At 65.8% G+C, this 441763-nt stretch carries 438 protein-coding genes, 3 tRNA genes, 1 other RNA gene, 1 pseudogene and 2 riboswitches (2 of these 445 running past the window's edge); of the genes and pseudogenes, 236 read left to right on the top strand and 207 right to left on the bottom strand.

All coding sequences use genetic code 11. The annotated features are described in order from the left end of the window. The 8 genes from narH to B9Y97_RS11460 form a co-directional block, all read left to right on the top strand. Window positions 1–433, top strand: the 3' portion of a protein-coding gene (narH, locus tag B9Y97_RS11425) for a nitrate reductase subunit beta (protein ID WP_085526860.1). The gene continues 1091 nt to the left of window position 1, outside the view; the window shows 433 of its 1524 coding nt (coding positions 1092–1524); its start codon lies beyond the left edge, outside the window; it ends in the stop codon at window positions 431–433. Further along, on the top strand, window positions 433–1143 hold the full coding sequence (gene narJ, locus B9Y97_RS11430; protein ID WP_085526861.1) for a nitrate reductase molybdenum cofactor assembly chaperone: 711 nt from the start codon (window positions 433–435) through the stop codon (window positions 1141–1143). The genes narH and narJ overlap by 1 nt, the downstream gene beginning before the upstream one ends. An 11-nt stretch (window positions 1144–1154) precedes the next feature. After that, window positions 1155–1919, top strand: coding sequence for a respiratory nitrate reductase subunit gamma (gene narI, locus B9Y97_RS11435; RefSeq protein WP_085528220.1), 765 nt, complete (start codon window positions 1155–1157; stop codon window positions 1917–1919). A 5-nt stretch (window positions 1920–1924) separates the two neighbouring features. After that, window positions 1925–2725 (top strand): peptidylprolyl isomerase, encoded by an 801-nt coding sequence (locus B9Y97_RS11440; protein WP_085526862.1) that lies wholly within the window; start codon window positions 1925–1927, stop codon window positions 2723–2725. 16 nt (window positions 2726–2741) lie between these two features. Beyond that, window positions 2742–3308: a hemerythrin domain-containing protein gene (locus tag B9Y97_RS11445; protein WP_085526863.1), complete on the top strand. Its 567-nt coding sequence runs from the start codon at window positions 2742–2744 to the stop codon at window positions 3306–3308. 130 nt (window positions 3309–3438) lie between these two features. Beyond that, complete coding sequence (locus B9Y97_RS11450; protein WP_085528221.1) at window positions 3439–3954, top strand: DUF2478 domain-containing protein; 516 nt, start codon at window positions 3439–3441, stop codon at window positions 3952–3954. A gap of 62 nt (window positions 3955–4016) precedes the next feature. Then, window positions 4017–4382, top strand: coding sequence for a TusE/DsrC/DsvC family sulfur relay protein (locus B9Y97_RS11455; protein WP_085526864.1), 366 nt, complete (start codon window positions 4017–4019; stop codon window positions 4380–4382). Between the two features lie 219 nt (window positions 4383–4601). Beyond that, on the top strand, window positions 4602–4826 hold the full coding sequence (locus B9Y97_RS11460; protein WP_085526865.1) for a hypothetical protein: 225 nt from the start codon (window positions 4602–4604) through the stop codon (window positions 4824–4826). Window positions 4827–4905: 79 nt separating this feature from the next. Here B9Y97_RS11460 and B9Y97_RS11465 read toward each other — a convergent pair. Further along, window positions 4906–4979, bottom strand: a tRNA-Gly gene (locus B9Y97_RS11465). 210 nt (window positions 4980–5189) lie between these two features. Here B9Y97_RS11465 and B9Y97_RS11470 point away from each other — a divergent pair. Beyond that, window positions 5190–5399: a hypothetical protein gene (locus B9Y97_RS11470; protein WP_254900901.1), complete on the top strand. Its 210-nt coding sequence runs from the start codon at window positions 5190–5192 to the stop codon at window positions 5397–5399. A gap of 24 nt (window positions 5400–5423) precedes the next feature. On the opposite strand, the gene nqrM is transcribed toward B9Y97_RS11470, so the two are convergent. Both nqrM and B9Y97_RS11480 read right to left on the bottom strand, forming a co-directional pair. Further along, window positions 5424–5660 carry a (Na+)-NQR maturation NqrM gene (gene nqrM, locus B9Y97_RS11475; RefSeq protein ID WP_085526866.1) on the bottom strand — a complete coding sequence of 79 codons (237 nt, stop codon included), beginning with the start codon at window positions 5658–5660 and terminating at the stop codon, window positions 5424–5426. A 32-nt stretch (window positions 5661–5692) separates the two neighbouring features. Then, a complete protein-coding gene (locus B9Y97_RS11480; protein ID WP_254900902.1) occupies window positions 5693–6700 on the bottom strand; it encodes an FAD:protein FMN transferase in 1008 nt (335 codons plus the stop codon). A 198-nt stretch (window positions 6701–6898) separates the two neighbouring features. Here B9Y97_RS11480 and B9Y97_RS11485 point away from each other — a divergent pair, with 198 nt between their 5' ends. From B9Y97_RS11485 to nqrF, 6 genes are read left to right on the top strand one after another with little or no spacing between them, the layout of a single operon-like run. After that, window positions 6899–8242, top strand: coding sequence for a Na(+)-translocating NADH-quinone reductase subunit A (locus B9Y97_RS11485; RefSeq protein WP_085526868.1), 1344 nt, complete (start codon window positions 6899–6901; stop codon window positions 8240–8242). A gap of 4 nt (window positions 8243–8246) precedes the next feature. After that, a complete protein-coding gene (locus B9Y97_RS11490) occupies window positions 8247–9443 on the top strand; it encodes an NADH:ubiquinone reductase (Na(+)-transporting) subunit B (RefSeq protein WP_085526869.1) in 1197 nt (398 codons plus the stop codon). Continuing rightward, the gene (locus B9Y97_RS11495; RefSeq protein WP_085526870.1) at window positions 9440–10264 is read left to right on the top strand and encodes a Na(+)-translocating NADH-quinone reductase subunit C; all 825 of its coding nucleotides are present in this window, start codon (window positions 9440–9442) and stop codon (window positions 10262–10264) included. Before B9Y97_RS11490 ends, B9Y97_RS11495 begins: the two co-directional genes overlap by 4 nt. Continuing rightward, complete coding sequence (locus B9Y97_RS11500; protein ID WP_085526871.1) at window positions 10264–10917, top strand: NADH:ubiquinone reductase (Na(+)-transporting) subunit D; 654 nt, start codon at window positions 10264–10266, stop codon at window positions 10915–10917. Before B9Y97_RS11495 ends, B9Y97_RS11500 begins: the two co-directional genes overlap by 1 nt. Further along, window positions 10917–11525, top strand: coding sequence for an NADH:ubiquinone reductase (Na(+)-transporting) subunit E (gene nqrE, locus B9Y97_RS11505; protein WP_085526872.1), 609 nt, complete (start codon window positions 10917–10919; stop codon window positions 11523–11525). The genes B9Y97_RS11500 and nqrE overlap by 1 nt, the downstream gene beginning before the upstream one ends. A gap of 10 nt (window positions 11526–11535) precedes the next feature. Next, window positions 11536–12759: an NADH:ubiquinone reductase (Na(+)-transporting) subunit F gene (gene nqrF / locus B9Y97_RS11510; RefSeq protein ID WP_085526873.1), complete on the top strand. Its 1224-nt coding sequence runs from the start codon at window positions 11536–11538 to the stop codon at window positions 12757–12759. A gap of 55 nt (window positions 12760–12814) precedes the next feature. On the opposite strand, the gene B9Y97_RS11515 is transcribed toward nqrF, so the two are convergent. Further along, window positions 12815–13543 carry a response regulator gene (locus tag B9Y97_RS11515; protein WP_139828284.1) on the bottom strand — a complete coding sequence of 243 codons (729 nt, stop codon included), beginning with the start codon at window positions 13541–13543 and terminating at the stop codon, window positions 12815–12817. Between the two features lie 120 nt (window positions 13544–13663). Between B9Y97_RS11515 and torC the strand changes: the two genes are divergently transcribed. The 6 genes from torC (at window position 13664) to B9Y97_RS11545 (ending at window position 21686) form a co-directional block, all read left to right on the top strand. Further along, on the top strand, window positions 13664–14833 hold the full coding sequence (torC, locus tag B9Y97_RS11520; RefSeq protein WP_085526874.1) for a pentaheme c-type cytochrome TorC: 1170 nt from the start codon (window positions 13664–13666) through the stop codon (window positions 14831–14833). Between the two features lies 1 nt (window position 14834). Continuing rightward, window positions 14835–15458: a TorD/DmsD family molecular chaperone gene (locus B9Y97_RS11525; RefSeq protein WP_085526875.1), complete on the top strand. Its 624-nt coding sequence runs from the start codon at window positions 14835–14837 to the stop codon at window positions 15456–15458. A gap of 148 nt (window positions 15459–15606) precedes the next feature. Continuing rightward, window positions 15607–18066 (top strand): trimethylamine-N-oxide reductase TorA, encoded by a 2460-nt coding sequence (torA, locus tag B9Y97_RS11530; protein ID WP_085526876.1) that lies wholly within the window; start codon window positions 15607–15609, stop codon window positions 18064–18066. A gap of 41 nt (window positions 18067–18107) precedes the next feature. Then, entirely contained in the window at window positions 18108–18737 is a 630-nt protein-coding gene (locus B9Y97_RS11535; protein ID WP_085526877.1) for a hypothetical protein, read from the top strand. A 2-nt stretch (window positions 18738–18739) separates the two neighbouring features. After that, window positions 18740–19303: a DUF2478 domain-containing protein gene (locus B9Y97_RS11540; RefSeq protein ID WP_085526878.1), complete on the top strand. Its 564-nt coding sequence runs from the start codon at window positions 18740–18742 to the stop codon at window positions 19301–19303. After that, the gene (locus B9Y97_RS11545) at window positions 19296–21686 is read left to right on the top strand and encodes a hybrid sensor histidine kinase/response regulator (RefSeq protein WP_085526879.1); all 2391 of its coding nucleotides are present in this window, start codon (window positions 19296–19298) and stop codon (window positions 21684–21686) included. The genes B9Y97_RS11540 and B9Y97_RS11545 overlap by 8 nt, the downstream gene beginning before the upstream one ends. 147 nt (window positions 21687–21833) lie before the next feature. Here B9Y97_RS11545 and putA read toward each other — a convergent pair whose 3' ends face one another. Beyond that, window positions 21834–25274, bottom strand: a complete 3441-nt coding sequence (gene putA / locus B9Y97_RS11550; RefSeq protein ID WP_085528224.1) for a bifunctional proline dehydrogenase/L-glutamate gamma-semialdehyde dehydrogenase PutA — start codon at window positions 25272–25274, stop codon at window positions 21834–21836. A 115-nt stretch (window positions 25275–25389) separates the two neighbouring features. On the opposite strand from putA, the gene B9Y97_RS11555 reads away from it, so the two are divergent. Continuing rightward, window positions 25390–25866 carry an Lrp/AsnC family transcriptional regulator gene (locus B9Y97_RS11555; protein WP_085526880.1) on the top strand — a complete coding sequence of 159 codons (477 nt, stop codon included), beginning with the start codon at window positions 25390–25392 and terminating at the stop codon, window positions 25864–25866. A gap of 21 nt (window positions 25867–25887) precedes the next feature. Here the strand turns inward: B9Y97_RS11555 and B9Y97_RS11560 are convergent, their stop codons facing one another. Continuing rightward, the gene (locus B9Y97_RS11560; protein ID WP_217809451.1) at window positions 25888–26829 is read right to left on the bottom strand and encodes a LysR family transcriptional regulator; all 942 of its coding nucleotides are present in this window, start codon (window positions 26827–26829) and stop codon (window positions 25888–25890) included. Window positions 26830–26952: 123 nt separating this feature from the next. On the opposite strand from B9Y97_RS11560, the gene B9Y97_RS11565 reads away from it, so the two are divergent. The 5 genes from B9Y97_RS11565 (at window position 26953) to B9Y97_RS11585 (ending at window position 32540) form a co-directional block, all read left to right on the top strand. After that, window positions 26953–28371, top strand: a complete 1419-nt coding sequence (locus B9Y97_RS11565; protein ID WP_085526881.1) for a form I ribulose bisphosphate carboxylase large subunit — start codon at window positions 26953–26955, stop codon at window positions 28369–28371. 74 nt (window positions 28372–28445) lie between these two features. Continuing rightward, on the top strand, window positions 28446–28802 hold the full coding sequence (locus tag B9Y97_RS11570) for a ribulose bisphosphate carboxylase small subunit (RefSeq protein WP_085526882.1): 357 nt from the start codon (window positions 28446–28448) through the stop codon (window positions 28800–28802). Between the two features lie 69 nt (window positions 28803–28871). Continuing rightward, window positions 28872–29681: a CbbQ/NirQ/NorQ/GpvN family protein gene (locus tag B9Y97_RS11575; protein WP_085526883.1), complete on the top strand. Its 810-nt coding sequence runs from the start codon at window positions 28872–28874 to the stop codon at window positions 29679–29681. A gap of 79 nt (window positions 29682–29760) precedes the next feature. Beyond that, entirely contained in the window at window positions 29761–32106 is a 2346-nt protein-coding gene (locus tag B9Y97_RS11580) for a nitric oxide reductase activation protein NorD (protein WP_085526884.1), read from the top strand. 122 nt (window positions 32107–32228) lie between these two features. Further along, entirely contained in the window at window positions 32229–32540 is a 312-nt protein-coding gene (locus tag B9Y97_RS11585) for a hypothetical protein (RefSeq protein ID WP_085528226.1), read from the top strand. A gap of 6 nt (window positions 32541–32546) precedes the next feature. Here B9Y97_RS11585 and B9Y97_RS11590 read toward each other — a convergent pair whose 3' ends face one another. From B9Y97_RS11590 to B9Y97_RS11600, 3 genes are all read right to left on the bottom strand, one after another. Further along, window positions 32547–33362, bottom strand: a complete 816-nt coding sequence (locus B9Y97_RS11590) for an arylamine N-acetyltransferase family protein (protein ID WP_085526885.1) — start codon at window positions 33360–33362, stop codon at window positions 32547–32549. Window positions 33363–33369: 7 nt separating this feature from the next. Then, window positions 33370–34830: a glutamine synthetase family protein gene (locus B9Y97_RS11595; protein WP_254900903.1), complete on the bottom strand. Its 1461-nt coding sequence runs from the start codon at window positions 34828–34830 to the stop codon at window positions 33370–33372. 89 nt (window positions 34831–34919) lie between these two features. After that, a complete protein-coding gene (locus B9Y97_RS11600; protein WP_085526887.1) occupies window positions 34920–36242 on the bottom strand; it encodes an aromatic ring-hydroxylating dioxygenase subunit alpha in 1323 nt (440 codons plus the stop codon). A 144-nt stretch (window positions 36243–36386) separates the two neighbouring features. On the opposite strand from B9Y97_RS11600, the gene B9Y97_RS11605 reads away from it, so the two are divergent. Then, a complete protein-coding gene (locus B9Y97_RS11605; protein WP_085526888.1) occupies window positions 36387–37178 on the top strand; it encodes an IclR family transcriptional regulator domain-containing protein in 792 nt (263 codons plus the stop codon). A 9-nt stretch (window positions 37179–37187) separates the two neighbouring features. Here the strand turns inward: B9Y97_RS11605 and B9Y97_RS11610 are convergent, their stop codons facing one another. Together B9Y97_RS11610 and B9Y97_RS11615 are read right to left on the bottom strand one after the other, a co-directional pair. Further along, entirely contained in the window at window positions 37188–37892 is a 705-nt protein-coding gene (locus B9Y97_RS11610; protein WP_085526889.1) for an NAD(P)-dependent oxidoreductase, read from the bottom strand. Between the two features lie 57 nt (window positions 37893–37949). Then, window positions 37950–38672, bottom strand: a complete 723-nt coding sequence (locus tag B9Y97_RS11615) for a DUF4386 domain-containing protein (protein ID WP_085526890.1) — start codon at window positions 38670–38672, stop codon at window positions 37950–37952. 180 nt (window positions 38673–38852) lie between these two features. Here B9Y97_RS11615 and B9Y97_RS11620 point away from each other — a divergent pair, with 180 nt between their 5' ends. Continuing rightward, a complete protein-coding gene (locus B9Y97_RS11620) occupies window positions 38853–39737 on the top strand; it encodes a LysR family transcriptional regulator (protein ID WP_085526891.1) in 885 nt (294 codons plus the stop codon). A gap of 4 nt (window positions 39738–39741) precedes the next feature. On the opposite strand, the gene B9Y97_RS11625 is transcribed toward B9Y97_RS11620, so the two are convergent. From B9Y97_RS11625 to B9Y97_RS11645, 5 genes are all read right to left on the bottom strand, one after another. Next, entirely contained in the window at window positions 39742–40494 is a 753-nt protein-coding gene (locus B9Y97_RS11625; protein ID WP_085526892.1) for a FadR/GntR family transcriptional regulator, read from the bottom strand. Continuing rightward, window positions 40484–41440 carry an ABC transporter ATP-binding protein gene (locus B9Y97_RS11630; protein WP_085526893.1) on the bottom strand — a complete coding sequence of 319 codons (957 nt, stop codon included), beginning with the start codon at window positions 41438–41440 and terminating at the stop codon, window positions 40484–40486. The genes B9Y97_RS11625 and B9Y97_RS11630 overlap by 11 nt, the downstream gene beginning before the upstream one ends. Then, the gene (locus B9Y97_RS11635; RefSeq protein ID WP_176224352.1) at window positions 41437–43308 is read right to left on the bottom strand and encodes a dipeptide/oligopeptide/nickel ABC transporter permease/ATP-binding protein; all 1872 of its coding nucleotides are present in this window, start codon (window positions 43306–43308) and stop codon (window positions 41437–41439) included. Before B9Y97_RS11635 ends, B9Y97_RS11630 begins: the two co-directional genes overlap by 4 nt. Beyond that, a complete protein-coding gene (locus B9Y97_RS11640; RefSeq protein ID WP_085526894.1) occupies window positions 43305–44252 on the bottom strand; it encodes an ABC transporter permease in 948 nt (315 codons plus the stop codon). Before B9Y97_RS11640 ends, B9Y97_RS11635 begins: the two co-directional genes overlap by 4 nt. 129 nt (window positions 44253–44381) lie before the next feature. Then, entirely contained in the window at window positions 44382–45959 is a 1578-nt protein-coding gene (locus B9Y97_RS11645) for an ABC transporter substrate-binding protein (protein ID WP_085526895.1), read from the bottom strand. A gap of 102 nt (window positions 45960–46061) precedes the next feature. Here B9Y97_RS11645 and B9Y97_RS11650 point away from each other — a divergent pair, with 102 nt between their 5' ends. Continuing rightward, complete coding sequence (locus B9Y97_RS11650) at window positions 46062–46727, top strand: DUF1028 domain-containing protein (RefSeq protein ID WP_085526896.1); 666 nt, start codon at window positions 46062–46064, stop codon at window positions 46725–46727. Continuing rightward, the gene (locus B9Y97_RS11655) at window positions 46717–47955 is read left to right on the top strand and encodes a M20 family metallo-hydrolase (RefSeq protein WP_085526897.1); all 1239 of its coding nucleotides are present in this window, start codon (window positions 46717–46719) and stop codon (window positions 47953–47955) included. The genes B9Y97_RS11650 and B9Y97_RS11655 overlap by 11 nt, the downstream gene beginning before the upstream one ends. A 55-nt stretch (window positions 47956–48010) precedes the next feature. Here the strand turns inward: B9Y97_RS11655 and B9Y97_RS11660 are convergent, their stop codons facing one another. From B9Y97_RS11660 to ffh, 13 genes are all read right to left on the bottom strand, one after another. Continuing rightward, window positions 48011–48823, bottom strand: coding sequence for a division plane positioning ATPase MipZ (locus B9Y97_RS11660; RefSeq protein WP_085526898.1), 813 nt, complete (start codon window positions 48821–48823; stop codon window positions 48011–48013). A 141-nt stretch (window positions 48824–48964) separates the two neighbouring features. Further along, window positions 48965–49186 (bottom strand): 50S ribosomal protein L31, encoded by a 222-nt coding sequence (gene rpmE, locus B9Y97_RS11665; protein WP_085526899.1) that lies wholly within the window; start codon window positions 49184–49186, stop codon window positions 48965–48967. An 11-nt stretch (window positions 49187–49197) separates the two neighbouring features. Further along, entirely contained in the window at window positions 49198–49575 is a 378-nt protein-coding gene (gene rplS, locus B9Y97_RS11670; protein WP_085528228.1) for a 50S ribosomal protein L19, read from the bottom strand. Window positions 49576–49819: 244 nt separating this feature from the next. Next, window positions 49820–50638 (bottom strand): tRNA (guanosine(37)-N1)-methyltransferase TrmD, encoded by an 819-nt coding sequence (trmD, locus tag B9Y97_RS11675; protein WP_085526900.1) that lies wholly within the window; start codon window positions 50636–50638, stop codon window positions 49820–49822. 44 nt (window positions 50639–50682) lie between these two features. Further along, the gene (locus B9Y97_RS11680) at window positions 50683–51573 is read right to left on the bottom strand and encodes a hypothetical protein (RefSeq protein WP_085526901.1); all 891 of its coding nucleotides are present in this window, start codon (window positions 51571–51573) and stop codon (window positions 50683–50685) included. Window positions 51574–51694: 121 nt separating this feature from the next. Further along, the gene (rimM, locus tag B9Y97_RS11685) at window positions 51695–52207 is read right to left on the bottom strand and encodes a ribosome maturation factor RimM (protein WP_085526902.1); all 513 of its coding nucleotides are present in this window, start codon (window positions 52205–52207) and stop codon (window positions 51695–51697) included. Between the two features lie 73 nt (window positions 52208–52280). Beyond that, window positions 52281–52685 (bottom strand): 30S ribosomal protein S16, encoded by a 405-nt coding sequence (rpsP, locus tag B9Y97_RS11690; RefSeq protein ID WP_085526903.1) that lies wholly within the window; start codon window positions 52683–52685, stop codon window positions 52281–52283. A 37-nt stretch (window positions 52686–52722) separates the two neighbouring features. After that, window positions 52723–53028 (bottom strand): chorismate mutase, encoded by a 306-nt coding sequence (locus tag B9Y97_RS11695; RefSeq protein ID WP_085526904.1) that lies wholly within the window; start codon window positions 53026–53028, stop codon window positions 52723–52725. Window positions 53029–53128: 100 nt separating this feature from the next. Continuing rightward, window positions 53129–53674, bottom strand: a complete 546-nt coding sequence (locus B9Y97_RS11700) for a GNAT family N-acetyltransferase (RefSeq protein ID WP_085526905.1) — start codon at window positions 53672–53674, stop codon at window positions 53129–53131. Further along, on the bottom strand, window positions 53671–54195 hold the full coding sequence (locus B9Y97_RS11705; protein ID WP_085526906.1) for a GNAT family N-acetyltransferase: 525 nt from the start codon (window positions 54193–54195) through the stop codon (window positions 53671–53673). The genes B9Y97_RS11700 and B9Y97_RS11705 overlap by 4 nt, the downstream gene beginning before the upstream one ends. Then, entirely contained in the window at window positions 54192–54764 is a 573-nt protein-coding gene (locus tag B9Y97_RS11710; protein WP_085526907.1) for a GNAT family N-acetyltransferase, read from the bottom strand. The genes B9Y97_RS11705 and B9Y97_RS11710 overlap by 4 nt, the downstream gene beginning before the upstream one ends. Next, window positions 54761–55387, bottom strand: coding sequence for a GNAT family N-acetyltransferase (locus B9Y97_RS11715; RefSeq protein ID WP_085526908.1), 627 nt, complete (start codon window positions 55385–55387; stop codon window positions 54761–54763). Before B9Y97_RS11715 ends, B9Y97_RS11710 begins: the two co-directional genes overlap by 4 nt. Further along, on the bottom strand, window positions 55384–56892 hold the full coding sequence (ffh, locus tag B9Y97_RS11720) for a signal recognition particle protein (protein ID WP_085526909.1): 1509 nt from the start codon (window positions 56890–56892) through the stop codon (window positions 55384–55386). The genes B9Y97_RS11715 and ffh overlap by 4 nt, the downstream gene beginning before the upstream one ends. Before the next feature lie 355 nt (window positions 56893–57247). On the opposite strand from ffh, the gene B9Y97_RS11725 reads away from it, so the two are divergent. Further along, window positions 57248–58027 (top strand): glycosyltransferase family protein, encoded by a 780-nt coding sequence (locus tag B9Y97_RS11725; protein ID WP_085526910.1) that lies wholly within the window; start codon window positions 57248–57250, stop codon window positions 58025–58027. Here B9Y97_RS11725 and B9Y97_RS11730 read toward each other — a convergent pair. Genes B9Y97_RS11730 through B9Y97_RS11740 form a run of 3 tightly spaced genes read right to left on the bottom strand, consistent with a single transcriptional unit; the run spans window position 58011 to window position 60516 of the window. Next, the gene (locus tag B9Y97_RS11730) at window positions 58011–58982 is read right to left on the bottom strand and encodes a threonine ammonia-lyase (protein ID WP_085526911.1); all 972 of its coding nucleotides are present in this window, start codon (window positions 58980–58982) and stop codon (window positions 58011–58013) included. The two genes, B9Y97_RS11725 and B9Y97_RS11730, sit on opposite strands and share 17 nt — an antisense overlap. Further along, window positions 58979–59830: an alpha/beta fold hydrolase gene (locus B9Y97_RS11735; RefSeq protein ID WP_085526912.1), complete on the bottom strand. Its 852-nt coding sequence runs from the start codon at window positions 59828–59830 to the stop codon at window positions 58979–58981. The genes B9Y97_RS11730 and B9Y97_RS11735 overlap by 4 nt, the downstream gene beginning before the upstream one ends. Next, window positions 59827–60516 carry a haloacid dehalogenase type II gene (locus tag B9Y97_RS11740; protein ID WP_085528229.1) on the bottom strand — a complete coding sequence of 230 codons (690 nt, stop codon included), beginning with the start codon at window positions 60514–60516 and terminating at the stop codon, window positions 59827–59829. The genes B9Y97_RS11735 and B9Y97_RS11740 overlap by 4 nt, the downstream gene beginning before the upstream one ends. Before the next feature lie 723 nt (window positions 60517–61239). On the opposite strand from B9Y97_RS11740, the gene B9Y97_RS11745 reads away from it, so the two are divergent. From B9Y97_RS11745 to B9Y97_RS11750, 3 genes are all read left to right on the top strand, one after another. Then, window positions 61240–61827 carry a hypothetical protein gene (locus B9Y97_RS11745; RefSeq protein WP_085526913.1) on the top strand — a complete coding sequence of 196 codons (588 nt, stop codon included), beginning with the start codon at window positions 61240–61242 and terminating at the stop codon, window positions 61825–61827. Between the two features lie 66 nt (window positions 61828–61893). Next, the gene (locus B9Y97_RS17935) at window positions 61894–62085 is read left to right on the top strand and encodes a hypothetical protein (RefSeq protein ID WP_139828285.1); all 192 of its coding nucleotides are present in this window, start codon (window positions 61894–61896) and stop codon (window positions 62083–62085) included. 318 nt (window positions 62086–62403) lie between these two features. Next, window positions 62404–62493, top strand: a tRNA-Ser gene (locus tag B9Y97_RS11750). A 326-nt stretch (window positions 62494–62819) separates the two neighbouring features. Here the strand turns inward: B9Y97_RS11750 and B9Y97_RS11755 are convergent. The 8 genes from B9Y97_RS11755 to B9Y97_RS11790 form a co-directional block, all read right to left on the bottom strand. Continuing rightward, a complete protein-coding gene (locus B9Y97_RS11755; protein WP_085526914.1) occupies window positions 62820–65516 on the bottom strand; it encodes an ATP-binding domain-containing protein in 2697 nt (898 codons plus the stop codon). A gap of 62 nt (window positions 65517–65578) precedes the next feature. Further along, a complete protein-coding gene (locus tag B9Y97_RS11760) occupies window positions 65579–66292 on the bottom strand; it encodes a M48 family metallopeptidase (RefSeq protein WP_085526915.1) in 714 nt (237 codons plus the stop codon). Then, on the bottom strand, window positions 66292–69387 hold the full coding sequence (locus B9Y97_RS11765; protein ID WP_085526916.1) for a type I restriction endonuclease subunit R: 3096 nt from the start codon (window positions 69385–69387) through the stop codon (window positions 66292–66294). The genes B9Y97_RS11760 and B9Y97_RS11765 overlap by 1 nt, the downstream gene beginning before the upstream one ends. Continuing rightward, window positions 69380–70678, bottom strand: coding sequence for a restriction endonuclease subunit S (locus B9Y97_RS11770; RefSeq protein ID WP_085526917.1), 1299 nt, complete (start codon window positions 70676–70678; stop codon window positions 69380–69382). Before B9Y97_RS11770 ends, B9Y97_RS11765 begins: the two co-directional genes overlap by 8 nt. Next, window positions 70669–73161, bottom strand: a complete 2493-nt coding sequence (locus B9Y97_RS11775) for a type I restriction-modification system subunit M (protein ID WP_085526918.1) — start codon at window positions 73159–73161, stop codon at window positions 70669–70671. Before B9Y97_RS11775 ends, B9Y97_RS11770 begins: the two co-directional genes overlap by 10 nt. A gap of 154 nt (window positions 73162–73315) precedes the next feature. Next, window positions 73316–73717 (bottom strand): hypothetical protein, encoded by a 402-nt coding sequence (locus B9Y97_RS11780; protein ID WP_085526919.1) that lies wholly within the window; start codon window positions 73715–73717, stop codon window positions 73316–73318. Then, the gene (locus B9Y97_RS11785; protein ID WP_085526920.1) at window positions 73714–75021 is read right to left on the bottom strand and encodes a recombinase family protein; all 1308 of its coding nucleotides are present in this window, start codon (window positions 75019–75021) and stop codon (window positions 73714–73716) included. Before B9Y97_RS11785 ends, B9Y97_RS11780 begins: the two co-directional genes overlap by 4 nt. After that, entirely contained in the window at window positions 75018–75470 is a 453-nt protein-coding gene (locus B9Y97_RS11790) for a DUF2924 domain-containing protein (protein ID WP_085526921.1), read from the bottom strand. The genes B9Y97_RS11785 and B9Y97_RS11790 overlap by 4 nt, the downstream gene beginning before the upstream one ends. 337 nt (window positions 75471–75807) lie before the next feature. On the opposite strand from B9Y97_RS11790, the gene B9Y97_RS11800 reads away from it, so the two are divergent. Further along, the gene (locus B9Y97_RS11800) at window positions 75808–77049 is read left to right on the top strand and encodes a hypothetical protein (RefSeq protein ID WP_085526923.1); all 1242 of its coding nucleotides are present in this window, start codon (window positions 75808–75810) and stop codon (window positions 77047–77049) included. Continuing rightward, entirely contained in the window at window positions 77009–77959 is a 951-nt protein-coding gene (locus B9Y97_RS11805; protein WP_139828286.1) for a helix-turn-helix domain-containing protein, read from the top strand. The genes B9Y97_RS11800 and B9Y97_RS11805 overlap by 41 nt, the downstream gene beginning before the upstream one ends. A gap of 15 nt (window positions 77960–77974) precedes the next feature. Here B9Y97_RS11805 and B9Y97_RS11810 read toward each other — a convergent pair whose 3' ends face one another. Next, entirely contained in the window at window positions 77975–78817 is an 843-nt protein-coding gene (locus B9Y97_RS11810) for an HNH endonuclease (protein ID WP_085526925.1), read from the bottom strand. 316 nt (window positions 78818–79133) lie between these two features. On the opposite strand from B9Y97_RS11810, the gene B9Y97_RS11815 reads away from it, so the two are divergent. The 14 genes from B9Y97_RS11815 to B9Y97_RS11880 all read left to right on the top strand — a co-directional run bounded on the left by B9Y97_RS11815 (window position 79134) and on the right by B9Y97_RS11880 (window position 90270). Beyond that, window positions 79134–79730 carry a sigma factor gene (locus B9Y97_RS11815; protein ID WP_085526926.1) on the top strand — a complete coding sequence of 199 codons (597 nt, stop codon included), beginning with the start codon at window positions 79134–79136 and terminating at the stop codon, window positions 79728–79730. A 22-nt stretch (window positions 79731–79752) separates the two neighbouring features. Continuing rightward, on the top strand, window positions 79753–80106 hold the full coding sequence (locus B9Y97_RS11820) for a hypothetical protein (protein WP_176224355.1): 354 nt from the start codon (window positions 79753–79755) through the stop codon (window positions 80104–80106). Window positions 80107–80150: 44 nt separating this feature from the next. After that, window positions 80151–80639, top strand: coding sequence for a hypothetical protein (locus tag B9Y97_RS11825; RefSeq protein WP_085528231.1), 489 nt, complete (start codon window positions 80151–80153; stop codon window positions 80637–80639). After that, entirely contained in the window at window positions 80636–81511 is an 876-nt protein-coding gene (locus B9Y97_RS11830) for an ATP-binding protein (protein ID WP_085526927.1), read from the top strand. The genes B9Y97_RS11825 and B9Y97_RS11830 overlap by 4 nt, the downstream gene beginning before the upstream one ends. A 20-nt stretch (window positions 81512–81531) precedes the next feature. Next, the gene (locus tag B9Y97_RS11835; RefSeq protein WP_085526928.1) at window positions 81532–82158 is read left to right on the top strand and encodes a hypothetical protein; all 627 of its coding nucleotides are present in this window, start codon (window positions 81532–81534) and stop codon (window positions 82156–82158) included. A 13-nt stretch (window positions 82159–82171) separates the two neighbouring features. Further along, a complete protein-coding gene (locus B9Y97_RS11840; protein ID WP_085526929.1) occupies window positions 82172–83854 on the top strand; it encodes a DEAD/DEAH box helicase in 1683 nt (560 codons plus the stop codon). Further along, on the top strand, window positions 83851–84114 hold the full coding sequence (locus B9Y97_RS17940) for a hypothetical protein (RefSeq protein WP_139828287.1): 264 nt from the start codon (window positions 83851–83853) through the stop codon (window positions 84112–84114). Before B9Y97_RS11840 ends, B9Y97_RS17940 begins: the two co-directional genes overlap by 4 nt. Next, entirely contained in the window at window positions 84107–84313 is a 207-nt protein-coding gene (locus tag B9Y97_RS11845) for a DUF6511 domain-containing protein (protein WP_085526930.1), read from the top strand. Before B9Y97_RS17940 ends, B9Y97_RS11845 begins: the two co-directional genes overlap by 8 nt. Next, window positions 84313–85071: a hypothetical protein gene (locus tag B9Y97_RS11850; protein ID WP_085526931.1), complete on the top strand. Its 759-nt coding sequence runs from the start codon at window positions 84313–84315 to the stop codon at window positions 85069–85071. The genes B9Y97_RS11845 and B9Y97_RS11850 overlap by 1 nt, the downstream gene beginning before the upstream one ends. Window positions 85072–85115: 44 nt before the next feature. Next, window positions 85116–87443: an AAA family ATPase gene (locus B9Y97_RS11855; RefSeq protein ID WP_176224356.1), complete on the top strand. Its 2328-nt coding sequence runs from the start codon at window positions 85116–85118 to the stop codon at window positions 87441–87443. Window positions 87444–87907: 464 nt separating this feature from the next. Beyond that, a complete protein-coding gene (locus tag B9Y97_RS11865) occupies window positions 87908–88390 on the top strand; it encodes a crossover junction endodeoxyribonuclease RuvC (RefSeq protein WP_085528233.1) in 483 nt (160 codons plus the stop codon). Between the two features lie 5 nt (window positions 88391–88395). Continuing rightward, a complete protein-coding gene (locus B9Y97_RS11870) occupies window positions 88396–88599 on the top strand; it encodes a hypothetical protein (protein WP_139828424.1) in 204 nt (67 codons plus the stop codon). After that, window positions 88589–89020 carry a DUF6362 family protein gene (locus tag B9Y97_RS11875; protein ID WP_085526934.1) on the top strand — a complete coding sequence of 144 codons (432 nt, stop codon included), beginning with the start codon at window positions 88589–88591 and terminating at the stop codon, window positions 89018–89020. Before B9Y97_RS11870 ends, B9Y97_RS11875 begins: the two co-directional genes overlap by 11 nt. 74 nt (window positions 89021–89094) lie before the next feature. Beyond that, window positions 89095–90270 (top strand): Fic family protein, encoded by a 1176-nt coding sequence (locus B9Y97_RS11880; RefSeq protein ID WP_085526935.1) that lies wholly within the window; start codon window positions 89095–89097, stop codon window positions 90268–90270. Between the two features lie 407 nt (window positions 90271–90677). On the opposite strand, the gene B9Y97_RS17945 is transcribed toward B9Y97_RS11880, so the two are convergent. Next, window positions 90678–91043 (bottom strand): hypothetical protein, encoded by a 366-nt coding sequence (locus B9Y97_RS17945; RefSeq protein WP_139828288.1) that lies wholly within the window; start codon window positions 91041–91043, stop codon window positions 90678–90680. Between the two features lie 32 nt (window positions 91044–91075). Here B9Y97_RS17945 and B9Y97_RS11885 point away from each other — a divergent pair, with 32 nt between their 5' ends. The 5 genes and pseudogenes from B9Y97_RS11885 (at window position 91076) to B9Y97_RS11900 (ending at window position 94506) form a co-directional block, all read left to right on the top strand. Beyond that, window positions 91076–92302 (top strand): DNA modification methylase, encoded by a 1227-nt coding sequence (locus tag B9Y97_RS11885; protein WP_085526936.1) that lies wholly within the window; start codon window positions 91076–91078, stop codon window positions 92300–92302. A 3-nt stretch (window positions 92303–92305) separates the two neighbouring features. Beyond that, window positions 92306–92815, top strand: a pseudogene (locus B9Y97_RS18360) (DNA cytosine methyltransferase); the annotation flags it as partial. A 202-nt stretch (window positions 92816–93017) separates the two neighbouring features. Next, entirely contained in the window at window positions 93018–93500 is a 483-nt protein-coding gene (locus tag B9Y97_RS18365; protein ID WP_254900987.1) for a hypothetical protein, read from the top strand. Next, window positions 93497–93739: a DUF7220 family protein gene (locus B9Y97_RS18135; protein ID WP_085526938.1), complete on the top strand. Its 243-nt coding sequence runs from the start codon at window positions 93497–93499 to the stop codon at window positions 93737–93739. Before B9Y97_RS18365 ends, B9Y97_RS18135 begins: the two co-directional genes overlap by 4 nt. A 53-nt stretch (window positions 93740–93792) precedes the next feature. Further along, complete coding sequence (locus B9Y97_RS11900; RefSeq protein ID WP_085526939.1) at window positions 93793–94506, top strand: DCL family protein; 714 nt, start codon at window positions 93793–93795, stop codon at window positions 94504–94506. Window positions 94507–94531: 25 nt separating this feature from the next. Here the strand turns inward: B9Y97_RS11900 and B9Y97_RS11905 are convergent, their stop codons facing one another. From B9Y97_RS11905 to B9Y97_RS18140, 3 genes are all read right to left on the bottom strand, one after another. Next, the gene (locus B9Y97_RS11905) at window positions 94532–95098 is read right to left on the bottom strand and encodes a DUF3489 domain-containing protein (protein ID WP_085526940.1); all 567 of its coding nucleotides are present in this window, start codon (window positions 95096–95098) and stop codon (window positions 94532–94534) included. A gap of 90 nt (window positions 95099–95188) precedes the next feature. After that, window positions 95189–95464 carry a hypothetical protein gene (locus B9Y97_RS11910; RefSeq protein WP_085526941.1) on the bottom strand — a complete coding sequence of 92 codons (276 nt, stop codon included), beginning with the start codon at window positions 95462–95464 and terminating at the stop codon, window positions 95189–95191. Between the two features lie 11 nt (window positions 95465–95475). After that, a complete protein-coding gene (locus B9Y97_RS18140; protein WP_176224357.1) occupies window positions 95476–95658 on the bottom strand; it encodes a hypothetical protein in 183 nt (60 codons plus the stop codon). Between the two features lie 141 nt (window positions 95659–95799). Between B9Y97_RS18140 and B9Y97_RS11915 the strand changes: the two genes are divergently transcribed. Next, window positions 95800–96336 carry a terminase small subunit, Nu1 gene (locus B9Y97_RS11915; RefSeq protein WP_254900904.1) on the top strand — a complete coding sequence of 179 codons (537 nt, stop codon included), beginning with the start codon at window positions 95800–95802 and terminating at the stop codon, window positions 96334–96336. Next, window positions 96284–98182: a phage terminase large subunit family protein gene (locus tag B9Y97_RS11920; protein ID WP_254900905.1), complete on the top strand. Its 1899-nt coding sequence runs from the start codon at window positions 96284–96286 to the stop codon at window positions 98180–98182. The genes B9Y97_RS11915 and B9Y97_RS11920 overlap by 53 nt, the downstream gene beginning before the upstream one ends. Here B9Y97_RS11920 and B9Y97_RS11925 read toward each other — a convergent pair whose 3' ends face one another. After that, window positions 98183–98797 carry a plasmid pRiA4b ORF-3 family protein gene (locus tag B9Y97_RS11925; RefSeq protein ID WP_085526944.1) on the bottom strand — a complete coding sequence of 205 codons (615 nt, stop codon included), beginning with the start codon at window positions 98795–98797 and terminating at the stop codon, window positions 98183–98185. A 47-nt stretch (window positions 98798–98844) separates the two neighbouring features. Here B9Y97_RS11925 and B9Y97_RS11930 point away from each other — a divergent pair, with 47 nt between their 5' ends. The 7 genes from B9Y97_RS11930 to B9Y97_RS11960 are packed head-to-tail and all read left to right on the top strand — an operon-like array spanning window position 98845 to window position 103917. Beyond that, window positions 98845–99060, top strand: coding sequence for a phage head-tail joining protein (locus B9Y97_RS11930; RefSeq protein ID WP_085526945.1), 216 nt, complete (start codon window positions 98845–98847; stop codon window positions 99058–99060). A gap of 3 nt (window positions 99061–99063) precedes the next feature. Next, window positions 99064–100563: a phage portal protein gene (locus tag B9Y97_RS11935; protein ID WP_254900906.1), complete on the top strand. Its 1500-nt coding sequence runs from the start codon at window positions 99064–99066 to the stop codon at window positions 100561–100563. A 4-nt stretch (window positions 100564–100567) separates the two neighbouring features. Further along, window positions 100568–101560: a head maturation protease, ClpP-related gene (locus tag B9Y97_RS11940; RefSeq protein ID WP_176224358.1), complete on the top strand. Its 993-nt coding sequence runs from the start codon at window positions 100568–100570 to the stop codon at window positions 101558–101560. Between the two features lie 4 nt (window positions 101561–101564). Next, window positions 101565–101936 (top strand): head decoration protein, encoded by a 372-nt coding sequence (locus B9Y97_RS11945; RefSeq protein WP_085526947.1) that lies wholly within the window; start codon window positions 101565–101567, stop codon window positions 101934–101936. Between the two features lie 24 nt (window positions 101937–101960). Next, window positions 101961–102974, top strand: coding sequence for a major capsid protein (locus B9Y97_RS11950; protein WP_085526948.1), 1014 nt, complete (start codon window positions 101961–101963; stop codon window positions 102972–102974). Next, the gene (locus B9Y97_RS11955; RefSeq protein ID WP_085526949.1) at window positions 102974–103285 is read left to right on the top strand and encodes a head-tail joining protein; all 312 of its coding nucleotides are present in this window, start codon (window positions 102974–102976) and stop codon (window positions 103283–103285) included. The genes B9Y97_RS11950 and B9Y97_RS11955 overlap by 1 nt, the downstream gene beginning before the upstream one ends. Then, a complete protein-coding gene (locus tag B9Y97_RS11960) occupies window positions 103282–103917 on the top strand; it encodes a DUF6441 family protein (protein WP_085526950.1) in 636 nt (211 codons plus the stop codon). The genes B9Y97_RS11955 and B9Y97_RS11960 overlap by 4 nt, the downstream gene beginning before the upstream one ends. Before the next feature lie 22 nt (window positions 103918–103939). Here the strand turns inward: B9Y97_RS11960 and B9Y97_RS11965 are convergent, their stop codons facing one another. Next, on the bottom strand, window positions 103940–104941 hold the full coding sequence (locus B9Y97_RS11965) for a hypothetical protein (protein ID WP_085526951.1): 1002 nt from the start codon (window positions 104939–104941) through the stop codon (window positions 103940–103942). A gap of 110 nt (window positions 104942–105051) precedes the next feature. Between B9Y97_RS11965 and B9Y97_RS11970 the strand changes: the two genes are divergently transcribed. Genes B9Y97_RS11970 through B9Y97_RS11985 form a run of 4 tightly spaced genes read left to right on the top strand, consistent with a single transcriptional unit; the run spans window position 105052 to window position 107119 of the window. Beyond that, on the top strand, window positions 105052–105471 hold the full coding sequence (locus B9Y97_RS11970) for an acyl-CoA transferase (RefSeq protein WP_085526952.1): 420 nt from the start codon (window positions 105052–105054) through the stop codon (window positions 105469–105471). A gap of 29 nt (window positions 105472–105500) precedes the next feature. Further along, on the top strand, window positions 105501–106439 hold the full coding sequence (locus B9Y97_RS11975; protein ID WP_085526953.1) for a phage tail tube protein: 939 nt from the start codon (window positions 105501–105503) through the stop codon (window positions 106437–106439). A gap of 3 nt (window positions 106440–106442) precedes the next feature. Then, window positions 106443–106880: an RNA-binding protein gene (locus B9Y97_RS11980; protein WP_085526954.1), complete on the top strand. Its 438-nt coding sequence runs from the start codon at window positions 106443–106445 to the stop codon at window positions 106878–106880. 50 nt (window positions 106881–106930) lie between these two features. After that, window positions 106931–107119 carry a DUF7697 family protein gene (locus tag B9Y97_RS11985; protein ID WP_085526955.1) on the top strand — a complete coding sequence of 63 codons (189 nt, stop codon included), beginning with the start codon at window positions 106931–106933 and terminating at the stop codon, window positions 107117–107119. Window positions 107120–107127: 8 nt separating this feature from the next. Here the strand turns inward: B9Y97_RS11985 and B9Y97_RS11990 are convergent, their stop codons facing one another. Then, window positions 107128–107418, bottom strand: coding sequence for a helix-turn-helix domain-containing protein (locus tag B9Y97_RS11990; protein ID WP_085526956.1), 291 nt, complete (start codon window positions 107416–107418; stop codon window positions 107128–107130). Beyond that, window positions 107415–107756, bottom strand: coding sequence for a type II toxin-antitoxin system RelE/ParE family toxin (locus tag B9Y97_RS11995; RefSeq protein WP_085526957.1), 342 nt, complete (start codon window positions 107754–107756; stop codon window positions 107415–107417). Before B9Y97_RS11995 ends, B9Y97_RS11990 begins: the two co-directional genes overlap by 4 nt. 60 nt (window positions 107757–107816) lie before the next feature. Between B9Y97_RS11995 and B9Y97_RS12000 the strand changes: the two genes are divergently transcribed. The 19 genes from B9Y97_RS12000 (at window position 107817) to B9Y97_RS12085 (ending at window position 128098) form a co-directional block, all read left to right on the top strand. Next, window positions 107817–110273, top strand: a complete 2457-nt coding sequence (locus B9Y97_RS12000) for a phage tail tape measure protein (RefSeq protein WP_085526958.1) — start codon at window positions 107817–107819, stop codon at window positions 110271–110273. Beyond that, complete coding sequence (locus B9Y97_RS12005; RefSeq protein WP_139828290.1) at window positions 110266–111432, top strand: hypothetical protein; 1167 nt, start codon at window positions 110266–110268, stop codon at window positions 111430–111432. The genes B9Y97_RS12000 and B9Y97_RS12005 overlap by 8 nt, the downstream gene beginning before the upstream one ends. Window positions 111433–111726: 294 nt before the next feature. After that, a complete protein-coding gene (locus tag B9Y97_RS12010) occupies window positions 111727–112104 on the top strand; it encodes an Ltp family lipoprotein (RefSeq protein WP_217809453.1) in 378 nt (125 codons plus the stop codon). Between the two features lie 534 nt (window positions 112105–112638). Next, window positions 112639–113505 (top strand): phage BR0599 family protein, encoded by an 867-nt coding sequence (locus tag B9Y97_RS12015; RefSeq protein ID WP_085526960.1) that lies wholly within the window; start codon window positions 112639–112641, stop codon window positions 113503–113505. A 39-nt stretch (window positions 113506–113544) separates the two neighbouring features. Continuing rightward, on the top strand, window positions 113545–113793 hold the full coding sequence (locus B9Y97_RS12020; RefSeq protein ID WP_085526961.1) for a hypothetical protein: 249 nt from the start codon (window positions 113545–113547) through the stop codon (window positions 113791–113793). 35 nt (window positions 113794–113828) lie between these two features. Beyond that, window positions 113829–114068, top strand: a complete 240-nt coding sequence (locus tag B9Y97_RS12025; RefSeq protein ID WP_254900907.1) for a hypothetical protein — start codon at window positions 113829–113831, stop codon at window positions 114066–114068. Further along, a complete protein-coding gene (locus tag B9Y97_RS12030) occupies window positions 114061–117189 on the top strand; it encodes a phage tail protein (RefSeq protein WP_254900908.1) in 3129 nt (1042 codons plus the stop codon). The genes B9Y97_RS12025 and B9Y97_RS12030 overlap by 8 nt, the downstream gene beginning before the upstream one ends. A 64-nt stretch (window positions 117190–117253) precedes the next feature. Continuing rightward, window positions 117254–117928, top strand: coding sequence for a DUF2793 domain-containing protein (locus B9Y97_RS12035; protein WP_085526963.1), 675 nt, complete (start codon window positions 117254–117256; stop codon window positions 117926–117928). After that, on the top strand, window positions 117925–118794 hold the full coding sequence (locus B9Y97_RS12040) for an SPRY domain-containing protein (protein ID WP_085526964.1): 870 nt from the start codon (window positions 117925–117927) through the stop codon (window positions 118792–118794). Before B9Y97_RS12035 ends, B9Y97_RS12040 begins: the two co-directional genes overlap by 4 nt. Next, window positions 118791–119789, top strand: coding sequence for an FscB (locus B9Y97_RS12045; RefSeq protein WP_085526965.1), 999 nt, complete (start codon window positions 118791–118793; stop codon window positions 119787–119789). Before B9Y97_RS12040 ends, B9Y97_RS12045 begins: the two co-directional genes overlap by 4 nt. Then, entirely contained in the window at window positions 119786–120094 is a 309-nt protein-coding gene (locus B9Y97_RS12050; RefSeq protein ID WP_085526966.1) for a hypothetical protein, read from the top strand. Before B9Y97_RS12045 ends, B9Y97_RS12050 begins: the two co-directional genes overlap by 4 nt. A gap of 139 nt (window positions 120095–120233) precedes the next feature. Continuing rightward, the gene (locus B9Y97_RS12055) at window positions 120234–120914 is read left to right on the top strand and encodes a YcbK family protein (RefSeq protein ID WP_085526967.1); all 681 of its coding nucleotides are present in this window, start codon (window positions 120234–120236) and stop codon (window positions 120912–120914) included. Continuing rightward, the gene (locus tag B9Y97_RS12060; protein ID WP_085526968.1) at window positions 120914–121159 is read left to right on the top strand and encodes a hypothetical protein; all 246 of its coding nucleotides are present in this window, start codon (window positions 120914–120916) and stop codon (window positions 121157–121159) included. The genes B9Y97_RS12055 and B9Y97_RS12060 overlap by 1 nt, the downstream gene beginning before the upstream one ends. Window positions 121160–121381: 222 nt before the next feature. Then, complete coding sequence (locus B9Y97_RS18375; protein ID WP_254900910.1) at window positions 121382–121513, top strand: hypothetical protein; 132 nt, start codon at window positions 121382–121384, stop codon at window positions 121511–121513. Window positions 121514–121858: 345 nt separating this feature from the next. Then, a complete protein-coding gene (locus B9Y97_RS12070; RefSeq protein WP_085526970.1) occupies window positions 121859–122251 on the top strand; it encodes a hypothetical protein in 393 nt (130 codons plus the stop codon). A 21-nt stretch (window positions 122252–122272) separates the two neighbouring features. Next, on the top strand, window positions 122273–122440 hold the full coding sequence (locus tag B9Y97_RS18145; RefSeq protein ID WP_176224359.1) for a hypothetical protein: 168 nt from the start codon (window positions 122273–122275) through the stop codon (window positions 122438–122440). 59 nt (window positions 122441–122499) lie between these two features. After that, window positions 122500–123738: a metallophosphoesterase family protein gene (locus B9Y97_RS12075; protein WP_139828291.1), complete on the top strand. Its 1239-nt coding sequence runs from the start codon at window positions 122500–122502 to the stop codon at window positions 123736–123738. Beyond that, window positions 123738–127187 carry an ATP-binding protein gene (locus B9Y97_RS12080; RefSeq protein WP_254900975.1) on the top strand — a complete coding sequence of 1150 codons (3450 nt, stop codon included), beginning with the start codon at window positions 123738–123740 and terminating at the stop codon, window positions 127185–127187. The genes B9Y97_RS12075 and B9Y97_RS12080 overlap by 1 nt, the downstream gene beginning before the upstream one ends. 50 nt (window positions 127188–127237) lie before the next feature. Beyond that, window positions 127238–128098 (top strand): GIY-YIG nuclease family protein, encoded by an 861-nt coding sequence (locus B9Y97_RS12085; protein ID WP_085526973.1) that lies wholly within the window; start codon window positions 127238–127240, stop codon window positions 128096–128098. 8 nt (window positions 128099–128106) lie between these two features. Here the strand turns inward: B9Y97_RS12085 and B9Y97_RS12090 are convergent, their stop codons facing one another. After that, window positions 128107–128772: a HEPN domain-containing protein gene (locus B9Y97_RS12090; RefSeq protein ID WP_085526974.1), complete on the bottom strand. Its 666-nt coding sequence runs from the start codon at window positions 128770–128772 to the stop codon at window positions 128107–128109. 25 nt (window positions 128773–128797) lie between these two features. Then, entirely contained in the window at window positions 128798–129739 is a 942-nt protein-coding gene (locus B9Y97_RS12095) for a helix-turn-helix transcriptional regulator (RefSeq protein ID WP_254900911.1), read from the bottom strand. Window positions 129740–129886: 147 nt separating this feature from the next. Between B9Y97_RS12095 and B9Y97_RS12100 the strand changes: the two genes are divergently transcribed. Genes B9Y97_RS12100 through B9Y97_RS12110 form a run of 3 tightly spaced genes read left to right on the top strand, consistent with a single transcriptional unit; the run spans window position 129887 to window position 136967 of the window. Continuing rightward, window positions 129887–133180 (top strand): TM0106 family RecB-like putative nuclease, encoded by a 3294-nt coding sequence (locus tag B9Y97_RS12100; RefSeq protein WP_085526976.1) that lies wholly within the window; start codon window positions 129887–129889, stop codon window positions 133178–133180. Beyond that, window positions 133177–135651 (top strand): AAA family ATPase, encoded by a 2475-nt coding sequence (locus tag B9Y97_RS12105; protein ID WP_085526977.1) that lies wholly within the window; start codon window positions 133177–133179, stop codon window positions 135649–135651. The genes B9Y97_RS12100 and B9Y97_RS12105 overlap by 4 nt, the downstream gene beginning before the upstream one ends. Further along, complete coding sequence (locus B9Y97_RS12110; protein ID WP_085526978.1) at window positions 135651–136967, top strand: McrC family protein; 1317 nt, start codon at window positions 135651–135653, stop codon at window positions 136965–136967. Before B9Y97_RS12105 ends, B9Y97_RS12110 begins: the two co-directional genes overlap by 1 nt. Window positions 136968–137388: 421 nt before the next feature. Here the strand turns inward: B9Y97_RS12110 and B9Y97_RS12115 are convergent, their stop codons facing one another. Continuing rightward, complete coding sequence (locus tag B9Y97_RS12115) at window positions 137389–137829, bottom strand: DUF302 domain-containing protein (protein ID WP_085526979.1); 441 nt, start codon at window positions 137827–137829, stop codon at window positions 137389–137391. A gap of 306 nt (window positions 137830–138135) precedes the next feature. Between B9Y97_RS12115 and B9Y97_RS12120 the strand changes: the two genes are divergently transcribed. Continuing rightward, window positions 138136–139026 carry a class I SAM-dependent methyltransferase gene (locus B9Y97_RS12120; RefSeq protein ID WP_085526980.1) on the top strand — a complete coding sequence of 297 codons (891 nt, stop codon included), beginning with the start codon at window positions 138136–138138 and terminating at the stop codon, window positions 139024–139026. Between the two features lie 109 nt (window positions 139027–139135). Further along, window positions 139136–140737 (top strand): winged helix-turn-helix domain-containing tetratricopeptide repeat protein, encoded by a 1602-nt coding sequence (locus B9Y97_RS12125; RefSeq protein ID WP_176224360.1) that lies wholly within the window; start codon window positions 139136–139138, stop codon window positions 140735–140737. 179 nt (window positions 140738–140916) lie between these two features. On the opposite strand, the gene B9Y97_RS12130 is transcribed toward B9Y97_RS12125, so the two are convergent. From B9Y97_RS12130 to B9Y97_RS12140, 3 genes are read right to left on the bottom strand one after another with little or no spacing between them, the layout of a single operon-like run. Further along, window positions 140917–142767 (bottom strand): tripartite tricarboxylate transporter permease, encoded by a 1851-nt coding sequence (locus tag B9Y97_RS12130; protein ID WP_085526982.1) that lies wholly within the window; start codon window positions 142765–142767, stop codon window positions 140917–140919. Between the two features lie 22 nt (window positions 142768–142789). Further along, the gene (locus B9Y97_RS12135; RefSeq protein ID WP_085526983.1) at window positions 142790–143758 is read right to left on the bottom strand and encodes a hypothetical protein; all 969 of its coding nucleotides are present in this window, start codon (window positions 143756–143758) and stop codon (window positions 142790–142792) included. Window positions 143759–143804: 46 nt separating this feature from the next. Further along, the gene (locus tag B9Y97_RS12140; RefSeq protein ID WP_254900912.1) at window positions 143805–144755 is read right to left on the bottom strand and encodes an ANL family adenylate-forming protein; all 951 of its coding nucleotides are present in this window, start codon (window positions 144753–144755) and stop codon (window positions 143805–143807) included. Here B9Y97_RS12140 and B9Y97_RS12145 point away from each other — a divergent pair. The 4 genes from B9Y97_RS12145 (at window position 144754) to B9Y97_RS12160 (ending at window position 149130) form a co-directional block, all read left to right on the top strand. Continuing rightward, on the top strand, window positions 144754–147105 hold the full coding sequence (locus B9Y97_RS12145; RefSeq protein WP_085526985.1) for a hypothetical protein: 2352 nt from the start codon (window positions 144754–144756) through the stop codon (window positions 147103–147105). The genes B9Y97_RS12140 and B9Y97_RS12145 overlap by 2 nt on opposite strands. A gap of 77 nt (window positions 147106–147182) precedes the next feature. Continuing rightward, on the top strand, window positions 147183–147587 hold the full coding sequence (locus tag B9Y97_RS12150; protein WP_217809454.1) for a hypothetical protein: 405 nt from the start codon (window positions 147183–147185) through the stop codon (window positions 147585–147587). 34 nt (window positions 147588–147621) lie between these two features. Continuing rightward, on the top strand, window positions 147622–148488 hold the full coding sequence (locus B9Y97_RS12155) for a CsgG/HfaB family protein (protein WP_176224361.1): 867 nt from the start codon (window positions 147622–147624) through the stop codon (window positions 148486–148488). Window positions 148489–148491: 3 nt separating this feature from the next. Next, window positions 148492–149130 carry an invasion associated locus B family protein gene (locus tag B9Y97_RS12160; protein ID WP_085526988.1) on the top strand — a complete coding sequence of 213 codons (639 nt, stop codon included), beginning with the start codon at window positions 148492–148494 and terminating at the stop codon, window positions 149128–149130. Between the two features lie 256 nt (window positions 149131–149386). Here B9Y97_RS12160 and B9Y97_RS12165 read toward each other — a convergent pair whose 3' ends face one another. Next, a complete protein-coding gene (locus B9Y97_RS12165; RefSeq protein ID WP_085526989.1) occupies window positions 149387–149575 on the bottom strand; it encodes a hypothetical protein in 189 nt (62 codons plus the stop codon). A gap of 266 nt (window positions 149576–149841) precedes the next feature. Between B9Y97_RS12165 and B9Y97_RS12170 the strand changes: the two genes are divergently transcribed. Beyond that, on the top strand, window positions 149842–150411 hold the full coding sequence (locus B9Y97_RS12170) for a hypothetical protein (RefSeq protein ID WP_085526990.1): 570 nt from the start codon (window positions 149842–149844) through the stop codon (window positions 150409–150411). Here B9Y97_RS12170 and B9Y97_RS12175 read toward each other — a convergent pair. Further along, complete coding sequence (locus B9Y97_RS12175; RefSeq protein WP_139828297.1) at window positions 150408–153017, bottom strand: hybrid sensor histidine kinase/response regulator; 2610 nt, start codon at window positions 153015–153017, stop codon at window positions 150408–150410. The genes B9Y97_RS12170 and B9Y97_RS12175 overlap by 4 nt on opposite strands. Window positions 153018–153044: 27 nt before the next feature. Further along, the gene (locus B9Y97_RS12180; protein ID WP_254900913.1) at window positions 153045–153518 is read right to left on the bottom strand and encodes a putative pterin-binding protein; all 474 of its coding nucleotides are present in this window, start codon (window positions 153516–153518) and stop codon (window positions 153045–153047) included. 296 nt (window positions 153519–153814) lie between these two features. Between B9Y97_RS12180 and B9Y97_RS12185 the strand changes: the two genes are divergently transcribed. Then, window positions 153815–154423, top strand: a complete 609-nt coding sequence (locus tag B9Y97_RS12185; RefSeq protein ID WP_085526993.1) for a response regulator transcription factor — start codon at window positions 153815–153817, stop codon at window positions 154421–154423. A 54-nt stretch (window positions 154424–154477) separates the two neighbouring features. Here the strand turns inward: B9Y97_RS12185 and choV are convergent, their stop codons facing one another. The 4 genes from choV to choX all read right to left on the bottom strand — a co-directional run bounded on the left by choV (window position 154478) and on the right by choX (window position 158073). Then, window positions 154478–155521 carry a choline ABC transporter ATP-binding protein gene (choV, locus tag B9Y97_RS12190; RefSeq protein ID WP_085526994.1) on the bottom strand — a complete coding sequence of 348 codons (1044 nt, stop codon included), beginning with the start codon at window positions 155519–155521 and terminating at the stop codon, window positions 154478–154480. Then, a complete protein-coding gene (gene choW, locus B9Y97_RS12195; protein ID WP_085526995.1) occupies window positions 155518–156351 on the bottom strand; it encodes a choline ABC transporter permease subunit in 834 nt (277 codons plus the stop codon). Before choW ends, choV begins: the two co-directional genes overlap by 4 nt. Window positions 156352–156433: 82 nt before the next feature. Then, window positions 156434–157105, bottom strand: a complete 672-nt coding sequence (locus tag B9Y97_RS12200) for a DUF6946 family protein (protein ID WP_085526996.1) — start codon at window positions 157103–157105, stop codon at window positions 156434–156436. Window positions 157106–157149: 44 nt separating this feature from the next. Beyond that, on the bottom strand, window positions 157150–158073 hold the full coding sequence (gene choX / locus B9Y97_RS12205) for a choline ABC transporter substrate-binding protein (protein ID WP_085526997.1): 924 nt from the start codon (window positions 158071–158073) through the stop codon (window positions 157150–157152). Between the two features lie 78 nt (window positions 158074–158151). Here choX and betI point away from each other — a divergent pair, with 78 nt between their 5' ends. The 4 genes from betI to B9Y97_RS12225 all read left to right on the top strand — a co-directional run bounded on the left by betI (window position 158152) and on the right by B9Y97_RS12225 (window position 162191). Then, entirely contained in the window at window positions 158152–158730 is a 579-nt protein-coding gene (betI, locus tag B9Y97_RS12210; RefSeq protein WP_085526998.1) for a choline-binding transcriptional repressor BetI, read from the top strand. Then, window positions 158727–160187 (top strand): betaine-aldehyde dehydrogenase, encoded by a 1461-nt coding sequence (betB, locus tag B9Y97_RS12215; protein ID WP_085526999.1) that lies wholly within the window; start codon window positions 158727–158729, stop codon window positions 160185–160187. Before betI ends, betB begins: the two co-directional genes overlap by 4 nt. Before the next feature lie 15 nt (window positions 160188–160202). Beyond that, the gene (gene betA / locus B9Y97_RS12220) at window positions 160203–161852 is read left to right on the top strand and encodes a choline dehydrogenase (RefSeq protein WP_085527000.1); all 1650 of its coding nucleotides are present in this window, start codon (window positions 160203–160205) and stop codon (window positions 161850–161852) included. A 102-nt stretch (window positions 161853–161954) separates the two neighbouring features. After that, entirely contained in the window at window positions 161955–162191 is a 237-nt protein-coding gene (locus tag B9Y97_RS12225) for a YdcH family protein (RefSeq protein ID WP_085527001.1), read from the top strand. Window positions 162192–162243: 52 nt separating this feature from the next. Here the strand turns inward: B9Y97_RS12225 and B9Y97_RS12230 are convergent, their stop codons facing one another. The 6 genes from B9Y97_RS12230 to scpA all read right to left on the bottom strand — a co-directional run bounded on the left by B9Y97_RS12230 (window position 162244) and on the right by scpA (window position 168254). After that, complete coding sequence (locus B9Y97_RS12230; RefSeq protein ID WP_085528237.1) at window positions 162244–162720, bottom strand: CoxG family protein; 477 nt, start codon at window positions 162718–162720, stop codon at window positions 162244–162246. 63 nt (window positions 162721–162783) lie between these two features. After that, on the bottom strand, window positions 162784–164175 hold the full coding sequence (locus B9Y97_RS12235; RefSeq protein WP_085527002.1) for a helix-turn-helix domain-containing protein: 1392 nt from the start codon (window positions 164173–164175) through the stop codon (window positions 162784–162786). Between the two features lie 80 nt (window positions 164176–164255). Beyond that, window positions 164256–164936, bottom strand: coding sequence for a molecular chaperone DjiA (locus tag B9Y97_RS12240; RefSeq protein ID WP_085527003.1), 681 nt, complete (start codon window positions 164934–164936; stop codon window positions 164256–164258). 9 nt (window positions 164937–164945) lie between these two features. Further along, the gene (locus B9Y97_RS12245) at window positions 164946–165431 is read right to left on the bottom strand and encodes a GNAT family N-acetyltransferase (protein ID WP_085527004.1); all 486 of its coding nucleotides are present in this window, start codon (window positions 165429–165431) and stop codon (window positions 164946–164948) included. Beyond that, the gene (locus B9Y97_RS12250) at window positions 165428–166042 is read right to left on the bottom strand and encodes a VOC family protein (RefSeq protein ID WP_085527005.1); all 615 of its coding nucleotides are present in this window, start codon (window positions 166040–166042) and stop codon (window positions 165428–165430) included. Before B9Y97_RS12250 ends, B9Y97_RS12245 begins: the two co-directional genes overlap by 4 nt. Window positions 166043–166121: 79 nt before the next feature. Further along, window positions 166122–168254 (bottom strand): methylmalonyl-CoA mutase, encoded by a 2133-nt coding sequence (gene scpA, locus B9Y97_RS12255; RefSeq protein WP_085527006.1) that lies wholly within the window; start codon window positions 168252–168254, stop codon window positions 166122–166124. 204 nt (window positions 168255–168458) lie between these two features. On the opposite strand from scpA, the gene B9Y97_RS12260 reads away from it, so the two are divergent. Continuing rightward, window positions 168459–168848: a DUF4174 domain-containing protein gene (locus tag B9Y97_RS12260; RefSeq protein ID WP_254900976.1), complete on the top strand. Its 390-nt coding sequence runs from the start codon at window positions 168459–168461 to the stop codon at window positions 168846–168848. Window positions 168849–168904: 56 nt separating this feature from the next. Here B9Y97_RS12260 and B9Y97_RS12265 read toward each other — a convergent pair whose 3' ends face one another. From B9Y97_RS12265 to B9Y97_RS12280, 4 genes are all read right to left on the bottom strand, one after another. Then, window positions 168905–170905, bottom strand: coding sequence for an acetyl-CoA carboxylase biotin carboxylase subunit (locus B9Y97_RS12265; protein WP_085527008.1), 2001 nt, complete (start codon window positions 170903–170905; stop codon window positions 168905–168907). A gap of 334 nt (window positions 170906–171239) precedes the next feature. Continuing rightward, window positions 171240–171632 carry a hypothetical protein gene (locus tag B9Y97_RS12270; RefSeq protein WP_139828429.1) on the bottom strand — a complete coding sequence of 131 codons (393 nt, stop codon included), beginning with the start codon at window positions 171630–171632 and terminating at the stop codon, window positions 171240–171242. Between the two features lie 14 nt (window positions 171633–171646). Further along, window positions 171647–172060 carry a DUF6497 family protein gene (locus B9Y97_RS12275; RefSeq protein ID WP_254900914.1) on the bottom strand — a complete coding sequence of 138 codons (414 nt, stop codon included), beginning with the start codon at window positions 172058–172060 and terminating at the stop codon, window positions 171647–171649. A 19-nt stretch (window positions 172061–172079) separates the two neighbouring features. Beyond that, window positions 172080–173612 (bottom strand): acyl-CoA carboxylase subunit beta, encoded by a 1533-nt coding sequence (locus B9Y97_RS12280; RefSeq protein ID WP_085527010.1) that lies wholly within the window; start codon window positions 173610–173612, stop codon window positions 172080–172082. A 179-nt stretch (window positions 173613–173791) separates the two neighbouring features. On the opposite strand from B9Y97_RS12280, the gene B9Y97_RS12285 reads away from it, so the two are divergent. Beyond that, entirely contained in the window at window positions 173792–175009 is a 1218-nt protein-coding gene (locus B9Y97_RS12285; RefSeq protein ID WP_085527011.1) for a multidrug effflux MFS transporter, read from the top strand. Between the two features lie 42 nt (window positions 175010–175051). Here B9Y97_RS12285 and gcvP read toward each other — a convergent pair whose 3' ends face one another. From gcvP to gcvT, 4 genes are read right to left on the bottom strand one after another with little or no spacing between them, the layout of a single operon-like run. Further along, window positions 175052–177901, bottom strand: a complete 2850-nt coding sequence (gcvP, locus tag B9Y97_RS12290; RefSeq protein ID WP_085527012.1) for an aminomethyl-transferring glycine dehydrogenase — start codon at window positions 177899–177901, stop codon at window positions 175052–175054. 13 nt (window positions 177902–177914) lie between these two features. Further along, window positions 177915–178376 (bottom strand): SRPBCC domain-containing protein, encoded by a 462-nt coding sequence (locus B9Y97_RS12295; RefSeq protein ID WP_085527013.1) that lies wholly within the window; start codon window positions 178374–178376, stop codon window positions 177915–177917. 2 nt (window positions 178377–178378) lie between these two features. Next, a complete protein-coding gene (gene gcvH / locus B9Y97_RS12300) occupies window positions 178379–178738 on the bottom strand; it encodes a glycine cleavage system protein GcvH (protein ID WP_085527014.1) in 360 nt (119 codons plus the stop codon). Window positions 178739–178760: 22 nt separating this feature from the next. Then, window positions 178761–179873: a glycine cleavage system aminomethyltransferase GcvT gene (gcvT, locus tag B9Y97_RS12305; RefSeq protein ID WP_085527015.1), complete on the bottom strand. Its 1113-nt coding sequence runs from the start codon at window positions 179871–179873 to the stop codon at window positions 178761–178763. Window positions 179874–179928: 55 nt separating this feature from the next. Continuing rightward, window positions 179929–180004: riboswitch (glycine riboswitch) on the bottom strand. A gap of 168 nt (window positions 180005–180172) precedes the next feature. On the opposite strand from gcvT, the gene B9Y97_RS12310 reads away from it, so the two are divergent. After that, window positions 180173–180739: a gamma-glutamylcyclotransferase family protein gene (locus B9Y97_RS12310; protein WP_085527016.1), complete on the top strand. Its 567-nt coding sequence runs from the start codon at window positions 180173–180175 to the stop codon at window positions 180737–180739. Window positions 180740–180788: 49 nt separating this feature from the next. Here B9Y97_RS12310 and B9Y97_RS12315 read toward each other — a convergent pair whose 3' ends face one another. Then, entirely contained in the window at window positions 180789–181355 is a 567-nt protein-coding gene (locus B9Y97_RS12315; protein WP_085527017.1) for a histidine phosphatase family protein, read from the bottom strand. Then, window positions 181352–181894: a bifunctional adenosylcobinamide kinase/adenosylcobinamide-phosphate guanylyltransferase gene (cobU, locus tag B9Y97_RS12320; RefSeq protein WP_085527018.1), complete on the bottom strand. Its 543-nt coding sequence runs from the start codon at window positions 181892–181894 to the stop codon at window positions 181352–181354. The genes B9Y97_RS12315 and cobU overlap by 4 nt, the downstream gene beginning before the upstream one ends. A gap of 75 nt (window positions 181895–181969) precedes the next feature. Here cobU and B9Y97_RS12325 point away from each other — a divergent pair, with 75 nt between their 5' ends. From B9Y97_RS12325 to B9Y97_RS12395, 16 genes are all read left to right on the top strand, one after another. Further along, the gene (locus B9Y97_RS12325; RefSeq protein ID WP_085527019.1) at window positions 181970–182752 is read left to right on the top strand and encodes a ChaN family lipoprotein; all 783 of its coding nucleotides are present in this window, start codon (window positions 181970–181972) and stop codon (window positions 182750–182752) included. A gap of 82 nt (window positions 182753–182834) precedes the next feature. After that, complete coding sequence (gene coaBC, locus B9Y97_RS12330; protein WP_085527020.1) at window positions 182835–184046, top strand: bifunctional phosphopantothenoylcysteine decarboxylase/phosphopantothenate--cysteine ligase CoaBC; 1212 nt, start codon at window positions 182835–182837, stop codon at window positions 184044–184046. Continuing rightward, window positions 184043–184507 (top strand): dUTP diphosphatase, encoded by a 465-nt coding sequence (gene dut, locus B9Y97_RS12335; protein WP_085527021.1) that lies wholly within the window; start codon window positions 184043–184045, stop codon window positions 184505–184507. Before coaBC ends, dut begins: the two co-directional genes overlap by 4 nt. After that, window positions 184504–185532, top strand: a complete 1029-nt coding sequence (locus B9Y97_RS12340; RefSeq protein WP_085527022.1) for a HesA/MoeB/ThiF family protein — start codon at window positions 184504–184506, stop codon at window positions 185530–185532. The genes dut and B9Y97_RS12340 overlap by 4 nt, the downstream gene beginning before the upstream one ends. A 155-nt stretch (window positions 185533–185687) precedes the next feature. Next, window positions 185688–187718, top strand: coding sequence for a M3 family metallopeptidase (locus B9Y97_RS12345; RefSeq protein ID WP_085528239.1), 2031 nt, complete (start codon window positions 185688–185690; stop codon window positions 187716–187718). Between the two features lie 117 nt (window positions 187719–187835). Further along, window positions 187836–188303 (top strand): 4-hydroxylaminobenzoate lyase, encoded by a 468-nt coding sequence (locus tag B9Y97_RS12350; protein ID WP_085527023.1) that lies wholly within the window; start codon window positions 187836–187838, stop codon window positions 188301–188303. A 66-nt stretch (window positions 188304–188369) separates the two neighbouring features. Beyond that, on the top strand, window positions 188370–189899 hold the full coding sequence (locus B9Y97_RS12355) for a benzoate-CoA ligase family protein (protein ID WP_085527024.1): 1530 nt from the start codon (window positions 188370–188372) through the stop codon (window positions 189897–189899). Between the two features lie 3 nt (window positions 189900–189902). Then, window positions 189903–190715 (top strand): alpha/beta fold hydrolase, encoded by an 813-nt coding sequence (locus B9Y97_RS12360; RefSeq protein ID WP_085527025.1) that lies wholly within the window; start codon window positions 189903–189905, stop codon window positions 190713–190715. Then, window positions 190712–191098, top strand: a complete 387-nt coding sequence (locus tag B9Y97_RS12365) for a DUF309 domain-containing protein (protein WP_217809455.1) — start codon at window positions 190712–190714, stop codon at window positions 191096–191098. Before B9Y97_RS12360 ends, B9Y97_RS12365 begins: the two co-directional genes overlap by 4 nt. 157 nt (window positions 191099–191255) lie before the next feature. Next, window positions 191256–192914, top strand: coding sequence for a 2,3-epoxybenzoyl-CoA dihydrolase (gene boxC / locus B9Y97_RS12370; protein WP_139828298.1), 1659 nt, complete (start codon window positions 191256–191258; stop codon window positions 192912–192914). A gap of 83 nt (window positions 192915–192997) precedes the next feature. Beyond that, window positions 192998–194446: a benzoyl-CoA 2,3-epoxidase subunit BoxB gene (gene boxB, locus B9Y97_RS12375; RefSeq protein ID WP_085527027.1), complete on the top strand. Its 1449-nt coding sequence runs from the start codon at window positions 192998–193000 to the stop codon at window positions 194444–194446. Between the two features lie 108 nt (window positions 194447–194554). After that, a complete protein-coding gene (locus tag B9Y97_RS18150) occupies window positions 194555–194725 on the top strand; it encodes a hypothetical protein (RefSeq protein WP_176224363.1) in 171 nt (56 codons plus the stop codon). Beyond that, window positions 194722–195915, top strand: a complete 1194-nt coding sequence (gene boxA / locus B9Y97_RS12380; RefSeq protein WP_085527028.1) for a benzoyl-CoA 2,3-epoxidase subunit BoxA — start codon at window positions 194722–194724, stop codon at window positions 195913–195915. The genes B9Y97_RS18150 and boxA overlap by 4 nt, the downstream gene beginning before the upstream one ends. A gap of 167 nt (window positions 195916–196082) precedes the next feature. Next, a complete protein-coding gene (locus B9Y97_RS12385) occupies window positions 196083–196508 on the top strand; it encodes an acyl-CoA thioesterase (RefSeq protein WP_085528241.1) in 426 nt (141 codons plus the stop codon). Window positions 196509–196598: 90 nt separating this feature from the next. Beyond that, entirely contained in the window at window positions 196599–197510 is a 912-nt protein-coding gene (locus B9Y97_RS12390) for a helix-turn-helix transcriptional regulator (protein ID WP_085527029.1), read from the top strand. Window positions 197511–197526: 16 nt separating this feature from the next. After that, window positions 197527–199587 carry a 3-hydroxyacyl-CoA dehydrogenase NAD-binding domain-containing protein gene (locus B9Y97_RS12395; protein ID WP_085527030.1) on the top strand — a complete coding sequence of 687 codons (2061 nt, stop codon included), beginning with the start codon at window positions 197527–197529 and terminating at the stop codon, window positions 199585–199587. A gap of 24 nt (window positions 199588–199611) precedes the next feature. Here the strand turns inward: B9Y97_RS12395 and B9Y97_RS12400 are convergent, their stop codons facing one another. Then, entirely contained in the window at window positions 199612–200304 is a 693-nt protein-coding gene (locus B9Y97_RS12400; protein ID WP_085527031.1) for a metal-dependent hydrolase, read from the bottom strand. A gap of 56 nt (window positions 200305–200360) precedes the next feature. Here B9Y97_RS12400 and B9Y97_RS12405 point away from each other — a divergent pair, with 56 nt between their 5' ends. The 6 genes from B9Y97_RS12405 (at window position 200361) to rnpB (ending at window position 204682) form a co-directional block, all read left to right on the top strand. Beyond that, complete coding sequence (locus B9Y97_RS12405) at window positions 200361–201023, top strand: ceramidase domain-containing protein (RefSeq protein ID WP_085527032.1); 663 nt, start codon at window positions 200361–200363, stop codon at window positions 201021–201023. Between the two features lie 50 nt (window positions 201024–201073). Further along, window positions 201074–201361 carry an Asp-tRNA(Asn)/Glu-tRNA(Gln) amidotransferase subunit GatC gene (gene gatC, locus B9Y97_RS12410; protein ID WP_085527033.1) on the top strand — a complete coding sequence of 96 codons (288 nt, stop codon included), beginning with the start codon at window positions 201074–201076 and terminating at the stop codon, window positions 201359–201361. Between the two features lies 1 nt (window position 201362). Next, window positions 201363–202844 carry an Asp-tRNA(Asn)/Glu-tRNA(Gln) amidotransferase subunit GatA gene (gatA, locus tag B9Y97_RS12415; protein ID WP_085527034.1) on the top strand — a complete coding sequence of 494 codons (1482 nt, stop codon included), beginning with the start codon at window positions 201363–201365 and terminating at the stop codon, window positions 202842–202844. Between the two features lie 74 nt (window positions 202845–202918). Then, on the top strand, window positions 202919–203608 hold the full coding sequence (locus B9Y97_RS12420; protein WP_085527035.1) for a hypothetical protein: 690 nt from the start codon (window positions 202919–202921) through the stop codon (window positions 203606–203608). Further along, on the top strand, window positions 203605–204309 hold the full coding sequence (locus tag B9Y97_RS12425) for an N-acetylmuramoyl-L-alanine amidase (RefSeq protein ID WP_085527036.1): 705 nt from the start codon (window positions 203605–203607) through the stop codon (window positions 204307–204309). The genes B9Y97_RS12420 and B9Y97_RS12425 overlap by 4 nt, the downstream gene beginning before the upstream one ends. A gap of 11 nt (window positions 204310–204320) precedes the next feature. Beyond that, window positions 204321–204682, top strand: an RNA gene (rnpB, locus tag B9Y97_RS12430) — RNase P RNA component class A. Between the two features lie 97 nt (window positions 204683–204779). Here rnpB and B9Y97_RS12435 read toward each other — a convergent pair. Continuing rightward, window positions 204780–205154 (bottom strand): VOC family protein, encoded by a 375-nt coding sequence (locus B9Y97_RS12435; protein WP_085527037.1) that lies wholly within the window; start codon window positions 205152–205154, stop codon window positions 204780–204782. A 142-nt stretch (window positions 205155–205296) separates the two neighbouring features. Between B9Y97_RS12435 and rpmG the strand changes: the two genes are divergently transcribed. After that, on the top strand, window positions 205297–205464 hold the full coding sequence (gene rpmG / locus B9Y97_RS12440) for a 50S ribosomal protein L33 (RefSeq protein WP_085527038.1): 168 nt from the start codon (window positions 205297–205299) through the stop codon (window positions 205462–205464). 85 nt (window positions 205465–205549) lie between these two features. Here rpmG and B9Y97_RS18155 read toward each other — a convergent pair whose 3' ends face one another. The 5 genes from B9Y97_RS18155 to B9Y97_RS12460 all read right to left on the bottom strand — a co-directional run bounded on the left by B9Y97_RS18155 (window position 205550) and on the right by B9Y97_RS12460 (window position 209057). After that, window positions 205550–205696: a hypothetical protein gene (locus B9Y97_RS18155; RefSeq protein ID WP_176224364.1), complete on the bottom strand. Its 147-nt coding sequence runs from the start codon at window positions 205694–205696 to the stop codon at window positions 205550–205552. Window positions 205697–205792: 96 nt separating this feature from the next. After that, window positions 205793–207169, bottom strand: a complete 1377-nt coding sequence (locus B9Y97_RS12445; protein WP_085527039.1) for an SLC13 family permease — start codon at window positions 207167–207169, stop codon at window positions 205793–205795. 9 nt (window positions 207170–207178) lie between these two features. Beyond that, window positions 207179–207901, bottom strand: a complete 723-nt coding sequence (locus tag B9Y97_RS12450) for an SGNH/GDSL hydrolase family protein (protein ID WP_085527040.1) — start codon at window positions 207899–207901, stop codon at window positions 207179–207181. Between the two features lie 67 nt (window positions 207902–207968). Beyond that, window positions 207969–208709 (bottom strand): Bax inhibitor-1/YccA family protein, encoded by a 741-nt coding sequence (locus B9Y97_RS12455; protein ID WP_085527041.1) that lies wholly within the window; start codon window positions 208707–208709, stop codon window positions 207969–207971. A gap of 141 nt (window positions 208710–208850) precedes the next feature. Further along, window positions 208851–209057 carry a DUF1127 domain-containing protein gene (locus B9Y97_RS12460; RefSeq protein ID WP_085527042.1) on the bottom strand — a complete coding sequence of 69 codons (207 nt, stop codon included), beginning with the start codon at window positions 209055–209057 and terminating at the stop codon, window positions 208851–208853. Between the two features lie 120 nt (window positions 209058–209177). Between B9Y97_RS12460 and B9Y97_RS12465 the strand changes: the two genes are divergently transcribed. After that, entirely contained in the window at window positions 209178–210032 is an 855-nt protein-coding gene (locus B9Y97_RS12465) for a LysR family transcriptional regulator (RefSeq protein ID WP_085527043.1), read from the top strand. On the opposite strand, the gene B9Y97_RS12470 is transcribed toward B9Y97_RS12465, so the two are convergent. Next, complete coding sequence (locus B9Y97_RS12470; protein WP_085527044.1) at window positions 210017–210997, bottom strand: NADPH:quinone oxidoreductase family protein; 981 nt, start codon at window positions 210995–210997, stop codon at window positions 210017–210019. The genes B9Y97_RS12465 and B9Y97_RS12470 overlap by 16 nt on opposite strands. Before the next feature lie 383 nt (window positions 210998–211380). On the opposite strand from B9Y97_RS12470, the gene B9Y97_RS12475 reads away from it, so the two are divergent. The 3 genes from B9Y97_RS12475 to B9Y97_RS12485 are packed head-to-tail and all read left to right on the top strand — an operon-like array spanning window position 211381 to window position 213984. Beyond that, a complete protein-coding gene (locus B9Y97_RS12475) occupies window positions 211381–211749 on the top strand; it encodes a helix-turn-helix domain-containing protein (protein ID WP_085528242.1) in 369 nt (122 codons plus the stop codon). A 51-nt stretch (window positions 211750–211800) separates the two neighbouring features. Continuing rightward, window positions 211801–212613: an inositol monophosphatase family protein gene (locus tag B9Y97_RS12480; protein ID WP_085527045.1), complete on the top strand. Its 813-nt coding sequence runs from the start codon at window positions 211801–211803 to the stop codon at window positions 212611–212613. A 39-nt stretch (window positions 212614–212652) separates the two neighbouring features. After that, on the top strand, window positions 212653–213984 hold the full coding sequence (locus tag B9Y97_RS12485; protein WP_085527046.1) for an 8-oxoguanine deaminase: 1332 nt from the start codon (window positions 212653–212655) through the stop codon (window positions 213982–213984). Window positions 213985–214063: 79 nt separating this feature from the next. On the opposite strand, the gene guaD is transcribed toward B9Y97_RS12485, so the two are convergent. Next, window positions 214064–215344, bottom strand: a complete 1281-nt coding sequence (guaD, locus tag B9Y97_RS12490; RefSeq protein ID WP_085527047.1) for a guanine deaminase — start codon at window positions 215342–215344, stop codon at window positions 214064–214066. A gap of 121 nt (window positions 215345–215465) precedes the next feature. Between guaD and mgtE the strand changes: the two genes are divergently transcribed. The 5 genes from mgtE to B9Y97_RS12515 all read left to right on the top strand — a co-directional run bounded on the left by mgtE (window position 215466) and on the right by B9Y97_RS12515 (window position 220733). Beyond that, window positions 215466–216848, top strand: a complete 1383-nt coding sequence (gene mgtE / locus B9Y97_RS12495; protein ID WP_085527048.1) for a magnesium transporter — start codon at window positions 215466–215468, stop codon at window positions 216846–216848. Next, window positions 216845–217402, top strand: coding sequence for a 5-formyltetrahydrofolate cyclo-ligase (locus B9Y97_RS12500; protein ID WP_085527049.1), 558 nt, complete (start codon window positions 216845–216847; stop codon window positions 217400–217402). The genes mgtE and B9Y97_RS12500 overlap by 4 nt, the downstream gene beginning before the upstream one ends. 91 nt (window positions 217403–217493) lie before the next feature. After that, window positions 217494–218306 (top strand): TIGR00282 family metallophosphoesterase, encoded by an 813-nt coding sequence (locus B9Y97_RS12505; protein WP_085527050.1) that lies wholly within the window; start codon window positions 217494–217496, stop codon window positions 218304–218306. 56 nt (window positions 218307–218362) lie between these two features. Beyond that, the gene (locus B9Y97_RS12510; RefSeq protein ID WP_085527051.1) at window positions 218363–220141 is read left to right on the top strand and encodes an SLC13 family permease; all 1779 of its coding nucleotides are present in this window, start codon (window positions 218363–218365) and stop codon (window positions 220139–220141) included. A gap of 73 nt (window positions 220142–220214) precedes the next feature. Further along, window positions 220215–220733 (top strand): hypothetical protein, encoded by a 519-nt coding sequence (locus B9Y97_RS12515; RefSeq protein WP_085527052.1) that lies wholly within the window; start codon window positions 220215–220217, stop codon window positions 220731–220733. 23 nt (window positions 220734–220756) lie between these two features. On the opposite strand, the gene B9Y97_RS12520 is transcribed toward B9Y97_RS12515, so the two are convergent. Then, the gene (locus B9Y97_RS12520) at window positions 220757–221350 is read right to left on the bottom strand and encodes a LysE family translocator (RefSeq protein ID WP_085527053.1); all 594 of its coding nucleotides are present in this window, start codon (window positions 221348–221350) and stop codon (window positions 220757–220759) included. 81 nt (window positions 221351–221431) lie between these two features. Between B9Y97_RS12520 and B9Y97_RS12525 the strand changes: the two genes are divergently transcribed. Together B9Y97_RS12525 and B9Y97_RS12530 are read left to right on the top strand one after the other, a co-directional pair. Next, window positions 221432–221875: an Lrp/AsnC family transcriptional regulator gene (locus B9Y97_RS12525; protein ID WP_085527054.1), complete on the top strand. Its 444-nt coding sequence runs from the start codon at window positions 221432–221434 to the stop codon at window positions 221873–221875. Window positions 221876–221994: 119 nt separating this feature from the next. Continuing rightward, the gene (locus B9Y97_RS12530; RefSeq protein ID WP_085527055.1) at window positions 221995–222738 is read left to right on the top strand and encodes a YebC/PmpR family DNA-binding transcriptional regulator; all 744 of its coding nucleotides are present in this window, start codon (window positions 221995–221997) and stop codon (window positions 222736–222738) included. Window positions 222739–222751: 13 nt separating this feature from the next. Here the strand turns inward: B9Y97_RS12530 and B9Y97_RS12535 are convergent, their stop codons facing one another. Then, complete coding sequence (locus tag B9Y97_RS12535; protein ID WP_085527056.1) at window positions 222752–223252, bottom strand: DUF6647 family protein; 501 nt, start codon at window positions 223250–223252, stop codon at window positions 222752–222754. Between the two features lie 77 nt (window positions 223253–223329). Here B9Y97_RS12535 and B9Y97_RS12540 point away from each other — a divergent pair, with 77 nt between their 5' ends. Beyond that, window positions 223330–224241 carry a DMT family transporter gene (locus tag B9Y97_RS12540; RefSeq protein WP_085527057.1) on the top strand — a complete coding sequence of 304 codons (912 nt, stop codon included), beginning with the start codon at window positions 223330–223332 and terminating at the stop codon, window positions 224239–224241. Window positions 224242–224473: 232 nt separating this feature from the next. Continuing rightward, window positions 224474–225478 carry an NAD-dependent epimerase/dehydratase family protein gene (locus B9Y97_RS12545; protein ID WP_139828300.1) on the top strand — a complete coding sequence of 335 codons (1005 nt, stop codon included), beginning with the start codon at window positions 224474–224476 and terminating at the stop codon, window positions 225476–225478. A gap of 9 nt (window positions 225479–225487) precedes the next feature. On the opposite strand, the gene B9Y97_RS12550 is transcribed toward B9Y97_RS12545, so the two are convergent. Both B9Y97_RS12550 and fabB read right to left on the bottom strand, forming a co-directional pair. Next, window positions 225488–226273, bottom strand: coding sequence for an enoyl-ACP reductase FabI (locus B9Y97_RS12550; protein WP_085527058.1), 786 nt, complete (start codon window positions 226271–226273; stop codon window positions 225488–225490). A 5-nt stretch (window positions 226274–226278) separates the two neighbouring features. Continuing rightward, entirely contained in the window at window positions 226279–227508 is a 1230-nt protein-coding gene (fabB, locus tag B9Y97_RS12555; protein ID WP_085527059.1) for a beta-ketoacyl-ACP synthase I, read from the bottom strand. Between the two features lie 544 nt (window positions 227509–228052). On the opposite strand from fabB, the gene B9Y97_RS12560 reads away from it, so the two are divergent. Continuing rightward, window positions 228053–228523 (top strand): PRC-barrel domain-containing protein, encoded by a 471-nt coding sequence (locus B9Y97_RS12560; protein ID WP_217809456.1) that lies wholly within the window; start codon window positions 228053–228055, stop codon window positions 228521–228523. Window positions 228524–228798: 275 nt separating this feature from the next. After that, window positions 228799–229482 (top strand): CPBP family intramembrane glutamic endopeptidase, encoded by a 684-nt coding sequence (locus B9Y97_RS12565; protein ID WP_254900915.1) that lies wholly within the window; start codon window positions 228799–228801, stop codon window positions 229480–229482. 64 nt (window positions 229483–229546) lie between these two features. Here B9Y97_RS12565 and fabA read toward each other — a convergent pair whose 3' ends face one another. Further along, a complete protein-coding gene (gene fabA, locus B9Y97_RS12570; RefSeq protein ID WP_085527062.1) occupies window positions 229547–230056 on the bottom strand; it encodes a bifunctional 3-hydroxydecanoyl-ACP dehydratase/trans-2-decenoyl-ACP isomerase in 510 nt (169 codons plus the stop codon). A gap of 177 nt (window positions 230057–230233) precedes the next feature. Between fabA and irrA the strand changes: the two genes are divergently transcribed. Next, window positions 230234–230647 (top strand): iron response transcriptional regulator IrrA, encoded by a 414-nt coding sequence (irrA, locus tag B9Y97_RS12575; protein WP_085528244.1) that lies wholly within the window; start codon window positions 230234–230236, stop codon window positions 230645–230647. An 81-nt stretch (window positions 230648–230728) separates the two neighbouring features. On the opposite strand, the gene B9Y97_RS12580 is transcribed toward irrA, so the two are convergent. After that, window positions 230729–231157 carry an FKBP-type peptidyl-prolyl cis-trans isomerase gene (locus tag B9Y97_RS12580; protein ID WP_085527063.1) on the bottom strand — a complete coding sequence of 143 codons (429 nt, stop codon included), beginning with the start codon at window positions 231155–231157 and terminating at the stop codon, window positions 230729–230731. Window positions 231158–231356: 199 nt separating this feature from the next. Between B9Y97_RS12580 and B9Y97_RS12585 the strand changes: the two genes are divergently transcribed. Then, window positions 231357–231905, top strand: coding sequence for a hypothetical protein (locus tag B9Y97_RS12585; RefSeq protein ID WP_139828301.1), 549 nt, complete (start codon window positions 231357–231359; stop codon window positions 231903–231905). Window positions 231906–232015: 110 nt separating this feature from the next. On the opposite strand, the gene B9Y97_RS12590 is transcribed toward B9Y97_RS12585, so the two are convergent. Together B9Y97_RS12590 and B9Y97_RS12595 are read right to left on the bottom strand one after the other, a co-directional pair. Further along, window positions 232016–232384, bottom strand: coding sequence for a DUF4168 domain-containing protein (locus B9Y97_RS12590; RefSeq protein WP_085527065.1), 369 nt, complete (start codon window positions 232382–232384; stop codon window positions 232016–232018). A 263-nt stretch (window positions 232385–232647) separates the two neighbouring features. Then, on the bottom strand, window positions 232648–233514 hold the full coding sequence (locus tag B9Y97_RS12595; RefSeq protein WP_085527066.1) for a hypothetical protein: 867 nt from the start codon (window positions 233512–233514) through the stop codon (window positions 232648–232650). 124 nt (window positions 233515–233638) lie between these two features. On the opposite strand from B9Y97_RS12595, the gene miaB reads away from it, so the two are divergent. The 11 genes from miaB to B9Y97_RS12650 all read left to right on the top strand — a co-directional run bounded on the left by miaB (window position 233639) and on the right by B9Y97_RS12650 (window position 245036). After that, a complete protein-coding gene (gene miaB, locus B9Y97_RS12600) occupies window positions 233639–234958 on the top strand; it encodes a tRNA (N6-isopentenyl adenosine(37)-C2)-methylthiotransferase MiaB (RefSeq protein ID WP_085527067.1) in 1320 nt (439 codons plus the stop codon). Window positions 234959–235151: 193 nt separating this feature from the next. Then, on the top strand, window positions 235152–235736 hold the full coding sequence (locus B9Y97_RS12605) for an OmpA family protein (RefSeq protein ID WP_176224365.1): 585 nt from the start codon (window positions 235152–235154) through the stop codon (window positions 235734–235736). Further along, a complete protein-coding gene (locus B9Y97_RS12610; RefSeq protein WP_085527068.1) occupies window positions 235733–236065 on the top strand; it encodes a hypothetical protein in 333 nt (110 codons plus the stop codon). The genes B9Y97_RS12605 and B9Y97_RS12610 overlap by 4 nt, the downstream gene beginning before the upstream one ends. A gap of 164 nt (window positions 236066–236229) precedes the next feature. Then, complete coding sequence (locus B9Y97_RS12615; protein ID WP_085527069.1) at window positions 236230–237240, top strand: PhoH family protein; 1011 nt, start codon at window positions 236230–236232, stop codon at window positions 237238–237240. A gap of 108 nt (window positions 237241–237348) precedes the next feature. Then, on the top strand, window positions 237349–237861 hold the full coding sequence (gene ybeY / locus B9Y97_RS12620; protein ID WP_085527070.1) for an rRNA maturation RNase YbeY: 513 nt from the start codon (window positions 237349–237351) through the stop codon (window positions 237859–237861). Continuing rightward, complete coding sequence (locus B9Y97_RS12625) at window positions 237861–238763, top strand: hemolysin family protein (RefSeq protein ID WP_085528246.1); 903 nt, start codon at window positions 237861–237863, stop codon at window positions 238761–238763. The genes ybeY and B9Y97_RS12625 overlap by 1 nt, the downstream gene beginning before the upstream one ends. Then, window positions 238756–240300: an apolipoprotein N-acyltransferase gene (lnt, locus tag B9Y97_RS12630; RefSeq protein WP_085527071.1), complete on the top strand. Its 1545-nt coding sequence runs from the start codon at window positions 238756–238758 to the stop codon at window positions 240298–240300. The genes B9Y97_RS12625 and lnt overlap by 8 nt, the downstream gene beginning before the upstream one ends. A 35-nt stretch (window positions 240301–240335) precedes the next feature. Next, window positions 240336–240383, top strand: a riboswitch (SAM-SAH riboswitch). 6 nt (window positions 240384–240389) lie between these two features. Then, a complete protein-coding gene (metK, locus tag B9Y97_RS12635) occupies window positions 240390–241586 on the top strand; it encodes a methionine adenosyltransferase (protein ID WP_085527072.1) in 1197 nt (398 codons plus the stop codon). Between the two features lie 169 nt (window positions 241587–241755). Then, the gene (locus B9Y97_RS12640; protein WP_085527073.1) at window positions 241756–242469 is read left to right on the top strand and encodes a tRNA (guanine(46)-N(7))-methyltransferase TrmB; all 714 of its coding nucleotides are present in this window, start codon (window positions 241756–241758) and stop codon (window positions 242467–242469) included. Between the two features lie 58 nt (window positions 242470–242527). Then, entirely contained in the window at window positions 242528–243880 is a 1353-nt protein-coding gene (aroA, locus tag B9Y97_RS12645; RefSeq protein ID WP_085527074.1) for a 3-phosphoshikimate 1-carboxyvinyltransferase, read from the top strand. 541 nt (window positions 243881–244421) lie between these two features. Then, the gene (locus B9Y97_RS12650; RefSeq protein WP_085528247.1) at window positions 244422–245036 is read left to right on the top strand and encodes a (d)CMP kinase; all 615 of its coding nucleotides are present in this window, start codon (window positions 244422–244424) and stop codon (window positions 245034–245036) included. Window positions 245037–245070: 34 nt separating this feature from the next. On the opposite strand, the gene B9Y97_RS18160 is transcribed toward B9Y97_RS12650, so the two are convergent. Continuing rightward, window positions 245071–245700 (bottom strand): sulfotransferase family 2 domain-containing protein, encoded by a 630-nt coding sequence (locus B9Y97_RS18160; protein ID WP_176224366.1) that lies wholly within the window; start codon window positions 245698–245700, stop codon window positions 245071–245073. A 253-nt stretch (window positions 245701–245953) separates the two neighbouring features. Between B9Y97_RS18160 and rpsA the strand changes: the two genes are divergently transcribed. Further along, window positions 245954–247657: a 30S ribosomal protein S1 gene (gene rpsA / locus B9Y97_RS12660; RefSeq protein WP_303393973.1), complete on the top strand. Its 1704-nt coding sequence runs from the start codon at window positions 245954–245956 to the stop codon at window positions 247655–247657. Window positions 247658–247718: 61 nt separating this feature from the next. Here the strand turns inward: rpsA and B9Y97_RS12665 are convergent, their stop codons facing one another. Beyond that, the gene (locus B9Y97_RS12665; protein ID WP_085528248.1) at window positions 247719–249095 is read right to left on the bottom strand and encodes an aldehyde dehydrogenase family protein; all 1377 of its coding nucleotides are present in this window, start codon (window positions 249093–249095) and stop codon (window positions 247719–247721) included. A 317-nt stretch (window positions 249096–249412) separates the two neighbouring features. Between B9Y97_RS12665 and ihfB the strand changes: the two genes are divergently transcribed. The 5 genes from ihfB to trpB all read left to right on the top strand — a co-directional run bounded on the left by ihfB (window position 249413) and on the right by trpB (window position 252503). Then, window positions 249413–249694 carry an integration host factor subunit beta gene (gene ihfB, locus B9Y97_RS12670; protein ID WP_085527077.1) on the top strand — a complete coding sequence of 94 codons (282 nt, stop codon included), beginning with the start codon at window positions 249413–249415 and terminating at the stop codon, window positions 249692–249694. Window positions 249695–249707: 13 nt separating this feature from the next. After that, window positions 249708–250067 carry a LapA family protein gene (locus tag B9Y97_RS12675; RefSeq protein ID WP_085527078.1) on the top strand — a complete coding sequence of 120 codons (360 nt, stop codon included), beginning with the start codon at window positions 249708–249710 and terminating at the stop codon, window positions 250065–250067. Next, complete coding sequence (locus B9Y97_RS12680; RefSeq protein WP_085527079.1) at window positions 250067–250705, top strand: phosphoribosylanthranilate isomerase; 639 nt, start codon at window positions 250067–250069, stop codon at window positions 250703–250705. Before B9Y97_RS12675 ends, B9Y97_RS12680 begins: the two co-directional genes overlap by 1 nt. Then, window positions 250702–251154 (top strand): GNAT family N-acetyltransferase, encoded by a 453-nt coding sequence (locus tag B9Y97_RS12685; RefSeq protein ID WP_085527080.1) that lies wholly within the window; start codon window positions 250702–250704, stop codon window positions 251152–251154. Before B9Y97_RS12680 ends, B9Y97_RS12685 begins: the two co-directional genes overlap by 4 nt. 116 nt (window positions 251155–251270) lie before the next feature. Beyond that, on the top strand, window positions 251271–252503 hold the full coding sequence (trpB, locus tag B9Y97_RS12690; RefSeq protein ID WP_085527081.1) for a tryptophan synthase subunit beta: 1233 nt from the start codon (window positions 251271–251273) through the stop codon (window positions 252501–252503). Window positions 252504–252512: 9 nt separating this feature from the next. Here the strand turns inward: trpB and malQ are convergent, their stop codons facing one another. From malQ to pth, 6 genes are all read right to left on the bottom strand, one after another. Beyond that, window positions 252513–254324: a 4-alpha-glucanotransferase gene (gene malQ / locus B9Y97_RS12695; RefSeq protein ID WP_085527082.1), complete on the bottom strand. Its 1812-nt coding sequence runs from the start codon at window positions 254322–254324 to the stop codon at window positions 252513–252515. Window positions 254325–254399: 75 nt separating this feature from the next. Beyond that, complete coding sequence (locus B9Y97_RS12700; protein ID WP_085527083.1) at window positions 254400–254774, bottom strand: DUF2237 family protein; 375 nt, start codon at window positions 254772–254774, stop codon at window positions 254400–254402. Next, window positions 254771–255928: a serine hydrolase domain-containing protein gene (locus tag B9Y97_RS12705; RefSeq protein ID WP_085527084.1), complete on the bottom strand. Its 1158-nt coding sequence runs from the start codon at window positions 255926–255928 to the stop codon at window positions 254771–254773. The genes B9Y97_RS12700 and B9Y97_RS12705 overlap by 4 nt, the downstream gene beginning before the upstream one ends. 1 nt (window position 255929) lies before the next feature. Continuing rightward, a complete protein-coding gene (locus B9Y97_RS12710; RefSeq protein WP_085527085.1) occupies window positions 255930–256172 on the bottom strand; it encodes a CDGSH iron-sulfur domain-containing protein in 243 nt (80 codons plus the stop codon). Beyond that, window positions 256169–257257: a DUF2332 domain-containing protein gene (locus B9Y97_RS12715; protein ID WP_176224367.1), complete on the bottom strand. Its 1089-nt coding sequence runs from the start codon at window positions 257255–257257 to the stop codon at window positions 256169–256171. Before B9Y97_RS12715 ends, B9Y97_RS12710 begins: the two co-directional genes overlap by 4 nt. Beyond that, complete coding sequence (pth, locus tag B9Y97_RS12720; RefSeq protein ID WP_085527087.1) at window positions 257257–257931, bottom strand: aminoacyl-tRNA hydrolase; 675 nt, start codon at window positions 257929–257931, stop codon at window positions 257257–257259. Before pth ends, B9Y97_RS12715 begins: the two co-directional genes overlap by 1 nt. A gap of 104 nt (window positions 257932–258035) precedes the next feature. On the opposite strand from pth, the gene B9Y97_RS12725 reads away from it, so the two are divergent. Continuing rightward, on the top strand, window positions 258036–258734 hold the full coding sequence (locus B9Y97_RS12725) for an FkbM family methyltransferase (RefSeq protein ID WP_085527088.1): 699 nt from the start codon (window positions 258036–258038) through the stop codon (window positions 258732–258734). Between the two features lie 75 nt (window positions 258735–258809). Here B9Y97_RS12725 and B9Y97_RS12730 read toward each other — a convergent pair whose 3' ends face one another. The 7 genes from B9Y97_RS12730 to B9Y97_RS12760 all read right to left on the bottom strand — a co-directional run bounded on the left by B9Y97_RS12730 (window position 258810) and on the right by B9Y97_RS12760 (window position 266209). Beyond that, window positions 258810–259742 (bottom strand): calcium/sodium antiporter, encoded by a 933-nt coding sequence (locus B9Y97_RS12730; RefSeq protein ID WP_085527089.1) that lies wholly within the window; start codon window positions 259740–259742, stop codon window positions 258810–258812. 81 nt (window positions 259743–259823) lie between these two features. After that, window positions 259824–262022, bottom strand: coding sequence for an RNA degradosome polyphosphate kinase (locus B9Y97_RS12735; protein ID WP_085527090.1), 2199 nt, complete (start codon window positions 262020–262022; stop codon window positions 259824–259826). 144 nt (window positions 262023–262166) lie between these two features. After that, window positions 262167–262847 carry a P-loop NTPase family protein gene (locus B9Y97_RS12740; protein WP_085527091.1) on the bottom strand — a complete coding sequence of 227 codons (681 nt, stop codon included), beginning with the start codon at window positions 262845–262847 and terminating at the stop codon, window positions 262167–262169. 2 nt (window positions 262848–262849) lie between these two features. Beyond that, the gene (locus B9Y97_RS12745; RefSeq protein ID WP_085527092.1) at window positions 262850–263953 is read right to left on the bottom strand and encodes an AI-2E family transporter; all 1104 of its coding nucleotides are present in this window, start codon (window positions 263951–263953) and stop codon (window positions 262850–262852) included. A 59-nt stretch (window positions 263954–264012) separates the two neighbouring features. Then, window positions 264013–264933, bottom strand: coding sequence for an alpha/beta hydrolase fold domain-containing protein (locus B9Y97_RS12750; protein ID WP_085527093.1), 921 nt, complete (start codon window positions 264931–264933; stop codon window positions 264013–264015). A 118-nt stretch (window positions 264934–265051) separates the two neighbouring features. Beyond that, window positions 265052–265570 carry a fasciclin domain-containing protein gene (locus B9Y97_RS12755; RefSeq protein WP_085527094.1) on the bottom strand — a complete coding sequence of 173 codons (519 nt, stop codon included), beginning with the start codon at window positions 265568–265570 and terminating at the stop codon, window positions 265052–265054. Between the two features lie 114 nt (window positions 265571–265684). Continuing rightward, window positions 265685–266209 (bottom strand): fasciclin domain-containing protein, encoded by a 525-nt coding sequence (locus B9Y97_RS12760; protein WP_085527095.1) that lies wholly within the window; start codon window positions 266207–266209, stop codon window positions 265685–265687. Window positions 266210–266408: 199 nt separating this feature from the next. On the opposite strand from B9Y97_RS12760, the gene proS reads away from it, so the two are divergent. After that, window positions 266409–267749 carry a proline--tRNA ligase gene (proS, locus tag B9Y97_RS12765; protein WP_085527096.1) on the top strand — a complete coding sequence of 447 codons (1341 nt, stop codon included), beginning with the start codon at window positions 266409–266411 and terminating at the stop codon, window positions 267747–267749. A 113-nt stretch (window positions 267750–267862) separates the two neighbouring features. Further along, entirely contained in the window at window positions 267863–268345 is a 483-nt protein-coding gene (locus B9Y97_RS12770; protein ID WP_085527097.1) for a DUF2937 family protein, read from the top strand. Between the two features lie 135 nt (window positions 268346–268480). Here the strand turns inward: B9Y97_RS12770 and B9Y97_RS12775 are convergent, their stop codons facing one another. Then, complete coding sequence (locus B9Y97_RS12775) at window positions 268481–271579, bottom strand: valine--tRNA ligase (protein ID WP_085527098.1); 3099 nt, start codon at window positions 271577–271579, stop codon at window positions 268481–268483. Window positions 271580–271671: 92 nt separating this feature from the next. Next, complete coding sequence (locus tag B9Y97_RS12780; protein WP_085527099.1) at window positions 271672–272103, bottom strand: Lrp/AsnC family transcriptional regulator; 432 nt, start codon at window positions 272101–272103, stop codon at window positions 271672–271674. Between the two features lie 114 nt (window positions 272104–272217). On the opposite strand from B9Y97_RS12780, the gene B9Y97_RS12785 reads away from it, so the two are divergent. Next, window positions 272218–273360, top strand: coding sequence for a type III PLP-dependent enzyme (locus B9Y97_RS12785; RefSeq protein ID WP_085527100.1), 1143 nt, complete (start codon window positions 272218–272220; stop codon window positions 273358–273360). A gap of 6 nt (window positions 273361–273366) precedes the next feature. Here the strand turns inward: B9Y97_RS12785 and B9Y97_RS12790 are convergent, their stop codons facing one another. The 6 genes from B9Y97_RS12790 to B9Y97_RS12815 all read right to left on the bottom strand — a co-directional run bounded on the left by B9Y97_RS12790 (window position 273367) and on the right by B9Y97_RS12815 (window position 282124). Continuing rightward, window positions 273367–274551, bottom strand: a complete 1185-nt coding sequence (locus B9Y97_RS12790) for a M24 family metallopeptidase (RefSeq protein ID WP_085527101.1) — start codon at window positions 274549–274551, stop codon at window positions 273367–273369. A 66-nt stretch (window positions 274552–274617) separates the two neighbouring features. Then, window positions 274618–275841 carry an efflux RND transporter periplasmic adaptor subunit gene (locus B9Y97_RS12795; protein WP_085527102.1) on the bottom strand — a complete coding sequence of 408 codons (1224 nt, stop codon included), beginning with the start codon at window positions 275839–275841 and terminating at the stop codon, window positions 274618–274620. Between the two features lie 3 nt (window positions 275842–275844). After that, window positions 275845–278208, bottom strand: coding sequence for an ABC transporter permease (locus B9Y97_RS12800; protein ID WP_085527103.1), 2364 nt, complete (start codon window positions 278206–278208; stop codon window positions 275845–275847). A gap of 4 nt (window positions 278209–278212) precedes the next feature. Beyond that, window positions 278213–278920, bottom strand: a complete 708-nt coding sequence (locus B9Y97_RS12805) for an ABC transporter ATP-binding protein (RefSeq protein WP_085528249.1) — start codon at window positions 278918–278920, stop codon at window positions 278213–278215. A 249-nt stretch (window positions 278921–279169) separates the two neighbouring features. Continuing rightward, window positions 279170–280483 carry a P-loop NTPase family protein gene (locus B9Y97_RS12810; RefSeq protein WP_085527104.1) on the bottom strand — a complete coding sequence of 438 codons (1314 nt, stop codon included), beginning with the start codon at window positions 280481–280483 and terminating at the stop codon, window positions 279170–279172. Window positions 280484–280741: 258 nt separating this feature from the next. Then, window positions 280742–282124, bottom strand: coding sequence for an aminotransferase family protein (locus B9Y97_RS12815; RefSeq protein WP_085528250.1), 1383 nt, complete (start codon window positions 282122–282124; stop codon window positions 280742–280744). A gap of 225 nt (window positions 282125–282349) precedes the next feature. Here B9Y97_RS12815 and B9Y97_RS12820 point away from each other — a divergent pair, with 225 nt between their 5' ends. Next, on the top strand, window positions 282350–284407 hold the full coding sequence (locus B9Y97_RS12820) for a PhoX family protein (protein ID WP_085527105.1): 2058 nt from the start codon (window positions 282350–282352) through the stop codon (window positions 284405–284407). A gap of 83 nt (window positions 284408–284490) precedes the next feature. Here B9Y97_RS12820 and B9Y97_RS12825 read toward each other — a convergent pair whose 3' ends face one another. Further along, window positions 284491–284991, bottom strand: a complete 501-nt coding sequence (locus B9Y97_RS12825; RefSeq protein ID WP_085527106.1) for a histidine phosphatase family protein — start codon at window positions 284989–284991, stop codon at window positions 284491–284493. 88 nt (window positions 284992–285079) lie between these two features. Next, window positions 285080–285571 (bottom strand): histidine phosphatase family protein, encoded by a 492-nt coding sequence (locus tag B9Y97_RS12830; protein WP_085527107.1) that lies wholly within the window; start codon window positions 285569–285571, stop codon window positions 285080–285082. A gap of 232 nt (window positions 285572–285803) precedes the next feature. Here B9Y97_RS12830 and B9Y97_RS12835 point away from each other — a divergent pair, with 232 nt between their 5' ends. After that, window positions 285804–287522 carry a cation:proton antiporter gene (locus B9Y97_RS12835; RefSeq protein ID WP_217809457.1) on the top strand — a complete coding sequence of 573 codons (1719 nt, stop codon included), beginning with the start codon at window positions 285804–285806 and terminating at the stop codon, window positions 287520–287522. Between the two features lie 68 nt (window positions 287523–287590). Here B9Y97_RS12835 and B9Y97_RS12840 read toward each other — a convergent pair whose 3' ends face one another. From B9Y97_RS12840 to B9Y97_RS12850, 3 genes are all read right to left on the bottom strand, one after another. Further along, window positions 287591–288961: an aspartate aminotransferase family protein gene (locus B9Y97_RS12840; protein ID WP_085527108.1), complete on the bottom strand. Its 1371-nt coding sequence runs from the start codon at window positions 288959–288961 to the stop codon at window positions 287591–287593. A gap of 84 nt (window positions 288962–289045) precedes the next feature. Continuing rightward, window positions 289046–290503: an NAD-dependent succinate-semialdehyde dehydrogenase gene (locus B9Y97_RS12845; protein ID WP_085527109.1), complete on the bottom strand. Its 1458-nt coding sequence runs from the start codon at window positions 290501–290503 to the stop codon at window positions 289046–289048. Between the two features lie 171 nt (window positions 290504–290674). Continuing rightward, window positions 290675–291151 carry an Lrp/AsnC family transcriptional regulator gene (locus B9Y97_RS12850; RefSeq protein WP_085528252.1) on the bottom strand — a complete coding sequence of 159 codons (477 nt, stop codon included), beginning with the start codon at window positions 291149–291151 and terminating at the stop codon, window positions 290675–290677. A 200-nt stretch (window positions 291152–291351) separates the two neighbouring features. On the opposite strand from B9Y97_RS12850, the gene argE (B9Y97_RS12855) reads away from it, so the two are divergent. Then, window positions 291352–292512, top strand: a complete 1161-nt coding sequence (gene argE, locus B9Y97_RS12855; RefSeq protein ID WP_085528253.1) for an acetylornithine deacetylase — start codon at window positions 291352–291354, stop codon at window positions 292510–292512. 3 nt (window positions 292513–292515) lie between these two features. Here argE (B9Y97_RS12855) and B9Y97_RS12860 read toward each other — a convergent pair whose 3' ends face one another. The 4 genes from B9Y97_RS12860 to ectA are packed head-to-tail and all read right to left on the bottom strand — an operon-like array spanning window position 292516 to window position 296211. Continuing rightward, entirely contained in the window at window positions 292516–293940 is a 1425-nt protein-coding gene (locus B9Y97_RS12860) for an aspartate kinase (RefSeq protein WP_085527110.1), read from the bottom strand. Window positions 293941–293944: 4 nt separating this feature from the next. Beyond that, a complete protein-coding gene (locus tag B9Y97_RS12865) occupies window positions 293945–294343 on the bottom strand; it encodes an ectoine synthase (protein ID WP_085527111.1) in 399 nt (132 codons plus the stop codon). 5 nt (window positions 294344–294348) lie between these two features. Next, the gene (gene ectB / locus B9Y97_RS12870; protein WP_085527112.1) at window positions 294349–295638 is read right to left on the bottom strand and encodes a diaminobutyrate--2-oxoglutarate transaminase; all 1290 of its coding nucleotides are present in this window, start codon (window positions 295636–295638) and stop codon (window positions 294349–294351) included. 39 nt (window positions 295639–295677) lie between these two features. Next, the gene (gene ectA, locus B9Y97_RS12875) at window positions 295678–296211 is read right to left on the bottom strand and encodes a diaminobutyrate acetyltransferase (protein WP_085527113.1); all 534 of its coding nucleotides are present in this window, start codon (window positions 296209–296211) and stop codon (window positions 295678–295680) included. Between the two features lie 237 nt (window positions 296212–296448). On the opposite strand from ectA, the gene B9Y97_RS12880 reads away from it, so the two are divergent. The 16 genes from B9Y97_RS12880 to B9Y97_RS12955 all read left to right on the top strand — a co-directional run bounded on the left by B9Y97_RS12880 (window position 296449) and on the right by B9Y97_RS12955 (window position 311237). Next, window positions 296449–296967 carry a MarR family winged helix-turn-helix transcriptional regulator gene (locus tag B9Y97_RS12880; RefSeq protein ID WP_085527114.1) on the top strand — a complete coding sequence of 173 codons (519 nt, stop codon included), beginning with the start codon at window positions 296449–296451 and terminating at the stop codon, window positions 296965–296967. A 122-nt stretch (window positions 296968–297089) separates the two neighbouring features. Then, the gene (locus B9Y97_RS12885; RefSeq protein ID WP_085527115.1) at window positions 297090–297614 is read left to right on the top strand and encodes a Na+/H+ antiporter subunit E; all 525 of its coding nucleotides are present in this window, start codon (window positions 297090–297092) and stop codon (window positions 297612–297614) included. Next, complete coding sequence (locus tag B9Y97_RS12890) at window positions 297607–297870, top strand: MrpF/PhaF family protein (protein WP_085527116.1); 264 nt, start codon at window positions 297607–297609, stop codon at window positions 297868–297870. The genes B9Y97_RS12885 and B9Y97_RS12890 overlap by 8 nt, the downstream gene beginning before the upstream one ends. Further along, a complete protein-coding gene (mnhG, locus tag B9Y97_RS12895) occupies window positions 297867–298208 on the top strand; it encodes a monovalent cation/H(+) antiporter subunit G (protein ID WP_085527117.1) in 342 nt (113 codons plus the stop codon). Before B9Y97_RS12890 ends, mnhG begins: the two co-directional genes overlap by 4 nt. Then, window positions 298205–298462, top strand: coding sequence for a hydrogenase subunit MbhD domain-containing protein (locus tag B9Y97_RS12900; protein ID WP_085527118.1), 258 nt, complete (start codon window positions 298205–298207; stop codon window positions 298460–298462). Before mnhG ends, B9Y97_RS12900 begins: the two co-directional genes overlap by 4 nt. Continuing rightward, window positions 298452–299168: a Na(+)/H(+) antiporter subunit B gene (locus tag B9Y97_RS12905; RefSeq protein ID WP_085527119.1), complete on the top strand. Its 717-nt coding sequence runs from the start codon at window positions 298452–298454 to the stop codon at window positions 299166–299168. The genes B9Y97_RS12900 and B9Y97_RS12905 overlap by 11 nt, the downstream gene beginning before the upstream one ends. Further along, window positions 299168–299524, top strand: a complete 357-nt coding sequence (locus B9Y97_RS12910) for a sodium:proton antiporter (RefSeq protein ID WP_085527120.1) — start codon at window positions 299168–299170, stop codon at window positions 299522–299524. The genes B9Y97_RS12905 and B9Y97_RS12910 overlap by 1 nt, the downstream gene beginning before the upstream one ends. Then, window positions 299518–302655, top strand: coding sequence for a proton-conducting transporter transmembrane domain-containing protein (locus B9Y97_RS12915; protein ID WP_085527121.1), 3138 nt, complete (start codon window positions 299518–299520; stop codon window positions 302653–302655). The genes B9Y97_RS12910 and B9Y97_RS12915 overlap by 7 nt, the downstream gene beginning before the upstream one ends. Then, window positions 302652–303557 (top strand): respiratory chain complex I subunit 1 family protein, encoded by a 906-nt coding sequence (locus tag B9Y97_RS12920; RefSeq protein ID WP_085527122.1) that lies wholly within the window; start codon window positions 302652–302654, stop codon window positions 303555–303557. The genes B9Y97_RS12915 and B9Y97_RS12920 overlap by 4 nt, the downstream gene beginning before the upstream one ends. A 2-nt stretch (window positions 303558–303559) precedes the next feature. Further along, on the top strand, window positions 303560–304252 hold the full coding sequence (locus B9Y97_RS12925; RefSeq protein WP_217809458.1) for a NuoB/complex I 20 kDa subunit family protein: 693 nt from the start codon (window positions 303560–303562) through the stop codon (window positions 304250–304252). Between the two features lies 1 nt (window position 304253). Continuing rightward, window positions 304254–304790: an NADH-quinone oxidoreductase subunit C gene (locus tag B9Y97_RS12930; RefSeq protein ID WP_085527123.1), complete on the top strand. Its 537-nt coding sequence runs from the start codon at window positions 304254–304256 to the stop codon at window positions 304788–304790. Then, complete coding sequence (locus B9Y97_RS12935; protein WP_085527124.1) at window positions 304787–305965, top strand: NADH-quinone oxidoreductase subunit D; 1179 nt, start codon at window positions 304787–304789, stop codon at window positions 305963–305965. The genes B9Y97_RS12930 and B9Y97_RS12935 overlap by 4 nt, the downstream gene beginning before the upstream one ends. Window positions 305966–305969: 4 nt before the next feature. Continuing rightward, window positions 305970–307784 carry an FAD-dependent oxidoreductase gene (locus tag B9Y97_RS12940; protein WP_085527125.1) on the top strand — a complete coding sequence of 605 codons (1815 nt, stop codon included), beginning with the start codon at window positions 305970–305972 and terminating at the stop codon, window positions 307782–307784. Next, on the top strand, window positions 307781–308266 hold the full coding sequence (locus B9Y97_RS12945) for a ferritin family protein (protein ID WP_085527126.1): 486 nt from the start codon (window positions 307781–307783) through the stop codon (window positions 308264–308266). Before B9Y97_RS12940 ends, B9Y97_RS12945 begins: the two co-directional genes overlap by 4 nt. A gap of 228 nt (window positions 308267–308494) precedes the next feature. Next, a complete protein-coding gene (locus B9Y97_RS12950) occupies window positions 308495–310249 on the top strand; it encodes a hypothetical protein (protein ID WP_085527127.1) in 1755 nt (584 codons plus the stop codon). Between the two features lie 4 nt (window positions 310250–310253). Further along, window positions 310254–311237 carry an SUMF1/EgtB/PvdO family nonheme iron enzyme gene (locus tag B9Y97_RS12955; RefSeq protein WP_085527128.1) on the top strand — a complete coding sequence of 328 codons (984 nt, stop codon included), beginning with the start codon at window positions 310254–310256 and terminating at the stop codon, window positions 311235–311237. A 327-nt stretch (window positions 311238–311564) separates the two neighbouring features. On the opposite strand, the gene B9Y97_RS12960 is transcribed toward B9Y97_RS12955, so the two are convergent. Both B9Y97_RS12960 and B9Y97_RS12965 read right to left on the bottom strand, forming a co-directional pair. Next, complete coding sequence (locus B9Y97_RS12960) at window positions 311565–313157, bottom strand: hypothetical protein (protein WP_085527129.1); 1593 nt, start codon at window positions 313155–313157, stop codon at window positions 311565–311567. Window positions 313158–313282: 125 nt separating this feature from the next. Then, entirely contained in the window at window positions 313283–314533 is a 1251-nt protein-coding gene (locus B9Y97_RS12965; protein ID WP_085527130.1) for a UbiA family prenyltransferase, read from the bottom strand. 159 nt (window positions 314534–314692) lie between these two features. Here B9Y97_RS12965 and B9Y97_RS12970 point away from each other — a divergent pair, with 159 nt between their 5' ends. Together B9Y97_RS12970 and B9Y97_RS12975 are read left to right on the top strand one after the other, a co-directional pair. Further along, window positions 314693–316027 carry a tetratricopeptide repeat protein gene (locus B9Y97_RS12970; RefSeq protein ID WP_085527131.1) on the top strand — a complete coding sequence of 445 codons (1335 nt, stop codon included), beginning with the start codon at window positions 314693–314695 and terminating at the stop codon, window positions 316025–316027. 116 nt (window positions 316028–316143) lie between these two features. Then, window positions 316144–317499 (top strand): phospholipase D-like domain-containing protein, encoded by a 1356-nt coding sequence (locus tag B9Y97_RS12975; protein ID WP_085528255.1) that lies wholly within the window; start codon window positions 316144–316146, stop codon window positions 317497–317499. Window positions 317500–317549: 50 nt separating this feature from the next. On the opposite strand, the gene B9Y97_RS12980 is transcribed toward B9Y97_RS12975, so the two are convergent. The 7 genes from B9Y97_RS12980 to B9Y97_RS13010 all read right to left on the bottom strand — a co-directional run bounded on the left by B9Y97_RS12980 (window position 317550) and on the right by B9Y97_RS13010 (window position 324023). Continuing rightward, the gene (locus B9Y97_RS12980; RefSeq protein WP_085527132.1) at window positions 317550–317993 is read right to left on the bottom strand and encodes a hydrogenase maturation protease; all 444 of its coding nucleotides are present in this window, start codon (window positions 317991–317993) and stop codon (window positions 317550–317552) included. A 96-nt stretch (window positions 317994–318089) separates the two neighbouring features. Continuing rightward, complete coding sequence (locus B9Y97_RS12985; RefSeq protein ID WP_085527133.1) at window positions 318090–319388, bottom strand: Ni/Fe hydrogenase subunit alpha; 1299 nt, start codon at window positions 319386–319388, stop codon at window positions 318090–318092. After that, window positions 319381–320154, bottom strand: a complete 774-nt coding sequence (locus B9Y97_RS12990; RefSeq protein ID WP_085527134.1) for an NADH-quinone oxidoreductase subunit B family protein — start codon at window positions 320152–320154, stop codon at window positions 319381–319383. Before B9Y97_RS12990 ends, B9Y97_RS12985 begins: the two co-directional genes overlap by 8 nt. Window position 320155: 1 nt before the next feature. Next, window positions 320156–320962: an FAD/NAD(P)-binding protein gene (locus tag B9Y97_RS12995; RefSeq protein ID WP_217809459.1), complete on the bottom strand. Its 807-nt coding sequence runs from the start codon at window positions 320960–320962 to the stop codon at window positions 320156–320158. Window positions 320963–320978: 16 nt separating this feature from the next. Then, complete coding sequence (locus tag B9Y97_RS13000) at window positions 320979–321446, bottom strand: cyclic nucleotide-binding domain-containing protein (RefSeq protein WP_217809460.1); 468 nt, start codon at window positions 321444–321446, stop codon at window positions 320979–320981. Between the two features lies 1 nt (window position 321447). Beyond that, complete coding sequence (locus tag B9Y97_RS13005; RefSeq protein ID WP_085527136.1) at window positions 321448–322560, bottom strand: 4Fe-4S dicluster domain-containing protein; 1113 nt, start codon at window positions 322558–322560, stop codon at window positions 321448–321450. Window positions 322561–322760: 200 nt separating this feature from the next. Continuing rightward, window positions 322761–324023: an MgtC/SapB family protein gene (locus B9Y97_RS13010; protein ID WP_085527137.1), complete on the bottom strand. Its 1263-nt coding sequence runs from the start codon at window positions 324021–324023 to the stop codon at window positions 322761–322763. 254 nt (window positions 324024–324277) lie between these two features. Between B9Y97_RS13010 and B9Y97_RS13015 the strand changes: the two genes are divergently transcribed. Beyond that, window positions 324278–324475, top strand: coding sequence for a CsbD family protein (locus B9Y97_RS13015; protein ID WP_085527138.1), 198 nt, complete (start codon window positions 324278–324280; stop codon window positions 324473–324475). 398 nt (window positions 324476–324873) lie between these two features. Here the strand turns inward: B9Y97_RS13015 and B9Y97_RS13020 are convergent, their stop codons facing one another. From B9Y97_RS13020 to B9Y97_RS13030, 3 genes are all read right to left on the bottom strand, one after another. Beyond that, the gene (locus B9Y97_RS13020) at window positions 324874–325467 is read right to left on the bottom strand and encodes a hypothetical protein (protein ID WP_085527139.1); all 594 of its coding nucleotides are present in this window, start codon (window positions 325465–325467) and stop codon (window positions 324874–324876) included. Window positions 325468–325479: 12 nt separating this feature from the next. Continuing rightward, on the bottom strand, window positions 325480–327435 hold the full coding sequence (gene parE / locus B9Y97_RS13025) for a DNA topoisomerase IV subunit B (RefSeq protein WP_085527140.1): 1956 nt from the start codon (window positions 327433–327435) through the stop codon (window positions 325480–325482). 83 nt (window positions 327436–327518) lie between these two features. Beyond that, window positions 327519–328724 carry a tetratricopeptide repeat protein gene (locus B9Y97_RS13030; RefSeq protein WP_139828305.1) on the bottom strand — a complete coding sequence of 402 codons (1206 nt, stop codon included), beginning with the start codon at window positions 328722–328724 and terminating at the stop codon, window positions 327519–327521. A 126-nt stretch (window positions 328725–328850) separates the two neighbouring features. On the opposite strand from B9Y97_RS13030, the gene B9Y97_RS13035 reads away from it, so the two are divergent. Continuing rightward, on the top strand, window positions 328851–329741 hold the full coding sequence (locus B9Y97_RS13035; RefSeq protein ID WP_085527142.1) for an NAD-dependent epimerase/dehydratase family protein: 891 nt from the start codon (window positions 328851–328853) through the stop codon (window positions 329739–329741). Between the two features lie 74 nt (window positions 329742–329815). Here B9Y97_RS13035 and truA read toward each other — a convergent pair whose 3' ends face one another. Continuing rightward, window positions 329816–330589 (bottom strand): tRNA pseudouridine(38-40) synthase TruA, encoded by a 774-nt coding sequence (gene truA, locus B9Y97_RS13040; protein ID WP_085527143.1) that lies wholly within the window; start codon window positions 330587–330589, stop codon window positions 329816–329818. A gap of 112 nt (window positions 330590–330701) precedes the next feature. On the opposite strand from truA, the gene B9Y97_RS13045 reads away from it, so the two are divergent. The 8 genes from B9Y97_RS13045 to B9Y97_RS13080 all read left to right on the top strand — a co-directional run bounded on the left by B9Y97_RS13045 (window position 330702) and on the right by B9Y97_RS13080 (window position 342979). Further along, window positions 330702–332120, top strand: coding sequence for a YcjX family GTP-binding protein (locus tag B9Y97_RS13045; protein WP_085527144.1), 1419 nt, complete (start codon window positions 330702–330704; stop codon window positions 332118–332120). Next, window positions 332117–332593 (top strand): GNAT family N-acetyltransferase, encoded by a 477-nt coding sequence (locus B9Y97_RS13050; protein WP_254900916.1) that lies wholly within the window; start codon window positions 332117–332119, stop codon window positions 332591–332593. The genes B9Y97_RS13045 and B9Y97_RS13050 overlap by 4 nt, the downstream gene beginning before the upstream one ends. After that, complete coding sequence (locus B9Y97_RS13055; RefSeq protein WP_085527145.1) at window positions 332590–333609, top strand: YcjF family protein; 1020 nt, start codon at window positions 332590–332592, stop codon at window positions 333607–333609. Before B9Y97_RS13050 ends, B9Y97_RS13055 begins: the two co-directional genes overlap by 4 nt. A 3-nt stretch (window positions 333610–333612) precedes the next feature. Beyond that, window positions 333613–334926, top strand: a complete 1314-nt coding sequence (locus tag B9Y97_RS13060) for an NAD-dependent epimerase/dehydratase family protein (protein ID WP_085527146.1) — start codon at window positions 333613–333615, stop codon at window positions 334924–334926. Continuing rightward, window positions 334926–335411, top strand: a complete 486-nt coding sequence (locus B9Y97_RS13065) for a DUF2269 family protein (RefSeq protein ID WP_176224368.1) — start codon at window positions 334926–334928, stop codon at window positions 335409–335411. The genes B9Y97_RS13060 and B9Y97_RS13065 overlap by 1 nt, the downstream gene beginning before the upstream one ends. Window positions 335412–335483: 72 nt before the next feature. Beyond that, window positions 335484–338219 carry a DUF2339 domain-containing protein gene (locus tag B9Y97_RS13070; protein WP_085527147.1) on the top strand — a complete coding sequence of 912 codons (2736 nt, stop codon included), beginning with the start codon at window positions 335484–335486 and terminating at the stop codon, window positions 338217–338219. 175 nt (window positions 338220–338394) lie between these two features. Next, window positions 338395–341385 carry an isoleucine--tRNA ligase gene (gene ileS, locus B9Y97_RS13075; RefSeq protein WP_085527148.1) on the top strand — a complete coding sequence of 997 codons (2991 nt, stop codon included), beginning with the start codon at window positions 338395–338397 and terminating at the stop codon, window positions 341383–341385. Between the two features lie 109 nt (window positions 341386–341494). After that, complete coding sequence (locus tag B9Y97_RS13080) at window positions 341495–342979, top strand: hypothetical protein (RefSeq protein WP_139828306.1); 1485 nt, start codon at window positions 341495–341497, stop codon at window positions 342977–342979. Between the two features lie 24 nt (window positions 342980–343003). Here B9Y97_RS13080 and B9Y97_RS13085 read toward each other — a convergent pair whose 3' ends face one another. From B9Y97_RS13085 to fsa, 5 genes are all read right to left on the bottom strand, one after another. Further along, window positions 343004–343711, bottom strand: coding sequence for a CDP-alcohol phosphatidyltransferase family protein (locus B9Y97_RS13085; RefSeq protein ID WP_085528259.1), 708 nt, complete (start codon window positions 343709–343711; stop codon window positions 343004–343006). A gap of 289 nt (window positions 343712–344000) precedes the next feature. After that, window positions 344001–344534 carry a hypothetical protein gene (locus tag B9Y97_RS13090; protein WP_085527150.1) on the bottom strand — a complete coding sequence of 178 codons (534 nt, stop codon included), beginning with the start codon at window positions 344532–344534 and terminating at the stop codon, window positions 344001–344003. 100 nt (window positions 344535–344634) lie between these two features. Then, the gene (locus B9Y97_RS13095) at window positions 344635–345585 is read right to left on the bottom strand and encodes a tyrosine recombinase XerC (RefSeq protein ID WP_254900917.1); all 951 of its coding nucleotides are present in this window, start codon (window positions 345583–345585) and stop codon (window positions 344635–344637) included. A 57-nt stretch (window positions 345586–345642) separates the two neighbouring features. After that, on the bottom strand, window positions 345643–346347 hold the full coding sequence (locus B9Y97_RS13100) for a DUF484 family protein (RefSeq protein ID WP_085527151.1): 705 nt from the start codon (window positions 346345–346347) through the stop codon (window positions 345643–345645). Between the two features lie 198 nt (window positions 346348–346545). Next, window positions 346546–347199 carry a fructose-6-phosphate aldolase gene (gene fsa / locus B9Y97_RS13105; protein ID WP_085527152.1) on the bottom strand — a complete coding sequence of 218 codons (654 nt, stop codon included), beginning with the start codon at window positions 347197–347199 and terminating at the stop codon, window positions 346546–346548. A gap of 132 nt (window positions 347200–347331) precedes the next feature. Between fsa and B9Y97_RS13110 the strand changes: the two genes are divergently transcribed. Then, window positions 347332–349530 carry a primosomal protein N' gene (locus tag B9Y97_RS13110; protein WP_085527153.1) on the top strand — a complete coding sequence of 733 codons (2199 nt, stop codon included), beginning with the start codon at window positions 347332–347334 and terminating at the stop codon, window positions 349528–349530. A gap of 33 nt (window positions 349531–349563) precedes the next feature. On the opposite strand, the gene B9Y97_RS13115 is transcribed toward B9Y97_RS13110, so the two are convergent. Then, complete coding sequence (locus B9Y97_RS13115; protein WP_085528261.1) at window positions 349564–350649, bottom strand: YeeE/YedE family protein; 1086 nt, start codon at window positions 350647–350649, stop codon at window positions 349564–349566. 130 nt (window positions 350650–350779) lie between these two features. Here B9Y97_RS13115 and B9Y97_RS13120 point away from each other — a divergent pair, with 130 nt between their 5' ends. The 4 genes from B9Y97_RS13120 to B9Y97_RS13135 all read left to right on the top strand — a co-directional run bounded on the left by B9Y97_RS13120 (window position 350780) and on the right by B9Y97_RS13135 (window position 354106). Further along, entirely contained in the window at window positions 350780–352015 is a 1236-nt protein-coding gene (locus B9Y97_RS13120) for an MFS transporter (RefSeq protein WP_085527154.1), read from the top strand. 33 nt (window positions 352016–352048) lie between these two features. Continuing rightward, on the top strand, window positions 352049–352696 hold the full coding sequence (msrA, locus tag B9Y97_RS13125) for a peptide-methionine (S)-S-oxide reductase MsrA (protein WP_085527155.1): 648 nt from the start codon (window positions 352049–352051) through the stop codon (window positions 352694–352696). A 91-nt stretch (window positions 352697–352787) separates the two neighbouring features. Continuing rightward, entirely contained in the window at window positions 352788–353660 is an 873-nt protein-coding gene (locus B9Y97_RS13130; RefSeq protein WP_085527156.1) for a 50S ribosomal protein L11 methyltransferase, read from the top strand. A 98-nt stretch (window positions 353661–353758) separates the two neighbouring features. Then, a complete protein-coding gene (locus B9Y97_RS13135) occupies window positions 353759–354106 on the top strand; it encodes a hypothetical protein (RefSeq protein ID WP_085527157.1) in 348 nt (115 codons plus the stop codon). A 3-nt stretch (window positions 354107–354109) separates the two neighbouring features. Here B9Y97_RS13135 and B9Y97_RS13140 read toward each other — a convergent pair whose 3' ends face one another. Both B9Y97_RS13140 and B9Y97_RS13145 read right to left on the bottom strand, forming a co-directional pair. After that, on the bottom strand, window positions 354110–354658 hold the full coding sequence (locus tag B9Y97_RS13140; RefSeq protein WP_176224369.1) for a peptidoglycan-binding domain-containing protein: 549 nt from the start codon (window positions 354656–354658) through the stop codon (window positions 354110–354112). Between the two features lie 60 nt (window positions 354659–354718). Further along, on the bottom strand, window positions 354719–355099 hold the full coding sequence (locus B9Y97_RS13145; RefSeq protein ID WP_254900918.1) for an OB-fold nucleic acid binding domain-containing protein: 381 nt from the start codon (window positions 355097–355099) through the stop codon (window positions 354719–354721). Between the two features lie 124 nt (window positions 355100–355223). On the opposite strand from B9Y97_RS13145, the gene B9Y97_RS13150 reads away from it, so the two are divergent. Both B9Y97_RS13150 and B9Y97_RS13155 read left to right on the top strand, forming a co-directional pair. Next, entirely contained in the window at window positions 355224–355547 is a 324-nt protein-coding gene (locus B9Y97_RS13150; RefSeq protein ID WP_085527160.1) for a 2Fe-2S iron-sulfur cluster-binding protein, read from the top strand. A 65-nt stretch (window positions 355548–355612) separates the two neighbouring features. Then, a complete protein-coding gene (locus B9Y97_RS13155) occupies window positions 355613–356329 on the top strand; it encodes an FG-GAP repeat domain-containing protein (RefSeq protein ID WP_085527161.1) in 717 nt (238 codons plus the stop codon). 2 nt (window positions 356330–356331) lie between these two features. Here B9Y97_RS13155 and B9Y97_RS13160 read toward each other — a convergent pair whose 3' ends face one another. The 6 genes from B9Y97_RS13160 to B9Y97_RS13185 form a co-directional block, all read right to left on the bottom strand. Beyond that, window positions 356332–356895, bottom strand: coding sequence for a cysteine hydrolase family protein (locus B9Y97_RS13160; protein WP_085527162.1), 564 nt, complete (start codon window positions 356893–356895; stop codon window positions 356332–356334). Next, window positions 356892–357872: a class II fructose-bisphosphatase gene (gene glpX, locus B9Y97_RS13165; protein ID WP_085527163.1), complete on the bottom strand. Its 981-nt coding sequence runs from the start codon at window positions 357870–357872 to the stop codon at window positions 356892–356894. Before glpX ends, B9Y97_RS13160 begins: the two co-directional genes overlap by 4 nt. Before the next feature lie 372 nt (window positions 357873–358244). After that, window positions 358245–359150 carry a ubiquinone anaerobic biosynthesis protein UbiV gene (locus B9Y97_RS13170; protein ID WP_085527164.1) on the bottom strand — a complete coding sequence of 302 codons (906 nt, stop codon included), beginning with the start codon at window positions 359148–359150 and terminating at the stop codon, window positions 358245–358247. A 4-nt stretch (window positions 359151–359154) separates the two neighbouring features. Beyond that, window positions 359155–360153: a ubiquinone anaerobic biosynthesis protein UbiU gene (locus tag B9Y97_RS13175; protein WP_085527165.1), complete on the bottom strand. Its 999-nt coding sequence runs from the start codon at window positions 360151–360153 to the stop codon at window positions 359155–359157. Next, entirely contained in the window at window positions 360150–360668 is a 519-nt protein-coding gene (locus tag B9Y97_RS13180) for a ubiquinone anaerobic biosynthesis accessory factor UbiT (protein ID WP_085527166.1), read from the bottom strand. The genes B9Y97_RS13175 and B9Y97_RS13180 overlap by 4 nt, the downstream gene beginning before the upstream one ends. Before the next feature lie 165 nt (window positions 360669–360833). Continuing rightward, window positions 360834–361250 (bottom strand): secondary thiamine-phosphate synthase enzyme YjbQ, encoded by a 417-nt coding sequence (locus B9Y97_RS13185; RefSeq protein WP_085528262.1) that lies wholly within the window; start codon window positions 361248–361250, stop codon window positions 360834–360836. 110 nt (window positions 361251–361360) lie between these two features. On the opposite strand from B9Y97_RS13185, the gene yghX reads away from it, so the two are divergent. After that, on the top strand, window positions 361361–362245 hold the full coding sequence (yghX, locus tag B9Y97_RS13190) for a YghX family hydrolase (protein WP_085527167.1): 885 nt from the start codon (window positions 361361–361363) through the stop codon (window positions 362243–362245). A 45-nt stretch (window positions 362246–362290) separates the two neighbouring features. Here yghX and B9Y97_RS13195 read toward each other — a convergent pair whose 3' ends face one another. From B9Y97_RS13195 to B9Y97_RS13225, 7 genes are all read right to left on the bottom strand, one after another. Beyond that, complete coding sequence (locus B9Y97_RS13195) at window positions 362291–362563, bottom strand: hypothetical protein (RefSeq protein ID WP_085527168.1); 273 nt, start codon at window positions 362561–362563, stop codon at window positions 362291–362293. A gap of 167 nt (window positions 362564–362730) precedes the next feature. After that, the gene (locus B9Y97_RS13200; protein ID WP_085527169.1) at window positions 362731–363000 is read right to left on the bottom strand and encodes an HlyU family transcriptional regulator; all 270 of its coding nucleotides are present in this window, start codon (window positions 362998–363000) and stop codon (window positions 362731–362733) included. A 219-nt stretch (window positions 363001–363219) separates the two neighbouring features. Continuing rightward, complete coding sequence (locus B9Y97_RS13205; protein WP_085527170.1) at window positions 363220–363429, bottom strand: hypothetical protein; 210 nt, start codon at window positions 363427–363429, stop codon at window positions 363220–363222. 120 nt (window positions 363430–363549) lie between these two features. Then, window positions 363550–365553, bottom strand: coding sequence for an RNA polymerase sigma factor RpoD (gene rpoD / locus B9Y97_RS13210; protein ID WP_085528263.1), 2004 nt, complete (start codon window positions 365551–365553; stop codon window positions 363550–363552). Between the two features lie 119 nt (window positions 365554–365672). After that, window positions 365673–367637 (bottom strand): DNA primase, encoded by a 1965-nt coding sequence (gene dnaG, locus B9Y97_RS13215; protein WP_085527171.1) that lies wholly within the window; start codon window positions 367635–367637, stop codon window positions 365673–365675. 80 nt (window positions 367638–367717) lie between these two features. Next, window positions 367718–368122 (bottom strand): hypothetical protein, encoded by a 405-nt coding sequence (locus tag B9Y97_RS13220; protein WP_139828307.1) that lies wholly within the window; start codon window positions 368120–368122, stop codon window positions 367718–367720. 182 nt (window positions 368123–368304) lie between these two features. Continuing rightward, window positions 368305–369168 carry a LysR family transcriptional regulator gene (locus B9Y97_RS13225; protein ID WP_085527173.1) on the bottom strand — a complete coding sequence of 288 codons (864 nt, stop codon included), beginning with the start codon at window positions 369166–369168 and terminating at the stop codon, window positions 368305–368307. A gap of 371 nt (window positions 369169–369539) precedes the next feature. On the opposite strand from B9Y97_RS13225, the gene B9Y97_RS13230 reads away from it, so the two are divergent. After that, window positions 369540–370832: a homoserine dehydrogenase gene (locus tag B9Y97_RS13230; RefSeq protein ID WP_085527174.1), complete on the top strand. Its 1293-nt coding sequence runs from the start codon at window positions 369540–369542 to the stop codon at window positions 370830–370832. Between the two features lie 143 nt (window positions 370833–370975). On the opposite strand, the gene B9Y97_RS13235 is transcribed toward B9Y97_RS13230, so the two are convergent. Beyond that, window positions 370976–371179, bottom strand: a complete 204-nt coding sequence (locus B9Y97_RS13235) for a dodecin family protein (protein WP_085527175.1) — start codon at window positions 371177–371179, stop codon at window positions 370976–370978. Between the two features lie 228 nt (window positions 371180–371407). Here B9Y97_RS13235 and nrdR point away from each other — a divergent pair, with 228 nt between their 5' ends. Together nrdR and ribD are read left to right on the top strand one after the other, a co-directional pair. Beyond that, window positions 371408–371878 carry a transcriptional regulator NrdR gene (nrdR, locus tag B9Y97_RS13240; protein ID WP_085527176.1) on the top strand — a complete coding sequence of 157 codons (471 nt, stop codon included), beginning with the start codon at window positions 371408–371410 and terminating at the stop codon, window positions 371876–371878. 14 nt (window positions 371879–371892) lie between these two features. Next, window positions 371893–372966: a bifunctional diaminohydroxyphosphoribosylaminopyrimidine deaminase/5-amino-6-(5-phosphoribosylamino)uracil reductase RibD gene (ribD, locus tag B9Y97_RS13245; RefSeq protein ID WP_085528264.1), complete on the top strand. Its 1074-nt coding sequence runs from the start codon at window positions 371893–371895 to the stop codon at window positions 372964–372966. A 7-nt stretch (window positions 372967–372973) separates the two neighbouring features. Here the strand turns inward: ribD and B9Y97_RS13250 are convergent, their stop codons facing one another. The 3 genes from B9Y97_RS13250 to B9Y97_RS13260 form a co-directional block, all read right to left on the bottom strand. Further along, window positions 372974–375529 carry a Hint domain-containing protein gene (locus tag B9Y97_RS13250; RefSeq protein WP_085527177.1) on the bottom strand — a complete coding sequence of 852 codons (2556 nt, stop codon included), beginning with the start codon at window positions 375527–375529 and terminating at the stop codon, window positions 372974–372976. Between the two features lie 295 nt (window positions 375530–375824). Next, entirely contained in the window at window positions 375825–378041 is a 2217-nt protein-coding gene (locus tag B9Y97_RS13255) for a xanthine dehydrogenase family protein molybdopterin-binding subunit (protein ID WP_085527178.1), read from the bottom strand. A gap of 3 nt (window positions 378042–378044) precedes the next feature. After that, entirely contained in the window at window positions 378045–378512 is a 468-nt protein-coding gene (locus B9Y97_RS13260) for a (2Fe-2S)-binding protein (RefSeq protein ID WP_085527179.1), read from the bottom strand. Between the two features lie 91 nt (window positions 378513–378603). On the opposite strand from B9Y97_RS13260, the gene B9Y97_RS13265 reads away from it, so the two are divergent. Further along, complete coding sequence (locus B9Y97_RS13265) at window positions 378604–379206, top strand: TetR/AcrR family transcriptional regulator (RefSeq protein ID WP_176224370.1); 603 nt, start codon at window positions 378604–378606, stop codon at window positions 379204–379206. A 13-nt stretch (window positions 379207–379219) separates the two neighbouring features. On the opposite strand, the gene kynA is transcribed toward B9Y97_RS13265, so the two are convergent. Next, the gene (gene kynA / locus B9Y97_RS13270; protein WP_085527181.1) at window positions 379220–380056 is read right to left on the bottom strand and encodes a tryptophan 2,3-dioxygenase; all 837 of its coding nucleotides are present in this window, start codon (window positions 380054–380056) and stop codon (window positions 379220–379222) included. Between the two features lie 134 nt (window positions 380057–380190). Then, on the bottom strand, window positions 380191–381381 hold the full coding sequence (gene kynU / locus B9Y97_RS13275) for a kynureninase (RefSeq protein WP_085527182.1): 1191 nt from the start codon (window positions 381379–381381) through the stop codon (window positions 380191–380193). Between the two features lie 121 nt (window positions 381382–381502). Between kynU and B9Y97_RS13280 the strand changes: the two genes are divergently transcribed. The 5 genes from B9Y97_RS13280 (at window position 381503) to B9Y97_RS13300 (ending at window position 386097) form a co-directional block, all read left to right on the top strand. Further along, window positions 381503–381970, top strand: coding sequence for a methyltransferase family protein (locus tag B9Y97_RS13280; protein ID WP_085527183.1), 468 nt, complete (start codon window positions 381503–381505; stop codon window positions 381968–381970). A gap of 127 nt (window positions 381971–382097) precedes the next feature. Then, entirely contained in the window at window positions 382098–383669 is a 1572-nt protein-coding gene (locus tag B9Y97_RS13285; RefSeq protein ID WP_085527184.1) for a Re/Si-specific NAD(P)(+) transhydrogenase subunit alpha, read from the top strand. A 14-nt stretch (window positions 383670–383683) separates the two neighbouring features. Beyond that, window positions 383684–385117 carry an NAD(P)(+) transhydrogenase (Re/Si-specific) subunit beta gene (locus B9Y97_RS13290; RefSeq protein ID WP_085527185.1) on the top strand — a complete coding sequence of 478 codons (1434 nt, stop codon included), beginning with the start codon at window positions 383684–383686 and terminating at the stop codon, window positions 385115–385117. A gap of 152 nt (window positions 385118–385269) precedes the next feature. Further along, entirely contained in the window at window positions 385270–385452 is a 183-nt protein-coding gene (locus B9Y97_RS13295) for a hypothetical protein (protein WP_085527186.1), read from the top strand. Between the two features lie 177 nt (window positions 385453–385629). Continuing rightward, a complete protein-coding gene (locus B9Y97_RS13300; RefSeq protein ID WP_176224371.1) occupies window positions 385630–386097 on the top strand; it encodes a helix-hairpin-helix domain-containing protein in 468 nt (155 codons plus the stop codon). A gap of 6 nt (window positions 386098–386103) precedes the next feature. On the opposite strand, the gene B9Y97_RS13305 is transcribed toward B9Y97_RS13300, so the two are convergent. Then, window positions 386104–386646 (bottom strand): pseudouridine synthase, encoded by a 543-nt coding sequence (locus B9Y97_RS13305; RefSeq protein ID WP_085527188.1) that lies wholly within the window; start codon window positions 386644–386646, stop codon window positions 386104–386106. Between the two features lie 211 nt (window positions 386647–386857). Here B9Y97_RS13305 and B9Y97_RS13310 point away from each other — a divergent pair, with 211 nt between their 5' ends. The 4 genes from B9Y97_RS13310 (at window position 386858) to B9Y97_RS13325 (ending at window position 392117) form a co-directional block, all read left to right on the top strand. After that, window positions 386858–388015, top strand: a complete 1158-nt coding sequence (locus tag B9Y97_RS13310) for a type III PLP-dependent enzyme (protein WP_085528265.1) — start codon at window positions 386858–386860, stop codon at window positions 388013–388015. Window positions 388016–388172: 157 nt separating this feature from the next. Continuing rightward, window positions 388173–389459: a DUF3422 family protein gene (locus B9Y97_RS13315; protein WP_085527189.1), complete on the top strand. Its 1287-nt coding sequence runs from the start codon at window positions 388173–388175 to the stop codon at window positions 389457–389459. Window positions 389460–389604: 145 nt separating this feature from the next. Continuing rightward, a complete protein-coding gene (argE, locus tag B9Y97_RS13320; protein ID WP_085527190.1) occupies window positions 389605–390774 on the top strand; it encodes an acetylornithine deacetylase in 1170 nt (389 codons plus the stop codon). Then, window positions 390771–392117: an NAD(P)/FAD-dependent oxidoreductase gene (locus B9Y97_RS13325; RefSeq protein ID WP_085527191.1), complete on the top strand. Its 1347-nt coding sequence runs from the start codon at window positions 390771–390773 to the stop codon at window positions 392115–392117. The genes argE (B9Y97_RS13320) and B9Y97_RS13325 overlap by 4 nt, the downstream gene beginning before the upstream one ends. Window positions 392118–392156: 39 nt before the next feature. Here the strand turns inward: B9Y97_RS13325 and B9Y97_RS13330 are convergent, their stop codons facing one another. Both B9Y97_RS13330 and moaA read right to left on the bottom strand, forming a co-directional pair. Beyond that, complete coding sequence (locus B9Y97_RS13330; RefSeq protein WP_176224372.1) at window positions 392157–392372, bottom strand: DUF2934 domain-containing protein; 216 nt, start codon at window positions 392370–392372, stop codon at window positions 392157–392159. Between the two features lie 112 nt (window positions 392373–392484). After that, complete coding sequence (gene moaA, locus B9Y97_RS13335; protein WP_085527193.1) at window positions 392485–393498, bottom strand: GTP 3',8-cyclase MoaA; 1014 nt, start codon at window positions 393496–393498, stop codon at window positions 392485–392487. Window positions 393499–393580: 82 nt separating this feature from the next. Between moaA and B9Y97_RS13340 the strand changes: the two genes are divergently transcribed. Beyond that, complete coding sequence (locus B9Y97_RS13340) at window positions 393581–394045, top strand: hypothetical protein (protein ID WP_085527194.1); 465 nt, start codon at window positions 393581–393583, stop codon at window positions 394043–394045. A gap of 37 nt (window positions 394046–394082) precedes the next feature. On the opposite strand, the gene B9Y97_RS13345 is transcribed toward B9Y97_RS13340, so the two are convergent. The 12 genes from B9Y97_RS13345 to B9Y97_RS13400 all read right to left on the bottom strand — a co-directional run bounded on the left by B9Y97_RS13345 (window position 394083) and on the right by B9Y97_RS13400 (window position 405026). Continuing rightward, complete coding sequence (locus tag B9Y97_RS13345) at window positions 394083–394580, bottom strand: prepilin peptidase (RefSeq protein ID WP_085527195.1); 498 nt, start codon at window positions 394578–394580, stop codon at window positions 394083–394085. A gap of 4 nt (window positions 394581–394584) precedes the next feature. Further along, the gene (locus tag B9Y97_RS13350) at window positions 394585–395448 is read right to left on the bottom strand and encodes a tetratricopeptide repeat protein (RefSeq protein WP_085527196.1); all 864 of its coding nucleotides are present in this window, start codon (window positions 395446–395448) and stop codon (window positions 394585–394587) included. Window positions 395449–395489: 41 nt separating this feature from the next. Next, complete coding sequence (locus B9Y97_RS13355; protein ID WP_085527197.1) at window positions 395490–396038, bottom strand: tetratricopeptide repeat protein; 549 nt, start codon at window positions 396036–396038, stop codon at window positions 395490–395492. 35 nt (window positions 396039–396073) lie between these two features. Then, the gene (locus tag B9Y97_RS13360; protein WP_085527198.1) at window positions 396074–397048 is read right to left on the bottom strand and encodes a type II secretion system F family protein; all 975 of its coding nucleotides are present in this window, start codon (window positions 397046–397048) and stop codon (window positions 396074–396076) included. A 9-nt stretch (window positions 397049–397057) separates the two neighbouring features. Further along, the gene (locus B9Y97_RS13365; protein WP_085527199.1) at window positions 397058–398026 is read right to left on the bottom strand and encodes a type II secretion system F family protein; all 969 of its coding nucleotides are present in this window, start codon (window positions 398024–398026) and stop codon (window positions 397058–397060) included. Next, a complete protein-coding gene (locus B9Y97_RS13370; protein ID WP_085527200.1) occupies window positions 398023–399516 on the bottom strand; it encodes a CpaF family protein in 1494 nt (497 codons plus the stop codon). Before B9Y97_RS13370 ends, B9Y97_RS13365 begins: the two co-directional genes overlap by 4 nt. A gap of 11 nt (window positions 399517–399527) precedes the next feature. After that, entirely contained in the window at window positions 399528–400778 is a 1251-nt protein-coding gene (locus B9Y97_RS13375; protein ID WP_085527201.1) for an AAA family ATPase, read from the bottom strand. Between the two features lie 283 nt (window positions 400779–401061). After that, entirely contained in the window at window positions 401062–401718 is a 657-nt protein-coding gene (locus B9Y97_RS13380; protein WP_085527202.1) for an OmpA family protein, read from the bottom strand. Window positions 401719–401720: 2 nt separating this feature from the next. Continuing rightward, on the bottom strand, window positions 401721–403154 hold the full coding sequence (locus tag B9Y97_RS13385; protein ID WP_085527203.1) for a type II and III secretion system protein family protein: 1434 nt from the start codon (window positions 403152–403154) through the stop codon (window positions 401721–401723). Window positions 403155–403458: 304 nt separating this feature from the next. Further along, a complete protein-coding gene (gene cpaB, locus B9Y97_RS13390) occupies window positions 403459–404319 on the bottom strand; it encodes a Flp pilus assembly protein CpaB (protein ID WP_085527205.1) in 861 nt (286 codons plus the stop codon). A gap of 222 nt (window positions 404320–404541) precedes the next feature. Further along, a complete protein-coding gene (locus B9Y97_RS13395) occupies window positions 404542–404745 on the bottom strand; it encodes a Flp family type IVb pilin (RefSeq protein WP_085527206.1) in 204 nt (67 codons plus the stop codon). A 77-nt stretch (window positions 404746–404822) separates the two neighbouring features. Next, on the bottom strand, window positions 404823–405026 hold the full coding sequence (locus tag B9Y97_RS13400) for a Flp family type IVb pilin (protein WP_085527208.1): 204 nt from the start codon (window positions 405024–405026) through the stop codon (window positions 404823–404825). 352 nt (window positions 405027–405378) lie between these two features. On the opposite strand from B9Y97_RS13400, the gene B9Y97_RS13405 reads away from it, so the two are divergent. Next, window positions 405379–406203 (top strand): lytic transglycosylase domain-containing protein, encoded by an 825-nt coding sequence (locus B9Y97_RS13405; RefSeq protein WP_085527209.1) that lies wholly within the window; start codon window positions 405379–405381, stop codon window positions 406201–406203. A gap of 106 nt (window positions 406204–406309) precedes the next feature. Here B9Y97_RS13405 and B9Y97_RS13410 read toward each other — a convergent pair whose 3' ends face one another. Genes B9Y97_RS13410 through B9Y97_RS13420 form a run of 3 tightly spaced genes read right to left on the bottom strand, consistent with a single transcriptional unit; the run spans window position 406310 to window position 409348 of the window. Next, on the bottom strand, window positions 406310–407047 hold the full coding sequence (locus B9Y97_RS13410) for an SDR family oxidoreductase (protein WP_085527210.1): 738 nt from the start codon (window positions 407045–407047) through the stop codon (window positions 406310–406312). Beyond that, on the bottom strand, window positions 407044–408357 hold the full coding sequence (locus B9Y97_RS13415; protein ID WP_369596652.1) for an FAD-binding protein: 1314 nt from the start codon (window positions 408355–408357) through the stop codon (window positions 407044–407046). The genes B9Y97_RS13410 and B9Y97_RS13415 overlap by 4 nt, the downstream gene beginning before the upstream one ends. After that, complete coding sequence (locus B9Y97_RS13420) at window positions 408341–409348, bottom strand: lysylphosphatidylglycerol synthase transmembrane domain-containing protein (RefSeq protein ID WP_085527212.1); 1008 nt, start codon at window positions 409346–409348, stop codon at window positions 408341–408343. Before B9Y97_RS13420 ends, B9Y97_RS13415 begins: the two co-directional genes overlap by 17 nt. Window positions 409349–409534: 186 nt before the next feature. Here B9Y97_RS13420 and B9Y97_RS13425 point away from each other — a divergent pair, with 186 nt between their 5' ends. Beyond that, the gene (locus B9Y97_RS13425) at window positions 409535–410665 is read left to right on the top strand and encodes a pyridoxal-phosphate-dependent aminotransferase family protein (RefSeq protein WP_085528266.1); all 1131 of its coding nucleotides are present in this window, start codon (window positions 409535–409537) and stop codon (window positions 410663–410665) included. Window positions 410666–410683: 18 nt separating this feature from the next. Here B9Y97_RS13425 and B9Y97_RS13430 read toward each other — a convergent pair whose 3' ends face one another. From B9Y97_RS13430 to B9Y97_RS13445, 4 genes are all read right to left on the bottom strand, one after another. Further along, window positions 410684–410893: a hypothetical protein gene (locus tag B9Y97_RS13430; protein WP_085527214.1), complete on the bottom strand. Its 210-nt coding sequence runs from the start codon at window positions 410891–410893 to the stop codon at window positions 410684–410686. 339 nt (window positions 410894–411232) lie between these two features. After that, a complete protein-coding gene (locus B9Y97_RS13435; protein WP_085527216.1) occupies window positions 411233–412432 on the bottom strand; it encodes an FAD-dependent monooxygenase in 1200 nt (399 codons plus the stop codon). 2 nt (window positions 412433–412434) lie between these two features. Beyond that, entirely contained in the window at window positions 412435–413118 is a 684-nt protein-coding gene (locus B9Y97_RS13440; protein WP_085527217.1) for a pyrimidine 5'-nucleotidase, read from the bottom strand. 201 nt (window positions 413119–413319) lie between these two features. Further along, entirely contained in the window at window positions 413320–414330 is a 1011-nt protein-coding gene (locus B9Y97_RS13445; RefSeq protein ID WP_085527219.1) for a zinc ABC transporter substrate-binding protein, read from the bottom strand. 83 nt (window positions 414331–414413) lie between these two features. On the opposite strand from B9Y97_RS13445, the gene B9Y97_RS13450 reads away from it, so the two are divergent. Genes B9Y97_RS13450 through B9Y97_RS13460 form a run of 3 tightly spaced genes read left to right on the top strand, consistent with a single transcriptional unit; the run spans window position 414414 to window position 416444 of the window. After that, the gene (locus B9Y97_RS13450; RefSeq protein WP_085527220.1) at window positions 414414–414905 is read left to right on the top strand and encodes a transcriptional repressor; all 492 of its coding nucleotides are present in this window, start codon (window positions 414414–414416) and stop codon (window positions 414903–414905) included. Continuing rightward, window positions 414902–415660 carry a metal ABC transporter ATP-binding protein gene (locus tag B9Y97_RS13455; RefSeq protein ID WP_085528268.1) on the top strand — a complete coding sequence of 253 codons (759 nt, stop codon included), beginning with the start codon at window positions 414902–414904 and terminating at the stop codon, window positions 415658–415660. The genes B9Y97_RS13450 and B9Y97_RS13455 overlap by 4 nt, the downstream gene beginning before the upstream one ends. Then, window positions 415653–416444, top strand: coding sequence for a metal ABC transporter permease (locus tag B9Y97_RS13460; RefSeq protein WP_085528267.1), 792 nt, complete (start codon window positions 415653–415655; stop codon window positions 416442–416444). The genes B9Y97_RS13455 and B9Y97_RS13460 overlap by 8 nt, the downstream gene beginning before the upstream one ends. Window positions 416445–416450: 6 nt before the next feature. Here B9Y97_RS13460 and B9Y97_RS13465 read toward each other — a convergent pair whose 3' ends face one another. Genes B9Y97_RS13465 through B9Y97_RS13495 form a run of 7 tightly spaced genes read right to left on the bottom strand, consistent with a single transcriptional unit; the run spans window position 416451 to window position 422928 of the window. Beyond that, window positions 416451–417380 (bottom strand): AEC family transporter, encoded by a 930-nt coding sequence (locus tag B9Y97_RS13465; RefSeq protein ID WP_085527221.1) that lies wholly within the window; start codon window positions 417378–417380, stop codon window positions 416451–416453. A gap of 1 nt (window position 417381) precedes the next feature. Then, on the bottom strand, window positions 417382–418179 hold the full coding sequence (locus tag B9Y97_RS13470; RefSeq protein WP_085528269.1) for an MBL fold metallo-hydrolase: 798 nt from the start codon (window positions 418177–418179) through the stop codon (window positions 417382–417384). Further along, window positions 418179–418982 carry a TatD family hydrolase gene (locus B9Y97_RS13475; protein ID WP_085527222.1) on the bottom strand — a complete coding sequence of 268 codons (804 nt, stop codon included), beginning with the start codon at window positions 418980–418982 and terminating at the stop codon, window positions 418179–418181. The genes B9Y97_RS13470 and B9Y97_RS13475 overlap by 1 nt, the downstream gene beginning before the upstream one ends. Then, on the bottom strand, window positions 418979–420109 hold the full coding sequence (locus B9Y97_RS13480) for a DNA polymerase III subunit delta' (RefSeq protein WP_085528270.1): 1131 nt from the start codon (window positions 420107–420109) through the stop codon (window positions 418979–418981). The genes B9Y97_RS13475 and B9Y97_RS13480 overlap by 4 nt, the downstream gene beginning before the upstream one ends. A 54-nt stretch (window positions 420110–420163) precedes the next feature. Next, the gene (gene tmk / locus B9Y97_RS13485; RefSeq protein ID WP_085527224.1) at window positions 420164–420784 is read right to left on the bottom strand and encodes a dTMP kinase; all 621 of its coding nucleotides are present in this window, start codon (window positions 420782–420784) and stop codon (window positions 420164–420166) included. Between the two features lie 5 nt (window positions 420785–420789). After that, entirely contained in the window at window positions 420790–422013 is a 1224-nt protein-coding gene (locus B9Y97_RS13490; RefSeq protein ID WP_085527226.1) for a D-alanyl-D-alanine carboxypeptidase family protein, read from the bottom strand. A gap of 60 nt (window positions 422014–422073) precedes the next feature. After that, window positions 422074–422928, bottom strand: coding sequence for an SPOR domain-containing protein (locus tag B9Y97_RS13495; protein ID WP_085527227.1), 855 nt, complete (start codon window positions 422926–422928; stop codon window positions 422074–422076). Window positions 422929–423154: 226 nt separating this feature from the next. Here B9Y97_RS13495 and B9Y97_RS13500 point away from each other — a divergent pair. The 7 genes from B9Y97_RS13500 to B9Y97_RS18380 all read left to right on the top strand — a co-directional run bounded on the left by B9Y97_RS13500 (window position 423155) and on the right by B9Y97_RS18380 (window position 428222). Beyond that, window positions 423155–423244, top strand: a tRNA-Ser gene (locus tag B9Y97_RS13500). A 154-nt stretch (window positions 423245–423398) separates the two neighbouring features. Beyond that, on the top strand, window positions 423399–423614 hold the full coding sequence (locus B9Y97_RS13505; RefSeq protein ID WP_085527228.1) for a hypothetical protein: 216 nt from the start codon (window positions 423399–423401) through the stop codon (window positions 423612–423614). Window positions 423615–423974: 360 nt separating this feature from the next. Then, window positions 423975–424745, top strand: coding sequence for a class I SAM-dependent methyltransferase (locus B9Y97_RS13510; protein WP_254900919.1), 771 nt, complete (start codon window positions 423975–423977; stop codon window positions 424743–424745). Between the two features lie 25 nt (window positions 424746–424770). Beyond that, window positions 424771–425457 carry an N-acyl amino acid synthase FeeM domain-containing protein gene (locus B9Y97_RS13515; protein WP_254900920.1) on the top strand — a complete coding sequence of 229 codons (687 nt, stop codon included), beginning with the start codon at window positions 424771–424773 and terminating at the stop codon, window positions 425455–425457. 252 nt (window positions 425458–425709) lie between these two features. Continuing rightward, the gene (locus B9Y97_RS13520) at window positions 425710–427119 is read left to right on the top strand and encodes a sensor histidine kinase (protein WP_085527230.1); all 1410 of its coding nucleotides are present in this window, start codon (window positions 425710–425712) and stop codon (window positions 427117–427119) included. Window positions 427120–427343: 224 nt separating this feature from the next. Beyond that, window positions 427344–427739: a response regulator gene (locus B9Y97_RS13525; RefSeq protein ID WP_085527231.1), complete on the top strand. Its 396-nt coding sequence runs from the start codon at window positions 427344–427346 to the stop codon at window positions 427737–427739. 114 nt (window positions 427740–427853) lie between these two features. Beyond that, entirely contained in the window at window positions 427854–428222 is a 369-nt protein-coding gene (locus B9Y97_RS18380; RefSeq protein ID WP_254900921.1) for a hypothetical protein, read from the top strand. Window positions 428223–428637: 415 nt separating this feature from the next. On the opposite strand, the gene B9Y97_RS13535 is transcribed toward B9Y97_RS18380, so the two are convergent. The 3 genes from B9Y97_RS13535 to B9Y97_RS13545 form a co-directional block, all read right to left on the bottom strand. Then, window positions 428638–429801, bottom strand: a complete 1164-nt coding sequence (locus B9Y97_RS13535) for a response regulator (protein WP_085527234.1) — start codon at window positions 429799–429801, stop codon at window positions 428638–428640. A 222-nt stretch (window positions 429802–430023) separates the two neighbouring features. Next, window positions 430024–430407: an Hpt domain-containing protein gene (locus B9Y97_RS13540; protein ID WP_176224374.1), complete on the bottom strand. Its 384-nt coding sequence runs from the start codon at window positions 430405–430407 to the stop codon at window positions 430024–430026. Further along, window positions 430404–431411, bottom strand: coding sequence for a response regulator (locus tag B9Y97_RS13545; protein ID WP_085527237.1), 1008 nt, complete (start codon window positions 431409–431411; stop codon window positions 430404–430406). Before B9Y97_RS13545 ends, B9Y97_RS13540 begins: the two co-directional genes overlap by 4 nt. A 285-nt stretch (window positions 431412–431696) precedes the next feature. On the opposite strand from B9Y97_RS13545, the gene B9Y97_RS13550 reads away from it, so the two are divergent. Both B9Y97_RS13550 and B9Y97_RS13555 read left to right on the top strand, forming a co-directional pair. After that, the gene (locus tag B9Y97_RS13550) at window positions 431697–432866 is read left to right on the top strand and encodes a response regulator (RefSeq protein ID WP_085527238.1); all 1170 of its coding nucleotides are present in this window, start codon (window positions 431697–431699) and stop codon (window positions 432864–432866) included. 177 nt (window positions 432867–433043) lie between these two features. Further along, on the top strand, window positions 433044–433463 hold the full coding sequence (locus B9Y97_RS13555; protein ID WP_176224375.1) for a PRC-barrel domain-containing protein: 420 nt from the start codon (window positions 433044–433046) through the stop codon (window positions 433461–433463). A gap of 110 nt (window positions 433464–433573) precedes the next feature. Here B9Y97_RS13555 and B9Y97_RS13560 read toward each other — a convergent pair whose 3' ends face one another. From B9Y97_RS13560 to B9Y97_RS13570, 3 genes are read right to left on the bottom strand one after another with little or no spacing between them, the layout of a single operon-like run. Further along, window positions 433574–435331 (bottom strand): sensor histidine kinase, encoded by a 1758-nt coding sequence (locus B9Y97_RS13560; RefSeq protein WP_085527240.1) that lies wholly within the window; start codon window positions 435329–435331, stop codon window positions 433574–433576. Between the two features lie 4 nt (window positions 435332–435335). After that, window positions 435336–435905: an RNA polymerase sigma factor gene (locus tag B9Y97_RS13565; protein WP_085527241.1), complete on the bottom strand. Its 570-nt coding sequence runs from the start codon at window positions 435903–435905 to the stop codon at window positions 435336–435338. Next, the gene (locus B9Y97_RS13570; protein WP_085527242.1) at window positions 435902–436105 is read right to left on the bottom strand and encodes a NepR family anti-sigma factor; all 204 of its coding nucleotides are present in this window, start codon (window positions 436103–436105) and stop codon (window positions 435902–435904) included. Before B9Y97_RS13570 ends, B9Y97_RS13565 begins: the two co-directional genes overlap by 4 nt. A gap of 136 nt (window positions 436106–436241) precedes the next feature. Between B9Y97_RS13570 and B9Y97_RS13575 the strand changes: the two genes are divergently transcribed. Next, window positions 436242–437054, top strand: a complete 813-nt coding sequence (locus B9Y97_RS13575) for a response regulator (protein WP_085528273.1) — start codon at window positions 436242–436244, stop codon at window positions 437052–437054. 245 nt (window positions 437055–437299) lie between these two features. Here the strand turns inward: B9Y97_RS13575 and B9Y97_RS13580 are convergent, their stop codons facing one another. Then, entirely contained in the window at window positions 437300–437473 is a 174-nt protein-coding gene (locus B9Y97_RS13580; RefSeq protein ID WP_085527243.1) for a DUF1328 domain-containing protein, read from the bottom strand. Window positions 437474–437720: 247 nt separating this feature from the next. Between B9Y97_RS13580 and B9Y97_RS17955 the strand changes: the two genes are divergently transcribed. Next, a complete protein-coding gene (locus tag B9Y97_RS17955; RefSeq protein ID WP_139828311.1) occupies window positions 437721–438080 on the top strand; it encodes a hypothetical protein in 360 nt (119 codons plus the stop codon). A gap of 18 nt (window positions 438081–438098) precedes the next feature. On the opposite strand, the gene B9Y97_RS13590 is transcribed toward B9Y97_RS17955, so the two are convergent. The 4 genes from B9Y97_RS13590 to B9Y97_RS13605 form a co-directional block, all read right to left on the bottom strand. After that, the gene (locus tag B9Y97_RS13590; RefSeq protein ID WP_085527245.1) at window positions 438099–438425 is read right to left on the bottom strand and encodes an ElaB/YgaM/YqjD family protein; all 327 of its coding nucleotides are present in this window, start codon (window positions 438423–438425) and stop codon (window positions 438099–438101) included. Window positions 438426–438713: 288 nt separating this feature from the next. Continuing rightward, a complete protein-coding gene (locus tag B9Y97_RS13595) occupies window positions 438714–439907 on the bottom strand; it encodes a DUF4185 domain-containing protein (RefSeq protein ID WP_085527246.1) in 1194 nt (397 codons plus the stop codon). A gap of 178 nt (window positions 439908–440085) precedes the next feature. After that, window positions 440086–441663 (bottom strand): protein O-mannosyl-transferase family, encoded by a 1578-nt coding sequence (locus B9Y97_RS13600; protein WP_176224376.1) that lies wholly within the window; start codon window positions 441661–441663, stop codon window positions 440086–440088. A 70-nt stretch (window positions 441664–441733) separates the two neighbouring features. Then, window positions 441734–441763, bottom strand: partial view of an AsmA family protein gene (locus tag B9Y97_RS13605; RefSeq protein ID WP_085527248.1) — the final stretch only. It continues 1842 nt past the right edge of the window; the window shows 30 of its 1872 coding nt (coding positions 1843–1872); its start codon lies beyond the right edge, outside the window; its stop codon occupies window positions 441734–441736.

Raw genomic sequence — 441763 nt, forward strand, 5'->3', positions numbered from 1 at the left:
CGCCGAAGCCGGGGCGATCGGCAGCGATGGCGCGATGCCCGATGTGCGCTCGCTGCGCATCCCGCTGCGCTATCTCGCCAACATGCTCACGGCGGGCGACGAGAAGCCGGTGGCGTCCGCGCTGGAACGGATGCTGGCGATGCGCGCCTACATGCGCGCCAAGACTATCGAAGGCGTGCAGGACGAGGCGATCGCCGCGCGCGTGGGCCTCTCGGGCCGGGTGATCGAAGACATGTACAAGATCATGGCGCTGGCCGATTACGAGGATCGGTTCGTGATCCCGACGACGCACCGCGAACAGGTCGAGGAAGCCTACGATCTGCGTGGCGGCTGCGGCTTCACCGATGGCAACGCCTGCTCGACGGGCACGTCGAAAGGCTCGCTCTTCGGCGGCTCGAAGAAACCCCTCAAGATGCCCACGGAGGTGATGTGATGGACCGCACGCTCAAGGCGCTTTCGTTGATCCTCAGCTACCCGACCCGGGAGCTGCAGGCGGCGATGCCGGAGATCGGCGGCGTTCTCGCCGCCGAAACCCGGCTCACCGCGGCCGCGCGCCGCGCGTTGCGGCCGCTTGTCGAAGACCTCGCCGCGCGCGATATCTACGATCTCGAAGAGCAATACGTGATGCTCTTCGACCGCTCGCGCACCCTCTCGCTCAACCTGTTCGAACATGTCCACGGCGAAAGCCGCGACCGGGGCGGGGCGATGGTATCGCTGGTCGAGACCTACCGGGCAGGGGGCTTTGACCCTGTTACCACCGAATTGCCCGACCACTTGCCGGTGCTTCTGGAATTCCTGTCGACGCGTCCCTTCGCTGAAGTGCAGGAAACCCTGGCGGACGCGGCGCATATCTTCGCCGCCTTGCAGGAACGTCTGCAGCGGCGTGACAGCGGATATGCCGCCGCGTTCGCCGCCCTGATCCAGCTCGCCGGGATCACCGCCGACGAAGGTGCTGTGGCCGAGCTTCTCGAACAGGCGGATGTCGATCCGAACGATCTGGAGGCGCTCGACGAGGTCTGGGAGGAAAGCGAAGTCCGCTTCGGCCCCGACCCCTATGCCGGTTGTCCGGTCAGCCGCGACATTCTCTCGCGTATGGACAGCACCCTCACCCCCAACCCCGATCCCCGCCACGCGGCGGAATGACGGAGGCCATGATGCACAACTTCTTTTTCGCAATCTTCCCCTACATCGCCCTCGCCACGCTTGTGGTGGGTTCGATCGCGCGCTACGAACGCGATCCCTTCACCTGGAAAACCTCGTCGTCGCAGCTCCTGCGGCGCAAGCAGTTGGTGGTCGGCTCGATCCTGTTTCACGTCGGCATGCTGGTGATCTTCGTCGGCCACGTGGTCGGGCTGCTCACCCCGATCTGGGTGTTCGACGCGATGGGCATCGGCCATGGCGCCAAGCAGATCCTCGCGGTCGTCGCCGGTGGCATCGCCGGGGTTCTGGCCCTGATCGGCGGCGTCATGCTGTTCCATCGCCGCTGGACCGATCCGCGCATCCGCCAGACCTCGAACTTCTGGGATATCGCGATCCTCGGGCTGCTGCTGGCCCAGCTGGTGCTCGGGCTCGGCACGATCTTCTTCTCGCTGCAGCACCTCGACGGCCACGAGATGGTGAAATTCATGTCCTGGGCGCAGGGCATCTTCACCTTCGATCCGAACGCGGCAAGCTACATCGCGGATGTCTCGATCGTGTTCAAGCTGCACCTCATTCTCGGCATGGCGATCCTGCTGCTCACGCCTTTCACCCGGCTTGCGCACGTGATCTCCGGCATCTTCGTGCCGCTGCGCTTCCTGTTCCTGCGGCGGGGCTACCAGATCGTGCGCTCGCGCCGCAAGGCGCCGCTGCCGCACCATGATGGCCCGGTGCCCGCCGCCCGGAAGGTGGCCGGGTCCAAGGCAACCGCGGCGGAGTGATCAGGATGAACGCGGCCCTGTTCCCAGAAGTCATCGTAAACGGCGAAACCGTGCCCCACACGGCGATCGCCGCAGAGACACAAAACCACAGCGGCCCCAAGGGCAAGCCCGGCGTTGCCTGGCGCAAGGCGGCGAACGCCGTGGCGGTGCGCACCCTGCTCTTGCAGGAGGCGCGGCGGCGCGGACTTTCGCCCGACCCGGCGGAAGTCGGGCCCGGCCGCTTTGAAACCGAGGAGGAGGCCCTGATCCGGGGCCTTCTCGAAACCGCCGTCGATGCCGAGGCCCCGACGGAAGAAGCGATCCATGCGGAATGGGCACGCGATCCGGAAAGGTTTCGCGCCCCGCCGCTGTGGGAAGTCTCCCATATCCTCGTCGCCTGTGATCCGCGCGACGAATCGCTCACCGCCGAGGCGAAGCTCCGCGCTGAAGATATTGCCCGGCAGGTGCAGGCAGATCCGAAGGGCTTTGGCCGGCTCGCGGCCGACCACAGCGATTGCGGCTCCAAGGCCTCGGGCGGCGCGCTCGGCCAGATCGGCCCCGGCGATACCGTGCCGGAATTCGAGGCCGCGCTGCACGGGTTGGCGGCAGGCCAGGTCACGGCATCCCCGGTTCTCAGCCGCCACGGCTGGCACATCATCCGCATGGATGCGGTCGGGGAAGGCGCGGTCCTGCCCTACGCGGCGGTGCGTGGCAAGATCGCCGAGGCGATGGAGAAGGCAGCCTGGGCCCAGGCGGCGCGCGATTTCGTCAGCCAGCTTGTCAGCACGGCCGAGATCATCGGCACCGAGATCGGCGCGGACGGCTAGGCGGGGAGGATCGGACATGGGCCGGAAGGATCACACGTCGCGGCGGGGCGATCACGGTTCGCCATCCGAGCCGGCACCGCTTGGCAACCCGCTCGATTTCATCCAGGAGGATCACCTTCGCGAGCGGGAAATCTGCAACCTGATCGTTCGGATCGCGGAGGCAGAACAGCCCGACCCCGATGATATTTCGGTTGTCGCGAGCTTCTTTTCCCACGAACTGCCGCCGCATCTCGCGGACGAGGAGCAGGGCCTCATCCACCTTCTTGCCCGCCGATGCCGACCGGAGGACGAGATCGGGCCGCTGATCGCGCGGCTGGATGCCGATCGCCGCGAGGCGCGCGAAGAGATGGCCGGCCTGCTCGCGCTTCTGAACGGCGCGGGTGCGGATGGATTTGCGTTTGGCGACGACAACCGGGCACGCCTGCGGCGCTATGCGGCGCGTGCCCGGCGTCAGCTTATTCTCGAATACGCGATCATCCTGCCTTTCGCCCGGCTCAGGCTCACCGCCGCCGACCTCGACGCGCTTCGGCGCGACATGCTCGCGCGGCGCGGCCTCGATCAACTCATGGAGGGCAAGAAATGACGCATTCGACTGCGCGTGACCCGCGCGGATGGACCGAACCACGGTGCCGATCCGGCGTTCCTGCCACCGCGCGGCACGTGGCCCCACCGTCCCGGTTGCCGACGTCTTGACCAAGCCAGGGAGCACCACGATGCAGATTGCCAGCACCACCGCCACCGGCGACACCGACCAGGTGTTGTTCTCGCTCGCGCAGGACCTGATGGGCCGCGGCCTGAAGGTTTGCGGAACCGTTCAGATCAACACCGAACGGGAAAAGACCGACCCCTGCGACATGGACCTGCGGGTGCTCCCCGGCGGCCCGGATATCCGCATTTCACAAGATCTGGGCGGCGGCGCACAGGGCTGCAGGCTGGATGTCGGCGCGCTGGAGGCGGCGGTGGGGCATGTCTCTGCGGCGCTGGAAGCGGGCGCGGATGTGCTCATCATCAACAAGTTCGGCAAGCACGAAGCTGAAGGGCGGGGGTTCCGTTCGGTAATCGCCGAGGCGCTTGCGCGCGACGTTCCGGTGCTCGTCGGGCTGAACGGGCTGAACCGAGACGCCTTCGAGGCGTTCACCGAGGGCTGTGGCGACCATCTGCCCGCCGACGTGGCGGTTTTGTCCGAGTGGCTGTTTGCACGGTCAGGTTCGGTTGCGGCCGCGATGTGAGGGGCTGACGCGGCGGCACCGGGATTGGCTTTGGGAGTTCAACATCAGGGAGGAAACCCATCATGAGAACCCGTCCAGACGTTACGCAATTGATCCAACTGCCGAGTGGGGCGGTCGAGGTGGACGAAGCCGGGTACCTGGTCGATCCGGCGCAATGGTCGCGCGATTTCGCGATGAAGGTGGCCGGCGACGAGGGTCTGACGCCGAACGAGTTGCACTGGCAGGTCATCGCCTTCATGCGCAGCTACCTTGATCAGCATGGCATCGCCGCGGATGCGCGCTTCGCGATCCGGTTTCTTGCCGACGAACTCGGTCTCGACAAGCACGACGCCAAGCACGCGCTGTTCGAGCTGTTTCCCGAGGGCTACGTGAAGCAGGCCTGCAAGATGGCGGGGATGCGCCAGCCGCGGGCCTGGAGCACCGGCTAGAAACGGCACCCGCGCCTCTGCCGTCGCGGACGACAGGTTCGGAAGGCAGGCGGACCGTCGCAGGCGAGGATGATGTCGGGTGTGAGGCGCGACATGCGGACCCCGAGGCGCACCCCCGGCGCATATCCGGGTTGCACAATCAGCGCTTCTCGGAAGCGTCAGTAACGCTTACCTTCATCGCGGGGAGGAAACTGACAGACGCATTTCTGGAGTTTTCTGATGGCCTTTATCACCGCTACCAACACCCACGGAGACATTCGGCCGTCCTGGGTCGCACGCCGCCTTGCCGCTGTTGGTGCCTTCTTCGTCAACTACATGGAGATGCGGTCGCGTCACGACCGGATCGAGGCGCTCCTTCGGCTCGACGACGACGAACTGGCCCGGCGCGGCCTGACCCGCGATGGCGTTGTCCTGCACGTGTTTTCCGATAGCGTCTACTTGTGAGCCGGTTCGGTACGGGCCGGGGCATCCGGCCTGAACCGTCACCAATCGACAGGCCGCCTCGGATGTGACTGCTGAGCTATGGAGCGGGCGGCGGGAATCGAACCCGCGTCATCAGCTTGGAAGGCTGAGGTCTTACCACTACACAACGCCCGCACTGGAGATCAGTGCCTATTTGATCGCGGTTTTCCCGTCAAGATGACTCTCTTCAAAACCGTGCCGGTTACCCCGCAGTCAGCCAGAGGCGCGGCAGCGCCGGTCTTTCGTTCTGGCCGGTTGTAACTGGATTTGCAGGTGTTCGTCGGGGTCTCGACCGCAAATCGTTCGACGTTGGCCATGCCTCGGCGTATGACTGGGCCCAAGCGTTTGACCGCAGGAGCCGCCGAAGCCGTGGATGACCTCGTTCTGCCTCCCCTCGCCGCGACTGTTCTCTTTGTCCTCGCTTGCCTTGCTGGCTACAGCTATCGCCGGGTCTGGAAGGCAGAGGGCCCGCGCTGGCAGTTGTGGGCCTATGGCACGGCGGCCGCAGCGGCGCTTTTGATCCTGGCGTTCGTGCCGATGTCGACGGCGGCCTGAGGCAGGCGCGTGGCGCGCGGAGGCTCAGCGCGCCACGTCGGCCGCTTCGCCTGCCCGGCGCGCGCGCGGGCAGGCCATGCGTTCGCGCAGCGGGCTGTCGGGGTCGATCTCGCGCTTGCAGACAACGCAGCGATCGGCTCCCTCGATCGCGTTCAGCCCGCCGCAACTGCCCTTGATCCTGCGTCCCGAGAAGATCACGCCGATCGCCATGCCGAACATGACGAGAAGGAAGATGACAAAGGCGAGCATCATGGTGGCCATCGCGGCTCCCTTTCAGGTCAAAGCCTGCCCGCTCAAGCGGTCAGGGCGGTCAGGCGGCTGCTTTCATGGGTGACAAAGCCGGAGCCGGTGGTTTCGATGAACAGCACCGCGAGGTTCTGCGCTTCGGCGATCTTCAGCCCCCGATCGCGGCCCAGTGTCAGCATCGCCGTGGACCATGCGTCGGCCAGCATCGCGTCTTCGGTCAACACCGTGGCCGAAACCGTCGCATGACTGATCGGGGCGCCGGTGGTCGGGTCGATGATATGGCAATAGCGCCGGCCGCCGGCCTCGAAGAAGTTGCGGTAGTCGCCCGAGGTGGCCATGCCGAGGCGCGATACGCCGAGGACGCGCGTCACGTCGCGCAGGCCGGGCAGCGGGCTTTCCACGCCGATCTGCCAGTCGGTGCCGTCGCCGTTGCGCCCCGAGGCATAGAGATCGCCGCCGATCTCGACCATGAAATCCCGAAGCCCGGCATCGCGCAGCACCTGCGCCACGCGGTCCACGCCATGGCCCTTGCCGATCCCCGAGAGGTAGACCGCGGCCCCGCCTTCGGTTTTGCGCACCGCGCCATCTTCGAGGGTGAGAACACGGTCCTGCCCAACCCGGTCCAGCGCCTGCGCGATCTCGGCCGCCTCCGGCACGCGCGCTTGTGCGCCCCCCGCGCCGAAGCCCCACAACTCGATCAGCGGGCCGATCGAGACGTCGAATCGCCCTTCGCTCGCGCGGTGCACGTGCTGCGCCCCGGCGAGGACCTGGTATAGCGCGGGCGACACCGGCAAAGCCTCGCCCGGCGCGGCGGCGTTCAGGCGTGAAAGCTCCGAGCCCGCATCCCAGTTCGACATCTCGCGGGTCACCTGCGCCAGCGCCGCCTCGATACCCTGCCCGAGATCCGCACCATTGACGCTGCGGTCGTGGTCGATGGCCGTCACGTTGTAGGTCGTGCCCATCGTCGCACCGGAAAACCTCAGGATCTCCACGCCGGGTTTGCAGGCCGCGAGGGCGGCGGTCATGACAATGAAGGACCGCCGGGTAATCGTCATCTGGCCGCGCACTGGACACGTCTCCGCGTTATGACACCGCCGACGCGACGATGCCGGGTTCGAACCTTGCATATGGTCTCTCACCCCCGCTCGCAACGGTAACCGGTCGGGTGCGAGAAAATGACGCCCCTTGCCGGAAACAGTTTCGTCGGAGGCGGTGGCGCTGCATAAGGTGAGACGACGCAAGCAGAGTTCGACGTGTACAACTTCTCGTTTCGGAAAGGCCTCGATCTTCCGATCATCGGTGCTCCAGGCACGGATGTCGAAGATGGACCGGTTGTCACCAGCGTTGCGATTCTCGGCGCGGATTACCTCGGTCTGAGGCCCCGGCTCGTGGTCGAGGAAGGCGAGGCCGTCGGGGCGGGCGCGCCGATCCTGTATCACAAGGATACCCCGGGTGTGATGGTCACCGCCCCGGTCTCGGGCCGGGTGCGCGCGATCAACCGGGGGGAGCGGCGTAAGCTGGTGAGCGTCGAGATCGAGATCGACGAAGCCGCCGCGCCGGCGGTCGATTTCTCCGGCGTTGGCAATACCGATACGGCCGAGGGGCTGGCCGAACGGCTCTGCGCCGCCGGGCTCTGGACGGCGTTCCGTACCCGGCCCTTCTCGAAGGTGCCCGCCCCCGAATCCCGCCCAGCCGCGATCTATGTCACCGCGATGGACACCGAGCCGCTGGCCGCCGATCCCGCGCCGATTATCGCCGGGGCGGCGGAATCCTTTGAGCGCGGACTGGCGGCGGTGGCGCTGCTGAGCGAAGGCAGCACCTACCTGTGCCACGCCGAGGGCGCGGATATTCCCGGCGCTGCGCTCCCCGGTGTCACCGTCGCCGCGTTCTCCGGTCCGCACCCGGCGGGGCTTGCGGGCACGCACATGCATTTCCTCGAGCCGCCCTCGGCCACCAGAACGGTCTGGACCATCGGCTATCATGACGTGATCGCCATCGGCCACCTGCTGATGTCCGGGCAGCTCGACACCAGCCGCGTGATCGCGATCACCGGCCCGCTGGCAGCGCGGCCCCGGCTGGTGCGCACGGTTCCCGGTGCGTCGCTGGCGGACCTGGCGGCGGGCGAGAACCCCGAAGCCCTGCCGATGCGGATGATCTCGGGCTCGGTCCTGAGCGGCCGCGCCGGCGAAGGCACCGACGGCTACCTCGGCCGCTATGCCCGCCAGATCACCCTGATCGAGGAAGATCGCAAACAGATCCCGCTGGGCTGGATCCGCCCGATGGCCTCGAAATACGCGGTTCAGCCGGTGCTCGGCTCGGCGTGGTCGAGGAAACTCTACAAGCTCACCACCAACCTCAATGGCGGGCGTCGGGCGATGGTGCCGCTCGGCACCTTCGAGGAGCTGATGCCGCAGGACTACCTGCCGACCCAGCTCCTGCGCGCACTGCTGGTGATGGACACCGACGAGGCACAGGCGCTCGGCGCGCTGGAGCTTGACGAGGAGGATCTCGGGCTCGTGGGTTTTGCCTGCCCGGCCAAGTATGAATACGGCATCGCCCTGCGCGACTGCCTGACCAAGATCGAGAAAGAGGGCTGAGCGGGTGGGTTTGCACCGTTTCTTCGACCGGCTGGAGCCACATTTCACCAAGGGCGGCAGGTTCGAGCGCTATTTCCCGATCTTCGAGATGGTGGAAAGCCTCGTCTATACCCCCCGCACGGTGACGACGGCCGCGCCGCACGCGCGCTCCTATGTCGATATGAAGCGGATCATGTCCTACGTGGTCGTCGCCACGATCCCCGCCATTCTCTTTGCGCTCTATAACACCGGGCTGCAAACCAACCTCGCGATCGCGCAGCACGGCGCGAGCGGCTGGCGGGTCTGGATCATCGAGGCGCTGGGGATCGGCTTCAACCCGGCCAACCCGCTCGCCAACATGGTGCACGGGCTGCTTTACTTCCTGCCGATCTACCTCACCACGCTGGTTGTCGGCGGCACCTGGGAGGTGCTCTTCGCCACCATCCGGCGGCACGAGGTCAACGAGGGCTTCCTCGTCACCTCGATGCTCTACACCCTGATCCTGCCCGCCTCCACGCCGCTGTGGCAGGTGGCGCTCGGCATCAGCTTCGGCGTGGTGATCGGCAAGGAGGTCTTCGGCGGCACCGGCAAGAACTTCCTCAACCCCGCGCTGGTGGGCCGGGCCTTCCTCTACTTCGCCTATCCCGCCGACATGTCGGGCGACACGGTCTGGACCCCGGTCGACGGCTTCTCCGGCGCCACCGCGCTCTCGGTCGCCGCCTCGCAGGGCTACGAACAGCTCGCCGCTCACGGCATCACCTGGTGGGATGCCTTCCTTGGCACCATGCAAGGCAGCCTCGGCGAAACCTCGGCGCTGGCCTGCCTGATCGGTCTGGCGTTCCTGCTGCTCACCAAGATCGCCAATTACCGGCTGGTCGTGGGCACGATGGCGGGGATGATCGCCTTCTCGGCGCTGCTCAACTTCATCGGCTCCGATACCAACCCCGCCTTCTCGATGCCGTGGCACTGGCACCTCGTGACGGGCGGCTTCGCCTTCGGGCTGGCCTTCATGGTGACCGAGCCGGTTTCGGCAGCCCATACAAACGTGGGGCGCTACATCTACGGCGCGCTGATCGGGGTGATGGTGGTGATGATCCGGGTGATCAACCCGGCCTTCCCCGAGGGGATGATGCTGGCGATCCTGTTCGGCAACGTCTTCGCGCCGCTGATCGACTATTTCGTGGTGCAGGCCAATATCCGGCGGAGGGCACGGCGCGCATGACCGACCACTCCGCCACCGATGCCGGCGCCGAACGAAAAGGCCCGATCCGCCGCTTCCTCGACATGCCGCCCGACACCCCGGCGAAAACCGTATTCGTCGCCGTCGCGCTCTGCCTCGTCGCCTCGATGGTGGTTTCGGCGGCGGCGGTGAGCCTGCGCCCGCTGCAACAGGAAAACGCCCTGCGCAACCGGCAGGTCAACATCCTGCAGGTCGCCGGGCAATACGACCCGGCCCGCGACGTGGCCGAGGCCTTCGCCGCCTTCGAGCCGGCGGTGGTGGAATTGGAGACCGGCCAGATCAGCGAGGCCCTCGATCCCTTCACCTTCGACGACCGCGCCGCTGCCGACGACCCCGAGCTTTCGGTCGCGCTCGAAAACGATCCCGCCTCGATCGGCCGCAAGGCGCGCTTCGCCACCGTCTACCTGCTGCGCGATGCGGCGGGCGCGGTGGAGCGGGTGGTGCTGCCGGTGCACGGCTACGGGCTGTGGTCGACGCTCTATGGCTATGTTGCCGTCGAGGCGAGCGGCAACGAGATCTACGGGTTGCAGTTCTACCAGCATGCCGAAACCCCGGGCCTCGGCGGCGAGGTCGACAACCCGCGCTGGCGGGCGCAATGGAACGGCCTGTCGATCTACAACGAGGCGGGCGATGTGGCGATCACGCTGGCGCGCACGCCGCCGCCCGCCGGCGAGGAGTACCGCGTCGACACCCTTTCGGGGGCCACGCTTACCGCCCGCGGGGTGGAAAACCTCGTGCGCTTCTGGCTCGGCGAAAACGGCTTCGAACCCTTCCTCGCCAACCTTCGTGCAGGAGAGATCTGATGGCGCAGACCCGCAGAAGCTTGCTCGTCGATCCGCTTGTCGACAACAACCCGATCACGCTGCAGGTGCTCGGCATCTGCTCGGCGCTGGCGGTGACCACCTCGCTCAAGGTGTCCTTCGTGATGGCGCTGGCGGTGATCTTCGTGATCTCGTTCTCTTCGATGTTCATCTCGATGCTGCGCCACCAGATCCCGTCGTCGATCCGCATCATCGTTCAGATGGTGATCATCGCGAGCCTCGTGATCCTCGTCGACCAGGTGCTGAGGGCCTATGCCTTTGAGATCTCGCAGACGCTCTCGGTCTTCGTCGGGCTGATCATCACCAACTGCATCGTGATGGGCCGGGCCGAAGCCTTCGCGATGAAGAACCCGCCGGTTGCCTCCTTCCTCGATGGCATGGGCAACGGGCTGGGCTACGGCCTGATCCTCATGCTGGTGGGCTTCGTGCGCGAATTGTTCGGCGCGGGCTCGCTCTTCGGCATCCCAGTGCTGCCCACGGTCAGCAACGGCGGCTGGTATGTGCCCAACGGCATGATGCTGCTGCCGCCCTCGGCGTTCTTCGTGATCGGCCTGCTGATCTGGGCCTTCCGCACCTGGAAACCCAAGCAGGTCGAAGCGCGCGAGTTCCGTATCCAGCGGGTGGAGGCGCATTGATGGAAGACCTGCTCTCCCTCGCGCTCAAGGCGATCTTCGTCGAAAACCTCGCGCTGTCGTTCTTCCTCGGCATGTGCACCTTTCTCGCGGTCTCGAAGAAGATCTCGATCGCCCTCGGCCTCGGCATCTCGGTGATGGTGGTGCAGACGATCACCGTGCCCGCCAACAACCTGATCCTGACCTACCTGCTCGCCCCCGGCGCGCTGGCCTGGGCGGGGTTTCCCGAGGTCGATCTCAGCTTCCTCGGCTTGATCGCCTATATCGGCGTGATCGCGGCGATGGTGCAGATCCTCGAGATGACGCTCGATAAGTACTTCCCGCCGCTCTACAACGCGCTCGGGATTTTCCTGCCGCTGATCACGGTGAACTGCGCCATTCTCGGTGGCTCGCTGTTCATGGTCGAGCGCGATTACGATTTCGTCCAGTCCACGGTCTACGGCCTGTCCTCGGGCTTCGGCTGGGCACTGGCGATCGTCGCCATGGCGGGAGTGCGCGAGAAGCTCAAGTATTCCGACGTACCCGACGGCCTGCAGGGCCTCGGGATCACCTTCATCAGTGCCGGGCTGATGTCCCTGGCCTTCATGTCCTTCTCGGGCGTGAAACTCTGAGGCAGGACCGATGCAGACATTCGCCCTTGGTGTCATCCTCTTCACGCTGATCGTGCTCGTGCTGGTCACGCTGATCATGATCGCCCGCGCGCACCTCGTGTCGTCGGGGAATATCGACATCACGATCAACGGCGAGCGCACCATCTCGGTGCCCGCCGGGGGCAAACTCTTGCAGTCGCTGGCGGCGGCAAAGCTCTACGTGCCCTCCGCCTGCGGCGGCGGCGGCACCTGCGCGCAATGTCGGGTGCGTGTGCTCGAAGGCGGCGGCGCGATCCTGCCCACGGAAGAATCGCACATCACCAAGCGCGAGGCCGCCATGGGCGACCGGCTGTCGTGTCAGGTCCCGGTCAAGCAGGATATGGAAATCGAGGTGCCCGAAGAGGTCTTCGGGGTGCGCAAGTGGGAATGCACAGTGCGCTCGAACGAGAACGTGGCCACCTTCATCAAGGCGCTGGTGCTCGATCTGCCCGAAGGCGAGAACGTCGATTTCCGCGCCGGCGGCTACATCCAGATCGAGGCCCCGCCCCATCATGTCCGCTTCAGCGATTTCGACGTGGCCGAGGAATACCGCGAGGACTGGGACAGGTTCGATCTCTGGTCGCTCGAAAGCCGGGTCGAGGAGCCGGTGGAGCGCGCCTATTCGATGGCGAACTACCCGGAGGAAAAGGGCATGGTCATGCTCAACGTGCGCATTGCCACGCCGCCGCCGGGCAGCGAGGGCATACCGCCGGGGCAGATGTCGTCCTACATCTTCAGCCTCAAGCCGGGCGACAAGGTCACCATCTCGGGGCCCTTCGGCGAATTCTTCGCCCGCGACACCGACAAGGAAATGGTGTTCATTGGCGGCGGCGCGGGCATGGCGCCGATGCGCAGCCACATCTTCGATCAACTCAAGCGGCTCAAGACCCGCGACCGCAAGATCAGCTTCTGGTACGGGGCCCGCTCGAAGCGCGAGATGTTCTATGTCGAGGATTTCGACGCGCTGGCGGCGGAATTCGACAATTTCGAATGGCACGTCGCCCTGTCCGACCCGCTCCCCGAAGACGCATGGACCGGCGACACCGGCTTCATTCACAGCGTGCTTTTCGAGACCTATCTCAAGGATCATCCGGCACCGGAGGATTGTGAGTACTACCTCTGCGGCCCGCCGCTGATGAACCGGTCGGTGATCGAGATGCTGCTCGATCTGGGCGTTGACCGTGACGACATCATGCTCGACGATTTCGGCGGCTGATGACCGATTGGCGTGGGCCTGGGGATTGCCGCGAACACCCAGATCCACCGCGGCGCTACGGGGCCTCTGCGCGATGAAGACTGCCCAGAAAGACATAGCCCACCCCGTGCACCGTCACGATCAGGCGCGGGTCTTTCGGCGTTTTCTCGATCTTGCTGCGCAGACGCCCGATCAGCACGTCGACAGAGCGATCGTAGGGCTGCCATTCGCGTGAACTCAGGCAATCGAGCAATTGGTCGCGTTCGAGCACCTGGCCGGCGCGTCGGATGAGGTAGACAAGCAGTTCAAACTCGCCGCGGGTCAGGCGCACATCGCCGCCATCGGCGGCAAAGAGGCGGCGCGCGCCGGTGTCGAGCACCCAGCCTTCAAAGCCGATCCGCGTGGGCTGGGCCGTGGCTTCCTCGGGTGCGCGCCGCTCGCAGCGCCACAGCACGTTGCGCACGCGGACGAGGAGTTCGCGCAGGTTGACCGGCTTGTCGAGGTAATCGTCGGCCCCGATTTCGAGCGCCACGATGTGATCTATATCGTCGGTGCGCGCGCTTACCACGATGACCGGAAGATCGGAATGGCTGCGCAATTCGCGCAGCAGGGTCAGCCCGTCTTTTCCTGGCAGCCGCAGATCGAGCACCATGAGGTCGATCTTGTGGCGCGCGAGCGCGCGTTCCATCTCGTCGCTGTTCTCGGCGCGGATGACGCGGTAGCCCTCGACTTCGAAGTAGCCGCCCATCGCCTCCAGGCTGGTTGGCTCGTCCTCGACGATGAGGATCGTCTTGGGTGACAGCATCCCGATACCTTCCCTGGTCTTGTTTTCATTCCGTTTACAAAACTTTACGCCCCGTTCAAGCGCTTCGGGAACCGCATTTACACCCGGACGCTACCGAGAGGGCAGAAAAGGAGTTTCGTCATGATCCGCAAACTGTGGAAAATTCTCTGGTCCCCGAGCGGGGTCTTTTCTCTCGGTCTCCTGCTGATCGCGGGCTTCATTGCTGGCATCCTGTTCTGGGGCGGGTTCCACTGGGCCGTCGAAGCGACCAATTCCGAGAAATTCTGCATTTCTTGTCACGAGATGCACGACAACGTTTACCAGGAATACACCGAGACCGTTCACTATTCGAGCGCTTCGGGCGTTGGCGCGGTCTGCGCGGATTGCCACGTTCCGAAGGCCTGGCTTCCCAAGATGATTCGCAAGGTAAAGGCCTCGAAGGAACTCTACCACCACTTCCGCGGCACCATCGGCACGCCGGAAAAATTCGAGGAGCACCGCGCCGTGATGGCCCAACGGGTCTGGGACGAGATGAAGGCCAACGACTCGCTCGAATGCCGCAACTGCCACATCGAAGAGCGGTTCGACTATACCGACATGGCCCCGGCCGATGCCAAGCAGATGCAGGACGGGCTTGCCGCCGGCGAAACCTGCATCGATTGCCACAAGGGTATCGCGCACAAGATGCCGGACCTCTCGGGCGGCTACAAGAAGCTCTATGGCGGGCTGGTGTCGATGGCTCAGAGCCAGCAGGGCGCGGGCGATGCGCTCTATCCGATCCGCACGATCTCGTATTACCTCAGTGCCGAAGATGCCAAGGCCCAGGCCAACGATGGCGGGCAGGTGCTCGCTGCCACCGAGATGCGTGTGCTCGACCGCGACGGCGACGTGATCAAGGTCCAGATCTCCGGCTGGCAGCAGGACGGCGTCGACCGGGTGATCTATGCCCTGCGCGGACAGCGCATCTTTGAAATGACCCTGCGCCCGACGACGGTGGACTCCCTCGTGCGGCAGGGCACCGAGACCGACCCGAACACCGATCTTGTCTGGCATCAGGTAAGCCTCGAAGCCTGGGTTCGCCCTGAAGACGTGGTCAACGATATCGACGCGATCTGGGGCTATACCCGCGAGATGTATTCCGCCGCCTGCGGCACCTGCCACTCGGCGGGCGACCCGGCCCATCACCTTGCCAACCAGTGGATCGGCATCATGAAGGCGATGGAGCGCTTCGTCTCGCTCGACAAGGAGCAATCCCGCGTGTTGCAGAAATACCTGCAACTGCGCGCAAAAGACACCGGCGGGGCGCATTGACATGACCCCCGCTGAAATATCCCCGCTCGCCGTGGTCTGCCGCTGGGCGGCGGGGTTCTTCCTCGCGCCCCCCGATCACGCAGCCCTCGCGCTCTACCAGGAACCGGCTGGCGCGGCCCTGCTCGCGGCGCTTGAAACCGAACCCGCGTTGGCCGCCCCGATACAGGACCTGCGCGCGATGACTGCTCCCGGTGCCGATCTGGCCGCCGCCGCCGACCGCCTCGCGGTGGCCCATTCCGGTGCCTTTCTGATCGGCGGGCGTCGGTCTGCGCCGCCCTATGCCTCGGTCTGGCTGAGCCCGCGCGGGCTGCTCAACCAGGAACCCGCGCGCGCGATGAACCGGCTGCTCGCTGCCGTCGACCTCGGCTTGCCCGAGGAGGCTAGCGAGCCGCCCGACCACCTGAGTTTCCAGCTCAACCTGCTGGCCGAACTCGTAGATCGGGAGAACGGCGGGCTTGCCGTCCCGCTGACTGCGCAAGGCTTCCTGCGCGACCATCTGCTGACCTGGCTGCCTGACTTCGCGGCCGCCTGCCGGAGGCTGCGCGAACCGTTCTTCTATGCCGGTCTCGCGGCGGCACTGAATGAATATCTGAACCAGAAAAATAACGAAAACATAAAGGCTTAAGGGCCATTTACATGATGTTTTCAAAAAATTACAGGCCGTTTAACAATCCCGCCAACCGCATTCACATGCCTGTGGCATCGGTTGGGCCAAGGGCAATCCGGCCTGACACAGGACCAGAAGTGAAACGTGATCCCAAGGGAGTGACACCATGTCTGACCACAAGAAAATGACCATGACCCGCCGCGGCGTGCTGAGGGGGGCAACCGCATTCGGCGCGCTCGCCGCACTTGCCCCGAGCCTGCTGCGCCCGGGCGCGGCCCATGCGCAGGGCAGCGGCTCGGTGATGTCGGGTTCGCATTGGGGCGTCTTCACGGCCAATGTCGAGGACGGCACCTGGACCAGCGTCAGCCCCTGGGCCGGCGACCCGCATCCCTCGCACCAGCTTGAAGGCGTGATGGACAGCGTCTATTCGCCCTCGCGCATCAAGTATCCGATGGTGCGCAAGGCCTGGCTCGAAGGCGGCCCGGGCGCTTCGCCGGAAACCCGCGGCGCGGACGACTTCGTGCGCGTAAGCTGGGACGAGGCGCTTGACCTCGTGGCGGGCGAACTCAAGCGCGTCTCCGAAACCTATGGTCCGGGCGGCGTGTTCGGTGGCTCCTACGGCTGGAAAAGCTCGGGCAAGCTGCACAACTGCCAGAGCTTGTTGCGCCGGATGCTGAACCTCGGCCTCGAAGGCATGTTCGTGAACTCCTCGGGCGACTACTCCACCGGCGCGAGCCAGGTGATCATGCCGCACGTGATGGGCACGCTGGAGGTCTACGAACAGCAGACCGTTTTGCCTGTGGTCGTTGAAAGCACCGACGTGCTCGTGTTCTGGGGTGCCGACCCGATCAAGACCAACCAGATCGGCTGGACCGTGGCCGACCACGACAACTACCCGTATTTCGAGGCGTTCAAGGCCACCGGCAAGAAGGTGATCGTGATCGACCCGGTGCGCACCGAGACGGTTGAATTCTTCGGTGCCGATCATATCCAGATCCGGCCGCATACCGATGTCGCGATGATGCTCGGCATCGCCCACGCGCTCTACAGCGAAGGGCTGCATGATCAGGATTTCCTCGACAACTACACCTCCGGCTTCGACCGGTTCCTGCCCTATCTCACCGGCGAGAGCGACGGCGTTGCGAAAACGCCCGAATGGGCCGCCGAGATCTGCGGTGTGCCGGCTGAAACCATGGTCGAACTCGCCAAGCTCTTCGCGTCCAACCGCACCATGCTGGGCTCGGGCTGGTCGGTCCAGCGCCAGCACCACGGCGAGCAAACCCACTGGATGCTTGTCACGCTGGCCTCGATGCTGGGTCAGATCGGCCTGCCCGGTGGCGGCTTCGGCCTTTCCTACCACTATGCCAACGGCGGCGCGCCGTCGCACAACGCGCTTACCCTGGGCGGCATGCCCGACGGTGGCGCGGCGGTCGAGGGTGCTGCGTGGATGGCCGAGGGCGGTGCCTTCTCGATCCCGGTGAGCCGGGTCGTCGAGATGCTGGAGAACCCGGGCGGCACGCTCGATTTCAACGGCACCCAGACCACCTTCCCGGAAGTGAAGATGGCCTATTGGGTCGGTGGCAACCCCTTTGCCCACCACCAGGACCGCAACCGCATGATCAAGGCCTGGCAGACCTTGGAGACCGTCGTCGTGCACGACTTCCAGTGGACCGCCACCGCGCGGTTCGCCGATATCGTGCTGCCGGCCACCACCGCCTACGAGCGCAACGACATCGAGAACGTCGGTGACTACTCGTCCAAGGCGCTGGTCGCGATGAAGAAGGTGGTCGACCCGGTCTTCGAGGCCCGCAATGACTACGACATCTTCGCTGATGTCGCCGAACGCCTCGGCGCGGGCGATGCTTTCACCGAAGGCAAGAGCGAGATGGACTGGCTGCGCGGTTTCTACGAAGACGCCTTGCCGCAGGCCGCCACCTTCGGCATCGACGCGCCCGACTTCGACGGGTTCTGGGAAGCCGGTATCCTCGAGTTCGACCTGCCGGAAGAAAACAAGCAGTTCGTGCGCTACGCCGACTTCCGCGACGATCCGCTGCTTGAGCCGCTCGGCACGCCCACCGGCCTGATCGAGATCTACTCGCGCAACATCGAGCGGATGGGTTACGACGATTGCCCGCCGCACCCGATGTGGATCGAGCCGATCGAGCGCCTCGGTGGCGCGGGCAGCTACCCGCTGCACGTCAACACCGCGCACTCGCAGAGCCGGTTGCACTCGCAGCTCAACGGCACGGTGCTGCGGGAAGGCTACGCCGTGGCGGGTCGCGAGCCCTGCCTGATCAACCCGGCCGACGCCGAGGCCCGCGGCATCGCCGACGGCGACGTGGTGCGCGTGTTCAACGACCGGGGCCAGGTGCTGGCCGGGGCCGTTGTCACCGACGCGGTGCGCCCGAACGTGATCCAGATCTGGGAAGGCGGCTGGTATGACCCGGCCGAGGGCGGCGTGGTCGGCGCGCTCGACGCCTACGGCGACGTGAACGTGCTCACGCCCGATATCGCCACATCGAAGCTCGCCAACGGCAACTCCGGGCACACCTGCCTCGCCGATGTCGAGAAGTTCACCGGCGATCTGCCCGAGGTGAAGGTGTTCACCGCGCCGACCAACGGCTGATGCCAAAAAGAGAGGGGGCACTCCGGTGCCCCCTTTTGCCCATGCGCGCGATCCTTGGCCCCCTTCTTCTGCTGGCCTTTCCCGGTTTCGCCGATGCGCCCGGTCGCCTCGGTTTTGCCGCCGATACCGTGGATATCCACGCCACGTCCGGGGCGCAAAGCGGTCCGATCGGCAAATTGCTCACCGCCTCGCCCGTCACCGCGCTCGGCCCGGTCGAAGACGGTTGGCGGCCGGTCGCCGTTGCGGGCTGGACCCTGGTCGGGGCCGAACGCGCGCTTCAGGCTGCGCCCGGTATCCGTGTCACCCGCGCCGCGCTCGGCCCCGATGGGGTGGGGGCGCTGTCCTTCGGTGCGTCCCGCGACGATCCCGAGACCGGGCAGACCTGGACGCGCGCACGTCTCACCGGCTGGATCGCAGTGGATACCGTCGCGCTCAGTCCCGATCTCGACACGCTCTGGCGCCGCGCCGAGGCGCTCTTCGCCACCCGCTGCACCACCTGCCACGTCCGCCGCGTGCCCGCCCATTACACCGCCAACCAGTGGACCAGCCATCTCAAGGTGATGGGGCCGCGCACCGGGCTGCCGCGCGCCGACCAGGCGCTGATCCGCGTTTTTCTGCAATATCACTCGGCCGATGCGGCGGCGCTTGCCGCGGCACTCACGGAGGACTGACCATGTTCGATCTCGACCCGCGCACAAGCCTCGCGCCGATCACCGCTCTGCCGCATGCCAAGGGCGACAAGGTTGATCTCCTGCTGGCCGAGGCGGCGGATGCCCTGCGCGGAGCCGGTCACAAGGTTGCCGGTGTTGTCCAGCATGCCCGCGCCGGGCAAGCCGCGTGTTGCAGCGATTTCTACCTCGAAGACCTCGCCACCGGCACACAATACGAGATTTCGCAACGGCTCGGGCGCGAAGCGCGTGGCTGTCGGCTCAACTACGGCGTCCTCGCCGCAGTCCATGCCGCCGTGGAGTCCAGCCTGCGCGACGGTGCCGTGGCGCTCATCCTCAACCGCTTCGGCTATTCGGAATCGCGCGGTCAGGGCCTGCGGCCGCTGATCGAACACGCGGTCAGCGCCGGGCTGCCGGTGTTGATTTCGGTCAACGACACCTACCGGCCCGAATGGCAGGCGTTCATTGGAGATTTCGCGCAGGAGATCGCGGCGGACCGGGGCGGGGTGCTGGCCTGGGCCGACGCGGTGCTCGCGGCCATCAGAACCGGGAAAGGCCCCAATGGATAGACTGAAGCGGCTCATTCTCGATCACGAGGACTGGTTGATCGACCGGGTCGTGCGCTATGCCCATGAACAGGATTATACGCGCTACACCTCGACCCTGCGCGAGGCCTGGCGCGCCTCGATCGTGGGGCTGAGCGAGCCGCTCGCCGCCGCTCTGGACGCCCGGATGGCACCGCACTCCGCGACAAGCGCGCCGCTCGACGCGGCGGTGGCGTTCGGCGTTGCCGAGGCCCGCAAGCACCGGTCGCGTGGCATCGACATCGGGCTGTTTCTCGGCCTGATGAAGTATTATCGCCAGACCTACTTCGACCTCGTCGAGGAAAAGACCGCCGATATCGGCGACCGCCGGCGCCTGCGCCAGATCCTGCTCGAAATGTTCGACGCGATCGAGATCGGGCTGGTGCGGGAATGGACCGACACCTTGCCCGATACCGAGATCGAAGGTCTGCGCGCACAGAACCGCGCATTGGCCAACGAGAAAAACAAGTATCTCACCGTCTTCGAAAGCATCGCCGAGCCCGCGATCCTGCTCGGACCCGACGACGAGCCGGTGCACATGAACGCCGCCGGCGGGCGGATCCTTCTGGGCGAAACCAGCCCGGGGTTTGATTATTACGGTCATGTCGATCTCGACCGGCTGCGCCGCGTGGTGGTCGTGATCCTGACCGAGCTGGGGCGCGGCGCGACCCCCGACCGGGTGACGCTCGACACCGCGCTGGGCCCGCGCATCTTCTCGATCTCGGTGCAGGAAATGCTTGATATTTCGAGCAAGTTTGCGGGCCGGGTCCTGATCCTCAAGGATGTCACCGACTACCTTGCCGCGATTGCCGCGGCGGAGGATGCCAACCGGGCAAAATCGGCCTTCCTCGCAACCGTCAGCCACGAGATAAAAACCCCGATCAACAGCATCATCGGCTCGACCGAGCTGATCGACGACGGTGCGCTCGCGCCCGGCACCCGGCGCCATGTCGATGCCATCAGAACCTCCGGAAAACTGCTGTCGGAACTGGTCGAGAACATTCTCGGCATGTCGCGGGCCGAAGCCAACGCGTTGCAACGGGTGGATCAGGACTTCGATGTCTGCGAGCTGATCGAAAGCATCCTGCGGGTTACCGAACCCGACGCCAGGGCGCGTGGCCTGAGCACCGAGGCCCGGTTTGCGCCCGGGATGCCCTGCCGAATGTGCGGCGATGCCCAGAAGCTGCGCCACGTGCTCATCAACCTGCTCTCGAACGCTCTGAAATTCACCACCCGGGGCGGCGTGATCCTGCACGTCGCCGATGCGCCCGGTTCGAGCGCCGCACGTCCTGTCCTCGCTTTCGAGGTGGCCGATACCGGCGTCGGCCTGCCGGCGGGCGCGAACGACTGGCTCTTCGAGCCGTTCACGCAATACCTTCACCCCGGTTTGGATCAGGGATCGCGCGGCACCGGGTTGGGCCTTGCGATCTGCAAGCGGCTGGTGACATTCCTCGGCGGCGAGATCGCCGCCCGCAACGCGCCGGAGGGCGGCAGCGTGTTTGCCTTCACGCTGCCGTTTGCGCCTGCCCGGGTGCAGCAAAGCCGGCACCCCGTCGCATCGGGGCTTGACCTGCTGGTGGTCGAGGATAATCCGGTCAACGCGTTGATAACCGAGGGCTATCTCGCCGATCTCGGGCACGCGCCCTTCGTCGTCAACAGCTATGCCGGCGCGCTCGAAGCCCTGCGCGAGAGAGCCTTCGACCTCGTGGTCACCGACAACCTGCTCGATGAAGCGAGCGGGCTGGATCTGGCCCGCTACCTGCGCAATTCGTCCGATCACAGGCTGCGCAACTTGCCGGTTGTGGTGGTCACGGCGGCAATCCCCAACCCCGCGGATGTCACGCCGGGCACGGTGCAACAATTCATCGAGAAACCCTTCGACCGGGGTGATCTGAACCGCGCGATCCAGACCGCCCTGAGCGACGCCGATCCGAAGCCGGAACACGGCATGTCCAAGGCCGCTGCATTGGAGCCCGCGCCGCAGGACGCCGTTGCGCAGGCGCCGGTCCTCGACACCGCGGTGGTCAACCGCTTGCTCACCGATCTCGGACTGGAGCGATGCCAACGCATTGTCGACAGCTACCTGGCCAATGCCCCGCGCCTCGGCCGCTCGCTCGCCCGTGGTATTGCCGATAACGATCTTGCGGCGGTTTCCGAAGCCGCGCACCAGATGATCAGCGCGGCGAGCTTCGTGGGGCTTACGCCGGTCGCGCTCTCTGCCCGCGACCTGCACCGGTCCTGCGCGGCGCGGGACACCCGCAAGATCCGCGCGATTTACGCCGAGCTTGAAGGATTGCACCAGCAAAGCACGGAAGCACTTCTCCAGCATTGGGAGCAGGCCGTTCAGGGTTATGCCGCTGGTGCGTGATCGGCGCTGCGGTGGTCGCAGGTTCCCGCCTCGCTCCACCTGTCCTCCAGCCGGTCGGAAACGCCATCGGTTCCTTGTGCGAGACCCCTGTTTGGCAGAGCCTCTCCAATCAACGCGGCGGGCCCGCCGGCAAGCCCGGCCCCGCGGTCATGCCCTGCCTTGCCCGGCGAGCAGGCTGGCGTTGCCGCCCGCCGCCGTGGTGTCGACGCAGAGGTGGCGCTCGTAGAGCACATGCGCGCTGTCGGGTTGGCCGGTGACAAGCGGCACGATCGGCCCGGCGCGGGTGGCTAGCGCCCGGGCATAGGCGCGGGCGGTGTCGGCGTCACCCCACCACAATACGGCACCGTAGGGTGCAAGCCCTGCGAGCGACTCGGGGGCCAACGATCCGGTTACGGCGATTGCCTGTCCGCCAAGCGCCTCGACGGCCGCCACCTGCGCGGCGCAGGCGGCCTCGCCGGGGCCGAGGCACAGTGCGGGCGGGCGGGGTACGGTGTTCAGCCGGTTGAGTTCGCCCGTCGGCCCCGGCATCAGCCGCGATGTCACCACCTGCGCGGCGCTTGCAGCCGCCAGCCCGGCGGTGATCGCGGCCGTGTCGGCCAACGCCCCGGGCGTGTCGTTGTGGCGCGGGGCCTCGGTCCGGGTGAAGCGAGCGAGGTAATGCGGCCCGCCCGCCTTCGGCCCGGTGCCCGACAACCCTTCGCCCCCGAACGGTTGCGATCCGACGATGGCACCGATCTGGTTGCGGTTGGCGTAGATATTGCCCGCATGCACCGCGTCGGCGATGGTTTGCACCCGGTCGTCGATGCGGGTGTGCAGCCCGAAGGTGAGGCCATAGCCGGTGGCATTCACATCGGCGATCACCCGGTCGAGGTCGCGCGATTTGAAACTGGCGAAGTGCAGCACCGGGCCGAAGACCTCGCGTTCGAGATCGCCGACCCCGTTCACCGCGATCAGGGCGGGTGCCACGAAGGTGCCGGCATCGGGGGTCGCAAGCCGGTGAAGCAGCCGCCCCTCGGCCTCGGCCTTGTCGACATAGGCGGCGATCTCGTCGCGCGCCTCCGCGGTGATCACCGGGCCGACATCCGTGGACAGCGCCCAGGGATCGCCCAGTTCAAGCTCGTCCATCGCGCCGATCAGCATCTCCCGGATGGTGGCGGCGATGTCTTCCTGCACGTATAGGCAGCGCAGCGCCGAGCAGCGTTGGCCCGCCGACTGGAACGCGGAGGCGACGATATCGCGCACCGCCTGTTCGGGCAGGGCGGTGCTGTCGACCACCATGGCGTTGATCCCGCCGGTTTCGGCGATGAGCGGCGTGCCCGGTTCGAGGGTGTCGGCCATGGCGCGCTGGATATGGCGGGCGGTGGCGGTGGAGCCGGTGAAGGCCACGCCACTCACCCGCGCGTCGGAGGTCAGCGCCGCGCCGACCACGCCGCCTTCGCCCGGCAGAAGCTGAAGCGCCTCTCGCGGCACCCCGGCGTCGTGCATCTGGCGCACCCCCCAAGCCGCGATCGCCGGGGTGGTTTCGGCCGGTTTTGCGAGCACTGCGTTGCCGGTGGCGAGCGCGGCGGCGATCTGGCCCGAGAAGATCGCGAGCGGGAAGTTCCACGGGCTGATGCAGGTGAATACCCCGCGCGCCGGGGCTTGCTGCCGCTCGGCCTCACCGGCGTAGTAGCGCAGAAAATCCACGGCTTCGCGCAATTCGGCCACGGAATCAGCGAGCGACTTGCCGGCCTCGGTGGCGAGCAGGGCGAACAATTCGCCGAAGTTCTCCTCGTAGAGATCGGCGGCCCGGCGCAGCACCGCCGCGCGTTCGGCCACTGGTGCGGCCCAGGGCCGCGCCGCCGCGAGCGCGGTTTGCACGTCGGCCGCGCTGGCGTTCACCACCTCGCCGATGATCTCGCCGGTGGCGGGATTGCGCGCGGGCGCGGGCGCGCTGCCCTCTACCGTCCCGGCGATGATCGGCTCCACGCGCCAACGCGTCGGCGTCCGTCGCTCGGCGTCGATCTTTGCCAGCACCGTCGCGTCGTTCAAATCGAACCCGCGCGAATTGGTCCGTTCGGGGTCGTAGAGCTCCGGTCCCTTGCGGATCTCCGGCTCGAACGGCCCCGGCGCGGTGTTCAGCGCGGCGAAGGGGCAGGCCGCAACCTCGCGCGCGGGCACGTCCGCATCGACGATCTGGTTGACGAAGGAGGAATTGGCACCGTTCTCCAGCAGACGCCGCACGAGATAGGCGAGCAGGTCGCGGTGCGCGCCAACCGGGGCGTAGATCCGGCAGCGGGCATCGGTCTCGGCGCGGACGATGTCGTAGAGCGCTTCGCCCATGCCGTGCAGGCGCTGGAACTCGTAAGCGCCGGGGTCGATCCCCTCGGCCATGTCGAGCACGGCGGCGACGGTGTGGGCATTATGGGTGGCGAATTGCGGATAGATCCGGTCGGTCATCCCGAGCAGCTTGCGCGCGCCCGCGAGATAGCTCACATCCGTTGCGGCCTTGCGGGTGAACACCGGGAAATCGGCCAGCCCTTCCACCTGCGCGTGCTTGATCTCGGTATCCCAGTAGGCCCCTTTCACGAGGCGCACCATGATCCGCCGGTCGAGCCGGGTGGCGATCTCGTGCAGCCCGTCGATCACGTCGCCGGCGCGCCGTCCGTAAGCTTGCACCACCACGCCGAAGCCGTCCCACCCGGCAAGCTCGGTGTCGGCCAGCACCGCCTCGATCACCTTGAGCGAAAGCCCGAGCCGGTCGGCCTCCTCGGCGTCGATGTTGAGGCCCATGCCCGCGCGCGCAGCCAGCCTTGCAAGACCGCGCAGCACCGGCACGAGCTCGGCCATCACACGCTCGGTCTTGGCCACTTCGTAACGCGGGTGCAGCGCCGAAAGCTTGACCGAGATGCCGGGGTTTGCAGCGATTTCACCCGGCGTGCAGGCCGACGCGATGGCCGAAATCGCCTGGCTATATGCACGGGCGTAGCGGGTGGCATCGGTCGCCGTCATCGCCGCCTCGCCGAGCATGTCGTAGGAATAGGTGAAGCCCTCGGCTTCTTTCGTGCGCGCCCGTTTCATCGCCGCTTCGATGGTCTCGCCAAGCACGAACTGGCGGCCCATCTCGCGCATCGCCCGGCCCACGGCGGTGCGGATCACCGGCTCACCGAGGCGACGGATCATGCCGCGCAGGGTGCCCGCGATGCCCGGATCGGCCTCGTCGAGCACCTTGCCGGTGAGCAGGAGCCCCCATGTCGAGGCATTGACCAGCGGCGAGGCGGATCGGCCGATGTGCTTCGACCAGTCCGACGGCGCGATCTTGTCCTCGATCAGCGCGTCGATGGTATCGGCGTCGGGCACCCGCAGCAGCGCCTCGGCTAGGCACATCAGCGCCACGCCCTCGTCGGTCGAGAGCCCGTATTCGCCGAGGAAAACATCCATCAGCCCCGGGCGCGCGTCGCTGCGGATGCGCTCCACCAGCGCGGCGGCGCGGGTGACGATCCGCGCGCGGGCGGGCGGATCGAGCGCCGCGATGCCGATCAGGTCGGCCAGAAGCTCCGCCTCGTCGCGGCGCTTGTTCACATCCCAACGGGAATCGAGGTCGATCATCGTCATGCTCCACGTGTTTGCGTCATGATATTTGAGACGGTGCGTGACATTCGCCCAAAATTTGGAAATTATCAGGCGATCAGACCAAATTAACTCAGGAAAACGAGACAAACGCATGGCCGACGCGCCCACTTCCAAACTCGACAGGATCGACCGGGCGATCCTCAACGAGCTTGCCCGCAATGCCCGCATCCCGATGACCGAGCTTGGCCAAAAGGTCGGCCTGTCAAAAACCCCGGTGGCAGCGCGGGTGAAGCGGCTTGAATCAGAGGGCGTGATCACCGGCTACCGCGCAGAGCTTTCGGCCGGCAAGCTGGGGATGGAGCACGTCGCCTTCCTCGAGGTGCGGCTGTCGGACACCCGCGAGGATTCGCTCGCCGCCTTCAACAAGGCGGTGCGCGAGATCGCGGAAGTGGAGGAGTGCCACCTGATCGCGGGCGGGTTCGACTACCTCGTGAAGGTGCGCACCCGCGATATCACCGAGTATCGCCGGGTATTGAGCGAAAGCATCTCTCGGCTGCCGAAGGTGGCCTCGACCTCCACCTTCGTCTCGATGGAAAGCGTGCGTGACCGGGGCGTGGCCCAAGTCTGACAGCCCGCCCCGGTGCAGCGATTACCCCGGCGGGTGCAGCGCCTTCGAGACCTCCTGTTCGCCCTCGGTGAGCAGGAAATCGAGAAACCGTTCCGCAGCATTGGACAGACGCTTGCCCTTGCGGTGCACGGCGAACCAGCGCCGCCGCAGCGGAAAGCCCTGCACATCAAGCACGGCAAGTTCGCCGCTGGCCAGCTCGTGGCGCACCGTGTGCAGCGAGAGCGAGGCAATGCCGAGGCCGGAGACGACGCCTTGCTTGATCGCCTCGCTGTCGTCGAATTCCATGTGCGTGCGCAGCGTCACGCCCGCCGCCGCGCAGAGCCGTTCCACCGCCAGCCGGGTGCCAGACCCCGGCTCGCGATTGAGCAGATCCTGCCGGGCGATCCGGGCGAGCGGAATCGCCTTCTGCCCGACCAGCGGATGATCGGGCCGGGCCACGAAGGCGATGACGTTTTCAAGGAAGGGCTCGGCGATCACCGATTGCGCCTCCTCCTCGGGCAGCCGCCCGATGATGTAGAGATCGTCGGCATTCGCGCCCATCCGCGCAAGCAGCGTTTCACGGTTGGTGATCTGCAGCCGGGGCTCGACCTTCGGGAAGCGGCGTTTGAAGCTGCCGAGAAGCTGCGGCATGAAATACTTGGCGGTCGAGACGACTGCGACAGACAGTCGCCCTCCAACCTCCCGGTCGAGATCCTCGAGCCCGGCTTCCATCTCGGCGAGTCGGGCGAGGATCTCGCGTGCCGCGGCGGTGACGATCTCGCCGGCCCGCGTGAGATGCAATGTCCTGCCGACCTGCTCGGTGAGCGGCATCCCGATTTTCTCTTCCAGGGTGCGCACTTGCATGGAAACCGAAGGTTGGGTCAGGTGCACTTCCTCGGCCGCTCGCGTGATCGAATGGTGCCTTGCCACGGCTTCAAGAAGCCGTAGCTGCTGGATCGTGGGCGTGATGATGGGCTTGCTCATATGGTATAAACTCTATGCTTAGCATAAAAAAAATTTAGTGTTCTCTATTGATGCGGTCAACTACGAGTCGCTCAGGCCCCATCGTTTGGGCCATGTGATGCGATAGGGAGGAATACGACCGCCATGGCGAAGACATACAACGCAGGGGTGAAGGACTATCGGGAAACCTACTGGATGCCCGATTACACCCCACTCGACACCGATTTTCTGGCCTGCTTCAAGGTGATCCCGCAAGAGGGCGTGCCGCGCGAGGAAGCCGCCGCCGCCGTGGCCGCGGAAAGCTCCACCGGCACCTGGACGACGGTCTGGACCGACCTTCTGACCGACCTCGACTACTACAAGGGCCGGGCCTACGCGATCGAGGACGTGCCGGGCAACGACGAAGCCTTTTACGCCTTCATCGCCTACCCGATCGACCTCTTCGAAGAGGGGTCTGTGGTCAACATCCTCACCTCGCTGGTCGGCAACGTCTTCGGCTTCAAGGCCGTGCGCGCCCTGCGCCTCGAAGACGTGCGGGTGCCGATCGCCTACGTCAAGACCTGTGGCGGCCCCCCGAACGGCATCCAGGTCGAGCGCGACAAGATGAACAAGTACGGCCGCCCGATGCTCGGCTGCACGATCAAGCCCAAGCTCGGCCTCTCGGCCAAGAACTACGGCCGCGCCGTTTACGAAGTGCTGCGCGGCGGCCTCGACTTCGCCAAGGACGACGAGAACGTCAACTCGCAGCCCTTCATGCGCTGGCGCGACCGCTACGACTACGTGATGGAAGCGATCCAGAAGGCGGAAGCCGAAACCGGTGAAAAGAAGGGCTCCTACCTCAACGTCACCGCGCCCACGCCGGAAGAGATGTACAAGCGGGCCGAATACGCCAAGGAACTTGGCGCGCCGATCATCATGCACGACTACCTGACCGCCGGCTTTACCGCCAACACCGGTCTGGCCAACTGGTGCCGCGACAACGGAATGCTTCTGCACATCCACCGCGCGATGCACGCGGTGATCGACCGCAACCCGAACCACGGCATCCACTTCCGGGTGCTGACCAAGATGCTGCGCCTTTCGGGCGGCGACCACCTGCACTCGGGCACCGTCGTCGGCAAGCTCGAAGGCGACCGCGAAGCCACCCTCGGCTGGATCGACATCATGCGCGACAGCTTCATCAAGGAAGACCGTTCGCGCGGCATCATGTTCGACCAGGACTGGGGCTCGATGCCGGGTGTGTTCCCGGTGGCCTCGGGCGGGATCCACGTCTGGCACATGCCGGCGCTGGTCTCGATCTTCGGTGACGACTCGGTGCTTCAGTTCGGTGGCGGCACGCTCGGCCACCCCTGGGGCAACGCGGCGGGTGCCGCGGCCAACCGGGTGGCGCTTGAGGCCTGCGTCGAGGCCCGCAACCATGGCCGCGAGCTCGAGAAGGAAGGCAAGGACATTCTCACCAATGCCGCCAAGTCTTCGCCGGAACTCGCGACCGCGATGGAAACCTGGAAAGAGATCAAGTTCGAGTTCGACACCGTCGACAAGCTCGACGTGCAGCACCGCTGATCTCCGCGATACCGACTGGCCCCGGGCAAAGTGCCCCGGGGCCACCCATCCAGACATATCAAGGGAGCCACACCATGGCTGACATGCAGGACTACAAGTCGTCGCTTTCCGACGTCACCAGCCGCAAGTTTGAAACCTTCTCCTATCTTCCGGAGATGGACGACGAGCGCAAGCGCAAGCAGGTGGAATACATCGTCTCGAAGGGCTGGAACCCGGCCATCGAACATACCGAACCCGAGAACGCGACCAGCAGCTACTGGTACATGTGGAAGCTGCCGATGTTCGGCGAGACCGATGTCGATGTCATCCTCGGCGAGGCCGAGGCCTGCCACAAGGCGCACCCGAACAACCACGTGCGCCTCGTCGGTTACGACAACTACGCCCAGTCGAAGGGCGCCGAGATGGTCATCTACCGAGGCAAACCGGTCTGATCCGGATTTCCCGGCCCGCCACAACGACGGGCCGGGGATCACAGGGGAGGAAGTACGGGGGAGGAAGTCATGAACCAGCACGAATCCGATCAGTTCAAGGTCAAGGCCGAGCCGTTCTACAGGGTCGTCGCCGGCGAGGATGAGCTTTACGAAGCGGCCTATGCCCGGCGCATGCCGGTGATGCTGAAAGGCCCCACGGGCTGCGGCAAGTCGCGCTTCGTCGAATACATGGCCTTCAAGCTGGGCCGGCCGCTGATCACAGTGGCCTGCAACGAAGACATGACCGCCTCCGATCTCGTCGGCCGCTTCCTGCTCGACAAGGATGGCACCAAGTGGCAGGACGGCCCGCTCACCATGGCCGCCCGGATCGGCGCGATCTGCTACCTCGACGAGATCGTCGAGGCCCGGCAGGATACCACCGTGGTGATCCACCCGATCACCGACCACCGCCGCCAGTTGCCGCTCGACAAGAAGGGCGAGTTGGTCGATGCCCATCCCGATTTCCAGCTCGTGATCTCCTACAACCCCGGCTACCAGAGCCTGATGAAGGATCTCAAGCAATCCACCAAGCAGCGTTTCGCCGCGCTTGATTTCGACTATCCCGAGGCCGGGATCGAAGCCGATATCGTCGCCCGCGAAACCGGGGTGGATGCCGAAACGGCGAAGAAACTCGTGCAGATCGCCCACCGCACCCGCAACCTCAAGGGCCACGGGCTGGACGAGGGGATCTCGACCCGCCTTCTGGTCTACGCAGGCCAGATGATCGCCGAGGGCGTCGATCCGCTGGCGGCCTGCAAGATGACGCTGGTCACCCCGCTGACCGACGACCCCGACATGCGCCAGACCCTTCAGGCGGCGGTGGAGACCTTCTTCGTGTGAGAGGGCAGGCGCGCCCGCCCGGGCGCGCAACGGTGCCGCGCGGTGCCGTCCCCCGTCCGCAACCCGCGAGGACCAGAGCATGACGATCGACCTCGAAGACTACCGCGCCTGCTTCGCCAAGGCCCCGCCCGAGATGTTCGACACGCTCGAGGCAACCTTCCACGAAGCCGCCCGGGTGATGTCGCCCGCCGCACTTTCGGACTACATGGAAGGGGCGAAGGGCTTGTGCAGCCTCGGGCGCGGCTACGATCTCGTGCTGGCCTGGCTCGAGAACATGCCCGCCGTGGTCAAGGAATGCGGCGAGGACGTGATCCGCGATTGCCTCGGCGCGGCGATGAAGCTTTCGTCGATGACCAGCGGCGAGGTGATCGCGCTCCTGTTCTCCAGCCTGCCCACTGCCGCGCGCCGGCTGGGTGATCCGGAGCTTCTGCGCGGCTATCTCGGCCTCATCCACCAGCTTTCGGCCAAGGCGAGCCGGGGCCTTCGCCCGATGCTCGCCCATATCGACGAGCTCCTGTCGAAGCTCACGCTTTCGGGGCTGCGCCGCTGGGCCAATTTCGGTGCCGACGCCTACAAGCGCGACCTCGCTGGGCTCACCCGGTATTTCTCCCTCGAAAGCGCCGATGCGCGCAAGATGCTCCAGCAGGAGCGACGCGGCACGCTGTTCATCGACACCCAGCGCAAGCTCAACTTCTACCTGCGCGCGCTCTGGGGGCGCGATTTCTTCCTGCGCCCGACGGCGGCCGATTACGAGGGCTTCCGTCCCTATATCGAGCACCACGTCATGCACCTGCCCGACGCGCTCGACGATATTGCGGGCATTCCGGGCCTTGAGCTTTACCGCGCGATGACCGCGCACCAGGCCGCGCATATGCAATACACCACCGCGCCGATCTCTGCCGAGCAGCTCAGCCCGGCACAGATGTTCTTCATCGGGCTGGTGGAAGATGCCCGCGTGGAATGGCGCGCGGCGCGCGATTTTCCCGGCCTCGCCAAGCTCTGGGGACGGCTCCACGCGCTAGAACATCAAAGTCCCCTGGAGCATCCCACGGTCGAGGCGCTGGAGCGCTTCGCCCACTTGCTGCTCGACCCCGAGGCGCTCACCGGCAATCCCGAACTCGACGCGCTGGGGGCGAAGTTCCACGCCGAGATCGCCGCGCGGGCGGGCGACAACACGCTGTCGTGGCACCTTGGCATGGAGCTTTTCCACGTCTTCGCTGCCCGGCGTGACGTGCCCTCCTTGCGCATCCTCAACACGATCCGCATCCCCTACCGCGACGACAACCGCTTCGTCTGGGAGTTCGAGGAGTTCGACTGGGACGCCCACGGCGGCGAATATGTGCCAGCCAGCCAGCGGCAGGTGCGCAAGTATGTTTCGGTCATGGAGATGGCGCACGAGGTCGATACCGAGCTTGCCGGGGATGACGCGCAGGAAATCTGGGTCTGCAACGACAATTTCATGCCCTACGAAGATGCCGGCGAGGCCACGGTCAGCTTCAACGACATGTGGGGCAAGGAGCCGATCTCGGCCCCGTTCCACTACCACGAATGGGATTACCAGGTGCAGCTCTTCCGGCCCGACTGGGCCACGGTCTACGAGCGCCGGGTGAACCGGGGCGACCCGGAACAGATCGACGAGATCCTCGCCGAGCACAAGCCGGTTGCTCACCGGATCCGCCAGATCATCGACATGCTGAGCCCCGCCGGGGTGCAGCGGGTGCGCGGCATGGAGGACGGTGACGAGATCGACCTCAACGCGGCGGTCGACGCGATGATCTCGATCCGGATGGGCGAACAGCCCAACCCGCGCATCACCATGCGCAACGTGATCAAGAACCGCGATCTCGCGGTCACCGTGCTGCTGGACCTGTCGGAAAGCACCAACGATCTCGCGGGCGACGAAGAAACCAAGACGGTGCTCGATCTCACCCGCGAGGCCGCCACGCTGGTGGCCACCGCGATCAACGGAATCGGTGATCCCTTCGCGCTTCACGGCTTTGCCTCCGACGGGCGGCACGACGTGCATTACTACAAGTTCAAGGATTTCGCCCAGCGGTTCGACGAAGAGGCCCGCGCGCGGCTTGCCGGCATGAAGGGGGGGCTGTCGACGCGGATGGGCACCGCGCTGCGCCATGCCGGGGCGGGGCTTCTGAAGCAACCCGAGCGGCGCAAGCTGATCCTGCTGGTCACCGACGGTGCGCCGGCCGATATCGACGAGCGCGATCCCCAGCACCTGCGCCACGATACCCGCAAGGCGGTGGAAGAGCTTTACGCCAAGGGGGTTTTCACCTACTGCCTGACGCTGGACCCGAACGCGGATGCTTACGTCAAACGGATCTTCGGGGAGAACAATTATACCATCGTGGATCACGTGAACCGCCTGCCTGAAAAGCTGCCCACTCTGTTCGCGAGCCTCACCAGCTAAAGCGTTTTGCGATTTTGTCGAGATGCAACGACGAGGCGAAACGCGCGGAACCCATTGATGTTGTGTGCGCTTCGCGAAATACCTGAATCACTGCTTTTCGCGAAACGCGTTAGGGGATGGCCATGAAAGAACTCAAACGTTACGTCGGCATCGACAACGACCTGCACGGCGGGATGACCGATACCGGCAAGATCATCCGCGACGCCTGGGCGTTCGGGCTGATCCCCGAGACGGAAACCTGCGAGGGTTGGCTGGCGCAGGGGATCGAAGGGCTTTGGGTCAAGGTCAACGCCGAGTGGGAAAAATACGGCTTCCGCGTTGGCGGCATGCCGCCCGAGATGCAGGAACGCTACCTGCGCATCCAGACCGAGGCGATGGAGCGGGCGAAGGCCGCGGGCTGGAGCGGCGCGCAGGAGCTTATGGGCGACGTTTGATCCCGTTCAGCGGCGGGTGGGCGCGGTTTCGATCTTCGCCCAGACCGCGGCCAGATCGGCGTGGTCCACGTCGAGGCGGAATTCCTCCCGCAGCACCCGGGCAAAGTCTTCGAACCGGTCGATCACCCGGGTTTCGGTCTCCGGCGGCATCCCCAGCGTGAGCGCGCGGTTGAACATCGCCCGCCGCCCGTCAGGGCCGTGCAGGGCCAACATGAGGTTCGCTTTGAACGGGGCACCGTCCCAACTCGCGCAAAGAAAATTCGCCGCTTCCAGATCAATCCGGCGCGCCGTGTGCCCGTCAAAGCCGTAGAGCGAGATCCAGACGTCGCCCGCCTGGCGCTCGACCACCGTCTCCCCCGCCACTGCGTCGCGCACCACGCGATATGCACCGTTCGGCAACACCTGCGGGCCGGGCTCGTCAAGGCCAACCGGATGCAGCGCGCCGTGGCCGCCGAAGCCGGTATCAGCCAGCCAGCGCGCGGCCTCCACCGTGACCTCGAAAGCCTGGTGGGTGCGCGCGCCACCCTCGGGCGCGCCATTGCGCACCCGGGCAAGCAGCGTGCGGGGCGCATAGCCGAGCGCCTCAAGCGCGTGGCCGAACAACCGGTTGTGCTCGAAGCAGTAGCCGCCACGTTCGCGGGCGAGAAGCTTGTCGGAAAGCGATTTTGGATCGAGGCTCGGCACCCGCCCGAGCAGCGGATCAATGTTCTCGAAAGGGATCGCGCGCATGTGCGATTCCTGCAAGGCACGCAGCCCCGCCAGCCCGTCCGGCACATTTGAAAGCCGGATTCGGTCAAGATATGCGTTTAGCCGAAAACCCATGTCATGCTCAGAACAACGAGAAGTATTCCGCCTGCTCCCAGTCCGAGAGCGCGGAGACGTAACGATCCCACTCGGCGTGCTTGATCCGGGCGAGATACTCCACGAACTCGTTGCCGAAGGTGGCGCGCAACATCTGCGAGCCCTCGAAGGCGGTGATCGCGTCGAGCAGCGAAGCGGGCAGGCGCTCGGCGTCGGCGTCATAGGGGGTTTCGACCTTCGCGGGAGGGGTCAGCCCCTGCGCGATGCCCGACAGCCCGCCCGCGATCTGGGTGGCAAAGAGGTAATAGGGGTTGGCGGCAGGCTCCGGCACGCGGTTCTCGATCCGGCTGGCCGCATCGCCCGGCTTCATCAAGGCGCGGATCATCGCGCCGCGATTGTCTTCGCCCCACTGGATCCGGTCGGGGGCAAGCTGGAACGGCTGGTAGCGCTTGTAGCCGTTCACCGTGGGGGTGGTGATCAGGCAGCTTTCGCGGGCGTGCGCCAGCAGCCCCGCGATCCATTGCCCGGCCACCGGGGTGAGCGCGCCATCTTTTTCGGGCATGAACAGGTTGCGCCCCTCGGTATTCACCAGCGACTGGTGGACGTGCCAGCCGCTCGCGGCGGCGTTATCGACCTTGGGGCGGCACATGAAGGTGGCGTGCAACCCCTCGCGGGCACAAACTTCCTTCACCAGCGTGCGGAACATCACCATGTTGTCGGCCTGGCTCATAGGGTCGCCGGGGTCGAAGGTGAACTCGAACTGGCTCGGCCCCATTTCCACTTCCATCGAGCGCAGCGGCAGGCCCAACTCGGCGGAGGCGCGGCGCAAGCGGTCCATCACCGGCTCCAGCCGGTCGTAAAGCGTTTCGGTGAGAAACTGGTAGCCATGGGCCAGCGCGCGGGTATCGGGCGCGCGCGCGGGCATGGTGGTGTCGCCGTGCGCGAGGCGGGGATCGTCGAGGTGAAAAACGTGGAACTCCACTTCCAGCCCGACCACGAGCGCCATGCCGCGCTCGGCAAGCCGGGCCTCAGCCCGGCGCAACACCTCGCGCGGGGCAAAGCCGATCGGCGCGCCGGTGCGGAAATGCGCATCAGACATCAGCCACGCCGAATGCGGCGACCATGGCAGCGGGCGGAAGCTCGCCGGATCGGGCACGAGCAGGATATCGCCCGCACCATCCATCGGCCCCGAGCCGATGCCGCTGGCGGCAGACCAGACCGGAAAGGCGGTGCGGTGCGAAGTATCCTTGAGCAGCAGAGTCGAGGGCGCGGCGAGGCCATTGGCGAAGACCGAAGCCAGCGCCTCGGCCACCACCGCCTTGCCGCGCAAGATTCCGTGCTGATCGGCGAAGACGACGCGGACGGTTTCGATCCCCTCCGCCCGCACCCGGGCGATGGTTTCGACGGCGGCCTCTATCCATGCGGCGTCGATCAATCCCATGCGGGCGAGTTGTCCGGAGGCGATCCGGTTGTGGTCGGCTTGTGTCACGTGCTTCATCCCAAGGCTGTCGCGCGGCGCGGGCGGCTCACAGGGTGGGCGAGCCGCCGCGCCAAGGCAAGGTCAATCTGCCGAAAGGCTCAGGAGATGGCAGCGTCCCAGCCGGTGCAGGCGGCGCGGCGGGCAGCATCGCCCTCGGTGTAGGCCCGCTCCCAGTCGCCATCGCTGCACAGCGTATCGTTCGCCGCAGGGCCGTGGATCGTGGCCGGATCGACGCCGTTTCGCATCGGCAAATCCTCCTCCTTGCCCTCGCCGAGCGACGCGATCGCCGCGCGCAGCTTGCGCCGGTAGCGGATGATGGCGGTGTCGGTCTTGCCGAGGTGTTCCTCGGTGCGATCCTGGATCCGGCCCATGCTCTCCACCGCCCATTGATCGTGCACGTTGATGTCGAGCCCCATGCCGGTATAGGTTTCGCGCGTCTGTTCGTCGGGGTTGTAACCCCAGTTGTTGCGCGCGTTCTTGAGCGGGGCGTAATCGGGCAGGCGGTGCTCCTTGAGCCGTTGCTCGCGCATCAGCTCCTTGTTCACCGGCGCGCCGTAGCTCGTGAACATCGAGTACCAGTAGCAGTTCTCATCGTCGATCGGCACGTGCCACTGGGTGATGATCATCTCGCGGCTCATCGGGATGGTGATCGCCTCGGGGAAGATCTGGTTGGTGACACGCACATGGGTGCGGCCGTCGTCAAGATGGCGCAGGGCGATGATCCGCATGCCGAAATCAGTGTCTTCCACGCTGATCTCGGGGCGGGGATATTCGCGCAGGAGCTGCGTCATCGGGATCTCGGTATTCGCCGCCTTGTCGCGGAACTGCTTGCCGTAGCTCTCGGCCGGGTCTTCGTCCTGCAGGAAGCGGTGCAGGAAGGAGGCATGCGCGGGGTCGATCCCCACTTCGAGCGCCTGCAGCCAGTTGCACTCCCACAAGCCTTTGAAGGCGAAGACGTGGCTTTCCGGCGCGCGGAAACAATCGAAATCGGGGAAGGCAGGAGGCTCGCCCGGCCCCATCCAGGCGAAGATGATGCCGTTTTTCTCCACCACCGGGTAGGCGGCGGTGCGGATGTTTTCATGCATCCGCGAGCCCTCCGGCTCGCCCGGCTGCTCGACGCACTGGCCCTCGCGGTTGAAATGCCAGCCGTGGAACGGGCAGCGCAGGCCGTTGTCTTCGAGCCGACCATAGCACAGATCAACCCCCCGGTGCGGGCAGCGCCGCCCGATCAGGCCGAGCTTGCCCTCCTCGTCGCGAAACAGCACGAGATCTTCGCCCAGCAGGCGCACCGGCACCACCGGGCGCTTGCCTTCAAGCTCGTCGGCAAGTGCCGCGGGCTGCCAGTAGCGCCGCAGCACCTCCCCGGCGGGCGTGCCCGGTCCGGTCTTGGTGATGGTATCGTTCAGGTCCTGGCTGATCATGGCTGGGTCTCCGCGCGTTCGAGTCCGGTTTCGTCGATTATCGCACAAATTGTCGCATAGGCAAGAACCACCTGCGGTTTTGGGTCGCACTCCGGCACGTCTTGGCGCAAAAAGACAGAGGCAGACGAAAAGGGCCGCACCGGCATGGAAAATGACCGCGATATTTCGCTGACCTTCCTCAAGGGCCTCACGGTGCTGCGCGTCTTCGATGAAGACCGCGCGGCGCTAACCCTTGCCGAGATCGCCCGCCAGACCGGGCTCGACCCGGCCACCGCCCGCCGCCTCGTGCTCACGCTGGTGCGGCTGGGCTACGTGCGCAAGGAGGGCAGGGCGTTCTCGCTCGCACCGCGCGTTCTGGTGCTCGCGGCGGGGTTCCTGCGCGGGCAGGGCTTCGGCACCCGGGTGCAGCCGGTGCTCAACCGCGCCGCCGCCGCGCTGGGCCTCGGGGTGTCGCTCGCGATCCGAGACGAGGACCGGGCACTGCTCGTGGCGCAATCGACGCTGGCCGACAGCACGGTGAGTTTCGGGTTCACCATCGGCAGCCGGTTGCCGCTCGTCCACACCGCGATGGGACGGATGCTGCTCGCCGGTGCCCCGGAAGCGGAACGACACCGCCTGCTCGCCGAGGCCCCGCTCGACGCCCTGACCGCCGAAAGCGAGACCGACGGCACACGGATCGCGGCAGAGATCGAAACGGCGGCGGCGCAGGGTTACGCCGTCGCGCGTGGCTTCGAGGCGGGCGTGACCGGGATCGCCGTCCCGGTCGGGCCGCCGGGAGAGGCGCGCGCGGTGCTGGGTGTGTCCGACCTCCACGCAAGGTTCGAGGGCGAGGGCGCGGTTCTGGCCATTGTCTCGACGTTGCGCCGCGCGGCGGCAGAACTGGCGCATACGCCGCCGTTCGCGGGCAGAGATCCCGCAAACGGCGGCGTGACCTAGGCGCGCCTGTCAGGCGGGCACCGACTGCGCGGCCTGCGGGTGGGCGCGGGCCGAAGCGGTGTTGCGCCCGACGATGGCGGGGGCCTCGTGGATCAGCCGGTCATCGGTCAGGGCGTGCACCATGAACAGCGCGAAGTCGGTGCGGCGGGTCAGGTTGGAGACCAGCACCGGGTCGCCGACATGACGCGCCCAGACCGGCAGGCCCTCGCTCTCGCCCTCCTCCAGGTCGGAGCCGCGCACCACCGTCCAGAGCCGCTCGGAGGCGAAGATCCGGTTGGTGGCCTCGACCTGATCGTTCAGGTCGACGAGCCGCAAAGCGCGGGCGATCTTGCCAAAGACGGCGACGAAGGCCCTGAGTTTCAAGGAATAGCGGTCCTTGCCGTCGCGGCTGATATGCCAGCCGCAGGAGAAGATGAGCCGCGCACCGGGGTCGGCGAAGTCGAGCACCGCTTGCGCCGTGCCGGAGGCGTAGTTGTCGGTGCCCCAGGGGGCGAGCACGGTGAGCACGCCGTCACAGCCCCGCACCGCCGCCGCGATCACGTCGCGGTCGTTGGTGCGGCCGGGGAAGAGGGTGATCTGGTCCTTGAAGCGGTCGAGCTTTCCCACGCTTTCGGGGCGGCAGACACCCACCACCTCGTAGCCGCGGGCAAGGGCATGTTCGGTCATGTATTGGCCAAGTTTGCCGGAGATGCCGATGATGCAGATGCGTTTCATTGTCTTGTTCCTTTCGTATGCGGGCGCGGGCGGAGGGGCCGCCCGCGCGGTGTGGGCTCAAGCGAAGGCCGGGGCCGGGGTGGCCGGGCGCGGGCCACGGATCAGCAGCCAGAGCGCGAAGCCGACCTCGGCAAGGGTGACGATGGCGAGGAAGGCGCCGGTGACCCCGTCGAACACCGCCGAGCCGGTCACCACGGTGGCCGAGAGCGTGTCGAGCAGGTAGCCGACCGAGCCGAGCGTCATCGCGTGGCCGAGCAGGCGCGGATAGCGGCCCGAGCGGGCGACGAGTTGGCCAAGAATGGCAAGGTGGATCGTGAAGAAGATCTGCCAGACCCAAACGCCGGCGTCGTGCACGCCGAGCATAAGGCCGGCGAGGTCAAACCGCTGCGCCTCGGAAAAGCTGGCGAGGGTGATGCCCGGATCGGCCAGCGCATAGGCAGCGGCATGGAAGAGCAGCATCGCGGCCATCACGCCGACCATCGAGAGCCGCGCCAAGGCAGCGGCGAAGGAGAGCGTGGCATTCACCGGCTTGAACATGAAGTAGAGCATCGCGGTCGCCATGATCTCGGCAATCAGGATCACCACCTCGCCGCCGATCCCGGCGGCATAAAGCCCGCGATTGGCGAGGATATTGGCGAATGTCGCCGCGGCATCGCCCGCCACCTGCAATTGCGAGGGCACCCAGAGGATGGAGAAACCGCCGGCGATGGCGATGGTGAAATAGAATGCGCCCGTGAGGCGGGCGTAGCTGCGGGACTGGGGATCGTTGAACGTCTGCATTTTCGTTTCCTTTCAATAGGCAAGCCGGTATCTGGCGCTCTCGCGGCGGGGTGCGGGAGCGGGGGATGAACCTGAACTGTTCGAAGTCTGTCGCGGCACCTCGGAGGCGCAGGAAATGTATACCGCCGCAGCCATCCAAAGAAAATTGACCAATATGGCTGGCGTGATATGCATTAATGCATGGATTGGCGTTCTGTGAACTTCGACTGGAATCGCGCCCGGGCCTTTCTCGTCACCGCAGAGGAAGGCTCGCTGTCGGCCGCCGCGCGCGCGCTTGGCCTTGCCCAGCCCACGCTGGGCCGCCAGGTTGATGCGCTGGAGGAAGAGCTGGGCGTGGTGCTTTTCGAACGGGTCGGGCGCGGCCTCAGGCTGACCCCGGCGGGGCATGACCTGATCGAACACGTCCGCGCGATGGGTGAGGCGGCCACGCGGCTGTCGATGTCGGCCTATGGGCAGAACGAGGCGATGGAGGGCGAGGTCTCGATCACCGCGAGCGACGCCTACGCCGCGATGCTGCTGCCGCCGATCCTCGCCCGGTTGCACGCGGCAGAGCCGCGCATCCGGATCGAGCTGATCGCGGTCAACGACGCCTCCGACCTCCTGCGCCGGGAGGCCGATATCGCGATCCGCAATTTCCGCCCGAAAGAGCCCGATCTCGTCGCCCGCAAGGTCCGCGACGCGATCGGGCGCTTCTACGGTGCGCCTGCCTACCTGGAGCGCCACGGCCCGTTCGAGACGCCGCAGGATCTCGCCCGCGCCACGTTCATCGACATCGATCCGAACGGCGCGCTGTTGCGGTGGTTCAACGGTCACGGCATCGCGGTGACCGAGGCCAGTTTTCCGCTACGCTGTGCCAGCTACCCGGCAATGTGGGCAATGGTGAAGCAGGGCCTTGGCCTTGGCCTCATCGACGACCGCCTCGGCGACGCCGATCCCGCCGTGCGCCGCGCGGTGCCGGGTTTTGCACCCTTCGAGTTCCCGGTCTGGCTGGTGGCGCACCGCGAGATCCACAAGAGCCGGCGGCTCCGCTTCGTGTTTGATTTCCTTGCCGAAGCCCTGAAGTAGGGCGCTACTCCGAGATGAACCGCCGCAGCATCTCGGCCTCCTGACCTTCCATCAGCTTCTGGGCCGTCGCCATGTGATCGCGCATCACCAGCCGGGCGGTGTCGGCGTCGCCGATCCTGAGGGCGTCGATCAGTTCGATCTGGAACGCCTTGCCGCGCTCCCAGAGCTCCAGGTTGGGGGGGGAATAGAGCTTCCGATAGACGGTGAGATCGGACAGCATGTTGACCATGAAATCGATCAGGAAGCCAAGAAGCGGGTTCTCGGATTGGTCGGCCAGCAGGGCATGGAAGCGCAGCGAGGCAACGTGCTGTTCGCGTTCCTCGTCGAGCGAGCGCGCAGGCTCGGAATACTCCCCGATGATCGCTTCGAGTTGACCGAGTATGTCTTCGGAGAGCTTGCCCGCAAGCGCGGCGGCCAGCTCGGGCTCCAGCACCCGGCGTAGGTCGTAGATGTCGCGGATCGTGAGGTTCTTGAAATAGAAGTAGTTGCCGAGCAGGGCACGGGCGCGCTCCTTCGAGACCTCGTGCACGAAGGTGCCGCCGCCCGGTCCGGTGCGGCTTTTTACCAGTCCCTGCGCCTCGAGAATACGCATCGCTTCGCGGATCGTGCCCTTGGCCATGCCGAACCGTTCGATCAGTTCCGGTTCGGATGGCAGCCGGTCACCGGCGCTGAAATGTTCCTGCACGATCCAGGTCTTGATCGCCTCGGCCACTTGTGCGGGACGGCTCATGCGCGGACGGTCGGGGTCAGTATTCATGCGGGTGAATGCAGGCGGCAAGTTGATGCTCTCCCAGTGGTCTCAGGTCCGGTACTTCGGCCACGCATTCCGGAGTCGCGCGCGGGCAGCGCCCGGCAAAGGCGCAGCCGGGCGGCGGGTTCAGCGGATCGGGCAATTCGCTGTCCTTCTGCTCGGGGGCCTTGAGGGGCCTGCCGACAACCGGCGCGCTGTCTGCCAGGAGTTTCGTATAGGGGTGCCGGGGCGTCTTGAAAACCTCTTCGGCGGGGCCGACTTCCACCACCGTGCCGAAGTAGAGCACGAGGATGCGGTCCGAAACCGCCTCGACCACGGCGAGATCGTGGGAGATGAACAGGTAGGTAAGGTTGAATTCGCCCTTCAGATCGGCCAGCAGGTTGAGCACCTGCGCCTGCACCGACACGTCAAGCGCGCTCACCGGCTCGTCGAGGATGATGATCCGCGGTGCCGCGGCGAGCGCGCGGGCAACGCCGATGCGCTGTGCCTGACCGCCGGAAAACTCGTGCGGGTAGCGGTCGAGAAACTCCTCTCGCAGGTTCACGCTGGCGAAGATCTCGCGGATGCGCGCGGCACGCTCCGCGCGGCCCATGCCATAGAGGCGCTTGAGTGGTGCCTCCATGATCTGGCGGATCGTCTTGCGCGGGTTGAGCGACGATACCGGGTCCTGGAACACGTACTGGATCAGCTTGCCGAAAGCCGCCGGATCGGCGTTGTCGAGCGGCTTGCCCTCGATCTCGATCCGCCCGGTGGTGGGTTCGAGCAACCCCACCAGCATCCGCGCGAGGGTCGACTTGCCGCAACCGCTCTCGCCGACGATTCCCAGCGTTTCCCCCTTGGCCACCTCGAACGACATCGGACGCACCGCCCGCACCGCCGCCTTCGGCGCACGAAACAGCCCGCCGCCGACCGGGAAGGTTTTGGAAAGATCGTCTACCTTCAGGGCGGTCATGCCAGCTCCTCCTCGGGGTGGATACAGCGCGCGGTGTGGGTTTCGGTGCCTTCGAGCAAGATCTCGCCCTCGCGGCACGCGTCGGTCGCCTTGTGGCAGCGCGGCGCGAAGGCGCAGCCGGGCGGCAGATCATGCACCTGCGGCGGCAAACCGGGGATCGCCGCAAGACGGCGCTTGCCGCCCCCCAGTTCGGGCACGCAGGCCATGAGCTTCTTGGTGTAGGGATGGGCCGGGTGTTCGAGGATCGTCTCGGTCGGCCCTTCCTCCACGATCCGGCCGGCATACATCACCGCGACCCGGTCGCACAATTGTGCCACCACGCCGAAATCATGGGTGATGAAGATGATCGCGAGCCCCCGTTCGCGGCGCAAATCGTCAAGCAGGCTCAGGATCTGGGCCTGCACCGTCACGTCGAGCGCGGTGGTGGGCTCGTCGGCGATGATCACGTCGGGATCGTTCGCCATGGCCATGGCGATGCCCACCCGCTGGCGCATGCCGCCCGACATTTCGTGTGGGAAGTTGCGAATGCGGCTTTCCGGGTTGGGGATGCGCACGGCCCGGAACAACTCGATCGCCTTTGCGCGGGCCTCGGCCTCGGGCACCCGGTTGTGGGCCTGGATCGCCTCGATCAACTGGTCGCCGACACGGTAGAGCGGGTGCAGCGTGCTGAGCGGGTCCTGGAAGATGTAAGCCACGTTCCGGCCCCGCTTGGCGCGCAGGCTGTCATAACTTGCCGCAAGCAGGTCTTCGCTGTCGTAGCGCACCGCGCCGCCGGTGATGACCCCGGGGGGCGAGGCGACGAGCCCCATCACGCTGAGCGCGGTGACCGATTTGCCGGAACCGGATTCGCCGATCACCCCGACAGCTTCGCCCGGGTTCACATGCAGGGAAACCTGGTTCACAGCCCGGTAGATGCGCGGGCCGACATGAAACTGCGTCTCCAGCTCCTGGATGTTGAGCAGCCCCTTCTGGTCGGCGCGCGGCACGTTGCCGCGACGCTCGACGAGCGTGACGGCGCGTGGCCGGGTCAGCGCGCCCGAGCGCAGCCGCGGGTCGAGCGCATCGCGCACGCCGTCGCCGAGCAGGTTGATGCTCATCACGATCAGGAAGATCATCACCCCCGGCACGATCGAGGTATGCGGCGCTGTGATCAGCGCCGAGCGGGCCTCGCCCAGAATCGAGCCGAGGTCGGCCTGTGGCGGCTGGCTGCCGAGGCCGAGAAACGACAGGCCCGCGGTTTCGAGGATCATCCAGCCCACGGTGGTCGACATCGCGATCACGATGGTGGAGGCGACGTTGGGCAGAAGCTCGGTGAGGATGATCCGCCCGTGCCCCATGCCCGCCAGCCGCGCCGCGTCGATGAATTCGCGGCCCGCGAGCCCGACGGTCACGCCACGGATGTTGCGCGCAAAGAACGGGATGTTGACGGCGGCCACCGCGATCAGCGCGTTGGTCAGCCCCGGCCCGAGGGCGGCGACGATCGCGAGCGCGAGCAGGATGTAGGGAAAGGCCATCAGCATGTCGACGCCGCGCATGATCACGTTGTCGGTGCGACCGCCAAAATACCCGGCGATGATGCCAATCGCGGAGCCGACGCTGGCGGCGATCAGGGCGGCGAAGATGCCCACGGCGAGCGAGAGCCGCGTGCCCCAGAGCAGCCGCGACAACAGATCGCGCCCGAGGTGGTCGGTGCCGAGCAGGTGGCCTTCGGTGAACGGCCGCTTGAACCGGTCGCCGGTGGCGATGGCGTCGGGGTCGGCGAGCGGCAGGAGCGGGGTGATCAGCGCAAGGATCAGGATCGCCGAGAGCACCACCGCGCCCATCGCCGCCAGCCGGTTGCGAAACAGGAGCTTGAGAAAGGCGATCATGTCTTGATCCTCGGATCGAGCAGCGACTGCGCCACGTCCACGACGATGTTGAAGAACACGTAGCAGGCCGCGACAAAGACGACGCCGCCCTGCACCAGCAGAAGATCGCGCTTGAGGATCGCGTCAACCAGCATCCGGCCAACACCGGGCCACTGGAACACCAGCTCGATATAGACCGATCCCGACAGCACGAAGCCGGCCTGGATGCCGAGCACCGGGATGATCGACACCATCGCCGAGCGCATGGCATGGCCCATGATCACCCGGCGTTCGTCGACCCCCTTGGCGCGCGCCGTCCGGATGTAGTCCTGCCGCAGAACTTCGAGCATGGCCGAGCGTGACAGCCGCGCGATCACCCCGGTGGCCACCACAGCCAGCGCCGAGGCGGGCATGATCAGGTGGCGGATGAGGTCGAGCATATCGCCGCCGCCATAGATCGCGTACATCCCCGAAACCGGCAGCCAGCGCAGGTTTACCGCGAACAGCAGGATCATCATCATCCCGAGGAAGAACGATGGCACCGAGATGCCGATGATCACGGTGAAGGTGATCAGCTTGTCGGCCAGCCCGTATTGCCGCGCCGCCGATACGACACCGGCGAGGATACCAAGCAGCGAGGCCAGCACGAAGCTCACCCCGGCGAGCACAAGCGTGGCGCTGAACCGGTCGAGGATCTCGTCGAAGACCGGGCGGTTGAGGCTGAAGGAGCGGCCGAAATCGCCGGTGAGCATGTTGCCCAGCCAGATGAAATACCGCTGCACGATCGGTTTATCGAGGCCGAGATCGCGGTTGATCTTGGCCACGTTTTCCGGCGTGGCATAGCTGCCGAGGATCGCCGTGGCCGGGTCGCCCGGGATCATCGCCATGATCAGGAACACGATGACGGTGATGCCGAGCAGCACCGGGATCGCGGATAGAAGTCGTTTCAGGATATAGGCGCCCATGGCACTCCCCCCGGTGTCGAAAAGGCGTCAGCCCCCTTTTGCCCTTCTCGGGTCAAAAAATACCTCGGGGGGCGCGGGGGGCAGAGCCCCCCGCATGGATCGGGCCGCCGCAAAGCGGCCCGAAACTTCTCAGTTCTTCACCACGTCTTGCAGCAGGAGCAGGAACGAAGGCTCGAGGTCGAAGTTCTCCACCTTGTCGCTGGTCACCGCGTTCTGTTTCCAGTTTGCCACGAAAACCCAGGGCGCGTCGTCCTGCACGATGGCCTGCATCTCCTTGTAGAGCTCCGCGCGGCGGTCCTGATCGGTGGCAACGCGGGCCTCTTCGAGCAGCTTATCAACCTCGGGGTTGGAGTAGTAGCCCGAGTTGAAGCCGCCCGCATCGGGCCATGCATCGGTGCGCAGGGCAAGGAAGGGCAGGGTGTCGGGATCATTGGTCATCCATGCCATCTCGGCCATGTCGGCCTTGCCTTCAAGACCGGGGTTCACCTCGCCAAGGAAGGTGTTCCACTCGTAGGTCTCGATATTCACATCGAGCCCCACCGCCTTGAGATCGGCCTGGATCGCGGTGCCCATCGGGATCGGATCGAGCATCCCCGAACCGCCTTCGGTGACATAGAAGGTCAGCTCCGCGCCCTCCGCATCGGCCTCTGCGAGCAATTCGCGCGCGCGGTCGGGGTCGTAGGGGTAGGGGTCGAGATCCTCGTTATAGGCCCAGGCGAAAGCGGGCGGAATCGGCCCGGCCGCCACCTCTGCGGTGCCTTCGAGCACGTCGGTGACGATCGCTTCCTTGTTGATCGCGTAGTTCGCGGCCTGGCGCACGCGCTTGTCCGCGAAGGGCCCTTCCTTGGCGTTCAGGATCAGGAACCACACGTGCGGCCCGGCCTGTTCGACAACGTTGAAACTCTCGTCGCGGAACTCGCTGAGCGCGGTCGGCGGGACTTCCACCATCATGTCGATCCCGCCCGAAAGCATCTCGGCCACGCGGGTGTTGGCATCGGTGATCGGGCGGAACACCACCGCGTCGGTGCCGGCGGGCTCGCCCCAGTAATCGGGGTTCTTCTCGACCACCACCGCCTCGTTCGAACGCCACTCGCCGAACCTGAACGGGCCGGTGCCCGACGGGTTGCGGCCGAAATCGTCGCCATGGGCCTCCACCGCGGCGGGCGAGACCATAAGCCCGGTCGGGTAGGCGAGGTTCGACAGGAACGGTGCGTAGGGTTCGTTGAGCGTGAACTGCACGGTCAGGTCATCGACCACGGTGGTTTCCTCAACCGCCGAGAAGAAGAAGGCGAGCGGGAAGGGGCCGGTATCGTGGTAGGGGTGATCCTCGTTCAGCATCCGGTCGAAATTGAACTTCACGGCCTCGGCGTTGAACGGGGTGCCGTCGTGGAAGGTCACGCCTTCGCGCAGCTTGAAGGTGTAGACGGTGCCGTCTTCCGAAACCTCCCAGCTCTCGGCGAGGCCGGGCGCCACTTCCAGCGTGCCGGGGGCGTATTGCAGCAGGCCCTCGTAGAGATTCACGAGGATGCGGAAATCGTTCACCGCGGTCACCGCGGCCGGATCGAGCGATTTCGGCTCGGCGATCTGGCCGACGACGAGCACGCCGGGCGGGGTCTGCGCCAGCGCGGGCGCGCCGAGGCTGGCCGCCATCGCCATGCCTGCGGCGGCGGCGAACAGGCTGCGCCGCGTCCATTCAATCGGTTTCATGTCAGGCTCTCCCAGTTGGTTTGGATGGGCGATAATTATCATGATTAATTGTTTCCGTCAATTTTTCATGATAGATGGAAACATGCGAAACACGGAGCAGACATGACCTTTTCACTTCTTGCCCGCGATCCCGAGACCGGTGCCATCGGGGGTGCCGCGGCAACCGGCAGCCTCTGCGTTGGCGGATGGGTCTTGCGCGGCAATCTTGCCGGCGGAATGAGCGCGAGCCAGGGCATGGCCCCGTCCAGCTTCTGGGGCGAGGTCGTGCTTGATCTGATGGCGGCCGGAGCCAGCGCGCAAAAGGCGATCGAGGTTGTCACCGGCCCGGATGCGGGCCGCGCGCAACGCCAGTTGGCGGCGTTGCCGCTGGTCGGCGCGGGCGCGGTTTTCACCGGTGCCGAGAACACCCCGGAACGGGCCGAACGGCTGTTCGAGGGCGGCGTGGCGGCGGGCAACATGCTGGCCGGACCCGAGGTTGTCGAGGCATTGGTGGATGGCTTCCTCAAAGCGTCGGGCAGCTTTCCCGAGCGCCTGCTCGCGGGCCTGCGCGCCGCCGATTCGGCGGGCAGCGATTCGCGCGGTCTGATGTCGGCGGCGCTGCTGGTGCTCTCGCCGTCCCACGCGCCGCTCACCCTGCGGATCGACCATGCCGACGATCCGCTCGCCGCGCTCGAAGCCCTGCACCGTCGCGCCACGACGGGCGATTATGCCGATTGGGCCCGCCAGGTGCCCTGCCTCGACGACCCGGAGCGCACCTATGAAAACTGAACGAGACTGGGGCGCACGCGCCGCCGATCGCCTTGCCGCGCTGGCAGAGCTTTCCGCCCCCGGCCCCGGCGTCACCCGCCTGCCGTTCACGCCCGAGCACCGGGCCGCGCTCGATCTCATCGGCAGCTGGATGACCGAGGCCGGGCTGGATGTGCACATCGACGCGGCGGGCACCCTGATCGGCCGTCGCGAAGGCCCGCCCGGCGCGGCCACCTTCCTCATCGGCTCGCACCAGGACAGCGTGCGCGAAGGCGGCGCATTTGATGGCATCATGGGCGTCGTGCTGCCGATCCTTGTGCTGGAAAAGCTGCGCGCCGATGGCGTGGATCTGCCCTTCGCGGTCGAGGTGCTGGCCTTTGCCGACGAGGAGGGCGTGCGCTTTCCCACCGCGCTGATCGGCCCGCGCGCGCTTGCGGGCACCTTCGATCCCGCGGTGCTCGACATGCAGGACGCCGAGGGGAAGACCCTGCGCGCGGCGATGCGGGAATTCGGCCTCGACCCCGACGCCATCACGGCGCTGAAACGCGATCCGGCCAGAATCATTGGCTATCTTGAAGCGCATATCGAACAGGGCCCGGTGCTGGAGGCGGAAGCCGAGGCGCTGGGCGTGGTCACCGCGATCTGCGGCATCGAACGGCATCCGGTGGTGATCTCCGGCGAGACCGGGCATGCAGGTACCCTGCCGATGCACATGCGGCGCGACGCGCTGGTGGGGGCGGCGGCGCTGGTGGGCGAGGTCGACCGCATGGCGCGGGCCGAGCCGGGGTTGCTTGGCACCGTCGGCACGCTCTCGGTGCTGCCCGGCGCGGTCAACGCGGTGCCGCGCGAAGCGCGCCTGACGGTGGAACTGCGCGCCCCGGACGATGCGGTGCGTGAGCGGGCCGGGCAGGCGCTGAGGGCTTTTGCGGAATCCATGGCAGCCGAGCGCGGCCTCACCCTCAGCATGCAGCGCAGCTATCACCAGCCCGCCGCGCCCTGCGATCGGGGGCTGACCGACGCCCTCGTTCAGGCCGTGCGCAGCACGGGCGGAAAGGGCTTGGCGCTGCCTTCGGGCGCGACCCACGACGCCTCGGCGATGGCCGACTTGTGCCCGATCGCGATGCTGTTCCTGCGCTGCGCGGGCGGTGTCAGCCACCGCCCCGAAGAGCATGCCTCGGCCGCCGACATGGGCAAGGCGGTTGATGCGATGGCGGCGTTCCTGCAAGGCATCGCCACGCAGCCTGCCTGAGCGCGGCCCGGGGCCGGTGGTCGGAAGCGCAGGGCCGGGAGCAGCCCCGGCAGGTTCAGAAATCCACCTCGACCCCGGGCAGGCGCAGCGCCTTCACAAGGTCGCGCAACTCCTGCCGGGCGGCGACGTTGGAGATGTTCATCTGCCCGACCACGCCGACATCGCGCAGGTCGAGCAGGGTCAGCCCGCGCGGAAAAAGCTCGCGGAAGATCACCCGCTCGTTGAACCCGGGCACGGTGCGGAAACCGATCCGGCGGGAAAGCTCGTCGAGCGCCTTGCCCATCTTCTCCTTGTTGATCATCGCCTGCGCCCCGAGCCGGTTGCGCAGCACGATCCAGTCGATCGGCTTCAAACCGGCCTGGGCGCGCAGCTTGCGGGCGTGCCAGACCATCTCGGAATAGACCGAGGGGCTCTTGATCGCGCCGGTTTCGCCGTCGATATGGGCGAGCAGGTCGAAATCGACGAAGCTGTCGTTGAGCGGGGTCACCAGCGTGTCGGCCAGCGTATGGGCAACCTGGCTCAACCGGGTGTGCGAACCGGGGCAGTCGATCACGATGAAATCGCTTTCCGCTTCGAGCGCGGCAACGGCCTGGCTAAGGCGGCGGTCATAGGCGTTTTCGCCCGGCCCGAGCGTGCTCTGGTCGATCTCGGCCAGATCGCGGAAAGCCGGGGAAGGCAAGTCCAGGCCATGGCGCTGCATGGTGGCGGCGCGGTTCGCGATGAACCGCGCGATGGTCTTCTGGCGCAGGTCGAGATCGAGCATGCCGACCCGGTGCCCCATCCGGGCAAGCGCGGTCGCGATGTGCATCGAAACGGTCGATTTGCCCGCGCCGCCCTTCTCGTTTCCGACCACGATGATATGCGCCACGCTCCGTCCCCCGGCTTGTGCTGCGCCTTTCCGGCGCTTCGGCAGACCATACCGCGCCACCGCGCCCGATGGAAGCCACGGGAGCGCAAAGAAAAACGCCGCCCCGGGGGGCGGCGTTCAAACTCTGCGAGATGTCTTGGCTCAGAAGCCGAGACCCGAGTATTTGTTCTTGAACTTCGACACGCGCCCGCCGGTGTCCATCAGGCGCGAGGAGCCGCCGGTCCAGGCCGGGTGCACCGAGGGGTCGATTTCGAGGCTCAGGGTATCGCCTTCGGCGCCCCAGGTCGATTTCATCTTCAACACCGTGCCATCGGTCAGCTTGACGTCGATGAGGTGGTATTCGGGATGGATTTCCTTTTTCATCACGCCTCTCCTTACTTGTCGGCCAACGGTTTATAGGTGCTGTCTTCCGCGATCCGGGCCGATTTGCCGCGACGCGACCGCAGGTAGTAGAGCTTGGCACGGCGCACACGGCCGCGACGGACCACCTCGATCGAATCGATGTTGGTCGAATACAGCGGGAAGACGCGCTCGACGCCCTCGCCGAAGGAAATCTTGCGGACGGTGAACGAGCCGGCGATGCCCTTGCCGTTGTTGCGGGCGATGCAGACGCCTTCGTAGTTCTGCACGCGGCTCCGGGTGCCCTCGGTCACCTTGTAGCCGACGCGGATGGTGTCGCCGGCCTTGAAGTCGGGGATCTGTTTCCCCAGCGAGGCGATCTGTTCGGCCTCGAGTTGTGCGATCAGGTCCATGCCCGTCACTCCTATGTCTGCTCGCGGTTCGTCCCGCGAAGATGTGCCGCCCCAGAGCTCCGCGTCTTCGATCGGGTCCGCCGCGCCTTGGAAACAGGCCGCGCCCGCGGGAGGTTCAGGTCGTCTTTGCTTTGCACGCCTTGCCTCGCGAAGCTCCGCCGAAGAAGGCGGGCGAAAACAACAGCGGTCCGCTGGCCGATTCCGGCCCCGGACGGGCGGGGTATAGGGCCGGGGGGCGAGGCGATCAAGCCTTATCTTGCTTGGCCAGCCGGGCGAGATGGGCGGCCCAGAGATCGGGCCGGCGCGCGCGGGTGATGCGCTCGGACTGGTCGCGGCGCCAACGCTCGATCTCGCCGTGGTGGCCCGACATCAGAACCGGCGGGATCGCCCGGCCGCGCCACTCGGCGGGACGGGTATATTGCGGGTGCTCCAGCAGCCCGTGCGAAAAGCTCTCGTCCTCGGTCGAGGCGGCGTTGCCGAGAACGCCGGGCAGCAGCCGCACGGTGGCGTCGAGCAGCGCCTGTGCGGCGATCTCACCGCCGGTCAGCACGAAATCGCCAAGGCTGACCTCTTCGATGTCGTATTCCTCCAGCACCCGCTCGTCGACACCCTCGAAGCGCCCGCAGATCAGCGTGATCCCGTCACCGGCGGCAAAACGACGGGCCATCGCCTGATCGAAGCGCGCCCCGCGCGGGCTGAGGTAGACCAGCGGCCAGCGCGCCCGGTCGGTGGGCTCGCCCGCGCTCGCGGCGTCGATTGCGGAGGCCAGCACGTCGGCGCGCAGCACCATGCCCGCACCGCCGCCCGCGGGCGTGTCATCGACGTTGCGATGTTTGCCTTCGCCGAACTGGCGCAGCTCTACCGTTTCGAGCCGCCAGAGACCTTCGTCGAGCGCGCGACCGGTGAGGCTTTCGCCGAGCACGCCCGGGAAGGCGTTGGGAAACAACGTGATCACCCGCGCCTCCCATGCGCTGGCGAGCCGGGGCCGCTCATCCATCAGCGCGCGCGGGGTGAGGGTGGGGGCGATCTTCAGCCGCCCGTGGCTCTTGGGTTTGTCGCTCATGGCGCGTTCCTAGCGCGAAGCCGGGCCACTGAGAACGGCTTTCTTCATGTATTGGCCAGGGCAGGACAGCCAGAAAGCAAGGTGGCATAGCCCTCACCGGGGAACTCGACGTCGAGTTCCGCGAGCGATGTCTGATCGGGAAGCTGTTCCGGCGGCGCACCGGCTTCGACGAGGTCGAGCACACGGCCGCGGGCCTCGTGGCGCGTGCGGGCGTCGGGGGCGTTCAGCAGGATCGCGGGCAGGATACCGCCCTCTCCCCGCGCGATCAGCGCATGCATCACGGCCGGCGCGGCGATGAAGCGCAGCGCGGCGAAATCGAGCCGCGCATCGCCGCCCTCATCCGCACCGCCGACATCGTCGCAGAGCAGATCGAAGGCCTCGATCCCGGCCTCGGTGTGGAGCTGGTGCACCAGCGCGTCGATCGAGGACACAGAGCCCCGGTCAACCAGCGAAAGCGCGGTGCGAAAGCGGTCGTAGGCCGCGCTTGCCGCGGGGGAGACCTCGGGCCACGCGGGCGCGGATGTGGAGGCGGGGGCCTGCATCGCTTCGATCTCGCGGATCGCGTGGTCGAGCATCACGTTCATCTCCGCCGCGTCGCGCCAGGCCCAGGCCCCGATCCCCGCAGCCAACCCGGTGATCGCGAGCGGTGCCCAGAGCGGCAGGGTGACCGGGCCAAGCAAATACGCCGCGGCCAGTCCGCCGCCCCAAGCAAGGCCGACGATTGCGGTTTGGGCGACAACCATGATCGACAGCGCCGCCCAGCCGACGCCGGTCGACAGATCGGGTTTGCGGGCAACGGCCATGTAGAGCAGGAACAGCGCCACGAAAACCGGAAGCGTCTGCCCGCCGTGCCCCGCCATCCCGGCAAGCACCGGCCCGCCGTAGAGCGCGGCACCGAACAGCACCAGCCCGATATGTCCGTAGCGGTGAATCACGAAAGTCCGCCCCCCCTCTGGCGGCTGGTCTTGATGCCCGCCGCGGTTATGGCTCAGGAAACGGCAAAACCCCGCGCAATGCCACAACGAATGTGTTCCGGGCTGCCCGGGCGTGACCCGTTCACTCGGGAAAGACGCCCTCCGGCGGGTCGATGACGATCCGGCGCGCGGCGAGATCGACGGTGGGCACGGCGGCGCGGGTAAAGGGCAGGAGCGCAGGCGTTTTCAACCCCTCCCCGGTGATTTCGAGAAGGTCGCCGGCGCCGTGGTTGTGCACCGCGCTGACCCGGCCGAGGGCCATGCCGCCGGTATCGACCACGTCCAGCCCGATCAGGTCGGCGTGGTAGAACTCGTCGTCGGGCAACGAGGGCAGGGCGGTGCGATCGACAAACAGCCGGGTGCCGCGCAGCGCATCGGCGGCTTCCTTGCCGGATACGCCGTCGATCAGCGCGGCGAAGCCGTTCTTGACCGGGCGGGTGATCTCGACAGTGAAGCTGCGTGCGCCGTCTTCGGTCCAGAGCGGGCCATAGGTTCCGATATCTTCGGGCTCGGCGCAGAAGCTCTTCAGCCGCACCTCGCCCCTGACCCCGAAAGCGCCCGCGATCACGCCGACGCAGATCCGATCGTCACTCATGGCAGACCTCGCATTGCCGGAACGGCGCGGGACCGGCTGGCCCCGCGCCTGTAGCTTGTCCGCAAACGTCTGATTACTCAGCGTTTTCCTCGGTCGCAGCCGCCTCGACGGGGGCTTCTTCCTCGGCCGGGGCGTTGGCGGCGGCTTCCTTCTCGGCGCGGGCGGCGGCGCGCTCCTGGGCGGCCTTGCCCGGGGTGCCCTTCTTCGGGTTCGAGCGCTCTTTCTTCTCGAGAATCCCGGCGGCCTCGAGCAGGCGGGCAACGCGGTCGGTGGGCTTGGCGCCTTTCTCGATCCAGGTTTTCACGCGGTCGAGGTCCATCTTCACCCGCTCTTCGCTGTCTTTCGGGAGCAGCGGGTTGTAGGTGCCGAGTTTCTCGATGAAGCGGCCATCGCGCGGCATGCGGCTGTCGGCGGCGACGATCGAGTAATGCGGGCGCTTTTTCGAGCCGCCACGGGCGAGACGGATTTTCATAGCCATGGTATTTCTCCTGTTTTTGCGAGCTGTCGCAGGGGGTTCAGTCCTGCTGTTCCTTGTGTTTTTCGTGGTGCTGAATGACTTCAGCGATGATGAAGTTGAGAAACTTCTTGGCGAATTCCGGGTCGAGATCGGCCCGTTTTGCCAGGTCTTCGAGCCGTGCGATCTGTTCAGCCTCGCGGCTTGGATCGGACGGGGGAAGGTCGTGCTCGGCCTTGAGCTTGCCCACCGCCTGGGTGTGCTTGAAGCGTTCGCCGAGGGTGTAGACGAGGATCGCGTCGAGCCTGTCGATCGAGGCGCGGTGCTCGCGCAGGAGCGCCGCGGCGCGGGTTGCGTCATCGGTCATTCGAGGTCTCCGGATAGGGAAAAACCCGGTCTGCAAATCGTCGGCAAAACGTATGGCAGGGGTCTGCTCATCTGCCACGGGCATGCTTCGAGACCGGTCATCACAGCACACCCCCCGCGCCGGGGTGGCGCCAGATGTTCATCGCGCCGTGGACCGGGTGCAACCAGGCGCGTTCGAGCGTTGCGTCGAGCCGGGAGGCGAGCGTCTCCGAACGGGTGTTGCCGGCGGCGATCAGCGAGATTGCCGTGGTCCAGCCGAGGTGGTCGTAGGCGAAGGCCCGGGCGGTGAGCGCTGCCTCGCGCGCGAAGCCACGCCCCTCGGCATGGGCCATCAGCGTCCAGCCCAGTTCCGGCTCGGGCCAGCCATCGGGTGCCCAGAGACCGACCCGGCCGAGGTAGCGCCCGCTCGCCTTTTCCTCCAGCGCCCAGAAGCCGAAACCGCGCAGGGCCCAGTGGCCGATCATCGCCGCCACCACGCGCCAGACCTGGTCGCGGGTGAGCGGTCCGCCGACGAGAGCCGAGCGCTCGGAGGCGAAGAATGCGGTCTCCTCGGCAACATCGTCCTCGCGCAGCGCGCGCAGGAACAAACGCTCGGTTTCGAGAGTCGGGATATGGAAGCTGGTGGGGGCGAGGATATGCGCGGTCATGCCAGCGCCTCCCGGCCCGGGTGACGCCAGATCACCGTTCGGGCACCGCCCGGCGTGCTCCATTCCCGTTCCGGCCACGCGCCGAGGCGGCGGGCCAGCGCCTCGGAGCGACGGTTTCCGGGTGCGATCACGCTGGTGAGCGGCCCCCAGCCCCAGTCTTCGTAGGCATGGGCGCGGGCGGCAAGCGCCGCCTCGTGGGCATAGCCCTTGCCCTCGCCCCCGTCGAACATCATCCAGCCGATCTCGACCTCGCTCCAGCCCTCGGGGTGCCAGAAACCGACCTGCCCCACCGTCTCGCCGGTTTCGGTGACATCCACCGCCCAGAGGCCATAGCCGCGCAGCACCCAATGGCCGAGTTCGGCGGCAAACCGGCTCCAGGCCGCCGGACGTTCGGCGGGGCCGCCGATGCCGCGGCTGCGCTCGGAGGCGAGCAGGGTGGCATAGCGCCCGAAATCCTCGCGACAGGGCGCACGCAGGGTCAGGCGCGCGGTGGTGAGCACGGGAACGGTGGCGGAGATCATGCGCAAGCCTCCATGCCATCGGCGGCCAACGCCGCGGGGGCGGGGTGGCGGAAGACAATCGTCTCGGCCGCGGTTTCGCCGTCGGGCAGGGCGGCGGCCGGGTCGGCAACCGCGCCGAGCCTTTCGGCAAGCCGGATCGAGGCGGCGTTGCCGGGGTCGATATAGCTCACAAGGGTCGTGAGACCGGCGTTCGCAAAGGCCCAGTCGCGCAGCGCCGCCGCCGCTTCGGTGGCATAGCCCTGACCTTCGTGGCCTTCGTAGATGAACCACCCCAGTTCGATCTCGGGGAAGTGCGGCGGCTGTGCGATCGCGACCTGGCCGACGACCTCGCCTGCGCGGTCCAGCATCAGCCCGCCGAGGCCGAGCAGCGCCCAGCTTGCCAGGTCGTTGACGAAGAAGGACCACGCCGCATCGCGGCTGAACGGGCCATCCATGTACCCCGTGCGGGGCTTGGCGAGCTCCGCCGCGAACCCGTCGAAATCCCCGCGCCGGGCCGCACGGAGCGTAAGCCGCGCGGTTTGCAGCGTGGGAATGTGGATCGAGGTGGGGGCAAGGGTGCGGCGGCTCATGTATAGGCCTCCATGCCGCCGTCTTCGTCCATCGGCGGCCAGTGCCGCCAGACCTGCACCGGCGCGCCGAAGGCCGCTTCGAGCGCGGCTTCCTCGCCCGGGTCGCGGCTGGCACCGAGACGCGCGGCAAGGGCGGCGGAGCGGGTGTTGGAAGGATCGACGTAGCTCACGAGACTGTCGAGCTTCAGGGTCTTGAGGGCATGGCTGCGGGCCGCCGTCGCCGCCTCGAAGGCAAAGCCCCGCCCTTCGGCGGAGGCCGTGAGGAACCAGCCCAGCTCGGGCTCGCGGTCACCGTATTCCATGTGGACAAGGGTGAAACCGAGGGTTTCGCCGCCGGATTTTTCCTCGATCGCCCAGGCCCCGTGGCCGCGCAGGAGCCAGCCCGAGACGCACTCGGTGAACTCGTCCCAGACTCCGGCGCGGTCGAACGGGCCGCCGAGGCCCTGCGCGCGGGCGGGGTCGTTGAAGATCTCGTGGAAGGTGGGAAAATCGGCCAGCGTGATCGCGCGCAGCACGAGCCGCGGCGTTTCGATCCGCGGCAACAGCCCTTGCAGCCGCGCCGCGAAGGCGGCGGCCGCGCCGGTCGGCGCTGCCTCGTGGGGATATGTGGCCTGCGCGGTCACTTCTTCTTTCCGAGCCCCGAGAGGCCGGAGGGCAGTTGCATGCCGCCGCCGCCGAGGCCGGGCAACCCGCCGCGCTGCTGGCCGAGCATCTTCGCGGCCTCTTCCATCGCCTTGGGATCGGTCATGTCGGGCATGCCGCCCGGCGCGCCAGCCTTGCCGCCAAACATGCCCTTCATCGCCTGCTTGAGGGCGCCGCCCTTGCCCATGCGCCCGAGCTTTTTCATCATGTCCGACATCTGCCGGTGCATCTTCAAAAGCTTGTTCAGCTCCGACACTTCCTGCCCGGCACCGCGCGCGATCCGTTTCTTGCGGCTGGCCTGCAGCAGGGCGGGGTTGGCGCGTTCCTTCTTCGTCATCGACTGGATCAGCGCGATCTGGCGCTTGAGCATCTTGTCGTCGATGCCGGCACCTTCCATTTGCTTGGCCATCTTGCCCATGCCGGGCATCATGCCCATCACGCTTTCCATGCCGCCCATCTTGACCATCTGCTCGAGCTGCATCTTGAGGTCGTTCATGTTGAACTGACCCTTCTGGAAGCGCCGCATCATCCGTTCGGCCTGTTCGGCCTCGATGGTTTCCTGCGCCTTCTCGACGAGCGCGACGATATCGCCCATGCCGAGGATCCGCCCGGCGATGCGCTCGGGCTCGAAGGTTTCGAGCGCGTCCATCTTCTCGCCAAGCCCGACGAAGCGGATCGGCTTGCCGGTGACCGCGCGCATCGAGAGCGCGGCCCCGCCGCGCCCGTCGCCGTCCATCCGCGTCAGCACCACGCCGGTGATGCCGATCTTGGCGTCGAACTCCTGCGCCACCTCGACCGCGACCTGGCCGGTGAGCCCGTCGACCACGAGCAGGGTCTCGCGCGGCGAGACCACCGCCGAAACCTGCTCGACCTCGCTCATCAGCACTTCGTCGATGTGCAGCCGCCCGGCGGTGTCGAGCATGTAGACATCGTAGCCGCCGAGGGAGGCCTGGGTTTTCGCCCGGCGGGCAATGTCGACCGGCTTTTCGCCCGGCACGATCGGCAGCGTGTCGACGCCGATCTGCTGGCCGAGGATGGCGAGCTGATCCATCGCGGCGGGGCGGTAGACGTCGAGCGAGGCCATCAGCACGCGCTTGCCCTCGCGGTCCTTGAGCCGCTTGGCGAGCTTGGCGGTGGTGGTGGTCTTGCCGCCGCCCTGCAGGCCGACCATCAGGACCGGCGCGGGCGGGTTGTCGATCTTGAGGGCGCCCGGATCGCCCTCGCCGGTGAGCACGGCGACAAGCTCGTCATGCACGATCTTGACCACCTGCTGGCCGGGAGTGACCGACTTGGTGACCGCCTGGCCGGTGGCCTTTTCCTGCACCCGCTTGACGAAATCGCGCGCCACGGGCAGCGAGACATCCGCTTCCAGCAGAGCCACGCGGACCTCGCGCAGCGCCGTTTTAACATCGTCTTCCGAGAGCGCGCCCTGCCTGGTCAGCCGGTCGAAGACGCCGGAGAGGCGGTCGGAGAGGCTTTCGAACATCCTTCGGCTCCTTTGCCGTTGACTTTGCCCCTAGATAGGAGCGCGCGCGGGGCGGGCCAAACGGCGAGCGCCCCCGTGGGCGCATCCGCGCTGACGGGGGGCGATCCCGGGCCTGGTGCCCATGGGACCGGAAGACAGGGCTTCCGGGGTTGCGCGCGGTTTACGCGCGGGCGGGGGGCGAGTCAAGCACGGCAGGCAAGCGCCTGCGGCGAGGGGGGCGGGGGGCCAGCCCGTCGTGCCGGAGGCACGCCTGCGGCGAGCGGGGCGGGGGGCTCTGCCCCCCGCACCCCCCGAGGTATTTGAGGACCCAAGAAGACAGCTTGTGCCCGGCGCGGCTTTGCGGCTTTCTGCGCGAATGGAAAAGGGTGTGATCTACGTGGCCACGGGGCCGGATTACCGTGCCCTGGCGGAAGCCTCGGCGCGCTCGCTCAGGGTGGTGGAGCCGGGGCTGGCGGTGGACCTGTTTACCGACGACCCCGACGCGGCGGTGCCGGGGCTGTTCGACGTGGTGCACCGGATCGAGACCCCGCATCCGCGCTCCAAGCTCGACTGCATGGCTGAAACGCGGTTCGCGCGCACGCTGTTTCTGGATGCCGACACGCTGGTGGTGAACCCGCTGGGCGATCTTTTCGACATTCTCGACCGCTTCGAGATGGCGCTGGCGCATGACGTGCGCCGGGCCACGGCGCTGATCCAAGCGGGCCGCGAAGAGGTGACACCTTATGCCTTCCCGCAGCTCAACTCGGGCGTGGTGCTTTACCGGCGCTCGGCGGTGATGCTCGATTTCCTCGCCGAATGGGCGCGGCGTTACGGCGAGGCGGGAGGCGGACGCGATCAGCCGATCCTGAAGGACATGCTGTGGCGCTCGGACATCCGCTTCTTCGTGCTGCCGCCCGAGTTCAACCTGCGCCGGGTGACCGTGCTCGACGCATGGGAGCCAGGCGACGCGGTGCCCACGGTGCTGCATTCGCACCGGCTGATGGATCACATGCGCGGGCAGGGGGCGCGGATCGCGGATGTGGGCGCGCTGATGGAGGCCGAGCGGGCGGCGCTGGCGGCGGAATGGGAGGCCGTGGGCGGGCGGGACGCCGACCCGGTGGCGCGCTTTGCCCCGGCCGTCAGCCAAAGCGCCTGAGCGCCTCGGCGAAGAGCGGCGCATCGACGTTGCCGCCGGAGGCCACGACGATCAGCGTATCGGCCTCAATCGCGGTGCCGTGGTAGAGCGCCGCCGCCAGTGCCACCGCGCCGCCCGGCTCGATCACGATTTTCAACCGGGTGAAAGCCGCCGCCATGGCGCGCAGGGCGTCGTCGTCGGGCACCGCGAGGCCTGGGCCGCAGAGCCGCGCCATGTGCGGGAAGGTGAGCTGACCCGGCGACGGCGTGACAATGGCATCGCAGAGCGAGCCGGTGAGGCGGGCATTCGCCACGATATCGCCGGCGGCCAGCGAGCGGGCGGTATCGTCGAAGCCTTCGGGCTCGACCGGCCGCACGGTGAGGCCCGGCGCCTCGGCTTCGCAGGCGAGTGCGATGCCGGAGGTGAGCCCGCCGCCGCCGCAAGGCACCAGAACCTCGGCCTGGGCGATCCCCAGCCCGGCGGCCTGCGCGGCGATCTCCAGCCCGGTGGTGCCTTGCCCCGCGATCACCTCGGGTTCGTCGAAGGGCTTGACCAGCGTCAGCCGCCGTTCGGCGGCGAGGCGCGCGCCGATCTCGTCGCGATCCTCAGATCCGCGATCATAGAGCACCACCTCGGCCCCGAGCGCGCTTGTATTGGCGATTTTCAGCGCCGGCGCATCGGCGGGCATGATGATCACCGCGGGCACGGCAAATTCACGCGCGGCCAGCGCCACGCCCTGCGCGTGGTTGCCGGAGGAAAAGGCGATTACGCCGCGCGCGCGGGTGGCCGTGTCCATCGCCGCCAGCGCGTTGCGCGCGCCGCGATACTTGAAGCTGCCGGTGTGCTGGAGGCATTCGGGCTTCACCAGCACCCTCCGGCCGGCGATCTCGTCGAGGAAGGGGGAGGCGAGCAGCGGGGTGCGGCGGGCGCGGCCTTCGAGGCGGGCGGCGGCCGCGCGGATCATGTCGATGTTCATGCGGGGTTTCCTGGCTGGGTGGCGGCGGCAATGTCGGCGAGCCAGGCGTGGATCGCGGCCAGCGCCTCCGGCTCGTCGAGCCAGGGCACGTGGCCGCGATCGTCGAGCCGGGCATAGGCCATGTCGGGGCGGCGGCGGCGCATCTCGTCGGCGGTGGCCTGCGCGAGAATGTCGGACCCTGCGCCGTGGATGAGCGCGATGGGCAGGCCATCGAGCGCGTCGAACAGCGGCCAGAGCGGCGGGATCTCGGCGCCTTCGGCGAAGCCGCGGGCAAGCGCCGGGTCGTAGGTGATCGCGAGCCCGGCGCCGGTTTCGGTGAAGAGGTTCTTCACATCCGCAAGCCAGCGCTCCGGCGGGACATCGGTGAAACCCACGGCGGTGCGCGCCCGGGCTTCGGCGGCGGCCTCGAAGCTGTCCGCGCCCGGGTTGCGGCCGATGTAGGCGGCGATGGCGGCGAGGCCCTCGGGGGCGATCTCGGGGCCGATATCGTTGAGGCAGACGCCGAGGAGGCGCTCTTTTGCCGTGGCCGCCATGAGCATCGCGATCAACCCGCCGCGCGAGGTGCCGAGGATCGCGGCACGGGCGAGGCCGAGGTGATCCATCAGCCCGAGCACGTCGCGCGCCTCCTGCTCGATGGTGTAGCGGGCCGGATCGCCCCATTGCGAGCGCCCGCGCCCGCGATAATCGGGGCGGATCAGCCTGACGCCCGGAAGGTGTGGGGCGACGAAATTGAAATCGTCGCCGTTGCGGGTGAGCCCGGCGAGCGCGATCAGCGGCAGGCCCGCACCTTCGTCGCGAAAGGCAAGCCGGAGCCCGTCTTCGGAGGTGAAATACTGCGGTGCGCTCATAGGGCCGACGCGATCTCGGGGATGGTGGCGAGATCGGGCAGTTCCTCGTGCGGGGGGTGGCCGAGGCGATCCTGTGGCGCGCCTGCGCGGTTGATCCAGGCGGTGAGGAAGCCGAAACCGGCGGCGGCGGCGGCGTCCCAACCATTGGCGGAAACGAAAAGCACGGCGTCGCGGGCGCAGGAAAACCGGGTCGTGACCAGTTCATAGACCTGCGGCGCGGGCTTGAAAATGCCGACGCGCTCGACCGAGATCACATCGTCGAGCAGCGTCTCGACCCCGGCCGAGCGCACCGCGGCGTCGAGCATCGCCGGAGACCCGTTCGACAGGATCGCGGTGGCGATCCCGGCGGCTTGAAGGCGGGCCAGCACCTCGGGCACCTCGGGGTAGGCCGGGAGTTGCCAATAGAGCGCCAGCAGGCGTTCGCGCAGGTCTGCGTCGCCCCGGAGGCCCTGTGCGTCGAGCGCCCAGTCGAGCCCGTCGCGGGTGACGGCCCAGAAATCGCGGTGCTCGCCGGTGATCGCGCGCAACCAGCTGTATTCGAGCTGTTTCTGGCGCCAGTCGGTGGCGAGCCTTGGCCAGCTTTCGGCAATGGCCGCGTTTTCGGGCTGGGCGGCGGCCTCGCGCGCGGCGGCGGCGACGTCGAACAGGGTGCCGTAGGCGTCGAAGATGCAGGCGGCGATGGGCATGGTCTTTCCCTCGGGTATTGGCGCGGGCGACGATGCCACGGCGGGCGCGGGGAGGGAAGGGGGCAGACCCCGAGCGGCATCAGCCGGACAACCCACCAGCCGCCGAGAAAGAAGGCACCGAGGGTCGCGAAACAGGCCGCGAAGACAAGCCGGGCCTCGCGCCGGGTCAGGCGCGGGCGGAAATGGCGCGACCGCCGGGAAGCGGCAGGATGCGGAGCCGGGCCGAGTGTCGCCGGCAAGCAGGTGGCCGAGGACGTGGACGAGGTCTTTCACCATCAGGGCCACGACGAAGGCGGCGGCGCGCCCGAGGCGAACCAGCATGGCGCCGCCAATCACGCGCACAAAGGCGATGAGCACCGCCTTGCCGTCGATCCCATGCAGCGCGACGGGCACGCCCTGGACCACGGCAGGCCGGACCACGAGAAATTGGTCACGACCGGGCCGACGGAAAGCAGAAGAAAGGCCACCGGACCTCGGGTTGAGCAAAGGTCGCCAGACCGGGATTCACACCGGGATTCACAGGGGGCGGCGCGGAGAGATGAACGAGGGAAGGATCACCGCGCCGCCCGTTGCCGGGAATGTGCCGAGAAGGTGGCGGCGAGGCAAGCACCATGGCGGAAAAGGTCTGTTTCCGTTTACGGGACGAGGGCCGCGCCGGCAGCGACCGCGCTGGTCATCCGCCGCGCCGTTTGGCAGACTGCGCACAACAATCGGGAGGTTGCCATGAAAACGAGCCTTGAGAACCTGCGCGCGCGGGCGCGCGAGATCGAGGCTGCGGTGGAGGAGGAGGTTGACCGTCGCCGCGAGGCACTGGGCGCGCGGCTCGAGCGCGGGCGGGTGGTGTTCGAGGCGGATGTGCGTGCCCGGCATCGCGCGGCGCGCCAGAAGCTGGGCGATTATGTCAGGGGCATCCGGCCCGCGGTGGTGCTTTCGGCGCCGGTGATCTATTCGCTGATCCTGCCGCTCGCGCTGGTCGATCTCTGGGTGACGCTCTACCAGCGGATCTGCTTTCCGGTCTACGGGATCGCGCGGGTGAAGCGGCGCGAGTTCATCGTGATCGACAGGCACAGGCTGGGCTACCTGAACACGCTGGAAAAGATCAACTGTGTCTATTGCGGATATGCGGGCGGGGTGATCGCCTATGCCCGCGAAGTGGCGTCGCGGACCGAGGCCCACTGGTGCCCGATCAAGCATGCGCGCCGCTGGCCCGGTGCCCATGCGCGCTACGGCGGTTTCATGGACTATGGCGACGAGACGGATTTCATTGCACGGTGGGCGGCAGAACGGGCGCGACTGAAAAACGAGCTGTGACGCCAGGACGCGTTGCGGGCGGCGGCGTGGTGTGATCGGGCGAGGCAAGTCAGCGGAGGATCGGCAGTGCGGCTATTGGCATACGCAATTGGCGGGGCGTTGGTCGCCCTGGGCGGGATCGCCTTCCTTGGGGCGGTGGAGCTTCTGCGCGACGGCGCGGGGGCCGAAGACCTTGCGCAGGGATTTCTCGTGCCGGTCACCCTCGTCGTCATCGGTGGCTTCGTGATCTGGATGGGGCTGAAGGGGCGGAACGAGTGATCGCCGCCGGTCCTGCCGGCCTGCGCCCGGGTGACCGCCGCGCCGCCCGAAGCAGGCTCTCGATGCGACGCCAGGGCCAACCGAGGGATGCGGACACCCGCATCAGGCGGCTGCCGACCGCGCCCGCGCGGCGGCGTCGAACCGGGCAGGCCGCGCCCCGGCGACCCCTTGTGCCAACCGGGTTTTCTGCAAGTATCGTTCGAGTTCGGATTGCCGCGGGAAGACGCGGGGCCACGCTCGGCAGTCCGCCCCGAAGATCGCGCAGGCCCCCCGATTTCCCCCTTGTTTTCCGCGGGGCATGCAAATAGACACGCCAGCGGAGACGTGGCCGAGTGGTCGAAGGCGCTCCCCTGCTAAGGGAGTAGACGGGAAACCGTCTCGTGGGTTCGAATCCCATCGTCTCCGCCACCTGCCCCCGCGAAAGCATTCTCCCGGTCCGGCTGCGGCCGGATTTTCTCGTTGTTTTAGTGGGTTATCGGGAAGGGCTGAGCACCGCCTCCGGCGCCAGGAGGTCCGGAAGCGGTCTCTCAGGGCCGATATTCTCTGGGCCTCTCGACCGCGTAACTTTGGTGGAGAGCCTGTAAGCACATGAATCGCAATCGATATTTAGCGGCTGCAGCTCAGCACTTCGATCCCAGAACCTTTCGCAAGAAGGAACAGAAATCGAACCAGTGCCAGCTCTAATCGGCATTACCCACCGAGACCAGGTCGGACGGCACCAGACTAAGCAGGCGTCAGACGATGAACATTTGTTTGAGAAGAGGTTCAACCGGTTCGAGCTTCTCCGGCAAGGCAGCACCGTGACAGGTAAGCCCGAGATATGTGGCAGCGCGCGTCGTGCCGACATAGAGATACTTGTCAAAGAGATCGGGATGCTGTTCGGCCAGTTCGTCCACGCCGACAAAGAACACAGCCTCAAACTCCAAGCCTTTGATATGCTGGACATCGAACACGCGGATATCGTTGTTCTGCCCTGCAAACTGGCCCTCGTAGCACGGAACAACATTCATGTTGTGGGCTTCCACGCGCTTACGTAGTGCCTCGGCAAGCGGCCCAACATCCTGCTCGTTGTTTACCAGGACGGCGACCGAGGGCAGAGGCGATGTGAGACCTTCGACTTCGACCAGTCGCGCTGCCAGCCAGTCGGCGATGGCATTGTGGCCTACGAGGTTCGTGGCAAGCACGGGATCGATGCCGTCGCTCTTGAGGTCTTTGGGCAGAGTCACATGAACCGTTTGGCCGGAGCAGATGCGAACGATTTCCGAAGCGAGGTGGCTGAGCTGCCTGCTGTGGCGGTAAGTCACTTCGATAGGCCGCACGTCGATACCGGGAACCGCCCAGATCATGTCGTCGTTCGACCGGCTGCCCCATTGGGTAATGCGCTGGTTGAAGTCACCACAGGCAAAGAACGAACGAATGGTCGGATTGGATAGAGCCGCCATGCTGCGAAGCTGGAGCGGTGAGAAATCTGTTGCTTCGTCGACCATGATCTGGTTGCGGACGAGTGTGCGATATTGGCGCACAGGTTCGAGCGCCCCGCTGTCCGGCAATCGGCCGAGTGCCGGTTCCGTCACGATTTCTGCCAGGACGCCGAGTGTACCTGCCAGCATCAGATCGACCTCAAGCGGATGGGCATCTGCAGCCGACTTGACAGCAGCATCGTACCACCGCGCCTCCATGATGCGCGCCCGACGGAAACGTCGGTATCGAGCTGGGAGGCCGTTGACATACCGGCTGATGGGATTTGTGAAACGCCGCAGTGCTGTTTGGAGTTGAAGGCTGTCGCCAAGCTGTCTTAGTTCGGTGCGCTCCATGGTTCTGTCGCCGATCCAAGTAGCGATGCGGGCTGCCCGGCCGCCTCGCAGGGCTGTCCGGCCGGAGGCGGCAGCAACGGCCTGACTCCTTATGTTGGAGGTGAATGCAGCCAAGGCCTTTGCGACCGGCGTCTGCGCCGGTGTAACGTCTTCATCGTCTTCGCCGTCGCCTTCCTCAAGGTCCTCTTCTGGCGTGAGCGTATCGAGAAAGCGCGCGAAGTCCGTCAGCAGCCCGCGGTCATGGTTGAGCCGAAAATTGATGTGACGGCGGATGCGTTCGTCTGACTCGACTCGCAGGCTAGACAGAGGCCCTTGGACCGATCCAATGAAGCGGACAAGTTCCAGCAGGGCGCCGGCAGTGGTAAGCCTCCGTAGACGGCCGAGAAGGGCTTCAGCTGCATTGCCGAGACGAGCGACATCCGCGCGCTTGGATTTTTTCAGTGTCTCGGCGGCGGCGACGAGGTCGGACCAGAACTCCGCAAGCTGCCATTCGTTGAAGTCAAGAAACCAGTCGGTCTGCCCGGTTATCGTCTCCGGAAGGAGAATCTTTGCGTCACGTTGCTGCACGTAAGCACCGCCGCCGGTGCTGGATTTCAGGATGCGGAAATGATTGCGGGCAAGCTCCAGACGATACCGGTCCCAGGTCGATATCTTCTGGTCAGGTGCCGCGATGCCCTCTCGCGCGAAAGCCTCTTTAAGGTACTGTTTCAGCAGGTCGGTCGGGGTGAACATGAGCCAGCTGTCTTTATGTGGCAGCCCGCTCTCGGCCTCAGCCGCGGCGGCAACACGCTTCTCGTCGTCTTCGAGATAGGCCTGATCCAGTTTTTGGCCGAGCCTGCGGATCAGCGTGGTGGTCTTGCCTGTCCCCGGCGGCCCAATAATCAGGAGCTGCTGTTGGAGCGGCAGCCGGAAAATTTCGTCCTGGTAGCGGTCTAGAATGGGTTGATCGCGCAGGCCCATTTTGGTGATGACCGTGCGCCTGATCCCTTCGATGGTGTCATCGGCTTGCTGCGCTTCAGCCAGAATATGAGCGAGAAGATCTTCCTCAGTCAGCGGTGCTTGGCCTGGCTCGATCAGCAGCTTTCGCATCGACGGCACGGTGATCGGGCCGTACGCTTCTGTGGACAGAACCGAGTTGTGTGAATCCCAAAGCGCGTCCGTAAACCGTGGATGCAGGAGTCCTTTCTCAAGCACCGTGACGGTGACTTCACCTTTGGGCAGCCGCAGTTCAAAATCGTCGCCGACGTCCAGCGACGCCAAGCGGCCAGCGGGAGTGTTGCGACCGGCGAGTCTAAATGTCGCTTTGCCGAAGCTCTCCGCGGTGTTTCGGCAAATATAGTAAGTTACCGTCTCCCCGTCTTCGAGTTCGACCACGATACGGGCGATGGCTGGTTCCTGCGCAAGCGAGGCGAGACTGCGCGTGCGCGCGTCATCGATATCGCCGAGAGACTTCAGCGCCCCGCCGGACGTAAACGTATTGATGCTCGCGAACGAGTCCGCACCGGAGGCACGGTTTTCGGCGAGCCGCGCGCGCGCGGCGGATGCCAAGTCCGTCAACGCAGCGAGTGTATCCTTGGATATTCGCGCAACATCATCCCTCTGGCCCGGCTCGGTCATCTTCCCCCCGAAGTTTGTTCTCTTTGCGTCCGTCAAATGTAGTGGCGAAACCCGTCATCACTTCAGCTCCCAGCAAGCTGGGGAACAGGTAGTTCGTTGAGCTCATGTCGCGCTTCAGACCAACTCGGATAGTGTTCAGAAAGTAGGGCAAAGAACCGAGGGCTGTGCGTCGGCTCTGAAATATGGACCAACTCATGAACGATTACATATTCCAGCAAGTCGCGAGGCTTCTTTACAAGTTCGGTGTTCAGCCGAATGGTGCCAGCCTTGGAATTGCAGCTTCCCCACTTGGTGGTCATCCGCTGCAAGAAGTAGTGGCGGACCTTAACGCCGATGCGGCCTTCCCATTTGTCGATGATGGGGGGGACTACGCCATGAAGAAGCTTCAGATGCCAAGCGTGAATCACCTTGGCGCGTCCGTCGCGGGGAGTCCCGGGGCGCACTTGGAGATGGATCGTGCGATGATCTAATCTTACCTCAGGCTTCGCATCCAGCTCCGTCACACGGAGGAGATGGCGGCGTCCCCAGAGGTAGTGGGTTTCGCGACCCACGAATTCACGTGGAGATTCTCGCACCTGCGAAAGCAGCTTTTTTTGCTGTTGCCGGATCCATCCAATCCGTGTGATCGCGTATGCGCGCGCAACATCTATTCTAGTCGAAGCCGGCGCTACAAGAGTGACGCGCCCGTCAGGTGGGTGGACCGAAAGGTGGACGTTCTTGACATCTTTTCGGGTCACACTGATGGAAATATCGCCGATTTCGATCAACTCGCCCATTAATACCCCTGTTGGTTCTTGATGATCTCGAACATCGCGAGCGTTGCATCTCTATCACGATTGAATAGCGGGAAGAGCACGTTCTTCACTTCGCGCTCTCGGACCGGATCACCCTTCCAGCCTGCGGGGGCGTGTTCACGGATGGCCCGGTCCACCTCAAGCGCAAGCTCAGCCCTTTCTTCCTCATTGCCAGGGCAGGTAAACTTGTCAGCAGGCAAACTTTGAAGGTTATTGAACACCACGGTAGCCTCCCGATTTCCGTGTAGCCCGGTCGGCAGATCAGGTCCGACTTCGCGCGTCGCCATCTTTCGAACCAAGTCTTCGGCCTTTTTCAAGAAGTCCTCGTAGGCCTTTGCACTGTCTCGGCTCTGCTTGATTAAGTCCTCTAGGAGTTTGGACATCTCGTCATAAAACCGGGGGTCTGTGAGCTGATCGCGAATAATGGTTTTCCGAATATTGTTGATAATTCCCTCAGCCACAGCATTCTTCGACAGCTTGCCTTTCTGGTTCAATTGCTTGGCGATAGCGTCATGGATCCCAGTTTCTATGATGGCTTGGGTGAGCGAGACGTTCGACAGGGCTCCGAGCGCTTGGGCAGGATCGGCCTGAATGTAGGTGTTCAGGAGATGTCGCATGTCGGCTTCATAGGGCTTGATGTCGAGCTCTTCGCCCGAATGCTTTTTGATGGCGGCCCTGAGATCACTGTAGAAATCGACATCACGCTGGATGTCGTTCTGTTCGGAGGGGGAATACCCTGCGTCGTCCAAGTTCTGCGCGATGGCTGCATAGGCCCGAACGAACGACGCCACGGATTTGTAGAACGATATCCTCAGCGCCTCGGTCTCGGTCAGGGCGTTCGGATCGGCGGCATCACCGCAGAAGTACCGCAGGAACTGCTCTACTTCTCTCGGAGGGGGCACCGGAGCGCAAAGATAGTGAAGCCCTTCGCGTGTTGCGTCGAGGCGGGCCTTCCCCTCTTCGATCCAGTTCTTGATCTCGACGTTGTTGTCGCCGCCGCTGCCCGCATCCAGATCGAGTTCATCCGAACTGTAGACGGCAATCGCGTGCTGGACGTCGCCGAACAGCTCCTTGAAGTCGACGATGTGACCGTAATCCTTGTCGTCCCCATCGATCCGGTTGGTCCGACAGATCGCCTGGAACAGCGTGTGGTCCCGCAGCTTGTCGTCGAGATAGATGTAGCTGCAGCTCGGCGCGTCGAAGCCGGTGAGAAGCTTGGACACCACGATCAGCAGCTTCATGTTCGCCGGCTCTTCGATGAAGCGCCGCTTGACCTCGGTCTCATAGGCTGTCGTGCTCTGGCCGCCTTTCAGCACGAAATTTGTGTACGTGTCGTACTTGTATCGCTCGTCGCTGTTGGCGGGCTCCCTCGAGATCGCATTGTGGTTCGGCTCGAAGGACGTGACGATCCCCACATGCGGCCCGAGCCGGGTGCTCTGGAACTCGCGGTAGAACTCGCAGGCGTCGCGGATCGAGGAGGCCACCAGGATTGCTGTGCCCCTGTCGTCGCTCAGCCGAGGCTTCAGATCGAAATCCTGCACGACCTCGGCGACGATCCGGCGCTTCCGTTCGGTGGCGCTAAGCAGCTCCTCCATATTGGCCCAACGCTTCCGCAGCACGGCCTTCTGGAAGTTGTTGAGGTTCTTGGTCTTCTTCTCGAACCAGGCATCGATCGCGGCCGGGCTGGTCATGCGCTGCGGCACGTCGCGCGCTTCGTATTTCAGGTCGAGCACGACCTTGTCCCGGACCGCTTCCTGGAACTTGTAGGTGTGGATGTACGTGCCGAAGACCTCGCGCGTGGTCTGCCGGTCCTTCCGCAGCAACGGGGTTCCGGTGAAGCCGACGAAGATGGCGCCCTCGAGCCAGCGCTTCATCTGCTTGTTCATGTCGCCGCCCTGGGTGCGGTGGCACTCGTCGACGAACACGTAGAAGCGGCCGGTGACGCGCGGCGGCGGCCCTGTCAGCTCCGTCGTGTCGAACTTGTGGATCAGCGCGCAGATCAGGCGAGGCGACGGCGCGCCCAACCAGCTTACGAACTCATCGCGGCGCGTCACTCGAGGCGATGGCGCATCGGCAGCGACTACGCCCGCGTTGCGCATCACGCCCTCGATCTGTTTGTCTAGCTCGTCGCGGTCGGTGATGACCAGCACGCGGGCATCCGGTTCGCGTTCGAGGATCCATTTGGCCAGCAGCACCATCAGGATGCTCTTGCCGGACCCCTGGGTGTGCCAGATAACACCGCCCTCGCGCTTGGCCAGCCGTTCCTGCGCCAGCTTCACGCCGACGAACTGGTGTTGCCGGGGGACCTTCTTGATGCCCGCGTCGAAAATCACGAAATTCCGGATCAGGTCGAGCAGCCGGTCCTTGCGCAGCATCTGGCCCACTGGTCTGTCGAGGAGCGCACCGGCCGCCAGATCACCAATCGGCGGGTCTTCGTCGCGCCATTCGACGAACAGCGTTTCGGGCGTGCCGACCGTGCCGTAGCGCAGGCCCTGCGCATCGCTGCCTGCCAGCAGAAGCTGCGCGGTGGCGAAGAACGGCGCGTTGAAAATCTCGTCCTGGTTCGAAATCAGCTGCCGGATACCGTCGCCGATCTCGACCGAGGAGCGTTTCAGCTCGATCACCGCGACGGCGAGGCCGTTGAGGTAGACAACCAGATCGGGGCGCCGTTCGTGGCCGCCCTTCAGCGTCACCTCCTCGGCGAGGGCGAAGTCGTTGGCGGCGGGGTTGTCCCAATCGATCAGATGCACCGTCTTGTGCGGGGCGGCGACCGAGGTCTGCACATCGACGCCGTAGCGAAGCAGCGTGTAGGTGCGCAGGTTGGCCTGATAGAGCGTGGTGCCGGTCACCTCGATCGCCTGCATCAGGCGCGTCAGGGCGGCGTTGATCTCGTCGTCGGAATAGCCGCGAGCGGAGAGGTTGTCGCGCAGCAGGTCAGGCTCGACACAGCGGTTGCTAAGGCGGCCCGACCAGTCGCCGAGGTTCCGGTAGCCGAGACCGCCCTTGTCCTCGGGCATGGTGATGTGGGCCGCCAGGCGGTCCTGCGTGACGCGTTCGCTGCGGGGACGTTCAGGCATGGGCCACTTCCAACGCCCCCAGCTTCTCACCCTTGACCGGCAGGCGCACGCGGCCGGTCAGCAAGGCCTGCATCACCCCCTGCTTGAGCGCCTTGGTCTTCTCGAGACGGGCGTCCAGTGAAGTGATTTCAGAATCCATATCCGCCAGAACAGCCGCGATCGCGCGTTGTTCTTCAATCGGCGGAATTGCCAACAGCAAATCGCCTAAGTGCTTTGAATTCAATGCGGGCAGTGCCGTTGTCGAGACAATGGCTCCTAGCTTTATGGTAAGCAAAAGAGAATGGACGTAGGCTACATCCACTATTTTCGTATTGAGTGAGAACGCCCCCATGTTGTTATCGATGCAGCTTGCTTGGCTAAGAATCTTTTTTCTTTCCAAAAACACTGCAGCACCAACTTTGGCAAAAATGATGCTCCCGGCCGGAAACGGCGTGGCACCGACGCGCTTGCGCGTTTCTTCTGAGATGTAGTGGTTTGCGGTGCTGATGAAGGTTTCATTTCCCTCAAGGTTCATGTCCGAGACTTTTAGGAATGGGTAATCACCTGAGACTTCGCCCTGAGCGGACAATGGAAAGCCACTCCCTCCCTTAAAGGCTCCGATTTCACGCGCTTCTAGGGTTGACCACTCTTCATCGAAGCCAGGCAAACGGAACTCGCCAGTCAACATACGTCGCCCAGCGGCCGATCGAAGAACTCGCTTCTTCGCTAGCAAGCTGCTCAGAGCTGCTATCGTTTCATCTAGGTCCGCAAGTGCCTCCGCAATTGCGCGTTGTTCCCAAATCGGCGGAACGACGAGGAAAGCCGCTGATAGCGAGCGCCCATTGGTCAATGCCCGCGTCGTGTAGGTCGCCCGCGCAACGACCTGTCGGCGAAAGTAGCGTGGCGCAAAGCAGTAGGCTTTGAACAGGTCGTCAAGCATGTCGTTCGTGGGGCGAGCGCGCAGGACAAAGCCGCTGAACACTGTGTTATGCGCCTGGTCCAGCATCGCCGCTGCGACGCCGATTTCCTCAACGGTTTCGGAAGTGCGGGTAAAGAACACGTCGCCCTTCCGCACCTCGAAGGCTTCTAGCTCCGACTTGGAAACGTCGACTCGCCCTTCGATCCGGTCAAGACGCAAGCCAGGCTGACGGAACACATCCATGTAGTTCACGATGGGCGTGCCATAGCCGAAATACTTCTTCGCCTTGTTCAGCCCGTTCTTGAAGGTGAACAGATCGCCCAGGGGCACCGCGTCCCAGTCCTCGGGGATCGGGCCAATCTCGGTCTGCTTGTAGCCGGGCCTCAGGTCCATGCGGCCCCCATCGCCTTCAGATGGGTTGCGACACGGGCGGCAAGCAGATCGACCTCTTCCTCCAGCTTGGGCAGCGGCATGGCATAGCGCTCGGCCAGCCCCTTGACCCGGGTGGACAGGGCTTGCGCCACATGCGCCACCTCGTCGGTCACGCGCGCCTCGATGGTGTCGAGCCACTTGTCCGCGACCACCAGCGTCTTGGCCTCCTCCTCGGTCAGCGTGCCATAGCGGTCGTGCACCATTTTCCACAGGGCATCGTCCGCCGCCTTGCGCTTCTTCTTCGTGGCGTCGAGCGCGGTCATCCCCTTTTGGTAGGCTTCGAGTGCCTTCCGTTCGTCGGCCATGTCCGGGTCGCGGCCGATTTCCTTCAGCCGGGCCTTCAGCGCCTTCGCAGTGATCTTCTGCTTGTCGCCTTCGCCCTCGATTACCTCGGCCAGCAGCCCGTCCTCGCCCGCGCCCTCTTCGAGCTTTTCGGCAAGGTCCTGCTCCAGTTCCGCGATGCGGACGTCGAAGGCTTCTATCTCGGCCTGCTCGGCTGCGAAGAACCGCGCCACCATCAGGCGGGCCGGGATCAGGTCCGAGGTGAACCGCCGCCGCCCGAGGACGTAATCGCCCGGCTCGGGCCAAGCGAGCTTGCCGTCCTTGTTCTTGCGCTTGAGGATCTCGCGCGGTTTGGCACCGGCGACCCATCCGGTGGCCGCGATGACATAGGAATCGTCCTGCAGCGCCTCGGCCCAGTAGTCCATCAGGTGCTGGTACACGTCATAGGGGTCGACCAGCGGCACCTTGCGGAAGGCTTCGAGCAGGTCCTCCGATGTGGTCTCGATCAGCTCCTTCGGCTGGTCACCGGGCGCGAAGGCCCGGCAGGCCGCATCCGTCCTGCCCCGCCAAGCGGCAAAGGTTCCCGCGGCCGCCGCGGTGAAGGTACGGAATTCCGCATGCTCCTCGATGCCCGTCTTCACCTCGGCGATCGGGCGGGTCAGCGACAGATATCCGGGCCGGAGGTCTTCGAAAAGCTCGCCGCGCAGCGACGGCATGACCTTCCACCAGCCTTCCAGTGCGTCGATGTCCCGTTTCGGGATGCCGCCCTGCAGATGCGCGTCGATGTCGTGGATATCCTCGGGCTCCGAGGTGTCGATATAGCGCGCCAGGTTGAGGTTGAAGGCATTGCGTGGGTCCGCGATCTCGTCGAAGGGCACCATGCGGGCATAGCCTGGCGCGTCCGCGCCCTTGCGGTAGGTGTCGACGATGCGGTGGATGTCCTGCTCGCGCAGGCGGTTCTTGGCGCCGTCCTTGCGGAACCCCTTGGACGCGTCGATCATGAAGATCCCGCGCCGGGCGGTGGCGTTTTCCTTGTCTAGGACGAGGATGCAGGCGGGGATCCCAGTCCCAAAGAAAAGGTTCGGCGGCAGACCGATGATCGCCTTGAGATAACCGGACTTGATCAGCGCCTCGCGCAGGTCGGCCTCGGCATTGCCACGGAACAGCACGCCATGGGGAAGGATGCAGGCGGCCTTGCCCGCGCTTTTCATGGTGCGGATGATGTGCAGAAGATAGGCATAATCGCCCTGTTTCTTTGGCGGCGCGCCCCATTCGAACCGCTTGTGCTTGTCCGAAATCGCGCCCTTGTCGTCATAGCTGAAGCCGGTGCTCCAAGCCTTGTCAGAGAACGGCGGATTGGCGACGACGTAGTCGTATGTCCGCAGGCGCTCCCCCTCGAGGAACTTGGGGGTTGTGAGGGTGTTGCCCGCCACGATCTTTGCCGTCGGGAAATCGTGCAGGATCATGTTCATGCGGGCGAGACCGGCGGTGGTCACGTCCTTCTCCTGGCCTTCCAGCGTGATCCGTTTGCCGGCCTCGGCCGCCACCTTGAGGAGCAGCGAGCCCGAACCGCATGTCGGGTCGTATGCGGTAGTTCCGGCAACCGTGTTCTTTGGCGAGATACCGATCACCTTTGCGATGATCCGGCTGACCTCCGACGGGGTGTAGAACTGCCCCTTGCTCTTGCCGCTTTCGGTTGCGAAGTGGCGCATGAGGTATTCATAGGCGTCGCCCAGAATATCGTCGTGGTCCGCGCGGTTCTTCGCGAAATTCAGATCCGGGCTGGAGAAAATGGAAATCAGACGACCAAGCCGGTCGACGCGGTCATTGCCTTCGCCAAGCTTGTTCGGATCGTTGAAATCCGGAAAGTCCGTGCGTGCCAACATCTCATTCGCGTCAACGAGCGGCTGAATGACCTGCGTATTAATCAGATCTCCAATATTCGGGTTGCCTGTGAGGGCCGCCATGTCATTGAAGCTCGCGCCTTTCGGAATGATGATTGGCGGTTCGAGATCATCGCTGTCCCCATATTTATCGGAGACATATTTGATGAAAAGCATAAATAGGACGTAATCTTTGTATTGGCTTGCGTCCATTCCGCCGCGCAACTCGTCGCATGATGCCCAGAGGGAGGAATAGAGATCTGATTTCTTGACTGCCATTGTTTCTTTTCAGCCCATTTCCGTCGAAGAAAGCCCTGAGGGCACTTCGGCATGAATGTGATTTTCCGGACCAGAGTAGCGATTAAGAGGGACGCCTTCCAGAGCCAACTGCCATGGAGCGGCGGTGCCTTGCGTTACGAGAGCGCGGCAGCTGCTAAGAGCCTGCACTGTCAAGCTCGAAGGCCGCGCCTTGACCGCCCCATTCCATTGGGAACGGCTCAAGCAGGCGCGCCAAGGTCATCTCTGGTACCTGCTTGCCGTCCAAGATCACCTCGACGATGTCGGGCGCGAGCAGAGTCAGGCGCAGGATGCGCGCCATGTAAGTGAAAGCGATGCCCTCTTGATCAGCCAGATCGGAAATCGACACGAAATCCCCCGACTCCAGCATCCGCTTCCAGCGGAAGGCGCGGGCCAGCGCCTTGACGAGGGTGCTGTCCGTCCGCCGCGGCTGCGCCGCTCCCTCCGGCAGCTGCATCTCCTTTCGGCCGCCGCGCTTCACGACGCGGAACGGGATATGAACAGTCACCGTTTCCGGCACTAGCTTCGCGCGGTTCATGCTACCGTTCCGAGATCAGCCATCATTTCCTGCGCCAGTGCGGTCAAACCGTCCACGCGCAGCCGGAGGTTCAGCCCGTCAGTATCGACATCGACCCGTTCGACTAACAGCGCCACGATGCGCGCCTGCTCGGCCGGGAAGAGTTCGTCCCACAGCGGGTCGAGCTGCTGCAGGGCGGCTTGGGCGTCGGTTTCAGCGATGCCGTCATTGTGGGCGCGCGCTGCCTTCCATGTGCCTGCCACGATCTCAGGCTGGCGGAACACGGTGCGCAGCTGGTCAATGACCGCGGTCTCAATCTCCCCTGCTGGCACGCGGCCGATGGGGCAGGATCCAGCGCCATGCTTCAGCACTGTCTGGCTGACATAGTAGCGGTACAGTCGCCCGCCCTTGCGGGTGTGGGTCGGCGAGAACGCGGCGCCATCGGGGCCGAACAGCAGCCCCTTCAGCAGCGCCGGCGTGTTGGCGCGGGTGCGCGCGGCGCGCTTGCGTGGGCTCTCCTGCAATATGGCGTGGACACGGTCCCACATTTCGCGGTTGATGAGCGCGTCATGCTCGCCGGGATAGCCATCGCCCTTGTGGACCGCTTCGCCGATATAGGCGCGGTTGTTCAGCATCCGGTAGAGGTACTTCTTGTCGATCGGGTTGCCGCGCGGGGTGCGGATACCGCGCTTGGCCACTTCGCGCGCGAGCACCGTGCAGGACCCGATCTCGAGGAAACGGGAGAAGATCCAGCGCACATGCTCGGCGCGTTCTTCGTCCACCAGCAGCTTCCGGTTCTCGACACGATAACCATAGGGCGGCACCCCGCCCATCCACATGCCCTTCCTGCGGCTCGCGGCGACCTTGTCGCGGATGCGCTCGGCGGTGACCTCTCGCTCGAATTGGGCGAACGAAAGCAGGATGTTGAGCGTCAGCCGCCCCATGGACGTGGTGGTGTTGAAGCTCTGCGTCACCGAGACGAAGGTGACCCCGTTGCGGTCGAACACCTCGACCAGCTTGGCGAAGTCCGCCAGCGAGCGGCTGAGGCGGTCGATCTTGTAGACGACGACCACGTCAACCAGCCCGTCCTCGATGTCTTCCAGCAGCCGCTTCAATCCGGGGCGTTCCAGCGTGCCGCCGGAAATGCCGCCGTCGTCATACTGATCGCGGACCAGCACCCAGCCTTCCGACCGCTGGCTGGCGATGTAGGCCTCGCAGGCCTCCCGCTGGGCATGCAGCGAGTTGAACTCCTGCTCGAGCCCTTCCTCGGAGGACTTTCGGGTGTAAATCGCGCATCGCAGTTTCCGGACGATTGGTTTGGTCATGCGCCCCTCCGGTGGTTTTTCAGGCCGAAGAAGACCCACCCGTTCCAGCGCGTACCGGTGATCGCGCGCGCGATGGCAGACAGCGACTTGTAGGGCCGCCCCTCCCATTCGAACCCGTCCACTGTGACGGTGACAACGTGCTCGACGCCCTGCCACTCGCGGATCAGCCGCGTGCCTACAATGGGCATCAGATCGGCACGGATGCGGCTTTTCTTGCGATCACCGCCGTCAAGCTGCTCGCCGAGGGCTTCGAGCCGCTTCACTGTTTCCGGCTTCAACCCGCCATAGGCCAGCTCCTGGATGCGATACGCCAGACGGCTCTCGAGGTAGCGGCGATTGAACGGCGGCGGCTCGCTGTCGAACAAATCGCGCCACTGCGCCTTCAGGTCTTGCGTCGAGGTGGTCTTGAGCGCGGCCAGGCGCGCGGGGATGGGATCATGCGTCGTCATGTTATCTCCTCATGAGTTGGAGTTGCATGACGGCATGCGCATGCCGGAGAGTGTAGGCGTATTTCTCCAGTATTGTCAGATTGTTCGCCACGCTCGCGCAACTTCAACCGGAGCAAACCGAGCGCGAGCAGACCGCACAGCTCAGTGCGGCGTTCGATGGCGGTCATCCGGTCGGGTGGGAGTGGATTGGGGCGTTTCATGCGGGACTCGGATTGGTTGTCTCCTTCAGCCTCTACTCGTCAAATCCCAAAACCGTCCCAGCCGAACACGTCCAGGTTGCAGAATCACTCCGAAGAACGTATCGGGAACGCTTAACTTTCAGGAAAGGGGATGCGTCGTGGCCGGCAATTTGAAGAAGTTCGTGAACCCCCGGTTCATCAAGACCATCGATCTCGCCCTGATCAAGCCGCTGTTGACGCGGCATGCGGGCAACTATCAGGGCTTTTCCCTGGACCTGCTGGATCAGGAAGAGGATGCCGCCCGCGAGGCGCTGCAAACGCTGTTGACCGGCCCCGAGGACAGCTATCCCGAAGGCTTGCGCGGTGACCTGCACCGGATCGCGGAACTGGGCGATGCCCGCGGCCTCGAGATCATCCAAGCGCAGGCAGCCCGTCAGGGCGTCGATCTGTTCCCCGACATGAAGACCGGCGACGAGGACGCGCCGAACAAGGCGCATGATCCCAAGCACATCGCCGTCCGGGTGTTTCTGGAACATCCCGATCTGTTCGACGCCGCCGCCGACCACATGGCGATGTTCACGGCCGATCGCCTGCACGAATATGCCGGGCGGGAACGGGGCGGTGCGATCGATCTGACGGAAGAAAAGGTCGAGGCGTTCCGTACGGCCGTCGCCGCGCTCTTCTGCGACGCGTTTCTCGGGGACTACTGCCGGGTCGGCGACTACGACGACGATGACGAGATCAACCTCGTGGTCAGCCACGGCTCCATGGTTTCGACCATGCCGGTCGTCGACGGCCAGGTCGAACGGGTCATCAGCGTCCGGCAGATTTCCCACGCGGTGCTGCGATATTCCGAGAATACCGGCATGCTGCGGCTGGCCCGTATCCGGAAGGCGCATCAGCCCGAGATCGCGGAACTCTTCGCTTCGATCATCCTCGACAGGCCCGGCTTCTTCGACGGCGACGATGCGCAGGATCTCTATACCCTGCACCCGGTCGAACTGGCCGGACCGGGCTTCGCCTTCGATGCCGCCTACGATCCGCTGATCGACAAGGTGCTGATCATCGAGGCGGCGGCCGACCTGATGGCGCCCGGCAAGAAGGGGTATCCTCGGGTGGTGCGCACGCTGCGGTCGCGGGATCTCGGCGGTGACGCGCTCCAGCATTTCGGGAGTACGCCGGTGTCATTCGGCGGTGCCTGGCGGCTTGGCGAGCTTGTGTTCCGGATCCTGTTCAAGGGCGATGGCAAGCGCCAACCCCAGGTTACGGTCAAGCTGCGGCCCCCTGGCGTCGTGCAGTTCCGCCGGACCCAGCACGAGGCGCGGGTGATGAAGCTGATCGAACGGAACGGGCTGATGAATGACCGAGACGATTTTGAGGTTGTTGACGCGGCTGAGTGAGGCTGGCGACGACGCGATCCTGCCCGGCGAGCTTGCCGCGCCCTTCTTCGGTCCGGTCTTCGATCGGCTGCTGGCGAAACGGATCGTCGTCGAACAGGCGCCGCTCTCCGACTGGGAGGTCTGCGATGCCTGCGAGTGTGGGTTGCCCTTTCGGCCGATCCGGAAAGTCGGCGATGCGTTTCGGGCTGAGTGCCCGTTCGATCATCGACAGGACATCGAACTCACCAAGGACGATTTGCGCGTATTTCGCATCGGAGCTGCGGCACTGGCATCCGTGATCGGCGCGGCTGCGGGATTTGGCGCGGCCCCGGAGCTGGCGGCGGAGAATGTCTGGCACCTCGGCGACACGCCATCGGGTCGGGCGGTGTTTCTTGCAATGGAGCCCGCGGCCCTGACCGGCGACGGCATCATCGCATCGTTACGCCAGGCGGCGCAGGGCGCGGACATCACGATCCTCGCACCGAAGTTGCCACCGGAGACTGCCCAGCGACACCAGGATGCGGGCTTTCATCTGGTCGAAACCCTCGCGGTGCTGATTCCTGCCTCGGATGGCCTCGGCGTCGCAATCGATGTCGCGGCTCTGGCGCCGGTTCCGCTGGCGCCCGTGCTTCGTGTGCGAAGGGCAACGGCCGAGGTTCAATGGGACAGTCGCTCCGTCATTCTGTCGCGTCAGATTTTCCCCGTGTTCGAACGCCTGCTGGAGAAAGCGATGTCGCGCGATCAGGTCGCCTCCGGAGCCCATGTCGAAGGCACGACGGCGCGCGAGGCCAAGGATCTAATCCGCGAGCTGCGCGACGCGTTCAAGGCTGCGGGGTTCACCGATGCCGAGAGCAAGGCCCTGATCATGACCGTCCGAGGAAGGGGCTACCGTCTAGGCGTCGTCGCTGCGGACATCGTTGTTGAAGACTGAACCGGTACCGTTCACCTACTTCAGGTAGGCTTTGAGAGCATTGACATCGGAAACATCCGGCATTCTGTGGATCATTCGATGGCAATTTGCGCAAAGGACTGCCAGATCGGATATCTTCAATTGTCGCGTCTCGAAGTTTTCCGCGTATGGTACCTTGTGATGAACTTCAAAAATCGACGCGCGAACGTTGTCGGTGTGCGTTATATTGCAGCATTCACATCTAAGGCCGTATTCATGAAGCGCCATTGCTCGAGCCTTGGAGCTGCGCTCAACACTACTTGTCCATTTCCTTCGTTTTTTCTCACTGCGGAATGTTTGCTGGATTCCTGCGACCAAACCTTCAAACCAACGGACCCAGGCAGAATCCTCGTTCCCGTAGAGAACTGGAAACTGGCCGGATGGTCTAGGCTGTAGCTCGTCGTGTCTGTTGCCCGCTGGGATCAGAAATGCATTTTCGGGCTGCACCTTCACTCTGCAATAGATCGGTGAACTGCCGGCTTCAAGATTATCAGGGTGCCTAATCGGATGCGAAAAGACCGTCGCATTCCTGTAATATCCGCACAACACACCGCTACTGATGAATATTACTGTGACGTTGGAGACTTCCGCGTCGCCTCTATTGCCACCCAGCCTGCTTAAGTCACCTCCACCTTCTTTCGGAAGGTAGCCATAAATGAACCCATCTGATGCGACCGAAAAGTTATGGATTTCATGGGGAACCTTGCCGCTTCGGCCATACCCCATGACTGGATCTGCAGATAGGTTCTCCCCGTCAAAGCGGGAAAAGTTTTCTACGCGCGCCAACAAGTATGTCATTTTAACCGCTCGATAGAATTTCAAGTATTGATTGTGGTTCATTTTTTCGAGGACTGCGGATGTTTCTTTCGTGGTTCGCGATTCTGTCGCCGATAGCCAGCATAGCCTCGAAACCGAACAGTAACAAAGGGATGAGACGGGTCGATTGCGCCCGCAGTATCCGAGTGACCAGCAACCACGGCAACAGCCTTGGAGCCGACCAAGGCATGAACAGGCGTAGCTGGTCTTCTGCCCGACTGGCTCTCTAACGCGGCCGGACCCACCAAACCCCCACCTTATTCCCACCCAGTTCCCACCTGCACGCCGACCGCATCCGGCACTTTGGGCTCATCAGAAACGATGACCGAGGCGCACAGCGATGCAGATCGAACTCTCCCCCGACGACATTGAAACCATCATCCACGAGGCCGATGAGGCGGCGCAACGGCTTCGGCGCAAGCTGACCCTGCCGGTCTGCGAGCGCGAGGATCTGGGTCAGGACCTCCTGGTCGATCTGCTGCGCCGCTTGCCCGCCTACGATCCCTCGCGCGGCAACATCGGCGCATTCGCCAACATCGTCCTGCGCAACCAGTCCTCGCGGATCGCGATGCGTCACCACCGCCAGCGCCGCGCGCAGGGTGGCGGGCTGCTGTCGCTCGATGCCCCCTCGGGTCCGGACGACCAGCGTCCGCTATCCGAGACCATCGGTGAGGACGAGGGCATGTCGGCCTGGCACGGCCAGGCGACCACCGCGTATGCCTCCACCGAGCAGCATCAGGCCGTGCAAACCGCGATTTCGCATCTGCCTGTCGAGGATCGTCACCTCTGCGCGGCGCTGGCGCATCGCCCGGTATCGGCACTGGTCTCCGAAGGTTTTGGCAGCCGGTCCGGGCTCTACCGCCGCATCGCTGATCTCCGCCACGTCCTCACCGCCCACGGCCTCGGTCCCTCCTGGGACGATGTGGCAGCGGCCTGAGTAGAGGGGAAAGGAGGAGATCATGTTCATGGAAACCACACCCTTCATCACGGTCCGCGCCAGCCGACCGCTTTCCGAGATCGAGTTCTGCGCCTGGGTGGCGCAGGCCGTTCCCGGCGACCGGCTGGAATACCACCGTGGCTTTCTGGTGCTCGACATCTTCCCTGTGTTTTCGGGGCTGTCGGATGCGGCACGCGCCGAGTTGAGCAGGCTTGGATCGCGGGCCTTCTGGGCCGCCGAGCAGGGTCTCGTGCATCTCGTGCAGGAGCGCGTGGGCCCGGATCAGTTCGCCTACATCGCCGTCGCCCGGCCCAAGCCCAAAGCCGCTGCCGTCTCGCTGTCCGAGCTGCTGCTCGCAGACGCGGAGGCCGCCTGATGCCCGCGTTTCAATCTTTCTTCACCGATCACGGAGACCCTTTCATGCCATTTCCCGACAACACCCCCACGCCTGACGATCTGCCGTCGCTCAGCGCGGCCGAGATCGCGGCCCTGCCGGTCGAGTTGCTGGCGATTCTGCAGCGCGAGATCGACGAGCGTCTGAAGCGCGACAAGGCTGCCAAGGCCCGCTTCGATGCCGGACTGGCTGTCCGCTATGCCACCCGCGCCGCCGAAGAACGGCAGGCTCAAGCCAAGGACACCGGCACCGTCCGGTTCGACGATGGTGATTTCACCGTGGTCGCTGATCTGCCGAAGCGGGTGGATTGGGATCAGGACCGACTGGCCGACATGGTCGCGCGGATCCGCGATGCAGGTGACGACCCTGCCGAATATGTCGATCTCTCCTTCAAGGTGCCGGAGCGCAAATACGCTGCATGGCCCGAGGCCATCCGGCAGGGTTTCGAGCCCGCGCGCACCGTCCGGCCCGGCACGCTGAAGGTCGAGATCCTCGCGCAGGGGGCTGACCAGTGAGCCTCCCCATCATAAGCGCCGACCAGCGATTGGCCGAGCCGCGCGGCATCAAGGGCTGCATCTTCGGGAAATCCGGTATTGGGAAGACTTCCCTCCTCTGGACCCTCGATCCTGACCGCACCTTGTTCATGGATCTCGAAGCGGGCGATCTCGCCATTGAGGGCTGGTCCGGTGACAGCATCCGGCCGCGGACCTGGACGGAATGCCGGGATTTCGCGGTGTTCATCGGCGGACCCAACCCGGCGCTGCGCGACGAGCAACCCTATAGCCCGGCGCATTACAATGCGGTCTGCGAACGCTTCGGAGATCCAACAGCACTCGATCGCTACGACACCATCTTCGTCGACTCGATCACTGTTGCCGGGCGGCTGTGCTTCGGCTGGTGCAAAGGCCAGCCCGAAGCGCTGTCGGAAAAGACCGGCAAGCCGGATGTGCGTGGCGCTTACGGCCTGCACGGCCGCGAGATGATCGGCTGGCTCACCCATTTGCAGCATACGCGGGCCAAGAACGTCTGGTTCGTCGGGATCCTCGACGAGAAGCTCGACGACTTCAATCGCAAGGTGTTCCGGCCGCAGATCGATGGCTCCAAGACCGGGCTCGAGCTGCCGGGGATCGTCGATGAGGTGATCACCATGGCGGAACTGAAGGCCGACGGCGGCGATCCGTATCGCGCCTTTGTCTGCCAGACGATCAACCCCTGGAGCTTTCCGGCCAAGGATCGCTCCGGCCGCCTGGCCCAAGTCGAAGAGCCTCATCTCGGCCGCCTGATGGCGAAGATCCGGACGGCAGCGGCGCCTCCATCCGACCGGCTGACCTACGCCCCGCCACCCGCCGATCCGGCCGGTGCCGACCTTTCCCAACCGCAATCCTGATCAAAAAAAGGAGGTTCCCCATGGGTTCCTGGAACGACTTCAACGACGCGCAAAGCAACTCCAACCTCATCCCCAAGGGCACGCTGGCCAAGGTGCGCCTGACCATCCGCCCCGGCGGGTTCGACGATGCCTCGCAAGGCTGGACCGGCGGCTATGCCACGCGCGGCTCCACTGGTGCTGTTTATCTCAACGGTGAGTTCACCGTGACCGAGGGTCCGTATGCCCGTCGCAAGATCTTCACGCTGATTGGCCTCTACAGCCCCAAGGGGCCGGATTGGACCAACATGGGCCGCAGCCTGGTGCGCGGCATGCTGAACTCGGCGCGCGGGATTTCCGACAAGGACATGTCGGCGGAAGCGCAGGCCGCGCGGCGCATCAGTGGCTTTGCCGATCTCGACGGGATCGAGTTCATCGCGCGCATCGACATCGGCACCGATGCCAGCGGCGACGACAAGAACGAGATCCGCAGCGCGGTCACGCCTGACCATCGCGACTATGCGCAGATCATGGGCACGGCGCCCCTGCCGTTCAGCGGTAACGCCGGGCCGGGGGCCACTCCGCAGCAGAATGCTGCCGCCCCAACGTCCTCGTCCAATCCGCCAGCAGCCAACCCCGGTGCCCCCGGGCGGCCGAGCTGGGCACAGTAAGGGGGGATCGGTCATGCGCCTTCGCCCCCGCCAGAAAACCTTCGTCGAGCGCAGTGTTGCTGCGCTTGGCCAACACGGCAACACGCTGGGCGTGGCGCCCACCGGCGCGGGCAAAACCATCATGCTCTCGGCGGTCACCGGTGAGATGATCGGCGATGGCGCCAATGCCTGTGTTCTGGCGCATCGCGATGAGTTGACCGCGCAGAACCGCGCCAAGTTCCAGCGCGTGGTGCCGAAGGTGTCCACTTCGGTGATCGACGCCACGACGAAATCCTGGAGCGGCGACGTCACCTTCGCCATGGTGCCCACACTGGCGCGGGCGCCGAACCTGGCCGACATGCCGCGTCTCGATCTTCTGGTGATCGACGAGGCGCACCATGCCGTCGCCGACAGCTACCGTCGCATCATTGATCGCGTGCGCGATGCTAACCCGGATGCGCGGATCTTCGGTGTCACGGCAACGCCGACGCGTGGCGACCGCAAGGGACTGCGCGAGGTCTTCGACAATGTCGCCGACCAGGTCCGGCTGGGCGAGCTGATCGCCTCGGGTCATTTGGTGCCGCCCCGCACCTTCGTCATCGACGTGGGCGTGCAGGACGAGCTGCGCTCGGTCCGCAAGACCATGTCGGATTTCGACATGACGGAGGTCGCGGGCATCATGGACCGCGCCCCGGTCACCGACGAGGTGATCCGCCACTGGGTCGAAAAGGCAGGCGACCGTCAGACCGTCGTCTTCTGTTCAACCGTCGCACACGCCGAGCATGTGGCCGAGGCGTTCCGCGTGGCCGGGATCCCAGCCGCACTGATCCATGGTGACCTGGCTTCCGAGACCCGCAAGGCCATCCTGACTGATTATGCCTCGGGCAATATCCGCGTGGTCGTCAATGTCGCCGTGCTGACGGAAGGCTGGGATCACCCACCGACGTCTTGCGTCGTGCTGCTGCGCCCCAGCTCCTACAAATCCACCATGATCCAGATGGTCGGGCGCGGGCTGCGCACCGTCGATCCGGAGGAGCACCCCGGCATCGTCAAGACCGACTGCGTGGTGCTGGATTTCGGGACGTCGAGCCTGATCCACGGAACGCTGGAACAGGATGTGGATCTGGATGGCAAGATCGGCACCGGTGAAGCTCCGACGAAAACTTGCCCGGCCTGCGCGGCGGAGATCCCGCTCGCCGCCACCGAATGCCCGCTCTGCGGCGAGGTATTGCTGCAGGATGAGGGCGAAGCCGGCGCGGACGCAATGCCGCTCTCGGGCTTTGTCATGACCGAGATCGACCTGCTGAAACGCTCCAGCTTCGCATGGGTCGATCTCTTCGGCACGGACGACGCGCTTATGGCCACGGGCTTCACAGCCTGGGGCGGCATCTTCTGGATGGACGGGGTCTGGTACGCCATTGGCGGCGCGAAGGGCGAGCGGCCACGCTTGCTGGGCGTCGGCGAACGCACCGTCTGCCTCGCGCAGGCCGACGATTGGCTCAACACCCACGAGAGCGATGAAAGCGCCTTCAAGACGCGAGGGTGGCTGCGCCAGCCACCGACGGACAAGCAGCTGAAATACCTGCCGCCCGAGTGCCGCCACGACTTCGGTCTGACGCGCTACCGCGCCTCGGCGCTGATGACCTTCGGCTTCAACAAGCGCGCCATCCAGGCGGCCGTGAACGCGGTGGCCGGATCCGAACGGAGGGCGGCATGACCCATGACATCTTCAACCCCCATCACGGCCGAGGAGCGGCGGCGTCTCTGGCATCCGCGTGGAACGCTCTGTGCTGTCTGCCGGCAACCCACGCGTGGTTTTGGCTGGCGCGATCCGCACCGCCCGGCGGCTTTGCCGCCACGATCATCGAAATATGCGCGTACGCGCACGTGGCGGCCCCGGCCATCGGTCTGGTTCTGCTCGATGCCCTGCCAAGGCTTGTGGACGCGTTTGGCGCGGGAGCGTGTGGCCATGGTTGACCTGACCGAAGAAGAGCGCGCCGCCATCACCGCCACCATGAAACGCGTCGCACTGGTGATGGACGAGATCGGTTGGCAGACCACATTCGCCGATCTGACCGAGGCACAGGTGCGCGCCCTGATCGAGGAGGCCGTCGAGGGGTTCCGCGAGGCCATGGCGGACATCGCCCGGGCCCAGACACCGGAGGTGCCGTTCTGATGCTGGACTTCAATCATCGCCCGTCCATGGCCGAGCGGATCAACGAACTGATCGACACCGCTCTCATTGCCGAGCGCGAGGCCACGCCGCCCCGGACTTATCTCGGCGCATCCCGCTTGGGTCATGCCTGCGAACGCGCGTTGCAATTCGAGTTTGCCGCTGCGCCAAAGGATGAGGGGGCTGATTTCGGCGGCCAGACGCTGCGGATATTCGCGATCGGCCACCAGTTAGAGGACCTCGCGATCCGCTGGCTGCGCGCGGTCGGGATCGATCTGGTCACGCAAAAACGCGATGGCGGCCAGTTCGGCTTTTCCGTCGCGGGCGGTCGCATCCGGGGCCATGTCGATGGGATCATTGCTGACGCTCCGGCAGCACTTGGTCTGCGCGCCCCGGCGCTCTGGGAATGCAAGACGATGAACGCGAAGAACTGGCGCGCCTGCGTCAAGGATGGGGTGACTGTCTCCAAACCCGTCTATGCCGCCCAGATCGCGATCTACCAGGCCTACATGGAGCCTTCGGTGCCGGGGATATCGGCCGCACCGGCGCTGTTCACCGCGATCAACAAGGACACCGCCGAGCTGCACCATGAGCTGGTGCCCTTCGATGCCGACCTGGCGCAGCGTATGTCCGACCGCGCCGTGAGGATCCTGCAGGCCACAGATGCAGGTGAACTGCTGCCCCGCATCGCCGCCAACCGCGATTTCTACGAATGCCGGTTCTGCGCCCACGCCGAGCGGTGTTGGGGGCAGGCTGCGTGACCGACGAGCCCACCGATCCATCAGAGCCCGACCAGGACACACCCATGCGCGACGACACAACTCCAGATATGCCGACGGAAAACATCGTCCATTTCAATCCGTGGCGCGACTTCAACGACGCAGCCCCGCAGATCGACGTCTTCGGCGACGAGCCCGACCCCGCGCAGATCGCAAAGTTCATGCAGGTCGTCTTTGGCTACTGCGACGGGCTGATCCCCGTCCGCAGTTTCATCGACAAGGGTCAGGGCATCGATGGCCGCCCGCATAACATCTGGATCGAAGCGGATGAGGCCGCCCCTGAGAAGATGGCGACCCTCGCGACATGGGCCTCGCGGGAGGGCGCAGCGGTCTATGTCATCCCCGGCACCGTGGCCGCGCCCGGTCAGGCCAAGGCCGCCGAGATCCTGCAGATGCAGACCGTGGTGGTCGATCTCGACACCGGCGACATTGCCGCCAAGCGCGCCCATCTGGAGCGCCATCTTGGTGCGCCGACCATGGTGGTGGAAAGCGGCGGTGTGACACCTGAGGGCCAGCGCAAGGCCCACGTCTGGTGGGCGCTCACCGAGCCCGCCGAGGGCGATGATATTCGTCGCGTCTGCCGACTACGCGGCGACATTGCTGCCAAGATCGGCGGGGATATGCATTTCCGCTCCGCTCACCAGCCGATCCGGGTCGCGGGCTCGGTCTATTACAAGAACAGCCTGAAAACGCAGGTCCGGATCGTCGAGTTGAACGCCGACCGCGAACGCGATCTGGCCGAGTTCACCGAGGCCGTGACTGACATGCCGCCCGCGGCGGGTGTGTCCCTGCAGCCCGAGTTCACCCATCCCGACAAGCCCGCCATGGACGATGTGCTGGTGACCCCCGTGCGCGAGGGCGCGCAGGACGACTGGTCCCGCTTCGAGGGCGCATCCGCTGCGATCGGCCATTTCATCCGCATGGTCCACGAGGGCCGGATGTCGAAGGACGAGGGCTGGGAAGGCATCTGCGGCTACAACGCCGCGATGCTGCGGCCCCAATGGCCGGTGGAGCGGCTCAAGCGCGAATCCGAGCGGCTCTGGGCCCGGCATGTCGAAAAGTATGGACCGCCACTGGTGCGGCTCGACAGCGCCGCCCCCGCGCCCGACGAGATGCCCGCCTTCACCTTGGGCGCGCTGCTGGATGACCAGAGCCCGATGCCCGAGGACATCATCGCGCCGCGCGTTCTGACGCCGGGCGGGCTGCTGGTGCTCGGTGGCGCACCCAAGGTGGGCAAGAGCGACCTTCTGATCTCCTGGCTGGTCCATATGGCGGCGGGCGTGCCGTTCCTCGGCTTCACCCCGCCGCGACCGCTGCGCATCTTCTACCTGCAGGCCGAGATCCAGTATCACTACCTGCGCGAGCGTCTGAAGCAGATCGCCCTGCCGCCAGAGGTGCTGGCCGCGGCGCGCGACACCTTCGTGGCCACACCCAAGCTGAAGATGCTGCTCGACAACGAGGGCAGTGTGCGCGTGGCACGCGCCGTGCAAAAAGCGTTCCCGGAGGCACCGCCCGACATCCTCTGCGTCGACCCGATCCGCAACCTCTTTGACGGCGGGCCCGATGGCGGCGGCGAAAACGACAACACCGCCATGATGTTCTTCCTCAAGGACCGCGTGGAAGTCCTGCGTGACCACATCGATCCCGACTGCGGCGTGATCCTTGTCCATCACACGAAGAAGCTCTCGAAGCACCAGGTCAAGGAGGACCCCTTCCTCGCACTCTCCGGCGCCAGCGCGCTGCGCGGCTTCTACACCACCGGCCTGATCCTGCATCGCCCCGACGAGGATTGCTCGCAGCGCAAGCTGGAGATCGAGCTGCGCAATGGTCCCGGGCTGCCGCCCAAGGTGATCGACAAGGTCGGCGGTCAATGGGTCGAGATCAACCCGATGAACGAACGCCTCGTCCGTCAGGAGGTCGGCGCAAAATACGATGCCGAGCGGGATCGGAAGGGCGAGGTGATCATCGATATCCTCGAACGCGAAGCGCGTGCGGGGCGCATGTACACCATGACGCTTTTCGCAGAGTCATTCGAGAACGAGGGCGGTCTGAGCGGACAAACGAGCATCCGTGACCGGCTGAACGTCCTGACCACCAAGGGCGTGATCAAGTTCGTCAAGGCGGATGCAGCCAGCGATCTGGGCTTGCCGACGGATCGAAGCAAATACGGATACCTGTGTACCGAATTCATGGAACTGGCGACAGGCGAAGACCTGGCCGATCCCGATACGGGTGAAGTCTTTCCCGCCCACATTCGCGTCCGCCCCAGCCATTACAAATGCGCGCAGACAGGGGCCGTCTTGCCGGTCGAAAACCCCGAGATCTGGGTCCGTCCGGAGGGGGCGAATTCATGAGTTTCGGTGCCCTGATCCCATCCGGAATCTGGCATCTCATATCCGGAATCTGGCCAGATTTCGCGAAATCTGGAATCTGCAATCTGGCCGTAATCTGGATTTTCACATTGGTTTTCAATGGCTTGAGGGGCTCATTCCAGATTTCGGATGGCCATCTCCGCAATCTGATCCGCAATCTGGATTATCTCAATGAATTCAGAGACTTCCGCCAGATTCCAGATTTCGGAAAAAGCACCCCTAAAGGGGTGGGTGGTCTCCCCCGCAAGGGGGGAGGCCACCACCCACCCCTGGGCAATTTTCTCGGGCCGAAGTTCTGGACCGAGATCAATCCGACGACGGCGGCCGGTACCGCCAAGCATCAACCGCCGTCGTCTTCCACCCGAGCAGCCAACCCGAAAAGGAGACCACCCATGGCTGATACGACTCTCGCCAGCGCCAATCTCGGCGCAACCCCGAAACCGCCCATGCCGCCAGAGCCCGCGCGGACCATCCTCGCCCTCGACCTCGGCACCACGACCGGCTGGGCGCTGCGCGGCTTCGACGGGCTGATCACCAGCGGCACCGCCAGCTTCAAGCCCCGCCGCTACGACGGCGGTGGCATGCGCTACCTGCGGTTCACCAACTGGCTGACGGAGCTGAACCGGTTGTCGGGGCCGATTGCGGCGATCTGGTTCGAAGAGGTCCGGCGCCATGCCGGCACCGACGCGAGCCACGTCTACGGGGGTCTGATGGCCACGCTGACCGCGTGGGCGGAACTGCGGAGCATCCCGTATGAGGGCGTCCCGGTTGGCACCATCAAGCGCCACGCCACCGGTCGCGGCAACGCGCCGAAGCAAGCCATGATTGACGCCGCCCGCAATCGTGGTTTCAGCCCGGCGGACGACAACGAGGCCGACGCCATCGCCATCCTGCTCTGGGCCATCGAGACCCGGGGAGGTGTGCAATGAGCGGCATGCGGTTCACGCCGAAGGGATACGGCGGACACCGCCGCGATCCCGACGAGGTCAAGCGCGACGGCTGGCATGAACAGCAGATGCTGGCGGTTTCGCTCGATGATCATCGGCTCACCTGGCCCGAGCGCGAACTGGTCCGCCAGCTGGGCGAAAAGCTCTACGGTAAGCTGCCTGCAGTCCGGGAGGTGCGCAATGGTCGATGACTGGACCACAGGCCCTGTGCAGGACCGGTTGGAACTGGCGGCGGATGTGTTCCGCCAGTTGCCCGGCGTGAAACCCACGGGGTATTTCAACGCCTGGCCCGAGTACTTCCACAGCTTCGGCGACAAGGTTGGCCAGGAGCCGCGGATGCGTCGCCCCCGGCCGGGCCCGCGCGAGATCACGCAGGCCGAGGAGGCGCTGCTCTGGCTGCGCTGGCTCGAGAAGGACGATGCGCGGATCGTCTGGCTCCGGGCCAACGGCCGGCAGTGGAAGCCGATCTGCTGGGAGCTGGGGATCAGCCGCGCCACGGCGAACCGGCGCTGGCAGTACGGCATCGCGGTGATCGTCTGGCGGCTGAACGGCCGTCGCATTCCCAAGGGCAGGTCGAAGCAGTTCGTGGTTTCGAAGGCGGACGGAACTTGAATAGGGAACGAAGCCTATTCAAGTTTGAGGCCATATGCCTTAATAAGGCGCAACGGTTGTTAAAGGTTCGCACGATGACGGAAGACCGCAATCAAAGGCTGGGCACCTTCGTTGAAACAAACGCGGGCGGCGAATGCGTGCGCGCCTTCGTGCCTGCGCCGCTGCCGCCAGACCCGCCGCTGGACCTGCCGCAGCTGATGAGCGTCTACGAGCGTGCCATCGCCGCGGTCGGCCGCCTCGACGGGGTGACGACGATCCTGCCGTCAACGCCGCTTTTCCTCTACATGTACGTCCGCAAGGAGGCGCTGCTGTCGTCGCAGATCGAGGGGACGCAGTCCTCGCTGTCCGACCTGCTGCTCTTCGAAAACGACGAGGCGCCCACGGTCGAACTGGACGATGTCACCGAGGTGTCCAACTACGTCGCGGCGATCGAGCATGGCGTCGCCCGTATCCGCGGCGGCTTCCCGCTTTCGCTCAGGCTGATCCGTGAGATGCACGAGATCATTCTGAGGTCCGGTCGCGGCGCCACCAAGCAGCCCGGCGAGTTCCGCCGTTCGCAGAACTGGATCGGGGGCACACGTCCGGGCAACGCCCTGTTCGTGCCGCCGCCGCCAAACCACCTCGACGCCTGCCTCGATGCATTCGAACACTTCCTGCACTCTCGCGAAGCGGGCCTCCCGCCGCTCATCCGGGCCGGGCTTGCCCACGTCCAGTTCGAGAGCATCCACCCGTTCCTCGACGGTAATGGCCGGCTGGGACGGTTGCTCATCACGCTCGTCCTCGTCGAGGCCGGCGTTCTGCGCGAGCCGATCCTCTACCTCAGCCTGTTCCTGAAGTCCCGGCGTGACGACTACTACCGGCTCCTGCAGGAAGTCCGCCAGGCCGGCGCCTGGGAAGCCTGGATGGAGTTCTTCCTCACCGGGGTCGCAGAGACGGCCGAGCAAGCCTCGGAGACCGCACGCGACCTGATCGCCATGTTCGAGGCGCACCGCCAGCAGATCGGAACGCTCGGACGGTCCGCACCGTCGGCGCTGCGTGTGCATGAGTTCATGCAGGCCCGGCCGATCGTCACCATCCAGACGGTCGCGGACGGTCTCAAGACCTCGTTCCCGACCGCGAGTGGCGCGCTCGAGAAGCTGGCGGATCTTGGCATCGTGCGCGAGACGACCGGCAAGCAGCGCGGCCGCATTTACGCATATTCCGACTATCTCGCGCTTCTGAATCGGGGAACTGAGCCGTTGCGCGCCTGATCGCCGTCAAGCCTGTCAACCCCTTCCGGAATCGTGAGACATTTTTCCGTGAGACACCGGCGGACGAGACAAATCCGGCGCTGTGGGCTACAAATCGGGCATACTCGCGAGAGACGTGGGTGAGAGACGGATTGTACGGGTCCTTCCCGGCCGCAAACGTATACGGGGGGGCGAAGTGCTGCGCTTTCCCAGTGACGCCACCGAAAACAGCCGTTTCGTTTCGCTTTGCGCGCATCCCCAAAGAAACAAGGGCCGGACGGCCTGACGCACCACGCCCGAACCGAAACGGGGGGCTGACCCCATTTCGGTTCGCGCCCTGCGAGAGGGTCGGTGCGCTGCAGGTGGTCTGCCGACAGCGCTTCCGGCGGATGCGGGTTGGCGGGGATCGCGCCAACCTTTGGTGAGAGCTACTTGATCTTCTTGCCGGCAAGAACGAGCGAGGACTTGCCCTCTGCCGCAGCAGCAGTCGCCGAAACCTTCGGCTTCTCCTGCTTGGGTTTCTTGATCTCTTTGTTCCCGCGTTTGTTGTTGCCCTTGGACATTGAGTTTCCTTCAGCCAAATGATCGACAAGCTCATGCCAGCCGACGAGGTGCAGTGGAAAATCAGGGTTGCCTGACTTTGATATCGTCAGGGCGATGATCTTGGAGGAAGGCTGCAATTCAAACCGGCTACGCACCCCGAGAGCTCGTCGGTCTGCAACTGCATGGACAGAATAGCCGCCCTTGTCTGCGCATACCATTGAAATCTGAACCCGACCGCAGGCGATCGGCACCGAACCGCCTCATCCCAATCCGGAAGCCATCCATGGACGTCTTGGACCTGCCGCTCGAGCAGATCATTCCCTATGCGCGCAACCCGCGCAACAACGCGCAGGCCATCGCCACGGTTGCGGCTTCAATCCAGGAGTTTGGCTGGCGCCAGCCCATCGTGGTCGATGAGGCGATGGTGGTTCTGGCCGGGCACACGCGGCTGGAAGCAGCCCGCAAGCTCGGCCTGAAGACCGCGCCGGTGCATGTTGCCAAGGGGCTGACCGAGGCCCAGGCCCGCGCTTTCCGGATCATGGACAACCGCTCGAGCGAGAACGCCGAGTGGGACAAGGACCTGCTGAACCTCGAACTGGCGGACCTGCTTGAGGCGGATTTTGATCTTGGCCTGACGGGTTTCACCGATGACGAGTTGAACGCGCTGATGAACAGCCTCGATGCGGGAACCGGCCCGCAGGAGGGCGAGGATGACATTCCGGACATCCCGGAAGATCCGGTCAGCCGCCCCGGCGACATGTGGATCCTCGGCAACCACCGGCTGCTCTGCGGCGACAGCACGGTGGCCACCGATGTCGAACGGGTGCTGGACGGCGTGACGCCGCTCATCATGTGCACAGACCCACCCTACGGTGTGGACTACGACCCGAGCTGGCGCAACCAGGCGGGCGCGGCCAAGACCAAACGCACCGGCAAGGTGCTGAACGACGACCGTGCGGATTGGCGCGAGGCCTGGGCGCTGTTTCCCGGCGACGTCGCCTATGTCTGGCACGGCGCGCTGCACGCGGGAGAGGTCGCGGAAAGCCTTGAGGCGGCTGGCTTCAACATCCGCTCGCAGATCATCTGGGCCAAGGAACGGCTGGTGCTGAGCCGGGGCGATTATCACTGGCAGCACGAGCCGGCCTGGTACGCTGTCAAGAAGACCGGCAAGGGTCACTGGGCGGGCGATCGCAAGCAGACGACGCTGTGGCAGATCCCGAGCAAGGACCAGGACGCCAAGACGGTACACGGGACGCAGAAACCCGTCGAATGCATGCGCCGCCCGATACTCAACAACTCCAGCCCGGGTCAGGCCGTCTACGAGCCCTTCATGGGGTCGGGGACCACGCTGATCGCGGCCGAGACCACCGGGCGGGTCTGCTACGGAATCGAGTTGAACCCGGCTTACGTCGATGTGGCGGTGGAGCGGTGGCAGCAGTTCACTGGCAAGGACGCCGTTCTCTCGGACTCGGACGAGACGTTCAACACGATCAAGACCAAAGAAGATTGAGGCATGCATGACCTGGCTTTACCTTCCTCCAGAGACGCTTCCGGAGCCGGAGACGCATGCCTCTTCGGCCTCTCGCTCTGTTCCGGCGCAGGTGGTCTCGACCTCGGGCTCACCATCGCCATCCCCGGATATCGTGCTGTGGGCCATGTCGAACGGGAAACCTACGCCGCAGCCACTCTCGTGGCGCGGATGGAAGACGCGTCCCTGGATCAGGCTGTTGTCTGGGACGATGTTGGAACCTTCGACGGCCGCCCTTGGCGTGGCGCGGTGGATATCGTCACTGCGGGCTATCCGTGCCAGCCGTTCTCCGTCGCGGGAAAGCGCCGGGGCGCGGACGACCCGCGCCACCTCTGGCCGCATGTCGCGCGCATCATCGCCGAAGTCGAACCGCCCTTCGTCTTCCTTGAGAATGTCGCCAATCATCTCCGCCTCGGTTTCCCCGAAGTCGCCAGCGGACTGGTCGGCATGGGCTACAAGCTTGCGGCAGGCCTCTTTACGGCGGCGGAAGTCGGTGCGCCCCACAAGCGCGAGCGGCTCTTCATCCTCGCCGTCCGCGAGGGCGATGAGTTGGCCGACCCCGCGCGCCTGCTCTGGGACCCGGTCGAGTGGCGGAAACCGAACGGAACTGCTGCGGCTGTGGCCGACGCCGAGGGCCAGCGCCAACGAGAACCGGCAAACCAAGCCGACGCCCTCGCAGGAAGCGGGCCGGCACGGAATGAACCTCGCGACGAGCGCCGCGCTGTGGCCGACGCCGCAGACGGACAGTTTCCGCAGCCGGGGTGGCGACCGGAAACACGAAAAGGGTCTGGACGGAATGGCGCGCGACTGGCCGACGCCGATGGCGAACGACGGCTGCAAGCCGAGTGCTGGGAACCGCAAGACGGCCGATCTGACCCATGCCAGCCGCATGTGGATGACGCCGACAGCGCGGGATCACAAGGACGGGGCGACGACACTGGCGAACACGCCGGTCAACGGGCTGCTTGGCCGCCAGGTCCTGGTGACGCCGATGGGTGGGAACGATACCTGCGATGCGCGCCGTACCTTGAACCCGCTGTTCGTCGAGGCTCTGATGGGTTGGCCCATCGGGTGGACCGGCTTCGCCTCTGTGGCAACGGCGTGGTTCCCTTGGTTGCAGCGCATGCGCTGCGAACTTTGGCTGCTCAACTGCTGGCCGATGGATGAGGTGGTGGGATGAAGCAGTCGCGCGCCATGTCGCTGGTCGAGTCCGTCGCCAACGTGATCGTCGGTTACGGCGTCGCCGTCGTGACGCAGATCCTGCTTTTCCCGATCTTCGGGCTGCACACGACGCTGACGCAAAACCTGAAGATGGGCGCGGTGTTCACCGTGGTGAGCATAGCGCGGTCTTACGTCCTGCGGCGACTGTTCGAGGCGATGCGTACAAAAAACTCTCCGTCACTCGATAACTCGGGCTAACGCCAGCTTGCCGAAGTGCTTATCTTCGTTGCGATAAAGCACAGAGGTTGAACATGGCCCGAGGGAAACCTGTTGAAATCGCGACCCGCAGCTTCGACAATCAGTCGAAGGCGACAGAATTTTTTCGCGAGATGTTGGGTCGCTACAAGGCCGGTGACCGGGTCTCCGATGATGACGCTCTGGACTTGTCAGCATTGCTTGAGCGCCATGATGAGTACCCGCAGAAGGTGGGCAAAGGCGTCGATCATTTCGAAGTTATGGCAACAGAGCACGGGACGAACTGCTTCAGGATCGTCCGCATTGATGGCACGGGAACGGACTTCTCCTACAGGCACTGCATCACCCAACGGCCGCCAAGCAGAAAGCAAGAGGTTTCGGCGGCTTTTCGTCGAGTCATTCAGTTCGATCTATATGCTGCTCGTGACAAGTTTTTTTCCGATCATCGTGGTGAGGACGGCAAAGTCTCGTGCGCCGTGACACGTGAAAGGATTGTACGGGACGAAGCGCACATGGATCACAGGCCGCCAATGACTTTCGAAGTCATCGTCACAACCTTCCTTGAAGGGCGTGGAATGAATCTCGATCAGGTGCCGATTACATCAGGGCTAGACGAGCAAGTATCGCCAGAAGTCACCGATGGGGATTTGGCTGAAGCATTTCGCGGCTATCACTCGCGAGTTGCGAAGCTTGATATCGTGAAGAGTGCGATCAACCTTGCACAGTCATCCCGCAACAGGATCAAGGATGGCCGGGTGAAGCTGACCTAACCCGACCGTCTGGGGTCCCAATCTTTCACAAGATCCGGTAGACCCGCCCGCGTCCTTCGATCTTCTCCGAGGTCACTTCGAGTCCGAGTTTCTTCTTTAGCGCCCCGGCCATCGCGCCGCGCACCGTGTGCGACTGCCAGCCCGTCGCGACCATGATCTCTTCGATGGTCGCGCCGTCCGGCGCGCGCAGCATGGCGATCAGCGTTGCCTGCTTGGTGCCCTCGCGCGGCGTGCGCGTCTTGGGCGCAGTCTCCGGTTCGGTGGGGGTGTCCGGCGCGGGCTCCTCGGTCGGCGCGTCCGTCGCGCCCGCAGGCGCGGTGTTCGCGTCCACGGCCTCGATGCCGATGGCGGCGAGGCCCGCGTCGGTGGCCACCAGCGTGACGCCGTGGCCATCGCCGGTCTCGCGCCACATGGGCTCGCCCTTGCGCATGTCGGCGTCGACCTCTTCGAGGAAGCCCTTCGCGAGCATCGCGTCGACCACCTTGGCTGCGGCGCCGCCGCGCAGGCTGTCAGGCAGCGGCAGGGCGATGTGCTCGGGCCGCTGGGCAGCTTTGCTCAGGATCAGGGCTTGGGTGTCGGAAAGCTGGGTCATATTCGTCTCCCGTATCGGGGCGCGCGGGATGCGGGCCCTTCTACGAGGTCGAGCCCGCCAGTCGGCGGGCGGGACCCGGGAAGCGTTTGTTCACTCCGCGTGTTCGCCCTCGCCGAAGGCGCTGTCGGTGATGCGCTTGAGCAGGCTGGCGTAGTGTTCGAGGGTGCCGACCATCGCCCAGCCCACCTCGTCGGGGTGGCAGTTGAAATGGTCGTCGCTGAGCGCCTGCAGGCGGGCGAGCATTTCGTCGATCTCGGCCTTCTTTCCAATGAAGGCACTGAGGGCGGCTTCCTTGTTGCGCCGAGCCTTCTCGGCGCGGAGTTCGTGGCGCGGGGTGGTGATCGGGTTCAGACGGGGCGTGGTCATCGTCGTGGCCCTCAGTTCTGCTGTTTGATCAGGGCGAGGATCGCGCAGGCCATCCCGCCGAGGTACTCGCTGCGCCGGAAGACGATTTCGTCGATCTCGTTTGCGGTGTTGATGGTGGGGTCGACGGTGAGGTCTGCCGCCATGTGCGGCAGGAGGCGTTTGGCCTCGGCGTTGTAGCGTTCTGCGATGGTCATGTGGGTGACTCCTGGCTGCGTCGGTTGATGCAGTCAGGTTCGCTCTACTCGGGCGCTCTATCCAGTATAATCGAAGCAATTACATGGCTTTAGTCGGGGTAGCGGAATCACTTCATGTCATCGGCGACCCAACCTATCGGCGTGATCGCCAAGCTGCTCGATCTCTCGGAGCGGCGGGTCCAGCAGCTGAGCCGGGAGGGCGTGATCCCGAAAGCAGAGCGCGGGCAATATGACCTGATCGGATCGGTGCGTGGCTATGTGCGCTATCTGCGCGACCAGGCCGCGCGCGCCCAAGCCGGGGCCCCGGACTATGCGGCCGAACGAGCGCGGTTCATCCGGGCGCGAGCCGACCTCGCCGAGATGGAAGCGGAGGAAAAGCGGCTGTCGCTTATCGCGGCCGATCAGATCGAGGCGGCATGGATCGCCGTGCTGGCGCTTCTGAGAACCCGCCTGCTGGCGCTGCCGGATCGACTGGCTCCGCAGGCTTTTGACCAATCAACCGTCGGAGACACCCGGAACCTGATCCGTGCCGCGATCCGCGAGGTGCTCGATGATCTCGCGCAGCCAGACATTGAACTCGAGACCGATGTTGATCTTGAAGGGCTCGCCGATCCTGAAGCGCACCGTGGAAAAGGCGCTGGCGGTGCTGCGGCCACCGCCGGACCTGACGATCAGTGACTGGGCGGATCAGAACCGACGGTTGAGTTCGGAGGCCAGCGCCGAGCCCGGCCAGTGGCGCACAAGCCGGGCTGAATACCAGCGTGGCATCATGGACGCGATCTCTGATCCGGCCGCTGAAACCGTGGTCATCATGTCCAGCAGCCAAATCGGCAAATCGGAGTCGCTCTTGAACATGGTCGGGTATCACATCGACCACGACCCGGCGCCGATCATGGTGGTGATGCCGACCGAGCGGGACGCGGAGACCTGGTCGAAGGACCGGTTCTCGCCAATGGCGCGCGATACGCCTTGTCTGCAGAACAAGATCGCCAACCCCAAATCGCGGGATGGCAACAACAAGATCCTGCACAAGCGCTTTCCGGGCGGCCATCTGACCATCGTTGGCGCCAACGCGCCCTCGGGCCTGGCAAGCCGCCCGATCCGGTTGCTCCTCTGCGACGAGGTCGACCGCTACCCGTTCAGCGCCGGGGCCGAGGGTGACCCGGTGAATTTGGCGCGCAAGCGGACTGTAACCTTCTGGAACCGCAAGATCGTGCTGGTCTCGACGCCCACGAACAAGGGGGCGAGCCGGATCGAGGCGGCGTTCGAGGAAAGCGATCAGCGGCGGTTCTGGGTGCCTTGCCCGGACTGCGGGGCCGAGCAGATCCTGACTTGGCCGCAGGTGCGGTGGGACAAGGACGCGGACGGCAGCCACAAGCCTGAAACCGCGCGCTATCATTGCATCGACTGCGATGCAGCCTGGCGGGATGAGGTCCGCTGGGCGGCGGTATCAAAGGGGCACTGGGTGGCCGAGCAGCCCTTTGCAGGCACAGCCGGGTTCCATCTCAACGAGATCTATTCGCCCTGGGTCCGGTTGGCGGCGATGGTCAAGACCTTCCTGTCAGCGCGGGCTGGTGGGGACGACATGATGAAGACCTTCATCAACACCTCGCTGGGCGAGACCTGGATAGAAAGTGGCGAGGCACCAGACTGGCAGCGCCTGCAGGGGCAGAAGGAGGAATGGAAACCCGGCACGGTGCCTGCGGGTGGATTGTTCCTGACGGCAGGCGCGGATGTGCAGAAGGACAGGATCGAAGTTGATGTCTGGGCCTGGGGCAGGGGGCTGCAAAGCTGGCTGATCGATCATGTCGTGATCGAGGGCGGGCCCGGAGATCCGGATTGCTGGCAGGAGCTGGCTGACCTGCTCGGGCGCACATGGGCACACGCCAGCGGCCAGCACCTGACCATCGCGAAGCTGGCGATAGACACCGGCTATGAGACCAGCGCGGTCTACGCCTGGGCGCGCCAGGTTGGCTTTGGCCAGGTTGCCCCGGTCAAGGGGCTCGAGGGGTTCAACCGCGCAAGTCCGGTCACGGGTCCGACCTTCGTGGACGCGACCATCGGCGGCAAGCGTCTGCGGCGCGGCGCGCGGTTGTGGAGCGTGGCGACCTCGACGTTCAAGGCCGAGACTTACCGCTTCCTGCGCCAGGACCGGCCGACGCCGGAGGAAATCACAACCGGTGCATCGTTTCCGGCGGGAGCGGTGCATCTGCCCAGTTGGGCTGACAGCGAATGGCTCAAGCAGCTGACGGCCGAGCAGCTGGTCACGATCAAGAACAAGCGCGGCTTCACGAAGCTCGAATGGCAGAAGCTGCGCGAGCGCAACGAGGCGCTGGATTGCCGGGTTTATGCCCGGGCGGCGGCATGGATCGCCGGGGCGGATCGCTGGTCGGAGGCGCGGTGGCAGGAGCTGGAGCGGCAGTTGGCGGTCGAAGCTGCGGGATCAGACGGGGATGTGGCCGCGAAATCCCCGCCACGCCCGTCCGCGCGGCGGCGGTCCGTGCGGTCGAGTTACATGGGGTGATCAATCGTTCTGCTTCTTGGAACGGCTCCGATGGCCGGTCCGAACCCTGCGCCGGAACTCGGCCAGCAGTGCGAGGTCGAGATCGATTTCGCGTCGCTCGATATCCTCGGGATCAAAAACGCCACCGGCCCATTCCAGAAGCTCCGCGTGTTGCGGGTGCCGACGGTCGCGGACTGCATCCAAGAACCCCTCAAAGCCGGGCACGCCGCCCACATCCTCAGGTGGTGCCCGGCGCGCGCCTTCGACGAAGAGCGGGTAATCGGTGTCGGCAAGACCGTCGCGGACATTTTCAACGGTAACGCGGTGCCGCCAGTCGTCGCCGAGGTCGTAGACATAGAGGAGGCGGTCCACGCCGCGGTCGATCAGCTGGTTCAAACGGACGCCCTTTGCCTTGTGCATCCGGCGTGACGTGCTTTCCATCCCGGGAAGCGGATCGCCATAAAGCCGTTCGCCCGCACGAAATTCGTAGAGATGCGCGTATTCCCAGCGCATCACGGCCTGAATGACCTCATGCAATGTCGCCAGCGTGATCGCGGCAGGGACATCGACCCGCCGCCAGATACGAGGGGTGATGTCCTCAAGTTCGATCAGCAGACGGGCGACAGGTTCGGACATGGTTCCTCCGTGCGGCAGCACTGCTCAAAGCATAGAAGGCGCGCGTCATGCCGACAATCACCGACCTCCGCGCCCGCCGCGAGGCGCTGTCTGCGCAACGCTCTTCGGGCGTGGCGCGGGTCAGCTATGACGGCAAGACCGTTGACTACCGCAGCGTGGCCGAGATCGACCGGGCGATCGAGGCGCTGGACCGCGAGATCGCGGGCCTCGAGGGGCGGCGCATCGTGCGCCATGTGCGCGTGACAACGGCGAAGGGGCTGTGATCCATGGGGCTGTTCGACCGGTTTCGCCGCTCCAGTGGAAGCGGACCCGCTGCCGTGCGTGCGCGTCTCGAAGGCGCCATGTCCAAACGCCGGCTGCGGGGCTGGAACCCGCCACTGGAAAACATCAATTCGCTGGTCGCGTCGGGCGGCCCGAAGCTGCTGGCCCGCGCCCGGGAACTGGTGGTCACCAACGGCTATGCGGCGAATGCCTGCGAGGCCTTCGCGTCCAACATGGTGGGGGATGGCATCAAGCCATCCTCGCTGATCGAGGATGCGAAATTGCGCGATCAGGTCCAGCGGCTCTGGCTCGCCTGGACGGATGAGGCCGATGCCGACGGGCTGACCGATTTCTACGGGCTGCAGGCCATGGTCGCGCGGGAGATGTTTGTGGCGGGCGAGTGCTTCGTGCGGATGCGGCCGCGCCGGGCTGAAGATGGCCTGCTGGTGCCGCTGCAGATGCAGCTGCTGCAATCGGAAATGCTGCCTTTTGAAAAGACCGGCACGGCCGCCAACGGTAACCTGATCCGGTGCGGGATCGAGTTCGATCTGATCGGCCGCCGGGTGGCCTATCATTTCCGCCGCAGCCATCCGGGCGACAGCACCGATCAGCGGGTGGCGGTGCCGGAAACGGTGCGCGTGGCTGCCGAGGATGTGCTGCATATCTACCGGCCGATCGACGCAGGGCAAATCCGGGGCCTCCCGCACGTGGCCCCGGCCATGGTGCGGCTGTTCCTGCTCGATCAATACGATGACGCGGAACTGGACCGGAAGAAGACCGCAGCGATGTTCGCAGGCTTCATCACCAAGACCGCGCCGGAAGACCCGATGATGGGGGAGAGCGACGCCGACCTTGACGGCGCCGCCATCGCGAGCCTTGAGCCCGGAACGATGCAGGTCCTGCTGCCTGGGGAGGACGTGAAGTTCTCCAGCCCCGCGGATGTGGGCGGCGGCTATGAGGCATTCCAATACCGCACGCTGCTTGCGGTCTCGGCCTCGCTGGGACTGCCTTACCACCTTGTGACCGGCGATGTGCGGCAGGCCAACTATTCATCCTTGCGCGCCGAACTGGTCGAGTTCCGCCGCCGCGTGCAGCAATTGCAGCACGGGGTGATTGCACATCAGCTCTGCCGGCCCATCTGGGCGCGCTGGCTGGAGACGGCGCAGCTGGCAGGGCGTCTAACCCTTTCCGATCCCGCTGGCGCAAGGATGGTGCAGTGGATCCCGCCACGCTGGGATTGGGTCGATCCGCTCAAGGATATCCAGGCGCAAGTGCTGGCGATGGAGGCGGGCATCACCTCACGGCGCAAGGTGGTCGAGGCCACTGGCTACGACATCGAGGAAGTCGACCGCGAGAATGCAGCCGATGCCGCGCGAACAAAGCAGCTGAGGCTTCGCTACAGAACCGGCCCCGGCGAGACGCAGGGTGCGCGGGCTACGCCCACCCGGACGCCGGACACGGATGCCGAGGGCACAGGGTCCGCCGAACAATCCGAACAGGAGTAACACCATGAACAGCTGGTACACGATCCGCGCCCGGGCCTCCGGGGCGGAAGTGCTGATCTATGATGAAATCGGCGCCTATGGCGTCTCGGCCAAGGGGTTTCTGGCCGAGCTGGGCGCGCTGCCGGATGACGCGCCGATCGACCTGCGGCTCAACAGCCCCGGCGGCTCGGTCTTCGATGCCGTGGCGATCTTCAACGCATTGCAGAGGCATGAGGGGAACATCACCGTCTGGATCGACGGCATCGCCGCCTCGGCCGCGAGCTACATCGCCATGGCGGGCGACGAGATCGTCATGCCGGAAAACGCTTTCCTGATTATCCATGACCCCTCCGGGCTGGTCATGGGTACGGCGGCGGACATGCGCGACATGGCCGGAACGCTCGACAAGATCGCCGCCAGCATGCTGCGCGGATATGCCGCCAAATCCGGCAAACCCGAGGAAGACATCGCCGCGCTGATGGCCACCGAGACCTGGTTCGACGCGGCCGATGCGCTGGCGGCAGGCCTCGCCACGCGCATCGCGGAGCCAGTGCGCATCGCCGCGCGCTTCGAAATTGCGCAGTTCCGTAACGCACCGCCCGGGCTGGTGGAGGCGGTCGAGGCCGCCGAACCGGAGGAGGCCGCGACAGGATCGGACATCGTTGGAGACGCCAACGATGTCGCGCCGGCTGTTGATCCCACGCCGCCGCCCGAGGCGGACGAGCCTGACAGCACTGTTGCCGCTGCCAACACTGCGCCGGATGCCAGCGCCATCCGGGCCGAGGCCATCGCGCATGCGCGCGCCGTGATCGATCTCTGTCGCCTTGCGGGTCAGCCGCAGATGGCAGGCCGGTTCCTGGAGGAAGACGCCAGTCTGGATCGGGTCCGCGCCAGCCTGCTTGCCGCAAAGGCCGAGGCATCACCGCAGATCAACCCCCATCACCCGCAACCCGGACGCAGCGAGACCACGCGCCCCTGGGGCGATGTCATCGCCCGCACCTTCAAACTGAAAGGCTGAATTCATGACCACGCTCACTGAAGGTCCCCATCCCGGCGGCTTCCTCGTCTGGGAAGTGCTGCGCGATTACACCCGCGAAACCGTCACCCTCGCGTCCGACGCTGGCAAGCTCGCACCCGGCACCGTGCTGGGCAAGATCACCACGGGCGGCAAGTTCACCGTGCTCACTCCCGGGGCCTCGAACGGCAGCCAGAATGCTGCCGGCATCCTCTGGGCCGATGTCGACGCCACCGATGCCGATGCGCCTGGCGTCGTGCTCCTGCGCGGGCCGGCCATCGTGAACCGTCACGAGATCAGCTTCCCCGAGGGTGCCACCGAGGCCCAGATCACCACCGCCACCACGGCTCTGGCCGCGCTCGGCATCATCCTGCGCTGAGCCTGAAACTGAAAGGACATCCCCATGGCCACCATGGACATCTTCGAAGGCGATGCCTTCACCATCATCGAGCTGACCCGCGCGCTCGAAAACATCCCCTACAAGCCCGCGATCCTGTCGGGCGCGAACATCTTCGGGTCGCGCGGTGTGCGTGCGCGCACCGTGATGATCGAGAGCCGGGACGGCACGTTGTCGCTGATCCCGTTCTCGGAACGCGGCTCGGCTTATGAGAGCCAGATCCCCGAGCGCCGCGAGATGCGGGCGTTTGTGTGCCGCCAGTTCAAGAAGCAGGACGTGCTCTGGGCCTCGGAGATCCAGGCGATCCGCGACTTCGGCTCGGAAACTGCCGTGCAGCAGGTGCAGACCGAGGTCGCTCGCAAGATGGGCCGCCTGCGCAACGACGCCGAGGCCACCTTCGAGTTCCACCTCTTCAACGGCATTCAGGGCGTGGTGAAAGATCCGAAGGACGGGGCCACGGTCATCGACTATTACACCGAGTTCAACATCACTCCGGCGGCCGAGGTGGATTTCGATCTCGACAATGCGACACCGGGCTCTGGTGCGCTGCGCAAGCGCTGCCAGGCGATGATCGAGAGCGTCGAGGATACGCTGGGCGGGCTGGCGGCTGGCCAGGTGCAGTTGCGCGCCGAATGCGGCTCGGCCTTCTTTGCCGATCTCGTGGCCCACAAGGAGGTGCGCGAGACCTATCTCAACACTGCTGCCGCTGCCGATCTGCGGGGCAGGGTAGGGGAGGAGGTCAGCTTCGGCGGTATCACCTTCCGCCGCTACCGTGGGGGACTCGGCTTTGGCGTGCCGACCGACAAGGCGTATTTCTACCCCGAGGGCGTCGAGGGGCTGTTCGAGATCTACTACGCGCCCGCCGACACGTTCGAGACGGTCAACACCGTCGGCCTGCCGCTCTATGCCCGGATGATCCCGGACCGCGACCGCGACGAATGGGTGCGCCTCGAGATCGAAAGCAACCCGCTGCCGATCTGCACCCGCCCGCAGGTGCTGCGCGGCGCACGGCGGACCTGATGTCAGCCGTCGCCACGGCTCTGGACGCGCTCTTCGCCGATGACAACATCGGCCGGGAGGCGGTCTACACGCCAGAGGGCGGCGTGTCCCAACTCATCCGCGTGGTCACCCGCCGCGCGGATGAGGTCACCGGGTTTGGGGAGGCGCGGCTCTGGTCCGAGACCGCGCGCATCGACCTGCGCGTGGCCGAGGTGCCTACCCCACGTCCTGGCGACCGCATCGAGATCGACGGCGAGGGCTTTCTCATCCAGGGCGAGCCGGTCCGCGACCGCGAGCGGCTCGTCTGGACCGTGGATTTGAGACCAGCATGAAACTGAAGCTCGACATCGATCCCGACATCGTCGCGATGATGGCGGCCGAGGTCGCGGCAGGTGAACGCGCCGTCTCGGCTGCGATCCGGGAGGCAGGGACCGGGCTAAAAGCCGCCTGGCGCGCTCAGATCACCGGCGCGGGGCTTGGCACCCGGCTCGCCAACTCGATCCGGAGCCAGACATTCCCGAGGTCGGGCGAGAGCCTGGACGCGGCGGCACTGGTCTGGTCGAAGGCCCCGGTCATCGTGGGCGCGCACGACACCGGCCCGCTGATCCGCTCGAAGAATGGGTTTTGGCTGGCGATTCCGCTGCCCGCAGCGGGCAAGTCCCTGCGCGGCGGCCGGATCACCCCTGGTGAATGGGAACGGCGACGCGGGCTGCGCCTGCGCTTCGTCTATCGCCGGACGGGTCCGAGCTTGCTGGTGGCGGAGGGTCGGCTGAACGCGAAGGGTCAGGCGGTGGTGTCGCGCTCGAAGACCGGGCGCGGCAAGGTCACCGCGCCGATCTTCCTGCTGGTGCCGCAGGTCAAGCTGCCGAAGCGGCTGGACCTCGCGCGCGACGCCGACCGGGCGTTGGACAGCGTGCCGGGGCTGATCGTGGCGAACTGGGTGGAGGGACGGCTATCTACGTAGGCTTGAAGTGCATTTTCGAGGCCTATTCTGCCATCTGGTATTTTACCCACAACGTACCTTTGTCCGTCAGCACAATATCGAAAATGTACCCGTCTTCGACACCAGCTAGGCGCCGTCTATGAAGCTCGATGCCTTGCTGCTCAAGATACTTGTAAAAGGCTTGTCTTGCCTCATTGTGTGTGCGCGCCTTTTTGAAGAAAATCGCCGTACCCTTGGATTTTCCGTCGCCCGAGTGACCGACCCGAACAGAAAACAACTGCGATAGCTTTGCTCCGTTTGCGCTAGCTATCGTTATCCAGTTTTCGATCTTCGAGAGATGACGAGTGCCGCTGATCACAAGATCCCAGTCGAGTGCGGCGCAACGCTCGATAGCGTCGCGTACCAAAGACAACTCCTCGGTCAATGATTCTGATGGGATCCCGATGAACCCGGATGAGAGTTCGCCACTTGAGACGAGAAGGTTGCTTCCGTGGTTGGGGTGCACAAATTCGCATAGGGTTGCATAGTCACTGGCTGCGCGTTCATCGACCTTGGCCAGCGCTTCGAGCAAGTCGTTTGTGTGAAGCCGCTTGGCATCCTTCGGGCCGCTTTCGCCTCCATAGTACATTCGATCTACGATCTTGCGATGTTTCCGGATGGCGCGATCAACCTGGTCAAAAAGCTGCTTCGACTCGATGTCGGAAACGGCCTTCTCGAGAGCTTGATTCTGGAACGCCAGCGATGCTGTGTGCTCCATAAATGCGCGCGCTAGATTGAACAAAACAACGAGGTTGCACTGAGTTTCCGCGTCGAAAATTCCTCGCGCAATCTCGCGTGTCTTGAAGCGAAAAACCAGCGTCGAAAAGAAATGAGCAAAGGCTAGTTCGTGCAACAGGTAGGCGATCTTGACCGTTTCGTCTTCGCCCTCATCGACTGGAAGCCGAGACTTGGACCGATCCAGAAGACCATCAAAATCCTTGACGTGCTGCCAGAGCTCTTCGTTCTCCATCAGCCGCGACAATTTCGGGTATTCTTCTGACTTCATCGGTTACTCTTCTTCATTCGGCAACGCTGATGGCGCTCAATAAGGCCGTTTTCGGCATCAAACTCACGATAGTGTGTGGAACAACTTTTGAGCAAGTGTAACGGAGAACCATGCCCACCCCTCGCGAAACCATCCTAACCGCGCTGCACGCGCGGCTCTCGGCGCTGCCCGCCACCGCCCTGCGCGGGGAGGTGCTGCCCGAGCGCGTGCCCGCCGCAGGCCTGCTGATCCTGCGCGAGGGCGAGCCGGGCGAGCCGGATGTCACGCTCTCGCCGCTACGCTACCACTACCAGCACCGGGCCGAGATCGAGGCTGTCGTTCAGGGGGCCGCCCGGGACGCCGCATTCGACAAGCTCGCCTCCAGCATCGGCACAGCACTCGCGGCGGACCGAACGCTGGGTGGGCTCTGCGACTGGGTCGAGGCGGAAGCGCCACGGCCGGTCGATCTGCCGGTCGAGGGCGCGGCCAGCCTGAAGGCGGCGGTGATCCCGGTCATCCTGCATTACACCACGGCCGATCCCTTGGCCTGACCCACCTAAAAAAAACTGAGGAGTCCAACATGGCACGTGCGCAAGGGGCGCGGGCGCAGATGGCGCTTGCGTTCGAGACGACCTATGGCACGCCGCCCGCCAGCGGCTTCACCCGCATGCCCTTCGCCAGCGCGACGCTGGGTGCGGAACAGCCGCTTCTGAACAGCGAATTGCTGGGCTATGGCCGCGATCCCCTGCCGCCGATCAAGGATGCGGTGACGGCCGACGGCAATCTGGTCGTGCCCATCGACGCGCAGGCCTTCGGGGTCTGGCTGAAGGCGGCATTCGGCCAGCCTGTCACCACCGGCACCGATCCTTACACCCATGAGTTCCAGTCGGGCGCGTGGGTTTTGCCGTCGATGTCCATCGAAACCGGCATGCCTGAGGTGCCACGGTTCGCGATGTATTCGGGCTGCGTGCTCGATACTCTGTCGTGGCAGATGCAGCGCTCGGGCCTTCTGACCGCGACCGCGAGCCTGGTGGCACAGGGCGAAAACACCGCCACGGCGTCTGCCGCCGGCACGCTCACTGAACTCACCCTGCAGCGCTTCGGTCATTTCAACGGCGCGATCACGCGCAACGGCACAGCGCTGGGCAACATCGTCTCGGCCGAAATCACCTGGTCCAACAATCTCGACCGCGTGGAAACCATCCGTTCGGACGGGCGCATCGATGGCGCCGACCCGTCCATCGCCGCACTGACCGGCCGGATCGAGGTCCGCTTCGCCGACCAGGTGCTGGTGGACCAGGCGATCAATGGCGATCCGTGTGAGCTGTCCTTCGCCTACACGCTGCCCTCGGGCGAAAGCCTGACGCTGACCGCACACGCCGTCTATCTGCCCCGCCCGCGCATCGAGATCGCAGGGCCGCAGGGGGTACAGGCCACCTTCGACTGGCAGGCCGCGCGCGATGCCACGCTGGGGCGGATGTGCACCGTCACGCTGATCAACAGCATTGAGGAGTATTGATCCATGCTGCGCCTGAACCTCGCCCGCGAGCCCTACTGGCTTGGCCTTGACCTGGGCGTGCGCGTCCGGGTCGAACCCCTGACCACCGCGCTGATGGTGGCCGCGCGCAGCGACCCCGCTGTGCGCGGCCTGCCCGAGGGCACCAGCGACGATGAGATCGCGGTGGTCTTCGGCAAGGTACTGGCCGAACGCGCGATCCTCGATTGGGAGGGCGTGGGCGATGCCGATGGCAACCCGACACCCGTGACGCCCGAGGGGATCGCGGCGCTTCTCGATGTCTGGCCGATCTTCGAGCGCTTCCAGATGGGCTATGTCGCCAAGGGTCTGGAGCTGGAAGCGGAAAAAAACGCCTCCGCGCCCTCGCCGACTGGGTCTACGGCGGGGGCGAAGGCTACTGCACGGCCTGCTCGGGGCCGTGCCCGGACTGCCCCCAAATCCTGAACGCGCCGCGCAGCCATGAAGGCTGGCAGGTCTGGGACCTTGCCGGGCGATTGGGCGGCCAGATCCGCGCGGTGCCCGGCGTGGTGCTGGGCTGGGATATGAGCGCGGCGCTGGCCATGGCGGAGGCGCTCGGGGTCGATCCCCGCTCCGCTGCCGAGTTCCTGCCGGTGATCGAGGCGGTGATGGCGCGGCATCTCAACGCGCAGATGGACGGGGAGGCAGAAAGGCAGAATGGATGAGGCGCTGATCAACCGGCCAGCGTGCGCAGGACGATCTTCGGATCCTTGTCGATCAGCGCGAGCAGAACCCGCGCCGGCCCTTCGGGGCTGCGGCGGCGCTGCTCCCAGTTCAGGAGCGTGCCCTTCTTCACCCCGATGCTGCGGGCGAACTCGGTCTGCGAGAGCCCGGTGCGCGCCCGGATCGCCCGCACATCTGGCTCGGGCAGTTCGATCTCATGGACCGTAGCCTGCCCCTCGCCCCTGGCATGGGCAAGCGCTTCCTTCAGGCCTTTCTCGATGCTCGTGAATGCGTCGCTCATCTTGTCCTCCTGTAGCTGGCCGCGAGGGCCCCACCCAGTTGTTTCACCATGTCGGTCTCGCTCGCGCTCAGGTTCGCCTTCTCGTTCTTCGCAAAGACCGTGATCAGAAAGATCGGTGCGTCCCCCTCGGGACTGAAGAAGTGGATCACCCGATACCCGCCACTCTTGCCGCCCCCGACACGCGCAAAACGAAACTTCCGCACTCCACCACCGATCGAGACCCCGGTCATCGGGTTGCGCGCCACAAAATCGATCAACGACAGCCGCTCGTCCTCCGACATCAGGCGACCCGCGCGGCGCTGGAACTCCGGTGTCTCGACGACGGTGACAATGCTCATGCCTCCATATGTGCGTCAATGGCGCATGTGTCAATGGCGTAGCCCCGTAAGGAATACTCCATGACCGAAAAACGCGTCAGCGTCCGCCTGTCCTCCACCGGCGGTCGCCAGGTGAAGGCCGAACTCGAGGGTATCGGGGAAGCGGGCAAGCGCGGCTTCGGGCGGCTCTCGCGTGAGATGGAGGCCGCCAATGCCCGGCTTGCGGCCTTCGCGCGGCGTGCCCGTGTGGCCATGGCCGCTGCAGCGGCGGCGATCGCGGCAGCGGCGACGGCGATGATCCGGTCGGGCCTGCAGACGGTCGATGCGCAGGCCAAGCTGGCCGCCTCGCTCGACACCACAGTCGAGAGTATTCAGGTGCTGGAGCGCGCGGGCGATCTGGCCGGCGTGTCGATGGGTCAGGTCGAACAGGCCGCGATGCAGTTGACGCGGCGGCTGAGCCAGGCCGCTGCTGGCACCGGCCCTGCTGCTGACGCGCTCGACCGGCTTGGCGTGTCGGCGGCCGAGCTGCAGGCGCTACCCCTCGACCAGCGCATCGCGCTCATTCAGGACCGGCTGGCGGAGTTCGTGCCCGAGGCCGAACGCGCGGCGGTCGCCTCGCAGCTCTTTGGCGACCGTGCCGGGCTGGTGTTCACCCGCATCGATACGGCCACGCTGCGCCAGGCGACGCAGGACGTGCGCGACTTCGGGGTGGTGGTCTCCGACCAGGACGCCGCCCAGATCGAACGCACCAACGATGCGATCTCGCGGCTGGGGCTGATCTGGCGTGGCCTGTCGAACCAGCTCGCCGTGGCTGCGGCACCGGCGCTGGAGGCGGTCGCAGATGCCATGGCCGCTGCCGCACGCACCACCGGCCCGCTCGGCGTCGCCATTCGCGGGCTCTTCGACAATCTCGGGCGGCTGACCGCTTACGCCACCGGGATCGCCACGCTGATGGCGGGGCGCTTCGTGGCGGCCAAGATCGCTGCCGCCGCCTCGGTCCGTGGCCTCGCCATGGCGCTGGTCATCCTACGCGGCGCACTCCTGCGTCTGCCGTTCATCGGCCTGATCGTGGCCGCCGGAGAACTGATCCACTGGTTCGGGCGACTGGTGCGCGGGGCTGGCGGGTTTGGCAACGCGCTCTCGCTTCTGGGCGATCTCGCGCGCGAGGTCTGGGAGAGGATGAAGCTGGGCACCGCCGCCATGGGATTGGCGATCATGGCCAAGTGGGCCGACATCAAGGCGGCCATCGCAGAAGCGTTGCAGACCTCGCTGGAAGCGGTGGTTGGCTTCGGCAATGCCGCGCTCAACACCTTCCAGGGGGCGCTGGACGCGATCAAGGTGCTCTGGGGCGGGCTACCCTCCGCGATCGGGGATTTTGCCTTCCAGGCGGCGAATGCGCTGATCGCGGGCGTCGAGGCGATGCTCAATGGCGTTGGCCAGCGGATCAACGGTTTCCTTGAGGGGATCAACGCCGGGCTCGATGCGCTGGGCATCGAACGCCGGGTCTCGCTGATCGGCACTCTGGAACTGGGCCGGATCGACAATCCCTTTGCGGGATCGGCGGCAGAAGCGGGAGCGGAGGCCAGGGCGGCGTTCCAGGCGGCGTTCACAGCCGAGCCCTTTGCGATGCCGGATCTGGGGCTCACCGATTATGCCACGGAGGCCCGCGGCCAGGCCGAGGCCCTGCGCGCGACAATGTCCGGCGTGGTGGAGGCAGCAACCGCGCCGCTCGAGTCCGTGGCCGCCCTGCGCGAGGCCATCGCAGCAAGCGGCGCAGAAGCCGAGGCTGCGCTCACCGGCGCGGCGCTCGCCGCCGAGGGGCTGGAGGATACGCTCGACGCCACCGGCGAGGCGGCGGGCCGCGCAGGCAGCGCTGGTCGCGGTGCGGGTCAGGCGTTGCGCGAGGGGGCCGAGACGGCACGGGGTGCCTGGGAGGCGACCGCCGATGCGGTGCGTTCCGCACAGGAGCGCTCGCGCGAGATCGCGCAAGGTCTGGCGCAGGACATCGTCGGCCCGATCAAGGAGGCGCTGAAGTCCGGCGAGTTCACCTGGGAGACCTTTGCCAGTGCGATCTCGCGCATCGCCCAGAACCTCGCCAACCGGCTGATCGACCTGGCGTTCAAGCCGATCGAGAACGCGCTGATCAACGCCTTCTCCGGCATGGGTGGGGGTGGCGGGTTGTTCGCCGACCTCTTCGGCTTCGCGCGGGGCGGCGTCTTCGCCGGTGGCCAGGAACTCACTGCCTTCGCGCGTGGCGGCGTGGTCAACCGGCCGACGGTGTTTCCCTTCGCGCGGGGCATCGGGCTGATGGGCGAGGCCGGGCCCGAGGCGATCCTGCCGCTGCGGCGTGGGCGTGACGGGCGGCTCGGGGTGGAGATGAACGGTGGGGCCGGAGCCACACAGCCTGCGCAGGACATGTCGACGCGCATCATCAACGTGCTCGACCCTTCGGTTGTGGGGGATTATCTCGCCACCCCCTCGGGCGAGCGGGCGATCCTGAACGTCATCCGCCGCAACCGAGGCACGCTCAATGCCTGAGCAGGAAGGCTCGCTGCCGCTCTGGCCCTTCCCGGCAGCGCAGGAGATCACCGAGGTACTGGAATGGCGCACCGATGTGCTGCCATCGCGCGCGGGCGAGCAGCGCATCGCGCTGAGACCCCGCCCGCGCGAGATCGTCACGGTCCGGCACCGGCTGGATGCGCTTGGGCTGGCCCAGGCGGCGGAACTGGCGCGGGCCGGGTTTGCGGGGGAGTGGCTGGTGCCGCTCTGGCATCTGGCGCTGCCGCCGGACGCCGATCTGGCGCAGGGCGCAACCGAGATCCCGCTCGACACGACGGCATCGGACTTCCGGGGCGGAGGTCTTGCCGCCATCGCGGTGGACGGCGGCGCGACGGTGCACGTCGCAATCGACACAGTCGAGACGGACCGGCTGGTCCTGTCCGAGCGGCTGGACCAGCAGCTTCCGGCGCTGGCGGTGGCGGCACGCCGTATCACCATCCTCCCTGTCCGCGCGGGCGTGCTGATCTCCGCCGTCGAGATCGCCCGCCGCCGTCAGGGCGACGGGACCGTCACCGCCAGCTTCCTGCTGCGCGACGCGCCGGACCTAGCCGCTCCGACGCTGCCGAGCTACCTCGGCCGACCGGTCCAGACCGACCCTAGCGTGGTGCGCCGTCCGCTCTCCGCCAGCCTGCGCCGTGCGGTCGAGTATGTCGACAACGGCTTCGGCCCGGTCACGGTGGAGCCCGTGCGCGATTTCTTCGAGCGCGGTGAGACCATCAACCTGAAGGCACGCGGCCCGGCGGCTCGACATGATCTTCGGCGCTGGCTCTGGTCCCTGCGGGGACGTCAGGCGAGCTTCTGGTTGCCCACCTGGGGCCATGAGTTACAGCTGCGCGCGGCGATGACCCAAGGCTCGGTGCTGATGCGCGTGTCGCCGGTCGCATCGCGCTCGGCCTATGTCGGCCGCCGGATCATGCTCGAGATGCCCGGCGCGCTGCGGTTTCGGACCATTACCGATGCTGTCGAGGATGGCGCGGACCACCGGCTGACGCTCTCGTCCAATCTCGGCGAGCCAGTGTCGCTGGTGACGAAGGTGCATTTCCTAACTGCGGTGCGCTCGGATGCCGATCGTGTCGAGATCCAGCATGGGGCCGTGGCGAGCGAAGTGACTATGCCGGTGGTGGAGGTGCCAGAGTGAAGACGGATACGGGAGGATGCGCCGTGATCATGTTTGCGATCCTGTGCGCCAGGGTCCCTGCAAGTGCAGCACAGGCAATCCTGAGCGTCGGCGATGCGCAGGAAGCGGGCGGTGCAAAGTTGCGAACTCGTGGATTGCCAGACCGTCGTGCCCGGCCCCTTGCTGCCGTTCACAATTCGTGACCCGCCAGTGAACATCCATCTCGATTTCAGAGTCGAAATCCTAGCTGGTTGCCAAAAAATCCAGTTCCTGTCAGGATCTCAGATGAAACAAAAATCTTCATAAGGATCAAACGTGAAGCCTTTTGTCGCTTTCTTTATCATGACAATTTGCCTGGCGTCTCCGGTGTGGGCTCAAGATTTGACCGGCCCGCAGAAAAACGCAGTTCGTTCGGCAAACGCATACCTGAGCATGTCGGGTTTCTCGCGTGACGGTCTAATTGAACAGCTATCCTCTGCATATGGGGACGGATATGAGGAAGTGGATGCGATCGCGGCGGTAGACAGCCTCTCGGTAAACTGGAATGAGCAGGCGACAAGATCGGCTTGGAATTATCTCAAGATAATGGGTTTTTCCTGCCAAGGTTTAATTGAGCAGCTGTCGTCTGATGCTGGTGATAAATACACGCGCGCTCAGGCAACCTACGGAGCCCAACAGGCTGGTGCCTGCTGAGCTTGACTGAAGGGGTCTTCAAGATGGTGTTTAAAAGCAAACATATCCCAATTTTGACGTTCGCCATGATCATCTCATCTCCCACGTTCGCGGAAACTCGTCTGATTTGCGAAAACCCAGGACGTGAGTACCTTGTGGTCTATGAGCCCGGCATTACGGCCTTGATCCTGAACCCTGACAGTAGCGCAACCAAGTATCCGATATTGGTCGACGATAACGCGGACGGAGCCCATGTTGTGACCGCCTCAACCCCAAATGGAGGTCCCACTGCGAGACTTCACCTCCGTCCATATCTAAAAATGGAGTATTGGATGGACGGTCAAGTTCTCCAGACGGATGGGTGTTACGAGAGTCGTTAGTGCGTGAACTGGCAGTAGAGAACTCGACTTTGGGGGCCGTGGTTCGACTAAAAGCCGTCATCTGACCATTTCGCTCAAGGGCTGCACAAGTGCACGATGCAGTGCTTCCATCGGGAACGCGCTCTCATGTCGCCCAGCCTGAGCACTTTGTACCATAGCCGTAAAGCCCACTCCCATGACCTATGAGACCATCGACTCCTCCTCTGCCGAGGGCCGCCCGTATTACCTCTACCAGTTCGTCGAGGGGGCGCAGATCTGGCGCTTCACCAGCCGGGCGGAGGCCTGGACCAGCACGGGCAGCGGCGGGGATACGATCCTCTGGGAGCCCGCCGCCGTGGCCCATGGCGATGTGGTGCAGACGAGCGAGATCGAGCGCGGGCGGCTGGAGCTGACCTGGCCCGTGTCGCATCCCTTCGCGCGGCGGTTTCTGGCACCCATGGGCAACAGGCCCGTGACGCTGACGATCTTCCGCGGCCATGAGCAGGTGCCGGGCGAGACGGTGGCGCATTGGAAGGGCCGCGTGGTGGGGGCCGAGGTCGAGGGCCAGCGCATCCTGCTGCAGGCAGAGTCGATCTTCAGCACGCTGCGCCGCGCGGGTGTGCGGGCGAAGTACCAGCGGCTGTGTCGCCATGCGCTCTACGGGCGCGGCTGCGCGCTTGATATCGCGCTGCACTGGCTGACCGGCACGGTGACGGCGGTTGCGGGCAGTGGCGCAGCCGTAACCATCCCCGAGGCGGCGGAACAGCCCGATGGCTGGTTTCGCGGTGGGGTGCTGCGGTTTGGGGCGCAGCTCGGCTTCATCACCGGGCACGTGGGCACCACGCTGACACTCTCATGCCCGATGCCGGAACTGGCAGCGGCCCTCGCCGCCCCCGAGCTCGACCCGGAGACGGGCGAGCCGTTGCCGGTCCTGATCGACATCGCCCCCGGCTGCGACCTGCGCGCCGCCACCTGCGGGGCCAAGTTCGGCAATCTCCTCAACTTCGGGGGCTTCCCCGAGATCCCCGGCCGCAACCCGCTCGGCGGCGGCTCCATCGTCTGACGCGCCCGCGCAGGCCCCACCCCCAAACGGCAAACCCTCATGGCATGGACCTTCATCGCACGGCTCGTCCTCGGGCTGGTGCTCGCGGGCATCTCCTATGCGCTGAGCCCGCGCCCCAAGGTCGAGACGCCCCAGGCCGCAGGGCTTGACGATTTCAGCCTGCCGACGGCCGAGGAAGGCCGCCCGATCCCGGTCGTCTTCGGCACCGTGCTCATCACCGGACCCAACGTGGTCTGGGCGGGGGATCTGAAGGTTGATCCGATCCGGAAGAAGGGCGGCAAGAAGTGATGGATCGGGATCAAACCGCACAGGAGCCGCTCCGCGTGACCATTCAGGACCTGCGCGATGCGCGCTATTGCCTCGCGGGGGTGCGGCCGTGGTTCCGCCGCCATGGGTTTGAGTGGCAGGATTTTCTCGATCACGGCATCGAGGCCGACCGGCTGCGCGCAACCGAGGATGCGCTCGTCCTGCCCGTGATCCGTGCGGCACAGGCGCGCGCGCAGGCGGCCGCGTTGCAGGCACCGGCCGGGGCAGTGGCAACAACGGGGGCACCGCGTGGCTGAGAAGCAAAAGCCGACCATCGGCTACCGCTACGGGCTGGGCATGCACCTGGCGCTCTGCCACGGGCCGGTCGATGCCATCCGCGAGATCCTCGTCGACCGCCGCACCGCCTGGGCGGTGACCACCGGTGGCGGGGTCTCGGGCGGCGGCGCGGCCGTGGAGACGCGCATCGGCACGCTCAACGGCATGGCGGCCACCGCGGCCCTCGCGGGCGACCCCGGGGCTTTGATCACCTTTCCGGGGACGCGCGCGGGCGTGCGCCTCGGCCGGGACTACCGTCTGCGACTGGAGAACGGCGCGCGCCAGATCGTCACGCTGCAGGGCGTGACCCATGATGCCGCAAGTGACACCACGTCGTGGTCCGTCCTGCCCGAGGTGCTGAGTTTCCCGGCGCAATCGGTCGAGGTGTTCGAGGCCGCAACCAGCGCCAGCAATGCAGGCGCCGCCGGTGGGCGCATCCGGATCGACAAGCCCGACCTCTTCGGCGGCGAGAAGCGCGAGGGCGGCATCGTCGGTGATATCGATGTGCTGATGGGCGGGCCAGACCAGGGCCAGAACGACTACCTCGCAGCAAACATGAACGGCGACGTGCCCGGCTATCGAGGGCTTTGCAGCCTCGTGCTGCGGCAGGTGTATCTCGGCATCAACCCCTACCTCAAGCCATGGGCGGTGCGCGTCACGCGCGTGCTCACAGGCGAGGCGGGGGCGGCGCAATGGTACCCCGAGACCGCCGCCATCGTGCCCGAGGCGAACATCTCGGATGCCGCGATCCACATCGCGCTCGACGTCTCGGGCTCGATGTCGGGCACGCGGATGGCGGCGCAAAAGGCCGGCGTCGCGGCGCTGATCCGCGAGATCGGCGCGGGCGTCGATCCCGACCGGCCGAACGACATCCGCATCGTGCTGTGGAATGCCTCCGTTGCAGGATCGATCGAGCGCCGCGACATGGGGCCGGACGACTATGCCGCACTCGAGGCCTGGATGCTGGCGCTGTCCAACGGCACCTCGGGTGGGACGAGTTTCGACGCGGCGTTTTCGCAGGCGGGGGCGTTCTTTGCGGGCAGCGGTGACAAGCGCCGGATCGTCATCTTCGTGACCGATGGCGAACCCTCGCCGGTGTCCTCGGTCGATGCGGCGCTGGCCAAGATTGCTACCCTGCCGCCCGCCGACATCTTCGGCTTCAACATCGCGCTGGCGGATACGAGCTACACCGCCCAGATCGACAACACGCCGGTCGATGGCGTGCCGGTGATCCCGCCGGGCGACACCCAAGCCCTCATCGCTTCCCTGCGCGGGGCCTTCGGCAACGGCCCGGACATGAACCCGGCCCATATCATCCGCGAATGCCTCACCAACCGCGACTGGGGCCTGGGCTATGGATCGGTAGAGGTCGGGGCGAGTTTTGCCACCGCGGCGGACACGCTCTATGCGGAAGGCTTTGGCCTCTCGCTGATCTGGCAGCAGGACAGCTCGATCGAGGCGTTCATCGCCAGCGTGCTCGACCACATCGACGCCACGCTGTTCATCGACCGGCGCACCGGGCTTTGGGAGATCAGGCTCATCCGGGCGGATTACGTGGCGGCCAACCTGCCACTCTTTGATGAGACCAATGTCGTCGACTGGGGTCGCCTCGGGCGGCGCGCGCCCTCGGATCTGGTGAACTCCGTCATCGTGCGCTTCACCGATGCCGGGACCGACGAGACCGCCGCGGTTTCGGTCACCGATACGGCCCGGGTGCAGGCGATGGGCGAGGTGATGGCGACCACGCTCGACTATCCCGGCATCCGCTACCAGGGGCTGGCGGTGCGCGTGGCCGAGCGCGATCTGCGCGCGCTCTCGGTGCCGCTGCTCACCGGCGAGATCACCGTCAACCGCCAGGGGGCGGACCTTGGCCCCGGCGACGTGATCCGGCTGCGCTCAAAGCGCCTCGGGCTCGATGACGTGGTGATGCGCATTTCCGAGATCGGTCAGGGCGACGGGCGCGACAACGGCATCCGGCTGAAGATCGCCGAGGATGTCTTTGCCCTTGGCGCCACCGCCATCGCGGGCGGGCGCATGCCCACGGGCACCGGCGTTGCCGCGCCGCCGAGGGCGCTCACGCGCCGCATGGTTCAAGAGGCGCCGTATTGGCTGCTGGTGCGGGAACTCGGCCACAGCGAGGCCGATCGGCTCCTGGGCGAGGATCCCCATGCGGGCGCGCTGGTGGCCACCGGCGAGCGGCCCAGTGCCGATGCGCTGGCGGCCGAGCTCTGGATCGATCCCGGCACCGGCCCCGCGCCGCAGGGCGTGGTGGGGTTCGCGCCGACGGCACTGCTGGCGACAGAGCTGTCGGACCACCCGGAGGATCGCGTAATCCCCGTGACCGGCTGGCGCGACATCGGCGAGGTGGGGATCGGCACGCTGGCCTCGATCGGCGGCGAGCTGGTCCGTATCGACGGGATCACGCCGGACACGATCACCGTCGGCCGGGGCTGTCTCGATACCGTACCGCGCGCGCATGTGGCGGGCACGCCGGTCATCTTCTTCGACGAGGGCGCCCGGATCACGGAAGGCGCATGGGCTGCGGGTGAGACGCTGGCCGTCCGGCTGCTGCCCGAGACCGGGCGCGGCACGCTGGCCTTCGCGCTGGCGCCCGAGGACAGCGTGACGCTCGACCGGCGTGCCATCCGGCCCCTGCCGCCCGGGCGGGTGCAGGCGGGCGGCAGCTACACGCCGGACGTGGACGCGCTGGTCGCGGATGATCTGGTGCTGAGCTGGGCGCATCGCGACCGGCTGACCCAGACCAGCCCGGTGATCGTCGATCACACCGGCGCCTCGATCGGGCCCGAGCCGGGGGTGGGATATATCGTCGAGGTGCGCTGGATCGATCCCGACACCGGCGCGGCCATCTCGCCGCCCGGCATCGTCATCGACGCCGGCACGGCGACGAGCTGGACGCTCTCACCTGAAGACATCCCCGAGACCGGCGCGCCGGATCGCACCGCCGAGATCGACATTGCCGTCCGGTCCCGCCGCCTGGTCGCAAGCACATGGCTCACCGACCGGGAAGCACGCGGGTATCGGTTGACCGCGCCCTTCGCTGCCGGATGGGATCGCGGCTGGGGATTTTTGTGGGGCAGCTGACCCCGGGCGCCGACAACATGCGTCAGCATCACGACCACCTTCACCACCACAAACGAGGACGAGCATGCCGGAACGGATCATGCCGGGGCTGGGGCTGCGCGCCTTCTATGACCCCGGCCAGCGCAACTGGGGCACCAGCGTCAGCGAAGACCTGCGCCGCCTCTCGGTGCTGGTGCAGGCACGTGCGCTGTCGCGCAGCATCGCGCTGCCTGCGAGCGGGAGCGCGGGCGATATCTACATCGTGCCGGAAGGAGCCCCCAGCGACGCCGGCGCACTGGCGCTCTGGGACGGGGAGCCGGACGCGGAAGCTTGGGTGTTCCTCTCACCCCAGCCCGGCTGGCAGGTCTGGATTGCCGACGAGGCCCGCCATGTGCGCTTTACCGGCGCCGCCTGGGTGGAGGTCCCGCGCCCCGGCATCGTGCCGATCCGCACCCTCACGGCCACGGCACACACCCTCGAGCTCACCGATCTGGGCAGCATCCTTGAGACCACGGGCGCGTCCAGCGTGACCGTGACGATCCCCGATGAGGCGAGCGTTCCCTTCGAGATCGGCACGCTGATCAACGTCACGCAAATCGGCGCCGGGGTGGCATCGGTCGCGGCCGCGCCGGGCGTGTCGCTCAACGGTATTGCGGGCGGCTCGGTCGCGCTCGACGGCCAGTGGTCGGGCGTGGCGCTCACCAAGCGTGGGGCGGATGCCTGGACCGTTCAGGGTGCGCTCGCGGGGGCGGTCGCATGAGTCTCATGATGATGCGCGCCGCGATCCTGGCACAGGGTGGGGAAGTCGCGCCGCCCGTCGATATCGGCAGCGTCTGGGAGCTCGACGCCACCCGCACCGCCGCAGGCTACACGCTCTCGGATGACAACCAGACCGCCATCAACACTTCAGGCGGCAGCGACTACCGCCGCTGGGTGCCCACAGCGAAGGCGCTCCGGCCCACGGACGGGCGGCGCTATTGGGAAGTGCTCTGTGCCCCGGGCGGCGCGGCCGGTTTCGACGGCTATCTGGGCGTCGTCTCCGTCGAACAGCGCGAGGACTTTGACGCAGGCGACAACCCGATCACGCTGGGCTCGATCGGCTATCGCGGCAATGGCTCGCTCTGGTCCTCGGACACCGCCACCGCCAGTCAGCGCCTGACCGGGCTTGCGCCCTTTGGCGCGGGCGATGTGGTGATGTTCGTGCTGGACCCAGGCACCGCCAGCCTCTGGATCGGGCTGAACGGCGTCTGGCACGACGATCCCGTGGCAGGCGATGCGACATGGAGCGCCGCGCCCAGCGAGGCCTTCTACCCCCAGATCCAGGGGCGCGATCCGGGTGACGGCGGCACGCTGCGTGCGTTGCCCGCGCAGTTCAGCTATCCGGTCCCGCCCGGGGTGAAGGCCCTGGGCTTCGAAGAACCCGATCTGTCGATCCTTGAGGCCCATGCCTTCTTCGAGATCGGAGGCAACCGCGATCTCGGCCTGGCCGAGCTTGCCGCCTGGCTCGATCTCGGCGGCGGCGCGCATCTCACCTCGGGCAATGTCTCGCTGTTTCTCGACCACGGTGGGAGCACGGCGCTCACCGCCGCCCAATCCGCCCTCTACATCGAAGTGGAATTGCCATGACCCATATCCTGCACCTCGGCCACCAGCCCACCGACATCTCCGCCGTCGCGGGGCTCCTGAGCACCAATGCGGACGGCTTCGACGCAACCCTCGACGTCAACGCCATCCGGTTCTACGGCTCGCGCAACCTCGCCGCCCCCTTCGCCGTCGGGTTTGCGCCCCCCGCCGGCGACATGTGGCTGGGGTTTCGCTACGTGCCCCCCAATTTTGATGCCGAGAGCATCAGCCAGAGCGGTGCCGGGTTTCTGGAGGTTTTCGACGCAAACCACGACCTCGTCGCCGAGATCCGACCTCTCACCAGCACCAACCGCTATCATGCCATTGCCCATGGCGACGCCAGCGTCGCAGGCGGATCAAGCTACACCGCTGCGGGCGGGCAGCCGCAATGGGTCGATGTGCGACTGGCGGTGGGGACCGATGTCACCATCGAGTTCTTCGTCGACGGCGTGCTGCACTCGGCGGCTACGGCGGCCAACACCAGCGGCAAGGGCAAGCCGGTCCGGGTCATCTTCACCAATACCAGCCTGCATGGGAACAGCTCGAGCCGCACCTGGTACTACGCCCACATCGCCGTGCTCGACGGCGTCTCGACCATCGGGCGACGTTTCGTGCGCCGCAGCCCCAACGCCATCGCCAGCTTCAACGAGATGGTCGGCAGCCTCGATGCCCTCGGCGACAGCGACATCGCCACGCGCGTGGCGAGCAACGCGCCCGGACAGCGGATGTCCTTCTCGCTCGCCGGCCCGACTGGCCCGGCGTCGGTTTCGGCCATTGCCGGCGTGCATCTCAAGCAGATCGCCCAAGGAGGCACCGACGGGCCAGACGCCACGGCGGGGTTCCTGCGCATCGGCGGGGTGAACCATGACGCGAGCCCGGTCACCGTGCCAGTCCTTGCGCCGCAGCCGGTCTATTCCAGCTGGGCGCTGAACCCGGTCGATGCCAGCCCCTGGGACGCGACGACCCTGCCCACCGAAGTCGGGATCCTCTCGGCATGAACCAGCAGCAATCCCTCTTCGAGCAGGTCGCGCAGGCCTTTCGCGATCATGGGTTGACCGCGGCCATCGGCGTCTGGGTTACCTTCATCGCCGGGCTCGCAACAGCCGTGACGCGCAAGGCTTTCACCAACGAGGCGCTGCTGCACAAGCTCGAGCAGGAGCTGGCCGAAGAACGCGCGCGCATCGAGAAGCGCCGCGACGAGGATCGCAAGGTCGATCACGACCGGCTCGCCCGTATCGAGCGCGACATCCACGACATGCGCAACCTGATCTTCGCCGCCTTCCAGCGCGAGAACGGCGACTGAGCCACGCGCAGCGCGCGCTGTCCGTACCGAGGGTCAACCCAGGCCAGGCACCCCGAACACCACCCGGACCCCTCCGGTCCCTGCCGCTCCGCCCGGGCGGCGGGCCTGCCCTCGTCATCCCCATCACCAGGAGGCCTCCATGCCCGACCCCATCCGCACCTACCGACATTTTCGCAAAATTCCCCAGCAACTGTGGCGCTGGCCGAATTTCTCGCCCGCCGAGATCGCCTGTCGCGGCACGGGGCAACTGAAGCTGCACCCGGAAGCCCTCGACAAGCTGCAGGCCCTGCGCGACCGGCTGGGCAAGCCGCTGATTGTCCGTTCCGCCTATCGCAATCCGGAGCATAACCGCGCCGTCGGCGGGGCAAAGCGCTCGAAACATATGGACGGCACGGCCTTCGATATCGCGATGTCGAACCATGATCCGGTGGCGTTCGAGCGGGCGGCGCGAGAGGTCGGGTTCCTCGGCTTCGGCTTCTATCCGCGCTCGGGCTTCATGCATATCGATCTGGGTCCGGCGCGGTCCTGGGGGGAGAGGTTTCCCGCCCGCGCTGTGCCTTTCGCCGCTGAGACGCCGCCCGCGCGCGAGGTCTTAGCCGAAAGCCGCACGCTGCGCGGGACTGGGGCCGCCGGAGTGGCAACTATCGGCGCCGCAGGAGTCGAGGTCGTGCAAGAGGTACTGGCCGAGGCGCAGGATGCCGTCCTGCCGCTGGTGCCCCACCTCGACACACTGCGCTGGCTGTTCATCACACTGGCGCTCGCCGGCATCGCCGTTGCGGTCTGGGCCCGCGTGGATGACTGGCGCAAGGGGCTGCGCTGATGTGGGGCGGTCTGCTGGCCCGGCCATGGGCGCGGCGGGTGGCGATGATCGCCCTCGCCGCGCTCACCATCACCCTGTTTCTGTTCAACCTTCGCCGGACGGCTGAGCGCGCTGGCCGCGCCGCCGAACGGCTTGAGACCACGGAGAAAGCCAATGATGTCCAACGCCGGATGCTGGAGGCGGCGGCTCGCCGCCCTCGCAATCGTGACGATCTTCTTGACCGCCTGCGCGGGGGTGGATTCTGACATCCGGCCTAGCTCCTGCCCGCCGGTTGTGGAGTACAGCCGGGCTGAGCAGGCGCGTGTGGCCGAGGAGGTCGCAGCGCTGCCGGAGGGGGCGGTGATCGTCGGATGGCTGGCCGACTATGCGGTCCTGCGAGAGCAGGCGCGGGCGTGCGCAGGCCGGCAGTTTTTAAACTGCCGTTCTGAATCTTGGTGCGGCCGCGGAGATAAGGGTTTTCCCGGGCAATGAACGAGGATGGCGAAAAACGCATCGCTGCGAAGCTGGCCAGGATCACGGCGAAGCTGTGCGCGCGCAACACGCAGTTGGCGGCGCTGCATGCCGGGCAGACCCCCGTCAGTCGCACCGGCGACTATTAGGATGCCCGCTGTTGACAGACTGCAGACACCCCATAAGAAGCTTGGTAAGCTGCTTACTGTCCTCTTGGCAAATCGCAGCCCCGAGCACAAACGCGATCGTAATGCGGTGGGCGAGAGCCGCTGATCAACCAGCCCAGCAGAGCAGTTGCTTGGGGCAGAGTTTTAACTCCGGCCGCCGTGGCAATGAGGATCGCCGGATCGACCGATGTCTCAATTGGTGTCTACGAATCGCCTTTGAGGCGTCTTTCCCATGCCAGAATCTGACACCAACATCGTATACATCTAGGCGGAGGGGCCTTAGTGCGTTTCATCCACTTGGAGAATGGGCCAGTTTTTGGAGTTGATATGCAAATCGAAGCGTTAATCAAAGGCCTTCCCGATCGCAGCGTTGCATCGCTGATCAAGACGCGGGCCAATGTGCTGCCGAAACTTGACGGTGGGGGCGATGAAGGTGCCCTGCTGGCACTGCGCGATGCGATCGACGCCGAGCTCATGGGGCGCGCTGACCTGCCCATGGATGGCTGGTCATCCGGACGGCAGGGGGAGCCGCGATTCTTCATGCGGGACGGCGTCAAGATTGCGGTCGTTATCCGGTCAGAAACACATGGCGCGACGAAGGGGGCATATCACATCGAGGTATTGGGCGAAGTTCTCCGAGACCGGCCTCGCAATGTCGACGTTGCCCGCGATCTGGTCGAAGCGGCGCTTGCAAGGCGCAAGATCGGTCAAGACGCTTGAGCTTGTAAGAGACCGGGTATCATGTGGACCTTCGTGGGCATATTTCTCCTCGTCGCGGCGGCCCTTCTCATCCTGTCGCTCAGGCCGGTTCAGGTGTTTCTATTTAACGCGATGATCATCTGGGTGTTTTTGTTCGTGACGTCGCTCATCAGTCTCTTTATCTGGCTGGCCGTCTTCGGGAGTGGATGAGACTTCACGCGTTGGGTATTGAGTGGCGTTTCGTCGCGCCGGACATTGGGAGAGGTTCCTTGGTCAAAATTCTGCACACCGCGGACATCCATCTTGACTCGCCGCTGAAATCCCTGGCGTTGCGCAACGAGAGCTTGCGCGACAGCATCCGGTCCGCGACGCGACTGGCCTTCGCGCGTATCATCGACTCGGCCCTCGCCGAGGGAGTTGCCGCCCTGCTGATCGCTGGTGACCTTTACGACGGGGCGCAGCGCAGCGCGAAGACGGCGGCTTTCCTGGCCGGGCAGCTCGAGAGGCTGCAGGCGGCGGGCATCGCGGTTTTCTATATCAAGGGCAACCATGATGCAGAAAACCCGATTACCGGCGAAGTGGCGCTGCCGGACAACGTGCATGTGTTCGATGGGCGCGGCGGCAAGGCGCGGCTGGACGGCACAGATATCTGGATCCACGGCGTGAGTTTTAACGGCAGGCAGGCCCCCGACAGTCTGCTCGGCAAGTTCGGCGCGCCGGTGCCCGATGCCGTCAACATCGCCATGCTGCACACGTCGCTGGCCGGCGGGGCGGGGCATGACAATTACGCACCCTGTTCCGTCGCTGAACTGGCGGCGCTCGGTTTCGACTATTGGGCACTGGGGCACGTCCACAAACGTCAGGTGCACAGCGACGCGCCCTGGATCGTCATGCCCGGCATGCCGCAGGGACGCGACATTGGAGAGGCAGGGCCAAAGTCGGCCACGCTTCTGACGATCGACGACGGGCGGATCTCCATAGCGGAAGTGGCCACCTCCGCCGTGACGTTCCTAGCACATGGTATAGATGTTTCAGGAACCGAAACCGACGACGAAATCCGGCAGCGGGTCCGGAACGGCCTTATCAACCCGATCGAGGGGCTGCGCCCGAGTGACGAAGCCATCCTGCGGTTGACGCTTGCCGGACGCACGGCCCGGCACTGGCAGGTGCTGCGCGATGCCGAGGTCTGGACCGAAACCGTCACGCAGGTCGCGGAGGAGACGGGACGGCTTTGGGTCGAAAATCTGAGCTTCGCGCTCGAAGCGCCGGCCGCCGCGGCCGAGACCAGCGCCACCGACGAGCTCGGCCGGTTGATGGCGCAGATTGCGACGGAAGACGGGTTTGCCGCGCAGGCGCTGACGGAGGTCGAGGAGGTGCTGTCGCAGCTGCCGCCGGCGCGGCGGGCGGAGCTGTTGCCGGACGAAGCGGCGCTCTCCGCCCTTGCACGGAACTTGGCCGAGACAGGGGCGAACCACCTGTTTGCCCTGATGAAGGGAGCCTCGGAATGATGCGCCTGCGACAGCTCAACCTCGAGCTTTTCGGGGGCTTCACCGGTCAAACTTTCGATTTTGGGCCCGGTCGGGGCGACGGGGCTTCGGACTTCCACATCATCGTCGGCCCGAACGAGGCGGGCAAGACGACGACGATGGAGGGCTACCTGCGGCTGCTCTACGGCTTTCCCCATCGGGAACCCTACGATTTTCTGCACCAGCGCAAAAACCTGCGGGTGTCGGGGCTGCTGAACATCGACGGCACGGAAACGGAATTCACACGGCTCCCGACCCGCGATCCTTCGCTGCGTGATGCCCACGGCACGGAATTGCCCGACAGCGCGATGCAGGCGCATCTCATCGGCCTCTCCGAAGAGGATTACCGCAACCTCCTCTGCCTCGATGATCTGACGATCGAAAAAGGGGGCGAGGAGATCGCCAGGGCCAAGGGCGACATCGGGCGGCTTCTGTTCTCCGCCGCGGCCGGGATTAGTGAGCTCTCGGACGTCCTCGATCGGGTCCGCGAGGAGGCCGACGACCTCTTTCGCAAACGGTCGAGCAAGACGCGGTTCGCCCGATTGAAGAGAGAGTATAGCGAGGTCGACCGCCAGATCCGTGAGCTCGACGTATCGGCGACACAGTATCGCAAGCTCAAACAGGCGTCGGACACCGCGCATGAAGAAGAAGACCGAGTGTCGGAGAGTCGAAAGGCGTCGTTCGAGGCGAGGGCGCAGCTCGAGGCCCGGGGCAACGCCTTGCCTCTGCTCGCCGAGATCGATGAGCTGGACGCCAAGCTTACGCCCTTCCGGGACTGGCCCGCGCACCTCGATATCGACCCGGAAGCGCTCGTGAAAATGCTCATCGACCAGGCCAAGGCGCAGAACAGTGAGAGAGCCCTTGTCGAAGAGATCGACGCGATGCGCGAGACCCTGGCGGGCATCGAGCGCCATCCGGAACACCTCACGCTGGAACGCGAGCTCGAGGACCTGGATTCCCTGCGCAGCCGCTATGCAACGGCGGAGGTCGACCTCGACAAGCGCCGCGGCGCGCTGTCGCGGATCGTCGAGGACATGCGGCAGGTGATCACGCGCGACCTTGGTGCTTCCGGTGACGTCGATCTCGGACAGCTGGTGCTGTCGCCCGCTACCCTGTCGGCCCTCGGACAGGCGCGGGAAGGGATGCGGGATGCGGAACGCCAGGTTGAACGCGAGCGCGCCGAGGTGACCGAGCTGGAGGACAGGATCGCGGCGGCCGACGCGGCGCTCAGCAAGCTGGAAACCGACGCGCCTTCGGTCGTTGAGCTGGAAGAGGTCTTCGAGCGTTTCGACGTCGATGCGCTTTCGCAACGCCACGCGGCTGCAACCGGGGCGGTGAAGACCGCGCGCAGGCAGGCGCTTGCCGCGCTGGATGCGCTTGCGATCAAGGGGGATCGCTTCGATGCCGTGCCGCGCTGTCCGCTGACGCTCGAAGAAGCCGAAGCCTTGCTGAGCCAGGCTCAGGAGATCGCGATTCAGCATGATGCGGCGGTCCACGCGCGTGACGAAAGTCAGGCGGTAATTGCGGAGCGAACCGCACGGATCGCCCGGATCAGGGCGATGGACGGGCTGATCGATGACGCGGAGGCCCACCGCCTCAGGACCGGGCGCGACGAGCTCTGGTCGGCGCACAAGGCGCGCCTGAGCGACGAGACCGCGGCCCGGTTCGAAGATGCGATGTCACGCTTGGACAGCGCTATGGATCTTCGGCTCTCGGAGGCGGCCAACCTCGGCACGTTGCGCCAGTACGAGCAGGATCTCGCAGCTCTGGAGGCCCGCGCAGAGGTGGGCGAAACAAAGATCGAGGCGCTGGCCGGAAACCGGCAGGAGGCACTGGACAGCCTCTCGAACGCTGCAAGGCAGGCGGGCATCGTCGCGCCGGTCACACCGGAGGCTTTCGTGGTCTGGTTGCGGAAGCTCGAAACTGCGATACAGGCCGAGGCCGGGCTGCGCCGCCTTCAGGACGAACATTGCGACGTATTCGAGCAGGCCGAGCGGCTGCGCGACCTGTTGTCAAAGCACGTCCACCGCGATGCGTCGGACTTCGACGGTCTTGTCGCCAAAGGGAAATCCATCCTCGCTGCCCAACGGGCCCACGAGGAAAAACGGCGTGCAGCGCAGGCCCGCCTCGAAGATCTCAGGGGCGACCGCGACACGCGGACCGCCCGGCTTGACGACCTCGCAGACAAGGCGGCTGACGCCCGGCGCGACTGGTCGGAACTGGTCGCCCGGGCCCTGCCGGGAGAACTGGACGCAAAACTGTTGGAAGGCTCCCTGCAACCGCTTCACGCTCTGCGCGAGCAGGAGAAGGAATGCGCGGGGCTCGAGCGCCAGATATCGGGCATGGAGGCGGACCAGAGCCAGTTTTGCGAGAAGATGCGCGAACTGGGCGAACGGGTGGGCGCCACGGTTTCAGACAAGCCGCTCGCGGACCATGACGCACTGGTGGCGTTGGCTGCCGCGGCGCGCGCGGACGAGGACAGATCGCGCGAGCTGTCGGCCCGGATCGCGGAGCGGGAAGAGGTTCTCGCCGAAACCAGGAAAACGCTTGGCGAAATCGGACTGGCGGTGTCCGAGATGGCGCGGCTGTTTCCCGACGGGGTCGAGACCGGGTCGCTCGAGGCCCTGCGGCAGGCCGTCAGCACGGCCTCGCAGGTGATCGACGATCGCACGAGACGCGCCCAGCGGGAACGGGAACTGTTGGTCGCGCTCGATCTCACGGATCTTGAGGACGCGCGCGCCGCTTTGGAGGGCGCGACACAGGCCGACCTGCGCGCTCAACTTGATGAGGTCGGCGCCGACCTGGAAAGTGTTGAGACCCTGTACAAGAGCGCCATCGAGGCGCGGACCGCGGCAGATGCGGAATTGCGCGCGATCTGTGGGGATTCCGAGGTTGCGCTCCTGGTCGAGCGAAAAACGACGCTTGAGCTGGAAATGCAGGAGGCGGCGCTCCGGCACCTCGAGTTGAGCCTGGGACATCGGCTTGCCGAGGAGGCGATCCGGCGCTACCGCGATGAACATCGCAGCGCGATGATGCAGGCCACCGAAGCCGCCTTCGCAGAACTGACCAACGGCGCCTATTCCCACCTGCAGACACAGCTGGACGGCGCTTCGGAAACACTGTTGGCACTGGATGCGAGCGGTATGGCCAAGCAGGCGCAGGACATGTCGAAGGGCACGCGGTTCCAGCTCTATCTCGCCCTGCGCGCCGCCGCCTACGAGCAGCTAACCGATCAGGGAACATCCCTGCCGTTCTTCTGCGACGATATTTTCGAAACCTTCGACGAAGACCGGACGCGCTCCGCCTGCCGGGTCATGGAACGGATCGGCCGGCGGGGGCAGGCGATCTACCTCACCCATCACCAGCATGTCGTCGATATCGCCCGTGAGGTTTGCGGAGGAGGTGTGCAGATCCATCGGATCGAGGCGTAGGGCAGGGCTTTCCTCAATTGAATCTTCCAAGCATTTCCAAGGAGAGAGCATTGAACCAATACAGCACGTTCCAGTTTGAGGGCGCACGCGAAGACGCATCGGAGTATCTGAAGGAGATTTCCGGCAGGTTCTATGTCTACGTCTTGTTCCGACCGAATGGTGTGCCCTTCTACGTCGGGAAAGGGTTGGGTCGTCGTGCCCTGGAACACGAACTCGAGGCCCTGCGTGAGCATCCGGTCGGTGAAGCCAATCCCTATAAGTGCAACGTCATCCGCAAGATTGTTGGGGGCGGGGAGCAGGTGGTCTATCGGATCGATAGTCACTATTCTTCCGAACGGGAGCGCGAATGCCTTCAACGTGAAGCGGAGCTCATCGAGACCTTTGGGCGGTTGCACGAAGGTGGACCGCTGACCAACCTCGCCGGCGGCATGGGGGCGACGTCAGGCGCTGCTCCCGCGAGCCTCGAGAAACACTCGGCGACTTTGAGTGGGGCACCAGAAAACAATCCCGAACGCGCCACGCTCAATTCCTTTCTCCAAAGCATCGGACCGGTAGCCAGCGTGCCGATCAAGCCGGTCGCGCAGATCAGTAGGATTCTTCCGACCCTACCGCATCCCAAGCCGCGCTCGCCGACGCAGCGTTGTGCCTTCGCGTTGATCGCCAGTGCGGTGGCGCATGGGCTGACAATTGAGCCGGGCGTGCGGATCCCGCGGACATTCGTCTATACCGGGGTCGAGGGCATCATCGAAAATGGCGTAGCGCGGGACCTCGTCAAGGCAGGCATGGCTGAGCTCATCTTTTCGGATGATCCGCGCGACGAACAATTTGAACTTAGCGAAAGACAATGCCGCCTACTCGTTGACCTGGTCGGGCGCGCGCATCTGAATGCCCGGGGGCTTCTCGCGGACTGACTGCGAGCCTAGTCAACAACCGGATAGAACGGCTTCCCCCAATCCTGGCCCGGGTTGTCCATCATCAGATCGACAAATACTGGCAGCAGAAAAGCAAGAATGCCCGCACCATCACGCACTTGCGCCCGGTTGATGCCGCTGTTCCATGTCGCGCCGCCGTGGATCAATTGATTGCGCAAGACATAGAGCCGGTCAAAGACGAAGCTCAGGACGCGAGGAGTGTCGCGGCCCTGAAAGGCCAGCGCAAAACTGCGGGCCGAAGCCTTGAAACGGTCGTCCCAATCTTCGTATCCATCAACTCCATTGTGGTATTGCCAAAAGGGACTGAAAACAAAGCGGTTCTGGAGGAGCATCCGCACCGGGCCTTGGAACCGTTGCCATAGCGCGTTGTAGATCCTCTGCCCCTCGTCCAAGGCGACCAGTTTTTCAAAATAGTCGAGAAACGCGGCACGCTCACCAAGTGCCATCTCCTGTATCTCGCATTCGTCCGCATAGGCCGCATTGAAGGCGATCCAGAGGAAGATGAAGCGTGCATCGTGATCGTCGCCGCACGCCTCGGCTCGACCGATCCAGCTGATGGAGCGGTGAACGCGAAGCCCCATCGTCTCGGGGAAGCCATCTCGAATGGCGCGCTGTTTGTTTTTCAGCTTGGCGAAGTCGAGAGCATCATTCATCCGTAATTCCCTTCTTGAAACCTGGTCACGGCAGCGCATCGAAATCCGACCGCTGATAGCCCGCGACCAGTGTGCGCAACCCTTCCGGTGCCACAACCTCGACCTTGTCTCCCCACTGATAGAGATGCCAGGCCATCTCGAGCCATCCGGCCGCATTGAACCGGACGATCAGGCTTCCGTCATCCTGTGGCTCCAGCACCTGCGTTGGGTGAAAACGGAATTCGGCGGCACGCTCAGCGGCCCCAGGCGCGAAGCGCCAGATCACCTCGCCGTATTGTGCCGGGTCCTGATAGACGCCGAAGGCCTGGGCGGCATAATCCTCCAGAGTGAATCCCGGCGCGAAGGCAAAGCTTTCGTCCAGCACCTCGGCGGCATGAATCCGGTCCATGCGGAAGTTCAGGATCGTCTCGCTGCGCGATGGTTGCCGCGCCACAAGGTAGCTGCGGTGGCCCAGCAGCAGGCCGTGCGGTTCGATCACCCGAGGCGCGGCATCCACAGGTCCGTAGATGACGCGCAGCCGAAACGGGCCTCGCAGCGCCTCCATGACTGCATCCGTCACGTTGGGTTGCAGGGCGACGGTCGGACCGGGACGCATGATCTGGCCGAGACCAGCCAGTACCGCCTCGGCATCGGTCTCGGACCTCGTTGCGTCCCGTGGTTTCAGCCGTGCTAGCAGCCCGTCGCGCAGATCTTCAAGTGCGCGGGCATGGCGCAGTCGCGCTTGTTCGCGGGCGGTGCGGGCTGCGATTTCCAGGGCTTCGATGGTTGTTTCCTGTCGCGGCTGCAGCCGCTCGGGCGGGGGCGCATCCAGCCGCCAGTACCGACGGCGATCCTCGGCGTCCATGGTGGTGACATTGGCGAAGGTGGCGTCCAACGCCTCGGTCATCCGTTGCGCCGTCCGGTGCGACACGCCGAACTCGGTGCAGATGTCCTCAAGGCTGACGCCGCCGCGCCGGGAAGCGGCCATCTGGGCGAGACGGAGCAGATCCTGGGCCTTGGAGAAAGACATTTGACCTCTATGCCAGAAATTGACACCATCATAAGCTATTGATCAACTTGCGGTCTGTCGAGGCGATTCCCTCGGGGGTCAAGTGTCGCAAGTATTGGAGCATTAATGAGGGACCTCGACGGCCGTATCTTTCTGTCCGCCTCGGATCTCATGCGCTTCATGGGATGCGCGCACGCGACCACCCTTGACCTAGCACGGATGCGCGGCACCGGACCGGAGCCACGCGAAGACAGCGAGGACGCGGCGCTTCTGCAGAAGCAGGGTGACGCCCACGAGGCCGCCCACCTGGCCGGGCTCACCGCGGCGGGCCACAATGTGGTGGAGATCGCAAGGGGCCACCTTGCCAGCGACGCCGAGAGCACCCGCGAAGCTCTGGCCGCTGGCCCGGACGTGGTGTTTCAGGGCGCATTCCTGTCGGGCAACTGGGGCGGCTGGTCGGATTTCCTCGAGCGCGTCGAGCGACCCTCCGAGCTTGGACCGTTCAGTTACGAGGTGACCGATACCAAACTCAAGCGTCGGTCACACCCGAAGCACGTCCTGCAACTTGTGCTCTATTCCGATCTGCTGACCGAGGTTCAGGGCGCGGCGCCCGAATTTGCCCATGTCGAATTGGGGGACGGCACCCGCGCGACCCTTCGGCTATCAGACTACGCCGCCTACGCCCGAATGGCTCGGGCGCGGCTCGAGGGGTTCGTGGCCGATCCGTCGCCAACCCGTCCGATCCCCTGCGCGGACTGTGGTCTTTGCCGCTGGGGCGACCATTGCGCCGATATCTGGCAGGCCGAGGACAGCCTGTTCAATGTCGCCAACGTCAGCCGTGGACAGGTGAAGAAGCTGGAAGCAGCTGGCATCCAGACCATGGAAGCTCTCGCCGGTCTCGATCATCCGATCCGCGGCATGGCGGAAAACACACGCCTCCGGCTGGTGACTCAGGCCCGCCTGCAACACGCCCGCAAGACCGGCATGCCTGCGTTCGAACTGCGCGCACCGGAACCCGGCAAAGGGTTCGATCTGCTGCCTGAGCCGAAGGCAGGCGATCTGTTCTATGACATCGAAGGCGATCCGCATTTCGAGGGCGGCCTGGAGTACCTCCACGGCGTCTGGTTCGGTGGCCAGTTCCGGGCGTTCTGGGCGCATGACCATGCCGCCGAAGCGCGTGCGCTCGCTGAGCTGCTGGAGTTCTTCCGTGCGCGTCTTAAGGCTTATCCGGACGCGCGTATCTATCACTATGCGCCCTACGAGATCACCGCCCTGCGCCGACTGACCACGACGTACGGGATCGGCGAGGCTTTCCTCGATCGGCTTCTGCGCGAGCGGCGGTTCGTGGATCTGTTCGCCGTCGTGCGCGGGGGGCTGATCGGCTCTGAGCCCAATTACTCCATCAAGTCGATGGAGGCCTTCTATGGCCTCAAGCGTGATGGGGAGGTGAAGACGGCGGGCGGCTCGGTCGTCGCCTATGAGCGTTGGCGCGAGACTGGCGAGCAGCAGATCCTTGACGAGATCGAGGACTACAACCGCGTCGATTGCGTTTCGACCGAGGAGCTGAGGGATTGGCTTGTCGGCATTCGACCCAGCGGCCCCTGGCCGTCGCTCGGTCAGGATGCGGGCATGAAGGAGGCGGAGGAGGACGCCGACACGCAAGAACTGCGTTCGGCTTTGGCAGCCTCCGACCTGCCCGAGGACCGGCAGGAGGTGCTGTTCAACCTCGGCCTCTTCCACAAGCGCGAAGCGAAGCCCGCGCAATGGGCGGTGTTCGACAGCGCTGGCAAGGACGAGGACGATCTGATCGACGATCTCGACGCGCTTGCCGGGCTCGAGGCCGTGGGCGCGGCTGAGCCCGTGAAACGCTCGATGGCGCGCACCTATCGCTTCCCGCCGCAGGAGACGAAATTGCGGGGTGGCAGGTCGGCGACGGTGCCCGTCCATGACGGGCCGCCCGCCACGATCAGCATCGCCGCTTTGGACCGGACCGCACGTGAGATCACTCTCAAAGCCGGGGCAGCGAAGGCGCATCTTCTCTCAGACCGCCTGACGCTCCACCCTGACTGGCCGCTCAACACCGGTGTCATCGCCGCCGCGCTTCGCGATGTGATTGCCGATCAATGCGGGCCGCGCCGATTCACGGCCGTCGACGATCTGTTGTACCGCGCGGCGCCGCGCCTGACGACCGGCGCGAAGCCTGACCTGCTGGATGGCGCTGATCCGGTCGCGGGCGCGATTGCGGCCGTGGGCGCGATGGACGGCACCGTGCTGCCAATCCAGGGGCCGCCAGGCACCGGCAAGACCTATGTCACCGCGCGCGCGATCCTGTCTCTGGTGCGCAAGGGGCACCGCGTCGGCGTCGCATCGAACAGCCACGAGGCCATCCGGAATGTGCTGATGGGCTGTCTCGCCGCGCTGGAAGACGACGATCCGGACATCACTCTGGAAGACGCCGAACTGGCCCACAAGGTGAGTGGTGACGAGGATGGCTATCCCGAAGGCTTCATCGGCATCACGCGGGCCATGTCCAACGACGACCCTGCGTTGACGGAGGCCCATGTCGTTGGGGGCACCGCATTCTTCTTCTCGCGCCCGGAGTTCGAGCAGACCCTAGACTGGCTCTTCGTCGACGAGGCAGGACAGGTCGGCCTCGCCAACATGGTCGCCATGGGGCGCGCCGCGCGGAACATCGTGCTGGTCGGCGACCCGCGCCAGTTGCCGCAGGTGATCCAGGGGGCGCATCCGGACCCCGCGAACCTCTCCTGCCTCGACTGGATGCTGGGCGATAACGCGACGGTGCCGCCGGACCGTGGCATCTTCCTGCCTGTCTCGCGCCGGATGCATCCAGACGTCTGCCGTTTCATTTCCGACCAAGTCTACGAGGGTCGGCTGACCAGCCACCCCGACACCGCGCGCCAGGCCGTGGCCGTGACCGCGTTTCCCCCGGCGGGTGCGTTCTGGGTGCCGGTCCCGCATGAGGGCAATGCCCAGATCGCGCCAGAGGAAGTCGCGGCCATCCATTCTGCCGCTCGTGAACTGCTGACGGGCGCATGGACGGAGAAGGACGGCACGACGCGTCCCATGCGTCAGTCCGACATCATAGTGGTCGCGCCCTACAACGCACAGGTGAACGCCCTGCGCGGGGCGCTGCCCGAGGGCATTCGCGTCGGCACCGTGGACAAGTTCCAGGGACAGGAAGCGCCCGTCTGCCTGGTCTCGATGACAGCGTCATCGGCCGAGGAAACGCCGCGCGGCATGGACTTCCTGTTTTCCCTCAACCGGATCAACGTGGCTGTTTCGCGCGCCAAGGGGCTGGCGCTGGTCTTCGGCGCGCCGCGTCTTCGCGAGGCGAAATGCGAAACGGTGGAACAATTGCAGCTGGTCAATACGCTTTGCGCCTTGGAGGCTTGGAAATGAGCAACCTTACCGAAAGGCGTCGCATAGTATTTCGCCACGCCAACGGAGAACTCTATGCGGTATCGCGAAATGGCGGTCAAAAGCATCCGGGATACTTGTTCTTACCGCGGGGAGCGCCCCTATCGGACGACAACATTGTTGGCACCGAGGATTTGTCTGAGTTAGCACGCGCGGCGTTGCATGATGAGTGTGCTGTTCGCTGTAAGAACTTGTCTAGTGGAGCGCAGCACTACCTGAAATTCAGGGAAGATGAACTCAGCAGTTATGAAATCGGATCCGAGATCGCTGTAGTCTTGGGGATTCCAGAGAAGGGGAGTGTAGGCGAGAAGAAAACCTCGTTGTCGCGTCAAACAATTGAAGCGGCGATGGATGCCTACGATAGCTACCGCACGAACGGGGCGCATAGCGAAATCTTCGATGCCTTTGACGCGCCGCGCGACTATTGGGTGCGCTCAACGCGTGAGCGTCGAAATCGTGTCTACCCGACCAAGCCCCTTATTGGCTTCATCCTGAACAAGACAGAACTGAACGGAGGCTGGGGGCAAAAAGCTGATGCAGCCGCGCGGCTACACAATTCGGGCTTCATCATTGTGGACCAAGATGACAAGCCTGTCCCTCAGCCTGAACGCTACACTCACCTCATACGCGACGCAGACCGCATACGGCTTTGCGCGCTGAATTACTTCATTGGACCGGCACGAGAGCGCGATGATTCCGAGGTAGCTATTCGCGCCAGCCAAGTTGCCGCTGCCATGGGGCTGCAAGACGCATTTCCAAACATCTGCCAAGCCCTCGGCGGCGAGAAGTTTCAGCAGTTGGCCCAAGTGCCACCGCCAACTCATACCGAGCCGAACCCCAGTAGTTCGACCATCTTCACCTACAAGCTCGCATCGCAAGCGGAGGCGGCCACCGTGACTGAAGAAACTACAACGCCTACGCGTTCGGCGACCAACCTAATCCTTTACGGGCCACCCGGGACGGGCAAGACCTACCGCACCGCATGGGAGGCGGTACGGCTTTGTCTGGGCGAGCAGGTCGCAGCGGCGCTTCAGGGCGGCGAGAGGCGTGATGCGCTGATGGCCGAATATCGGCGCTTGGTAAGTGAGGGACGGATCGAGTTCGTGACCTTCCACCAGTCCATGTCTTACGAGGAATTCGTCGAAGGCCTACGGCCAAGTACCGGTGACGATGCTGGCGAGGGGCCAGAGGAAGTGGAAGTAAGCATTGGTTTCCGTCTCAAACCCTACGACGGCGTGTTCAAGCGCGTCAGTGAGCGCGCGAGACTTGATCAGCCGGACGGTGGCTCGTCAGCACGGCTTGACCGTTCAGCCCGTGTATTCAAGGTTGCGCTAGGAAGACGGCAAGTCGAAGACGAACGAATTCGCTTCGGCCTCGATAATGGGTTGATCCATGTGGGCTGGGGCGGGGACATTGACTGGTCAGACGAGCGTTTCGACGATTTTAACGAAATATTCTCGGAATGGAAAACGAAAAAGGACTCAGAGGCGACTGGCCACGATGGGAACATCGTAATCACCTTCTCGTTCAGAGCCGACATGCAGGTTGGGGATTATGTGATTGTGTCAGATGGACGCGACCGGATCCAGGCATTTGGAAGAGTAACCGGCGACTACTTTTATGATCCCGAAGCCACATTCCATCCACACCGCCGTCATGTGGAGTGGCTTTGGCGCGACGACGCCGGAACCGAACGAAGCCGCTTCTACGCAAACGGCTTCAGGCGCCATTCGGTTTATAAGCTAAACCAATCGCTTGTGGACTGGGACGCGCTGGAAGCAATTGTTTTCGGTGAGGACACACCTCTCGCAAGCCAGTCAGCACGGGACCATGTCTTGATCATCGACGAGGTCAACCGAGCAAACATCTCAAAGGTCTTTGGTGAACTGATCACGCTTTTGGAACCCGACAAGCGGTTGGGTATGCCAAACGAGATCCGCCTCGTGCTACCCTACTCGAAGAAGTCCTTCGCTGTACCGGCGAACCTCCACATCATCGGAACGATGAACACGGCCGATCGGTCTATTGCGCTCTTGGACACGGCATTGCGCCGCCGCTTCACGTTCCGCGAACTGATGCCGAACCCGCTGGTACTTCCAACGGATGTGGGCGGGATCGATCTGCAGAAGCTCCTGACCACGATGAACGACAGGATCGAGTATCTCTTCGATCGCGAGCATCAGATCGGGCACGCCTATTTTACTGGCTGCGCAACCCGTGGCGATGTCGAGGAGGTGATGCGTCACAAAGTAATCCCGCTGCTGGCGGAGTATTTCTACGAGGACTGGTCCAAAGTTGCAGCCGTCCTTGGTGAAACCGGGCAAGGCCAGGCGCGGTTCCTGGAAGCACGGAGACTTACCGTTCCTGAGGGTATTGCCGAGGACGACTTCTCCGGTGAGAAGCTGCGCTGGCGCGTCAAGGACCAGTTCGATTTCTCGGAGTTCGAGGTCTGATGCCGTCCTATACTGTGCGGGAGTGGGATACGCTGCCACATGGCGACGGTGAGGGCTCCATTCCCGCGCATCTGGCAAGTCGGTTGGTTGCGCTCGCGAAAACTTCATCCTTTGCCGGCCGAGGTGGCGGCGGAGTACTGGAGGATCGACGGCACGAGCTACGGGCCCGTGGTGTGGTTGGTGTGATTGCTGCGCAGGGTTGCAGCCTCGAGATCCTTCCAAAAATCGACATTATGCAAGAGGAAGGGGCGGAACGGCAGAACGCCGCGATCCGCAAACGTCTTGTCCATATGCTCGCGGTGGCGCTGAATCTGAAGATCGACATGGGGCGGATCACCGACCTGGACTGGCAGCGCGACACGCTTCTTGAGATCCTGATCCGTGTATTCTGTGACAAGCTGACCGAAGCGGTCCGCCGCGGTATGCCTCGTCGCTATCTCGGTCATGAGGACGATCTTTCGGCCCTGCGCGGCACGCTCGATGTGCCGCGTCAATTTACCCGCCATGCAGCGAACCCGGGACGCCTTGCTTGTCGTTTCGATGAGTTGTCGCAAGACATTGCGCTCAACCACATCATGAAAGCAGCCGTGGCGCATCTGTTCAGGATGTCCAGAAGTGCGGCCAATCAGCAGCGCCTTCGCGAACTAGCCTTCGTCTATGCCGAGATCTCGGATGTTCCGGTGCCGGCTCTAAAATGGGGAGAGGTCATCATCGACCGGACCAACCGCGCGTGGCAGGATCTACTCGGCATGGCTCAACTGTTCTTGCGTAATCGATATCAGACGACGAGCAGCGGCTCGGGGCAAGGCACAGCGCTTCTATTCGAGATGAACGCCCTTTTTGAGGAGTATGTCGGTAGACTGGTCACGCGCGCTCTCGCCGGAACCGAGTTCCGCGTCACGCTGCAGGGTGGGCGACTTTTCTGCCTCAGCTCTCTTGATGACGACCGCGCCGTATTCCAAACCAAGCCAGACATTCTGATCTGGCGGGATGCACAGGTAGTCCATGTGATCGACACGAAATGGAAACGGATATCCGCGCGGATTGATGATCCAAAACTGGGTGTTTCTCAGGGTGATGTCTACCAGATGATGGCGTATGCCCATCTCTACAAGGCACCCAAGCTGACGCTGCTCTATCCCCATCACGATGGGCTCGGCACCAATGAGGGCGCTCAGGCGCAGTTCCGCATCACGGGTCAGGAGACGTTAGTCGAGACCGCCAGCGTGGACGTGGCCAACGGGAAGGATCTTGTGGCACGGCTGAGGGACAAGCTCTTTCCAACCATCATGCAGGAGATTCTGGTTTGCCAATAAAAATAAGCACTTAGTCGGTGCGAGATTTGGAGAAGGTTGGACGTCAAGCCCTGCCCCTCCGCCACATTCAGATACTGAATCCGTCCAAGGGCCCCGATTGGGGCCTTTTTTCTTTTTTTGTTTCAAAGGGTGTTGGCAGGGCCATCCGCCCTTCGGAGACTGGGCGCTTGACGCAGAATGCGTCTCCGAATGGCCTGCGTCTGTCTTCGAGCGTCGCTCCGCGGTCACGGGTTGGCGAAAAACATCCACGGAATTCCAATGGGTTGCCGCGTTCTTGGGGTCGTCTCATACGCGAGATAAACCAGTGACGGCAAGTCGTCATGGAGGATGGTAAACCTGAGCCGGGCGCGTCGTCGGTCGGGCTGCGCGGCTTCAGCGCCGTGCCTTCCCCGGCCTTGCCGGATCCTTCGGTGCGGCAGGCTCAATCGATCCCGAGCGCGTCGGACAGCAGGGTCTCGAACGCGGGCCTGCCTTTTTCGACGGCGGTTTGCAGGCTCGGCGCGTCGGACAGCACAGTCATGAAACCGGGATCGAGCATGGACATCTCCGGGCGTCCGTCCTCGGCCTCGTAGAAGGCGAAGTTCCCGCAGGGCATCATCGCCATGACGTGCAGGCCGGCTTCGACGACGTCGGGACCGAGCGGAAGGTAGCAGATCTTCAGTGCGGTGACCTTGTCGCCCGCCAACCCGAATTCGGCCAGGAAGAGCCAGTCTTCCTCGGCCTCGACATGGGTGCGAAGCGCGGCGACGGCCTCGGCGCGACCCATGTTCAACTCGTGGGTGACGAACATCTCGTCAGCCCCGACGGCTCCGGCCGAAAGGACAAGCGCCGTCGCGGGCCCCAGCATCATTGCACGTCTCATGGGATTGATCCTCCTTGCTGCATCTACTGCCCGATTGGTCCGGGCAAGGGCCACGCGCCCTCGAACAGAGGCTAGGGGATCGGGCCCGGTCGGGCTTGGGGATTGCCTGACGATTGTCTGCGGAACCGCTGAGGGCAGCGCAACTTCCTGGCGGGACGGCGGAATCGCCATGGCGGGTCGCGGCCGTCCCACAGGAAATCCCCACATCTCCCGCAAGCGCGCCGCCGAGCGAGCGGGTAGAACAACAGGCGCGCCGCACGCCGCTCCCGGCTGCGGCCCGAAGGACCACAGAAAAAGGAGCACGCCATGAGCATGCCCGACACCGCCGCCGCCCCGCCGCGGGAAGACACCGAGTTCGTCCGGTTCTGGAACGAGGTGCTGGCCCCGAAATTCACCCGCTTCCGTCACGTTCTGGTTGGCGGGCTGACCTATCACAGCGAGGCTGTGTTCCCGAAGCTGCCGGTCCGGGAGGGCGACCGCGTGCTCGACGTGGGCTGCGGCTGGGGCGACACGGCGATGAAACTCGCCCGGATCGTCGGACCGCAGGGCGAGGTCGTCGGTATCGACTGCTGCGACGCGTTCCTGGCCGATGCCGAGGCCGACCTGAAAAAATCCGGCCTGACCAACCTGTCCTTCCTGCGCGGCGATGCCGAGGTGGCGCTGCCCGAGGGGGCGTTCGACTTCGCATTCTCGCGCTTCGGAACCATGTTCTTCGCCAATCCGGTGGCCGGGCTGCGCAACATGCGCCGGGCCCTGAGACCGGGCGGCCGGATGGTGCATATCGTCTGGCGGGCACCGGCCGACAATCCGTGGCTGTCCATGGCCAAGGAGATCGTGTTGCGCCACCTGCCGGCCCCCGGTGAGGACGCCCGCACCTGCGGCCCCGGGCCGTTTTCGATGTCTGACGAAGCCACGGTGCGCAAGATGATGGAGGTCGCCGGCTATACCGATATCGCCTTCGAGCGCGTCGATGCGCCGGTGCGCGTCGGCGACGATGTCGAGGATGCCATCGCCTTCCAGCTTGCCATCGGCCCGGCCGGCGAGGTGTTTCGCGAGGCCGGTGATCTGGCGGAAGTGCGGCGGCCCGAGATCGAGGCGGCGCTGGCAAAAGCGATCGATGCACAGGCGCGCGACGCGGACGGCATCGTGATCGACAGCTCGTCCTGGGTGATCAGTGCGCGCAATCCGGGCGACTGAGGGACCAGCGTGTCCAGGTTGAGTCGTGGCGGTCGAGCCGTTACACTTTGTCATCCCCGGAAACGTGGCGCGCGGCTGCAACGGCTCCGCCCGCGAAAGAAGGATGGCGATGGCTTCGCAGGCACCCGCACACCGGGCCATCATCGCAGGCCCCCCAAGTGAGACAAAGGGGGCCCAGAGTTTCGGCCCGTACGAACTCGATTTCGACCGCTACGAATTGCGCGTCGATGGCCAGCCGGTTGCCGTCGAGCCGCGCACCTTCGATCTGGTCGCATTGCTCCTGCGCAATCGTGGCCGGACCGTGACCCGCGACGAGATCTTCCGCGAGATCTGGCCGGGCCAGCTCGTCTCGGATGCCGCGCTGAGCAGCCAGATCCGATCGGCCCGCAAGGCGCTGGGGGACGACGGCAAGAGGCAGGCCGTCATCGCCACGGTGCATGGCCGGGGCTTTCGGTTGCGGCGTCGAACCGGCACCCCGGACCTCGCGGCACCGCAGGCGGCGGCCGCTGGCCGGTGCGATCTCTTTCCTTGCGTGGCGGTGCTTCCCTGTTCAGCGCCCGGCGGCGACGGACGGGGCACGGTGATCGCGGAGGGCCTGACCGAGGATCTCATCAACGCGCTCGCGCGAAACCGCTGGATGCGGGTGGTCACGCGCAATGCGGCCTTTGCGCTGGGCCGTTCCGGCGAACCGATTGACGAAATCCTCACGCGTCTCAACGCCGATTATGCGGTGACCGGCAGCGTGCGCCTTGCCGGCGACCGCGTCCGCGTCACGATCCAGCTCACCGAGACGTCGGGCCAGCGCTGCATCTGGTCGGAGCGGTTCGACCGGCGGCTGCTCGACATCCTCGATCTGCAGGATGAGCTTTCGGGCCTCGTCGCCGCCCGCATCGCCAGCCAGCTCGGCCTCAGCGAACAGAAGCGGGCGGGGCGGCTCAGGCCCGGCAACCTCGGTGCCTGGGAACTCTACCAGCTTGGCTCGGCAGAGTTCTATCGTTTCACAGCCGTCGGCAACCGGCGCTGCCAGGAGTTGATGCGCCAGTCCATCGCGCGCGCCCCGGAGTTCGCCGAACCTCAGGCGCGGCTGGCCTATGCGATGGTTCTCGAAAGCGTCTATTTCGACGGGCGGACGGACGAAGCGCATCTGGACGAGGCATTGCGGCTGGCTGATCGCGCGGTGGCACTGGACGACCAGGAGGCCAACAATTTCTTCGCGCTGGGGCGGGTGCACCTTGCGCGCGGCGACTGCGGGCTGGCAATCGAGGCGCTGGAAACCGCGCTCGCGCTCAATCCCTGCCACGCGCTGTCGCACTGCGGCCTTGGCGATTCGCTCGTCTCGGACGGCCGGCCCGAGGCCGCCATTCCCTGTTTCGCGCGCGCGCTGGCGCTCAGCCCGCAGGATCCGTTCCGCTGGGCCTTCATGTCCTACCGCTCGCTTGCGCACATGTTCATGGACGACCCTGAGGGCGCGGTGCACTGGGCGCGCAGCGCGACGCTGGTTCCCAACGCACATTACTGGGCGCGCGCCAAGCTGATCTCGTGGTTGGCCCATTCCGGCGATCTGGACGGCGCGCGCGCCGGCGTGCCGGCGCTGATGCGGGCACGCCCGGGCTTCTCCTGCGATTTCGCGCGCTCGCGCCTGTTCTTCGTCCGCGTCCCGGAGCACCTGGAGGTTCTGCTCGATGGGTTGCGCCGCGCCGGTGTGCCATGAGCCGGTCGGCGCGACGGCTGGAGAATGCCCGGCCCCGGTGGCGTCGGCCCCTGTGCTGTCTGCGCGGGTGGGGTCTTGCTTGCGGCGTGGGCCGTATCTCCGGATGTGGGGATCGAGGCCGGTGGCAGGTTCTGCGGCGCTCCGGCGGTGCGGCATGCGCAGGCGTGTTGGGCCGAAGATCAACGCTCCCGATGTGAAATGACGCGCTGCCTGATAGCCCGCATGGCAAAGATCGCCGCAATCCCCGCAACGCCGGCGACCGGGCCGACACCATGAAACAGGACCACGCTGAAGGTCAGGACCCCCGGCACCAGGAACATGCGAAGGGAAGGCTTTCGGATGGCCTCCGGAGCAGGGCGTTCCGGGGCCGGATGATCCAATGACCGCAAAAGCCGCGCCGACAGAACCAAGCCTGAGAGAATGGCGAGCAGAGCGACGATCTGCGGGAAAAGCCGCGCTTCAACCGGAAGCGCGTTCATGGAGCCCAGGACGAACAAGGCCGCAGCGATGAATACCACGAGCGGGATGAATTGCGAGCGGTCGGACGCTTGGCGCGACCGACCCGTGCGACGCCCCCTGCGGATCCCGTTGGCGACGAAGACCAGCAGGAAACCGAAGAACAGCACGACGGACGGGCGCGCAAGGTCATCCACCTCGGCGGTTTGCATCGAGAGATGGAAATACTTCTCAACCAGAGGCCCGAGCACGAAGCCAAGCGAAAAGGCCGGGCGTGAGTATGACCAATGCCACATTGCGAGGCCAAGCAGGGCGAAGGCGATCAGGGTCAGGTGATCTCCGATATCCCGGCTGGCCTGGAAGGAGCCGATCAGGATCAGGGCAAGCGTGAGAGGCAGGATGACGGCATGTGAAGCCGTGGTGATCCGCGCGAGTTGCCGGCTCATGCCGAGGCAAATCCCGGCCGCGAGGATGTTTGCCATCGCGATGAAGTAGATCAGCGAAATGGTCACCGGCAGGTTTTCGGTCAGCATTTTCGGGCCCGGGGTCATCCCATGGATCATGAACGCACCCAACAGCAGGCTCATGGATGCCGACCCGGGCAAACCTATGGCGAGTGTCGGGATCAGCGATCCGCCTTCCTTTGCGTTGTTCGCGCTTTCCGGGGCAATGATCCCCCGGATGTTGCCCTCACCGAAGGGCGGCTCGGAGTCCTCGACGGCGTGCCTGCGGCGCTCGACGCCGTAGGCAACCCAGTCGATCACTGTCACGCCAACCCCCGGCATCGCGCCGAGGACCGAACCGATGGTGCTCGAACGAAGGATCACCGGCCAGTTGCGCAACGCGTCCCTCGCCCCGGCGAGGCGCGACCCGCCAAGGCTGGTTGCGGCGGTTTCGGCGATCTGTCCACGGAGCTGGATCGACACGAGTTCGGGGATTGCGAAGACGGCGAGAAAGACAACGCTTATCGGCAAACCGTCCCACAAATAGAGGAAACCACCGGTCAGCCGCTCCTCGCCCATCACCGGATCGAGGCCGATGAACGCAACCAGCATGCCCAGCGAAAGGGACATGAACCCCTTGGCGAGGCTCGGGCCGGACACCGCGGAGACGAACAGGAAACCGGCCAGCGCAACCACAAGGTAATCGAGGCTTTTCATCGCGAGCACGATCGGCCTGAGCAAAGGCAGCGACGCCGCCAGAACCGCGGCACCGAACAATCCGCCCACCAGCGACGAAACATAGGCCGCGCCAAGCGCCCGGGCCGCATGCCCCTTCTTGGCGAGCGGATGGCCATCGACCACGGTGGTTATCGCCCCGACCGTGCCGGGTATTCCCATCAGCACCGCCGGGATGGTGTCGGCGGTCGTGGTCACCGCAAGCATTCCCATCAGCAGGGCAAAGGCGCTGTAGGGATCGAGCGTGAAACTGAGCGGCAAAAGGAGCGAAAGGCCGAAAATGCCGCCGATGCCGGGGATCATGCCGATCACCAGCCCGGACAGCACGCCGATGACCAGGTAGAGAAGTCTTTCGAGTGCCAATACCTCCACGGCGGCAATGGCGATGGCTTCCATGTTTCCAGACCCGGCCCGCGGATTATTCGATCAGGTGCATGAGTCTTTCGATGGTCTCGGGGCTCATGGCGGCGAATTTTTCGTAGAGCCGATCAAGCTCCTGTGCCGAGGTCGGGTTCAGAACATATCCGGCGCGCTCGAAATCGGAAATGAAAGCGGTATCCTCGATCATGTTTGCGATTGCCGCCCTCAAGGCCTCGGCGGCCTGCTCGGAGGCGTGTTCCGACATGAACATCACGAAAACCGGCATCGCCTGAAAGACGAACAACTCGGTCAGGGCTCTTGCTTCGTCGTCGGCGACAAGGTCGGTCAGGTTCGGCAGGCCGGACTCGTCGGTGTGACCGATCGGGCCAAAATATCCGATCCTGCGAAGGTTGGTGGTATCGAGGGGTGGTAGACAGACGACATCGACTTCCCCGCGCTCGAGGGCGGCGAATGTTTCTGCGGCCCCGGAATACCCGGTTACAACATCGAGCGCGAGCTTGTTTGCCGAGCGAAAGGATGCGGGAAACCGGTAGCCGGAACTGCCGCGCCCTGTCGCGCCGTAGGATACGCCATCTTGCAGGATCTGCTCGGCCGTGCTGATCGGCGAGTCGGCCGCAACCCAGCATCCCGGAAAATCACTGACCAAGGCGGAGATGAACCGGGGCCGGGCAGGGGTGACGCCGTTTTCGATGTCGTCGAGCGCGCCGCTCGAAATCGCCTGAAAGGCAAGGAAATAAGCGGTGTCCTGTGCCTCGGCCTTCGGGGATGCGGAGAGACGGAGCAACTTGATCCCGCCGGCTCCGGGAACATTTTCCACCACGGCTTGATCATATGTTTCGATATGGTTCGGCAGGTGCCTGGAGATGACCCTGGCGGCAATATCTGTAATTCCGCCCGCGCCGTATCCGACCTTGAAGGTGAGAACCGAGTCGGAAAACGCCGGTGCGGTCGAGGCGGCGAGAATGAACAGGGCTTTCGCGACTTTCCGAGTCCAGTATTCAAGCATTGGATTGGTCCTTGGTGGATCGGGTTTGCAATTCGAATGATCGGCGTCAGGCCAGTGCCGTGGCCTTCAGGCTTTCTGCGATCCGGTTGCGCTGGAGCTTGCCATTGCGATTTCGCGGCAGGCTCGATGCGATGAAAACCTTTTCCGGCACGTAAGTCTTTTCAAACCGGGACGCGCAGAGAGCGCGAACCCGCTCTTCGATATTCTGAGAATCGTGACCGTTTTTCACGGCAATCGCGACGGCGAGGCACTCGGCCCCGGTCGCGGGGGCGGTCCAGATGAACGCCCCGCCTTCATCGACGCCATCGAACTCGACGAGCGCGTTGTCGATCGTCACGGCATCGACCTTCACGCCGCCGATATTCAATCGGTCGTCCCGGCGGCCGAGCAGAACGAGGTTGCCGTTTTCATTCAGCCGCGCGAGATCGCCCGAATAAAACCATCCATTGCGCAGGTTTTCGGGGTCTTTTCCGTTGGCATCGAGGTAGCCGGGGCTCATCGCGGCCGATTTCATCCGCACGAACCCGGTCTCGCCGGGCGCAACGGGCTGGCCGGTATCGTCGAGTATTTCCAGCTTGGCCCAGGGCAGTGGCTGGCCCAGGCTCATGTCTTCGATGTTTTCTTCGGTTATGTAATTGTGCGTGATCGCATTGCCGGTTTCGGACGCGCCGTAGCCAACGCGCATGGTTTCGAAATGCGACAGGATTTCCTTGCGCTGGGGCAGCGGCACCGGCGCACCTGACAGGTAGGCCAACTTGATCTTCCGGCCGCTTGTCTCGCTCGCGCCGGCAAGGAACTTCTGGAACTGCCGAGGCGAACCGAGAACGAAATCGACATCGTTTCTCTTCGCGTCCGCGAAGCTCATCCGGAAGCAATACTTGCCCTGGTTGGCCAGTGACGCGAGCATCCATCCATTTGATGCGAGGCTGCCCGAAGGCGTGAGCGTCATCACGGTGTGAATATCGGGAAAGACCGTTACCCTTGATGAGATGGCCATGTGCATCGCGGCGGCGGAAAAGGGCAGGAGCTTGGGCTTGCCCGTGGTGCCGGAGGTTTGCGCGCAGGTTGCGAAGGCCAACATCGAAGCGGCCACGGTTCAGGTCGCTAACCCCGATTATGATCCGGACAACATCGATCCGGAGGTCTCCGAATTCCTCGATGTCGACGGCGTGGGTGAGCTTGTCGTGTTCCAGTCGCTCGGCTCGAGTGAAGTGGACGACTACGACATCATGTCCCCTCTCTCACTTGATGAGTACGATTTCTACATGGGCGCCAGGAACCGACTGGATGCCGTTACCACCCGCTACGGCACGGCTTCGATCGATTCGCTCACCGTGAACCCCGATTTCGTCGCCGAGGGCGAAGAGGGCTATGACCCCGAGATCGAAGAATTCGTCAACGGTGTGCAGCAGGCGGCCATTTCGCTCAACACCACCCGCGTGACGAGCGACGCTGACGAGAACAACATCGTGACGCTGGGCCAGATGGTCTCGGCCTACGAGTTCACCACCGGGTTCTCCAAAGGATACGACGTCGACTTGACGCCGCTCGACCCCAAAGCCGAAGATTCCGCGTTCAACCTTGCTCTCGAGAACCAGGCGGCCGCCTTCGCGGGTGAGCCGGCGACCCTTGATAACGTCGATTGGCGCCATCAGCCCACCGGCAACGATCCCTCGGTCGCGAACCTCGACCAGGTGGCCGCGCTTTCGCTCAACACGATGACGCTGGGCACCGCCGCCGACGAAGACGAAGACATCGCCGCCAGCACGGCCAACTTCGACGTTTGGTTCGAGGACTACGATCTTGCGGGAATCGGCCAGTCGAACGACAAAGCCCAGATTCTCGAACTGAAGGTCAATCAGGAGTTCGCACCGATCCGTGTTGGCAACGACATCGTCGCCACCACCGACATCGGCGACCTTAATGGGTTCGCAGACCTGGGATATGACGGCTTCATTGAGAACATCGAAGACCTCAGCGTTGACTACGGCACCGGCGACGTCAACGTGACGGACATCTCGCAGGCGGTTTCTCTTACCGGCAACAGCATCAGCCAGCTCGGTGAGGGCACGCTCACGCTGAAAGCGCAGACCCGCGACTCGAAGGACGCAGTCACGGCGAGTGACTTTGAACAGGACCTGTCCTACGTGGAAATCTTCGGCGTGGCCGGCAGGGAAGCAACGGAAAACTACACTTCCCTCAACACCGTCTTCGCTTCGACCGATTATGGTGACATCGTTGTTGCAGGCAATGCCGACGCGACCGAACAGGTGGCGATTGCCAACTTCAACGCGATTTCGTCGGGCGGTGATCTCGTCAGCTACTCCGACGATGATTGGTATGCCGGGATCGAGCAAGATGCCGATACGTTCTCGATCGAATCGGACAAGTGGAACTACCTGCGCGCCGACAATGACGAAGAAGGCGACGTTCAGGTCTCCGAGTTCGACCAGTTCGCGCGCCTTTCGCTCAACTCGATCAGTGCCGAGGGCGATATCGTCGCCAACCTCAGCCAGGAAGTGGGTGATATGCGGATCGAAGGGTATGGCTATGACAATACCTGGAACTACGCCGATATCGACACGGAAGATGGCAACGCCACGGCACGCGACGTGACCCAAACCGCGCTGGCTTCGATCAACACCATCAGTGCCGGTGGCAATATCACGTCGGACTACGTGACGCAGGATTTCGAAGGCGTTTACGAGGAGGCAGCTTTTGCCGAGGGCGAAGTGAACCGGCTGAGCCTCTTCGCGGACGACGCAGGCGATGCGCGGGCAACCGGCGTCGATCAGTTCGCGCAGTTCTCGATCAACACCCTCAGCGGAACCGATCTCGACAGCGATCTGTATCAGGACCTCGCGGGGTTCGACCAAGGATTGTCCGAGGACGAAGCTCTGAACGCGATCTCCGTCAAGAGCGACGATTACGGCAACGCGTTCCTCGGTGACAGCTCGCAGACCGGCATCATCAACCTGAACGTGGCCAGCCTCGACGGGAAGGTTCTTCAGGATGTCTCTCAATTGTTCGGCTACGAACGCGAGACGTCGCTTGTCTACCAGAACGAAGCGATTGCCTCTGCCTACGACGACATCGCCGGGCTCAGCTACGCCGGTGGCAACGCGACGATCGACGGTCTCGACCAAGTGGTTCTCGCGACGGTCAACTCGCTCACCGCGGGTTCGCTCGACAGCGGCTATATCGCACAGTCGCTGGACGACAACATGTACGTCGAGATCGGCAACTACGCCACTGCCGATGCCGACTACGGTGTGGCCCGTGCGGATGGCATTGCCCAGCAGGCGATTGCCCGCGTGAACGCGATCTCGGTCGCCCAGGCGAACTGATCTGCCAACGCATGAAAAACTGGTGCCCGCCCCCGTGCGGGCACCAGACCAGCGCCAAACAGGATAGACCAAAAATGATGTGCAGCAAGACCACGCCAGTGGCTCTGGGGGCCATGCTTGCGGTCTTCGCGCCGCAAGTCGGAACGGCGGGAGATTTCACCAATCCGATTCCCTATGGCCATGGCACCTCGGACGCAGTAGCGAGCGCCACCCGGATGGAACTGGAACGCTCGCGGCAGAACCTGATCAACCAGCAATCCATGGAATACTACGTGACCACCCAGGACTCGGCGAACTGGGTCAATGCCTTCATGTCGGGCAACACGATCATCCTTAATGGCGACAACAACGTCGTCACCCTGTCTGCCGACAACGCCACCTCCGAGCAGGTGAGCGAAAACAACTGTTTGAACAGCAGCAACACGACCGTGTTGAACGGTTCCGAAGAATACACGGCCGGTGGCCAGAGCTGCGGAGACTGATGTGATTAAAAGATTGATGATGGCAAGCGCCGCAATGGCATTGTCTGCCTGCGCCGTCGATCCCGGTGACGAAAGCCTGTCGAAACAAGTTCCGGTGATCGAAGGGCCAGCACCCTATATCACCAAGACAGCCGCCGAAGACGCGCTGTTGTGCGTATCGGAAAAAAGGCCGAAAGGACGCGACCTGCGGATCGGGATCGGGGATATCTCCGATGGCACCGGCGCGCGCACCTATACCGATGGCTCGTCGACCCTGCTGACGCAACGCCCCGATCTCATGGTGGCGGTGGCAATGCAGAAAACCGGCCTGCGGATCATGAACCGCAACGCGGTCAAGGTTGCCGAATGGGAAATCGCCCAGGCAATGGAGCAGCGGCTGGGTGAGGGATATCCCACCGTCGTGGACGGCGAGGAATACAGCTTCCGCCCGGTCCAGGCCGGCGCGATGCTCGGGACGACCCATTTCATTACGGGCGCGCTGACGGAGGTGAACCACAACATCAGCTCGCGCGGCTCCGACGTGAACATCGTCGGCGCCTTCAATTCGTCGCGCACCTACCACATCAGCGTGGCCGTCGACCTGATCGTGACCAACACCAAGACCACCGAGATCGAACTCGCGCGCTCCTACAGCAAGCAGATCGTCGGCCGGGAAGTGAGCCAGGGGCTGTTGCGGTTCTTCGACATCACCCAGCTTGGCCCGCTGGGCCCTGTCGAGCTGTTCGATGTGAACGTTGGAAAGCAGAACAACGAACCGGTCCAGACCGCGGTGCGCTGGCTTCTGGAAGTTGCAAGTTTCGACATCGCCGCATCGCTGACCAGGACCAAGGATGCCTGCATCAGCGAACTGGTGCGCTTGCCCGAGGTGGCTGCCGAGCCCGCCAAGAGCGCCGATCTGTGAGGCATGCGTGATCGCGTGAACAGGAAAACAAACATGACAAAACCGAATAACGAGTGGCGCAGCCTGGTTCTTTCCGTCCTTTTGGCGGCCGGCTTCGCGGTGCCCGGATCGGCGCAACTGCTCAACAGCGGCCAACCCAAGGCCAACAGCGAACAGCCCCCCGCGACCGAGGACGTGAGCGAGCCGATTGCTGTCGATTCGTTCTCGCGCTCGACCCAGATCTTCGGACAGTGGAGCGTTCAGTGCAGTGAGCGTTCTGGCCGGGAAAGCTGCTTCATCGAAACCGTGATCTGGCAGTCTGGCGAGACCCCGCAAGACCTCGTGGTGGTCCGGATCAACCAGGGCGCGGAAGGCCTGCTCGGCACCATCGTGACGCCGAACCGCACCGCGCTGTCTCGCGGCGTTACGCTGAAGATCGGCGAAACCGAGCAGACCGCGAATTATGTCATTTGCGGCCCGGTGAATTGCCATGCCCGTTTCGCGGCCGCCCCCGGTTTCGAGGAGGCAATGAAATCCGCGGAGAAACTGGATGCCATTGTCTACGTGTTTGCGGAGTCGACGCTGCGCGGGATTTCAATCCCGGTTGAACTCAAGGGGTTCGGCGAAGCCTATCAACGGCTTCAGATTCTAGACCCGCAGTGAGGGTGTTTTCAAAAGGAAGGGGTATACCTTGTTAAACAGAACCAGAATAACATTCGTGCTCATGCTGGGGCCAGTTGCAATGGCCGTATCGGGTTGTGACGTGCAACACAAACCGGTCTGTGTAGAGCCGGAACCGCCATATGTCTTGGCCGAAGGCGATTACGACAAGCTGACGAATGGGAATGTCCGCGAGGATTGTGTGAAGCCCAAAGCGCCCGCCCCGGTCGCCATCGCGCCGGCGTCAAGCAGCCCTGTCTCACACCCGCCGGCCCCGGAAGCGCCGGAACCCGAGCAGCCGGTCCCGCCACCCGCGCCGGTTTTCGAGCCGGTCCAGCAGCCTTTCACGCCCGACCGTGACGCCAGGGATCGTGACGCCGCCGACGACGACGACGATTGACCGCCGGGTGTCGAGCGACACCCAAGGGATTCGGCCGCAGTCGTCCATCAACTGCCCATGCCTCGATACCACGGGGCATGGGCGACCAGTGTTGCGGCAAATACCGGCAAGCTCTGGTATACTCTCCTCGCAAAGCTCCTGATCAAACCTGTTTCGCATGTGTCGGCGCGGCCTTTGCCGCCTGCCTGATACGATCAGAAGATACTCGGACTATAAAATGACATCCGAGAATCCCCCTCCGAAATACCTCGTGACCATCAGAACGGGCGAAATTCGCTCAATTTCCTGCAATAGTTGAGCTGATTGGAGAGGTCATGGAAACAACCAAGAAACCGGGTATTCGTGCAAAGCAGCCGGTTGCTCCCGCCGACGCGCTGCGAAATACCTACCGGCCCTCCATGGACAAGGGTCGCCGGGTGGTTTCGCTCGATGACAAGGAGTTCCCGGCCTATCCGAAGATGTTCAACGGGCCGGTGGAGATCACCCAGCCGACCCTTGTTGCGTCGCGCGACCTCAACAGCGTGAGCCTCGCGCTCGACTGGTTCCGGGCGCAAGGTGTGAAATCCTATCACCTCGACAGTTTTGCCGATGCGGTCACGGTGGTCCTCGATGCCCCGCGCGCCTGGTCTTACCTGCTCGTCGATATCGACGATTTCGGTGGTGTCGAGGGTGTCATCGACGAGTTGATGCAGCTTCGCAAACTTGCCCCCTCCCTGCCGGTCATCCTCCTGTCTTCCGGCTTTGCCGTGAACGACTACGGCACCGAGCGGCTGTATGTGACCGACGCCTCCCTGCGGTTGCCGCTGACGCTCGGTGCGCTCGAGGTTGCTGTCGAGGATGCCCCGATGAACAACCGCGAATGGCGCCAGAGGCTGTGCGCCTAGAGCGACCTGCTGGCGCTCGACCTTTGCGCGCTCATGCTGGCCAGAACGCGCCCTGCCTCGTCCCGCGCCGACTGTATGATTGCCGTCACATCGCTGGCGTGCGCGTTCGGGTCCACCTGTTCGAGACGGCGAAACTGATGCTCAAGCTGGTTCGCGCCGAACAGGGCGGTCAGCCCGCACATCTGGTGGGATAGCCGGGTAAACTCCTCGCAAACGCCCTTCTCCTGAAGGATCTCGGCAAGCCTGGCAAGCGTGCCGGTCACATCCTTTTCGAAACGGTCGACCATGACTTCGGTCTTGTCGCTCCCGAAGGTATCGACCATCTCCGCGATGTAACTGCCGTCGAAATCGGCAGGCGATGGTTGCGACCGGCTCCCGGGGCGGGAAAACTCGCGGATCGTCGCGAGCAACTGCGCCCGCGACGCAGGTTTGGGCAGGACCGCGTTGAACCCGGCCCGCAGGAACCGCTGCCGGTCTTGCTCCTGGGCATGCGCGGTCAAGGCAAGGGCGGGAACATCGGCATGCGAGGCCCCCGGTGTCCTGATCCGGCGCAAGGTTTCGAGCCCGTCCATGCGAGGCATGCTGATATCGAGGAAAATGATGTCGTAGCTGCCGAGTTCGAGGGCTCGCAGGGCCTCCTCGCCATCGCACACGCCGTGTACGTCGAAGCCCGCGTTGCGCAGGATCTGGGAAATAATCTCGCGACTGATATCATTGTCTTCCGCAAGCAGAACCCGCAGTTGCGCGCCGCCGGTGTCGTCGGTCATGGGGGTTGGGCTGGCGAGGGCGGGCACGGTGTCCTGCCTCTCGGCGTCGATTGCGATCTCTGCGGTGGGCACCCGGAACCGGAAGGTGCTGCCACGGCCAACCCGGCTTTCTACGAAAACCTCGCCGTCCATCGCCTGCACCAGCCGCTTGACGATCGCAAGCCCAAGCCCGGTGCCGTCGGTGGTGCGCGTGTTGGGGCTTCGGGTGGTGTAGAAATCGGTGAAGATGTGGGGCAGTTCGTCGCTCGCGATCCCGATCCCGTTGTCGGTCACCCAGAATTCGATCATCTCGGTGCGATCGACACGGCAGCACCCGAGCTCGATCCGTCCATTGCTTGTGAACTTGATCGCGTTGGAAATCAGGTTGTCGAAAATCTGGGTGAGGCGGATCGGATCGGTGGCGATGACCGGGTCTTCAAGCGTCCAGTTGGCAATCACGATGTCATTGCCGTTTTCGGCCGCGGCAGGAAGGTGGCCGCGGCGCAGATCGCCGAGCATTGCCCGCAGATCGACCTTGCGGGGTTCGATCGCGATCTGCGATTGGTCGGACCGCGCCACCGAAAGAAGATCGTCGATATGACGCAACAGCCGCCGCGAGGATCTTTCGAGGATATCGAGGTAGGATTTCTGCCATTTCGTCGGCCGTTTGCTCTGGATCAGTTCAAGCGCCCCCATGATGCCCTGCAGCGGTGTGCGCATCTCGTGGCTGACCACGGCGAGGATCCGTTCCTTCGCCTTCTCGCCGGCAAGCGCGCTGTCGCGGGCTTCGCGCAGTTCCTGTTCGTGCTCCTCCTGAGCCGAGATGTCGCGCAGGAAGGCGACGTAGAACTTGCCGCTGCTGTCCTTGCCTTCCGAGAGCGCGATCTCGGCCGGAATCTCACTGCCATCGCTGCGCAGCGCCCGGATCTTCACCCCGGATTTCCCGATGATCGTTTTGTCCCCGGTGCTCTTGTGGCGGCGCACCCCGGCATAGTGGCGATCGCGCAGGTCGGGCGGCACCAGCAAGGTCCCCACGTCGTTCGCCAGGGCCTCGGCGCGGGTATAGCCGAACACCTGTTCGGACGCCTGGTTGAACTCGACGATCTTCATGTTCTCGTCGGCGATGATGATCGGGACCGGCGAGGTCGAGATGATCGCCTGAAGCCGCTTGGCGATCCCGTGCTTCATGTCGGCATCGGCCCTCGCCCTGATCTGGGTTTTCCAGATGCGGACGACGGAGAGCAGCAGCAACAGGCTGCTGGTGAGCGTGGCAAGCGCCATCTGCCAGAGGCTTTCACGCATATCCAAGCGCCGGGCGGAAGACTGCTCGGCCAGCACCGCCACCCCGGTGGTGGCGATCTCACGGACGGTTTCGCCCTGGGCGTGCGAGATCACTTCCAGTGACCTGGCATCGGCGGCGATGGTTTCGGGCGCCGAATCCATGACTTCCGCGGTCAGGTCGGCGAAGGTGGCCAATGCCTCAAGTTCGTTCGCAAGCTGTTCATACTCGCGCATCGGGCCGAACAGCGGGCTTTCGGTGATGGTTGCGATCCGGCTGTAGAAGATATCGAACCGCAGCCGCATTTCCGCCAGCCGCTCGGCGGTCTCGTTGCCGGGAATCCCGGGCACCGACCGCGTGGGTGCGTGCATTGCATAGGTGTCGAGCGCAACGAGGTAGCGCAAGTACTCGACTTCGAGCTGCGAGAGGTTCCACGGGATATTGTCGGAGGTTGCGCGTTCCAGTTCGTTGGCCTGGCGCACGGCGTCGAGACCACTGGTGAGCCCGGCCCAGGCCGTGAACGCGATCAGGACCGGCAAGGCCAAGGTGAACCACGAGGTTCTTGAGTTCATGTTCGCCATCGCGGCCTCCGGGGCAATCACGTGCAATCACTCGATCACTTCAATTTCGCTCAATTGCCAGATCGAACGGGAATAGTGGATCTCGTTGGCATAGGTGCGATTGTGATCGTAGGGGAATACGATCCAGAGCGGACCCTTGTCGCGCACGCTCATCGGCTTGCCATCTACCGCGTAAGCCACCAGCGCGCCACCCTCGACCGCGTCGCTCATCGGGAGCTCGACGGCGTAATCGTTGAGGGCCCGGGCGGTGATGGTTGACCCTTCGGCACCCACGTGAGCGAGCAGGGTATGCAGCGAGACGCCCTCGAAGCGCTGAACCCCCGTGCCCCAGATCGTGGAGGTCTCGAACGACCGGACACCGAGCGCGCGCAGGGCCTCCAGATCGAACCGCCAGTCATTGGACTCCGCGCTTGGATCAACTTTGCCGTGCACCATCAGGATGGTTGCGTCGGAGACCTGATCTGCGCTATCGGCGGCAGCACCCGGTGCCGCGACCGACAAGGCAAGACCAAAACACAGAAATAACAAACTTCTCATCGTTCTATTCGTTCCCCACTCACCGCCGTACATCCGTTCGGTTTTTAAAGTATTCAAAGGCGCTCGAAAGGCGCGAAAACGACAGTTTTCTCAATCTTTGGTTTCATAGGAATATCTTATGATAGCAAAGTTGAAATTCTTTTCATTCCAATACCCCAATTACCGGGTTATTGTGATCTCGTTCCCCAGTAGCTTCGTATCGAAACGCGATCCGATCAAACGCCTGTAAGGCGTAACGCAAGATACCTGAGGAAGCCGTTATGTGTGCGAAGATTCTTATAGCAGACGATCACTCCCTTGTCAGGGAACTGATTGCCGATTCCATTGTTTCGGGGCTGGGCCACGTTACGGTTTCCGCATCAGACCTTAATGAAACCAAGGATTTGATAGAGGGTGGCGGTCCCTTCGACCTGATCCTTCTCGACTATGACATGCCCGGCGTCAACGGTATTGCCGGGATCAATGAGATTATCGAGAACAGTAAAGGCGCGCCGGTGGCGATCCTTTCGGGAATCGCATCGCGCAGTATCGTCGAAGAGGCGCTCAAACTCGGGGCGAAGGGATTCGTGCCCAAGACGCTGCACATCAAGTCGATGCTCGCGGCGATCGACTTCATGATCGCCGGCGAAGTCTATGCGCCGTTCGATTTCATGATCAAGGAAGCGGACGCCGATCCTTACGAACTGACCGGAAAAGAAAAAAAGGTTCTCGGCGAGATCTGCAAGGGCAAGGCGAACAAGGAAATCGCCCGCGAGCACAACATGAGCGAGTCGAGCGTCAAGATGCACGTGCGCAGCCTTTCGCGCAAGATGAACGCCAGGAACCGGACCCAGCTTGCGCTGATCGCGCTGGAAAAGGAGATCGTCTGAACCCCGGGCCATGCCCCCGGGTGCCGCTGGCCTGTGCCGGCCCTTGCCCCGGGCTTAGTCGCCACGCGGGTCAAGCAAGCGGGCCAGCACCTGTTCGCGGTCGATCCGGCCGAGGATCGCGCCGTTCTCGACCACGTTCACCGCCTCGACCGGGCCGGAAAGCTGGGCCATCACCGATTTTACCGGCGTCCCCGGCGGCACCTCGGTTTCGGTCGCACCGCCCGCTGGCCCCATCACGTCGCGCGCGGTGAGCACCCCGAGCGGGTTCATCTGGGCGACGAAATCCGACACGTAGTTGTCCGCCGGCGCGGTGAAGATCTGGCGCGGGCTGCCCACCTGCACGATCCGCCCGCCTTCCATGATCGCGATCCGGTCGCCGAGCTTGAAGGCCTCGTCGAGATCGTGGCTGACGAAGATGATGGTGCGCCGCAGGGTCTCCTGCAGTTCGATCAGCTCGTCCTGAAGCCGGGTTCGGATCAGCGGATCGAGCGCCGAGAACGGCTCGTCCATGAGCAGGATCGGCGCGTCGGTGGCGAAGGCGCGGGCCAGCCCCACGCGCTGCTGCATGCCCCCCGACAATTCGCTCACCATGCGGTCGGCCCAATCCGCGAGACCGACCATTTCAAGCTGTTCGTCCACCTTGGCCCGCCGTTCGGCCCTGTCCATGCCGCCGAGTTCCAGCCCGAGGCCGATGTTGTCGCGCACGCTGCGCCAGGGCAGGAGGCCGAATTGCTGGAACACCATCGCCACCTGCCTGAGCCGAATGCGGCGCAGGGTGGCCGCGTCGGCATGGGTGACGTCGATGAGGTTTTCCCCGTCCGACACCCGCACCTGCCCACGCACCACCCGGTTCAGCCCGTTGACTGCGCGCAGCAGGGTCGACTTGCCCGAGCCCGAAAGCCCCATGAGCACCAGGATCTCGCCTTCCTTCACGTCGAGGGTGCAATCGTGCACCCCGAGCACCTGCCCGGTGGCCTCCTGAACGCTGGCGCGGTCCTGGCCCTCGTCCATCAGCGGCAGCGCGCTTTGCGGCCGGTTGCCGAAGACGATCGAAACGCGGTCGAATTCGACGGCGGTCTTGCGTTCGCCGCGGTTCATTTGCGTTCCACCCTCAGCATGCGGTCGAGCAGGATCGCCACCACCACGATCACGAAACCGCTTTCGAAGCCGAGCGCGGTGTTGACCTGGTTGAGCGCGCGCACCACGGGCACGCCGAGGCCGTCGGCCCCCACCAGTGCTGCGATCACCACCATCGACAGCGAGAGCATGATGGTCTGGTTCAACCCGGTCATGATCTGCGGCATGGCATAGGGCAGTTCCACCTTCCACAAGAGCTGGCTCTTGGTGGCGCCGAAAGCCTGCGCCGCCTCCTTGAGCGCCACCGGCGTGCGACTGATGCCGAGATGGGTGAGCCGGATCGGCGCGGGCAGCACGAAGATCACCGTCGCCAGCAGCCCCGGCACCATGCCGATGCCGAAAAACACGATGGCGGGGATCAGGTAGACGAAGGTGGGCAGGGTCTGCATCAGGTCGAGCACCGGCCGCATCCAGGTGTAAAGCCGGGGCCGGTGCGCGGCGGCAATGCCGATCGGCACGCCGAGGCTCATGCAGACCACACCCGCCGAGAGCACCAGCGTGAGGCTTTCGGTGGTGGCCTCCCAATAGCCCTGGTTGAGAATGAACAAAAACCCGATGGTGACCAGAAGCGCCGTCTTCCAGTTGCGCTGAAGCGCGAAGGTGAGCAGCGCGAAGGCGGCGACGACAGCCAGCGGCGGCGGTGACTGGAGCAGCCACAGGATGCCGTCGATCATGTTTTCCATGATCCATGAGACCCAGTCGAAGAACGGCGCGCCGACGTCCTGCAACCAGTCGAATACCGTGCGGGCGGTGCGTCCCACCGGGATCTTCCATTCCGTCAACCAGTTCATTCCCGTCCCTCCGGGGTCAAACCTGCCAGCGGGGGGCAGGGGGAGCAAGCGCCTTGTGGGTCGGCGGCGTGACGATCGCCTTTCATGCGGCGAGGAAGGCCGGGTCGCCACGCGCCCAGCCGATGAGAAGTGCGGTGCCGCAGGGCAGCACCTTGCGTGCGGCGCGCCCCGGCCCGACATCGAGCCCGAGGTGGGTGGCAAAGGCGGTGAAATCGTCGAGCCAGCGGGCCTCGGGCGAGAACGAATGCACGATCATCGCGGCGACCGGGCGGCGAAACCGCCGCGCCTCGATCACCGCCGCGGCGGTGCGGTGCAGTAGCTGGTAGCGCAAGCCCCCCGGGGGCGGATCGGCGATGCCAAGCTCGGCGCAGATCGCGGCCAACCGGATGCGCTTGCCGGGGGAAGGTGTGGCGAACCATTCGGCAACGGTCTTGTCGAAGCTTTCGTTCACCTTCGCCTCGATGGCCACCGCCATGTCTTCGCCGCCCGCGCGGGCGAGGCAGAACAGGTCTTGCTGGCTTTCGCGGGTGCCGCCGGGCAGGGCGACCTTGTGCTCGACGATGGCAAGCTGCAACTCGGCCTCCGGCCCGAGCAGCGCGGCCACCTCGGGCGGCAAGCCGGGGGCCGCCGCTTCCCAGGCATGGGCGGCGGTGCGGGCCGAATAGCCGCGCTTCCACTGCTTGGCCGGGTCGGCAAGCCGGGCCTGCCAGTCGCCGGGGCCGGTGGTGGCGATATGTAGCCGGCTTTGCCGCATCAGGGATGCGACCCCGCCCGACGCGACGGGCGGGGCCGGTCTCATTACAGGCCGAGTGCCGCGTTCATCGCCGCGACGGCATCGCCGCCGTCCTGCGTGGTCACGCCGTCGAGCCAGCCCGCCCAGGCGTCGGGGTTGGCGGCGAGCCAGGCGCGGGCCGCGTCAGCCGGATCTTCGTTGTCATCTAGGATCGCCCCCATGATCTGGTTTTCCATCTCCAGCGAGAACACGAGGTTGTTCAGGAGCGCACCGACGTTCGGGCATTCCTCGACATATCCCGCGCGGGTGTTGGTGTAGACCGTCGCGCCGCCGAGGTCGGGGCCGAACCAGTCGTCGCCGCCGGTGAGATAGGTCAGATCGTAATTGGCGTTCATCGGGTGCGGTTCCCAGCCGAGGAAGACGATCGGCTCATCCCGGTCGGAGGCGCGGGCGACCTGCGCCAGCATCCCCTGTTCGGAGCTTTCGCGCACCTGGAAGCCAGACAGGCCGAACTCGCCGGCCTCGATCATGTCGATGATCAGACGGTTGCCGTCGTTGCCCGGCTCGATGCCGTAGATCGTGTTGTCGAGCGCCTCGGCCTGGTCGGCGATATTGCCGAAATCGGTGATCCCGAGCTCAGCCCCGGCGGCGTTGGTGGCGAGGGTGTATTTCGCGCCTTCGAGGTTGGCGCGCACGGTGTCGATCGTGCCCGCCTCGGTATAGGGCCCGATATCGGCTTCCATCGAGGGCATCCAGTTGCCGAGGAACACGTCGAGATCGCCCGCAGCGAGCGATGAGAAGGTGACCGGCAGCGCGAGCAGCTTGGTTTCGGTCTCGTAGCCGAGCGCTTCGAGCACAACCGAAGCGGTGGCGGTGGTGGCGGTGATGTCGGTCCAGCCCACGTCGGAGAAGCGCACGGTGTCGCAATCGGCGAGCGCGGGGGCGGCGGCAAGGATCGCCAGCGTCGAAAGGGTGGTCTTGAGCGTCATGGTGTCTCTCCCTGTTTTTTGTTGATTGACGAGTCAATCAAAGTTTAACACGATCCCGGCGTCAAGAAAGGACTCGTGATGCCGAAACTCGGGATGGAGCCTATACGGCGAGCGGCGCTCGTCAAAGCAACGATTGCCGAGATCGGCGAAGTCGGCTCGCTCGACGTGACCGTGAGCCGGATTGCGCGCCGCGCGGGCGTGTCTTCGGCGCTGGCGCATCACTATTTCGGTGCCAAGGAAGACCTGCTCGTCGCCGCCATGCGCCATATCCTCGCGACCTATGGCGCGGGTGTGCGCGCCGGGCTTGCCGGGGCCACCACGCCGCGCGCCCGGATCGGCGCGATCCTGCATGCCTCCTTCGCCTCCGACAATTTCGAGCCCGCGGTGATCGCCGCATGGCTCAACTTCTATGTGCACGCCCAGGGCAACCCCGGCGCGCGGCGGCTGCTCAATGTCTATCATCGCCGGTTGCGTTCCAACCTCGTGCACGCCCTTCGTCCCCTCGTCGGCACCGCCGCGCCGGACCACGCCGAAACTCTCGCCGCCCTGATCGACGGGCTCTACATCCGCCAGGCTCTGGGTGCCGCCCCGGACGCCGCCCGTGCCGAGGCCCGTGTCGCGGCGGTGCTCGACCGACTGCTGGAGATTGCAACATGACCCACGATGCCCAACCCAAGGCCAGCCATTTCATCGACGGCACCTATGCCGAGGATGCCACCGGGGCCGAGCTGGCGGTGATCTATCCCGCCACCGGCGAGCGGATCGCCACCCTGCACGAGGCCACCCCGGCGCTCGTCGAGCGGGCGATTGCCAGCGCGCAGGCGGCGCAGCCCGCCTGGGCGGCGCTGAGCGGGATGGAGCGCGGCCGCATCCTGCGCCGCGCCGCCGACATCATCCGCAGCCGCAACCGCGCGCTCTCGGAACTCGAAACCCTCGACACCGGCAAGCCGCTGCAGGAAACCCTCGTCGCCGATGCCATGTCCGGGGCCGACGCGCTGGAATATTTCGGCGGCCTCGCTGCCAGCCTCACCGGCGAGCATATCCCGCTCGCGAACGGTGACTGGGCCTATACGATCCGCGAACCGCTCGGCGTCTGCGTCGGGATCGGGGCGTGGAACTATCCCACCCAGATCGCCTGCTGGAAGGCCGCGCCGGCGCTCGCCGTGGGCAACACGATGGTGTTCAAACCGTCCGAAACCACACCGCTCTCCACGCTGAAGCTGGCCGAAATCTTCACCGAGGCGGGGCTGCCTCCGGGGGTGTTCAACGTGGTGCAGGGCGCGGGCGACGTGGGGGCCGCACTGGTCACCGATCGCCGCGTCGCCAAGGTTTCGCTCACCGGCTCGGTGCCGACCGGGCAGAAGGTCTATGCCGCCGCAGCGGCGGAAATGAAGCACGTCACCATGGAACTGGGCGGCAAGTCGCCGATGCTGGTGTTCGACGACGCCGACCTCGACAACGCCGTGTCCGGCGCGATCCTCGGCAATTTCTATTCCTCGGGGCAGGTCTGCACCAACGGCACCCGGGTGTTCGTGCAGCGCGGGATCAAGGAAGCCTTCCTCGCCCGGCTCGCAGACCGGCTGAAGGAGGCCGCGATGGGCGACCCGCTCGACGAGGCCACCAACTTCGGCCCGCTGGTGAGCGAGGGCCAGATGAATATCGTTCTGAACTATGTGGCCAAGGGTGTGGAGGAGGGCGCGCGGCTGGTTGCGGGCGGCAAGCGCGCCGACCGGCCGGGCTTCTTCGTGGAACCCACGGTGTTTGCCGACGTGACCGACGACATGGTGATTGCGCGCGAGGAGATATTCGGCCCGGTGATGTGCGTGCTCGATTTCGACACCGAGGAGGAGGCCATGTCCCGCGCCAACGCGACCGAATACGGCCTTGCGGCGGGGGTGTTCACCCGCGATCTCCAACGCGCCCACCGGGTGGCCGCGGGCTTCGAGGCGGGCACCTGCTGGATCAATTCCTACAACGACGCGCCGGTCGAGGTTGCCTTCGGCGGCACCAAGATGTCGGGCGTGGGGCGCGAGAACGGCCGTGCCGCGATCGAGCATTACTCGCAGCTCAAATCGGTTTTCGTGAGGATGGGCGATGTTGAAGCGCCGTTCTGAGGCGGGGGCGCGGCGATGATCGCGGATTACGTCATCGTCGGCTCCGGCAGCGCGGGGGCGGCGCTTGCCTACCGGCTGGCCGAGGCCGGGCGCAGCGTGACCGTGATCGAGGCGGGCGGCACCGACTGGGGACCCTTCATCCAGATGCCCGCGGCACTCTCCTACCCGATGAACATGGCGCGCTACGACTGGGGCTACGCGAGCGAACCCGAACCGCAGTTGGGGGGGCGCCGCCTCGTGGTGCCGCGCGGCAAGGTGATCGGCGGGTCGTCCTCGGTCAACGGCATGGTCTGGGTGCGCGGCCATGCCCGCGACTACGACCATTGGGCCGAACAGGGCGCGTCGGGCTGGGCCTACGCCGACGTGCTGCCCTATTTCCGCCGGATCGAGCATTGGCACGGGCCGCAGCCTTCAGACTGGCGCGGCGAAGATGGGCCGATGCATATCCACCGCGCGGGCCAGTGGAGCCCGCTGTTCCACGCCTTCGTCGAGGCCGGGCGGCAGGCGGGCTACCCGGTGACGCAGGATTACAACGGCCAGCAGCAGGAAGGCTTCGGCGCTTTCGACATGAGCGTCTGGCGCGGGCGACGCTGGTCGACCGCCAACGCCTACCTGCGGCCCGCGCTGAAGACCGGGCGGGTGCGCCTTGTGAGAGGACAGGCGCGCCGGGTGGTCTTCGAGGGTGCGCGCGCCGTCGGGGTGGAAGTTGCCCGCGGGGGACGGATCGAGACGATCCGCGCGGCCCGCGAAGTGGTGCTCTCGGCTTCCTCGATCAATACGCCCAAGCTCCTGATGCTGTCGGGCATCGGCCCCGGCGCGCATCTTGCGGAACACGGGATCGAGGTTCGGGCAGATCGCCCCGGCGTGGGGCAGAACCTGCAGGACCATCTCGAGGTTTACGTCCAGTTCGCGGCGCGCCAGCCGATCACGCTCTACAGGTACTGGAACCTCCTCGGCAAGGCGCTGATCGGGGCGCAATGGCTGTTCACCAAAACCGGCCACGGCGCGTCGAACCAGTTTGAAAGCTGCGGCTTCATCCGCTCGGCCGCGGGCGTGGAATACCCCGACATCCAGTTTCATTTCCTGCCCATCGCGGTGCGCTACGACGGCAAGGCCGCCGCCGAGGGCCACGGCTTCCAGGTTCACACCGGACCGATGCGCTCGCCGTCGCGCGGCAGCGTCACCCTGCGCTCAGGCGACCCGCTGGCCCCGCCGGTGATCCGCTTCAACTACATGAGCCACGAGGACGACTGGCGCGATTTCCGCCGCGCGCTGCGGCTCACCCGCGAAATCTTTGCCCAGCCCGCGATGGCCGAGCATGTGCGCCACGAGATCCAGCCGGGGATTGCGGCCGAGGACGACGCGGGCCTTGACGCCTTCATCCGCGAGCACGCCGAAAGCGCCTATCATCCCTGCGGCACGGCGCGGATGGGCGCGGCCGACGACCCGATGGCGGTGGTCGATCCCGAGTGCCGGGTGATCGGCGTCGAGGGGCTGCGGGTGGCCGACAGTTCGGTGTTTCCGCGTGTCACCAACGGCAACACCAACGCGCCCTCGATCCTCGTGGGCGAGAAGGCTGCCGACCATATCCTCGGCCGCGCGCCCCTGCCGCGCGACGAGCGCAGCCCCTGGATCAACCCGGTCTGGGCAACCTCCCAGAAATGAGCGGGGCGCACCGAACCCGCGGCCAGTTTGATCCGGGTCAAGGGCGGGGTGCGCCGGGCGTCCTAGGCTTGGGGCAAGTCAAAGGAATGGAGGATAAGACCGATGTCCCGGATACCACATGAACTGGTCGAGGAATTTCCCGAACATGCCGAGAGAATGGAGGCGCTGCGCGCCTCCGACCGCGCTTTCGCGAAGCTCTACGACGACTACCACGAGATCAACCGCAAGGTGGTCGAGGCCGAGACGCTGGAACGCCCGACCGACCATTTTCACGAAGAGGAAATGAGGAAAGAACGGGCGCTCCTCAAAGACGAAATCTACAAGGCGCTCAGCACCTGACCCACGCGCCACAGCCGGCCCTGCATCTTCGCGGTGCGGGGCCGGTATGCGGTCAGCCCTCGGCCGCCTCGCCCTTTGCCTCGTCCTCGGTGCCTTCCACCCTGGCCTGGAACCGCTCGAAGAAGGCGTCGACCATTTTGCGTGCGAATCCGTGGATGATCCGGTTGCCAAGCTGGGCGAGTTTGCCGCCGACCTTGGCATCGACGTCATAAAACAATTCGACGCCACCGTCTGTGTCTTCAAGCCAGACCTTTGCCGCGCCCTTGGCAAAGCCGGCGACGCCGCCCTTGCCCTCTCCGATGATCGTGTAGCGCTCCAATTCGACGATATCCGCAAGCGTGACCCCGCCCTTGAAGGTGGCTTTCACCGGGCCGACCTTCTGCTTGACCACCGCCTCGAACCCGTCGGCGGGATTGCCGGTCAGTTCCTCGCAACCGGGGATGCTGGCGCGCAGCGTGTCGGCGGAATTGAGATGCGCCCAGATCGTGGCGCGGTCTGCCGCGATCACGCGGCTGCCGGTCAGTTCCATCATGTCTCTCCCTGACGTTTATTGCCAAGACTAGGAGCGAATGGCTGGGTCGTAAAGCGCGCCTCAGCGGTCGACCTCGTAGGGCAGCACACCGCGCGCGTCGGGGTCGATGCGCAGCTTGCGTTCGAGCGGCGGCACGGAGCGCTGATGGCAATCGGCGCGCTCGCAGATCCGGCAGGAAATCCCGATCGGCTCGAAGGCGGCGGCGTTGGTCACGTCGAGGTCGTCGGCATAGACGAGATGTTCGGCGTGTTTCACCTCGCAGCCGAGCGCGATGGCGAAGCGCCGGGTCGGGGCGGCGAAGCTGCCCCCGGTTTTCGACACGTCACGCGCGAGCGAGATATAGCGCACCCCGTCGGGGGTCTGGGCAAGCTGGCGCAGGAAGCGCGTCGGCGTCTCGAAGGCGCGATGAACGTTCCACAGCGGGCAGGCCCCGCCGAAGCGGGCGAATTGCAGTCGCGTGGCCGAATGGCGCTTGGTGATCGTGCCAGCCTGATCTACCCGCACGAAGAAAAACGGGATGCCCTTGGCACCGGGGCGCTGCATCGTGCTCAGCCGGTGCGCCACCTGCTCGATCGAGGCCCCGAACATGTCGGCGAGGCGTTCGAGATCGTGGCGGGTTTCGCGCGCGGCGTCGAGAAAGCGGGTATAGGGCAGCAGCGCCGCGCCCGCGAAGTAGTTGGCCAGCCCGATCTTGGCGATGCTGCGCGACTCGTCGGACTGGAACCGGGCGAGATCGAGCGTCGCTTCCAGCAGGTCGTTCTGGGTCAGGAGCGCGACCTGATGCAGGAGCTGGAAGCGCCGGGTCGAGGCGGGCGAGAATGTCGACAGCGCCAGCCGCCCGGCGTCGCGGTCGAGCCCGCGCACCTGGTGGGTCTGCGTCACCTCGACCCGGATTCCCAGCGCGTCGAGCGCCGAAAGCGCCGCGGTCTGCGGATCGCCCCCGCGCACGAAATGTTCGGCGGCGCGATCCACCGCGTCGATGTAATTGTCGCAGTAGTGAAAGAAATCGCGCACCTCGTCCCATGGGCTGGCCTGCACCCGCGCGCCGTCGCGTCCCAACGCCTCGTCCAGCGAGGCGAGGCGCTCGTGGCCCTGCCGGTAGGCGCGGTGCAGTTCGAGAAACGCGCGCGCCAGCGCCGGGGCGTTCGAGGCGACCAGCCGCAGATCGGCTACCGGCGAGGTGGCGTCGGCAAAGACCGGATCGGCCAGCGCCTCGCGCATGTCGGTGACCAGCCGCTCGGCGTCGCCGGTCGAAAGCTCGGCCACGTCGAAGCCGAATTCCTGCGCCAGCGCCAGCACCACGCCGGTCGAGACCGGGCGGTTGTTGTTTTCCATCTGGTTGAGATAGGGCAGGCTCACCCCGAGCTTCTCGGCGAAGGCTTTTTGCGTCAGCCCCAGCCGCGCGCGGGTTTCGCGTAGTTTCACCCCGGCATAGAGCTTTTGCGTGGCCATTGGCACCTCCCTTTGCAAAGACAAGATGTAACCTTTGCAAAGGTGCGCGTCCAGTTGCTCCGTGCGCTCTGGCCGGTGCCTCAGCCGCGGGCTTCGCGGATTTCTTCCCAAGCCCTGTTCACCGCGATCAGGTGCATTTCGGCGAGCTTCAAGGCTTCTTCCGGCACACCGCGCGCGGCAAGCTGGTCGGGATGCGAAGCGCGCACCTCGGTGCGCCACGCGGCGCGGATCTCGTCCATCGGCGTATCGGGGCGAACGCCGAGCACGGTATAGGGATCGGGCGCGGCTTCGGGCACGAAGCGGGCGCGCAGCGTGCGAAAGCGCATCTCGTCGATGCCGAATATCTCTGCCACGCGGGCGAGGAACTCATCCTCCGCCGGGTGATATTCGCCATCCGCCATGGCGATATGGAACAACCCTTCCATCAGGTCGCAAAGCGCCGGGTCGTCGGTGCCGAACAGCGCCACGATCTTGCGCGCGTAGAGTTCGAACCCGGCGATGTCGCTGCGCGCGAGGTTGAACACGCGCGCGGCGTTCGCCTCTTCCATTTCCGGAATAGTGAAGACCTCGCGGAAGGCCGAAACCTCGTCGCGCGTCACCCGTCCGTCGGCCTTGGCCATCTTTGCCCCGAGCGCGATCACCGCGATGGTGAAGGCGGCCGAGCGTTCCGGTGGCGTGCGCAGGCGGGCGAAAACCTCCGCGAGACTTTCGCCGGAACGCAGCGCGCCAAGCGCCTCGGTGATGCGAAACCAGATCGACATGGGCACCTTCTACAGCGTTTTGCGCATGAGCACGAGATCCATTGCCCGGCCGAACTTCCAGCCCACGCCGTCCAGCCGGGCGATCTCGCAATAGCCCATGCGGGCGTGAAAGGCGATGCCATCCGGGTTTTCGCCCGAGATCCCGGCGATCATCATCCGCGCGCCGCGCCTGCGGGCATGGTCTTCCACCGCGCCGATCAGGGCACGGCCGACGCCCGTGCCATGTGCCCGCGGGTCGATGATGATGGTGTGCTCCATGGTGCGGGCATAGCCGGGCCCGGTGCGAAACTGGCCGTAGTTGGCAAAGCCCACCACCGCGCCGCCGCTTTCGGCCACGAAAAACCCGTGCCCCGCCCGTGCCTTGTCGACAATGGATGCCGCGATCTCGGCCTCGGATCGCTCAAGCGGGTAGAAGGTCACCGCGGTGTCGCGGATCAGCGGGTTCCAGAATGCGGCGATCTGCGCCGCATCGTCCGGCCGCGCGGGCCGGATCACTCAAGCACCTTTTCGCCTTCGGGGGTATGGATCAGTGCCGAGAGCCCGGCCGGGCCTTCGCGCACCACGACCCGGTCGTCGCTGGAGAGCATCGACAGCGCCCAGCCGAGAGCACCGGCCCGCGGATGCCTGATCGTGAGCGAAACGAGCCGCGCGCCGTGGTCTTCGAGCGCCTCCTGCGGCATCGGCCCCTGCCACTCGATCAGCGCGGGAAACAGCCCGTCGAACGGCAGGACACCGCTTTCGGGCAGGCTGAAACGCCAGCGATAATCGCCGCGCGCAAGTTCGGCCGGCGCACCGATACCGTCGGGGGCCTCGGCCAGCGCCGCGTCGAGGTCCGGCACCCGCAGCGCCCAGGCGGTGAGCCGCGCCGGGCCTTCGCGCCGGTCGAGCCCGAACCAGCGCGGGCGGTCCGGGGCAGGGGCGTCGGGGTCGATCGCCAGTGCCTCGACATAATCGAGCGGACCGAGCGAAAGCAGCCGGTTATGCGTGCCCATGGCCGCATGGGCACCGCCTTGGTCCATGCCCAGCCCGAGCTCGGTTTCGACGAGCGCACTCGCCGCCGAGAGCCGGTTGGCTGTCACCACAAGATGATCAATGAGTCCCGGCATGTGTCCTCCGCTTTGTGCGACCTTGCCACGGTCGGCGGCGAAACCAAAAGACTATCGCCGCTTCGCCCGACCCGTGGTTTCAGCCCCGTGCCTCGCGGATCAACCGCAGGATGTCCTTGGCGGCCTCGGGGATGTTGGTGCCCGGTCCGAAGATCGCCTTTACCCCGGCTTTCCTGAGAAAATCGTAATCCTGCTGCGGGATCACCCCGCCGCAGATCACCAGGATCTCCCCGGCACCTTGCGCCTTCAGCGCCTCGATGAGCTTGGGGGCAAGGGTCTTGTGCCCGGCCGCCTGGCTCGAGATCCCAACCACGTGCACGTCGTTGTCAACCGCGTCCTGCGCCGCCTCCTCCGGGGTCTGGAACAAGGGCCCCACATCGACGTCGAAGCCGATATCGGCAAAGGCGGTAGCGATCACCTTGGCACCGCGGTCGTGGCCGTCCTGCCCCATCTTGACCACCAGCATCCGCGGCCTGCGGCCTTCTTCCTCGGCAAACTTCTCCACGTCGGCCTGGATCGCGGCGAAGCCCTCATCGCCCTCGTAGGCCGCGCCGTAGACGCCCGCGAGCGTTTTCACCTCGGCCCGGTGGCGGCCGAATGCCTTTTCCATCGCCATCGAAATCTCTCCTACCGTGGCCCGCGCCCGGGCCGCCTCGATTGCGAGCGCAAGCAGGTTGCCCTCGCCCGAGCGCGCGGCCCGTTCGAGGCCGGCCAGCGCCTTGTCGCAGGAGGCCTGATCGCGGGTCGCGCGGATCCGCTCCAGCCGCTTGATCTGGCTGTCGCGCACCGAAACGTTGTCGACATCACGGATATCGAGGTGGTCTTCCTTCTCGAGCCGGAACTTGTTGACACCGACGATCACCTCGTCGCCCCGGTCGACGGCGGCCTGCCGGCGCGCGGCCGCCTCCTCGATGCGCAGCTTGGGCATGCCCGTGGCCACCGCCTTGGTCATCCCGCCCATCGCGTCGACCTCCTCGATCAGCTTCCAGGCTTCCTCGATCAGGTCGGCGGTGAGCTTCTCGACGTAGTAGGAGCCCGCCAGCGGGTCGACCACGTGGGTCACCCCGGTCTCGTTCTGCAGGATCAACTGGGTGTTGCGGGCGATGCGCGCAGAGGTTTCGGTCGGCAGGGCGATGGCCTCGTCGAACGCGTTGGTGTGCAGCGACTGGGTGCCGCCCAGCACCGCGCTCATCGCCTCGAAGGCGGTGCGCACGATGTTGTTGTAGGGGTCTTGCTCCTGCAGGCTCACGCCGGAGGTCTGGCAATGGGTGCGCAGCATCAGGGAGCCCGGCTTCTTCGGCTCGAACTCGCTCATGATCCGGTGCCACAGGAAGCGCGCGGCGCGCAGCTTGGCGGCTTCCATGAAAAAATTCATGCCGATGGCGAAGAAGAAACTGAGCCGCCCGGCAAAGGCATCGACATCCAGCCCGCGCGCGATCGCGGCGCGGACGTATTCGCGCCCGTCGGCCAGGGTGAAGGCCAGTTCCTGCACCAGGTTCGCGCCTGCTTCCTGCATGTGGTAGCCGGAAATCGAGATCGAGTTGAAACGCGGCATGTCGGTCGAGGTGAACTCGATGATGTCGGAGACGATCCGCATCGAGGGTTCCGGCGGGTAGATGTAGGTGTTGCGGACCATGAACTCCTTGAGGATGTCGTTCTGGATCGTGCCCGAAAGCTCTGCCCGGTCTACCCCCTGTTCCTCGCCCGCGACGATGAAACTGGCAAGGATCGGGATCACCGCGCCGTTCATCGTCATGCTCACGCTCACCTCGCCGAGCGGGATGCCGTCGAAAAGGATCTTCATGTCTTCGACCGAGTCGATCGCCACGCCGGCCTTGCCGACATCACCCATCACGCGCTCGTGATCGCTGTCGTAGCCACGGTGGGTGGCGAGGTCGAAGGCCACGCTCACGCCTTGTTGACCGGCCGCGAGCGCCTTGCGGTAGAAGGCGTTGCTTTCTTCTGCGGTGGAGAAGCCGGCGTATTGGCGGATCGTCCAGGGCCGACCGGCATACATCGTGGCGCGCGGGCCGCGGGTGAATGGCGGCAGGCCCGGCAGAGTTGCAGCCTGATGCGGGTGGCCCTGACCGTCGCAGACATCGTAGACCGGGTAAACCGGGATGCCCTCGGGCGTGTGCCAGGTCAGATCGTCGATCGACCGCCCGCGCAATTCCCTGGTCGCCAGGTCTTTCCAGGCGTCAAAGTCGCTCATCGACACTCTCCTTCGTCCATTGTGCGCTGTGCTCCGTAGCCTATATGAAAAAGAAAAGGAGCGAAGATGATCAAAGCCCTAGCCCTTGCCGCCGGTATCGCCGCGAGCTTCGGCGCACCGTCCCTGCTCGCCCAGGACGCGGAGGATATGCCCGATGCTCCCGCGCAGGATGCCGCGGAGGAGCCCGAGACCCTTGACCCTGATATGGTCGAGGAGCTCAACGCGGAACCGGGACTCGAAATCATGGAGGCCGGTGAGCGGGAGCTTTCCGATTTTCTATGGCTCGCCCGCCCGCTCGTCATTTTCGCGGACGGGCCGAACGATCCGCGATTCGTCCAGCAGATGGGGTATATCGAGGCCCGCCCCGAGGAATTGTTGGAGCGCGACGTCGTCGTCATCGTCGATACCGATCCCTCGGCCGAATCCCCGATCCGCACGGCGCTGCGTCCGCGCGGCTTCGACCTGGTGCTGATCGGCAAGGACGGCCAGCGATACCTGCGCAAACCCAACCCCTGGGACGTGCGCGAAATCACCCGTTCGATCGACAAGATGCCGATGCGGCAGCAGGAAATGCGCGACCAGCGGGGGCTGTAGCCCTTGTGTGCGACCCCGGCCGCGCGGGAAGGGATGCAGGCGCGCGGCATCATCGCCTATTCGAACTCCATGATCACGGCGTCGACGCCGAGACTGTCGCCCGGTCCGACGTTGATCCGGCTGACCACGGCCTTGCGCTCGGCGCGCAGGATGTTTTCCATCTTCATTGCTTCGACGGTGCAGAGCGTCTGGCCCTCCTGCACCTCGTCGCCCTCCGCCACGTCGATCTTCACGATCAGGCCGGGCATCGGGCAGAGCAGCACCTTTGAGGTGTCGGGCGGCAGTTTTTCCGGCATCAGCGTGGCAAGCTCGGCCTGCCGGGGCGTGCGCACGTAAACCTTCAGATCGGCCCCCCGGGTGCGGATCCGGTAGCCGCCGTGGATGCGACCCACCTTGAGCACCAACGCTGCGCCATCGACCTCGAGGAGCGCGAGCTGGTCGCCCGGGGTCCAGTCCGAGGTGACGCGCATCGCGCTGCCGTCGAGAAAGCGCACGGTCGAGCCGCCGTGGTCGGCGTCGATCACCACCTCGAAGCTCTCACCTTGCAGCGTCACCACCCAATCGGTGCCGACGACGCGTTCGTGGTTGTCCATCCGGCCCGAGATCCGCGAGCGCCGGATCTCGTCCACCCGGAACATTGCCGCTACCGCCGCCGCCACGCGCTGGAGGTTTTTCTGGTCGAGCGTCGCGCCCTCGAATCCCTCGGGGTATTCCTCCGCGATGAAGGCGGTGGTGATGTTGCCCGAGACGAAGCGGGGATGCTCCATCACCGCCGAGAGGAACGGCAGGTTGTGGCCGATCCCTTCGACCTCGAAACTGTCGAGGGCGACGCGCATGTGTTCGATGGCCTCGCCCCGGGTCGGCCCCCAGGTGCAGAGCTTGGCAATCATCGGGTCGTAGAACATGCTGATTTCGCCGCCCTCGTAGACGCCGGTATCGTTGCGCACCACGTGTTCCGCGTCGGCCACCTCGGCGGGCGGACGGTAGCGGGTGAGGCGGCCGATCGAGGGCAGGAAGCCGCGATAGGGGTCTTCGGCGTAAAGCCGGCTTTCCATCGCCCAGCCATTGAGCTTCACATCGTCCTGGCTGATCGAGAGCTTTTCGCCCGCCGCGACCCGAATCATCTGCTCCACGAGGTCGACGCCGGTGATCAATTCGGTGACCGGGTGCTCGACCTGAAGCCGGGTGTTCATTTCGAGGAAGTAGAAATTCTTGTCGCCGTCGACGATGAATTCCACCGTGCCGGCGCTGGTATAGCCCACCGCCTTGGCCAGCGCGACGGCCTGCTCGCCCATCGCCTTGCGGGTCGCGGCGTCGAGAAACGGCGACGGCGCCTCTTCGATCACCTTCTGGTTCCTGCGCTGGATCGAGCATTCGCGCTCGCCGAGATAGATCCCATTGCCATGGGCATCGCACAACACCTGGATCTCGATGTGGCGCGGCTGGGTGACGAATTTCTCGATGAAGATCCGGTCGTCGCCGAAGGAGCTCGCCGCCTCGTTCTTTGACGACTGGAAGCCCTCGCGGCACTCGGCATCGTTCCAGGCGATCCGCATGCCCTTGCCACCGCCGCCGGCGCTGGCCTTGATCATCACCGGGTAGCCAACCTCGCCGGCGATGCGCACCGCGTCATCGGCATTCTCGATCAGGCCCATGTAGCCGGGCACGGTCGAGACGTTCGCGTCCTGGGCGATCTTCTTCGAGGTGATCTTGTCGCCCATCGCCTCGATCGCGCCGACCGGCGGGCCGATGAAGGCCACGCCTTCAGCTTCCAGCGCCTGCGCGAACTTCGCGTTCTCCGAAAGGAACCCGTAGCCCGGGTGCACCGCCTGCGCGCCGCTGCCCCGGATCGCCGCCATCACCTTGTCGATCACGATGTAGGACTGGTTCGCGGGCGGCGGGCCGATGTGCACCGCCTCGTCGGCCATCTTCACATGAAGCGCATTGCGGTCGGCGTCGGAATAGATCGCCACGGTGGCGATCCCCATCTTGCGCGCGGTCTTGATGACCCGGCAGGCGATCTCGCCGCGGTTGGCGATCAGGATCTTCTCGAACATGTCCCGTTCCTCTTGGTGGTGTGTTTCGGGCGGCACGGCCGCGTAAGGGGAGTCAGTTCACCCCGGCGCGCGCCGGGGTGACAGCGCCGCGCGCGCGGCGCGGTTGGTCGTGCTGCGAAGGCACACGAAAAATCCCGGCCCGGCCCGAAAAGGGCCAGACCGGGCAGAAGGGGAAGGGTAACGGTTTTGCTAAACCAGGCAGGAAACCGGGATAGAGCCCCTGCCATGCATCCAGCATAGGCGGGCGATGCCTTTGCCGAACAGCCCGCGCGCCGCGCCCGCCCGCTTTGCGCGGGGCTTTGCCAAAATTGACCGGCCGCAAGCAAAAAGGCGCTCATTCGTCCCAGTCCTCGTCGGTCTCGTCGTCCCAGTCGGCGGCATCGTCCTCGAAGGCTTCGGGAAAGCTCGCGCGCGCCAGATCGATGTTGATTCTCAGCATCGCCTCGTAGCTTTCGGGGTCGAACGGGTCTTCGGCGGGCACCACCTCGCGGCCGAACAGCCACGACAGCCGCCCGGCGTCGAGGTTGCCGCGCTCGAAGGGCTCCTCGCCGAAATGCGCCCAGAGCGCGGCCATGAAGCCCGCGTCGGCGCGCCGGTCGGCTGGTCGGCGGTCGGCGTAACGTTCGCGCCGGATCAGCGGCGTGGCCCCCTTCTTGTTCGCCCGGCGGATGGTGAACTGGAAGTCGGTGCCGGGCAGGCGGCCGGGAAAGCCGCGGTGCTTGGTCATGTCGGGCAGCGCCATCAGAACCCCTCCCAGACGCAGCCGTCCGCCTCGGGGCTATAGGCTTCAAAGACCTGCACCGCCTCGGGGTCGGCCGTGCCGAATTCCACCGGCCGATCCGAGATCGAGATCACCACCTGGCTCGGTTGCGGGCCGCTGCTGGCGATCCGGTCGAGCGCATAGGTCTCGCAAAGATAGGCCATGTCGGATTCCTGTTCGTCGTAGTTCATGGTTTCCAGTGCCCGTTCCAGCTCCGGTTCGATGAAGCGAAAGCGCAAGGTGAGCCCGGTCGGGCCCGGCTCGCCCCAGATCACGTCATGGAAGGCCACCTCCCGCCCCGAGGGCAGGGCGATCAGGCCCGCATCCTCGGCCAGCGCCGGGGCGGCGCAGAGCAGCGCGAGCGCGGTGCTCCTCCATGTCGTCGCGATTGGCATCAGGTCTCCCGGCACCCGCTCAAAGCGGGATGTTGTCGTGCTTCTTCCACGGGTTTTCGATCTTCTTGTTGCGCAGCGACGCAAAGGCCCGGGCCACCCGCTTGCGGGTGGAATGCGGCTGGATCACCTCGTCGATGAAACCGCGCTCGGCGGCCACGAAGGGATTGGCGAAACGGGCTTCGTAATCCTTGGTGCGGGCGGCGATCTTCTCGGGATCGTTCAACTCGCTGCGGTAGAGGATTTCCACCGCGCCCTTGGCCCCCATCACCGCGATCTGCGCCGTGGGCCAGGCATAGTTGAAATCGCCGCGCAGGTGCTTGGAGGCCATCACGTCATAGGCCCCGCCATAGGCCTTGCGGGTGATCACCGTCACCTTCGGCACCGTCGCCTCGCCGTAAGCAAACAGCAGTTTCGCGCCGTGCTTGATCACGCCGCCGTATTCCTGGCTGGTGCCCGGCAGGAAGCCCGGCACGTCGACGAAGGTGAGGATCGGGATCTCGAAGGCGTCGCAGAACCGCACGAAACGCGCGGCCTTGCGGCTCGAATCGATGTCGAGCACGCCCGCGAGCACCATCGGCTGGTTCGCCACAACGCCCACCGTCCGGCCCTCGATGCGGATGAACCCGGTGATGATATTGGCCGCGAAGGCTTCCTGGATCTCGTAGAAATCGCCCTCGTCGGCGACCTTCAGGATCAGTTCCTTCATGTCGTAGGGCTGGTTGAGGTTGTCGGGGATCAGCGTATCGAGGCTTTCCTCGATCCGGCCGGGATCGTCGAAAAACGGCCGCACCGGCACCTTGGCACGGTTGTTGAGGGGCAGGAAATCGACCAGCCGCCGCACCTCGTCCATCGCCTCCACGTCGTTGTCGAAGGCACCGTCGGCGACGGAGGACTTTTTCGTATGGGTCGCGGCACCGCCGAGTTCTTCCGCCGTCACCACCTCGTTGGTGACGGTTTTCACCACGTCGGGGCCGGTGACGAACATGTAGGACGAATCGCGCACCATGAAGATGAAGTCGGTCATCGCCGGGGAATAGACCGCGCCGCCCGCGCAGGGGCCCATGATCACGCTGATCTGCGGCACCACGCCGCTCGCCATGATGTTGCGCTGAAACACCTCGGCATAGCCTGCAAGGCTGTCGACGCCCTCCTGGATGCGCGCGCCGCCCGAATCGTTCAGCCCGATCACCGGCGCGCCGTTCTGCAGCGCCATGTCCATGATCTTGGCGATCTTCTCGGCATGGGTCTCGGAGAGCGAGCCGCCGAAGACGGTGAAATCCTGGCTGAACACGTAGACCATGCGGCCGTTGATCGTGCCCCAGCCTGTCACCACGCCGTCGCCGGGGATCTGGCTATCCTGCATGTCGAAGTCGGTGCAGCGATGCGCCTTGAACATGTCGAACTCCTCGAAGGAGCCTTCATCGAGCAGAAGGTCGATGCGCTCGCGCGCGGTCAGCTTGCCCTTGGCGTGCTGCGCTTCGATGCGCCGCGTGCCGCCGCCCTTGCGGGCGACGCCGCGGCGATCTTCGAGTTCCTGGAGAATGTCTTTCATCGGTGCCTCCGTGATTTCGGGGCAACCTAGCGGGTGGGAGCGAAAGGCCAAAGCGGAATCGGGCGTATTTGCAAATGTAGCGAGGCGATCTTCGTGCAAATTGCAAACTTGCGTAACCACCGCCCCGCACTGCGTTCCACCATCTCGACAATCCCTCCGCCCGGGGGTAACCGGTCTTCATGAGCCAGATGCCCGCCGTGCGCTTTCTCGATCGCGCCACCCCCCCGCATATCTTCACCCTGACCCTCATCGCGGGGCTCTCGGCACTGTCGATGAACATCTTCCTGCCGTCGCTGCCGACGATGACAATCTTCTTCGAGGCGGAATACCGGCTGATGCAGCTTTCGGTCGCGCTCTACCTCGCGATGAACGCCGTGCTGCAGGTGGTGATCGGTCCGATCTCCGACCGCTATGGCCGCCGCCCGGTGCTGTTGTGGTCTTTCGCGATCTTCGTGCTCGCCACCATTGGCTGCCTGCTCGCGCCCACCGCCGAGATCTTCCTCGCCTTCCGGATGCTGCAGGCGGCGGTGTCGGCGGGGATGGTGCTCAGTCGCGCCGTGGTGCGCGACATGGTGCCCGGTGCCGAAGCCGCCTCGATGATCGCCTATGTCACCATGGGCATGTCGCTGGTGCCGATGTTCGGCCCCGCGCTTGGCGGGGTGCTCGATGCGGGCTTCGGCTGGCAGGCGAATTTCTGGCTGCTTGCGGGCCTCGGCCTGCTGGTAATCTGGCTGATCTGGCGCGACCTTGGCGAAACCGCGATCCGCCGCGAGGGCGGCTTCGGGGCGCAACTGCGCGACTATCCGGAGCTTCTCCTCTCGCCGCGTTTCTGGGGCTATTCCGCCGCGGCGATGTTTGCCTCCGGCACCTTCTTCGCCTACCTCGGCGGTGCGCCTTTCGTCGGGTCCGAGATCTACCACCTCGACCCGGCCACGCTCGGCATGTTGTTCGGCGCGGCGGCGCTGGGCTATCTGCTGGGCAACGGCATCTCGGGCCGCTTTTCGGTGCGCTACGGGATCGACAGGATGATCCTCTGGGGCACCATCGTCTCCACCCTCGGCCTCGCCGCTTCCGTCGCGCTGCACATCGCGGGCTTTGCCCATCCGCTGGTCTTCTTCGGCTTCATGATCCCGCTTGGCATCGGCAACGGCATGGTGCTGCCCAATGCCACCGCGGGCACGCTTTCGGTGCGCCCGCAGCTTGCGGGCAGCGCCTCGGGGCTGGGCGGCGCGCTGATGATCGGCGGCGGCGCGGCGCTTTCGGCGCTGTCGGGCATGATCCTCAGCGTCGAGTCCGGGGCGATCCCGCTGCTTGCGCTGATGCTTGCCTCCTCGGCGCTCTCGGTGCTCGCCATCCTCGCGGTGATCCTCCGAAACCGGCGCATCGGCGAGGCCTGAGCCCCGGTGGGTCGCCCCGGGCACAACCCGGGGCGAAACCGCTCATTCCGCGGCGTCGGCGTAGGCCGCCAGCGGCGGGCAGGTGCACACCAGGTTGCGGTCGCCGAACACGTTGTCGACGCGGTTGACTGGCGGCCAGTACTTGTCGACCCGGAACGCCCCGGGCGGAAAGCATCCCTGCTCGCGGGTATAGGGACGGTTCCAGTCGCCCACGAGGTCTTCGGTGGTGTGCGGTGCGTGTTTCAACGGGTTGTTCTCGCGGTCGATGTCGCCGTCCTCGATCGCCCGGATCTCCTCGCGGATCGCCAGCATCGCGTCGCAGAAGCGGTCGAGCTCGGCCTTGGTTTCGCTCTCGGTCGGCTCGATCATCAGCGTGCCCGCCACCGGCCAGCTCATGGTGGGCGCGTGGAAGCCGGCGTCGATCAGCCGCTTGGCGATGTCTTCGACGCTGACCCCCGCGCTTTCGGCGAAGGGGCGCGCGTCGATGATGCATTCATGCGCCACCCGGCCCGTTGGCCCCTTGTAGAGCACTTCGTAGGCCCCGGAGAGACGGGTTGCGATGTAGTTGGCGTTGAGGATCGCCACCTTGCTGGCCTGCGCCAGCCCGGCCCCGCCCATCATCAGGATATAGGCCCATGAGATCGGCAGGATCGACGCCGAGCCATAGGGTGCCGACGAGACCGCCCCCGCCGCCCCGGAGAACGGATCTCCCGGCAGGTGCGGCGCGAGATGCGCCTTCACCCCGATCGGCCCCATGCCGGGGCCGCCGCCGCCATGCGGGATGGCGAAGGTCTTGTGCAGGTTGAGGTGGCTCACGTCGCCGCCGATCTCGCCAAGCTTCACGAGGCCGACCAGCGCGTTGAGATTGGCCCCGTCGATATAGACCTGCCCGCCGAACTCGCGGGTGATGTCACAGACCTCGCGCACGGTTTCCTCGAACACGCCGTGGGTGGAGGGGTAGGTGATCATGCAGGCCGCGAGCCGGTCGCCCGCGGCCTCGGCCTTGGCGCGGAAATCGGCCACGTCGATATCGCCGTTCCCGGCCGATTTCACCACCACCACCTCCATGCCTGCCATGTGCGCAGAGGCCGGGTTGGTGCCATGCGCGCTCATCGGGATCAGGCAGACATCGCGGTGGCCCTCGCCGCGCGCGGCGTGGAAGGCGCGGATGGTGAGAAGGCCCGCGTATTCGCCCTGCGCGCCGGAGTTCGGCTGCATGGACATCGCGTCGTAGCCGGTGATGGCGCAGAGCTTGGCCTTCAGGTCCTCGATCAGCTCGTGGTAGCCCGCCGCCTGGTCGGGCGGGCAGAGCGGGTGCATCATGGAAAACTCGCGCCAGCTCACCGGCATCATCTCGGCCGCCGAGTTGAGCTTCATGGTGCAGGAGCCGAGCGGGATCATCGCCCGGTCAAGTGCGAGGTCGCGGTCGGCAAGGCGGCGCATGTAGCGCATCATCTCGGTCTCGGCCCGGTTCATGTGAAACACGGGGTGGGTGAGATAGTCGCTCTTGCGCGCCAGCGGGCCCGGCAGCCGGTGGTAGTCTTCGGAGAAATCACGATCTTCCGCCACCACGCCGAAGGCGCGCCAGACCGCCTCGATGGTGGGCGACCGGGTTGCCTCGTCCAGCGTGATGCCGATCCGGGTCTTGCCGACAGGCCGCAGATTCACCCCCTCCTTGAGGGCGGCGAGGATGATGCCCTTTTGCAGATGCCCCACCTCCACCGTGATCGTATCGAAGAAATGGTCTGGCGCGATCACGTAGCCGGCCTGTTCGAGCTTGCGCGCCAGCCGCGCGGTCTTGCGGTGAATGCGCTGGGCAATGGCCTTGAGCCCCTCGGGGCCATGGAACACGGCATAGAAACTCGCCATCACCGCCAGCAGAGCCTGCGCGGTGCAGACGTTCGAGGTGGCTTTCTCGCGGCGGATATGCTGCTCGCGGGTCTGCAACGCGAGCCGGTAGGCCTTGTTGCCGCGCGCGTCGATGGAAACCCCGACGAGACGCCCCGGCAGCGCCCGTTTGTGCGCCTCGTGGCAGGCCATGTAGGCCGCGTGCGGCCCGCCGTAGGCCATCGGCACGCCGAAACGCTGGGTCGAGCCAACCGCGATATCGGCCCCCATCGCGCCCGGCTCTTTCAACAGCGTGAGCGCCAGCGGGTCGGCGGCGATGATGCCGATACCCTTGAAGGTATGCAGCGCCGCGATCTCGCCGGAGAAGTCGCGCAATTCGCCATGCGTGCCGGGATACTGGAAGATCGCGCCGAACACCGCTTCGGGGTCCATGTGCGCCGGATCGTCGACGATCACCTCGATGCCGAGCGGTTCGGCGCGCGTCTTCATCACCGCGATGTTCTGCGGGTGGCAGGCGGCATCGACGAAAAATGCCTTCGCCTTCGATTTCGCTACTCGCTGCGCCATTGTCATCGCCTCGGCGCAGGCGGTCGACTCGTCGAGCAGCGAAGCATTGGCCACTTCAAGCCCGGTCAGATCGGAAATCATCGTCTGGAAATTCAGCAGCGCCTCCAGCCGGCCCTGGCTGATCTCGGGCTGGTACGGCGTATATGCGGTATACCACGCCGGGTTTTCGAGGATGTTGCGCTGGATCACCGGCGGCGTGACGGTGCCGTGATAGCCTTGGCCCAGCAGCGAGCGCAGAACCGTGTTCTTCGCCGCCGTCACCCGCATCTGGTAGAGCATCTCGCGCTCCGAGCGGGGCTTGCCGAAGTCGAGCGGCTCGGCCTGGCGGATCGAGGCCGGCACGGTCTCGTCGATCAGCGCATCGAGGTTTGCAACGCCAAGGGTCGCGAACATATCGGCCATCTCGGCGGGCGAGGGGCCGATATGGCGGCGGTTGGCGAAGTCGTAGGGCAGGTAGTCGGTGGGGGTAAAGGGCATGGGGCTGGTCCGGTCAATTCTGTTCGGCGTAGCGGGCGAGGTTGGCGAGCGAGGCCGCGAAGCCCGCTTCGTGGTCCTGTTTCGAGATGCCCGGCGGCACGTTTTCGGCCACCACCTCGACCCGGGTGCCACCCGGCACCGGGGAGAAATGCCAGCCGGTGTGCATCGTGCCCTCGAAGTCGGGATCGTCGGTGGTGAAATCGCTCTCGGAAAGCACCAGTTCCCCCGGCGTGAGGGCGACGAAATGGCCCGAGATCACATCCTTGTTCGCGCCGCTCTTGCCCTTGTAGGCGTCGAAGGTGAGCACGAAGCGGAAGGCCCCGCCGGGCTGGGCGTCAAGTTTCTCGACCAACAGGTGCGCGCCCTGGGGCGCCAGCCATGTTTCCAGCGCGTCGGGGTCAAGGAGGGCCCAATAGAGCACCTCCGGTGACGCGGCGATCTTGCGGCTGGCGCGATGGGTTTGAGGGTCCGCCATGATCAGCCGATGAAGGCCTTGTAGGCGGCCTCGTCCAGGTAATCGTCCATCTGGCCCGGCTCGGCGGGTTTGACCTTGAAGAACCAGGCCGCGCCTTCCGGGTCTTCGTTGACCTTGGCGGGGTCTTCCACGATGGCCTCGTTCACCTCGACGATCTCACCATCGATCGGCGCGAGAATGTCGGAAGCCGCTTTCACGCTCTCGATCACCACCACCTCGTCGTCCTTGGTCACCTCGGTGCCCACCTCGGGCAATTCGACGAAGACGATATCGCCCAGTTGCTCGGCGGCATGGGCGGTGATGCCCACGGTCACGATGCCATCGGCGTCTTCGAGCCATTCGTGTTCTTCGGTGTATTTCATATGCGGGGTCTCCCGTTGGCTGTCAGCGTTTGTAGGATGTGGGGTGGAAGGGCAGGGGTGCAACCGTTGCGGCCAGGCGCTTGCCGCGCACCTCGCCCCAAAGTGTCGTGCCCTCGGCAGCCAGCGCGGTGGGGACGTAGCCCATCGACATCGGCCGTTCGATCGACGGGCCAAAGGCCCCGGAGGTGATCTCGCCCACCGGCTCGGCGGCGTCTTCCGCAGAGAACAGGGGCGTATGTGCGCGCATCGGCGCGCGACCCTCGGGCAGGAGGCCGACGCGCCGCCGGTCCGGGCCTTCGTCCAACTCGCGCAGGATACGGTCCGCGCCGGGGAAGCCGCCCGCCCGCGCGCCGCCGGTCCGCCGGGCCTTCTGGATCGCCCAGGACAGCCCGGCCTCGACCGGCGAGGTGGTCTCGTCGATATCCGACCCGTAGAGACACAACCCGGCCTCCAGCCGCAGCGAATCGCGCGCGCCGAGGCCGATGGGAGCCACCTCGGGGTTTTCCAGCAGCGCCCGCGCCAGCCGGGGTGCCATCGTGCCAGGGATCGAGATCTCGAATCCGTCCTCGCCGGTGTAACCCGACCGGCTCACCCAGCAGGTGGCCCCGGCAAGTTCCAGCGCGGCCACGTCCATGAACCGCATCTCGCGCACCGCGGGGTTCAGAGCGGCCAGCGCATCTTCGGCACCCGGACCCTGCAACGCCAGCAGGCCACGGCCCCGCAAATGGCTGATCTCCACGTCGGGCAGGTGCTCGTGCAAATGGTCGAGATCGACCTCCGCGCGCGCCGCGTTGAGCACCAGAAACAGGTGTTCGCCGGTGTTGGCCACCATCAGGTCGTCGATGATCCCGCCGTCCTCTGTGGTGAACATCGCGTAGCGTTGGCGGCCCGGCGCGAGCCCCGCAAGATCGACCGGCACCAGCCGCTCCAGGGCTTCGGACGCACCGTTCCCGCGCAGGGTCACCTGACCCATGTGGCTGACGTCGAACAGCCCCGCCTTGGCGCGACAATGCAGGTGTTCTTTCATCACCCCGGCCGGGTATTGCACCGGCATCTCCCAACCGGCAAAGGGCACCATCTTCGCGCCAAGCTCGATATGCAGGTCGTGGAGCGCGGTGCGCTTGAGGTTGCTCATGGGGTCTCCCCGCCGGGAGTGCGCGCCCGGCATCGCTGGGCATGATTGCCCGTCCGATGCCCCCTCTGTCCCTTCGCCTGAGATCGTTATCCCTTCGGCGGGCCTTCCGGCCTCTCTCCAGAGTCTTGCCCCGCGCGGTCCGCTTGCCTGAGAGTTTACCGGGGCGGTTGCTCCTTCGGCACCGGCCAGCCCCCGGGAGGGCCGCCGGGTTCTCCCTGCGCGGGTGGCGCGACCCTAGCAACCTCGCCCGCACCCGGCAAGAGCTTGCAACGCGCCGGGTGCCACGCCAGATTTGCCGAATGTCGACCCCGTTCTTCTTTGGCTACGGCTCGCTTGTGAACCGCCGCACCCACGCCTACGCCGAGGCGCAAACTGCCCGCGTTTCCGGCTGGCGGCGGGCCTGGCGCAAGTCGCCGCTGCGCGCGCGCTGTTTCCTCACCGTGGTGCCCGCGGCCGAGGATTACGTCGAGGGTCTGATCGCCGCCGTGCCGGGTGTAGACTGGGCCGCGCTGGATGCCCGCGAACACGCCTATGCCCGTTTCGATGTGAGCCAGGCGACGCAGCACCGCGCCGGCCGCCTGCTCGACGTGGCGATCTACGCCATCCCCGAGGGCGCGCATCACGATCCGGGCGACGATAACCCGGTGCTGCTGTCTTATATCGACGTCGTGGTGCAAGGCTTCCTCGCCGAGTTCGGCCCCGACGGCGCGCGGCATTTCTTCGAGACAACCGAAGGCTGGCACGTGCCGGTGCTCGACGACCGCGCCGCGCCGATCTACGCCCGGGCCCAGAGTCTCGATGACGCGGAGCGTGCCGTGGTCGACGAGGGCATTGCCCGGGTGGGGGCGCGGCGCATCCAGCAGTAGCCGCGCTTACAGGCATGCAGACGGGGGCCGAAACCCGGCCCGTGCGCCGTCACGGCCGGTGGTTGATCCGCCCGGTGTTCCAGCCGGAGGGGCCGCGACGCAGTTCGGTGACCGAGAGGTTCTCGATCCGCTCCGCCAGCACCTGTTTCACGTCTCCCCCGCGGGCGCGGTGAATCTGGGTGAGAATCACCCCGAAATGTGCCACCGCGATCACCCGCGGGTGCTCCGCGAGCGCGTCCAGCGCATCATTCACCCGGGCCGCAAGGTCGGTGAAACTTTCGCCGCCCGGCGGACGGATGCTGGCGGGATCGTTCCAGTAGGCGGTCATGATCTCGGGGGCTTCGTCGTAGAGCTCCGCGGCGCTGCGGCCCTCCCATGCACCGAAATTCAACTCGCGCAGCCCCGGCAGGTGACCGAGACGCGGCCTTGCTCCGAGGATCGCGTCGGCGGTGGCCACGGCGCGCGACAGGTCCGACGAGACAACCGGGGCGTCCGGCAGATAGGCCGCAAGGCGCGAAAGCGCCTCGGTGTCGGACAGATCGGCGGGTGCGTCGGTCCAGCCGATCATGTCCTTGCGGTGTGTCGGCCCGTGGCGCACCCACCAGATCTCGGTCATGCCGCGCCCCCCGGCAACTCGCCCTTCAGGACCAGCGGCAGCCCCGCCATCACCGCGACGACGAGATCGGCCCGCGCGGCGAGGCTCTGGTTGAGCCGTCCCTGCGCGGCACGGAAGCGGCGCGCGAGGGCGTTCTCCGGCACGATCCCCGCCCCCACCTCGTTCGAGACCACCACCACCGGCACCGCCGCGTCGCGGATCGCATGCAGCAGGCGCGTTTCCTCGGTCACAAGGTCGTGTTCGGCAATCAGGTGATTGGTCAGCCAAAGCGTTGCGCAGTCGATCAGAACCGCGCCGCCCGGCTCGACGGCGGCGAGCGGCCCGGTCAGGTCGAACGGCGCTTCCACCGTGGTCCAGCCCGATCCGCGCCGGGCCTGGTGGGCCACGATCTTCAGCCGCATTTCCTCGTCGAAAGCCTGCGCCGTGGCGATATAGGTCGGCGGCCGGTCGGTGGCCGCGAGCAGACGTTCCGCGAAGGCGGACTTGCCGGAGGCGGCGGCACCGAGAACGAGCGAGAGGGCGGGCAGCGAGACGGTCATGGCATTGGCCTAGCACCGGGCGCGCGCGGGGAAAAGACGCTTGTGCGACCGTGACCGATCCCCCAGATTGGGACGATGCACAGGTTCATCGCGCTCTTCGCCGTACTTGCCCTTCCCGCCATCGGCAACCCGCTCGGCGAGGTCTCGGCCGACATCGTCGTTCTCGGCGAGGTTCACGACAATCCGGCACATCATGCGGTGCAGGCCGAGGCGGTGGCCGCCCTCGCCCCGCGCGCCGTCGTGTTCGAGATGCTCACCGAGGCGCAGGCCGCGCGGGTCAGCGACGACGCGCTGGATGATCCTGACGCCTTGGCCGAAAGCCTCGACTGGTCGGCCTCGGGCTGGCCCGATTTCGAGATGTATTACCCGATCTTCACCGCCGGGCGCGGGGCGGCTGTCTACGGTGCCGCGGTGCCGCGCGAGGAAGCCCGCACCGCGATGCAGATCGGGATCGCGCGCGCCTTCGGCGCGCAGGCCGAGGCTTACGGGCTCACCAGCGAACTGGACGCCGAGGAACTGGCCGATCGGCTCAACCTGCAGATGGCCGCGCATTGCAACGCGCTGCCGCTCGACCTGCTGCCCGGCATGGTCGATCTGCAACGGCTGCGCGACGCGGTTCTGGCCCGTGCCGCACTCGATGCGCTGGCCGAAACCGGCGGGCCGGTGGCGGTGATCACCGGCAATGGCCACGCGCGCAAGGATTGGGGTCTGCCCGCCTACGTGGCCCGGATCGCGCCCGAGGTGAGCCTGTTCAGCCTTGGCCAGTCCGAGGACGGCGCGGCCCCGGAGGGCGGCTTCGACCTGGTGCTCGATGCGCCGGGGGTGGACCGGCCCGATCCCTGCCTCGCGTTTCGCTGAGCCAGGCCCGGAACCTGTGCGCTCGCCCATTGCGCGGCGGGGCCGCGCCCCGTAACAAGGGGCAACGGCACGGGAGGCGCGGATGCTCGCGGGAAAACGGGTCCTTCTCATCATTGGCGGCGGCGTGGCCGCGTTCAAGACACTCACGCTGATCCGGCTCCTGCGCGAGCGCGGTGCAGAAGTTGTGCCGGTGCTCACCCGCGCAGGCACCGAGTTCGTCACCCCGCTTTCGGCCTCGGCGCTGGCGGCCGAAAAGGTCCATACCGACCTGTTCGATCTCACCGAAGAGGCGGAGATGGGACACATCGAGCTGTCCCGCGATGCCGATCTGGTGGTGGTCGCGCCCGCCACCGCCGATCTGCTGGCGAAGATGGCGCACGGGCTGGCCAACGACCTGGCCTCGACGCTCCTGATGGCAACCGACAAGCGCGTGCTGGTGGCCCCGGCGATGAACGTGCGGATGTGGGAGCACCCGGCCACCCGGCGCAACGTGGCGCAACTGCAAGCCGACGGCGTGATCTTCGCCGGGCCGACCGAGGGCGCGATGGCCTGTGGCGAGTTCGGCCCGGGCCGGATGGTGGAGCCCGACGAGATCGCCGATGCCATCGCGGCGGCGCTGGAGGGTGGGCCGCTCAGCGGCCGGCACATACTGGTAACCTCCGGACCCACCCACGAGCCGATCGACCCGGTGCGCTACATCGCCAACCGCTCCTCCGGCGCGCAAGGCACCGCGATTGCCGCGGCGCTGGCCGGTCTGGGGGCGCAGGTGACCTTCATCACCGGCCCCGCCGAGGTGCCGCCGCCCGATGGCGTGACGGTGGTGCGGGTCAACACCGCGGCCGAGATGCTGGCGGCGGTCGAAGACGCCTTGCCCGCCGATGCCGCCGTGTTCGCAGCCGCGGTCGCCGACTGGCGCATGGCCGCGGCTGCGCCGCACAAGATCAAGAAGCTTGGGGCGGGCAGCCAACCGGCGCTCGATTTTGTCGAGAACCCTGACATCCTCGCCACCGTGAGCCAAAGGCGCAGCGGCAGGCCGAGGCTGGTGGTGGGTTTCGCCGCCGAAACCGACGACGTGATCGCAAATGCCACCGCCAAGCGTGCGCGCAAAGGCTGCGACTGGATCGTGGCCAACGATGTGCGGCCCGAGACCGGGATCATGGGCGGCAGCGAGAACGCGGTGCATATCGTGCGCGAAGATGGCGTCGAGGACTGGCCGCGGATGCCGAAACATGAGGTCGCCCGCAAGCTGGCCGCGCGCATCGCCGAGGCGCTCGCAGCGGAGGCCGAGGCATGAACGTGGTGCGTTTCGTCTGGGATGAAGGCGCCGACGAGAGCCTGCCGCCGCCGTCTTACGCGACATCCGGCGCGGCGGGGGCCGATCTGCGCGCCAACCTGCCGATGGAGGAACGCCACCTCGGCCTCCTGATCGGGCCGATGGAGCGCAGGATCGTGCCGACCGGCCTGCGGGTGGAACTCCCTCCGGGTTTCGAGATCCAGATCCGTCCGCGCTCCGGGCTGGCGCTGAAATACGGCGTGACCGTGCCCAATACTCCCGGCACCATCGACAGCGATTATCGCGGTCCGCTCGGGGTTCTGCTCGTCAACCTCGGGCTGGAGCCCTACATCGTGCACCACGGCGACCGGATCGCGCAGGCGGTGGTCGCGCCGGTGGTACAGTTCGGCTTCGAGCGGGTCGAGGCGCTGGGCGATACCGAGCGGGGTCCGGGCGGGTTCGGTTCGACGGGGCACAAATGACCGGCTTTCTGCTGGCGCTCGCGCTGATCTGGGGCGGCGGCCATCTGTTGGGCTTTCCCCTGCGGATGCGCGCGATCCTGACCGCGATCCTGTTTGCCGCGGTGCTGCTGGCGCATGGGCTGCTGCCCGTGGACCACGCATTGCCGCGCGCCATCGGCGGCTCTTTCGCGGGGTGGGCCACCTTTGCCGGGGTGCTGGCGCTGGTGGCGCTCTACGCGCGCGGGATCGGCTGGCTGAAGGCGCGCGCACCCGCGGCGGAGGTGGCGCAGACCGGGCCGTTTTCCGACGCCGAACTGGATCGCTATGCCCGCCACATCGTGTTGCGCGAGATCGGCGGGTCGGGACAAAAGACGCTGAAACAGGCGCGCGTGCTGGTCGTGGGGGCAGGCGGCCTCGGCAGCCCCGCACTGCTCTACCTCGCCGCCGCAGGCGTTGGCACCATCGGCGTGATCGATGACGATACGGTGTCGAATTCCAACCTCCAGCGCCAGGTGATCCACGCCGACGCCGATATCGGCAAGGCCAAGGTGTTCTCCGCCGAAGCGGCGATGCGGGCGATCAACCCGCACATCACCGTGCGGCCCTACAACCGGCGGCTCACGGAGGAGATCGCCGCGGCCCTGTTTGCCGATTACGACCTGATTCTCGAAGGCTCGGACAATTTCGCGACCCGCTATCTCGTTAACCGCGTGGCGGCCGGACTGGGCAAGCCGGTGATCGGCGGCGCGATCAGCCAGTGGGAGGGCCAGTTGGCAACCTGGCATCCGGCCTCCGGCGCGCCCTGCTATGCCTGCGTCTTTCCCGAGGCCCCCGCGCCGGGATTGGCACCGACCTGCGCCGAAGCTGGCGTGATCGGCCCCTTGCCCGGGGTGATCGGCGCGATGATGGCGGGCGAGGCGGTGAAGGAGATCACCGGGGCGGGCGAGGGCCTGCGCGGGCGGCTGCTGATCTGGGACGGGCTTTTTGCCGAGGCGCGCATCATCAAGACGAAAAAGCGCGCCGATTGCCCGGTCTGCGGCGGCTGACCGGGGCCAGGCGGTGCGCCTCGCGGCGCGCAGGATGTTTTCGATGAGGGGCTCCGCCCCTCAAACTCCCCGAGGTATTTGCGGACCCAAGAAGCCGGGGCAGTGGCTTGCCGGGCCTGGGCGGCGGTCCTAGGTTCACGTCAAAGGAGATGCGCATGACCAACCCCCTTCTCGCCGACTGGACGGGCGATTTCGCCCTGCCGCCTTTCGACGCGATCCAGGATGCCGATTTTGCCCCCGCCATCGAGGCCGCCCTGGACGAGGCGCGCGCGGGCATCGCGGCGATTGCCGACACCCCCGAGCCGGCCGATTTTGCCAACACGATCGAAGCGCTGGAACGCGCCGATGCGACGCTTTCGAAGGTACTGGGCGTGTTCTATGCGCTTGCCGGGGCCGACGCCAACCCGGCGCGCGAGGCGTTGCAGCGCGACCTTGCGCCGAAGCTCGCGGCCTGGTCGTCCGAGGTCGCGATGAACCCGGCGCTGTTTGCCCGGGTCGAGGCGCTCTGGCAGGACCGCGAGGCGCTCGGGCTGGACGCCGAGCAGGCGCGGGTTCTGATGGTGACCCGGCGCGGCTTCGTGCGGGCCGGGGCGCTGTTGCAGGGCGAGGCCCGCGAAAGGCTCAAGGCGGTGATGCAGCGGCTCGCGGCGCTGGGGACGCAATTTGCGCAGAACCTGCTGGCCGACGAGCGCGACTGGGCGATGGACTTGTCGGATTCCGATCTTGCGGGCTTGCCCGGCTTCGTGGCCGATGCGGCGCGGGCCGCCGGCAAGGAGCGCGGCGCGGGCGGCGCGGTGGTGACGCTCTCGCGGTCGCTGATCACGCCGTTTCTCGCCTTCTCGCCGCGCCGCGATCTGCGCCGGCGCGCCTACGAGGCCTATGTCGCGCGCGGGGCGCGTGGCGGGGCGACCGACAACCGCGCGATTGCCGCCGAAACCCTGCGGCTTCGTGCGGAGCGGGCGCAGCTTCTCGGCTATGACAGCTTTGCCGACTTCAAGCTTGAGCCTGAGATGGCCAGGACGTCGCAAGCGGTGCGCGATCTGTTGCTAAAGGTTTGGGCCCCGGCCCGCGCCGCGGCGGAAAGGGACGCGGCCCGGCTCGAGGCGATGCTGCGGGCCGATGGCCACGATGGCCCGCTGGAGCCTTGGGACTGGCATTACTATTCCGAGAAGCTCCGGCAGGCCGAGCATGATCTCGACGAGGCCGCGCTCAAGCCCTACCTCCAGCTCGACCGGTTGATCGAGGCGGCCTTCGACGTGGCCGGGCGGCTGTTCGGCCTCGAGTTTCGGCGGCTGGAGACCGGGCTCTATCATCCAGACGCGCGCGCCTGGGAGGTCACCCGCGACGGCGCGCACATGGCGGTGTTTATCGGTGACTATTTCGCACGCGGCTCGAAGCGCTCGGGGGCCTGGTGCACGACGATGCGTCGGCAAGGCAAGCTCGACGGCGCGCAGCGGCCGATCGTGGTGAACGTGTGCAATTTCTCGAAGCCGGAACCCGGTCGCCCGGCGCTCCTCGGCTGGGACGACGCGCGCACGCTGTTTCACGAGTTCGGCCATGCCCTGCACAATATTCTTTCGGACGTGACCTACGAGAGCATTGCCGGCACCTCGGTGGCGCGCGATTTCGTCGAACTGCCGTCGCAGCTCTTCGAGCACTGGCTCGAGGTGCCGGAGGTTCTGGCGCGCTTCGCCACCCACGCCGAGACCGGCGAGGCGATGCCCGAAGACATGCGGGCGCGGCTGCTGGGTGCGGCGAGCCATGACATGGGCTTCCAGACCGTCGAATACCTCGCCTCCGCGCTGGTCGATCTGGCGTTTCACGATGGCCCCGCGCCCGCCGATCCGATGCAGAAACAGGCCGAGGTGCTGGAAGAGATCGGCCTGCCGCGCGCGATCCGGATGCGCCACGCCACGCCGCATTTCGCCCATGTCTTTGCCGGCGACGGCTATTCCTCGGGCTATTATTCCTACATGTGGTCGGAGGTGATGGATGCAGACGCCTTCGCCGCGTTCGAGGAAACCGGCGATCCGTTCGACCCCGCCACCGCCGCGCGGCTGGAGCGCGCGATCCTGTCGGCGGGCAACGGGCAGGACCCGGGCGAGGCCTATATCGCGTTTCGCGGCGGGTTGCCCGGCGTCGAGCCGCTGTTGAAGGGGCGCGGGTTGCTGGGCGACGCGGCCTGACACTTGGGTGTCGCGGTGTGCAAAAAAATGCATCATTGCGCAAATCAGGTTGCGTCACCCTGCCGCATATGCACTATATAGCATAATCGACTCACAGCGCGTTCAGGGAGGAGTGCCATGTCGGCCGAAGAGTTTTCCATGCTCCTGTCGGGGATTGCCGCCCAGCTCGAAGGCGTGCCGCTGGACCGGCGGATGGCGGCGTTTCTCAATGAGGAATACCCGGCGGATGGTGCCGATTTCCAGCGTCTCGGCGAGCTCTGCGCCGAGGGTGAGCGCGAGGGCTGGCTGATGAGCCGCGAGGCGGGCGGCGTGAAGTTCGGCCGCGCGATCAAGACCGGCGGTGCCACCGGCCAGTTCTCGGTCGATGTGGTGCGGATGAAGGACATCAAGGGCCCCCACCATGTCCACCCGACCGGCGAGATTGGCGCGGTGATCCCGATCGAGGGGGCGCCGAAGTTCGACGAGTTCGCACCCGGATGGTATGTCTACCCGCCCGGCAGCGACCATCACCCGACCGTTTCCGGCGGCGATGCCTACGTGATCTACCTGCTGCCCGAGGGCGCGATCGAATTCACCGGCAAGTAGGCGGGGCGCATATCATAACCAATCGGGACCACACGAAAGAACGGTGGCCCGTTCAGGGAGGACAACATGGAAAACGAAAACGCCGCGATCTGGTTCGTGGATCGTCATCTTTCGGAAGGTCGTGGCGAGAAGGTGGCCTTTCGCGAGGCCGATGGCGCAGAGCGCAGCCTCACCTACAACCAGCTTGCCGAGCAAACCGCCCGTTTCGGCGGTGCGCTGCTGCGCCACGGCGTGCGGCGCGAGGAACGGGTGGCGATGATCGTGCGCGACCAGATCGAGTTTCCGGTGGTGTTCTGGGGCGCGCTCAAGGCGGGGGCGATCCCGGTGCCGCTCAACACGCTTCTGGCCAGCGACATCTACGAAGCGATCCTGAACGACAGCCGCGCCTCGATCCTCGTGGTCTCCGAGCAGCTCTGGGACGTGCTGAAACCGGCGATCGATGGCAACCGCTTCCTGCGCGCCGTGCTGGTGATCGGCGACGCCCCCGAGGGCACCGAGGATTACACCGAATTCGTCGAAGGCGCTCCGGCGATCGAGCCGGTTGAGGCCTACGGCGACGAGCTGGCGTTCTGGCTTTACTCATCGGGTTCCACCGGCACCCCAAAGGGCGTGCGCCACGTCCATTCCTCGCTGAAGGCCACCGCCGATACCTTCGGCGCGCAGGTGCTCGGCATCCGCGAGGATGACGTGGTGTTTTCCGTCGCCAAGATGTTCTTCGCCTACGGGCTCGGTAACGCGATGAGCTTTCCGATGAGCGTGGGAGCCACCACGGTGATTTTCGGCGGGCGGCCCACGCCCGACGCGGTGTTCGAGATCATGGCGCGCGAGCGGCCCACGGTGTTCTGCGGCGTGCCCACGCTCTATGCCGCGCTGGTGGCCGAGCAGGAGAAGAAGGGCGGCAAGCCCGATCACGCGATCCGGATCTGCACCTCCGCTGGCGAGGCGCTGCCGCGCGAGATCGGCGAGCGCTGGGAAAAGCTCTGGGGCGCCGAGATCATCGACGGTGTCGGCTCGACCGAGATGCTGCACATCTTCCTGTCGAACGCGCCGGGCGATATCGTCTATGGCACCTCCGGCAAGGCGGTGCCGGGCTACGAGGTGCGGCTCGTCGACGAGCACGACGAGGACGTGCCCGAGGGCGAGGTGGGCGAACTGCTGGTGCGCGGGCCTTCGAGCGCCGAGGGCTACTGGAACCGCCGCCACAAGTCGATGTCGACCTTCGAGGGGCACTGGACCCGGACGGGCGACAAGTATGAGCGCACGCCCGAGGGGCGTTATGTCTACTGCGGGCGCACCGACGATATGTTCAAGGTCTCGGGCATCTGGGTGAGCCCCTTCGAGGTGGAACAGGCGCTGGTCGAACATCCCGCCGTGCTGGAGGCCGCCGTTGTGGCCCGGGCCGACGAAAAGGATCTGATCAAGCCTGCCGCCTACATCGTGCTCAAGGACGGGGCCGAGGCGCCTTCGATGGACGAGCTCAAGGCGATCGTGAAGGAAAAGATCGGGATGTGGAAATACCCCCGCTGGATCGAGGTGGTGGACGAGCTGCCGAAAACCGCCACCGGCAAGATCCAGCGCTTCAAGCTGAGGGCCTGAGCGATGGCGGATTGGGTGGATAGCGGGTTTCTTGAGGCGGGGGGCAAGCGGCTGGAATATGCCTGCTGGGGGCCTCCGCCCGGTGAGGCCCCGACCATCGTGATGCTGCACGAGGGCCTCGGCAGCACCGCGCTCTGGCGCGACGTGCCCGCGAAGGTGGCCGAGGCCACCGGCTTCGGCGTGATGGCCTATTCCCGCGCGGGCTACGGCCAGTCCGACCTTGCCGATCTGCCGCGCCCGCTCGATTACATGACGCGCGAGGCGGTGGAGGTGCTGCCGCAGGTGCTCGACGCGATCGGCTTTCGGCGCGGCATCCTCATGGGCCATTCCGACGGCGCGACCATCGCCGCCGAATATGCCGGGCGGGTGCAGGATCACCGGGTGCGCGCCCTGATCCTGATCGCGCCGCATTTCTTCACCGAGGAAATGGGACTGGCCGAGATCGCCCATGCGCGCAAGGCCTATGTAACAAGCGAGCTGCGCGGCAAGATGGCCAAGTATCACCGCGACCCCGACAATACATTCTACGGCTGGAACGACGCCTGGCTCGCAGAGGATTTCAAAAAGTGGAACGTGGGCGAGGTGATCGACTACTGGCGCATTCCCTGCCTCGCGATCCAGGGCAGCGCCGATCAGTACGGCACCCTCGCCCAGATCGCCGAGATCGAAACCCGCAGCTACGCGCCGGTTGAAACCGCGATCATCGAGGGCGCGCACCACGCGCCGCACCTCGAGAAACCGCAGGAAACGCTCGCCGCGATCACCGAGTTCTGCGCCGGGCTCGAAGCCATCGAGGCGGTGGAGCCGGTGACGTGACCCCGCACATCCCCGGCCTTACCCCGCGCCCCGAGACCGAGATCCGCCCCGGGCTTGAGGAGGGGTTGTCGCTCTACCGTGCGGGGTATTTCTGGGAGGCGCACGAGGCCTGGGAACCACTCTGGCTGGCGGCCGCGCCCAACTCGCGTGAGCGGGCGCTGCTTCAGGGGCTGATCCAGCTTGCAAACGGCTGGCTCAAGCTGCGGATGGGCCGCGCCCCCGCCGCCGGCCGCATCGCCGCCTTGGCGCGTGAGCACCTCGACCGGGCAGGGCGGGGCGAAGTGCTAGGGATCGACACCGCCTGGGCGCGCGCCGAACGCGACCGGCTTGAGCGGGCGGTGATTCCCGACGGAGACACGCACCCTGGGAAAGTTGCACTATAGTGCATATCATTTTTGTCGTTCCGAAAGTCCCGGTTTCCGGATTGACGCCAAGCCACTGATTTATAACGGAAACAAAAAAGGCACTATAGTGCATATGTCAGTTGATCCGGACAGAATGCCGCACTATACTGCACCTAGCGAACACAGGGAGAGCCGCGTGACCAAGCTGATCGACTTTCAGACCGACCCGTCGAAATACCGCCACTGGCGGGTGGAGTATGACGGCCCCATCGCCACCGTCTACATGGACGTGGACGAGAATGGCGGGCTTTTCGAGGGCTACCAGCTCAAGCTCAATTCCTACGATCTCGGCGTCGATATCGAATTGTCCGACATCACCCAGCGGATGCGCTTCGAGCATCCGGAGGTGAAGGTGGTGGTGATCAAATCCGGCAAGGACAAGGTGTTCTGCGCCGGGGCCAACATCCGCATGCTGGGCGGTGCGAGCCATGCCCACAAGGTCAACTTCTGCAAGTTCACCAACGAAACCCGCAACACCTTCGAAGCGGCGGAAGCCGATAGCGGCCAGAAGTGGATCGCCGCCGTGAAAGGTGCCTGCGCCGGGGGTGGCTACGAGTTGGCGCTGGCCTGCAACCACATCATGCTGACCGACGACAGCGCCTCCTCCGTTGCGCTGCCGGAAGTGCCGCTGCTCGCGGTTCTGCCCGGCACCGGCGGCCTCACCCGGGTGACCGACAAGCGCAAGGTTCGCCGCGACCGCGCCGACGTGTTCTGCTCGATTGAGGAGGGCATCCGCGGCAAACGCGCGCAGGAATGGCGGCTGGTTGACGAGGTGATCCCGAACTCGAAATTCGATGACGTGGTCGCCGAGCGCGCCCGCGAATTCGCCGCCGCCTCCGCCAAGCCGGACGTGGACAAGGGCATCAGCCTCCCCCCGCTTACCCGCAGGATCGACGACAACGGCGTGCATTACGACCTCGTCGAGGTCGAGATCGACCGTGCCGCGCGCAAGGCAACGATCACCCTGTCCGGTCCCGCCACCGAGGCACCCGGCAGCATCGACGAGGTCACCGCGCAAGGCGCCGATTTCTACCTGCTCAAGCTCGCCCGCGAACTGGACGACGCAATCCTCCATCTGCGCCTCAACGAGCGCGAGGTGGGTCTGCTCGTCTTCCGCTCGCAGGGCGATCCGGCGCTGGTGCAGGCGCATGAAGACCTGCTGCTCGACAACAAGGATCACTGGCTCGCCAACGAAATCCTCGCCTACTGGAAGCGCCTGCTGAAGCGGATCGACATGACCTCGCGCAGTCTCGTGGCGCTGGTCGAACACGGGTCCTGCTTCACCGGGGTGCTGGCCGAAATCCTCTTCGCCGTCGACCGCTCCTACATGATGGAAGACGAGTTCGAGGGCGACAACCGGCCGATCGCTACGATCACCTTGGCGGCATCCAACTTCGGGCAATACCCGATGTCGAACGACATTTCCCGCCTCGATACCCGCTTCCTCGGCGAGCCCGAGGCGGTAGAGGCGGCCAAGGCGAAGATCGGCGAGCCGATCGAGGCCGAGGAGGCCGACGCGCTCGGCCTCGTCACCTACATCCTCGACGATATCGACTGGGAAGACGAGATCCGCATCTTCATGGAAGAGCGTGCCTCCTTCAGCCCGGACGCGATGACCGGGATGGAAGCCAACCTGCGCTTTGCCGGGCCCGAAACGATGGAAACCCGCATCTTCGGCCGGCTCACCGCCTGGCAGAACTGGATCTTCAACCGCCCCAATGCCACCGGCCCCGATGGCGCGCTGCAGCGATACGGCACCGGCGTGCGCGGCGACTACAACATGGAACGCGTCTGAGGAGGCGCAATCGCGCGTGCAATCCGAAAAGTGGGAACCGGTTTTCGGACAAATTGCGCGGCAATCAAAACTGGGAGGACCCCATGCAAGACATGAACGTTGCCTACGATACCCTGATCCCCAACAACGTCGGGCTTTCCTCCGACAAGCGCGTGCTCAAGGCACTCGAAAAGTGGCACCCGGGCTACATCAACTGGTGGAACGACCTGATCCCCGACCAGTTCCAGCGCTCGATGATCTACCTGCGCACCGCGGTTTCGGTCGATCCGAAGGGCTGGGCCAAGTTCGATTACGTCAAGATGCCGGAATACCGCTGGGGCGTGTTGCTCGCGCCGCAGGTCGAAGGCCGTACCATTCCCTGCGGCGAGCACGCAGGCCAGCCCGCGTGGCAGGACGTGCCGGGCGAATACCGCAACATGATGAAGCGCCTGATCGTGATCCAGGGCGATACCGAGCCGGCGAGCGTGGAGCAGCAACGCTTCCTCGCGATCACCGCGCCCTCGCTCTACGACATGCGCAACCTGTTCCAGGTCAACGTCGAGGAAGGCCGCCACCTCTGGGCGATGGTCTACCTCCTGCACAAGTATTTCGGCCGCGACGGCCGCGAAGAGGCCGATGATCTGCTGCGTCGCTCCTCCGGTTCGGAAGAAGCTCCGCGCATGCTCGGTGCCTTCAACGAGGAAACGCCCGACTGGCTGTCGTTCTTCATGTTCACCTACTTCACCGACCGTGACGGCAAGATGCAGCTCGAAAGCCTGGCGCAATCGGGCTTCGACCCGCTCAGCCGCACCTGCCGCTTCATGCTGACCGAGGAAGCGCACCACATGTTCGTCGGCGAAACCGGGGTCGGGCGCACCATCGAGCGCACCTGCCAGGTGATGAAGGAAAACGGCATCGACGATCCTTATGACACCGACCGGATCCGCGCGCTTGGCGTGATCGACCTGCCGCTGATCCAGAAGAAGCTCAACCTGCACTACACCTTGAGCCTCGATCTGTTCGGCCAGGAGGTTTCGACCAACGCCGCCAATGCCTTCAACGCGGGCATCAAGGGCCGCTACCACGAGCACCGGATCGACGACGATCACAAGCTCACGGATGCCACCTACACGGTGTGGGATTTCGAGGATGGCAAGCTGGTGCGCAAGGATGTCCCCGCGCTCACCGCGATCAACATGCGCCTGCGCGACGACTACACCCGCGACGCGGCCGGAGGCGTGGGCCGCTGGAACAAGATCATCGAGAAGGCCGGGATCGACTTCGAACTCAAGCTGCCGCACGAAGCCTTCAACCGCAAGATCGGCGTCTTCGCCGACAAGCTGTTCGACCCCGAAGGCAAGCTCGTATCCGGTGCCGACTACGACGCAGGCCAGACCAAGTGGCTGCCCACCCACGCGGATGGCGATTTCATCCAGTCGCTCATGGTCCAGGTCACCGAACCGGGACAATTTGCCGGATGGATCGCGCCGCCGAAAGTTGGCATCGACAACAAGCCGGGCGACTTCGAATACGTCAAGCTCGCCATGGCGTAAGATCGGCCCAAGCCCCTTCTTGGGTCCGGAAATACCTCGGGGGGTCCGGGGGGCAGCGCCCCCCGGCGGGTCGGGCCGAAGGCCCGAAACATGGAAACGGAGAGCGCCATGGAGATTGAACGCAACATCGCCCATGCCCCGCGCAGCCGCGCGGTTGCGGGCAGCATCGCCGGCCTGCGCGGTGGCTGTGTCGGCTGCAAGGAATGCACCGGGGTTTGCCAGGCGCTGATCGAGGCACTCACCTTGCCCGACACGATCCTCAAGGAAAAATCCGCGTGAACAAGCCGCTCAAACAGCACCTGATCGACCCCGAGATCTGCATCCGCTGCTATACCTGCGAGATGACCTGTCCGGTCGAGGCCATCACCCACGACGACAACAACGTCGTGGTCGATGCGGACAAGTGCAATTTCTGCATGGATTGCATCCCGGTCTGTCCCACAGGCTCGATCGACGAGTGGCGCGTGGTGGTCGAACCCTATTCGCTGGATGAGCAATATTCCTGGGACGAACTGCCGGAGCAGGCCGATCTCGCCGGGGGCGGCGAGGCCGAAACCGGGCTCGAAGCCCTTGACGAGGCGATGGCGGCGCTGCTGGCCGAGGCGCACGCGGGCGCCGGCGGCAAGGCCAGGGCCCCGGCCACCGCCTCCAAGCCCACGATCAACCTCTACACCATCGGCAAGCCCGCCACCGCGAAGGTGACCGGAAATTTCCGTCTCACCGCCGAGGGCTCCGACAACGACGTGCGCCACATCATCCTCGATTTCGGCGGCCAGCCGATGCCGGTGCTCGAAGGCCAGTCGATCGGGATCATCCCGCCGGGCACCGACGCCGAGGGCAAGCCGCACCTGCCCCGGCTCTACTCGGTCTCCTCCCCCCGCGACGGCGAACGGCCGAACTACAACAATCTCTCGCTCACGGTGAAGCGCGAGGCGGGCGGGCTGTGTTCGAATTACGTCTGCGATCTCAAGCCCGGCGACGACGTGCAGGTCACCGGACCTTTCGGCGCGACCTTCCTGTTGCCCTCCGATCCGAACGCCGAGCTTCTGATGATCTGCACCGGCACCGGCTCGGCCCCGTTCCGCGGCTTCACCATGCGCCGCCAGCGCGAGACACCCGCCAACACCGGCAAGCTCACCCTCGTCTTCGGTGCCCGTCGGCCGGAGGAGCTGCCCTATTTCGGCCCGCTCAAGAAGGTGCCCGACAGCTTCATGCACAAGGTCTTTGCCTTCTCTCGGCTGCAGGGTGAGTCCAAGCATTACGTGCAGGACAAGCTGCGCGAGGAGGCGGGCAGGGTGGCGGCGATGCTCACCAACCCGAACGCCTATATCTACATCTGCGGGCTCAAGGAGATGGAGCACGGTGTCGAGGCAGCGCTCGACGACATCGCGCGCGGGGTCGGGCTCGACTGGAAAGCGGCGCGTGATGCGATGCGCGAGGACGGCCGGTATCACGTCGAGACCTATTGAGCCCGCCGGGCAGGGCCACTTCCCGTCATCACGCACAAGCCCGCCCTGGACCACTGCAAAGTTGAAATTTTCCATGCCAAGCCGGGCCGGAGTTTGAAAAGCCGGTGTTCGCCGGGTTCGAAATTTGCGAAGACCGCGTCGCGCCTGCGCTCACCGAGGAAACCGACATGCCCAAGACCTTCACCCACGAAATCCGTGTGACCTGGGGCGATTGCGATCCCGCAAAGATCGCCTATACCGCCAGAATCCCGGCATGGGCGCTCGATGCGATCAACGGCTGGTGGGAGGCCCATCTCGACGGCGACGGCTGGTACCAGATGGAGCTCGATCGCGGCTTCGGCACCCCCTTCGTGCACATGGAGATGGATTTTCGCAGCCCGGTCACGCCGCGCCACCGGCTGGTCTGCACGGTGCGCCCGGTCCGGCTCGGTGAAAGCTCGATCAGCTTCCGGGTCGAAGGGTTTCAGGATGGCGGGCTCTGTTTCGAGGGCCTGTTCGTCTGCGTCTTCATCGTCGCGGGCAGCATGGAAAAGCGCCCGGCCCCGGACGAGGTGCGCGCGATCGTCGAGCCGATGCTCGCTATGGGCGATTAATGCACTATTTTGCGCAAACTTGCCGGATTTTCGTTGAGAGCCTCCGGTCTTGGCCGTAGAGTCGCTGCATTATTGAGCATGTGACGGGTCATGGCGGAGATCACCAATTTTCGCGGCGAAGTGCAGCAAGCCGCATCGGACGCCGACCGGGAGGTCGATATCCTGATCGCCCGTGTCGGCGAACGGGTGCGCCGGGCGCGTGACCGCAAGGGTATTCCGCGTCGGGTGCTGTCGGAGAAATCCGGCGTATCGCCGCGCTATCTCGCCCAGCTCGAGGCCGGCGAGGGCAACATTTCCATCGGGTTGTTGCAGCGCGTCGCCCATGCGCTCGATCACAAGATCGAATGGCTCGTCGGTGAAGACGATCCGTGGTCGTCCGAGCCGCTGCGGGTGGCCGATCTCTTCCGTTCCGCCAATGCCCGAACCCAGGCCCGGGTGCTCGCCACCCTCAGCCCCGAACCCGTCGCCGCGGCCCGGGCGCAGCGGATCTGCCTTGTGGGCCTGCGCGGTGCCGGCAAGTCCACCCTCGGGCGGCGCGCGGGCGAGGCGCTCGACATCCCCTTCGTCGAGCTGAACCGCGAGATCGAGGAGCAATCGGGCATGCCGGTCGATGACCTGATGGCGCTCTATGGCCAAGAGGGTTATCGCCGCCTTGAGGCGCAGGCCATTGACCGGGTGATCGCCACCCACGACACGATGATCCTCGCGGTTGCCGGCGGCATCGTCGCCGAGCCAGAAACCTACAACGTGCTCTTGTCGAAGTTCCACACGATCTGGGTCAAGGCCACGCCGGCCGAGCACATGGCCCGGGTCCGCGAACAGGGCGATACGAGGCCGATGGCGGGCAATCCCGAAGCCATGGATCAACTCAAATCCATCCTGACCGCCCGCGAAGCCCTCTACGAACGCGCGCTTGCCAAGCTCGATACCTCGGGACGCACCGAAGATGAAAGCCTCGACGAGATGCTCGCGCTGATCCACACCCACGATTTTCTCGGCTGAATTCCCGGAGAGCCCCATGCCCGTTACCACCCGCCGCGATGGCGCCACCGCCCATGTCACCCTCGATTTCCCGCCCGTGAACGCGATCGGGCAGGAAACCCGCGCAGGGTTGATCGCCGCGCTCGACTGGATCGAAGCCGAGGCCGGGCTGGAGCGGGTGATCCTGTCGGGTGCCGGGCGGGCCTTTGCCGCCGGGGCCGATGCGCGCGAGTTCGACGGCCCGGCGCTGGAGCCCCACCTGCCCGATGTGGTGGCCCGGATCGAAGCTTGCGAGGTGCCGTGGATCGCCGCGATTCGCGGCCCGGCGCTCGGCGGCGGCTGCGAACTGGCTTTGGCCTGCCGCTACCGCATCGCCACGCCCGACGCCCAGATCGGCTTGCCCGAGGTGACGCTCGGTGTGGTGCCGGGGGCGGGCGGCACCCAGCGTCTGCCCCGGCTCGTGGGGCTCAAGGCGGCGCTCGACATGATCGCGACCGGCAAGCCGGTCACTGGCGAACGGGCGCTGGCGCTGCGGCTGGTCGACGAGATTGCCGACGACCCGGCGTTTGCCGCCGAGGAGGTGAACCACGAGTTGCTTTCCACCGTCGTGGCGATTGGCGATCTGCCGGGTCCGGAGACCGACGCCGAGGCCCTCGCTGCCGCGAAGGCGACGGCGGAGGCGCGGATGCGCGGCCAGATCGCGCCGCATCGCGCCATCGACCTCGTCGAGATGAGCACGACCACCCCGCTCGGCGAAGCCCTGCAGGTGGAGCGCGAAACCTTCCTCAAGTTGCGCGTCGGCGCACAGGCGCGGGCGCTCCGCCACATCTTCTTCGCCGAACGCGGCGCGAAAGCGCCCGGTTGGTTGAAAGACACCCGCCCTGCCGAGATCACCCGCGCGGTGGTGGTCGGCGGTGGCACGATGGGGGCGGGGATCGCCTATGCGCTTCTGAACGCCGGGATCTTCGTCGACATCATCGAGACCGATGCCGAGGGTGTCGCCCGTGCCGAGGCGAACCTCGAAAACATCGTCGCGGCCAGTCTCAAGCGCGGCTTGATCACCGAGGCCCAGGCCCAGGCCCGCCGCGCGGCCTTCAACGCCACCGCCGAATACGCCATCGCCCGCGAAGCCGATATTGCCATCGAGGCGGCCTTCGAGAGCATGGAGGTGAAACAGGCGGTGTTCACCCGGCTTCAGGCAGCGATGCGGCCCGACACGCTGATGGCCACCAACACCTCCTACCTTGATGTCAACGAGATCGCCGCCGTGCTCGACGACCCGACCCGGCTGGTGGGGCTGCATTTCTTCGCCCCTGCCCATATCATGAAACTGCTGGAGATCGTGCGCGGCGAGGCCACCTCCGATGCCGCCCTCGCCACCGGATTCGCGCTGGCCAAGCGTCTGCGCAAGCTGCCGGTGCTCGCGGGAGTCTGCGACGGTTTCATCGGTAACCGGATTCTCGCGCGCTACCGCGAGGCCGCCGACACGGTGATGATGGACGGCTCGAACCCCTGGGAGATCGACGAGGCGATGGTCGAGTTCGGTTACCCGATGGGACCCTACGAGGCGCAAGACCTGTCCGGCCTCGATATCGCCTTCGCCAACCGCCGCCGGCAGGACGTCACCCGCGACCCCAACCGGCGTTACATCCCGATTTCCGACCGGATGGTGAACGAGGGGCGGCTCGGCAAGAAGGCGGGCGTGGGCTGGTATCGCTACCCGGGCGGCGGCGGCAAGGTGATCGACCCGCTGGTGGAAGACCTTGCCCGCGAGGAGGCGTATTTTGCCAAGGTCGAGCGGCAGGCGTTCAGCGCCGATGAAATCCGCGAGCGCCTTGTGCTGGCGATGATCAACGAGGCGGCGGCGATCCTCGACGAGGGCATCGCGCAATCTGCGGCGGATATCGACGTGGTGACGGTGGCGGGCTACGGCTTTCCGCGCTGGCGCGGCGGGCTCATGCACCATGCCGATACGATCGGGGCAGGGGCCATCCTCGCCCGGCTGGAGGCCTTCGCAAGGGAAGACCCGGTGGCGTGGCAACCCGCCGATCTGATCCGGCGGCTGGCCGCTCGGGGCGGCAGCTTCGCCGGGGTTTGATCCGGCGAAACCTGCCGGACGTGGTCAGATCTCGATCGGCTGCATCACCTCCGGTTCGATCACGTCGATCCCGGTGAGCACCTCCTTCATCAGCGCCGCCGATTGTTCGAGCAGCGGGAATGTGCGGTAGTGGCAGGGGATCACGGTGCGGAAGTTGAAATAGCGTTGTGCGGCATAGGAGGCGCGGGCCATGTCCATGGTAAAATGTCCGCCCGCGCAGAGCAGCCCGATATCGGGATTATGCACCTCTCCCATCCATTCCATGTCGGCCATGATATCGGTATCGCCGGTGGCGTAGATCACGTGGCCCTCGCCCGCGATCATGTAGCCCGACTCGGTGCCGGTATAGACCGGGCCGTTCGCGGTCTGGGTGGCGGAGGAATGGGTTGCGTTGACCATCGTCACCGCCACCTTGCCGAGCCGCACCGTGCCGCCCTTGTTGAAGCCGATGGTTTCGAAATCGTGGCGCGAGGCCCACCATTGGGTGAGATCGTAGATCGCGACCGCGGGGATCCCCAGTTCCTCGCAGATCGCCGGCGCGTCCTTGGCGTGGTCGCCGTGGCCGTGGGTGACCAGCACGTGGGTTGCGCCCGCGATCGCCTCGGCGCGGCGCTCGGGCGGGAACATCGGGTTTCCCTCGAACCACGGATCGAGCAGGATCACCGCGTCCTCGATCTCGATGCGGAAACTCGCGTGGCCTAGCCAGGTGATTTTCATCTCGGTTCTCCCTATCGTTCGTACCACCATGGTATCACGCGAGGGGGGCAGCGAAAGTGGAATGGACGCGCGCGGTAGACGGTTATTGCGAAAGGCTCGATCCGGGGTTCTGGGCCGAGCCGATCAACGCGGTGACCAACGCCGCCTTTCTCGTTGCCGCGCTGGTCATGGGGCTTCGGCTGCGCGGCGCCGGCTTGCCTCTTGCCAACCTCCTGGTGGGGATTCTGGCTGCAATCGGGCTTGGATCTTTCCTTTTTCACACCTTCGCGCAAGCCTGGGCCGGAATGGCCGACGTGCTGCCGATCCTCATGTTCATCCTCGCCTACGTCTTTGCTGCGAGCCGGGATTTTCTCGGCTTGAGCGGCCGCATCGCCGGGCTGGTGACACTGGGGTTCGTCCCCTACGCCGCCGCCACCGTGCCGCTGTTCGGGCTGATCCCCGGGCTCGGTTCCTCGGCAGGCTACGCGCCGGTGCCGCTGCTGATCGCGGGCTATGCCTGGCTGATGCGCACACGCGCGCCCGGAACCGCGCGCGGCCTTGCCATCGGCGCGGGGCTGCTGGTGCTCTCGCTGACTGCGCGCACGCTTGATGAACCGCTCTGCGACGTGCTGCCGATGGGCACGCATTTCCTGTGGCACATCCTCAACGCGGTGATGCTGGGCTGGATGATCGAGGTCTACCGCGCCCACATGCTTGCGGGGCGCGGGCGCGGGCGCTAAACGGGCAGGCGACGGGCACAGGCTGCCCGCATGGAACGCACGGAGGCCCCATGTCGATCGACATCGAAACCGCCCGCAAGGTTGCGCACCTTGCCCGTATCCGGGTCGAGGAGGCGCGCCTGCCCGCGCTCGCCGCGGAGTTCAACACGATCCTCGGCTTCATCGAGCAGTTGAACGAGGTGAACGTGGACGATATCGAACCGATGACCTCGGTCACGCCGATGCGGCTGAAGCGCCGCGAAGACGTGGTGACGGACGGCGGCTATCCCGAGAAGGTGCTCGCCAACGCGCCCGACGCCCGCGAGGGCTTTTTTGCCGTGCCGAAAGTGATGGAATGACATGAGCGAACTGACCAGCCTGACCATTGCCGCGGCGCGCGACGCGCTGGCCAAGGGCGAAACCACCGCGACCGAACTCACCGAGGCCTGCCTTGCCGAGATCGAGGGCGCGGATGCACTTGGTGCCTTCGTCCACAAGACCCCGGATATCGCGCGGGAACAGGCGAAAGCGGCGGATGCCCGGATCAAGGCGGGCGAGGCCACCGCGATGACGGGCATCCCGCTCGGCATCAAGGATCTGTTCTGCACCATGGGCGTGGCGAGCCAGGCCGGGAGCGCCATCCTCGAAGGCTTCAAGCCGGAATACGAATCCACCGTCACCCGGAACCTGTTCGACGCGGGCGCGGTGATGCTCGGCAAGCTCAACATGGACGAGTTCGCCATGGGCTCGTCGAATGAAACCTCGGTCTACGGCAACGCGGTGAACCCGTGGAAGGTCGATGACCGCCAGCTCACCCCCGGCGGCTCCTCCGGCGGCTCTGCCAGCGCCGTGGCCGCCGATCTCTGCCTTGCCGCCACCGGCACCGATACCGGCGGCTCGATCCGCCAGCCCGCCGCCTTCACCGGGATCACCGGATTGAAGCCGACCTATGGCCGGGTCTCGCGCTGGGGCATCGTCGCCTTCGCCTCCTCGCTCGACCAGGCCGGGCCGATGACCAAATCGGTGCGCGACGCCGCGATCATGCTGGGCGCGATGGCCGGGCATGATCCGAAAGACAGCACCTGTGCCGACCTGCCGGTGCCCGATTTCGAAGCCGCGCTCACCGGCGACATCAAGGGCAAGGTGATCGGCATCCCGCGCGAATACCGGCTCGACGGCATGCCCGCCGAGATCGAGAAGCTCTGGGACGAGGGCAAGGCGATGCTCGCGGATGCCGGGGCCAAGTTGATCGACATTTCGCTGCCGCACACCAAGTATGCGCTGCCGGCCTATTACGTCATCGCCCCCGCCGAGGCCTCCTCGAACCTCGCGCGCTACGACGGCGTGCGCTACGGCCACCGCGCGAAGCTCGCGGCGGGCGAGGGCATCAGCGACATGTATGAGAAAACCCGCGCCGAGGGGTTCGGGGCGGAGGTGCAGCGCCGGGTGATGGTGGGCACCTACGTGCTCTCCGCCGGGTTCTACGACGCCTATTACAACCGCGCCCGCAAGGTCCGTGCCCTGATCAAGCGCGATTTCGACGACGCCTTCGACCAGGGCGTGGATGCGATCCTCACCCCGGCCACGCCCTCCGCTGCCTTCGGGCTGGGAGAAATGACCGAGGCCGATCCGGTGCAGATGTATCTCAACGACGTCTTCACGGTGACGGTCAACCTCGCGGGCCTGCCCGGCATCTCGGTGCCCGCCGGGCTTGATGCCAAGGGCCTGCCGCTCGGGCTCCAGCTTATCGGCAAGCCTTGGGAAGAGGGTGATCTGCTGAATACCGCCTATGCGCTCGAACGTGCGGCGGGCTTTGTTTCCAAGCCCGAGAAATGGTGGTAATCCCCGCGACCGACGCTAATCTGGCGTCGGACAACCGGGGGCGCAGGATGCGTATCGCGACCGTTTTGAGTATCATGGCGTTTACACTGGCCGCCTGCAGCCCGCCGGTTCCCGACAGCGGGGCCGGTGCCAATGACACCGCCTTGTCGTCGACCGGCGCGTCCGTGCTGCCGCCCACCACCCCCGTGGCCGCCGCATCGCTGGACGAAAGCGGCGAATCCCTCGCCGCCGAAACCGCTGCCGTGCTCGGACTTGAGGGGGCCCCGGCAACCGGCGAACCGCTCTCGGCCATGGCACCCGATTCCGCCACTGCCGCGCCGGTCGGGCTTTCCGACGAGCAGAGCTTTGAAGCCGTCAGCGAACGCGAGTCGATCGAAAGCGATGCGGCGCGGATCGACGCCAACCGGGAACAATACACGGTGATCCAGCCCACCGAACTGCCGCCGCGCCCCGATGGCTCCGGCCCTTCGATCGTGTCCTACGCGCTTGCCACCACAAACAACCCGGGTCAGCCGCTCTACCGCCGCACGGGGATCGCCGCCGCCAGCCGCTATGAGCGTGCCTGCGCCCGGCATGGCAGCCCCGACCGCGCCCAGGAAGCCTTCCTCGACGCGGGCGGCCCCGAGCGCGACCGCTACGGTATGGACCCCGATGGCGACGGCTTCGCCTGCACCTGGGATCCGCGCCCCTTCCGGGCCGCGCGAGACGCCGCACCGGCGGACGTGGACACCTACGAAGACGTCGAAACCCCCGGCGAATCGTGACCGGCCCCGGCCCGGCGATCTCGCAGCCCTCGCCGAATTTCGGTGGCCGCCGGGATGGGTTGCGCCCCGAGTTGGTGGTGCTGCACTACACCGCGATGCCCGATGCGCAGGCCGCGCTGGCGCGGCTATGCGCGCCCGAGCATGAGGTGTCGGCGCATTACCTGATCGCCCGGGATGGCCGGCTGTTCCGGCTTGTCGAGGAAGACCAGCGGGCCTGGCACGCCGGGACGGGAAACTGGCGCGGACGGGGCGACGTGAATTCGCGCTCGATCGGCGTCGAGTTGGACAATTGCGGCAATTCTCCCTTCGCCGAGCCGCAGATGGCGCGGCTGGAAGTGTTGCTTTGCGATATTCTTGCGCGCTGGCAGATCCAGCCCGAAGGTGTCATCGCGCATTCGGATTTCGCCCCGACTCGCAAGACAGATCCGGGCCCGAGGTTCGACTGGCAGCGGCTGTCGTTGCAGGGCCTCGCGGTCTGGCCCGCGCCTGGAACACCGGCGTCGGCTCCTGACGAAGCCGCGTTTCTCAAAGCTGCCCGGGCCTTCGGATACCCCGTCGAAGATGGCTTCGCCGCGGTGCTCGCGGCTTTCCGCGCCCGATTCCGGCCTTGGGCGCGTGGGTCACTCGACGAGTCCGACATGGCCGCGATCGAGGATCTCGCCCGCCGCTTCGCGGTTGACCGGGCGGCCCGGCGCGCCTAAGTCAGCAGCGCGCGGATGGCCGGATGGCCGCGGGGGGCAACCTCCGAGGAAAGTCCGGACTCCACAAGGCAACGGTGCCGGGTAACGCCCGGCGGGGGCAACCCCAGGGAAAGCGCCACAGAGATCAGACCGCCTTTCTTCGGGAAGGCAAGGGTGAAACGGTGGGGTAAGAGCCCACCGCGCGACTGGCAACAGGAGCGGCACGGCAAGCCCCACCGGGAGCAATGCCAAATAGGGACCTCGCATGGGCTGCCTTGGCCCGGGGTCCGGGTCGGCAGCTAGAGCGTCCGGGCAACCGGCCGCCCAGAGGAATGGTCATCATCCCCGGGGAGACCCGGGGTTACAAAATCCGGCTTACAGGCCATCCGCGCGTATCTTCATCACGGCAATACTGCCTCGCGGGGGTGCGGGGGTGAGAAACCCCCACCTCCTTTCGCCGCCCGGTGGGCAACTGACCACGCGCGCGGGTCTCAGACGTGCTGGTCGATCAGGATCGGATTGCCGTCGGGGTCTTCGAGGGTGATGTAGCCCGGGCCGCTGCCGTCCGGGTCGGTCTCTTCGATCAACACCATGCCCTCTGCCTTCAGACGTTCCTGTATCGCGCGAACGTCCTCGTACGGTTCCGCGAGGGGCTCTGCCATTGGCCCCCAGCCCGGATTGAAGGTCAGCAGGTTCTTGTCGAACATGCCCTGGAACAGGCCGATGGTGGTGGCGCCGCTTCTGAGGATGAGCCAGCCCTGGTCCTGATCACCGCCGGCTTCGGAGAATCCGAGCTTTTCGTAGAACGCCCGGGAGGCCGCGATGTCAGAGACGGCGTGGCTGACGGAAAATGCACCCAGATGCATGAAATGTCCTTTCGTGTCACGATTGCCGGGTCAGTGTAGCGCATTTGCCGGCACAATGCGGTTGACTCGGGCGGCCGGGACGCTACAAGGCGGGCTTCAAGGATTTGACCGGGCGCATGACGCCCGACGAGGAGTTGACATCATGGCGAAACCGACCACTATCAAGATCCGCCTGAACTCGAGCGCGGGCACCGGGCACTTCTACGTGACCAAGAAGAACGCCCGCACGATGACCGAGAAGATGACCGCGCGGAAATATGATCCCGTGGTGCGCAAGCACGTCGAATACAAGGAAGGCAAGATCAAGTAATCCTGCCGATGCCGAAAAGAAAAAGGCCGCGCTTTCATGCGCGGCCTTTTTTCGTTTCCAGCCGGTGCCTTGCCGCGCCCGCGGTTCAGCCTTGGTGTTTGCCGGCTTGTATGATGCGACGTTTTCGGGCGCGCCGGATCACGATGTAGAACAGCACGAACCCGCCCAGGAACCCGCCGAGGCCAAGCGTCAGCATGGGCCGCTGGGTGAGCGAGTCGAACACGGTCTGCATGTCATCTCCTTGCGTCTCTGCCGGTTTGGCGTGGGATAGCTTGAAAATGCGGCAGCGGATCGACCCTTCGAGGGAGAAACGACGGCGCGCTTCCGGTCACATCAGCAGCGGCCCGAGCGTGGCGGCGATCCCGACCGCGACCAACAACCCGATCAGGTTGAGCACCGCGCCGGCCCGCAGCATCCGCGCCCGGGTCACCTCGGGGTGGGCAAAGACGATGGCGTTGGGCGGCGTGGCCACCGGCAGCATGAAGCCGATCGAGGCGGCGAGCGCGACCGGAAGCATGAACGTCACCGGGTCGATCCCGAGGCTGACGGCCGCCGCGCCGGCGATCGGCATGAACAGTGCCGCCGTGGCGGTGTTGGATGCCAGTTCGCCGAGGTAGACGATGAGCGCGGCGAAGGTGAGCAACAGGAGCGGCAGCGGCAGCCCTGCGAAACCGGCGCTCGCGGCACCGATCTGCGCGGCAAGGCCGCTGGTGTCGATCAGGCGGGCGAGGGCGAGGCCGCCGCCGAACAGGATCAGCACGTCCCAGCGAATGCGCGCAGCCGCGTCCCAGTCGAGCAACCGCCCGCCGCTGCCTTTGCCGTCGGGCAGGAAAAACAGCGCGAGCGCGCCGGTGAGCGCGATGCCCGCGTCGGTCAGCGGCAGGCCAGGCAGCAGCGGGGCAAGCCAGGGCCGGGTGATCCAGCCGAGCGCGGTGAGGGCGGCGACAATGGCCACCCGCGCCTCGGCACCGCGCAGGGGACGGGCTTCGTAGGGTGGCAGCGGCAAATGGCTGGCCCCGCCGAGCCCCGGCGTGAGGCGGGCGAGCACCGCCCAGGCGGCCAGCATCAAGAGCAGCGAAACCGGCATGCCGACCATGGCCCATTCGGCGAAACCGATCGTGATCGCTTGCGTGTCGGCGACGTAGGCCGCGAAGATCGCGTTGGGCGGTGTGCCGATCAGCGAGCCCATGCCGCCGATGGTGGCGGCATAGGCCACGCCCAGCATCAGCGTGGCGGCAAGGCGCGGATTGGCGGGTGCGGCCACGGCGGCAGCGATCGGGGCCACCACCATCGTTGCGGCAGTGTTCGAGATCCACAACGACAAAAAGCCGGTTGCCACCATCAGCGCGGCGAGCACCCGCGCAGGGCTGGTGCCGGCACGGGCGAGCAGGCCGTGGGCGATGCGGGCATGAAGGCCCACGCCTTCGATCGCGCGGGCAACAAGAAAGCCGCCGAGAAACAGCAGGATCAGCGGGTGCGCGTAGGACGGCGCCACGTCCTCGATCGGGGCGAGTCCGAGCAGCGGCGCGAGCGCGAGCGGCAGAAGCGCGGTGGCGGCGAGCGGCAGCGCTTCGGTCACCCACCATGTGGCCATCAGCAAAGCAAGCCCGGCGGCCACCCAAGCCTCGCGGGGCATGTCGCCGGGGGGCGGCAGGATGAGCGTGGCGGCGAGCAGGGCGGGGCCGAGGACCAGGGCAAGGCGCATGTGAGTGGTCTATCGCGTGGCTGTTGCGGTGGGAAGAGCGGCGCGGATGGACGGGGCCAGCATCCGGGCCCAGAGCGCATAGCCCGCTGGTCCGGGGTGAAACCCGTCTTCGGCCATGAGATCGGGGGCGAGCGTGATCGCGAAACGCGCGTGGCTCCAGCGCGGGTCCTGCGCGGTCTCCCGCGCGAGGCCGAGATCGAGGCGGCGCGCGCTCGCCCCCACCACCCAGCGCAGCGGTTGCGGGAGCGCAGGGAAATCGCCCATCGGTGGCAATCCCGAGGCGATGACATGGGACACGCCGAAACGCTCCGTGAGCAACATGCGCAGCGCGACCTGATGTGCGCACCAGCGGGCGAGGGGGACCGAGCGGGTCACATCGTTCACGCCGAGCGCGGTCACGGCGATGTCGAAGGGTTCGGGTTGGGTCGTGGACAACCGCGCGAGGGTGTCGGCGGTGGTGGCCCCGGTGCGGGCGATGAGCCGCCAGGTTACGCGGTGCGTGGTGCCGAGTTCGGCCGCGAGCCGCCCGGCAAGAGCGGCGCGCTGATCGCGGGCACCGACCCCGGCGGCGGAACTGTCACCAACGATCAAAAGCCGGAGCGGCGGACCGTCCCCGGCCTCGCCCCTGCGCGGTCCGGCGGCTTCGGGCAGCCGGAGCGCGTGGCGGCGCAGGGCCATCCCCTGTGCGATCAGCACGGGCGCGAGGGCGAGTTTCGCGGCGGTGACGCGCATGTCGGCTCCCGGGACGAAAAGGGCCGGCGCAATGGCCGGCCCTTGGGTCGTTGTTTCCTGACGCGGGTTACTCGCGGTTGCCGAGGAACTGCAGCAGGAACATGAACAGGTTGATGAAGTCGAGGTAGAGGTTCAACGCCCCCATGATCGCCGACTTGGCGAGCCATTCGCCGTCCATCGCGTGGGCATGCTGAAGGTATTCGGTCTTGAGCCGCTGGGTGTCATAGGCGGTGAGACCGGCGAAGATCAGCACACCGATTGCCGAGACCGCGAAGTGCAGCGCGGGCGAACCGAGGAAGATGTTCACGATCGACGCCACGATCAGGCCGATCAGGCCCATGATCAGAAAGGCACCCCAGCCCGAGATGTCTTTCTTCGTGGTGTAGCCCCAAAGGCTGAGGCCCGCGAAGGCGATCGCGGTGATCAGAAAGGTCTGCGCGATCGAGATGCCGGTGAAGGCGGCGAAGATCCACGAGATCGACAAGCCCATCACGGCCGCGAAGGCGTAGAAGTAGAGCTGTGCGCCGGCCGCGGAGAGGCGGTTGATCGCCGCGCCGAAGGCAAACACCATCACCAGCGGCAGAAACATGACGATCCAGCCGAGAATGTTGGGCGACAGCGTGATCGGATCGCGCAGGATCGACAGCAGCGCGTCGGAGGTGCCGAAGGCCCATGCCACGCCTGCCGTGACCAGCAGGCCAACGGACATCGTGCCGTAGACCTTGTTCATGTGGGCGCGCAGGCCCTCGTCGATCTGGGCGGTGCGGGCGCCAGTTGCCGCCGTCCGCATCGTCTTCAAATCAGCCATCTGTATCAGCCTCCTGAAAGCCAAACTGGGTCGCGTTGCCGACATGGAAACGCGTCAACTTGAATATCGTGGAGCTTGCCCCGGATTTCAAGGTTTTCCGGAGGCTTCGACGGCCCCGGTTAACGGGGCTGTGAAGGCAAGTCAGCGCGGCAGATCCCAGAACGGACGCTCGGCTTCGTGCTTGGCGATCATGCGGTCGATGCCGATATCGCGCAGCAGGCGGTCGTCGAGCGTGTCGAGACGGGTGCGCTGCTCGCGCACGGCGAGCGCGCGCCGAACCCACACCATCGGGTTGAAACTTGCGCGGCGGCTGTGGCGGGTGCCATGGTTGGCGGTGATCGTGAGCATCGGTATCTCCTGGCCTCAACGGAGGTGGTTTGTTGGTCGCCCCTCCCATTGCGTTAGATAGGGTCTCGCGGTACATAACGGAAATGAATGTTTTTTAGTTAACACATCACGGATCGTGATATGGCGCGCAACCTCGACATGACCGCGCTCAGGGCCTTCGTCACGGTTGCGCAGGTCGGCAGCGTAACCCGCGCGGCGGGGCTTCTGCACCTCACGCAATCGGCGGTGTCGATGCAGATCAAACGGCTCGAAGAAGCGCTCGGCCGGGCGCTGTTCGACCGTTCCGGGCGCGGCGTGGTGCTCACCGCCGATGGCGAGCAACTGCTCGGCCGGGCACGCCGGATGCTGGCGATCAACGACGAGATCTGGTCGCGCTTCACCGATGCCGCCTTCGAGGGCGAAATCGCGCTCGGGGTGCCGAACGACGTGGTCTACCCCGCCCTGCCGCCGGTGCTGCAACGCTTTCACGCCGACTTTCCCCGGATGAAGGTGACGTTGCATTCGTCCTACACGCAGCGGCTCAAGGACATGTTTCGCCGGGGGGATTGCGACCTGATCCTCACCACCGAAACCGCGCTCGACGCGGGCGGCGAAACGCTCGCCACCCTGCCGCTGGTCTGGGTCGGTGCCCCGGGCGGACAGGCCTGGCGCCAACGCCCGCTGCGGCTGGCCTTCGAGGCGCGCAACATCTTTCGCATCGAAGTGGAAGCCGCGCTGGATGCGGAAGGGATCGCCTGGGAAATGGCGGTGACCTCCGACATGACCCGCACCATCGAGGTGACCTGCGCCGCCGATCTCGCGGTGCACACCCTGCTCGAAGGCACGGTCCCGGCCACGCTGGAACCGATCGACCACGGCGGTGCGCTGCCCACGCTCGGGTCGATGCGGGTGAACCTTTACATCGCCGACACCCTGCGCGGCGAGGCGGGGCAGGCGCTGGTGGCGCTGTTGCGTCAGGCCTACGGGGCCGGTTGATCCGCACCCATGGTGACGACGATCTTGCCGGTGGACTTTCGCGCGCGCAGGGTCGCGTAGGCATCGCCCGCGCGCTCAAGCTCGAAAACATGGTTGACGTGGGGGGCAAGGCGGCCCTCCTCATACCAGCCGATCAGCTCCGCCATGCTCTCGCGAAGCGCGACCGGGTTGAAGTGGGCATAGCCACCCCACCAGAAACCAAGCACGTCGATGTTCTTGACCAGCAGGTGATTGGCGGGGATCTGCGGCACCTCGCCGGAGGCAAAGCCGACCGCAAGAATGCGGCCTTCGGGGTTTGTCGCGCCGAGGGCCGCGCGAAACTGGTCGCCGCCTACCGGGTCGTAGACCACATCCGCCCCGCCAAGCGCCTTCACCGCCGCCCGAATGTCGTCGCCGGTGCTGTCGATCAGGTGATCGGCCCCGGCGGCGGCGCAGACCGCAAGCTTGTCGGCCCCCCGGGCACAGGCGATCACCCTCGCGCCCATGAGCTTGCCGATCTCGATCGCGGTCAACCCCACGCCGCCCGCCGCACCGAGCACCAGGAGCGTTTCGCCGGCGGCGAGCCGGGCACGGCGGGCAAGCGCGAGGTGGCTGGTGCCATAGGCGACCTGGAAGGCGGCGGCGACGGAGAACGGCATCGCATCGGGGATCGGCAGGCAGGCCGCGGCGGGGAACGCGCCGCGTTCGGCCAGACCGCCCGATCCGGCCATCACCGCCACCCGCGTTCCCGACGCCGGGCCGGTCACGCCCGGGCCATGGCCGATGACGGTGCCGGCCAGCTCCATGCCGAGGGTGAACGGCGGCGGCGGGGTTTGCTGATAGGTGCCCTCGATCATCAGGAGATCGGCGAAGTTCAGCCCGCAGGCGGCGATATCGACGATGACTTCGCCGGGCCCGGCCTCGGGGGCGGGCATTTCGGCGAGTTCGGGTGCGGTGCCGGTGGCGGTGAGGCGATAGGCTTTCATAAGGGCTCTCCCAGTCTGCGTCACTTCACTACTCGACGTGTGGCCGCAAGGCGAGAGGCGGCGCGGGGATGCGGGCAGGCCTTGCGAGTGACCGGTGCGCAGGGCGAGGGTAATCGGTCGATTCGCGTTATGCGTGTATTTGTGGGGAATTCGGAATCTTGATTCGCAAATTGCGAGTGAACGTGCTAAACACGTTCTACGGGTATAACGAGGCCGGCCGGGTGGTCACGGAAATCCGCTTCACACCCGGTGTTTCCGAAGTAAACAACCAAAAAAACAGCGAAATATCGACCGAAACCAAACTGACCAAAAAGACAGGTTGTGGTTGTGGTGGCTGCCGTGGTTTTTGATCATACGGTCGGGAAGATCAAAGGAGAGCTATGATGAAACACCCTGTGGATGTCCACGTGGGCAAACGAATCCGTCACCGTCGCTGGATGGTGGGCATGACCCAGCAACAGCTTGCCGAGCGGGTTGGCATCAAGTTTCAGCAGATCCAGAAGTACGAAACCGGCATGAACCGCGTCAGTGCGTCGCGGCTTTGGGATATCTCCGAAACCCTTTCCGTCCCGGTCAGCTTCTTTTTCGAAGGCCTCGAAGCCGGCACCGGCAAGCCTGCCGAGTCGGCGCTGCCGGGCGATATCCTCGCCGACAAGGAAGCCCTTGAACTGGTGCGCTCCTACTACGCGATCCCTGAAAACCAGCGCCGGCGCCTCTTCGAGCTTGCCCGCGTTCTGTCCGACGCGGCTTGACGCCTGCCGCCTCATTGGCTACCGCCGGGGCAACCTGATCCCGGCGGGGCCATGAGCGATATCACATCCCAAACCCGAGATGACCTTCTCGCCACCGCCCTGGCGCTGGCGGATGCCGCGCGTCCGGCAACGCTTGCGCATTTCCGCGACGGGGCGCTTGCGGCCGACAACAAGGCGGTCGGCGGCTTCGATCCGGTAACCGCCGCCGACCGCGAGGCGGAACAGGCGATGCGCGCCACGCTCGCCCGGCTGCGCCCGGACGACGCGATCCTGGGCGAGGAATTCGGCTATCAGCCCGGCACCTCGGGGCTGACCTGGGTCCTCGATCCGGTCGACGGCACCCGCGCCTTCCTGTCCGGCACGCCGACCTGGGGCGTGCTGATCGCGGTCGGTGACGCGGCCGGCCCGCGCCTTGGCGTGATCGACCAGCCTTTCATCGGCGAGCGCTTCGTCGGTGGCTTCGGAGAGGCCTGGAGTGACGGTCCGACCGGGCACCGGATGTTGGCAACGCGTGCGCCTCGGCCACTTTCGCAAGCGATCCTGTTCACCACCTTCCCAGAGGTCGGCAGCGCCGCCGAGCGCGATGCCTTCCACGATCTCGCTGGCCGTGTGCGGCTCACCCGTTTCGGGCTGGATTGCTACGCCTATGCGCTGGTTGCGGCGGGGCAGATCGACCTCGTGGTCGAAGCCGGGTTGCAGGCCTACGACATCCAGGCACCGATGGCGGTGATCGAGGCGGCGGGCGGCGTGGTGACCGATTGGCGCGGGGGATCGGCACGGGATGGCGGACGGGTTCTGGCGGCGGCGAATGCCGAGATCCACGCCGCCGCACTCGAAGTGCTTTCGCGCGCGCCGCAGGATTGACGCAGGCGCGCCCGGCCGGGCGCGAATGAGGGAAGCGCGATGGACCTCCTGATCCGCGGCGCCGTTACGGTGCTGACGATGGACGACGCGATGCGCGAGCTTTCGGGGGCCGACGTGCTGATCCGCGATGGCGTGATCGCGGGCGTGGGGCAAGGGCTTGCCACCACCGGCGAGGTGGTCGAGGCGAAGGGCTGTGTTATTACCCCCGGCCTCGTCAACACCCACCACCACCTCTACCAGAGCCTTACGCGCGCCGTGCCGGGCGGGCAGGACGCGCTCCTGTTCGGCTGGCTCAAAACGCTCTACCCGATCTGGGCGCGCTTCGGCCCCGAGGAAATGCGCGTCTCCGCCCTCGTCGGGCTTTCGGAACTGGCGCTGTCGGGGTGCAGCATGTCGTCCGACCACCTCTATCTCTACCCGAACGGCGCGCGGCTCGATGACACGATCGACGCGGCAGCGGAGGTGGGCCTGCGCTTCCACCCCACACGCGGCGCGATGAGCATTGGCGAAAGCGCAGGCGGGCTGCCGCCCGATAGTCTCGTTGAGCGCGAGGCGGATATTCTCGACGATTGCATCCGGGTGATCGACGCCTTCCACGATCCCGCCCCGGGGGCGATGCTGCGCGTCGGCGTTGCGCCCTGTTCGCCGTTCTCGGTAAGCCGGGAGCTGATGCGCGATGCCGCGCTGCTGGCCCGCGACAAGGGCGTGATGCTGCATACCCACCTTGCCGAGAACGACGAGGATATCGCCTATAGCGAGGCGCAGTTCGGCATGCGCCCCGGACAATATGCCGAGGAGCTTGGCTGGACAGGGCCGGATGTCTGGCATGCCCATTGCGTCAAGCTGGACGGTGCCGAGATCGATCTCTTCGCCCGCACCAGAACCGGCGTCGCCCATTGCCCCTGCTCCAACTGTCGCCTCGGCTCGGGCATAGCGCCGGTGCGCACGATGCGCGACGCGGGCGTGAAGGTCGGGCTTGGCGTCGATGGCTCGGCCTCGAACGACGCTGGCAACCTCGTCGCCGAGGCGCGCCAGGCGATGCTGCTGCAGCGGGTGGCGCAGGGCGCCGACCGGATGAGCGCACGCGAAGCGTTGCGGATCGCCACGCGGGGCGGCGCGGAGGTGCTCGGCCGCGACGATTGCGGCCAGATCGCCCCCGGCAAGCGCGCCGATCTGGCGATCTGGGATACCTCCGGCATCGAGAGCGCGGGCAGCTGGGACCCGGCCGCGCTCCTGCTCGCCGGTCCAGCCCGAGTGCGCGATCTGTTCGTCGAGGGCCGCGCGGTGGTGCGCGCCGGCCGGATGGTCACCGTCGATCTGCCAAGGGCGGTCGAACACCACAACCGCCTTGCGCGCGCCCTCATGACCTGAGCGCGCGACGCTCTTCTTGGGTCCGAAAATACCTCGGGGGTGAATTGGCCGCAGGCCAAGAGGGGGCAGCGCCCCCTTCCTAGATCTGCCGTCCGCCGACGTAGGTGGCGCGAATCGCGCGGTCATCGCCCATCATGATCGTCGGGAACACCACCTCCCAGAGATCTGCGGCCCGTTCGGCGCGCTGGGCGATGGCCGGGGTCGAGGCAAGGTCGATCACCGCGAGATCGGCTTCGTAACCGGGGGCCAACGTGCCGATCCGGTCGCCGAGATGCAGCGCATGCGCGGAGCCCGCAGTGGCCAGCCACCAAAGCAGCGCCGGGTGCAGCACGGTGCCCCGCAGATGCGCCACCTCGTAGGCCGCCGCCATCGTGCGCAGCATCGAGAACGATGAGCCACCGCCAGTGTCGGTGGCCAGCCCGATGCGCTGGCCCTCGCGCATCAGCCCATCCATGTCGAACAGCCCCGAGCCTATGAAGGTATTGGAGGTCGGGCAATGGATCAGGCTGGCACCGGCTTCCTTCAGCCGGTCGCGTTCGCGGGGAGAAAGGTGGATCGCGTGGCCCATCAGGGCGCCCTCGCGCAGAAGCCCGAAGCGATCGTAGACATCGGTGTAATCGCGCGCCTCGGGGAACAGCTCGGCGACCCAGGCGATTTCCTCGTGCTGTTCGCTGAGGTGGGTCTGCATCAGCACTTCGGGGTGCTCGCCCCAGAGCGCACCGAGTGCCGAAAGCTGTTCGGGTGTCGAGGTCGGCGCGAAACGGGGGGTGATGACGTAGCCCAGCCGGTCGATACCGTGCCAGCGCTCGAGCAGTGCTTTCGACTCGTCGTAGGCGGATTGCGCCGTGTCGCGGAGGGCGTCGGGCGCATTGGCATCCATGCAGGTCTTGCCGCCGAGCGCGCGGAGCCCGCGCCTCTGTGCTTCGGTAAAATACGCCTCCACGCTTTCGGGGTGGATCGTGCAGTAACTCACCGTGGTGGTGGTGCCATTGGCCAGCGTGAGATCGAAGTAGCGCGCGGCGATCTCGGCGGCATGGGCCGGATCGCCGAACCGGGCTTCCTCGGGAAAGGTGTAGTGGTTGAGCCAGTCGATCAGCCGCTTGCCCCAACTCGCGATGATCGCGGTCTGCGGGTAATGCGCGTGGGCGTCGACGAAACCGGGCGAGATCAGCGCCGCGCCGTAATCGCTGACCGGCGCCTGCGGATGGGCGGCGCACACCTCCTCGGCGGGGCCGACGGCGACGATCCTTCCGGCCTCGATCGCCACGGCGCCGTGGCGCTCGTGGCGGATCGCCGCCTCGGGCGGCACCCGGAACGGGTTGTCGGTGAAGGTCAGGGTCTGGCCTTGGAGAATCTGCATCGCGCGCCTCATTGCCCGGCGCAGGACACTAGGGCCCCGCAGGCCCCTCGTCCACGCCTTTCCCCCTGTTCCTTGCGGCGACCTTCGCATATGGTCCGCGGCGCAAGCAGGGAGGGCAGCCATGGCCGAGGAACAGACCCCCGACAGCGCGGCGGAAGACGGCGGCTTCGAGCTCGATCGGGAGCGGATGCGTCCGGTCCAGGATGCGTTGGATGCCGGCGATGGCCCGGCGCTTGCGGCGCTGCTCGATCCGCTTCACCCGGCCGACGTCGCCGATATTCTCGAGCATCTCGACCGCAAGTCGCGGGTCGCCCTGGTGCGGCTCTACGGTCTGGCCTTCGATGGCGAGATCCTGTCTGAACTCGACGAGAACCTGCGCGAGGACGTGATCGCCGCGATGGCACCGGACGTGCTGGTCGAAGCGGTGCGCGACCTCGAATCCGATGATGTGGTCGACCTCATCGAAGACCTCGATGAGCCGCAGCAGGAAGCCATTCTCGATGCGCTTGAGGCCGGCGACCGGGTCGCCGTCGAAAAATCGCTGACCTACCCGGAGGAAACCGCCGGCCGCCTGATGCAGCGCGAGATGGTGGTGGCACCCGAACACTGGAACGTCGGCCAGGCCATCGACCACATGCGCGCCCATGACGATTTGCCCGAGCAGTTCTACCACGTCATCCTCGTCGATCCGCGGATGCGCCCGACCGGCTATGTCACCCTCGGCAAGATCATGTCGCACCCGCGCGGAATCCGGCTCGCCGACCTCTCGGAAGACAGTTTCCGCACCATTCCCGCGCTTCAGGACGAGGAAGAGGTGGCCTACGCTTTCAACCATTACCACCTGATCTCGGCACCCGTGGTCGACGAGGATGACCGGCTGGTGGGCGTCATCACGATCGACGACGCGATGGCGATCCTCGACGAGGAACACGAGGAAGACATCCTGCGGCTTGCCGGTGTCGGCGAGGGCTCGCTGTCGGACGGTGTGCTTGTGACAACCCGCCAGCGGCTTGCCTGGTTGAGCGTCAACCTCGGCACCGCGATCCTGGCCTCGCTGGTGATCGCGCAGTTCGAAGCGACGATCACGGCCTTTGTCGCGCTCGCGGTGCTGATGCCCATCGTTGCCTCGATGGGCGGCAACGCGGGCACCCAGTCGCTCACCGTGGCCGTGCGCGCGCTGGCGACGAAAGAACTCACCTCGGCCAATGTCTGGCGGGTGATCCGGCGTGAGATTCTCGTCGGCCTGTTGAACGGGCTGGTGTTCGCCGTGGTGATGGGGGGAATCGGCATCCTCTGGTTCGGCACCCCGCTGCTCGGTCTGGTGATCGCCATGGCGATGATCGTGAACCTCGTGGTGGCGGGCTTCGCCGGTGTGGGCGTTCCCGTGCTGCTCAACCGGATGGGCATCGACCCGGCGCTCGCCTCGGGCACCTTCGTAACCACCGTGACCGACGTGGTGGGCTTTTTCGCCTTCCTCGGCCTCGCCGCGGTGATCCTGCTATGACCTTGAACGACGAGAAGATGGCCGCGCGGGCGGCCGCGTTCGCGCGCCGCGCGGTGGCCCATCCGCGTGGACTCGACAGGGCGGCGCAAACCCGGCTGGCGGCGCTGCTTGCGCCCTACCGGGGACGGGTGCTGGCGGGCTACATGCCGATGCGCACTGAGGTCAATCCGCTGCCGGTGATGGCGGAAATGGCGCTGCACGGCAGCGTGGGGGTGCCGGTGATCGAGGCCAAGGGCCAGCCGCTCAGCTTTCGTCGCTGGCGTCCGGGCACCACGATGGTGGCGGGCACCTTCGGCGCGTTGATCCCGGAGGCGGGCGGCGAGGTGGTGCCCGAGGTGCTGATCGTGCCGCTCGTGGCCTTCGACCGGAGCGGCGGGCGGCTGGGCTACGGCGGCGGGTTCTACGACCGCACGCTCGAAGCCTTGCGGGCCACGCGCCCGACGCTGGCGATCGGCTACGCCTATGCCGCGCAGGAGGCCGAGGCGCTGCCGCTGGAACCCACCGACCAACCGCTCGATGCCATCGTCACCGACGCCTTCACCCTTACTTTCTGAACGTGCGCGACGTGTCGAAAACCCAGACCATAACCCCGCGGGCCATCTCGCGCCCGTTGCGCAGATCGCGCTTTGCGCTTAGGGAACAGCCATGAAGATCCTGTTTCTCGGAGATGTCGTCGGTCGGGCCGGGCGGCGTGCGATCACGGAGCACCTGCCCGGGCTGCGCGAACGCTGGAAGCTCGATTTCGTCGTGGTCAACGGCGAGAACGCCACCGGCGGGATGGGTCTTTCCGGCGAGCATGCCAAGTCCTTTCTTGCCGCAGGGGCCGACGTGGTCACGCTGGGCGATCATGCCTTCGACCAGAAGGACATGCTGAGCTTCTGCGAGCGCGAACCGCGGATCATCCGGCCGCTGAACTTCGCCAAGGGCGCGCCGGGCCGCGGCATCGGGGTCTATCCCGACACCCGCGGGCGCAAGGTGGTGGTGGCGCAGGTGCTGGGCCAGGTGTTCATGAAACGCGCCTTCGACGATCCGTTTTCGACTATCGAAGCCGCGCTCAAGCCCTATCCGCGCGGCGGGCAGGCACAGGCGATTCTGGTCGACATGCATTGCGAGGCCACCTCCGAGAAGATGGCGATGGGCCATTATCTCGATGGTCGGGCCTCGGTCGTGGTCGGCACCCACACCCATGTGCCCACGGCGGACGCGATGATCCTGCCCGGCGGCACCGCCTACCAGACCGACGCAGGCATGTGCGGCGACTACTACTCGGTGATCGGCATGGACAAGGCCGAGCCGATGCGCCGTTTCGTCACCGGCATGGCGAAATCCCGGTTCGAGCCGGCGATGGGCGAGGTCACGCTCTCGGGACTCTATGTCGAGACCGACGACACCACCGGAAAGGCCACGCGGGTGGAGATGGTGCGCGAAGGCGGACGGCTGGCGGCTTCGGGGCCGTGACCCCTTGCCGCGCGTGACCGCGCGGGCGAGACTGGGGGCAGCCACGGGGGCCGGTAATGGAATTCTTCGATTTCTCCCGCGACCTGCAGGCCGTCATCGCGCTCGGCGTGGTGGCGGCGATGTTCGCTCTGTTCCTGCGCGAGATATTTCCCACCGAGGTGGTGGCGATCGCGGGGGTGGCGGCGCTGCTGGTCACCGGCGTCCTGCCCTACGAGGCCGGGCTTGCGGTGCTGGCCAACCCGGCGCCATGGACGATCGCCGCGATGTTCATCATCATGGGCGCGCTGGTGCGCACCGGGGCGTTGGAATGGTTCACCCAGAAGGCGCAGGGGCAGGCGGGCGAGCGGCCCTACCTCGCGCTTGCGCTGCTGATGGGGCTGGTCGTCGTCGCCTCGGCCTTCGTGTCGAACACGCCGGTGGTGGTGGTGATGATCCCGGTCTTCATTCAACTGGCAAAGCAGATGGGGCTCGCGCCTTCCCGCGTGCTGATCCCGCTCTCCTACGGCGCGATCATGGGCGGCACGCTCACCTTGATCGGCACCTCGACCAACCTGCTGGTCGATGGCGTGGCCCGGGCGCAGGGGCTCGCGGCCTTCACGATCTTCGAGATCACCCCGCTCACCCTCGTGCTGGTGATCTGGGGCATGGGATATCTCTACCTGATCGCGCCGCGCCTGCTGCCCGAGCGCACATCGCTCGCGTCGCTGCTCACCGATCATGCGCGCAAGAAGTTTTTCACCGAGGCGGTGATCCCGCCCGAAAGCAACCTGATCGGGCGCGAGGTGCTCGGGGTGCAGCTTTTCCGGCGCGAGGGGGTGCGGCTGATCGACGTGATCCGGGGCGATCTGTCGCTCCGGCGTAACCTTGACGGCGTGCTCCTGCAGGTTGGCGACCGGGTGGTGCTGCGCACGCCGATGGCGGAACTTCTGTCGCTCCAGAACGATCCGAGCCTGAAGCGGGTCGATCAGGTTTCGGCGGTCGAGACCGCCACCGTCGAGGCGCTGATCACGCCGGAGTGCAGGATGGTCGGGCGCACGCTGGGGCAGTTGCGGCTGCGTCGGCGCTTCGGCATCTACGCGCTCGCGGTGCACCGGCGCAACCAGAACCTCGGCGGCCAGCTCGACGAAGTGAAGGTTCGGGTCGGCGACACGTTGCTGCTGGAAGGCGCGCCCGAAGACATCCAGCGCCTCGCCGTCGAGATGAACCTTGTCGACGTCGCCCGGCCCTCGGCGCGCGCATTCCGGCGCGGGCATGCGCCGGTGGCGGTCGGCGCGCTGATGGGCATCGTGGCGCTCGCGGCGCTCGGCGTGGCCCCGATCCTCGCGCTTGCGGTGGTGGCGGTGGCAGTGGTCTTCCTCACGCGGGCGGTGGACGCGGATGAGGCGTTTTCGTACGTCGATGGACGGCTTCTGGCGCTGATCTTCGCCATGCTTGCGATCGGTGCGGCACTGGAGGCCTCCGGGGCGGTGGCGCTCATTGCCGGGGCACTTGCACCGCATCTCGCCGGGTTGCCGCCCTTTTTCATCGTTTGGGCGATCTACCTGATGACCTCGGTGCTGACTGAACTGGTCTCCAACAACGCCGTGGCGGTGGTGGTCACGCCCATCGCCATCGGGCTGGCGCAGGCGCTCGGGCTCGATCCGCGCGGGCTGGTGGTGGCGGTGATGGTGGCCGCCTCCGCCGCCTTCGCCACCCCGATCGGCTACCAGACCAACACGCTGGTCTATGGCCCGGGCGGCTACCGCTTCACCGATTTCATGAAGGTGGGCATCCCGCTCAACCTTTCCATGGGATTGCTCGCCTCGGCGCTGATCCCGCTGATCTGGCCCTTGTGATCCCGTGCCAAACCGCCGCATTGATGCGGCCCCGCCCCGCCGCCACATCCCGCCCGTCACAGAGGGGATCGCCATGACGAAAGACCTGCGCCGCCAGACCGCCGATATTCTCGCGCTTCGGCACCTGACCATCGAGATGGCCGAGCCGGCGATGGCCTGGGGCTGGGCCATGGTCGACGGTGAGCGCTACTCCGACGGGATCTGGGCGCTCACCGCGCTCCAGCCGCCCTACTACTGGTCGGAAATCTCCGATCTCGTCGGCCAGATCGCCCGCGAGCAGCGGCTGGCGACGCCGTCGAGCCAGGATGAGGCGACGCAATGGCTCGCCTACGGCCATCTCGCAGACGTGTTGGCCTCGGGCGGCGAGGATTTCCAGTCGCTCAAGCTTGTCTCGCGGCTGTGGTTCGATCACGAGACCCCCGATCTGCACATCTTCTACCAGCTCAAGCACGCGATCCGCGAGGTCGAGGCGGAGGGCGTGCAGCGGCATGTGGAGGGGCTGACAGCCGAGAACTGGCACGAGGTGCTCTGCGATATCGCCCGCGACTGGCTGGCGGCACATCCGCGCCCCGATCCGTTCGGGGAAGACTGAAGCCGGGCCGGGCCCGGGTGGAGTCAGGCGAACAACACCGGCCAAAGCGACGCGAGCAGCGCGGCGGCCATCGTCCAGTTGAACACGGTGAGGCGGCGTGGGTTGGTCAGAAACCGGCGCATCTCGCGACCGAGCAAGGCCCAGACCGCGACCGTGGGCAGGTTGATCGCGCCGAAAATCAACGCGACGAGGCCGACGGCGGCGAGCGTCTGCCCGGGGGCATAGGCGGTGAGCGCGGTGAGCGCCATCGCCCAGGCCTTCGGGTTGACCCACTGAAAGCCGGCGGCCTGAAAGAAGGTGAACGGCTTGCCACCCGCGCGCGCGGAATCGGGCGCGCTGGCATGGGCGATTTTCCACGCCAGCCAGAGCATATAGATCACGGCGATGCCCTTCAGCACGTCGTAGGCCACCGGGAAGCGCTCGAACAACGCGACCAGTCCGAGGCCGAGCCCGAGGATCATCACCGAAAAGCCGATGCCGACGCCGAGCATGTGCGGCACCGTGCGGCGCATCCCGAAATTCGCGCCCGAGGCGAGCAGCATCATGTTGTTCGGCCCTGGCGTCGCGGAGGAGACGAAGGCGAAGGTTGCAAAGGCGAGGAAGAGTTCTGGCGTCATGCGCAATTGTTGCACGTTATTCCGGATAGAGGGTTGCGAACTGGTGGAGGTTTTCTGGAATTTGTGCAATGAATACATGAAATGGATAAGATTGACCAACGAATATTGCGCGAACTTACTCGCGATGGCCGCCTGCCCAACACCCAGCTTGCCGAGCGAGTCGGGTTGTCGCCCTCGGCCTGCCTGCGCCGGGTGCAGGAGCTTGAACGGCAGGGGGTGATCACCGGCTACCGCGCGGTGCTGAACCCGGCGGCGATGGGCAAGGGGTTCGTCGCCTACCTGACGGTCGGGCTTTCAGATCATTCCAAGACCGGGCAGGACCGGTTTGAACAGGCGGTGGCGACGATGCCTGAGGTGCGCGAATGCCACAACATCACCGGCACGGTGGAATACCTGCTGCGGGTCGAGGCGCACGATCTCGCTGCCTACAAGCGCTTCCACACCGACAAGCTCGGCGTGGTGCCGGGAGTGCGCCGGTTGACCACCCATGTGGTGATGGGGTCACCCAAGGACGAGCGCGGCTAGAGGGCGGCGGCCGCCCGGCACCGGCAAGGAATCTTGGGCCAGGGAAAGCGGCGGGCTTGCCGGCGGTCGGGGCCTTGCCATATAGAGGCGCGAACCGGGAACAACGCTTGGAGCACCTCATGGCTGGCCATTCAAAATGGGCAAACATCCAGCACCGCAAGGGACGGCAGGATGCCGCGCGGTCAAAACTCTTCTCGAAGCTGGCCAAGGAAATCACCGTGGCGGCGAAGATGGGCGATCCCGACCCGGAAAAGAACCCGCGCCTGCGCCTTGCGGTAAAAGAGGCAAAATCGCAATCCGTGCCCAAGGACGTGATCGACCGCGCGATCAAGAAGAGCCAGGGCGGCGATGCCGAGAACTACGACGAGATTCGCTACGAGGGCTATGGCCCCAATGGCGTGGCGATCATCGTCGAGGCGATGACCGACAACCGCAACCGCACCGCCTCCAACGTGCGTTCGACGTTTTCCAAGAACGGCGGAAACCTTGGCGAAACCGGCTCGGTGAGCTTCATGTTCGAGCGCAAGGGCGAGATTGTCTATCCTGCCAGCGCGGGCGACGACGAAGCGATCTTCGAGGCCGCGATCGAGGCCGGGGCGGAAGACGTGGAAAGCTCGGAGGACGGCCACATCGTCTACTGTGCAGATACCGATCTGAACGAGGTGTCGAGCGCGCTGGAGGCCACGCTTGGCGAATCCGAATCGACCAAGCTGATCTGGAAGCCCGCCACCACCACCGAGCTTGGCCTTGACGACATGCAAAAGCTGATGAAGCTGATCGACGCGCTCGAAGACGACGATGACGTGCAGAACGTCACCACCAATTTCGAGGCGACCGACGAGGTTCTGGCCCAACTGGAATAGGCGGCGTGCAGGGTCAGGGATGCACCCCGGACGGGCATAGCGAGCGCAGCGCGATGGTTCCCCAATCAAACCCGGCGTCGATACCCTGTTCGGCAAGCCATTTCGCCTGCAGCCGGTAGGCCTGCCATTCCGCGGCCTGGTGGCAATCCCATTCGAGGGTGTCGAACTGCGCTGCGTGAACCAGCTCGTGCAATAGCGCCGCGATCGCACGTGGGGCGCTGATGTCCCACCGCTCGACGAGATAGATCCGCCGCGATGACCGGTCGTAGGCGGCCACCATGTCATCCTCGACGATCAGTGAGTCGCCGCCATAGGCAAGGGTATCTTGCGGCGCGCAGAGCATGATCTCGGGCGGCCGGGTTGCGATCCCGGCGGTGTCCAGCGCGCTGTTGGTTTCGATCCAAGCGGTGAGGTCGGCCACCAGGGAGGCGAGTTCCGGCGCGGGGCAGGGGCCGTCGGCGCGCGCTCCCGAGGCGCTCAGGAGCATTGCGAGAAGAAGCAAGGCGCGGGCCATGCGCCAGCATGACACGGGCGCGCGCGACCGGACAAGAGCCCCTTGCACCCCCCGGGCCATTCGGGTCACATCGCGCCATGACCGAGGCGCGCGCATCCCAGACCGGCAGCCCCCTCGCGGGCGTCCTGTGGATGCTGGCGACGGGGCTCAACTTCGTCATGGTGACCGCGTTGGTGAAGATCGTCGGCAGCCGGATTCCCGCCGCCGAGAGCGCGTTTCTGCGCTACTTCCTCGGGCTGGTCTTCCTCGTGCCGATGTGGCGCCCGCTGCTTGCCGCGCCGCTGCCATGGCCGACGCTGGCGCTGTTCTCGGCGCGCGGGCTGGTGCACAGTCTCGGGGTGATCCTGTGGTTCTACGCCATGGCCAGCATTCCGATGGCCGAGGTGACCGCGATCAACTACCTCAACCCGGTTTTCGTCACCCTTGGTGCCGCGCTGATTTTCGGGGAAAAGCTCGCCGCGCGCCGCCTCGCGGCGATCGCCGCCGCCCTGCTCGGGGCCTTCATCATCCTGCGCCCCGGCCTGCGCGAGGTCCTGCCCGGCCACATCGCGATGCTGGGCACGGCGGTGCTGTTCGCTGCCTCCTACCTCATGGCCAACCGGCTTACCGCGTTGGTGCGCCCGGTGGTGGTGGTGGCGATGCTCTCGATCACCGTCACCATCGGCCTTGCCCCCTTCGCGCTGGTGAACTGGGTGCCGCCGACGCTGGCCGAACTGGGCTGGCTCTTCGGTGTCGCCGCCTTCGCCACCGCGGGGCACTACAGCATGACCCGCGCCTTCGCCAGCGCACCGATGACGGTGACCCAGCCGGTCACCTTCCTGCAACTGGTCTGGTCGGTGCTGATCGGCGCAATGTTCTTCGCCGAGCCGGCCGATATCTGGGTCATCCTCGGCGGCGGGCTGATCATCAGCGCGGTGAGCTTCATCACCTGGCGTGAAGCGGTGCTGAAGCGCCGGGTCACACCAGTGGTGAACGAACCCAAGATCTGACGGCGATTGCCCGGGGGAGGGCAGGCGCGTGGGGTCGGGCGCGATGCAGGCGGGGTTTCGAGGCTGGACGGAGCCGCCCGACTTCGGGCATAGGCTAGCGGCACCGCGCCTCGTCGCGATGGCACAACCGAACCGGCGCGATGAAACCGGGGACGCGGGAAAAACTGGATCGAGTACCAAGGCTCCCGCGCCAGGTGTGGAGGCCTGACAAATGGCGGAAGGCAGTATTGCAATGAAACGTGTATTCATCACCGGGACCGCGGGATTCATCGGGTTCCACCTTGCCCGCCTTCTGCTGTCGCAAGGCTATGCCGTGGCGGGTTTCGACGGGATGACCGACTATTACGACGTTGCCCTCAAGCAACGCCGCCACGCCATGCTCCTGCAAAGCGAAGCCTTCACCCGAACCGAGGCGATGCTGGAAGACGAGGGCGCGGTGAACCGGGCGGTCGACGCGTTCGCGCCCGACGTCATCGTGCATCTCGCGGCACAGGCCGGCGTGCGCTACAGCCTCGAAAACCCGCGCGCCTATATCGAGGCCAATATCGTCGGAACCTTCAACGTCATGGAGGCCGCGCGCAGGCATGAGGTTGACCACCTTCTGATGGCCTCGACCAGTTCGGTTTACGGTGCCAACACCGAGATGCCGTTTGACGAGGCGCAAAAGGCCGATACGCCGCTCACCATCTATGCCGCCACCAAGAAGGCGAACGAGGCGATGGGGCATTCCTACGCCCATATCCACGGCCTGCCGACAACGATGTTCCGGTTCTTCACCGTCTATGGCCCCTGGGGGCGGCCCGACATGGCGCTGTTCAAGTTCACCAAGGGTATTCTCGAAGGCACGCCCATCGACATCTACAACAACGGCGAAATGTGGCGCGATTTCACCTATATCGACGATCTCGTGCTCGGGATTCGCGGCTTGATCGACGCCGTGCCGGGCGGGCCGGAAACCGCTGTCGAGGGCGACAGCCTTTCACCGGCGGCACCGTTCCGGGTGGTCAATATCGGCAATTCCGACAAGGTGCGCCTGCTCGACTTCGTCGAGGCGATCGAGGCGGAAACCGGAAAGAAGGCGATCCGCAACTACATGCCAATGCAGACCGGCGATGTGCCGGCGACATGGGCCGACGCCACGCTGTTGCAGCGCCTGACCGGATACCACCCGCAAACGCCGATGCGGGACGGCGTGGCGCAATTCGTCCGCTGGTATCGCGACTACCACGAAATCTGATGCGCGGCCTCAGAGGTTCTCCGACTGCGGCATGCCGAGCACGTGGAAGCCGGAATCCACGGTGACGATCTCGCCGGTGGTGCAACTGCCGTAGTCCGAGGCAAGGTAGGCCGCTGTGCCGCCGACCGCTTCGAGGGTGGCGTTGTGGCGCAGGGGCGCGTTCGCCTCGGTATGGCGGTAGGTTTTTCGCGCGCCGCCGATCGCCGCGCCGGCCAGCGTTTTCATCGGGCCGGGGCTGATCGCGTTCACCCGGATGCCCTCGGGGCCGAGATCGTTGGCGAGGTAGCGCACGCTGGCTTCGAGCGCCGCCTTGGCCACGCCCATGACGTTGTAGAACGGCGTCACCCGGTTCGAACCGTAGGTCATGGTGAGCATGGTGCCGCCTTCGGTCATCTTCTCGCGGGCACGGCGGGCGACCTCGATGAAGGAATAGCACGAGATGTCGAGCGAGGTCTTGAAGTTCGCGCGGCTGGTGTCGATGAACCGGCCCTGCAGCTCGGACTTGTCGGAATAGGCGATGGCGTGAACGAGGATGTCGATCCGGTCCCAGCGCTGCCAGAGCGCCGCAAAACCGGCATCGAGCGCCGCGTCGTCGGTCACGTCCATGTCGACGAGCAGATCGGAGCCGAGCGAGGCCGCGAGCGGTTCGACCCGTTTGCCGAAGGCCTCGCCCTGGTAGGAGAAGGCCAGCTCCGCGCCCTCTGCGGCGAAGGTCTTGGCGATGCCCCATGCAATCGAGCGTTCATTTGCCACGCCCATGATCAGGGCGCGCTTGCCGGTCAAAAGATCCGCCATGTAATTTACTCCTGAAACCGAGAGAGCAGCATCGAGCCGTTGGTGCCGCCGAACCCGAAGCTGTTGGTCATCACCGTGTCGAGACCGGCGTTTTCCACCAGCGCGGTGGCGACTTCACCCGGTTTGATCGCCGGATCGAGAGTGTCGACGTTGATCGAGGGGGCGATGAAATCGTCGCGCAGCATGAGCAGGCAATAGATCGCCTCCTGCGCCCCGGTCGCGCCCTGGCTGTGGCCGGTCATCGACTTGGTGGAGCTGATCGGCGGGGTGGTGCCTTCGCCGAACACCCGGCGCACCGCTTCCACTTCTCCGACATCGCCCACCGGCGTGGAGGTGCCGTGGGCGTTGATATATGACACTTTGCGACCTTCGGGCAGGGTTTGCAGCGCCAGCCGCATGGCCCGTTCGCCGCCCTCGCCGGAGGGGGCGACCATGTCGTGCCCGTCGGAGGTGGCGGCGAAGCCGGTGACCTCGGCATAGATCTTCGCGCCCCGCGCTTGTGCGTGTTCGAGGCTTTCGAGCACCACCATGCCGCCGCCGCCGCCGATCACGAAGCCGTCGCGCTCGGCGTCGAAGGCGCGCGACGCCTTCTCGGGGGTGTCGTTGAATTTCGAGCTCATCGCGCCCATCGCGTCGAACAGGCAGGACAGCGTCCAGTCGAGTTCCTCGCCGCCGCCGGCGAACATCACGTCCTGCTTGCCCATCATGATCTGTTCGGCGGCGCTGCCGATGCAGTGCAGCGAGGTCGAGCAGGCGGAGGTGATCGAGTAATTGATCCCCTTGATCTGGAACGCGGTGGCGAGGTTGGCGCTGATGGTGGACCCCATGCACTTGGGCACCGCGAAGGGGCCGATGCGCTTGGTGGCACCGGTTTCGAGCACGCTCTGGTGGGCGGCGAACATCGCGGAGGTCGAGGGCCCGCCCGACCCGGCGATCAACCCGGTGCGCGGGTTCGAGATCGTGGCCGCGTCAAGCCCCGCATCGCTGATCGCCTGTTGCATCGAGATATGGGCATAGGCCGCACCCGGCCCCATGAAGCGCAAGGCCCGCTTGTCGACATGCGCCTTGATGTCGATATCCGGTGCCCCGGCGATCTGGCTGCGAAAGCCCCGCTCGGCCATGTCGGCGTTGGCGGTGATGCCGGACTTGCCCGCTTTGAGACTGGCAAGCACCTCCTCGGCAGAATTGCCGATGGCGGAGACGATCCCCAACCCGGTGACGACGACGCGACGCATGGCGTTCTCCCTGTTTTGGCTGGGATCGTGTGTAGTGCAGGCGGGCGGGGCGGGGCAAGGGGGGAGGGGCCGGCCGATGCGGCCCTGACACCCTTTCGCCCAGGGGGTATCAGCGTCTTTCGGCGCAAGAATCCTGACGGACTGCGATCTGCCAGCCGGGCTCCACAATATCCCAAGTTGCCTCACAGATTGTCGTGCCGCACGTTCGAGATACAGAGGCGCGACGAGCGGGAAAAAGCCGCCAACCGCTGCACTTGATCGCCGCAGCCAATTCTTCAATCGACGGGCGGTCTCCTCCGGCAATTCTGTTTTCGCCCATTTTTTTTCGCTGTCGCTTTTGTTTTCGAGTATGGAAGTAGATCGAAATCGGCAGGATGTTGCCGAACCTCACGATTGCCTGGTCATGAGGATGACTCTTTTATAGTGCCAACTTATAATGTTTGCAGCAGAATTTATTCTGCAGAGAAAAGCAGTTATATATTTCCGTCGGATGCAGGACCCCCTGCCTCGCGGCATTCTGCTGAATATACGGAAAGGAAATGACATGTTCAGATCCATGCTGATCGCAGGTATTGCAGCTCCGCTTTTTATGCAGGGAGCAGCAGCGCAAGACTCCGACCAAGACTCCGACGACGTGATTGTCGAGTCGCAGGAATTCGAGGAAGTCCGCGGTGACTGGGTTCTTGGCGCCCGGGTGTTAACGCCAGAAGGCGTGAGGATCGGCTACATTGAAGACTTGATTATCGGCAAAGAGAATGGATCGGTGAATGCCGCCGTTATCTCTGTCGGTGGTTTTCTTGGGTTCGGCTCAAAAGAAATCGCCGTGGATTGGTCTGAGCTTGAGTTGAATTACGACGCGAATGACGTGCGACTCGGTATCACGCAGGAGGAGGCTGAAGAGGCCCCGGAGTATAACTTCCGGGGGCGGGAACAGATTCCCGTTGAAGAGCCAGTGACGACAGATGGTGTTGGAACAGGTGCCGGGACGGGCACAGGGGCAACCACCGGCAACTGAATACTTCTCAGGTCAACTCATGGCCCTGTCAGGCGCGAGCAGGTTTTTGCTCGCGTCGCTTTTCGGGTGCGGGGCTATCGCCAAGAACGTTACTCCCGCGACGTTTGAAATCGCCAGGTCCGGAAACGGTTTGTCGGTGCCAAGGTAACGAAACGGGAGATCGGCCCGCCGTTGGCTTCGAACACGCCACCCACCACGCCCATCGTCAGGCTGCGGGTCTGCGCGACCTTGAACAAGGGGCGCGCCGGCACGAGATTGAGTTTGGTCGGACGGGCATGGGGAGTATGCTGGTGGTGAGCGAAACCGTCGTTTCCAGAGATCTGCCGCGCCGGCGGCTCTGGGCCGAGTTCCTCGGCTTCTTCCTGGTCTTGCCGGTTTCCGTGGCGGTCCTGCTGCCGGCGACCGCGATGTTCCCGATCCTGTTTTCCTCGACGATGATCGGGCTCGTGCTTCTGCACATTACACCCGGTTTTCGCTGGCGCGACCTGTTGCGCGGTTGGCGCGGGATCGACTGGCGGGCGGTGGCGGTGTTCGCGCTGATTGCCTTGGCGGTGTCTCTCGCCGTGCTCCTGGCGATGCGGCCCGAGGCTTTCCTGATGGTGTTTCGTCTCGATCCCTGGCTTTGGCTGGCGATCATGGTGTTCTATCCCCTCGTCTCGGCCTTGCCGCAGGAGATCGTGTTCCGGCCGCTGTTCTTCCGCCGCTACGGAGCGATCCTGCCGCCAGCGCGGGCCGCGCTGGTGCTCAATGCCGCGGTCTTCTCGCTGGCTCACCTGCTCTACTGGAACTGGATCGTCGCGACGATGACCTTTGCCGGCGGGCTGGTGTTCGCATGGGCCTACGAGGAGCGGCGCTCGTTCCCGATGGCGGTGATCCTGCACGCAATCGCGGGCAATATCCTGTTCACCGTGGGGATGGGTGTGTTCTTCTACAGCGGCAACGTCGTGCGGCCATTCTGAATGGGGCAAAAGACAATGCTGCGTGATCGGGGAACGGCCCTGCGGTCGTGATCTTCGGAGTGCCTCAGCCCTCCGACAACGCCACCTTCATGTCCTTGACCACGTAGATCACTTCCCCATCCGCTTCCACCACGCCATCGGCCACGCCCATGGTCAGGCGGCGGGTCTGGATCGCCTTGGTGAAGTCGACGTAATACGTCAGCATCTTGCGGTCGGGGCGCACCATGCCGGTGAGTTTCACCTCGCCCACGCCGAGGGCATAGCCGCGGCCCTGCCAGCCGCGCCAGCCGAGGTTGAAGCCGGTGAGTTGCCACAGACCGTCGAGGCCGAGGCAGCCGGGCATGATCGGGTTGCCGGGGAAGTGGCACGCGAAGAACCAAAGGTCGGGCGTGATATCGAACTCGGCCACCACGTGGCCCTTGCCGTGCTTGCCGCCGTCGCCGGAGATGTCGGTGATCCGGTCCATCATCAGCATCGGCGGGGCGGGAAGCTGGGCGTTGCCGGGGCCGAACAGCTCGCCGGCGGCGCATTTGAGAAGGTCGTCCTTGCTGAAACTCGTGGGAAAATCCGCCATCTGGCCCCGCCTGCCTTCCTGTTTTCGAGGGTATCGCCCTCGTCTAGCACCGGCCTCGCGCCGCTGGCAAGGGCGCGCGCCGTGGGTTGGCGGATCTGGACTTGAAATCATTTGAAACAGCAACGATTTTGAGGTTATACTATACCGTCAGATCGTGAACGGGGTTTCACCATGCCGATGACCGAAGCGAAACAGACCGGGGCCTTGTGGCTCGAGAATGGCGGCGTGCGGCCGACCCGCCAACGCGTGACGCTGGCCAAGCTGCTCGTCGGCGACGGGCAGCATCGCCATGTCACCGCCGAAAGCCTGTTTGATGCAGCGCGCGCCAGCGGCGAGCGGGTATCGCTCGCCACGGTTTACAACACCTTGCGCGCCTTCTCCGACGCCGGGCTTCTGCGCGAGATCACGGTGAACGGGTCGAAGAGCTATTTCGATACCAACACCACGAACCACGCCCATTTCTACTGCGGCGACAACGATACCCTGGCCGATGCCGACACCGGCGAAGTGCGGGTATCGAACCTGCCCGAACCGCCCGCGGGCACCGAGATCGACCGTGTTGACGTTGTGATTCGTCTGCGCAAGGTCTGAGCCGGGCCGCGACACCGGGCAACCAGACATGAAAACGGCCGCGCCCGGGAGCGCGGCCGTTTTTTCTTGTGCGGTGTCGCCTCAGGCGATCGCGACCAGTTCCACCTCGAAGACGAGATCCTCGCCGGCAAGCTGGTGGTTGGCGTCGAGCGTCATCGTGGTGTCGGACACGTCGGTGACGCGCACCGGCATTTCCTGGCCGTCCTCGCCGCGCATCGCGAGGGTGATCCCGGCTTCGCGCGGAATATCCGGCGGAAGCTGTTCCAGCGGCACTTCCAGAACGCGGTCTTCGTGGTGCGGGCCATAAGCCTGCATCATGTCGATCTCGACGCGCTTCTGGTCACCCACGGCCATCCCCGGCATGGCTTCGTCGAGGCCGGGAATGATCTGGCCCGAGCCGACGGTGAATTCGAGTGGCTCGCGGCCGGAAGAGCTGTCGAACACGGTGCCATCGGTGAGCGTGCCGGTGTAGTGAATACGGACGGTATCGCCCGGTTTGACTTGGGACATGGTAGATCTCTCTTGTGGGGGAGGTGAGTTTGGCAAGGCCGCGAGGGCGGGTGCTTGCGGGGTTTGGCCCAATGTGGGGGGTCAAGGCGCGGTTGTAAAGGCGGCGGCGCTTTCCAAGGCCGTCGCTGTTGCCTTCGCGCCCCGGTGTCTGGCACCAGATGCGGGCGGGTTTGCACGGATGTGCCGGTCGCCACGCCGGTTGGCCGAAAACCGCCCATGCAGGCATTTGCAGGTGTCGTTGTGGTTGTTGAGCCGGGATCGGATGATTATCGCTAATGATATGACAACGATGATTTGCCCCCCCGCCCCGTCCATTCCTTCGTTCAATCCCGGTGCGCATCTGCGTGCCGGACTATCAAGGCTGCGTGCGCATCTGCATTCTGCGATGCTCGTGGTCGTCCTTCTTCTGGCCGCAAGCATTTCCGCTCTGGCCGATGAGGTGCTTCAGGACTGGATTCCCGGCGCACTGGAGATGCCCGCCGATATCGAAGTTATCACCGACCGCGCGATCGGCTCGTCGATCCGGATGTTCTCGTTCAGCACCGAGCGCGACGGCGAGGAGCTTTTGTCGGAGTGGGAGGCGGCGCTGACAGAGGAACAGGGGTATCAGATCACCCGGACGCAGAACGAAGTTCTCGGGAATGCGATCGAGTTTTCCGGCGATGATATCCTGAACGCCAAGATCCTGGTGGCCCCGCAGAGCGATGGCAACGAAACGGTCATCGAATTCGACGCCACCCTGCGCTGACGTCGGCGCGTCGCCCCCCTTCGTTTGCGGTTGCGACACCCGATCATGGTATTGCGCCCCCGCCTCGGAATCCGAGGCGGGGGCGCGAACTTGTTTGAACCGGGACCTGTTTACTGGTTGATCTTTTCGAGGATCATGTCGTTGAGGTCAGGATCGGCCTGCGCGATGGTGATGATCTCGACGTAGCGGTCGACATCGATCCCCGGCGTTTCATCCACAGCTTCGGTTTGCTCGGTGAGTGCTTGCTGGCGAAGTTCGTCCTGCTCTCTCTGATCCGCAGCTTCGGCGATCTGGGCGGCAAACTCCTGTTCGATCTCGGTGACCCGCTCATAAGCCACGACGAAGGCGTCGATCTCGTCTCCGGTCACGTCGGCCGCCGTCGGCGCGGTTTGCTGGTCCTGCGCCATAACCGCGACGGGCGTCGCGAGGCCGATCAGGCCGGCAAGGGTCATGGCACTTATTTTCTTGGCGAACTGCATCAGATACTCCTTGGTTTCTCGGTTTTGTGCGCGCGGGGGGCCACGCGACACCCAAAACCCTAAGAACGCTGCACAAGGATGGCAAACCGGTGCGCAAGATCCTGCTGGAACCGGGGTGTTGTCAGCGAGTAACCGCTGATACGCGCGAAAATCCTGCTTGCCATTGCAGAAGTCGCCTCCGCACCTCGGAAGGGGCGCGCGGCGGACATCCACCAGGGGGCCTTGCGGCACTTGGCGCTTGGCTCAAGGCGTTGGCATGCGGCTCAGAACCACTGCCCCGGCTCCATCAGCCCCAGATCGAGCAATTGCTGCGAGGTCCATTCGAAGGGCACGGAGTTGTGCCACTTGTATGTGGGGATGGCAAAGGTGCTGCCGGGGTTGGTCTTGAGCGCCTTGGCGGTGCGAAAACTCACGATAGCGGCGGTGATGTTGTGGTGCCATGGGCAGGCGTAGGTGTTGTATTCCTCGTCGTTGAAGGTGTGATCGGGGCCCAGCCGCAAGCCGGGCTTGGCCCGGAACAGCGCGATCCGGTCGATCTTGCGACGATCCTTCGGAATGTGTTCCTCGTAGCGCCAGCGCAAACCGCCGAAGAAATCGAGCTGACGTTCCTTCGGGTGGCCGGTCTCGGGGTCGGTGCGGCCGAGCGCGTAATAACCCGACTTGTCCAACCAGGTATTGTCGAGGGAAACGGCATTCGGGTGCCGGGCAAGATCGTCGGCGTAGATGTCGATGACGTAAGCCAGCATCGCGTCGCGGCGTTCCTCGGTATGGAAGGCGAGCATCTCGCCGACCTTGCGGGTCTCGCAGAACGGGTGAAACAGGTATTCGGCGTTGTAGCAGTAGTAGAGCCACAGCCCCGGCGCGGCCTCGATCACGGCGTTGACGGCCCGTTCGAGCGCGTGATCCTCGGCCATTGTGTAGTCGACGCGATAGATCTGGTCTTCCAGGGCGAGCGACAGGTCGAGGGCTGGCGGCGCGAAGACGACGAGAGCCCTGAAACCGGCGATCTGGTGGTAGCGGATTGTGCTTTCGACCTCGACCAGATCTTCCACCATGATCAGCGCCACCGGCCCCTTGGCGAGTGCGGCACCGCCACGGGCGAGAAAATTCTTCAACGACGAATAGCGCATGCCTGCCTCTGCCCCTCGGGCTTTGCGGCAAATCTCCCCCATCGCGCGGCGCATTGCAACCGTTGCGGGCGGGCCCGGGTTGCGGTAGGAACCCGGCCTGATCCTGACAAGGGGCGCGCGCGACATGGCCGATACGAAAAAGCTCTACATCCGCACCTATGGCTGCCAGATGAACGTCTACGACAGCGAGCGCATGGCCGAGGCGCTGGGCGTGGAAGGCTACGAGGAAGTGGCAAGCCCGGAACAGGCCGACATGATCCTGCTCAACACCTGCCATATCCGCGAGAAGGCGGCGGAAAAGGTCTATTCCGAGCTTGGCCGTTACAAGGATCTGAAGGCCGCCAAGCCCGATCTCAAGATCGGCGTGGCTGGCTGCGTGGCACAGGCCGAGGGCGAGGAGATCATCGCCCGCCAGCCGATGGTCGATCTCGTGGTGGGGCCACAAACCTACCACCGCCTGCCCGACATGGTGACGAAACTCGCGCGCGGCGAAAAGGTCGTCGACACCGATTTTCCGGCCGAGGACAAGTTCGAGGCATTGAAGGCGCGGCCCCAGGCGAAGCGCGGGCCCACGGCGTTCCTCACCGTGCAGGAAGGTTGCGACAAGTTCTGCGCCTTCTGCGTGGTGCCTTATACCCGGGGTGCCGAGGCGAGCCGTCCAGCCGATCGCATCCTGCGCGAGGCGCGCGACCTGGTCGAGAAGGGGGTGCGCGAGATCACCCTCCTGGGCCAGAACGTCAACGCCTACCACGGCACCGGCGAGGGCGGCGTCTGGAGCCTCGCGCGGCTGATCCGGGCGCTCGCCGAGATCGACGGGCTGGCACGCATCCGCTTCACCACCTCGCACCCGAACGACATGAGCGACGATCTGATCGCGGCGCATGGCGAGATCGACAAGCTGATGCCTTACCTGCACCTGCCGGTGCAATCGGGCTCCGACCGCATCCTCAAGCGGATGAACCGGCAGCACACGGCGGACGAATACCTGTGGCTAATCGAGCGCATCCGCGCCGCCCGGCCCGATATCCTGATCTCGGGCGATTTCATCGTCGGCTTCCCCGAGGAGACGGCGGCGGATTTCGAGGCGACGATGGATCTGATCCGCGCGGTGAACTACGGGCAGGCCTTCAGCTTCAAGTACAGCCCGCGCCCCGGCACGCCCGCCGCCGAGCGCGCGCAGGTGGACCCGGGCGAGGCGTCGGAGCGTTTGCAGCGCTTGCAGGCGCTGATCAATGACCAGGCGGCGGCGGTGATGCAGGGCATGGTCGGGCGCGAGGTGGGCGTGTTGTTCGAGAAGCCGGGGCGGATGCCGGGGCAGATGGTGGGCAAATCCGACCACCTGCACGCGGTGCACGTGACCGCCGACGGCATCGCGCCGGGTGAGTTGCGCCGGGTCAGGATCGTCGAAGCCGGGCCGAACTCGCTCGCCGGCACGCTGATCTGATTCGCCCGAGGCACTGGCCACAGGTCCTGCACCCCGACTTATCCACAGTTTATTCCCGTTGTGGAGACAGATTGTTTCCGCTTTGGCGACACGAACGCCGGGCTTGGCATTTACAGGTGCTTGCCGTTCGGGCTAACCTGCGTGGGATAAAGCACTTTGTCGCGATCAACGCGGCTGTATTGGGGGATATAGCGTGCCAAACCGATTTTTTTCGAGTCTCAGGACGATCGCACTGGCGATTGGTCTGGGTATTACCGGGCTTGCTTTTCTGGGCAGCGCTGCCAGCGCTCAGGAGCAGGTCACCGTCACCGGCAAGATCAACTGGGGCCTTTGGGTCGATCCCGATGGCTGCATGCACTGGTGGGCCGATGGCGGCCTTGAAGGCTACATGACGCCGCGCCGCCACCCGAAAACCGGCCAGCACATGTGCCTTGAGCGCAATACCTGCGCAACGCCGAACACCGACGTGCTCTTTGCCACCGACAGCCACAAGCTCACGCCTTCGGGCCGCCAGTGGTTGCAGCAGTTCTTCACCTCTGCCGGGGCTTTCGCCTATGCCGTCTACGGCCATACCGACAGCCGCGCTTCGGACGAATACAACATGCGCCTGTCGCAGCGCCGCGCCGACTCGGTTGCTGGCGTCGCCCGCGCGACCGGTGCGGTCGTCGACCGTGTGGTCGGCTTCGGCGAGCGCCGCCCGATCGCCCCGAATGACTCGGCTGCGAACATGCAGAAGAACCGCCGCGTCGAAATCGTTTGCTACAGGTACCCGCAATGACCAGGAAACTCGTTCTTCTCGCGCTGATCGCGCCTTTCGCCGTGGCTGGCTGCCAATCGACCGTCTATGACGGCGGCGCGCCGAAACTCATCGCCACCAATGTAGACCGGACCTTCGGCGACTCCGCCGGCCCGCGCGACGGCGTTGCCGCCGTGGCCGTCACCCCGGATGGCTGCGAAGCCTGGATCGTCGACGAGGGCGTGGAGGGGTACGGCTCGACCCGCTCCGACCCGCGCTCCGGTCTGCCGCGCTGCACCACCGAGATCCCGCCGGGATCGGTGATCGGGGATCATCGGGTCTCGAACGACTTCCCGGACTACCTGCCCTGATCGGCGGCCCTCAAGAACAATCGCGCGATGCGCAGAAATTGGCCGCGGGGCACCACCCGCGGCCAAAATTGTATCAGGACGATGAAATTTGGACACTACATCTTGCGTGAGACGGGGGCGGGGTGCACCATCGGCGCACAGGCCCCCAGTTCACGGAGACAGATTTGGGCATTGATGCGTTGAGCACCCCGCCAAGACCGGAAGACAGCCACGAAACCCTGCTGGAGTTTCCCGACAACCGCCTGCTCATCGATCTTTGTGGCCAGTTCGACCGAAATCTTGCCCAGATCGAGCACCAGCTCGAGGTGCAGATCCTGCGCCGGGGCAACCAGCTTTCGATCCATGGCGAGCATGAAGGTCGGGCGCGCGCAGGCGAGGTTCTGGCCGCGCTCTACGCCCGGCTGGAAACCGGGCGCGCGATCGAGGCGGGCGACATCGACGGCGAGATCAGGCTGGGCCGCGGCGGCAGCGAGGCCTCGGTCGGCGGCCAGATGGAGCTGTTCAAGGGCGGTCGTGTCGAGATCAAGACCCGGCGCAAGCTCGTCGAGCCGCGTACCGCGGCACAGGCGGCCTATGTGCAGAACCTGTTCAAGCACGAGCTTGCCTTCGGCATCGGGCCTGCGGGCACCGGCAAGACCTATCTCGCCGTCGCCGTGGGCGTGAACCTGTTTATCGGCGGCCATGTCGACCGGATCATCCTTTCGCGCCCCGCGGTGGAGGCTGGCGAGAAGCTCGGCTATCTGCCCGGCGACATGAAGGAAAAGGTCGATCCCTACATGCAGCCGCTCTATGACGCGCTTAACGATTTCCTGCCCGGCAAGCAGGTGGCCAAGCTGATCGAGGAAAAGCGGATCGAGATCGCGCCGCTGGCCTTCATGCGCGGCCGCACGCTGGCGAATGCCTTCGTGGTGCTCGACGAGGCGCAGAACGCCACCACGATGCAGATGAAGATGTTCCTCACCCGGCTTGGCGAGGGCAGCCGGATGGTGATCACCGGCGACCGCAGCCAGATCGACCTGCCGCGCGGCGTGGCCTCGGGCCTGCGGGATGCCGAAGCGCTGCTGACCGGCATCGAGGACATCAGCTTCAACTATTTCACCGCCAAGGACGTGGTGCGCCACCCCCTTGTGGCCAAGATCATCGAGGCTTATGACGCGGCGGACCCGCAGGGCTGACCGAGGCGCGGTGCGCCCCGGCGGCGGCCGAGCGGGGGCTCTGCCCCGTTGGGCCGAAGGCAGGCCTCCTGCATGACACCCCCGAGGTATTTCCGGACCCAGGAAGCCATGATCGTTGATCTCATCATCGAAGACGCCCGCTGGCAGGCGCTGGGGCTGGCCGACCTCGCCGAGCGCGCTTGCGGCGCGGCTCTGGCGGAGGAGAGCGTGGCGGGGGCCGAGATCAGCCTGCTGGCCTGCGACGATGCACGGATTGCGGCACTGAACGAGGCGTTTCGCGGCAAGCCCGCCCCGACCAACGTGCTCTCCTGGCCCTCGGAGGAGCGCGCTGCCGGGACGCCGGGAGGGCAGCCGCGCACGCCGGTCGATCTGGAGCTTGGCGACATCGCCATTGCCTATGACACCTGCGCCCGTGAGGCGGCGGCGGCAGGGCGCGGGTTGGCCGATCACGTGGCCCATCTGCTCGTTCACGGCACGCTGCACCTGTTGGGTTATGACCACATTGACGAAGAAGATGCCGCGTTGATGGAGGGAATCGAGGTGAAGGTACTTGGCAAGCTCGGGATATCGGACCCATATGGGGACACGGGCGAAGATCGCCCGGTTGTATGGAAGGACTGATGGGCGAAGGTAACGAAGGCTCTTCTAGCGCGGCGCAGAGCGCGCGCGAGGAAGAGAACGACGAACAGGGCGGTGGATTTTTCAGCCGGATATTCGGGGTCTTGAGCCCTGCGGAGACAGCGGGCAGCCTGGTGGCTCCGCCAAGGTTTGACGGCGGGGCGACGGGTTCGGTCTCGTCGATGGTGCCCGGGATGGGCAATCTCAGGCGGATGCGGGTGGAAGACGTCATGATCCCCAAGGCTGAGATCATGGCCGTGCCGTTAGAAATCGAAAAGTCGGACCTGGTGGAGGTGTTCCGCAGCTCCGGGATGTCGCGGCTGCCTGTCTTCGAGGGCACGCTCGACAGCCCGATCGGGCTGGTGCACCTGAAGGATTTTGCACTTACGCACGGTTTCAACGGCAAGGGCGAGCGCTATGCGCTGAAGGAATTGCTGCGCCCGCTGCTGTTTGCGCCGCCGTCGATGCCGATCGGGGTGCTGCTCCAGAAGATGCAGACCGAGCGCACCCACATGGCGCTCGTGATCGACGAATACGGCGGGGTCGACGGGCTGGTGACGATCGAAGACCTGATCGAACAGGTGATCGGTGAGATCGAGGACGAGCACGACCTCGAGGAAGGGGCGCTCTGGACCCGGGAGAAGGCGGGGAGCTTTCTTGCCGAGGCACGCGCGCCGCTTGACGAGTTCGAGGCGGATGCCGGGCTGAAGCTGCGCGGTTTCGACCCGGATGACGAGGAAATCGACACGCTGGGCGGGCTGGTGGCGCTGATCGCGGGTCATGTGCCGGCGCGTGGCGAGGTGATCGCCCACCCCGGCGGCGTGGAGTTCGAGGTGGTCGACGCCGACCCGCGTCGGATCAAGCGGCTGCGGGTGCGTCTGCCGAAACCGACGACGAATGGCTGAGACCTCGGGCAACGGCTTGCAACGTCTGGCGAACTGGCTTGAGCGGCGCTGGTGGCGCGTGCTCGGCACCGGGATCGCGCTTGGCCTCCTGGCCGGGCTCGGGCAGGCCCCGTTCGGCTTGTGGGTTGCAACGCTGGCGGGGTTCGTCGGGGTTGCGGCGCTGCTTGCGGTCGCCCCCGGACCGGGAAAGGCGGCGCTGACCGGCTGGGCCTTCGGCGCGGGCTTTTTCGGGCTCACGCTCAACTGGATCGTCCAGCCCTTCCTCGTCGATGCCGGGCGGCACGGCTGGATGGCACCTTTCGCCCTTCTGCTGATGGCGGGCGGCATGGCGTTGTTCTGGGCCGGTGCCTTTGCGCTGGCGCGCTGGCTGCGCCGGGGCCATGGTCCGGTCTGGCTTGCGCTCGCTGTCAGCTTCGGTGCCGCGGAAGCGCTGCGCGGCTGGCTCTTCGGCGGCTTTCCCTGGGGTGCGCCCGGGCTTGCCTGGATCGACACGCCGCTGGCGCAACTCGCCGGCTATACAGGTGTCTTCGGACTATCGGTGCTCACGGTGGCCGGGGCGACCGCGCTTTGGGAGGTCTTGGCACGGCGGAGCCTCGTCGGGGGGGGCGGGCTGGCCTTGGCGGCGGCGCTGGTGCTGGCGGCGGGGCACGTATTCGAACGCGCAACCTTGCCCGACCGGGCCGAGCCGGTCCGGCTGCGGCTGGTGCAGCCGAATGCGCCGCAGCACCTCAAGTGGGATCCGGCCTGGATGGGGGTTTTCCTCGATCGCGCGCTGGCGCTGAGCGGCGCGGCAGCGGACCCCGAGCCGGACCTCGTTGTCTGGCCGGAGACCGCTATACCCACGTTGCTGGGTGAGGCCCCGGGATTGCAGGCCGAGATCGCCGCCGGTGCCGCGCCGGCCCGGGTGATCGCGGGCATCCGGCGGCTGGAAGGGCGGCGCGGCTACAACGCGCTGGTGCTGTTCGGCCCTGATGGTGCCCCCGAGCAGGTTTATGACAAGCACCATATCGTGCCATTCGGTGAATACATGCCGTTGGGCGACCTGCTCGATCGCTTCGGCATTCACGGGCTGGCGGCGCGCGAGGGCTACGGCTATTCCGCCGGGCCGGGGGCGGCACTGCTGGAGCTTCCGGACGGGCTGGGCACGGCCTTGCCGCTGATCTGCTACGAGGCGATCTTTCCGCGCGATCTGCGCCGGGCACCGGGACGGGCCGACTGGATCTTGCAGATCACCAACGATGCCTGGTTCGGCACCTTCTCGGGGCCGCAGCAACACCTTGTCCAGGCGCGGTTCCGGGCCATCGAGTTCGGCCTGCCGCTGGCGCGGGCGGCCAATACCGGGGTGAGCGCGGTGATCGACGCGAAGGGCCGGGTTCTGGCATCGCTGCCGCTCGGGCAGGACGGTCGGCTCGATGCCGATCTGCCGGCGGCCCTGCCGCCGACGCCCTACGCCCGCTTCGGCGATGCGCCCCTCGGCCTTGTGTTACTGCTCGCCGGGCTCGGGCTCTTTGCCGCAGGCCTGCGCAAAAGACATTGACCGCGGGCCCCGCTGCGCGTATCGCCTGTTTCCTACAACCGTCACAACGGCTTCCTGGCGTGGCGGGTTTTTTCAATGGAGCACTTCCCATGGCACGGCAAGACTACATCTTCACCTCGGAATCGGTTTCCGAGGGGCATCCCGACAAGGTATGCGACCGGATCTCCGACGCAGTTCTCGATCTCTTCCTTGCGGAGGATCCGCAGGCGCGGGTGGCATGCGAGACCCTCGCGACCACCAACCGTGTCGTGATCGGCGGCGAGGTGCGCACGGCGCACAAGGACCGCGTCTGGGACATCAAGGACCGGGTGCACGCGGTGGCGCGCGAATGCATCAGGGAGATCGGCTATGATGAAGAGCATCAGTCCGGTTTCAACTGGCAGGATGTGAATATCGACAACCTGCTGCACGCCCAGTCCCGCGACATCGCGCGGGGTGTCGATTCCAACGAGGAAAAGAAGAAGGCCGAGGGCGCGGGCGACCAGGGCATCATGTTCGGCTACGCGGTGGACGAGACCCCGCAACTGATGCCGGCGCCGATCCTCTATGCCCACGCGATCCTGAAGCGGCTCGCAGATGCGCGCAAGGACGGCTCCGAGGCCTGGATGGGGCCGGATGCGAAGAGCCAGCTTTCGGTGCGCTACGAAGGCGGCCGGCCGATCGGGGTGAGCCAGATCGTGCTCTCGACCCAGCATATCGACGCCGACATGACGCCTGCCGATGTGGAAGCGAAGGTCGCGCCCTATATCCGCGAGGTTCTGCCCGAGGGATGGATCACGCCGCAGACCGTCTGGCACGTGAACCCGACGGGCAAATTCGTGATCGGTGGCCCGGACGGGGACGCGGGCCTCACCGGGCGCAAGATCATCGTCGACACCTACGGCGGGGCCGCGCCGCACGGCGGCGGGGCGTTCTCGGGGAAGGATCCCACCAAGGTTGACCGCTCGGCGGCCTACGCGGCGCGCTACCTCGCCAAGAACGTGGTGGCGGCGGGGCTCGCGCGGCGCTGCACGCTGCAGCTTTCCTACGCCATCGGCGTGGCCGAGCCGCTTTCGATCTATGTCGATACCCACGGCACCGGCGAGGCTTCGGAGGAGGCGATCGAGAAGGCGGTGCGCACCGCGATGGATCTCACCCCGCGCGGCATCCGCGAACATCTCGGTCTCAACCACCCGATCTACCAGCGCACGGCGGCCTACGGCCATTTCGGCCGCGCGCCGGAGGCGGACGGCGGGTTTTCCTGGGAGAAGACCGATCTGATCGCGGCGCTGAAGGCCGCGGTCTGACGCGGCAGGCGGGTCGGATCGCTGCGCGACCCGACCCGGAAGGGGGGCTGTCTGCCCCCCTCTTGGGCCTGCGGCCCAATTCACCCCCCGAAGGTATTGTTGGACCCAAGAAGCGGTGGGGGTGAAAAGCGGTTTTCTCCCCGGCGAAGGGGGATTAGAACCGGACGCCATGACACAGGGCAAGCATTCCACCGGCGCACCATGGCGCAACTTCTATGGCCGCATCAAGGGCAAGAGTCTGCGCCCGAACCAAGAGGCGTGGCTCGACGAGGATCTGGCTGCGCTGTCGCCCGGAGCCGTGTCCCGGGACGAGAACCCCGACCGCGCGCCGCTCGACCTGGATGCGCGGTTCGGCGGCAAGCCGGTCTGGCTCGAGGTGGGGTTTGGGGGCGGCGAACACCTCGTGCACCAGGCCGGGTTGCACCCCGAGGTGGGGATCATCGGCTGCGAGCCTTTCATCAACGGCGTGGCGATGCTTCTGGGCAAGATCCGCAAGGCCGGCGTCGACAATCTCGCGGTGCATCCCGGTGATGTGCGCGACCTGTTCGACGTGCTGCCGGAGGCCTCGATTGCGAAGGCCTTCCTGCTCTATCCCGATCCATGGCCGAAGAAGAGGCACCATCGCCGGCGTTTCGTCACACCCGAGTATCTCGGGCCCTTGGCCCGGGTGATGAAACCGGGGGCGGAATTGCGGATTGCCACCGATATTCCCGACTACGTGCGCCAGGCGCTGGAGGAAGTGCCGCGCGCCGGCTTTGCGTGGCTTGCCGAGCGCCCCGGCGACTGGCGCACGCCCTGGGACGACTGGATCTCGACGCGTTACGAGCAGAAGGCGCTGCGCGAGGGGCGGGTGCCGCATTATCTCACCTTCCGGCGGCAGTGATGATGGACCGGCGCGGGGCTTCGCGTTATCAGCCGGTGAGGCAGTCTGGAGGCGAGCAATGTCCGGCCACGGTGAACCTATCCCTATGATTTCCCGCCGCGCGGGGCCGCTCAAGGGCGAAGCGCGCGTGCCGGGCGACAAGTCGATCAGCCACCGCGCGCTGATCCTTGGTGCGCTGAGCGTGGGCGAAACCGGGATCACCGGCCTGCTCGAAGGCGAAGATGTGCTCGGCACGGCGGCGGCGATGCGCGCGTTCGGGGCCGATGTGGAGCGCCTTGGCGCGGGCGATTGGCGGGTGCATGGCGTCGGCACCGGCGGCTTCGCCGAGCCCGATGACGTGATCGACTGCGGCAACGCGGGCACCGGCGTGCGGCTGATCATGGGCGCGATGGCGACGAGCCCGATCACCGCGACCTTCACCGGCGATGCCAGCCTGCGCTCGCGCCCGATGGCGCGGATCACCGATCCCTTGGCGCTGTTCGGCGCGCGCGCCGTGGGGCGCGCGGGCGGGCGGCTGCCGATGACGATCGTGGGCGCCGCCGACCCGGTGCCGGTGCGCTACGTCACGCCGGTGCCAAGCGCGCAGGTGAAATCGGCGGTGCTGCTGGCGGGGCTGAACGCACCGGGCGAAACCGTGGTGATCGAGCGCGAGGCGACGCGCGACCATACCGAGCGGATGCTGGCCGGGTTCGGGGCTGAGCTGCGGGTGGAAGAAACCGACGAGGGCCGGGTGATCACGCTTCGGGGCCAGCCGGAACTGCGCCCGCAGGAGATCGCCGTGCCGCGCGATCCCTCGTCGGCGGCCTTCCCGGTCTGCGCCGCGCTGATCGTGGAGGGCTCGGATGTGCTGGTGCCCAATATCGGGCTGAACCCGACCCGGGCAGGGCTGTTCGAGACCCTGCGCGAGATGGGGGCCAATCTCGACTACGAGAACCCGCGCGAGGAGGGCGGCGAGCCGGTGGCCGATCTGCGCGCAAGGTTCTCGCCGGACATGAAGGGCATCCGCGTGCCGCCGGAACGCGCCGCCAGCATGATCGACGAATACCCGATCCTGAGCGTGGTGGCATCCTTCGCCGAGGGGCGCACCGAGATGGTGGGGGTGAAGGAGCTTCGGGTGAAGGAAAGCGACCGGATCGACGCGATGGCGCGCGGGCTGGAGACCAACGGCGTAGGAATCGAGGAAGGCCCTGATTTCATGGTGGTGCACGGCATGGGGCCGGGCGGCGTGCCGGGTGGGGCCACGGCCGCGGCGCGGCTCGACCACCGGATCGCGATGAGCTTCCTCGTGCTCGGGATGGCGACGAAAAAGCCCGTGCGGGTGGATGACGGCGCGCCCATCGCCACCAGTTTTCCCGGCTTCGAGCCGCTGATGGCGGGGCTCGGGGCGCGGATCGAACGCGCGACGGACTAGGCCGGTGCTGCGCTCGGGGCCGCTCCTGGTGTTCTTCGGGCTGACGGCCGTTGCCGGTCTGATCGCGATGCGGGTCTGGACCGTGCCGCTGATCGAGGCGGGCGGATTGCCGATGCTGGACACCCGCATGGCGGGGTATAGCCCCGCCGAGCTGCGCGCCTTTCTCGCCAGCCTGAGCCCCGAGGCGCGGGCGGCCTATCTCGGTCCGCAACGGGTGCTCGACACGCTGATGCCGGTTGCCCTGACGGCGGCGCTGGGACTGCTGATCTACCGGCTGGCGGCGCGCTGGGCCTGGTGGCTTGGGGCGGTGCTGGCGCTGGTGCCGCTGGTCTATTTCGCCTTCGACATGCTGGAGAACGCGCAAGTGGCGGCGATATTGCGCGCAGGCGGCGCGAGTGACACGATGGCCGAGGCGGCCAGCGGTTACACGGTGGCCAAGGCCGAGGCGTTGCGGGCGGCGGTGGCTCTGGCGCTCATCGCGCTGGCGGCGCGGGCGGGCGAGAAGGCACTGGGCCGGGGTGGCAGGAAGGGCAGAAGAGCAATGGCGTTCACGGTGGCGATCGACGGGCCGGCGGCGGCTGGCAAGGGCACGATCTCGCGGGCGGTGGCGGAGCATTTCGGCTTTGCGCATCTCGATACCGGGCTGCTCTATCGCGCGGTGGGCGCGAAGGTGACGCAAGGGGTAGATCCGCTGGAGGCCGCGGAGGCGCTGAAGGCGGAGGATCTGAACGCCGAGGGGTTGCGCACGCAGGCGGCGGCCGAGGCCGCGAGCCGGGTGGCGGCGAATCCGCAGGTGCGCGCGGCCCTCGTCGATTTCCAGCGCGCCTTTGCCACCCGGGCGGGCGGTGCGGTGCTCGACGGGCGCGATATCGGCACCGTGATCTGTCCCGAGGCACCGGCCAAGCTCTTCGTCACCGCCAGCCCCGAGGTGCGGGCGGAACGTCGCTATCTCGAACTGACCGAGGGCGGCCACGAGGTAACGCGCGCCGAAGTGCTTGAGGACGTGAAGGCCCGCGACGCGCGCGACAGCGAACGCGTCACCGCGCCGCTCAAACCCGCTGACGACGCGGTGGTGATCGACACGTCGGAAATGTCGATCGAGGAGGCGGTGGCGGCCGCGATCGGCGCGGTGCAGGCGCGGGGCGCGGCAACCTGATCTGCAGGTCGCGCCGGTCTCCGGTCTGCCGGGTTCAGGGCTCGTCGGCGTAGCCGAGCATCTCGAAATCGGCCTCGTAGAGCGCGCGGATGATGGCGATATCGTCGCGCGAGAGATCCGCCAGCGCGGCGCGTGGGGTGGAGCGGTTGGCGTGCGGGATCGGCGCGGCAAGGCCGGTTCGGGCGCGGATCTCCGGTTCGGCGGCGGCGAGATCTTCGAGGCGGAAGCTGGCCGACAGCATCGGCGTACCACGCGAATCGGTGAGAAAATCCACCTGCGGGCGCAGGAAATAGTACTGCCGAGCCGGGTCGTCACGATGTTCAAAGGCACCGGGGAGGGTGGTCTGAACGAAGGCCGAGAGCGAGATTCTCGGGTTGAGGTAGTGATAGAACGACAACACCCGGGCGAACGGCGAACGCACGAGGGCGAAGCTGAAGTAGCTGTCGAACACCTCGGCGCTGAGGTAATGGCAGTCCACGTAATCGCGCGCCAGAAGGTGCGCGAGGCGCGGCGGGCCGAGGCGGGGCTGGTCATTGGGCCTGAGCAGCAGCGGCGCGCGCTCGGCCCAGGACAGCCCGAGGTCGGCGAGAAAGGCGGCCTCGATGCTCTGGCCGCCACACTTCGGGATATGAACGAAAACGGTCTTGTGCGGATGCGAGATCATGAAAGCCTGCCAATCGTGTCTGTCGCAGCTTAGCGGCCCCTTGCGCCAAGGCAAATCCCCCGAAACCCCTTGCCAGACGGGACGAAAGCCCGTATAGCCCCGCGCCAAGGCAAGAACAAAAGCCGCATGACGAGAGCGAGCAGGGTCGGGCAACCGGCCCTCTTTGTTTTGCGAAAGATTTTTTGCTCCGGGTGATCCGGTCTTGCCTGCAAACCGATGAAAGACCGGCGGAGACAACCGCCAGGCCCGAATAATGACCAAAGGAACCGAAACACGCATGTGCGCTAAAGCATCCATGGAGGAATTCGAAGCCCTCCTCAACGAAAGCTTCGAAATGGACACGCCCGACGAGGGCTCTGTTGTCAAAGGCAAGGTCATCGCCATCGAGGCGGGACAAGCCATCATCGATGTCGGCTACAAGATGGAAGGCCGCGTCGATCTGAAAGAATTCGCGAACCCCGGTGAAGCGCCGAATATCTCGGTGGGTGACGAGGTGGAAGTGTTCCTCCGCGCCGCCGAAAACGCCCGTGGCGAAGCCGTCATCAGCCGCGAGATGGCCCGCCGCGAAGAAGCCTGGGATCGTCTTGAAAAGGCCTATGCCGACGAGGAGCGCGTCGAGGGCGCGATCTTCGGCCGCGTCAAGGGCGGCTTCACCGTCGATCTCGGCGGTGCCGTGGCCTTCCTGCCCGGCTCCCAGGTCGATGTTCGCCCGGTGCGCGATGCCGGCCCGCTGATGGGCCTCAAGCAGCCGTTCCAGATCCTCAAGATGGACCGTCGCCGTGGCAACATCGTGGTGTCGCGTCGGGCGATCCTCGAAGAAAGCCGCGCCGAGCAGCGCGCCGAGGTGATCGCCAACCTGACCGAGGGCCAGACCGTCGACGGCGTCGTCAAGAACATCACCGAATACGGTGCCTTCGTTGACCTCGGCGGTGTGGACGGGCTCCTGCACGTCACCGACATGGCCTGGCGCCGCGTCAACCACCCGTCCGAGATCCTGTCGATCGGCGAGACCATCAAGGTTCAGGTCATCAAGATCAACAAGGAAACCCACCGCATCAGCCTCGGCATCAAGCAGCTGCAGGAAGATCCGTGGGATCTGGTGGCCGGCAAGTTCCCGCTGGGCTCGGTGCACAAGGGCCGCGTGACCAACATCACCGACTACGGCGCCTTCGTGGAGCTGGAGCCGGGTGTCGAAGGCCTCGTGCACGTCTCGGAAATGTCGTGGACGAAGAAGAACGTCCATCCCGGCAAGATCGTCTCGACGAGCCAGGAAGTCGACGTCATGGTGCTCGAGATCGACGCCGCCAAGCGCCGCGTCTCGCTCGGCCTCAAGCAAACCCAGCGCAACCCGTGGGAAGTCTTTGCCGAGACGCACCCGGAGGGCACCGAGGTTGAGGGCGAGGTCAAGAACATCACCGAGTTCGGCCTGTTCATCGGTCTCGAAGGCGATATCGACGGCATGGTGCACCTTTCGGATCTGAGCTGGGATCAGCGCGGCGAAGAAGCCATCCAGGAATACCGCAAGGGCGACGTGGTTCAGGCCGTGGTGTCCGAAGTCGACGTCGAGAAGGAACGGATTTCGCTCTCGATCAAGGCGCTCGGCGGCGACAAGTTCGCTGAAGCGGTTGGTGGCGTGAAGCGCGGTTCGATCATCACCGTCACCGTGACGGCGATCGAGGATGGCGGCATCGAGGTGGAATACGAGGGCATGAAATCCTTCATCCGCCGCTCCGACCTGTCGCGCGACCGGGCGGAACAGCGCCCCGAGCGTTTCCAGGTTGGCGATCACGTCGATGCGCGCGTCACCAATGTCGACGCGAAAACCCGTCGTCTTGGCCTCTCGATCAAGGCCCGCGAGATCGCCGAAGAGAAGGAAGCCGTGCAGCAGTATGGCTCGTCCGACTCGGGCGCTTCGCTCGGCGACATCCTTGGCGCGGCGCTGAAGGGCGACAAGTAGGCCTCGGCGCGTTACGAATGGAAGGCCCCGCCCTCGCGCGGGGCCTTTTTATTTGCCGCGATCAGAACAACCGCCGCAGCCAGCGCCGGGTGCGCGCGGAATAGGGCGGATACCGCTTCGCGATGTCGCCCCAGGTCCATTTTCGCAGCACCGGTTTGAGATGGCTGAAGCTGTCGAAGGACGCGGCCCCGTGATAGGCCCCGATCCCGCTTGCCCCGATGCCGCCAAAGGGCAGCCCCGGCGGAGAGACCTGCATCATCACGTCGTTGATCACCACCCCGCCCGAACTTGTCGCCGCGATCACCGTGCGGTGCGTTTCGCGGCTCGCGCTGAACAGGTAGAGAGCCAGCGGTCTTGGCCCGGCGCCGACATGGGCGATGGCCGCTTCGATGCTGTCCACCTCGATCACCGGCAGGATGGGCCCGAAGATCTCCTGGTCCAGCGCCGCAGCGCCTTCGGGCAGGTTGCGCAGGATGGTGGGGGCGATGAACAGCGTTTCCGCATCGGTCTGGCCACCGAACAGGATTTCGCCCTCGCCGAGCATCCGTGCCAGCCGGTCGAAATGGCGGCGATTGACGATCCGGCCGTAGTGGCGGCTGGTGTCGGGCGACGGACCGAGTTGGCGGCGGAATGCAGCGCCGAGGGCGGCGAGGAATGGCTCGGTGGCCGCGCTTTCGACCAGAACGTAGTCGGGGGCGACGCAGGTCTGCCCGGCATTGAGGCCCTTGCCCCAGGCAATGCGCCGGGCGGCGACGGCGAGATCGGCATCGCCCGCCACGATCGCGGGATTCTTGCCGCCAAGTTCGAGCACCACCGGGGTGAGATGCGCGCTTGCCGCCCGCATCACCTTGCGCCCCACGGCGGTGCTGCCGGTGTAGAACACCAGATCGAAAGGTTCGGCCAGCAGCGCCTCGGCAGTTTCGGCATCGCCCTCGATCACGCGCAGGGCGTTCGGGTCGAGATATTCCGGCAGCAGCCGCGCCAGCAGCGCCGAGGTGGCCGGGGCAATCTCGGAGGGTTTGAGCACCGCGCAACAGCCTGCCGCGAGGGCACCGATCAGCGGATTCAGCGAGAGGTGCCAAGGGTAGTTCCACGGCGCAAGGATCAGCACCACGCCGCGCGGCTCGGGCTGGAGCCAGGCCCGGCCGGGCAGGTTGAACAGATCGATCGGCCGCCGCCTTGGACGCGCCCATGAGGCAAGGTTTTTCAGCGCATGGCGGGCATGGCTGGCGATATAGCCGATCTCGGTGGTGTAGGCCTCGAAGGCGGGCTTGCCGAGATCGGCAGCCAGGGCCTCGGCGATCTCGGCCTCGCGCTCCCGGCTCATCGCCAACAGGGCTTCGAGCTGCGCGCGCCGCCAGCCGAGCGGGCGTGTGGTCCCGGCGTCGAAATGCGCCCGGAGCGTTGCGATATGCGATTGGATTTCTGCTCCGATCATGCATTTCCCCTCGTGCGCGATGGTGGCAGCGCCGGCCGGCAGGCGCAATGGAGAGCCGGGGCCAGGCACGCGCCAATCCGGCGAAATGGCGACCGAATCAAGCAACCGCTCGGGTGGAAGAATACGCGATGGATGCCGGACATGCCGCTTCTCCATGTCCCGACCGCCGAGATTAGTGGGAAAAACCAGCGTTTTACGGGCAAATCCGCCTCCGCAATCTGCGCGAAGATGTTTTCCGCCCGCCGCTTTCGGCCTATAGTCGGATCATAAGGGTGCGCTGGCTCAGAACGTGCCCGGCGGAAAATCGGGGGGCTTGGATGATCCGGTCAGAACTGATTCAGAAGATCGCGGACGAAAACCCGCATCTCTACCAGCGCGACGTTGAGCGCATCGTGAACACCATCTTCGAGGAAATCATCGAGGCGATGGCCCGGGGCGACCGGGTCGAACTTCGCGGCTTCGGGGCCTTCTCGGTGAAACGGCGCGACGCGCGGGTGGGGCGCAATCCGCGCACCGGCGAGTCGGTGCAGGTTGAGCAAAAACACGTGCCGTTCTTCAAGACCGGCAAGTATCTGCGGGATCGGCTGAACGGAAGGTAAAGGAGGCCGAGCCATGCGCTATATTCGCTACGCTTTCCTCGCCGCGCTTGCGGCGGTGCTCGTCACGGTCGCGCTGGCGAACCGTGAAGCGGTGGTCCTGCGTCTCTTGCCCGAAGAGCTATCCGGCTTCCTCGGCCTGAGCTGGCAGGTTCAACTGCCGTTGTTCATCGTGATCTTCCTCGGCATCGTTGCCGGGATCGTCATCGGTTTCATCTGGGAATGGCTGCGCGAATACAAGCTGCGCGCCAAGGGCAAACGCGCCGAGCGCGCGGCGGTGCAGCTCTCGAAAGAGGTGCAGAGTCTCAAGCAGTCTTCTGCCAAACCCGGAGACGACGTGCTGGCGATGCTGGAGGACGGCCCGCGGGCGCGGTGATGGACGGGGTTCGTGTCAAGATCTGCGGGTTGACCCGGCCCGAGCACCTGCGTGCTGCCGTGGCGGCGGGGGCAGGCTATGTCGGCCTCGTGTTCTTTCCGAAATCGCCGCGCAATGTGAGCCTCGAAGCGGCCGCGGCGCTGGCGCTCGAGGTGCCGCCCGGCGTGGCCAAGGTGGCGCTGGTGGTGGACCCGGACGATGCGCTGCTCGACCAGATCACCGCGCAGGTGCCGATCGATATGCTCCAGTTGCACGGGGGAGAAAGCCCGGCGCGCGTCGCCGCGATTCGCGCCCGCTATGGCCTGCCGGTGATGAAGGCGGTGGGAATCGCCGAGGCGTCCGATCTTGAAAAGCTCGATACCTACCTGCCGGTCGCCGACCAGATCCTCGTTGACGCCAAGCCGCCGAAGGGGGCGGAAGTGCCCGGTGGCATGGGTGTGCCCTTCGACTGGCGGTTGATCGCCGGGCGACACTGGTCGAAGCCCTGGATGCTTGCGGGCGGGCTGACGGCGCAGAACGTGGGCCTTGCCGTGAAACTCACGGGCGCGCGACAGGTCGATGTCTCGTCCGGCGTCGAAAGCGCGCCGGGGGTGAAGGATGAAGCCTTGATCCGCGCCTTCCTCGGCGCGGTCGCATGATCCGCTGGCGCGCAGGCCGGCGGCAGGATGTGGCCGCGGTGGTCGCGATGCTGGCCGACGACATGCTCGGGGCGACCCGCGAGCGCGCCGGGTTGGGGGCCTACCTCGCCGCGTTCGACGCAATGGCGCAAGAGGGCAACAACCACCTGATTGTGGGCGAAAGATCGGGCGAACTGGTTGCCAGCTACCAGATCACCTTCATTTCGGGCCTGTCTCTTGGCGCGGCCCGGCGGGCGCAAATCGAGGCGGTTCGGGTTGGCCGTGCAGCGCGCGGGCAGGGGGTCGGGGGCGTGCTCCTGGCCGATGCCGAGACGCGCGCGCGGGCGGCGGGCTGCACGCTTCTGCAACTCACCTCCAACGCCACACGGCAAGACGCATTGAGGTTCTACGAGGCGCAGGGCTTCGCGGCCTCCCACGTCGGGTTCAAGAAGGCGCTCGGCCCGGGTTGACCGGCTGTTCACCAACTTGCGGCAGGTGACCGGTCGCCGGGCCCGTGCCCGCGTCCGTGCTTGCCCCGCGCCGCGCCAGCCATTAGACCGAACCCGACCAACCGGGAGCGCAGACCATGGCCGACGATCTTTTCAATTCCTTCATGACCGGCCCCGACGAGAATGGCCGGTTCGGCGATTTCGGCGGGCGTTTCGTCTCCGAAACGCTGATGCCGCTGATCCTCGATCTTGAAGCGGAATACGAGAAAGCCAAGGACGACGCCGAGTTCTGGGCCGAGATGGACGATCTGTGGACGCATTACGTCGGCCGCCCCAGCCCGCTCTATTTTGCTCAGCGCCTCACCGAGCACCTTGGCGGTGCCAAGGTCTACCTCAAACGTGACGAGCTCAATCACACCGGCGCGCACAAGATCAACAACGTGCTGGGCCAGATCATTCTCGCCCGCCGCATGGGCAAGACCCGGATCATCGCCGAAACCGGGGCGGGCCAGCACGGCGTGGCCACCGCGACGGTCTGCGCCAAGTTCGGCCTGCAATGCATCGTCTACATGGGCGCGCATGACGTCGAGCGGCAGGCCCCCAACGTCTTTCGCATGAAGTTGCTCGGGGCCGAGGTGGTGCCCGTGACCTCCGGGCGCGGCACGCTCAAGGACGCGATGAACGACGCGCTGCGCGACTGGGTGACCAACGTGCGCGATACCTTCTACTGCATCGGCACGGTGGCGGGGCCGCACCCCTACCCGGCGATGGTGCGCGATTTCCAGTCGATCATCGGCAAGGAAGCCAAGGAGCAGATCCTGAAGGCCGAGGGCCGGCTGCCCGATACGCTCATCGCGGCGATCGGTGGCGGTTCGAACGCGATGGGGCTGTTCTACCCGTTTCTTGATGACAAGGACGTGGCGATCATCGGCGTCGAGGCCGGCGGCAAGGGTGTGACCGAGAAGATGGAGCATTGCGCGAGCCTCACCGGGGGACGCCCCGGCGTGTTGCACGGCAACCGCACTTACCTGCTTCAGGACGACGACGGCCAGATCCTCGAAGGCTACTCGATCTCGGCAGGGCTCGATTATCCCGGCATCGGGCCCGAGCATTCCTGGCTGCACGATATCGGCCGGGCCGAATACGTCGCGATCACCGATGCCGAGGCGCTGGAGGCGTTCAAGCTCCTGTGCAGCACCGAGGGGATCATCCCCGCGCTGGAACCTTCGCACGCGATGGCGCACGTCATCAAGATCGCCCCCGATCTGCCAAAGGATCACATCATCGTGGCCAATCTCTGCGGTCGCGGCGACAAGGACATCTTCACCGTTGCCAAGGCGCTCGGTACGGATATGTCCGGGCTGGTCTGAGCGGACGGCTCAGCGCCGCGGTCGCAGCGCGCGCATCAGGGTGGTGATCTCGCGGAAAACCGGGTCTTGCCCGATATCCTCGATCCGCACCGGCGCGCGGCGCTGCCAGTTGGGGTGCTGGTCGAGTGTGCCGGGCACGTTGGTTTGCGTCTCCGGGCCGACGAGATCGGCCAGCCGCACTCCGGCGAGCCGGGAAGGCGTTTGTGCGAGGAAGCGATGGGCGGCGGCGAGCACGCGCGGCGGCAGCTCGGCAGCCTCCCAGTCGCGGGCACCTTCGGGAAGCTGGCCCCCGTCAATGAAGGCATTCACCAGCGCCTGCCGCTCTTCGCCGCGCTTGGCGTCCTGCTCGGCGGCGTAATCGGGCGAGATCAGCCCGAAAATGCGCCGCGCGTCGATATCTTCCCCGCGCCACCAGCCTTTGAGCGTGGGCAGGTCGTGGGTCGAGAGGCAGGCGAGCGCCATTTCCGGCCAGGCCGCGGCGCGGATGAACAGCCCCCATTCCTGCTCGAAGTAGAGGATGCGATAGGCGAGGATATTGGCCCTGTGCATCGCCTCTCGAAAGCCCGGCGGCACGTAGCCGAGATCTTCCCCGATCATCACCGAGCCGTGGCTGCGGCTTTCCTCGGCCACCACCCGCAGCATGTCGGCGAAAGGATAGGCCATGTGCGTGCCGGCGCTGGCGGGCGCGCCTTCGGGAATCAGGAAAAGCTGGCGCAGAACCATGGCGTGGTCGATCCTGAGCGCGCCGGCGTGATCGAGCTGGGCCTTGATCAGCGCGCGCAGCGAGGCGTAATCCTCGGCTGCGAGCGTGGTGGGCGACAGGGCGGCAAGATCCCACATCTGGCCGTCTTGCGAAAACACGTCCGGCGGCGCGCCGACGACGACGCCGGGCAGGGCGAGCCCGGGCGTGCTCCAGGTGGCCGAGCCGTCGAGCGCCTCACCGACGGCGAGATCAAGGTAGAGCCCGATCCGCATCCCCGCTTCCTTCGCGATCCGCTGCGCGGCGGCGAGTTGGCGGTGGGCGATCCATTGCAGCCAGAGGTGAAAGCGCACGTCGCGGGCGTGGTGCTGCGCGAAAGCGGCCACCTCGGGGCTTTCGGGGTTTCGGAATGCCTCGGGCCATGTCCGCCATCCCGCCTCGAAACCCTGCGCCACCATCTCGAACGAAAGCGCCTCGAACAGCGCGTGGCGGGCAAGAGCCTCGCCGCCCTCGGCACAGTAGGCGTCGAAATCGGTTTCGGGATGGTCGGGGCCAAAAGGGCTTTCGGCAAACACCGCGCGCAGGCCCTTGAGCTTCAGCGTCGCAACGGCCAGGTAGTCGATCAGCACGGCCGCTTCGACGCGCGCGCGCGCCGCCTCATCGCGAGGCGCCGCGCCCGGCAGCGCATCCATCGCGATGTAGAGCGGGTTGAGGAAACGCCGGTTCGAGGGCATGAACGGGCTGCGCCGGTCGGGGGCGGCAAGAAAGAGCGCGTGCACCGGGTTGATTCCGAGAAAATCCGCCCCCGCCTCGGCGGCGATGCGGGCGAGCCGGGCAAGGTCGCTGAAATCGCCGATGCCCCAGGAGGCCTCCGAGCGGAGTTCGTAGAGCTGGCAGAACAGCCCCCAAGTTGGCGCGTGAGTGAGCCAGTCGGGCAGGGCGCAACGCGCGTCGGGCTGGCGGTGAAAATCCGGCACCCCGGCGGCATCCGGGGGCGCGGCCTCGGTCACCCCGATCGCTGCCAGCAAGGCGCGCTTGGTGTCATCGGGCACCTCGCGCTCGCCGTAATGCGTGGTGATCCCGGCGGCCCAACACAGGGCGTTCAATGTGTCGCGGTCCATCGGGAAATCTCCAGAACTGGCATCTGCCTGCCCCGATAGGCGAGACAAGGAGCGATGTGAAGCGGCATTCGCCTTTCAGAGCGCGTATTGCTGAAGCACGTCGAGCGGCACCACTTCGAGTGCGCGGATATGGGTGGCCTCGAGCCGGACCCGGGGGGCACAGCCCTCGTCATGGGCCTGCAGGAAGCGCGCGGCAACGACGCACCACTGATCGCCGGGCTTGAGGCCCGGGAAGTCCCACTCCGGGCGGGGCGTGCTGAGATCGTTGCCGACGTATTTCTGGAACGCCAGAAACTCCGCCGTCATCACCGCGCAAACGGTGTGGCGGCCAAGATCGGCATCGCAGGTGTTGCAATGCCCATCGCGAAAGAAGCCGGTCACGGGATCGTCTGAACAGGCAAGCAGGGTGCCACCAAGCACGTTGAGCGGCCGGTCGGGAACCGGTTTCATTGCATCTCCTCCACGATTGCACGCAAGACTGCGATGTTTTCGCTTTGCACCCCGGGGGCGAGAAAGCCGGTATCGGCGGAATTGACGGCGACGACCACCCCCGCGCCGCGGTCGATCCAGATGAACTGGCCGTAGACACCTTGGGCAAAGACCTCGCCAGGACGGCCATCGTTGGGCAGCCACCATTGGTAGCCATAGCGCGGTCGCTCGCCCGGGGCGCTCTCGGCGGTCATCTCCATCACCCAGTTTTCCGGCACCACCTGATCCTCGCCCCAGCGCCCGCCCTGAAGGATGAGCTGGCCAAACCGGGCGTAATCGCGGGTGGTGAGGTTGAGCCCGCCGAGCACGAATGCCACGCCCTCGCCGTCGGTGAGGTAATAGGGGGCGGCCTCCAGTCCGAGCGGGGCGAAGAGGTGTTTGGCCATCAGCTCGGGCACGCTCTGCCCGGTGGCACCGCGCAGCACCATGCCGAGCACGTGGGTGTCGATCGAGACGTACTGGAACGCCGTGCCCGGTTCACCCCGACGCTCGGTGAGGCTGGCGGCGAATTCGTCGAGCGAGCCGCCGAGCGCGATCACCCGGCCCATGCGGTTGATGTCGGACCAGTAATCCGCGTAATCCTCGTCGAAAGCCACGCCCGAGGCCATGTTCAGCACGTTACGGATGCTGGCCCCGTCATAGGCCGACCCGGTCAGCGCGGGGGCGTATTTCGTCACCGGATCGTCGAGCGAGGCGATGCTGCCATTTTCCACGAAGATGCCGAAGAGCGCGGCGAGGAAGCTCTTGGCGACCGACCAGCTCACCCGCAGATCGTCGCGCCCGGTGCCGAGGTAGTAATCCTCGAACACCACCTCGCCGCGCCTCAGCACCACCAGCGCGGTGACGTCGCGCGCCGCGACCCAGGCCTCGATCTCGGGCGTCAGCGCGGCGGGTCGGGGCGCGCGGCGCAGGGGGTCGGCGGGCAGCGGCGCAAGCGCCATCGGCGCGGTATGAAACATCGTGCCCATGTTCGAGAAATTGCCGACGATCCTGTTGGGCTCGAACAGCGTGTTGACCGCGAGGAGACGGGCGATCTCCTCGCGCTTGGCCGCGCCCGCCAGCGCCAGCACTGCCACGAGGGCGGCGAGGGCGATCAGGATCGGGCGCGCGCGCATGTCAGAGCCGGTTGTGCGTGCCGTCGCACATCGGGGCCTTCAGGCTGTGCTTGCAGCCGCAGAAAAACACCTTCTTCGAGGCTTCGGCGGTGAATTTGACCGGCGAAAGTCCGGTGCCCTTGTGTGAGCCGTCGCAGAACGGCTGGGTTTTCGAGCGGCCACAGGCGCACCAGAAATAGGATTTTCCAACCTCCACATCGACGCCGTAGGGCGATTTCTGGGCGATCTCGGGGGTTTCGGTCATGTGGTCGTCCTCGTTGCCATGGGTTTGTGCAAGGTATTACGGTGCGGATCGGCGGGCGGTTTCCAATCAACCCAACGACCATGAAAATCGACCCGGCCGAGCTTGTGGGTGCGCCCGCCGGGCCAGACCGTGAGCTCGATCGGCGCGCCTTCGCCCTTGCGCGCATCGCCTTCCATCGAAAGCCGGGCGAGGGGGGCGTCGCGGGTGGCGCGGCGGCCGGCCTCTTCGAAGGCGTCAAGACAGGTGTTGCAGGTGTCGTCGGAAAAGTACTGCCAGGCCACGGTATGGCTGACGAGGTGGATCGCGCCGGGCTGTGCCGTCGCGAGCCGCCGGGTGAGCCAACTGCCGGCATCGGACCGGTCGACGGGGGCTTCGGCGATCTCGATGGCAGCGCGGGTGCGCTCGATCCGCCAAGGTTGGTCGGGCCAGAGATAGGACGTCAGCCGCAGGGCATCGCCCGGGTCGTGCGGGTCGAGCGGGGCGATATCCACCCCGCGCCGATCGATCACCTCGATCTCGGCTTCGGACAGGCAGGGGCCGCGCCACTCGGGATCGAGCCGCACGCCGGAGGTGCGCGGCCCGAAGATGCCACAGGCCAGATCGAGGCGGAAACGGTCCCACATCAGGTTGAGTCCGGCCGATGCGCCCAGTTCGGAGGCGACGAAGCGCGAGAGGCCGAACCGGCTGGCCAGCCAGTGCGCGGCGGCGATCATCACCGCGGCGCGGCGCACCTCGTTGGTTTGCGGCGGCAAATCGAGCCAGCGCATCAGGGTTTCTGGGTGACGAGCCATTGCCGTTTCGATCGCGGCGGCGAGGGTGGCATCGTCCGGGCGCGGGTTCGGCGGGTAGCAGGCGGCAAGTTCGGGGCAATCGCCCGTGAGCACCAGCGCGTGCAGTCCGCCGAGAAAGCGCAAGGGCAACGACGCGCCACGGTTGCCGATATCGCCCTGCCAGCCGCGCATCCGGTCAACCACCGGGTTGCCGGGGGCAAGACGTGCGGCGGTGAGGGTCAGCACCCGCGCGGTGAAGGGAGAGCCGAGCGCCCGGTTGGAGCGGGCCTGGTCGAGAAAGGCGTCTTCGAGCATCAACGGAACTTGTCCACCAGTTTCTGAAGGGGAGAGCGGGTATCCTGGCGCGCAGGCGCGGGCTCCGGGGCCCTGGGCGCGGGCGGCGGTTTCGCGGCGGCCTTGCCCGGGGTGGTGCGCAGGGCCACGGCGTTGGAAAACTTCGCACCATCGCCCTCGGCCAGGTGCACCGCCCCGTCGGAGATGCCGCGCATCAGATCGTCGAGCCAGTCGGCATCGGCCTTGGCGAAATCGGTCAGCACGAAATGCGCCACGCGGTCCTTGTGGCCGGGGTGGCCGATCCCGAGCCGCACCCGGGCGTAATCGGGGCCGATGTGGCCGTGGATCGAGCGCAGACCGTTGTGCCCGGCGTGCCCGCCGCCCTGCTTGAGCCTGAGCTTGCCGGGCGCGAGATCAAGCTCGTCGTGAAACACCGTCACGTCGCCCGGCTCGAGCTTGAAGAACCGCATCGCCTCGCCCACCGATTGTCCCGAGAGGTTCATGAAGGTTTCGGGCTTGAGCAGCACCACGCGTTCGCGCCCGAGCCGCCCCTCGCTGAGTTGGCCCTGGAACTTCGCCCGCCACGGCGCGAACCCGTGATCCTCGGCGATCCGGTCAACGGCCATGAAGCCGATGTTGTGCCGGTTGCGCGCATATTTCGCGCCCGGATTGCCGAGACCGACAAAGAGTTTCATGGCCCCTCCGGCTGGACTTTCGCACCCCGCACCCTAAGGTCGGGCAGGGACAAACTAGGCGAGCCCGAAGGGAATGCCAAGGCGACGGGTAAAGGGCGGATGGAATGGCGCGTTACGAGGTGCACGGGGTCAAGCTCAGGGTGCCGGGCAAGGCGATGAACGCCGGGCTCAGGCAGGCTCTGGAGAACGGAAATTACGAGTGGAACGAACGGCTTGCCCTCACCCGTCACGTAACGCCCGAGGACCGGGTGCTCGATATCGGCGCGGGCGTGGGTTTCATCTCGTCGATTGCGGCGCAGGCGGTTGGCGGCGCGCAGGTGGTTTCGGTCGAGGCGTCGCCGCTGTTGCAGGAGGTTCTGCGCAGCAACCTCGACGATAACGGCGCACAGGCCGCGCGTCTGGTGCACGCCGCCGTGGTGCCCGACAGCCACGACGGCGAGACCGTCACCTTCGCCGTCACCGGCGCATTCTGGGCCTCGGCGCTCGCCGGGCACGAAACCGGCAAGGCAGAGATCGTCACGGTTCCGGCGGTCAAGCTCTCGGCGTTGCTGGAAGCGCACCAGCCGACGATCGTGGTGATGGATGTGGAGGGTGCGGAGGTCGAGTTTTGCGAGCAGGATTGGCCCGCCTGCGTGCGGCTCCTGATCCTCGAGATCCACACCTCGAAATATCCGCCCGCCGTGGTCAAGCGGATCTTCGACGGGTTTTCGGCGCAGGGCTTCACGATCATGCCCTGGGGCACGCGCGGCGAGGTGATCACCCTGCAACGGGTTTATGACGAGAGCGGGGCTGTGCTGCGCTGATCCGGCCGCCGGGCAGCACGCCCCTGCGTGCCCACCGGAACGGCACCAGACGACGAGACCCGGGGCCTTCGCTTGTCAGGCGTTCGCAACCAACCAGCCGACGTAGCCGACATAGGCGATCAGCAGGGCGGCACCTTCGCGGCGTGAAACCTGCCAGCCGGTGAAGGCCAGCACGACCAGCGCGAGCGTTGCGGCGAGCATCGTGCCGATATCGAAGGCGGCAATCTCTGTGGGCACCGTGATCGGGTGCACAAGCGCCGTCACGCCGAGGATGCCGAGAATGTTGTAGATGTTCGAGCCGACGACGTTGCCGAATGCGATATCGCCCTGCCGGCGCACTGCCGCGATGACAGCGGTTACAAGCTCGGGCAGCGAGGTGCCGACGGCGACGATGGTGAGCCCGATCAGCGCGTCGGATACACCCAGGCCGGCGGCGAGGTCGACGGCGCCGCTGACCAGCAGGCGCGCGCCGACGATGGTTGTGGCGATGCCCGCGAGGGCCAGAAGCGCGGGACGCGCAATCCCGCCGGCCGGCACGGGTTCGGGCGCGGCGTCCACAACCGGACCGCGGCTTTCGGACCGGAAAGCCACGACGATGTAGGCCACGAGTCCGCCCAGCAGGAAGGCGCCCGCGATCCGCGTGAGTTCGCCGTGGAGGACGAGTGCGGCCCCGGCGAGCGTGGCAAGCGACAGCGCCGCGGCATCGCGCCAGAACGCTTTCGGTGACACCGCGACCGGCATGATCAGGGCGGCAACGCCGAGGATCAGGAGAATGTTGGCGATATTCGACCCGACCACGTTGCCGATGCTGATCCCGGGCGCGCCGGAGAAGGCCGCATCGAGCGAGGTGACAAGCTCAGGCGTGGAGGTGCCGAAACCCACGACCGTAAGGCCAACGAGCAGGGGCGAAATGCCCAGTCGCGTGGCCAGCGTCACCGCCCCGCGCACCAGGATGTCACCGCCGGCAACAAGCAGAACAAGCCCGGCAATAATGAAGACGAAGGTCATTGTCCAATCCTCTGGTGCGCCGATCCATCATCGTCGCGAGATTGGCAAATCGGTGCAGGCACCGATGCTTTCAAGCCCCTGTCAATCGTGGCTGTGGGCCAGTTCCGGCACATCCGTAGCCCCCGCCGAACCGCGGCCCGAAAGCGAGGGATATTCCATGAAGAAGCGGTGGCAGTTGAAGGGCGTGTCGTTGCCGGTGAGATCGGGGCGCTTGAACGAGCCATCGGGCTGCATCACCCAGCTTTGCGCCTCGTCGTGCAGGTTCGCGGCCATGACCTGGCTCACGATCTGGGCCTTCACCGTGGCGTTCGTTACCTCTACCAGCGTTTCCACCCGGCGGTTGAGGTTGCGCCCCATCCAGTCAGCCGACGAGATATAGACCTTCGCCTTCTTCGACGGCAGCCCGTGGCCGTTCCCGAAGCAGACGATCCGGCTGTGCTCGAGAAAACGTCCGACGATCGACTTCACCCGGATGTTTTCCGAAAGCCCCTTGATCCCCGGTCTCAGCCCGCAAATGCCGCGCACCACGAGGCTGATCTTCACGCCCTTCTGGCTCGCGGCATAGAGCGCGTCGATCACGTCGGGCTCGATCAGGCTGTTCATCTTCGCCCAGATTTCGGCCGGTTTGCCCTCTTCGGCATACTTGGCCTCCTTCGCGATCTTTTCGATCAGTGTCGACTTCAACGTGAGCGGGCTGATCGCGAGCTTTTCGAGCTTGTCGGGCTGGGCGTAGCCGGAGAGGTAGTTGAACACCCGGGTGGCATCGCGCCCGAGCGCCGGGTCGCAGGTGAAAAGGCTGAGGTCGGTGTAGATCTTCGCGGTGATCGGGTGGTAGTTGCCGGTGCCGAAATGGGTATAGGTCACGAGGTCATCGCCCTCGCGGCGCACCACCGTCGAGATCTTGGCGTGGGTCTTGTAGTTCATGAAGCCATAAACCACGTGCGCGCCGGCCCGCTCCAGCCGGCGCGACTGGCGGATATTCGCGGCCTCGTCGAAACGGGCCTTGAGTTCAACCAGCGCGGTGACGCTCTTGCCCGCCTCGGCGGCCTCGCAAAGCGCCGAGACGATGGAGGAATCCCGGCTGGTGCGATAGAGCGTCTGCTTGATCGCGACCACGTCGGGGTCCTGGGCCGCCTGGGCGAGAAAGCGGACCACCAGATCGAAGGTCTCGTAAGGATGGTGCAGCAGCATGTCCTTCTGGCGGATCGCGGCGAACATGTCGCCGCCGTGATCCTCGATCCGCTCCGGCACCCGCGGCATGTAGGACGGCCAGAGCAGGTCGGGCCGCTCATCGAGCACCAGTTCGGCAAGATCGGCCATGCCGATCAGCCCCTCGACCTCGACAATCTCTTCTTCGGTGACGTGCAATTCGCGCGCGACAAGGGCGCGCAGGTCTTCGGGCGCGCCGGTGCTGATCTTCATCCGCACCACCTCGCCGCGCCGCCGACGCTTGAGCGCGGTCTCGAACTCGCGCACGAGGTCTTCAGCCTCGTCCTCGACCTCGAGATCGCTGTCGCGCAGCACCCGGAACGCGCAGTTTCCCTTCTCGACATAGCCCGGAAACAGCGTGTCGAGGAACAGCAGCAGCAATTCCTCCAGCGGCAGGAACCGCGCCGCGCCCTCGGCCGCGGGAAGCCGCACGAAGCGATCGACCTGGTGCGGCACCGGCAGGAGCGCCTGAAGCTTGCGCTTGTCGGATTTTCGTTCGAGTTGCAGCGCGAGCGCGAAGCCGGTGTTGGGGATGAAGGGAAATGGGTGCGCCGGGTCGATCGCCAGCGGTGACAGCACCGGGAAGACACGCGCGAGGAAGACCTGTTCGAGATGGTCGCGATCCTCGGCCGACAGGGTCTCGCGGGTGCAGATCACGATGCCCTCGCGCTGCATCTCGCTCGAAAGCTGATCGAACACCACCTGCTGGTGCGCCATCAGCCGCCGCGCATCGGCGTTGATGAACACAAGTTGCTCGGCTGGCGTGAGGCCATCCATCGAGGGGGTGGTATTGCCCTCCTTGGCCAGTTCGCGCAGACCGGCGACGCGCACGGTATAGAACTCGTCGAGGTTGGTTGCCGAGATCGAGACGAAGCGCAGCCGCTCAAGGAGAGGAACGCGCGGGTTCTCGGCCTCTTCCAGCACCCGCCAGTTGAACCCGAGCCAACTCAGTTCGCGGTTGAAGAACCGCTTCGGCCCGGCGATCTCCTCGGGGTCGAGGGCAACCGGGGCGGGGAAGTCGGTTTCGAGGTAATCGGCACTGAGCGGGGCAGGGGATGTGTCGAGGGTCATGGTTCCGTATCGCGTGTTTTCGTAACGGTCAGGTGACGTTATGCGCCTTCACGGGGCGGAAATCCAGCGCGACCGGTCGGCAAAGTGTCGGCTTTGCGTCGGCGCGCGTGCCGGTATCGGGCGCACCTCGCCCGGCCCGCGCGGTCAGAACAACGCGTCCTGGGCCTCGATGATCTGGCGGGCGAGATCGCGGCTCACCGGCTTGCCCTCGGCCAGCGCCTTCTCGTCGAGCGCGGCGACGATCGCGCGCAGGGCGGCGAAGGAGCGGTCGATCCGGGGCAGGATGTAGCGGATCAGGGTTTCCGGCGGGTCGATCTGGCGGTCGGTGAAAAGCTTCACCAGCACCGCGGCCAGCAACGCCTCGTCAGGCGGCTCGATGGCCACGACCGGCGTGCCCTCCATCCGGCTTGCAAGGTCCGGCAGGCCGAGGCCCCAGCGGCTCGGCGCGGTGGCGGCGGTGACGAGCAGGTGACCGCCTTCCGCCAGCACGATGTTGTGAAGATGAAAGGCGACGGCTTCGGCGGTGCGATCGCCGGCCAGCATCTCGGCGTCTTCGAGCACCACGTTGCGCCCGGCCAGTGCCGCCGGATCGGCCGTGGCGAGGGCGTCCGCCGCCAGCACGTCTGCCCCGGCCTCCTCGGCCCAGAGCCCGGCGAGGTGGCTCTTGCCGGCACCGGCCGGGCCGATGAGCACGAGCTTGCGGCCCGGCCATCCGCGCCAGCCGTCGATCGCGCTGAGGGCCGCGGCATTGGCCTCGGAGACGAAGAAATCACGACGCCCGCGAGCCTCGCGCTGAGGAAGGTCGAAAGCGAGTTGGCGGGCCATGGTCAGGCGTCGTCCGCCGGCGTGTCGTCGTCCGGTCCGATCGTGAGCGAATTGTCCGACAGGCCCTTGTAGAGCCGGCCCTCCTTGTAGCGTTCGGCAAGGAAACGCACGATCACCCCCAGCGCGGCGGCCACCGGCACCGCCACCAGCATCCCGACGAAGCCGAAGAGCGAGCCGAAGGCGGCGAGCGCGAAGATCAGCCAGACCGGGTGCAGCCCGACCGAGGAGCCGACGAGATTGGGCGACAGGATGTTGCCCTCGAAGAACTGGCCCGCCATGAAGATGGCGACGACGCCGCCGATCATCCACCATTCGCCCCAGAACTGGAACAGCGCGAGCCCGATCGCGAGCACGCCGCCGACCAGCGCGCCGACGTAGGGAATGAAGCTGATGATCCCGGCGACGAAGCCGATCACCACGCCGAAATCGAGCCCGATCAGCATCAGCGCGATGGCGTAATAGGTGCCGAGGATCAGCCCGACGGTAACCTGGCCCCGGATGAAGCTCGCAAGAGTTTCGTCGATCTGCTTGGCAAGACGGCGGATCACCGGGGCGTGGTCACGCGGCAAAAGGTCGTCGATGGCGGCGGTCATGCGGTCCCAGTCGAGCAGCAGGTAGAAGGCGACGACGGGCACGATCACGATCAGGAGCACCACGCTGAGCACGTTGCGCGCCGAGGAAACCACTGCGTCGATCAATTCGCCGCCGCGTTCCTTGATGGTCTCGCCGAGGGTGTCGAGCGACTGGCGCAGGATCGAGCCTTCATCCATCGACGAGGGGAATCGCTCGGTCAGGAAAGCCTGCATGTCTCGCGCGACAGAGGGGGCGACATTGACCAGCGCGACCGACTGGTTCACCAGCGTCGGCACCACCAGCAGGGCGGCGGCGGCAAACACGAGCACCGCGATGAGGGTGATCACCACGGTCGCGAGGATCCGGTTCAGCCCGAGCCGTTCCAGCCGGTCCGCCACCGGGTCGAGAAAATAGGCCACCGCGCCGCCAAGAACGAATGGCAGCAGAACGTCGCCGAGAAACCAGAGCACGGCGAGAAACAGGGCGGCGGCGAGGCCCCAGTATTTCATCTGTGTCCCAACCGGCAGAGCCATGCGATCCCTCGTGAACCTCTGCCCCCGTCATCGCCTTTTTGAACCGGGTGCGCAAGGCTTCAGCGCGTCGGGAGGCCAAGGCCGCGGGCAAGGGCGGCCGTCATCCGGGCGAGGTAATCGCGGGTGACGGGCGCGCTGGGGGCGGCTGTCGTGAAACCGTGAAACCCGCCCGCCACAACGAAAAGTTCGGCTTCCACCCCGGTCACTTTCATGCGTCTGGCAAAGGCCACGGTCTCGTCATGGAACAGATCGGCGGTGCCCACCCCGAGCCAGGTCGCAGGCAGGTTGCTCAACGCGCTGGTGCTGGCGCGGGCCGCCGAGGCCGTGGCCGGGACCGGTCCGCAGAGCCCGTCGAGATAGGCCGACCAGCCAAACCGATTGGCGGCTGCGCTCCACATCCGAAGACTTGCCGGGTCGGGGTCAGGGCGGGACCGCGTGGCCTCGTCGAGCATCGGCTCGTGCAGCAGCAGGAAGGCAGGCTTCGGTCCATCGCCAGTGGCGGCACGCAATGCAAGGCATGCGGCAAGCCCACCGCCCGCGCTGTCTCCGCCAAGGGCGATGCGGGTTGCATCGACGTCCGGCCGGCGCGCAAGCCAGTCCAGCGCCGCGGCGAGGTCATCCAGTGCGGCAGGATAGCGGTCATCCGGCGCCAGCCGATAGGCAGGCGCGGCCACGATGATGCCAAGCTCCTTGGCGAAGCCGGCGCAGCGCCTTTCCTCGAAGCGCGGGTCGCCGATCACCAACCCGCCGCCATGGATCCACAACAGCGCCGGCGTTGGCACCGAGACCGGGTTTGCCGGACGATGCAACTGAAGGCGCCGGCCGTTTTCCAGGTGCAGGGTGTCCGAAGTACGTGGCAGGAGCGGCGCCACGAGGCGGAACAGCAGGCGCACAAGGCGGAAGCTGCGCGGTGACACGACAGAGCGTGGCAAGAAGCGCGCGATCCGCAGGTCGGGATGAAAGGCTGTGCCCTTGGTCATGTCACGGCCAGAATGGGGCAAGCGCCCAGGCAGGCAAACAAAAAAAAGGGCGCGGACCCTGAGGAGATGGTCCGCGCCCATGGTCGGGCGGCTGGAAGGGGAAGGCCGCCCGGAACCGTCAGTGGCAGGCCGGCCGGTCGCCCGGCAGCAGAACCTTGTCGATCACGTGGATCACGCCGTTGTCGGCCATGATGTCGGCGATCACGACTTTGGCGCTTTCACCCGATCCATCGGCGATCGACACGCCCGACGCATCCTTGGTGATGCAGAGGCGGTGCGAGGTGAGGACTGGCTTGAAGTAATTCGAGCCCTGCGGGATCATCCCGGCGGTGAGCTTGCGATCATCGACGTGGTAGAGCAGCACGTTGGTAAGCTGGCCCTTGTTCTCGGGCTTGAGCAAGGTCTCGACGGTGCCGGCCGGCAGCGCGGCGAAGGCGTCATTCACCGGCGCGTAGACGGTGAACGGGCCCGGGCCGGACAGGGTTTCGGCAAGCCCGGCGGCGGTCACGGCGGCGACGAGGGTGGAAAATCGCTCGTCGGCGGCGGCGATCTCGACGATCGTGTCGGCTTTCGCGACCGAGGCGGTCGCAGCGGTGAACGCCAGTGCGGCGACCGCAGTCTTGAAGATGGATTTCATCGGTTTCTCCCTGGAAATCGGCTGCGCAGTCGCTGCGAGCCCGTTGAGGCGACCGGGGCGCGGGTTCCGCCCCGGTCATGGCGCGGCGAGCGGATGCCGCGCCGCAGGCAAGGCTCAGCAGTCGACGTCGTTGCCCGGCAGGATCACCTTGTCGATCACGTGGATCACGCCGTTGGAAGCTTCGATATCGGCAATCACCACGTTGGCCATGGTGCCCGAACCGTCGTCGAGCATCACGCCGCCATCGAGGGTGACGCAGACGTTGGCGCCGTCGAGCGCGGTGGGAACCGCCGAGGTGCCGACCGCGATGTCGCCCGACATCACCTTGCCCGAGACCACGTGGTAGAGCAGCACGTTGGTCAGATCGCCCTTGGCTTCGGGCTGCAGCAGGCCCTCGACGGTGCCCTCGGGCAGCGCCGCGAAAGCGTCATCGGTCGGGGCGAACACGGTGAACGGGCCTTCGCCCGACAGCGTCTCGACGAGGTCGGCGGCGGTCACGGCCGCGACGAGGGTGGTGAAGCGGTCGTCACCGGCGGCGATATCGACGATGGTGCCCATCTCGCCGTGGTTGTCGGCGAGCGCGGCCGAACCGGCGAAGGCGATGGCGGTGGCGGCGAGGGTGGACTTGACGTTGAACATCTGTATTCCTCCTGAAGGTTTGTTGGACAGATGCGAGACCTACGCGGCGGGGTCGCAGGCAGGATCACCGCTCTCACGACAGCGTGACACACCGTGATTGACCGGGTATCGCCGGCAGGCCTGGTCGCCGCCCTTGCCCGACCGCCTGCGCCCGGCTAAGGATGCCCGCGATGTGAAACCCCAGCCAGGTGAGGCCCCCATGCGTCTGTCGCGCTACTTTCTGCCGGTTCTGAAGGAAACGCCTGCCGAGGCGCAGATCGCCTCGCATCGGCTGATGCTGCGGGCAGGGATGATCAAGCAGCAGACGGCGGGGATCTATTCCTGGCTGCCGATGGGCTTCAAGGTGCTGCGCAAAATCGAGAACATCGTGCACGAGGAGCAGATCCGCGCGGGCCATATCCCGATGCTGATGCCGACGCTGCAACCGGCCGACCTCTGGCGCGAATCCGGCCGTTACGACGATTACGGCGAGGAAATGCTGCGCATCCGCGACCGCCACGGGCGCGACATGCTCTACGGGCCCACCAACGAGGAGATGATCACCGACATCTTCCGCGCGCACGTGGGCAGCTACAAGGATCTGCCGCTGACGCTCTATCACATCCAGTGGAAATTTCGCGACGAGATCCGCCCGCGATTCGGTGTGATGCGGGGCCGCGAATTCTTCATGAAGGACGGCTACAACTTCGATCTCGACTATGACAGCGCGATGCACGCCTACAACCGCCACATGGTGAGCTACCTGCGCACCTATGAGCGGATGGGGCTTCAGGCGATCCCGATGCGGGCCGATAGCGGGCCGATCGGCGGCGACGACACCCACGAGTTCCTGGTGCTGGCCGAGACCGGCGAGTCGGAAGTGTTCTACGACAGCGCGATCACCGATCTGCGGCTTGGGAGCCGCGAGATCGACTATGACAACTGGGACGAGGTCGCCGCGATCTGCAAGGAATGGACGACGCCCTACGCCCGGACCGACGAAACCCACGATGCGGCGCTGTTCGAGGCGATCCCCGACGACCGGCGCAAGACCTCGCGCGGCATCGAGGTGGGGCAGATCTTCTACTTCGGCACCAAGTATTCCGAGCCGATGGGGGCGACGGTGCAGGACAGCGAGGGCAACAAGGTCGCCGTTCACATGGGCAGCCACGGCATCGGCGTGTCGCGCCTGGTGGGCGCGATCATCGAGGCCAACCACGACGAAAAAGGTATCATCTGGCCCGAGGGGGTGACGCCGTTCCATGTCGGTATCGTCAACCTCAAGCAGGGCGACGCCGAGGCCGACGCGGCTTGCGAAGGCCTCTACGCCGCCCTCACCGCGGCCGGGCTGGAACCGCTCTATGACGACCGCGAGGAGCGCGCGGGGGCGAAATTCGCCACCATGGACCTGATCGGCGTGCCCTGGCGGATCACCGTCGGCCCGCGCGGGCTGAAGGCGGGCGTGGTGGAACTGACCTCGCGGCGCAGCGGCGAAAGCGAGGAACTGGCACCGGACCTCGCGGTGGCGCGTCTGAAAGAGATCTACGCGGGCCATCTGTGAGCCTTTGACGGCGCAGGCCTCGGCGAACCCCTGCCCGGCGTCCGCCGCCGCGCTTGACCGGCGCGGTTCGGACCCGCAATGTAAAGAAAAAGTCAGGGCGAAAAGGGCAGTCCATGCGCATTCTGGCATTGGCGGGGGGCATTGCGGGCGCCGTGGCGCTATCGCAATTCCCGGCGTTCTCGCAGCAATATGTCCAGCGCCTCTCCGGCGCGGTGGACGAGTTGCGCGCGGTCACCATCGCTTTCGACACCACAGCGCGGGTGGCGGGGCTGAGCCGCGAGGAGGCGCTTGACGTCATGGGTGGTTCCGAGTTCCAGAACCGGTTGCGTGACGACATGCGCACGCGGATCTACCGCTACGAGCGGCTCAACGCCGATTACCAGGCGCTGGCCGCTGCTGCCCCCCTCGAACGCCTCAGCCGCGCCTGGCGCTTCCGCGACGCCGACCTTGCGCGCCGGACATGGGACGATTTCGAGCCTGCGGTGCCGGTGACCAGCGAAGGGGCGATCCTGGCGGGGATCGGTTTTGCCGGGGGCTGGGGATTTGTCAGCCTGATCCTCGGCCTTGCGCTCAAACCAATTCGTCGCCGGGCGTAGCCGCTGCCGGGACAGGCGCTGCCCGGATCAAGGCACCGGAATGGTGCGCCTTCGGCGCGCTCCTTTGTCTCGGCCCCGTCCTTGCGGACGGGGCCTCGGGGGGCCTCCGGCGGGAGTATTTGCCCCAGGAAAAGGTCAGCCGATCTCGGCGAGGCGGGCGAGGGCCTCGCGCAGCTTGCCCGCTTCGTCTTCGCGCTGGGCGAGGTTGTCGCGAGCTTCGGCGACGACCTCTTCGGGCGCGCTTTCGGCGAACTTGGGATTGTCGAGTCGGGCTTTCAGCCCGCCGATTTCCTTTTGAAGCTTGCCAAGGCTTTTCTCCAGCCGGGCCTTTTCCTCGCCGACGTCGATGATGTCGGCCAGCGGCAGGGCGAAGGTGGCGCCCTCGGCAGGGATGGTGACGCAGCCTTTCGGCAGGTCGGCCAGATCGGTGAGGCTGTCGATCCGGGCCATGCGCATGATCAGGGTCTCGTTCGCGGCCCAGGCGGCGCGCGCGGCATCGTCGCTTTGCTGCCGGATCACCGGGATTTTCAGCCCTGCGGGGACGTGCATCTGGGCGCGGGCCGAGCGGATATCCTCGATCAGCCGGATCACCCAGTTCATTTCGCGGTCGGCGCTGTCGTCGATCAGGCCAGCGCCGTAGGTCGGCCAGTCGGCGTGGGCGAGTAGGGTGTCACGCGCGGCGATCTGGCCCCAAAGCTCCTCGGTGATGAAGGGCATGACCGGGTGCAGCAGGATCAGGCACTGGTCGATCACCCAGGCCATGGTGGCGCGGGTTTCGGTGGCGACGGTGGGATCTTCGCTGGCAAGCAGCGGCTTGGAGAACTCCACGTACCAGTCGCAGACCTTGCCCCAGACGAAGGTGTAGAGGCCGTTTGCGGCGTCGTTGAAGCGGTAGGCGGCGAGCGCCTCGTCGACAGCCTCGCGGATGCGGGCGGTTTCGCCGACGATCCAGCGGTTCACGGTTTGCCGGGCGGAGGCCGGGTCGAAACCCGCGACCGGTTTGCAGTCGTTCATCTCGGCGAAGCGGGCGGCGTTCCAGAGCTTGGTGCCGAAGTTGCGGTAGCCCTTGATGCGCTCTTCGGAAAGCTTGAGCACGCCGCCGATGGCGGCCATCGAGGCATTGGTGAAGCGCAGCGCGTCGGCACCGTATTCGTCGATGATTTCCAGCGGGTCGATGACGTTGCCGGTGGTCTTCGACATCTTCTTGCCCTTCTCGTCGCGCACGAGCTGGTGCAGGTAGACGGTGTGGAAGGGCACTTCGCCGGTGACCGCGAGCTGCATCATCATCATCCGGGCGACCCAGAAGAAAAGGATGTCGAAACCGGTGATGAGCACGTCGGTGGGGAAGTATTTCTCCATCTCCGGCGTCTGCTCGGGCCAGCCCAGCGTGCCGATCGGCCAGAGCCCCGACGAGAACCAGGTGTCGAGCACGTCGGGTTCGCGCCAGACCGGGTAGACCAGTCGGGTCGGGTCCTGGTTGATGACGTAATCGGCGAGGCTCTCGGCCAGCATCTCGACAGCCGCGGCCTTGCCTTCGACCTCGACGACCCGGGCATGGGCCAGTGGCGGCGGGGTGTCGGCGTTGTCATCGAGGAAGCGGTCTTTCACCGCGTCGAAGCTGGCGGCGCAATGGTAGACCTCGCCGAGGTTGACCAGCCCGCCGTCGAGGAACATCCGCAGCACGTCGAGATGGTCGATCTCGCCGTCGTCGTAGACATCGCCCTCGTAGGACAGATCGAGCCCGTACCAGACCGGGATCTGGTGGCCCCACCAGAGCTGACGCGAGATGCACCAGGGTTCGATGTTCTCGAGCCAGTGGAAATAGGTCTTCTCGCCCGAGGCGGGGATGATCCGGGTGCGGCCGTCGCGCACGGCGTCGAGCGCGGGGCCCACCACCTTCTCGGCATCGACGAACCACTGGTCGGTGAGCATCGGCTCGATCACCACCTTGGAGCGGTCGCCGAAGGGCTGCATGATCGGCTTGGATTCGACGTAAGGCACGTTGTTGCCTTCCTCGTCGAGCGCGGTGACCGCGAGGCCCTCCGCGTTGATCTCCTCGATGATCCGTTTGCGCGCCTCGAACCGGTCGAGCCCGCGCAGGTGGTCGGGCACGAGGTTGAGCGTGTCGACTTCCTCGATCGAGAAGGCAGCACCGCCGGCGATGGCCTGGGCGCGGTGGGCGCAGGCCTCGTAGGACAGCCCGTCGTCGCGCATGTGGCCGCGCGTGTCCATCAGCCGGTACATCGGGATGCCGTTCCGGCTGGCCACGCCGTAGTCGTTGAAGTCATGCGCGCCGGTGATCTTCACCGCGCCCGAACCGAAGTCCGGGTCGGGGTAGTCGTCGGTGATGATCGGGATCAGGCGGCGGTGCTCGCGCGGGCCCACCGGGATCTCGCAGAGCTTGCCGACGATCGGGGCATAGCGCGCGTCGGAGGGGTGCACCGCCACCGCGCCGTCGCCCAGCATGGTTTCGGGCCGGGTGGTGGCGATGGAAATGTAGTCGCGCTCCTCCTTGAAGATGACGTTGCCGTCTTCGTCCTTCTCGACGTAGGTGTAGGTTTCACCGCCCGCGAGCGGGTACTTGAAGTGCCACATGTGGCCGGCAACCTCGATGTTCTCCACCTCGAGATCGGAGATCGCGGTTTCGAAATGCGGGTCCCAGTTGACCAGCCGCTTGCCGCGGTAGATCAGCCCCTTCTCGTACATGTCGACGAAGACCTTGATCACCGCGTCGTGGAAATCGGGCGAGTTCTCGTGGCCAATGCGCGGATCGCCGGGGGCGCCGGCCATGGTGAAGGCGTTGCGCTCCCAGTCGCAGGAGGCGCCGAGGCGTTTGAGCTGCTCGACGATGGTGGAGCCGTATTTGCCCTTCCATTCCCAGACCTTGGCGAGAAAGTCGGCGCGGCTCATGTCGGTGCGGCGGATGTTGCTCTCGGCCTTGAGCATCTTTTCCACCTGCAACTGCGTGGCGATGCCGGCATGGTCCTGCCCCGGTTGCCACAGCGTGTCGAATCCGCGCATCCGGTGCCAGCGCACGAGGATGTCCTGCAGGGTGTTGTTGAAGGCGTGGCCGACGTGGAGCGCGCCGGTGACGTTGGGCGGCGGGATCATGATGGTGAAGGCGGGCAGGCCGGGCTTGGCGTTGGCCCCGGCGCGGAAGGCGTGGGCGGCCTCCCAGGCGGCGGAGATGCGCGGTTCGGCGGTGGCGGCGTCGAAGGTCTTTTCCATGGCCATGGGATCTCGCGTCCTCGTCCTTGTTTGCCCCGGTGTTTATCGAAGGCGGGCCGCGAGGGAAAGCCGTTTGGCCGGGGTTTGACGGCAGCGCGTCAGTTGCGCCGGTCGATCCGGGTGGAGAGATGGATCAGGCTTTCCGAGCCGCGCACACCGTCGAGCGCGCCGATCCGGTCGAGCGTGTCGTCAAGCTCCGCCGTCGAGCGCGCGGCGAGACTCAGGATCATGTCGAAGCGGCCGGAGGCGGTATGGGCGGCCTCGACCCCGGACATCGCTTTCAACCGGGTGAGCACCGTGGCCGTGGCGCGCGGTTCCAGCGTAAGCAGGACGGTGGCGCGGATCGCTGCACGGCCTGCACTTTCACCAAGCCTGAGGGCATAGCCCGCGATCACCCCGCGCGCCTCCAGCCGGTCGATGCGCGCCTGCACGGTGGAGCGCGCGAGGCCAAGCTTGCGCGCCAGCGTGGCCACCGGGGTGCGGGCGTTCTCCGCGAGAAGGTGCAGAAGGGCGGTGTCGGTTTCGTCCATATGTCGGTTCCTTCGGCGATATGACGCCAAAATGTCGCAGATTCGCCACTCTGTCACTTTGAATCGGCGGCGGTGTTTCGCATCCTGATCGGGAGGACGCGAACGAGGTGAGCCATGAGCCGGTTTCCACAGGTCTGGGCAAGTGAAGACGAGCACCTGCGCGCGGCGCGGCCCGAGCACCCGGTTTATTACTTTTCGCCAGAGGCACTTGCGCGCACCGCGCGGCGGTTCCGGTCGGGCTTCGACGGGCTGGCGACTTACGCGGTAAAGGCCAACCCCGAGCGCACGGTCCTGGAAAACCTGGCGGCGGCGGGGGTGTCGGGGTTCGACGTGGCCTCGCCTGCCGAGATTGCGCTGGTGCGACAGATCGCGCCCACTGCGGCGCTGCACTACAACAACCCTGTGCGCTCGCAGGCCGAGATCGCCGCCGGGGTGGCGGCGGGGGTTGCCTCGTGGTCGGTCGACGGCTTCGGCGAGTTGGAGAAGCTCAAGGCGCAGGTGCCGCGGGGCGTGGAAGTTTCGGTGCGGCTGGCTTTGCCGGTGGGCGGGGCGGCCTATGATTTCGGCTCGAAGTTCGGCGAGGGACCGGAAGGCGCGGCCGAGCTTCTGCGGGCGGTGGCCGAAGCCGGGTTTACCCCGGCGATGACCTTTCATCCCGGCACGCAATGTGCCGATCCGGCAGCCTGGGCGCGCTATATCGAAACCTGTGCCGCGATTTCGCAGGCCACCGGGGTGCGGCTGGCCCGCCTCAATGTCGGCGGCGGCTTTCCCTCCGACCGGGGGCAGGGCGCGACCGCGCTCGAAGCGGTGTTCGATGCGATCCATGCCGCGCGCGATGCGGCCTTCGGTGCCGAGGGGCCGGGGCTGGTCTGCGAGCCGGGGAGGGCGATGGTGGCCGAGGCCTTCACCCTTGCTCTGAAGGTCAAGGCCGAGCGGGCCTGCGGCAGCCTGTTCCTGAACGATGGCATCTACGGCGCGCTCGCCGAGGCACCGCTGATGGGGGCGGTCGAGCGGGTGCGCGTGGTTTCGCCCGAAGGCCGGCCACGCGCGGGCGCGCCGCGCGCCCGGGTGCTCTACGGGCCGACCTGCGATTCGATCGACCGCTTGCCCGAGCCGGTCGATCTGCCCGGCGACGTGGTCGAGGGAGATTACCTGCTGATCGAGGGCATGGGGGCCTATTCCACCGCCACCACCACCCGGTTCAACGGCTACGGCGGCTACGAGGTTGTCACCGTGCGCCGCGCCGGTCTTTCCTGAGACGCCTCAATCCTTGACCCAGATGCCGCGCGGGCGGTCGCAGAAGCATTCGGCCGCGCCGCTGTCGCGGATCAGGATCGATTCGGTGATCTCGACGCCCCATCCTTCGACCCAGAGGCCCGGCATGAAGTGGAAGGTCATCCCCGGTTCGAGAATGGTTTCGTCCTCGGCGCGCAGCGAGATCGTGCGCTCGCCCCAGTCCGGCGGATAGCTCAGCCCGATCGGATAGCCGCAGCGGGCGAAGCGCTCGATGCCCGCCTTGTCGAGCACGCCGCCGAGTGCATTGGCCACGTCACAGGCCCGGTTGCCCGCGCGCGCGGCCTCCAGCCCTGCTTCGAGCCCCTCGACCAGGGCATCGGCGGCAAGCCGCATCTCCTCGGGCAACTCGCCGAGAAAGATGGTGCGGCACAACGGCGTGTGGTAGCGCCGGTAGACCCCGGAAAGCTCGAAGAAGGTTGCTTCGCCCTGGCGCAGAAGGTCGCCGTTCCAGGTCAGGTGCGGAGCCGAGGCATCGGCACCCGAGGGTGCCATCGGCACGATCGCGGGGTAGTCGCCCCAATCCTCGCCCACGCCCCGGACTGCATCGCGGTAGATTTCGGCCACCAGTTCGTTTTTCGGCAGCCCCGGCTCGGCGCGCTCAAAGACCCCGTCGACCAGCTTTTCCGATATCCGGGCGGCCTTGCGCATGAAGGCGATTTCCTCGCCGGATTTCACCGCGCGCTGCCAGTTCACCAGCGCGGTGGCATCGACGATCTCGGCCTCGGGGAGCTCTTCAAGCAATGTCACGTAGGCCTTGGCGGAGAAATAGTAGTTTTCCATCTCCACGCCGATCCGCGCGTGCCCGAACTCCAGTTCCCGCAACAGGGCTGCGAGGTGCTGCATCGGGTGGCGCTCGGTCGATTGCACGAAGTGGTCGGGGTAGGGGTGCAGGCTGGCCTTGTCGATCCAGGCGGTGCGCAGCGCGCCGTTGGCATCCATCGCGCGGCCCCACCACAGCGGTTCGCCCTCGTGGGTCAGGATCACGCCCTGGTGGACGTAGAACGACCAGCCGTCATAGCCGGTGAGCCAGGCCATGTTGGACGGGTCCTCGATGAACAGCGCGTCAATCTCCTGCGCTGCCATCGCGGCGCGCACGAGTGCCAGCCGCCGATCGTATTCCGCGCGCGAAAACGGTGCCCTGACTTGATCCATAGGTGTGAGCCTCCCCTCTTGTTCAGGCAAGGATAGTCCTGCCGGAAACGCGAGAATACAAGCCCGTTACTCGAGGGTTTCGCGATCGACAACCAGAACGCCGTCGTCCACCCGGTCCGACGGGTGGGTGATCACGCGGTCGCCTTCGGCGAGACCGTCCAGCACCTCGGCGAACTCGGTGTTGCGCCGCCCGATCTCGACCGGCGCAAGCCGCGCGGCCTCGCCGTCGAGGGTAAACACCGCCCAGTCGCCGCCCTCGCGAAACAGCGCGCTGATCGGCACCAGCCGCACGTCGTCGCCCTGCCATTCGACGATGCGCAGGTAGACCCGGAAATTATGCCCGAGGGCCGGGCGCGCCTCGGGCGCGGTGACGAAATCGAGCAAGACCCGCACGCGCTGTTCCTCGATCCCGAGCGCGGAGACCTTGGTGAAGGCGGCGGGCTCGATCTGGCGAACCTGCGCCTCCAGCGCCTCCGAGCCGCCCCAGCGTTCGACATAGGCGCGCACGCCGGGCGCGATGCGCACGGCGTCGGTGGAGAGCAGATCGACGGTGATTTCAAGATCGTTCGGCGGGCCGATGGTGAGCAGCGGGGTTCCGGCGGTGACCATGCGCGCGCTTTCGTTGGTCACGTTCAGCACCTGCCCGGAGACCGGGGCCTTGAGCGTGATGCAGCACTCCACCCCGTCCCCGGTCGCGCGCTCCTCGACGCCGGGCTCGATCAGCACCGCTTCTGCGGATGCCACCTCGCTTTCCCGCATCGTGAGGTTGGCCTGGGCGCTGTCGAACTGCGCGGCGGCGAGGTCGAGCGCCACTTCCGCCTGTTCAAGCTGGGTGTCGGAGGCGGTGCCGCGCCCGTGCAGGGCGAAAACCCGATCAAACTGGCGCTGGGCGTTGGCCATGTCGGCCTCGGCGGCGCGCAGGTTGGCCTCGGAGAGCACCTGCGCCGCGCGCGCCTGCGCCACCGCGGCTTCGGCTTGCGCGCGGGCGCGCTCGTCGAGGAAGGCGGGTTCCCCGGGTTCGATCAGGGCCACCACGGTTTCACCGCTGACCACGTCGTCGCCCACCTTCACCGGGCTGCGCAGCACCTGGCCCGAGACCGGGGCCGAAACCTCGAACACATCCCTGATCCGGGTCATCCCGTCGCCGTTGACGGTCACTTCCAGCGGGCCGCGGGTGACGCTGGCGAGATCGACGGGCACGTATTCGGGCTGCGCCAGTTGCCAGGCGGCAACGCCGAGCCCGCCGGCGACAAGCGCGCCGAAGACGATTTTTCGAACCGGAAAGGCCATGGGTCACTCCCTCGTTTTCATGACCGCGACAAGATCCATGCGGTCGATCCGGCGGCGCACGATCAGCGCCGAGGCTGCCGAGGCCCCGGCCACCACGAGGGCCGCGCGGATATAGGTGGTATCGGTAATCAAGAGCGGGATCGAGTAGAGATCGCTGTCGAAGCTGGCAATCATCCCCGCCGCCATCAGGTAGCCAAGCCAGAGCCCGAGCGGGATCGCGGCAGCGGTGAGCAGGAACAGTTCGCCAAGCAGGATGTAGCTCACCTGCCCGCGGGTGAAGCCGAGGATACGCAAACTCGCCAGTTCGCGGGCGCGTTCGGACAACTGGATGCGAGCGGAGTTGTAGACCACGCCGATGGCGATCAGCGAGGCGACGAAGGAGAAGATCACCACCGAGATATTGGCGCTTTCGGCCATGGTCTCGTCGAAGCTCTGGCGCACCGTGGTCATCAGGGTGATGCCCGAGATCGCGGGCGCGTCCTTCACCGCGCGGTAGAGCGCGGCCTCCTCCTTGGCGTCGATCAGCACGTTGGCGATGGTCACCTGCGGCGACTGGCCGAGGAGGGCGGCGAGCTTGTCCTGATCCATCCAGGCCCCGAGGCCGAAGAAGGTCTGCACCGTGCCGGTCACGGCCACCCGGTGCAGCCGGTCATCGTGTTGCAGGAACTCCACCTCGATCACGTCGCCGACGCGGGCGTCGAGATGGCGGGCGAGCCGGGCTTCGAGCACGATGCCCTCGCCCGGCGGCACTTCGACCCGGGTATCGCCGTCGAAGACGCGCGCGAGCGTGGTGCCCTCGCGCCGCCCCTCGATCGCGATGGTGCGGCTGCGCGGGCCGTGGCTGAGCCGCGCAGGCGCGGCAAAGGCACCTTCGGCCAGCATCACGCCGGGAAGGTTCTCGACCTCGTCGAGCACGGATTCGGGCCGCGAAATGGCGAATTCGAGCATCGCATCCTGCCGGTTGACCTGCACGAAGGCGACGTCGAGCAGCTCCTCGAAACTGTCGAGCATGAACAAACCCGCCACGATCATCGCCGCCGACATCGAGATGCCCAGCGTCGTCATGGCTGCGCGCAGCGGCCAGCGCCCGATCGAACGCAGGATCATCATCGTCGGCTGGCGCGGCCGCAGGAACACGATCAAGCGGTCGAACAGCCCGCGCCGGAACCGCGTCGGCGGCGGCGGGCTCATCGCCACGGCGGGCGACAGCAGCACCACCCGGCGCACCGCCAGCGCCGCCCCGAGCAGCGCGGCACCGAGGCCGGTGAGCGCGGCCAACGCGTAGACCGCCGGGTATTGCAGGAAGACGAGGTAGGGGAAGTGGAAGAAATCGCCGTAGACCTGCGCGATCCCGATCGAGGCCCAGTAGCCGGTGGCCCAGCCGATCACCACGCCGATCGAGCCGATTCCGAGCGCGAGCTTGAGGTAATGCCAGGTGATGTCCCACCAGCCGTAGCCGAGCGCCTTCAGAAGCCCGATCTGCTCGCGCTCCAGCGTGATCAACCGGCCCAGGACCATGTTGACGAGGAAGGCGGTGATCACCAGAAAGATCGGCGGCAGGGTCTGCACCATCAGATCCCATTGCTTGAGCTCGCCGTCGAGAAAGGCGTTCGAGGTTTGCTGCTCGCGATCATAAGGCCCGGTGCCGCCATAGGGCTTGAGCAGGGCTTCGAGCGCGTCCTTCACCGGCTCGAGATCGGTGCCGCGTGTCACCCCGAGGGTGACCGAGTTGAACGCGCCCGAAAGGTTGAGTGCGGCGGCGAGCACGTCCTCGGCCATCCACATCACGCCGAAGCGCTTGTCGTCGGGCATGAAGGAGCCGGGGCCGACGGTGTAGATGAACTCCGGGCTGAGCACGATGCCGGTGATGGTGACGACGCGGCGCTGACCGTTCAGGGTCAACTCGAAACCGTCGCCGGGGTGGAAGCCATGCGCCATGGCAAAGGCCTCGGTCACCACCGCCTCGTCCTTGCGCCCCGGTTCGGGCAGCCGCCCCTCGCGGATGATCAGCCGGTTCATCTCGGGTTCGCCGCTGGCCGGGATCGACAGAACCTGGCCCATCGCCGGGCTCTCCAGCCCCTCGATATCGAGGATCGCAAAGGTCGAGATCCGCGCCTCGACCCGCGCCACGCCCTCGATCGCAGCGATCTCGGGCAACAGGCTCATCGGCGCGCGCGCCGCACCCGACCAGACATCGGCGAAGCGGGAGCGCTCGTAATAGGTGTCGCGGGTTTCGGTGAGGCTGCGCTGGGCACCGTAGCTCATCACCATCACCATCACGCCGCAGGCGAGCACCGCGGCGATGGCGAGCGACTGCGCCCAGAGGCGGCGAATGTCGCGCAGGAGCTTCTTGTCGAGCGCGTGCATCCGGTTACCACTCGATATGGGCAGCGTCGACGCGGGTGTCGTTCACCGAAACCTCGGCGATATTGCCGTCGGCAAAATGGATGACGCGGTGCGCCATGGCGCGGATGCCCGCGTTATGGGTGATGATCACGGTGGTGGTGCCGAGATCGCGGTTGATCCGGTCGAGCGCCTCCAGCACCTGCACCCCGGTTTTGGAATCCAGCGCCCCGGTGGGCTCGTCGCAGAGCAGAACCTCGGGGCGCTTGGCAATGGCGCGGGCAATCGCCACGCGTTGTTGCTCGCCGCCCGACAGCTCGGCGGGGAAATGGTCGATCCGGGCCGAAAGCCCTACCCGCTCCAGCGCCTCCTCGGGCGACATCGGGTCGCGCGCCACCTCGGTCACCAGCGCCACGTTTTCGCGGGCGGTGAGCGAGGGCACGAGGTTGTAGAACTGGAACACGAAGCCGACATGGTCGCGCCGGTAGCGGGTCAACTCCCGGTCACTCATCGCGGTCAGCTCCTTGTCGCGGAACCAGGCCTCCCCGGCGGTGGCGCTGTCGAGCCCGCCGAGGATGTTGAGCAGGGTCGATTTGCCCGACCCCGACGCGCCGAGCAGCACGGTGAACTCGCCCATGAACAGCTCGACGTTCACCCCGCGCAGCGCGTGGACCTCCACCTCGCCGGTGCGGTAGACCTTGGTGATCCCCTCGGTGTGAAAAACGCGGGCAGCCATCGGGTTCCTCCGGCGCGCAGCATCGGGCCGCGATGCGGGCCATTCCTTGATATGGCGCAAAGCGGTCCGGGTTCAATCGAAACCGGACCTGAATCGGCGCGAAAACCACCTTGAGGGGTGCGACCGCTTGACCTTGCGCGGAGCACGGGCCCAGGAGGGATCACAAGACCCAAATTCGTGCCGCTTGCGGTCACACACGTCGTGGCTGCGCCGCGCGGGGGCGCGGTCGAACCCGCGTCCCCCCGCGCCTCAATGCTCGATCTTGTCTTCGCGCACGAACATGTTGGCCCAGGCCCGGTCGATCAGCTTGGGGGTCATCTGGAACGGGATGCCTTCGAATTCGCAGATCGCGATGATCTGGTCGATCAGGAACACCGGCTGGTAATTGGCATAGACGTTGTTGATGGTCGGGTATTTCACCTTCAACAGGTGCACCAGCGATGCCTCGTCGAGCGGGATGCCCTTTTTGCGGGCGACCAGGGCGAAGATCTTGAGAAAATCCTCCTGGCTCGGCCCGTCGATCTTGATCTTGAAGAAGATCCGCCGCAGCGCCGCCTTGTCGAAGATCTCGTTGGGGTGGAAGTTGGTGGAGAAGATCACCAGCGTGTCAAACGGCACCTCGAACTTTTCGCCCGATTGCAGCGCGAGGATGTCCTTGTTTTCCTCCAGCGGCACGATCCAGCGGTTGATCAGTGATTGTGGCGGTTCGGATTGGCGGCCGAGGTCGTCGACGATGAACACCCCGCCGGTCGATTTGAACTGGAGCGGTGCGGTGTAGGTGCGCGCGGTGGGGTTGTATTTCAGATCGAGCATGTCGAGCGTGAGTTCGCCGCCGGTGATCACGGTGGGCCGGTCGCAGAGCACGTAGCGCCGGTCGTGCCGGTTCGAGGTGCGCCGGAGCGCGCCCGGATCGTCGGTGACTTCCTCGGCCTTGGAATGCACGATCGGGTCATACACGGTGATGACCTGGCCGTTGTATTCGATCGCGCGCGGGATGTAGATCTTGTCCCCCAGCGCGTCGCGGATGCCGTTGGAGATCGAGGATTTGCCGTTGCCGGGCGGGCCATACATCAGGATCGACCGGCCCGAGCCGACAGCCGGGCCGAGGTGATCGAGCAATTCGGGCGGCAGCACAAGGTGGCCCATGGCACCAGTGAGCTGTTCGCGGCTGATCTGGATATTTCGGATCGACTGGCGTTTGACCTGCTCGGCGTAATCCGCCATCGGCACCGGCATCGCGCCGTAGTATTCCGACTGCGACAGCGCATCGAGCGCGCGCGCCTTGCCGCTGTCAGACAGCCGGTAGCCCATCTCGCCGCCGGAATTTGCGTGCAGCGTGCCGATCGCCTCGACCAGCGCCTGGCCGCGGACCTCGTCGATCAGTTCCTGCACCACCCGCGCCGGGATCGCCAGCGCCCGTTCGAGCGCGGTAATTGTCTCGATGTTCATCCGGAACATCGTCTTGAGAAGGATATCGCGCATCATCACCGGATTGAGGCCGGTTTCGGCGATGGTCCTGCACGGCGGCGGGGCCTGCACGCGCGTGGTGGGCTGCATGTTCATGGGGCTGCTCGCTTTGCCGGGTCTGTTGCCTGATTTTTCCCTCGATCCTACCCGTCGGGTGCCATTTCGACAACAAAAACTGTCAAAAGTAAGGCTGGCCGGAGCTTGCCGCGCAAAGGTTGCTGAACGCTTGATGCCGCTGCAAGGATACCGCGTGCCAGATCGAAAGCCGCAAGCCATTCTGCGATCCGGCGCAAGCGCGACCGGATCCGAGGCTACGAATGAGCGCGCCGGGGCAGTCTTTTGTCTGCGCCGGCGTCAGCCAAACACCTTGCCGAGCGCGCGATCCACGGTATCGGTGATCGCGTCGATCTCGTCGGCGGTGGCGATCAGGGCGGGCGCGAAGGTGAGGGTGTTGTTGAACCCCGGCACCGAGCGGTTGGTGGCCCCGATAATCACGCCTTGCGCCGCGCATTCGGCCACCACGGCCCCGACGAGCCGCTCTTCCACCGGCGCGCGGGTGGTGCGGTCGGCCACCAGTTCGGCCCCGAGAAACAGCCCCTTGCCGCGCACGTCGCCGACGACACGGTGCTTTTCCATCAGTGCTTCGAGGTTGGCCAGCATCCGCGCGCCCATGGCGGTGGTGTTGTCGAGCAACCCCTCGTCCTCGATGATCCGCATGTTCTCCAGCGCCGCGGCAGGACCGGCGGTGCAGCCGCCGAAGGTGGAGATATCGCGGAAATGGTTGAGCGGGTCGGCGACGTCGTCCTTGAACATCTCGAACACCGCTTCCGTCGTCACCGTCACCCCGATCGCGGCGTAACCCGAGGCTACACCCTTGGCGAGCGTCACGAAATCGGGGCGCAGCCCGTAGTGTTCGTAGCCGAACCAGGTGCCGGTGCGTCCCATGCCGCAAACCACCTCGTCGATATGCAAAAGGATGTCATATTTCTCGCAGATCTCCTGCACCCGCGGCCAGTAGCCTTCCGGCGGCACGATCACGCCGCCTCCGGCGGTGATCGGCTCGAGGCAGAGCGCGCCCACCGTATCGGGGCCTTCGCGCAGGATCACCTCCTCGATCGCCTCCGCCGCCCGCGCGCCGTAGGCCTCGCCCGACAGGTCCCATTGTGCGTGGTATTCAAGGCAATGCGGGACCGAGACGAAATCCGGCGCGAAGGGGCCGTATTGCTCGTTGCGCTCGGTTTGCCCGCCCGCGCTCATCGTGCCGATGGTGCCGCCGTGATAATCGCGCTCGCGGTAGAGGATCTTGCGCTTGCGGCCGCCGTGACGCTTGTGGGCGATCTGGCGCACCATCTTGAACACCTTCTCGTTCGCCTCGCTGCCCGAGTTGGCGTAATACACCCGGGCCATGCCCGGCATCTTCGCGATCAGCTTCTCGGCAAAGAGCGCGCCGGGGATCGAGCCCGCGGCCCCCGCGAAGTAGTTGAGCTTCACGATCTGGTCGCGGATCGCATCGGCGATGGAGATGCGCCCGTAGCCCACGTTCACCGTCCAGACCCCGCCGGAGACCGCGTCGATATACTCCTTGCCGGTCGCGTCCCAGACCCGCATGCCCTTGCCCTCGACGATGATCCGGGGGTCGGAGGTTTCAAACGGCTTGTGCTGGACCAGGTGGTGCCAGACATGGGCCTTGTCGGCCTCGATGACGTGGCTGATGTCGTTCTCGTTGAACCCGTCCATGTAATCCTCCATCGGCTCGGCGCGGCGGCGAATAATTTGATCAAATCAATAGGGGCGTCCCCTGTCAAAAGCAATCTCGATTGCTGCCGGGAGGTGTTGGAAAAGGTTCACGTGGATTTTCCAAATCAGTCACCCGATGGTTGCATTGCATGGCTACCCCGAGGTCAGGGCGGCCTGCTTTCGCCCATCGTGATTCTGCCATTCAGATCCAGCCAGGAGCCAGACATGAAAGACCTCGAAAAGGACTACCCGGATCATACCCAGTCGATGGGCTATGAGCACGGCGACGAGCCGCAGTGCAACACCTCCGACAACCGCAACTTCTATGACGTGATGGAAGCCCGCGTTGCGCGTCGGGGCTTCCTGATGGGTGGCCTCGCCACCGCGGCCACCGGCCTGTTCGGGGCCTCGCTTTCCGGCAAGGCGGCGCTGGCGCAAACCACCTCCGGCCTGATCGGCTTCAAGGCGGTTCCGGTCAGCTACGACGATACCGTGGTCGTTCCCGAAGGCTACAGCTTCCAGATTATCGGTGGCACCGGCGAGCCGATCTCGGGCGACATGCCGGCCTATCGCACCGGTGCCAACACCGGTGCCGAGCAGGAGCACCAGATCGGCCAGGGCCATGACGGGATCCACTTCTTCGCGATCGACGGCTCGTCCGAGGATGGTCTGCTGGTCGAAAACCACGAATACATCGAGCCGCGCTTCCTGCATGCCGAGAAGCCCAACTACAAGGGCAAGGCGTTCAACAAGAGCGCCGTTCACTACAATGCCGACGGCATGCGCGACGACGACGAGGTGCGCATGGAGATCGCCGCCCACGGCATCTCGATCTTCCGCACCACCAAGCAGGCTGACGGCAGCTGGGCGATCGTGGCCGATCCGCACAACCGCCGGATCACCGCCAACACGCCGATGGAAATCGCCGGCCCGGTGCGCGGCTCGGCCCATGTGCGCACCAAGTACAGCCCCGACGGCACCGCGACCCGCGGCACGGTCAACAACTGCGCCCATGGCGTGACCCCGTGGAACACCTACCTGGCCGCGGAAGAGAACTGGGCGGGCTACTTCGCCAACACCACCGAGCTCGACCAGAAGCCCGACCTGCCGCGTGAACATGCCCGCTACGGCGTGTCGACCAACCCGCAGGGTGGCCGCTATGGCTGGCACCTCGCCAAGTCGGGTGCCGACGAGTTCGTGCGCTGGGATGCCACCTCGAAGGGTGCCTCGGCCACCGAAGACTACCGCAACGAGCCGAACACCTACGGCTGGATGGTCGAGATCGACCCGTTCGATCCCGAAAGCACCCCGGTCAAGCGCACCCACCTGGGCCGCTTTGCCCACGAGGGCGTGGTTTTCGCCCCCGCCGTCGCGGGCGCGCCGGTGGTCTGCTACTCGGGCGACGATGCGCGCTTCGAATACATCTACAAGTTCGTCTCCGAAGGCGTCTACGTGCCCGGCGAAACCGATGGTTCGATCCTCGACAGCGGCACGCTCTACGTGGCGAAGTTCAATGACGACGGCACCGGCGAGTGGCTGGCGCTGGTGCCGGGCCGCAATGGTCTGACCCCGGCAAACGGCTTTGCCGATCTGGCCGACATCCTCGTCAACAGCCGCCTCGCGGGCGATTTCGTGGGCGCGACCAAGATGGACCGTCCCGAGTGGGGCACCGTTGATCCCAACACCGGCACGCTCTACTTCGCGCTTACCAACAACTCGCGCCGGACCCAGGCGCAGGTGGATGCGGTCAACCCGCGGGCCGAGAACAACTTCGGCCAGATCGTGCGCTGGAACTATCCGAATGCCGACCACACCAAGGCGTCGTTCGAGTGGGACCTGTTCGTGATCGCCGGCAACCCGCGCAACTCGGCGCTCGCCACGGGCGGCGCGCTGAGCGAAGACAGCGCGTTCGCTTGCCCGGACGGATTGTGGTGCGACGGCGACTCGCGGCTGTGGATCCAGACCGACATGGGCGACACCGGGCCCGACTACGAAGGCCCGCTCAAGGAGTTCGGCATGAACATGCTTCTGGCCGCCGATCCGGCGACCGGCGAAATCAAGCGCTTCATGACCGGCCCCTGGGGCCAGGAGTGCACCGGCGTCGTCACCACGCCGGACGGCAAGACCATGTTCGTGAACTTCCAGCACCCCGGTGCGCACGGGTCGGCCGATGAATTCGCGGTCGGCAAGTTCGGCTCCAGCTTCCCCGACTACAACGGCTCGGTACCGCGTGCGGCCACCGTGGTGATCACCAAGGACGATGGCGGCGTGATCGGCACCTGAGCCCGAAAGCCTGAAAATGGAAAGGCGCGCCCCCGGGTGCGCCTTTTTTTTATTACTCGATGCAGGATTCAGACAAGTCCGCGTCAATCCCCGTAGCGGCGCTTCTGCAACAGAGACATCCGTCCGTCCGGTTCAAAGGTGATCACGTGAAGGTCGCCGAACGCCACTGGCGGTTTGTGCAGGATGCCGAGCGAGAAATAGAAAAGCCCGAGGTTTTCCTGGTTGCCGATCCAGACCACGGTTTCGCCCGCGTGCTGCGTGAGAATCCGGCGCGGCGCGGTGATTGCAACGTGGTTGCCGATCGGCAGCCCGCGTTCGGTGGCCAGCGGCGTGGCGGTGTCGATGTTGCGCTGGCGCGGCGTGGTATAGATCGCGTCGATCTCGAGATCGGCCAGCGCGGCAGGCAGGCGCGCGGCCCGCGCCACGCCCGCGCCATTCAGCATCGCGGAGGTGCGATCAGCGTGCCGCAGAACCACCAGCCGGGTGGTCTCGACGCTGTTCATGCTGCTCAGGACGGTGGACCCGGAACAGCCGGAGAGCGCGCTGAAGGCGGCCAGGGCGAGGAAAAGGCGTCGCGTCAGCATGGCATTCGATCCGTTGGGTTGGCAGCGAGTCTAGGCGGCAGGGCGGCTTCGGGCAAGCGAGGGTTCGCGCCGGTGCCGGTTTCGCCGCTCAATCGCCGAACCGACGCCGTTCGATCCGACCGGCGCTGAGCCCGTTCATCGAGACCACGAAAAGCTCGCCGTAAAGGATCGGCGGTTCGCCCGCCGCGCCGATCTCGTCCCAGAGCGCGGCGAGATTGTCCTTGTTGCCGACCCAGACGACGCGCCCGCCGGGATAGCGCCGGAACATCGCCCGGGCGGTATTGACGGCGGGGATCACGCTCACTTCAAGCCCGCGGGCGCGCGCAAGCGGGGTGGCGGTGTCGATATTGCGCTGAAGATCGGGGGCGAAGATCGCATCGACCGGTTGATCGGCAAGCGCGGTTGGCAGGGCGTGGGCGCGGGCGATGCCGGCAGCGTTCAGGTCCGCTCCGTCGCGCTCGGCGTGGCGCAGCACGATCAGCCGGGGCTGGGTCTTCGCGCCCGTGTCGCCCCCCACGAGCCCGGCGCAGGCCGAAACCATCGGGACGGCTGCAAGGGCAAGGAAACGACGGCGCAACATCTTGGCAATCCCCTGATTTGATCATCAGTCTGCACGCCGAAAGCCCGTCCGGCAAGTCTTGCGGTGGTGGTCGACGCGCGCGCGCACCCGCGCCAGGTGACCGCGCGCATGCGAAAAAAGCCTCCCGCCCCCTGGCTTGCCCTGTCCTCGGAATCCGGGCTGCTCTATAATCGGTCCCTGGCAGGGGACGTCCGCAATCGGGCAGCTCGGGCCGACAGCGACAGGAGACGGAATGGACGTGATCTTCAACAGCGCATTCGGCGAAGTTGCCGCGCTGCTCGTGATGGCGGCGGTGGTCGGGCTGATCGGCATCGTCCTGCGCCAGCCATTGATCGTGAGCTTCATCGCGGTGGGCCTCATCGCCGGGCCTTCCGCATTCGACCTTGTGCGGTCCGATGCGCAGATCGGGCTTCTGTCGGAACTTGGCATCGCGGTGCTGCTGTTTCTCGTCGGCATCAAGCTCGACGTGAAGCTGATCCGCTCGCTCGGCTCGGTGGCGCTGCTGACCGGGCTTGGCCAGGTCGCCTTCACCTCGGTCTTTGGCTACCTGATCGGCCTTGCGCTCGGGCTTGGCCATATCACCAGCCTCTATGTTGCCGTGGCGCTCACCTTCTCCTCCACGATCATCATCGTGAAACTGCTCTCCGACAAACGCGAGATCGATTCGCTGCATGGCCAGATCGCGCTCGGTTTCCTGATCGTGCAGGATCTCGTCGTGGTGCTGGCGATGATCGTGCTTTCGGCGATCGGCATCGGTGCGGCGACCGAGGGCCATGGTGGCGGTTCGGTGCTCTCGGTGCTGGGCTCGGGCATTGCCATGGTGGCGCTGGTGGTGATCTTCGTGCGCTACATCGCCAACCCGCTCACCGAACGGCTTGCTCGCGCGCCGGAACTCCTGGTGATCTTCGCCATCGCCCAGGCCGCGATGTTTGCCGCGATCGGGGATGCCGTCGGGCTTGGCAAGGAGGTCGGCGGCCTGCTTGCGGGGATCTCGCTCGCCTCCACACCCTACCGCGAAACCATCGCCGCGCGTCTTTCGCCGCTGCGCGACTTTCTGCTCCTGTTCTTCTTCATCGCGCTCGGTGCGACGCTCGATCTCTCGCTCCTCGGTGCACACGTGACCGGCGCGGTGATTTTCTCGCTCTTCGTGCTGATCGGCAACCCGCTGATCGTGCTCGCGATCATGGGGGCGATGGGCTACCGCAAGCGTACCGGTTTTCTTGCCGGGCTGACGGTGGCGCAGATCAGCGAGTTTTCCCTGATTTTCATCGCGATGGGCGTCTCGCTTGGTCACGTGACGGAAGACGCGCTCGGCCTCGTGACCATGGTTGGCCTCGTGACCATTGCCGCCTCGACCTACATGATCACCTATTCGCACCAGTTGTTCGCGCTGTTCGATCCCTTGCTCGGCGTGTTCGAGCGGCGTGGCACGCCGCGCGAGCCGAGCGAGGCGAGCAGCCATCGCGGCGACAGTTACGGCGCGATCCTGTTCGGACTTGGCCGCTACGGTACCGCGATCGGGATTCGCCTGCAAAAGCGCGGAGTCCGGGTGCTCGGCGTCGACTTCAACCCCACCGCAGTGCGGCGCTGGCGCGAACTGGGGCTGGAAACCGAGTTCGGTGACGCGACCGACCCCGAATTCGTGGCCGAACTGCCGCTCAACAGGGCCGAGTGGGTGGTTTCGACCGTGCCGATCCACGTTACCGGCCTCAGCCATGAGGATGCCCGCACGACCCTGATCCAGCTTACCCGGAGCGCCGGGTTCCGGGGCCGGATCGCGGTTGCCTCGCATTATGCGCGCGACACCGAGGAGTTGTTCGCGGCCGGGGCCGACATCGTGCTCGAACCGTTCCAGGATGCCGCCGACCGCGCGGTGGAGCTTCTGTCGGGTGCGCCCGAGGAGGAACGCACCGAGATTCCGGCGATTGAATCGGAGGAAAAGGAGGCCTGAGGCTGGCCGGAGACCGTCGGTCTCCGGCCAGGGTTGGCTTGCGGCGACCAGGGCGCTTGCGGCGTGGCTCAGCCGAGCACGCTGCGCACGGCCTTCGCGGTGGCGGCGACGATGGTGTCGGCCTCGGCGCGGCCGAGGCAGAGCGGCGGCGCAAAGCCGAGGATATCGCCCTGCGGCATCGCCCGACCGATGACGCCTTCGGCGACCAGCGCCGCGGCGATCCGGGGGCCGACCTTGTCGGCAGGATCGTAGAACCGGCGCGTTTCCCGGTCGGCCACGAATTCGAGCGCGCAGAGCATGCCCTCGCCCCGGATCTCGCCCACCTGCGCGTGATCCCCGAGCGCTTCCGCCATCGCCTTGCGGAAATAGGCCCCGGTTTCGCCGGCGTTGGCGAGCAGACCCAGATCGTCGATCAGCTTGAGGTTGGCGACCCCGGCCGCTGCGCCGATCGGGTGGGCCGAATAGGTCCAGCCATGACCAATCGGGCCGTTCTCGTCGGTGCCCTGTTCGAGCACCTTCCACATCCTGTCGGACACGATCGAGCCCGAGAGCGGCGCATAGGCCGAGGTGAGACCCTTGGCGATGGTAATGAGATCGGGTTTCAGCCCGTAGTGTTCGGAGCCGAACATCGAGCCGAGCCGTCCAAAGCCGGTCACCACCTCGTCGGCGATCAGCAGGATGTCGTGGCGCTCAAGCACCGCCTGGATCGCTTCCCAGTAGCCCGCCGGCGGCGGCACGATCCCGCCCGTGCCCAGCACCGGTTCGCCGATGAAGGCGGCGATGGTGTCGGCCCCTTCCTGTTCGATCAACGCTTCCAGCTCGGCGGCGCAATGGGCGGTGAAATCGGCCTCGCTCATCGCGAGGTCGGGGCGGCGGAAATAATAGGGTGCCTCGGTGTGGATCACCTGCGACAGCGGCAGGTCGAACTTCTTGTGAAACAGCTCAAGCCCGGTGAGCGATCCGGTCATCAGCCCCGATCCGTGATAGCCGCGCCAGCGCGAGATGATCTTCTTCTTCTCCGGGCGGTCGAGGATGTTGTTGTAATACCAGATCAGCTTGATGTTGGTCTCGTTGGCATCCGATCCCGACAGGCCGAAATAGACCTTGCTCATGTGGTCGGGGGCGCGGTCGAGGATCATCTTGGCCAGCGTGATGCTGGCCTCGGTGCCATGGCCGACATAGGCGTGGTAATAGGCGAGCTCGCGTGCCTGTTCGGCGATCGCCTCGGCGATCTCCGGCCGGCCGTAGCCTGCGTTCACGCAATAGAGCCCGGCGAAGGCATCGAGCAGGCGGTTCCCCTCGCGGTCTTCGATGTGGCAGCCCTTGCCGCCGGTGATCACCCGTTGCGGTGCCTCGCCCCGGGCGAACTCGGCGAGATGGGTCGACGGATGGAAGAAGTTCTCCCGGTCCCAGGTTTCCAAGAGGTCGTTCTTCAGCATCGGTTTCCCTTTCCAGTTTCCTGCCCCGTGCAAGGGCAAGGTCTTTTCACAATCTTGGCAACGATTTTCGAGGTTTGATGGCCGTCAGGCCCAGTCGCGGCAGACGTATTTGATCTCCATGAAATCCTCCATCCCGCGCCGCGCGCCTTCGCGCCCGAGCCCCGATTGTTTGGTGCCGCCAAACGGGATCGGCGCGCCGGTCACCTTGGTGCGGTTGACCGCGACCATGCCGTATTCCAGCGCCCGGCTGAGGCGGTAGATCCGGCGCGGATCGTGGCTGTGCAGATAGGCGATGAGGCCGTATTCGGTATCGTTGGCGCGCGCGATCACCTCTTGCTCGGTGTCGAACGGCGTGATTGGCGCGACCGGGCCGAAGGTTTCCTCGCGCATGATCTTCGCGTCGTCGGGCACCTCGGTGAGCACGGTGGGGGCGTAGAACAACGGCCCGAGGTCGAGCCGCTTGCCGCCGGTGGCGAGCTTGGCGCCGCGTTCGAGTGCGTCGGCAACATGGTCTTCCTGCTTCTTCACGGCATTCTCGTTCATCAGCGGGCCGATGTCGCAATCGTCCAAGCCGCGCCCCACGCTGAGCGCCTCGGTCGCGGCGATGAACCGGCGGCAGAACTCTTCGTGGATCGGCCGCTCGACGTAGATCCGGTTGGCACCGAGACAATCCTGCCCGGAAGTGGCGAACTTGGCCTTGATCGCCTCCGTCACCGCGTGATCGAGATCGCACCCCTTGAACACGATCACCGGGGCGTGGCCGCCGAGTTCCAGCACCAGTTTTTTCACCGTGGCGGCGGATTGGCGGTAGAGCAGCCGCCCGATCTCGGTCGATCCGGTAAACGACAAGGCGCGCACGCGGGCATCCTCGGTCCACGGTTCGACAACCTTTGACGCCTGGCCCGTCACCACGTTGAACACGCCGGGCGGAAGGCCCGCACGCTCGGCCAGTTCGGCCAGCGCGAGGGCCGAGAACGGCGTTTCGCGCGCCGGGTGAGCCACCACGGTGCAGCCTGCCGCGAGCGCGGCGGCGGCCTTGCGGGTGAGCATCGCGGAGGGGAAGTTCCACGGCGTGATCAGTGCCACCACCCCGACCGGTTCGAGCCAGAGTTCCACCTCGGCGTCGTGCAGGTGGCTGGTGACGCCCTCGATATTGGGCCGCTTGGCCTCCTCGGCGTAGAATTCGAGAAAACTTGCGGCGTAGTCGATCTCGCCCATCGCCTCGGACAGCGGCTTGCCTTGTTCGAGCGTCATGATCCGCGCCAGATCGTCCTTGTGGGCGAGCATAAGCTCGAACCAGCGCCGCAGGATCGCCGCGCGTTCCTGCGGCAGAAGGAACGACCAGGCCGGGAAGGCGTCCTGTGCGGCATCGACGGCACGCCTCGAATCGTCCGCCGTGAGGGCGGCCACGTCGCCAAGGCTGGCCGCGTCGGCCGGGTTCGTAACCTCGAACACCGCTCCGTCACTGGCGGCAACCCATTTGCCCCCGACATAGGCAAAGCCACGCATCAGGCGCTTGTCGGAAATCGCGTCGTCGAGCATGTGTCGTCTCCCCTGTTCCTGCCGGCGAGCATGGCAGGACAGGGCAAACGGCGGGGCCGAAGTGACCGGTAATTCGGGGTGAAGTATCTTGTTCAGGGCCGGGAAGGAGACGATTCATCTCTTGCGATGCGCCGGGATGACCACCCCGCCGGCCCACAGGGGTGATCTGGCCTAGTCGTCAAGAAACAAGTCGAGCGGCGGCGGGGCAGGGCCCTTCACCGGCTTGGTGACGATGTAGCTGAAATAGCGCGCGAGCCCGATCCGGGCTTCCAGCATCGCGTCGATCAGGCGCTGGTAGGCGTCGATATCGCGGGTGACCACCTGCATCAGGTAGTCATAACCGCCACCGAGCGCCCAGCAGGCCACGACCTCGTCATGGTGTTCCAGCCCGGCCTCGAAAACCCGAAAGGTCGCTGCCGTGTGGTCGGCCAGTTCTACCGCGACGAAGACGGTGACATTCGGACCCATCTTTCGCAACGCGATGCGCGCGCCGTAGCCCTCGATCAGCCCGGCATCCTCAAGCCGTTTCAGCCGGTTCCAGCAAGGTGTGGGCGAGAGGCCGACGCGCTCGGCCAACGCCGCCTTCGAGATCCGCCCCTCGGTGGAGAGCACGCGCAGGATGGCGATATCGCGGGCATCGAGCTTCATCTTGCGGGCATGCTCCAGGTTGCAACTGCGCCGGGATGGCGCAAACGGATTGACGCGGGGCATCGGCCTCCGCCAATGTCGCGCAAATCATCACGATGCACCCGCGCGGGGCAACCCCTATCTGGCCGAGGGCGGTTTCGGCCCGGCCGGGGGGCAGCGCGCCGCATCTGTCGCGCCACTCGATCAGCAAGGACCGGGCCATGACCAAGATCTCCGATACCCTCGAACTCCTGCGTGAGCTGGTCGCCTACCCCACGGTGTCGTCCGAGACCAATCTCGCGATGATCGACAACCTCGCGGGCTGGCTCGAAAGTGCCGGCGCGCGGGTCGAGATCCATCACGACGAGACCGGGCAGAAGGCCAACCTCTTTGCCACCATCGGCCCGGATCGCGATGGCGGCATCCTGCTGTCGGGCCATACCGACGTGGTGCCCGCCGTGGGCGACGACTGGACCAACGACCCTTTCGAGATGGTCGAGCGCGACGGCAAGCTCTACGGCCGGGGCACCTGCGACATGAAGGGCTTCATCGCCGCTTCCGTCGCGATGGCCCCGGTTCTGGCCCATTCGGTAAAGGACCGGCCATTGCATTTCTCGTTCACATACGACGAGGAAGTGGGCTGCATCGGGGCCCAGGCCCTGGCCGATACGCTCGCGGCCAAGGGCCTGCGCCCCAGTGTGGCGATCATCGGCGAGCCGACCAGCATGCGGGTGATCGAGGGTCACAAGGGGTGCTGCGAATACACCACCCATTTCGAGGGGCTGGCGGGCCATGGTTCCGAGCCCGACAAGGGCGTCAACGCGGTGGAATTCGCGGTGCGCTACGTTTCGCGGCTGCTTGATCTGCGCAAGCCGCTCAGGGTGCGCGCGCCGAAGGACAGCCGCTTCGATCCGCCCTGGACGACGATCAACCCCGGTTCGGTGTTCGGCGGCGTGGCGCACAACGTCATCGCCAGCCATGCCTCGGTGTTGTGGGAAATGCGCCCGGTGCAGCCCTCCGATGGTGCCTTCGTGCGCGAGGAAATGCGCCGCTACGTACACGAGCACCTGTTGCCCGAGATGCAGGCGCATTGGCCCGAGGCGCGGATCATCACCGAGGTGATCGGCGAGGTCGACGGGCTGGAACCCGCCGACGAGAATGCCGCGCGGGATATCGTGATGGAACTCACCGGCGCCAATGCCTGCGATCTGGTCGCGTTCTCGACCGAGGCGGGGGTGTTTCAGAAGCTCGGGATGGATGTGGTTGTCTGTGGGCCCGGCTCGATCGAGCAGGCCCACAAACCCGATGAATACCTCGAAACCCGCCAGCTTGAGCAGTGCCTTGGCATGCTCGACGGGCTGGGCGCGAAGCTTGCGCGCTGAGGCTCAGGCCACGCGCGACAGCTTCGGCGTCCGGGCCTCGATGAAGGCCGCGTGCAGCGCCTTGATCGCCGGTTTCAGCGCGTCGCGTTCGAGGATGAACTGCACATCCACGTTGCGTGGCCCCTGGCTCGCGCCGATCGCTTCCAGCCCGGCCCCGGCGATGGCCTGAAGGCCGCGGGTGAGCACCGAAAGCCCGTTGAGATCGCGCCCGATGACCGAGGCCATCGCCAGCGTGCGCGCCGAGATATCCGCTGAAGGGTAGAGCGCGGCAAGGTCCTTCTGCACCCTGCGCATCGTCTTCAGCGATGCATCCACGTAATGCGTGATCGTGTTGGCGTTCGACACCTTGGCGACGATCCGCACCTCGTGCCGGGTCAACACTTCGAGGATCGCGGCGTCATAGCCCTTCACGCCGAGCATATCCTGCTCGAACACTTCGAGCGCGATGATGTCGAGGCCGGTGACGATCTCCACCGCCGCCTCGTCGGTGGGCTGGTCGTCGATCAGCGTGCCGGGATCGTTTGGCTCGAAGGCATTGGTGACGCGCAGCGGCACGCCCGACTGGCGCAGGGTTTTCGCGGCCTTCGGGTGGATTGCCTCCATCCCCATGTTGGAAAGCTGGTCGGCAACGTCGTAGTTGGTGCGGCCGAGCTTCTTGACGGCCTCCTCGCCCACCAGCCGGGGATCGGCGGAGGACAGGTGGAATTCCTTGTGGATGATCGCCTCGCGCGCGCCGGTCATCGCCGCGAGTTGCGAGAAGGTCACCTCGGAATAGCCCCGGTCGAACTCGCCCATCAGCCCTTCGGCGCATTGCGCATAGCCGGTGACGATCGGCATTTCGTGCATCGGGTCGACGCCGTCCATGGCACCGGAAATCCGCTCTTCGAGGCTCACGTCGCCCTCGTCGCGCCAACCGGAAAGGTCGACGAAGCGGGCGTTCACGCCGGCGCGTTGAAGCATCAGCGTGGTGACGAAGGCCGAATGCGCCTCGCCCAGCCCCGACAGGAGCTCGCGGGTCTGGCCCATGTGCTCGGAGAGGCGGAAATGGCCGTAGGAGCACAGGCGTTGCAGGTCGATCAGGCAGTTGCGCGCGCCCAGCACGCGGTCGCCCACGAAGGCGTCGGCGCGTTCGACGTCGGCGGGATTGTCGAGCACCGCGCGGTGCGCCGCCATCATCGCTTCTGCCACGCGGTCGAGGCTGTCGTGCCAGGCGTGGTCGCTGTCGTCGCCGACGAAGGTGGCATAGGCACCGGCCTTGCCGGATTTCTTGTGTTCGAGCAGCAGATCGGTGATGCCGCCGAAAGCGGAGACGACGAAGACGCGCCCGTAGAGGTCTTCGCCCTCGCGCCCGCCGATGAACAGCGTATCGCGCAACTCGTTCACGCGGCTCATGGATGTGCCGCCGATCTTTTCAACGGTATGGGTCATGGGATCAGGCCAGTTCTTCTGCCGGGGCATAGGAGCCATCGTCCTGGTGCACCTCGTTGCCGGTGACGGGCGGATTGAACACGCAAGCCATCACCAGTTCTTCCTCGGCGCGCAGGGTGTGACGGTCATGCGCGTTCAGCGCATACATCACCCCGGGGTGGATTTCGTGGGTTTCGCCGGACGCGTGATCGGTGATCGAACCCTTGCCTTTCAGGCAATAGACGCTCTCGAAATGGTTCTTGTACTCGAAGACATGCTCCGAGCCGGTATCGAGGAAGGTGATGTGGAACGAAAACCCCATCTTGTCGTCGGCGAGCAGCATCCGCACGCTCGTCCAGTTCGCGTCAGAGACCACGCGGTCTTTCTCGTCTTGGATGATCTTGTTGAAATCGCGCACGATCATGTCGGTTACTCCGCAGCCAGTTTGGCCCGCGCCGTCACCGCATCGCGGGTGGCGTCGAGCAGGATGTTGAAGCCCTTGTGGAAGGTTTCCACGGGCGTGGTGAGGGGGGCGAGCACCTTGACCACCTGGTCTTCGTTGCCCGAGGTCTCGATCACCAGGCCCTTGTCGTAGGCCCTGGCGCAGATCTCGCCCGCGAGATCGCCGGAGCGCACATCGACGCCCTGCATCAGGCCGCGGCCCTTGAGCCGCGCGCCGGGCACCAGCGCGGCCACGTCGTTCAGGGCGCGGGTGATCAGCGCCGCCTTGTCGGCCAATTCGCGCTGGAACGCGTCATCGGCCCAGAATTTCTCGATCGCCACGCGGGCGGTGACGAAGGCATGGGTATTGCCGCGGAAGGTGCCGTTGTGCTCGGCGGGGCCGAACACGTCATGCTCGGGGCGCACCAGAACGAGGGCCAGCGGCAGGCCGAAGCCGGAGACCGACTTGGCCATGGTCACGATGTCGGGCATCACGCCCATCTCCTCGAAGGAGAAGAAGGTGCCGGTGCGGCCGACGCCGGCCTGGATATCGTCGATGATCAGCAGCGCGCCGTGCGTCTTGGCAATTTCGGCGATGCGCTTGACCCATTCGGGCGAAGCGGCATTGAGCCCGCCCTCGCCTTGCACGGTCTCGAACATGATCGCGGCGGGGGCGTCGATGCCACCCGAGGAGTCCGACAGCATCTGGTCGAGCAGGGCCGCCGAATCGACGCCCTCGGCGTAGTCATCGAAGGGCATCCGGGTCACGCCCGCCTTGTCCATGCCGGCGCCGCCCCGGTGGTAGCCGTTGCCGGTGGCGGCGAGCGCGCCCATCGTCACGCCGTGAAAGCCGTTGGTGAAGGCGATCACGTTGGTGCGGCCGGTGACCTTGCGGGCGATCTTCATCGCCGCCTCGACGGCATTGGCACCGGTCGGGCCGGTGAACATCACCCGGTGATCCATGCCGCGCGGGGCAAGGATGTGAGTCTCGAAGGCGCTGAGGAAATCACCCTTGGCATCGGTGTGCAGGTCGAGCCCGTGGGCGATACCGTCGCCCGCGATATGGTCGATCAGCGCCGCCTTCATGTCGGGGTCGTTGTGGCCGTAGTTGAGCGAGGAACAACCGGCGAGAAAGTCGATCCAGGTGCGGCCCTCGGCGTCGGTGAGGTGCGAGCCGCGCGCGGTGGTGAACAGCGCCGGCATGCCGCGGCAATAAGAGCGCGCCTCGCTCTCGCGGCGGTGAAAGATGTCACGTTTTTCGGTCATGTCCTTGGGCATGGGGAAGCTCCTTTCGGGAGTATTCGAAAATTCGGAAGATCAGGCGGCGCTGCGCAGTTCGACGACGTCGGGCAGGGTGATCGTCACCATGTGCTCGGTGTCGTGGTGCCCGTCGAAATGAACGTCGCGCTGGAAATGCGGCTCGTCGTCGAGTTCGCCGCCGATCGCGCGCGCGAAGCTCCTGAACAGACCCCACGAGGCGTCGTTGTCCTCGGTGATGGTGGTCTTGAGGTGAGTGGCCCCGTCGCAGACGTCGCGCTCGATGAGATCGAGCAGCATGAGCTTGCCAAGGCCGAGGCCGCGCGCTTTCGCGCTCACCGCCACCTGCCAGACGAAAAGCTCGTCCTTCGCGGGGATCATGTGGCCGGAGATCCAGCCGACGATCTCGCCATCAAGCTCGGCCACCACGCAGGTATCGCGGAAGTGGTCGGCCTGGACGAGATTGCAATACATGGAGTTCTCGTCGAGCGGCTTGCAGCTCTTGATCAGCTCCCAGATGGCGGCCCCGTCCGTCGCAAGCGGCTTGCGCAGGCGGGGCGCCCGAGTTCGGGGGGTATCAATGTCTTTCGGCATGGTCACGGCCCTCTCATGATTGCTTTGAATAGCTAAGTAAGGGACTTGGGCGCAAAAATCAATAAAGTAAGCAAACTTTCTCTATTTTAGCGAAGAACGGCTTAAGAATAAGGAATTTCTCCAAAAATTTACTTTGCAAGACAAAACATCTACCCTTCAAGACTCTTTGTTTGACTAAGGATGTGGGTGGTTCCGTAGGGATTGCGGCCCCCGGCGGCTTCATGACATCATCACGCGATGACCGGAGCACCGAATGACCGCACTGATGAAAGCCTGATCGCGCTGAGGCGAATCCTCCGCGCTACCGAGATGTATTCGCGCGATCTCGCACAGGCGGCGGGGCTCACCCCGGCACAGTTGCGCGTGCTCCAGATCGTTGCCGAGCGCGATGGGGCCACGCCGAAGGCGCTCGCCACCCGGATGGGCGTGAGCCAGGCCACGGTGACGGCGCTGGTCGACAAGCTGGTGCGGCACGGCATGGTGCAGCGCCGCCCGTCGCAGACCGATCGGCGGCAGACCAATATCGAGGTCACCGCCAGCGGCCATGAAACCCTTGAGCGCGCGCCCGATGCGCTTCAGCAACGCTACGTGCGCGAGTTCGAAAAACTGGCCGACTGGGAACAGGCGCAACTGGTCTCTTCGCTCGAACGGGTCGCGGCGATGCTCGATGCGCACGAGATCGACGCCTCGCCGGTGCTGACGACGGGCGATATCCACAACGCGCGCAAGGCGGGGCAGGGCGGCGACGCGCACTGATTTCGACCGAAAAAAACGCGACATCGGGGCGAAAACCGGCACGTGACTTGTTCGAGGTCAAATCGCGGGTTTTGAATGTGTGGTCTAAGCGCGGCGAGAAACGCTGAACAGGCTTCCGTTCGATGACCGACACATCACTCCCCAGGCGCGCCCCGCCGCGCCTCGCCGCGCTTCGGTTGTTCGCCACGCTCCTGGTGTTCTGGCTGATGCTGAACGGCAGCCTTGCATCCGACGTGCTGGTGATCGGCGTGCTGGTGGCGGCCGCGATCGTGCTCCTGTTCTCCGGCAGCTTTTCGGTGCTCTCGGGCCACCGCCTCACGCCCGATGCCCTCATCGCCACGCTGCGTTTCGTTGGCCTGTTCCTGCGCGAACTGGTGCGCGCCAACATCGCCATGGCCGCGCTGGTGCTGAACCCGCGCCTGCCGGTTTCGCCCGCGCTGGTGAAGCTGCGCACCGGGCTCACCGATCCGGTGGCGCGGCTCCTGCTGGCCAATGCCATCAGCCTGACGCCGGGAACCCTCACCGTCGAGATCGCGGGCGAATGGCTTTTCGTCCACTGGGTCGTCGCCCCGACGACCGACCCGGAGGAAGCCACCCGCGCGATCGCGGCGGGCTTCGAACGTCACCTGGAGGTCATGTATGGCTGATCCCTTTCTCCTCGCGGCCACCGCGCTGGTGGCGCTGGCGCTGGGCCTCGGGCTTGCCCGCTTCCTGCGCGGCCCCCGTGCGCTTGACCGGGTGGTCGCGTTCGACGGGCTCACCATCGTGTCGGTCGCGGCCATCGCGCTGGCCGGGCTGGTGACTGGCCGGGCGATCTATCTCGACGTGGCCCTGGTTTATGCGCTGCTGTCGTTCCTCGGCGTGATCGTCGCGGCGCGCTACCTTGAAGGAGGCGAGCAATGAGCGGGGTGCTCGACATCCTCGGCGGGCTGCTCATGGTGGGCGGTGCCGCCTTCCTCGCGCTTGGCGGGCTGGGCCTGTGGCGGATGCCCGACACCTACACCCGCATCCAGGCCGGCACCAAGGCCACCACGCTCGGCACGCTGCTCACGCTCGCGGGCATCGGGATGATCGAACCCGGGTGGGCGCTCAAGCTCGCGCTGATCGTGCTGTTCCTGATGTTCACCAACCCGCTGTCGAGCCAGGTGATGGCGCGCGCCGCGCATCGCGCAGGCGTGCCGCTCACGCCGCAGAGCCGCGGCGATGCGCTGGCCGACGACGAGGGGAGGGCCGCCGAATGACGCTTGCGCTGCTCGCTACCTCCGGCTTCGCCGCCGCCATGCTGATCGCCGCGCTGGTGGCCGTCGTCACCCGCAACACCGCCGTGGCCGTGCTTTCGGCGGGGCTGGTGAGCCTGTTTGCCTCGGTGCTTTTCCTGTTCCTCGCCGCGCCCGACGTGGCGATGACCGAGGCCGCCATCGGCTCGGGGCTGACCACCTTCCTGTTCTTCTTCGTGCTGGGCCGGATCCGGCGGGAGGGAAGCGATGAACACTAGGTTTTCCATCCGACACGCCGCCGTTCTGGGGCTGCTCGCGCTCCTTGGCCTCGCCTTCTGGACCCTGCTCGCGGGCTACACCCCCGATGCGGAACTGAACCGCACCGCCGCCTATTATGCCGAGAACACCGCCCGCGAGACCGGGGCGCAGAACATCGTCACCGCGATCATCGTCACCTACCGGGGCCTCGACACGCTGGGCGAGGTGACCGTGCTGTTCCTCACCGCGGCGATCGTGGCGCTGGTGCTGGGCCAGTCGAAGGCACCCCGGGGCGGCACCGGGTCGGGCTTCCTGCCCTCGGGCGAATTGCTCACCACCGGCACGCGGATGCTCCTGCCGATCATCCTCCTGTTCGGCGCCTATGTCGCGTTGAACGGCCACCTGACGCCCGGCGGCGGCTTCCAGGGCGGGGCGATCCTTGCCTCGGGGATGCTTCTGATGCTGCTCGCCGATCCGGCCCGCCGCTTTGGCCACCGGCTGATCGCCCGTGTCGAGAGCGTCTCGGGCCTCGCCTACGTTGCCATCGGCGTGCTCGGCGTGGCGCTCGCGGGCGGCTTTCTCGACAACCGCATCCTGCCGCTCGGCGAGTTCGGCGCGATCCTCTCGGCCGGCGCGATCCCGCTGATCTACGCGCTCGTCGGCCTCAAGGTGGGGGCCGAGTTCAGCTCGATGCTCGAAAGCCTCGAAGAGACGGAGGATTCCTGATGCATCTCGTCGCCATGGCCGCCGGTTTCGCGCTCATCCTGATGGGGCTCTTCGCAGCCCTCACCCATCGCAACATCCTGCGCATGATCGTGGGCTTCACGCTCGCCAACACCGGGGTGCACGTGGTGCTGGTGTCGGTGGGCTACATGCCGGGGCGGGCCGCGCCGATCCTTGACGATGCCGTGCCGGTGGCCGAGGCCGCCGCGCGGATCATCGACCCGGTGCCGCAGGCGCTCGTGCTCACCGCCATCGTCATCGGTCTCGGGATCACCGCGCTGATGCTCGCCTATGCCTACCGGCTGTTCCGCGCGCGCGGCAGCCTCGACATCGCCGACTACACGGAGCTGAAATGGTAAGCGCGATCTTCATCATCGCCGCCGGTCTCGGCGCGGGCTTCCTCATCGGGCTGTTGCGCGAAGACCAGAAGGGCGCGGCCTTCACCGTGGCACTGGCGGCACTCGGCTTCATGGCGTGGGTGTCGGTGTCGTGGTTCGTGGCACTCGCCAGCGGCACTGCTGCCCCGCAGGACATCATCACCGCCGGCACCCAGCCGCCCTTCGCGATCAACCTGCGGATGGGGCTGGCCGAGGCGGGGTTGCTCTCGGTCATCACCCTCACCGGGCTGCTCTCGCTCGTCTACATGGCGCCTGCGCTCCGTGCGCTCGGGCGGCGGGCCCTCGCGGTGCTGGTGATCCTCGTGATGGCGCTTTCGGGCCTCGTGCTCACCCGCGACATCTTTAACCTCTTCGTCTTTTTCGAACTCGTCGTGATCGCCACCGGCGGCCTCGTGCTGCTCTCGGACGACAAGCGCGCGGTGGCGGCGGGGTTCAAATATCTCGTGGTCAGCCAGATCGTGGGCATCCTGCTGTTGATCGGGATTATCTTTGTCTATCACGCCAACGGATCGCTCAACATCGACGATATCGCCGCCCAGCCGATGGGTTTCACCGGGGCGGGGCTGGCGCTGTTTCTCCTGCTGATCGCGCTGGTGGTCGAGCTCAAGCCCTTCCCCGCCAACGGCTGGGCACTCGACATCTATGAGGCCGCCCACCCGGGGGTGTCGGCGCTGGTCTCCGCCGCTTCGGCCACCGCTGCGCTCTACGCCGCCGACAAGCTCTTCGCCGCCGCCGGGCCCGACTGGCTGCCGCTGGCCACCGTGCTGGGCCTCGTGAGCTTTCTAGGGGCCAACCTCCTCGGCCTCGCGCAGCGCAATGACCGCCGCTTGCTGGGCTATTCCTCCATCGGCCAGATCGGCCTCGTGCTCGTGGTGGTGGGCCAACGTGACATTCTGGGCGACGCCTATCTCTACGTCGCGGGCGGAATCCTGTTCACCCATGCCGTGGCCAAGGCGGGGCTCTACTGGATCTCCGGCCTCGTGCCGGGGCGCGATCTTGCCGACTGGGCGGTGCTGCGCACCAATCCGGTGCTGCTTTTCGCCTTCGCCGGCTTCATCGCCATGCTCTTGGGCCTGCCGCCCTTCGCGGGCTTCTACGCCAAGTGGGATCTCGCCCATGCGCTCGCGGGGGCCGATCGGCTGCCGGTGCTCGGCCTCGTGCTGCTCGGCGCGCTGATCGAGGCGGGCTATCTGTTCCGCTGGTTCGGCTTCGCGCTCAAGCGGCCCAACCCGGTGGCCTTCCCCGGCTTCTCCACCACCGGCTTCGCGGTGGTGCTGGCAGCGCTCGCGGGCGGCTGGGGGCTTGGCTTTGTTTGGGGCGCGGGCTCGGTGCATGGCAATCTCCTGCTCGCGGCACCGCTCCTCTTCGCGCTCGCCTTCCTCGTGCTCGAACCGCTCCCAGCCTGGGCCAAGAACCTCCTCGCCATCGCCGGGCTTCTGGGCTGGGTCGGCTTTCGCGCACCGGGATATGACCCTTTGCACCTCGTCTTCGCCCTCGTGATGCTGGCGGGCGGCGCGGTGATCCTGCTCGCCTCCTTTGCGGTGAAGGGCGAGCGCTTCGGCTTCTATCCCTCGGCCATGGTGATGTATGCCGGCCTTGCCCTGCTGATCGACGCGCAAACCTCGTTTCAATTCTTCGCGGCCTGGGAGCTTCTGACCATCGGCTCCTATTTCCTGATCCTGCGGGGCAAGGAGAGCGAGCCGCATGCGCTTTCCTACATCCTGTTCTCGCTCGGCGGCGCTTTTGCCATCCTCGCGGGCTTCGCGCTGGCTTCGGGCGGCCTCCAGCCCTTTGCGCTGGACAACCTCGCCGCCATCGCCGAGGCCGGGCTGCCACTTGCCCCTTGGGTGTTCTTGCTGCTGGCCATCGGTTTTTTGACCAAGACTGCCTCGGTGGGCTTTCACATCTGGCTGCCCGGTGCCCATGCCGAGGCCGAAACGGACGTTTCGCCGATGGTGTCGGGCATCCTGCTCAAGGCCGGGCTGTTCGGGCTTTGGCTGTTGCTCATGCACATGGGCCGCCAGAGCCTGTTCGGCGTTGACCTCACCTATCTTCTGGTCTGGATCGGCGCGCTTTCGGCCTTCATCGGCGCGGTGCTGGCGATCTTTCAGGAGGATGCGAAACGCCTGCTGGCTTATTCCTCGATCAGCCAGATGGGCTACGCGCTCTTTGGGCTTGCGCTGATGAACCACCTCGGCTGGTTGCTCGCGCTGATGTTCGTCATCAACCACTACGTCTACAAGTCGATGCTCTTCCTCGCGATCGGCGGGGTGAAGGAGCGCACGCATACCAAGCTGATGTACAAGATGGGGGGCCTGATCACGATCATGCCGTTCACCTTCGTCAGCGTGCTTGTCGGCATCATCGCGATGTCGGGCGTGCCGCCGCTTTCGGGCTTCGGCGGGCGCTGGGTGTTCTACAACGCGATCATGTCGTCGGAAATGCGCCTGCCGGTGGTGCTGATCTTCATGTCCGGCCCGATCGCCTTTCTCTACCTGTTCCGGCTGATCCACACGATCTTCCTTGGCCAACTCAAGGACGAGCACCGCAAGCTGAAGGAGGCCTCCGGCTGGCTCCTCGCGCCGCAGATGATCTTCGTGGCTTTCCTGATCGGCTTTGCGATCCTGCCCGGCATGGTGCTGCAAAGGGTCGACGCCTATATCGGCGGGCATTTCGGCAGCACGGCGCTGGCCTGGTCGGGCCGCAGCATCACCAGTGAATTCGGCTACTGGAACCCGGTGGCGATCATGATCGTGATCGGGGTGATCTTCGTCATCGTGCTCGCGCTTCTCGTGGCGATGAACCGCAACGCCCAGAAGGTGAAGCAATTCAACATCGTGTTCTCTGCCGAACGCCCGTTCAAGCCGCAGACCACCCACTTCGCGTGGAACTTCTTCGCCCCCTACCGCAAGGCGCTGGGCTTCCTCGAAGCGCCGCACGTCACCCGGTTCTGGGGCGGGATTACCGACAGCTTGCATGCCAGCGCCGATTTCACCCGCCGGATCTACACCGGCAACGGCCAGACCTACGCCGCTCAGGTGATCGTCTTCGTCGTCGCCGTCTACCTCGTCGTGCTGGGAGGGGTGTCATGAGCTTTGAATGGGTCCAGATCGCCTATGCCGCGCTCACCGTCTTCATCGTCATCAACTACGGGCTGATCATGACCGCGGTGGTGCAGAAGATCGGCGCGCGGGTGGGCGGGCGCTACGGCATCCCGGTTTGGCAGAACTACATCGACCTCGTGAAGAACATCGCCCTGCGCTCGAAGATCAGCCACGGCGTGATGTTCTACCTCGGCCCGGTGTTCCGCCTCACCGGCGGCATCGGGCTTCTGCTCTTCGTGCCGACGATCTACGGCTCGGTGATGCATCAGAACTTCGCCTTCGCGGGCGATCTGATCCTTGCGCTCTACTTCGTGTTTTTCGGCACCCTCGGCATGGCGCTGGGGGCCGGCGAGAGCGGCCACCCGCACGCGGCCATCGGGGTCTCGCGGGGCCTCGCGCAGGTGACTGCCGCCGAACTGCCTCTGGCGCTCGCCGTCTTCGCGATCTCGCTGCAATACCAGACGCTCAGCATCACCGAGATCGTCGCCGCCCAGCAGGGGGGGCTGTTCAACTGGACGCTGTTCACCAACCCGATCGCCACGCTTGCGGCGATGTTCGCCCTCGTCGGCACGATGATGCGCGCGCCCTTTGACGTGGTGGTGGCACCGCAGGAAATCCCGATCGGTCCGCCGACCGAATACCACTCGGCCTATCTCGCGCTGATGCAGACCAACCGGGTGCTGTTCCCGGTGGCGAAAACCGTCATCTACATGAACCTGTTCTTCGGCGGGGCCTCGAACTGGGGTGAATTCGCCGTGAAGGTCTTCGCGATCTACATGGTCTCGGTGCTGGTCGGCGTGGTGCATCCGCGCTTCCGCGTCGAGCAGTCCATCCGCTTCTTCCTCAAATGGGGCTTGCCGGTGGGCATCCTCGCAATCCTGGTGGTGTAGCCATGAAAGACATCGACAAGAGCTTCCGCAAGGACACCGAGACGGAGTTTCCCCTGCGCGAGGAACTGAAGCCCCGCAGCGTCACCGCGCCCGACGGGCAGGTGATCGAGATCGACCCGCTGCAGGATTACTTCTGCCAGGAGCCGCCGAAGGTTCACAAGCAGAGCTACTTCAGGATCGTCGAGGATTTCTACAACTGGGCGCGGGCGCATTCTTTATGGATTCTTGGCTTCGGCACGGGGTGTGGCGCGATCGAGATGCGCCCGCTGATGACGCCGCGTTTCGATGCCTACCGCTACGGCATCCAGTGGCGCCCGACGCCCCGGCAGGCCAACCTGCTCGTGATCTCGGGCTATCTTTCGGTGAAAACCCTCAAGCGCGCGATCCGCGCCTATGAGCAGATGCCGCAGCCGAAATACGTGGTGGGCCTCGGCTCCTGCACGATCAACGGCGGTATGTACTGGGACAGCTACAACACCATCAAGCGGCTCGACGACTACCTCCCCGTCGATCTCTACATCGCTGGTTGCATGCCCCGCCCCGAGGCGCTTCTGGCAGGCTTCATGGACCTCAAGAAGCTGATCCGAAAGGGCAAGGCGGAAGGGGCGAACAAATATGCCGAGAACTTCGACTGGTACAAGGCAAACCAGAAGTCGGTGATCAAGGACTGGGACATGCCGGATTACAACTGGTGACATGATGCGCGACCTTCACGACCACCTCAAAACCCGCTACCGCCTTGGCGATCTTGCCGAGCGGCGGGCCAACCTCGCCTTCGTCGATGTCGCGCGCGCCGATCTGCGCGCGCTGCTTGTCGAGCTGCGCGACGTGCACGGCTTCACCCACCTCTCGCTGCTCACGGCGGTGGACTGGATCGAGGAGGGGCGCTTCCAGCTCACCTACCTGATGAACAACCGCACCGCCAACCGCAGCCTCGGCCTGCGCGTCTTCCTTGACCGCGCCGATCCGGTGGGCGACACGATCCACGATCTCTGGCCCACCGCGGCCACCTATCAGCGCGAATTGCGCGAGATGTTCGGGATCGCTTTCCCCGGCTCGCCGAGGGTGGACGAGGAATTCATCCTCGAAGGCTGGACCGACATGCCGCCCTACCGGCGCGACTTCGACACGCTGGCCTACAGCCAGCAGACCTTCTCCGACCGCGAGGGCCGCGAAACCCACGATCCGCGCGCCCATATGGCGAAAAAACTCAACCCGGAGGGCCAGCGATGATCCGTTTCGAGCCCGACCGCAGCCAGTATCCGCAGCCCGGCGATGACGGCAAACTCGAGATCGACCTCGAAACCGGCAAGTATCTCAAGCTCTGGCACGGCCCCAACCACCCCGGCATCACCGGCAACATGAGCGTGGAACTCACGCTCTGCGGCGACGAGGTGGTGGAAGGCAAGGTTCACGTCGGCTACCTCCATCGCGGCTTCGAAAAGCTGATGGAGCGGCGGACTTTCATCCAGGTCTTTCCCATCGTCTGCCGGGTCTGCGTGCCCGAGCCCGATTTCAACGAATGGTGCTATGCCCAGGCGGTCGAGGAACTCGCCGGGATCGAGGCACCCGAGATGGCGCAGTGGACCCGCACGCTCATTCTCGAGATGGGCCGCTTCAATTCCTACATGATGGCGATGGGCGGCATCGGCGGCGCGCTGGGCATGGGTGTGATCGGCCAGTGGATGACCTACGTGCGCGATCTCATGCTTGACCGGTTCGAGGAAATGACCGGCGCGCGCATCTACCACATGTTCATCCTGCCCGGTGGCGTGCGCGGCCACCTGCCCGAGGGCTTCGCCGGGCGTATGGAGGAGGTGCTCGCCACCGCCGAGCGGTATCTGGCGGACGTTGACAAGGCGATGTTCACGAATGCTGTCTTCAAGGCCCGCACCAAGGGTGTTGGCGTCATTGATCCTGCACTTTTCGAACCTTACGGCGTGACCGGCCCCAATGCGCGGGCCGGCGGCGTGGCCAAGGATCTGCGCAAGGACGCGCCCTATCTGGTCTATGACCAGCTCGATTTCGAGGTGGTGACCGAAACCGCCTCCGACATATGGGCGCGCGCCATGGTGCGCCGGCGGGATATCGACGTCTCCATCGCGCTGATCCGCCAGATCCTCGCGAAAATGCCGAAAGACGGCCCGGTGATGGCGAAGCTGCCCAACGTGCTGCACTGGAAAATTCCGCGCGGCGAAACCTACGTGGCGGGCGAAAGCTCGCGCGGCGAATACGGCTACTACCTCGTGACCGACGGTTCGGGTTATCCGCGCCGCGTCAACGTGCGCGGACCGTCCTACACCCATGCCATGGCGCTGCTCGAACACCTGATCCCCGGCACCAATATCGCCGATGTGGCGGCGCTGATGGTCTCGCTGCACACCTATCCACCCGAGATCGAGAGGTAACGCCATGGGAAACTTGCGCGACGTTCTCTCCCCCTTCACCGCGTGGAAACACCTGATCGAAACCCCGGTGACGATCAGGAACCCGATCGGCCGCGAAGCCGCCGACGGCTACCGCGGTTTCCACCAGAACGACATCGAAAAGTGCATCGGCTGCGGTTCCTGCGAAGTGATCTGCCAGAACGCGGCGATCGACATGGTGCCGGTGTCGGCCCCGGTCGACGGCGATTCGGGGCTCAGGCCCAAGATCGACTACGGGCGCTGCTGCTGGTGCGCGCTCTGCGTCGACGTCTGCATGACCGGCTCGCTGACCATGTCGAACGAATACACCTGGGTCGATGCCGACCCCGACGCCTTCCGCTTCATCCCCGGCGTCGATCCCAAGCCCTGGGACGATATGGAGAAGGGCTACCGGCGCGAGGGCGCGCGCGTGCTCACCGGTGCCGAACGGGTGGAGATGGGCGAGTTGCCCCCCGAAGCGCGGATCGACAATTTCGACGAGATCGTGGTCGGCTATACGCGCGAACAGGCGATGATCGAGGCCGACCGCTGCGTCGAATGCGGGCTTTGTGTGGCCACCTGCCCCGCGCATATGGACATCCCCGATTACATCGCCGCGATCCGCGAGGGCGATTACGATCTGGGCCTGCAGATCCTCTACGAGACCAACCCGTTTTCAGAGGTTTGCGGCCGGGTTTGCACGCACAAGTGCGAAACCGCCTGCGCCGCCCGCCACGAGGGCGATCCCATCGCGATCCGCTGGCTCAAGCGCCACATCGTCGACAACGTGAGCGAGGACCGGCGGCTGGAGATCGTCGGCACCCCGCAGGCGCTGCCCACCGGGCGCAAGGTGGCCATCGTCGGTGCGGGACCGGCCGGGCTCACGGCGGCCTATGATCTTGCGCGCCAGGGCCATGCGGTGACGGTCTACGAGGCGCAGGACAAGCCCGGCGGCATGATGCGCTACGGCATCCCCGAATACCGGCTGCCCTACGACGCGCTCGACCGCGATATCGCGGTGATCGCGGCGCAGGGCGTGACGATAAAAACCGGCGTTCGGATCGGGCGCGAGATCGCCATGGACAAGCTCAGGGGCGAGTTTGACGCCGTGGTGCTATCAATCGGCCTGCATATCGGCCGCTCCACCCGTATTCCGGGCACCGAAGGCCCGGGCGTGGAAGCCGCCATCGACCTTCTGGCCCGGATCACGGCGGGCGAGGAGGTGCCGGTGCCCGAACGGGTGGTGGTGATCGGCGGCGGCAACGTGGCGATGGATATCGCCCGCTCCATGGCGCGGCTGCAAAAACGCAAGCATGGCGCGGTGGGCGTCACCGTCACCGCGCTGGAGGATTTCGCCCATTTCCTCGCCGACCGCGAGGAGATCGAGGAAAGCTTCGATGAGGGCATCGAGATCGTCGATGCGCGCGGGCCGCAGGAGGTGGTGCGCTACAAGTCGGGCAAGCGCAAGGGCGCGGTGAAGGGCTTGCGCACCTGGGCGGTGACCTCGATCTTCGACGGCCAGGGCCGCTTCGCCCCGCAGTACGACCAGGGCGACGAGCGGCTGCACCCCGCCGACATGGTGGTGGAAGCCATCGGCCAGGCGGCGGACGTCTCAATTCTCGGGGAAGACCTGACCGAAGCGCTGGAATGGACCCGCGGCCGCCTCGCGGTGGACCCAGCCGGGCGCAGCTCCGAGCCATGGCTCTGGGCGGCGGGCGACGCGGTGCACGGGCCCGACGTGATCACCGCCGTGGCCGATGGCCACCGGGTCGCGGCCTCTGTTGGCGCGATGCTGATGGCGATGGGGGAGGTGGCGCGATGAAAACCGGGAAACTCTCGCAGATGACCAGCGCCGAGGAGGTGCTCGAAACCGTCGCCGAGTTCAGCCGCGAGGCGCACAGCTTCTACACCGATCTCGTGCCGAAGGTGACGAAGAACATCCGCTACCTTGTCGAAGACCTTGCCCGCGCCGAACTTGCCCATGTGCGGATGCTGTCGGACCTGGTGAAATCGCCCGACATGCGCGACCACCTCAAGGATGCCATTCTGCGCCCCGAGGCCGACCGGCGCTTCTCCGACGCGGTGCAGGCCCCGGAACTGGGCGACACCCCCGACGACCAGCAGGTGCTGCAATACGCGCTCGCGCGTGAGCAGGTCGCGCTGGAGGAATTCAGCGAACTGGCCGCCAATACCCCGCCGGGCCTGTTGCACGAGGTATTCAGCTTTCTCGCCAACGAGGAAACCCGGCAAAAGGCCGATCTTGAGGCACTGTATTACGAGATCGTGCATTCCGGCGGCGTTTGAACGGCGGCGCATCGCGCGGCAATCAACCAGTGACCGGAACCGCCGGCCTATTCGCGCAGTCCCGCAATCTGCGGGGTTGGAACGACCGCACCCACCTCTATTATCGGGATCAGCCAGATTGATTCCCGCACTCCGCGTTCAGGACGCGGCGGAAGCGGGGGCGGATCGGATCGGCGGTTTCGCTGCATTCCGATTTGTGGAGACGCGTATTGGGACAAGGGGTATGACATGCGGTTTGCGGGATTGCGGCGGCTGGTGACGTTGGGGGCCGCAGGTGCCTGCGTATCGCTTCTGGCTTGCGTGGCGTTGGGGCAGAACACCCCCGCACCCGATGCCGCGATGCTCGATGCGCAGTGGCAGCGCTACGCCGCCGACGCGGTGGCCAACCCGGTCGAATTCGCCCCGATGCGCATCACCTCCGAAGCGACAGCCGCCGATGGAACCGTAACGCGGCTCGTTTCGCTGCATCCCGAGGTCAATCGCTGGCACCTCGTCGAACGCTTGCCCGCCGAGGGGCCTGGCCAGAGTTGGCACCTCGAACTTGGCGACGCCGAGGCGTGGCAGGTTGCGCTCGGGCAAGGGGACGATCCGGCGCTGGTGATCTCGGGCAGGGAAGGGGCGAGCGAGTGCCGACCCTGGGCGGGGGAGCCCTCCGACCTGGCCGCCGCCGCGACCAGCGGGCTGCCCTATGCGCCGGTTTGCGGCGGCAAGCTCTACCTGCGCAACAAGGTGGCGGGCTCGCGCACCAACCGCGAGGCGGTGTCGGATTTTCTGCGCAAGAACGTGGTGTTCGGCGACAAGCTGGTGAACCTTATCAAGGGGGCCTTCTTCGAAGACGCCTTCCTCGAAACCGCAGATCTTGGCGACGGCAGCGGCGACAATGGCGACGTGGTCGCGGCGCTCGGACGAGCCCGGCTCGACCGCCGTCCGAACATGCGCACCGCGATGGGCCTGCCCGTGACCGGCGCGCCGGACGGCATGGAGGCAGGAAGCTGGTATGGCGTCGAGGGGCAGGACGGCATCTTTGCCTCGGTGATGCAGCCCGGGTTGATCGCGCAGGACATTCTGGCCGCGCGCAACGGGGCGAACTGGCTCGACGGCGTCGAGCAGAACGCTGATGTCTACCTCGTCGCCTTCGATCTCTCGCGCTTCGAGATCGGCTACGAACTGGGCACCGATCACCCCGGCCTGGGGTGGTCGTCGCGACCCTCGCGGCAGGGGGCTGAGTGGAACATGGCCGGACCCGACGGCTTTTCGCGCGCCGATCCGCTGGTGCGCAACGGCATGCTGAACCCCGCGCTGCTGCCCCGCGTGGCGGGAGCGATCGCCGGCGGCTTCAAGCGCGATCACGGAGCCTTTCGCTTCGGCGATTACGCCGGGTTCAACCGGGGCCACCATTACGGCTTCATCTCGAACGGCGTGACCTTCTCGCGGCTGATCGAGAACCTCTCCACCCTCTACATCACCACCGACGGCGAGATCGGCATGAAGCTCTGGGAGGAGGCCGACAACGCGATGATCCCGCGCCTCGCCCATGCCCGCCAGAACGGCGTGCCGCTGGTGGTGCGCGACCCCGAAACCGGCGAAAGCGTGCCGGGCGACCGGGTGACAAGCTGGGGCGGCGGCAACTGGTCGGGCTCGGCCGAGGCGCAACTGCGCACCCTGCGCGCAGGCGCTTGCCTGCGCGAGGCAGGCGGGCGGCAGTTCTTGCTCTATGCCTATTTCTCCTCGGTCACCCCCTCGGCGATGGCGCGCACGTTTCAGGCCTATGACTGCGACCACGCCATGCTGCTCGACATGAACTCGCCGGAACTGACCTACATGGCGGTCTACCGCCAGAACGACACTGGCGACGGGCTGGAGGCCGATCACCTGTCGCGGCTGATGGCCGAGAGCGACCCATGGCTTGGCGGCGTCCGGGTGCCCCGGTTCGTTACCTTCTCCGACAACCGCGATTTCATCTACCTGCTCAGAAAGGACTGACGCGATGCGCAAAGTGATGACGGCGATCGGGCTTGCGGCGAGCCTCGTGCTTTCAGTGCCCGCGCACGGGGCGACGCTGGCGGAAAACAACGAGGCGATGTTTGCCCAGATGCAGAAGGTGCGCGGTGTCACCGCCGCCCAGATCAATCGGATCCGCGAAATCTTCCAGGCATCGGGGATGATGGGGCAGGGTAACCCGGCGATCACGCGCCACCCGATGACGCCGGAACAAGCTCAGGCCAAGCTGCCGCAGAACGCCTATTCCTACTACCGGAATGCCCGCTTCGAGCGGATCTGCGGCCGGCCCTACATGGCCCCGCTCTACGACCCGGCAACCCAGAAGCCGGAAGACGCCACGGTTTGCATCGACATGTTCGAATACCCCAACGTGCCGCTGGCCTACCCGGTGACATGGGTGCGCGCCTCGGAAGCTGCCCAGCTTTGCGCCGCTGAGGGCAAACGCATCGGCGACGCGCATGAATGGGAGGGGGCGGCCGCGGGCGCGCTGCTGGAGCCCGACTACCGCTTCGATCTCGGGTCGCACGGGGCGATGCGGTCGTGGCACAATGCCAAGTGGGGGCAGCAGAAAAACTGGACCTACGGCCCCCAATGGCGGCGCGGCATCTGCGCCCAGGGCAGTGCCAAATCGCCGACCTGCGACGGTGGGAGCTGGTCGGGCTGCGGCACCAACACCTACCCGGTGGGGGCCTTCCCGAATTGCAAGAGCGCGCTCGGCGTCTACGATCTCGAAGGCAACGCCGCCGAACATATGAACCTGCCGCTCGCGCCCGACCAGATGGCTTCGCGCGGCTCCAAAAAGCTCGGTGTGACCGAGATGAAGGGCTCGTGGTTCATCTGGGACAGCGTGCGCGCGCACGAGGAATGGGCCCGCTGGCGTGCACCTTACTGGCACGGCAGCCGGGTGCTTTCATCATCGTCGCACCGCAATTACCACCTCGGGTTTCGCTGCTTCGCCGATGTGAGGTAGGGCCGCCCGCGCGCCACGGATAAGGCCCGGGTGCCGGAGAAAGCACGCCGGAGAAAGCACCGTGGGACGCCCGGAGGTCGATCAAGCCGGTGCGAAGAACCGGCCGTTCGAGGCGGGCGTCGGTCGGCACCCCGTCCGGGGCGGGGCGAGGACGGTCTTGCGAAGGTGCTGGCCCCGACCCTTGCTCACGGTGTCTGCGGGGCGGTGAAGCCGGTTTGAACCGGATCGTCCCCGCCAGGCGCGGGGCGGCGCTGCCAACCGGCGAAGGTTGCGGCGGGGCGGCGGATGCCCACCAAAAGCTGCGCGGAAACCGGTCTGCCGGCTTTTTCAGCGCGAAGCGATGCGGATGACCGGGCCGGGCACCGGGCCTTCCTCGTTGAGCAGCCAGGCATGGCGGCCCGAGGCGAGCAGGTCATCGAGGTTGACGGCCTTGCCGTTGAGATAGGCGGTCTTGCTCACCAGCCGGATGCCGTGGCTGTAGTCGGCGTAATGTGCGCCATGCACCGTGCTCACCGGCTGGATCGGGCTGCCCGAGGTGCGGTGCCAGCCGTAGATCGCGACCCGGCCGGGCGCGTTGGCCATGCGGTTGGCCATCACCACGTCTTTCTTCTGCCCGGCCACGAGCCCCCCGCGCCCACGCAACTGGCCCTCGATGGTGGCGTTGTGGCGCAGGAAATACTCGGTCGACGACATCTGCGGCCCCGGCGACATCGGGGCGGGCGAGAGCCGCACGCTGGCCTGGGCATAGATCGCGTCGACCATGCGCGGGGTTGGCAGCGTCATCCCGAAGCGGCTGGCGATGCTGGCGGCGGCGGGCAGGCCAAGCGGTACGCGCACATAGTCGCGGTCCGACCCGAGCGCGAGATAATCCGGGGTGACGCAGATCACGATTTCCGTATCCGCCCCACGGGCGTCCTTGCCGCGGAAGGCCACCGGCTGGAGATCGCGCAGGAAGCCGGGCAGGTTGCCGCGGGCCAGTTCATTGATGATCCGCTGATCGCGGTCGTTGCCGGAACTGCCGAGCGCGGCGAGAAACTGCTGGCCGCCAGTCGCGTTGCCGCTGCGTTTCGGGATCGAGCGCGCGAGCGACGGGCCACAGGTGCCACCGCCCGAGAACAGCCCGCCACTGGCGCGGCGCGGCGCAGGCTCAGGCTCGGCTTGCGGGGCTGGCGTCGCGGCGGCAAGGCGCAGGGATTGAGCCTGGGCCGGGCGCGGGCGCGGGCGCAGCGCCGGGATCGGGCTGGACGCCGCATCGGCGGACATTGCCTCGGCCGCCGCCAGAACGAGCCCCTCGGGCCGCGGGCGCGGGCGAATGGCGGGCGAGGCCGCGGCAGGCGTTGCGAGTGCGGCCAGCGTTTCGGGCGCAACCTCGGGGCGTGGTTCGGGCCGGCGGGTTGGGCTGTCCGGGGCGAGCGCCGACCTTTCGCGCAAACCCGCATCCTGCGCGGCGCGCGCGGCAAACTCTGCCGGGGACGTGGACTCGCTCGTGCCATCGAGGCCAGGCAACGCGATATCGGGTTGGTGCTTCGTCGCGATCACCAGCGCGTCGTGCGCGCTTGGGCCGGGGGCCGGTGCGGCACCGCGGTGTGCGACCGGTGCACTCGCGAGGTTGACGGCCTTCGGCGCAACCGGGGCCTCTACCGGTGCGGGCAAGGCCACCGGTGCCGGGGCAATGGCAACAACCGGCAGGCGAGGGTGCCCCGGCCCCACGTCTTGCTTGGCCTCTGCGCGCAACTCGACGGGGGCATGCGCCTTTGCCGGGGCGTGGGGCTGGGGAAACAGCGCGCTCACCAGCACGTAACTGGCAGCGGCCGAAGCCAGCGTGCCGGCGATCGCGCCGCCGCCAAACACCAGCGCACGCTTGAAGTTGCTCTGTGCGGCAGCGAGGGCGCGCCGCGGGAAGGGAAACTGATCTGTCATCAGTCGCCTGCTAGCGAGTCATTCTTAAGATCACAATAACCCCAACCGGGGGCGCTGGCGAGTAGGCCCTCATTTGGGCGGTTATCCGCCACTCGCAGGGCGGATAACCGCCAAATTGGCTCACTTCACGCCGGGATCGCCGCCGTGAACAGGATTGCCACCAGCAATCCGCTGGCGAGGCTCACCCGGTCGGTGAGGGCAAAGTAGACCGGATCCTGGTCGACCAGTCCGCGATGCGCGAGCAGCACCATTCGGCTTGTCCAGAACAGCAATACGAGGCAGATGCCCCAAAGCGCTTCCGGGGTGCCATACTGGCCGCGGACGTCAGGCGAATCGATGTAGAGCGCGAGAACCAGCACCGCCAGAAACCCGGCCGAAGTGGCGAGCATGGCCACCACCGGGCGATCTTCGGTCATGTAGGCCCGCCCGGCAACCTTGCGCTGTGCGCCGCTGTGTTCGATGTTGACAAGTTCGGCCAGCCGCTTCACCGCGCCGAGCGAGAAGAACAGGAAGATCGAGAAGGTCAGAAGCCACATCGACGGCACGATCCCGGTGGCGGCGGCCCCAGCGATGATGCGCAGGGTATAGAGCACCGCGAGCACGAGGATATCCGCCGCGAGCGTGCCCTTGAGACGCAGCGAATAGGCGGTTGTGATCACCGCATAGGCCGCCATTGCCGCGAAGAGCTCGATACCCGCCAGCGCCGCCAGCCCAAGGCCGGCGATGAACAGCACCGGTGCCGCGCGCATGCCAGTGACGAGAGGCAACCGCCCCGATGCAAACGGACGCGTGCGTTTCACTTCGTGGCGGCGATCGGAAGGCAGGTCGACCAGGTCGTTGACGAGGTAGACCGCCGAGGCAATCAGTCCGAAACTCAGGAAAGCCAGCAGGCTCCAGCCGAAGGTGACGGCCTCGAAACGATGGGCAACGACCATTGGCAGGAAGACGAGCAGGTTTTTCACCCATTGATGCGGGCGCATTGCGCGCAGCAGGTCGCGCGATCCCGCCAGAACCGGCGTCTTGATCCGGCGCGCGGGGTGGCCGCCCTCGACGGCGTCGAAACAGTCGAGCTGTTGCGCCACCGCCTCCGCCAGCGACGCCTCTCCGGATGTGACCAGCACGACCTTGCGGCCCTCGTCCCGGGCCGCCCGGCAGCGCGCCAGCGTCGGGCCGTGGTAGGGCAGATGCGCGAGGTCGAGGAGGGCCTCGGCCGGCGCACTTGTCCGCCCGGTCACCCCGCGCCGCCAGTCCTGCCGCATTCCGGCCCAGAACACCTCGGCTGCAAGATTGCCGCCGAGAAGGTCGGCGTCGAGGTCTACGATCAGAGGGCCCTTGCCGCCCTCTGCGCCTCGCGTTTTCGTTGCGGCGTTATCCATGCGCGTGTGCCTTGCGTTTCTCCTGCCTCAGGCCGAACCGTGGCATACCCTTCCAATCGAGGGCAAACCTTTTGTGACCTCGCGCAAGGTTCTGTTTTCATGGACATGATGCCGCGCGGCCGTTACCCATTGAGACGAAACCACGAAGGGGACGCCGCCATGAAATCGCTCATTCTGGTCATGACGTTTGCCTTGGCATGGCCGGTGGCCGGGCTTGCCGAAACGGCGGCGACCCTGCCGGTTGCGCAGGGGAGCGAGCCTGCACGGTCGAACGGCCATGCCGATCTGGCCTCCGGCTCCGGCCCGTCGCAATCCAGTGTCGCCGAGAACGAAAACACCGGCGGGGCCGCAGCGTCGGGCCCGGCCGGTGCCGCGGCCGGGGCAGCCGTCGCCAAGGTGCTTGCCGATGCCGCCGGGATCGCGCAAGCCGTCCCCGGGGGCGAGGGCCTTCCTGCCGGCGAGGACGGGGCCGCAGCGCCTGATGAGGGCCCCGCCACCGCCGCCCCGGCGCTGTCCCCCGAGGCGTTGCGCTGCCGCGACATCGCCGGGCCTGCCGATGCCGGTGTGCCTGCCAATGCCGACGTCGCCGCGTCCCGCCGGGCTGCCTTCGCCGAGGCCGCCGAGGCCTGCACCCTCGCCGCGCGGGCGGAAGATGCGCCCGCCGACGTGCTGTTCCTCGCGGCCGAGGCGGCGCAGGCCCGGCGCGATCTTGCCACCGCCTTCACCCTTCTCGAACGCGCGGCCGAGGCCGGGCTCGCCGCCGCCGAAACCCGGCTGGGCGATTACCACCTGTTCGGCGTTGCCCCCGGCGGGGAAGACACCGAGGCCGCGATCGCCCGGTTCCAGCGCGCTGCCGAGATGGGCGATCCCGCCGGGATGACCACGCTGGCGCTGATGTATCGTGTCGGCAAGGGGGTGCCGCGCGATCCGGCCCGCATGGTCGAGCTGCTCGAAGGTGCGGCGGCTGCGGGATACCACTTCGCCCAGTATCGCCTCGGCCAGACCTTCCTCACCGGCGAGGGCCTCCCCGGCCGGGCCGATCCCGGCCTTGGCATTCCCGATTCGGCGCGCGGCGCGGCGCTTTATACCGAGGCCGCCGAGGCCGGCAACATCACCGCCGCGCTCGAACTGGCCGCGTTTTACGGTGACCCGCAGTTCGGGCTGGACGACGATCCCGCCGCCCGCGCCCGCCTGACCAGCCTTGCCTCGCGCAGCGGTTTGCCCGAAGCGGTGGCCGCCATGGGCGTGCTTTACGAGACCGGTGACGGCGTCGGCTACGCCCCCGAGATCGCCGCGCAACTCTACGTGCGCGCTCTCGAAAGCGGCAAGGTCGGTTTCGACGTGCTGCGCCGGGGGGCGCCCACGGGCTGGGACCGCGACACCGCCCTGGCTTTCCAGGCCATCCTGAAAGAGCGCGGGCTCTACACCGGGCCACTGGACGGCATCGTGGGCGGTGGCACGGCGGCTGCGGCGCGGGGACTGGCCGGAAATTGAACCTGGACGCCGGACGGTTCCGGGTCTGGCCGTCCCGGCAGCGTCCGCGGGCCGAAATCTGAACCACGCCACGCCAGACCCGGCGTGGTGGCATGTCAAACCGCAGGATCAGCACCATGTCCGTCATCCTCACCCACGTCGCAATCGTTCTGGGCCTTCTCGCCGCGGGTGCCGCGATCATCTGGGTGCTGCAACAACGTCGCAGCCCGCAATCGGCGCTGGCCTGGATTCTGTTCATCGTGGTGGTGCCCTATGTCGGCGTGCCGTTGTTTTTTGCCCTCGGCATCCGCAAGCGCGGTACCGGATATGCCGAGATCATCTTCGCACCATCCGAACCGGCCACCCCGGTCCACCAGTTCGACGACCAGTTGACCCGCCTCGGGCTGCCGGCGGCGGCCCCGGGCCACGCCCTCCGGTTCGAGACCGCGCCGCAATCCGCCCGCGCCAATCTCCTGCGCCTCGTCACCGAAGCGCGCGAGAGCCTCGACGCCGTGCTCTACCGGCTCGACGACGACGCTTTCGGCGCGGAATTCGTCGTCGCGCTCACCGAAGCGGTGGGGCGCGGGGTCCGGGTGCGGTTGATCCTCGACCAGTTCGGCACCTGGCGCAGACCGCGCGCGGCCTTGCGCGCCTTGCGTGCGGCAGGCGGCGAGTTGCAACTGTTCTCGCCTGTGCACAACCTTTCCGCCACTGGCCGTCTCAACCTGCGCAATCACCGCAAGATGGTCATCGCCGATGGGCAGAAAGTGTGGTCGGGCGGGCGCAATGTCGGTCGCAGCTATCTCGGCCCGCAGGACGATCCGAAGACCTGGATCGACCTCAGCTACATCATCGCCGGGCCCGTGGTGCAACGCTACGGTGAAGTGTTCGAAGCCGACTGGGCCAAGCATACCGGTGCGCCCCCGCCCGCGCACCCCCCGGTTTCGCCGGGTGAAGGCGACGCCGTTGTCCAGCTCATCCCTTCCGGCCCCGACCTGCCGCATGACGGGCTGCACGACGCTCTGGTGCATGCCATCCACGTCACGCGCGAGCGGGTCTGGATCGTCACCCCCTATCTCCTGCCGACCGATCACCTCCTGCACGCGCTCACCAGCGCAGCCCGGCTCGGCCGCGACGTGCGCCTGATCGTGCCGGCGCGCTCAAACCAGTATCTCGCCGATTTCGCGCGGGGTGCCTACCTGCGCCATCTCGAAGAAGCGGGTTGCCGCATCCTGCGTCACACCGGCGCGATGCTGCACGCCAAGGCCGCGGTTTTCGACGATGTCGCCATCGTCGGCTCGGCCAACCTCGACGTGCGCTCGATGTTGCTCAACTTCGAAACCGCGCTGGCGCTCTACGACACCGGCAGCGTCGCCACGCTGGCGGACTGGTTCACGACACTCCAGCGCGACTGCCACGAAGGCACGAGGCCCGCCGGGTTGCCGCGCCGCCTCGCCGAGTCCACCTTCCGCCTCGGCGCGCCGATCCTCTGATCGCGCGCCTTTCGGGTGCGGCTGTCGGCCCGGCAGCGGCGGTGTCGCGATCAGCGCGCGAGATGCCCCGGTATGGCGGCACAGACGGCCGCAATGCAATCGGCGACGGCCGGGCTCACCCCGGCCCCGGTCGCGAAGTCTTCTCCCTCGATCGCCCAGACCTCGACGCGCGGCGGCAAGACGCCCAATGTGCGTGCCAGCGCCACCCCCTCGGCCAGCCCGATCCCGTGCGACGAGATCGAGCGCAGCCACGGCGGAAGATCGCCTGTGCCCGCGTCGAGCCGGTGCAGGGTGCCCGGCGTCGCGCCGGATCGGCAGGCGTCGACGATCAGCACCCGCTGCCTCCCTTCCATCAGCGTCACGAGATCGGCCGCTGCGCCGTGACACTCGGCTCGGTCGAACCCGGATGCGCCCCGCAGTCCGCGCACCACCAGCCGCCCGGCGGCATCGTCGCCTGCGAAATCATTGCCCACACCGATGACAAGAGGTTTCACCCGCTCCTCTCCTTTTCCTGGTCAAAAAACTCCGGGGGAGCGCGAGGGGGCAGCGCCCCCTCGCTCCGGTCCGGTCGCCGTCAGGCGACCGGAAACCTACGCCCGGTCGATGGTCAGATCGAGAAAATGCGTGGCACACGAGATGCAGGGGTCGTAGTTGCGGATGGTCTGCTCGCAGAGCCACTGGATTTCCTCGTGCGGCCGGTCAAGTTCATCGGCGATCAACTCGGCGAGGTCTTCCTCGATCGAGGGCTGGTTCTGCGCCGTCGGCGGCACGATCTGGGCCGTGGCGATGCTGCCGTCTTCCTCCAGGGTATACTGGTGAAACAGCATGCCCCGCGGTGCTTCGCTCGCGCCCATCCCGGTGCCCGCGCGCGGGGTGATCGCCACCGCCGCCGGGTCGAACTCCTCGTAGTCCTCGATCAGCCGGATCGCCTCTTCCACCGCGAACAGGCTTTCCACCGCGCGTACCACGATGGAGCGGTAGGGGTTCTTCACCTCGCGGCCCAGCCCTGCCCGCACCGCTGCCGCCTTCGCCCGCTCGGAGAGCTTTTCGTAGGCAAGGTTGTAGCGCGGCAGCGGGCCGGTGAGATAGGCCCCGCCCGCCTTGGTGCGGCCCTGCAGCGCGTTCGACTGCTTCACGTGGTGCTCGTCGAAATGGTCGTTGAAGGCGGTCGCCGGGATATCCAGCCCCCGGTTCGAGATCAGCCGCGTGCCCTCGTACATCGGGTAGAGCCCGTTCGGCTCCTCGATGCAGACCATGTGGTAGTCGCGTTCCTTGTCGGGGAAGGGCAGCGACGCGGTAAAATCGACGAAGGCCTCCGCCATGTCGAGCGCGCGCATCAGCTCTTCGCGCAGGGCCAGCATGTCGCGTTTCTTCGGCGCTTTCCACCAGCCGCCGACCTTCACGTTGATCGGGTGGATCTCGCGCCCGCCGAGGAGGGTGACGATGGCATTGCCGATCTTCTTGTAGTCGAGCGCCAGTTTCACCGTGGCGGCGTGGCCGTCATTGGCCATGTCGATGGCGCTGGCGTAGCCGAGGAAATCGGGCGCGTGCAGCATCGCGGCGTGCAGGACGTGGCTCTCGATCCACTCGCCGCAATAGAGCATCCGGCGCAGATCCTTGATCGGCTGGCTCACCTCCACCCCCAGCGCCATCTCCATCGCCTGCACCGAAGACATCTGGTAGGCCACCGGGCAGATGCCGCAGATCCGCGCGGTGATGTCGGGGGCCTCGGAATGGTCGCGCCCGCGCAGGAAGGCCTCGAAGAATCGCGGCGGCTCGAAGATGCGAAACTCCGTGGCGGTGATCCTGCCGTCCCGCACCACCACCTTGAACGCCCCCTCGCCTTCGACGCGGGCGAGCATGTCGACCTTGATCGTGGTGTCAGTCATGGGCCTTGGCCTCCTCGCGGAACGCGGGCGCGTTGGTGTTGAAGGTGGCGTAGAGCCGCTTGATCTGCCGCCGGTCGGCGCCGTTCTCGGCCAGCCGGGCGGAAAGCGACGCGGTGTTGGGGGTTTCCTTCGGGCCGAAGCAGCCGTAGCAGCCGCGGGCATAGCCCGGGCAGAGCGCGCCGCAGCCGGCGTGGGTGACCGGGCCGAGGCAGGGCTTGCCCTCCGCCACCATCACGCAGACATGGCCAGCCATCTTGCACTCGATACAGGTGGCATGGGCCGGGGTCTGCGGCGCGCGGCCCGCCAGCGTGGCGGCGATCAACTCGATCAGGTGGGTTTTCGAGATCGGGCAGCCGCGCAACTCGAAATCGACCTTCACGTGGTCCGAGATCGGCGTCGCGGTGTCGAGCGTGGTGATGAACTCGGGGTGGGCATAGACCGCGTCGATGAAATCCTTCGTCGAAGCGCCGTTCTTCAACGCCTGGATGCCGCCCGAGGTGGCGCAGGCCCCGATCGTGATCAGCGTGGTCGAGCGGGCGCGGATATCCTTGATCGCCTCGGCCTCGTGCGGCGTGGTCACGCTGCCCTCGACAAAGGAAATGTCGTAGTTGCCACCATCGTCGTCGCGCCGGGTGGCCTCGGGGAAATAGGCGATCTCGATCGCGTTCGCGACCGCCAGCACCTCGTCTTCGCAATCGAGCAGCGATAGCTGGCAGCCATCGCAGGACGAGAACTTCCACACCGCGAGCCTTGGTCTGCCGGTCATCTCACAGCTCCTTGATGCGCATCAGCGGCTTCATCGTGGCCCAGTCGAACACCGGGCCATCCTTGCAGACGAAGACCGGGCCGAGCTGGCAGTGCCCGCACAGCCCGATGCCGCACTGCATGTTGCGCTCCATCGACAGGTGAATGTCGGTTGCGGCGACGCCGAGATCGGTGAGCCCGTCCGCCCCGAAACGCATCATGATTTCCGGGCCGCAGACGAAGGCGGTGGTGTTGGCGGGGGTGAAATCCGCCCCGCGCAACAGCGCCGTGACCACGCCGACATGGCCGTGCCAGGCATTGGTGGCCCGGTCCACCGTCACTTCCACCCCCATGTCGAGCCGCGAGCGCCAATCGCCCAGTTCCTTCTCGAATAGGATCTCGGCGGGGCTGCGCGCGCCGTAAAGCAGGGTGACCTTGCCGTAGGCATCGCGGTTTTCCATCAGCTCGTAGAGGATCGGCCGCACCGGGGCGAGGCCGAGCCCGCCGGCGATCACCACCACGTCGCGCCCGCGCGCCGCCTGCACCGGCCAGGGCGCACCATAGGGGCCGCGCAGCCCGAGCACCGCGCCGGGCGACAGCGCTGCGAGCGCATGGCTCACCGGGCCCACGTCGCGGATCGTGTGGATGATCCTGGTGGTGTCGGAGACCGGCCCCGAGATCGAGATCGGGATCTCGCCCACCCCGAAAACGGAGAGCATGTTGAACTGCCCCGGTGCGAAGCCCGGCCAGCCTTCCACCTCCATCTCGAAGGTGACCACGTCGGACAGCTCGCGGGTCCGGCCGGTGACTCTCGCAATCACCGGTACCATCGGGTCGGTATGGGGATCAGGTGCGTGCATCGTAAAGGTCCAACATCTGCACCCGCGTGTCGTGGAGCCGGTCCACCAGCGCGGGCAGGATCTGTTTCATCACCGCGTAGCCGAGGGCTGGGTCGGTGTCGCATTTTCCGCGCAGGCAGGTCGCGTCGAAGGCAATGGCGCGGGTGTCTTCCTTCGCGTGGGCGTCGAAGCGCCAGCGGTAGGGCGGCACCAGCCAGCTCAGGCCGATCACGCCGCCGCCGCCGACGGTCTGGAACACCATCCGGCCGTGTCCCGGGGCCGAGATTTCCAACGCGACGTGGCCGTCGCGCACGAGGTAGAATTGATCGGCGTCGTCGCCCTCGTGAAACAGGTAGCTATCGGCGGCAAAGCGTGTGTTTTTTGCACAACCCGCCAGCATGTCGAGAAAGGCCGGCGATAGATTGCTGAACAGCGGATGCGCCGCAAGGATGCGCTGAAGTCCTTCGATCGCCATCTCAGCCCCCTTCCTTGCGCAGCGCCGCCGCTTCCTCGGTGATGTCGATCCCGACCGGGCACCACGAGATGCAGCGCCCGCAGCCGACGCAGCCCATCTCGCCGAACTGGTCGACCCAGGTGGCGAGCTTGTGCGTCATCCACTGGCGGTAACGTGATTTCGCGCCCGGGCGCACCGCGCCGCCGTGGACGTGGCTGAAATCGACGGTGAAGCACGAGGCCCAGGAGTTCACCCGCTCGGTTTCGGGGCCGTCGAGGCTGGTTACCTCGTCGACCGTGGTGCAGAAGCAGGTGGGGCAGACCATGGTGCAGTTGGCGCAGTTGAGGCAGCGCTGGGCCACCTCCGACCAGCGCGGATGATCGGGCCGCTCCTTGAGCAGCGCGGGCAGGCCCTCGGTGTCGATCCGGCGCTGCTGGTCACGGGCGCGGTCGATCCCCGCCTCTGCCGCGCTTTCGTCGTCGGTCGTGGCGGGCCGGGTCGGCAGGGTCGCCAGCAGGGCCAGGCCCTCGTCGCTCGCGGCCTCGGCGAGGAAGCGGCCGCCGTCAAGCTCGGTGAGCGCGATATCGTAGCCCTTCGTGGCCTTTGGCCCGGTGTTCATCGAGGTGCAGAAGCAGGTGTCGGCCGACCGCGTGCAATTCACCGCGACGATAAACAGGTTTGCCCGCCGCGCGGCATAATGCGGATCGCGGTAGGGCCCTTCGATCAACACCCGGTCCTGCGCGGCGATGGCGGCAAGATCGCAGGCCCGCGCCCCGATGAAGGCGCGGCGGGTTTCGTCGAGCGGCTCGCGGATGATCTTCGTCTCCTCGCCCGTGCCCTCGGTGCGCCAGAGCGTCTGTTTCGGCGGGTGCAGGATGCGCTTCCAGCCCTGCGGGCCGAGGGTGGCCCCGAAATAGGCCTCGCCCTCTTGCCGCAGCCGGTAATGCCCGCCCGATTGCTCGTCGATCCAGCCCTTCGGAAAATCGGCGCTGGACGCAACCTCTTCGTAGACCACCGCGCCATCACGCCGGACCGGGCCGAACACCTCTCGCCCCGCGTCCGCCAGCGCCGCGATCAGCGCGTCAAGCCCTTGTGCATCGAACACCACGGGGGCTGCCGGAACCGCCCCGCTCATGACATCACCCAGAACATAATCAGCCTCCTGCCCCCGAGGGGGCGATATCCTGTCGCGCTCACACCTTGCAGGCACTTAGACCATGCGACGGGCGGGGTTTCCCTGATCCTGATCAATTCAAGGGCCTGCATATCAAGAGCCTGCATATCTCTCGAATGTAACGCTTTTCTCGAAGCGAGTCGCCCCCGGGTTTGCGGATGTCACATCCCGAACCAGAGACTCGCTCCGCCCACGGCGATCACCGCGACGTAAGCGGCGATCACCGGCAGCCCGACCTTTCGATCTCCGGCCACGATCGCGATCGCCGCCTTGACCACGGTGTTGACCGATGCCGCGATGAAGACCGCGAGCGCGCCGCTCGCGGCCACGAGATCGCCGCCCACCAGCCGCGACACCGAGATCGTGAAGGCATCGACGTCGGTCAACCCCGACAGCGCCCCTGCGGCGTAGACACCGCCGGTGCCCAGCCAGTTCCGAAGGTAGTGAACGCCGAGCAGCACGATCACCAGCACCGCGCCGAAGCTCAGCGCGGCCTTGAGTTCGATCGGGTTGGCGGGGCTGCGGGCATCCTCGCGCGCGCGCTTGTCGCGGTCGGAGGCGCGATGGATCAACAACGCGCCCAAGCCCCCGGTGGCCGCCATCGCAGCCATCGGGAGCGCCAGCGGCGCGATCAGCCGGGGCTCGAAGATCGCCGCGAGCACGAGGATACGCAGAAAGGTGACCGACCCGGCGAGCACGATCCCCACCGCGGCGAGCAAGGCGAGGTTGGGTTGCGCGCGCACCATCCGGGCAAGGGCGAGGGTGGTCGAGGTCGACGAGGCCAGCCCGCCGAACAACCCGGTGGCGAGAATGCCGAGCCGTGCCCCGGCCAGCCGGATCGCGATATAGCCCGCGAAGGACAGCCCCGCCACCACCACCACGGCCCACCAGATCTGGTAGGGGTTGAGCACCTCGCCCGGGCCGAAGCCCTGATCGGGCAACAGCGGCAAGACCACGACCGAGATCAGCGCCAGCTTGAACGCAGCGTCCAGTTCGAACCGCTCGATATGCGCCACCCAGCCATGCAGCCGCTGTTTCATCGCAAGAAGGATCGCGGCCACCACGGCGACGGCGGCGGCATGGGCCATCTCGCCCAGCACCGAAACCGCGCCAAGCACGAAGGTGAGCAGGAGCGCGATCTCGGTGGTGATGCCAAGATCGTCATCGCTGCGGGTTTTCAGCCAGTAGCTGACCGCGAGAAGCCCGGCGAGGGCAAGCAGCGCCGCCGCGAGGAAGATAGGGGTGGTGACGGTGACCAGCCAGCCCGAGATCCCGCCCAGCAGCCCGGTCAGCGCGAAGGTGCGAAACCCCGCGATCCGCTCGCCCTCCGCCGCCTCGCGCGCATGCCAGCCCCGTTCGAGCCCGAACAGAAGCCCGATCGCGAGCGCCAGAAACAGCCGCTGGAAAAGCTCCGCGTCATCCATGGCGGCAGTCTATGGAGGGGGCGGGGGGTTGGCCAGAGGGAAGCAGGCAGACGCGGGGGGCGGGGGCACGTCGCGATGATGGAGGGGTGGGTTGGCACCCAGCTGAGGGGTGCTGATCAACCCATGAGCCGGAATACTTCGGACTTTCCTGCAAGAGAAACGGTCAGGTTCAGCCAATCTCCACCGATGCCGCCGACAGAGGGGAACCCAAACGCCGTCTGCGAGTTGGTCCCTCAGTAGGAAAGGAGACTGCTATGAACTGGGATCAAATCAAGGGAAACTGGAAAGAGTTCAAGGGCAAGGCCCGCGAACAATGGGGCGAGCTCACCGATGACGAACTCGAACGCGCCCAAGGCCAGCGCGACCAGGTCGCCGGCCTCATCCAGCAGAAATACGGCAAGACGAAAGAAGCCGCACAGGAAGAAGCCGACCGTTGGGCCGACAAACTGTGAGGTGATACCACCGCCCGCCGCCCGTCCCCGCCGCAAGGCCGGGGGGCGGGCTCTTTTGTGGGGTCTGTAGGGTGCGCATTCATGCGCACCTCGTGTGGGCGCCGCCATGTAGGGTAGGGGGCACGCCGCGATGGCGGGATGGTGGGGTGAAAGCCTAGCCTGCGGGTGTTGCGCCAGTTCGGCGCGATGGCGGGTTGGGCCGAGTACGGAACCCCGTAGGTCGGACTTCAGCCCGGTTGCTGCGGGTGGCGGGGAGACCGGGAAATCACCGAGTGATGCCCCCACCGGGCCGGACGCCGCGGGCGGGGTGCGAAGGTAGGGTGGGTGCAAACCCACCTTCGCTTCGGTGTTGGGAGGATTGGTTGGGTGAAGCCCACCCTAGGGGTGCTTGAATCGAGTCAATAGGGCGCAGAGTCACGTATTTCACATGTCAACTTTTGTAGTTTGCTTGAAAGCGCTTGGAAGCGATTGTTTACCTTGAGGTAACTGCCTGCCGAAGAAATGCGCGCCTTTCCCAACGCTTTCAAGCAAGCGGCCTTGGATTGATCGCTATCATGTGCGGCAAAATTCCTAAGTACGATGAATTGATCTAGCGCTTCTCGATATGCTGGTTTTTTGACGGATACAACCAAGTAATGGTCATCTGCGAGATAGCTTTTCAAAGTTGAAATGAGGCCGCTGCGCCCTCGAAAATCAAAGTATTTTTCTCCAACAATAATATATTGGCAGACTTCGTCTGTGAGGTGTTTGGGGAAATCAAACCCTTTTTTTTGAGATAGCTGCGTGGTGTCATTATTGATTGCAGCGACAAGGCATTCAAGTATGAGCTTCTCAAAGTCTCGATAAAGGCGGACTATTGCGTACTCGAACGCCCAAGATAAATGATTGTCAGATAATCCTTTTATTTTAATTTCATAAACGAAGGCGTCAATTTTTTTGCAATTCGTCAAGAAACGGTCAGCAGATTTTTTTGCACTCTTCTTTTTGGGCATCTTGCTCCCCCCTCAAACATCCAGCTCCTCAACAAACCGCGCGTTCTCCTGGATATACTGGAACCGCAACTCCGGCTTCTTGCCCATCAACCGCTCCACCAGATCCCCGGTTTCCCCCGGTTCGTCCTCGTCGATGGTGACGCGGATCAGCTTGCGGGTGGCCGGGTCCATCGTGGTTTCCTTCAGATCCTTGGCGTCCATCTCGCCGAGGCCCTTGAAGCGCTGGAAGTCGATCTTGCCCTTGCCGCCGAGGCCCTTCTCCAGCCACAGGTTCTTTTCCGCCTCGTCGGCGACGTAGACCCGTTTGGCCCCCTGCGTGAGCCGGAACAGCGGCGGGCAGGCGAGGTAGAGGTGGCCGTGGTCAATCAGCGGGCGCATCTGGCTGAAGAAGAAGGTCATCAGCAGCGCCGCGATATGCGCGCCGTCGACGTCGGCGTCGGTCATGATGATGATCTTGTCGTAGCGCAGATCCTCGACGTTGAACTTCGTGCCCATGCCCACCCCGAGCGCCTGGCAGAGATCGTTGATCTCGGCGTTCGAGCCGAGCTTGGACGAGGCCGCGCCGAGCACGTTCAGGATCTTGCCCCTCAGCGGCAAGAGCGCCTGGGTGCGCCGGTCGCGCGCCATCTTGGCCGAGCCGCCGGCGCTGTCGCCCTCGACGATGAACAATTCGGTGCCCTCGCGGGTGCTGGTCGAACAATCCACCAGCTTGCCAGGCAGGCGCAGCCGCTTGGTGGCGGTCTTGCGCTGGGTTTCCTTCTCGGCCCGCCGCTTGAGCCGCTCCTCCGCGCGCAACACGAGGAAATCGAGGATCGCGCCGGCGCTCTTGGTGTCGGCCGCGAGCCAGTTGTCGAAATGGTCGCGCACCGCACCTTCGACCAGCTTGGCGGCGCTTTCCGAACTCAGCCGGTCCTTGGTCTGGCCGACGAAAGCCGGGTCGGCGATGAAGGTGGAGACCAGCGCGCAGCCCCCGGCGAGAAGATCGTCGCGGGTGATCTGGCCCGCCTTCTTGTTGCCGACAAGCTCGCCGTAGGCCTTGATGCCCTTCAGGATCGCGGCCCAGAACCCGGCGACGTGGGTGCCGCCCTCGGGCGTCGGCACGGTGTTGCAGTAGGACTGGATGAAACCGTCGCGCGCGGGCGTCCAGTTGATCGCCCATTCGACGAAGCCCGGCGCGTTGAACTTCTCGCGAAACTCCACCTTGCCGTGAAAGCCGCCCTCGGAATAGGTGCTCGCCCCGCCGAGGCTTTCCTTGAGATAATCCGAGAGCCCGCCGGGGAAATGGAAGGTGGCTTCGGTCGGCGTCTCGCCATCGTCGATCGCCGATTTCCAGCGGATCTCGACGCCCGAGAACAGGTAGGCCTTGGAGCGCGCCACGGTGAACAGCCGCTTGGGCTTGAACTTGTGGTGCCCGAAGATCTCCGCATCGGCGTGAAAGGTCACCTCGGTGCCACGCCGGTTGGGGGCCGCGCCGATCTTCTGCACCGGGCCGAGCGGCAGCCCGCGCGAGAACCGCTGCTCATAGAGCGCCTTGTTCTTCGCCACCTGCACCACCATCGAATCCGACAGGGCGTTCACCACCGACGAACCCACCCCGTGAAGCCCGCCCGAGGTCTGGTAGGCCTTGCCGGAAAACTTGCCGCCCGAATGCAGCGTGCACAGGATCACCTCGAGCGCGGATTTATCGGGGAACTTCGGATGCGGATCGACCGGGATGCCGCGGCCGTTGTCGCGCACCGTCACGGAATAGTCGCCGTGCAGCTCCACCTCGATGCGGTTGGCGTGCCCCGCCACCGCCTCGTCCATCGCGTTGTCAAGGATCTCGGCCACCATGTGGTGCAACGCGCGCTCGTCGGTGCCGCCGATATACATGCCGGGGCGCTGGCGCACCGGCTCAAGCCCCTCCAGAACCTCGATAGAGGTGGCGTCATAGGTGTCTTGCCCGCCGGTGAGGAGATCGTTGGCCATTGCTCGAACTTTCTTGCTCTTGTTGAGCCAGCATTAGACCATTCGTGGCGGGCTGTAGCAATATCTTGCGGGCCACCTTGCGTTCAGATCGAAAGAACGCCGGCGTTGTAGGCCTCGATCCCCATCGTTGCGGGGCCATCGCCCTTCTGCTCGATCTCGATATGCGCGGGCGGGTGGCCGAGGCCGCTCGCCAATTCCCCCGCCGCGCTCCCGCCCGTTGTCAGGCCGAGCCGCACGCCGCCGCCGAAATTGTCGAAGCTCGCACCGCCGTCGGGCGAGAAATGCCCGTCTGCGGTCAGGTAGGGCGTGACCGGCCCGAGGCTTGGACCCGCCTCGACGCGCACATCCATACTGCCGTCGCCGTTCACCTTCACATGCGCCGAGAACCCCGGCACGCCGAAGGAGAACCCGGCGTTCAATCCCGGGATCATGATGCCGTAATCGGGGAAATCCTCGGCGCAATCGTAGCCGGTCGGGTAGGGGTCGCCAGCCTGGCACGCCATCTGTGCCGAGGCGTTTTCCATCTCGCAGGTGACCGACATCAACCCGCCGATGATGCTTTTCGGGCAAATCTCCTGGCAGCGGAAATCAACATCGCAACTGCGCGCCAGCTTCTCGCGGTAGGGCGCGCCAATCGCGGGAAGCTGTGCGACGGCGGTGAGCACCGGCAACCCGTTCGGCTCAAGGTCGTGGGCCACCGCGAGCGCTTCCGCCGCAGCCTTCGGAATGCCTGCGGCAGCGAGTGCGCGCGCGAGATTGGCGAAATAGAGCGGCTCGCCGGGCGCAAAGGCGGTGGCAAGCAACAGGTCTTTCGTCGCCGCGGTGGTATCGCCGAGCGCCAGGGCGGCAAGCCCGAGCGTGTTGCGAAAGGCCGCCTCCTGCGGGTTGATCCTGCTCGCCTCCTGCGCCGCCATCCGCGCCACGTCAACCCAGGCGACGGGGTAGGCTTCGGGATCGTTGCGGTGAAGCTCCACCAACATCGCCGCGAAATTGTTGAGCGAGGCCGGGTCGGCCGGGTCGCCTGCCGCATCGGTGCCGAAAAACCATGCTGCCTTGTCGAAATGCCGCCGGGCGTAGAGCAGGTGGCCCAGGGTGTCGCCCGAAACCCCGTCCGGCACCTCGGCAAGCGCCTTGGCAAGCCCGTCTGCCTCCCCGGTGGGGAAACGCTCCGCGAGGGCGGTGACGGTGGTCGAGATTGCCTCCGACAGCGCTTCCGCCGAGGCGGGCACCGCGCTCGTCATCACCATGACCACAAAACCGGATACATACCCCGCGATCGACCGTCGCATGAGCCGTCCTCCCCGTCCGTCGTGGCGGTAGTCTAGCACAAATTCGCGGCTTTGCCCGCGTCTTGCGCCTCGTGGCTTGCCACCACCCGCGCCGCGCCGTCTATTGTGCACGAAAGGAGGCTCCCCATGCGTATTCTCTTCACTGGCGGTTCCGGCAAGGCGGGGCGGGAGGTGATCCCTTACCTGATCGAGCGCGGCCACAGCGTGATGAACGTCGATCTCAAGCCGCTCGATCTGCCCGGGGTCGACAACATCACCGCCGACATCACCGACTCGGGCCAGATCTTCAACGCAGCATCGATGTATGCCAATTTCGGCGAGCTTGAGCCGGGCACCGGCGTGCCGCGTTTCGATGCCGTGGTGCATTTCGCCGCCATCGCTCGCATCCTGCTCACCCCCGACAACGAGTGCTACCGGGTGAACGTGATCGGCACCTACAACGTGCTGGAGGCCGCGCTGAAGTTGGGGGTGCGCAAGGTGGTGATCGCCTCGTCGGAAACCACCTACGGCGTCTGCTTCGCCGATGGCGAGAAGAAACCCCTTTACCTGCCGGTTGACGAAGACCACCCGACCGTGCCCGAAGACAGCTACGGCATGTCCAAGGTGGTGAACGAGGTCACCGCCCGCAGCTTCGCCGAACGCACCGGGGCGGATGTCTACGCGCTGCGCATCAACAACGTGATGAGCCCGGAGGACTACGCCCGCGACTGGCCCGCCTATTTCGCCAACCCCGATCTGCGCCGGCGCAACATTTTTTCCTATATCGACGCGCGCGATCTCGGCCAGATCGTCGATCTCTGCCTGCACAAGGACGGGCTCGGCTACCAGGTGTTCAACGCCGCCAACGACGGCATGAGCGTGGCGCTCACCCCCGAGGAGGTGGTGGCGCGCTACTACGAAGGCGTGGAACTGAGGGAGCCGCCGGGGAACTGGACGACGCCCTATTCCAACCGCAAGATCAGGGAGGTGCTGGGTTTCGAGGAGCAGCACCCGTGGACGCGCTATGTGAATCCGTGAGGCTTGAAGGAGAGGCCGGGGGGCTGTCTGCCCCCCGGACCCCCCGAGAGTATTGCCCCCAAGAAAAAGGGATATCAGCCCGCGAAGGGGTCGTCCGGATACCCAACCCCCTCCAGATACAACCCCTCCGGCGGGCAGACCGGCCCGCAGGCGGCGCGGTCGCGCGCTTCGAGCGCGGCGGTCACGTCGTCAGGCGACCATGCCCCCGCACCGACCCGCTCCAGCGTGCCCACGAAACTGCGGACCTGGTTGTGCAGGAAGCTGCGGGCGCGGACGTGGAAGCGGACCTCGGTGCCGCCGCCGGGGTAGGGCAGGGCCTCCACGTCGAGCGCGTCGAGGGTCTTGACCGGGCTTTCGGCCTGGCATTGCACCGAGCGGAAGGTGGTGAAATCGTGCCGTCCCACGAGCCTTGCGGCACCCGCCTGCATCGCGTCGAGGCTCAGGCCGTGGCTCACCCGCCAGGCCCGGCCGCGGTCGTGCACCAGCGGCGCGCGGCGGCTCACCAGCCGGAACAGGTAGCGCCGTTCCTGCGCCGAGAACCGGGCGTGGAAATCGTCGTCCACCCGGGCGCAGGCCACCACCGCCACCGGCGCGGGCTTGAGGTGGTGGTTGAGCGCGCTTGCCAGCTTGAACGGATCCCAGTCCTTGACCATGTCGCAATGCGCCACCTGGCCCAGCGCGTGCACGCCCGCGTCGGTGCGCCCGGCGGCGGCGATCGCGGGCAGATCGCGCCCGAGCTTCGCCAGCGCCGCCTCCACCGCGCCCTGAACCGACGGCTGGTCCTTCTGCCGCTGCCACCCGGCGAACGGCCCGCCATCATACTCGATTTTCAGCGCATAGCGTGGCATGGGCCGCACATAGCGCGCGCCTCGGCCCCCGGCAAGCGCCGGCGCGCGCGGCCCCGGCTGGCGTCCGGTGCGGCAAGGCATTATCTAGGGGCAAACGCGGGGAGTGCAGGCATTGGGGCTTGGTGACATTGCCGACGGAATCGTGCGCCGGGCAGAGGCGCTGGGCGACGGTGTGCACGAGGCGCTGTTCGAGCCGGTGGTCCGTCTTGGTGTCACCGGCCTCAGCCGGGCCGGCAAGACCGTGTTCATCACCTCGCTGGTGGCCAACCTGCTCGACCGGGGCCGGATGGCGCAGTTCATGCCGCAGGCCGAGGGCCGCATCCTGTCGGCCTTCCTCCAGCCCCAGCCCGACGATACCGTGCCGCGCTTCGACTACGAGGCGCATCTGGCCGCGATGACCGGCCCGAACCCGCGCTGGCCCGAAAGCACCCGGGCGGTGAGCGAATTGCGCCTCAGCCTGCGGGTGCGCCCGGGCGGGATGCTCTCGGGGTTCAGAAGCCCGCGCACGGTGCATCTCGATATCGTCGACTACCCCGGCGAATGGCTGCTCGATCTCGAACTGCTCGACCGCGATTATGAAACCTGGTCGCGCGAAACGCTGGCGCGGATCACCTCGCGCGATGTGGCGGCGGCGTTTCTTTCCGCCGCCGACCGGGCCGACGCGTCTGCCGCTTTTGACGAGGCCGTGGCCAAGGACCTCGCGGCGGCTTTTTCCCTCTATCTCCACGCCGCCCGCGCGGCGGGATTCTCCGATTGCACACCGGGGCGCTTCCTGTTGCCCGGCGAGATGGCGGGCAGCCCGGCGCTGACCTTCGCGCCGCTGCCCAAGCCCGATGGCACGCCGCCGCGCAAGAGCCTGTGGCGCGAGATGGAGCGCCGCTTCGAGGCCTACAAGGCGCGGGTGGTCAAACCCTTCTTCCGCGATCACTTCGCCCGGATCGACCGCCAGGTGGTGCTGGTCGATGTGCTCGGCGCGATCAACGCAGGCCCGGCAGCACTCGAAGACCTGCGCCGCGCCATGGCCGACACGCTCGCCGCCTTCCGCCCCGGACGCAATGCCTTCCTGAGCCGTTTGCTGCTCGGGCGGCGGGTGGAGAAGATCCTGTTTGCCGCCACCAAGGCCGACCATCTGCACCATTCCCAGCACGCCCGGCTGACCGCGATCACCGAGGCGTTGATGCGCGAGGCGCGCGACCGGGCGGCCTTTGCCGGGGCGGAAACCGGGGCGTTGGCGATCGCGGCGCTCAGGGCGACCACCGAAGAAAGCCGCGAGCACGAGGGCCGCAGGCTCGATCTCGTGCGTGGCACCCTGGTCGACACCGGTGCCTCCGCCGCCTTCTACCCCGGCCGTCTGCCCGACGACCCGATGCGCCTGATCGGTCCCGCCCGCGAGGGGGCCGAACGCTGGCTCGATGCCGATTACCGGGTGATGCGGTTTGCGCCCTCCGGTGCCGAGGGCCGGCCCGGCGAGGGCCCGCCACATATCCGGCTCGACCGCGCGGCCGATTTCCTGATCGGGGACCGGCTGTGAATTTCCTGCCAACCAGACTCCGCCCCGCCGCGCGCCCGATCCTCGGCCCGGCCCGGCCCACCGATGCCGAGGCGATCGGCACGATCCTGTCGGACTGGATCGACGAAACCCCATGGATGCCGCGCATTCACAAGCGTGAGGAGGAACAGGCCTTTGCCGGCGACCTCGTGGCGCGCGGCTGGGTTACGGTGGCGCGGCGTTGCGGACGGGTGGTCGGGTTCATTGCCCGTGACGGCGAGGAGATCGTTGCGCTCTACCTTGCAGGCCACGCGCGCGGGCAGGGGATCGGCACGGCGCTGCTCGACCGGGCGAAGCGCGCCTCGCCGTGGCTGACCCTCTGGGCCTTCCAGTTCAACGAGGCCGCGCGGGGCTTCTACGAGGCACATGGCTTTCGCGAGCTCGCGCGGACCGGCGGGGCGCGCAACGACGAGAAACTGCCTGATATCCACTATCTCTGGGAGGCGGCGCGATGAGCGATGCGAAAGACGGCCCGGTGCTGATCGAACTCGACGCACCCGCCCGCGAAACCCCGGCCACCGCCGCGCCGGTGCCGGAACCCGACCCGGGCCTGCCGGAACCGGCCGCGATGCAGATCGCCGCCCGGCTTGCCGCGCGAAAGCCCTCGCGGCTGATGCGGTGGTTCTGGGCGCTGTTGGTGGCGCTGGTGGGCTTCGTCGCCTCGGTGGCGGCGTGGGATTTCGTCACCACGATGCTCGCGCGCAACCCGCTGCTGGGGGGTATTGCCTCGGTGTTGCTGGCCGCGTTTCTCGCCGTGCTGGCGGTGCTGGCCGTGCGCGAACTGGCCGCCTTCGCCCGGCTGAAACGGGTCGATGCGCTGGGGGCCGCCGCCGAATCCGCCCTCGCGCGCGACGATCTGGAGGCTGCGCGCAGCGTGCTGCGCGATCTCAAGCGGCTCTACGCCGGGCGCGACGAGTTGCGCTGGGGGCTGGCGCGCCTCGAAGAGCGCGAAGCGGAGATATTCGATGCCGACGCGCTGGTCGCGCTGGCCGAAGTCGAGCTTCTGGCGGTGCTCGACGCCAGCGCGCGCCGCGAGGTCGAAACTGCCGCCCGGCAGGTCGCCACCGTGACCGCGATCGTGCCGCTGGCCCTCGCCGACCTGTTCACCGCGCTGACCGCCAACCTCAGGATGATCCGCCGGATTGCCGAGATATATGGCGGCCGGTCGGGCGCGCTTGGGGCATGGCGGCTCACCCGCGCGGTGCTCACCCATCTCGTGGCCACCGGCGCGGTGGCGGTGGGCGACGACCTGATCGGCTCGGTCGCGGGGGGCTCGGTCCTGTCGAAGATCTCGCGCCGGTTCGGTGAGGGGGTGATCAACGGCGCGCTCACTGCCCGGGTCGGGGTCGCGGCGATGGAGGTTTGCCGCCCGCTGCCCTTCGTGGCCCTGAGGCGCCCGGCGGTCACCTCGCTGGTGCAGCGCGCGCTCACCGGGCTGTTTGACAGGGCGTCCGCGAAGCCGGAAAGTTAGGCGATGTCGGACAGCCAGCCTTCGCGGATACTCGTGCTTGGAGCTTACGGGCTGATCGGGGCCCATGTCGCGCGGGCGCTGGCGGCGCGCGGCCACGACGTGGTGGCGCTCGGGCGCGACCGGGCCACGGGGCACCGGGTCTTGCCCGATCTGCCATGGGTGTTTCATGACCTTCGGCGGATGACACGGCCCGAATCCTGGGGACCGCTGTCGCAGAGTGTCGATTTCGTGGTCAATTGTGCAGGCACCTTGCAGGCGTCGAGCGCCGATGATCCCGAGGCGGTGCACCTGCACGCCATCGCCGCCCTTGCGGCGGCCTGCGAGCGGGCGGGCACCGGGCTTGTGCAGATCTCGGCCGTCGGGGCGGAGCCGGAGGCCGAACTTGCCTTCTTCCGCACCAAGGCCGAGGGCGATGCGCTGGTGCGCGCGGCGCGGACCGATTGGTGGATCTTCCGCCCCGGCCTCGTCATCGCGCCCACCTCCTACGGCGGCACCACGCTGATCCGCACGCTCGCCGCGGTGCCCTTCCTGCAACCGATCGCGCTGCCCACCGCGCCGGTGCAGACCGTATCGGTCGAGGACGTGGCGCTGGCGGTGATCCGCGCGGTGGAGGGGATCACGCCACCCGGCACCGAGGCCGATCTCGTTGCGCGCGAGGTGCACCCGCTGGTCGATGTCGTGGCCATCACCCGGCGCTGGCTCGGGTTTCGCCCGGCGCGGCTGACCGTCGGGTTGCCGATGCCGCTGGTCGCGCTGGTCGGGCGGGTGGCGGACGCGTTCGGCCGCCTTGGCTGGCGCTCGCCGCTTCGCACCACGGCGCTCCAGGCCCTCGCCGCAGGCGTGGTGGGGCAGCCCGAAGGCGCGCAGCGGGCGCTTGGGCGCGCTGCGCTCTCGCTGGAACAAACCTACCGGGGCTTCGCCGCCCGGGTGGAAGACCGGCTTTTCGCCCGCGTTCAACTGCTGGTGCCGCTCCTGCTCGTCGCCCTGGCGGTCAGCTGGATCTGGAAGGGTGTGGCCGGGCTATGGGCCTATGTCACGATCACCGAAACCCTGATCGCCCGCGACATGCCCGCGTTCACCACCCGGCTGGTGGTCGCCGCGCTTTCGACGCTCTCGATCGCGCTGGGGCTCTCGCTTTTCGTGCGCCGGCTGGCGGTGCGCACGCTGGTGGTGATGGTGTTCGTGACGATTTTCTACGGCGCGGCGCTCACCTTCATGGCCCCGGCAATGTGGGCCGATCCCTTCGGGGCCGGGGCGAACCTTCTGGTGATCGTCGCTGCCGCGCTTGCCACGCGCGCGATGCTCGAAGCGCGCTGATGCTCTGGGTCGATCTCCTGCGCTGGCTCCACCTGATCGGCGCGGCGGTGCTGCTCGGCACCGGGGCCGGGATCGCCTTTTTCATGGTGATGGCGGTGCGCACCCGGCAGGCGGACCTGATTGCCCATGTCGGGGGCGTGGTGGTGCTGGCCGACATGGTGTTCACCGCCACCGCCGTGCTGGCGCAGCCGGTCACCGGCATCCTGCTCGCGCTGGCGCTGGGCTGGCCGCTCACCGAGGGCTGGATCGTCGCGGCGCTGGCGCTCTACCTGGTCGTCGGCGCGTTCTGGCTGCCGGTGGTCTGGATCCAGGCCCGGTTGCGCGACATCGCCCGCGATTGCGTCGCCACCGGCAGGCCGCTGCCCGCGCGCTTCGACCGGCTCTACCGCATCTGGTTTGGCTTCGGCTTCCCCGCGTTTGCCGCGGTGCTGGCGATCCTGTGGCTGATGATCGCCCGGCCCGCGCTGGGTCTGCCCTGGGGGTGAGGCGCTGGACGGAAGCGGGGTTTTCGGCCAGTCTGCCGCGAGGTGCCCCCGGTGGGCTCTCGGGGTGACGGTATGGATGCGTTGATCGCTCTCTTGGTGCTCGCGGCGCTTGCGCTGCCGGTGCTGTTGATCGTTGTCACGGTCTGGACGGTGGGGCTGGCACGCCGGGTGCGCGCGCTTGAAACGGCGCTGGAGACGTTGCAGGCAGGGCCTGCTGCCACGCGCGGAACGGTGCAAGACCCGCCGACGCCCGCCGAGATGCCGCCCGCCGCGCCCAGCCCGTCCATCGAATCCGGGCAGACGGGCGCGCGGTCGGGTCAGGTAGCGCCGGGCGAGCCGGAAGCGCAGAAGCCCGCCGCCGACGACGTGCCCCGCGACGCTGGCCCGCCGCGCGCCGTGGTGCTGCGCGCCGACAAGGCCCGGGCGCTGGCAGACTGGTTCAAGACGAACTGGATCTACGCGGTTTCCGCGATTTCGCTCGCTTTCGCCGGGCTCTACTTCGTTGAATACGGGATCGAAACCGGGCTGCTCACCCCCACCGCGCGTGTAGTCGCCGCGCTCGTCTTCGGCGCGGGGCTGGTGGTGGCGGGCGAATACATCCGCCGCCGCTGGGGCGACGAGGGCGCGGCCAGCACCGCCTACCTGCCGTCAGTGTTCTCCGGCGCAGGGATCGTGACGCTGTTTCTCGCGCTGCTCGCGGCGCTGCACCTCTATGCTCTCATCGGCCCCGGGCTGGCGCTTGCCGGGCTGGTGGCCGTGGCCGCGCTCGCCATCGTGCTGGGCTGGTATTCCGGTCCGCTGCTCGCTGCCGTCGGGCTTACCGGCGCCTTCGCGGCCCCCTTCGTGGTGGGCGGCGAGAGCGACATCCCGCAGGTCTTCTACGGCTATCTCGCGCTGATCGCGCTCACCGGCCTCGCCATCGACGCGGTGCGGCGCTGGGCCTGGGTTTCGGTGTTGACGCTGGGGCTGGCGTTTCCGTGCGGGTGGCTTTTGTTCCTCGGGGCAGGCTACCCGGAGGTGTTCGCGGCCTATCTCGCGGGGCTGGTGCTGGCGAGCATCGCGGTGCCGGTGCTGAGCCTTGCGCCGGCCCACGGCGGCGCGGCGACCGTCGAGGTCTTTGCCAAGGGCCGTCCGCGTGGCTGGCCCGCTTTTCCCACCCGGCTGGTGGCGGCGAGCATGGCGGCCGCCGCCGGCTCACTGGTTCTGGTCTCGCTCGAAAGCGCGGGGGCGTTCTGGATCGCCGCGCTCGTGCTGGTGGCGCTGGTCTTCGCGGTGGCGGTCTGGGCCGACCGGGCCGAGGCGCTGGAAGATCTCGCGGCATTGCCCGCGCTGGGCCTTGTGGCGCTCCCGGTTGTGCAGGCCGTCGAAGGCGCAGGCGTCTATCGCGCTTTTCTCGCCACGCGCATCGCGCCGGAAGGCACCCCGGTGCCGCAAGGCCCGATCCTCCTCGTGGCCCTCGCGGCATTGGCCAGCCTTGCCGCCGCGTGGCGCTCGCGGCGTGGCGCGCGCTGGCCGGTGGGCTGGGCAGCGGCGGCGGCGCTCACCGCGCCCGCGACGCTGGCGGCGCTGGAAGCCCTGTGGCACCCCGCCGAGGTGCTCGGGGCCTATCCATGGGCGCTCACCGCCACCGCGCTGGCCGGGATGATGACCGCGCTCGCGCTCGGCTTCGCCCGGTCCGATGGCGCCGACAAGGCGCGCGCCGCGGGCTTCGTGCTCGCCGCCCTTGCGCTCATCGCCTTCGCGCTCAGCCTGATCCTGACGGACACCGCGCTCACGCTCGCCTTCGCCGTGGTCACCCTTGCCGCCGCCGGGCTCGACCGGCGTTTTGCCATGCCGCCGCTCGGGGCGGCGGTGCAGGTGGGCGCGGTGCTGATGGGTTGGCGGCTGGTGATCGACCCCGGCCTGCCATGGGCCGAAAATGCCCCCTACTGGGAACTTGCGCTGGGCTACGGCGGGGCGGTGGCGGCGCTCGCGGCGGTGCTGGCCGTCCTGCGCCCGCTTGAGCGCCCGAAAACCGTGATGGTGGCCGAGAGCGCGGGCTGGTCGCTCGCGGCGGTGTTTGCCTCGGTGCTGTTGATGCGGCTGATCGAAGACGCGGTGCCCGGCCCGAGTGGCGAGTCGCACTGGGCGTTCGGCCTGCTCGCCACGATCTGGTTCGTGATGGCGGCGGCGCAGCTCTGGCGGATGCAGGCGGGCGGGGTGATGGGCCGGGTGCGCCGGGTTCTGGCGGTGGTCTACGGCTTGATCGGCCTTGCCGCATTGGCTTTTGCGCTGGTCCTGTTCAACCCGCTCCTGAGCGGGGCCGCCAGCACAAGGGTGCTCGGTCCGCCCCTGCTCAACACGCTGCTGCCGGCCTATTTCCTGCCCGGCGCGGTGCTGGCGCTGGTGGTGCGGCGCTTTGCATTCCTCGGTTGGACCTTGCGCCGTGTGCTCGGTGCGGCCGCGGCGGCGCTCGCGGTGGTCTGGCTGTTCCTTGCCATCCGCCACGCTTGGCGTGGCGATGCGATGAGCGGCGCGGGCTTCACCGACCCCGAGCTCTATTCCTACACCATTGCGCTCCTCGTGATCGGGTCCGGGCTGCTCTGGCAAGCCATTGCGCGCCGCTCGGGGGGTTTGCGCAAGCTCGCCATGGCGGTGATCGCGCTCACCGTGGCCAAGGTGTTCCTGGTCGATGCCTCGGGGCTGGTCGGGCTGCTCAGGGTGGCGTCCTTCCTTGCGCTCGGGCTGGCGCTGGCCGGGCTCGCCTTTCTCAACCGCTGGGCGGCGATGCACACCGGGACGGCGAAAGGCGCGGCGGATACGTCCTAGCCGCTTTACGCCCCGCGCCACCACGCCTATAACCCGGCGCATGATGTTGGTCCGTGCAATCGTCATTCGAATTACCGACCCGGCGCTCTGAGCACGAGCCGCCGGGCCAAGGCGTATGGACCCCGCGCCGCCCTTCCCCTAGAACTCCCGCGAGATTTGCCAAGGAACGCAAGCGATGTGCGCCGATATGCCCGACTACAAAGAAACGCTGAACCTGCCTCAAACCGATTTCCCGATGCGCGCGGGGCTGCCCGCCCGCGAGCCGGGTTGGCTGGAGCGCTGGGAGCGGATCGGCATCTATGACCGGCTGCGCGAAAAGCCGGGCCGCGCGCCCTTCATCCTGCATGACGGCCCGCCCTACGCCAACGGCCACCTGCACATCGGCCACGCGCTCAACAAGATCCTGAAAGACATGATCGTGCGCTCGCAGCAGATGATGGGGCGCGATGCGCGCTACGTGCCGGGCTGGGATTGCCACGGGCTGCCGATCGAATGGAAGATCGAGGAGCAATACCGCGCCAAGGGGCTCGACAAGGACAAGGTCGATATCGTCGATTTCCGGCAGGAATGCCGCCGCTTTGCCGAAGGCTGGATCGATATCCAGCGCGAGGAGTTCAAGCGCCTCGGCGTCACCGGCAAGTGGGACAAGCCCTATCTCACGATGGATTACCACGCCGAGGCGGTGATCGCCGAGGAATTCATGAAGTTCCTGATGAACGGCACGCTCTACCAGGGCTCCAAGCCGGTGATGTGGTCGCCGGTGGAAAAAACCGCGCTGGCCGAGGCGGAGGTGGAATACCACGACAAGGAAAGCCCCACGGTCTGGGTGAAATTCCGGGTGGCCGATCTGGTCCAGCCCGACATGATGCTGTCCGACGAGGAAGCCACCGACGAGACCCGCGCGGCGATGGTCGCGGCCGAGGCAGAGGTCGAGCATGACCTGCTGGGGGCCTACGTGGTGATCTGGACCACCACGCCCTGGACGATTCCGTCGAACCGCGCCGTGGTCTATGGCCAGGAAATCTCCTACGGGCTCTACGAAGTGACCGGGCGACCTGAGGAATGCTGGGCCGAGGTTGGTGATCGCTTCATCCTCGCCGACAAACTGGCCGCGGAGGTGCTTGGCCGCGCGCGGCTGGAAGACGGCATGTGGCGGCGGCTGCGCGATGTGCGCCCGCGCCATCTCGAAGGCATGCAGCTGACCCATCCGCTGGCCGGGGTTGAGGGTGCCAAGGGTGAATGGGACGAGCCGCGCGATTTCCGCGCCGCCGATTTCGTGACCGACGAGGAAGGCACAGGCTTCGTGCATTGCGCGCCGAGCCACGGGATGGAGGAATACGAGCTCTACCGTGGGCTGGGCATGCTCAACCAGGTCATCACCTATAACGTGATGGACGATGGCTCGTTCCGCGAAGACCTGCCGTTCTTCGGCGGCAAATTGATCCTCAAGCCCAACGGCAAGGAAGGCGACGCGAACAAGGCGGTGATCGACAAGCTGGTCGAGGTTGGCGGCTTGCTCGCGCGGGGCCGGATCAAGCACTCCTACCCGCATTCATGGCGCTCGAAGGCACCGGTGATCTATCGCAACACGCCGCAATGGTTCGTGGCCATCGACCACAAGCTCGACGACGGCATGGCGGCCTACGGCGACACCATCCGCAGCCGCGCGCTCACCTCGATCGACAGCCTGGTGACATTCACCCCCGACAAGGGCCGCAACCGGCTCTACGCGATGATCGAGGGCCGACCCGACTGGGTGCTCTCGCGCCAGCGCGCCTGGGGCGTGCCGCTGACCTGTTTCACCAAGAAGGGCGTGCAGCCGACCGACCCGGATTTCCTGCTGCACAACGCGGAGGTCAACGCCCGCGTCACCGCCGCCTTCGAGGAAAGCGGCGCGGACGTGTGGTATGAGGCGGGGTTCAAGGCCCGCGTGCTCGACGGGATCGTGAACCCGGACGACTACGAACAGGTGTTCGACGTGCTCGACGTCTGGTTCGACTCGGGTTCCACCCATGCTTTCGTGCTGCGCGACCGTGAAGACGGAAGCCCCGACGGGATCGCCGATCTCTACCTCGAAGGCACCGACCAGCACCGGGGATGGTTCCATTCCTCGTTGCTGCAAGCCTGCGGCACCAAGGGCCGCGCGCCTTACCGGGGCGTGCTCACCCATGGCTTCACGCTCGACGAGAAGGGCATGAAGATGTCCAAATCCCTCGGCAATACGATCGTGCCCGAGGAAGTCACCCGGCAATACGGTGCCGATATCCTGCGTCTCTGGGTCGCCCAGACCGATTTCACCAACGACCAGCGGATCGGGCCGGAGATCCTCAAAGGCGTGGCCGACGGCTACCGCCGCTTGCGCAACACGATGCGCTTCATCCTCGGCAGTCTTGCCAGCTATGATCCCGCCGAGGCGGTCGATCCCGCCGACATGCCGGAACTGGAACGCTGGGTGCTGCACCGGCTGGCTGAACTCGACGCGGTGGTGCGCGAGGGCTACGCGTCCTACGACTTCCAGGGAGCCTTCCAGGCGCTGTTCAACTTCGCCACGGTCGAGCTTTCGAGCTTCTACTTCGACGTGCGCAAGGACGCGCTCTATTGCGACCCGTCCGACGGCATCGCCCGGCGTGCGGCCCGCACGGTGCTCGACATCCTGTTCCACCGCCTCACCACATGGCTGGCGCCGGTGCTGGTGTTCACCATGGAGGAGGTCTGGCTCGAACGCTTCCCGGGCGACGACAGCTCGGTGCACCTCGTCGACTTTCCCGAAACGCCCGCGGCCTGGCTCGATCCGCTGCTGGCGGAGAAATGGGCCGGGATCCGGCGCGCCCGCCGGGTTGTTACCGCCGCGCTCGAAGTGCAGCGCCGCGACAAGGTGATCGGCGCGTCACTGGAGGCCGCCCCGGTGGTGCATGCCCGCGACAAGGCCCTTGCCGAGGCGCTGCGATCGGTCGATTTCGCCGATCTCTGCATCACCTCCGATATCGTCATCACCTCCGACCCGATGCCGAACGAGGCGTTCCGGTTGCCGGAGATCGAGGGTGTCGGCGTGGTGTTCGAGACCGCCGAGGGCGCGAAGTGCCAGCGCTGCTGGAAGATCCTGCCCGATGTCGGCAGCCACGCCCACCCGGGCACCTGCAGCCGATGCAACGCGGCGCTGGGCTGACGGTGCGCCGTTAACCGATTGTTCACTGATTTGTCGAAGCCGGTGCGGCAATAGCGTATCCCGGTTGGTGATCCCCGTTCGAGATGGACGACCACCAACCGGGAACAAGATGAAGACAGCGATCCTCAGGGTTTTCCGATCCGTCCTGCCACTGGTGTGTGCGGCGGTTTTCGGGACGGCGCAGGCCGCGGAATTCGAGCTGCGCAGCGGTGTCGATGTGTTGCCGAGCAAGCAAAGCACCGTTGAGGCCCTGCATTTCGCCACCGTGTCGCGCGATCTCGGGGGTGGTCTCTACGCCGGTCATTCGCTCTATTCCGCAGCGAAAGGCGATGCCGGCGGGCTCTTCATCGGCGGCTTCGAGGTGTTTCAACGCATCAACATCGCGCCGCGCTGGTCGCTCGATATCGGCGGGTTCCTTGGTGGCGGCGGCGGCGCGCGGGCCTATTACGGTGACGGGCTGATGGCCAAGGGCCAGATGACCCTGAACCACGCCTTTGCCCACGGTTTCATGGCCCATCTTGGAGCCGGCTGGACCCGTGTGCGCGGTTCGACGATCGACACGCCGCACTACAGCTTCGCGGTTTCACGCAAGATCGGGGTTGGTGTTTCGCCGGGGCATGGCACTTCGTTGGTTGCCGCCGGCATAACGATTGCCTCGGCGAAAGCCCTTGGCCGGATCTACCTGCCCGTTTCGAGCGCGCGGCGCAACAGCCCGGGCAACCTCAACCGAATGCTGCTCCTGGGCGGAGAAGTGACCTTTCGCGGCGCGACGCAGGATGCGGTCGAGGTCTTTCTTGCCGGGGCCGCGGCGGCGGGCGGCGATAGCGGCGGCTACGCCGATTGGTTCATCGGGCCCCGGTTCTTCACCGATCCGATCGCCGACGGGCGCCTGCGGGCCTTCGCCGACCTGGGCCTGGGTTTTGGCGGCGGTGGCGACGTCGACACCGGCGGGGGGCTGATGGCGACGGCCAGCGCCGGGCTCGACCTGCGGCTTTCGCCCGGCTTTCATGCCGAGGCCGGGGTGATGGGAATCGGGGCCTTCGGCGGCGATTTTCGGGCGGCGGCGGCCTTCGTGCGCGCCGCGATGCGGTTTGACGACCAACAGGCGCGTGCCGGTGCGCAAGCAACAAACGGCACCCGCCATTGGCGGTTTTCAACCGGATTGAGCCGGCAGGCGAGCCATCCCGGGTTTCGCAAGACCGGCCACCGGTTCACCGGCTCGGATGTGACCCTGATCGAGTCCGGCGTGGACCTGAAACTCACGCCGGAACTCTACCTCGCCGCGTCAGCCTATGCCGCGTTCGATGGTCTGGCCGGCGGCTATGGCATGGGCACGCTCGGCCTCGGCCTCGAATTCCCGTTGCACGACAAGGTGTCTGTTTCCGGCGAAATCTTCGGTGGCGCGGCGGCGGGGGCCGGGATCGCGACCGGCGGCGGGTTGATCGGTGGCGCCAAACTGGAGGTCGATTACCGGGTGCATGACAATCTTGCGCTCAGCGTCGGTGCCGGGCGCTGGTTTTCTCCCGGCACCGCGCGGCCCTGGACGCTGCACGCCGGGGTCAAGATCCCTTTCTCGATGGCCCACGCGAAATGACCGTGGCCGGCGCGGCCTTCGATCTCAGACCGTGGTTTGTGCAGTGCGCGCCGGAATGAGCTGTTGCACGATACCCGCGAAGAGCAGGTAGAGCGAGGTGAGCACAAGGCCCCAATGAGCCCAGCTTTCAGGGTGGAAATCGACCCAGGCGGCCCAGCCCGCAAAGCCGGTCCAGGCCATGGCGACCGGCAGCGAAACAGCCCGCCAACGTTGCGTGCGCACCGGGTGGATGAATTTGAGCGGCGTGAACATTGCCACCGCCAGCGCCACGACGAGGCCGAGCGTGATCCAGAAATCGGGCTGGATGGCGAAGATCACGATCACCAGCATGTTCCAGCAGCCGGGGAAGCCTGCAAAGGAGTTGTCCTTTGTTTTCATCCTGTTGTCTGAAAAATAGACCACCGATGCATAGGTGATGACGATGATCGCGATCCACCCGGTCCAGCCCGGTAGCAACCCCGACTTGAACAGCGCATAGGCCGGGATGAAAACGTAGGTGAGATAGTCGATGATCAGGTCCATCAGCACGCCATTGATCTGGTTGGCGTGGGTCTTGACGTCGTAGCGCCGGGCGAGGGGGCCGTCGATCCCGTCGACGATGAAGGCCACCACCAGCCAGACATACATCAAGCCCCATTTTTCTTCGACGGCGGCGAGCATCGCGAGCATGGCGAAGACCGCGCCGATGGCGGTGAAAAGGTGAACGAAAAGGGCTTTGGTTGCGGGTGTCATGCCTGCCTTCATGGCGGAAACAGCGCAATCGTTCAACGATGATGAGGGCGCGAAACAGGCAAAATGTCGACGGGAGCGCCGTGGTGGGGTGCAATTGCGACCAGGTTGGCCCGGTCGGTCCGATCCGGTCGCCGGGGCCTCCGGAAAGCGCGCCGCATGCCGCCGCGAAGCCTCCGGCGTGCAGATCACCGGCAAGGAGATCTGGCCTGCGCGCAGCACGGGCGGTGACGCGCGGCGCTTGGCACCGGCGCGCCGTCGGCCCGGTTGCCAGACGCACGGCCGGCGGCGCTCAGGTCAGCCGGATCAGGGTGGCATAGGCCGCGCGCACAAGGTCGGCCCCGGGCAGGTTCTCGGCGGCCCGGGCGGCCGGTTCGCCCGGTAGGGCGGGCGGCGCGCTGGCGAGGCGGTGGTGGGCCTGCATGGCGCGCTCGGCGCCGAAACGGGCGAGCGCATCGGTCCGATCCGTGATCGTGCGGGCGGCATCGCTCAGTCGTCCGCGCAACGCGTCCGACGCGGCCTGCGCCATCGGGCTGCCTTCGCGCGCCGCGCTCAGGTTGTTCCGGATGTCGGCCACCTGATCGAATGCGGCCCTCGCGGCGCGGGGCCTGAAACCTTCGCCGTCCATGGCGCGGGGGTCGATGCGGTTGGCGATCTCGGTGAAATCGGCGCTTGCGGTTTTGCCGGGGCCGGCATGGTCCCGGTTCGGGCCGATGGACCTGGCGGCGTGATTTGCCGCGAGGGCACCGGCCTCGCGCAGCGCGCCGCCGATTGCCTTGGCGGGTTTGCGGATATCAGCGAGCGCAAAGGGCGATATTGCGTTCATGGCTCGTCCTTTCTGGGCAAGCTGGGGTTTGGAACCCCGCCAGATTGGCCTGAAAAGATGAACGAAAGGTTCAGCGATACCGAGGATTCGGTTCAATTTGTCACGAATGTGCGCGGGGGTGGCTGGCTTCGTAAACTTCCATCAGCCGCGCCGTATCGACAGCGGTATAGGCCTGCGTCGTCGACAGCGAGGCATGGCCAAGCAACTCCTGGATCGCGCGCAGATCGCCACCGGCGTTGAGCAGGTGGGTGGCGAAGCTGTGACGCATCGCGTGCGGAGTGGCGGTGGCGGGCAGGCCGAGTTGCAGGCGCGCGGCCTCCATCGCCTTTTGCACGAGGCGCGGGTTGAGGGCCGCCCCGCGCGCGCCGCGAAACAACGGCGCATTGGCCTCGTGCGGATGCGGGCAGAGCGCGAGATAGGCCTCGACCGCCGCGCGCGCCGCGGGCAGCACCGGCACGATCCGTTCCTTGCCGCCCTTGCCCCGGATCCTCAGCACCTCGCCGAGCGGTGCGTCGCGGCCCTGCAGCGCCAACGCCTCAGAGATGCGCAGCCCGCAGCCATAGAGCAGGGTGATCACGGCGGCGTCGCGCGCGCCGATCCAGCCCGTGCGGGCCTGGGTTCCGGCCGTCTCGATCACCTCGCGCGCTGCGTCCCGCGACACCGGGCGCGGCAGTTTGCGGGCGAACTTCGGGCTGCGGGTGGACAGCACCGCGGTGGCGTCGAACCCGTCGCGTTCCGAGAGCCAGCGGTAGAAGCTCTTGACCGCCGAGAGTGCGCGAGCCAGCGAGCGCGGGCCGACGCCGCGGCTGCGTTCATGGGCCATCCAGGCGCGCATGTCGGAGAGCCCGACCCGGGCGAGCGCGGCGCGGCCCTGGCCGCCGCCATGATGCCCGGCCATGAAGGCGAGAAACCCGGCGACGTCGGCGCGGTAGGCCTCGACGGTGTTTTCTGCCGCGCCGTCCAGCGCGCGGATATGGTCGAGCCATCCGGCAAGGGCGTCGCGCCCGCCCTGGGATATGGCAATCCGGTCAGCCATGCAGATTTCGAACATTCAATGCGGGAAAACCGCGTTCTCTCCGCTTCAAGTTTTCAGTTTTCCGACAATAGCTCACGAAAGCCAGCGGCGCATCGCACGTTCGAAGACGCCGCCGAAGAAGGCGAGAAGATCGGTGCCTTGCCCGGGTTTGAACTGGTGCGGGTCTTCCGCGCCCATCACCAGCAGGCCGGGCAGGCGGCCCGCGCCAAGGTCGAGCCGGATGCAGGCCTCCGAGCGCACCCAATAGCCGCTGTCGCCATAGATGCGGCCGTCCTGTTCCTGGACCTGACGCAGGGTCACCGGGCGTTCAGTGTGGGCTTGCTGTCCGAGGTAGGCCGAGATGAAGCCCGGCTCGGCGACCACCAGGACATTGCCCAGCCGTTTCACCGCCGCGTTTTCCTCGGTCACTGCCGTTTCCAGCACCAGTCGCACGCAATCGACCCGCAGGATCTCGGCCACTTCGCCGCCAAGATCGGTCATGAAGACCTCGAAATCGGCCGGGTCGAGCATCCGCAGCACCGCGCGGTGAATGAGGTTCATGCCCGCGAGGTTCTCGTAGGCCGCGGCGATCACGCTGCGGTGGGTATCTTCGAGCCGGTCGAGCCGGGCCTCGAGCCGCTCCATCGCGATGCCGCGCAGATCGACGATGTTGGTGCCCATGGCGCGTTCATTGGCCGCGACAAGCGCGCGCATCATGTCATGATCTTCGAGGATCACCTCGGGCTGGGCGATGAGCTGTTCGCGCACTTCGTCACTGATCGGAGCCTGGCTCGTCATGTCTGTCGCTGCCTCGTGTTTTCTTGGTTGCGCGCAGATTAGCAGAGGCCGGATCGGATTTCTGCAACTTTTTTCGCGGCAAACGCTTCGGCTGACATGACAGCCACGAAAAAGTTCAAATCACGGGCGGTCATGGAAAACCGGAACGGGCACCGTGTGGCGCCCGTCACTGCGTTTTCGATGCCGCCGACGATGCGATCAGAGGATCTTGAGCCCCGCCGCCGAAGCGTCGGAAAGGAAGGCGTCGAGCCCCTTGTCGGTGAGCGGATGGGCGGCCATCGCCTTGATCACCGCGGGCGGAGCGGTCATCACGTCGGCACCGATCAGCGCCGCCTCCTTGGCGTGGTTGACGGTGCGGATCGAGGCGGCAAGGATCTCCGTCTCGAAGCCGTAGTTGTCATAGATCTGGCGGATATCGGAGATCAGTTCCATGCCTTCGATGCCCATGTCGTCCAGCCGGCCGATGAAGGGCGAGATGAAGCTGGCACCCGCCTTGGCGGCGAGCAGGGCCTGGGTGGCGGAGAAACAAAGCGTGACGTTGACCATGTGGCCCTCGCCCGAAAGCACCTTGCAGGCCTTCAGGCCATCGAGCGTAAGCGGCACTTTCACCGCGATGTTGGGGGCGATCTCTGCCAGCTTGCGCCCCTCGGCGATCATCGTGTCGGCCTCGGTGGCCAGCACCTCGGCCGAAACCGGACCATCGATGAAGGAACAGATTTCCTTGGTGACCTCGATGATATCGCGACCGGATTTCTTGACCAACGAGGGATTCGTGGTGACCCCGTCAACCAGCCCGAGATCGTCAAGCTCGCGAATCGCGTCGACGTCGGCGGTATCGGTAAAAAACTTCATGGCTTTCCTCGGTCGTCTGCTGCGGTTTATCGTCGCCCGCGTCATACATGATGCTTGGCGGGGCAGAAAGGCCAAAGCGGTGCACCCGGCAAGGGCCAGCGCATTTCCGGGCATTCGTGCGGGGGCAGGAACATGAGCGCAGACGCAGAATTCTTTGACGAAGGCGCACGGGTGGCGGTGCTCACAACCCAGCCGCTCGACCGTATGCTGACCTATCGCGCCCCGGAGGGCGGCTGCTGGCAGGGTGCCTTCGTCGAGGTGCCTCTGGGCCCGCGCAAGGTGATGGGCGTGGTCTGGGGTAAGGGCGAAACCGGGTTCGACGCGGCGAAGCTGCGGGCGGTCTCGCGCGTACTCGACGTGGCGCCTATGCGACGCGAAATGGCGGAGTTTCTTACCCGCGTGGGCGATTACACGCTCACGCCCCTGCACCAGATGCTCCGCCTCGCCACCCGCGCGCCCGGCCTCACCGATCCGCCTTCGATGCGCAAGGTCTACCGGCTCGGCCATATCCGGCCCGAGCGGATGACCGAGGCGCGCGCGCGCGTGATCGAGGTGATGGAAAGCTATGGCGGGTTGGCGTTCACGCTGGGCGAACTGGCCGAGGCCGCCGGGGTGTCCTCCTCGGTGGTGAAGGGGCTGGTGAAGCTTGGCGCGGTTGCCGAGGAGGAAAGCCCGCGCGATCTGCCCTATCCGAGGCTCGACGCCAGCGCCCCCGGCAAGCCGCTGGCCGAGGATCAGGCCGCGGCGGCGGCGGCGCTATGCGCGGGCCTGCGTGCGGGCACCTATGGCACCACGCTTCTGCGCGGCGTGACCGGCTCGGGCAAGACCGAGGTTTACATGGAGGCGGTGGCCGAGTGCCTCGCGATGGGGCGGCAGGCGCTCGTGCTCCTGCCGGAAATCGCGCTGACGGCGGAGTTTCTCAAGCGCGTGGAGGCCCGCTTCGGCGCGCGGCCCGCCGAATGGCATTCCGGCGTGACGATGACCGAGCGGCGCAGGCTGTGGCGGATGGCGGGGGAGGGTGAAGCCCCGCTTGTCGTCGGCGCGCGCTCGGCGCTCTACCTGCCGTTCCGCGATCTCGGGCTGATCGTGGTCGATGAGGAACACGACCAGTCCTACAAGCAGGAAGACGGCGTGCTCTACTCGGCGCGCGACATGGCGGTGCTGCGCGCGAGCATCAACGCGGCCCGTGTCGTGCTGGCCACGGCGACGCCCTCGCTTGAGACCTGGGCCAATGCCGAGGCGGGCAAATATGATCGGCTCGATCTTGTCGCCCGCTTTGGCCCGGCCGTGCTGCCCGAGATGCGCGCGATCGACATGCGGGTGGAAGACCTGCCGGGAAACCGGTGGGTTTCACCCACCCTGCAGGCGCATATCCATGACCGGATGGGCAAGCAGGAGCAATCGCTCCTGTTCCTCAACCGGCGCGGCTATGCGCCGGTGACGATCTGCCGGGCCTGCGGCCACCAGATCGGCTGCGATCACTGCGATGCGCGCATGGTCGAGCACCGGTTTCTGAAGCGCCTTGTCTGCCACCAGTGCGGCGAGAGCAAACCGATGCCCGAGACCTGCCCGTCCTGCGAGGCCGAAGGCAAGCTCGCGCCGGTAGGGCCGGGGGTGGAGCGGCTCGCCGAGGAGGTGCGCGAGATATTCCCCGAGGCGCGGGTGGCGGTGCTCTCGTCTGATCTCTTTGCTTCCGCCCGTGCGCTCAAGGCGCAGATCGAGCTGATCGCGGGCGGCGGGGCCGATATCATCATCGGCACCCAGATGGTGGCCAAGGGGCACAACTTTCCGCTGCTCACGCTGGTGGGGGTGATCGACGCCGACCTCGGTTTGCAAGGCTCCGATCTGCGCGCCGCCGAGAAGACCTTTCAACTGATCCGGCAGGTGGCCGGGCGGGCCGGGCGGGTCGACACCCCGGGGCTGGCGCTGTTGCAGACCTTCCAGCCCGAGCACCCGGTGATCCGGGCGATCCTCTCGGGCAACGAGGAAGGTTTCTGGCGGGCGGAGGCGGCCGAGCGGCAGGCCGCCGGGGTGCCGCCTTACGGCCGGCTCGCGGGGATTGTGATTTCGGCCTCGACGGTGGAGGCGGCCTTCGATCTCGGCAATGCGCTGGCCCGCGCCGATGCGCCGCTGCGCCGCGTGGGCGCGCAGGTGTTCGGCCCGGCACCCGCGCCGATCGCGCGGATCCGCGGGCGGCACCGGGTGCGACTTCTGGTCAAGGCCGACAAGGGCGTCGCCCTGCAAGCCGCGCTCAGGGCATGGATCGGCCAGTTCACCCCGAAGGGCGACACCCGGCTTTCGGTCGATATCGACCCGCAGAGTTTCTACTGATGCGAACGGCCCTGACCGGGGGGCAACCTTGCGTCACGGTGTCGTGGCGGCCTGCGAGCTTGGCCGGCAGATGTAGCCCTTCTGGTCGACCACGTAATCGGTCACCATCGCGCCGACCCACATGAAGAACAGCGCCACCAGTGCGGTGGCCACGAAGAGCGACCCGCCGGTGACACCGGCGCCGATCGCGCAGCCGCCCGCGAGCATGCCGCCGAAGCCCATCAGCACGGCGCCGATCATCGCCCGGCGCATGCTCGCCGCCCCGTCGAAGCCCTGGAATTTGAACTCCCGAAACAGGACCGCCGCGAGGAAAGCGCCGATCACCACGCCGGGCACGAGGCCGACGTCGAAATCGAGGATCGGGTCGCGTTCGAGGAAGAACATCAGCGTATTGGCCGAAGGGCCGGTGAAGGTGGCCGAGGTGATCGTGACCGGCTCGAAGGCCACCCGCGCCAGCGCCGAGGTGAGCCCCCAGCCGAGCGCCACGGCGAACCCGACGCCCGAGGCGAACACCAGCCGCGCCGCCCCGATCCTGTTGCGGCGCGCGAGCACGAGGGCCAGCACGGCGATCGCAAGCCCCAACGCCAGCCCGGCCCACTCGGGCAGGCCGAGCGCGGCGCGCAGATCGACGTTGCGCCCGCCTGACGTGGTCCAGAGCAGCGCAAGATCGTCGCGCAGCGGCGCGAGCCAGCCCTTGAGGCTCATCTGCGCCACCACCGCGAAGATCAGCCCCGAGACGATGGAGCGCAGGTTGCCCGAGGCGGCCAGCACCAGAAGGCGGCCCGAACAGCCGCGCGCCAGCACCATGCCCGCGCCGAACATCAGCCCCCCGATGATCGCCCCCGACCACGAACCGGTGACCGCCATCATCCGGGCGTCGGATGGCTGGATGTAGCCCAGGAGCACGGCGGCCTGCACCCAGACCAGCGCGGTCGAGAAGGTGAGCAGCCACACCGAGACGGAAGGCCCAAGCGTGCGACGCGCGAATTCGATGGTCGCCGCACGCAGGCAGAACCGCGATCGTTGCGCCGAAACACCGAAGACGATCCCGGTGACAAGGCCGAACAATGCGGCGGTTTCGGCCTCGCCGATACGGTCCATTAGCGCGATGATATCCATGCGGGGCTCCTTTGGAGCGCTCAGTTGCACCTGTTCCGCCCTGCGCGCCTTGATCGACGTCAAGTCGCATAATCGAAGTTGAATGCGTTTTTCTGCTCGCCTCCCCTTTCGCGCCGCCCTATCAAACACCATGCGCACGCGAACATTCACCCTCGATCAGGCCAAGAGCCTTCCCCGCTGGCGTCAGCCGGTTGCCCTCTTGATGCTGATGGCGGCGGCGATGCCGATCGCCTTCGCCACCTGGTCGGCGCTGCTCAACAACTTCGTCATCGAGGTGGCCGGGTTTACCGGGGTCGAGATCGGCTGGCTGCATTCGGTGCGCGAATTGCCGGGGTTTCTGGCCATCGGCGTGATCCTCCTGATCATGTTCTTTCGCGAACAGACGCTCTTGGTGTTCAACCTCGGCCTGCTCGGGGCGGCCACGGCGCTGACGGCGTGGTTTCCCTCGCTCGGCGGCATCCTGACCATCACCATGCTCAGTTCGATCGGGTTTCATTATTACGAGACCGTCAACCAGTCGCTCCAGCTCCAGTGGATCGACCGTGCCCGCGCGCCGCAGATGCTGGGCTGGCTGATGGCGATCGGCTCGGCGGCCTCGCTCGTCGCCTACGGGCTCCTCGTGGTGACGTGGAAAACCTTCGATCTGTCCTACAACTTCGTCTATCTCGCCTCCGGCGGTTTCACCCTCGCGGTCGCGATCCTCGCCTGGGCGTTCTATCCGAAGTTCGAAAGCCCCGAGCCGCAGATCAAAACCTTCGTGCTGCGCCGCCGCTATTGGCTCTACTACGCGCTTCAGGCGATGGCCGGCGCGCGGCGACAGATCTTCGTGGTTTTCGCCGCCTTCATGATGGTCGAGCGCTTCGGCTTCGAGGTGCACGAGGTCACCGCGCTGTTTATGATCAACTTCGTCGCCAACATGATCTTCGCGCCGCTGATGGGGCGGGCGGTGGGCAAATGGGGCGAGCGCAACGCGCTGGCGTTTGAATATGTCGGCCTCGCGCTGGTCTTTCTCGCTTACGGCGGGATCTACTATTTCGGCTGGGGCGTGGCGCTGGCGGCGGCGCTCTACATCATCGACCACCTGTTTTTCGCGCTCGCCTTCGCGATCAAGACCTATTTCCAGAAGATCGCGGATATTCCCGATATCGCGCCCACCGCCGCCGTGGCGTTCACGATCAACCACATTGCCGCTGTCTTCCTGCCGGCGCTGCTCGGCTACCTCTGGGTGACCTCGCCGGGCAGCGTATTCCTTCTGGCGGCCGGCATGGCGATCGGTTCGCTGATGCTGGCGCTGATGATCCCGCGCCACCCCGAGAAGGGTCACGAAACGGTGTTCGGGGGGCTTGCCGTCTCCCCGGCGGAGTGACGCGAGGCTATATCTGGGCCAAAGGAGGTGCCGATGTTTGGTCTGTTTGAAAAATCCGAGATGATCGCGCGGGAAAACGCGCTGCCCGGGCGCGCTGCGCCAATCCCCACCGCCGAAACGCATCACGTCTTCGGCCGCCCGCTTACGCTGGAGGTGCCGCCGGGCCATCAGGCGGCAGTGTTCGGAATGGGGTGTTTCTGGGGCGTGGAGCGGCTGTTCTGGCGGTTGCCCGGCGTCTGGATGACACTGGCGGGCTACGCCGGCGGCTACACCCCGAACCCGACCTACGAGGAGGTCTGTTCCGGGCGCACCGGGCACACCGAGGCGGTCTGGGTGACCCATGATCCCGCCGTGATCTCCTATGACGAGCTTCTCAAGGTGTTTTGGGAGGGCCACGATCCCACCCAAGGCATGCGGCAGGGCAACGACCGGGGCACGCAATACCGCTCGGCAATCTACTGGACCACCGAGGCGCAGCGCGATGCGGCGCTGGCAAGCCGCGATGCCTTCGCCTCGCGGCTCGGCACCGCAGGCTACGGCGCGATCACCACCGAGATTGCCGAGGCCGGGGCGTTCTACTGGGCCGAGGATTACCACCAGCAGTACCTCTCGAAAAACCCGAACGGCTATTGCGGGCTGGGTGGCACCGGCGTGAGCTGCCCGATCGGCACCGGGGCCTGAGGCCGGGGCAGGGGGCTGCCCGGACGGCACCGGGCTTTCTTGACCGCCGCGCGGCCCGGGGGTAGGCGGGAGCGTCAACAGGAGAATGCCGATGCCCACCTTCACTGCCTTCACCACCCTCGTAGGTCAGGAACCCGCCGAGGCGCTGGGCGAGGCGCTGGAGGCGCTCGACCCCGCTCCCACCGGGATCGGGGTGTTCGAGGTGGAAGACGGCTCGGGGCTCTGGGAAGTGGGCGGCTATTTCACCGAACCACCCGACGAGATCGCGCTGGCTTTGCTCGCCAAGGCGCATGGCGCGGGGGATTTCAGCGTCTCGGAACTGCCTGAAACGGATTGGGTGGCGCATGTGAAACGCACGCTCTCGCCGGTCGAGGCGGGGCGCTTCTTCGTCTATGGCAGCCACGATGCCGAGCGCGTGCCCGCGGGCAAGGTGGCGCTCAGGATCGAGGCGGCGATGGCCTTCGGGACCGGCCACCATGGCACCACGCTCGGCTGCCTGACCGCGCTTGACGGGTTGATTTCGCAAGGTCTCATCAAGCGCAACATTGCCGATATCGGCTGCGGCACGGCGGTGCTCGCGATGGCCGCGGCAAAGGTCTGGCCGCGCCCGGTGATCGCCTCGGATATCGACGCCGTGGCCGTCGACGTGGCGCGCGCCAATGTCGAGGCCAACGGCCTTTCCGACTCGGTCCACACCATCGAAGCCGCTGGCTTCGATCATCCCGACATCGCCGCGGCCGCGCCCTTCGACCTGGTGTTTGCCAATATTCTCAAGGGCCCGCTCCTCGCCCTCGCCCCCGACATGGCGGCGCATATTGCCCCCGGCGGCCACGCGATCCTGTCCGGCATCCTGAATCCGCAGGCCGACGAGGTGGTTGCCACCTACAGGAAAAATGGCTTCTCTCTCGAATCGTGCGCAGAATATGGCGACTGGACCACCTTGGTGCTGTCGAGGAAGCCTTGAAAACAAGGGGAAACAAACAGTTTCCAATGCTTCGCCTTGGTTTTGCCCCATTTCTGCCCTTATATTGATGTGCGTGGGGGCGCAGTTTGGAGTTGGTCATGGCCGACGCGAATTTCGCCAGGTTCAACAAGCGGGTGCGTGAGATCGAGGGGCGCCACAAGCGCCTTGCCTCGGGCTATGTGCGGCTTGAGGAGCGCGACGGGCTCCTTGTGCCGGTCGAGCGGGTGCGCCCGCGTCGGTCGCTGCCGTTGCGGGGGATCACGCTCTCTCTGGTCGCTTTCCTTTTGTTCAAAGGGTTTCTGCTGGCCTATCTCGGCCCGGTCACTTACGGCAACCGGATCGCCATCCTCGAAGCGGGCAATGCCGCTGAAAAGGTTGGTAGCTGGATCATGGCGGCTGACCCGATCACGCTCTGGATCGCCAGCCAGATCGGGCTGCTGATCTGAACCTCAGCCGTCGAGGTCGAGTTCGACGAGACCGAGCGCGCGGGCGTTCTCGGTCGAGAGAATGCCCGAGTTGAGCCCATTTTTCACCTGGAATGCGCGGATCGCCTGGCGCGTGGCATGGTCGAGCGTGCCGCTGGCCTCGCCCTTGTAGATCCCCCGCGTGATCAGCGCGCGCTGCACCGAGGCAATGAAGTCTGGTGTCCAGCGCGGCGGACAGGGGGTTTCAAAGTAGATTTCCTCGCGCCCCTGCACCACCTGGTGGCTGCTGCGTTCCTCGAATTCAGCGGGGGTGATGATGTTGCCTTCCGGGCCGATCTCGGCCTCGGCAACCAGCACCCGCTCGGTCACCTGCTCGATCACCGCGGGGGTGACATCCTTGCCGTAGCAGGCCCCGGGGCGCGCGCCGGGCGGGCCGAGGGTGAAATCGGTGATCACCACCTCTTCGCCGAGATCCGCGCGGGTGACATCGCCGCTGTTCCCGGCGCAACCCATGAGGGCGATGGCGGCCAGAAACAGCCCTGTTGCGGGACGGATACTTGAATGCATGGTCATCTGCTCGTTTCGGTTCTGTGGACCGTTTGGCCGAACCATAGCGCAAATCCGCGCTCCGGGCTAGAGGCCCGTGTCTTCCCCCGACGGAGGCAGTGCCAGCCGGTCGAGCATCGGCGAAATGTCCTCGACCACCTCCGCCACGATCTGCACCACGCCGCTTTCGCGCTGGAGCTTGCCGGTGACCCGAAGCGCCCGCCCCGCCACCACGGCGCGGCGGTGGCGCTCGTAGGCCTGGTGCCAGACGATCACGTTGGCGATGCCGGTTTCATCCTCCAGCGTGATGAAGATCACCCCCTTGGCGGTGCCGGGGCGCTGGCGCACCATCACCAGACCCGCCACCGTCACCCGCGCGCCCACCGGCGGGTGGGCGAGCCAGCGGTGCGGGATCGCGGCAGGCGGACGGGGCCAGCGCATAGCGGAGGGGGCGGGATCGGGCGTCATGAGAACAAAAATAGAACATTCAGACAGAAAGGCAAGCCCCGCGCCGGGGGCTGGCAAAACGGGCTGGCAGGCCCTATCTGCCTTCGCTAGAACCCCGGGGAAAGCAACGCGGAGACAGGGCGCTATGGCGAAGATCACCTATATCGAGCACAACGGCACCGAGCACGTGGTGGAGGTCGCCAACGGCCTCACCGTGATGGAAGGCGCGCGCGACAATGGCGTGCCGGGCATCGAAGCCGATTGCGGCGGTGCCTGCGCCTGCTCCACCTGCCACGTCTACGTCGCCGAGGACTGGGTGGAAAAACTCCCCGCCAAGGACGCGATGGAAGCCGACATGCTCGATTTCGCCTGGGAGCCCGACCCGGTGCGCTCGCGCCTGACCTGCCAGATCCAGGTGACCGACGCGGTCGACGGCCTGGTGGTGACCCTGCCCGAAAAGCAGATCTGATCACGCAGCCGTTGCTGGACAGCGACGCGGACGACCGGCGACATGGGGGCGAAAGGAAGCTCCCGATGCGTATCGCGCTTGCCCTCGCCCTTGCCGTTCTGCCCGCCCCGCTGGCGGCGAAGGAGATCGTCGCGGCGGATTACGTCGAACCGACCGACGCCTACGGCCACGGCGCGCTGCCGGGCGGCGAATATGCCGGGCTCGAACTGCGCTATGCCGATGGCAGCCGCAACATCTTGCGCTTCGAGGCCGCGGTGTTCGAGGATACCGCGCCGCGACTGCACGATTTCGACGGCGACGGCAAACCGGAAGTGGTGGCGGTGCTCTCGGGCTTCGAGACCGGGGCTATGGTGATGATCTTCGGCCATGATGGCGAGGCCGCGCGCCCGCTCGGACAGACCGCCGCGATCGGCCAGCGCCACCGCTGGCTGGCGATTGCCGGGATCGCCGATTTCGACGGCGACGGGGTCGACGAGATCGCCTATGTCGATCGGCCCCACCTTGCCAGGACTTTGCGTCTGGTCCGGGTGGTGCTTCAAGACGGGCAGGCCAGTTTCACCCAAGCCGCCAGTGCGCCAGGGCTCAGCAATCACCGCTACGGCGCGGAGATGATCGAAGGCGGCGTGCGTGACTGCCCCGGCGCTGCCCCCGTCATCGTCACCGCCGATGCCGGGTGGCGCGAGATCGTGGCAACGCGGCTGGAGGCGGGTCGCCTCGTGAGCACCTCCGCTGCGCCTTACGATGGCCCCGACAGTTTTGCGCCGGTCATGGCCTGCCGGTGACCTCAGGGCGCGGAGGCACAGGCATCCTCGGTCGAAATCACCTCGGCGAACTCGCCATGGAGGTGGTCGAGCGCGGCCTGGTGGATGAACTTCGGGTCGGCCTTGCCGCCGCCGCGCCAGTCGGTGTCGGCATTCTGGGCAAAGGCCGCGCAGGCATCGTGCACGAGCTCGACCGAGAAGCCGAGGTTGGCCGCCATCCGGGTGGTGGTGGAGACGCAATGCGGCGTGGTCAGCCCGCAGATCACCAGCGCCTCGATCCCGGCGGCCCGAAGATCGGCCTCCAGACTGGTGCCGATGAAGGCGGAGTTGACGCTCTTCTCATAGATCGGCTCGCCATCCTCGGGCATCACCGAGGGATGGAAATCGACCCTGCCGGACGCCGGGTTGAGCGGGCTGTTCGGCTCCACCGAAAGATGCCGCACGTGGTAGACCGGCGCGCCCGCCGCGCGCCAATGCGCCAGCAGCCGCCCGGCGTTTTCCTCGGCCTGCGGATTGTTGCGAGGCCCCCAGTAGGGGTCGTCAAAGGCCGCCTGGATGTCGACGAGGAGGAGGGCGCGCGGGCTCATATGTCGACCCGGCTGGTCGGGTTGCGATAGGTGATCCGGCGCAGCGACCCGGAGCGCGAGCGCATCAGCAGGGTTTCGGCCTCGATCCAGCCCGGCTCGTGCTTCAGTCCGGCGACGATAGAGCCATCGGTCACGCCGGTGGCAGCAAAGATCACATCAGCAGTCACCATGTCGTCGCGGGCATAGATCCGGTTGAAATCGGTGATCCCGGCCTTGGTGGCGCGGCCGCGTTCGTCGTCGTTGCGGAAGGTCAACCGCCCCCACATCTGACCGCCCATGCATTTGAGCGCCGCCGCGGCCAGCACGCCCTCGGGTGCGCCGCCCGAACCCATGTACATGTCGATGCCGGTGCGCTGCGCCTCGGCGGTGTGGATCACGCCGGCCACGTCGCCGTCGGTGATCAGCCGGATCGCCGCCCTGGTTGAGCGGATCTCGGCGATCATCTCTTCGTGGCGTGGCCGCTCCAGCACGCAAACGGTGATGTCATCGGGTTTGCAGCCCCGGGCCTTGGCCAGCGCCTCGATGCGTTCGGAGGGGCTCATCTCGAGGCTCACCACGTCGCGCGGATAGCCCGGCCCGATCGCGAGCTTGTCCATGTAGACGTCGGGCGCGTGCAGCAGCGTGCCGCGCGGCGCGAGGGCAATCACGGTGAGCGCGTTCGGCATGTCCTTTGCGGTGAGGGTGGTGCCTTCGAGCGGGTCGAGCGCGATATCCACCTCGGGGCCGTTGCCGGTGCCGACCTCCTCGCCGATGTAGAGCATCGGGGCCTCGTCGCGCTCGCCCTCACCGATCACCACCACGCCCTTGATGTCGAGCAGGTTGAGCTGGTTGCGCATCGCGTTCACCGCGGCCTGGTCGGCGGCCTTTTCGTCACCGCGTCCGACCAGCTTGTAGGAGGCAACGGCGGCGGCCTCCGAGACTCGGGCAAGACCGAGCGAGAGCATGCGGTCGGCAAAAACGACGGGGGAGGCGGTCATGAAATCATCCTTCGAGGGCTACGGGTTGCCACTCGATAGCAGCGCATTGCGTCGCGGCCAAGACAGGCAGCATGAGGTTTGCGCTACCAAGCCCGACTTAGTTGGATCCAGGACGCGGCGGCGCCAGGTTTCGGGTTTTCCTTCCACGGCGAGGTGCCCGTGCTGCGCGCCAGGTATGCGACCCGCTGGCAAGGGCGAAGGTGTTGCGGCACGGCGGCGAAGACCGACGTTGGAAAAGGCGACGTTTCAGCCGTGGTTGCGGTGTCTTGCGGTCTCGATTGGTTGGAGTCGCGATAGAACGCGGCAGCGAGGCTGCCGCGATGCGCGCGCGGATTCCGTCAAGCACACCGGGCGTTTCCCGCCGTGAATCGGTCAGGCGCTGCGCGCGATCCGCCGAAAGCCGGCGTCGCCCAGCCAAAACCCGTTCGAGAAGGGTGTATCCATCTGCATGGCATCGAGCCGCGCCGCCGCCTCGTCGCCGTCGATCCGCCCGGCGGCGACATCGGCAAAGACGCGAGCGACCGCGACCATGTCCTGCCGTTGCGGGATCAGCCGTAACGCCGTGACCCCGAGCGCCCGCATGTCGGGAACATGCGCCGCAAGATTGACGTAGGAGCGCGACAGGGTCTGGATCCCGTTCACCATGAGGAACGGATCGCCGTCCATCGTGCTGAGCGGCATCCCGTCGGGATCTTCCTCGCAGACGAACTGGCAATTGTCCTTGGTCCGGCCGTGGGCGCGGGCGTGATAGCACCGCGCCGACACCGCCAGCGAGGCGCGACCGAAGGCTTGCACCTCCACGCCGAGGCCCGCCGCACGGGCCGCTTGCGCCATCACCGCGACGCCGGCGCGCGGCAATTCCGGTGGCAGGCTGAAATGGGTCGCCCCCTGCGCGGCGAGAAAGGTCATGGTCTCTTCGTTGTAGACATTCATCATCGGGCCGACGCGGTGCGGCTTCCCCGCCAGCGCGCGCAGCGCGGCGGCGTTGTTCGCCTCGACGATGCGGCCGTCGTCGCCCGCGCAAAGATCGTCGGTCGCCTTGCGCTCGCGCTTGAGCAGGATCTCGGCCAGCGAGGACCAGATCACCCGCTTGCCGCCCGCCTCCAGACGCTCGGCGATATCGGGCAGATCGGCCTCGAAGAACGGCGCGCGTTTCGAGCAGATCAACTCACCCAGAACGACGGTATCGACCGGGGCTTCGTCGGCGATGCTTGCGTAGAAGTCGCGCCTGTCGTCGCGCGACCAGTGATAGGGGATCGGGGCGAGCGTCAGCTCCATGATGTCACCGCCATTTCTTGGTCTCGAATGCGCCTTGCGATTCCTTCTGGCCCTCGGTCAGCGCCACCAGGTCGGCCAGGTGTGGCTCGCGTCCCTCGCGGATCGCATCGACGGCGGCGCGGAAGTTGGAGACGACCTGCCGGACATAGGCGCGGCTGCGCTGGCGACCCTCGATCTTGAAGGCGTGCACCCCCGCCGCCATCAGGTCCGGCAGGAGCCGCGCGAGGTTGAGGCTCACCGGCTCTTCAAAGGCGTAATACCCGGTCTCCCGGGCGGGCGCGCGGTAGCGCCCCTTGCAGATCGTCGGGTAGCCGGCGGTCTCGTTCGGGCCGAAACGGTCGATGGTGAATTCGCCCAGCCGGGTCGTCATGCCGCCATCGGCCTCGCGCTTGTATTCGACATCGCTCGCGGGCGAACACACCCCGTCCATGTTGGTCGAAAGCCCGGTTGCATAATTGGTCAGGCTGCAGCGGCCTTCGACCATCAGCCCGTGGTTGCCGAAAATAAAGGTTTCGATCTCGCACGGAATCTCGGTCATGATGGCCCGGATTTCGGGGATCGTGAGGATGCGCGGCAGGACCACGCGCTTGATCTCGAAATTCTCGACGTAATAGGCAATCGCCTCGGGGCTGGAGGCGGCGGCCTGCACCGAGAGATGCAGGCGCTGATCGGGATGTGCCTCGCGGATCGCTGCGGCAACGCCGATATCGGCGACGATCATTGCATCGACGCCAAAGCGCACCCCCATCGCGGCGGCCTCGCGCCAGAGGTCGAATTTTCCGGCCGGGGGAAAGGTGTTGAGTGCCAGCAGAACCTTGGCACCCTTGGCATGGGCATAATCGACCGCTTCGGCCATTTCCTCGGGCGTGAAGTTGAGCCCCGGGAAGTTGCGTGCATTGGTCGCGTTCTGAAATCCGCAGTAAACCGCATCGGCGCCGGCATCGACCGCCGTGCGCAGCGCGGCCGGTGTGCCCGCAGGGCAAACCAGTTCTCCAACCGTCATTCCTTGTTCACCTTCTTTCGCTCGGCCATGCGCCGCAGCGCCGCCAGGGTTGCGCGCCCCGGTGCGCCGTGCATGTCGGCGACACGCTCGGCAATCGAGCCGTCGATATCGTCCAGCGCGTTGCGCAGGCTGACCACGGCCTCGGTATTGCCTTCGATCACCAGGTCGCGGGAAAAGAACAGCGCGTCGCCGTCGAGATCGGCATCGACCAGTTCCAGCAGATCGAGAAACCGGCCCGAAATCCGCGCCACATGGTCGGGCAGGTGCCGCCGCGACACCGCGCGCATCAACGGCGCATCGCGATCGGGGCGCAGGTGCAGGACAAAGGGCATGTCGACCGGGTCGATGATGTAGTCGCGCCCGACCCAGGGGCCGAGCCGGTTGAACATGCGCGGGTTCTCCGCAGCGATCCGGCGCACGATGCGGGCCAGAATGGGCTGGAGCAGGAAAAGCGGCAGCGGCAAGCCCGCTCGTGGGTGGTGAAGCGGCGAGGGGTGGAGATCGGCGTTGGACATGCACGGCGCCTAGCACGCATCGCCGGGCCGTCACTTGATTTCGGTCAATTGCGCAACTTTTCGGCAGGAGTCTCCGCCGGAGCGGTCACGGTGGCCGGACGGCCCCGACGGCATCGGTGCGGCCCCGACGGCATCGGTGCGGCCCCGGGGCAGGCAGGGCGAGGGTTATCGGGCGACGGCAACGATCTCTCTGCGATGCCGAGAGGACCGATGTTCGAAAAGGTAGATTCCCTGCCAGGTTCCCAGCATCATCCGGCCAGAAATTATCGGAATCGTGAGAGAAACCGGCAAGAGCGCGGCCTTGATATGCGCCGGCATATCGTCCGGGCCTTCGCTGGTGTGGCGGATGTAGCCCATCGCCGGGTCGTCGCTCGGCGGCACCAGCCGGTGAAAGAACGCCGCGAGATCGGTACGCACATCGGGATCGGCGTTTTCCTGGATCGCGAGCGAGGCGGAGGTGTGCCGCACGAAGAGCGTAAGCAGCGCCTCCTCGGCCCGTGATGCGGCCACGAAGCCCTCGACCTCTCGGGTGATCTCGTAGAGCCCCGGCCCCTGCGTTTCGATCGTGAACACCTTGTGCATCTGGCCTTCACCCTTGTCGGTCCCGCCAAGACACGGGAATGTCAGTCTTTCGTGCCCGCAGATATGGTAAACTGCGGCCATCAAGCCACGAGGATGCCCAGGAGGACGCCATGACACGGATGACCGCGAAAGACTTCGACCAGGAACTTCTCGAGCTTTACGATTACTACGCCCACGGCCTGTTGTCGAAGCGCGAGTTTCTCGACAGGGCGGCAAAATGGACTGTGGGCGGGCTTAGCGCCGCGGCGCTGCTCGACATGCTCAGCCCGGATTATGCGCTCGCCAGCCAGGTCAGCTTCACCGACCCCGATATCGTGCCGGAATATATCACCTACCCCAGCCCGAACGGCCATGGCGAGGTGCGCGGCTACCTCGTGAAACCGGCAGGCGAAGGCCCCTTTCCCGCCGTGCTCGTGGTGCACGAGAACCGGGGGCTGAACCCCTATATCGAGGACGTGGCGCGGCGGGTCGCCAAGGCGGGCTTCTTGGCGCTGGCACCCGATGGGCTCACCAGCGTTGGCGGCTACCCCGGTAACGACGATCAGGGGCGCGAGTTGCAGAGCACCATCGACGGCGAAAAGTTGATGAACGATTTCTTCGCCGGGGTCGAGCACCTGCTCGCGCGCGATGACAGCACCGGCAAGGTCGGTTGCGTCGGCTTCTGCTATGGCGGCGGGGTTTGCAACGCGTTGGCGGTGGCCTTTCCCGAACTGGCCGCCTCGGTGCCGTTCTATGGCCGCCAACCGGCGACGGAGGACGTGGCGCAGATCGAAGCGCCGCTGCTCATCCACTACGCCGAACTTGACGAGCGGATCAACGCTGGCTGGCCCGATTTCGAGGCGGCGTTGCAGGCCGAGGGCAAGACCTACACCGCCCATATCTACGAAGGCGTCAACCACGGTTTCCACAACGACACCACGCCGCGTTACGACGAGGAAGCGGCGGAACTGGCATGGGATCGGACGGTGGCGTTCTTCGAGGAACACTTGCGCTGAAGGCTTGGCCGCCCGGTCATCCCGGGCGGCTCACGGTCTGGTGGCTCAGGCCTCGGCGGGCTCGGCGGCGACGATGCGCAGCCCCTTTTTCTCCAAGGAACGCAGGAGCTTGCGGGCGTTTTTCGTGGCATCGGGGCGGGCAACTTCCCACGCCGCCTTGCGCTCCTCGGGCGTGCCCTCGGGGTTGCTGGCGCGCCAGTCGTCGCGCCAGGTGGTGTAGCCGATCACCCGCGCGGCCTTCCTGCGCGCTTCCTGCGCGACCTTCTGTTCGGGGGTGAGCGCGGCCTTGGTCTCGGTCTTGGACGAAGATGTAGCCATTTGTTCTGTCCTGTGAAAATGCCTCTTGGCGGGCCCTTTTTCCGGGTCCGTCCGAGCGCCAGAATACCGCATGTCGGGGCTGTGGATAAGTGGGAAAATGCGGGCGGGCGTCCGCGCCGGCGAGGTGTGGCCGGCCGGCGCCCTCGGCAGGTGCGGGGCGGCGGAGATCAGCCGAAAAGCCCCTCGCCCATCTGGTCGATCAACTGCTTGGCCTTGCGCAGGGCGGCCGCAGCGGCCTCGTCGCGGTCGCTGAACACGTCGGCGCGGATCAGGTGATGGGTGCGGGTCTCGCCGCCGATCTCCTTCTCGATCCGGGCCGCGAGCCGGTAGCCGCCGCTTTCCTTCCCGGGCTCGGGATAGATGCGAAAGCCTTCGTGGGTTTCGGGTTCCGGCTCCGGGGCCGATCCGCCGCCGAAGAGTTTGGATAAGAGGGACATGGGATCGCTCCGTCCTTGGGGATATTTGGCTCGGGTCAGGGCGAGCTTAGACCGGATCGGCCGGGATGGCGATGGGGTCGCGCAGCCCGCGCCCCGTAGGGCGGGGTTTCACCCCGCCACCCGCGAGACAGCCGGGCTGAAGCCCGGCCTACGATGGAGGCTAGCAGTAAACCTACCAGACCCTCCAGAGGATCAACCCGAGGAGCACGACAAAAACATTCAGCTGTCGATGCACTCCTGCAAATCAATCAATTCCGAGAGAACTCGCTTCGTTTCTTCGCGAATGGTGGCATCAAACTCGCTTTGGCGATCACGCCCGTGCCAGAACCCGGCACCAATCCCCAAACCAGCCAAACCAATCGTGTGGACAACGCCTACATAATCAAAAACTATCACGGCTACCGCGATCAGACCGAATGAGATGATCATTGAATAGAACCACCATTCTTTCGGCGCCCCGCGTATTCGGAGCACTCTGCTCTTGGCTATTGCCGCAGCCCTTGCCTCAAGAGATGGGTCTGGCTCGATCACACATCTGCCTCTAGTTCGTTACTGATCCAGGAAACTCCTCAGCTTCCGCGACCGCGACGGGTGCTTGAGCTTGCGCAAAGCCTTCGCCTCGATCTGCCGGATCCGTTCGCGCGTCACCGAGAACTGCTGGCCGACCTCTTCGAGCGTGTGGTCAGTGTTCATGCCGATGCCGAAGCGCATGCGCAGCACGCGTTCTTCACGAGGCGTGAGCGAGGCGAGCACGCGGGTGGTGGTTTCCTTGAGGTTTTCCTGAATCGCCGATTCCAGCGGCAGAACCGCGTTCTTGTCCTCGATGAAATCGCCAAGCTGGCTGTCTTCCTCGTCGCCGATCGGCGTTTCGAGCGAGATCGGCTCCTTGGCGATCTTCATCACCTTGCGGACCTTCTCGAGCGGCATTTGCAGCTTCTCGGCCAGTTCTTCCGGCGTCGGTTCGCGGCCGATCTCGTGCAGCATCTGGCGGCCCGTGCGCACCAGCTTGTTGATCGTCTCGATCATGTGCACCGGGATGCGGATGGTGCGGGCCTGATCGGCAATGCTGCGGGTTATGGCTTGCCGGATCCACCAGGTGGCATAGGTCGAGAACTTGTAGCCGCGGCGGTATTCGAACTTGTCGACCGCCTTCATCAGCCCGATGTTGCCTTCCTGAATGAGATCAAGGAATTGCAGGCCCCGGTTGGTGTATTTCTTGGCAATCGAGATCACCAGCCGCAGGTTGGCCTCGACCATTTCCTTCTTGGCCTGGCGGGCTTCCTTTTCGCCCTTCTGCACCTGTTGCACGATGCGGCGGAACTCGGGAATGTCGACCCCGACATACTGGCCCACCTGCGCCATCTCGGTGCGCAACTCGGCGATCTTGTCCGACGAGCGTTCCACCAGCGCCTGCCAGCCGCGCCCGGCCTTGTCGTTCATCCGATCGAGCCAGTTCGGATCGAGCTCGTAGCCGCGGTACGCCTCGATGAACTCGCGGCGGTTGATCCGGGCCTGGTCGGCCAGTTTCACCATCGCCGAGTCGATGGCCATGATCCGACGGTTGATGCCGTAGAGCTGATCGACCAGCGCCTCGATGCGGTTGTTGTGCAGGTGCAACTCGTTGACCAGTTCGACAACCTCGGCGCGCAGCTTCTGGTAGGTTGCCTCTTCCTTGTCGGAGAACGATCCGTCCTCATTCAGGGTGGCGCTCATGCGCAGGTCCTGCATCTCCGAGAGCATGATGTAATCGGCGGCGATGCGGTCGAGGGTTTCGAGCACGCGCGGCTTGAGCGCTGCCTCCATCGCGGCAAGCGACATGTTGGCCTGCTCGTCCTCGTCCTCGTCGTCATCCTCGCTGGAAATCGGGTTGCCGTCGGCATCCAGCTCCGGCCCGGTCTGCTCGGGCTTCGCGGCCCCCGCGGTCTGGGTGGTGTCGCTTTCACCGACCGCCACCACGCCATCCTCGTCATCGCCTTCGAGCGAGCGGCCGAAGGTGGCGTCGAGGTCGATCACGTCGCGCAGGAGGATGTCTTCGCTCAGAAGTTCGTCGCGCCAGATGGTGATCGCCTGGAATGTCAGCGGGCTTTCGCAGAGCCCCGCGATCATCGTGTTGCGGCCCGCCTCGATGCGCTTGGCGATGGCGATCTCGCCCTCGCGCGACAGCAGTTCCACCGAGCCCATTTCGCGCAGATACATGCGCACCGGATCGTCTGTTCGGTCGAGTTTCTCGGTTTCGGAGGTTGCGACGGTCACGTCGCGCGAGCCGGAGGTGGCGACCAGGTCGGTCGATCCCTTGTCGTCCTCGCCGTCCTCGGCGTCTTCGTCCTCGATGATGTTGATGCCCATCTCCGAGAGCATCGACATCACGTCTTCGATCTGCTCCGACGAAACCTGGTCGGGCGGGAGCACGTTGTTGAGCTGGTCATAGGTGATGTAGCCCTTCTCGCGGGCCTCGGCGATCATCTTCTTGATCGCCGCCTGATCCATGTCGGGGTTGACCGACTCGTCCTCCTGCTCGGTTTCCTTGGTGTCGTCGTTTTCCTTGACGGCCATGCGATCTTCCTTGGTCGTGAGCCCGGGGCGGCGCGATTCGGAGGAGTTTTCCAGCGAATCGCTGATTCGCCAACCCATATGGTGGCATTGGTTACGCGTTTGAAGGGCAAAAGGCGAGATCACCCCGACTCCTGCCCACCCCTTGAATGTCCGATCTCCCGCAGCAGTTCTTCGAGGCGCCCCTTTTCCTCCCGGTCGATCAACACGCCGTTATCGGCGCGGTCGTAGAGCGCCTTGTCCTCACCCGCGCCGCCCCGGCTCGCGGCTTCGCGCGCCCGGGCCGCCTCGGTGAGCCGCCAGGTCAAGCCCTCGTCGGCCAGCGCCGCGATATCGTCCTCGGCCTCGGCCACCTCGCGCCGGGCGCCGCGGGTGGCTTCGAGCTTGGCCAGTTCCTCGGCGAGACAGAGCGCCGCCAGCTCGCCGTCGTCCGGCCGCCGCATCGCGGGGGCAATCCGCACATGGTTGAACGAGAACAGCTTTTCCAGAAGGTGCGCTCCGGCCTCGGCCTCGATCCGGGCCGCAAGATCGGTGGTTTCGTCATGCGCGTGGGCCAGCACGAGGCGCTGCAACTCGCGGTGGTCGGCGGTCGCCATGTCGATCCGCTCCAGCGCCGCCTCGAACCGTTCGATCAATCCCGGGTGGGTGATCAGCGTGGCGAGGATCACCGCCTCGCGCAGAACTTCCGCCACTTCGCCGGAGGCCGCCGCGAGCAGCGATGTCTTGGTTTCGGAGAGCACCGGCGGCGGACCCTTGCGCCATGGGCCACGTTGGCCCGTCCAACCCGCCGGCCCGCTGGCGCGGGGGGGATTGAACAGCGCCCGTCGCAGTGCGTTGATTTCCTGGCCGTAGTGCGAGCGGATCGAAGGGTCCTTGATGCACCGGATCACCGCGCGCAGGTCGCGGTCGAGCGTGGCGCGGCGCTCGGGGCTGTCAAAAACTTTGCCCTCGGTTTCGCGCCGCCACAACAGCTTCACCATCGGCAGGGCGGCGTCGAGCAACGCCTGCATGGCGCGCGGTCCTTCCGCCTTGATCACATCGTCGGGGTCCATCCCCTCTGGCATGATCGCAAAGCGCAAGCTCTGCCCGGCCTCGATCAGCGGCAGCGCGAGGTCGATCACCCGCATTGCCGCCTTCAGCCCCGCCGCGTCGCCGTCGAGCGCGATGATCGGCTCGGGATGCAGCCGCCACATCAGGCGCAACTGGTCTTCGGTGATCGCGGTGCCGAGCGGGGCCACCGCGGCGGCGAACCCGGCCTCACCGAGCGCGATCACGTCCATGTAGCCCTCGGCCACGACCAGCGGTTGTTTGCCCGCCGCCTCGCGGGCCCGTGCGAGGTTGAACAGCGAGCGGCCCTTGTCGAACAGCTCGGTCTCCGGGCTGTTGAGGTACTTGGCGTTGTCGTTCGGGTCCATCGCCCGGCCGCCAAAGGCGATCGCGCGCCCACGCGCGTCGCGGATCGGAAAGATGATGCGGTTGCGAAACACGTCATAAGGCTTCTTGCCCTTGGACGAGGCCTTGGCGAGCCCGGCGGCGAGGATCAGGTCTTCGGGCAGAGATTTGCCGCGCAGATGGTCCCAAAGCGCCTGCCAGCCGTCGGGGGCAAACCCGATCTCCCAGCGGTCCTGCGCGTCGGGCGTCAGCCCGCGCCGGTCGAGGTAGTCGCGCGCCGCAGCTCCCTGCGCCGTCTTCAGCTGCAGCCGGTAGAACTGCAGCGCCTGCTCCATCACCTCGGCCAGCTCGGTGCGCCGGTCGGCCTTTTCCTGCGCCTGCGGGTCGCGCGCCGGCATCGGCATCCCGACCTCGCGGGCAAGCAGTTCGACCGCCTCCATGAAGCCGAGGTTCTCGGTCTCGCGCAGGAAGGAGATCGCGTCGCCCTTGGCGTGGCAACCGAAGCAGTAATAATAGCCCTTCTTGTCGTCGACGTGGAAACTCGCGGACTTTTCCTGGTGGAACGGGCAGGGGGCCCACATGTCGCCCTTGCCCTGGTTCGACTTGCGCATGTCCCACGTCACCTTGCGCCCGACGACCTGCGTCAGCGAGGTGCGGGTGCGTAACTCGTCCAGGAATCCGGGTGGCAGAGACATGCAGGGAATATGGGTGGGCAGGCAGGCGCTGTCCAGCCGCGTGATTTGCCTTTAGCCTTTCGAGCTTGGCGCTTTCACCTTCAGTCGATCGTCTGGGTGTCTGCGGGTACGCGGCGGGCAAAGACCGCGTTCGAGGCGAGGGCCACCAACCGCCACGCGATATAGCCGAGGATGATCACCACCAGCGCCGAAAACCCGAGCAGGGCAACCGGCGGCGGCGCGAACGAAACCCGCACAAGGTAGACATAGAAGCTCAACAGCGCGATCGCGAGCAGCGAAGCCCCGCGCTGGCACCGCCCCGACATCAACCAGAGGGCGCAAACACCGAGGAAGAGGTTGCCGATATGGTGCGCGATCAGGAAGAACCCGGTGAAGGCCTCCGGTCCCGGCACCAGGTGTTCAAACCCGGCGGGGGCCGCGGCGGGAAACAGGCTCAGGAATGCAACGACGGCGGCGAAAGCGCCAAGCCCCAAACGAACACTCATCAAGACGTCTTCGGTGGATATCCTCATGGCCTGCCTCGTTGTGATTATTGGGCGCGTTGAGCGCCTCGGGTGCTTTCAACCATTGAGAGAATCGTGCCACCGATGGGGCAGGCAGGGAATGCGCAACTTCGCGAGACCGGTTCAACGAAAACGCAACGCGGGAAATGTCGCATTCGGCCCGTTTAGTCGCATCGCCCGCACACGCAGCGACGCGGGTTTGGAAAGATCCCTTCGAGCCAGGCGATCACCCGTTCGATGCGCGGATCGCCGCGCCGGGTTTCGTGGTAGACCAGCCAGATATGGCCGTCGATGAAATCCTCGGGCGGATGAATCGGCTCGAGATCATCGTTCATCCTTGCCACGCAGGTGGAAAGCGGCCCGGCAAGCCCGCACGACCGCATCGCTTCGGAGAGGCTGATGAGGGTATGAAACCGCGCGGCCGGTGGCTCCGCAAAGTGCTTGCGGGCATACCGCATGTAGGGGTTCGAATCCATCGTCTGGCTCAGGCCGAGCCAGCGTTGGCAGGGTGGCGCGCCGATCGGGCGATAGAGGCCGATGCCGAAGGTGGCAAGTTTGCGCCGCACCAGGCGGCCCTCGTCCGGCTCGGAGTATTGCAGCGCGATATCGGCCTCGCCCCGGGCAAGGCTGAAGGGTTTCGTCGTGTAGTCGATCTGCAACTGCAGGGCGGGGTGGGTGGCAATGAAAGCGGAAACCGCCGGCACCAGGGCCAGCGTATTGACGAAGGGCTTGCTGCTGATCATCACCTGGCCGGAAACGTCTTGCGCGCCGCGCGCGATATCGTATTCCGCCGCGGTCATCGCCGTGCGCATGGTCCGCGCCGTGGCGATCAGGCATTCGGCTTCCGCGGTCGGCTTCCAGCCCTCGCCGGAGCGCTCCATCAGCACCCGCCCGATCTCTTCCTCCAGCCGTTTCACCCGACGCGACACCGTGGTGACGGTGCTGCCAAGGCCATCGGCCGCACCCGAGAGCGTGCCATGCTCGGCCATCGCGAGCAGGTATTTCAGATCGTCCCAGTTCGGTTCCATCGCTGGCTCCGCTCCATCTTGGTTCAACGTGTGGGGAAGCCGGGATGGCCGGCATCCCGAACAAAACAGATGACCACAGGAAACTGACACCCAAACGCCCAGCGCCGGCGGAACAAGTCCTATCCGGCGGGCCGACCAGCAGGTTACATCGTCTGCCCTGCGCGTGCTTGAACTCGCGGCGCGATCGACCGGGGGAGAAGCTCTTTGGTAGTCAAAGTCTTGCGGGGCTGTCAACTGCGTCCGGAGCGCTGGGCGCGGTTCTGCCGGGCCACATGCCGGGCCTTCCAATTCGCCTTTGCACCGCCACCCGATTGCGCCTCCCGCACCCTTTCGTTATCTGGTTGCGAAGACAGCCAAGACGGGAGCGCCCCATGCCAGAGCCAAAACCCCTCCGCCTCGGGATCGCGGGCCTCGGCACCGTCGGGGTGGGCGTCGTCAAGATCCTGCGCAAGCACGGCAAGCTGCTGGAAATGCGCGCCGGGCGGCCGATCGAGATCGTCGCCGTGTCGGCCCGCTCGCGCGACAAGGATCGCGGTGTCGATATCGCCCATTACGATTGGGAGGACGATCCCGTTGCCATGGCCCGGCGCGACGATATCGACGTGCTGGTCGAACTCATGGGCGGCTCCGATGGTCCGGCCAAGGCCGCCGTGGAGGCCGCGATCGCACACGGCAAGCATGTGGTTACCGCCAACAAGGCGCTGCTCGCTCACCACGGGCAGGATCTGGCGGCAGCGTCCGAAGCGGCTGGCGTGGTGCTGCGCTTCGAGGCCGCCGTGGCCGGGGGCATCCCGGTGATCAAGGCGCTCACCGAGGGGCTCGCGGGCAACGAGATCACCAAGGTGATGGGGGTGATGAACGGCACCTGCAACTACATCCTCACCCGGATGGAGGCCACCCGCCAAGGCTATAACGCGCTCTTCGACGAGGCCCACAAGCTGGGCTATCTCGAAGCCGATCCGCAGCTTGACGTGGGTGGGATCGACGCCGGCCACAAGCTGAGCCTGCTGGCCTCGATCGCCTTCGGCACGCAAGTGAATTTCGACGCGGTGGAACTGGAGGGGATCGAGCAGATCTCGCTGCGCGACATCGAGGAAGCCGCCGAGATGGGCTACCGGATCAAGCTCCTGGGCGTGGCGCAGATGACCGGACGCGGGCTTGAGCAGCGCATGAGCCCCTGCCTCGTGCCCGCCGCCTCGCCGCTGGGCCAGCTCGAAGGTGGCACCAACATGGTGGTGATCGAGGGCGACAGCGTTGGCCAGATCGTGATGCGCGGCGCCGGTGCCGGCGAAGGCCCCACCGCCAGCGCGGTGATGGGCGACGTGATCGACCTTGCGCGCGGCCTCGATATTTCCACCTTCGGGATGCCCGCCTCACGTCTGGTGCCCGCCAAACCGGCGACCGCCGCGGTGCCCGCGCCCTATTATCTGCGGATGGAACTGGAAGACAAACCCGGCGCCCTCGCCAAGGTGGCAGCCGCCCTTGGCGAGGCCGGGGTCTCGATCGACCGGATGCGCCAGCACGGCCATCAGAATACGGTCGCACCGGTGATCGTGGTCACCCACAAATGCTCGCGCGCGCAGATCGACGCGGCGCTGGAAGGGCTCGAAAAAACCCCGGTGGTTCGAGGCGAAACGGTGGCAATCCGGATCGAGGAAGTCTGAACCGAGCCCCACACGGCCTCAACCCGGCGCAGCGCCCGGATTGGGCGCGCACCCCCGAACAAAGCCACGGGTTGGTCCGGCGGGCGATCCTTGCCACCCCCGCCGGACACGGTCACGAATTGAAACCCGGCGTCGCGACCGGGTCAGTCGTCGAGCACGAAGGTGATCATCAGGTTCACCTGGTATTCGGCGATCTCGCCACCCTCGACCCGAACCTGGTGTTCCTTGACCCAGGCCGAGCGGATGTTGCGCAGCGTTGCCGAGGCGCGGCGAATGCCTTCCTTCACGGCGTCTTCAAAGCTTTTCGTCGAGGTGGCAGAGATTTCGGTTACACGGGCAATGCTCATCTTGTCCTCCTGTGACGTCGTTGCCCGGCCATTATCGCACCCGGCGCAGGGTGCGGATAGGTCAGCGCCCGGCCTCGGCTGTTTTCGGCCGTTGGCGGCACACACCGTTCTGCATCTTGTGGTGCGCATTAAAGGCTACACAAGACCGGGCCGTATCCCTATAGTGCCTGTGGATAAGTGGGCACAGACCCGTAAGTCTGGGGAACAGGCAAGAAGAAGGGGACCGGCATGCGCTGCCCGTTTTGCGGAAACATAGACACACAGGTGAAGGATTCGCGGCCTGCCGAGGATCACGTCGCGATCCGGCGGCGGCGGTTCTGCCCGGCGTGCGGCGGGCGCTTCACCACCTACGAGCGGGTGCAATTGCGCGATCTCGTGGTGATCAAGTCGAACGGGCGACGCGAGGATTTCGACCGCACCAAGCTGGAACGCTCGATCCGGATCGCGTTGCAAAAACGCCCCGTCGAGCCGGAGCGGGTTGACCAGATGATCTCCGGCATCGTGCGGCGGCTCGAAAGCATGGGCGAGACCGACATCTCATCGAAGGCGATCGGCGAGATCGTGATGGAGAGCCTGGCCCGGATCGACACCGTGGCTTACGTTCGTTTTGCCAGCGTTTACAAGAACTTCCAGGAAGCCGATGATTTCGACCGCTTCGTGAGCGAGCTTCGCCCCGAGGTCGCTCCCGGCGACGAGTGAGCGACGCGCGCTTCATGAACCTCGCGCTCGCGCTGGGGCGGCGCGGGCTGGGGGCGTGCTGGCCGAATCCGGCGGTGGGCTGCGTGATCGTGGCGCACGGCCGGATCGTCGGGCGCGGCTGGACCCAACCCGGCGGGCGCCCCCACGCCGAGGTGGTCGCGCTGGCACAGGCAGGCGACGCAGCGCGCGGTGCCACGGCCTATGTCACCCTTGAACCCTGCGCCCATCACGGCAAGACCCCGCCCTGCGCCGACGCGCTGGTGGCGGCGGGCGTCGGCCGGGTGGTGGTGGCGCTGACCGATCCCGACCCCCGGGTGAACGGGCAGGGGCTGGCGCGATTGCGCGCCGGTGGTGTCGAGGTGGTTGAGAACGTCGGCACCGAGACGGCAACCGCCGACCAGATCGGCTTTCTCACCCGGGTGACCGACGGCCGCCCGATGGTCACGCTCAAGCTCGCCACCTCGCTCGACGGGCGGATCGCCACCGCGAGCGGCGAGAGCCAGTGGATCACCGGGCCCGAGGCGCGCCGCGCGGTGCATGCCATGCGGATGCGCCACGACGCGGTGATGGTGGGCGCGGGCACGGTGCGCACCGATGACCCAAGCCTCACCGTGCGTGGCCTCGGCGTGCAGCGCCAGCCGGTGCGGGTGGTGCTTTCGCGCGGGCTCGATCTGCCGCTCGACAGCCAGTTGGCGACGAGTGCGCGGGCGGTCCCGGTCTGGATCCTGCACGGTGACCGCGCCGCGCCCGAAAGGGTGGCCGCCTGGCAGGCCGTCGGCGCGCGGTTGTTCCGGGTGCCGGTTGCGGGCGGGCAACTCGATCTGCGCGCCGCCCTCGCGGTGCTGGCCGACGAGGGGCTCACGCGGGTGTTCTGCGAGGGTGGCGGATCGCTGGCCGCCGGGCTGCTCTCGGACGGCCTGGTGGACGCATTCGCCGGCTTCACCGCCGGGTGTGCGCTGGGTGCCGAGGGGCGGCCTTCGCTCGCCGCGATGGGAATTGCCCGGCTGGCGGATGCGCCAGGATTTCGACTTGTCGAAACCCGCGCGGTCGGGGCCGACGTGATGCACCTGTGGCGATGCGAGGCCTGACCCGGCCTCAGGATGCCGCGATCAGCCGCGCCTCGAAACCCTTGAGCACTGTGCGCGCGGTCTGGCCATAGCTGCCGGGGTTCGACCGCAACTCTGGGAACAGCCGGAACACTTCCTCGCGTGCCGGGCCGTCGATCGCGCCGAGGCCCTCGGCCCCGGGGTGAAAACTCTCGCTGGGCGCGCCATTGGCCCAGACCACCTCGTGGTGGTCGAACAGCATGTGAATATAGGTTACCCGCGCCATTTCGACCGGCGCGATGCTTGCGCCGTTCACCAGGTGCTTGGCGGGCACCAGGACCTCGGGACTGTCGAAATAAAGAGTGGCGGCGCTGCCCTCGTAGATCATGCGGTGCTGCGGCGAGACCAGCAGCGGGCGGTTGTTGCGGAAGGCACCGCGCTCGAAGCGGATCGGTGCCAGCGCGCCTGTGCCCTCGACGGTGCTTCGACCGATCCAGCGCAACGCCTGGGGGCCGTGGTCGCGGGTGAGCACGAAATCGCCGGGGCGCAGGTCTTCGATCGGCCGCGCACCGAACGGGGTTTCGATCAAGGTGCCCAAGGTGAAGCAGATGATCAGGTTCTCGATATTGCTGAAATTGACAATCGTGCCGTCCGACAACGTGACCGATCCATTTTCGGCATCGGTGAAGTTGATCGAGGAGGCCGAGACGAAGTTGGAAAAGTCGAGCGTGTCGCCGTCGGTTTCGCCGTCTTCGTCGCCGTCGATGAAGATGGTGGCACCCGGGCCGCCGAACACCGTGTTGGGGTCGAGGATGAAATAGTCGTCGCCCGCGCCGCCGGTGGCGGCATCGTCCGCGCCGGTGTGAATCGTATCGTCGCCGCCACCGCCAAGGATCGTGTCGGCCCCGTCGCCGCCGAAGATCTGGTCATCCCCCGATCCGGGATCGGGCCCGAGGATCATCGAGCTGTCGGCGAGGTCTTCGGTGGTTCCGCCGGGCGAGGTGACGGTGCCCGAGATCACCTGCTGGCCGGCGTTTTCCCAGTGGCGCACCTCGATCGTGTAGCTCTGGCCCGCCTCCAGCGTCACCTCGCCGGAACGGGTCGTCGCGGCCTGGTGGAAATCGTTGTTCATGTAGGTTGCGGTCGAGCCACCCTGGTTGGTCCAGGTCAGCGGATCGCCCTCGGCATCGAAGATCCGGATCGTCGAACCGTCGTCGGAGGTGGTGGAGAAGGTGAAGACACCGGTTTCCGAGGCGGCCAGCGTCGAGGTGTAGACGACCGCGAAATCGTTCGGATCGCCCGAGCTGCCGCGTGCATCGTGAATGATCGAGGTGCTGTCGAAGTCCTCCGTGGTGCCGGTGCCAATCAGGGTTCCGTTCTCGGCGTCGAAGGCTTGCCCGTTGGCACCGGAGAAATCGTGGTCCCAGACCTGATAACTCCACAGCCCCGGTTCGGGGGGATCGTCACCGTAGATCAGATCGTCACCGTCGCCGCCAAGAATCGTGTCGTCGCCCGAGCCGCCATGGATCGTGTCGTCGCCGCCGCCAGACGCGACGCTGAGGCCGCCGGTGTCGGCACCGGCATCGAAGAAATCGTCAGTGTCGCCGTCGAACAGGAATTCCTCGAAATCGCTGAAGTCGAGCGTCTCGCTGCCAATGCTGGTGGTGCCGGTGCCATCGCCGGTCAGGGTGGTCGATGTGGTTGCGGCGGTCGAGGTGACTTCGAGGGTGTCATCGCCCGCGCCGCCGTCGATCAGGTCGGAGCCGTCGCCGGTGTCCCATGTCACGAGGTCGTCGCCGTCGCCCGCGTCGATCGTGTCGTCGCCCGCACCGCCGCTGATGGTATCGTTGCCATCATAGGCAAAGATGTTGTCGTCGCCCGCGCCGATCATGTCGCCGTCGGGATCATCCAGATAGGCGGCATCGAGCAGGTCGGCCCCGCTGGTCCCCTCGACGATGCCATCAGAGAAGAAAGGTTCGCCGTCGACGAAAGTGAACGCGGCCACCCCGTCGGGGTCGCCACCGGCAAAATCGTTATCCGGATAGCCGGTGAGCGCGCCGGCATTGCCGGAGCCGGGCAGTTCGTAGTCGTTCGCCCCGCCATCGGTGACCCCGGTTTCGGCCTCCTCGCCGTAACCGTTGGTCCACTGGATGTCTTCGTAGATGAATTCCAGCTCGAAATCGCCATCACCCGTCGAGGTGATCACCACCTGGAAGGAGTTTTCCCCCGAGCCGGAATAGGGCTCGACCCCATCCCATGTCACCGTGACAGTGCCCGCGACCGGGTCGAGGTCCCAGTAGATCTCGCCGCCCGAATTGATGTTCACGTCGGCGAAGAAGGGCGCGATCGTCGGGGTGGTGACAGAGGAAAGATCGGCGGTCTGGTAGTCCGTGTTGGGCGACCCGAAGGTGATGTTGCCATTCGAGTTGACGTAGAGACCTGAGTAGCTGGTGCCGAAAAAATCCATCCCGCCGCCGCCGAAAACGGAGGTGACATCGACGAAAACCGAACCGTCGTCGTTATTGCCCGCAGCCTTGGCGGCGCTGGAGAATACGCCTTCGCCGTAGCCCGCAGGCCCGCCGAGACCGGTGTTCATCGTTGCCATGCAGCGGCCCCCCGCAACAGCAGGCCCGCGCGGCCCGTTTCAGGCGGCGAGAGATGGGAGCGTGGGGCCATGGATGACCGGCCGCGCGATTTGCACGCGAGATGGAAGCCGCCATCCGGCTGGGGATTAACCGCCAGTTTCACACTACTCTGCCTCATTCGCCGCCGGATATGCTTCCAGACTAGCGGATTCAGTTTAACAGTCCGGTGCGAAAATGCGAGCAGTTTTCCGGGACGGCTTGAAAAAACCATCCGTTTCCCGTGTGTTGTGGTTCCCGAGCCGCAGAGAATCCCGGTCAGGTCGCGAAGTCGAACTCCCGCCAGAGCGGCAGCGTGCGCGCGCGTTTTCCGGTGAGGTCGAACAGCGCGTTGGCGAGCGCCGGGGCGGCGGGCGGTGTGCCTGGCTCACCCACGCCTTGCGGCCTGTCACCGGAGGCAAGCAATGCCACCTCGAAGCGTGGGCATCCGGCCATCCGCAGCGCCTCGTAGTCGGGGAAGTTGCCCTCCACAACCGCGCCGCCCTCGAAGGTGATCTCGCCGTGGATCGCGGCGGAAAAACCGAACACGGCACCGCCGGTAAGCTGGGCCTCGACGTTGCGCGGATCGAGCGCGAGGCCCGGATCGGCGGCGATCCAGCAGCGCGCGAGCCGGATCAGCCCGTCCTCCTCGACCACCTCGACAACCTCCGCCACCGGGGTGCCGAAGGAATGGGTAAAGGCCACGCCGCGGCCCACGTTCGAGGGTTTTTCCCCGCCCCAGTCCGAGATCTCGGCCACCCGTTCGATCACGTCGGCAGATGGACCATGCGCGGGCCGGACGTGCGCAAGGCGGAATTCCACCGGATCGGCGCCCGCTTCATGGGCCAGCTCGTCGATGAAGCTTTCCCAGAAGAAGGCGTTCTGCGAATTGCCCACCGAGCGCCAGAAACCCACCGGGATCGTCACGTCGGCGGCAAAGCCGCGCACGCGGATGTTGTCGATCGCGTAAGGCTGGTCTGCCGCGCCCTCGGTGATGGTGCGGTCGGCGGGCGTGATCGGCAGGCCCACCATCGCCTCCATGGTCTGGCCCATGATCGAGGGCGAAGCGAGGTCGGCCGAAAGCCGCGAGATCCGGCCCGCCTCAAGCGTGGCCGACATCCGCGCCAGCGCGCCGGGGCGATAATGGTCGTGGCGCATGTCTTCCTCGCGGCTCCACGTCACCGCCACGGGCACGCCGGGCCGGGCTTGCGCGATCCGCGCCGCGATCACCCCGAACTCCACGTTGGAGCGCCGCCCGAATCCGCCACCCATGATCGTGGTGTGCACGGTGACGGCCTCGGGCTTGATGCCAAGCGCCTTCGCCGTATCGTTCTGCAACATGATCGGTGCCTGGTTGCCGACCCAGAGCTCAACCGCGCCGTCGCGCCAGAGCGCGGTAGCGGTCATCGGTTCCATCGTCGCGTGGGCGAGGTAGGGCGCGCGGTAGTCTGCTGCGATATCGCCGCCGCTGCCCACGTCGCCCGCCTCGTGGGCAGTGATGTTGGGCTTGTCGTCGAAGGCGGCGGCGATCCGCTCGAACACGGCTTGCGTGGTCTCGGGGTAGGGTGCCGGGCCCCAGTCTATCTCCACCGCCTCGGCGGCCTGCATCGCGAGCCAGGTGTTGGTGGCGACCACGGCGATCCCGTCGCCGATGTCGATCACCGCCTCGACACCCGCCATCGCCTCGGCCGCACTTGCGTCGAAGCCGCGCATTTCGCCGCCAAGCTGCGGGTTGCGGCGCACGGTCGCAAAGCGCATCTCCGGCAGGCGGATGTCGGTGGCATAGGTGGCGGTGCCAGTGGCCTTGGGCACCTGGTCGAGCCGGGGCTGACTCTTGCCGAGCAGCACCCAGTCTTCGGGCCGCTTGAGCCGGGGGGCCTTGGGCGGCGCGAGGCGAGCGGCGTCCTCGGCAAGTTCGCCGTAGGCAAGCCTGCGCCCGTCGGTGGTGACGATCTCGCCTCCCTCGGCGCGAAGCTGGTCGAGCCCGAGGCCGAGGCGTTCGGAGGCCGCGAGCATCAAAACCTCGCGGGCGGCCGCGCCGGCATGGCGCATCTTGTCGAAGGCATCGACGGTTGAGGTGGAGCCGCCGGTGACCTGAAGCCCGAGGATCTTGGGCATCTCGCCCATCACCGCGCCGCCGATCCGCGAAGGCGGCCCGGCGTCGTGTTCGCGCCCGATCATCAGCGCGCCGTTGGCATAGGCTTCGCCCGGCGGCCCATGCTCGACGCGGATCTGGTCGAGCGGCACTTCAAGCTCTTCCGCCGCCAGAGCGGCAAGGGTGGTCTGCACGCCTTGTCCCATCTCGGCGCGGGGCACGATCACGGTCACGCCGCGGCTGTCGATCACCACCCAGGGGTTCAGCACCACGCCCTCGGCGTCGATCTCGGGCGCTTTCGGATCGCGCATCACCTGGTAGGTGCCGAAGGCGACGCCGCCCGCGACGGCGACGGAGCCGACCAGGAAGCTGCGGCGGGTGAAGGTTCTCAGCTTGCCCATGTCTCAGCCCTCCGCCTGCATCATTTTCGCGGCATCGTGGATCGCGGCGCGGATGCGCGGGTAGGTGCCGCAGCGGCACAGGTTGCCCCACATCGCGTCGTCGATCTCGTCGTCGGTCGGGTCGGGGTTGTTGGCGAGCAGGTCGGCCGCCTGCATGATCTGGCCCGACTGGCAATAGCCGCATTGCGCCACGTCATGGGTTACCCAGGCGCGCTGGATCGCCGCCATGGCGTCGGGCGTGCCGAGACCCTCGATGGTGATCACCTCGCCGTCCACCGCGTCGAGTGGCAACTGGCAGGAGCGCTCGGCCACCCCGTTCACGTGCACCGTGCAGGCGCCGCAGGCGGCCACGCCGCAGCCAAACTTGGTGCCGGTCAGTCCGAGCGCGTCGCGCAGCACCCACAGGAGCGGCACGTCGCCGGGCAGATCGACCTCGTGAGTCCGGCCGTTGACGGTAAGACGGGTGGGCATGGCGCTCTCCTCCTTCGGTGTTCTGGCAAAATGGGCTGAAAGTGTCAGTCTGTCAATTGACATTTTCCCCGAATATTGTCACGTCTCTGTCATGGAACCGAAAAACCCGCCCCGACAAGATGGCGAGCTGCGGCAGGAGGCGATTCTCGCGGCCGCGCTGGATGCCTTCCAACGCCATGGTTACCGGCGCTGCTCGATGGAAGACATCGCGCGGCTCGCCGGCATGTCGCGGGCGGCGCTCTATCTTTACTACCGAAACAAGGACGACATTTTCGTCTCGCTCGTGCGCCGCGCCTATGACGACAGCGCGGCGGCGCTCGAAGCAGTCTTGCGCGAGGAGCGTCTGCCCGAAGAGGCGCTGCGGGCCGGGTTCAAGGCGAAGACCGCAGGGGTGGTCGAGGCGCTGGCGGAGTCGCCGCACGGGCCCGAATTGCTCGAGCGCGGCCGCGTGATCGGGCAGGCGGTGATGGAAGAGGGCGAGGCCCGGATCGTCGCCATCTTCTCCGACTGGCTCGCGCGCGAGGCCGCGGCGGGGCGCATCACGCTCGCGCCCTTCGGCGGCGCGCCCGAGGCGGTGGCACGCACCATCCTCGCGGCGCTGAACGGCGTGAAAACCGGGCACAAGGATCTCGCCAGCCTGCGCGCGGCGCTCGACCGGCTCGCGGTGATGGTGGGCCGCGCCCTCGCGGCCTAGCCGTGCGTGTGGCTCACAGCTCGGTGCGCAGGTGCCACAACTCGGGAAACAGCTCGACTTCCAGCATCCGGCGCAAATAGCTCACGCCGCCGGTGCCGCCGGTGCCGCGCTTGAAGCCGATCACGCGCTCGACAGTGGTGACGTGGTTGAACCGCCAGCGACGGAAATAGTCTTCGAAGTCCACCAGCTTCTCGGCCAGCTCGTAAAGCTGCCAATGGGTTTCGGGGTCGTCATAGACCCTGCGCCATGCCGCGATCACGCCGGGGTGCGGTTGGTGCGGCCGCGCCAGATCGCGCGCCGCCACCTCGGATGGAATCTCGATCCCGGCGCGGGACACTGCTCTGAGGGCCTCGTCGTAGAGCGAGGGCCGTGCAAGCTCGGCGCTGAGCTTGGCGTGAATGTCGGCCCGGTGCTCGTGCGGGCGCAGCATCGCGGCGTTTCGGTTGCCGAGTGTGAACTCGATCAGCCGGTATTGCCACGACTGGAAGCCGGAAGATTGCCCGAGCGAGTCGCGGAAGGTGGTGTAGTCCGAGGGCGTCATCGTCCGCAGCACGTCCCAGGCGCTGTTGAGTTGCTCGAAGATGCGCGAGACCCGCGCCAGCATCTTGAAGGCCGGGCCGTAGCGGTCGGCGGCCAGCGCCGTGCGGGCGGCGGTCAGTTCGTGCAGCGCAAGCCGCATCCATAGTTCCGAGGTCTGGTGCTGAACAATGAAGAGAAGCTCGTCATGCGCCTTTGATAGCGGGTGCTGGGCGTCGAGGATCGCATCGAGCGCGAGGTAATCGCTGTAGGACATGCGCCCGTCGAAACGCATCTGGGCGCCGTCGTCGGCGGGGTCGTAGGGAGTGGTCATGGCTGTTTCCTGTCTGAAAAGGCTGGTTGGCGGGAAAACTCCCCGCGGTCAGCCGTTCAGACAGGTGCACATCGCCATGCGGCGCCAGAGCGCCACCCAGCCCGCAGGCCGGCAAACCGGGGGCAGGGTGCCGGTCACGTCACCGCCGCGCGTTCGCGGTAGTCGGCGCGGTCCCACAGCCGGTCTTCCATCACCTCGGCGATCACCCTCACCGCGCGGTCGATGTCGGCCTCGTCGATGTAGAGCGGGGTTATGCCGAAGCGCATGATGTCGGGCGCGCGGAAATCGCCGATCACGCCGCGGTCGATCAGCGCCTGCATCGCGGCGTAACCTTCCTCGAAGCGAAACGACACCTGGCTGCCGCGCGCTTCGGGATCGCGCGGGGAGGCCAGTGCAAGCCCGTCGCACGCGGCTTCCACCCCTTCGATGAAGCGCTCGGAGAGGGCGATGGCGCGGGTGCGCAGGGCCTGCATGTCGACCCCGTCCCAGATGTCGAGCGCAGCGTCGAGCGCGGCCATCTGGAGCACCGGCGGCGTGCCCACGCGCATCCGCTCCACGCCTTCGCCGGGGCGATAGGCGAGATCGAAGGCAAAGGGGGCCTCGTGCCCGAGCCAGCCCGACAGCGCCGGGCGGGCGGTTTCGGCGTGGCGCGGGGCGACGTAGATGAAGGCCGGCGCGCCGGGGCCGCCGTTGAGAAACTTGTAGGTGCAGCCCACCGCGAAGTCGGCCTGCACGCCCGCCAGATCGACCGGCAATGCGCCCGCCGAATGGGCCAGATCCCAGATCACCAGCGCGCCCGCCGCGTGGGCGGCCCGGGTGAGCGCTTCCATGTCGTGCTTGCGGCCGGTGCGGTAATCGACCTCGGTGAGCATCAGCACGGCGAGATCGTCGTCGATATGGCTGGCGACTTCCTCGGGTGCGACGGTGACCAGTTCGTGGCCCTTGTCGAGCGCCGAGATCAGCCCCTCGGCCATGTAGAGATCGGTGGGAAAGTTGCCCCGGTCGGAGAGCACCTTGCGCCGGTCGGGGTTGAGCGCGAGGGCTGCGGCAAGCGCCTGGTAGACCTTGATCGACAGCGTGTCGCCCAGCACCACGCTGCCCGGCTCGGCCCCGATCAACCGCCCGATCCGGTCGCCAAGGGCGCGTGGCTGGGCCATCCAGCCCGCCTTGTTCCAGGCGGTGATGAGCATCTCGCCCCATTCCGCCTCGATCGTGCGCGCCACCCGGCGGGCGGCCGCGCGCGGCAGCGGCCCGAGCGAATTGCCGTCGAGGTAGACCATGCCCTCGGGCAGGTCGAACATCCGTTTTGTCGTCGCGAAATCCATCGTGCCTCCCGGAAACTCCCTGCCCCAAGCTATCGTGCCGGGCGTCGGACGCAAGCACCCGCGCGAGGGGGGATTGCCTTCGCAACTTTCCTCGCGCTAAACCGCACGTCGGGAAACAATCTTGCGCGAAGGTGTTCGGGTGTTCAAGTGGATCGACATTCCTCCCGCGTGGCTCGCCGCGAGCCTTGGCGTGACCTGGGCGATCGACCGGCTTTTCCCGTGGCTCGCCACCGGGCTCGACTGGCTCGAATGGCTCGGTGCAGCGCTTGTGCTCGCAGGCCTCGGTGCGATGGCGCTGGGTGCGTTCGAGCTTGTGCGCCACCACACCACCTTTATCCCGCGCCGGATGCCGACGGCCTTCGTGCAGCAGGGCATCTACCAGCTCAGCCGCAACCCGATCTACCTGGGCGATGCGCTTGTGCTCGCGGGCGCGGCGCTGTGGTGGGACGTGCTGCCCGCGCTCATCCTCGTGCCCGCGTTCGGGGCGATCATCGAACGGCGCTTCATCCTGGGCGAAGAGGCCGGGCTGGTCGCGCGTTTCGGCGCGGAGGCGGAGGCGTGGTTCGCCCGGGTGCGGCGCTGGATTTGACGCAGGAGGGTGAAAAATGGTCGCAAAGCCCTCGATTGGGTCGAAATCGTGCCGGGCATGGCGTAAAGGACAATGAAATCGCCGGGCGCGGGATTCTCCTGCCCGGTTCAGAAGGAAGGAAGACATCGTGAAGATCGGGGTTCCGAAGGAAACATTCGCCGGTGAAAACCGGGTTGCGATGACGCCGGAGTCGGCGGTGCAGCTTCAGAAGCTCGGGCATGAATGCCTGATCGAGAAGGGCGCGGGCAGCGCGGCGGGCTTCGCCGATGCCGTCTACGAGGCCGCGGGCGTGACGGTGGTGAAGACCGCCGCCAGCCTGTGGAAAGAGGCCGACGTGATCGCCAAGGTCCGGGTGCCGAACGACGCCGAACTGAAGCGGCTCACCAAGGACAAGACGCTGATTTCCTTCTTCAATCCGGGCGGCAATGCCGAGGGGCTGGAGCTGGCCAAGGAGAAGGGCGCCAACGTCATCGCGATGGAGATGGTGCCGCGCATCAGCCGCGCCCAGAAGATGGACGCGCTCTCCTCGATGGCCAATATCGCGGGCTACCGCGCGGTGATCGAGGCGGGCAACAACTTCGGCCGCTTCTTCACCGGGCAGGTGACCGCCGCCGGCAAGGTGCCGCCGGCCAAGGTGCTGATCGTCGGCGCCGGCGTCGCAGGGCTTGCCGCGATCGGCACGTCCGTGAGCCTCGGTGCGATCACCTATGCCTTCGACGTGCGGCCCGAAGTGGCCGAACAGGTCGAATCGATGGGCGCCGAGTTCGTCTATCTCGACTTCGCCGAGGAAACCCAGGACGGTTCCGCCACCGGCGGCTATGCCTCGGTTCAGTCGGAAGAGTTCCGCAACGCCCAGCTTGCCAAGTTCCGCGAGATCGCGGGTGAGATGGATATCGTCATCACCACCGCGCTGATCCCGAACCGGCCCGCGCCGAAGCTCTGGCTGAAAGACATGGTCGACGCGATGAAGCCCGGGTCGGTGGTGATCGACCTCGCCGCCGAACAGGGCGGCAACTGCGACTACACGGTGAAGGACGAGAAGATCGTCACCCCCGGCGGCGTCACCGTCATCGGCTACACCGATTTCACCTCGCGCATGGCGACGCAGGCCTCGACGCTCTACGCCAACAACGTGCGCCACATGCTGAGCGACCTGACCCCCGGCAAGGACGGCCAGATCGTGCACGACATGGAGGATGACGTGATCCGCGGCGCGACCGTCGCCTACCAGGGCGAGATCACCTTCCCGCCGCCGCCGCCGAAAGTGCAGGCGATCGCGGCAGTGAAGCGCGAGACGCCGAAGGAACTCACGCCGGAAGAAAAACGCGCGCGGGAAGTGGCCGAATTCAAGGCCCAGACCCGCCAGCAGGTGACCCTGCTCGCCGTCGGCGGCATCGCGCTGCTTGGGGTGGGTCTCGTGGCACCGCCGAGCTTCATGCAGCATTTCATCGTCTTCGTGCTGGCGGTCTTCGTCGGCTTCCAGGTGATCTGGGGGGTCAGCCACAGTCTGCACACGCCGCTGATGGCGATCACCAACGCGATCTCCTCGATCATCATCCTCGGCGCGCTGATGCAGATCGGATCGGGCGCTCCGCTGGTCATGATCCTCGCGGCGGTGTCGGTATTCATGGCCGGGATCAACATCTTCGGCGGCTTCCTTGTCACCCGGCGCATGCTTGCCATGTTCCAGAAATCCTGAAGGAGGCCGGGTAAATGGAAATCGGTTTCACCACCGCCGCCTACATCGTCGCGGCCGTTCTGTTCATCCTCGCCCTCGGCGGGCTCTCGGGGCAGGAAAGCGCCAAGCGCGCGGTCTGGTATGGCATCGTCGGCATGGGGCTCGCCATCATCGCCACGCTGATGGGCCCCGGTTCTGGGCTCTGGGGGGTCTCGCTCGCGTTGATCCTCGGCGGCGGCCTGATCGGCACCGTGATTGCCAAGCGCGTGCAGATGACCGAGATGCCGCAGCTTGTTGCCGCGATGCACTCGCTCGTCGGGCTGGCCGCCGTCTTCGTCGGTTTCAACGCCGATCTCGAACTCACCCGCGTGCTCGGGATGGACGAGGCAGCCCGCGCCACCCTCGACGGTTTCGCCGCGGCCGTGGCCAAGAAGGACGCCGTCGAGCAATCCATCCTGCGGGTCGAATTGTTCCTCGGCGTGTTCATCGGCGCGGTCACCTTCACCGGCTCGGTGATCGCCTTCGGCAAACTCGCGGGCAAGGTGACCTCGGCGGCGGTCAAGCTGCCGGGCGGGCATTTTCTGAATGCCACCGCCGCGATCCTCTCCGTTGTGCTGCTGGTCCTGTATCTCAACGGTGCCGGGGTCTGGACGCTGATCGCGATGACGCTGCTCGCCTTCTTCATCGGCTATCACCTGATCATGGGTATCGGCGGGGCCGACATGCCGGTGGTGGTCTCGATGCTCAACTCCTACTCGGGCTGGGCCGCGGCGGCGATCGGCTTTTCGCTCGGCAACGACCTGCTGATCGTGGTCGGCGCTCTGGTGGGCTCCTCTGGTGCGATCCTGTCCTACATCATGTGCAAGGCGATGAACCGCTCGTTCATCAGCGTGATCCTCGGTGGCTTCGGCGGACCGGCGGGCGAGCAGATGGCGATCGAGGGCGAACAGGTGGCGATCGACGCCGACGGCGTTGCCGCCGCGCTGAACGATGCCGACCAGATCATCATCGTGCCGGGCTACGGCATGGCGGTGGCGCAGGCGCAGCAATCGGTGGCGGCGCTCACCGCCAAGCTGCGCGCCAAGGGCAAGACCGTGCGGTTCGGCATCCACCCGGTGGCGGGGCGTCTGCCCGGGCACATGAACGTGCTCCTTGCCGAGGCCAAGGTGCCTTATGACATTGTGCTGGAGATGGACGAGATCAACGAGGATTTCCCCTCGACCGACGTGGTGATCGTGATCGGCTCGAACGACATCGTGAACCCGGCCGCGCAGGAAGACCCGAACTCGCCGATTGCCGGGATGCCGGTGCTGGAAGTCTGGAAGGCGAAACAGGTCTTTGTCTCCAAGCGCGGCCAGGGCACCGGCTATTCGGGCATCGAGAACCCGCTGTTCTTCAAGGACAACACCCGGATGTTCTATGGTGATGCGAAAGCCTCGATGGAAAGCCTGCTGCCGCTGATCGACTGATCGGTTCGCGCCGCGACATCAAGGGCCCCGCTGGCAACAGCGGGGCCTTTCTCGTTGCCGAGGATTGCAGCAACCGTGGCATCATCAAAAATGTATATACAAACGAGATATAAAAGAGTAACAACGTAGATACCGCCGAGGAGCCACGTCAAATGCCGAAGCACCACAAGAGCAAGAAGGACGCCCAGCTGATCATTCGCATCGGCAAGGCCGACCGCGATGCTTTCGTGCGGCTTTGCGACGAGCTCGATACCAGCGCGGCCCGCGAAGTGCGCCGGTTCATCCGGACGTTTCTGGCCGAGCACGCGGCGGATGAACCGAAAAAGAAAGGATAAAACATGGCGAACAAAGCCAAGATCAAAGACCTCAAGCGCGAAGTGAAATCCCGCAAGGCGAAAGTCGCGCGGCAGGAGAAGAAGCTCAAGGTGGCCAAGAAGGCCCTGAAAAAAGCGGCCTGAGGCCGTTGGCGCGGGCCGGACCGACCGGCCCGCGCGCATGTGATGGAGACCTGCATGAAAACGTTGCTCGATATTCCCGGCATCGGTCCGGCACTGAAAACCCGGCTGGGTGAACTCGGAATCGCAGACCTCGCCGATCTCGCTGCGGTCGATCCGGCCCGGCTGACCTCAATTCGCGGGGTGACATCGGCCCGCGCCGAAGCGTTCCGCGCTGCCGCTGCGGGCCTTGCTGCGGCGTTGCCGCTCGATCAGGTCGAGCCGAAGCCCAAGGCTCCGAAGGCAGACAAGAAAGCCAAGGCCGAGGCTGAGAAGAAAGCCAAGGCCGACAAGAAGGCCAAGGAAAAGGCCAAGGCGGACAAGAAAGCCAAGGCGGACAAGAAAGCCAAGGCGGACAAGAAAGCCAAGGCGGACAAGAAAGCCAAGGCCGACAAGAAGGCCAAGGCCGACAAGAAGGCCAAGGACAAGAAAGCCAAGGCCGATAAGAAAGCCAAGGCCGAGAAGAAAAAAGCCAAGAAGAAATAGCCCGGCTCAGGCCTCGCGCCAGTCTCCCGGGGCGAGGCCTTCGAGTGTCCAGTCGCCGATCTGCCAGCGCACCAGCCGCAGCGTGGGAAAGCCGATTGCCGCGGTCATCCGGCGGACTTGGCGGTTGCGCCCCTCGGTGATGGTGATCTCGACCCAGGTATCGGGCACCGATTTGCGAAAGCGCACCGGGGGCACACGTTCCCAGAGATTGGGTGGGGCGATAAGCCGGGCCTTCGCCGGGCGGGTGGGTCCGTCCTTCAGCGTGACGCCTCTGCGGATCGGCCCGAGGTCGGCCTCGGTCGGCGCGCCCTCGACCTGCACGAGATAGGTTTTCGCCATCTTGTGGCGCGGGTTGGCGATACGGGCTTGCAGGCGGCCATCGTCGGTGAGCAGCAGCAGGCCCTCGCTGTCACGGTCGAGCCGCCCGGCGGGGTAAACCCCCGGAAGGTCGATGAAATCCGAAAGCGTGGCGCGCGGCGAGGGGCTTTTCGCATCGGTGAATTGCGAAAGCACGCCGAAGGGTTTGTTGAACAGGATGAGCCGGGCCATGGCCTGCCATACGCGGCGCGAGAAAAAAATTCACCCCCTGATGCGATAAGGCTTGCGTGAATCGCGCGCGCGCCGCATATGCGCCGCACAGACGCCAACGCACGCGCCTCTGGCCAGGCCCGGCCACTCTCAAACGGGCACGCGTTTATGCAGCGACGGTAACGTCTTCATTGGAACCTTGGGGCCTCGCCCCTGTCTTGTGGAGATGCACATGACCCATGCTGCCCACGGCGCTTTTGCGCCCGTTTCCCGCCTCGATTCCGCGCTCGCCACCCTCGCGGTGGACCGGCCCACCCTCGTGCTCGACACCGACCGTGTCGCCGCGCAATACCGGAGCCTGAAGGCCGGGCTCGGCTTTGCCCATATCCATTACGCGGTGAAGGCCAACCCGTCGCGGGCGATCCTTGCCCGGCTCGTCGGGCTTGGGTCGCATTTCGATGCCGCCTCGCGCGGCGAGATCGAGCTGTGCCTCGACGCCGGGGCCGCGCCCTGGGCGATCTCTTTTGGCAACACCATCAAGAAACCCGCCGACATTGCCTTCGCGCATCGCGCCGGGATCACCCTGTTCGCCGCCGATGCCTCCGAGGAGCTGGAAAAGATTGCCGCCCATGCGCCGGGCGCGGAGGTCTATATCCGGTTGCTGGTGGAAAACTCCGAGGCCGACTGGCCGCTCAGCCGCAAGTTCGGCTGCAAGCCCGCGATGGTGCCCGCGCTGTTCTCGCACGCCGTGGCGCTCGGGCTGAAGCCGCTCGGGCTGTCGTTCCACGTCGGTTCGCAAACCCGCAAGGCCGCGATGTGGGCACCGGTGCTCGACGATGTGGCGCAGGTCTGGCGCGATCTCGAAGCGCGCGGTCATGCGCCGAGCCTGCTCAACATCGGCGGCGGCTTTCCCGCCTTCTACGGCGATCCGATCGACACGCCGACCAGCTATGCCGCAAGCGTGATGGCGCTGGTCAGCGAGCGGTTCGGCGCGGTGGCGCGGGTGATGGCCGAACCGGGGCGGGGGATGGTGGCCGAGGCGGGGGCGATCCTTGCCGAGGTGATGCTGGTTTCGCGCAAGTCGGACGATGACGCGCACCGTTGGGTCTATCTCGATATCGGCCGGTTCTCGGGGCTGGCGGAGACCGAGGGCGAGGCGATCCGCTACCAGATTGAAACTGCGCGCGACCATGACACCCACGGGCCCTGCATTCTTGCCGGTCCGTCCTGCGATTCAGCCGATGTGCTTTACGAAAAACGCCCCGTGCACCTGCCGCTCACCCTGCGCGCGGGCGACAAGGTGGTGATCCGCAACGCCGGTGCCTATACCTCATCCTACTCGTCGGTCGGGTTCAACGGCTTCCCGCCGCTCGACGTCGTGGTGCTCTGAACGGCCGGTCGCGCGCCCGGATGTCGATGATCCGGGCGCGCGACCGACGCGCCGCCGCCCGCGCTTTTGCGCGCCTGCGTCGCATCGCCGGGCCACGCGGGATATGGCAAAGCGGATGCAGCCCGGCTAATCAGGGGCAGGACCGGAGGGCGACGCGATGGCGACGATAGAAGACCACGACTTGCGTTATGCGCTCGCAAACGAGCTGCACGCGCGGCCCTTTCCGGCGCTGAAGGCCCCCTGTTTCGCGGCCTATCTCGCGGTCAAGCGCCCAACCGATGCCGCCGGGCGCGACCGCGAGGCGGACGTGGCGCATCTGCATGCCCTGCTCGACCGCTTCGGTGCAGCGCACCCGCCCGAGGGGGCCAACCATTTCTTCGGCGAGATCGGCAAGTACCGCCTCAAGTGGGAACAGCATACCGAGTTCGTCACCTACACGATCTTCGGGGATCGCAATGCGGCGCGGCCATTCGATCCGGCGGTGTTCGATGTCTTCCCTGCCGACTGGCTCGCGGCGGCCCCGGGTGTGCGGATCACCTCGGCGCTGATCCGGGTCGAAGAGCGCCCGAACGATGCGGCGATGCATGCCAAGATCGACGACTGGTTCGTGGCCGAGAGCGTGGCCGCCTCCAGCGTGCTCGATGATGCCGCGGTGATCGCGGGCGATTTCCGCATCGATGCGGGCGGGCACATGCGCTTTGCCGTCTTCGTCAGCCCCGGGATCAGCGAGCGTCGGGTGGGGCGGATCGTGCAGCGGGTGAGCGAGATCGAAACCTACAAGACGATGTCGATGCTGGGTCTGGCGCGGGCGCGCGCGATCCAGGGCCGGCTCGGCGAGATCGAGGACGAGCTTTCGGGCATGGTGAGCGGGCTCGGGCGGGCGGATATTTCGCACGAGGAAGAACTTCGGGAGCTGCTTCAGGTTTCGGCCGAGCTTGAGAGCCTGCACGCGCAGACCTCGTTCCGCTTCGGCGCGACGGCAGCCTATGAGGCGCTGGTGGGCGACCGGGTAAGGGTGATGCGCGAAGAGCGCTGGGAAGGGCGGCAGACATGGCACGAGTTCATGATGCGCCGCTTCGATCCGGCGATGCGCACGGTCAAGAGCGTCGAGCGGCGGCTTGAGGCGATGGCCGACCGGGCGATGCGGGCGGGCGATCTGTTGCGCACCCGCGTCGATGTCGACCGCTCCGGGCAGAGCCAGAAACTGCTGGAAAGTATGGACCAACGCGCGCAACTGCAACTGCGCCTGCAGGAAACCGTCGAGGGGCTCTCGGTGGTGGCGATCAGCTATTACGCGGTGTCGCTGCTGGGCTACCTGCTTGCGCCGCTTGCCGGTCGGTTCGGCATCGACAAGAGCTGGACCACGGCGGGGCTGGTGGTGCCGGTGGTGCTGGCGGTCTGGCTGTTTGGCCGCGCGGTGAAAAAGCGACTCATCCACAAGTGAGGGTCCGGACGGCGGGCGAAATCCGCAGCGGATTTCGGCTCGGTTTCCGCAGCGGAAACCGCCTTCGTTTTCCGCTGCGGAAAACGCGCCCGGCCTTGACCCTGGGCCGCCGTCCCGGCACCTTCGCGGGGAACAGGAGCACCCCATGCGCAAAGACCTCACCGCCCGCGAGATCCTCGCAAAGCTCGTGTCCTTTCCAACCGTGAGCCGGGAGAGCAACCTCGCGCTTGTCGATTGGGTTGAGGATTACCTCGCGGCCCACGGGGTGCGCGCCACCCGGGTCTATAACGACGAGGGCACCAAGGCCGCGCTCTACGCAAATGTCGGTCCCGAGGTCGAGGGCGGGGTGGTGCTGTCGGGCCATACCGACGTGGTGCCCGTGGAAGGTCAGGCCTGGGACACCGACCCTTACGACGTGGTCGAGAAGGATGGTCGCCTCTACGGCCGCGGCACCTGCGACATGAAGGGCTTCGACGCGATCGCGCTCGCCGCCGTGCCGAAGGCGCTCAGGGCCGGGCTGAAACGCCCGCTCCAGATCGCGCTCAGCTATGACGAAGAAGTCGGCTGCCTCGGCGCGCCGCGGATGATCGCCGAGATGGCGGCGCATCTGCCGAAAGCCGCCGCCGCGATCATCGGCGAGCCCTCGCAGATGAAAGTGGTGAACGGCCACAAGGGCGGCATCGGCATCGCCACCCATCTGCGCGGCCACGAGGTGCATTCGTCGTTGATGCACACCGGGGTGAGCGCGGTGATGGAGGGCGCGAAGCTGATTGACTGGGCCAACCGGATGAATGCCGAGAACATGGCGCGCGCCCCGGGGCCGATCGACGCGCTGTTCGAGCCGCCCTGGACAACCTGCCATGTCGGCACAATCACCGGCGGCACCGCCGATAACATCACCGCGAAGGATTGCCACTTCGTGATGGCATTCCGTTGCATCCCCTCGGAGACCGTCGAAAGCTGGCAGGCGCGCTATCTTGCAGCCGTGGCCGAGGTTGAGGCCGCGATGCGCGCGGTCCATCCCGAGGCGCGGATCGACACCGATGTGCGCTTCCAGGTTCCGGGGCTTCAGCCCGAACGAGATAGCGCCGCCGAGGCGCTGGCCCGGCGGATCACCGGCGACAATGCCACCCACGCGGTGAGCTACGCCACCGAGGCCGGGCAGTTCCAGCAGGCGGGCTATTCCGCCGTGATCATCGGGCCGGGCAACATCGCCCAGGCCCACCAGCCGAACGAATGGCTCAGCCTCGCCGAGTTCGAGGCGGGCATCGCGTTTGTCGACCGGATCATCGAGCATCTCTGCGAGGACGCGTGACACCCTTTCCGATTTCGGCGGGCCAGCCGCCCGCCCATAGCGGCGATCTGCCCGAGCGCGCCGACGTGGTGGTGATCGGCGGTGGGGTGATCGGGGTGAGCGCCGCGCTGTTCCTCGCCCGGGCGGGAGTCTCGGTCGTGCTGGTCGAGAAGGGCCGGATCGCGGGCGAACAATCGAGCCGTAACTGGGGCTGGATCCGGGTTCAGGGCCGCGATCCGGCGGAGATCCCGATCGCGCAGGAGGCGCAAACCCTCTGGCCGCAACTGGCCGCCGAGGTCGATACCGATATCGGGCTGACGCAAGGCGGCGTGGCCTATCTCGCCCGCGACGACGCCGAGGTGGCGCGCTTTGCCGACTGGTTGCGGCTGGCCGAACCGTTCGGGGTGTCGAGCCAGTTGCTGGACGGTGACGGCGTGGCACGGCTCCTGCCGGATGCCGCCCGGGCCTGGCCCGGTGCGCTCTGGACCCCGACCGACATGCGCGCCGAACCCTTCGTAACCGTGCCCGCGCTGGCCCGGCTTGCGGTGAAGGCAGGGGCGGTGATCCGCGAGGATTGCGCCGCGCGGATGCTCGACGTCGAGGCGGGCCGGGTCACCGGCGTGATCACGGAGAGCGGGCGCATCCGCGCGGGCGCGGTGGTGCTGGCGGGCGGGGCGTGGTCGTCGCTGTTTCTGCGCCGCCACGGCATTTCGATCCCGCAGCTTTCGGTGCGCGCGACGGCGATGCGCACGGCAGCTTTGGCGGACGTGTTCGAGGGCGGGGCGGTTGATCACCGGCTTGCCTTCCGCCGCCGCACCGATGGCGGCTACACGCTCGCACCGGAAGGGTTTCACGAACTCTACGTCGGCCCCGACGCGTTCCGCGCATTCGCGCGCTACCTGCCGCAGCTCTGGAAAGACCCGTTCGGCACCACGCTGCGCCCCTTTGCCCCCAGGGGCTACCCCGATGGCTGGGCGACGCCGCGACGCTGGCGTGCGGACCGGCCCTCGCCCTTCGAGCGGATGCGGGTGCTGAACCCGGCCCCCAACATGGCCAAGGTGCGTGAAACCGAGCGCGCCTTCGGCGAGACCTTCCCGGGCCTCGGGCCGGTGGAGATCGAGAGCGCATGGGCCGGGATGATCGACACGCTGCCCGACGTGGTGCCGGTGGTCGACCATGCCGCGCAGATCCAGGGCCTCACCATCGCCACCGGCATGTGCGGCCACGGCTTCGGTATCGGACCTGCCTTCGGGCGGATCGTCGCCGACATGGTGCAAGGCAAGGCACCGGGGCACGACCTCGCGCGCTTCCGGCTCTCGCGGTTCTTCGACGGCAGCCCGATGGAACTTGGACCCAACCTCTGAGGCGGGGCGCCACGCGGTCTCAAGACCGCTGCGCCCGGATCAGGCCTTGGGCGCTCTTTTCGCCGGGGCCTTCCTGGCAGGGGCTTTCGTCGCCGCCGCTTTGGCCCGCGGTGCCGCTTTCGGCTTGGCTGCGCTCAGCGCCGCTTCGGCGCGGAACCAGTAGGCTTGGTCTCCCCCTTCGGGTGCGCCGTCGTCGAGCCACATGTGATAGGCGGCTTCGCGGATTTCGTCATCGGTGGGCTTGCGTTTGGGCATCGGGATGGTCTCCGGACTTGGTGATCTTCCGATTACCAGCATGGCGGCAATCGTCGCGCGGGGCAAGCTATGCCGCCCGCGTTGCACCATTGTGACAGCGATTGGTGAAAAACTAGCCGCCGGTATGGCTCATGTGCCGCGACATCTGGCCATCCGCGCGTTGCCGCGAATAGTCGAAATCGTGCCCCTTGGGCTTGTGGGTGATCGCCTCGCGGATCGCGGCGATGAGCGGCGCGTCGTCTTCGGGGTGGTCGCGCAGAGGCGCGCGCAGATCGGCGCGGTCTTCCTGCCCGAGACACATGTAAAGCTCGCCGGTGCAGGTCATCCGCACCCGGTTGCAGCTTTCGCAGAAATTGTGCGTGAGCGGCGTGATGAAGCCGATCTTCTGGCCGCTTTCCTCCAGCCGCACATAGCGCGCCGGGCCGCCGGTGCGTTCGGCCAGCGGGGTGAGGGTGAAACGCTCGGCAAGACGGTCGCGCAATTCGGAGAGCGGCCAGTATTGATCGAGCCGGTCTTCCTCCTCGCCGAGGTCGCCCATCGGCATGACCTCGATCCAGGTCAGGTCCATGTCGTTGGCGGCGCACCAGTCGGTAAGCGTGAACAACTCTTCCTCGTTGAAACCCTTGAGTGCCACCGCGTTGATCTTGACCCGGAGCCCGGCGGCCTGCGCTGCCTCGATCCCGCGCAACACCTTGGCGAGATTGCCGCGCCGGGTGATCCTGGTGAACTTGTCGTGATCGAGCGTATCGAGCGAGACGTTCACCCGCCGCACCCCGGCGGCAAAAAGCTCATCGGCGAATCGTTCGAGTTGCGAGCCGTTGGTGGTCAGGGTGAGTTCCTCCAGCGCGCCGCTTTCGAGATGGCGGCTCATGGCGCGGAAGAATGTCATGATCCCCTTGCGCACAAGCGGCTCGCCGCCGGTTATGCGAAGCTTGCGCACCCCGAGCCCGATGAAGGCGGTCGACATCCGGTCAAGCTCTTCAAGCGAGAGGAGCTCTTTTTTCGGCAGGAAGACCATTTCCTCCGCCATGCAGTAGGAGCAACGGAAGTCACAACGATCGGTCACCGACAGGCGCAGGTAGGTGATCGGCCGCTGGAAAGGGTCAATAAGGGTGCGCGTTTCCATAGTGAAATACTAGGGTTTTATCTGGCCGGCCGCAAGCGGTCGTGGCATTGTTCGCCACGGCATTTGCAACTAGGTTTCGTGCATGAGACGTTTGCTCATCCTTGTGGTCCTGCTCTCGGCCTGTGCCGAGATCGCTCCGCCTGACGCCGACATGGCGCCGCCCGAGGGGATGACCCGGCCGATGCCCCGGCCGGACTCGGACGCGCCGCCATCCGGGGCGAGAACCGCCGACGCCTTCGATACCACCACAGACGCCGAGCGCGCCGCCGCGCTGTCCGCGACCGTGCCCGGCACCGAGGCGCGGCTGGGCCGCACCGTGGCCACCCTCGGCAGCCCCGCCGATCCGGGCCTCTGGCTTGAAACCCCGCTCACCGACCGGGTGCGTCCTGGTCGGGTGGTGGCGGTGGCGAGCGGGGAGAGCGTCAAGCTCGAACTCAGGCCGATCGACGCGCCGCCGGGGGCCGGCAGCCGGATCTCGCTGCCAGCGGTGCGGCTGTTGAACATCGGGCTGACCGGTCTGCACGATCTGGACGTATTCGGCCAGTGAGCCCGGCTTCGGCGTGCGATCCGCGGCAAGCTTTCGGCTACGCGCCCCAGACCGCGCCGATCGCGAGGTAGAACACCAGCGCCGCGCCAAGGCAAAGCCCCATCGGAAAATCCTTGCGCTCCCAGCTTTCCCAGCCCGGCGTGCGGGCCCGCACCCAGGGCATCGCCCGGGCGATACGGTGGATGGCAAAACCCGAGAGCACCACGGCGGCCAGCAGGTAGCCGAAGATGATCAGGTCTGCGCGCAGCACGAAAGGCGCCATCGCGGCGGCGAACTTGGCATCGCCCGCGCCCATCAGCCCGGCAGAGCTCGCGACGAACCCGAGCGCCAGCACCACGGCAAGATGCACCCAGCGCCAGGCCCAGACTTCAAGCGGCAGCGCCAGCAGCCCAACCACGGCAAAGACCGCGACGAGTGCCAGAACCGCCTTGTTGGGGATTTTCATCCGCGCCATGTCGGACCATGCCACCCAGATCGCGATCGGAACCACGAAGGGCAGGAACCAGAGCGCGGTTGCAGCGGTTTGGGCGGTCATTCCGTCAGCCGCGCTGAACGTTGCTTTCGAGCGCACGCAAGGCGCGCACCGCGGGATCGAAATGTTGCGGGTGGGTGTCGATGGCTTCTTCGAGCAGCGTCTTGCCCATGGTCAGATCGCCCTGCTTGATGGCGGCCAGCGCCAGCGTGTGCAGAAGCTGGGCGCGTTCGACCTGGCTGACCGCGAGCACCGGCAGATCGTAATTGCGCTGCGCCCCGCGCGCCATCATCAGGTTGTTCTTGGCGGTGAACATCTTTTCGTCATAGGTCAGCGCTTCGAGGAAGAGCTTCTCCGCGCCGGGGAAATCGCCCCGCGTCAGCTTGGAATAGCCCCAGTTGTTGAGAATACGCGCGGGGCTGGTGGTGAGGCCCACGGCGGTTTCATAGAAGCTGTCGGCTTTTTTCCAGTCCTCGCCCGCGTCCGCGACCATCGCCTCGAGCCGGTAACGGTCGTAGGTTTCGACGGTCGGGGGAACCTGTTTCAACACGTCCTCGGCCTTGGCCCAGTCGCCTGCGCGGATCAGCGCGTCGGCGTGGTTGACCTGGTCGTCGGCGGTGGCCTCCTCGCTCTGCGCCACTTCGGCCCAGACCCGCGCCGCTTCTGCCGGTTTCTTGGCCCGCACCAGCGCCTGCGCCAACCCGCGCTTTAGGTCGATCCGGTCGGGGCTTTCCTGCACCGCGCGGCTGAAATAGGCGACTGCCTCGTTGGGGTCACCGGCCTGCAACATGATGTCGTTGAGCCCGGTGGCGTCGATCGCGTTCACCCCGGCGACGGCGCGTTCCACTTCCTCGTCGGTCATCTGGCCTTCGCATGCCGACAGTGCCACGACGCCGCCGAGGCAGAGAGAAAAAACAATCATATGGCGCATTTTGCCTGCGTCCTTTTCCTGCTCGTTTGGCGCTTCGCTTGTTATTGCTGTGCGAGGAGCAGGTAATCCCCCTGGCCCCGGCGCATCAGCGCGAATGTCGCCTCTTCCGGGGCATCATACGAAATGTTTTCGACTTTTGCGAGCGCCAAGGTGAGGTTGTCGCGGATCGAGTCGGTTTTGCCACTATCGAGCCCGTAGGCGATGCGGAAAACGCGCGCCGCCTCGGCCACCTTGCCGCGTTCCATCAGCACCACGCCAAGGTTGTTCCATGCCGGGGCGAACTCCGCGTCCTTCTCGGTCGCCTGCCGGAGCAGGGTTTCCGCCTGCCCGAGACGGCCGAGCTTGAGATTGGCCGAGCCCAGAGCCGAAAGCACGTCGACGGTGATGCCGCGGTCCGCCGCGGAGCGGGTATAGGACTTCAGCGCAAGCTCATATTCCCCCGCCGCCATCAGCCGGTGGCCGACAATCAGCCCGTCGACGCTGTCTTCGCCCGGGGCCACCACGTCCGGCGCGTAGGCACCGCCGCCGCGATTGCCCAGACCGGGACCGCCATCGCAGGCCGATAGCGCCAGCAAGGATGCCAGCGCCATCGCCGATGATATGCCGCGTTGTGTGATTTTTGCCCTCAGAAGCTGATGTTGCCCAACGTTACGTACACCTCGTAAACCGACGGCCCGATCAGGATGATCAGAAGCGGCGGAACCGTGAGCATCATTGTGGCAAGGGTCATCTTTGTCGGCAAGGTATTTGCCTTCTCCTCGGCGCGCATCACCCGTTTGTCGCGCATTTCACCCGAGTAGACGCGCAGCGCCTCGGCAATCGAGGTGCCGAAGGTGGCGGACTGGATCATCACCGTGGCAAAGCTCGCCACGTCTGCCACCCCGGAGCGTTCGCCGAAATCGCGCATAACCTGGATCCGGTCCTTGCCGGCCTTCATCTCGTGGGCGATGATCTCGAATTCTTCCCCGAGCGCGGGAAAGCCGATGCGGATTTCCTTCGCCACCCGGATCACCGCCTGGTCGAAGGACTGGCCGGCCTCGACGCAGACCAGGAGCATATCGAGCGCATCGGGAAACCCGTTGATGATCTCTTCCTTGCGCGATTCGACCCGCCGCGTAACCCAGTATTTCGGAGCCATGTAGCCCACGGCACCGGGGATCAGGATCGAAAGGATCGTCGCCTGGGTCGAGGGGTCGCCGGTCGCCGACTTCAGGATGGCATAGCCCACGCCCAAAATCAGAAAAGCGATGCCGAGCGCGAACTGGGCAAAGTGGAACGTGCGCACCGCGTTCTTGCCGGGATAGCCGGCCTGCAACAGCGTGAGCTGGATTGCCGAGTATTCTTCCTTGTCGCTGGGTTCGAGGAAGGCGGCGTATTTCTTCAGCTTGTCGGGCGTGTTGGAATGGGCGCGCAGGGAGGTCTTGCTTTCATCGTGCACGCGCTGCGAAGTTGTCCGCTTGAGCTTGTCGAGCGGATCTTCGGGTTGCTTCAGCATCATCAGAACAACCGTCAGGACCAGCATCAGCCCGACCCCGCCAAGCGCGATCATCGGCCCGAACGGGCCAAACGTGTCTGCGAGCATCGTGTTGAGCGCGTTCATGGGTTGACCTCAAACCTTGATATCGACGAGGGACCGCATCACGAAGACATTGGCCACGAGGAAGGCACCGGCCACCAGAGCGGCGGGGATGAAGGCGGCGGTATCCTTCACGTCGTCGTAGTAATTTGGCTGTAGCACGTTGATTGCCACCAGCGCGACAAGCGGGAAACCCGACAGGAAGGTGCCCGACCATTTCGCTTCGGCGGTGATCGCCTTCACGCGGCGGAACAGCTTGAAGCGGGCGCGGATCACCTTCGACAGACCTTCGAGGATCTCGGCAAGGTTGCCGCCCGATTGCTGCTGGATCGAGACCGCGACGGCGAGGAAGCGCAGATCCTGCATGTCCATCCGTTCGGCGAGGTGCTTGAGGCTCTCGGCCACGTCGCGGCCGTAGGCGCTTTCATCCGCGATCACGCCCATTTCGGACCCCAGCGGGTCGGGCACCTCGCGCGAGACGATCTGCACCGCCGAAGAGAATGGATGGCCCACGCGCAACGAGCGCACCATCAGTTCCACCGCGTCGGGCAGTTGCTCCTCGATCATCGCAAGGCGCTTCTTGGCCTTGTTGTTGATCCAGACATAGACCCCGCCAAACCCCATCGCCAGCGCGATCACGATGCGCACCGCCCCCCCGGCTGAAGTGCCCACGGTGAGGCCGACATAGGCCACGAACGACACCCCTACCATCAACATGATGATCTGCCTCGGCGAAAAGGCGATATTGGCCTTTTGTGCCTTCTCCGCCAGCAGCGAGTAGAGCGGAATGCCCCTCGCGTTCATGTGCTGGTGCATTTCCTTGCGGAGTTGTTCGAGCACCTGTTCGCGCGCGGCACCCTTTTCGAGCATTTCGAGGCGACGGTTGACCCGGCTGTTGAGCGAGATGGATTTGCCGAAAACGGTAAGATAGACGCCCTCGACGAGTACGATCACGGCGATGAAGATCAGGCCGTAGATCAGGGGTTCTGCGCTGATGATCATCTGGGTTGCTCCATGGAGACCGGTTCGAAGAGCGAGGCCGGCAGGTCGTAGCCCCATTGCCGGAAACGATCGGAATAATGCGAACGCACGCCGGTGGCGGTGAAATGTCCGATGATCTTGCCGTCGGGTTCGAGCCCGACGCGCTGGAAACGGAACACTTCCTGCATCGACAGCACGTCGCCTTCCATCCCGGTCACCTCGGTGATCGAGGTCATCCGGCGCGAGCCGTCCTGAAGGCGGCTGGCCTGCACGATGAGGTTGACCGCCGAAGCGACCTGCGCCCGCATCGCCTTGAGCGGCATTTCCATGCCGGCCATCGAGACCATGTTTTCAAGCCTTGAGACCGCATCGCGGGCGTTGTTGGCGTGGATCGTCGTCATCGAGCCGTCGTGGCCGGTGTTCATCGCCTGCAGCATGTCGATCACCTCTTCGCCGCGGGTCTCGCCCACGATGATCCGGTCGGGGCGCATCCTGAGTGCGTTGCGCAAACAGTCGCGCTGGGTCACGGCGCCCTTGCCCTCGACGTTGGCGGGGCGGCTTTCCATCCGGCCGACGTGGGTTTGCTGAAGCTGAAGTTCCGCGGTGTCCTCGATGGTGAGGATACGCTCGCTGTCGTCGATGAAGGACGACAGCGCGTTGAGCGTGGTGGTCTTGCCCGAGCCGGTGCCGCCCGACACGATGATGTTGAGGCGGCAAGCGACGGCGGCCTGAAGATAGACGGCCATTTCCTCGGAGAAGGCACCAAAGCGCACGAGATCGTCGATCCCGAGCTTTTCCTTCTTGAACTTGCGGATCGAGACCAGCGAGCCGTCCACCGCCACTGGCGGCACCATCGCGTTGAAGCGCGAGCCGTCAGCGAGGCGGGCGTCGACATAGGGGTTGCTCTCGTCCACCCGTCGGCCCACCGCCGAGACGATCTTGTCGATGATCCGCAGAAGGTGCTTTTCGTCCTTGAAGGTCACATCGGTGAGCGTGAGCTTGCCGGCGCGCTCTACGAAGATCTGGTGCGGACCGTTGACGAGGATATCGTTGATGTTGTCGTCTTTCAGCAGCGGCTCCAGCGGCCCGAGGCCGGTCACCTCGTCGAACAGATCCTGGTTGAGCAGGCTGCGCTCTTCGCGGTTGAGAACGACGTTCATCTCCGAAAGCGCCTCGGTGGCGAGGTCGCTGATTTCGGCGCGCAGGTCTCGTTCCGAGGCGGTTTCGAGCGCCGCGAGGTTGAGGTTGTCGAGCAGGTAGCGGTGCAGCTCGACCTTGATCTCGCCCAGCCGCTCCTTGCGTTTGCGCTCCTTGTCGGGCTGTGCGGCCTGCGCGGGCGCGGCTTCGCGGCGCTGCGGCTTGGTCGGCACTGTGGGCGCGGAAGGCGCGGCGAGCGCCTGTTTCGGGGCCGCGTAGGCGGGGGCCGGTGTGGCGGCAGGTGCAACGGCGTGAAGTTTCGGCGCGCCGCCCGCAGCCTTTTCAATTCCCGATTTCTTGTAGCGCGAAAACACCTGTTGCCCTCCTATTTCGCCGCCGCTTCGGCGGTGACGCTGATCTCGTGCAACGACTTGGCAATCTTCATGATTTCCTTGCGCAACGGCGACTTGGCGAGGTTCTCGGACAGCGGCAACCCGTGGTCGCAGGCCTGCATGACCTGCTTTCCGCCATCGGGCAGTTGCACGCCGATCTCGATGTCGAGGCTCTCGGCCATCCGCTTCACCCGGCTCTTGCCCGAAAGATCGGTGAACTTCGGCGCGCGGTTGAGCACGTAGCGCAGCTTGTCGTGCGGCAGGTCTTCCGATTTCAGCAGCCGGATGATGCGCAGCGTGTTCTGGGCCGAGCGCATGTCGAGCTCGATCGGTGCGAAGTAGACATCGGCCGCGTTCAGCACCGTCTCGGTCCATGTCACCAGCGTCGTCGGCATGTCGATCACGATGTAGTCGAAAAACGCCCGGGCCATATCGATGATGCGTTCGACGTCTTCCCCGGTGATCAGGTCCAGCGGCAGCATCTCGCTCGGCGCGGTGAACACGTGGAGCTGGTCGTTGAACGTGAGCAGGGCGGCCTGGAAACTCTCCTCGTCGGCGGATTCGGTGTCGGACAGCAGTTCGTAAACCGCATCGCGGCGGGGCAGGTCGAGATAGGTCGAAACCGAGCCGGTTTGCAGGTCGAGGTCGATCAGGCAGGCGCGCGGCGGCTTGTTCTTGTCGATATTGGCCAGTTCCCAGGCGAGGTTGACCGCGAAGGTGGTCGCGCCGACGCCGCCGGCAAGGCCATGCACGCCGAATACCGCGCCGCGGTGGCCGACGCCGGGCTTTTGCAGCGCAGGCTGCGCGGGTTGGGGCGGGGCCGCGGGTTCCGGCTCGGGTCGCCGCAGACGCTCGATCGCGTCGTGCAGGGCACCTTCGGGCAGCGGATAGGGAACGAATTCCTCCGCCCCCATCTTCAAGAGCTGGTGCAGCGCGATCGGGCTCACCTCTTCGGCGATCACGATCGCCTTGATTCCGCGCGCGGAAGCGGCACGGATCACCTCGGCGAAGCGGGCAAGCTCGGCCTCGTCATCGTCGTCCATCGCCACCGCGATGAATTCCAGTGCCTCCGCGTCGGGCTGGCCGAAAAAGGCAAGCGCGTCTTCCAGAGAGAGGTCGCCCCAGCCTTCGCCGAGTTCCGTTTCCATGTCTTCGATCAGGAGGTCGAATTCCTGAACGTCACGCGAGATCGTGCAAGCAACGATCGGTGCCGGGTCTTGCTGGATGGCCGCATTCCCACTCATTTGCCTCGTTCCTTTTGTCCAGGGTGCTGTCGATTGGCGTGGCCCGGGTTTTCCCGTGACCACCCGACAAACCCCCCGTGCGACTCGCACACGGGTCTGCTCGTTACGTCCTGCAAGGTCGCAATCAATATCGGCAACATTGCGGCGGAAAGCGCGAAATTATGCGGTTTTACGAGACGAACCGTGATGGAGGGCCGGGCTGTATCCGGCGTGTCAACATGCCCGGAACGAAAACGGCCGACCCGATGGATCGACCGAACTTTTTTCTTTGCGGGGTTGTGGCTCAGTCGCCTTCCAGAAGGCCGCCACCGCCGGTGTTCGGCGGGAGTTCCGTGGCCGAAGCGACATACTCCCGCCAGACCACACTGGCATATTTTCCGTTCAGGATCAGCGGATGATCTTGCACAAAGCCCGAAACCTCGGTGACGGTGCGGCGGTTGCGCCGCTCGCGGTCCTGGGTGTTCACCAAGGGCCGGGTTTCGCCATAGGACACCATCGCCTCCAGCCGCGCCCGGCTGATGCCGCGGGCGGCAAGATAGGAGACCACCGCCTGCGCCCGGCGCAGACCGAGCGAACGGTTGTAGGCAGCCGACCCCACCAGATCGGTGTGGCCGTAAACCCGGAACCGCACCTCGGGGAACCTGCGGATGAAATGGGCCTGGCGGTCCAGCGCGGCGCGGGCCTGGCCATCGAGCGTGGCGGAGTTGAACGCGAAGTTCACCGTGTCGGGCACTTCCTTGGCGAAGCGCTCGGCGAGGTTGATCACGTAGATCTTTTCGCCGGTATGGTAGGCCATGTTGTTGGCGGTCGCTTCGCCGAAGCTGCCCTGATCGAGCCCGCTGCCGGCCTCGCCGTAATTGGAAAGCGTTTCCTCGCAGCCTGTGAGCAGGGCGATCACGGACGTGGCGGCAAGCAGCGACTTGGTTCTGGTCATGGCCATGCTCAATCCTCCATCACGTAGCCATAGGAGCCGCCGAAATCCTGCCGCGCAACCTCGCCAGCCGCGCCCGTGGTGGGCCGGTTGGGGGCGGCGGTGCGCCCGTAGAGAAAGAGATCGGTTTCCGAGGGCGGCTTGATCCGGTCGGTCGGCAGCGCCAGCGCCTCACCCCGCGTCGGGGTGACGAGATGCGGCGTGATGATGATGACGAGTTCCGACTGCGCGCGGGTATAATCTGCCGAGCGGAACAACGCGCCGAGGATCGGGATATCGCCAAGCCAGGGCACCTGGCCGTTGAGATCGCGGAAATCGTCCTGCAACAGCCCGGCGATCGCAAAGCTCTGGCCGTCGCGCATCTCGACCGTGGTCGAGGTTTCGCGCCGCTTGAACGAGTTGACCGTGAGATTGCTGGTGCCGAAGGTCGCGGCATTGTCGAGCGCCGAGACCGATGCCGTGAGCTGGAGGTTGATGATATCGTCATCGACAACGCGCGGGGTGAACTCGAGCTCGACGCCGAACGGCTTGTAGTCGATAGAAATGCCGCCTTCCTCGTCTTGCACCGGCACCGGGTATTCCCCGCCGGCGAGAAAGCTGGCCTGCTGTCCGGAGAGCGCGGTGAGGTTGGGCTCTGCCAGCGTGCGCACCATACCCTTGTTTTCAAGGGCTTCCAGCAGGATCTGGAATTGCAGTGCGCCGGCACCGAGCCCGAAGCCGAAGGCGCCGGTGCGGTCGTTTCCGGTGGTGAAGGATTCGCCCGCGAAGGCGGACGAGAGCGTGTTGCCGTCCGAGAAAGCACCCGAGCCGATGGTCAGCCCCGCGCCGATGCCGCTGCCCGCGAGCGAGCCGCCGAAGCCGAGCGAGGTCGACAGGCTCTTGGTGACCGAGCGTTGCATCTCTGCGAAGCGCACCTTCAGCATCACCTGCTGGGTGCCGCCGACACTCATCAGGTTCGAGATCCGGTCGGGCGCGTAGCGCTGGGCGAGATCGAGCGCGCGGTCGAGCGCCGAGGCCGAGGTGACCGTGCCCGAAAGCACGATGCCGTCGTTGGCGGTGCGCACCTCGATCGACTCGCCGGGCAGGATCTGGCGCAGGCGTTCCTTGAACTCGGCAATGTCGGGGGCAACCTGCACCTCGACGTTCGCGATCAGGGCACCGTCGGCGGCGAGCAGCGTGAGCGTCGTGCGCCCCGGTGCCTTGCCGAGCACGTAGATCGTGCGGTCCGACAGGGTGGAGATATCGGCAATGCCGGGGTTGGCGATCGAAAGCTCGGCGAAAGGTTCGTCGCTTTCCACCACCACCGCCCGGTTCATCGGCACGCTCAGCGCGCTCGATGCGGCACCGGTCATGACCCGCAGCGTTTCGGCGCCCGCGCCGGTGATCTGCGCAGACGCGAGGCCAAGGCCCAGAAGCGCCGCTCTCAAAGCATATTTCAGTGTCATCGTGATCCTGCCTCTCCGATCACCGTTGCCGGGCGGTGCCCGTCTGCGGCTATGTGCCGGCCTGCTCGTTTTTGTCCGCCCGTTTGCCACGGGTCTGGTCGTATCTTGCCGCCCGTCTTGCGCGGGTCTTTCTCAAGTTTCTGGCACACCATGGGGCACTTTTTGGTTTTTTGCAAGAATCAAGGGCTTGGCGGTCCTTGTTGCTGAGTCCGGGTGGCAACACCATTGCCGGAAGGCCCCGAAAGGCCTCAAGATGTTGGGGGCGAGGCCATGCCCGCCCCCTCGAAGTGGTGCTTCGCCCGGCTCAATTTGTCGGGCAGGGGATCTGGGTTTCGACGGTCTCCGCGCCACGACGCGTGCGCACAGTGCAGATCTCCGGTGCTTTCGGGGCTTCGACGACTTCTTTTTGCTCGATGCCAAGCAGGGTGTTCTGATCGATCAAGACCTCGCGGGCCACGGATGCGTCGCTATGGCCGATGAGGGAGAGTGAGAGCCGGCCGGTGTTCTGTGCGAGGTTGAGCCGCCCCACCTGGTCGGGCGTCACTTCAACCGTGACGGTGCGGGCGACCAGCGGCGCGGTCCGGTCGAGATCGGCGCGCTGGTCGATCGCGATGATGTGCACGTTGGTCAGGATCAGTTGCGTGACCTCGCCTCCGGTGCCTTCCTGCCGGGTACCGGTTCGTCCGGTCCAGTAGACGTCGACCCGGTCGCCAGGGGAGATGAAGCCCGAAACGCCGGAGGCAACATCGACCTTGATCGCGAAGGCGCGCTTGCCGCTGGCCAGCCGGGCCGAGACGCCGGCATCTTCGCCGGGTGCGGTCACCTTCACCTCCAACACGGCCTCGTCCTTCTCCATCGCGCGAAGCGCCGTGCGGAAGGGCTTTTCGCCTTCGGGAAACAGCGCTTCGAGCGAGGTATAGGTGCCCTCGGGCACGGCGTCCTCGGGCCACTTGACCGCGCGCACGTTCTCCTTGGTGATCTGCTGGCCATAGCGCATCGCCTCACTGACGACGAAGACCTCGGTGGTTGGCACCACCTCGTCACTGGTGGCCCGTTCGGCGGCGAGCGCCGCCTGGTATTGATCGAAGACGCCCTTGGCCATGTAGACGGCGAAGCCGGCGAGGCCGAGGCCGATGATGAGCACAAGCAAGAATACTGAGCGCATTGTGTGTCCTTTCCGGTTCGGGCCGAATTTCGGCCGTCAACTCACAGCGACAGTGCCCGGAGAATGCGGCGAAATTCTGAACAAAGCGTGGATTTGCAGGGGTTTGTTCAGCAGCCACGGCCTTGAGGTCGAAGCAGTGTACCAGCAGACAACAAAGAGAAGGGCCGCATCCATTCGGGATGCGGCCCTTTCAGGGTCATTCGATCATGCGGCCTACGCCGATTATTCTTCGGTGCCGTGTTCCATGACGCCGGTTTCGTCCAGCTTGTCGCCGATCGCGTCGGCGAGGTCGGTGGTGCTGCCCGACACCGACATCAGCACGGCGATGCCGAGGCCGACGATGGCGGCGGTGAGCACGACCCAGTCAACGGTGACCGCACCGGATTCGTCGTTCTTGAAGGTCTTGAAGAAGTTCACGATTTTCATGTCATATTCTCCTTTGGTGGTCCGGTCTGGACCTTTGGTTCGTGATCTTGGTCTTGTCTTGGTGACGTTGGTGCCAATTATTCTTCGGTGCCATGTTCCATGACGCCGGTTTCGTCCAGCTTGTCGCCGATCGAGTCGGCGAGGTCGGTGGTGCTGCCCGACACCGACATCAGCACGGCGATGCCGAGGCCGACGATGGCGGCGGTGAGGACGACCCAGTCAACGGTGACCGCGCCGGATTCGTCGTTCTTGAAGGTCTTGGCAAGTTTGAACAGTTTCATCTCTAGTCCCTCCGAAAGGATATCAGCTCGTTTGTTTCCCGCCCTGCAGACCTCCCGAACCGCCTGTGAACCGATCCGATACCCTGCTTGGCATGGTGCAAATACAACTCCAGATTGGGGCAGGAGTTGGACGAGTTTCGTGCATTTTTGGGCAGTGCCGGGCGGGCCGCGGTGTTTCTTGTCAAGGCTCTGAAAACAAAGGTAACTTTCGGTTAACTTTTTTCGCATATGCGGCTTGCAACGGCGTGCCAGGGGCGAGAATCACTGCTCGGAACGGGAAAAACTGGCCTTCGCAGCGGTTTTCTGCGACAGTATTGCAAAACGATATAATCGAGGCAGAGCAGGTATTCCCATGCGTGGGCTGGCAACACTCCTGATCGGCGTGGCACTCCTTGTGGCCGCGCCTTTGCGTGCCCAGACCCCGGAGCAGCCCGGCGGCTTCACCTTCAAGCGCATCGCCGCACCGCCCAAGGGGCAGGGGCCGAAGATCACCGTGCAGGTCGATCCGGCCGACTACACCGCATGGATGGAGGGGGTGAAGCAGCCCGACGGGAAGGCGGCGGTCCTGCCCGCCGCGATGGCGTTACCCGCGCCCTCCGAATGGGAATGGTTCTGGCGCGAGGTCTCGGCCGACCTTGTCGATGCCGGCCCGGCCAACCTGTCGCGTGCGCTCGCCACGCTCGACGGGGCCGAGGCCGCACCTGCCCCCCGGTTGCAGGCCTTGCAGGACATCGCCGCACGCTTCGGGACCGAGATCCTCGCCGCCACTGTGGGAACCGACGTGTCGCCCGCGCTTGTGGTGGCGCTGATTGCCATCGAGTCGAGCGGGCGCAGCGGCGCAGAAAGCCACGCCGGCGCCCAGGGTCTGATGCAGCTCATCCCCGACACCGCGGCCCGCTTCGGCGTCGACGACGCCAATGACCCCGGCCAGAACATCCGCGGCGGCGTGGCCTACCTCGCCTGGCTGATGAAGCATTTCGACCGCGACCCGATTCTTGCCCTCGCCGGCTACAACGCGGGCGAAAACGCGGTAACGAAACATGGCGGCGTGCCGCCCTTCGCCGAGACCCGGGCCTATGTGCCCAAGGTGCTCAACGCCTGGCGGGTGGCGCGCGGGCTGTGCCGCACCCCGCCCGAGCTGATCACCGACGGCTGCGTCTTCACCGTGCAGGGCTGAGGTTGCGGGCGCGCGCCCGCGTGAGGGGGCTTTCTGCCCCCTCTTGGCCTTCGGCCAATTCACCCCCGAAGGTATTTTTTGACCCAAGAAGCCGGGGTCGGCGCGTTCAGATCGAGAGTTTCTTGAAGATCTGTTCGGGGATCAGCTTGATGATCGTCATGATCAGCCACCAGAACCCGGGCGTGTAGATCACGTTGCGTTTGCGGGCCACCGCCTTGAGGATGTCGCGCGCCACCTTGTCGGGGGACGCGACGAGGAACATGCCCTCTACCCCCCAGGTCATCGCGGTATCGACGAAGCCGGGCTTGACGGTGACGACGTGGCCGCCGGCCCGGGTGAGCCGGTTGCGCAGGCCTGACAGGTAGGTGGCGAAGGCGGATTTGGCAGCGCCGTAGGTGTAGTTTCCGATCCGGCCGCGGTCGCCCGCCACCGAGGTGACGCCCACCACCGTGCCGCAGGCGCGCGCTTCCATCACCGGAACGAGCGTGGCGAGGAAATGGGCGGGGCCGGAGAAATTGTCGATGGCGACGGTGTCGATCAGGGTCGGGTCGGCGTCGATCTGGGCCTGCAACGGCATCGAGCCGACAAACACCGCGACGTTGATCTCGCCCGGCTCCAGCTCGACCTTGCGGATGATCGGCGCGAAGGTGCCCGCGTCGCGGACATCGAAGCGGATGGCGTCTGCCGCGGCGGCCCCGCGCGCCGAAAGATCGGTTGCGAGCGCCTTCAACTCGTCCATGTCGCGGCCCGCGAGCAAGAGGGTGTCGCCCTGTTCGGCACAGCCGCGGGCGAAGGCGCGCGCCATCGCGGAGGTGGCGCCGAGGATGATCCAGGTTCGTGTCATTTCGTTCCCCGCAGTTGCAGACGGCGCACCATGTCGGTGATCAGCAGGCCCTTCGGGTCGGCCTTCTCGGCCTGTGCCGCCCAGGCCTCCCATTCGGGATACATCGCCTTGATGGTGGCACCGGAGGCGAGCGCGTCCTTGCCGAGGTAGAGCCGCCCGCCGGCCTCCACCGTCATCGCCTCCAGCTCCGCGATCAGCACCTCGGCCGTCTCGCGCGCCGGGAAGTCGATCGCCAGCGTGTAGCCCTCCATCGGGAAGCTCAGCATGCCCGCGCGCCCCTCGCCCATGCGCTTGATCACCGCCAGCGGCGAGGCGAGCCCCGAGCGCGAGATCTTCGCGACGATCTGCTTCAACACCTCGGCATTCTCGACCGGCACCACGCATTGGAACTGGTGAAAGCCGCGTTTGCCGTAGAGCCGGTTCCAGTCGTAGAGCTTGTCGAGCGGAAAGACATGCGCGGCGATCGGCATCACGCTGACGTTTCCGCGGGCTGGCACCTTGCGCCAGTAGGCGGCGTTGAACAGTTTCACCGTGGGGGCCGAAAGCGCGAAGGAGGGCAAATCGAACGGCACGGTGACCGCCGGCAGAGCGCGGCGCCGGGGGCCGTCGGTGAGTTCCGCTTCTTCGAGGATGCCCCGGCCCATCGCCGCCCCGGTGGCGGTGCCGTCGATCCAGCCGACGTTGTAGCGGAAGGTGGAGGCGTCGAGCAGGGCGAGGAACTCGTCGAAGCTCTCCACCCGGGTTTCCTTCACCCGCATCGAGGTGCCGGGGGTGGCGATCATCTGGAGCTTTGCCGAGAGGATCACGCCGGTCTGGCCGATGCCGCCCATGGTGGCGCGAAACAGTGCCTTGTTGCGGGCGGGGCTCGCCACCACGCGGCCGCCGCCCGGTTGCAGCAGCGTGATCGAGAGCACGTGCTGTCCGAAGGAGCCGAGGACGTGATGGTTCTTGCCGTGGATGTCATGGGCGATGGCGCCGCCGACGGTGGGAAAGCCGGTGCCGGGCACCACCGCCGGGATCCAGCCGCGCGGCGCGAAGAGGCGGACAAGCTCGCCGATCTGGATGCCCGCTTCCACCTCCACCACGCCGGTTTCGGGGTCGAAGGCAAGGATCTTGTCCATCCGGGTCATGTCGATGATCCGGCCGCCGTCGTTGAGGAGCGAGTCGTTGTAGCTGCGCCGCATCCCCATGGCGGGGGCGGGGGCGTCTTCCATCAGCGCCGCGAGTTGCGCGGCGCGCTCGGGGCGGGCGATTTCCCCGCGCGCGGTATGAACCCGGCCCCAGCCGGCGTAGTCAGCGGTTTTCCACATCATGTGCGTGCCTCAAAGAGAGTTTTTCGGCGACCGGGAAGAGGAAGAAGCCGATCGCGATGGCGAACCAGAGGGTGGTGACCCGGATGATGGCGGTGGCGGGGATCGAGGCTTCCAGCGGCACGCCTTCGAGGCTGAGCAGCGCCACCATCGCCGCTTCCGCCCCGCCGACCCCGCCGGGTGCGCCGGTGAGCCCGCCCGCGAGCCCGGCGAAAATGAAGATCGCGACTGCCGTGGCCACGCCGATATCGGCTCCCATCCAGACGAGGAGTAGGTGGAAGCCATAGCCTTCCGCGAACCAGCCGACAAGGCCGAGGAGGCCGGCGAGCGCCATCAATGGCAGCGACGAAAAGGCCTTGAGCGAGCGCGCGGCCCGGCGCATGCCGGCAAAGAGCCGGGGGAAGCGGCCGGTTGCGCGGTGGCCGAGGCTTGCCATTCCGGCGAGCAGGCCCGGCCGCGTGGCGATCACAGCCCCCACCAGCGCCATCAGCGTCACCGGCAGGCCGAAGGCGATGCCGCTGGCCGAGAACGCCAGTGCCGCGCCGAGCAGCAGGCCCATGGCGGCGAGATCGGAGGCCCGGTCGACCAGCATCAGCGGCGCGGTGCGCGCGAAGCGCCAGCCGGTCTCGCGCCCGATCCAGCGCATCCGCACCAGTTCGCCGAGCCGCCCCGGCGTCACGCTCATGGCGAAGCCGCCGAGAAAATGCCTCAGGCTCGCGGTCAGCGTCAGGCCAAGCCCGAGGTGGCGCGCGAACAGGTGCCAGCGCAACCCGCGGGCGAGGTAATTGACCAGCGAAAGCAGCAGCAGAACCCCGATCTGCCACAGAAACAGCCGCGCGATCTGGGCCCGCGTCTCTTCCCAGCCGGTGGCGGCGGCGAGCCCGGCAAGCCCGGCGAGAACGAGCCCGAACAGACCGGCGAACACCAGCGTGTCACGCAAGCGGCGTCGGGGTGTTGTCGTCGCGCGGGGAAGGGGCTCGATGCTCGACATGTCTTTCTTGCCGCCGGTCGCGGGGTTCGAGGCAATTCTATTGCCTTGCGCGCCAAATGGAAACAGCGGAGCACGATAATCGAAACCAATTCGTGCCCGGGATCTCGTGCGCCGGCATACGAAGGTAGGCTTTGCCAAGGCGGCGTCCGCGCGCTAGGTCATGGCGACGACAGGATGGAGGATACCATGACCGCGCTGCGCACCGATATCGACCCCGACGGGCTTCTGGAATTCTCGGTGGTCTTCACCGACCGTTCGCTCAACCACATGTCGGCGACCTTCCAGCAAGTGATGCGCGATATCTCGGGCACCCTGAAGGAGGTCTACAACGCCGAGGCGGTGGCGCTGGTCCCGGGCGGGGGCACCTATGCGATGGAAGCGGTGGCGCGGCAACTGGCCACGGCCAAGCGCGCGATGGTGATCCGCAACGGCTTTTTCTCGTACCGCTGGAGCCAGATCTTCGAGATGGGCGGGATCCCGGCGGAGGAAACCGTGTTGATGGCCCGGCGCGTGGGCAATGCGGCCACCGCGCCCTTCGCGCCCGCGCCGATCGACGAGGTCGTGGCGAGGATTCACGATGAGCGCCCCGAGGTTGTCTTTGCCCCGCATGTCGAAACCTCCAGCGGCATGATCCTGCCCGACGATTACATCGAGGCGGTCACCCGGGCGGTGCACGAGGAGGGCGGACTCTTCGTGCTCGACTGCATCGCCTCGGGCACGGCTTGGGTCGACATGAAGGCGCGCGGTGTCGACGTGTTGATCTCGGCACCGCAAAAGGGCTGGTCGGCGCAACCCTCGGCGGGGCTGGTGATGATGAACGCCCGCGCCCGGGATGTGGTGAAGGCGTCGCAATCCACCTCCTTTGCCGTCGACCTCGGCAAGTGGCTCGCGATCATGGAAGCCTACGAGAACGGCGGCCATGCCTATCACGCGACGATGCCCACCGACGCGCTGCGTGCCTTCCGTGATGTCATGCTGGAGACGAAGGAATATGGCTTCGACAAGCTTGCCGAGGCGCAATGGGAACAGGGCCGCCGGGTGCGCGCGGCGCTGAAGGCGCGTGGCATCAGGTCGGTCGCCGCCGAAGGCTTCGAGGCGCCCGGCGTGGTGGTGTCCTATACCGACGACCCGGAGGTGCAGGCTGGCCGGGCCTTCGCCGCGCTGGGATTGCAGATCGCCGCCGGGGTGCCGCTGATGGTGGGAGAGGGCGACGATTACCGCAGCTTCCGCCTCGGCCTTTTCGGCCTCGACAAGCTCTATGATGTCGAGGCGAGCGTGGCCCGCCTTGAGGCCGCGCTCGACAAGGTGTTCGGCTGAAGTGGTTTCGGCTGAGCGTTACTTGCCGACGGAGATGGTGATCAGCACGATGTAGATCACCGGCACGAGCGCGACCATCACCATGGTGATCCCGGCGACGCTGCCGAAGACGAAGCCGACGACAAGAGCGGCAACAAGGACAAGGGCGAGCAGGAAGGCCCAGATCTCGCCGGGGTTCGATTTGTCGCGACCCTTGGTGGCGGCTTCGATGTGAGTGTGTTCGGTCATGAGCGCGTCTCCTCCTGAAGTGTGACGCGCTTTCTGGACCATATATCTGGTTATCCAAATGTGGCAATACGCCACGCTTCCCGCTGTCTGGCGATGCGACCAGGCAGGCACCGGGGGCAGACGACTTGCGTCATCCTGCCCGAAGCAGGCGGTGGTTTCTCAGCGACCGACCGACACGAGCATCATGACAATGAACATGACCAGGGTGAACGCGAGCATTGCCAGAACGAGCGCAGACAACATGGGGCAGAACTCCTCACGGGTAGAATGAAGCGCGTCTCGCCACCAGCATAGCGCGAGGAGCACGGCTTTGGGAAGGCCTCGAACGCCGCAGGCGGCTCAGCGTGGGCCGAGGCCTGCCCGCATCACGCCCTTGCGCACCGGGGCAATGCCATGCACCGCCTTCAGCCCGGCGAGGCGCACCGCCTGCACCGCGGCCTCGCCGGAGCGGGCGACCCGGTTGAACGCGTCGATCACCCGTGCGCGCGCGGCGATATCGGGCTTGCGGGCGGCCTCGAAGGCTTTGAGCACGGCGGGTGCCCCGGGATCGGCAGGCGATTCCACCGCCGCCCCGACCAGCGCGATGATGTCGTTGAGCGAGGTGTTCAGCCCCTGGGCCCCGATCGGCGGCAGCGCATGGGCCGCTTCGCCCACCACCGCCACGCGGCCTTCGGCAAGCTGTTTCGCGGTCTGGGTGATGATCGGCCAGATCGAACGGCGGCCTTCGAGGTGCATCCAGCCCAGCAGGCCGGTGGAGCGGGTGAACATCACCTCCTCGAAAGCGGGCACGGCCATTTCCATGAGGTCGACCGCGCGGGGGCCGAAATTCATCCAGACGATCGCCGAGGCGTGCTTGCCGCCGATATCGGGCAGCGGCACGATGGTGAAGGGGCCGCCCTCGTTGTAGATCTCGGTAGAGATATTGTCGTGCGGCAGGTCGTGGGTGACGGTGAAGGCGAGCGATTTCTGCCCGTAGCGGGTGGTGGAAACCTCGATCCCGGCGGCTTCGCGCATCGGTGAGAACTTGCCGTCGGCGGCGATGGCGAGCCGCGCGCGCACGCGATCGCGGTTGTCGAGGCCGATGATCACTTCGCCGCTGCGCTGCACAAGGCTCTTGAAGCCGGTGCCGTAGAGCGCGGTGATGCCGGGGGCGTCTTGCAGGTAGTGCCAGAGCTCGCGGCGCACCACCCAGTTCATCAGGTTCCAGCCAAAGGGCTCGGTGCCCATGTCGGAGGCCGCGAAGGTGCGCCGGTCGCGCACGATGGGAGGCCAGCCGGTGGTGTCGATCACCGCGAGGCTTGCGAGTGGCATCGAATGGGGTTCGAGCAAGGGCCAGAGGCCGCAGGCCTCGAACAGGGCCCGCGCGGGCCGCAGAAAGGCGGTGGACCGCAGATCGGAGCCGTCGAGGTCGGCCTCGGTGACCGGTGCCACCGGATCGGCCATGACCACCGAGAAGCCGCGCGCGGCAAAGACGGCGGCCGCCACCTGGCCTGCAATCCCGCCGCCGGAGATGAAGATGTCAGCCTCGTGCGTCGTCATGTTCAGTCCCTGCTTTCGGTGCCAATCGCCGGGAAGGGGTCGTTCATGACCTGCGACAGAAAGCCCGGCAGATTGTCGGTGTGATAATGAATGTGATCGTTGGGCGCTGCCTCGGGCGCGACGTGCACGGTGCGCATCCCCATCGCGTGGGGCACCGCGAGGTTGCGCGGATCGTCCTCGAACATCGCCGCCGCCAGCGGGTCGAGCCCGTCGGCGGCAAACACCGTCTCGAAGGCCTCGCGGGCGGGCTTGGGATGGAACCGCGCCTCTTCCACGCCGTAGATCGCATCGAACAGGCCCGACAACCCGCGCGCCTCGATCACCCGCTCGGCATAGGGCACCGTGGCGTTGGTGTAGACGATCCGTCGTCCCGGAAGATCGCCGATCCGCGCGGCGAGATCGGGATCTGGCCGCAGCGGGGCGAAGGAGATGTCGTGCACCTCGACGAGATAGGGGCCGGGATCGACCCCGTGCTCGATCATCAGTCCGGCCAGCGTTGTGCCATATGTGCGCCAGTAGTGGTTCCGCAGGCGGTCGGCCTCGGCATGGTCCACGCCGAGCGCCGCCATTACCCAGTCCGTCATCCGCTTCTCGATCTGGCTGAACAGATTGGCGGAGGGCGGGTAGAGCGTGTTGTCGAGGTCGAAGACCCAGGTGGTGACATGTGAGAAACGTTGGCGCAGCATGGCGCGACCCTACGCCGGTGCTCGACTGCGGGCAATGGGGCAGGGCAGCGGTGGCGCGGTTCGCGACCCCGCGGCATGAAAAACCCCCCGCACGCGCAAGGCGGCGGGGGTGAGGTCTGGTCTGCGTCGGCGAAAGGTCGGCAAATCGTATGGCACGACGTATGGCAAAGCCCCCCGCCCGCCCGGCTTCAGGGCGCGGTCCTAGTCCTGCGCAAGGCACCCGGCGATCGCGTCGGCGGCGGCCGTCAGGGTGGCGGCGTAATGGCCCGGCCCGATCTCCTGCAACGCGCCGGTGGGATCGAGCAGGCCGATGCGCAGGCCGGTTTCGCCAGCGATGGCGTTGAGCAGCGCCGGGTCGTAGGCGGGCTCCGCGAAGGCGCATTCGACGCCGTGCTCGGAGATGATCTCGCGCAGCCCGGCGAGGGCCGCGGCCGACGGCGTCGAGGCGTCGCCCGGGCGCACGGTGCCGGCGATCTCGAAGCCGAAGCGGTCGGCGAAATAGCCCCAGGCGGCGTGGAAGGTCACGATCTCCGCACCTTGATGCGGGGCGAGGCGGGCTTCGATCGAAGCCGCGAGTTCGTCGAGACCGGCGACAGCCTGCTCGGCGTTGGCGCGGTAGGTTGCGGCGTTTTCAGGATCGCGCGCGGCGAGGTCTTCGGCGAAGGCGGGCAGCCAGGCGCGGGCGTTGTCGATCGAGGTCCACAGGTGCGGGTCGTCGTCGCCGTGCTCGTGGCTGTCATCGCCGTGCTCATCCGCGTGGGCATGATCCTCCTCTCCGCCCTCGCCGTGGTCATCTTCGTGGTCGTGGCCGGACTCGTCGTGCGCGTGATCGTCGTGCTCGTGCGCGTGATCATCGTGCTCCTCCTCGGTCGCCGTCGGGCGCACGAAGGAGCGCAGCGTGGTGGCCGGGTGATCCATCAGCACGATCTGTTCATCCGCGCCAAGGCCGTCGAGCGCGCGCGCCAGCCATGGGCTGAGTTCCGGCCCGACCCAGACCACGAGATCGGCGTCCGAGAGCATCCGCGCCTGGCTCGGGCGCAGTTGCACCGAATGTGGGTCGGACCCTTGTTCGAGCAGGAGGTCGGGGGTGCCGACGCCCGCCATCACTTGCGAGACGAGCGCGTGCACCGGAGCGATATCGACGACGACCTTTGGCGCGTCGGCGAAGGCGGGCAGGGCGGCGAGGGAAAGGATTGCGGAGAGACGGAACATGGGGCACCTTGTCCTGAGTTGCGGTTGTGTTATATTATCACAACGCAAGGTGATAACATCACAAAACAGGATCTGCAAGCGCCATGTCTTCCCCCGATCCCGCCCGCGCATTCGCGCCGCACGATCACAGCCGCTGCGCCAGCGAGGCGATGGCCCAGGCCGAGGCACTTTGCACGGCGTCGGGTGCGCGGCTCACCCCGGTGCGCCGCCGGGTGCTTGAAATCCTGCTCGAAGAACACCGGGCGCTGGGGGCTTATGACGTGCTCGAACGGCTTGCAACCGAGGGTTTCGGCCACCAGCCGCCGGTGGCCTACCGGGCGCTTGATTTTCTTGTCGAACAAGGGCTTGCGCATCGCATACGCCGGCTCAACGCCTTTACCGCCTGCACCCATCCCGGCGATACCCACGCGCCCGTCTTCCTGATCTGCGATGATTGCGGCGCGGTGGCCGAGGCACCGGGCAAGGCGGTGCGCGCAACGCTGGAGGACGCGGCGGCGGGCATCGGCTTTACCGTCGAGCGAGTGAATGTCGAAGCGCTCGGGCTCTGCCCCGGGTGCCGCGAGGCGCGGCCATGAGCCTTCTCGCAGCCGAAAACCTGCATGTTTCCTATGGCGGTGCGGCGGTGCTCGAGGGCGTAAGCGTGGCGATCGAACCGGGCGAGATCGTCACCCTCGTCGGCCCCAACGGCTCGGGCAAATCGACGCTGGTCAAGGCTATGCTCGGGGTGATCTCGCCCGACCGCGGGCAGGTGGTCCGCTCGAGGGGGTTGCGCATCGGCTACGTGCCGCAGCGCCTGCATATCGACGCCAACCTGCCGATGACAGTGGCGCGCTTCCTTTCCCTGCCCACGCGCCAGTCGGACGCGAGCGTTTCCGCCGCGCTTGACCGCGTGGGCGTGCCCGGTTTGGAGAACCGGCAGATGACGGCGCTTTCCGGCGGGCAGTTCCAGCGCGTGCTGCTGGCGCGCGCGCTGCTGACCGATCCGCAGATCCTTGTGCTGGACGAGCCCACGCAAGGGCTGGACCAACCCGGCGAGGCGGCGTTCTACGAGTTGCTGGAGGCGGTGCGGCGCGAAACCGGGGTGGCGGTGTTCATGGTCAGCCACGATCTGCACGTGGTGATGAGCGCCTCCGACCGGGTGGTTTGCCTCAACCGCCACATCTGTTGCCAGGGCACGCCGAAGGTGGTGAGCGCGGCGCCGGAATACCGCGCGCTCTTCGGCCATGGCACCCACGGCGCGCTCGCGCTCTACCAGCACGATCACGACCATAGCCATGACCACGATCATGGCCCCGCGCAAGCCGATTATCATGGGGGCGGCCATGCTTGACGATTTCCTTGTGCGCGCGGCGATCGCCGGGGTCGGCGTGGCGCTGGCGGCGGGGCCGCTGGGCAGTTTCGTGATCTGGCGGCGGATGGCCTATTTCGGCGACGCCACGGCCCATGCGGCGATCCTCGGCGTGGCGCTGGCGCTGATCCTGTCGATCCCGATCACGCTGGGCACCTTGCTGATCGCCCTCGCGATGGCGGCGACGGTGAGCTGGCTTGCCGCGCGCGGTCACGCGATGGATGCCACGCTCGGCGTGCTTGCCCATTCCGCCCTCGCGCTGGGGCTGGTGGCGATCTCCTTCGTGCCCGCGGTGCGGGTCGATCTCTCGGCCTTCCTGTTTGGCGATATCCTCGCGGTCGGCAAGACCGATCTCGCGGTGATCTGGGCCGGGGCGCTGCTTGTCGTGGGTCTGCTCGTCTGGCGCTGGGCGCGGCTGCTCACCGCCACGCTGTCGCGCGAACTGGCCGCCGCCTCGGGGATCGACCCCGACCGCGAGGGGCTGGTGCTGACGCTGGCGCTCGCGGTGGTGGTGGCGGTGGCGCTGAAGGTGGTTGGGGCGCTGCTGATCGCGGCGATGCTGATTATTCCCGCCGCCGCTGCGCGTGGCCTTGCGCGCACCCCCGAGGGCATGGCGATGGGCGCGGTGGGGATCGGTGCAACCTCGGCGCTGGCGGGGCTGGGGGCCTCGTGGCAATTCGATACCCCGGCCGGCCCGAGCATCGTCACCGCCGCCGCTGCGGTGTTTCTGGTCGTGGCGGTTTTCGGCCGGCTGCGGCGCGGCTGACCGGCCTCAGCCCAGCACCGTGAGCCAGCCCCAGGCGGTGAGAATCGACGCTGCCGTGCCAACCAGCACCGCCGTTGCCGTCACCCGCTTGGCGACGCCATACATCGAGGCAAAGACGTAGGCGTTGACCCCCGGTGCCATCGCCGCCATCAGCACCGAGGAACGGATCGCGCCCTCAGGGATCGCGAAGGCGTGGCCAAGCCCCCAGGTGATCGCGGGATGCAGCAGCAGGGAAACGCCACTCACCCAGATCACCAGGCGGATGTCGCCTTCGGGCCGGTAGGAGGCGAGGATTCCGCCGAGCGCAAAGAGCGCGGTCGGGATCGCCGCGCCCGCGACCATGTCGACCGCGCCCGCCATGGTCCCCGGCATGGTGAGGCCGGAGAGGTTCCAGAGCGCGCCGAGCACGATCCCGATCAGCATCGGGTTGCGGCTCATCGACCGGCTCACCTGCATGACGGTGGCCCCGACGCTGCGACCTTCGGCCCGCACGATCTCCATCGCCGTGGTCGAGATCAGGTAGACGAAAGGCGCGTGGAAGGCGATGATTGCAAAGTTGTAGGCCAGGGCCTCGACGCCGTAGGCCCGTTCCGTGATCGGCAGGCCAAGCAGCCCGCCGTTCGAGAAGGCCGCGGCGAAGGCCACCGCCACGCTGTCGGGCCATGGCCTGCGAAAGAGCAGCCGCGCGCCGAAAAGGCCTGCGAAAAACCCCACCACGACGCCGGTATAGAAGGCGGAGAGCATGAAGGGATCGAAGGTTTCGCCAAGGTCCAGCCGCGAGATGCCGCGAAACAGAAGCACCGGGAAAGCGAAGCCCTGGGCAAAGCCCATCGCGCCCTCGAACAGGCTCTCGGGCGCGCCGAGCGCGCGGCGCGCAAGGTAGCCAAAGCCGATCACGATGAACACCGGCAGGATGACTTCGATCAGAACCGACATTTCAGAGGTCGTAGGAGATTGTCATCCCGTCATGGGCCGGGGTGATGTGATCGGGGGTCTCTGCCGCCACGGTGTCATAGTCGAGATCAATGTGCATGTTCGTGAGAACACCCCGTTTTGCACCGGATTGCTCGAGCCATTCCAGCGACTTGGCAAGATGCGCATGGGTCGGGTGCGGGGTGCGGCGCAGGGCGTCGATCACGAAGCAATCGAGCCCTTCGAGCAGCGGCCAGCTATCGGGTTTGATCTCGGAGACGTCCGGCAGGTAGGCCAGACCCTCGATCCGGAAGCCGAGCGAGTCGATGCTGCCGTGCTCCACCTCGAAGGGCACCAGACGGATCGTGCCGCCCGCGCCGTCGATTTCCAGCGGTCCGCGGATCGTGTGCAGATCGAGAATCGGCGGGTAGGACGAGCCCACCGGCTGCACGAAGGCGTAGCCGAAACGGGAGAGCAGCGCGTCCTGGGTGGCACCATCGGCCCAGACCGCAAGTCGGCGGCGGGTGTTGAACACGACCTGGCGCAGATCGTCGATCCCGTGGACGTGGTCGGCGTGCGAATGGGTGTAGACCACCGCGTCGAGCTCGGCCACGCCCGCGTCGAGCAACTGGGTGCGCAGATCGGGTGAGGTGTCGATCAGCACCCGGGTGGTGCCCGCATCGGTTTCGCGCGTCACCAGCATCGAGCAGCGGCGGCGGGCGTTCTTCGGGTTGGCCGGGTCGCAATCGCCCCAGTCGCCGCCGATCCGGGGCACGCCGCCGGAGGAGCCGCAGCCCAGAATGGTGAAGCTGAGACGCGCCATCAGCCGGCGGCCTTCCATGCCGGCACCTTCCAGAACAGCCGGTCGAAGTTCGCCTCCGTGCGGGCCGCGAAATCGGCGTAGTCGATACCGAAGACCTCCGCGCCGACGCGGGCGGTATCGGCGGTATAGGCGGGTTCGTTGCGGCGGCCGCGATGCGGCGGCGGCGCGAGATAGGGGCTGTCGGTCTCGACGAGAATGCGCTCGACCGGGGCGGCGGCGAAGATCTCGCGCAGCGCACCGGACTTCGGAAAGGCGACAATGCCCGACATCGACAAGTAGAAGCCCAGATCGAGCGCCGCTTCGGCCAGCGCGCGCCCCGACGAGAAGCAATGCATCACGCAGGTATAGGCCCCGGCCCGGTGCTCCTCGGCGAGGATGCGGGCGATGTCGTCGTCGGCGTCGCGGGCGTGGATGATGAGCGGCAGCCCGGTCTGGCGCGCCGCCTCGATGTGCAGGCGCAGGCTCTCCTGCTGCACCCCGGCGCTTTCGGCGGTGTAGTGATAATCGAGCCCGGTCTCGCCGATGCCGACGAATTTCGGGTGCTCGGAGAGGTGCACCAGTTCCGCCACCGTCGCCATCGGCTCCTTGGCCACGCTCATCGGGTGGGTGGCCGCCGCGAAGAACACAGGATCATGCGCCTCGGCAATGGCCTGCACGGCGGGCACGTTGGCCAGCCGGGTGGCGATCGTCACCATCCGCGCCACGCCCGCCTCCGCCGCGCGGGCGACCACGGCTGCGTGTTCGCCCTCGAAATCGGGAAAGTCGAGGTGGCAATGGCTGTCGGTGATCCGGGGAATGGTCATGTGACGCGGGTTTCGGCTGCTTCGTTGATCCTGAAGACCATATCGAGGATCACCGCAGCAGGGTCAAGGTTGACCGCCCGGGCATGCGCGGCGCGCGCGGTCAACTCCTGCTGAAGCGCCGCCCAATGCCGCCCGGCGGTCACGTTGCCGGCAAGCCGGGAAAGCAGGGCACCTTCGCCCGGCGCGGCCTCGATCGCGGGGGGCAGGCCCGCGCCGGTGCGCGCCAGCCGGGCGAGGAAAAGCCCCAGCAGCCGCAAGAGCATGTCGTATCGCGCGGCATTGGCGGCCCCGGCGGCGGAATTGGCGAGCGCGATCGCGCGCGGACGGTCGTAGCGCGGGGCATGCGCGAAGGTGGCGACAACCTCGCCGTAAGCCGCAAGCCCGCCCTGATGGGTGAGCCGCAGCGCCTCGCCCACCGAGCCGCCGGCCAGTTCGCCGAGCGCCTCGGTGTTCTCGATGCCGTCGAGGCCCGCGCCTTCGAGGGCACGGGCAAGATCGGGCGCGGCGAGCGGATCAAGCCTGAGCGCCCGGCAGCGCGAGCGGATCGTGGGCAGCAGGCGCGAGGGTTGGTGGCTGACCAGCAGAAGAACGGCGTTTGCGGGCGGTTCTTCGAGCAGTTTCAGGAGCGAATTCGCCGCCGTCGCGTTCATGTCGTCGGCGGCATCCACGATCACCACCCGGCGGCCGCCATCGACAACCGAGAGGCCGAAGAACCCCGCCAGCCTGCGCACGTCTTCGGCGCGGATCACCTCCGACATCTTGCCGGTGTTCTCATTCCGGCTGCGCCGGATCAGCATGATCCCCGGCTCGGCCAAAGCCCGCACCCGGCGCGCCACGGGGTGATCGCGGGCGATATCCAGCGTGGCGGGGGCGGAGCTTGCGCCGAACAACCCGGCGTCGTCGGCAGGCGGGGCGGCGCGCAGAAATCGGGCGATCTTCCAGGCCAGTGTCGCCTTGCCGACGCCGCGCGGGCCGGTGATCAGCCAGGCGTGGTGCAGCCGCCCGGCATGGAAAGCATCGAGAAAGGCGGTCTCGGCGGCACCATGGCCGACAAGTTGCTCCGTCTCGCGCGGATGCGGCGCGCCCTCGATCCGGTCCGGTTCCGGCAACTCGTCGGGCTCAGCCATGGCGGCGCTGACCCGGAACGGGGCGGGGGCGATCGCCTCGGACAACGCCCCAGGTCATGCCAGCCGCGCCCGTGCGATCCTGGCGACATCGGCGGCCACCTCGATCTCCGCGCGGTCGCCGTCCACGACCACGCAGCGCGCGGAGAATTCCTCGGCCAAGGCAAGGAACCCGGCGCGCATCTGCGCCTGGAGCCCGGCACCGAAATCCTCGAAGCGTTCCTCGTGCCCGCCGCGCCCCTTGGCGCGGGCGTGGCCCTTGGCCGGGTCCATGTCGATGATGAAAGTCAGATCGGGTTCGCGCACGATCATCAGCCGGTGCAGCGCGTCGACGGTCTCGCGCAGACCCGGGCCGCGCAGGCCCTGGTACATCCGGGTGGAATCGGCGAAGCGGTCGCAGACCACCACCTCGCCTGCCGCCAGCGCGGGTTCGATCACCCGTTCGAGGTGGTCGCGGCGGGCGGCGGTGAACAGCAGGATCTCGGTCTCGGCCGACCAGCGGTCGGGGTCGCCTTCGAGCACGAGGCGGCGGATCTCCTCGGCCCCGGGGCTGCCGCCGGGCTCGCGGGTCGAGCGCACCGCGTGCCCCGCCGCGCCAAGCGCCTCGGCCAGCATCCGGGCCTGGGTCGACTTGCCGGAACCGTCGATGCCCTCGAAGGTGATGAAGAGCCCCGCCATCCGCGTCAGTTGGTCAGCGCGTTGCCGGGGCCTTCGGTGGCCGGATCGGGCGCGGGGTCCGGGGGCTGCGGCGTGCCCGATGTCAGTTCGCGCGCCATCGCCAGCGCCTTGCCCGCAGCGGCACTCACGCGGGGCAGGAACCCGGCCTTGGCCACGCTCGCTTCAGCCACCAGCGGCACCTCCACCGGCGCGAGCCCGGGCCGGTCGATTGTCATCTGTGCGAGGGTCTGCCCTGCGGCAATCGGTGCCTGAAGCGGGCCGGTCCAGGTGATCTCGGCGTCGATCTCGTTATTGGCGGTGACCGGCATCAGGAAGGCGAGGTCTTCCGTCGGCGTCAGGCCGACATTGGCTTCGGCACCGAGAAACACCGGCACTTCCGCGACCCGTTCGCCCGCCTTGACCGGGGCTTTCACCGCGAATTGACGGAATGCCCAATTGACGATCCCTTCGGCTTCGCTCGCCCGGGCGCTTTCGCTGTCGAGCCCGGTGATGGCAAAAACGATGCGGCGCTGGCCCTGCAGCGCCGAGCCGACCAACCCGTAGCCCGCTTCGGAGGTGTGGCCGGTTTTCAGACCGTCGGCACCGATCCCGAGGTTGAGCAGCGGGTTGCGGTTGAACCGGTTGTCCGGGGCGCGGCCGTCGAAAGGGTATTCGGCCATCGCGAAATAGGGGTAGTATTCTGGAAACTCGGTGATCAGCCGGGTGGCGACGATGGCCAGATCGCGCATCGACATGCGATGGCGCGAGTCGGGCCAGCCCGACGAATTGGCAAAGGTCGAGTTTGTCATCCCCAACGCGCGGGCGCGCTCGGTCATCATCGCGGCAAAGGCTTCCTCGCTGCCCGCAAGGCCCTCGGCCACCACGACGCAGGCGTCGTTGCCGGAATTGACGACGATGCCCTTGATCAGTTCCTCCACCGTCGGGCGGTCGGTGGTGTTGAGAAACATCGTCGAGCCGCCCATGTCCTGGGCGCGTTGCGAAACGCCGAAGCGCGTGTCCATCGTCACCCGTCCGTCGCGCAGCGCTTCGAACAGCATGTTGACCGTCATCAGCTTCGACATCGAGGCCGGTGGCAGCGGCGCGTCGGAGTTCTTGTCGAGCAGGATCGTGTCGGTGCTGACATCGTAGACGATCGCCCCGGTGGCGCTGGTTTCGAAAGCGCGGAGGGGCAGGGCGACCAGCAGCAGCGCGGCGGCGAGCAGGGCGGCGAAAGCGCGGCAGCGTAGCATCGGCGGTTCAGTCCTCTTGATCGTGATACCGGCCAGGCGGGCAGGGCGCGGCGGGCCGGCTCAGTTGGTGACGGAATAGGCGTCGTTGAAGCCCAGGTCCTTGATCTTCTTGAGCAGCGCGGCGCGCTCGGCGTTGCTGCCGGCCGGGCCGACGATGACCCGCCAGAAATCCTTGCCGCTCATCTTGCCCGGTTTGATCGTTGGCACCATGCCGGCGCGTCGGAGCGCCTCCGCGGTATTGTCGGCATTGCCCTGCACCGAGAAGATGCCGATCTGGACGAAGGGTTTCTCCAGCCCCCCTGCGGCGGCGCTGGCAGGCCGCTCGGGCTTCGGTGCCGGGGTCGCCACGGGTTTGCCCTCGGCTGCGTCGAGCGCGGCGGTGGCGGCGAGGATCGGGTCGTCAAGGCTTGTCGCGGCCACCGCGGGCGCGGCGGTGAGCGTGCCGGTCTCGGCGTCGGGGGCCTCCGCGCCGTCCTCGGGCACGGCCTCGCGGCGCAGCGCCGTGATGTTGATCCGGGCCGGCTTGCCGGCGAGCATCTCCAGCGACTCGGCGGCATCGGAGGACACCTGGATGCTGGGCCCCGGCGTTTGCCGCTCGGGCCGGTAGGCGACGCCGATCACGAATGAGCTGTTGTCTTCGTTGCGGATGATCACGCGTTCGGGGTCTTCCACATCGGGATGCGCAACCCACACGCCGCCGAGCGAGGGACGACCGTCCCACAGCCCGGTGTCGGTGACCTGGAAGACTTCCGGTGCCTCGACGTCGCGTTCGACCGTGCGCGAGGTTTCGCCGGCAACGTTTTCGTCACCGGTTCCGCCGCCCTGAAGAAAGGCCGGCCCGTCACCGTCTTCGCACCCGGTCAGCGCGATTGCGCCAAGCACTGCTATCAGCTTGAATTGGATCCCGCTCGCCATGTCTGTGCCTATGCCCCTTGCCGCGCGGCGATCCACCGCGCTGCCCGCCTGCGCGTTTTTCTCACGCGTTGGGTGCGACAATAACCACAAGCAGCCGCCATGAAAAGCCTTGCGGGTGTTTTCGGCGGTTTCATGCAAAGCCTCCCGCCCGGCCGCGGAGAGATCTGTGGCCGCGACGAGAATGCTTTCAGAATCGCGCGCGCCGCGCTATCGCAGGGGCCGGTTTGGAGGAGTGGCAGAGTGGTCGATTGCGGCGGTCTTGAAAACCGTTGAACGTGAGAGCGTTCCGGGGGTTCGAATCCCCCCTCCTCCGCCACCATCCCGATCTCATTTCCCTGCACCGATTGCGCCCGTAGTTCCCGGCACCTGCCGCGAATTTGGCCGAGACCGGTCATCTTGTTGCCCAAAGCGCAACGTAGACCGTCTGCCTAGATCTTCTCACCTGGCGATTCCCAAGGGGGGTTCAGACGATGGCGGAAGTAAAGTCTGCGCTGCGGATATTCCTGAAGAACGAGGCCGGCGCCATGCAAAGCGACCTCACGCTGTTCCTCGGGGAGTCGATCGAGTTGGCGTTGGTCGTGACGGGTGTTGCTTCCTATGGCGCGCCTGTAGCTGCCAATTGCAACTTCGGCCCCGGGGCGGCGGCGCAATCGGCGGGGTATCCCGAGATCCGGCTCGTGACCTAGACACGACTTTTGGTTGTGCCGTGATCCATTTTTGTGAACATGTCCTTGCTGCCTGCTCTCGACCGCGCGTCGAGAGCAGGCAGGTATTGCGATAGGGTGTCGGCGAGGGCCGACACCCATCGTTTCTTGCGATTGCCATCGCGCATCGGCAAAGAAATTGCGCAGGCATCGGGTGGACCGACCGTGTGCAACCCGTCCGAGTGACACGCGGCAGGTGTGCGAATCTGGAAACAGTCGCCCAAAAATAGTCAAAATGTTGACAAAATCATTTCTAACCGGGCCCATCCGGGCTAGTCTGGGTGCGGTTGTGCGATTCTTGTAACTGAGTTTTCTTAATCGAACATCCCGGAGTCTGTTGCCATGGCGACGCGCGCTGATACCGAGACCTACCGGACTTTGAAGTCTGATTCGCGGTTGATGCCCGATCAGCAGCCCACGGCGGACTGGAGCGCATATGCCGCGACCTACGACCTGCTGCTGGAGTACAATCCGGCCTATCAACAACTGCTGGAAGAGTTCGAAAACGTCCTGTCGCAAGCCGATGCCCCCCGGGTGATCTATGACGTTGGCGGCGGAACCGGGAACTATTCCAAGATCGCCGCGAGCAGGTATCCCGAGAGCCTGATCCATTTCATCGAGCCTGATCAGGGCATGAGGCAGCGTGCCAAGCAGAAACTGTCCGGGCACAAGAACATCGTGTACATTGACAAGGCCCTTCAGGACGTCGAGGCGTCCGCCGAGGCTGACCTGGTCATATGTGCACACGCACTATACTCGATGCCGGATCACCAGGAACGGCTTCTTGACCTGAAAAGACTTCTTCGACCGGGAGGGCTTCTTTTTCTTGTCGATCTGGGTCGGCCAATGAATGTGGCGGACTGGAGATATTACCTGTTCTCGCATTTGACGAAAGAGGTTGGCCTGTTCAAGGCAATTCGGATTCTGTGGAAAGGCCGGGAAATCGCAAAGCAGAACAAGGCGATATTCAAGGCCCAGCAAGACGGTTTGTATTGGACCCACAGCGAATCCGAAATTCGCTCCGCCGTCGAGAAAGCCGGTTTCGAAGTGCTTTCGCAAAAGACCATGTATCGAGACTATAGCGACCTTTTGTTGTGTCGCGCAGCGTCGTAACGGTGCGTCACAGGGGACTGGAATAATGCAAAAGGTTTTTGATACGCTAGAGAAGTGCCGGTATTCCGTGCTTTCGGACAGCGATGATCTTGATAAGATTTTCCGCCTTCGGTATGACAGTTACCTGGCTGAAGACGCGATCCTGAAGAATGAACGCAAGGTGATGTCGGACCCCTACGATGAGAGTCCGAATTGCGTACACGTGGCTGTCGAGATGGACGGCGAATACATCGCGGCACTGCGACTTCATCTGTTGTCGAATACCGTGCCAGTCTCGCCAACGCTTGAAGTCTTTCCTGAAATCAGAGACCGACTGGATTCGGGGCAGACGATGCTCGATCCGACCCGGTTTGTTGTCCGCCCGGGTTCGAAAAAGAACTTTCTGCCGCTTCATCTTGTAACCCTTCGGATTCCATTTCTGGCCGCCGTGTCGTATGATGTGGACATCGTGCTTGCCGCGGTGCGGGCCGAGCATTCGGCATTCTATCGCCGTTACCTTGGCTGCCACAATGCGGTCGATCCGCGCCCTTATCCTGAATTGACCAAACCGATCGGTCTGATGATGACCATCATGGAGGAGAGCCGGGACAAGGTTCTGGAAAAGTATCCGTTCTTTGGGCGGTTGGACTCTATTCCGCAGTCGGAAATCCAGTTTCCGAAACTGCCGGGCTTCTACCGCATTGTCGAGCGGCCCGCGTCTCGCGTCGCTTAGCGGTTTTGACAATGTATATCTGCGTTTGACGCCTTCGCGTTCGGCTTCAGGAGTGACCGATGTTTGCACCGGTTGCCTCGCCCGATCCAGTGGGATCTGGGGCCGACCTGGGGCCGACCGCAGGCTGAAGGGGGCAACGAGGGTCCGGCCACGGGGTGAGAAACGAGCTGATTTTTGCCTGAAGATGGTCAGATTTCCACCTAATTGTTCTCTTACTCTAAAGTCTCGCAATGGTGTTGAAAGAGGCCAAGAATGAAGGGGATCAAATCGATCTGGACGGCGAAGTTGGAATGGCCCAACCCAGCCGACCGCGAGCAGAGGATCAAGGATTACGTTGAGCTCGCCAATTCGCTCGCCTGGCAGAGGATGGGAAGCTTCTTTGCCGCGGCCGTGCTGGCAATGTTCTATTTCGACCCTGCTACCACCATCGCGTGCTATGCCGGCCTGCTTTTTTCCGAATTTCTCGATATGTGGCTGGGCAAGCATGCCAAAGCCTGGGACGGCAAGGACCCTGCGGTCGGCCGGCGGCTGATGCGGAGTTTCACGATCAGCACGGTCATCAGCTCCGTCGCCATCAGTCTTTTCGTCATCACAATCGCGGTACAACAGACGACCGGAGGCCATTTCACGCCGCTCTTCCTGCTGTTTGCCGCCTCGCTTTTTGCCGCCATGTACAACAGCCCGCTGATCAATATCCTGCTGCTTCGGCTTTCGATCTACGCGGCCGCTTTCCTGTTCATCGGGTTTCTCGATATCGTGCGGTTCCGTCCGGATTTGTCCTCGACCATCTGGCTGGAGTTTTTTACCATCGTTTTCGTGCTGTATTTCATCATCGACACGTCGTTGAATTTTTACCGGCACTACCAGGAGCGGTTGAAACAGATCAAGCAGATCAAGGAAGAAAACGAAAGAACCAAGGCCGCCTACGAAATCAAGTCGCAATTCCTTTCCACGGTGAGTCATGAACTGCGCACGCCCCTCACATCAATCAAGGCCTCGCTTGATCTTGTAAATAACGGCACCCTCGGAGAGGTTCCCGATAACCTGAAGGGCGCATTGTTCATCGCGGCGAAGAATGGCCAGCGTCTGGCAAACCTGATCGACGATCTTCTCGACCTCCAGAAAATGGAAGCTGGCGAGTTGGATCTTGTTCTGGAAACGATGGGTGTGAATGAGCTGGTGAAAGAAGCGGTCGAGTCCACGGCGGGATACGCAGGCAAGCTTGGTATCCATGTGACCACGATCCTTCCGGCTCAGGAATTGATGATACAAGGCGATCATTCCCGCCTGGTACAGGTCATGAACAACCTCATGTCGAATGCCCTCAAGTTCTCCGACGAAGGTGGATCGGTGCAGGTTCGCGTCGAGCCAAAAGGCGACCACGTTCGGATTTCTGTCGAGGACGAGGGCATGGGAATTCCCGAGAATGCCAGAGACCGGGTTTTTGGAAAGTTCAGCCAGGTCGATTCCTCGGACATCAGGAAAGTCGGCGGTACCGGCCTCGGCCTCAACATCACCAAGCAGCTTGTCGAACGACATGGCGGCAGGATCGACTACGAGAGCCAGCAGGGTGTCGGGACCACGTTCTACGTCGAGTTCGATCTGGTGGAAGATGGCAGCTCCGACCGAACGGACAGCACCCAGATGGCTCTGACCGCCTGAGTGGCACGCCCCCGGATGACGGTTTGCAACGTTACGTAATCCGGGGATCGACAGAAACAGGATTGTATCAAGCGGAGGATACCGGCTAGACTGGAAACGATATTTCCCAACCGTGTTTGTATCAGTACTGCCTCGTTGCCCGGCCGCTGGGCGCGTTGTGGGGTGAGTGCTTCGGAGATTGATGTCCCGCCCATTGGCCTGACACAGCTACACGGAACCAGCACATGGAAAAACTTGAACGGATCCTGCACGTCGATGACGACGAGGATATTCGCGCCCTCACCAAGATGGTTTTGGAATTGGTGGGCCACTATCAGGTTCAGCAATTCTCTTCGGGTGAGGAGGCTTTGCAGTCAGCCGAGAAGCTATCGCCTCAGTTGTTTCTACTCGACTACATGATGCCCGGTATGAATGGGGAAGACCTCTGGCGAAAGCTGAAAGCCGTTCCCGGGTTGGAAGACGTGCCGGTCGTGTTCATTTCCGCGAAATCCGAACAAGACTTTGCCGAAGGGCTTATCGAAGAGGGCGCATTGGCCGTCATCGTGAAACCCTTTGAAATCGACCATCTGTGCGAAGAGCTCGAAGAGGCCTGGGCGACCTATCAAAACCGATCCAGCTAAGGCCATGCGCCCGATGGCGCTGATCGGGTGCTCCCGCCGACGGTGACGCTGGATGGATCTTGTGCTCCACAATCGGCGCGGGGCCTGGCGTCACCTGCGCGGTCGAAGCCGACCATGGCAGTCATCGTGATCGGCGCAGATCGCCTCGATAATGCTGGCCAGTTGGCATATCCGCGCGTGGCAAACGCTGTGCCGTTCTGCGGACCCGAGGTCCTTTTCGTAGGCCGCAATGGCGACCTCGGCCCTGCGGGCAGCTTCGCCAAGTTCGGCAAAGCCCAGCGTCTTCCCGACACCGGCAATACGATGCGCAACGAACATCGCCGCGTCGACGAAGGGTTCCGATTGGTCGGCGTCGGGGGCAGAGATAATCGCGCAAGCGAGCGTGGCATGATACTCGGCAAGCTTTTCAACGAATGCGCGCCGGCTCTTTTTTACCGCGGCCTCGAACGGCGCGAGCGGATTGCGCGAGGTATCATGAAATGACACGGACCCTCCGCAGTCATCTTCGCCATTACCATCAGCCGGATGCTTGGATCTGGGTGCGAGCGAGGCAATCTGGCCCTGCGGGCCCGGGTCTGATCGAGACCGGCAGTCTTGCCCCTGGTTGCTGTTCCCCGATTTCAAATCACGCTTTCCGTCCCTGTTCCGATACCAGTCCTCGAAGTAAACCACCCGGGAAGCATCCAGCTCGGCGCTTCGCGACAGGGTCGGTTTCGGATTGCGTTTCCCGCTATACATATCAAGACCTCGGTTCACCAATCTATCACGACGACAAGGCCAAAACCCTTCTTGCCCGGGCTCCCCTTCAATCCGCTGATTGGGAATCCGAGTTTTTGCAACCTTGTGGGCAACCCCTTCGGGGTCGTCTGGGTCCGGTTACCTTGGCGTTTGTTTTCCCCTATTTGAAAATGCCGGGGAGGCTCCTCCTTCTACTGATCTGCGAGCGTTTGTGGTGTTCGCCGATCTCCGAATTCAACTGCTCACGCAGCATCTGCGCAAATTCTTCGCGCAGATCTTCTTTGACGTCGTCGTTTTCTTGCCGAAGGCGTGCCACGGCCGCGGGGAAACCGCCTGCGCTCCAACGCCTGGATACCTGCTGTGCCGAAGGCGAGGTTATGCGGCGCACGTTTTCAATGGCGTGCCAGATCGCCCTGCTCAATTCGCCGCGCGTCGGCAGGCGGATCGGCGAAGAGGGGGCAAGCGCCAGGGAGGCGGTTGCCGGCAGTTTTGCCGTGTGATTCCCCTCGCTTTCGTCGATCGCGATAGAGATCTCTCCTCCCAGCGCCTTGAGAACGAGTTGGCCCTTGCGTGGAATGACACCAACGAACTCGCCCTCACCGCGGTAGGAAAGGTATACATCGTGACTTTCGAGGCGACCGATTATGGCGGATGCCGCCGTGCGCAAGAAATTCTTGAATTCGAGCGGCGGCATGATCCGGTGAAGTTTCTCGATGTTGCGGACCTTGGCGGCGAACACCGTGGACAGGAACAGGGCACCACGTCCGGATTGAAATACATAGCTTTCAAAAGCCGGGTAGCGGAGCAATCTATCCATCTTGCCGAGGTCGATCGCTTCCTCAAGATCGTGTTGCGTTGTGCGGTCGAGAACTTCGATCAGGGAGTCGATGACACCGGCACTTTCCGCAACCGACCTGCGCTCTTTCATCAACTGTTCGGCAACGCCCAGGCGCACGATGATTTCAGTCGCGTCCAGCGGTTTTGTCAGGTAGTCGCTCGCACCTGCCGAGAACGCCCGATCTATATATGACTTTTCCGACATCGAGGTGAGCATCAGAATCGGCGTTTCGGCATGTTTCGGCAGATCGCGGATTCTCTGACAAAGCTCGATCCCGTCCATGCCCGGCATCATGATATCAAGCAGGAAACAGGAAAACGACTTTTCCTCGGTGGCGATCAGGTCAAGCGCGCGTTCCGCGGACTCGCAGTATACCACCTCGTCGTAGTGGGCGCTCGCGAGGATCCCTTCGAGAAGTTGCAGAATGATCCTGTCGTCGTCGACAGCAAGTATCTTCATTTCGAGCCGTTTGTTTCTGGCCGCCATCCGATCTTGGAAGGACACCGCGGGTGAAAGGAATAGCGCCCCTTGCGCTGTGGAGTTGGTTAGGATTCTGGACGGCGATTCTGCCAATACTGGGGCGAGAGTGCGACCAGATCATGGGTTTCGGTTGGGTCGAGGCCCTGGTCGATGCGGCCCCCCGCGAAGGCGACACGGATTTGGGAGGTCGAGGGTATCAAACGCTCCGCCCGAAGTGCATCGAAGCGATCAAACCCGTGCCGCTTGCGGGGCATACACCCGCGCATCCAGCGTCTGTTCCATCTCAACGAGCAGGGTCTCGACAAGGGCTTCGATCTGCTTCGTCGGCCCTGACGCGGAAAGGCGCGCCCGCTGGTCGACCGCGGTCTCGACTTGATGCGCGAGTTGCCCCATGCGCGGATAGCCAAAGGTTTCGGCGGTGCCCGATATCTTGTGGGCCCGAAAACGGATACCTTCCAGCGCCCTCTCCTGAACGTCAGGTCGGCCAATTGCACCGAGAAGCGCATCGAGTTCGATGATGGTCGTCTCCATCGTATCGAGATAGCGCAGGCGAACCGCTTCGAATTCCTCAGACAGTGCCGCGCTGAATTGCCTGCTGTTTTCCTGACTCATGACGCTTTCAACCACCCAAACAACCCGTCGATCGCTCCGTGCTTGCCCTTCCCCGAAGACGCCTGGCTCGCCGCGATCCTGGCCGCGCATTCTTCGGCATCGTCAATGGCAGAGGCCAAGGCACGGAGATTTGCCTTTCGCGGAATGAAGCCGTTTCTCATGCCGCTTCCGACAACCAGTTGGGGAACCAGGATTTCCCCCCTCGTGGTCCTGATTTCCAGTTCCTCGGCGTTGCAGGCAAGGTCGGCCGAGAATGTTTCGGGGTCGATGCCAAGGCCGTCCCGCAATATGATGGGGAATTGTCCGTTGCCTGCGTAGGCCATGAAGTATTGGCGCAGGCGGAGCGTCTCCGCTATCGCGTCACCGACGGAGTTTACCGCGAACCTGAATTCGGAAGTCGTTGTCTTTTGGAATATCTCTTCCACGTTCACGATCTTCACGGCGATGACATCGACGGCCGCCAGCTTCTCCGATGTTTGCAACAGGAAGTTTTCAAGTGCGAGGTATTCGATGGAACCGGCGACATCCTCGAGTTCGAGCGGGGTGGCCAGGGTGAAGGCTTTCTTCTTGCCAAGTTCGGTCCGGACATCCTCGATTTCGGCCCGCACCCGGGCGAATTGGCGTCTCTGTTGTCCGTGCTTCCTGGCGAGATAAAGGCGGGCACTGAGTTCAAGTTCATCAAACGGTTTGGTCAGGTAATCGCTCGCGCCTGCGTCGAATGCGGCCTCGATGTGAACACGATCCGACAAGCCGGACAGCATGACGATCGGTGCCAGCTCGTATTTCGGCATTGCCCTTATCCGACGGCACAGCTCTATGCCATCCATGCCCGGCATATCGATATCCAGCAGGAAACACTCGTATGGAGTGGCTTCCTGGGTGAGCTCCATGAGCGCGCTTTCACCCGAGTCGCATAGCTTCAAGTCATGAAGCGCCATCTGCTTAAGCGCGAGTGCGAGCAGGTCTCTATGGGTTTCGTCATCGTCGACAGCAAGGATCTTCATAGGCTGGCCCCGAAAGTTTCCTTAAGTGGTCGCCCCCAAGGAATCTGTCTAAACTTGTTTCTTGTCGGAAATAGGGCATTCCCAAGAAACCGCCGCGACCGAATGCGCAGGGTGCCCGTGGCCGATTGCAGCTTGCTCGGCGACTCGCGGCCGGAAATGACCGGCCAATTTGGGCAACGACAGCGCGCGTTTCCCGGAAACTTTGCGAAATCCTCCGCAGCGCAGCCATATTCATTCCATATTCGGCTGCGAAGATGCCGGGGAGCATGGGTCTGAGGAGCAAGAATGAGACTGCTTGTAGTCGATGATGACCAGACGATCCTGGACCTCGTCAAACAGATCCTGGAACTTTCGCCTCAGTATGAGGTCGTCGCGGTGCCCTCCGCGAAGGCTGCACTTGCGGAAGTCGAGGACGCCGACGACGACTTTGATTGCGTCCTTGTCGACATCCAGATGCCCGAGATCGACGGAATCCAGCTGGTCCGGATGATCCGGCAGGCGCCGGGCTACGAGGACGTGCCGATCGTCATGCTCACCGCGATGCAGGACCGACGCTACCTGACCCAGGCGTTTTCTGCCGGTGCGACGGATTACATCACCAAGCCTTTTGATTTTCAGGGCCTGCGGTCCCGGATCCCGGCGGCCCGGAAACTCGTGGTCGACAAGGTCCGGCACCGGGTTCAGCCGCTGATGGCGGGCGAGATGAAGGGGATGGGCGAAACCGCGCGGGACTTCAGGCTCAATGACCCGATCCCGCTCGACAAGCTGGAAGGTGCGATCGACTACAGCGAGTTTGAAAATCTCGTACGCCAACTGACGCGGCACCGATTCTCCAACTGCACGGTGTTCGCCGTGAAGATCGGCATGGTCAAAGAAGCCTTCAACGACTGCTCGTCGGACGCCTTCCGCACGCTGGTGCGCAATGCCGCGCTGGCGGTGCAGGAAATCCTGCTTCAAAACAGGGGGATCCTTTCCTACCGGGGCAACGGCGTTTTCCTGTGTATCCCCGATGAGCGCCTTGGCGCATCCTGGCGCGACCTTCAGACAGCCCTCAATGAACGCTTCAACGCGCTTCACGGGAACGCCGGGGGCATTCCCATCCAGTTGCGGATTGGAGACCAGACCCGGTTCAAGACCAACTCGTTCGTGCGCGTGCTCGAAACCCTGTCTGCTGCGGTTGAAAGCGCGGAAACGCGGAGCCTTGATCTTGGCGACGTCGCCAAGGCACCAAACCGGTTCCTCGCCTTGTTCGGGTTCACCGAGGAGGAGCGGCATCTGGAAAAACGCGCCTACGAGGAAGTCTTGCACACGGCGCTCGCCGAGACCGCCGACGATGACTGGCGTCGCAGGTTGGAGCGGCGGCAAGGCGCTTCGGGCCGGACATCTGCCGACCCGGAACGGGCGAAGGCACGCGGCGCGGGCGGGGCAGGGCGGTCTCGTAGCCTTCAGCGCTGACCGGGCGCGCCGTTCAGTTCCATCAAGGCCAGTTTCCCAAGATCATTCGGCTTCGCGGCGACACCCGGTATGGCCGCCGCCCGGCTTGCGCGCGATGCGCGGCAGGGAATGGAACAACTGCGGCTGCGTGTTGTTTTGTCCGCACAATCCCTTAGCCACAACCAAGGAGGCTTAGACATGAGACGCATTCTTGCCACCACTGCATTCGCGGCGCTGATCGCCGCGCCGGGCTTGGCCCAGTACGATGCCGATGCCGGTGTGGAAGGCGAAGCCGAGGCCGAGAGTGCCGCGGAGATTGACACCGAAGGCATGAGCGGCGAGGCCGCGGCCGGGATCACCGCCGAGGAACTGATCGACGCCGAAGTATACGATGCCACGGGCACGAACTTCACCAACGTGAGCGATCTGGTCGTGAATGACGACAACATGGTCACCCATGTCCTGGTCGATGTCGGCGGGGTTCTGGGCGTCGGCGCGCGCACCGTCGCCGTTGCGATGTCGGAGGTCGAGATCGACGCCGACGCCGATGGCGAGGTCAGCGTGCACGCCTCGATGACCCAGGAACAGATTGCCGAGATGCCCGAATACCAGGGCTGACACATCTGCGCCAAACCGGGGTGAAGAAGGGCCTGCGCGTCGCGCGGGCCCTTCGCGTGCGAAGACCGGCCTTTCCGGGGGCGAGCGGCAGGGTGGGGGCTGCGGTGCGGCTATGACCCCGCCGCCGGGTCTCCCGGATCTTCGCTTGCGTGGAACCGAAGCACGAGCCGGTAGAACCGGCCGTCCGGTTCGTCGATCTCGCCCTGCTCGATTTCTGCTTCGAGCTGCTGGGAGAAGGCCCGGATCAGTTGTTTGCCGAGATTGGTCCCGTCTGAATCCGCCGCCTGCCCCGCGCGCGGCGTGGCGCAGGAATTGATGACCCCGAATTCGACCAGATCCGGCTCGATCCGGCGGAAGTGCACGCTGATCCTGGAGCGGCCATCATCCAGTTGGCCGACATATTTCAGGGCATTGGTGAGCGCCTCGGTCGCCAGCAAGGACAGCGGAACCACCGTGTCGGGGCCGAGCGTGACGTCGTCGAATTGTGTGGAGATCTCGAGGCTCCGGTTGGCGGGCGCTCCGATCGAGGCAAGCTGGCTGACGATTTCGTCCAGCAACCGGTCGGCGCGCACCTGCGAGAGCCGGTCGGACTGGTAGAGGGCGCGATGGATCGTCGCCAGCGCCATGACCCGCTCATGGAGATTGGACAGAACCTGCCGGGCTTCGGGTTCGCGCACGCTCCGGCCCTGGATGCTGATGATCGACGCGATAAGCTGCAGGTTGTTTTTCACCCGGTGGTGGATCTCGCGCAGGAGCACGGTCTTTTCCTTGAGCGACGCGGCAAGATCGCCCTCGTCGCGCGCGAGGATTCGGGCCAGCCTGCTAAAGGTTTCGCTGAGTACCCGGATCTCGGCCGGGGCATTTGCGATCACCTCGATGTCGCCGTCGCGCGCGCCGAGGGCGAAGCCGCGCATCTGTCGTCCCAGTCTGCGGATATGGCGGATCACCATCCAGTGGACGGCAGAATAAGCCACCGCGAGGCTGGCGATCCACATCAGGAAGGGGAAGCCGAGCATGAACGGCGTCACCATGCCCTGTTCGTTGGGCAGGTCTTCGTCGCGCCATATCCCGAGGACGAAGAGGTGCTCGGAAATCAGCGGCACGATGGTGAAGGTGGTCGCTGCGCCGTTTCCGCGCGGGCCGCGCAGCACGTCTTTTCCGGCCGTGGCAAGGTCGGCAAGCGATGTGCCTTGCGGCAGCGCCGTGTTCAGGTCGAGATCGGCCGGATTGGTGCCGACAACGCGCCCGTCATCGCTGAATACCACCGTCCCGGTGGGCGCATGATCCTGGCTGAACTCCCGCACGAGGTTGAGCACGTATTGCGGCATGGACACGAGCACCAGCCCGTCGAACCGCTCGTCGGACCAGATCGGCTGCGCGATGATCAGCGAGGAGCGTCCCGTGATCTCGCTGCCCAGGTTCGAGACGATGACGGGCCGCGGATCGGCGCGCAACTCCTGGTAGGACTCGGATTGCGAGAAGTCCCGGACGTCGCCCTGCGAGGCGCAGCGCATCAATCCGTCGGGCTCGATGAGGCCGGCAAAACGGAACAGCCCCGAGCGCCCGACGAACTCTTCGAAAACCGCGCGGCATTCCTCGACGTCTTCCAGGTGGCCGAGTGCCACGGGGCCCAGGGCTTCGGCCGAGCCCATGGCGCTCTGGATCAGCGCGCGCTCGCCGGCCACCGATTCCGAGGTCAGGCCCAGAAGCGCGGTGTCGGCACTGTGCTGCGCCTCGGCCACGACGCGGTAGTTCTGCACCACGGCAATCAGGCCAAGCGGCAACAGCGCCAAGGTAAGCACGCTCACCAGCCGAAAGCCGAGTTCTCGGTAGATGCGCCGCCCCAGCGGCAGCAGGCGCCTGGGCATGGCGCTAGCGGGCCGGGTCGTTTTGCGCGCTTACCACGGCCATGGTGGCCTGATCCGTCATTTCCAATTCCTCCCCGGCGTCGAGCTCCAGCAATTCGGCAAGCCGTTTGCGGGCGCGGTTGGCGCGGCTCTTGATGGTGCCGACGGCGCATCCGCAGGTTTCGGCAGCTTCTTCGTAAGAAAAGCCCGATATGGCGATCAGGATCAACACCTCGCGTTGCTCGTCCGGCAGTTGGGTGAAAGCCTCGCCGAAATCGTCAAGAGCGAGCCGGCCGTCATGGTCGGGCTTCTGTGCAAGCCCGGCGGCGTGTATCCCGTCGACGTCGGCGACCTCGCGGTGGTACTTGCGCAGCGTCGAATAATAGGTGTTGCGCAGGATGGTGAACAGCCACGACTTGAAATTGGTGCCCGCCTCGAACTTGTCGAGGTTGCTCCAGGCCTTCAGGACCGTCTCCTGCACCAGATCGTCGGCGGTGGCGGAGTTTCGCGACAGCGACAGCGCAAAGGCGCGCAGCGCGGGCAGGAGTTCGACCAGCGCTTCCCTAGGATCCCAGTCGGGCGGTGCATGGGTCATTTCGAGCCATCCTCGTCCTGCACCGTCTCGCGGTCTTCCAAACGCGCGAGGAGCTGTTTGAGACGGTCGGGGAGGTCCTCCTCCAGGGTCGGTCTGTACAGCCGTTGCAGGTTCTCGTTGATCTGCTGTTCGATCGCTGGCGGCACCGGCGCGTCGTCATCGTCGCGCCGGTTGTCGGCTGAGGCTTTTCGATCGGTCATCTTGGTGCTCTTGTTGTCGGTATCCGGTCCGGAAATTTGCGTGCTCCCGGGAACCAAACTAGCCTGAATGCGTTCCGGTTCCATACCGAAGCGAAAAAAGTGAGCAACGATGACCCAGGACAGGAACGCCGCCGACATGGCTCAGGACGATGAACACGACATCTACAAGCGTATCGCCGCGGATCTGCCCTACCTGCGCCGATACGCCCGCGCCCTCACCGGAAACCAGGCAAGCGGTGACCGTTTCGCGACGGCGACGCTGGAGGCGATCCTTGCGGATCCGGACTTCCTGATCCGCGACATGCGCCCGCGGGTCGCCTTGTTTCGCGCCTTCGACCGGATATGGACATCGACCGGCGCGCATATCGCGGATGCGGGGGGCGATACGCTGGAGGCGCGGGCGCAGCGGCTGTTGGAGCCGCTGACTCCGCGCTCGCGCGAGGCGTTGCTCCTGCGCACCATCGAGGAGCTGCGCCCGGACGAGATTGCCGAGGTCATGCAGATCACGGTTGGCGAGGCCGAAGAGCTTGTGGCCACCGCGCTTCGCGAGATGCAAGGCGTTGTGCGCGGCAGCGTGATGATCATCGAGGATGAGATGCTGATCGCCATGGATATCGAAGCAATCGTGAAGGACATGGGCCACCAGATCACCGGTGTCGCCCGGACCCGCGACCAGGCCGTTGCCCTGGCCGAAAAGGTCAGGCCCGATCTGATCCTTGCCGATATCCAGCTTGCCGACAATTCTTCGGGGATCGGCGCGATCAACGATATCCTGTCGCAGACCGGCGACCTGCCGGTGATCTTCATCACCGCCTTCCCCGAGCGCCTGTTGACCGGAGAACGCCTTGAGCCGGCCTTCCTGATCACCAAACCCTATACCGAGGAACAGGTTCGATCAGCGGTGAGCCAGGCGATGTTCTTCTCCTCGACCGAGCCGCTCTTCGGGTGACTGCCGCCCGGCCGGTCGTTCCCGAGTACCACGCCCGCGCGCCCGTCGGCTTTCGTCGGCGGGTTTTTTCCGTTTGCGCGGTGGCGATCGGGTCTTGATGAAAAAACCCCCGCCACGGGGGCGGGGGAGTGGGGAACAGGGGCTCGCTGAGAGCCTCGGACAGAAAGCAGCCCTTCGACCGCCTCCGCCCCGTCGGGCGATGCTCCTCAGGGAGGAGGAGCGAGGAGCAGGGCACCCGATTCCATTCAACGTGGGGGGTTTCCCCGCATGGCACGCGCAAGCAATGCGATGAGCGCCAGGACGAGGAAGACGACGAACAGGATCTGCGCGATCCCCACCGATGCGCTGGCAATGCCTCCGAAGCCGAAGGCCGCCGCGACGAGGGCGATCGCGAAGAAGATTACAGCCCAATATAACATGTTACCTCCATTCAATCGTTTCACTGGCACAACGCGTTCGGGGTCGGGATGGTTCCGAAAAAAGCTGTCCGGGTGGGCGTGGGTTTGCGCCACAAAGGCGGCAAGGCGCGGCTCTGGAGCGCCGGGGTGTCGCGCCTTCGCCGCGCCGGCGTCAAGGGATGCGGCATGACACGCGCGACGACGGCCGCCGGGCAAAAACGGCGGCCGCAAAATCGCTTTGGCGCGGGCATCGAGGTTATCCTGCCCGGTGCCGACCTCGCCCGGTTGCGCGGGCAGCGCGTCCGGCTTCCATCCCCATCGCGAAGCCCTCGGCCATCCGCAAGAATGGTGCGCCGGGCTGCGCATCGGCAGAATTGGCTTCCTCTTGCGCGGCAGTGTGCGCGGCCCTCGCGCCAGACTTTCGCTGGCTGAAGGCCATGAGGCCGAAGGCGAGCGCGATCAACAGCACACCAACGGTCGCGAAGGCGATGACCGCTCCATGATGAAGGGCGACCAGAAGCCAAAGCGCCGCCAGCAGGAATCCGATCCCGGCAATGCCGAACAGGACGCCGACGGCGACCAGGGCGACCGCACCTCCGAACTCACGTGCGCGCATTGCGAGGCTTGAGCCGAACCCTGTCATGGGTCACTTCCGGCCGGTCAGGAAACCCAGCAGGAAGCCGAGGCCGATGGCAAGCCCGACGCTTGAGGCCGGCCGTTCGCGCACGGTGTCGGCAGCCTGATGGCCGATTTCCTCGGCACGCTCCTGCGCGGCATGGAGTTGTCGTCTGCTCGCTTCGCGCAGCCTCTCCGCTCCGCGCCGGGCGCTATCCATCGTCGTATCGGCCTGATCAACGCCCAGATCACCGAGCGTTCGGGCGATGGACGAAATATCGTCCCTCAGGGTCGCGATCTGTTCGGAAAGCTGTTCGATGTCGTCTTTCCGGGCGCCTGTCGTGGTGTCCTTGGCCATTGGTTTCTCCTTTCTCAACATTCGTCTACCCAACGCATCGGGCCGCCGAAATGTTCCAGACTGCGCGGACAGGGGCCGGCAATGCGCGGCAAACCTCCTCGCAGCACCGGTCATGGAAAACGTCCGGGAGCGGGCGGTTTGCGACGTCGCGACTGCCTGCGAGGCGGGCATGGCAGCCGATCAACCCCGGCGAGCGACACCGCCAGGGCCGCCCTCGCGCGCTGGGTCACCCGCCTCGCGGATACCCTTTCGGAGGATCGCCGCCGACGGTCCGGTCAGGACAGGTGATCAATACCGAGCGCGCAGGCCACGGGATGCACCCGCGGCACCTTCGGGGCTTGTGTCGGCCGCCAGGTCGGACCCGAGGGCTGCGAGCACCGGGGCATCAACGTGCAGCGGGGCCCGCATCAGGAAGACGTTGTAGAGCGGCTTCCAGCGCGACATCGTGAAGCGAACCTCGGTGTCGAGCGCATCCCCCGGCACGATATAGGGGGCGTAAAGTCCCGGGAAATCGCGCGCATCGGCCACCGTCTGGGCCGCGCTCCATGGCCCGGCAAGCGCGGGCGCGCTGCGCAGCACGATCGCGTCCCGGGTCTCGTCGAGATACATCATCAGCCAGCGGCCATGCGCCGCGCTCCAGGCCACCGAAAGCTCGCCGGCCGGGGCCGACACGACAGGCGTGGCGGCGCGGTGATCGGAGACCCAGCCGCTGCCATCCCAGTAGCGATAGGCGGCCGGATCGAACAGCGCGTCGCGCGCAACACGACGCAGCCGCACCGCGCCGAAGCGGCCTTCGGGGATGCCGAAACTGTAGATCATCTCGCCCTGATCGACGAAGGCCACCTGCTCGAAACCGGAGCCGTTCGGCCAGGTGGCGGTCGGCGAGCGGTGCCAGCTCTGCCCGTCGTCGTCGGAATAGGCGAGGCCGGAGTTTCTGACCAGCCAGCGCCCGTCCGAGGTCCACATCCGGACCGCCATGTAATGCAGCACCATCCGTGCGCCGAGCGAAATGCCGTTGGTGGGAATCACGGTCCACTCGATCCCCGGCAGCTTTGCCGACTCGATGAGTTCGATGGCGCTGCCGTCTGGCCCCGCGATCATCTCCGTGAAGTCGAAAGACCCCTGCGGGTTGGCGATCCGCGCCATCGTGCTGCTGCGCCATGCGCCGCCATCGGGCCCGTAGGTGTCGCCGAACACCATGTAGAGCGCGCCCTTGTGGCGGATCATGTGGCCGAGGTCGGTGCCATGGACGTTCCAGCGGTCGGTCGCGTTCGCCGACGCCGCGCCGGTCAGTTGCCGCACCACCTCGGCCGGGCCAACGCGGAGGGTGCCCACGCTGTCCGGCCCCGAAAACACTGCAAGCTCCACGGCGACGGCTCCGTCGTCGGCATCTGGCCAATGCGACCATGCCAATGTCTGAATCAGGACCGCAGACAGTCCAAGGGCGACGCATATTCCGATGGCAGCGAGACGAAGGCTCACGCGCGGGCTCCCATGTCAGGAAGGGGGTCTGCCGCAAGCTCCGCTTGGCTGGCAGGCCGGTGTCTATGCGGGCCTTATACGCGAAAATTCGCCGAAATTGCGAGCGAAAAAACGAGGTGTTGCGTTCACGATTTCGTAGCGGTTGCGCCGTGGCGGCGGGAACGCGGTGCCGGGGAGGCTAATTGTCGAGGTCGGGTTCCGGTTCCGTGTCGGTGCCGACATCGCGCCTGCACAGAAAAGCATAGGCGGGCCAAGGCGTTCCTTCCGGCTGGTCGAGCGCCCAGGACCGGCACGCGAGATCGGGATGGCGATGCTCGATCCAGCGCAGGAGTTGCTCGCCATCGGTCGGCACGACGATGCCCCCGACATTGTCTTGCTCGACGGCAGTTTCCTCGGCGCGCCAGGGCACGCGGTAACGGGCCTGCGGGGTTTCGCCGCGCAGTTCGTGGTACAGCGTTGCCATCCTGAGATTGTAGGTCATCGACACGAGGGGGTTTTCGATCGGAGCCTGGGCCACCAGGGCCTCCAGCGTTTCCGGGAGGTCGGAGAAGACCGGCTGGCGCGCGGTCAGGCCGTCCGCCATGATCGCGGCTCGCCAGACAGCGAGCGCGATCAGCAGAACCGCCGCCGCCCGTTGCAACATCCGCCAGCGCCCGGACCACCAGCCGAGCCCCGCCACGGCCGCGACCAGCAGGGGCCCGAGCACCGGCAGGTGGAAAGCCTGGATATCGTAGGCACCGTACCAGATCACGAAGGGAACGAAGGACAGCGCCACCGCGAAGACGGTCGCCACGCCGATCCAGCCAGCGTCGCGGCGCCGCCAGCCTGCCGCGAAGAGAACCAGGCCCGCAACGATGAGCGGTGCCGAGATCCACGGATGCGCCGAGCGCAGCGTGACCAGCAAGGTCTCGGAACTGTAGGTCGACCGTAGCCCGGACCCGTAGAGGCTGCTGAAATAGGTGCCGGAGATATACTGGATCAACTCCGTCACGGTCGGCGGCAGCGGCAGGTATTCCGAATAGGCGGTGTCGGGATGGTGGGTCATGTAGGCGAGATAGAGATACTGGCTGGCACCGAGCACGGCAAAGAGCAGCACCGTTGCCGCGATCCACGGGCGCAACAGACGCCGCCAGTGCATCGCCGTCACCAGCAGGAACAGCGGCAGCAACATGATCATCATCAGGTGGTTGCCGAAGGACAACGCGTAGACCGCACAGGCGGCGAGGAAGTAGCCCTCGCGCCGGGTCTCCAGGAACAGTATCAAAAGGAAGGTCACCGACAGCGCGAAGGCCAGCGCGAGGGGGTAGACCTCGGCCTCGGTCGACTGCACCGCCATCAGGCCGGCGCTGCCCAGCAGGAGCGACCCCGCGATGCCGAACAGCAGGCTGCGCGACACCCGCGCGACGATCAGGAAGGCCATCGTGTTGGCGACCGCACCGGGGATCGCCGCCATCGCGAAGGTCATCGCGCGCCACGGCTCTACCGGCAGATCGAGCGCGCGCAGCACCGCGCCAAGAAACAGCACGAGCGGGTAACCGGGCCCGTGGACGAGGATCTGGCTATGCCCGAGTGTCTGGAACTTGGCCGTGTCGCCGGCATTCATCACGCCACCAAGCCCGGGAAACAGGCACCAGTAGTAATACACCGCCCAGAACGCGAAAAGCCCGAGGGCGAGGTACAGGCGCAGCAATCCCGACCGCGCCCCGGCGGCCTGCAGGCTTGGCAGGCGGCGCGGCATCTTGCCCGACATCGTCATGCCGCGCGCCTTGGGGCGACCCGCCCGGCGTGCCCCTGGCCCGCGTCTTGCCATCGTACCGGTGCCGGTCTCATTCGATGCCCCCGTCGGCGGCGGCCTC

This window comes from Maritimibacter sp. HL-12 (assembly GCF_900177545.1).
In the GTDB taxonomy this organism is placed as follows: domain Bacteria; phylum Pseudomonadota; class Alphaproteobacteria; order Rhodobacterales; family Rhodobacteraceae; genus Sinisalibacter.

What these genes read in the sequence shown, in the direction of transcription:
- B9Y97_RS13265 (WP_176224370.1), top strand. Translation starts at nt 378,604, where the DNA reads ATGGAACCGAAAAACCCGCCCCGACAAGATGGCGAGCTGCGGCAGGAG.
- B9Y97_RS12460 (WP_085527042.1), bottom strand. Translation starts at nt 209,057, where the DNA reads ATGCTCACGATCACCGCCAACCATGGCACCCGCCACAGCCGCCGCGCA.
- rpmE (WP_085526899.1), bottom strand. Translation starts at nt 49,186, where the DNA reads ATGAAAAAGGAAATCCATCCCGAATACCACCTCATCGACGTCAAGCTG.
- trpB (WP_085527081.1), top strand. Translation starts at nt 251,271, where the DNA reads ATGGCCGACGATCTTTTCAATTCCTTCATGACCGGCCCCGACGAGAAT.
- B9Y97_RS13545 (WP_085527237.1), bottom strand. Translation starts at nt 431,411, where the DNA reads ATGAAGATCCTTGCTGTCGACGATGACGAAACCCATAGAGACCTGCTC.
- parE (WP_085527140.1), bottom strand. Translation starts at nt 327,435, where the DNA reads ATGGCCAACGATCTCCTCACCGGCGGGCAAGACACCTATGACGCCACC.
- B9Y97_RS12810 (WP_085527104.1), bottom strand. Translation starts at nt 280,483, where the DNA reads ATGAACATGCAGCCCACCACGCGCGTGCAGGCCCCGCCGCCGTGCAGG.
- B9Y97_RS11560 (WP_217809451.1), bottom strand. Translation starts at nt 26,829, where the DNA reads ATGAGCAAGCCCATCATCACGCCCACGATCCAGCAGCTACGGCTTCTT.
- B9Y97_RS11535 (WP_085526877.1), top strand. Translation starts at nt 18,108, where the DNA reads ATGCGCGCGATCCTTGGCCCCCTTCTTCTGCTGGCCTTTCCCGGTTTC.
- B9Y97_RS11570 (WP_085526882.1), top strand. Translation starts at nt 28,446, where the DNA reads ATGGCTGACATGCAGGACTACAAGTCGTCGCTTTCCGACGTCACCAGC.
- gcvP (WP_085527012.1), bottom strand. Translation starts at nt 177,901, where the DNA reads ATGCCCTTTACCCCCACCGACTACCTGCCCTACGACTTCGCCAACCGC.
- B9Y97_RS12680 (WP_085527079.1), top strand. Translation starts at nt 250,067, where the DNA reads ATGGACGGGGTTCGTGTCAAGATCTGCGGGTTGACCCGGCCCGAGCAC.
- B9Y97_RS13400 (WP_085527208.1), bottom strand. Translation starts at nt 405,026, where the DNA reads ATGAAACTGTTCAAACTTGCCAAGACCTTCAAGAACGACGAATCCGGC.
- B9Y97_RS13135 (WP_085527157.1), top strand. Translation starts at nt 353,759, where the DNA reads ATGGCCGACGCGAATTTCGCCAGGTTCAACAAGCGGGTGCGTGAGATC.
- B9Y97_RS13115 (WP_085528261.1), bottom strand. Translation starts at nt 350,649, where the DNA reads ATGGATATCATCGCGCTAATGGACCGTATCGGCGAGGCCGAAACCGCC.
- B9Y97_RS12500 (WP_085527049.1), top strand. Translation starts at nt 216,845, where the DNA reads ATGACCTTGAACGACGAGAAGATGGCCGCGCGGGCGGCCGCGTTCGCG.
- B9Y97_RS13520 (WP_085527230.1), top strand. Translation starts at nt 425,710, where the DNA reads ATGAAGGGGATCAAATCGATCTGGACGGCGAAGTTGGAATGGCCCAAC.
- betA (WP_085527000.1), top strand. Translation starts at nt 160,203, where the DNA reads ATGATCGCGGATTACGTCATCGTCGGCTCCGGCAGCGCGGGGGCGGCG.
- B9Y97_RS13195 (WP_085527168.1), bottom strand. Translation starts at nt 362,563, where the DNA reads ATGGCTACATCTTCGTCCAAGACCGAGACCAAGGCCGCGCTCACCCCC.
- B9Y97_RS12435 (WP_085527037.1), bottom strand. Translation starts at nt 205,154, where the DNA reads ATGCATCTGGGTGCATTTTCCGTCAGCCACGCCGTCTCTGACATCGCG.
- B9Y97_RS11845 (WP_085526930.1), top strand. Translation starts at nt 84,107, where the DNA reads ATGGTTGACCTGACCGAAGAAGAGCGCGCCGCCATCACCGCCACCATG.
- B9Y97_RS13030 (WP_139828305.1), bottom strand. Translation starts at nt 328,724, where the DNA reads ATGCGACGGTCGATCGCGGGGTATGTATCCGGTTTTGTGGTCATGGTG.
- B9Y97_RS13145 (WP_254900918.1), bottom strand. Translation starts at nt 355,099, where the DNA reads ATGACGCCCGATCCCGCCCCCTCCGCTATGCGCTGGCCCCGTCCGCCT.
- B9Y97_RS13410 (WP_085527210.1), bottom strand. Translation starts at nt 407,047, where the DNA reads ATGACACGAACCTGGATCATCCTCGGCGCCACCTCCGCGATGGCGCGC.
- B9Y97_RS12590 (WP_085527065.1), bottom strand. Translation starts at nt 232,384, where the DNA reads ATGCAGTTCGCCAAGAAAATAAGTGCCATGACCCTTGCCGGCCTGATC.
- choX (WP_085526997.1), bottom strand. Translation starts at nt 158,073, where the DNA reads ATGACGCTCAAGACCACCCTTTCGACGCTGGCGATCCTTGCCGCCGCC.
- proS (WP_085527096.1), top strand. Translation starts at nt 266,409, where the DNA reads ATGCGTCTGTCGCGCTACTTTCTGCCGGTTCTGAAGGAAACGCCTGCC.
- B9Y97_RS12800 (WP_085527103.1), bottom strand. Translation starts at nt 278,208, where the DNA reads ATGCACGCGCTCGACAAGAAGCTCCTGCGCGACATTCGCCGCCTCTGG.
- B9Y97_RS11500 (WP_085526871.1), top strand. Translation starts at nt 10,264, where the DNA reads ATGGCGCAGACCCGCAGAAGCTTGCTCGTCGATCCGCTTGTCGACAAC.
- B9Y97_RS12865 (WP_085527111.1), bottom strand. Translation starts at nt 294,343, where the DNA reads ATGATCGTGCGCGATTTCAACAAGATCATCCAAGACGAGAAAGACCGC.
- B9Y97_RS13255 (WP_085527178.1), bottom strand. Translation starts at nt 378,041, where the DNA reads ATGGGCAAGCTGAGAACCTTCACCCGCCGCAGCTTCCTGGTCGGCTCC.
- B9Y97_RS12100 (WP_085526976.1), top strand. Translation starts at nt 129,887, where the DNA reads ATGAGGGACCTCGACGGCCGTATCTTTCTGTCCGCCTCGGATCTCATG.
- rpmG (WP_085527038.1), top strand. Translation starts at nt 205,297, where the DNA reads ATGGCGAAACCGACCACTATCAAGATCCGCCTGAACTCGAGCGCGGGC.
- B9Y97_RS12250 (WP_085527005.1), bottom strand. Translation starts at nt 166,042, where the DNA reads ATGCCGGGACTCATTGATCATCTTGTGGTGACAGCCAACCGGCTCTCG.
- B9Y97_RS11880 (WP_085526935.1), top strand. Translation starts at nt 89,095, where the DNA reads ATGACGGAAGACCGCAATCAAAGGCTGGGCACCTTCGTTGAAACAAAC.
- guaD (WP_085527047.1), bottom strand. Translation starts at nt 215,344, where the DNA reads ATGCAGATTCTCCAAGGCCAGACCCTGACCTTCACCGACAACCCGTTC.
- B9Y97_RS12070 (WP_085526970.1), top strand. Translation starts at nt 121,859, where the DNA reads ATGCAAATCGAAGCGTTAATCAAAGGCCTTCCCGATCGCAGCGTTGCA.
- B9Y97_RS12830 (WP_085527107.1), bottom strand. Translation starts at nt 285,571, where the DNA reads ATGTTGCGCCGTCGTTTCCTTGCCCTTGCAGCCGTCCCGATGGTTTCG.
- B9Y97_RS12755 (WP_085527094.1), bottom strand. Translation starts at nt 265,570, where the DNA reads ATGAAATCCATCTTCAAGACTGCGGTCGCCGCACTGGCGTTCACCGCT.
- B9Y97_RS12150 (WP_217809454.1), top strand. Translation starts at nt 147,183, where the DNA reads ATGTGCAGCAAGACCACGCCAGTGGCTCTGGGGGCCATGCTTGCGGTC.
- rimM (WP_085526902.1), bottom strand. Translation starts at nt 52,207, where the DNA reads ATGAGTGACGATCGGATCTGCGTCGGCGTGATCGCGGGCGCTTTCGGG.
- B9Y97_RS13225 (WP_085527173.1), bottom strand. Translation starts at nt 369,168, where the DNA reads ATGGAACCGAACTGGGACGATCTGAAATACCTGCTCGCGATGGCCGAG.
- B9Y97_RS12355 (WP_085527024.1), top strand. Translation starts at nt 188,370, where the DNA reads ATGGAAAACGAAAACGCCGCGATCTGGTTCGTGGATCGTCATCTTTCG.
- B9Y97_RS13415 (WP_369596652.1), bottom strand. Translation starts at nt 408,357, where the DNA reads ATGTGGAAAACCGCTGACTACGCCGGCTGGGGCCGGGTTCATACCGCG.
- B9Y97_RS13465 (WP_085527221.1), bottom strand. Translation starts at nt 417,380, where the DNA reads ATGTCGGTTCTGATCGAAGTCATCCTGCCGGTGTTCATCGTGATCGGC.
- B9Y97_RS12470 (WP_085527044.1), bottom strand. Translation starts at nt 210,997, where the DNA reads ATGAAAGCCTATCGCCTCACCGCCACCGGCACCGCACCCGAACTCGCC.
- B9Y97_RS13175 (WP_085527165.1), bottom strand. Translation starts at nt 360,153, where the DNA reads ATGACGGTTGGAGAACTGGTTTGCCCTGCGGGCACACCGGCCGCGCTG.
- B9Y97_RS12550 (WP_085527058.1), bottom strand. Translation starts at nt 226,273, where the DNA reads ATGGCGGATCTTTTGACCGGCAAGCGCGCCCTGATCATGGGCGTGGCA.
- B9Y97_RS12235 (WP_085527002.1), bottom strand. Translation starts at nt 164,175, where the DNA reads ATGGCCACGCAAAAGCTCTATGCCGGGGTGAAACTACGCGAAACCCGC.
- B9Y97_RS12710 (WP_085527085.1), bottom strand. Translation starts at nt 256,172, where the DNA reads ATGACCGAAACCCCCGAGATCGCCCAGAAATCGCCCTACGGCGTCGAT.
- ectB (WP_085527112.1), bottom strand. Translation starts at nt 295,638, where the DNA reads ATGCCCAAGGACATGACCGAAAAACGTGACATCTTTCACCGCCGCGAG.
- B9Y97_RS11945 (WP_085526947.1), top strand. Translation starts at nt 101,565, where the DNA reads ATGACCACGCTCACTGAAGGTCCCCATCCCGGCGGCTTCCTCGTCTGG.
- rpoD (WP_085528263.1), bottom strand. Translation starts at nt 365,553, where the DNA reads ATGGCCGTCAAGGAAAACGACGACACCAAGGAAACCGAGCAGGAGGAC.
- B9Y97_RS12050 (WP_085526966.1), top strand. Translation starts at nt 119,786, where the DNA reads ATGAACCAGCAGCAATCCCTCTTCGAGCAGGTCGCGCAGGCCTTTCGC.
- nrdR (WP_085527176.1), top strand. Translation starts at nt 371,408, where the DNA reads ATGCGCTGCCCGTTTTGCGGAAACATAGACACACAGGTGAAGGATTCG.
- B9Y97_RS11955 (WP_085526949.1), top strand. Translation starts at nt 102,974, where the DNA reads ATGTCAGCCGTCGCCACGGCTCTGGACGCGCTCTTCGCCGATGACAAC.
- B9Y97_RS12480 (WP_085527045.1), top strand. Translation starts at nt 211,801, where the DNA reads ATGAGCGATATCACATCCCAAACCCGAGATGACCTTCTCGCCACCGCC.
- B9Y97_RS12020 (WP_085526961.1), top strand. Translation starts at nt 113,545, where the DNA reads ATGGCATGGACCTTCATCGCACGGCTCGTCCTCGGGCTGGTGCTCGCG.
- B9Y97_RS12145 (WP_085526985.1), top strand. Translation starts at nt 144,754, where the DNA reads ATGTGCATCGCGGCGGCGGAAAAGGGCAGGAGCTTGGGCTTGCCCGTG.
- glpX (WP_085527163.1), bottom strand. Translation starts at nt 357,872, where the DNA reads ATGACCGCCTCCCCCGTCGTTTTTGCCGACCGCATGCTCTCGCTCGGT.
- B9Y97_RS13470 (WP_085528269.1), bottom strand. Translation starts at nt 418,179, where the DNA reads ATGGCGCGTCTCAGCTTCACCATTCTGGGCTGCGGCTCCTCCGGCGGC.
- B9Y97_RS12360 (WP_085527025.1), top strand. Translation starts at nt 189,903, where the DNA reads ATGGCGGATTGGGTGGATAGCGGGTTTCTTGAGGCGGGGGGCAAGCGG.
- B9Y97_RS12915 (WP_085527121.1), top strand. Translation starts at nt 299,518, where the DNA reads ATGGTAAGCGCGATCTTCATCATCGCCGCCGGTCTCGGCGCGGGCTTC.
- B9Y97_RS12465 (WP_085527043.1), top strand. Translation starts at nt 209,178, where the DNA reads ATGGCGCGCAACCTCGACATGACCGCGCTCAGGGCCTTCGTCACGGTT.
- B9Y97_RS13160 (WP_085527162.1), bottom strand. Translation starts at nt 356,895, where the DNA reads ATGAGCCCGCGCGCCCTCCTCCTCGTCGACATCCAGGCGGCCTTTGAC.
- B9Y97_RS12090 (WP_085526974.1), bottom strand. Translation starts at nt 128,772, where the DNA reads ATGAATGATGCTCTCGACTTCGCCAAGCTGAAAAACAAACAGCGCGCC.
- B9Y97_RS12725 (WP_085527088.1), top strand. Translation starts at nt 258,036, where the DNA reads ATGGCGCGTTACGAGGTGCACGGGGTCAAGCTCAGGGTGCCGGGCAAG.
- B9Y97_RS11625 (WP_085526892.1), bottom strand. Translation starts at nt 40,494, where the DNA reads ATGAATACTGACCCCGACCGTCCGCGCATGAGCCGTCCCGCACAAGTG.
- B9Y97_RS12125 (WP_176224360.1), top strand. Translation starts at nt 139,136, where the DNA reads ATGGCTTCGCAGGCACCCGCACACCGGGCCATCATCGCAGGCCCCCCA.
- B9Y97_RS13120 (WP_085527154.1), top strand. Translation starts at nt 350,780, where the DNA reads ATGCGCACGCGAACATTCACCCTCGATCAGGCCAAGAGCCTTCCCCGC.
- B9Y97_RS12185 (WP_085526993.1), top strand. Translation starts at nt 153,815, where the DNA reads ATGTGTGCGAAGATTCTTATAGCAGACGATCACTCCCTTGTCAGGGAA.
- B9Y97_RS12775 (WP_085527098.1), bottom strand. Translation starts at nt 271,579, where the DNA reads ATGGCCATGGAAAAGACCTTCGACGCCGCCACCGCCGAACCGCGCATC.
- B9Y97_RS13000 (WP_217809460.1), bottom strand. Translation starts at nt 321,446, where the DNA reads ATGGCGATCGAAGGACTTCAGCGCATCCTTGCGGCGCATCCGCTGTTC.
- B9Y97_RS12095 (WP_254900911.1), bottom strand. Translation starts at nt 129,739, where the DNA reads ATGGCCGCTTCCCGGCGCGGCGGCGTCAGCCTTGAGGACATCTGCACC.
- B9Y97_RS12745 (WP_085527092.1), bottom strand. Translation starts at nt 263,953, where the DNA reads ATGGCTCTGCCGGTTGGGACACAGATGAAATACTGGGGCCTCGCCGCC.
- B9Y97_RS11995 (WP_085526957.1), bottom strand. Translation starts at nt 107,756, where the DNA reads ATGAGCATTGTCACCGTCGTCGAGACACCGGAGTTCCAGCGCCGCGCG.
- B9Y97_RS13360 (WP_085527198.1), bottom strand. Translation starts at nt 397,048, where the DNA reads ATGAACGCGCTCAACACGATGCTCGCAGACACGTTTGGCCCGTTCGGG.
- B9Y97_RS12420 (WP_085527035.1), top strand. Translation starts at nt 202,919, where the DNA reads ATGGCGTTTACACTGGCCGCCTGCAGCCCGCCGGTTCCCGACAGCGGG.
- B9Y97_RS12805 (WP_085528249.1), bottom strand. Translation starts at nt 278,920, where the DNA reads ATGGCTGCCCGCGTTTTTCACACCGAGGGGATCACCAAGGTCTACCGC.
- B9Y97_RS11735 (WP_085526912.1), bottom strand. Translation starts at nt 59,830, where the DNA reads ATGAGCGCACCGCAGTATTTCACCTCCGAAGACGGGCTCCGGCTTGCC.
- B9Y97_RS11725 (WP_085526910.1), top strand. Translation starts at nt 57,248, where the DNA reads ATGGAAAAGGGTGTGATCTACGTGGCCACGGGGCCGGATTACCGTGCC.
- B9Y97_RS12940 (WP_085527125.1), top strand. Translation starts at nt 305,970, where the DNA reads ATGGGAAACTTGCGCGACGTTCTCTCCCCCTTCACCGCGTGGAAACAC.
- B9Y97_RS13005 (WP_085527136.1), bottom strand. Translation starts at nt 322,560, where the DNA reads ATGAGCGGGGCGGTTCCGGCAGCCCCCGTGGTGTTCGATGCACAAGGG.
- B9Y97_RS12270 (WP_139828429.1), bottom strand. Translation starts at nt 171,632, where the DNA reads ATGACCAAGCACCGCGGCTTTCCCGGCCGCCTGCCCGGCACCGACTTC.
- B9Y97_RS11935 (WP_254900906.1), top strand. Translation starts at nt 99,064, where the DNA reads ATGGGGCTGTTCGACCGGTTTCGCCGCTCCAGTGGAAGCGGACCCGCT.
- B9Y97_RS11580 (WP_085526884.1), top strand. Translation starts at nt 29,761, where the DNA reads ATGACGATCGACCTCGAAGACTACCGCGCCTGCTTCGCCAAGGCCCCG.
- B9Y97_RS11630 (WP_085526893.1), bottom strand. Translation starts at nt 41,440, where the DNA reads ATGACCGCCCTGAAGGTAGACGATCTTTCCAAAACCTTCCCGGTCGGC.
- nqrF (WP_085526873.1), top strand. Translation starts at nt 11,536, where the DNA reads ATGCAGACATTCGCCCTTGGTGTCATCCTCTTCACGCTGATCGTGCTC.
- B9Y97_RS13220 (WP_139828307.1), bottom strand. Translation starts at nt 368,122, where the DNA reads ATGAGTGTTCGTTTGGGGCTTGGCGCTTTCGCCGCCGTCGTTGCATTC.
- rpsP (WP_085526903.1), bottom strand. Translation starts at nt 52,685, where the DNA reads ATGGCTATGAAAATCCGTCTCGCCCGTGGCGGCTCGAAAAAGCGCCCG.
- boxB (WP_085527027.1), top strand. Translation starts at nt 192,998, where the DNA reads ATGCAAGACATGAACGTTGCCTACGATACCCTGATCCCCAACAACGTC.
- B9Y97_RS11820 (WP_176224355.1), top strand. Translation starts at nt 79,753, where the DNA reads ATGTTCATGGAAACCACACCCTTCATCACGGTCCGCGCCAGCCGACCG.
- msrA (WP_085527155.1), top strand. Translation starts at nt 352,049, where the DNA reads ATGTTTGGTCTGTTTGAAAAATCCGAGATGATCGCGCGGGAAAACGCG.
- B9Y97_RS12785 (WP_085527100.1), top strand. Translation starts at nt 272,218, where the DNA reads ATGAGCCGGTTTCCACAGGTCTGGGCAAGTGAAGACGAGCACCTGCGC.
- B9Y97_RS12345 (WP_085528239.1), top strand. Translation starts at nt 185,688, where the DNA reads ATGACCAACCCCCTTCTCGCCGACTGGACGGGCGATTTCGCCCTGCCG.
- B9Y97_RS11790 (WP_085526921.1), bottom strand. Translation starts at nt 75,470, where the DNA reads ATGACGACGCATGATCCCATCCCCGCGCGCCTGGCCGCGCTCAAGACC.
- B9Y97_RS11730 (WP_085526911.1), bottom strand. Translation starts at nt 58,982, where the DNA reads ATGAACATCGACATGATCCGCGCGGCCGCCGCCCGCCTCGAAGGCCGC.
- B9Y97_RS12135 (WP_085526983.1), bottom strand. Translation starts at nt 143,758, where the DNA reads ATGCTTGAATACTGGACTCGGAAAGTCGCGAAAGCCCTGTTCATTCTC.
- lnt (WP_085527071.1), top strand. Translation starts at nt 238,756, where the DNA reads ATGGCTGAGACCTCGGGCAACGGCTTGCAACGTCTGGCGAACTGGCTT.
- B9Y97_RS12905 (WP_085527119.1), top strand. Translation starts at nt 298,452, where the DNA reads ATGAACACTAGGTTTTCCATCCGACACGCCGCCGTTCTGGGGCTGCTC.
- B9Y97_RS12860 (WP_085527110.1), bottom strand. Translation starts at nt 293,940, where the DNA reads ATGACCCATACCGTTGAAAAGATCGGCGGCACATCCATGAGCCGCGTG.
- B9Y97_RS12015 (WP_085526960.1), top strand. Translation starts at nt 112,639, where the DNA reads ATGACCTATGAGACCATCGACTCCTCCTCTGCCGAGGGCCGCCCGTAT.
- B9Y97_RS12315 (WP_085527017.1), bottom strand. Translation starts at nt 181,355, where the DNA reads ATGACCGAGATCTGGTGGGTGCGCCACGGGCCGACACACCGCAAGGAC.
- B9Y97_RS11850 (WP_085526931.1), top strand. Translation starts at nt 84,313, where the DNA reads ATGCTGGACTTCAATCATCGCCCGTCCATGGCCGAGCGGATCAACGAA.
- B9Y97_RS11975 (WP_085526953.1), top strand. Translation starts at nt 105,501, where the DNA reads ATGGCACGTGCGCAAGGGGCGCGGGCGCAGATGGCGCTTGCGTTCGAG.
- B9Y97_RS12175 (WP_139828297.1), bottom strand. Translation starts at nt 153,017, where the DNA reads ATGGCGAACATGAACTCAAGAACCTCGTGGTTCACCTTGGCCTTGCCG.
- B9Y97_RS13110 (WP_085527153.1), top strand. Translation starts at nt 347,332, where the DNA reads ATGAGCGCAGACGCAGAATTCTTTGACGAAGGCGCACGGGTGGCGGTG.
- B9Y97_RS11840 (WP_085526929.1), top strand. Translation starts at nt 82,172, where the DNA reads ATGCGCCTTCGCCCCCGCCAGAAAACCTTCGTCGAGCGCAGTGTTGCT.
- B9Y97_RS13425 (WP_085528266.1), top strand. Translation starts at nt 409,535, where the DNA reads ATGACCGCGCTGCGCACCGATATCGACCCCGACGGGCTTCTGGAATTC.
- B9Y97_RS13305 (WP_085527188.1), bottom strand. Translation starts at nt 386,646, where the DNA reads ATGGCCCGGCTCATCCTGTTCAACAAACCCTTCGGCGTGCTTTCGCAA.
- B9Y97_RS12340 (WP_085527022.1), top strand. Translation starts at nt 184,504, where the DNA reads ATGACCGGCTTTCTGCTGGCGCTCGCGCTGATCTGGGGCGGCGGCCAT.
- B9Y97_RS12400 (WP_085527031.1), bottom strand. Translation starts at nt 200,304, where the DNA reads ATGAAAATCACCTGGCTAGGCCACGCGAGTTTCCGCATCGAGATCGAG.
- B9Y97_RS13560 (WP_085527240.1), bottom strand. Translation starts at nt 435,331, where the DNA reads ATGCCCAGGCGCCTGCTGCCGCTGGGGCGGCGCATCTACCGAGAACTC.
- B9Y97_RS12825 (WP_085527106.1), bottom strand. Translation starts at nt 284,991, where the DNA reads ATGCTGACGCGACGCCTTTTCCTCGCCCTGGCCGCCTTCAGCGCGCTC.
- B9Y97_RS12040 (WP_085526964.1), top strand. Translation starts at nt 117,925, where the DNA reads ATGAGTCTCATGATGATGCGCGCCGCGATCCTGGCACAGGGTGGGGAA.
- B9Y97_RS11650 (WP_085526896.1), top strand. Translation starts at nt 46,062, where the DNA reads ATGACCTTTTCACTTCTTGCCCGCGATCCCGAGACCGGTGCCATCGGG.
- fsa (WP_085527152.1), bottom strand. Translation starts at nt 347,199, where the DNA reads ATGAAGTTTTTTACCGATACCGCCGACGTCGACGCGATTCGCGAGCTT.
- B9Y97_RS11825 (WP_085528231.1), top strand. Translation starts at nt 80,151, where the DNA reads ATGCCATTTCCCGACAACACCCCCACGCCTGACGATCTGCCGTCGCTC.
- B9Y97_RS13330 (WP_176224372.1), bottom strand. Translation starts at nt 392,372, where the DNA reads ATGCCCAAACGCAAGCCCACCGATGACGAAATCCGCGAAGCCGCCTAT.
- B9Y97_RS13235 (WP_085527175.1), bottom strand. Translation starts at nt 371,179, where the DNA reads ATGAGCATTGCCCGTGTAACCGAAATCTCTGCCACCTCGACGAAAAGC.
- B9Y97_RS12580 (WP_085527063.1), bottom strand. Translation starts at nt 231,157, where the DNA reads ATGTCCCAAGTCAAACCGGGCGATACCGTCCGTATTCACTACACCGGC.
- B9Y97_RS12060 (WP_085526968.1), top strand. Translation starts at nt 120,914, where the DNA reads ATGTGGGGCGGTCTGCTGGCCCGGCCATGGGCGCGGCGGGTGGCGATG.
- B9Y97_RS13395 (WP_085527206.1), bottom strand. Translation starts at nt 404,745, where the DNA reads ATGAAAATCGTGAACTTCTTCAAGACCTTCAAGAACGACGAATCCGGT.
- B9Y97_RS12515 (WP_085527052.1), top strand. Translation starts at nt 220,215, where the DNA reads ATGACGAAAGACCTGCGCCGCCAGACCGCCGATATTCTCGCGCTTCGG.
- B9Y97_RS13435 (WP_085527216.1), bottom strand. Translation starts at nt 412,432, where the DNA reads ATGACGACGCACGAGGCTGACATCTTCATCTCCGGCGGCGGGATTGCA.
- gatA (WP_085527034.1), top strand. Translation starts at nt 201,363, where the DNA reads ATGAGCGAACTGACCAGCCTGACCATTGCCGCGGCGCGCGACGCGCTG.
- malQ (WP_085527082.1), bottom strand. Translation starts at nt 254,324, where the DNA reads ATGGACCGCGACACATTGAACGCCCTGTGTTGGGCCGCCGGGATCACC.
- cobU (WP_085527018.1), bottom strand. Translation starts at nt 181,894, where the DNA reads ATGACCGTCTCGCTGCCCGCCCTCTCGCTCGTTCTCGGTGCCGCCGCC.
- B9Y97_RS12240 (WP_085527003.1), bottom strand. Translation starts at nt 164,936, where the DNA reads ATGTCGATCTGGTTTCGCATCACCGAGGCGCTTGGCGCGCTGCGTTCC.
- B9Y97_RS12900 (WP_085527118.1), top strand. Translation starts at nt 298,205, where the DNA reads ATGACGCTTGCGCTGCTCGCTACCTCCGGCTTCGCCGCCGCCATGCTG.
- B9Y97_RS13570 (WP_085527242.1), bottom strand. Translation starts at nt 436,105, where the DNA reads ATGACCGATCGAAAAGCCTCAGCCGACAACCGGCGCGACGATGACGAC.
- B9Y97_RS11810 (WP_085526925.1), bottom strand. Translation starts at nt 78,817, where the DNA reads ATGAACCACAATCAATACTTGAAATTCTATCGAGCGGTTAAAATGACA.
- B9Y97_RS12260 (WP_254900976.1), top strand. Translation starts at nt 168,459, where the DNA reads ATGGTCGAGGAGCTCAACGCGGAACCGGGACTCGAAATCATGGAGGCC.
- B9Y97_RS12115 (WP_085526979.1), bottom strand. Translation starts at nt 137,829, where the DNA reads ATGAGACGTGCAATGATGCTGGGGCCCGCGACGGCGCTTGTCCTTTCG.
- B9Y97_RS12675 (WP_085527078.1), top strand. Translation starts at nt 249,708, where the DNA reads ATGCGCTATATTCGCTACGCTTTCCTCGCCGCGCTTGCGGCGGTGCTC.
- B9Y97_RS13590 (WP_085527245.1), bottom strand. Translation starts at nt 438,425, where the DNA reads ATGGCCAAGGACACCACGACAGGCGCCCGGAAAGACGACATCGAACAG.
- ectA (WP_085527113.1), bottom strand. Translation starts at nt 296,211, where the DNA reads ATGCCGAAAGACATTGATACCCCCCGAACTCGGGCGCCCCGCCTGCGC.
- B9Y97_RS11440 (WP_085526862.1), top strand. Translation starts at nt 1,925, where the DNA reads ATGAACGCGGCCCTGTTCCCAGAAGTCATCGTAAACGGCGAAACCGTG.
- B9Y97_RS12280 (WP_085527010.1), bottom strand. Translation starts at nt 173,612, where the DNA reads ATGAAAGACATTCTCCAGGAACTCGAAGATCGCCGCGGCGTCGCCCGC.
- B9Y97_RS11755 (WP_085526914.1), bottom strand. Translation starts at nt 65,516, where the DNA reads ATGACCGAGCCGGGCCAGAGGGATGATGTTGCGCGAATATCCAAGGAT.
- B9Y97_RS13310 (WP_085528265.1), top strand. Translation starts at nt 386,858, where the DNA reads ATGACCCATGCTGCCCACGGCGCTTTTGCGCCCGTTTCCCGCCTCGAT.
- B9Y97_RS11805 (WP_139828286.1), top strand. Translation starts at nt 77,009, where the DNA reads ATGACCGAGACGATTTTGAGGTTGTTGACGCGGCTGAGTGAGGCTGGC.
- B9Y97_RS13090 (WP_085527150.1), bottom strand. Translation starts at nt 344,534, where the DNA reads ATGAACGCAATATCGCCCTTTGCGCTCGCTGATATCCGCAAACCCGCC.
- B9Y97_RS13535 (WP_085527234.1), bottom strand. Translation starts at nt 429,801, where the DNA reads ATGGCGGCCAGAAACAAACGGCTCGAAATGAAGATACTTGCTGTCGAC.
- B9Y97_RS13020 (WP_085527139.1), bottom strand. Translation starts at nt 325,467, where the DNA reads ATGCCCAAAAAGAAGAGTGCAAAAAAATCTGCTGACCGTTTCTTGACG.
- B9Y97_RS12140 (WP_254900912.1), bottom strand. Translation starts at nt 144,755, where the DNA reads ATGGCCATCTCATCAAGGGTAACGGTCTTTCCCGATATTCACACCGTG.
- B9Y97_RS12505 (WP_085527050.1), top strand. Translation starts at nt 217,494, where the DNA reads ATGAAGATCCTGTTTCTCGGAGATGTCGTCGGTCGGGCCGGGCGGCGT.
- B9Y97_RS11555 (WP_085526880.1), top strand. Translation starts at nt 25,390, where the DNA reads ATGGCCGACGCGCCCACTTCCAAACTCGACAGGATCGACCGGGCGATC.
- gcvH (WP_085527014.1), bottom strand. Translation starts at nt 178,738, where the DNA reads ATGAAATACACCGAAGAACACGAATGGCTCGAAGACGCCGATGGCATC.
- yghX (WP_085527167.1), top strand. Translation starts at nt 361,361, where the DNA reads ATGACACGGATGACCGCGAAAGACTTCGACCAGGAACTTCTCGAGCTT.
- B9Y97_RS12815 (WP_085528250.1), bottom strand. Translation starts at nt 282,124, where the DNA reads ATGGACGGGTTCAACGAGAACGACATCAGCCACGTCATCGAGGCCGAC.
- B9Y97_RS11740 (WP_085528229.1), bottom strand. Translation starts at nt 60,516, where the DNA reads ATGCCCATCGCCGCCTGCATCTTCGACGCCTACGGCACCCTGTTCGAC.
- trmD (WP_085526900.1), bottom strand. Translation starts at nt 50,638, where the DNA reads ATGAGCGACAAACCCAAGAGCCACGGGCGGCTGAAGATCGCCCCCACC.
- B9Y97_RS13170 (WP_085527164.1), bottom strand. Translation starts at nt 359,150, where the DNA reads ATGGAGCTGACGCTCGCCCCGATCCCCTATCACTGGTCGCGCGACGAC.
- B9Y97_RS13440 (WP_085527217.1), bottom strand. Translation starts at nt 413,118, where the DNA reads ATGCTGCGCCAACGTTTCTCACATGTCACCACCTGGGTCTTCGACCTC.
- B9Y97_RS18145 (WP_176224359.1), top strand. Translation starts at nt 122,273, where the DNA reads ATGTGGACCTTCGTGGGCATATTTCTCCTCGTCGCGGCGGCCCTTCTC.
- choV (WP_085526994.1), bottom strand. Translation starts at nt 155,521, where the DNA reads ATGAACCGCGGCGAACGCAAGACCGCCGTCGAATTCGACCGCGTTTCG.
- B9Y97_RS12950 (WP_085527127.1), top strand. Translation starts at nt 308,495, where the DNA reads ATGCGGTTTGCGGGATTGCGGCGGCTGGTGACGTTGGGGGCCGCAGGT.
- B9Y97_RS12925 (WP_217809458.1), top strand. Translation starts at nt 303,560, where the DNA reads ATGAAAGACATCGACAAGAGCTTCCGCAAGGACACCGAGACGGAGTTT.
- B9Y97_RS13095 (WP_254900917.1), bottom strand. Translation starts at nt 345,585, where the DNA reads ATGTTCGAAATCTGCATGGCTGACCGGATTGCCATATCCCAGGGCGGG.
- betB (WP_085526999.1), top strand. Translation starts at nt 158,727, where the DNA reads ATGACCCACGATGCCCAACCCAAGGCCAGCCATTTCATCGACGGCACC.
- B9Y97_RS12740 (WP_085527091.1), bottom strand. Translation starts at nt 262,847, where the DNA reads ATGGCCCGCCAACTCGCTTTCGACCTTCCTCAGCGCGAGGCTCGCGGG.
- B9Y97_RS11575 (WP_085526883.1), top strand. Translation starts at nt 28,872, where the DNA reads ATGAACCAGCACGAATCCGATCAGTTCAAGGTCAAGGCCGAGCCGTTC.
- B9Y97_RS12790 (WP_085527101.1), bottom strand. Translation starts at nt 274,551, where the DNA reads ATGGATCAAGTCAGGGCACCGTTTTCGCGCGCGGAATACGATCGGCGG.
- B9Y97_RS13010 (WP_085527137.1), bottom strand. Translation starts at nt 324,023, where the DNA reads ATGGATGACGCGGAGCTTTTCCAGCGGCTGTTTCTGGCGCTCGCGATC.
- metK (WP_085527072.1), top strand. Translation starts at nt 240,390, where the DNA reads ATGGCACGGCAAGACTACATCTTCACCTCGGAATCGGTTTCCGAGGGG.
- argE (WP_085527190.1), top strand. Translation starts at nt 389,605, where the DNA reads ATGCGCAAAGACCTCACCGCCCGCGAGATCCTCGCAAAGCTCGTGTCC.
- B9Y97_RS12930 (WP_085527123.1), top strand. Translation starts at nt 304,254, where the DNA reads ATGATGCGCGACCTTCACGACCACCTCAAAACCCGCTACCGCCTTGGC.
- B9Y97_RS11480 (WP_254900902.1), bottom strand. Translation starts at nt 6,700, where the DNA reads ATGACGATTACCCGGCGGTCCTTCATTGTCATGACCGCCGCCCTCGCG.
- B9Y97_RS11460 (WP_085526865.1), top strand. Translation starts at nt 4,602, where the DNA reads ATGGCCTTTATCACCGCTACCAACACCCACGGAGACATTCGGCCGTCC.
- B9Y97_RS13375 (WP_085527201.1), bottom strand. Translation starts at nt 400,778, where the DNA reads ATGAGTGGGAATGCGGCCATCCAGCAAGACCCGGCACCGATCGTTGCT.
- B9Y97_RS12780 (WP_085527099.1), bottom strand. Translation starts at nt 272,103, where the DNA reads ATGGACGAAACCGACACCGCCCTTCTGCACCTTCTCGCGGAGAACGCC.
- B9Y97_RS13180 (WP_085527166.1), bottom strand. Translation starts at nt 360,668, where the DNA reads ATGTCCAACGCCGATCTCCACCCCTCGCCGCTTCACCACCCACGAGCG.
- B9Y97_RS12975 (WP_085528255.1), top strand. Translation starts at nt 316,144, where the DNA reads ATGTCCGTCATCCTCACCCACGTCGCAATCGTTCTGGGCCTTCTCGCC.
- B9Y97_RS18380 (WP_254900921.1), top strand. Translation starts at nt 427,854, where the DNA reads ATGGCAGTCATCGTGATCGGCGCAGATCGCCTCGATAATGCTGGCCAG.
- ffh (WP_085526909.1), bottom strand. Translation starts at nt 56,892, where the DNA reads ATGTTCGAAAGCCTCTCCGACCGCCTCTCCGGCGTCTTCGACCGGCTG.
- B9Y97_RS12700 (WP_085527083.1), bottom strand. Translation starts at nt 254,774, where the DNA reads ATGAAACCGGTTCCCGACCGGCCGCTCAACGTGCTTGGTGGCACCCTG.
- B9Y97_RS12285 (WP_085527011.1), top strand. Translation starts at nt 173,792, where the DNA reads ATGAGCCAGATGCCCGCCGTGCGCTTTCTCGATCGCGCCACCCCCCCG.
- B9Y97_RS12105 (WP_085526977.1), top strand. Translation starts at nt 133,177, where the DNA reads ATGAGCAACCTTACCGAAAGGCGTCGCATAGTATTTCGCCACGCCAAC.
- B9Y97_RS12880 (WP_085527114.1), top strand. Translation starts at nt 296,449, where the DNA reads ATGACCGGAGCACCGAATGACCGCACTGATGAAAGCCTGATCGCGCTG.
- B9Y97_RS13290 (WP_085527185.1), top strand. Translation starts at nt 383,684, where the DNA reads ATGGAAATCGGTTTCACCACCGCCGCCTACATCGTCGCGGCCGTTCTG.
- B9Y97_RS11965 (WP_085526951.1), bottom strand. Translation starts at nt 104,941, where the DNA reads ATGAAGTCAGAAGAATACCCGAAATTGTCGCGGCTGATGGAGAACGAA.
- B9Y97_RS11815 (WP_085526926.1), top strand. Translation starts at nt 79,134, where the DNA reads ATGCAGATCGAACTCTCCCCCGACGACATTGAAACCATCATCCACGAG.
- B9Y97_RS11960 (WP_085526950.1), top strand. Translation starts at nt 103,282, where the DNA reads ATGAAACTGAAGCTCGACATCGATCCCGACATCGTCGCGATGATGGCG.
- B9Y97_RS12455 (WP_085527041.1), bottom strand. Translation starts at nt 208,709, where the DNA reads ATGGCTGATTTGAAGACGATGCGGACGGCGGCAACTGGCGCCCGCACC.
- B9Y97_RS12525 (WP_085527054.1), top strand. Translation starts at nt 221,432, where the DNA reads ATGGATAAGATTGACCAACGAATATTGCGCGAACTTACTCGCGATGGC.
- B9Y97_RS13355 (WP_085527197.1), bottom strand. Translation starts at nt 396,038, where the DNA reads ATGGCGCTGGCATCCTTGCTGGCGCTATCGGCCTGCGATGGCGGTCCC.
- betI (WP_085526998.1), top strand. Translation starts at nt 158,152, where the DNA reads ATGCCGAAACTCGGGATGGAGCCTATACGGCGAGCGGCGCTCGTCAAA.
- B9Y97_RS12530 (WP_085527055.1), top strand. Translation starts at nt 221,995, where the DNA reads ATGGCTGGCCATTCAAAATGGGCAAACATCCAGCACCGCAAGGGACGG.
- B9Y97_RS13475 (WP_085527222.1), bottom strand. Translation starts at nt 418,982, where the DNA reads ATGACCATTCCCCGGATCACCGACAGCCATTGCCACCTCGACTTTCCC.
- B9Y97_RS13230 (WP_085527174.1), top strand. Translation starts at nt 369,540, where the DNA reads ATGCCAGAGCCAAAACCCCTCCGCCTCGGGATCGCGGGCCTCGGCACC.
- B9Y97_RS13185 (WP_085528262.1), bottom strand. Translation starts at nt 361,250, where the DNA reads ATGCACAAGGTGTTCACGATCGAAACGCAGGGGCCGGGGCTCTACGAG.
- B9Y97_RS11445 (WP_085526863.1), top strand. Translation starts at nt 2,742, where the DNA reads ATGGGCCGGAAGGATCACACGTCGCGGCGGGGCGATCACGGTTCGCCA.
- B9Y97_RS12850 (WP_085528252.1), bottom strand. Translation starts at nt 291,151, where the DNA reads ATGAAGCTCGATGCCCGCGATATCGCCATCCTGCGCGTGCTCTCCACC.
- irrA (WP_085528244.1), top strand. Translation starts at nt 230,234, where the DNA reads ATGACCGAAGCGAAACAGACCGGGGCCTTGTGGCTCGAGAATGGCGGC.
- B9Y97_RS12985 (WP_085527133.1), bottom strand. Translation starts at nt 319,388, where the DNA reads ATGACTGACACCACGATCAAGGTCGACATGCTCGCCCGCGTCGAAGGC.
- miaB (WP_085527067.1), top strand. Translation starts at nt 233,639, where the DNA reads ATGGCCGATACGAAAAAGCTCTACATCCGCACCTATGGCTGCCAGATG.
- B9Y97_RS13420 (WP_085527212.1), bottom strand. Translation starts at nt 409,348, where the DNA reads ATGTCGAGCATCGAGCCCCTTCCCCGCGCGACGACAACACCCCGACGC.
- B9Y97_RS13495 (WP_085527227.1), bottom strand. Translation starts at nt 422,928, where the DNA reads ATGGCGAGCGGGATCCAATTCAAGCTGATAGCAGTGCTTGGCGCAATC.
- B9Y97_RS13085 (WP_085528259.1), bottom strand. Translation starts at nt 343,711, where the DNA reads ATGACACCCGCAACCAAAGCCCTTTTCGTTCACCTTTTCACCGCCATC.
- B9Y97_RS12110 (WP_085526978.1), top strand. Translation starts at nt 135,651, where the DNA reads ATGCCGTCCTATACTGTGCGGGAGTGGGATACGCTGCCACATGGCGAC.
- B9Y97_RS13035 (WP_085527142.1), top strand. Translation starts at nt 328,851, where the DNA reads ATGCGTATTCTCTTCACTGGCGGTTCCGGCAAGGCGGGGCGGGAGGTG.
- coaBC (WP_085527020.1), top strand. Translation starts at nt 182,835, where the DNA reads ATGCTCGCGGGAAAACGGGTCCTTCTCATCATTGGCGGCGGCGTGGCC.
- B9Y97_RS13455 (WP_085528268.1), top strand. Translation starts at nt 414,902, where the DNA reads ATGAGCCTTCTCGCAGCCGAAAACCTGCATGTTTCCTATGGCGGTGCG.
- B9Y97_RS12155 (WP_176224361.1), top strand. Translation starts at nt 147,622, where the DNA reads ATGGCATTGTCTGCCTGCGCCGTCGATCCCGGTGACGAAAGCCTGTCG.
- B9Y97_RS11450 (WP_085528221.1), top strand. Translation starts at nt 3,439, where the DNA reads ATGCAGATTGCCAGCACCACCGCCACCGGCGACACCGACCAGGTGTTG.
- B9Y97_RS12225 (WP_085527001.1), top strand. Translation starts at nt 161,955, where the DNA reads ATGTCCCGGATACCACATGAACTGGTCGAGGAATTTCCCGAACATGCC.
- B9Y97_RS12275 (WP_254900914.1), bottom strand. Translation starts at nt 172,060, where the DNA reads ATGCCAATCGCGACGACATGGAGGAGCACCGCGCTCGCGCTGCTCTGC.
- B9Y97_RS12735 (WP_085527090.1), bottom strand. Translation starts at nt 262,022, where the DNA reads ATGACCCTCGACACATCCCCTGCCCCGCTCAGTGCCGATTACCTCGAA.
- B9Y97_RS11565 (WP_085526881.1), top strand. Translation starts at nt 26,953, where the DNA reads ATGGCGAAGACATACAACGCAGGGGTGAAGGACTATCGGGAAACCTAC.
- B9Y97_RS18155 (WP_176224364.1), bottom strand. Translation starts at nt 205,696, where the DNA reads ATGCAGACCGTGTTCGACTCGCTCACCCAGCGGCCCATGCTGACGCTT.
- B9Y97_RS12935 (WP_085527124.1), top strand. Translation starts at nt 304,787, where the DNA reads ATGATCCGTTTCGAGCCCGACCGCAGCCAGTATCCGCAGCCCGGCGAT.
- B9Y97_RS12840 (WP_085527108.1), bottom strand. Translation starts at nt 288,961, where the DNA reads ATGCTGAAGAACGACCTCTTGGAAACCTGGGACCGGGAGAACTTCTTC.
- choW (WP_085526995.1), bottom strand. Translation starts at nt 156,351, where the DNA reads ATGAACTGGTTGACGGAATGGAAGATCCCGGTGGGACGCACCGCCCGC.
- B9Y97_RS12960 (WP_085527129.1), bottom strand. Translation starts at nt 313,157, where the DNA reads ATGACAGATCAGTTTCCCTTCCCGCGGCGCGCCCTCGCTGCCGCACAG.
- B9Y97_RS13405 (WP_085527209.1), top strand. Translation starts at nt 405,379, where the DNA reads ATGCGTGGGCTGGCAACACTCCTGATCGGCGTGGCACTCCTTGTGGCC.
- rpsA (WP_303393973.1), top strand. Translation starts at nt 245,954, where the DNA reads ATGACCAAAGGAACCGAAACACGCATGTGCGCTAAAGCATCCATGGAG.
- B9Y97_RS13015 (WP_085527138.1), top strand. Translation starts at nt 324,278, where the DNA reads ATGAACTGGGATCAAATCAAGGGAAACTGGAAAGAGTTCAAGGGCAAG.
- pth (WP_085527087.1), bottom strand. Translation starts at nt 257,931, where the DNA reads ATGAAACTCTTTGTCGGTCTCGGCAATCCGGGCGCGAAATATGCGCGC.
- B9Y97_RS11700 (WP_085526905.1), bottom strand. Translation starts at nt 53,674, where the DNA reads ATGACCGCGCATATCCTCGCCCCCACCAGCTTCCATATCCCGACTCTC.
- B9Y97_RS12475 (WP_085528242.1), top strand. Translation starts at nt 211,381, where the DNA reads ATGAAACACCCTGTGGATGTCCACGTGGGCAAACGAATCCGTCACCGT.
- mgtE (WP_085527048.1), top strand. Translation starts at nt 215,466, where the DNA reads ATGGCCGAGGAACAGACCCCCGACAGCGCGGCGGAAGACGGCGGCTTC.
- B9Y97_RS11705 (WP_085526906.1), bottom strand. Translation starts at nt 54,195, where the DNA reads ATGATCTCCGCCACCGTTCCCGTGCTCACCACCGCGCGCCTGACCCTG.
- B9Y97_RS13350 (WP_085527196.1), bottom strand. Translation starts at nt 395,448, where the DNA reads ATGCGCCATATGATTGTTTTTTCTCTCTGCCTCGGCGGCGTCGTGGCA.
- B9Y97_RS12295 (WP_085527013.1), bottom strand. Translation starts at nt 178,376, where the DNA reads ATGGCGGACCCTCAAACCCATCGCGCCAGCCGCAAGATCGCCGCGTCA.
- B9Y97_RS12450 (WP_085527040.1), bottom strand. Translation starts at nt 207,901, where the DNA reads ATGCGCGTCACCGCCGCGAAACTCGCCCTCGCGCCCGTGCTGATCGCA.
- fabB (WP_085527059.1), bottom strand. Translation starts at nt 227,508, where the DNA reads ATGCGTCGCGTCGTCGTCACCGGGTTGGGGATCGTCTCCGCCATCGGC.
- gatC (WP_085527033.1), top strand. Translation starts at nt 201,074, where the DNA reads ATGTCGATCGACATCGAAACCGCCCGCAAGGTTGCGCACCTTGCCCGT.
- B9Y97_RS12535 (WP_085527056.1), bottom strand. Translation starts at nt 223,252, where the DNA reads ATGGCCCGCGCCTTGCTTCTTCTCGCAATGCTCCTGAGCGCCTCGGGA.
- B9Y97_RS11990 (WP_085526956.1), bottom strand. Translation starts at nt 107,418, where the DNA reads ATGAGCGACGCATTCACGAGCATCGAGAAAGGCCTGAAGGAAGCGCTT.
- B9Y97_RS12715 (WP_176224367.1), bottom strand. Translation starts at nt 257,257, where the DNA reads ATGCTCGAAGACGCCTTTCTCGACCAGGCCCGCTCCAACCGGGCGCTC.
- B9Y97_RS13490 (WP_085527226.1), bottom strand. Translation starts at nt 422,013, where the DNA reads ATGCTACGCTGCCGCGCTTTCGCCGCCCTGCTCGCCGCCGCGCTGCTG.
- B9Y97_RS12230 (WP_085528237.1), bottom strand. Translation starts at nt 162,720, where the DNA reads ATGGAACTGACCGGCAGCCGCGTGATCGCGGCAGACCGCGCCACGATC.
- B9Y97_RS12665 (WP_085528248.1), bottom strand. Translation starts at nt 249,095, where the DNA reads ATGATCGGAGCAGAAATCCAATCGCATATCGCAACGCTCCGGGCGCAT.
- B9Y97_RS11515 (WP_139828284.1), bottom strand. Translation starts at nt 13,543, where the DNA reads ATGCTGTCACCCAAGACGATCCTCATCGTCGAGGACGAGCCAACCAGC.
- B9Y97_RS11620 (WP_085526891.1), top strand. Translation starts at nt 38,853, where the DNA reads ATGGATTGGCGTTCTGTGAACTTCGACTGGAATCGCGCCCGGGCCTTT.
- argE (WP_085528253.1), top strand. Translation starts at nt 291,352, where the DNA reads ATGACCAAGATCTCCGATACCCTCGAACTCCTGCGTGAGCTGGTCGCC.
- B9Y97_RS13150 (WP_085527160.1), top strand. Translation starts at nt 355,224, where the DNA reads ATGGCGAAGATCACCTATATCGAGCACAACGGCACCGAGCACGTGGTG.
- B9Y97_RS13065 (WP_176224368.1), top strand. Translation starts at nt 334,926, where the DNA reads ATGCTCTGGGTCGATCTCCTGCGCTGGCTCCACCTGATCGGCGCGGCG.
- truA (WP_085527143.1), bottom strand. Translation starts at nt 330,589, where the DNA reads ATGCCACGCTATGCGCTGAAAATCGAGTATGATGGCGGGCCGTTCGCC.
- B9Y97_RS11885 (WP_085526936.1), top strand. Translation starts at nt 91,076, where the DNA reads ATGGACGTCTTGGACCTGCCGCTCGAGCAGATCATTCCCTATGCGCGC.
- B9Y97_RS13070 (WP_085527147.1), top strand. Translation starts at nt 335,484, where the DNA reads ATGGATGCGTTGATCGCTCTCTTGGTGCTCGCGGCGCTTGCGCTGCCG.
- B9Y97_RS11940 (WP_176224358.1), top strand. Translation starts at nt 100,568, where the DNA reads ATGAACAGCTGGTACACGATCCGCGCCCGGGCCTCCGGGGCGGAAGTG.
- B9Y97_RS12970 (WP_085527131.1), top strand. Translation starts at nt 314,693, where the DNA reads ATGAAATCGCTCATTCTGGTCATGACGTTTGCCTTGGCATGGCCGGTG.
- B9Y97_RS12445 (WP_085527039.1), bottom strand. Translation starts at nt 207,169, where the DNA reads ATGCGCCTTGCCCTGGTCCTCGGCCCCGCCCTGCTCGCCGCCACGCTC.
- B9Y97_RS11765 (WP_085526916.1), bottom strand. Translation starts at nt 69,387, where the DNA reads ATGCCTGAACGTCCCCGCAGCGAACGCGTCACGCAGGACCGCCTGGCG.
- B9Y97_RS11695 (WP_085526904.1), bottom strand. Translation starts at nt 53,028, where the DNA reads ATGACCGATGACGCAACCCGCGCCGCGGCGCTCCTGCGCGAGCACCGC.
- B9Y97_RS11925 (WP_085526944.1), bottom strand. Translation starts at nt 98,797, where the DNA reads ATGTCCGAACCTGTCGCCCGTCTGCTGATCGAACTTGAGGACATCACC.
- B9Y97_RS12310 (WP_085527016.1), top strand. Translation starts at nt 180,173, where the DNA reads ATGTCGACCCCGTTCTTCTTTGGCTACGGCTCGCTTGTGAACCGCCGC.
- nqrM (WP_085526866.1), bottom strand. Translation starts at nt 5,660, where the DNA reads ATGGCCACCATGATGCTCGCCTTTGTCATCTTCCTTCTCGTCATGTTC.
- B9Y97_RS11770 (WP_085526917.1), bottom strand. Translation starts at nt 70,678, where the DNA reads ATGGACCTGAGGCCCGGCTACAAGCAGACCGAGATTGGCCCGATCCCC.
- B9Y97_RS12650 (WP_085528247.1), top strand. Translation starts at nt 244,422, where the DNA reads ATGGCGTTCACGGTGGCGATCGACGGGCCGGCGGCGGCTGGCAAGGGC.
- B9Y97_RS12820 (WP_085527105.1), top strand. Translation starts at nt 282,350, where the DNA reads ATGAAAGACCTCGAAAAGGACTACCCGGATCATACCCAGTCGATGGGC.
- narI (WP_085528220.1), top strand. Translation starts at nt 1,155, where the DNA reads ATGCACAACTTCTTTTTCGCAATCTTCCCCTACATCGCCCTCGCCACG.
- B9Y97_RS11900 (WP_085526939.1), top strand. Translation starts at nt 93,793, where the DNA reads ATGGCCCGAGGGAAACCTGTTGAAATCGCGACCCGCAGCTTCGACAAT.
- B9Y97_RS11710 (WP_085526907.1), bottom strand. Translation starts at nt 54,764, where the DNA reads ATGAGCCGCCGCACCCTTGCCCCCACCTCGATCCACATTCCCACGCTG.
- tmk (WP_085527224.1), bottom strand. Translation starts at nt 420,784, where the DNA reads ATGGCGGGGCTCTTCATCACCTTCGAGGGCATCGACGGTTCCGGCAAG.
- B9Y97_RS11870 (WP_139828424.1), top strand. Translation starts at nt 88,396, where the DNA reads ATGCGGTTCACGCCGAAGGGATACGGCGGACACCGCCGCGATCCCGAC.
- B9Y97_RS12730 (WP_085527089.1), bottom strand. Translation starts at nt 259,742, where the DNA reads ATGACCTTCGTCTTCATTATTGCCGGGCTTGTTCTGCTTGTTGCCGGC.
- B9Y97_RS11545 (WP_085526879.1), top strand. Translation starts at nt 19,296, where the DNA reads ATGGATAGACTGAAGCGGCTCATTCTCGATCACGAGGACTGGTTGATC.
- B9Y97_RS12760 (WP_085527095.1), bottom strand. Translation starts at nt 266,209, where the DNA reads ATGTTCAACGTCAAGTCCACCCTCGCCGCCACCGCCATCGCCTTCGCC.
- B9Y97_RS18365 (WP_254900987.1), top strand. Translation starts at nt 93,018, where the DNA reads ATGAACCTCGCGACGAGCGCCGCGCTGTGGCCGACGCCGCAGACGGAC.
- ihfB (WP_085527077.1), top strand. Translation starts at nt 249,413, where the DNA reads ATGATCCGGTCAGAACTGATTCAGAAGATCGCGGACGAAAACCCGCAT.
- B9Y97_RS11905 (WP_085526940.1), bottom strand. Translation starts at nt 95,098, where the DNA reads ATGACCCAGCTTTCCGACACCCAAGCCCTGATCCTGAGCAAAGCTGCC.
- B9Y97_RS13550 (WP_085527238.1), top strand. Translation starts at nt 431,697, where the DNA reads ATGAGACTGCTTGTAGTCGATGATGACCAGACGATCCTGGACCTCGTC.
- B9Y97_RS12770 (WP_085527097.1), top strand. Translation starts at nt 267,863, where the DNA reads ATGCGCATTCTGGCATTGGCGGGGGGCATTGCGGGCGCCGTGGCGCTA.
- B9Y97_RS12000 (WP_085526958.1), top strand. Translation starts at nt 107,817, where the DNA reads ATGACCGAAAAACGCGTCAGCGTCCGCCTGTCCTCCACCGGCGGTCGC.
- B9Y97_RS12265 (WP_085527008.1), bottom strand. Translation starts at nt 170,905, where the DNA reads ATGTTCGAGAAGATCCTGATCGCCAACCGCGGCGAGATCGCCTGCCGG.
- B9Y97_RS13565 (WP_085527241.1), bottom strand. Translation starts at nt 435,905, where the DNA reads ATGACCCATGCACCGCCCGACTGGGATCCTAGGGAAGCGCTGGTCGAA.
- B9Y97_RS13055 (WP_085527145.1), top strand. Translation starts at nt 332,590, where the DNA reads ATGAGCGATGCGAAAGACGGCCCGGTGCTGATCGAACTCGACGCACCC.
- B9Y97_RS12325 (WP_085527019.1), top strand. Translation starts at nt 181,970, where the DNA reads ATGCACAGGTTCATCGCGCTCTTCGCCGTACTTGCCCTTCCCGCCATC.
- B9Y97_RS13505 (WP_085527228.1), top strand. Translation starts at nt 423,399, where the DNA reads ATGGCGGAAGTAAAGTCTGCGCTGCGGATATTCCTGAAGAACGAGGCC.
- dnaG (WP_085527171.1), bottom strand. Translation starts at nt 367,637, where the DNA reads ATGTCTCTGCCACCCGGATTCCTGGACGAGTTACGCACCCGCACCTCG.
- B9Y97_RS12200 (WP_085526996.1), bottom strand. Translation starts at nt 157,105, where the DNA reads ATGCGGCAAAGCCGGCTACATATCGCCACCACCGGCCCCGGCGACTGG.
- B9Y97_RS13100 (WP_085527151.1), bottom strand. Translation starts at nt 346,347, where the DNA reads ATGACGAGCCAGGCTCCGATCAGTGACGAAGTGCGCGAACAGCTCATC.
- B9Y97_RS12510 (WP_085527051.1), top strand. Translation starts at nt 218,363, where the DNA reads ATGGAATTCTTCGATTTCTCCCGCGACCTGCAGGCCGTCATCGCGCTC.
- B9Y97_RS13445 (WP_085527219.1), bottom strand. Translation starts at nt 414,330, where the DNA reads ATGTTCCGTCTCTCCGCAATCCTTTCCCTCGCCGCCCTGCCCGCCTTC.
- B9Y97_RS13140 (WP_176224369.1), bottom strand. Translation starts at nt 354,658, where the DNA reads ATGACCATGCATTCAAGTATCCGTCCCGCAACAGGGCTGTTTCTGGCC.
- B9Y97_RS13295 (WP_085527186.1), top strand. Translation starts at nt 385,270, where the DNA reads ATGCCGAAGCACCACAAGAGCAAGAAGGACGCCCAGCTGATCATTCGC.
- B9Y97_RS12625 (WP_085528246.1), top strand. Translation starts at nt 237,861, where the DNA reads ATGGGCGAAGGTAACGAAGGCTCTTCTAGCGCGGCGCAGAGCGCGCGC.
- B9Y97_RS11525 (WP_085526875.1), top strand. Translation starts at nt 14,835, where the DNA reads ATGACCCCCGCTGAAATATCCCCGCTCGCCGTGGTCTGCCGCTGGGCG.
- B9Y97_RS13480 (WP_085528270.1), bottom strand. Translation starts at nt 420,109, where the DNA reads ATGGCTGAGCCCGACGAGTTGCCGGAACCGGACCGGATCGAGGGCGCG.
- B9Y97_RS11600 (WP_085526887.1), bottom strand. Translation starts at nt 36,242, where the DNA reads ATGATCAGCCAGGACCTGAACGATACCATCACCAAGACCGGACCGGGC.
- gcvT (WP_085527015.1), bottom strand. Translation starts at nt 179,873, where the DNA reads ATGAGCAACCTCAAGCGCACCGCGCTCCACGACCTGCATATCGAGCTT.
- ribD (WP_085528264.1), top strand. Translation starts at nt 371,893, where the DNA reads ATGAACCTCGCGCTCGCGCTGGGGCGGCGCGGGCTGGGGGCGTGCTGG.
- B9Y97_RS13380 (WP_085527202.1), bottom strand. Translation starts at nt 401,718, where the DNA reads ATGGCCATGACCAGAACCAAGTCGCTGCTTGCCGCCACGTCCGTGATC.
- B9Y97_RS11615 (WP_085526890.1), bottom strand. Translation starts at nt 38,672, where the DNA reads ATGCAGACGTTCAACGATCCCCAGTCCCGCAGCTACGCCCGCCTCACG.
- B9Y97_RS12595 (WP_085527066.1), bottom strand. Translation starts at nt 233,514, where the DNA reads ATGCGCTATTCGTCGTTGAAGAATTTTCTCGCCCGTGGCGGTGCCGCA.
- B9Y97_RS11970 (WP_085526952.1), top strand. Translation starts at nt 105,052, where the DNA reads ATGCCCACCCCTCGCGAAACCATCCTAACCGCGCTGCACGCGCGGCTC.
- B9Y97_RS13385 (WP_085527203.1), bottom strand. Translation starts at nt 403,154, where the DNA reads ATGACACTGAAATATGCTTTGAGAGCGGCGCTTCTGGGCCTTGGCCTC.
- B9Y97_RS11495 (WP_085526870.1), top strand. Translation starts at nt 9,440, where the DNA reads ATGACCGACCACTCCGCCACCGATGCCGGCGCCGAACGAAAAGGCCCG.
- B9Y97_RS12035 (WP_085526963.1), top strand. Translation starts at nt 117,254, where the DNA reads ATGCCGGAACGGATCATGCCGGGGCTGGGGCTGCGCGCCTTCTATGAC.
- B9Y97_RS13580 (WP_085527243.1), bottom strand. Translation starts at nt 437,473, where the DNA reads ATGTTATATTGGGCTGTAATCTTCTTCGCGATCGCCCTCGTCGCGGCG.
- B9Y97_RS11640 (WP_085526894.1), bottom strand. Translation starts at nt 44,252, where the DNA reads ATGGGCGCCTATATCCTGAAACGACTTCTATCCGCGATCCCGGTGCTG.
- B9Y97_RS12965 (WP_085527130.1), bottom strand. Translation starts at nt 314,533, where the DNA reads ATGGATAACGCCGCAACGAAAACGCGAGGCGCAGAGGGCGGCAAGGGC.
- B9Y97_RS13510 (WP_254900919.1), top strand. Translation starts at nt 423,975, where the DNA reads ATGGCGACGCGCGCTGATACCGAGACCTACCGGACTTTGAAGTCTGAT.
- B9Y97_RS12385 (WP_085528241.1), top strand. Translation starts at nt 196,083, where the DNA reads ATGCCCAAGACCTTCACCCACGAAATCCGTGTGACCTGGGGCGATTGC.
- B9Y97_RS12885 (WP_085527115.1), top strand. Translation starts at nt 297,090, where the DNA reads ATGACCGACACATCACTCCCCAGGCGCGCCCCGCCGCGCCTCGCCGCG.
- B9Y97_RS11610 (WP_085526889.1), bottom strand. Translation starts at nt 37,892, where the DNA reads ATGAAACGCATCTGCATCATCGGCATCTCCGGCAAACTTGGCCAATAC.
- B9Y97_RS18160 (WP_176224366.1), bottom strand. Translation starts at nt 245,700, where the DNA reads ATGATCTCGCATCCGCACAAGACCGTTTTCGTTCATATCCCGAAGTGT.
- B9Y97_RS11910 (WP_085526941.1), bottom strand. Translation starts at nt 95,464, where the DNA reads ATGACCACGCCCCGTCTGAACCCGATCACCACCCCGCGCCACGAACTC.
- B9Y97_RS12545 (WP_139828300.1), top strand. Translation starts at nt 224,474, where the DNA reads ATGAAACGTGTATTCATCACCGGGACCGCGGGATTCATCGGGTTCCAC.
- B9Y97_RS13250 (WP_085527177.1), bottom strand. Translation starts at nt 375,529, where the DNA reads ATGGCAACGATGAACACCGGTCTCGGCGGGCCTGCGGGCTACGGCGAA.
- B9Y97_RS13525 (WP_085527231.1), top strand. Translation starts at nt 427,344, where the DNA reads ATGGAAAAACTTGAACGGATCCTGCACGTCGATGACGACGAGGATATT.
- B9Y97_RS12640 (WP_085527073.1), top strand. Translation starts at nt 241,756, where the DNA reads ATGACACAGGGCAAGCATTCCACCGGCGCACCATGGCGCAACTTCTAT.
- B9Y97_RS11875 (WP_085526934.1), top strand. Translation starts at nt 88,589, where the DNA reads ATGGTCGATGACTGGACCACAGGCCCTGTGCAGGACCGGTTGGAACTG.
- B9Y97_RS11590 (WP_085526885.1), bottom strand. Translation starts at nt 33,362, where the DNA reads ATGGGTTTTCGGCTAAACGCATATCTTGACCGAATCCGGCTTTCAAAT.
- B9Y97_RS13155 (WP_085527161.1), top strand. Translation starts at nt 355,613, where the DNA reads ATGCGTATCGCGCTTGCCCTCGCCCTTGCCGTTCTGCCCGCCCCGCTG.
- B9Y97_RS18375 (WP_254900910.1), top strand. Translation starts at nt 121,382, where the DNA reads ATGAACGAGGATGGCGAAAAACGCATCGCTGCGAAGCTGGCCAGGATC.
- cpaB (WP_085527205.1), bottom strand. Translation starts at nt 404,319, where the DNA reads ATGCGCTCAGTATTCTTGCTTGTGCTCATCATCGGCCTCGGCCTCGCC.
- putA (WP_085528224.1), bottom strand. Translation starts at nt 25,274, where the DNA reads ATGATCGACCTCGATTCCCGTTGGGATGTGAACAAGCGCCGCGACGAG.
- B9Y97_RS12610 (WP_085527068.1), top strand. Translation starts at nt 235,733, where the DNA reads ATGACCAGGAAACTCGTTCTTCTCGCGCTGATCGCGCCTTTCGCCGTG.
- B9Y97_RS13080 (WP_139828306.1), top strand. Translation starts at nt 341,495, where the DNA reads ATGAAGACAGCGATCCTCAGGGTTTTCCGATCCGTCCTGCCACTGGTG.
- B9Y97_RS13345 (WP_085527195.1), bottom strand. Translation starts at nt 394,580, where the DNA reads ATGACCGCCCAAACCGCTGCAACCGCGCTCTGGTTCCTGCCCTTCGTG.
- fabA (WP_085527062.1), bottom strand. Translation starts at nt 230,056, where the DNA reads ATGGCGGATTTTCCCACGAGTTTCAGCAAGGACGACCTTCTCAAATGC.
- B9Y97_RS13600 (WP_176224376.1), bottom strand. Translation starts at nt 441,663, where the DNA reads ATGACGATGTCGGGCAAGATGCCGCGCCGCCTGCCAAGCCTGCAGGCC.
- B9Y97_RS13515 (WP_254900920.1), top strand. Translation starts at nt 424,771, where the DNA reads ATGCAAAAGGTTTTTGATACGCTAGAGAAGTGCCGGTATTCCGTGCTT.
- torC (WP_085526874.1), top strand. Translation starts at nt 13,664, where the DNA reads ATGATCCGCAAACTGTGGAAAATTCTCTGGTCCCCGAGCGGGGTCTTT.
- B9Y97_RS18135 (WP_085526938.1), top strand. Translation starts at nt 93,497, where the DNA reads ATGAAGCAGTCGCGCGCCATGTCGCTGGTCGAGTCCGTCGCCAACGTG.
- torA (WP_085526876.1), top strand. Translation starts at nt 15,607, where the DNA reads ATGTCTGACCACAAGAAAATGACCATGACCCGCCGCGGCGTGCTGAGG.
- B9Y97_RS12160 (WP_085526988.1), top strand. Translation starts at nt 148,492, where the DNA reads ATGCGTGATCGCGTGAACAGGAAAACAAACATGACAAAACCGAATAAC.
- B9Y97_RS12750 (WP_085527093.1), bottom strand. Translation starts at nt 264,933, where the DNA reads ATGACCAAGGGCACAGCCTTTCATCCCGACCTGCGGATCGCGCGCTTC.
- B9Y97_RS12520 (WP_085527053.1), bottom strand. Translation starts at nt 221,350, where the DNA reads ATGACGCCAGAACTCTTCCTCGCCTTTGCAACCTTCGCCTTCGTCTCC.
- B9Y97_RS13450 (WP_085527220.1), top strand. Translation starts at nt 414,414, where the DNA reads ATGTCTTCCCCCGATCCCGCCCGCGCATTCGCGCCGCACGATCACAGC.
- B9Y97_RS17940 (WP_139828287.1), top strand. Translation starts at nt 83,851, where the DNA reads ATGACCCATGACATCTTCAACCCCCATCACGGCCGAGGAGCGGCGGCG.
- B9Y97_RS12055 (WP_085526967.1), top strand. Translation starts at nt 120,234, where the DNA reads ATGCCCGACCCCATCCGCACCTACCGACATTTTCGCAAAATTCCCCAG.
- B9Y97_RS12835 (WP_217809457.1), top strand. Translation starts at nt 285,804, where the DNA reads ATGGACGTGATCTTCAACAGCGCATTCGGCGAAGTTGCCGCGCTGCTC.
- B9Y97_RS13130 (WP_085527156.1), top strand. Translation starts at nt 352,788, where the DNA reads ATGCCCACCTTCACTGCCTTCACCACCCTCGTAGGTCAGGAACCCGCC.
- B9Y97_RS12945 (WP_085527126.1), top strand. Translation starts at nt 307,781, where the DNA reads ATGAAAACCGGGAAACTCTCGCAGATGACCAGCGCCGAGGAGGTGCTC.
- B9Y97_RS13365 (WP_085527199.1), bottom strand. Translation starts at nt 398,026, where the DNA reads ATGATCATCAGCGCAGAACCCCTGATCTACGGCCTGATCTTCATCGCC.
- rplS (WP_085528228.1), bottom strand. Translation starts at nt 49,575, where the DNA reads ATGGACCTGATCGCACAACTCGAGGCCGAACAGATCGCCTCGCTGGGG.
- B9Y97_RS13205 (WP_085527170.1), bottom strand. Translation starts at nt 363,429, where the DNA reads ATGATCATCTCATTCGGTCTGATCGCGGTAGCCGTGATAGTTTTTGAT.
- B9Y97_RS11455 (WP_085526864.1), top strand. Translation starts at nt 4,017, where the DNA reads ATGAGAACCCGTCCAGACGTTACGCAATTGATCCAACTGCCGAGTGGG.
- B9Y97_RS12165 (WP_085526989.1), bottom strand. Translation starts at nt 149,575, where the DNA reads ATGGACGACTGCGGCCGAATCCCTTGGGTGTCGCTCGACACCCGGCGG.
- scpA (WP_085527006.1), bottom strand. Translation starts at nt 168,254, where the DNA reads ATGAGCGACTTTGACGCCTGGAAAGACCTGGCGACCAGGGAATTGCGC.
- B9Y97_RS11780 (WP_085526919.1), bottom strand. Translation starts at nt 73,717, where the DNA reads ATGAACCGCGCGAAGCTAGTGCCGGAAACGGTGACTGTTCATATCCCG.
- kynU (WP_085527182.1), bottom strand. Translation starts at nt 381,381, where the DNA reads ATGGATTTCGCGACGACAAAACGGATGTTCGACCTGCCCGAGGGCATG.
- B9Y97_RS12920 (WP_085527122.1), top strand. Translation starts at nt 302,652, where the DNA reads ATGAGCTTTGAATGGGTCCAGATCGCCTATGCCGCGCTCACCGTCTTC.
- B9Y97_RS11745 (WP_085526913.1), top strand. Translation starts at nt 61,240, where the DNA reads ATGAAAACGAGCCTTGAGAACCTGCGCGCGCGGGCGCGCGAGATCGAG.
- B9Y97_RS12890 (WP_085527116.1), top strand. Translation starts at nt 297,607, where the DNA reads ATGGCTGATCCCTTTCTCCTCGCGGCCACCGCGCTGGTGGCGCTGGCG.
- B9Y97_RS13060 (WP_085527146.1), top strand. Translation starts at nt 333,613, where the DNA reads ATGTCGGACAGCCAGCCTTCGCGGATACTCGTGCTTGGAGCTTACGGG.
- B9Y97_RS13260 (WP_085527179.1), bottom strand. Translation starts at nt 378,512, where the DNA reads ATGCCCACCCGTCTTACCGTCAACGGCCGGACTCACGAGGTCGATCTG.
- dut (WP_085527021.1), top strand. Translation starts at nt 184,043, where the DNA reads ATGAACGTGGTGCGTTTCGTCTGGGATGAAGGCGCCGACGAGAGCCTG.
- B9Y97_RS12540 (WP_085527057.1), top strand. Translation starts at nt 223,330, where the DNA reads ATGACCGAGGCGCGCGCATCCCAGACCGGCAGCCCCCTCGCGGGCGTC.
- moaA (WP_085527193.1), bottom strand. Translation starts at nt 393,498, where the DNA reads ATGGAAACGCGCACCCTTATTGACCCTTTCCAGCGGCCGATCACCTAC.
- B9Y97_RS13200 (WP_085527169.1), bottom strand. Translation starts at nt 363,000, where the DNA reads ATGTCCCTCTTATCCAAACTCTTCGGCGGCGGATCGGCCCCGGAGCCG.
- B9Y97_RS13460 (WP_085528267.1), top strand. Translation starts at nt 415,653, where the DNA reads ATGCTTGACGATTTCCTTGTGCGCGCGGCGATCGCCGGGGTCGGCGTG.
- B9Y97_RS11950 (WP_085526948.1), top strand. Translation starts at nt 101,961, where the DNA reads ATGGCCACCATGGACATCTTCGAAGGCGATGCCTTCACCATCATCGAG.
- B9Y97_RS12120 (WP_085526980.1), top strand. Translation starts at nt 138,136, where the DNA reads ATGAGCATGCCCGACACCGCCGCCGCCCCGCCGCGGGAAGACACCGAG.
- B9Y97_RS12390 (WP_085527029.1), top strand. Translation starts at nt 196,599, where the DNA reads ATGGCGGAGATCACCAATTTTCGCGGCGAAGTGCAGCAAGCCGCATCG.
- B9Y97_RS11785 (WP_085526920.1), bottom strand. Translation starts at nt 75,021, where the DNA reads ATGACCAAACCAATCGTCCGGAAACTGCGATGCGCGATTTACACCCGA.
- B9Y97_RS12990 (WP_085527134.1), bottom strand. Translation starts at nt 320,154, where the DNA reads ATGACCGGCAGACCAAGGCTCGCGGTGTGGAAGTTCTCGTCCTGCGAT.
- B9Y97_RS11605 (WP_085526888.1), top strand. Translation starts at nt 36,387, where the DNA reads ATGGAAAATGACCGCGATATTTCGCTGACCTTCCTCAAGGGCCTCACG.
- B9Y97_RS12130 (WP_085526982.1), bottom strand. Translation starts at nt 142,767, where the DNA reads ATGGAAGCCATCGCCATTGCCGCCGTGGAGGTATTGGCACTCGAAAGA.
- B9Y97_RS13555 (WP_176224375.1), top strand. Translation starts at nt 433,044, where the DNA reads ATGAGACGCATTCTTGCCACCACTGCATTCGCGGCGCTGATCGCCGCG.
- B9Y97_RS11585 (WP_085528226.1), top strand. Translation starts at nt 32,229, where the DNA reads ATGAAAGAACTCAAACGTTACGTCGGCATCGACAACGACCTGCACGGC.
- B9Y97_RS12485 (WP_085527046.1), top strand. Translation starts at nt 212,653, where the DNA reads ATGGACCTCCTGATCCGCGGCGCCGTTACGGTGCTGACGATGGACGAC.
- B9Y97_RS18150 (WP_176224363.1), top strand. Translation starts at nt 194,555, where the DNA reads ATGGAGATTGAACGCAACATCGCCCATGCCCCGCGCAGCCGCGCGGTT.
- B9Y97_RS11760 (WP_085526915.1), bottom strand. Translation starts at nt 66,292, where the DNA reads ATGGGCGAGTTGATCGAAATCGGCGATATTTCCATCAGTGTGACCCGA.
- B9Y97_RS12955 (WP_085527128.1), top strand. Translation starts at nt 310,254, where the DNA reads ATGCGCAAAGTGATGACGGCGATCGGGCTTGCGGCGAGCCTCGTGCTT.
- B9Y97_RS12170 (WP_085526990.1), top strand. Translation starts at nt 149,842, where the DNA reads ATGGAAACAACCAAGAAACCGGGTATTCGTGCAAAGCAGCCGGTTGCT.
- B9Y97_RS11655 (WP_085526897.1), top strand. Translation starts at nt 46,717, where the DNA reads ATGAAAACTGAACGAGACTGGGGCGCACGCGCCGCCGATCGCCTTGCC.
- B9Y97_RS18140 (WP_176224357.1), bottom strand. Translation starts at nt 95,658, where the DNA reads ATGACCATCGCAGAACGCTACAACGCCGAGGCCAAACGCCTCCTGCCG.
- B9Y97_RS12005 (WP_139828290.1), top strand. Translation starts at nt 110,266, where the DNA reads ATGCCTGAGCAGGAAGGCTCGCTGCCGCTCTGGCCCTTCCCGGCAGCG.
- B9Y97_RS12705 (WP_085527084.1), bottom strand. Translation starts at nt 255,928, where the DNA reads ATGCGCGCGCGCCCGATCCTGATCGCCCTCGCCGCCCTCGTGGCAGTG.
- aroA (WP_085527074.1), top strand. Translation starts at nt 242,528, where the DNA reads ATGTCCGGCCACGGTGAACCTATCCCTATGATTTCCCGCCGCGCGGGG.
- B9Y97_RS11855 (WP_176224356.1), top strand. Translation starts at nt 85,116, where the DNA reads ATGCGCGACGACACAACTCCAGATATGCCGACGGAAAACATCGTCCAT.
- B9Y97_RS11865 (WP_085528233.1), top strand. Translation starts at nt 87,908, where the DNA reads ATGCCGCCAGAGCCCGCGCGGACCATCCTCGCCCTCGACCTCGGCACC.
- B9Y97_RS11775 (WP_085526918.1), bottom strand. Translation starts at nt 73,161, where the DNA reads ATGGCAGTCAAGAAATCAGATCTCTATTCCTCCCTCTGGGCATCATGC.
- B9Y97_RS13575 (WP_085528273.1), top strand. Translation starts at nt 436,242, where the DNA reads ATGGCTCAGGACGATGAACACGACATCTACAAGCGTATCGCCGCGGAT.
- B9Y97_RS11980 (WP_085526954.1), top strand. Translation starts at nt 106,443, where the DNA reads ATGCTGCGCCTGAACCTCGCCCGCGAGCCCTACTGGCTTGGCCTTGAC.
- B9Y97_RS13315 (WP_085527189.1), top strand. Translation starts at nt 388,173, where the DNA reads ATGGCGACGATAGAAGACCACGACTTGCGTTATGCGCTCGCAAACGAG.
- B9Y97_RS12395 (WP_085527030.1), top strand. Translation starts at nt 197,527, where the DNA reads ATGCCCGTTACCACCCGCCGCGATGGCGCCACCGCCCATGTCACCCTC.
- B9Y97_RS11635 (WP_176224352.1), bottom strand. Translation starts at nt 43,308, where the DNA reads ATGATCGCCTTTCTCAAGCTCCTGTTTCGCAACCGGCTGGCGGCGATG.
- B9Y97_RS12685 (WP_085527080.1), top strand. Translation starts at nt 250,702, where the DNA reads ATGATCCGCTGGCGCGCAGGCCGGCGGCAGGATGTGGCCGCGGTGGTC.
- kynA (WP_085527181.1), bottom strand. Translation starts at nt 380,056, where the DNA reads ATGACCACTCCCTACGACCCCGCCGACGACGGCGCCCAGATGCGTTTC.
- B9Y97_RS12795 (WP_085527102.1), bottom strand. Translation starts at nt 275,841, where the DNA reads ATGGCCTTTCCGGTTCGAAAAATCGTCTTCGGCGCGCTTGTCGCCGGC.
- B9Y97_RS12910 (WP_085527120.1), top strand. Translation starts at nt 299,168, where the DNA reads ATGCATCTCGTCGCCATGGCCGCCGGTTTCGCGCTCATCCTGATGGGG.
- B9Y97_RS13340 (WP_085527194.1), top strand. Translation starts at nt 393,581, where the DNA reads ATGAGACGTTTGCTCATCCTTGTGGTCCTGCTCTCGGCCTGTGCCGAG.
- B9Y97_RS12845 (WP_085527109.1), bottom strand. Translation starts at nt 290,503, where the DNA reads ATGCTCGACGACGCGATTTCCGACAAGCGCCTGATGCGTGGCTTTGCC.
- B9Y97_RS13300 (WP_176224371.1), top strand. Translation starts at nt 385,630, where the DNA reads ATGAAAACGTTGCTCGATATTCCCGGCATCGGTCCGGCACTGAAAACC.
- B9Y97_RS11835 (WP_085526928.1), top strand. Translation starts at nt 81,532, where the DNA reads ATGGGTTCCTGGAACGACTTCAACGACGCGCAAAGCAACTCCAACCTC.
- B9Y97_RS12350 (WP_085527023.1), top strand. Translation starts at nt 187,836, where the DNA reads ATGTCGGCCGAAGAGTTTTCCATGCTCCTGTCGGGGATTGCCGCCCAG.
- ileS (WP_085527148.1), top strand. Translation starts at nt 338,395, where the DNA reads ATGTGCGCCGATATGCCCGACTACAAAGAAACGCTGAACCTGCCTCAA.
- B9Y97_RS13430 (WP_085527214.1), bottom strand. Translation starts at nt 410,893, where the DNA reads ATGACCGAACACACTCACATCGAAGCCGCCACCAAGGGTCGCGACAAA.
- B9Y97_RS13540 (WP_176224374.1), bottom strand. Translation starts at nt 430,407, where the DNA reads ATGAGTCAGGAAAACAGCAGGCAATTCAGCGCGGCACTGTCTGAGGAA.
- narJ (WP_085526861.1), top strand. Translation starts at nt 433, where the DNA reads ATGGACCGCACGCTCAAGGCGCTTTCGTTGATCCTCAGCTACCCGACC.
- B9Y97_RS11930 (WP_085526945.1), top strand. Translation starts at nt 98,845, where the DNA reads ATGCCGACAATCACCGACCTCCGCGCCCGCCGCGAGGCGCTGTCTGCG.
- B9Y97_RS11645 (WP_085526895.1), bottom strand. Translation starts at nt 45,959, where the DNA reads ATGAAACCGATTGAATGGACGCGGCGCAGCCTGTTCGCCGCCGCCGCA.
- B9Y97_RS12045 (WP_085526965.1), top strand. Translation starts at nt 118,791, where the DNA reads ATGACCCATATCCTGCACCTCGGCCACCAGCCCACCGACATCTCCGCC.
- B9Y97_RS12560 (WP_217809456.1), top strand. Translation starts at nt 228,053, where the DNA reads ATGTTCAGATCCATGCTGATCGCAGGTATTGCAGCTCCGCTTTTTATG.
- B9Y97_RS12080 (WP_254900975.1), top strand. Translation starts at nt 123,738, where the DNA reads ATGCGCCTGCGACAGCTCAACCTCGAGCTTTTCGGGGGCTTCACCGGT.
- mnhG (WP_085527117.1), top strand. Translation starts at nt 297,867, where the DNA reads ATGAGCGGGGTGCTCGACATCCTCGGCGGGCTGCTCATGGTGGGCGGT.
- nqrE (WP_085526872.1), top strand. Translation starts at nt 10,917, where the DNA reads ATGGAAGACCTGCTCTCCCTCGCGCTCAAGGCGATCTTCGTCGAAAAC.
- ybeY (WP_085527070.1), top strand. Translation starts at nt 237,349, where the DNA reads ATGATCGTTGATCTCATCATCGAAGACGCCCGCTGGCAGGCGCTGGGG.
- B9Y97_RS12565 (WP_254900915.1), top strand. Translation starts at nt 228,799, where the DNA reads ATGGGGAGTATGCTGGTGGTGAGCGAAACCGTCGTTTCCAGAGATCTG.
- B9Y97_RS12995 (WP_217809459.1), bottom strand. Translation starts at nt 320,962, where the DNA reads ATGGTACCGGTGATTGCGAGAGTCACCGGCCGGACCCGCGAGCTGTCC.
- B9Y97_RS11540 (WP_085526878.1), top strand. Translation starts at nt 18,740, where the DNA reads ATGTTCGATCTCGACCCGCGCACAAGCCTCGCGCCGATCACCGCTCTG.